This is a genomic window from Bradyrhizobium shewense (assembly GCF_900094605.1).
Classification (GTDB): Bacteria; Pseudomonadota; Alphaproteobacteria; order Rhizobiales; family Xanthobacteraceae; genus Bradyrhizobium; species Bradyrhizobium shewense.
Genome location: NZ_FMAI01000002.1, coordinates 55,808 through 513,190, shown reverse-complemented (window position 1 = coordinate 513,190; position 457,383 = coordinate 55,808). Strand labels below are relative to the sequence as shown.

Sequence of the window (457,383 nt, the reverse complement as noted above, 5' to 3'; positions counted from 1 at the left end):
GGTCGGCTTCGTCGAAGCGGCCCGCCGGAAGGTGGCGACCGAACTCCCGCTGCCCAACGGTTACCGGCTGACCTGGGGCGGGCAGTTCGAGAACCAGCAACGCGCCGCCGCCCGCCTATCCGTCGTGGTCCCCGTCGCGATCGGCCTGATCTTCGTGCTGCTCTTCACAACATTCGGTGCCATCCGCCAGGCCCTGCTGGTGCTCGTCAACATCCCGTTTGCCCTGATCGGGGGCGTCTTCGCGCTGGTCGTGACGGGCGAGTATCTATCGGTGCCGGCTTCGGTCGGATTCATCGCGCTGCTCGGCATCGCCGTGCTCAACGGCGTCGTGCTGGTCTCCTACTTCAATCAGCTCCGCGCCCACGGCCTTGCCGAGGATCGCATCGTCGTCGAAGGCGCCATGCGCAGGCTTCGCCCCGTGCTGATGACCGCGAGCATCACGGCGCTGGGCTTGATCCCGCTGCTGTTCGCCTCCGGCCCGGGTTCCGAAGTACAGCGACCGCTCGCAATCGTCGTAATCGGAGGACTGCTGTCCTCCACCCTGCTCACCCTGATTCTCCTGCCGATTCTGTATCGCCGCTATGGCGGATCGTCGAAGGTGGCTAAATGATCGAGCAGCCGGTCTGTCTGACGCTGATTGTGCCGCATCTCCTCCGCGAGGAGGTGTTCGACTATCTCACTGAGCAGACCGACCTAGTTTCGGGATTCACGGCATCGCACGGAGCCGGTCACGGCACTGAGATCCGTTTGCATACGGCCGCCGAACGCGTGAAGGGCCACGCCGATCAGGCCGTCGTGCAAGTGGTTCTGTCGAGCAGTGATGCCGGCCGCTTGCTCGACCGTCTGTGGGTTTCGTTCGCCGGAACCAAGCTGGTCTACTGGACGATACCCGTGACGGAACTCGGCACGATCGACTGAGCGGGCCTACTCCGCCGACGCCCTGGCGTGCCGCTCGGACGATTCCAGTGCGGCGGCAGTCAGCTTGCGGCGGCGCCAGATGGTGCCGACCACCAGCACGACGACGACGCCGAGAGCTGCGCAGAAATATTCGCCGCCGGCTCCGCCATGGCCGAATTGCGGCGGGATGCGCAAGGCGCCGAGCATGCTGTCCAGCGAGGCGCCGAACGGGCCGTCGAACAGCGTGTGCAGCTTCGGCGCGACACCGGGATCGGTCGCCATCACCTCGCCCGCGATCCAGCCGAGCAGCGCAGCACCCGCCCAGACCAGCACCGGCAGCTTTTCGAGCAGCGCCATGATCAGCGCCGCACCGGCGACGATCAGCGGCACGCTGATGGCAAGGCCGAGGATCAGGAGCGGCACGCTGCCATTGGCGGCGGCTGCGACCGCAATGACGTTGTCAAGCGACATGACGATGTCGGCGACCACGACGATCTGGATGGCCTGCCACAGATGCGAGGCAGCGTCGACGTCGTCGTCCTCGTCATGCTCCGGCACGAGGAGCTTGGCCGCGATCACGATCAGGGCGAGACCGCCGATCAGCTTGAGGTACGGCAGCTCCATCAGGGTTGCGACGATGCCGGTGAAGATGATCCGCAGCAGCACTGCGGCGCCGGCACCGAAGATCATGCCCCACAGGCGGTGTCGCGGCGAGAGGCCGCGGCAGGCGAGCGCGATCACCAGCGCGTTGTCACCGGACAAAAGGATGTTGATCCAGATGATCTTGCCGACCGCAATCCAGAAGGTCGGTTCGGCCATCTCGTTGCGAAACTGGGTGAAGAATGCCCCGATCGTCGCGGGATCGAAGATCTGCCAGAGCCAGCTCACAATACGTCCTTCCCCGTCGATTTAACTTATCAGCCGATGGATCAGCCGACGATCTCGTTGCCCGAGAAGAACTGCGCGATCTCGATCGCGGCAGTCTCCGGCGCATCCGAGCCGTGCGCGGAATTTTCGCCGATCGACTTGGCGTAGAGCTTGCGGATGGTGCCGTCGGCGGCCTTCGACGGGTCAGTCGCGCCCATCGCGTCGCGGTACTTGGCGATGGCGTTCTCGGCTTCCAGCACCTGGACGACGACCGGGCCGGAGGTCATGAACTCGACGAGCTCGCCGAAGAACGGCCGCGCCTTGTGGACGGCATAGAAGGTCTCGGCCTGTTCCTTGGTCATGCGGATGCGCTTCTGCGCGACGATGCGCAGGCCCGCCTTTTCGATCACGGCGTTGACGGCGCCGGTCAGGTTACGCGCGGTCGCGTCGGGCTTGATGATCGAGAAAGTGCGTTCGATGGCCATAATCTTGTCCTTGGGAAGAAAAGCGGTGGTTGTCGAGTTGCCGGGCTTATATCGGCGCCTTTGCCATCCGGCAAGCGATCGCCGGTATGACGTCACAGGCGCTTCGCCGCAGGACCGGACCCTGCGGTTTCAATCTGGATTACGACAATTTCACCCAGATGAACCCAATCTGAAGCCCCTGTCAGGATTCGGTTCAGCCTTGCCTGCGTAGGGTTGGCCCCATCGAAACCGAAGCCCGATCACTGGGCGGACCGTTTCGGCGGCCTTTCCATCGGACGCGATAGCCCCGCGCCGGCAGTATTGAGGAGATCACCATGTTGAGGAAACTTTCGCTTGCCGCTGTCGCTGCGGTTGCGCTGGGTGCCGCGCTGGCGCCGACCTCGGCTTCCGCCCACTGGCATGGTGGCGGCCCGGACTGGCACGGAGGTGGCGGTGGCTGGCACGGCGGCGGAGGCTGGCACCGTGTCCACGGCTGGGGCGGTCCGCGTTTCTATGCCCCCGTCTCCCACGGTTATGGCGGCTGCTATGTGCGCCGGCTGGTCCCGACCCCCTGGGGACCCCGCTGGCGGATGATCAACCGCTGCTACTGAGCCCGACAGCACCTTGACTTAAAGGCTGCCGACCCCCACGGTTGCCTTCCAAGAGAAGCCCCGGCGATCCCCCCGCCGGGGCTTCGCATTTGGGCGGATATAGCGGGATTCATACAATTTTGACGAGAATGCCGGCATTGCCCCAGAAACGGCGAAACCATTTTGGGGGCCAATGACTTGGTACCGTGTCCTTACTTTGAGCACACGGAACCTGCGCAATGGCTGGCCTTTTTGCCAATGACAGCGAACAGATCGATCGGCGGACCAGCCGCTCGATTTGCGATGCGGTGGGCGAACGGCTCCAGCAGAGCCTGCGTCCCGAACCCCAGCTCCCGACCCATCTCGAGCAGCTTATGAACGAGCTGAGGCAGCGCGACCGCGACTCGCACTGAGCGGCTGCGAAAAACGGGTTGCGTTCGACGCGCCTTGCGGTGACAAGGCCGCATGCTTGCGATCACCGATCTCTCCCTCCGCCTCGCCGGACGCCTTCTGATTGACCAGAGTTCCGTGCAGATCACGCCGGGATCGCGCGTCGGCCTGGTCGGACGCAACGGCACCGGCAAGTCGACGCTGTTCAAGGTGATCCGCGGTGAGCTCGCGGCCGAGCACGGCTCGGTGACCCTGCCTCCGCGCTGGAGCGTCGGCAGCCTCGCCCAGGAAGCCCCGAACGGACCCGAAAGCCTGATCTCCGTTGTGCTCAAGGCCGACCTCGAACGTGACGCGCTGCTCGCCGAAGCCGAGAGCGCGACCGATCCGCACCGGATCGCCGAGATCCAGACCCGGCTGGTCGACATCGATGCGCATTCGGCGCCGAGCCGTGCCGCCGCGATCCTCTCCGGTCTCGGCTTCTCCGCCGCCGATCAGCTCCGCCCCTGCGCCGAATTCTCCGGCGGCTGGCGCATGCGCGTCGCGCTCGCCGCGACGCTGTTCGCGGCGCCTGACCTGTTGCTGCTCGACGAGCCCACCAACTATCTCGACCTCGAGGGAACGTTGTGGCTGGAGGATCACCTCGCGCACTATCCGCGCACGGTGATCGTGATCAGCCACGACCGCGATCTCCTCGAAAGCTCGGTCGACCAGATCCTGCATCTGGAGCGCGGCAAGCTCACGCTCTACAAGGGCACCTACTCCTCGTTCGAGGAGCAGCGCGCCGCGCGCGAGCTGCTCGATGCCAAGCAGGTCAAGCGCCAGGAGGCCGAGCGCGCCCGCCTGCAGGCTTTCGTCGACCGCTTCAAGGCCAAGGCCTCGAAAGCCCGCCAGGCACAGTCTCGCGTGAAGATGCTGGAGCGGCTGAAGCCGATCACGGCGCTGGTCACCGAGGACGTGCGCGAGATCAGATTTCCGGCGCCGGAGAAGATTCTGTCCCCGCCGATCATCGCCCTCGACAACGCTTCCGTCGGCTACGATCCCGCGGCGTCCGTGCTCGGCCGCGTCACGCTGCGCATCGACAATGACGACCGCATCGCGCTGCTGGGTGCCAACGGCAACGGCAAGTCGACGCTGGTCAAGCTGCTCGCCGGAAGGCTCGCCCCCTTCTCGGGACGAGTGACGCGCGCGGACAAGCTGTCGATCGCCTATTTCGCGCAGCATCAGCTCGACGAGCTGAACGAGGACGCCTCGGCCTATGACCACGTCCGCAAGCTGATGGGCGATGCGCCGGAGGCCAAGGTGCGCGCCCGCGCCGGCGCGATCGGTTTTTCGGGCAAGGCGGCCGACACTAAAGTCGGAAAACTCTCCGGCGGCGAGAAGGCGCGGCTGCTGCTGGGCCTTGCGACCTTCTTCGGCCCCAACATGATCATCCTGGACGAGCCGACCAACCATCTCGACATCGACAGCCGCGCCGCGCTTGCCGAAGCCATCAACGAATTCCCCGGCGCTGTCATCATGGTCTCGCACGATCGCTATCTGATCGAGGCCTGCGCCGACCGGCTCTGGATCGTCGCCGACCGCACCGTCACCAATTACGACGGCGACCTCGACGAATATCGCCGCCTGGTGCTGTCCGCGCGCAACGGCGAGCCCGCCCCTCGCGAGCGCAGTGCGCCAAGCGAAAAGCCGCAGCGGGCTAGGTCCGACAATCGCGGCTCGCTGAAGAAGCGCATCACCGAAGCCGAAGCCGAGATCGCCCGCGTCAGCGACATCATCACCAAGATCGACACGGCCCTCGCTTTGCCCGACATTTTTACGCGCGATCCCAAGCAGGCCGCGCAGCTGTCAAAGGCGCGCGCCAATGCCGCCGATGCGCTGGCGCGCGCGGAGGAGCAGTGGCTCGAGGCAAGCGCGCAGTTCGACGAGGCTGCGGGCTGAATCCAAATCTGGAAAACAACCCCATGCACAGTAGCGGTAATTGATCACCCTGCATTAAGTAGCTGACCAAGCTACCCTTCATGGGAGTATATGCTTAGTCCGCAAACTGCCCGGCCGCCTTGATGATCGGGGCCCAGCGGTCGACTTCGCTCGTCAGCATCGCGCCCAGCGCCTCGGGCGTCGCCTTGTCCTGCGGCACGGGCTCGGTGTTGATATCGTTGAACCGGGCGATCAGCGCCGGATCCTTGAGCGCCGTCTGCAGCGCGGCCGTCAGCTTCTGCACGACCGCGGGCGGAGTGCCCTTGGGAGCATAGAGGCCATGCCAGACGCCGAGCTCGAACCCTTTGAGGCCCGCCTCATCGGCCGTCGGCAGATCGGGCAGACTCTTCAGCCGCTCCTTGGTGGTGATCGCATAGGCCTTGATCTGCTTGGCCGTGATCGGCCCGGTGGTGTTGGTCGCCTGATCGCAGGTGAGATCGATCTGCTTGCCGAGCAGATCGTTCATGATCGGACCGTTGCCCTTGTAGGGCACCGTGGTGAGCTGCTTCTGGATCGCCGTCATGAACAGCATGCCGCACAGATGCGATGCCGCACCTAATCCGGCATTGGCGTAAGTCAGCTTGTCGCCCTGCTGCTGGGCGTAGGCGACCAGTTCCTTGAGCGTGTTGGCCGGAAAATCCGGACGCGCGATGATGGTCATCGGCGCGTTGGTCACGAGGCCGATCGGCGCAAACGCCGTCTTCGTGTCATAGCTGAGATTGCGGTACAGCGTCGCGGCGGTCGAGATGCCGACATGATGGATCAGCAGCGTGTAGCCGTCAGGCTGGGCGCGCGCGGCGCGGGTCGTGCCGATGGTGCCGCCGGCGCCCGTCGCGTTCTCGACGACGATTTGCTGTCCCAGCGACTTCCCCATGCCTGCGGCCGTCAGGCGCGCGATGGTGTCGGTCGGCCCGCCCGCCGCGAACGGCACCAGTATGGTGATGGGCCTCGTCGGATAGTCCTGGGCAACGGCCGCGCCGAGCGGCAGAAGCAGAGTCGATACGAGAGCAATCGAGAACCGCATAGTCTCCTCCAGATTTTTTTGTTCACGCCATCAAAGCGCATTCCTGGCCGCGCGGCCATCAGCAAAGCGACGCATCAGCGTGTTGCGATCAAGTCATGATCACGACGCCGTTGCTCGGGTGCCGGCAAGAAGCCGGGTCGCCACCCGGGACAGCTCTCGCCCGCTCGCCGTGCGCTAAGCCTGGCTCTTTGTCTCGCTCTCGAGCTTCGTCCGCAGGTCCGCGACGATGCGATGAACGGTTTGCAGGTCCTTGACCGGAAGCCCCTCGGAAAGGCCGTTGACCCACGGCGCCTGCAAAGCCATGGCGGCATCGAAAGCGTGCCGCCCCTTGTCGGTCAGGACGACAAGCTGCGCTCGGCGGTGATGCGGATTGGCCTCGAAAGCAACGAGGCCTTCCGCGTGCAGGTCATTGACGATCCGCTGCACGTTCTGGCGATTGGCACCCAGATCGCGGGCAAGCCAAGCCACCGGCTGGGGGCGTTCCGCATGCACGATGGCGCCGAGAATCTGCCAGCGAGCGCTCGTGAGCCCGAGCCGGGCCACAAGGCGGTCCCCTGCGGTCAGGAGCAGGCTATTCAGCCGGAACAGGTCAAGCACGAGGTTCGACAGAGCATCACCGGCCGGCGTTCGCAAGGATTTCGGCATCCGTCACCATAAACTGTTATTGACATCATGATGTCAAATAACTATGTTGCGTAATAGTACCACATTGACACCATATTGCCATATCGAACGGAGCCTGCCATGGCGCACCTACGCCCTCTGGACCCTAACTTTCCCATCGAACGTCAGCTTGGCATCGACACCAGCCCCGCAGTGCTGGTGAATGTGTTCACGCTCGACAAGACCGACGAGCAGAGCTTCCTCCAGGTTTGGCAGGACGATGCAGCCTTCATGAAGCGGCAGCCGGGCTTCATTGCCACCCAGCTTCACCGCGCGATCGGCGATAGCCCGACATATCTGAACTATGCCGTCTGGGAATCGACTGCCCACTTCCGCGCTGCGTTCACACATCCTGAGTTCAGATCGAAGATCGCAGCCTATCCCTCATCCGCCGTCGCCTCTCCGCACCTGTTCGAGAAGGTCGCCGTGCCCGGCATCTGTGTGGCGTAGCTCGCTTCGAAAACGGCAGAACGCGATGACCAGGATCATCCACCCAGTCGCGGGCGCTGTCGCGCTGACGACTATCGTGACCTTCTGGCTCTCCACGGCCCTCACCGAGCTATTTGCGTCGCACGCGAGCATAGCCACGGTGAAATTGGCCATACCCTGGGGCTTCCTGTTGCTGGTTCCGGCGTTGGCGGTGACGGGAGGCTCAGGATTTTTCCTGGCAAAGGGACGACGTGGTGGCGTGATCGGCGCGAAGATCAAGCGTATGCCGTTCATCGCCTGCAACGGCATCCTGCTTCTCATTCCCGCCGCGTTGTTTCTTGCCTTCAAGGCGACGGCCGCGGAGTTCGACACCACGTTCTACGCGGTACAGACTCTCGAATTGTTGGCCGGCGCGATGAACATCGCTCTTCTCGGCCTCAATATGCGTGACGGCTTCAAGATGAAGGGCCGGTTCCGCGTTCGCCAACCCGATCGCTTCAACACCAAGCCGATGCTCTGAGGTTCGCGCGCGAAGCGGGCTTCCGATCGGGTCCGCCCACGCTCGCCCGCGTCCTTCAGAACCACGGCATCGATGCCGCTATTCGAGCAGATGGCGATTTACGGAGCAGCACGATAACGTCTGCGATGCGCGCAGCCGATCCGTTGTGGTGCAGGCGATCCCCGCCTACGTGTGCTTCTTCGGCTTCGGCTTGGTCGCCCTCGGCACCGGTTGCGGATCTGGATTGCCCTCGATTGACGACAGACGTCCAGCCGTGAACGTGTAGATGCCGGCGCGCGGCCCCGTTGCCCAGGTGACGACGGCAACGCGGCGGCCGGCGGCATCATTGGAGAGATTGACGTTCGATGGCGCGCCGATGCCGCGCACCACGTCGCATTCGGTATGGCCGAGCGCGACCGTGCCGCCCATCGGCGCCGTCGTCGATGCATTGGCATCGGCCGGCCCGGGAGGCGGCGCCATGCCGGGACAGCCGCCGTCGGCGCTGACGAGATCCTCAGCTCCGACCGCCTTGTCGGGGGTCAGCGGCGGGGATTCGATCGAGATGTTCTTGATGAAGAGACGGCTGGGCGTGTTGAACCATTGTGCGTCCTTGGACAGCAGATCGGTCCCCGAACAGCCCGCGACCAGCGGTGCTACGGCAGCCAACGCAACTATGAGCGACTTGGGAAGCTTTTGATGTCGCACGATAAACCAAATTCCCCGCGTGAAGGACCAGCCCTAAGCGATTGTCCCAACATCACTTTGCGGCACGAAGGTGACAAAAGCCAGCATCGCCCGAAAAGTGCAAATTATCATTAATTGCGAAGGACCTCTAATTCCGACGCTGCCACCGGCCCCGCTCGTCGGCCTGCCAATAGGTGACATCAAATCCCCGCTCCTTGCAATCCGTCCAGGCGCTGCGGGCAAGCGCGAGTGCATCCGGATCGTCGCCGTTGAACAGCAACACCATGCGCGCATAACCCTGCGCGTCCTGCGGCAAGGCCGCGTTGTCGACCAGGAATCGGACATGGGCGCCGTTGGGATTGCCCTCCTCGATCGCCAGCACGATCGGCTGATCGGCGGCATCGTTCACGCGCCATGTCACGTGCGGCAGGAAGGAATCGTCGCGATAGGTCCATAGATGCGCGTCGAGCGCATCGGCGCGCTCTTCCGAGGTCGACTGCACCACGACGCGCCAGCCGCGCTCCAGCGATTTCTCGAGAAGCGGCGGCAACACGTTCTCCACCGTCATGTTTTGCAGATGATAAAACAGGACTTCGGTCATCTCAGATCATTTGCGCTCGTAATGGTCGGCGACGAGACGGTCGAGCAGGCGGACGCCATAGCCGCTTGCCCAGCTCTGGTTGATGTCGGTCTTCGGCGCGCCCATGGCGGTGCCGGCGATGTCGAGATGGGCCCAGGGCGTGCCGTCGACGAAACGCTGCAGGAACTGCGCGGCGGTGATCGAGCCGCCATGGCGGCCGCCGGTGTTCTTCATGTCGGCGAACTGGGAATCGATCAGCTTGTCGTATTCGGGACCGAGCGGCATGCGCCAGACCTTGTCGCCGCTCTCGATGCCGGCCGCCAGCAGGCGTTCGGCGAGCTCGTCATTGTTGGAGAACATGCCGGCATGCTCGGTGCCGAGCGCGACCACGATCGCGCCGGTCAGCGTCGCCAGATCCACCATGAATTTCGGCTTCACCTTCTTGGCGACGTACCAAAGCACGTCGGCCAGCACGAGGCGGCCTTCCGCGTCGGTGTTGATGATCTCGATGGTCTGGCCCGACATCGAGGTGACGATGTCGCCCGGCCGCTGCGCATTGCCGTCGGGCATGTTCTCGACGAGACCGATGGCGCCGACCACGTTGACCTTGGCCTTGCGCGCGGCAAGCGCGTGCATCAGGCCGACGACGCAGGCCGCTCCCCCCATGTCACCCTTCATGTCCTCCATGCTGCCGGCCGGCTTGATCGAGATGCCGCCGGTGTCGAAGCAGACGCCCTTGCCGACGAAGCTCACCGGCGCCTCGCCCTTCTTGCCGCCGTCCCAGCGCATGATCACGGTGCGGCTCGGCCGCGCCGAGCCCTGGCCGACGCCGAGCAGCGCGCCCATGCCGAGCTTCTGCATCGCCTTGACGTCGAGCACCTCGACCTTGACGCCGAGCTTGCGGAGCTGACTGGCGCGGCGCGCGAATTCCTCGGGGAAGAGCACGTTCGGCGGCTCGTTGACGAGGTCGCGCGCGATGATCACGCCGTCGACGACGTGGCCGGCCGAGGCAAACGCCTTCTTCGCGGCAGCGGCATCGCCGACCGCAAGCGAGATGTCGGCGCGCAAGCCGCCCTCCTCGCCGTCCTTCTTTTTCGTCTTGTAGCGGTCGAACTTGTAAGCGCGTAAGCGCAGGCCCGAGGCGATCGCGACCGCCTGCTCGCTCGTCATCGCACCACTTGGCAGTTCCGCCATGATGGTCATGGCAGCCGCCCCCGCGGCAAGCTTGCCCGCCGCCACACCGCCGAATTTGAGGAAATCGTTCGCCTTCAGGCCGGCCGCCTTGCCGGCGCCGATCACGAGCAGACGGGTGGCCTTCACCCCTTCCGGCGCCAGGATGTCGAGCGCTGCCCCGCTCTTGCCCTTGAAGGCGGCGGCGGCGGCCGCACGCTTCACGAGTTCGATAGCACCGCCCAGCGCCTTGGCCGTCGCCGGACCAACCTTCAGACTGTCGTCGCAGAACACGACCATGATGCCACGGGCGGCGGCAGACAATGAGACAAAGCCGACCTTGACGGCATCGGACATGGGTAACTCCTTCAAAAATCTTGGTCTTTTTGCTGCTCACGGTCCCTGGCCAGGGCCGGACATGAACGGCGATTCACTGAGCCATCCGCACTATGGGCCAGCGCCCCGGCAGATGCCAAGCACCCCCCGTGGCCTCAAGGCCACAACGAGCGAAATATTAACCATATTATGAGGGTGCCACGGGGCAGCCATTTTGTTGACGGATCAAAGGGATGGTAGTGAGAGAGTGAGCTGGCGGAAGAGGCGCTGGCCAACCTTGGGGATCCCCTGATCGGGGATTGGTTGGGCAGCGGAGTTTCGGCCGACATTGGGGACTTGGTGGGATTCGTGCGGTAGCGCATGGGGTCGATCGATAGGTATATCTTCCGCACGACGCTGGCGTCGTTTGCGCTGATCCTGGTCAGCCTCACTGGCGTGATCTGGATTACGCAGGCGTTGCGCGGCATCGACCTGATGACGAGCCAGGGTCAGACCATCCTCACCTTCCTCGGCATCACCAGCCTCGTCGTGCCGGCCCTGGTCCTGATCATCTCGCCGATCGCGCTGATGATCGCGATCTCGCACACGCTGAACAAGCTCGCGACCGATTCCGAGATCATCGTGATGAATGCCGCCGGCCTGTCGCCGTTCCGGCTGTTCTATCCGTTCTTTTACGCCACCTGCGTGGTGGCGCTGCTGGTTGCCTTCATCGCGGCCTATCTCGCCCCCGACGGCATGCGGCGGATCAAGCAGTGGGATGCCGAGATCACCGCGGACGTGCTCACCAACATCCTGCAGCCCGGCCGCTTCGCCCAGCTCGACAAGAACCTCACGATCCGGATTCGCGAACGCCAGCCCGGCGGCATCCTTGCCGGCATCTTCATCGACGACCGCCGCGATCCGAACGAGCGCGTCTCGATCGTCGCCGAGCACGGCGAGGTCGTGAAGAACGAGACCGGCTCGTTCCTGGTGTTGGAGACCGGCAATCTCCAGCGCTTCGAGGCGGGCAAGCGCGATCCCGCGCTGGTGGCCTTCGGCCGCTACGGCTTCGACATGTCGAAGTTCTCCAACCAGGGCCGCGACGTCACCCTCGGCATCCGCGAGCGCTATCTCTGGGAGCTGCTCGCGCCGTCCGATAACGACCCCGTCTACAAGCAGATTCCCGGCCAGTTCCGCTCGGCCCTGCATGACAGTTTGCTCGCGCCGATCTATCCCTTCGCCTTCGCCGTGCTGACCTTCGCCTTCCTCGGTGCGCCCCGCACCACCCGCCAGAGCCGTAATTTCTCGATCGGCACTTCGGTCATTGCGGTGTTCGGCCTGCGCATGGCCGGCTTTGCCTGCTCGGTGATGGCGGTGAAGTCGCCGAGCCCAGTGCTGGTGCAATATGCGATGGTCATGGGCGCCATCGGCGTCGGGCTGTGGATGATCATCCGCGGCGTCGTGGTCGAGCCGCCCCCTGGCCTCATGGAGGCCATCAACAGGTCGAACGCGCGCATCGCGCAGCTGTTCGGACGGCCGGCCACCGCATGAGCATGCTCACCAACACACTCGGACGCTATTTCGCCGGCCGCTTCGTGGTCGCGGCGCTCGGCGTGTTCTTGGGCATTTTCCTGCTGCTGGTGCTGGTCGACTACATTGAGATGGTGCGCAAGACCTCGGGGCTGGCGTCCGCCTCGGCGCTCATGGTGGCCGAGACCTCGCTGTTCAGGGTGCCGCAACTGCTGGAGAAGCTGACGCCGTTCTGCATGCTGATCGGCGCCATGACCTGTTATCTCGCCCTCTCCCGCCGGCTCGAGCTCGTGGTTGCGCGCGCCGCCGGCATCTCCGCATGGCAGTTCATCTCACCGGCGCTCGGCAGCGCGCTCCTGATCGGGGTGATCGCAACCATCGCCTACAATCCGATGTCGGCGAATCTGCGTGAGCTCTCCAAGCGCATGGAAGCCGAGCTGTTCGGCTCGGCGCCCGGCGGCGGCATCCAGGACGCCTCCGGCTTCTGGCTCAATCAGGTGACCAGCGACGGCCAGACCATCATCAACGCCGCGCGCAGCGAGCAGCAGGGCGTCCGACTCACCGGCCTGACGCTGTTCCGCTTTGACACAGACAGTCACTTCAAGGAGCGGATCGAGGCGCGCGAGGCGACACTGGAGTCCGGCCATTGGCTGTTCAAATCCGTTCGCCGCTTCTCGCTGGACTCCCCACCGATCGACCAGGCCACCCTGGAGATTCCAACGACGCTCACCGAGGCGCAGGTCCGCAACAGCTTTTCCACCCCCGAGACTGTGTCCTTTTGGCAACTACCGAGCTACATCCGGTCATCCGAGAGCTCGGGCTTCGCGACAGCCGGATACCGACTCCAGTATCAGAAGCTTCTGGCACAGCCGTTTTTGCTTGCCGCCATGGTGATGCTCGCGGCCTCGGTGTCGTTGCGCTTCTTCCGGATGGGTGGCGTGCAGAAGATGGTTTTGAGTGGCGTGGGCGCAGGCTTTCTGCTCTACGTTCTGTCGAAAGTGACTGAAGACTTGAGCAAGGCTGAGTTGATGCATCCGATCGCTGCGGCGTGGTTGCCCGTGGTGGTGGGCGGCCTCACCGGCTTTTTGGCCTTGTTGTACCAGGAGGACGGTTAGTGACTGCCGTCCATCGAGGACCCGTGTCTCGTTTGACGCGCCGCATCGTGATGCGCGCGAACGGGTCCGGCTTGTCTCTTCGCAGGCTCATGATGGCTGTCGCTGCCGTGGCATCGCTCGGCGCGCTGATCGACGTTGCTGCTGTAGCCCCCGCCTCGGCCCAGAGCTTCACCTACAATCCGCTGCCGCCGCGCCCGAAGCCGCCGAAGGCCGCCAACGACAACCAGATGTTGGTTCAGGCGACCGAGGTCGACTACGACTACAACAATTCGCGCGTCTCCGCGGTCGGTAACGTCCAGCTGTTCTACAACGGCACGAGCGTCGAGGCCGACAAGGTCATCTACGACCAGAAGACCAAGCGGCTGCATGCCGAAGGCAACATCCGCATGACGGATGCCGACGGCAAGATCACCTATGCCGAGATCATGGATCTCTCCGACGATTACCGCGACGGTTTCGTCGATTCGCTGCGTGTGGACACCGCCGACCAGACCCGCATGGCCGCCAGCCGTGCCGACCGCTCCAGCGGCAACTACACAGTGTTCGAGAACGGCGTCTACACGGCCTGCGCGCCGTGTAAGGACGATCCGAAGAAGCCGCCGCTGTGGCAGGTCAAGGGTGCGCGCATCATCCACGACCAGCAGGAGAAGATGCTGTATTTCGAGACGGCGCAGATCGAATTCTTCGGTGTGCCGCTCGCTTACATGCCCTATTTCTCGACGCCAGACCCGACCGTGAAGCGCAAGAGCGGCTTCCTGATGCCGGGCTATGTTTCCGGCACGTCGAACACGGGTTATGGCGTCGAGGTTCCCTATTATTGGGCGATCGCGCCCGACATGGACGCGACCATCAACCCCCGCTTCTTGTCGCGGCAAGGCGTGCTGCTGCAGGGAGAATTCCGGCAGCGCCTGATCGACGGCGCCTACCAGATCCGCGCCTATGGCATCGACCAGCTCGATCCCGGCGCGTTCTCCGGCCAGCCGGGCGACAAGCAGTTCCGCGGCGCCGTCGACACCAAGGGTCAGTTCGCGCTGAACGACAAATGGGTCTGGGGTTGGGACGGCGTCCTGATGTCCGACTACTATTTCTTCTCGGACTACCGGCTCTACCAGTACCGCGATCCGCTCGGCTCGTTCCTGCTGCTGCCGACGGAGGCGCTGTCGCAGCTCTATCTGACCGGCGTCGGCAACCGCAGCTTCTTCGACGCGCGCACGATGTACTGGCTGAGCTATTCGGGTAACCAGAGCCAGGTGCCGATCGTCTATCCGATGATCGACTACTCCAACGTGCTCAACTATCCGGTGTTCGGCGGCGAGTTCAGCTACAAGACCAATTTCGTGAACCTGTCGCGCGATCAGGCGGTGTTCGATCCGATCACCACGATCGCGAACACCAACAGCCTGTGCACGACGGCGTCGGCCGATCCGCTCGCCCGCACGCCGTCGCAGTGCCTGCTGCGCGGCTTCCCCGGCACCTACACCCGCCTTACGGCCGAGGCGCAGTGGCGCAAATCCTTCACCGATCCGCTCGGCCAGATCTGGACGCCGTTCGCCAGCCTGCGCGCCGACGCCATCAACTCCTCGGTCTCCAACCAGCCGGGCGTGTCGAACTATCTTCCCGTCGGCGACACCCAGGCGTTCCGCCTGATGCCGACCGTGGGCCTGGAATACCGCTACCCCTTCATCAACATTCAGCCCTGGGGCTCGACCACCGTCGAGCCGATCGCGCAGATCATCATCCGGCCGAACGAGACCTATGCCGGCAAGCTCCCGAACGAGGACGCCCAGAGCATGGTGTTCGACGCCTCGAACCTGTTCAGCGTCGACAAATTCTCCGGCTACGACCGCGTCGAGGGCGGCGGCCGCGCCAATGTCGGCGTGCAGTCCACCACGCAGTTCGACAAGGGCGGCGCCGTCAAGGCCCTGTTCGGCCAGTCCTACCAGCTGTTCGGCATGAACTCCTTCGCGGTCCAGGACCCCATCAATACCGGCCTCAATTCCGGCCTGGACAAGCCGCGTTCCGATTACGTCGCAAGCGCCAGCTACTCGCCCAACAGCACCTACACGTTCAGCGTCCGCTCCCGCATGGACGAGCAGACCTGGAACGTGCAGCGCTTCGAGGCGGAAGGCCGCGCCAACTTTAATCGCTGGGCGGTCAGCGTGCTGTACGGCAATTACGCGGCGCAGCCGGAGCTCGGCTATCTGACCCGCCGCGAGGGCATCCTGACCTCGGGCTCCATAAAGATCGCGACCAATTGGGTGGTGTCGGGCTCGGCGCGGTGGGACCTCGAGGCCAACAAGCTCAACCAGTATGTGCTCGGTGCCGGCTATGTCGACGATTGCTTCGTGCTGGCGGCGAACTACGTAACTTCGTATAGCTACTCGGCGGGCACCGCGCCGCCCGTCCTGAGCCATGCGTTCATGTTCCAGATCGGCCTGCGCACGCTGGCGACCTCGTCGACGACCAGCAGTTCCGCCGGCCTCCAGTGAACGGTTTGAAGTGCCGGCCGCGCTTGCCCCCATCACAGGCTCGACGCGGCTGACATGCGAGCGACAATCATGACGACCCCATTGCCCGTCTTCCGCCTTCTCCTCGCCATCGCTGCCGGACTGGTCCTGACCGGACTGCCCTCGCCGTCGCGCGCGCAGAACATCGTCGTCATGGTCAACGGCGACCCGATCACCGATTTCGACATCGAGCAGCGCTCCAAGCTCGACCAGCTGACGACGCAGAAGACCCCGAGCCGGCAGGAGGTCATCAACGAGCTGATCGACGACAAGGTGAAGACGAAGGAGGGCAAGAAGTTCGGGGTCGATCCCGGCGTCTCCGACATCAACCAGTCCTACGAAGGCATGGCGCAGCGCATGCGCATCACGCCGGACCAGCTCACCAAGTCGCTCGAATCCAAAGGCGTGCGCCCCGAGACGCTGAAGGGCCGCATGAAGGCCGAGATGGTCTGGACCAGCCTCGTGCGCGGCCGCTTCAAGGAGAAGCTGCTCGTCGGCGAGCGCGACGTCGCGCAGGCTGTCGGCGACAAGCTCCAGATCGAGGGCACCGAATACAAGATGCAGCCGATCGTGCTGATCGTGCCGCGCGGCTCGTCCGCGGCGTTCCTGGAAACACGGAAGAAGGAAGCCGAGAGCTATCGCGCGCGCGTCGGAACCTGCGAGGAAGCCAACTCGCTGTTCCGCTCGACGCCGAACGCCACCATCCGCGACAGCGTCACCAAGACCACCGCGGAGCTGCCCGAGGCGCTGCGCAAGGTGCTCGACGACACCCCGATCGGCCACCTGACCGCGCCCGAGATGACCAAGAACGGCATCGAGATGGTGGTGCTGTGCTCGCGCAAACCGACCATGATCGACACGCCGAAGAAGCGCGAGGTCCGCGAGAAGATGTATCAGGAGAAGTACGAGAAGACCCAGAAGGCCTATCTCGACGAGCTCCGCAAGGCGGCGATGATCGAATATCGCAACCGCTGATGGCCAATCGCGCAGCCAAACCGCATACCCTTCCCCTTGCCCTGACCCTGGGAGAGCCCGCCGGCATCGGCCCCGACATCACGATCGCAGCCTGGCTCCGGCGCCGTGAACTGAACCTGCCCGCCTTCTATCTGCTCGGCGACGAGGCGCTGATCGCCCGGCGCGCCAAGGCGCTCGCCGCCGCGCTGGGTGCCGATGTCAGGACCGCGGCGGTGAGCCCCGGCGAGGCCGCTTCCGCCTTCACCGATGCCCTCCCCGTGGTCGCCACCGGCGAGTGCGCGACCGCCGAGCCCGGCAAGCCCGACGCATCGAGCGCGCCGGCCGCGCTCGCCTCGATCCGGCAGGCGGTCACCGATGTCCGCGAGGGCCGCGCCGGCGCCGTCGTCACCAATCCGATCGCCAAGAGCGTGCTCTACCGCTCAGGCTTCCGTCATCCCGGCCACACCGAATTCCTCGCCGAGCTTGCCGCGGAAGGCGGCCGCGTGCCGCAGCCGGTGATGATGCTGTGGTCGCCGCGGCTTGCTGTGGTGCCCGTGACCATCCACGTCTCGATCCGCGATGCGCTGGCAGAGCTCACCAGCGAGCTGATCGTCTCGACTGTTCGCATCGTCGCAGCCGAGCTGAAATCGCGCTTTGGCATCGCGCAGCCGCGCATCGCGGTCTCCGGCCTCAATCCGCATGCCGGCGAGGACGGCTCGCTCGGCCACGAGGAGCAGACAATCATCGCCCCGGCGCTCAGGGCATTGCGTGGCGACGGTATCGAGGCCAGGGGTCCGCTGCCCGCCGACACCATGTTCCACGAGGCCGCGCGCAGCACCTATGACTGCGCAATCTGCATGTATCACGACCAGGCGCTGATCCCGATCAAGACCGTCGCCTTCGACGACGCCGTCAACGTCACGCTCGGCCTGCCCTTCATTCGCACCTCGCCCGATCACGGCACCGCCTTCGACATCGCCGGCACCGGCAAGGCCAATCCGGCCAGCCTGATCGCGGCGCTCCAGCTCGCCAGCCGCATGGCGGCTTCGCAAACCTGATGAGCGCGATCGACGACCTCCCGCCGCTCCGCGAGGTCATTCGCCAGCACGCGCTGTCGGCGCGTAAATCGCTCGGCCAGAATTTTCTACTCGACCTCAATCTCACCGCCCGCATCGCGCGCGCAGCAGTGCCACTCGAAGATTCCACGATCGTCGAGATCGGCCCCGGCCCGGGCGGGCTGACGCGCGCCCTGCTCGCGCTCGGCGCGAAGCGCGTCATCGCCATCGAGCACGACGAGCGGGCGATCCCGGCCTTGCAGGATATTTCCGCGCGCTATCCTGGCAGGCTCGAGATCGTGCATGGCGATGCCATGACCTTCGATCCCCGCCCGCTGCTCAATGGCGAACGCGCGAAGATCGTCGCCAACCTGCCCTACAACATCGCGACCCAGCTCCTGATCGGCTGGCTCACCACCGAGCCCTGGCCGCCCTGGTACGACATGATGGTGTTGATGTTCCAGCGCGAGGTCGGCGAGCGCATTGTCGCGCGCGAGGATGAGGAGGCCTATGGCCGGCTCGGCGTGCTCGCCAATTGGCGCTGCGAGACCAAGATCCTGTTCGACATCGCGCCGTCCGCCTTCGTGCCGCCGCCCAAGGTCACCTCCTCCGTCGTGCGTCTGGTGCCGCGCGCAGAGCCGCTTGCCTGCGATCGCAAGCTGCTCGAACAGGTCGCAGCCGCCGCCTTCGGCCAGCGCCGCAAGATGCTGCGCCAGAGCCTGAAATCGCTCGGCGCCGATCCGGCGCGGCTCGCCGCCGCCGCCGGCGTCGATGCGACGCGGCGCGCGGAGACCATTCCGATCTCAGGCTTTGTTGCCATGGCCTGTGAATTGGCCAATATACGAACCGAAACAGAGCGATAATTTCGGAGGAAGAAATATGGCGTTGATGCGTCGGCAGTCCCTGGTCAAGTTCGATGCGCCGCTGTGCGAGACCATCGTCGACACGCCGAAGCCGAAAGGCGCCGAAGTGCTGGTGCGCATCGAGCGCTGCGGCCTCTGCCATTCCGACCTGCACATCCAGGACGGCTATGCCGATCTCGGCGGCGGCAAGAAGCTCGACACCACGCGCGGCATGACGCTGCCCTTCACGCTCGGCCACGAGATCGCCGGCGTCGTCGACGAAGTCGGCCCTGACGTCGCCGCCGGCCTCGTCGGCGCGAAGAAGGCCGTCTTCCCCTGGATCGGCTGCGGCCAGTGCCGCGACTGCGCCAATGGCGACGAGAATCTTTGCGTGAAGCAGCGCTTCCTCGGCGTTTCCATCGACGGCGGCTTCGCCACCCACGTGCTGGTGCCCGACGCGAAATATCTGCTCGACTACGATCCCCTGCCCGTCAACCAGGCCGCGACCTTGATGTGCTCCGGCGTCACCGCCTATGGCGCGCTCAAGCGCCTGGTCGACCGCCCGCGCCAGCGCAACCTGCTGCTGATCGGTCTCGGCGGCGTCGGCATGATGGGCCTGTCCTTCGCGCAGGCGATGTTCAAGCAGCCGATCACGGTCGCCGACCTGTCGCCGGCCGCGCGCGATACCGCGCTGAACAACGGCGCGGCCAATGCCTACGACCCGTCCGAGCCCGACGTGATCAAGCGCATCCTCAAGGAGACCGAAGGCGGTTTCGACGAGATCGTCGATTTCGCCGGCAACGAGAAGTCGATGGCCTTTGCGGTCGCGGTCGCCGCGCGCGGCGGCAAGATCGTGGTCTCCGGCCTGATGGGCGGCCAGTTCACGCTGCCGATGGTGCAATGGGTCTACAAGCGCATGACCATCGAGGGTTTCATGGTCGGAACGCTCAACGAGGCCCAGGAGCTGATGGCGCTGGCGCGCGCCGGCAAGATCAAGCCGACGCCGATGCGCGAGGAGCCGATGGGCGATGTCCAGAAATGGATCGACGAGCTTCGTGCCGGCAAGGTGGTCGGCCGCATAGTGCTAAAGAACTGACCCGCGCGCGGGCCCGACGCAAGTTGGGCCCGCGTGACGGAACGCCTGCGGCCTCGCCGCGTTGGCAGCGCATGTCCATTCGCTGCACCGTCGAAAGCGCATTCTTCATCGCCTGGAGCTGCCTGGAGCAGAGCGGCGAGCTCGGCCCGCCGGACGAGAGCGCCAACGTCCTTCTCGACGCCATCGAAGGTCAGCTCAAAACCGGCGAACGCCGGCAGCTGATGCTCGCCAACAGGGCGATCGACGCCTATCGCGCGCATGCGGCACTGCGTCGATCCTCGTGGAATCGCGAAGCACGCTTCGGGTGATGATCGTCGCCGCCCCTCGGGCCGCCGGCCCAGCGGCGTTTTGGCGGATTGAGGCCGGCGGTCCTCGGGCAAAGCGCACGGAGTACGGCGCTCGGCGCCACACGCTACGCCAATCCGCAAGCCCGCTATGTTCACTCCTGAACAGACCTCGCCAGATCAACGCTGCGCGAAGAACGCGCATGCAGACTCGCCCCTCCCAACTTCCGCGAGTCCGATAAGCCCGCGCGCCAGCATCTCAACTATGCACGGCCGCTTGTGTGCACTTTGGAACCGTCGGTTCCGCTGCGGAAACGTAGGGTTCTGGCTGGCGCCGATTCCCGGCCAGCCCAGAGAAGAAACTGTGACCGGTCGGCCCCCGAACGATCTGCTCCGGCAGCTCACCCACCAGGATTTCGAACTGCTCGCGCCTCACCTCCAGCCGGTCGAACTCGCGGCGAGCCACGTCCTGCATCACGCCGGCGACGACGTTGCGGCGGTGCATTTTCCCTGCGGTCCCGCACTGGTATCGTTCGCCGTGCCGGTCGAGGACGATCGCGAGGTCGAAAGCCTGCTGGTGGGCCGTGAGGGTGCGGTGGGCATTGCCGCAGGCCGCAACCCTTCACTCGCTTATTCGCGCATTGTCGTGAAGCTGGGCGGCAGCCTCGTCCGGCTGCCGCTGCGCGCGCTCGAGCAGGCACAGCAGAGATCGGCGACGCTTCAGGAGGTGTTCTCGCGCTACGCCGACTGCCAATTCGCGCAGCTGCTGCAGACGGCGGCCTGCAATGCCGCGCATTCGATCGAGCAGCGCGCCGCCAAGTGGATCATCTCCGCGAAAGAGAGTATCGGCGGCGCCGAAATCCCCCTCACCCACGAGCAACTCGCCGGCATGCTCGGCGTCTCCCGCAGCTATGCCAGCCGCGTCATCCAGATGTTCAAGGCAAGGCGCATCCTCGCGACCCGCCGCGGCGCCATCCTGATCCTCGACGGGGCAGCGCTCGAAGCCAGAGCCTGCTGCTGCAACGATTGGGTGAGGAAGCATTTTGACGAGGTGCTGGGCGGAGCGTCACCTGCCGATGGCTAAAGCGCGATGCGATCAGGATGCATCGTCATCGCGCTTTAGGTTGTTGTTCAAGCATGATCTATTCGGAAAACCGCTGCGCACTTTTCCGGATCATGCTTTAGCATCTTTGCGGCCTCACGCCTCCGGTGGCGACTGCCGCTTCAGATGCAGATAGGCCGGGCTGAAATCGCCGAGCCGCTGCAGCTCGCGCCATTTCAGGACGATGAGGTCCCCGTCGCGCAGATCCATGGCGCCGCCTCGTCTGAGGTCAGCGAGCGTCCGGTTCACCGTCGCGATCGCCATGCCCAGCGTCTCGCCGAGTTGCACCAGGCTGATCGGCAGGCGGAAGCGATTGCCGCGGACGAGCTGCGCGGCGCGGGCGCGGTAGAACAGCTCGCAGAACAGGTGCGCCATACGCGCCTGCATCGGCCGGGCGCTGTTGTTGGTGATGGCCTCGCGAAAGATCGAGGCATCGAGCAGCGTCTCGCGCCAGACCGAGAGCGCGAAAGTGGGCCGGCGCCGGAAGGCTATGAACAATTCGCGATGCGGGATGAAGGCAACCGAGGCGTGCCCGAGTGCGGAGAGCCCATGGTCCATCTGGTCGATGAACAAGCCCTGGGAGTCCGGCAGGTCACCGGAGATATGGAACGCGAGATATTGCCGCCCCCCGCCGCCGAGCAGATGGTAACGCGCCACCATGCCGGAGACGACCAGCGCCGAATGTTCGGGCTCGTCACCCTGGCGGATGAAATCCTCGTTGGGCGCGACATCGCGCTGCGTGAAGGTGAGCGCGCGGATCTCGTCGAGATCCTCCCCGGTGAGCGCGGTGTGCTCGCTCAGGTTCCGGATCAGCACGTCGTGGGCTTTTTCCATGAGACCACCAAAAATCGCGCCGGATCTATCAAATGATACTTCTGGCCCCGGTTCAGCGGACTAGAACGCGAGACGGACGCACAGGTTGCTAATCCGTTTGCGATCGTACGGGTCGCACCCACCATCACCTCGATCACCAACCGAGCCCGGCCCTTCTCATGAGCCCTACGACGATCCTGGAGCGCATCCGCGGCCTGTTCGCATCCGATACCAGCGAACACCTCGACTGCATCAGCGATGCCTTCAAGAACGGCACGCTGCGCGAGCCGGCGCATCCGATGTCGGATCAGGAACTCGCCCACGCTATCCGCGAGTTCCGCAGCACTGAGGTCTCCGACTGGACCATCGCAAAGCTCTCGCGGCGTTTCATCGACGTGCCGCGAGACTGCTGAAGCACGCCGCGAGGCTCATGCCGCATCCGAAGTTCATCGCGCGTCTCCAGGCCATCGAAGGCCTGTCGGAGGACGAACGCCGGCAGATCGCGGGCCTGCCGTCCACGCTGCGCCCGGTCGCGGACGGCGAGATCGTGCTGCGCCAGGGCGAGACCGCCTCGCGCTGCGTCTTCGTCGTCAGCGGCTTCCTCTACCAGGCCCGCATCGTCGGCGATCGCAGCCAGATCCTCGCGTTCCACGTTCCCGGCGACATGCCCTGCCTGCACACGCTGCTGGTCTCGCCGATGGATGCGGACCTCGTCGGCCTCGGCCCGACCATCGTCGGCTACGTCGGGCACAGCCAGCTCCGCCAGCTGCTCGACGGCTCGAACCATCTGACCCGCGCGTTCTGGCGCGAGACGCTGATCGATGCGGCGATCTCGCGGCAATGGATCGCCCGCCTCGGCGCGCAGGCGGCCTTGCCGAAGGTCGCGCATCTCATCTGCGAGCTGGCGGCGCGGCTGGAGATCGTCGGCCTTGTCAAGGACGCCTGCTTCCAGATGCCGATGACGCAGCGGCACGTCGCCGATGCCTGCGGCCTGTCGATCGTGCACGTCAACCGCACCATCCAGGAACTGCGGCATCGCGGGCTGATCGCATGGGAGGGCAGCGAGATCGAGCTGCTGCAGCCTGAAGAGTTGCGCAGGTTTGCCGATTTCACGCCCGACTATCTGACCTGAGCGGTGGGTGAGCGTGGAGGATGGGTAAGCGGAACGCTCTCCCTCGCGTCACGAACGCGGCCGCGCGGTTCGCCATGACGTGAGCAGCGCACCACCGCGGCCTAGGACAGGATCCGTTTTCGGCTTGCGGACCTTGGCGATGCGTTTGACGGCATCGGGACGCTCTCGCATGTCGGTGCACTCGTCGTACGTTCCGTCCTGCGGATACGCTCCGACGACTCCAAAGTCCCGGCTGGACTCGATCAGCCGGTGTCCGGTGCCGGCGGGCAGCACCAGAACGTCGCCGGCTTTCACGCGGAGGATGCGCCCCTTGATCCCGCCGCACTCGACCCTGGCCGTGCCGCGCGCCACGCCCATCACTTCGTGGATCTGCGAATGATAATGGACGAAATCATACACGGTGTCCCGCCACGACCGGCCCCAGCCGTTTGTATCGAACAACGTGTCGATGACGACCTCGGGGGGAAAGCGCCTGGACTTCAGATTGACCGCGCCGCGATAGAGCAACACCGGAAAACGCGGATTGTTCGGCACGATGCCATCGTCGCGAAAATGGATGGCTGCCGGCTTCCGGGCCCGCACCAGCGCCCGCAGCGTTGCCGCATCGGGATGCTCCTCCACGAGCTTCTTGGCGAGATTCTTGATCTGGTCCTTGATCGGCATGGCCTGTCCTCAGCCACGATTCAACGACGGCGGAGGTGAGAAGTTTCCAGGCGAACGGGCTCGATCGGCAGCAGGCCCCACTCCGTCCTGCGGATGATCTCTCGAGCGATGCCTTGCACCTCATGAGATCACGCTACGGCGCGATGATATCCAGCCTGTCCCGCGACGGCAGCGTTGCCTTGAACGCCCGAAGCGCCGCATCGACCGCCGCCGCATCGGCCAGCGGGGTGCGATAAAAATCGACATTCTGCCGCGACAAGGTCACGCTTCTTGTCTGGAGCACGGCCACCTTCGTCCAGCTCGACGGCACGCCTTTCTCGAACCAGCCCTCATAAATCATGATGAGACCGACGTCGTAATCGTGGGCAAGGGCCGCCATCTCTGCCGGCCCATAATCTCCCGCCATTCTCGCCTTGCGCACCTGCTCCGAACCAAGGCCCCAGAGATCGAGCGTGTACTTGGTATTGCCATATGCAACCAGGCCGAGATCGTTGACCCCAACCGCATCTCTGTAGAACGATTGCGCGAAACGAGCCATTTGATATTGCTGCTCGTAGATATCGCTTGCGCCTACCGGGGTGACAACTGCCGCTGTCATGTAGGGAATCGCGGCGGTGCCGAGCCCGAAGACCACGCCAATCTTCACACGAGACCATTGCAGCCTGGAGAGCCGTGGCTTGAGTTGTGCGACGCCCCACAGCAGCGCGGTCGCCGCGAGAGCCATGATGTATACCTCGTACCGATTGAACCAACCGTATTGCCCGCACGCCAGATGAGCTCCGACGGCAACGATGACGGTCAGAAGGACGATCAGGACCTTGCGATCGGCGCGTAGCAGACTGGCGCACCAGGCAACAGCGAGACCGAGTGCGATGAGCCGCAATCCATATGACGTCATCACGCTCCGCAGCATGTTTCTGACGATAGCGGGTAGCTCGCTCGCGGGCTGATCAAGTGTCGTCAGATAGCCCTTCAACAAGACGGAGCTCGGCAGCAACGGCAGGCCACGCGAGGCCATGAGAACGACATAGCCCGATAGAGTGACGATAATCACGAGCGCAGCGCCGGCTGCGAAGCGGCGCTGGTCCAGCAGCGCGAACGCCACGATGGCGGCACCGGCGAATGCGATCCCCTCGAAGCGGATGAGCGGAAGCAGCACCAGGGCGAGGAAATGGAGCGACGTTGGTGCGAACCCGCGCGCCGCCGCCACGAGACCAGCAAAGGTCACGATTGAGGCCCAGACGTGAGCACTGTGCTCCATGCCGGTCATGGGCAGCGCGACAGCGCTGGTGCTGAAGATGAGTAGCAGCGCGATCATACAAGCGAACAGACGCTCGCCCACGCCATCGAACAGGCCACTCGCCTCCAAGAGGCGCATGATAGCCAAGATCGTCGCACCTGCGGCTGCAGCGTTGATCAACAACGGACCAAATGCACCGAGATGAAGCGCTTCGGTCAGAGCCAGAAAATATGGCCAGATGATCGATGAGCTAGGCGATGAATATTCCCCGGCGTTGACCCCATATCCGCCCGACAGGATCTGGTCGGCGACCGCAAGGTGGATATACGCATCGTCTAGCGTGAAGAAGAGCCTGAAGTCGCACAGCGCGAGGACTGCGATGATCTCCATCGCAAGCAATCCCAGCCAAACGAGCATGGCTGCAGTTGAGGGTTGAATCCAGGCATCGGCACCCAAATGTCCCGACGACTCCCTGCCTGTCTTGTCGGGGCAATCGTATTGATCGACGACAGCCATCACACTCCCCTGTCAGTCGCTCGATCACGATTGACACCTTGCCGGGGTCCATTTCCCACATCCTGCCGTTTATCTAATCCTCCCTAACAATCGGTGACTGCAAGGCTGGGAATATCAGGGTTCCCGTGGGTCGTCTTCCCGCGTCCGGTCATTTGCAGGAAGCGCAGCTGCCCGCACCGAGCCCGTTTTCCAGTCGCAGAGGTAAAGGATCGGAACCAGGGAACGCTGATCCCGACAACAGCTGAGACCACCGGCCGGCTCTCTATCTCACTGCAAACGGCGCCTGATAAGGCCGGCCGAACGGCACGCCGTTGATGACAGTCTGGATCGGCTTGAGCTGGGCCTTGCCGTCTCTCTTGTTGTTGCGGGTGTCGAGGAAGCTGATCGGCCCCTCCACCAGCTCCATGATGGCGACGTCACCGGGCGCACCGACTTGCAGGGTGCCGATTTTCGGCGCGCGATTGATGATCTTCGCCGGAGCCGTTGTGGCCATCGCGACCACCTGCTCCAGCGTGAAGCCCAGCGTCATGAACTTGCTCATCACGTTGGGCAAAAACGGGATGCCCGGCGAATTGCCGGAGAAGACGTGGATATCGGAGGAGATGGTGTCCGGAGTGCACCCACCGGGGATCGCGACTTCCGCCACGGTGAAATCGAAGCTGCCGCCGCCGTGACCGACGTCGAACATGACGCCACGCTGCTTGGCCGCCAGGGCCGCAGGCAGCAGCTTGCCCTCTTGCACGATATTCGTGAAGACGTTGGACATGTTCGGTGCGCCCGAATAGGCATGGGTCAGCACGTCGCCCGGGCGCAGCAGATCGAGAATCTGCGACATCAGCTCCTTGGATTCGACGCCACCGATATGCACCATCATCTTCGCCGGCCAGCCGCACATCTCGCAAGCCTGGATGCCGCGCTTCAGCGGCTCGAGCCCGTGCTTGTAGATCACGTTCTCCGACATCCGCACTTTGACCCCGAGCAGGAAATCAGCGTTCTCGGCGAGCGCCATCGCGCAAGCTTCGGTCTGTGCGACGTCGATATTGTACAACTCGGCGGCCGGGAACGCCGACAGGCCGTTATTGGCGATATGGACGAAGGCGTACATTCGCGCACGCGTCTGGGCCACGATGAACCGGCGCAACGCCGCCAGATTGTTGACCCCGGCGTCGCCCGCCGAGACGACGGTCGTCGTGCCCTGGAATTGTACCAGCTCGTCGGCGGGAATACCGATTGCCGAGCCGTAGGGGTAGACGTGACTATGCAGATCGATGAGACCGGGCATCACTAGCTTGCCCGACGCGTCGATACTCTTCAGCGCGCGCTCGGCGGGGATCGCCTCCTGCACCGTTTCGATCATGCCCCAGCGGATGCCGATATCGCGTCTGGCGCGCAGCGACTGGCTGGGGTCGAGCACCTCGCCGCCCCGGATCACCAGATCGTACTTGTCGTTCGGCCCCATCGCTGCCCCGGCGGGCGCGGCGAGGCCGACAACTGCGGCTGACGTCGAAAATGCCAGGAAATCGCGGCGTGACAACACGGACATGATGGTCCCCCCTTGCGCTTTTTCTTCGCGGCTACGGCCCCACTTTGGCGAGCAGATGCGCTTCCGCCGCCAACTTACGAGATCGGAATGAATGGGATTGGAATTGAAGCATCTTCACGCGGATGACCCAATCCTATGTCTGCTCACGAGCCCTGAGGAGCCGCAAATTTTCTGAAGTCGCGTGAACTTTCCTGGACGAGCGCCGACTAAGCCAGCACGTCCGCGCTGGTCCGCTCGGGTCATTCGCGGCGATGGGGCGCGTTTCCGCCATTGGAGAACGGCAAACAGAACGTTCCCGAGAGGCGTCGGGCAAAACACCCGGTCAAGCCCCTCTGGCAAAAAATATTCCACTTTACCGAATTTCGGATTTGTGGCATAGACCCACCCATCCCGGCCCTACCAAAGGGGCGCTTCGCGATCGTCACGAGATGCGGGCCGGGTGGCGGTGGACGCGGTAGCGCCGGCGCGGCTCAGCATGATGACAGGGCGGGCAACCGTGAGTCCTCAGGCGACGCGATACGACACGGCGCGGTCACAGCGGTTTCGTCGATGCCCGAGGGCGAGCACACGCAAGCCTCCGGGTATTCGGGCGGGATCGTCCGCGGACGGAGAAGTCGTGTGGTCCTGACGCCCGGGGTCTGTGCGTCAAGGCTTGCGGTGATGCGGCGGCCCGACCGGGCACGCGCATCGATCATCCGCGAGGCGACGGGGGCAATAGTGCAACGCTCCCCGAGGAGAGCACGAAGGACACCGTTAAAACCAGCCGCGCAGGGAAGGCCCGGGCGACCGGCATCACCTGTGGTCCATCCCGTGTGCATCTTCGTCGCGCACGGACTTGCGGGTGCCGCCGGCGCCCGGCCTTCCCTGCGCCCTTTGGTCTTCATGGGGCGCGAACGACAGCAAGCCTCGGGCGAAACGCGCCGCGAGAACGGGAAGGCGTGTCTGCGAGCTTAGAATTTGAGGATGGCGATGCCGCCCTTTACTCCGTCATTGCGAGGAGCCCTTGCGACGAAGCAATCCAGAGTCTTTCCGCGGTGGGATTTTGGATTGCTTCCGCCTTCGCCAAGGCTTCGGCGGACAAGTCGCTACGCTCGCAATGACGGTGGAGTCAGCGCGCCTCAACCTCGGCTCTCCTGCCCCGGACGCAGCGCAGCGTCACTTCGACGGTGCGCTGCAGAGCCGGGGCCCATGCCGCAACGGAGTCCAAGGCGCTGGGTCCCGGCTCTGCGCAGCAGCGTAAGAACGCTGCAGTGCGTCCGGGCCACGAGTGCCCCCTCCCCGCCCGGTCTGCGCCTCACGCACTTTTCGCCCCGTCACCGGCACCGTCAGCCCGAGCGGCTCGGTCAGCACGGTCGGTCAAGGCGACGGCGTGACCTTCACCGGCTCCGGCCGTCTCGGCGCCCGCAGCGGTTCCGGAACCTGGCGGCGCTCCGATGGTTGCGGCGGAACCTGGAGCTCGGCGAAGCAGTAACGCCCAAGGAAATGCCTGATCTCGCGGCGGAACGAACACGCCGCAAGCCCAATTCAAGCCACATCCTCTCCGGATTTGCGGCTCATTGCCACCCAAGTCTTTGATGACAAAGGGCTGGTTGAGAGTTGCGTCATGCGTAACCGGGAGACCAGGATGGGCAACCGCACCGCAAAATTCGTATCCGCGCTAGTCGGCAGCATCATTGCCGGCGCGCCACTGGCCGCCGTGTCGCAGAACGCGCCGGCGCCATCGAGCACAGCCAACGCGGCCGCCGACTGCCTCGCCTCGCCGAAGGGCGCCGCGCCGCAGGGGCAACACTGGTACTATCGTCTCGACCGCACGACCAAGCGGCAATGCTGGTATCTGCGCGCCGCAGGCGGCAAATCCTCCCAGACCGCGCAGGCGACGACCGACGCGCCCGAGGCGGATTCGGCCGCGCCGCAAGCGATGCAGAACGCGCGCGCCGAATACACCGCTCCGCAGACGAGTGCCGCACCAGGCATGCCGAACATGAGCGCGCCCGCGCCCGCCGCAACTAATGCGCCGCCGGTCGCCCAGCAGCCGCCAAGCGGCGCGCCTGCGACCAACGCGCAGCAGCCGGCCGTGACCGCGCGCTGGCCCGAGGCCTCCCCGACCTCCGCCGCGCCCGCACCGCCGGCCCCCGTTGCGGCCACCGCGCCGGCGGGCGCGAAGCCGGCAAAGCCTCCCGCGCCGATGGCCCTGGCCGGGGCAGACGGCACCGCCGACAAGCCGGCCGGCTCGGTGCAGATGCTGCTGCTCGTGATCGGCGGCGCGCTGGCGCTCGCCGGCATCCTCGCCAGCGTCATCTACCGCTTCGCCGGCGGACGCCTCCGCATCCAGGCCGCCGACCGCCGCGGACATTGGGACGATTGGGCGCCGCAGGACCATGACGTAAGCCGCGCGCCCTGGCTCGGTGCGGAGCCGGCCGTCACGCCGCGCGCACAGCAGGGCCCCGTCGACTTCGATGAAGTTCGGCCGCCGCAGAGCGCGCAAATCGCCGCCTTCACCAAGGAGATCGGCAGGATCGCGGCGCAATCCGCGTCCATTCGCAACAAGGCCGCCGAGCTCGACAAGGCCGACATCTTCAACGGAAAGTTCGAGATAGAGGCATCGGCGCCCCGGCTCGCGGTCAAGGACATCGGCGACGAAAAGGCCGTCGATCACCAAGAAGATGCGCAGGCCGGGGATGCCGTCGACGTCGACGTGATCACCGCGATGCTGGAACGGCTGGCGAAGCAAGGGCCGCGGCTGCCGCAGCCTAGCCCTGAAGCTGAGCTTGCAGAGCTCGTACGAAACCAACGAGGCCAATCCGCCGCTCGCGCTTGAGGCGCTCGGCCTTCAGGATCGACTGCACCTCGGCAAAGGCCTCGTCGACGTCGTGATTGATCACGATGTAGTCGTACTCGGCCCAGTGGCTCATCTCGTGGCTGGCCCGGCTCATGCGCTTGCGGATGACCTCGTCGGAATCCTGCGCGCGCGAATGCAGGCGCTTTTCGAGATCACCGGCCGAGGGCGGCAGGATGAAGACGCTGACGACGTCCTCACGGGCCTTGTGCTTCAATTGCTGCGTGCCCTGCCAGTCGATGTCGAACAACACGTCCTGCCCGGCTGACAGCGCCGCCTCGACGGGGCCACGCGGCGTGCCGTAGCTGTTGTCGAACACCGTCGCCCATTCCAGCAGCTCGTCGGCCTTCACCATCGCCTCGAACGTGGCCTTGTCGACGAACGTATAGTCCTTACCGTTGACCTCGCCCGGCCGCATCGGCCGCGTGGTCGCAGACACCGACATTTTCAAGCCGGACATGCGGTCGATCAAAAGACGCGACAGCGTCGTCTTGCCCGCGCCCGAGGGCGAGGACAGCACGAACATCAATCCGCGCCGCTCGACACCATCAGTTCCGTGACCGCCGCTCGTCATCGATCACTCCAGATTCTGGACCTGCTCGCGGAACTGCTCGACCACGTTCTTCATGGCGAGGCCCGTATTGGTCAGCTCGATATCGTTCGACTTCGAGCAGCAGGTGTTGACCTCGCGGTGAAACTCCTGCGCCAGGAAGTCGAGCTTGCGGCCGATCGGGCCGCCCTTGCCGATCAGCTCGCGCGCCTGCGCGATGTGGGAAGCGATGCGGTCGAGCTCCTCGCGGATGTCGGCCCGGGTGGCGATCAGGATCGCCTCCTGCATCAGGCGGTCGGAATCGAAACGGTCGGAGGTGTCGAGCAGGCTCGCGATCTGCTCGGCGAGCCTGGCCTTGATCGCCTCCGGCTTGCGGCCGGGCGCGGCTTCCGCCCTCTTCGCCAGTTGCTCGACCTCGTCGACCCGCTGGGTCAGGATCTGCCCGAGCGAAGTGCCCTCGCGCTTGCGCATCTCGACGAGTTCCGCGAGCGCCTTGTCGAAGGCCTCGGCGGCGGCGATACGCGCGGCTGTGTCCTCCTCCTCGTCGCCCTCGGGCTCGGCAACCTCGACGACGCCCTTGATGGCGAGCAGACCATCGATGCTCGGCGCAACCGCGTCGACCTTGCCGGCGATGACGGCGGCGGCCTTGAGCACGGCGTTGAGCACGTCCTCGTTGACGCGAACGGTGGCCGCGGCGTTGGCGCGCTTGACCGTGAGATTGGCGTAGACGGTGCCGCGCGACAGCAGCTCGCCGGCGCGTTTCTTGGCGTGGGCTTCGAGCTCGTCGAACCCTTGCGGCAGCCGCACCCTGAGGTCAAAGCCCTTGGCGTTGACCGACTTCAATTCCCATTCGAACGTGTACGGCCCGCTTGCGCCGTGGCATCTCGCAAAGCCGGTCATGGACGACAGCGCCATCAGGTCAATTTCTCCGGAAACATGGGATTCGCGAGGCATCAAGCCACGCGAATCTTAAGACTATTTTGCAGGAAAGTGGAATCCGCAAAGCCGGCAAGCAGGTCTGCAACGCGCCTAGCGCTGGACCACCGGCGGCGATGGCTGCACCGCGCCCTGCCGCGCCGGTGCTGGAGCGGCGGGGCGCGCCGCAGGCGGCTTTTTCTGTTGGTTGGGCCGGGCCGGCGTCGTCGCCGTCGGTGTATCGGCAGTTCCGGGCGCGACGGCGGCGGGCGGCGGCGCATCCTCGGCCGGCTCCACCGTGTCGTTCTGGATCTGCTTTTCCATGGCGCGGAGCTTGGCGACGTTCTTCTGATGCGCGTCGTAAGTCTCCGTGAAGGCGTGCCCGCCGGTGCCGTCGGCGACGAAGAAGAGGTCGCGGGTGCGGGCCGGATTGGCGGCGGCCTCCAGCGAGGCGCGGCCGGGGTTGGCGATCGGGCCCGGCGGCAGGCCTTCGATCACATAGGTGTTGTAGGGCGAGGGCTGCGTGATTTCGCTGCGCTTGATCGGGCGGCCCAGCGTACCCTTGCCGCCGACGAGGCCATAGATGATGGTCGGATCCGACTGCAGCTTGATCCGCTGCTTCAGCCGGTTTGTGAACACCGCGGCGACACGGCTGCGCTCGTCCGGCTTGCCCGTTTCCTTCTCGACGATCGAGGCGAGCGTCACCAGCTGCTCCGGCGACTTGACCGGAATGTCCTGATTGCGGCGCTCCCAGATCTCGGCGAGCACGCGCTTGTGCGCCTGCTGCATGCGCTGGACCACCTGATCACGCGGGGTGCCGCGCGGGAATTTGTAGGTCTCGGGCAGCAGGGTGCCCTCGCGCGGCAGCTCGCGCACGCTGCCGGTGAAGATGTCGTTGTCGGACAGGCGCGCCACGATCTGCTCGGAGGTCAGCCCCTCCGGAATCGTCACAGCGTGCTGCACCACCTTGCCCTCGACAATGGTGGCGATGACGTCGCGGAGCGATGCGTTCTTCTGGAACGCATATTCACCCGGCTTGAGGTCCGAGCTCGCCTTCAACGCGGCAACGCTGGCGATGAACACCCACGGGTTGATGTCGGTCACGCCTTCCCGGTTCAGCGTCTCGGCGATGTCGCGCTTGCCCGCACGCTGGGGGATGTTGACGATCTTGTCATCCTTGAGCGGCCCGGGCGCCTCGAGCACCTGCCGGCCGTAATAATAGACGCCGCCGGCGCCGAGCATGGCGATCAGCAGTAGGGTGATGATGGCGTTGCCGACGACCACGAAAGGATTGCGCGCACGGTCCGATCGCTTCGGCGGCGGCGGGACCTGCTCGGGCTCGAGCGCTGCCCGCGGACTCCGGGGCGAAATGGGCGGCCTTTCACTCATCGAAACAACCTGAATCCTGCCGGTTCAATCGCGGCCCGACAATCGCTTGCCCTGCCAAATGCACGCGCCCACTTCCATGACTATCGCCGAATACGGCAAAACGGTGGATTCGTCTCAAACTTAAACTAACTGGCCAGGCGCCGGACGATCACCGACGCATTGGTACCGCCAAAACCAAACGAGTTCGACAAGGCGACGTTGACCTCTCGCTTCTTCGCCTTATGCGGCACGAGATCGATCGCAGTCTCCACCGACGGATTGTCGAGGTTGATCGTCGGCGGCACGACATTATCGCGAATCGCGAGAATGGCGAAGATCGCCTCGATCGCACCGGCCGCACCGAGGAGATGACCCGTCGACGACTTGGTCGAGGACATCGCAACCTTGGACGCGGCATTGCCGAGCAGACGCTCGACGGCGCCGAGCTCGATCTCGTCGCCGAGCGGCGTCGAGGTGCCGTGCGCGTTGATGTAATTGAGATCGGAGGCGGTCAGGCCGGCGCGCTTGAGCGCGGCCGACATGCTGCGGAAGCCGCCATCGCCGTCGGGCGACGGCGAGGTAATGTGATAGGCATCACCCGAAAGACCGTAGCCGATCACCTCGGCATAGATCCTGGCGCCACGGCGCCGGGCGTGCTCGAGCTCTTCCAGCACGAGGACGCCGGCGCCCTCGCCCATCACAAAACCGTCGCGGTCCTTGTCATAGGGACGCGAGGCTTTCTCGGGTGTGTCGTTGAAACCGGTCGAGAGCGCGCGCGCGGCGTTGAAGCCGGCAATGCCGATGCGGCTGATCGGCGATTCAGCGCCGCCAGCGACCATCACGTCGGCATCGCCCAGCGCGATCAGGCGGGCGGCATCGCCGACGGCGTGTGCCCCGGTCGAGCAGGCCGTGACCACCGAATGGTTCGGTCCCTTCAGTCCATGTGCGATCGAGACGTAGCCGGAAGCCAGATTGATCAGGCGGCCCGGAATGAAGAACGGCGACACCCGGCGCGGTCCACGCTCCTTGAGCAGGATCGCGGTCTCGGCAATGCCGTTGAGGCCGCCGATGCCCGACCCGATCATGGTTCCGGTCGCGCATTTGTCCTCTTCGGTCTCGGGATGCCAGTTGGCGTCGTCGAGCGCCTGGCCGGCTGCGGCCATGCCGAAGATGATGAAGTCGTCGACCTTGCGCTGGTCCTTCGGCTCCATCCACTTATCGGGATTGAAGGTGTCGTTGGTGCCGTCGCCGCGCACGACCGTGCAGGCGTATTTGGTCTGAAGATCGGAGACATCGAAGCTCTCGATCTTGCGCGCACCGCTCTCGCCGTTGAGGATGCGCTTCCAGGTCGGCTCGACGCCGCAGCCGAGAGGCGACACCATGCCGAGACCAGTGACGACAACCCGCCTCATATCCGAAAACTCCGCATCGAAAGATTCACGGCCAATAACAAGAAACCGGCTGACCGCTGGGAAGCGGCCCGTCCGGTTTCAATGTTGTCCCCGCGAAAATGAAGAGCCTTAGCTCTTCGCGTTCTTCTCGAGAAACTTCGTGGCGTCGCCGACGGTGAGAATCGTTTCCGCAGCGTCGTCCGGAATCTCGCAACCGAATTCTTCTTCGAACGCCATCACCAGCTCGACGGTGTCCAGACTGTCGGCGCCGAGGTCGTCGATGAAGCTCGCGGCGTCGACAACCTTCTCGGGTTCAACACCAAGGTGTTCGACCACGATCTTCTTAACCCGTTCGCCAATGTCACTCATTGCATAACCTCGTGTTGTTCCCTGTAGACCCGACCCCCCGGGACGATACGAGCCGTCGTGGTCGTGTTACTTGCCTTCGCTTACGAACTTTGATTTGGCCCCATCCTAACCGATACAGGGCCCGGCGAACGACGGCCAAGGCTCCGCATCGCCAATATACAGGGTTTCAAAAACCTGCAATGGCGTTCTTTGCCCATCCGTTGAGCGTCCGGTTATCATACTTCAACTGCCTTGACTATAAGCCTCATTTCCCTCCGGAAACGGCCGTTTGCCGCATCCGCACAGCCCATGTGGGCAGTGCGGAACGAGCGCTTCAGATCATGGCCATGCCGCCGTTGACGTGAATGGTCTGGCCGGTGACGTAGGCTGCTTCGTTCGAACTCAGGTAGACGGCGGCCGCCGCGATATCCTCGGGCGTCCCCAGGCGGGCGGCCGGAACCTTGGTCAGAATCGTTTCGCGCTGCTTGTCGTTGAGCGCATCGGTCATCGGCGTCTTGATGAAGCCCGGTGCGATGCAGTTGGCGGTGACGCCGCGCTTGGCGTATTCGGCCCCGAGCGTCTTGATCATGCCGATCAGGCCCGCTTTCGACGCCGTGTAATTGCCCTGCCCTGGATTGCCGGTGACGCCGACCACCGAGGTGATGGCGATGATGCGGCCGAAGCGCTTGCGCATCATCAGCTTGGTGGCGGCGCGCGCCAGGCGGAAGGTCGCGGTCAGATTGACGTTGATGACCTCCTCCCAATCCTCGTCACGGAGCTGCACGAAGAGATTGTCGCGGGTGATGCCGGCATTGGCGATGAGGATGTCGACCTGGCCCATTGCCGCTTCCGCAGCGGGCACCAGCGCCTCGACCTCGTCGGCCTTGGAGAGATTGCAGGGCAGCACATGGGTGCGCTCGCCGAGCTTGCCGGCAAGCTCGTCCAGCACCTCCTTGCGCGTTCCTGATATCGCAACGGTCGCGCCCTGCGCGTGCAGCGCCTGCGCGATCGCGCCGCCGATACCGCCGGTCGCGCCGGTGACGAGCGCCTTTTTGCCAGTCAGATCGAACATCGAAAACTCCTCCAAAGCACGATCCGGAAAAGTGCGCAGCGGTTTTCCGAAAGATCGTGCGTAAACTGAAAAACTCAAGCGCGATGAGAAATCATCGCGCTTTAGCCCTGCTTCGCAGCGGCCAATGCATCCTTGGCGGCGGCAATGTCGTTCGGGCCACCGACTGAAACGCCGACGGCGCCGTCCGCGATGCGCTTGACGAGACCGGACAGCACCTTGCCGGCGCCGATCTCGAAGAACCGCGTGACGCCCTGCCCTGCCATATAAGCAACCGACTCGCGCCAACGCACGGTGCCGGTGACCTGCTCGACCAGGCGGCGGCGGATCTCGTCGGGATCGGTGATGGCGCTCGCCAGCACGTTCGACACCAGCGGCGAAGCCGGGGCCTTGATCGTGACCTTCGACAGCGCTTCGGCCATGGCGTCGGCAGCGGGCTGCATCAGCTTGCAATGGAACGGAGCGGACACCGGCAGCAGCATCGCGCGCTTGGCGCCCTTGGTCTTGGCGATCTCGACGGCGCGATCGACCGCGGCCTTGTCGCCCGAGACGACAACCTGCCCGCCGCCATTGTCGTTGGCGGCCTGGCAGACCTGCCCCTGCGCCGCCTCCTTGGCGACCTCGATGGCGGCCTCGTAGTCGAGACCGAGCAGCGCGGCCATCGCGCCTGCGCCGACCGGAACGGCTTTTTGCATTGCGAGACCGCGGGTGCGAAGCAGACGGGCGGTATCCGAGACCGTCAGACTGCCGGCCGCGGCCAGCGCCGAATATTCACCGAGCGAGTGGCCGGCGACGAAGGCCGCATCTCGTCCCACGGAAAATCCCGCCTCAGCCTCCAGCACGCGCAGGGTGGCGACAGACACCGCCATCAGTGCCGGCTGAGCGTTCTCGGTGAGCTGGAGGGTTTCGGCCGGACCATCCCAGATGATCGCTGTCAGCTTCTCCCCTAGCGCGGCGTCGACCTCGTCGAACACGGCGCGCGCCACCGGAAAGGCATCGGCCAGGGCCTTGCCCATGCCGACCGCCTGGGAACCCTGCCCAGGAAATGTGAATGCAGCCGTCATCGGCGCTCCCTGCTTGTCGGGCACGATCCCTGCGAGAACCGGCAGCCGATTACGCACGGCGTTAGGCCATGGTTCCGGATCGTGCTCCAAAGGGGGCCGTAGACACTGTCCGGGGCTGGACTGTCAAGCCGAGATGGGAACTTCGAGCAGCACTCAACTGGGGATGCGCCCCCTCAAAACCCACCGGCGGTCTGGTTGGCATCGACCTCCGCTCCGGCCTGCGCACGGCGCGCGCTGCTCGCCAACTGCCCCGGCCGATCCTCCCTGTCAGGCTTTGCCGTCGCCAGCCGCAACACCGCCGCGTAGTTCGGCTGCACCTCCATGCGGCCGGCGTGCCGGCTCTCGCTCAGCAGGCGATGGACCTTCGGCAGATTGTAACAGGGCACGTAGAACAGCAGATGATGCTCGAGGTGATAATTGACGTAGTACGGCGCGATGAACAGGCGCTCGAGAACATTGGCATGCGTGGTGCGGGTATTGCGCAGGGGATCGCTGCTGTCGGGGACGACGGCATGCTCTGCAATGTTACGGATGCGGGTGATGACCATCATCCAGGTCAGAAGCGGCACCAGCCAGAGCAGCGGATAGGCCCACCATACGCCGGCCGCCGCGAGCGCTGCGAACATCACGGCGTTGAGGAGGCATTGCGGGCCGAGCTTGTCCCAGAAATGCGCCAGACGCTGCCGCCACGGCCAGTCCTTCGGCCCGAGCGCATTGAGCAGCTGCGCCTTGCGCTGCTGGTAGCCGGTCTGCCCTGTGATGTCGCGAATGAACTTGCGGCGATAGCTCAGCTTCGTAATCGGAAACGGCGCCGACAGCACGAGATCGGGATCATCCTCCTGCTGCGTGCGCGCATGGTGCTGCAGGTGGTAACGCCGGTAGCTGCGCGTCTCCGCAAACAGCGGATAGGCACAGAGCCACTGGCTCAGGGCCAGATTGGTTTTCTCGTCGGCGGACAGGCAGCCGTGCGCGCCATCATGCATCAGGATCGCGAGGCCCAGCTGGCGCGAGCCGATGATTGCGACGGCGAGGATATAAGTGACCGGATTGGGCCACCAAGCGACCAATGCGATCGCGCCAATGATCAACGCCCAGGCGTGCGCGATCAGCGCAACACCTTTCCAGGTCACACGCTCTCGGACATCGGCAAGCTGGTCGTCGGTCAGGAAATCGCGGGCACGCATGCGAGGCGCGGTCATGGCCTAGCCTTCCTCGTTCGAATTGCTTGATGCCTCGCGCCCCTCGACGAGACGGAGGCGCGCCGTGTCATCGGATTTCGCCTGCTCGCCGAGCACGCGCAGCATCTCGGCGCAGAGCGCCTCGGGCGAACGGCCCATGGCGTAGCCTTCGAGAATGACGCCGATGGCGACGGCCCAGAACCGCCGCGAGCTTTCGTCCGGCGCGCGCAGCGAGCGCCAGCCGTGCCGCGCCACCTGGCTCGCATAGGCGCGCGCGCCTTCGCCGTGCAGGCGCTCGATCGTGCGCTCGACGAGCGGTGCAAGATCCTGGCGGCGCCGCGTCAATGTCAGAGCTTCGGCGAAGAAGGCCACTGAATCGCTCGCCGTCACGGTCTCCGCCAGTGCGTGCGTGTAGTCCCGTGGCGTGCGCGCCTTCAGCGCCGCCTGCTCGGTCGCACGAGCCAGATACAGCAGCTCGCGGCAGGCGCATTCGACGAACAGCGCCTCCTTGGTGCGGAAGTAGTAGGTGATCTGGCTCGGGAATGCGTCCGCGGCGGCCGCGATGTCGGTGATCGCCGTGCCCGACAGCCCCCGCTCCCGGAACAGCGGGCTTGCCGCATCCAGCAGCAGCGAGCGCATCTTGCGCCCGGCCGACCGCGTGGCCCGCGCGGCGTGCTTCGGATCACCCGCCGACGCCTCAAATGGAGCCTGGACCGATTCACCCGTCATCAGCACCTCCCGACCTCGTTATTTGTATGATATACAAACAAATAGGTCAAGCTGGTAGGGGAGGGTGTGGTTTGAAGGCCCCCCTGTCAGCTCCGTCTGGCCGAAAACGGGGCACTCCAACCTTGCCAAGTCAGCTAAAATCCGTATAAGGCGCGCATCCGCAGACCCCGGCCGGGAGCTGAACGGACGGTCTCAGCAAATCATTCGTGATTTTGGTGTGGCAGGGCCAGTCGGCCCGTCGTCCCGTGTTTCCGCCTTCTGAGCTTAATCCCAGAGTCCTTTCCGAAGGCCTCTTAAGGGCTTGACGCCGGGCGATGCGCCAACATGAGGAAAGGACCACCATGGCTCTTTATGAGCATGTTTTTCTTGCGCGTCAGGACGCGAGCACGCAGCAGGTCGAAGAACTGACTGCGCAGATGACCGGCATCGTCGAGGGTCTCGGCGGCAAGGTCACCAAGACCGAGAATTGGGGCGTACGCTCCCTCACCTACCGCATGAACAAGAACCGCAAGGCGCACTTCGTGCTGCTCAACATCGACGCGCCGTCCGCGGCGATCGCCGAGATCGAGCGCCAGGAGCGCATCAGCGAAGACGTGATCCGCTATCTCAGCGTCCGCGTCGAGGAGCTCGAGGAAGGCCCGTCCGCGATGATGCGCAAGGCCGACCGTGACCGCGAGCGTGACGACCGTGGCGGCGGCTTCCGTGGCGACCGCGAAGGCGGTGGCTTCCGTGGCGACCGCGAGGGTGGTTTCCGTGGTGGCGATCGTGACGGTGGCGGCTTCCGCGGTGATCGCGGCCCGCGCCGTCCGCGCGAAGAAGCTGAAACCACCACCACCACCACGACGGATGGGGAGTAAAAACAATGGCTGAAGCTGGTGCACGCCGCCCGTTTTTCCGTCGTCGCAAGAGCTGCCCGTTCACGGGCGCCAATGCTCCCAAGATCGACTACAAGGACTCCAAGCTGCTGATGCGTTACGTCTCCGAGCGCGGCAAGATCGTGCCGAGCCGCATCACCGCGGTGTCCGCGAAGAAGCAGCGTGAGCTCGCCCGCGCCATCAAGCGCGCGCGGTTCCTGGGCCTGTTGCCCTACGTCATTCGCTGATACGACCAATTCGACCGGCGGCGCCAAGCCGCCGGTCGCGACTTTTCTGAACTCATAAGGCTTCCGGGTCGTCCGGTCGCCGATGGTTGGGGCAAGATGCCTCTAACCGCTCGAAGGGAGCGGGACAGCTGATGATGGCCTTTGTGCTGATAGCCTTGATCGCCGGCGCTGCGTCGGCCCTGATGTTCGCCTCGATCATTTCGGGCGCGCTGATCTCGCTCGTCCTGTTCTATCTCGCACCGCTGCCGCTGATGGTCGCCGCGATCGGCTGGGGACCGCTTTGCGCGAGCCTCGGCGGCATCGCTGCTGCGATCGGCCTCGGTGCCCTGTTCGGCCTGCCCTATTGCATCGCATTCGCCGTTACCGTCGCGCTGCCGGCGTGGTGGCTCGGCCATCTCGTCCTGCTCAGCCGTCCTGTGGGAAAGGTTGCCGTGGGACATGTCGCGCCGGACGCCGCCACGCCCGCCGAGCCTGAGCTCGAATGGTATCCGGTCGGCCGCATCCTGCTGTGGCTGGCGGGCTTCGCCACGTTGACCACGATCGCTGCCCTGCTCACGCTCGGGACCGACGCCGAGACCATCATCGGCACGCTGCGGCGCGGCTTGATGCGCCTGCTCCGGGCCACCGACCCGCAAAGCTCCGGCGAAGCCGGTCAGTTCGTCGACGCGATGGTGCGGATCGCACCGGCTGGGGCCACCATCATCGCGATGATGACGCTGACCCTCAACCTCTGGCTCAGCGCCAAGATCACGGCGACGTCGGGCCGGCTGCGCCGCCCGTGGCCGGACATGAAGACGGCGGAGCTGCCGCCGATGACGCTGGTGGCGCTCTGCATCGCGCTCGCCTTCTGCTTCACCGGCGGGCTGCTCGCGATCGCCGCACAGATCGCCGCGGCCGCGCTGATGATGGGCTATGCGCTAACCGGCTTTGCCGTGCTGCATACGCTCACGCTGGCGCTGAAGAGCCGGACGTTCTGGCTCGGCTCGACCTATGCCGTCGTGGTCGTGTTCGGATGGCCCGTGATCGCGATGGTGATCCTCGGACTTGCGGATGCCGTGTTCGGCTTCCGCGAACGCTTCCTGCGCAGCCGGCAACCGCCGCCGCTGCCGACCCCTTGAGTTCAACCCGAAACCGAAACCTTAGAGAGCACTTCAAAAGGAGAACGAATATGGAAGTCATTTTGCTGGAACGCGTCAACAAGCTCGGCCAGATGGGCGAAGTCGTGAAGGTTCGCGACGGCTATGCCCGCAATTTCCTGCTCAAGCGCGGCAAGGCGCTGCGCGCCACCGCCGACAATCGCGCCAAGTACGACGGCATGAAGGCCGACCTCGAGGCCCGCAACCTCGCGTCGAAGGGCGAGGCGTCCAAGGTCGCCGAGAAGATCTCGGGCAAGAACATCATCGTGATCCGTCAGGCCTCCGAAGCCGGACAGCTGTTCGGCTCGGTCACCGTGCGCGACGTCGTCATGGCGTTCGAAGCTGACGGTGTCGCGCTCGAGCGCCCGCAGGTGCAGCTCGACGCGCCGATCAAGACCATCGGCAAGCACACCATCACCGTCGCCGTTCACCCAGAGGTCGAGGTCGAGGTTTCCGTCACGGTTGCGCGCAGCCAGGACGAGGCCGAGCGCATCAACCGCGGCGAGGACATCTCGACCCGCAACGAGGACCGCGACGCGGCTGCCGAGGCGATCGCCGCCGCCGGCGAGTTCTTCGATCCGGAAGCCGAGCACGACGAAGCCGAGCCGGCGCCGGCCGCGGAAGAGAAGTAAGCCTCGCATTCATACGCGAAGCGAAGCCCGGTCGCCTCAAGCGGCCGGGTTTTTCGTTTTTGCGGCGACGTCCTCGCTCAACATCGCGATCGAGGCCAGCGCCGTTGCCGTGTGCTTCTCGACACCGTCGCTGACGCAGAACACGTCGGCCGCGACCACCGACACCTGGCGGCCCGGCTTGATCACCCGGGCACGGCAGATCAGCTTCTCACCGACCGCGGGCGACAACAGGTTGAGCTTGTATTCCGCCGTCAGCGCCGGCTGGCCGCGCGAGGTCGCGGCTGCGATCGTCGTGGCGTTGTCGACCAGGAAGGCGGTAACCCCGCCGTGGAAGAAGCCGTGCTGCTGCAGCAGCTCCGGCCGGCGCTCCACGGCGATCGTGCAAGTGCCGCGCGATAATTCCGAAAGCTCGGCGCCGACCAGGTTCATGAAGCCTTGCTGGCCGACATTGGCGTGGATGCGTTCTGCTACAGTGGCGAATTCCGGATCTGCTGCGGCGCTCATGAGGCCTCTCCTTATGTCTTGTTGATGCGTTCGGGCGGCCGCAGCGCACGGCCGGCACAGGCGATCAGCGTGTCGGCCTCGACGCGCGGATCGGCGCGGTCGCGTCCCGACAGGAAAGCGCGGCAGAAGATCTGCGCCGGGCCGATGAGCTGGCTCACAAACATCACCGGCGTCATCGGCAAGAGCTCGCCATTTGCGACCAGCGGCGCGCGCCAGCGCTCGATGCCGTCGGCGAGCCGCGCATTCTGCGCGCGCTGGGCGTCGCGAACGTCCTCGCCCCACTCGCTTCGCGATATCTCGAACAGGTAGCGCGCCTCGCGCCGGCTGGTCACGACCCAGTCGAGATGGGCCCGGATCAGCCGTTCGATGCCCTGCTCCGCATCGGGCACGGGATCGAGCGCGGCCAGCACCGCGGCGTGATAGTGCCGCAAGACCTCCAGGAACAGCGCACCGGCGAGCTCCTTCTTCGAGCCGAAGGCGTGAAAGAAGCTGCCATTGGAGGCGCGGGCCCGGGTGCGGATCGCGGCCACCGTCGCGGCTTCGAAGCCGACGCGGTCAAACACGATCAGCCCGGCTGCCAACAGATCGTCCCGCACGCTCGCCACCATCGACTTTTCCTAGAGCAACACTCTAGAGCAATACTCTAGGCGCGGTCAACGCAATGCGGAGGCCGCGATCAACGCGGCCTCCGCAAGTCGATCAGAAAACTAGCTGGCTTAGCGCGAGATCGGCGGCGTTGGCGGACCGGAGGACTCGGCCGGCGCAGCAGGCGGAGCTGCGGCAGTCGCGGGCGGTGCCGGCTGCTGCGGCTTGGCCGCCGGTTCGGAGCTGGCGGCAGGCGCGGCCGGCTTGGGAGCAGCCTCTTCCGCCGGCTTGGGTGCGGCTGGCTCGGCAGGCTTCGCGGTGGCCGGTGCAGCCGGCGTCACTGCCGGGACCGGATCGGGCCGCAGCGCCGGAGCGTCGCTGCCGCGGGGCTCGACCTTGACGCTATCAGGCCTGGTCTCAGCGGGCTTCTCGGATGCCTTGCCGTTGTCGGGCTTGGCCTCGTCGCGGCCGGGCTCGACCTTGGCCGTGTCGGGCTTGGACTCAGGTTTGGACTCGGGCTTGGGCTCGCTCTTCTTCTCGTCAGTGGCTGGCGCCGCGGCGTCGACCTTCGGCGCCTCCTCGGTGCCGGGCTTGGCGCGGCGCTTGCTCTTGCGTCCCTCGGGCGCAGCCTGGCCCTCGGGCTTCGTGCCCTCCTCGGCCGGACGTGCGGCGCGCTTCTGGCGGGTACCTTCCGCTGCGGGTGCAGCAGCCTCGCCGTCCGGCTTGGCGGCGTCCTGGGCGCGCGGGCGGCGGCCCTGATGTTCGGGATTGGAGCTCGCGTCCTTCTCCTTGGCGCCGTCCTTCTTGCCGTCCTTGGCCTGGTAGCGTGTGTCGGTGGCGCCGTTGGAGACGAGATAGGAGGCGAGGATGCCCGCCATGTCCGAGCTCGTGGTGTAGTGCTGGCGCAGGAAGCCCGGCAGCGAGCCCGGCGCGACGGATTTCAGAAGTCCGCGCGGGCTCTTGTGGCACGCATTGCAGGTCTGCGCGAAAAGCTGGGACGGGGTTTTGCCGGCCTCGAGGTTGGTCACCTGCGCAAAAACGGTATCGGCAGCGCCGAAGCCGATCAGAAGCAATACCGTCGCGAGGCTGAGCGCTCGGCTCGACATTCCCATCATCTCCATTGAATTCCGAGAGGTGCAGCCGGCATCGGGCGCGGCGGCGGGTCACCTTTTATCCGATTGAGCCGCGAATGGAAGCAGGCACCACGCGCAAGGATGTGATTAAGCGGTTTGCGAATATCGGCTGTGAACTCAGCGCATTAGCGCAGCCCATCCTGCCTCCCTAAATTTGGATGCATGCGCATAGGAACCGCCGCGTCACCTGGGCGTCAGAAGTGAAGGCCGGGTTAGTCGCATCCCTTCGGGTTCGCTCGAGAGGAAGGTGTCGATGGACCTCTTGTTGCGTAGATTTCTGTCTCAATTCATCCGCCGCGGCACGATGACGGTGACCGGCTCGAGCGGATCGAAGTTCACCGTTGGCGACGGCACTGGCGAACCGGTCGCGGTGCGCTTCGTCACCGCGGAGGCGGAGCGGAAGATCCTCGTCAATCCCGAGCTCGGGCTTGGCGAGGCCTATATGGACCGCGAGTTCATCGTCGAGCGCGGCACCATAGCTGATGCCCTCGCGATCCTGCTCGATCAACCCGACCTATTGCCGCAGTGGGCAAAACCCTGGTGGCGCCTGCGCTATCTGACGCGGCATCTGAAGCAGTTCAATCCGCGCTCGCGCTCCCGCCACAACGTCGCGCATCACTATGATCTCGATGCCCGGCTCTATTCGCTCTTCCTGGACGCCGACAAGCAATATAGCTGCGCCTATTTCGAGACGCAGGACGCGACGCTCGACGACGCGCAGCTCGCCAAGAAACGGCACATCGCCGCAAAGCTGTTGGTCAGGCCCGGCCAGCGCGTCCTCGACATCGGCTCGGGCTGGGGCGGGCTCGGGCTCTACCTTGCCGAGATCGCCGGCGCCGACGTCACCGGCGTGACGCTGTCGAGCGAGCAGTTGCAGCTCGCCAACGCGCGCGCGGCCGAAAAGCGCCTGACCGGTTCGGCCAGATTCCTGCTCCAGGACTATCGCGACATCGAAGGCCCGTTCGACCGCGTCGTCTCGGTCGGCATGCTCGAGCATGTCGGCGCCCGCTTCTACGACACCTACTTCCAACGCTGCGCCGAGCTGTTGAGCGAGAACGGCATCATGCTGCTGCACGCGATCGGCCGTTCGCAGGGCCCGGACTCGACCAATCCCTGGATCGCCAAATACATCTTCCCCGGCGGCTACATCCCGGCGCTGTCGGAGGTGCTGCCGGCGATCGAGCGCGCCGGCCTCCTGGTCTGCGATATCGAGATCCTGCGCCTGCATTACGCGGAAACGCTGAAGGCCTGGCGGGAACGTTTCATGGCGCGGCGCGAGGAGGCCGTGCAGCTCTACGACGAGCGCTTCGCGCTGATGTGGGAATTCTATCTGGCGGCCTGCGAGATGACGTTCCGCAAGCAAGCCATGATGAACTTCCAGATCCAGCTCACCCGGCGCCAGGGCGTGGTGCCGATCACCCGCGACTACATGCCGCGTGAAGAAGCCCGGCTGCGAGCTCGCGAACGCGCGAGCAAGCCCAGACTGAAATTGGCTGGTGAATAGGTCCTAGTCTGGTGAATAGATCCTAGTGACGCAGGGTCGACATCTGGGAGGAGCGGAAACTGGCCGTTAACGCCAGTTGCGCCCTCAGCGCGACCAGGATTTCCGGGGCGACAGGCTGGCGACGTATTTCGGGCCGTTCCGCGTGCTCCATGGCCGCAATCAGCCCGGAGAGCCAAAGCCGGCTACCTGCCTCGCTCCGCCAAATCTGGTGCTGCCGTTCTGGCCGCATCGCCTGCCTCGTTCCCTGTTGACGGATCGCGGGAGACAATTCCCTCCCCCGCCTACCTGTTCCCGTCTTACCCCCGAAAGATTCCGGGGAGATGTGATCCAATTCACATAAGTCTGGTTGGGCCTGGCTTAGACCGTCGCCATGAGCAAAGAGACCCACACCTCATTCGACGTGCAGGACGACCTCCGCACCGATTACGCCCTGATCGTTACCGGCGTCGGGGCGGCTCTGGTTGCGCTGGTCTACCTCCTGCTGGTCTGAAGGCGAGCCCAAGGCCGCCAGCGTGCGTCATTTCGCGCGCTCTGGATTCGTCTGCGCGCCAATCCATTAGGTTCATGCCATAAGGTTCATGGTTTCAGGATTTTTCCATGGCGCGGTCGCGGCCGCTTCCTGGCCGGGGCGAGTTCCGCAAAAATCCGTCAAGCGCGACGCGTGCTGCGAGCGCTAATCATCCACCATTTTAACTGAGCGGTTGATAGCGGTCAGCTTTCGCTTCCGCTTTGCATCGAGGCGGCGCTTTATCCCGGCCCCGCATCCGCCCAAGAAAATTGCTAAGCACGTCCGACCATGGCCCTGACTGATTCGAACGTCCTCAAACTCGCACCCGAGCCCGGAACTCCGGCCTATCGGAGCGCGCCGCATAATATCGAAGCGGAACAGAGCCTTCTGGGCGCGATCCTGGTCAACAACGATGCGTTCTACCGTGTCTCCGACTTCCTTGAGCCGAAGCATTATTTCGAGCCGCTGCACCAGACCATCTACGAGACCGCCGCCAGCCTGATCCGGATGGGCAAGATCGCCACGCCCGTGACGCTGAAGACGTTCCTGCCCGCCGACACCGATGTCGGCGGCATGACCATCGGGCAGTATCTGGCGCGGCTCGCGGCGGAAGCGACCACCATCATCAATGCTCAGGACTACGGCCGCACCATCTATGACCTGGCGCTCCGTCGCGACCTCATCGGCATCGGCGAGGACATGGTCAATGTCGCCTATGACGCCCCGGTCGATTTCGCGCCACGGGCGCAGATCGAGGACGCCGAGCGCCGTCTCTACGAACTCGCCGAATCCGGCCGCTATGACGGCGGATTCCAGAAATTCTCGCAGGCACTGGCGGTCGCTGTCGACCTTGCTGCAAAGGCGTTCCAGCGCGACGGCAAGCTGTCCGGCATCTCGACGGGCATGCGCGACCTCGACACCAAGATGGGCGGCCTGCAGCACTCCGACCTCATCATCGTCGCGGGCCGTCCCGGCATGGGCAAGACATCGCTGGCAACCAATATCGCCTACAATGTCGCGCAAGCCTATGTGCCGGAACTGCAGGCCGACGGCACCACGAAGGCCGCCAATGGCGGCGTGATCGGCTTCTTCTCCTGCGAAATGTCGGCCGACCAGCTCGCTACCCGTATCGTGGCCGAGCGCACCGGCGTTCCCTCCTCCCACATCCGCCGCGGCGGCATCTCGGAAGCCGATTTCGAAAAGATCCGGGAGGTCTCGATCGAGCTGCAGTCGCTGCCCTTCTACGTGGACGCCACCGGCGGCCTGTCGATCGCGCAGCTGATGGCGCGCGCGCGCCGGCTGAAGCGGCAGAAGGGCCTCGACCTGCTCGTGATCGACTACATTCAGCTGCTCTCGGGCTCGGGCAAGCGGAGCGATAATCGCGTGCAGGAAATCACGGAGATCACGACCAGCCTGAAGGCGCTCGCCAAGGAACTCAACGTTCCCGTGATCGCGCTGTCGCAGCTCTCGCGTCAGGTCGAATCGCGTGACGACAAGCGGCCGCAGCTCTCCGATCTTCGTGAATCCGGCTCGATCGAGCAGGACGCCGACGTCGTGCTGTTCGTGTATCGCGAGGAATATTACCTCGCCATGAAGGAGCCGCGCCCGGGCACGCCTGAACACGAGAAGTGGCAGCTTGACATGAGTCTTGCGCACGGAAAGGCCGAGGTCATCATCGGCAAGCAGCGTCACGGCCCGACAGGCACCGTCGACCTGGCCTTCGAAGCCTCGGTCACGCGGTTTGGCGACCTCGCCCCTGACAGTCAGCTTCCGGTTCGCAGCGGCAACGACTACTGAGTTCCTTGAACAGGACCGGCCTCTTGCGTAAAACGACGCCATGACAATGGCGTCCGACCCGAAAACCATCTCACAATCCGGCCTTCTCTCCGCGGAGGCCAACCAGGCTGCCGCGCTCGCTGCCTATGGCGGCGTGCTGACCGTCGATCTCGACGCCATCATTGCCAATTGGCGCAAGCTCGAGAAGACGGCAGTGCCGGCCGAATGCTCGGCGGTGATCAAGGCCGACGCCTATGGCTGCGGCGCCGCCGAGGTCGCGCGTGCGCTGAGCAAGGCCGGCTGCAAGACCTTTTTCGTCGCCACCATCGAGGAAGCGCGCAAGGTGCGCGCGGCCGTCCCGGAGCCCACGATCTACGTGCTCGGCGGCTATTTCCAGAATACCGGCGAGCACTACGCCAAGATCAATTGCCGTCCTGTCATCGGCGACCTCAACGAGCTCGCCGAATGGGACGTGTTCTGCCGCCGCACCGGCTGGACCGGGGGTACGGCGGTTCACATCGACACCGGCATGAACCGGCTCGGCCTGACGTTATCCGAAGCGCAGGCCATCATCCCCCGCATCAATGCCGGCGATCATGGCATCACGCTGGTGATGAGCCATCTGGTCTCGGCCGAGCAGCTCAACAGCCCGGTGAACGCCAAGCAGCTGGCGGCCTTCCGCGGCATCGCCAGCGAATTCTCCGGCGTGCCGGCGGCGCTCGCCAATTCCTCCGGCATCTTCCTCGGCGCACCCTTCCAGTTCGATATGGTGCGGCCGGGCGCTGCGCTCTACGGCGTCAACCCGACGCCGGAGGCCGACAATCCGATGCAGCCGGTGGTCGACCTCAAGGCGCGCATCGTGCAGATCCGCACCATCGAACGCGGCGAGAGCGTCGGCTATGGTGGCACCTGGACCGCGCGGCGGCCGACCAAGCTCGCGATCATCGCAGTCGGTTATGCCGACGGCTATTTCCGCGCCGCCAGCTCCAATGACGGCACCCGCGGCGCCGAAGTCATCGTCGCCGGCAAGCGCTGCCCGGTCGCTGGCCGCGTCTCCATGGATCTCATCGCGATCGACATCACCGATCTGCCGCCGAACGCGGCGCGGCGCGGCCATATGGTGACGCTGCTCGGCGAGGGCATCACCGTCGACGAGCTCGCGCATCATTTCGGCACCATCGGCTATGAGGTGCTGACCAGCCTCGGCCACCGCTACGCCCGCCTCTACAAGGGCGGCAATGTGGAGGAGCCGCTGGTGAAGCCGGCGGCCGCGCAGACCGCCGAGCAGCCGCCCTCCCCGCCGCCGATCGAGCAGCCCGCGGCCCCGCCGCCGCTGCCGGGCTGAACTCTCGTGGCCCGGACGCGGCGCAGTGCGCCGTACTTTGCGGCGTAATGCGCTGCAGAGCCGGGGCCCATCTCTCAACAGCGCACCGTGTCGCCTTCCGGGTCCCGGCCCGCGCTGCGCGCGTCCGGGACACGGAAGGGATCGCTTACTTCTTCTTCCTGTTGTCCAGCGCCGCCTTGCAGGTCGCGCTGAGCTGGTCGCGCTTGTCGGTGAGGCAGGCGACGACGCGCCCTCCACCCGGCGCGATGCCGGCGCAGAATTTGTCATAGTCTGCCTTGCACGCACCGCGCGGGTCGGACGATTGTGCCGACGCGGCCCCGGAGAACGCGAGGGCGACGATGATGGCGGCAAAGTTCAACTTGGACATTGTATCTCCGGGTACGGAAGGCAGGAGCCGGTAGCTCTACATGAAGATCGCGACATTCAACATCAACAACGTCAACCGCCGCCTGCCCAATCTGTTGGCATGGCTGCGCGCCGCAAAGCCCGATGTCGTCGCGCTTCAGGAATTGAAGGCAAGTGATGGCGAATTTCCGGCGGCCGCGATCGAAAAGGCCGGCTATGGCGCGGTGTGGCGCGGACAGAAGACCTGGAACGGTGTCGCGATCCTTGCCCGCAATGCAGAGCCCATTCTGACCCGCGACCGCTTGCCTGGAAAACCCAGCGATCTCGAAGCCCGCTATCTCGAAGCCGCCGTGCGCGGCATCATCGTCACCAGCATCTACCTGCCGAACGGCAACCCGCAGCCGGGGCCGAAATTCGACTACAAGCTGGACTGGTTCGCGCGCCTCAGGCGCCACGCCAAGAGCTTCATCAAGCAGGATCTGCCCGTCGTGCTCGCCGGCGACTACAACGTCGCGCCTAAAGAGATCGACATCTATCCGACGCGCTCATGGGACAAGGATGCGCTGATCCAGCCAAAGAGCCGCGCTGCCTTTGCTTCGCTCGTCGAGCAAGGCTGGTGCGATGCGATCCGCGAGCTGCATGCGGACCAGCGCATCTACACGTTCTGGGACTACAAGCGGAACCGCTGGCCGCGCGATGCGGGGCTGCGGCTCGATCATCTCCTGCTCAGCCCTGCCCTCGCCCCGCGCCTGGCCAAGGTCGGCGTCGACAAGAAAATCCGCGGCGAGGATGGCGCCAGCGATCACGCGCCGGCATGGGTGGTGTTGAAGTAACCTCAACGAGAGGTGTCGTAGGGTGGGCAAAGCGAAGCGTGCCCACCAAACTCGTCTACGGAGACAGATGGTGGGCACGGCGCAAGTGCACCTTTGCCCACCCTACGAGATCACGCGAGTTCAGCGCCCATAATAATCCTGCACCGTGTCCCACGCCGCCTTTTGCAGAAGCCGCGTCGTCTCCGCGTCCAGTCCCATGATGTAGGAATTGTCGACAGGCGAACGGCCTGTCAACGCGGCAAACGTCACGCATGCCGCAAGATAGGTGCCCGCCGGACTCGGATGCCGCTTGTCCAGTGCATACAGATTGAGTTCCGGCTGCAGCTTGCGCACCCGCGCGAAGGCAAGACCTGCGGGAATGACCAGCGCATCGTTGGCATTGCCTGCGATCGTGTAGGCCTCGGCCAACGATTCCGTCATCTCCGGCTTGTCGGCATAGGCCCAGGACATGAACAGCACCGGCCGCATGCCGTGGACGCGAACGACCTCACTGTCCTTCTTCGCGAAACTCGCGAACGCGTCCTTCAATTGCGGATGGATCGGGCACTGGCTGCAATCCATCATCACGACGGCGTCGTACTGCCGGCCCGGCTTGTTGAAGATGACGTTGTTCTGCTCGTCGAAGGAATAAGCGCCGAGGCCGCCCGGCCGCAGCAGATTGTCCATGTCGTGCCAATCGAGGCCGGAGCCGCCGATCGTCACCATGGTATTGCGATACACCGCCTTATTGGCGGGATCCACAGCCCGCTCCATGAAGGTGAGATGCCCGGGCATGCCGTTGTTGTAGTAGAAGAAGCTGTTGCCGACGAACAGCGCTGCCTTGGGGAAGTCCGGTCCGAGCGAAGTCACCTTCGGCTTGGTCTGCGCCTGGACATTGAAGCCGGCCGCAACGGCGAGACACATCGCAAGCATCACTCGCGCAAAAAGACGCATCATGGCTTCCTCCCTTTTTCCGACCGGAACCAAATCAGCTTTTCAAAATGGCCTCAAGAGCATGAACGTGCAGCGGACATCCGCGCGCATGCATGCTCACCACAAGTTCTTGCCGTCGATCATGTTGACCGGCATCGCCTCCAGATCGAAATCGTCGAACAAGCGCGCGTTCACCGCGACCTTGGGATTGTCGAAATCAGGCTTGCCGGTCGACCAGTCCGGCGACTCCGAATAGGTGCCGCAGCCGCAGCTTGCACAAAAATGATGTTTGACGGTGCGGCTACCCCACAAATAGGTCGCAACGTTCTCAGGGGGCGACAGCAGGCGGAATTGCGCCGGCGTGTAATAGGCCCACAGCGCGCCGCGCTTGGCGCAGAGTGTGCAGGTGCAGCGCGTCACGCCAGATGGCGCCTCTGTCACCTCGAACACCGTCTCACCGCAATGACAGCTTGCCTCGATCGGCATGATCCGCTCCCCGTTTTGTCAGGAGATGGTCGTAGCCTGCGCCTGCTGCCAACATGCTGTCAGCAGCGGGGCGGATGGGCAAGAAACGTGAAAACAACCCCATGCACAGTAGCCGCCCTCCGTCGATTCAATGACTTACGGGTACCCCGAATGTCGGATTGCCCTCGCCCCGGCAAAACACCGGCACGATGTCAAATTGAGAGACGTCAATCGGCGTTGCCGGGCGCGAGAGCTGTTCAGGTCGCGCCTTCGTCGGGAATATTGAGAACAACGCCACAAGCCTTGCAATGCACGGCGTCGGCATCGTGCCTCTGGAGCCCGCAAGCGGGGCACGGAAATCGCACCTTGTGGGGACTGAGGAGCGCGCGTGCGAGATTGAAGAACAGCGTTACGCCGAAAATCATGATCACGACGGTGATCAAGCGACCGAGCGTGCCCGGCAGGGTAATGTCGCCAAAGCCGGTCGTTGTCAGCGCCGTGACGGTGAAATACAGCGCATCGGCATAGTTGTGGATCTCATTGTTGCGAAACTTCTGGGTCTCGTAGACGATCCCGGTCATGACGAATATGAAAACGGCGAGGTTCGTCACCGCGAAGATAACCTCTTCGTTGCGACGAAAGAACGGAGAATCGATGCGGAGCCTCGCCAGCATCTGGTAGTCGCGAAGCAGCCCCAGCGTTCGCAGGATCCGGAGAAAGCCGCCCGCCTCGCCGGCAAGCGGTGCCAGGAAAGATACGATCGCTACCATGTCAGCCCAGGTCGCAATCTGACGGAACTTCCGAAAGGGATGCCGGCCGACGAGGAGTCGTGCCGAGAAATCGGCAAGCAGAAGCATGCCGAACAAAACGTCGAGCGTCTCGATGATCTCACTGGGAGGCAGGAACGAGGTTGCAATGATGAACAGCACCGTCACGATATCGAAGGCGAGCAGCGCGTAGCGGAAGCGCACGCCGCCCGGCGTTGCGCCCTCGTAAAGGCGACGGACATGGCTTCTGAGAGAATTGAGAGTCACGGCACCATGATCGCGGTTTGCACGGATGATGGCAACTCGGAGAGCGCGCCGCAAGATCGAACCCAATCGCTGCTGTCTTTGGCCGAACAGGAGAAGGTTTGCGAACCACGTGTTGGGAGATGACCGAAACGAACGTCTGCCATACCGACAGTCGGGGCCAGCCGCGATGCATGATGCGGCGCGAGCACCTTCGGCAGCACTGCCGCGGAAAGCCTTAAGCCTGTCGGTGCAAGGAAGGCAGTCCGCGGCGTTCGTGAGAGGAACGTCCGCAGTGTTGAAGCCGACGCGATCGACATTTTTGCGGATGTCGGATCGGTAACTCGTCGTGTCGAGAACGAATATCTTCGTCGAAGAGGTGATGCCAGGGTCGATGTGGAGATAGTCGAGCTTTGCCGTCCAGTTTGCGGCGAGCGCCGCCTCGATGCCGCCGCCGACGACCTAGTTGCCGCGATCGTAGCGCTAGCTTCTCGCGGAGCCGAGCCGGAGGTGCGGACTGGGTGATGTCGACATCGACGCGTCCAAGCGGCGCCGCCGGTGGGCCAAGGCCGGACCTGCTGCGCGGCAAAGCGCGCGTTCCGTAGCCAATCAGATACCCGCGATTTCCGACCGGGTTGAGAGCCGAGCCTCTTGACCTCAGCCCCTTGGTCAGCATACTGGTCTGACCAAGATCAGACCAGTGGGACGGGAATGGAGCTCAAGCGGGCCACCGAAGGCGAAAAAGGGTTCGAGAAGGTGTTCGCTTTCCTGCGCGAACGCCTGCTCGCCGGCTCACTCAAGCCCGGCGACCGCCTCATCTCGGAACGCGAGTTGGCAACTCTCCTCGGCGTCAGCCGGCCGATCGTCCGCGAAGCGCTGCGGGCCCTCACCGTGCTCGGCATCGTCGAGATCCGCGACCGCATCGGCACCGTGGTGACCCGGCCGGACGTGTCGGTGCTGAACGACTTCTTCACCTTCGCGCTCGCCCAGCAGGCGGACATGCTCGACGACGTCATGCAGGCGCGGGTCGCGATCGAATGCCAGGCGATCCGCCTTGCCTGCGAGCGCGCCAACATCGCCGATTTCGAGCGTCTGCAGCGCGCGCTCGCGAAGATCGGCGAGACGATCGACGAAGCCGATGCCGGCGGCATGGCCGACTTCGACTTCCACCGTGCCATCGTCGTCGCCTCGCATTCGGAAACGCTGACGGTCCTGCATGGTTCGTTGGCCGGCCTGTTGACGCATTCGCATCGCAGCCGCCGTGAGCTGGTGCAGGCCTTCCCGTCGATGAAGACCTATCTGATCGACGATCACCGCCGCATCTTCGAGGCCGTGATTGCGCGCGACCCGGAGCGGGCGGACGCGACGCTGCGCAAGCATTTTGCCATTGGCGACGAGTACCGGCGGCGCGCCATCGTCGGCGACATCGACAAGACCAGCGCCTCGGGATGATCGCGGCAGCGCGGTCAACCAAGAAGCCAATCAAGAAACGGACTGATCACATGGGACGGAACGACAAGGGCAATGTCGGCTTCATCGGCATCGGCACGATGGGCCGAGAGATGGTGCGCAACTTGCTAATGGCCGGCCACGCAGTTCGCGTGTTCGATCTCGACGAGGCGGCACTGGCCGACAGCGCCAGGGAAGGCGCGACTCGTGCCAACAGCCCCGCCGATGCCGCGCAAGGCGCCGACATCGTCATCACCATGCTGCCCGACACGCCCCATGTCGAGGCGACCATTTACGGCGAGCACGGCCTACTCAAGTCGCCGCCATCAGGCAAGCTCGTCGTCGACATGAGCACGATTTCGCCGGTCGCCGTCCGCCGCATCCATGCCGACCTGCAAAAGATCGGCGTCGACTTCATTGACGCGCCGGTCTCGGGCGGGCCGGTTGGCGCCAAGAACGCCGCGCTCTCGATCATGGCCGGCGGCGATGCGAGCGCCTTTGCGCAGGCCGAGCCGTTCTTCCGTGCGATGGGCACCACCATCACGCATGTCGGCGCATCCGGCGCCGGCCAGACCGTCAAGCTCTGCAACCAGCTGATCTGCGGCATCAACATCCAGGCGATCTGCGAGGCGCTGGCGCTCGGCCGCGCTTCGGGCCTCGATCTCAATCTGCTGCGCCGGGTGCTGCTCGGTGGCTCCGCCGCCTCCTGGATGCTCGACAAGCTCGGCCCCCAGATGATCGCAGGCGACGACTCCGCCGGCTTCCGGATCGATCTCCAGCTCAAGGACCTGCGCCTGGTCCAGGAGCATGCGCAGGCGCTCAGCGTGCCGCTCCCCGGCACCGCCCTCGTGACCAGCCAGTATGTCGATGCGCGCGCGCATGGCGAAGGAAGCAACGGCAACCAGGCGCTGTTCCGCGTCTACGACCGCATGACCAACCAGACAACCGGCTGAACGGGCGGCGATGAGCCTTCAACTCGACTTTCCCGCAGTGCTGGAGCGTTGGCCGAGCTTTCTCGCCGGCGCCGTCCTCACGCTTGAGCTTGCCGCCTTCGCGACGGTGCTCGGCGCTCTCCTCGGCACGCTCGCGGCGGTCGGGCGCGGGACGCACAACGCGCTGATATCAGGCGCCTGCAAGGTTTATGTCGAGACCATCCGCAACACGCCGCTCTTGGTGCAGATCTTCCTGGTCTATTTCGGCCTAGCCAGTCTGGGGCTGAAATTCTCCGCTTTCACCGTGGCCGTGGCCGCGCTGACGATCAACGTCGGCGCCTACACCGCCGAGATCATGCGCGCCGGCTTCGAGGCGATCCCGCGCGGACAGATCGAGGCGGCCGAGGGCCTGGCGCTGTCGCGCCTCCAGATCTACTGGCACATCATCCTGCTGCCGGCGATCGAGAAGGTCTATCCGGCGCTGACCAGCCAGTTCGTGCTGCTGATGCTGGCCTCTTCGGTCTGCTCGCAAATCTCGGCCGAGGAGCTCACCGCCGTCGCCAACTACATCCAGTCGGATACGTATCGCGCATTCGAGACCTACATCATCGTCGCCGTGCTCTACGTCATCCTGTCGCTGGTGATGCGCGCCGGCTTCTGGGGCCTCGGCCTCGTGCTGTTTCCGCGCCGACGCCGGCTCGGCACGCCATTGTGAGATGATCATGGGCGGACATCTCAACATCAACCATCTGATGTTCCTCGGCCAGGGCGCGCTGTGGACCATTGGCCTGTCGGTGATCGCGCTGATCGGCGGCGGCATCGTCGGTTTCGTGATCGCGCTCGCGCGGATCTCGCCGCTGAAATCGGTGCGGATTGCCAGCGCCGTCTATGTCCAGCTCATCCAGGGCACGCCGCTACTCGTCATCCTGTTCCTCGGTTATTTCGGTCTCGCCGCGATCGGCCTCAAGGTCTCGCCGCTCGCTGCTGCCGGCGCCTCGCTGACGCTGTACGTCGCCGCCTATCTCGGCGAGATCTGGCGCGGCTGCATCCAGTCCGTGCCGAAGCCGCAATGGGAGGCCGCCGAAGGCCTGGCGCTGAGCCGGACCCAGCGCATGCTGAAAGTTATCCTGCCGCAGGCCATTCGCATCGCGACGCCGCCCACCGTCGGCTTCATGGTGCAGATCGTCAAGAACACCTCGCTCGCCTCCGTCGTCGGCTTCGTCGAGCTGATGCGCTCGGGGCAGATCGTCAACAACTCGCTGTTCGAGCCGTTCGCCATCTACGCCATCATCGCCGTCATCTATTTCGCCATGTGCTATCCGCTGTCGCTGTTCAGCCAGAGGCTGGAACGACGGATGGGGCGTGGCAGATCCAACCTCGCGCCGGCCTGACATGCAACAGAACCCCTCCTCCGATTCAATCGTGTCGCTCCGCGACGTGCAAAAGAGCTTTGGCTCGCTCCGGGTCCTCGATGGCGTCAGCTTCGCAGTCGAGCGCGGCGAAGTGCTGGCGCTGATCGGCCGCTCAGGCTCCGGCAAGAGCACGGCGCTGCGCTGCATCGACCGTTTCGAGAAGGTCGACGGCGGCGAGATTGTCGTTTGCGGGCATCGGGTCGACCGTCCCGACGTCGATCTGCGCGCGCTGCGCCAGGACGTCGGCATCGTGTTCCAGAGCTATAATCTGTTTCCACACCTGACGATCGAGCAGAACATCACGCTGGCGCCCTGCGCCGTGAAGGGCCTGGCGAATTCGCAGGCCAAGGACCTCGCGCGGAAAGTGCTGGCGCAGGTCGGGCTCGAAGAGAAGCTGCACGCCTATCCCGAGCAATTGTCGGGCGGCCAGCAGCAGCGCGCCGCGATCGCGCGCTCGCTCGCCATGCAGCCGAAGGTGATGCTGTTCGACGAGGTCACCTCTGCGCTCGACCCCGAACTCACCGCCGAAGTGCTGAAGGTGATCGAGCAGCTGGCGGCGGACGGCATGACCATGGTGATGGTCACGCACGAGATGGGCTTTGCCAAAGGCATCGCCGACCGGATCGTGTTCATGCATCGCGGCAAGGTTCACGAGACCGGCCCCGCCTCGATCCTGACATCGCCGACGACGCCGGAACTCACGCAATTCGTGGGCACCGGAAATCTAAAATCATAACAGGGAGAGGAGAACTAGGGATGACCAACAAGACACTGCTGGGGACCGCCGCCGCGCTGCTCGGCCTCGTCATTTTGTCCGCCACGCCGGCATCGGCCGACCTGCTCGACGACGTGATGAAGGCCAAGAAGATTCGCATTTCAACCGACCTTGCGATTCCGCCCTCGGGCATGATGGATTCCAGCATGAAGCCGACCGGCTCCGACGTCGAGGTGGCTCAGCTGCTCGCCAAGGATTGGGGCCTCGAGCTCGAATTCATCCAGACCACCGGCGCGACCCGCATCCCCAACGTCCTGACCGGCAAGGCCGACATCATCATCTCGACCCTGTCGGTGACGCCCGAGCGCGCCAAGGTCATCGACTTCACCAAGCGGTATGCGACGCTGCAGTCCGACGTCGGTTGTCTCAAGTCGATGAACGTCAAGGACTGGCCCGACCTGAAAGGCAAGTCCATCGGCGTCTCGCGCGGGACCACGCAGGATACCACCCTGTCCAACATGAAGGACAAGGAACTGACGATCGCCCGCTATGACGACGACGCCACGGAAGTCACGGCGGCCGTCTCCGGTCAGGTCGATTGCGTCGGCACGTCGGCCACGATCATCAACCAGATCGGCGTCAAGAATCCCGCCCGCATCTTCGAATCGAAGATTCCGCTCGCAACCTTCGACCTCGCCATCGGCCTGAAGAAGGGCGAGCAGCGCCTGATGGACAAGCTCAACGGCTGGATCACCGAGAACGTCAAGAACGGCAAGCTCAACGCGATCTACAAGAAATTCCACGGGGTCGAGCTGCCGCCCGACATGCGTAGCTGAACGAAAGAGAAGCCGTGACAGCCGCTTTCCGGCTGTCACGGTCAATGCAAAATCAAGAAGGACACCACATGCGTCTCGTCATCGGATCCGACCACGCCGGCTGGCCGCTCAAGCAGACCGTTATCGACCACATCCGCAAGCTCGGCCACGACATCGTCGATGTCGGCTCCCATGACGACAAGCCGGTGGACTTCCCCGACATCGCGCGGGCCGTGGCGCAGAAGGTGACGTCGGGCGAAGCCGCACGCGGCATCATGGTGTGCGGCACCGGCGTCGGCGCCTCGATCGCGGCCAACAAGATGAAGGGCATCCGCGCCGCGGTCTGTCACGACGTTCATTCCGCCCATCAGAGCGTCGAGCACGACGACGTCAACGTCATGTGCATTGGCGCGCAGATCGTCGGCGCCTGGCTGGCCGTGGATCTCGTCTCGTCCTACCTTTCCGCGGAATTCTCGACCGACGAGGATTTTCGCCGCCGGGTCGAGAAACTGCGCGTCATGGACGAGCAAGGCTGACGGCCTCTCCGCCATGATCCTGGTGTTCGGATCGCTCAACATCGACCTCGTCGCGAAGGTCCCGATCATTCCCGGCCCCGGCCGGACGGTGCTCGCGCCGTCCTACCAGACGCATTTCGGCGGCAAGGGCGCCAACCAGGCTGTCGCCGCCGCGCGGATCGCGGGACCGGGACAAGTCCGGATGGCAGGCCGCGTCGGCCGGGACGGGTTTGGCGACAGCGCGATCGAGAACCTCAGGGGCAATGGCGTGGATACCGATCTCGTCGTCAGGGCCGACGAGCCGAGCGGCTGCGCGTTCATCACAGTCGATCAGGCCGGCGAGAATGCGATCACGGTGGCAAGTGGCGCCAACATGACCGCGACCGCCAGGGATCTCCCGGCCAGGCTCTTCGGTCCCGACACGGTTCTGGTGCTTCAGATGGAAATATCCTTTACCCGGGCGCTGGAAGCCGCACGCCGGATGAATTCGGCCTCCGGCACCGTCATCTGGAATCTCGCCCCCGTCCCCGAGCGGATGACCCGCGAGATGGTGATGGAACTTCTCGCCGTGACCGACCATCTCATGGTCAACGAGCACGAGGCGCTGGACGCGGCCGCAGCCATCGGCATCGTCGCATCCGACTACGAAACCGCAGCCGCCGAGCTCGCCATGGCCGGCGACCTCACCTGCATCGTGACCGCTGGTGCGCAAGGCGCGCTGGCCGTGACGGCCGACGGCTCCCGCTTCCGCGCAGCTGCTCCACGCATCACGCCGGTGGACACGACCGGCGCCGGCGACACCTTTGTCGGCGCGTTTGCGGCCATGCTCGGTGAAGGCGCGGCGCTGCCGCGTGCGCTCGAGGTGAGCTGCGAAGCCGCCGCATTGAAATGCCTCAAGGCCGGCGCCCAGACGGGCATGCCGGCGCGTAGCGCAATCGGCTCCCTCGCTTAGGAGGGATCGCCCGGGTTGACGGCCACGGCTAAACTTTCCCGATTCGTGGAGAGCGTTTTGGCCTTCCTCTTCGTCCTCATCGTCGGCCTCGTCGCCGGCACCATCTCAGGCATCGTGGGCACCGGCTCGTCGATCATGCTGATGCCGGTGCTGGTCTATGCCTATGGGCCGAAGGAAGCGGTGCCGATCATGGCGGTGGCCTCCGTGATGGCGAACTTTTCGCGGATCCTGGCCTGGTGGCGAGAGGTCGACTGGCGGGCCTGCGCGGCCTATTCGGTCACGGGCATTCCGGCGGCCGTGCTCGGCGCACGGACGCTGCTGGCGCTGCCCTCGCATGCGGTGGATCTCGCCATCGGCATCTTCCTGATCGCGATGGTGCCGGTGCGGCACTGGCTGGCGCGGCACGACCTCAAGGCCAATCTCTGGCATCTCGCCGTCGGCGGCGCCGTGATCGGCTATCTCACCGGCATCGTGGTCTCGACCGGCCCGCTCAGCGTGCCGCTGTTCCTGTTCTACGGACTCAGCAAGGGCGCCTTCCTCGCCACCGAGGCGGCCTCCTCGCTCGGCCTCTACTTCGCGAAATCCGTGACCTTCGAGCGTTTCGGCGCGCTGACCGGCGATGTCTTCATGAAGGGTCTGATCGCGGGCGCCTCGCTGATGTCGGGCGCCTTCATCGCAAAACGCTTCGTGCTGCACCTGAAGCCGGACGTGTTCCGCCTGCTGATGGACGCGATCATGGTCGCGGCCGGGCTCTCCATGCTATGGAACGCGACGCAATCTCCCTGAGCACGATTGACGCCCCATGGCCAAGAACACGCTTTCCTTCGTCTGCCAGAACTGCGGCGCGGCCTATAACCGCTGGCAGGGCAAGTGCGAGTCCTGCGGCGAGTGGAATACGCTCGCCGAGGAGGACACCAGCGGCAGCGTGCCGGTGTCGATCCGCTCCAAGCGCAAGGGACGGACGTTTGCGCTGGAGAGCCTGTCGGGGAAAACCCAGGATGCTCCTCGCCTCTCCTCTGGGATGACAGAACTCGACCGCGTCACCGGCGGCGGCTTCGTCCGCGGCTCGGTGCTGCTGGTGGGCGGCGACCCCGGCATCGGCAAATCGACGCTGCTCACGCAGGCCACCAGCATGATGGCACGCGCCGGCCACCGCATCGTCTACATCTCCGGCGAAGAGGCGGTCGCGCAGGTGCGGCTGCGCGCCGAACGGCTCGGGCTGTCGGATGCGCCGGTGCAGCTCGCCGCCGAGACCTCGGTCGAGGACATTGTCTCGACGCTGTCCGAGGGCGCGGTCCCGCGGCTGATCGTGATCGATTCGATCCAGACGATGTGGACCGACACGGTGGAATCCGCGCCGGGCACGGTGACCCAGGTGCGCGCCTCGGCGCAGGCGCTGATACGCTTTGCGAAGAAAACCGGTGCGGCCATCATCCTGGTCGGCCATGTCACCAAGGACGGCCAGATCGCCGGCCCCCGCGTGGTCGAGCACATGGTCGACGCCGTGCTGTCGTTCGAGGGCGAAGGCTCGCAGCAGTTCCGCATCCTGCGCGCCGTGAAGAACCGTTTCGGCCCGACCGACGAGATCGGCGTGTTCGAGATGACCGGCCTTGGCCTGCGTGAGGTCACCAACCCCTCGGAGCTGTTCCTGTCCGAGCGTGATCTCGGCACGCCCGGCACCGCAGTGTTCGCGGGCATCGAGGGCACGCGGCCCGTCCTGGTCGAATTGCAGGCACTGGTGGCGCCGACCTCGCTCGGCACCCCGCGACGGGCCGTGGTGGGCTGGGATCAGAGTCGGCTCTCGATGGTGCTGGCGGTGCTGGAGGCCCATTGCGGGGTCAAGCTGTCGGGCCACGACGTCTATCTGAACGTAGCGGGAGGCCTGCGCATCCACGAGCCCGCGGCCGACATGGCCGCCGCGGCCGCGCTGGTGTCCTCCCTGGTTAATGCGCAGTTACCCACCGATGCGGTCTATTTCGGCGAGATTTCACTCTCTGGCGTGATCCGGCCGGTGGCGCAGACCCCGGCCCGGCTCAAGGAGGCGGTCAAGCTGGGCTTCAAGCGCGCCGTGCTGCCCGAATCGGCCCGAGGCGGGGATGCCGGCGGTGACGCCGGACTGTCCCTGAACGCGGTCAACAGCCTGACGACATTGGTCGCAGAGATTGCCGCCAAGGGCTCCCGCCGGGGCGAATCGAACGCGCCGGCAGAGAAAAATGCCACACCGGCAAGATTCCGCCGTGGAGAGGGTTAGGTGGAGGTGACGTCGGAGGCCCCCACCGCTATACAGCCGTCACAAAAGCAGCATGGGATTGCGTGGTTGCGGCCTTGCCGGGAACGCCGTCTGCCCCTCTTTTAGGGCAGCGGCCAAACACCGATTCGCTAGAGCACCTTCGACGTACGAGCGGACCAGACCAGCCGATGCCAGTAACACTCCTCGACCTGATCCTGCTCGGTGTGATGCTGATCTCGGGCCTGCTTGCCATGGTCCGCGGCTTCATGCGCGAAATCCTGTCGATCGCGGCCTGGGGCGCCGCGGCGATCGTGACGCTGTACTCCTTCTCGAAGCTGCTGCCGACCGCCAAGACCTATTTCAACAACGACACCGTCGCGAGCGTGGTCGTCGTCGCCGGCGTATTCGTGGGCACCCTGGTCGTGGTTTCCGTGATCACGGTCCGGATCTCCGACATGATCCTGGATTCCAGGATCGGCGCGCTGGACCGCACCCTCGGCTTCCTGTTTGGCCTGGCTCGCGGGCTTTTGATCGTCGTGGTCGCCTTCCTGTTCTTCACCTGGCTGGTTCCGGACAAGCAGCGCCCGGACTGGGTGACGGGGGCCAAATCCCGCGTCGTGCTCCAGGGAACCGGGGATTGGCTGATGGCCCTCTTGCCTGACGACCCCGAGAACACCATCTTGAAGAGATTCAAGAAAAACAAACCAGATGATGATCAAGCTGAATCCGAGCAGCAGCCTTCGGGCAGTGGCGACGGTTACAGTAAACCTGCTCGTGACAGTTTGAAGAAACTGATCGAGAAACCTGCGGCGCGTTGATTGCCCTTAAAGAGAGGCGCGGACGAGATGCGACACCCTGACCAGGACGCCCAACTTGATCTCGATCCAAACGCCGGTCCAGGCCCGGCCGCGCTAGAGGTTCAGGACGACCTGGAAGGAGATACGCTGCGCGAGGAATGCGGCGTCTTCGGCATCTATGGCCACCCGGACGCCGCCGCCATCACCGCGCTCGGCCTTCACGCCCTTCAGCACCGCGGCCAGGAAGCCGCCGGCATCGTCTCCTACGACGGCAGCCGCTTCCACAGTGAACGCCGCCTCGGGCTCGTCGGCGATACCTTCTCCCGCCGCGAGGTGATTGATCGCCTGCCCGGCAATATGGCCGTCGGCCATGTCCGCTACTCCACCACCGGCGCCACCATCCTGCGCAACGTGCAGCCGCTGTTCGCCGAGCTCAATGCCGGCGGCCTTGCGGTCGCCCATAACGGCAACCTCACCAACGGCCTGACGCTGCGCCGCGAGCTGGTGCGCCACGGCGCTATGATGCAGTCGACCACCGACACCGAGGTGATCCTGCATCTGGTCGCGCGCTCCGGGCGCGCCCGCTTCATCGAGCGCTATATCGACGCGCTGCGCGAGATCGAAGGCGCCTATGCGCTGGTCTCGCTCACCAACAAGAAGCTGGTCGGCGCGCGCGATCCCCGCGGCATCCGCCCGCTGGTCCTCGGCGAGCTCGACGGCTGCCCGATCCTGACCTCGGAGACTTGCGCGCTCGACATCATCGGCGCGCGCTTCATCCGCGACATCGAGCCGGGTGAAGTCATCGTGTTCGACGAGAACGGCCAGGACATCCACAAGCCGTTCCCGCCGATGGCGCCGCGTCCCTGCATCTTCGAATACATCTATTTCGCCCGTCCGGATTCCATTGTGCACGGCCGCTCGGTCTACGAGGTGCGCAAGGCCTTCGGTGCGCAGCTCGCGCGCGAGAGCCACGTGCCGATCGACGTCGTCGTGCCGGTGCCGGATTCCGGCGTGCCCGCCGCGGTCGGCTACAGCCAGCATTCCGGCGTGCCGTTCGAGCTCGGCATCATCCGCAACCACTATGTCGGCCGCACCTTCATCCAGCCGACGCAGGCGATCCGCGAATCCGGCGTACGCATGAAGCATTCGGCCAACCGCGCCGCGATCGAAGGCAAGCGCATCATCCTGATCGACGACTCGCTGGTGCGCGGCACCACCTCGAAGAAGATCGTGCGCATGATGCGCGATGCCGGCGCCAAGGAAGTGCACTTCCGTCTCGCCTCACCGCCGATCCTCTATCCCGATTATTACGGCATCGATCTGCCGGATCGCGGCGGTCTTCTCGCGGCGACGCATTCGCTGGAGGAGATGCGCGAGATCATCGGCGCCGACTCGCTCGCCTTCCTGTCGATTGACGGCATGTACCGTGCCATGGGCGAGCCCGGCCGCGACCCCGCCAATCCGAAATTCTCGGATCATTGCTTTACCGGGGCCTATCCGACCCACCTCACCGACCAGACCCAGACCGAGCAGCAGCCGCGACAGCTGTCTCTGCTGGCGGAGGCGAGCTGACGGCGCAGCCGTCATCCCGGGGCGGTCCGTAAGAACCGAACTGTGGTGCGCAATTGCGCACCTGAGGATCTCGAGATTCCGGGTTCGATGCTTCGCATCGCCCCGGAATGACAGCTGCGGATGGGGGCTTGTCCCGGCCAACCACGCCTGTAAAACCCCGCCATGACAAAACCCCTCGCTGATCGCATCGCTCTCGTCACCGGCGCCTCGCGCGGCATCGGCTATGCCACCGCGATCGCGCTCGCCAAAGCCGGCGCGCATATCGTGGCGGTGGCGCGCACGCAGGGCGGGCTGGAAGAGCTCGACGACGAGATCCGGAAAGTCGGCGGCAGCGCCACGCTGGTACCGCTCAACCTCACCGATTCCGACGGCATCGCGCGGCTCGGCGCCGGCCTGCACGAGCGCTACGGCAAGCTCGACATCCTCGTCGGCAATGCCGGCGTGCTCGGCCCCTCCTCGCCGATTGGCCATATCGAGCTGAAGACCTTCACCGACGTGATGGCCGTCAACGTCTCCGCGAACTTCCAGCTGATCCGCTGCATGGAGCCACTGCTGAAGCAGTCCGATGCCGGCCGCGCCGTGTTCATCACCTCGGGCGCCGCCAACAAGGCGACCGCCTATGTCAGCCCCTACGCGGCGTCCAAGGCCGCACTGGAAACACTGGCCCGCGCATGGGCGCAAGAGACCGCGAACACGAAGCTGCGCGTCAATCTGTTCAACCCCGGCCCGGTCCGCACCCGCATGCGCGCGACCCTGATGCCGGGCGAAGACCCGGCGACGCTCGACACGCCCGAGCAGGTCGCCGAATTCATCGTGCCGATGTGCGCGCCTGACTGGACCGAGACCGGCAAGTTCTACGACTACAAGACCCGCAGCCTGATGAGCTTCCGCTCCCCGGCCTGATTGACTCGACTGCCTTCCCGCGATTGACTGCCCGCGCGCAAGCGGCAGCAAGCCGCACGCCAAGAAAGGGAGGTTGCCATGGCGCCATGGCACGATCGCGCAGGCTCTTCGTCTGCGCTCGCACGTCGCGCTCTCTCCATTCTGATCGCAGCCGTCACGTTCGCGTTTCCGGTTGCGTCGAACGCCGGCGACGTGCCGACTTTTGCGGTCGATGCCTCCTGGCCAAAGCAGCTGCCCAACAAGTGGATCCTCGGCCAGGTCGGCGGCATCACGGTCGACTGGCAGGGCCATATCTGGGTGATCCATCGCCCGCGCTCGCTCACCGACGACGAGAAAGGCGCAAGCCTCAATCCGCCGCGCTCGAAATGCTGCGTGTCGGCGCCGCCCGTGCTCGAATTCGACGTCGACGGCAATCTGCTGCGGTCCTGGGGCGGTCCGGGCCAGGGCTATGAATGGGTCGGCCGCGAGCACGGCATCGAGGTCGACGAGCGCGGCTTCGTCTGGGTCGGCGGCAATGCCGACAACGACAACGCCATCTTGAAGTTCACGCTCGACGGCAAGTTCGTCGACCAGATCGGCAAGTTCGCCCCGAGCCTCGGCAGCAACGACACGACGCAGCTTGGCAAGCCCGCCGAGACCGCGCTCGACAAGGAGGCCAACGAAATTTATGTCGCCGACGGCTATGGCAACCGCCGCGTCATCGTGTTCGATGCGACGACGCTGGCCTACAAGCGGCACTGGGGCGCCTACGGCAACAAGCCCGACGACGCCAAGCAGGCGCCCTACGATCCCAAGGCGCCAGTCTCGCAGCAATTCGGCAACCCGGTCCATTGCGTGAAGCTCGCCAATGACGGCCTCGTCTATGTCTGCGACCGCATCAACAACCGTATCCAGGTGTTCAAGAAGGACGGCAGCTTCGTGAAGGAGTTCTTCTTCGAGAAGAACACGCTCGGCAACGGCGCGGTGTGGGACATTGCGATCTGGCCCGATCCGAAGCAAACCTATTTGCTCAGCGCCGACGGCGAGAACAACGAGATCCGGGTCATCAAGCGCGAGGACGGCAGCGTGGTCGGCAGCTTCGGGCACAACGGCCGCAACGCCGGTCAATTCCACTGGGTGCATGCCATGGCGATCGACGCGAGGGGTAACGTCTATACCGCCGAGGTCGATACCGGAAAGCGCATCCAGAAATTCAAGCTGACATCGGACGCGCTCAAATAGCGTCTCAACGCATTTTTCCCAAAAGTTAACCGACGGATGACGCTACGACGCAGCGTCATCCGGCTTTAGGCGCATTGCCGCCGGCCCTGGGACAGGCTAGAGCCAATCGGCTGGAACAAGGCTCCGCAAGAGAGCCGTCCGCATATTTGACAATGGAGGAAACCTTTTATGACGACGACGTTCGCGCGCCGCTCCGCGGCCCTTCTGGCCTGTGCCGCCTTCGGTTTTTCAACATCCGCCTACGCGCAGGACAAGACCGTCAAGATCGGCGTGCTCAACGACATGTCGAGCCTCTATGCCGACATCGGCGGCCCCAACTCCGTGGTTGCGATCAAGATGGCGGTCGAGGATTCCGGCCTGCTCAAGAAGGGCTGGAAGATCGACGTCATCAGCGGCGATCACCAGAACAAGCCCGACGTCGGCGTCAACATCGCCCGGCAGTGGATCGACAACGAGAAGGTCGACGCGATCGCCGATACGCCGAACTCCGGTGTCGCGCTGGCGGTCAGCAACCTCGTCAAGGAAAAGAATGCGGTGCTGCTGAATTCCGGCGCCGCCTCCGCCGACCTCACCGGCAAGGCCTGCACGCCGAACACGATCTCCTACACCTATGACACCTACATGCTGGCCAACGGCACCGGCAAGGCGCTGACCAAGGCCGGCGGCGACAGCTGGTTCTTCCTGACTGCGGATTATGCCTTCGGCCACGCGCTCGAACGCGACACCACGGCGGTCGTGACCGCGAACGGCGGCAAGGTGCTCGGCAGCGTCAAGCATCCGATCAATACCGCGGACTTCTCATCCTTCCTGTTGCAGGCGCAATCCTCCAAGTCCAAGGTGGTGGGCCTTGCCAATGCCGGCGGCGACACCACGAACTCGATCAAGCAGGCGGCCGAATTCGGCATCGTCTCCGCCGGCCAGAAGCTCGCGGCCCTGCTGTTGTTCATCAACGACGTGCATTCGCTGGGCCTGAAGACCGCCCAGGGCCTGACCTTCACCGAATCGTTCTACTGGGACCTGAACGACAAGACCCGCGAATGGTCCAAGCGCTTCTCGGCCCTCGCCAGCAAGAACGCGATGCCGTCGATGACGCAGGCGGGCAATTACGCGATGGTGCTGCACTATCTGAAGGCGATGGACGCGCTCGGCGGCAATCCGCATGACGGCGCCAAGGTCGTCGCCAAGATGAAGGAGCTGCCGACCGACGATCCGCTGTTCGGCAACGGCCCGCTGCGCCAGGACGGCCGCCGCCTCATCCCGGCCTACCTGTTCGAGGTGAAGAAGCCCGAGGAGTCGAAGGGGCCGTGGGACTATTACAAGCAGATCGCCACGATCGCGGCAGAAGACGCAGCCAAGCCGCTCAAGGACAGCGATTGTCCGCTGGTGAAAAAGTAAGCGCGTAGCGGTCATCCCGGGGCGATGCGAAGCATCGAACCCGGGATCTCGCGCGGCATTCTCCACTGCCGAAGGGTGGGCAAAGCGACTTGTCCGACGTAGCTCGAAGAGCGAAGGCGGAAGCGTGCCCACGACTTCTTGCTGTCATGAACAGATGGTGGGCACGGCGCTGCGCGCCTTTGCCCACCCTACGAGACCGTCTTGGTTGCTACGAGACCGTCTTCACCCCACCCAGCGTCCGCACCGCGATCGCTACGCAGACCACCATCAGCGCGGCCGCGAGCAGGAACGGTGCGCCGGGCAGATGCAGCGGCGCGCCGGCGCTGATGAAATAGGAAAAGGTCAGCGTGAACAGGAACGGACCGACGAGCTGCGACACGCTCTGCACGCTCGCGGTCGCGCCCTGGAGCTGGCCCTGCTGATCGGCTGAGACCAGCCGCGTCATCAACGCTTGCGAGGCGGCACCCGAGATGCCCCACAGCGCCAGAATGGGAATCCCGAGCCAGGACAGCGGCCCGGTCGGCGCAGCGCCCAGGACCACGAAGCCGAGCGCGCCACAACACAGGCCCAGCAACAGCGCGTTCCGCTCGCCGAGCACGCGCACGATCGGGCCGATCGCAAGCCCCTGCACCACCATGGCGCAGATGCCGACCATCGCCAGCGTCAATCCCACGGTCTTGGAATCCCAGCCGTAGCGATAGGTCGCATAGAGCACGAAGGTCGAGGGCAACACGACATGCGCGACCTGCGCGATGAAATTGACGACGGACAACGCAGCGAGCACTGCATTGGAGCGCAACAGGCGGAGCGCACCGACCGGACTGGCGCTCCGCCAGCGGAACGGCGCGCGCCTGTCGGGCGCGAGCGATTCCGGCAGGACGAACAGACCGTAAAGCGCATTGGCGAAGCTGAGGGCCGCCGACGCCCAGAACGGCAGGCGCGGATCGATATCGCCGAGCAGGCCGCCGAGCGCCGGCCCCAGGATGAAGCCGGCGCCGAAGGCCGCGCCAATCCGGCCGAAGACCGCCGCGCGCCGCTCCGGCGGCGTGATGTCGGCGATATAGGCGAAGGCCGTCGAGATACTGGCCGAGGTGATCCCCGAAATCACGCGGCCGACGAACAACCACACCAGGGACGGCGCCAGCGCCATCAGCACGTAGTCGGCCGCGAGCCCGAAATTCGACAGCAGCACCACCGGCCGCCGCCCGAAACGATCCGATAGCGCGCCGAGCAACGGCGAGAACACGAACTGCATCAGCGCCCAGGCCGTGCCGAACAGGCCGAAGATGCGGGCGGCGTGCGCGGTGTCGTTATCGACGAAGCTCTCGATCAGCTTCGGCAGGATCGGCATGATGACGCCGAGCGCGAGCATGTCCAACAGGATGGTGACGAAGATGAAGGCGACCGCGCCGCGCCTCGCGGGCACGGCGCCTTGCGCCGCCACCTCGCCGGCGCCGTCACTCACGACGGCCGCTTGCGCTTGTGCGCGAAGGGATTGGCCTTCTCGCGCAAGGTGATGCGCACCGGCGTGCCCGGCAGTTCGAAAGTCTCGCGCATGGAATTGATGAGGTAGCGCAAATAAGACTGCGGCACCGCATCAGCGCGCGAGCAGAACAGCACGAAGCTCGGCGGGCGCGCCTTGGTCTGCGTAATGTAATTGAGCTTGAGCCGGCGGCCGGACACGGCCGGCGGCGGATTGGCCTGAACCGCCTGCTCGAACCAGCGGTTCAATGCCGAAGTTGACACGCGCCGGTTCCAAAGCGCGTAGGCGTCCTGGATCGCCTGCATCAGCCGATCGATGCCCTCGCCCATCAGGCCCGAGACCGCGACGATCGGCACGCCCTTGATCTGCGGCAGCAAATGGTCGGCATCGCGACGCAGACCCGAGATCGCACCGCCCCCCTTGCTCTCCATCAGGTCCCATTTGTTGACGGCGAGCACCACCGCGCGGCCCTCGCGCTCGATCAGATCGGCGATGCGCAAATCCTGCTCCTCGAAGCGGTTCTGCGAATCCATCATCATCACGACGACTTCGGCAAAACGGACCGCGCGCAGGGCGTCGGCGACCGAGAGCTTTTCCAGCTTCTCCTCGATGCGGGAGCGCCGGCGGAGACCTGCTGTGTCGAACACGCGAAACTCGCGGCCCTTCCAGTTGATCTCGACCGCGATGGAATCGCGCGTGGTACCGGCCTCCGGGCTCGTCAGCAGGCGTTCCTCGCCGAGCAGATGGTTGATCAGCGTCGACTTGCCGGCATTGGGCCGGCCGACGATGGCGACCCGGATCGGGCGCGTCGCGGCCTCTTCCTCGGTGAGCGGCTCGTCGTCCTCGGTCTCGTCGTCGTCGACGGGCTCCGGCATCAGCTTGGCGAGCTCATCGTAGAGCTCGCCCATGCCCTCGCCATGCTCGGCCGAGATCTGGATGGGATCGCCGAGGCCGAGCGCAAAGGATTCCATCGCGCCGGCATCGCCGTGCTTGCCCTCGCTCTTGTTGGCGACCAGCAGCACGGGCTTGTTGGCCTTGCGGGCGAAATCGGCGAAGGCGCGGTCGGTGGGCGTGAGGCCGACGCGGGCATCGATGACGAAGAACAGCGCGTCGGCCTGCGCGATCGCGGTCTCGGTCTGCTCCTGCATGCGCGCGGTCAGCGAACCCTTGGCGCCCTCGTCGAGGCCGGCAGTGTCGATGATGGTGAATTCGAGATCGCCGAGTCTCGCCTCACCCTCTCGGCGGTCGCGGGTGACGCCCGGCAGGTCGTCGACGAGCGCGAGCTTCTGTCCGACCAGGCGGTTGAACAGCGTCGATTTGCCGACATTGGGCCGGCCGATGATGGCGATCGTGAAGGACATCGGTCATTCGTGCGCTGCCGGGGCTGCGCCTGTCAATCAAAGGAAAAAATTAGCGCGAAAAGCTGCCGCTCGGCAGCGGCGCCGGGAAGCCGCCCTGCGTCTGCTGCTGCGTGGTCTGGGTTGGTTGCGCCTGCTGGACCGGCTGATCCGGCGGCGGCGCAGTGGTGCGCTTGCGGACGATCTTGTGCTTGGGCGGCGGAGCGGCTGTGGCCGGCGCCGCCTCCGGCTGGGCCTCGCCGTCGACTTCGCCAGCGGGCGCTTCAGTCGGCGCTGCGGCTGCGGCGGCCGGCTGCCTGGTGTGCTTCGCCTTGGCACCCTTCGCCGGCTTGGCCTCGGGCGGCGGCTCGGCGGGCAGAGCCGCGACGGCAGGCGCGTTCGGATCGGGCTGCTGCTGAGCGCCCTTGTACATATCCTTCGGGACGCCCTGCTCAAGGCCCGGCACGCCCTCCGGGAAGACCGGCTTGCGGTCGCCCGGCAGCTTCTTCTTGGTGTCGAGGAAGTCGAGCATGTCGCTTGGATCGAAGCTGGAGCAGCCGCCCAGGACGCCCGTGAAGGCGATCAGGACGGCGGCTGCGATCAAGCGTGGCGTGCGGCGCATATCGTGTCTCGTCTAGGTCAGGGAGCCGTCGTCAGCTCTTCTTGCTCAGCTCTTTTTTGCTCAGCTCTTGGCGACGGGCGGCAGCAGGGCCTGGAGCGCCTCGGCGCGCGAGCGCAGGCCGGGCGGCGTTTCGCCGTCTTCGCCGATCGCGTCGAGCCATTTGCGGGCCGCGGTCATGTCGTTGTTGCGCCAAGCCGACAGCGCCAGCATCTCGCGGGCGGTGTGGCGGAAGGTCGATTTGGGCGCGGCGGAAGACTCCAGCCGCTGCTGCATGTCGGCATAGCTGGCGCTGTCGAGCAGCAGACCGGCGGCGCGGATCTTGGCTAGATCCTGCCATTCACCACCGACGCTGCGGTCGGCAGCGATGTCGTCATACATCTTGGCTGCAGCCTTGGCGTCGCGGGGCGCCGCCTCGGCTGCGGCGCGCAGCCGCGCCAGGGTGCGATAACCCGAGGGCGCCTTGGCGGCGAGCTCGGTGAAGGCGGCCTCGGCCTCGGCATGCTTGTCCTGGTCGGACAGCTCGGCGGCCTTCTCGAAGGCGGCGCCGGCCTCGGCGGCCTTCTTGGACTCCAGATATTGATAACCGCGCCAGCCACCGACGCCGGCAACGACCAGCACCATCAGGGCGATGAAGTAGATCGAATATCTATCCCACAGCTTCTTAAGCTGTTCGCGACGTACTTCCTCGTCGACTTCGTTAAATAATTCAGACACTTATGCTAATCCCATGCCCGTCCGGGTACGCGCGCCGAAGCGTTCGCGTCAGGAATCCCGTCCCCCACGTGGCGGCGAGGTACCCTAACGATATGGCGGTGGCAAGGCAAAGCGAGCCCAATCAAGGCGTTAACCACCCGGGACAGCCCGGATTGCGCCTGCCCGGCTCAAGCGCCCAGGAGCTCCCTGAGCTGCCGCTTCAGCACCTTGCCGTTGGCGTTGCGCGGCAGCGGGTCTGGTGTGATCGCCATGGTCTCGGGAACCTTGTAGTCGGACAAGCGCTCGGCGCACCAGACGCGCAAGGCCTCGCCGGCGACCGGCGCACGCGTCACCACCACGGCGTGGACGCGCTCGCCCAGCACCGGGCAGGCCTTGGCGATGATCGCGCTCTCGATCACCGCGGGATGGCCGGCCAGCACGGATTCGACCTCGGCCGAATAGATCTTCAGGCCGCCGCGATTGATCATGTCCTTCTGCCGGTCGAACACGCGGACGAAGCCTTCCGCATCGACCGAGCCGAGATCGCCGGAGTGCCAGAATCCGCTGGTGAAGCTTTCGGCGGTGGCTTTGGGGTTATTCCAATAGCCCTTGATGACGGAGGCGCTCTGAATCCAGAGCTCGCCGATCTCGCCATGGGGCAGCTCGCGCCCGTCCGGGTCCATCGCAACGATGCGCGCGCCCGGACACGGCAGGCCGACGCTGTCGATATGGCTCTCGGTCAGCTCGCCCGGCATGATCGTCGAGGGCGACGTCGTCTCGGTTGCGCCGTAGCAGTTCATCAGCTTCAGGCCGGGAATTGTCGCCTTGAGCTTCTCGATGGTCGCGACCGGCATCGGCGCCCCGCCAAAGCCGCCGATGCGCCAGCTCGACAGGTCGTAGCTGTCGAAATCAGGCTGCAGCAGGCAGAGATTGTACATCGCCGGCACCATCACCGTGTAGGTGACGCGCTCGCGCGCGGCGAGCTTGAGGTAATCGGCCGCCTTGAACTCGGGCATGATGATCAGCGCGCCACTGCTGCGGATCATCGTCGTGATGTTGGCGACGACGCCCGTGACATGGCCGAGCGGCACCGCCGCGATCGAGCGGTCCGCTTCCGTCAGTTGCAGGCAGGACACGAACACCATCGAGGAATGGACGATGTTGCAATGGGCCAGCATCGCGCCCTTCGGCTTGCCTGTCGTGCCCGAGGTGTAGAGGATCATCGCGGTATCCTCTTCGCTCACCTCGATCGGCGCAGGCGCCGGCGGGTTCTCGGCGAGCGCGGCGAAGCGGGAGCGAGCCGGATCGTCGTCAACGGCGATGCGGTGGATCACATCGGGCACCACCTGCGCATCGGGCAGCCGCTCTGCAAGCCCTGCTTCGTGGATCAGGATCTTGGCGCCGCAATCGGCGAGGACATAAGCGATCTCCGGCTTCTGCTGGCGCGTGCTGAGCAGCACGGTGACCAGCCCCTCATGCGCGGCGGCAAACAGCAGCAGCGGAAATTCGATGCGGTTGCCGAGCAGGATCGCGACGCGGTCGCCGCGCTGCAGGCCGAGCTTGCGGAAGCCCGTGGCGATCCGCGCGGCCTGCTCCACGGCCTGCCGCCAGCTCAGCCGGACATTGCCTGCGATCAGCGCCTCGCCATCGGCATTGCGGGCGCGGGCTTGCGCGATCATCTCCCACACGCTCGCCGGCCGATCCGAAAATGCCGGCACCACGCGGTCGCCGAAGCGCGCCTCGAACCGCATCGGCGGGATCTGAGATTGCGACCAATCCATCGAAGGGCCCTCGGCTTGTTGCTCTTATTGGCTTCCGCGCATGGACATCGGGTTTCGTCTTGTGCTGACCGGCTAGACCCCGATCACGGGAACACCGATCACGACCGGATGGAACGCGAAGGCCAGCGCGACATAGGCGACGACGCCGACGACGACCGCAATCAGATCGTTGCTGACGCCGCCCACCGGGATCGGCGGGCCGCCGGCGTCGGTGCGATGCTTAAGCGAAATGCGGTCATACACCGCCCAGCCCAGGAACGAGCCGAACAGGATGATGGAGCCGAGATCGCCATTGGCCAAAAGATGCGCCGCCGCCCACAGCTTGATACCGGCCAGCATCGGGTGCTTCAGCGTCGCGTAGATGCGGCCGCGCAGGTAAGAGGCGACCACCAGGATGACCGCGGGCAGCATCAGCGCGAGCGTGATGTGCTTCATCGCCTTCGGCGGATACCAGATGTCGATCCAGCCGGAGCTGCGGTAATGGGCAAAGCCCCAGATGATCAACGCGAGGCCTGCGAGCGAGACCACGGCATAGAGGATCTTGTAGGTCCCCTCGCCCAGCGTCGCGATCGCCTGCGCGCGCGCCTCACGTTTGGTGGTGAACACATGGGTCGCAAAAAACAGCGCAAGCCCCAGGATCATGACCAGCAGACCCACGACATCCTCCCCGCAAAGCAGCCCCGCCAATGGCGTATCATCGATTGGCCGCAGGTCGCAACTCTCACCCCTCATGGTGAGGAGCGCGCCCTTGCGCGCGTCTCGAACCATGCAGGCCCGGCTGCGGCAATAGCGGGGGCCTTTCATCCTTCGAGACGCGCGTGAACGCGCTCCTCAGGATGAGGGGATAGAGCTATTTTCCCAGCTCGCGATTGTCGACATAGCGGATCGCGATCGGCCGCCCGGCCAGCGCGCCGCCGAGTCCGCCGGTGAATTTCAGCGGCAGGCAAGCCTTCAGCGATGAATTGATCGCATCCAGATAGGTCGTCCGGGTATCGGCGGGAACGCCAGGGGTTGCGAAGGTCAAGCGCGGCGGGCCGATCAGGCCGCCGGCCCTGTTGAAGCTGAAGCGCACCGACATCTGCATGCCTGCTCGCGGATTGTCCGATGGCGGCGACCAGCAGCTGCGCAGCTCGGCGAAGAGGTCGCCGATCGTGTCGAGATCGTGATCGGGCTTTTGATATTTGGCGCGGTCGGCCTCGGACGGCACAGTCTCGATCGTGAGCTGGAGGTTCTGGCCGTAAGGATAGTCGATCTCGGGAATGCAGGGACCGGGCTCGAGCGGGCTGCAATAGGACGGCGTGCAGGGCTGGCCGTCGAGCACGCTGCAGGGCTCGTGCGCGAACGGGATCGGATTGATCTGGCGGCGCTGCGCGTCGGCGGCAACGGTCGAGATCATTAGCAGGAGAAAAACAAGGATGCCGCGCCACATGGAGTGCACTCGCAAGGCCACGAGTTGAAGGTGGCATTGGCTCGAACAACGTCAAGCCTATCGCCGTTCACGTGCTCGCGTTCAGGGCACACTGTCGTCGCCCGGCTCGATCGGGCGACCCAGTACTCCGTGACGGCGGTTATGGAATCCAGAGGCTGCGGCGTACTGGATTCCCCGCCTTCGCGGGGAATGACAGCGGAGGGCGCCTACAAAGCTGGCGGAGCGCCCACCCTACCCCTTCTTCTTGACGTCCTTGACGTTGGTGAATTCGATGCCCTCGGCGCGTTCTTTTGTGTAGCCGAGATAGAACTCGTTCCGCGCCAGATACACGGGATCGCCGTCGACGTCGTCGGCGATGCTGGAGGTATTGGCGGCGATGAACGTGTCGAGCTTCTTGCGGTCCTCCGAGGAGACCCAGCGCGCGAGCTGGAATTCGCTGACCTCGAACTCGACCGGCAGCGAATACTCCGCCTCCAGCCGCGCCTTCAGCACGTCGAGCTGAAGCGCGCCGACGACACCGACCAGCGCCGGCGCACCGTCGCGCGGCCGGAACACCTGCACCACGCCCTCTTCCGACATCTGCTGAAGCGCTTCCTTCAGCTTCTTCGCCTTCATCGCATCGGTGAGACGGACGCGGCGAACGATTTCCGGCGCGAAGCTCGGCACGCCGACGAAGTTGAAATCCTCGCCGTCGGTCAGCGTGTCGCCGATGCGCAGCGTGCCGTGATTGGGAATGCCGACGACGTCGCCGGCGAAGGCTTCGTCCGCGACCGAGCGGTCCTGCGCGAAGAAGAATTGCGGGCTCGACAGCGGCATGCTCTTGCCGGTGCGAACCAGCTTGGCCTTCATGCCGCGGCTGAGCTTGCCCGAGCAGAGGCGCGCAAAGGCGATGCGGTCGCGGTGGTTCGGATCCATGTTGGCCTGGATCTTGAACACGAAGGCGCTCATGCGCGGATCGGTGGCCTCGACCCTGCGCTGGTCGCTGTCCTGCGCGCGCGGCTCGGGCGCGAACTTGCCGAGACCTTCCAAGAGGTCGCCGACGCCGAAATTGCGCAGCGCGCTGCCGAAATAGACCGGCGTCAAATGGCCCTCGCGGAACGCGTCGAGCTCGAACGGTTTTGACGCTTCGGTGACGAGCTCGAGTTCGTCCTTCACGGCGGAGACGTCGAGATTGGCATTCAGCTTGGCGAGCTCGGCGATCTCGATCTGCTGCGCTGCGCCGGTCTTGGCGCCGCCGCCTTCGAGCAGGCGCACGCCGCCATTGGCGACGTCGTAGGTGCCGAGGAAGTCGCGGCCGCGTCCGACCGGCCAGGTCATCGGCGTGGTGTCGAGCGCCAGCGTCTTCTCGATCTCGTCGAGCAGCTCGAACACGTCGCGGCTCTCGCGGTCCATCTTGTTGATGAAGGTGATGATCGGGATATCCCGAAGACGGCACACCTCGAACAGCTTTCGGGTGCGCGCCTCGATGCCCTTGGCGGCGTCGATCACCATCACGGCGGAATCGACCGCCGTGAGCGTGCGATAGGTGTCCTCCGAAAAGTCCTCGTGGCCCGGCGTGTCCAGCAGGTTGAACACGAGCCCTTCGAACTCGAAGGTCATCACCGAGGTCACGACCGAGATGCCGCGCTCGCGCTCGATCTTCATCCAGTCCGATCGCGTGTTGCGCCGCTCGCCCTTGGCCTTGACCTGGCCGGCGAGGTTGATGGCGCCGCCGAACAGCAGCAGCTTTTCGGTCAGCGTGGTTTTGCCGGCGTCGGGATGGGAGATGATCGCAAACGTGCGCCGCCGCGCCACTTCAGCGGCAAGCGGGGAACGGGCCGGCGATTCGGCTGTGGTGGTGGCGATGTCGGACATGGCGGGAGCGTGTGGCAGGGAAAACGGGCCTGATCAAGCCTCATTTGGTGATTGCGGAGCCTTCCGGCCAGCCCCATATCGGCCTTGGCCATACTGGCCTTGGGGGGAGGACGACCTCCCCGGCCCATCAGCACATCAGCCGCGGGGACGCCCCTGCCTTGAATGGAGGGTCGTCATGGCCTGGAGCATCCTGTTCGTCGCGGGCCTTCTCGAGATCACCTGGGCGATCGGCCTGAAATACACCGAGGGCTTTAGCAGGCTTGTTCCGTCCGTCGTCACGCTCGCGGCCATGGCCGGCAGTGTCGTCCTGCTCGGATTCGCCCTCAAATCCCTACCCGTTGGAACCGCCTATGCGGTCTGGACCGGCATCGGCGCGGTCGGCACCGCAACGCTGGGCATCATCCTGTTCGGCGAGCCGGCCACGGCCCTCCGCCTTGCCAGCATCGGGCTCATCGTCGCCGGCATCATCGGGCTGAAGCTGGTTACTTGACGAAGATCTTGACCGCCCACCAGGTCAGCGCCGCCACGATGGCCGAGGCCGGGATCGTGATGACCCAGGCATAGACGATCGAGCTTGCAACGTTCCAGCGCACCGCCGAGACGCGGCGGGCGGCGCCGACGCCGACGATGGCGCCGGTGATGGTGTGCGTGGTGGAGACGGGAACCCCGAGATAGGTCGCCATGAACAAAGTCACGGCCCCGCCGGTCTCGGCGCAAAAGCCCTGCATCGGGGTCAATTTGGTGATGCGCAGGCCCATGGTGCGGACGATGCGCCAGCCGCCCATCAGGGTGCCCAGCGCCATCGCCGCCTGGCAGGACAGCACCACCCAGAACGGCACCGAGAAGTCGCTGCCCAGATGGCCCTGCGAATAGAGCAGCACCGCGATGATGCCCATGGTCTTCTGCGCGTCGTTGCCGCCATGGCCGAGCGAATAGAGCGAGGCGGAGGCGAATTGCAGGATACGGAAGGCGCGGTCGACCGCGAACGGCGTCGAGCGCACCGAGGCCCAGGACACGATCGCCACCAGCATCATCGCCAGCAGGAAGCCGATCAGCGGCGACAGCACGATCGCCAGCACCGTCTTGGTCAATCCGCTCCACACCGCAGCCGAGATTCCGGCCTTGGCCATGCCGCCGCCGACGAGCCCGCCGATCAGCGCATGCGAGGACGAGGACGGGATGCCGAGCGCCCAGGTCACGAGGTTCCAGACGATGGCGCCGACCAGGGCCGCGAAGATCACCTGGGCGTCGACGATCGAGGGATCGATGATGCCGGTGCCGATGGTCTGGGCGACGTGCAGGCCGAACACCATGAAGGCGACGAAATTGAAGAACGCGGCCCAGAACACCGCGAATTGCGGCCGCAGCACGCGGGTCGAGACGATGGTCGCGATCGAATTGGCGGCATCGTGCAGGCCGTTCAGGAAATCGAACAGCAGCGCGACGGCGATCAAGCCGACCAGGACGGGAAGACCCAACGCGGCATCCACAGCGGCCTGCCCTAAACTTGCTCGATGACGATGCTGTTGATCTCGTTCGCGACGTCGTCGAAGCGATCCGCCACCTTCTCGAGGTGGTCGTAGATCTCGACGCCGACGATGAAGTCCATCGCATTGCCGTCGCGATGCTTGAGGAACAGCTCCTTCAGACCGATGTCGTGGAGATCGTCGACGCGGCCCTCGAGCTTGCCGAGCTCCTCCGTGATCGCGGTCAGCATGGCGACGTTCGGGCCGATCGACTGCATGAGCGGCAGCGCGCGGCCGACCAGATTGGCGCATTCGATCAGAAGCCCGCCGATCTCGCGCATGGACGGCTCGAAGGTGCGGACCTCGAACAGCATCACCGCCTTGGCCGTCTGCTGCATCTGGTCGATGGCGTCATCCATCGACGTGATCAGGTTCTTGATGTCGCCGCGGTCGAACGGGGTAATGAAGGTGCGGCGCACCGCCGTCAGCACCTCTCGGGTGATGTTGTCGGCATCATTCTCGAACTGGTTGACGCGCTGGCAATAGACCGGCGTCTCCTCGCCCCCGTTCAGCATGCCCTGGAGCGCGATGGAGCCCTGGATCACCGTCTGGGCATGCCGGTCGAACAGGTCAAAGAACCGTTCTTCCTTGGGCAGGAAAGCACGAAACCATCGCATCATGGGGGTAGGCTACCGGTTGGAAATGGCCCGGCCCTGTCGGGCCGTCATGAAACTGTCATAGACCATTTTCGATCCGCGCGCGTGTCATCTCACGCCCGCGGAGCCGGATCATCCACCGCTTTCAGACGGCCGGTAAACCGTTTTTGAATCAGCTACTTAGAGCGATCGCCGGAAGTAATGCGCGATTTCGCCGATGACGCCGCGGCGGAAGGTGAGCACGCAGACCACGAAGATCGAGCCCTGGATCACGGTCACCCACTGGCCGAAGCCGGCGAGATATTGCTGCATGGCGATGATCGCGAAGGCACCGACCACGGGGCCGAAGATGGTTCCGAGGCCGCCAACCAGCGTCATCAGCACGACCTCGCCCGACATCGACCAATGCACGTCGGTGAGCGAGGCGTTCTGCGCCACGAACACCTTCAGCGCACCGGCAAAACCGGCCAGCGTTCCCGACAGCACGAAGGCCAGGAATTTGTACTGGTCGGTGCGGTAGCCCAGCGAAATCGCGCGCTGCTCGTTCTCCCGGATCGACTTCAGCACCTCGCCGAACGGCGAGTTGATGATGCGGTAGATCAACAGGAAGCCGGCGAGAAACCCGACCAGCACGACGTAATAGAGCACCGTCGGCTTGGACAGATCGAAGACGCCGAACATGCGTCCCTGCGGGATGCCCTGGATGCCGTCCTCACCGTGGGTGAACGGGGCCTGGAGGTAGATGAAGTACAGCAGCTGCGACAGCGCCAGCGTGATCATCGAGAAATAGATGCCCTGGCGGCGGATCGAGATGTAGCCGGTGATCAGCGAGAGCACGAAAGCCGCGGCGATGCCGACGAGGATGCCGAGTTCGGGCGGCAACGCCCATACTTTCAGCGCGTGCGCGCAGCAATAGCCGGCGGTCCCCAGGAACATGGCGTGGCCGAACGACAACAGGCCGCCATAGCCGATCAGCAGATTGAAGGCGCAGGCGAGCAGCGCAAAGCACAGCGCCTGCATCACGAAGAACGGGTAGACGCCCGTGAATGGCACCGACGCCAGCAGCAGCGCCATCAGCACGAAAGCGATCATCTCGTCGCGCATCGCGCGAGGGGTCACCGGCAGCGTGTCGTCCGTCAGGGTTGTCATATCAGGCCGCCCTTCCCGTCAATCCCGTTGGCTTCACCAAGAGCACCAGCACCATCAGCACGAACACGACGGTGTTGGAGGCCTCGGGATAGAAATACTTGGTCAGACCCTCGATCACACCGAGCGCGAAGCCGGTGATGATGGAGCCCATGATCGAACCCATGCCGCCGATCACGACCACCGCGAACACGACGATGATGAGGTCGGCGCCCATCAGCGGCCGCACCTGGTTGATCGGCGCCGAGAGCACGCCCGCGAGCGCGGCAAGGCCGACGCCGAGACCATAGGTCAGCGTGATCATGCGCGGCACGTTGATGCCGAAGGCGCGCACCAGCGTCGGGTTCTCGGTGGCGGCGCGCAGGTAAGCGCCGAGCTGGGTCTTCTCAATCAGGAACCAGGTCGCCAGACACACGACCAGCGAGAACACGACCACCCAGCCGCGATAGATCGGCAAGAACATGAAGCCCAGATTCATGCCGCCCTTGAGCTGGTCCGGAATGGCGTAAGGCAGGCCGGAGGAGCCGAAATAGTTCTGGAACACGCCCTGCACGATCAGCGCGATGCCGAAGGTCAGGAGCAGGCCGTAGAGATGGTCGAGCCCGGTCAGCCATTGCAGCATGGTCCTTTCCAGGATCATGCCGAAGATGCCGACGATCACGGGTGCGATCAGCAGCGCCCACCAGTAGTTGATGCCGCCGAGGCTCAGCAGGAAATAGGCAACGAAGGCGCCCATCATGTAGAGCGCACCATGGGCGAAATTGATGATGTTGAGCATGCCGAAAATCACGGCAAGCCCGAGACTGAGCAGCGCGTAGAACGAGCCGTTGATCAGTCCCACCAGTAGCTGAGCGTAGAGAGCCTGCATCGGGATTAGTTTCCGCCAACAAAATGAAAGCCCGCCGGCGGCACGACCGCCCCGGCGGGCAAGAGAGTTACTTCTTCACCAGCGGACAGGCGCTCTCGGAGAGCGGCCGGAACGCCTGGTCCGCAGGGACGGTGCCCACCAGCTTGTAGTAGTCCCACGGCCCCTTCGATTCCGAGGGCTTCTTGACCTCGAACAGGTAGGCCGGGTGAATCTTGCGGCCGTCGACCCGGATACTGCCCTGACCGAACAGCGGATCGTCGGTCGGCATCGACTTCATCTTCTCGACCGCCTTGGCGCCATCATGCGGATTGCCGCCCATCGCCTCCAATGCCTTGAAGTAATGGATCAGTCCCGAATAGACACCAGCCTGCACCATCGAAGGCATCGCCTTGTTCTTCATACGCTCCGAAAAGCGCTTGGAGAAGGCGCGCGTTCCGTCGTTGAGATCCCAATAGAAGGTCTCGGTGAAATTGAGCCCTTGCGCCACGTTCAGGCCGAGCGAGTGAACGTCGGTGATGAACAACAGCAGCCCGGCAAGCTTCTGCCCGCCGGCAACGATGCCGAACTCGGCCGCCTGCTTGATCGAATTGGTGGTGTCGCCGCCGGCATTCGCAAGACCGACGATCTTCGCCTTCGATGCCTGCGCCTGCAAAAGGAACGAGGAGAAGTCCGAGGAGTTGAGCGGGTGCTTGACGCTGCCGAGCACCTTGCCGCCCGCCTTTTGCACCACCGCCGTGGTGTCGCGCTCCAGCGCCGCACCGAACGCGTAGTCGGCCGTCAGGAAGAACCAGGAATCGCCGCCCGCCTTCACCAGCGCCTGACCGGTGCTGTTGGCCAGCATGAAGGTGTCATAGACCCAATGGATGGTGTTCGGCGAACATTGAGCGTTCGTCAGATCCGAGGTCGCCGCACCCGTGTCGATCAGGATCGAATTCTTCTCCTTGACGACATTGTTGACCGCGAGCGCGACGCCGGAGTTCAGCACATCCATGAAGATGTCGACCTTCTCGACGTCGGCCCATTGGCGCGCGATGGTGGTGGCGATATCGGGCTTGTTCTGATGATCGGCGGAGATCACGTCGATCTTCCAACCCTTGGCGGCAAGCCCGGAATCCTCGACCGCCATCTGCGCGGCCAGCGTGGAGCCCGCCCCACCGAGGTCGGAATAGAGACCGGAATTATCGGTCAGCACGCCGATCTTGACCGTCTTGTCCTGTGCCGAGGCGCCGCTTGCGACGAATCCCAAAGCCACGCCGAGAAGAAGTGCAGAAAAACGCTGTTTCATATTCCCTCCGGGAAATCCACTATTGAACGCCTTGGGGCGTCAGACGCCCAAATAGGTGTGGAGCTTGTCCATGTTGGCGGCAAGATCCGCATTGGCAAATCCGTCAATGATCTTGCCGTGCTCGACCACGTAGTAGCGGTCGGCGACGGTGGATGCGAAGCGGAAATTCTGCTCGACCAGGAGGATCGTGAATCCCTCCTTCTTGAGCCGCGCAATGGTGTGGCCGATCTGCTGGATGATGACCGGCGCCAAGCCCTCGGTCGGCTCGTCCAGCATCAGGAAGCTCGCACCGGTGCGCAGGATGCGCGCGATCGCGAGCATCTGCTGCTCGCCACCGGACAGCTTGGTGCCCTGGCTGTTGAGCCGCTCCTTCAGGTTCGGGAACAGATCGAAGATCTGATCGAGCGGCAGCCCGCCTTCGCGGACCACCGGCGGCAGCATCAAATTCTCGCGCACGTCGAGACTGGAGAATATGCCCCGCTCTTCCGGGCAGAATGCGATGCCCATGCGCGCGATCTTGTCGGAGGTCGCGCGGATGATCTCCTGGTTGTTGAACTTCACCGAGCCGGTACGCTTGCCGATGATGCCCATGATCGACTTCAGCGTGGTCGTCTTGCCGGCGCCGTTACGCCCGAGCAGGGTGACGACCTCGCCCGCGTTCACGTCGAAGTTGATCCCGTGCAGGATGTGAGACTCGCCGTACCAGGCTTCCAGGTTGCGGATTTGAAGGATGTTTCCGCCGGTCGCAACCTTGGCCGGAGCCTCGGCGATCGCAGTGTCAGGCATGACCGGCTCCCAGATAGGCTTCCTTGACGCGCTCGTCCTTGGTGAGCTCCGAGTAATGGCCCTGCGCGAGCACCTGGCCGCGCGTCAGCACGGTGATGATGTCGGACAGGTTGGCCACGACGCTTAGGTTATGCTCCACCATCAGGATGGTGTATTTCGCCGAGATGCGCTTGATCAGCGCCGCGATCTTGTCGATGTCCTCGTGGCCCATGCCCGCCATCGGCTCGTCCAGCAGCATCATCTCCGGGTCGAGCGCGAGCGTGGTTGCGATCTCCAGTGCACGCTTGCGTCCATAGGGCATCTCGACCGCGGGCGTGTTGGCAAACTCGTTCAGCCCGACATCGTTCAACAATTCGCGCGCGCGATCGTTGAAGCGGTTGAGCACCGACTTGGAGCGCCAGAAATCGAACGAAGAGCCGTGCTGGCGCTGAAGCGCGACACGGACGTTTTCCAGCGCCGTGAGATGCGGAAACACCGCCGAAATCTGGAACGACCGAACCAGCCCCATGCGGGCCACGTCGGCCGGCGCCATCGCGGTGATGTCCTGCCCCTTGTAGAGGATTTTTCCGGCGGACGGTTTCAGGAACTTGGTCAGAAGATTGAAGCAGGTCGTCTTGCCGGCTCCGTTCGGGCCGATCAACGCATGAATGCTCCCACGGCGAACCTTGAGCGCAACGTCGCGGACGGCGAAGAAGCCCGCGAACTCCTTGGTCAAGCCTTCCGTTTCGAGAATAAACTCATCGGCCAAACAGATTTCCCCCTGCCCGCGCGAGCCGCGTGGCTATCCTTGTTGCTTCGGCTTTCCGGGGGCCTTGGAGCCTATCCTTGGAGCCCATCCGGAACGCCGCCTCCGGGCGCGGAATATGCCGGAGGTGACGGGGGTTAGGCAAGGCGGAAAGCTGAGCAGATCAGGTCTCCGGCTGGGATACAAATGCTCCCTTAGTCGGAGATGTTTTGATGTCGTGCCTGCCCGGCCTCCCGGTTCGCAAGGCACCGGTCATCAAGCCGTCGTTAACGGTCTTTCGTCCGGCGCGCCAGCCTTCATAGAAAATTTTCCCGCAGGCGGCATCATGTGCGGGTTTTGACGTTCCAGGATTATCGTTTTGGATTTCGCAAGCGCCGCTCCTTCCGTCGTCAAGTCGATCAGGCAGCGTGATCTCCTGAACACGTGGCTGCGACTTTATGCGAGCCAGCAGATCGCGCCGGCGGTCTGGGAATATCAGCCTGCGCGGCTGGAGGAAGAGCTGTCCGATCTCATCTATTATACGGTGGACACTTCGACGCCGGCGCCGCGCCTCACCATCCAGAGCGAAGGCACTCGCATCTCCCGTGCCTATGGACATACCGGCAAAGGCGTTCTGCTCGACGATTATCTCGGGCCACGGCTCGCCCCCTTCGTGATGCCAGTTTACTATGAATGCGTGGCCCGCGGGCTGCCCGTCTACAGCGTTGCTGACGTCGACGACATCTACGGGCGCATCGTCGCGTATGAACGGCTGCTGCTGCCTTTCCAGACCGGCGGCCAAGTCTGCCACGTCATCGCCTCGGTCAAGACCTTCTGCGAGGACGGCGGCTTCGAGATCAAGAATCTGATGCGCGGAAATGACGCGCTGCCGCGCCCGAAACTGCGCGCCGTGATCGATCGCGATCTCTTCCATCGCGCGCCTGGCCGCATCGCGACGGCCGACGTGGTCGAATTCGCGGACCAGCCGGCTCCCGGTGTCACCAACGAGATCATCGAGCTAAACTAGTCTCTAACGCGTCTTGGCCCCGACTTCCTTGGCATAGATGTCCGGCTTGAAGCCGACCAACAGCTTGCCGCCGATTTCCAGCACCGGCCGCTTGATCATCGATGGTTGCGCTAGCATCAGCGCCAGCGCCTTGTTCTCGGTGACGCCTTCCTTGTCGGCATCGGGCAGCTTCTTGAAGGTCGTGCCGGCGCGATTGAGCAGCGTCTCCCATCCGACCTTGTCGCTCCACTGCTTGAGCTTGTCCTTCTCGACGCCCGCCGCCTTGTAGTCATGGAATTCATACGCGACGCCATGAGAGTCGAGCCAGGCGCGCGCCTTCTTCATGGTGTCGCAGTTCTTGATGCCGTAGATGGTGTTGGGCAAGATGTTCCTCGCGCATGGCGTATCGTGATGTTCGCAGCGTTGTACGAAACTCCGCTTCGCGCGACAATATTGCGAACGAGGCCAAACTCGCCGAACGGACATCCCATGCACGTCACCCACGATCCCGCAGCTGCTGCCACGCCGACCATCGACTTCAACAGCTTCCTCGCGGTCGATATCCGCGTCGGCACCGTCGTCGACGCAAAACCGTTTCCGGAGGCGCGCAAGCCGGCCTTTCGGCTGTGGATCGACTTCGGCCCGGTGATCGGCGTGCGCAAGAGCTCGGCCCAGATTACCGAAAACCATCCGCTCGAGACTTTGGTGGGACAACAGGTCGCGGCCGTCGTCAATTTCCCGCCGCGCCAGATCGGACCCGTCATCTCGGAGGTGCTGACGCTCGGCTTCCCCGATGCCGACGGCAAGGTCGTGCTGGTGCAGCCGAGCAGGCCAGTGCCGAACGGCGGACGACTGTTCTAGTCGCGCGCGATCGAGTGCAGCGTCGCCTCTGTCGACGCATTCGCAACGACATCATCCTTCTCCTGCCAGGCCCCCAGACCAGCCAGACTTGACCAAAATCCTCTTCTGCGTTAAAAATGACTGATTGATCGTTTTTTTATTACGATCCACTTATACTTTACCCGATTGGGATCAACGGTAAAACGATCGACCTGTCAGTTATTTAAGGACGGCGAGATGCCCAAGATCAGCGACAAGCAGCGCGAAAGTCGGCGGCAGCAAATTCTCGAAGCTGCCCTCGCCTGCTTTTCCGAAGACGGTTTTCACCAGACCGGCATGGCCGACATCGTGAAACGCTCCGGACTGAGCCACGGCGCGGTTTATCTCTACTTCCAGAGCAAGGACGATCTGATCGAGGCACTCGCCGACGACCGGCATCGGCGCGAAGCCGTGCTCAATTCGGTCGCGCAGGGATCCGGCGATCCGATCGAAGGGCTTCACGCGCTGATCCGCGTCTACGCGCAATGGCTGACCGACCCTGCCGGCGAACCGCGCCGCCGTGTCGGCATCCACGGCTGGGCCGAAGCCCTGCGCAACCGCCGCGTCCGCACCAGCGTCGTCGAGGGCATCGACATGCCGCGCGCGCTGATCGTGGCGCTGGTCGAGCGCGGCCAGCATGACGGCCTGATCAGGCGCGACCTCGGTGCCGAAGCGATCGCACGCGTGCTGATCGCGATCTTCCAGGGCTTTGTGCTGCAAAAATGCTGGGGCGAGGATTTCGACGTCGAGGCCTGCATGGCGGCGGTGGCCGGGGTGATCGACGGCTTTCGCACGACCAGGCCTGACATCAAGCGGCGAACCAGGACGTAAGCGATGTCAGGGATCCAAGACCTGCTTGCTGGCGCCGGCGTCGGTCTGGTCAGCGGATTGACGTCGGGTTTGATGGGAACGAGCCCGGGTGGCGGGCTCGTGATCTTCAGCGTGTTGCTGCTTGGGGCCGAACAACACGTCGCGCAGGGCACCTCGCTAATCACACAGATCCCGCCGATGGGCCTCGCCGGCGCCCGCCGCTATTGGCGGAGCGGCAATCGCAGCCCCTTGCCGTGGATCGTGTGGATCGGCATCGGATTTCTCGTCGGCGGTGCCGGCGGAGGCTACGCCGCGGCGGCGGTTTCCGACCAGGTCTTGCAATGGACTTATGTCGTCTATCTCGTCGCGCTGATCGTCCTGCTGATCCTGCGTCGCGATCGCAAGGACGGCGGCCGTGAGGCCGGCGACCAGGACCAACTGCCCCGGCTACCCCTGCTGCTCATCGGCCTGCTCGCCGGGTTTTCCTCCGGCTTCATGGGCATCGGCGGCGGCCTGGCGATCACGGTCGGCCTTGCGGCGGGCCTGCGCGTGCCGCAGCATCAGGCGCAGCTCGTCAGCCTCGTATTCTCGGTCATCCCGACCAATCTTCCGGCGGCCTGGATCTACTGGAGCAAGGGCCTGATGGTCGGTTGGCCGGCCATCACAGGCATTCTGGCCGGCCTCTGGATCGGCACGGATCTCGGCGCACGCCTGGCCAATGGCGTCAGCAAATCGGTGCTGCGCCGGGTCATGATCGCCTTCGTCTCGCTGATGGCGCTCTACATGACCCACAAGGCGCTGACCTGATCTTACAGCCGCTGCGGAATCTTCAGCCCGCGCTGCACCGCTGGACGCGCAAGGCCCCGTTCGAGCCAGGCGCCGACGGATTTGAACTGGGTGAATTCGACGAGATCGCCGGCACCGTAGAAGCCGATGAGATTGCGCACCCAGCCGAGCATGGAAATGTCGGCGATGGTGTAGTCGTCATCCATGAACCATTGCCGTCCCGAAAGATGCGTCTCCATCACGCCGAGCAGACGCTTGGCTTCGGCGACGTAGCGGTCGCGCGGACGCTTGTCCTCAAAATCCTTGCCGTCGAATTTGTGGAAGAAGCCGACCTGACCGAACATCGGCCCGATGCCGCCCATCTGGAAGTGCACCCACTGGATGGTCTGGTAGCGGCGGGCGGCATCCTGGGACAACAGCTTGCCGGTCTTCTCCGCGAGGTATTGCAGGATCGCCCCGGACTCGAACAGCGCCAGCGGCCTGCCGCCGGGACCGTTTGGATCGAGGATCGCCGGGATCTTGCCGTTCGGATTGAGCGAAAGGAATTCAGCCGTCTTCTGATCGTCCTTGCCGAAATCGACGAGATGGACCTCGTAGGGAAGTCCGATCTCCTCCAGCATGATCGAGACCTTGACGCCGTTCGGCGTCGGCAGCGAATAGAGCTGGAGGAGTTCGGGATGTTTGGCCGGCCAGCGTTTGGTGATGGGAAAGGCGGACAGATCAGACATCAACACTCCGGCTGCGTTCGTAAGACGCGCCTAATCTAGGCGAGCCGGCGAACGATGCAAGGCCGAGCAGCCGCCAGCTTAACGCCTGCGTCGCCAGCCAGTCACAACGGCCTGAAGCGACTAGGGCGGCAGCGTCGCGACCTTGACGACCGGAGTCATGGTTTCATGCTGCAGTCGATACTGGATGAACCATTGACCCGTGATCAGCAGCGCAGCCGTGAAGGCAATCGCGAGGGTCGCGGTCGCCCATTGGCAGACGTCGTGCATGGCATTTGTCCCTCAGCTCCTGTGGCTTAAACGTCCGCTGACATGCCGTGTTCCGACTTGGCAGGAAAATTTTGCCGGTTTTTCCCGTTTTCCCAGACGAGACGTTGCTTTGTTTCGAGGGACCATCGAGCAACTTGCGCGTTGTGGCGGGATGAATATTGAGAAGCGCGCCCTGCTCGATCACGCTCAGCGCTGTCGCCGCGTCGCGGACGATCTCACCCATCGCGAATCCGCGCGACGGCTCCGAGAGATGGCCGATGTGTACGAAGCGCGAGCAGCAAGGCTGGACGATGAGGGTGGCTCCTCCTTGCCGGTACAAACGATCGGCAGAGTTGACCTGGTCAGTAGTTAATCTCCATTCGCAGTCCGCGCGGATCGATCTCCTCGCCGCCGACACGCCGCGTGCTGTCACGCGCCGCCACCGCGCAGGCACAGGCGTCGATCAGATCGTCGCGGCCGATGCCGGTGCCGTGGCGAAGCGTCAACCATCTTTCGACCTTGTTGAAACCCCGAGCTCTCAGCAGCGCGACGCGCTGCTCGCGGCCTTGCGCCGACGTCTTCGGTTCAAGCCGCACTCGTCCTGCGAGATTCCAGAACACCAATTCCGGATGCGCTTCGCCGATCGTCGCCTGCCGCGCCGGAGTCATGATCTCGTCGACGTCCCTGATCTTGTCCCTGATATTCCAGAGCTGCGCCGACACACCCCTGCCCTTGCCTTCATGCGCCCAGTAGTAACGGTTGGCCTCGGCCATGTCGGTAAACGTCCAGAGATCGCGGCGCGCACCGAGAAACACGGCGGGGCCAATCAGCTCGCGCGCACGCAGGTCGCACATGCGATAACCGGCCGGATTCAATCCGATCGGCATGTCGATCATCGCGCGCACATGCGGTAACGCGAGCAAACGCGTCAGGCCCGGCGAATAGTCAAAACCATGATCGCCGCGCTCGTCGATCCAGGCCGCGACCCAGCCGAAACGAAATCCGTCGAGGCCGAGATAGTTATTCACGCGCACGACCCCGCCGCTGCCGACGTTCGTTCATCCCAAGCTGTCACCTCGATGTTGCTCGAACAGCGGTCATGTCTCATCTCGTTAGATATTCGCGCATCAGCGCGCGGGCGCGGTGCAGCCGGGCCTTTACGGTCTGCCTGGATGCACCGAGCGCGACGGCGATTTCCTCGATGGTCATTTCCTTGACGTCGCGCATCAACGCAACGTCGCGATAGTGCGGCGGCAGCGCCTCGAAAGCTGCGGCGACGTCGAGCCGCAGATCGTTTTCAGGACGCGTCAGCAGCAGCGCTTCGGCCGCATCGTCATCGATCGCCGGCGCGAGGCCTGCCTTGCGCGCCAGCCGCGGGCATTCGCGGCGGACGACGCTGAACAGCCAGGCCGAAAACGCCAGCAGCGATCGGATCGTGCCGACATGGCGGAACAGTATCCACAGCGCCTCCTGCGTCGCATCCTCGGCATCCGCCGAGCTGCGGCAGGTCGCGCGCGCGTAGCGGCGGATGTCCGGCTGCGCCGTCTCGAGCAGCGAGGCGATCGCGTGGGGATCGCCGAGCCGGGCGGCTTCGAACAGGTTCGGCGAGATCGCCGCCGCACTCACGAGACGCCCCCTCGCCCGATCCCCGCCATCGCGCACATCGGGCAATAGCCGACGAGGCCGGTCAGCGCGAAGCCGGCGCCGCCGAGCGCGACCAGCCATGCCGTCGCTCCCGCAAGATAAACGAATGCCGCGACCACCACCGCCACCCCTGCGGCAATCCGCACCGCCTGGTGCAGGCCGCCGATGTTCTTCCTGTAAAATGCCATTGCATCCTCCGAGATGAGCCGAGGCTGAATGCCTCGACCATCAAGAGGGCGCGCCGGCCGGAAAGGATTCGCGGGGCTCGTAATTTTTTTCGCGGTCAGCCGCCGACGGCCTGATAGGCCAGGCGCTTGAACTCGAAGAAGAACGGATTCCAGAAGCCCATGTAACGCTGGGTCATCAGGACGCCCGCGGTGTTGGCCTGCGGGCAGATCCACCAATGCGTGCCGGCAAGGCCGCCCCACTGGAATTCCCCGGTGGAGTTCGGCGGATCAAACGGCGTCGGCGCGAAGGTGACGGCGCCGCCGAGGCCAAAACCCTTGCCGGGGATCGGGCCGAGATTGGCGAAGCGGATGGTCTGCCCTGCCGGGAGCTGGTTCGTCATCATCTGCCGCAACGTCTCCGGCTTCAGCAGCGCATCCGAACCGGGCAGCAGCGCGCGGACCAGTGCGAGCATGTCGGGCAAGGTCGAGACCAGACCGCCGCCGCCCGAGAGCCGCGGAAACGGCCGTCGATAGGCTTGCGGAAACGGCAGATTGTCGGCGCGCGTGAGCCCGGGCTTCATGGGGTCGAGCACATCAGCGCCATTGTAAAGCGCAACCAGCCTGTCCTGCTGCGCTTCCGGAACATGGAAGCCGGTGTCGGTCATGCCGAGCGGGTCGAAGATGCGCGCCTTCAGAAAAGCGTCGAGCGGCTTGCCGGAGACGACCTCCACGATACGGCCGAGCACGTCGGTGGCCACCGAATATTCCCAGGACGTCCCCGGGTGATAGGACAGCGGCAGGCTGGCGAGTTGGTCGATCATGTCGGCGAGTGGCGTCAGCGGATTGAGTACGCGCGCCTCGTTGTAGGCTTTGAACAGCACCGTGCCCGGATCGAAGATGCCGTAGCTGAGGCCGGAGGTGTGGGTCAGGAGCTGGCGGATCGTGATCGGGTTCTTCGCCGGCTCGACATCGGCAAGGCTCGAAGCGTCCGGCTTCAGCACCTTGCGACCGGCGAGCTGCGGCAGGAATTTCTCGATCGGGTCATCGAGGCCGATGCGGCCTTCCTCGACCAGCAGCATGATCGCGCAAGTGACGAAGATCTTGGTGTTGGAGAAGGCGCGGAAGATATGGTCGGGACGAAGCGCGGTCTTGGCTTCGCGGTCGGCAAAGCCGACGCATTGCTGGTCGACCACCTCGCCCCCGCGCAGCACGGCCCAGGATGCGCCCGGAATGATTTCCTGATCGACATAGCGCTGCATCGCCGTCCGTGCGGCGGAAAATTCCGTAACCTTGGCGTCCATGAGTCTCCCCCAATTGTGGTTTGGACGGATATAGCGCGCTTTCGCGGGAAATGAAGGCCGCAGCGCCTATTGCTGCTTCATGAACGCGGTGACGTGCAGGCAGCGACGGATGCGCATGCCCTGCCGCTGGTACAGCGCGATCGCCGACACGTTGCTGGAAAACACGTGCAGGAACGGAATTTCCCCGCGCGCCTCGATCCCGCGGGCGACGGCCGCAAGCAACGCCTGCGCATAGCCGCGGCCGCGATAGTCGGGATGCACGCACACGGCCGTCATCTCCACGAACTTACCCGGCTTCATGCGCTCGCCCGTCATCGCGACCAATTGGTCCCCGGCGCGGATGCCGAGGAACGTGCCGAGCTCATGGGTCCGCCGCGCGAACGGACCGGGCTTCGTCAGCTCCGTCAGCGCCATCATCGCCGGAACGTCGTCGGCACCCAGTGTGACGATCTCGGCATCGCGGAGCGGACTGTCGGCGGGCGAGCCAATCATCTGCTCGCAGGGCCCGGCGATCACGACCTTGAAACCGGCGGGTACTTCGACCGGATCCGGCGTGAATAATGCGGCGACCTGCGACCCCGACAGGAGTTCACCGAGCGCGGCAAAGCTTGCCGCGGACATGTCGACCATGTCGGCAAACGGCGTCATGTCGACGGGATAGCGCAGCGCTCGCGGGCCGCCTTCGGCCAGATGCTTGTGGCTGGTCGTCAGCGCGCTCCAGATCGGACGATCCAGCAGCGCCTCATCGCTGTCGGACACCGGCCTAGTCCTTGTCGAAGCTGACGATCACCGCAGCATTGGCGATGAGGATGGGATCGTTGGCCACTTCGGTCGCCGAGGGAATCTCCAGCCCGCCCTTGACCGCGGTGACGGTGACGGTGCCGTAAGGAAGCTCCTTGGCCACCGCCTCCTTGTCGACGGCTTCCGGATTGGGCACCGCGATCGTGACGTCGACGAACATGTCGTTCGCAGTCTTGCCGATCATCCGGAAGAAGCCGAGGCTCGAATGCCTGATGGCATCCGACACCGCGCGCTTGGCCGCCTTGGTGGCGTCCCTGCCGTGGACATCAACGCCCATACCCATCTCGGTGACGCAGCGAACACGAGTCATGTTCATTCCCATTAGTGCTGGAGTTCAGAAGGGCCGACCTTCCGCGATCTACGCCTCCGGCACAAGCGCCTTTTCGCGCAGGAAATATGCGTTGCGGTCCTCCTCCTGCGCGTTCACGACCGCGCGAATTCGCAGCAAATCCTTGCGCGCAACCAGGCCCACCACGCGATGACTGGCGCGGTCGACTACCGGCAGGCGCCCGAGATCGGAGGCGACCATGAGATCGGCGACCCGCCCCAGCACGTCGTCAGGATATGCTATCACGGCCGAGCTGTCCGAGACGACGTCGTCGAGCGTTGCCGCCTGGTGATCGCCCTCGGTGCGCCAGCGCAGCACATCGGCGCGCGTGACCATGCCGGCCAGCCGTCCATCGGCAGTGACGACGGGATAGGATTTGTGACGGCGCTGGTCCGAGGTGAAGAAAGTGACCGCTTCGTCAATGGGCATGTCGACCGGCAGCGTGTCGACATCAGTGACCATGACATCGGCGGCGCGGAGCAGCTCGAACGGATCGATCGCGTATTCGCGCGTGATATGCTGGCCGCGGCGCGCGATCTTCTCGGTCAGGATCGAGCGCTTCAGGAGCAGCACCGTGACGGCATGCGCTGCGCCGGTCGCCGCCAGCAGCGGCAGCAGCATATCGATATTGCCTGTCAGCTCGATGGCGAACATCACGCCTGTCAGCGGCGAGCGCATCGTGCCGCCCATCATCGCGGCCATGCCAACCAGCGCCCAGAATGACGCGCCACCGGGCAGCGCCAGCCCCTCCATCCAGCCGGCCGTGCCGCCGAGGATCAGCAGCGGCGCCAGCACGCCGCCCGACGTGCCTGAGCCGAGCGCAATCACCCAGACCGCGGACTTCACCAGCAGCAGCCGGATCGCTTCGTCGCGCGCCATGTGGCCGGACAAGAGATCGGCGATGACGTCGTAGCCGACGCCAAGCGCGCGCGGATCGACGAGGCCGCCGAGGCCGACGATCAGACCGCCAAGCATCGGCCACCACATCCAGTGCACCGGCAGGCGGTCGAACAGGTCTTCGATCGCGTAGAGCAGCCGCGTCATCAGCCCGGATTGCAGGCCGGCGACGATGCCGACGCCGATTGCCGCCGCCAGCCCCCACCACGGCAGATCCGGCCGCTCGGCAAACGGAAACAAGGGTCCGGTCCCGAACAGCAGCGGGCGCCAGGCCGCCGAGATCACCGCGCCGGTCACCACGGGGAGGAAGCTGCGCGGTTTCCATTCGAACAGCAGCAGTTCGACCGCGAGCAGGACGGCCGCGATCGGCGTGCCGAAGATCGCGGTCATGCCGGCGGCAGCACCCGCAACCAGCAGCGTCTTGCGCTCGGCGGCGGTGAGGTGAAAGCACTGGGCGAAGATCGACCCGATCGCGCCGCCGGTCATGATGATCGGCCCCTCGGCGCCGAACGGTCCGCCGCTGCCGATCGACACCGCCGAGGACAGCGGCTTCAGGACCGCGACCTTCGGCTGCATCCGGCTGCCGCCGATCAGGATCGCCTCGATCGCTTCGGGGATGCCGTGTCCCCGGATCTTCTCCGAGCCGTAGCGCGCCAGCAGCCCGATGACGAGACCACCGAGCGCCGGCGCCAGCACCATCCAGATCCCGGGACGGGCATTCGCCAGCGAAACGTTCTCGGTGCTGAAATGACCGAACCAGACCAGATTGGTGACGAGCGCGATGAGCTTCAGCAGCACCCATGCGGCGCCCGCCCCGAGGCTTCCGACCAGCAGGGCCATGCCGATCAGGATCAATACGCGGCGGTCGGCGGTGAAGTCTCCGGGCTTGCCGCGAGGACGCGGGAGGCCGCCGGTGATGTCCAGGGTCTGGCGCATGGATAGCTCTTGTCGGGAGATTTTGCCGGGAGGGTTCTTGGCGCCTGCCAATATATCGTGTCACGATATATATCAAGGAATGGCTGGTATGAACCTCCGGGCAAATGCCGGCCGGAGCGCTACCTCTCCCGCGCCCGCAGCTCGTCCACGAGCACCCGCACGTTCTCCGAATAATCGATCGGGATCACGATCAGATGCACGCCGCCCTCTTTGAAGGCGGCATCCAGCGTCGGGCCAAAGCTGTCGATGCTCTCGATCCGATGCCCCTTCGCCCCATAGGCCTTCGCGTAGAGGACAAAATCGGGATTGCCAAAGGTCATGCCGTAGTCGGCGAAGTGATCGACGGCCTGCTTCCAGCGGATCATGCCGTAGGCCTTGTCCTCCAGCACCAGCACGACCAGATTGAGCTTGAGGCGGACGGCGGTCTCCATCTCCTGGCTGTTCATCATGAAGCCGCCGTCGCCGGCGACCGCGAGCACACGGCGATCCGGATAGAGCATCGCGGCCATCATCGCCGACGGAAGTCCGGCGCCCATCGTCGCCAGCGCATTGTCGAGCAGCAGCGTGTTGGCGACGCGGGTCCGGTAGTTGCGCGCGAACCAGATCTTGTACATGCCGTTGTCGAGCGCGACGATGCCGTTCTCCGGGATCACCTGGCGGATGTCGTGCACGATCCGCTGCGGCGTCGGCGGCCAGCGCGCCTCGGTGGCGCGGTCGGCGATGTGGCCGAGAATCTTCTCGCGCAACGGCAGCAGGGCCGCAGCCTGCGGCAGCTTGCCTTCGAGCCGGTCGGCGAGCAACTCGAGGCTCGGGCCGACGTCGCCAATGACCTCCGCGTCGGGAAAATAGACCAGCTCGACGCTGGCAGATGTGTAGCTGACGTGAATGACCTTCGGCCCTGACGGCCCCATGATGAAAGGCGGCTTCTCCACGGGGTCGTGGCCAATCGCGATGATCAGGTCGGCGGCATCGATCGCGTCATGAACGTAGTCGCGTTCGGACAGCGCGGCCGTCCCCATGTAGAGATTGGTGCCGCCAGGCACGGTGCCCTTCCCCATCTGCGTGGTGAAGAACGGAATGCCGGTCCGCCGCACGAAGCTGGCGATACCGTGGGTCGCGCGCGGCCGGCTGGTCGCGGCGCCCATCATGACCAGCGGATGTCGCGCCGACAGGATCATCTCGGCGGCGCGGTCGAGCGCGGCGCGATGGGCGACCGGGATTTCGATCGGATGGACCGGGATCACGGGAACATCAGGCACTTCGTCACCCGCGATGTCCTCGGGCAATTCGAGATGCACCGGCCCTGGCCGCTCTTCCATCGCCACGCGGAATGCGTCGCGCACCACGGTCGGAATGCTGGAGGCGCTGACGATCTGCCGCGACAGTTTCGTCAGCGGCTTCATGGTCGCGACCACGTCCACGATCTGGAAGCGCGCCTGACGGCTGCTCATGATCGGCTTCTGGCCGGTGATCAGGATCATCGGCATCGCGCCGAGATGCGCATAGGCCGCGCCCGTTGACAGATTGAGCGCGCCGGGGCCGAGCGTCGAGAGGCAAACGCCGGGCTTGCCGGTCAACCGCCCATGCGTGGCGGCCATGAAGGCGGCGGACTGCTCGTGACGGGTCAGGACCAGCTCGATCTTGGAGGTGCGGAGCGATTCCACGAGATCGAGATTCTCTTCGCCGGGAACGCCGAAGATGCGGTCGACACCTTCATTCTCAAGCGCCGCGACAAACAGGTCCGATCCCTTCACCTTGCGCTCCTGTCCGCTCATGTCGCCTCCGCTTGTGCTCGCTCCCGTGTTCGGGGAACAATGACATGGTAGCGGTCCGTGGCATATGCACAACTCACAAAGAGGCGCGCAATTGCATCAACTCTCGTTGCGAGCGTAACGAAAGAGGATGTACGGCCGAGATGCAGCCGGGCTGTCGCCCTTCGAGGCTCTCCACGCGACGCGTTGCGTCGCACGGTTCGCACCTCAGGGTGACGGGCATGAATGGGCGCTCGCGGCAAGGCGTTGGATGCTCAATTCTGCAGACACACCGCGGCAATCTCGCGGCGGGATCTTGCCCGAGCTTCTCTTCATCTCGACACCCTCTGTCAGAGGGCGCAGGGAAGACCGGGTGCCGGCTGGCACCCGCGGTCCACTGTGCGAATCCTGCGTGACAAGAAGCTGCACAGCGGCATACAGGTGTAGCCAGGACAACCCGGCCTTCCCTGCGCAGTGGTTTTACGGCTTATGTCGTGTTCTCCCCGGGGAGCGATGCACTATTGCCCCCGTCGCCTTGCAGATCGCTGATGCGCGCACCCGGTCGGGCACCACACATCACCGCAAGACTTGACGCACAGACCCCGGGCGTCAGGACGACACGGTTTTGCCGTACGCATGTCACACCGGTCGTGTGCGCGATAGGCTGTCGCTCACGGTTGCCCGCCCTGCGATGCCTCTCGCGCCGATGTGACGAACGTCCACCGCAGCTCACCCCACGTTTCGTGACGATCGCGATACGCCCCTCTGACCGGGGTGAGGTGGCGGGACAATGCGACAAAGCCGAAATTCTGTAAAGGCGAATATTTCTGTCTGGGCGTATTGCCCCACGGCTTGCGTGTTTTGCGCGTCGGGCAACACAACAGCTTGTAGGTGCAAGAGGTGGATGAGCCAAGCGTCATCCACCCTCTCTGCCGCCACAGAGAAAGGTGGATCACGCCCAGCGCCTGCGCTTGCAGCTTCTGCGCTAAGCTTTCGTCGCGGTCGGCGGCTAGACGTTGCAAGTCGCGCGCAGCATGCTATCGCTCGCGTCATGACGCCGAGAAATTTTGAAGCACGTTGCCTGCGCCTGCCAGCCGCCACCAAGGTGGTGCAGTGGGAGGGCACCTCCGTGTTCAAGGTCGGCGGCAAGATGTTCGCACTCGGCGGCGGCTTTGCCGCAGGCTCCGGCAGCTACATGTTCAAGGTCTCGGACATGGCCTATGCGATGCTGATCGAGCATGCCGTGGCGCGGCCGGCGCCATACCTTGCGCGCGCCAAATGGGTGCAGCTCGTCAGCAACAATTCGCTGCCGGATGCCGAGCTTGCCGGCTATCTCGCCCAGGCTCATGCGCTGATCGTGGCGAAGCTGACGCGGAAGGCCCGCAAGGAACTGGGCCTCGGTTAAGCCAATCGAATTGACCTTCGCACGATATCTGACTAAAGTCAGACATCATGCTCGACCCCGTTTCTCGCGTTCGCCGCTTCAATCGTGCCGTCACCTCCGCCGTCGGTGCGCTCGATACCTCGTTTCTTGGGCGCGGCCGCCCGCTCGGCGCGGCGCGTGTGCTCAATGCGATTGGGCACGGGCGTTCGGACGTGGCCGATATCCGCGACTATCTCGGCCTGGATTCCGGTCTGATGAGCCGGCTGCTGCGCAGCCTGGAAGAGGACGGTCTGGTCGAGACCGCGGCGCATGAGGACGATGCCCGCCGCCGGGTCGCGACATTGACGCGTGCAGGCCGACGCGAGTTCGCGGCCTACGAGGCGCTGTCGAACACGCAGGCCGAGGGCTTGCTCGCGCGGCATTCGCAAGCTGACGCCCTGCTGGCGGCGATGGACCTGATCGCGTCCGCATTGACGCGCGAGCGTGTTGCGCTGGAGGAGATGGATCCGCGGAGCGAGCAAGCGCGCTACTGCCTCGGCGAGTATTATGCCGAGCTTGGCCGCCGCTTCAGGCAGGGCTTCGACGTCTCGCTGTCGCGCGACCCTGACGCCAAGGACATGCGCCGCCCGCGCGGCAGCTTCATCGTCGCGATGTCGGACACACTGCCGATCGGCTGCGTGGGCCTGAAGGGAACCGATCACGGTTACGCCGAGATCAAGCGGCTGTGGGTGGCGCCCGCCGCGCGCGGATTGCGGCTCGGCCGGCGCCTGATGGACGCGACCGAGGGGGCCGCGCGCGAGCTCGGCATCACGCTGCTGCGGCTCGACACCAACAGCGCGCTGCCCGAGGCCGGCCAGCTCTACCGCAGCACGGGCTGGCGCGAGATCCCACCCTACAATGACGATCCCTACCCGGACCTGTTTTTCGAGAAGCGCATCTGATGCGGATGGGTATCGTCACCTCGTCCGCGTCGGGCGCACGACGATCTCGTTGACGTCGACGTCATCGGGCTGCTCGATGGCGAAGCGCACCGCGCGGGCGATGGCGTCTGGCTGAAGCGCAATCGCCCGATAAATCTTCATCGCCTCGGCGGCCACGGGATCGGTGATGGTGCCCGCGAGCTCGCTTTCGACCACGCCGGGATGGATGCAGGTGACGCGGATATTGTCGTGCTCCTGGCGCAGGCCATCCGAGATCGCCCGCACCGCATATTTCGTGGCGCAGTAGACGGCTGCCGTCGGCGACACGCTCAGCGCACCGATCGAGGCGATGTTGACGATTTGGCCGGAGCCGCGCGCCACCATCTCCGGCAGCACGGCGGCGATGCCGTAGAGCACGCCCTTGATGTTGACGTCGACCATCCGGTCCCACTCCTCGACCTTGAGCGAGGCCATCAGCGACAGCGGCATCACGCCGGCATTGTTGACGATGACGTCGACGCGGCCCCACAGGCCGCGAGCGGCGTCCGCAAAGGCGCCAACGCTGGCGCGGTCGGTGACGTCGAGCGGATGCGCGAGCGTCGTTCCGCCCCGCCCGTTCAACTCAGTCGCAAGCGCGTTCAGACGGTCGGTGCGCCGCGCGCCGAGCAGAACCTTCGCGCCGGATGCGGCCAGCTCGCGGGCAATGCCTGCGCCGATACCGCTGGAGGCGCCGGTGATGAGAATGACTTTGTCGATTGGCATGAGGTTCTTCCCGTTGCTTTCGGAGTGATTGCGGGAAGATGGACCGGCGCCATCGCTGTGATAAGACGACGATCCCTAACCACACTGACAAGCTACGCTAACCGATGGAACCAGATCTCAACGCCCTCGCCGTCTTTGCGCTGGTCGCCGAAGAGCGGAATTTCCGCGCCGCCGCCGACCGTCTCGGCGTAACCCGCTCGGCGGTGAGCCAGACGATCCGGCGGCTGGAGGAAACGCTCGGCATCGCGCTGGTCCAGCGCACCACGCGCAGCGTCAGCCTGACCGAGGCCGGCGAGCGGCTGCATGCGGAGGTCGCGCCTGCAATCGCGGACATGCGCGCCGCGCTCGACGGCACCGAGGCGCTGCGCGGGCGGCCGCGCGGACTGCTACGCCTCGCCGTCTCCTCGATCGCCGAGCATTTTCTCTCGGGGCGCTTTCTTGCGGACTTCGCCGACGCGAACCCGGAGGTGCAGCTCGACATCACCGTGACGGATGCGGAATTCGACATCGTCGCCGCCGGCTATGACGCCGGCGTCCGCCTTGGCGAGGTCATCGAGCAGGACATGATTGCGGTGCCGATCGCCGGCGAGGAACGCCAGCTCGCCGTCTGCGCGCCGGATTTCCGCGCCCGCTTCGGCGTGCCCTCGCATCCGTCCGAGCTTGCGTCCTTTCGCTGTATCGGCTGGCGTCCGGCGCCGAACGTTGTCCCCTATCGCTGGGAGTTTGCCGACGGCGGCAAGGAGTTCAGCGTCGCGGTCGCGCCCGAGATCACGACCAACGACATGGCGCTGATGATCAAGCTGGCGGTGGCGGGCGCCGGCATCACCTTCGGCATGGAGGCGAGCTTTCGCCCCGCGATCGCGCGCGGCGAACTGGTGGCGATCCTGGAGGACTATTGCCCCTGCTTCGCCGGATTCTATCTCTACTACCCGAGCCGCCGCAACGTCGCACCGAAGCTGCGCGCGCTGATCGAGCATCTGCGGCGGCGCGCGTGAACCGGAAGGAGCCCGTATGGAGAAAGAAGAGCTCGCCGGCATCTACCGTGCCTACATCGCCTGCCTGAACCGGCAGGATTGGCCGGCGCTCGGCCAGTTCGTGCATGATGAGGTCGCCCACAATGCGCGGCCGCTCGGGCTCTCCGGCTACCGCGCGATGCTGGAGCAGGATTTTCGGGAGATACCCGACCTGCAATTCCACATCGAGATGCTCATCATCGATCCACCCCGCATCGCGGCACGCCTGAAGTTCGATTGCACGCCGGTCGGGACGTTCCTTGGGCTTGCCGTCAACGGAAGGCGCGTGTCGTTTTGCGAGAACGTGTTCTACGAATTCGGCAACGACAAAATCCGGCAGGTCTGGTCGGTGATCGACAAGACCGCGATCGAGGCGCAGCTCTGACCTTGCGCCTCGATGTCGAACCTACGCCGCCGCCGGCGCCACCTCGCCTTGCGGCTTCGCGAACGGCCTGAAATTCATCGCCATCAGGAAGGCACCCAGGCCCATCGCCCAGGAAGCAATGTAGAGCCAGGCGTAGCTGGAGAAGGCGTCGTAGATCAGGCCACCGGCGAGCGGGCCCGTCGCCATGCCGAGGCTGCCGGCCATCGCGGTGCCGCCGATCACCGTGCCCATCATCCGCAGCGGAAAGTTTTCGCGGATCAGCACGGCGTAGAGCGGCATGGTGCCGGCATAGATGAAGCCGAACACGGCGCCGACGGCGTAGAAGGTCGCGAGCTGATGGGCGAAGACGTAGGCGAGCGCGCCGAACGCCTGGAGCAGCAGCCCAGAGACCAGCACGCGCTTAGCCCCGAAACGGTCGCCCATCAGGCCGAAGGCGATGCGCCCGCCGAGACCGGCAAAACCCTCGATGCTGTAGATCGTCACTGCCGCGACCAGCGGGATGCCGCAGCTCACGGCATAGCTGACGGTGTGGATGATCGGACCGGAATGCGTGGCGCAGCAGAAGAAGTTGGTCGCGAGCAGGATGAGGAATTGCGGCGAGCGCAGCGCCTCGCCCATCGACATCTCGCTCTGCGCGGCCCGCTCGCCCGTTGGTGCGACCACGGCCTGCGCTAGCGCCGGCGGGCGGCGCACCAGGAACGAGACCGGAATCATGATGGCGCCGACGACGAGCGCGATGATCTGCATCGAGGTGCGCCAGTCATGGTTCGAGACGAGCCAGGCCGCGAGCGGCGCCATCGTCATCGGCGCCACGCCCATGCCGGCCGACACCAGCGACACGGCAAGGCTGCGATGGGTATCGAACCAGCCGGTCACGGTCGCCATCATCGGTGCGAAGATCGCCGCGCAGGAGGCGCCGACCAGAAGGCCGAACACGAACTGGAACACGATCAGGGAGGTCGCATGGCTCGCCGCGAACAGGCTGAGCGCCAGCACCGTCGATCCCGTCAGCACCACCGGCAGCGGCCCGAACCGGTCGGACAGCGTGCCCCAGACCATGCTGGTGAAGGCCATGGCCAAAAAGCCGATCGTCATCGCGCTGGAAATGCCGGTCACGGACCAGCCGGTGTCCTTGGCGATCGGCTGCAGGAACACCGGCAGCGAAAACATGCCGCCGATCGCGACGCAGCCGAGCAGTCCGCCGGCGGCGACGATCACCCAGCGATAGTTGGAGGAAGTCATTTCGGTCTCCCGTCAGGTCTGTCTGGGTGGAAGACGAATGGGAACAGCGCCGGCCGACAATGGAACGTCATTTTTGCCGCACGCTTTTGTGAGCTGCCAACACAAAACTGAAAAACAACCCCATGCACAGTAGCCGGGCGCTGTCGGATCAATGACTTACGAGGTAGATGATGTGCGGAAAGACGACGCGATTTGACTCGTCGGGCAAAACACCGGCACCATATCGTCATCCCGCTCTTCCAGATCCCGCCTACCCCCGCGATCGTGACGTCCGCGATCCCAAGCTCGCCGCGCGATTGCGGCGAGGTCCGTGGCCGTATTCGCTCTCCATCGCGGCACGCCTCCCATCCCACACCGCAAACTCCAGGGACGCATCCATGCCAAAGATCGACATCGCTGCCGTGCCAGCGCGCAAAGGCTCCGGTTATCCGGCGCCCTTCAATGCGCCTTGCACTGATCGCATCCGCCAGCGGCTCGGCGACGCCGGGGGCCTGAGGGATTTCGGGGTCAATCTGATGCGCCTGCCACCGGGCGGCTGGTCGAGCCAGCGGCACTGGCATTCGCACGAGGACGAGCTCGTCTATGTGCTCGAAGGCGAAGTGACGCTGATCGAGGACCACGCGGAAACCGTGCTGCGAGCGGGCGACTGCGCCGCCTTCCCGAAGGCCAGCGGCAACGGCCATCACATGGTCAACCGGTCGGATGCAACGGCCGTCTATCTCGAGATCGGCTCGCGCTCACCCGATGACCTCATCACCTGCTCCGATGTCGACATGATGAGCCCGGCATCCGACGGCCGATTCCTGCACAAGGACGGCACGCCCTATCCGGCGTGACGTCTCACAGCGCCGCACCACGGCGCCACGTGCTGACGGTGAGCCAGACCGCCGAGACCAGGAAGTACAGCGCGCCGACCGCAGCGTAGCCCGCGACGTTCGCGATCGACGGGATTGCAGGCATCGCGGCCTGAACGATGAAGAAGCCGCCCGCCAGCGCCGACTGGCCACCGCTGAGCACCATGGCCCATTGGGCGCCGTAGCTCTTCCAGCGCCGGACCGCCGTGCCGAGCTGGAGCAATCCGGAAAGGATCGCCCACGCGCCGAAGATCCCGAGCACCCAGTTCATGCTCACCCGCAAGGCCAGGATGACCGCGATGGTGGTCGCGAGGCTGACCAGCACGTTCAGGGCCTGGGTGCGGTTTTGGTTCAATCCGCCGCTGCAGAACGCGTCGAGATAATTGGCCGCGGCGTCCCATGCCGGATAGGCGACGAGCAACGTTCCCGCGATTGCCGCAGACGACGGCGCGACGGCAAAGGCGGCAATGACCCAGGCAACGGAAAACGCAGCGCGAAGGAAATAGTATTGCTTCAGCCATTGCGCACGGTCGGACGTATCCGAAGCCATCCCAAGATCTCTCATTTTCTCTTCCTTACCTACTAGTTGGTAGATTTCGTATGAGACGAGATCGCCTCGCCATTCAGATCGATTGCAGCAGTGCGGATTGCGTCAGTGCCTGGGGGAAAGCCGATCCAGCAGCGGCCGGGCGATGATCCCGAACATTTTCGGATCGCCATAGGCCCGCGCCGACAGCATCGCGCCGTGAACTGTGGCCATGAATCCTTCGGCCTCGACCCGAGCCGTGCCGGAGAGCTGGAGCCGCCCCTGCCGCTTGCCGCGCTCCATCACCGATGTCAGCCACGACGCCAGCGAGCGGAAGTGAGCCCGGACCTCGAGCGCGACCTCCTCTGGCAGGATCGGAAGCTCGCTGGCGAGCAGCGCGCAAACGCAGAACGGAGCCGTCGCGTCCTTGATGCACGTTTCCCAATACGCGACATAGCTCTTGAGCTGCTCGCCGGGGTCCGGGACGTTGCGGTCCATGGCCGCCAGCCCCGCCTGGGCTTCCTCGCGATATCGCGACACGAGGGTACGGACCAGATCGACCTTGCTGGCGAAATGGTGGTGGATGCTCGGTTTGCGGATGCCGACGATCTCGGCCACATCCGCGTAGCTGAAGCCGTTGTAGCCGCCCGTAATGATCAGCGTGCGAGCGCAGGCCAGAATGTCGTCGGCGGTCGAGGAAATCTTGGTCATGGTGGGTTAGCTACCTTCCAGTTGGTAGGCCGTCAAGAACGGCGTGCTTCAACCCTCCGTGAGTGGTAGGAGCCGTGCATGACCATCCGTCCCATCGTCCGTTACCCCGATCGCCGGCTCGCGATGCCTGCACGACCGGTCACCGCATTCGACGACGGTTTGCGCGAGCTCGCGCAGGACCTGCTCGACACCATGCGCGCCGCGCCCGGCATCGGCATCACCGCGCCGCATATCGGCGTGCCCTTGCGCGTCGTCGTGCTCGAGCTCGACGCCAAGGACGGCCCCCTCACCTACGTCAATCCGGTTATTGAATGGACGTCACCCGAGATGATCCTGCACCGCGAGGGCAGCGTCTCGATGCCCGGCGTCAACGACGAGGTGCAGCGCCACGCCCGGGTGCGGATCAGCTACCACGATCTCGACGGCGAATTGCAGAGCGAGGAGTCGGACGGCCTGCGCGCCGTGTGCCATCAGCACGAGATCGACCAGCTCGACGGCATGTTCTGGATCCAGCGGCTGTCACGGCTGAAGCGCGAGCGGCTGGTGAAGAAGTTCGAGAAGATGTCGCGGGGCTCGTAGGGACTAGCGGAAACGCAATCCACCCGCCCCACTCCGCCCCGGCGCGAGGGGCAAGAGCTGCTTGATGACGCCAGCGGCCTTTGCTTTCGCGCGGCCGCTGGCGAGACCTTCGCACCCTCGCTCAGATCATCCTGCGTTGCCGGGAACAGGCGTGTTGAGCAGCTGCTGCTCCCACAGGTACGCAATGCCGCTACCGCCGGCATGCTGCGTGATCACCTCTGTCAGCGCCACAGCTTGATCGGTCCGAGCCCAATCGCGCTGCCATTCGGCCGCCAGCGCCAGCCAGGTCATCATATTCGCCCCCGCCGCAACCATCCGCTGGATTGCGACCTCGTGGGCTTCCACTGACACGGCGCCAGAGGCATCGGTGATCACCGTTACATCCCAGCCTTCGCCGAGGGCCTGAATCGCCGGCATCGCAACGCAGATTTCGGTCCACAGGCCGGCGATGATGAGCTGCTTGCGGCCCGTGGCCTTGACTGCGTCCACCACCTTTCGGTCCTGCCAGGTGTTGATGAACGTCCGGTCGATCACGTCCTGGCCAGGAAAGACATCCGTGATCTGAGGGAACAGGAGACCACCCCGCTCAGCGACCACCGTGGTCAGGATCGTTGGGACGCCGAAGGCCTTCGCGGCCTTGGCCAGACCTGTCGTATTGTTGATCACCATCTGCGGTTCGTGGCTGTTCACGTTCGCGAGCTGGTAAGGCTGGTGGTCGATCAGAACGAGTACCGAGTCTTCGGGACGAAGAAGCGAAGCAAGGCCGTTACGAAAGTTCATCGTTGCATCCTCTATTGCCGTTGTGAGCGGCACTGGTTTTTTAAAGACGTACGCCAGCAGCGACGTAGCCAATGCCGAGATTGGTGTTCCCGAATGCGATGCGGTAGTGTCGCATTGCGGCACGCTGTGTCGCGAAATGAGGAACGCTGAATTGGATATCGAAGAGATACAGACGTTCGTCGAAGTCGCTGATACCGGGGGAATTTCATCCGCCGCGCTTCGGCTGGGCGTCGCCAAATCGATCGTCAGTCGTCGGCTCCTCCGGCTTGAAGAGGAACTTGGCGTCCAACTCCTTGCACGAACGACCCGCGGGGCTGCGCTCACGGAAGCCGGCGTTACCTTCCGCGACTATGCAGCCAGAGTCAGCGCCGAGATCGATGCAGCGAGGGAGGCGATCCTACCCGCTGGAGAGCTGCGCGGCCGCCTGCGAGTTGCGGTGCCGTTTTCCTTCGGCCCGACCCACTTCGCTCCCATCCTGGCGGAAATGGCCCGACGCCATCCCCAGCTCCAGATCCACACCTGCTACAGTGATCGCTTCGTCGATCTCGTCACGGAGGGTTACGATTGTGCGATACGGGTTGGTTATCTTCAGGACTCCAATTTGATCGCAAGGCGCGTCGGCGCCGTCTATGGAAAGCTTGTCGCGAGCCCGGACTACATCAAGGCCCATGGGGTGCCTGAATCGCCGGAGGAACTCCTCGCCCACGAGGCCCTCATGCAGAGTACCGAAGCGTGGCAGCTCATGGATGGCGACAAGATCGTCACGGTTCGTCCGCAGGGGCGCTTCAAGGCCGACAACGGCACAGCTCTGGTCTTGGCCGCAACGGCAGGACTCGGAATCGCCTATCTTCCCGACAGCCTCACCCGCGAATATGTCGCCTCCGGAGCGCTTGTGCCGGTCATGACACGATATCCCCCGCCTCCGGGCGGGTGCATATGTGATCCGCCCGCCGGGGCAGCATCCCGCACGGAAGATACGCGTGCTCACCGAATTGCTGATTGAGTATTGCGAGCCCGCTCCGCCCCCTGCGGCTGTCGCGGCACGATAGGGGTCTGGCAGCGCTATTTCAGCGGCAAGAACAAATCCGCGACCGTTTCATGCTCGGGCACTTCCGGGAAGAAGCTCAGCCGCTGGCAATAGATCGGGAAGTCGCGTGCCTCCTCGCCGCTGGCCGGAAGCCAATCGCGATAGAGATAGAGCGCGGCGGGCTCCAGATTGTCGGTGTAGCCGACGATTCGCAGCACGGCGCAGCGTCCGCCGGGGATCTCGCCGGCCTTGATCTCTTCGCCATTCGCCTCGATCGGCTGCTCGGTGCCGACACAAAGGTCCGTGCTATAGTCAGCCGACGACGCAGGACGCCGCTCGGAACGCCAGACATTGAAAGTCGGACTTGTCCGGGGATGCAGGCCGGCTTTCTTGCGCCAGGCGATGAAGCGCTGGATGGTGGCGCCAAGCGTCGCCGGGTCGCCCCGATGCTCCATGATCGCCACCCGCGTGGTGGGCACCTCGCGTATCGTCACATCGTCACTGCTAAACGTCTTCATGAGCGTGTTCCTCGCATTGTCTAGAGGCCCGAAGGCCGCAAGCCACGGCTCCCAGTCGGGAGACTTCCGGAACGACGACGGCGATTGCCCGAACCGTTGCCGAAAGGCGCGGGCGAAGGCGTCTGGCGTATCGTAACCGGCATCCATCGCAATATCAGTGACGCTTTGCGCTTTACCGTAGGCCAGCTGATGCGAAGCGCGCTTCATGCGGGCCAACTGGACATAGCGATGCACTGACAACCCGAAGGTCGCGGTGAATTGCCGGTGGAAATGAAATTTCGAGAACGCGGCAACTGCGCTTAACCCGTCCAGGTCCAGATCATCGTCGAGATGCCGGTCGATATGATCCAGCACCCGTCGCATCCGGTCCTGATAGTTTTGCAACGCCGCCTTCATCTTCGCTCCTTCCGTGGCGGCTCCATCTAGTCGCAGACGGACGTGACGCGCTCGACCGATCTTGCGGTTTTGGCACACCGTCGTCGCCCGGCTCGACCGGGCGACCCAGTACGCCGCGGCCTCTCGGTTCAGCCACGATCGTCTCTGGAATACTGGATCGCCCGATTGAATCGGGCGATGACAGCGAGTGTGTGGCGCAGCCTACCCGCCCGCCATCAGCGCCTTCGCCAGCGCCATATAAGCCGGCAGCGTCACGGGATCGTTGGCGGCGTTGCCCGCGACGGGGTGCGATGCGTAGCGCGCGATCACCATCTCGGCCTTGGGATCGACATAGATGCCCTGGCCGTAAACGCCGCGCGCCATGTAGGCGCCGTGGGCGTTGTGGCTGACCCACCATTGGTTGCGATAGGAGGCGCCGGGCAAGGTGGTGTAGCCGGCAGGCTTGAATTTTTCGGGATCGCCGCCGCGCGCGATGTCCTCGACCACGGATGAAGGCACGACCTGCCGGCCGTTGAAGCGGCCGTGATTGCGCATGGTCTCGCCGAAGCGGGCAAGATCGCGCAGTGTCGTGGAAAGCCCGCCACCGCCGCTTTCGGTGCCGATGCGGTCGACGTGATAATACGCATCTTCCTCCGCACCCATGGGAATCCAGATGCGCTCGGACAGAAGATCGGACAGCGTCATGCCGCTGGCGCGCCTGATGATCCAGGCTAGCACGTCGGTGTTGACGGTCTTGTACGCAAAGACCTTGCCGTGCTCGCCCTGCTTCTTCTGCGCCACGAGGAAATCGAAGATGGTGGTCGGGCCGTCGTAATCAGGCTCGATCGGCGCCATGCCGTTGGCGCGCCGCAAGCCCCACACGGCGGAATTCTTGTCGGTGTAGACTTCGGTGTATGCGAGCCCCGTGGTCATATCCATGACCTCGTGCACGCGCGCGTCGCCGAACGCGCTGGCCTTCAGCTCCGGCACGTAGTCCGTGACCTGCGCCTGCGGATCGATCCTGCCCTCGGCGACCAGGATGCCGGCGAGCACGCCGGTGAAGGACTTCGTCACCGACATCCCGATATGCGGCTTGTGCGGCTTCAACGCGCCGAAATAGCGCTCATAGATCAGCTTGCCCCGATGCAGCACCGCGATGCCGTCCGCATAGGTCTCCTCCAGCATCTTTGCGAAGGTCATGGGCCGGCCGTCCATCGTGGTCGATGCGACCGCGCCGATGTCGTGGTCCTCGCGCGGCAGCGGCGAGGCCGGCCCTGCCCCGCGCCAGACGTTCACGGTCGGCACCAACTGCCGGACATTGCTCCACGCCCAGCGCAGCTCGGGAAAGCTGCGGAACGAGCCGTTCTGGAAGGTGATGGTGCGATCCGGCGCCGGCGGAAAGCCCTTCATCCAGCCGACGGTCTCGGGGTCGGTCTCGGCGGCGGTTGCGGGCTGTTGGCTGGGGGCGATCGCAGTGGACATGCAGGCTTGCTCCGGAGAGGACGATGCGGATGTCGTATCACGGCCGAACGTGACGGACATCCGACGTTTGCGCCGGGTCCCTGCGCGCCGATCAGATCGGCGGCAGCGCCAGCCGGCTCACCACCGCGCTGTCGCACTCCCCAGCACGGTCCGTCCCTGCGTGAACGCGCAGGTCCCACCATTGCAGATCGGAACGCGCTCATCCGACAGATTGCGCGCATTCAGAGCCAAGCGCGTGCCGCGATAGTCGTAATGCACGCCCGCATCAAACGCCGTGACGGCGGGATTCCTGATCGTATTGACTTCGTCCGCCCAGGTCTGCCCTATCCATCGCGCACCCGCACCGACGCCAAAGCCTGCAAGCAGGCCATTCTGCCTGGTGTAATCGAGGAAGATCGCCGCCTGCTGCAACGGCACGCCGATCGGCACCTTGCCGAGATCAAGGCCATTGCTGCGCGTCACGGTGGCATCGGTATAGCTATAGGACGCGACACCTTTGAGACCCTCGGCCAGCGACAGCACGGCCTCGAGCTCGGCGCCGCGCGAACGAACCTGACCGGTCTGCACCGAAAAAGTCGGAAAGGCCGGATCGATGGTCAACACGTTGTCCTTGGTGAGGTTGAACCAGGTCGCGGTGAAGTAACTGTTCCAGCCTAGCGGCTGATACTTGATACCAGCTTCAAACGATTCACCCGTCGTTGGCGCGAATGGTGTGCCGCCGCGCTGGGGTGCCGTCGTGCCGGTCAGCGGCAGAAACGATGTCGCATAGTTCACATAGGGGGCAAGCCCCGACTCGAACAGATACAACAATCCGGCGCGGCCGGTGAACTTGCTCGGCTCGCTGTTGCTCGTCACACCCGTCAGGTCGTTGCGGTTCGAGAGCTCGGCAAAATCCTGCCGGCCGCCGATGGTCAGCCGCCAGCCACCCCACGCCATCTGGTCTTGTGCGTAAAGCCCGACCTGGCCGAGCGTTTGGCTGTTGGTGCTCATGAGCCCCAGGGGCATCGTCGGCGCCGAACTGCCGTAAACCGGATTGGTCAGATCGAGCGACGGCGCCAGGCCGGCATAATAGTCCAGCGTCGTGCCTTGCCGGAAATAATCAACACCCGCGAGGACCGTATGCTTGATCGGACCGGTGGCCAGCTTGGCCTCGATCTGGTTGTCGACGTTGAACGTGTTCAGCCGCTCCCGGAAGATCGCCGCGTAGCGGTTGAGCGTGCGGCCATCCGGCGACAGACTGAGCGCATCGACCATGTTGCCCTCGAACGACACATGTCCGAGCCGGACATGCTGCCGGAACGCCAATGCCTCGTTGAAGCGATGCTCGAGCCTGTAACCGACCGAGGCCTGCCACTGCGTGAGCGCGTCGAATGCGGGGTCGCCGAGACGAATATTGGTGACCACGCCCGTCACCGGGTTGCGCAGGTAATACGGCCACATCGACGTCTTGCTGCGCTCGTACTCGGCCAGCACGGTCAGCGTCGTATCCTCGCTCAGCTTGGCGGTCACGCTCGGGGCGAAAAACACGCGGTCGTCCCACGTCCCGGGAATCTGCGTGCCGCTGTCGCGCACCAGCCCGGTGAAGCGATAGAGCAGCTTGTCGTTATCAAGGCTCGGTCCGCTGAAGTCGAAACGTCCCTGATAGCGATCGAAATTGCCGATATCGAGGCCAACCTCGTTGAGCCGCTTGTCGAGCGGCATCTTGCTCACATAGTTCACCATGCCGCCGGCTTCATTGGCGCCGTACAGCACCGACGACGGACCGCGCATCACCTCGATGCGCTCGGCGCCATAGGGCTCGTTGCGGAAATAGGCGAACGAGCCGTTGCCCTGTCGCAAGCCGTCCCGATAGTTGCCGTACTGGTTAGCCGCAAATCCCCGGATCAGAAACTGATCATAACGCGGGTCGAAGCCGTATGGCTGCGTCTGCACACCGGCGGTGTAGGCCAACGCCTCGCCGACGGTTCGCGCTCCGGTGTCGCGGATCTGGTCCTGCGTCACGACCGAGACGGACTGCGGCGTCTCGATCAGCGGCGTATTCGTCTTGGTGCCGGTGGCGCTGCGCGTTGCGACGAAGCCCTGGACCGGACCGATCGCACTCTGAAGAGTCGTGGCCGACACCGGAGCTGCTGCAGCAATCTGCGCCTCCCTGCGCGGATTCGGGCGCCGCACCGATCGTCGCATCTCGCTTGCGGCACCGGGCCGCGCGGACTGCGCGCGGCGGGCTTGCTGCGGCTTTGGAGCATCGACCGTCACTGGTGGTAGCTGAGATTGAGCGTAACTCTTGCCGTCAAGTCCTGCATCCAACACGAACAAACTGCAGGTCGCGAGAAAACCATGCCTCACGGCATTCAAACTCAGCATTCCAATCCCCGGTGAGCAAAAACTCAGACGCGGACTTATGGGCACACGGAGACGAGGAAGCGAAATTGAATGGGTCTAAAGAATGTCGTCTCGTCGCGACTGTGGCATTGTTGCGACTCCGATCCTGTACGCGCGGCTGCGACAATCTGCACATCGCGCCTCTGATGGACGGCGCTGCGAGCGCTGCGTCAAACCGTCCAGCAGCGATGTTGAACAAACACCGGCTTCAGGCGTCTACCGTCCCACCCTGTCAACTCAGGCGCAGAACGGAAGGATCCCATGAAGGTTCGCAAGTTTGCCGTGGCGGATGCGTCGTTCGAACGCTCGCCCGGGCAGGACGGAGACATCTTTGCAGGCAACGTGATCGACCAGCGCCACGGCGGCCCGATCACCATCGGATTCGGCCGCTACGCGCCGAACCAGAACCTCGATGAAAAGCTCGCCGTGGACGACGTCATGCTCGTGCTGGAGGGCAAGCTGTCGGTGTCGAGTGCAGCCGGCACCGTCACCGCCGGCCCCGGCGAGATCATCTACATGCCCAAGGGCGAGAAGGTTACCATCCGCTCGCACGAGCAAGGCGCCGTCACGGCCTATGTCACCTACCCACATTGGCAGGAGGCGCATGAGTGAGGCGCTTCGGGTTCGGCACAGCTCTCAAGCCCTCTTGCCGCTCCGCTTGGTCAGCGGTGCATTGCGCCGCTCCCGCTTGCCGCGCGCGATCTCCGTCGCCAGCGCGTCCAGCTTCGGCTCCCAGAAAGTCCTGAACCGACCGACCCACGCATCCACCGCCTGAAGTCCGACCACGTCGACCGAGTAGAGGCGTCTTTGCGCTTCCGCCCGAACAATCGCAAAGCCGCTCTCGCGCAGCACCTTCAGATGTTGCGACACGGCGGCTTGCGTGATGCCGAATTCGGCGCCGATCGCCTCCACGACCTCCCCGGAGGCCATCTCTCCCGGAGCGAGCAATTCGAGGATGCGTCGGCGCACGGGATCGGCGAGAACTTCGAAGACGTGCATCAGCTTCCTGTGCCGGGGTGCGCTATGTCAGGCGGCATCTCGCCGCGATAGAAGGCAATGGTCCGGTCCGAGCGCTGCTTCGCCGAGGCCGCATCCACCCCGCTCGCGACATGCGCTGCGCGCCAATACTCACCGCTCCCGGTCATGAATTCCTTGCCCTCGGGCGAGCCCATCCACGCCTCGGCCGTCTCGTGGTCGACCGATGCCCCTGTCGCAACGTATCGCTCGAGCCCGGCAATGGCGAGGTCCCAACCGATGCCGACCGCACCCGGACCGAACTGATTCCAATGATCCTCGATGATCGCGCTGTGCTCAAGCGTCAAGCGCGCCTGGCTCCGTTCTGCCGCCAGCGTGACGTCGATCCAGCTCACCGCGCCTGCAAATTCCCACGTCGCCGCAAAATGAGTTGGCGGCGCGCAGGCCGTGATGGTGCCGCCCGCGTTGCCCTTGAGCTGATACCTTCCGCCGAGCTGGAGATCTCCCTCCACCGGCAGAAACCAGCGCGGGATGCGTTCCCTGCTCGTCACCGCATCCCAGAGGTCGTCGACGCTGGTGTCGTAGAGCCGCGTCAAGGTGACCGCACTGGCGGCCTTCCCGTCCTTCTCGAAATTGCGCACCGAACGCGTGACAAGTCCCAACACCCTGGCAACGTCGATCTCCATCGCGGTCCTCCTTCTGGTTTCGGAGAGGAATATCGGCAGAGGCTTATATAAGTCAATACTTATATTGTAGATGCGACCCTCGCCGTGGCACGATGGGTTCCGCTGCACACTTTGAGCGCGCGAGCGCGCGCCGAACTTCGCGCGCTTCATCCTCGACCTCGCGGACTTCAACCGGGGTTGCTGCGCCCGCCGCCGGCAGACCGCCCTTGCGCTGGCGTTACCTCAGTACCGATGCTACGAGGCTGCACGCACAGGATGAATCACGGATGACTTCTCAAGGAAGTCCATTCTCAACGGAATCCAGGAATGAATGTAACTGTCTCGATTGTCGTCGTGGCCGCCGAGCTTCTCGTCAGCGCGCTAAGTGCCTTCATCTCAATTGCCGCGCTTGGCTTTGCAGGAGAGGCCACCCGATCCAAGGACCTGACGGCCTTCGGCTGGATCCTCGGGGCTCTCTACATCATCGTCGCCCTGACGCCCCTCGTCGCAACCGCATGGGTGGCCTACAGGCGGTTCGTTTCAGACAAGGCATTTCCGGTGCTCGAAATCGTCTCGTCGCCGTATCTGGTCCCGGTGGTGCTGTTGGTCGGTGCAGCGATCTTCTGCGTCGGGCTGCTGGCGCTTCAAAACGGCGCGGGGTTGGCGCCGCGATAATTTCGCGAGGGTGATGGGTTTCGCTGCGCTCTACCCATCCTACGGGCTCCGCATCATACCAATTCTCGGCAATGTTCTCATTGCTTGAAACAATGCTCGCGGTGCCACTTTAGAAAATGCGGATGAGGCCGATCCGACGGCCTTCTTGGCTCAAGTGCACGACCGGACTTGTTGATGATCGATCGGACTCCTTCCAGGTCGTTTGTCTGGCGCGAGATCAGTATTTCCAGATCATCGGCCAAGCTGATCAAACCACGGTCGAACATCCAATGTGCGGTACCGGACAGAGCGATCCCATTGCTCACGATGTCGGGCCCATGTGCCTCGACTGGCCGTATGTGAGCAGCCGCGACTTCCGCACGCCCCATTCCGTTAATGAGCTTCAGCCCCGTAATGGCGCAACGCTCATCATAGGCGCGGAGCACGATGCGGCGAAAAACGCGATCGCGCAAAATTCTCGACACTGTCAGGCTAACACGGTCACGCTGCTGCTCGAAGTGGAACGGTACCTGCTCCTCATTAAGATCGAGTGGCCGAACGTCATCATCGCGCCGCGGCAGCAGCGGCGCATTCTCGGCCAAACCAAGTTCGCATATTCTGTTGAAATCGTCGGGAGCGATCGGCCGGACTGCCGACTGGGCACGCCCTGAAATTCGTCCCTGCTCATTCAGGACGCCGCGCTCCACGGGACCAGTCGGTCCGTTGAAGGGCACCGGATTGGCAAAATCGAGATAACTTCCGGGCTCAATCAGAGCGAGATACATCCCTGAAGCACCGGAGTCGGGAATGATCTGTTGAACCCGAGCGATTGCAAAATAACCGCGTGTCTCGGCGACTTTGCTCGGCTCGTAGTAGATTATCCAATCACCGACGCAGGCTTCAACGCGGCGAAGATACTGACTGGGAAATTGATATTGTTCAGCAGGGCTGTCATCGTAGATCGAGTCCGATCGGTGGATGAATATCCCAAATCCCATGATTTAACCGGTGCCGCCTCTGCGAGGCGTTAGAGATCGAATGGGCAACTCCCCCTACTCCCACTCAATTGTTTAGGAAGATGCCTCCGCGTTGATTTCCAAGCACAAATCCTTAGAGCTGACGGTCTAATTCCGACGGTATACCCGCCCCATTTTTTTGGCCTTGAATTCACAGGAAAATTTCTGTGGCTCTGAGGAATGGTGCTTTCACCAAGTATCGGAATCAATCGAGGCACTAGACGGACTCTAGCTCGGAATGGCCTCCTCCTGAGCTTTCCGCGAGTTTCAGCAAATACCGTCACCGCTCTGCAGGGCAGACCCTTAAGGTCGCGTTTGCGCCGACAGCGGTAACAACTGGGCTCTCCACCCTTTGGAGTGGGTGTCGAGCGGAATGCAGGGCTGCGCGGACGGCCGCGCTTAACGGCTCGGCCCAGCCGGCAAATAGAACTTCCGTCGTCGGCAGCGAATGGAACTTTGTTCCCCCTTAAAGGCTCGTCACAGCGGAACCGGGAACTCTGCGCTGTGGGTTGGGCGGACTGGGGGCTGCGGCCCATGAGGAAGGCGCCATTGCGGCAAAGGCGTCGTGTCAAGCTGTCCGCAAATTGGGGCGAGGGAAAAAGCTTTGAAGCTACCGCCCGAACCGGAGCGAGAAAGCCTCTTGGTGAAGGTGCGGCAAGCCGAAACTGCGTAGCACACGCACGCCGCTCTCGCTCAGACGACAAAGAAGTCCGCCTAGCGGTCTTTCCCATCCTTCTGGACCCAGTTGGCGCGACGACGCGCAGCAACTTCATTCCTTGGATGACGCCAGAACTCGTCGATAGTCACCCTAGGCACCGAAGTGTGACTGGCATCGAAGTCGCAGCCGCCTTCGGTGCCGGTTGAGGCAATTCCTCAGCGACCCTTTCTCGATTGATCCGGGGCAACGATCCCTCTCGAGACCATGGGTATCCTTCTACGAATAGCTCATCAGGGATGGACGGACTTGGCATAGTTCACGAGTCAGATCATGGAGCTAACCAAATAGTTCAAGAAGCGCGATGCTAGAGACCAACTGACAATTTGGCACAACTAAAAGGAAGGATCGAACAATGAAAAGACTGGCGCTTGTTATTTCCCTCGTGCTTGGCGCGACATCTCCATTTGCCTCCGCCCATGCAGGCACGGGAACGGCAACGACTTTGATGACCAAAGAGCTACCCGACTTTCCAGGGAAGGAAGGTATGGTCGAACTTGTCGACTTCGCCCCCGGCGAGGTCTCGCAACCGCACCGGCATAATGCGGATCTCTTCGTCTACGTTTTGGAGGGGAGCATTGTCACGCAGGTCGGAGGTGAAGCCTCCAAGACCGTCAATGCCGGCGAGGTCTTTTATGAAGGGCCCACGGACGTACACGTTGTGAGCCGCAACGCCAGCGCGACAAAGCCTGCGAAACTCATTGTCTTCTATCTGAAAGATAGAGGCGTGCCGCCGACCGTACTTGTCGGCCATCAAGATAAATAGCGCCGTTTGACGGACTGGAAGGACCGAGCGTGCGGAGTCCTAACGACTTCATCTGAGGGATTGTGAGGTATCGAATGAACCATACAGGGCACTGCCTTTGCGGCGCCGTTGAGCTGCGGACCACGGGAGCACCTGAGGCCATGGGATACTGTCATTGCACCACCTGCCGTACCTGGGCCAGCGGGCCGGTCGTTGCCTTCACTATCTGGAAGGCGGAGGCCGTCACGATCACAGCTGGTGAGGAGCATGTCCAAACTTTTGAGAAAACCGAACGCAGCAAGCGTAAGTTTTGCAGACTGTGCGGGAGCCAATTGATGATTGCTATTCCGACGTTGGATCGGGTAAACGTATTCGCAACGACGCTTCCGACGCTCGTGTTCAAGCCATCGCTGCACGTAAATTACGCTGAGACGGTTCTGCCCATGCGAGACGGCTTGCCGAAATTGAAGGATTTTCCGGGCGAAGTGGGGGGATCGGGCGATTCTTTGCCCGAATAGGGCTGGCGCGTACATGTGACCAGGGGCACCATGAGAGCCCAGCTGTCAGCGACTTCAGCCGCGATGACCAAGCGCACACCGGGCGCATCAGAAGGCGTAGGTTCAAAGATCGAACTCGGACATCAACGGTGACAGAAGGCTCGCCACGCTGCTGAACAACCCATCTCCCATCGCAGCGACCTTCAACGCTTGCGTACTTCGTCCTGAGTGAAACACCCCTCAGCGTACTTTTAGGCTGTAGAGATGAAGCGGCTTTCGGCAGCCTCTGAGAAGATGTTCTCCTTCAGTTGTGAAGGCGTTGGCGACGTCGACGCTGCCTTCCGCAATCAGCGATTGAATGAAATCTCCGGTGACCAGTACTGTCGCGTTGAGTGTTCGGCAGTAAGCTTCCACACGACTTGCGATGTTTACGGTATCGCCAACCACTGTGAACTCAAGCCGCTTATCGGTGCCGATGTCGCCCTGCACAACCTCCCCCCAGTGAATGCCGACGGCAATGCGAATGAGCTTGCCTGGGTCGTTGGGATGTCGGGCATTCCATTGGGCGAGGCAATCACGGATTCGCATGGCACAAAGCGCCGCGTTTGTTGCGTCCCGGTCACTGGCAAGTGGTAGGCCGAACACGGCCATGAGACCGTCCCCAAGGAACTTGTCTATCGAACCACCGTGCGCAAATACGGCTTCGCCGAGCATTGCCAGCAACTCGCGCAAAAATCCGATCACTTCGTCAGGTGTCTTTTCAGACGTGAAGGCGGTGAATCCAACAACATCGGCGAACAAGACCGCTGCTTTCTCGCGACGAGCTGCGGAAAAGGGCACATCGATCTGAACGAGCCGTTTCACGATTTCCGGCGAGAAAAAACGCGCCAAGTTCCTACGCTCTCGTTTGACCTCAGCAAGACTCGCATTTGCTGACCGATTTTTCAGCACCAGCGCGGTCGTTATTGCGATTGTCGCGAAGCTGACAATAGACCTCAAGGGAGCCGCGCCGACAAAGGTGATTCCGTGCGTTAGAAGATAGCTGAGGGCGGTTAGCGCGACGCATGAAATTCCACTGAAAATGATGCCCGTGCACTCAAGATCGTGCGCGCCAATCAGAATTGCGGCCACGTACAGGGAGGCCACAGTAAAGTGAAGAGATGAAAGCGTATCGACAAGGAAGATGCATATCGCCAGGACAATTGCGAGGAAGGGGTGTGAGCGCGCTTGGTGGAACATGTTAGTCGCTTTGACACCTGATGCCGCGAGATTATGAGGACCTTCCCGCAAAGGATCGGGATGATGATGGCCCATCGCATCAGCCGTTAGGAGCGACGCTTCGAACAAGCCCACAGCAACCGTCGCAGTCCGACGCCTGCCTCAACCTTGATCGCCAACGATACGTATTCGCGACTTGCATCCAAGGGCCATGAAATTGCTTTGCGACTGGTCCAACAGTCTGTCCTTGACGGCCCCGTTCTGTGAGAAGCCAGACAACTCCGAGCCGCTCCGGCACATCGGGACATCTGCTCAGCGAGATCGTACCTTTAAGCCTCAGTTCGCTGAGACAAGTTTTAGCCCAATCACGCCTCCCACAATGAAGACGATGCAAAGCACGCGCGCGAGCGAGGCTGAATCGCCCAGCAATACCATACCGAAAATAGCGGTACCTGCCGCGCCGATACCGGTCCAGACGGCGTAGCCCGTTCCCACGGGAAGCGTGCGGAGCGCGAGGGATAGAAGAAGGACGCTCGACAAGCCAGCGGCGGCGGCAAACAGCGACGGCGTTAGCCGCGTGAAACCCACTGACCACTTCATGCTCAAGGCAAATCCGATTTCAAGAAGACCGGCGGAGACCAGGATGGTCCATGTCATATGCGTTAGATCCATTTGTTATTTGCCGAGCTTCGACCGCATTCGCGGAAACGCGAGATCAACCAGTTGCTGGTCAAGGTCACTTTCTCCGAGGGGTGCTCCAGCTTCAGACCTTCAGTGTCTCGCCTCTTCGCCACTTCAAAAAGGACCATGACGGAGGTCTATAGATGGGCCATGATTTTGCACCGGCCGGTTCTCAAGCTTGAGTTACATCGAATCCAAGATGCGCCGTCCGAGATTCTCGGCCGTGCGCTGCGAATCGATATTTGTGAAGTTCAAGAGAAGGCCGGATACCCCGTATCGGCCCCTGGTCCAGTCGGTGAGGGCTTCCGCGTACAAGCCCCCTGCCCGCATGCTTGCGACAAGCCGGCGGTCTGAACGGTCGCCTCGCAGACGCAAGATGAGGTGCATACCGCCCGGTTGTCGGTCTATTCGCACGTGCTTTCCCAGCACGCTTTCCAAACCTGCGGCAGTCGCCTCGCGGCGCACGGCGTAGAGCTTCCGCATACGCTGGATATGGCGCGCAAAATGGCCCCCTGAAAGGAATGCAGCAACGATGGTTTGAGTAAGTCCAGGACTGCCCGCGGAAAGACTTTCGATGACTTGCGTAAACCTCTCGACTTGCACCAACGGCACCACGAGATAGGCCAGCCTTATGCCCGGAAAGAGCACCTTGCTAAACGTGCCGGCATAAAGAACTCGCCCATCCCGATCGAGGCTCTTCAGCGCAGGAAGCGGGCGGCTGACATACCGATATTCACCATCGTAGTCGTCTTCAACGATCCATGCCTTGCTTCGCGCGGCCCAGTCCAACAATGCTAGGCGCCGAGGCAACGACAACGACATGCAAAGCGGGCTCTGGTGTGCAGGCGTGACGACCGCCGCGCGAGCGCGGGGCGCCAGTTTGGTTGCATCGGAAACAATTATGCCCTCCTCATCGACCGGAACCGACACGCCTTCGATATTCATGTACTTGAGTATTTTGCGCGTGGGCGGATATCCCGGATCTTCAAGCCAGACGCCATCACCCGCCTTCAGCAAGGCATAACCGATCAATTCCACGCTTTGGCGGTACCCTGAGGTAAGGAACACCTGGGAGGGAGAACAGCTAATCCGGCGTGCAATCTGCAGATACTTGACGATTTCCATGCGCAGCGAAGCCAAGCCGCACACAGGAGGATGGATCATGTCAGATGGCTGCATGGCCCGCACACTGCGCGCGCCGAGACGCGCCCAGATCTTTCGCGGAAAGGCATCTAGGGCAGGCAAACCCATTTGGAACGGCAGGATCGATTCTGGGCGAAAGCTGACGGCGTCCACGCGGGGAGCCGGTAGCGCTGCTGATCTGGCAATGGGCCCTTGCGGGTCAAGGACCGGGCTGACAATAGTGCCTGCCTGTCTGCGCGCCTCGATATACCCCTCGGCGGCCAACAGAGAATAGGCCGCTTCGATCGTCCCCCTGGCCAGCCCCAACTCGTTAGCCAGCGCCCGTGCCGAGGGAATGCGGTCTCCTGGTTTCAGCACACCATTGGTTATAGCGTCCCGAATGCGATCGTAAATCTGTTGGTAAAGCGGCGCGGCGGCAGCTGGATCAAGAGGCTGAATTTGCAACTTCGCCGCGGGCATCACCCGATCCGATCTGTGAGCGACCAAACGCCCTCGGTGTGTTCCATTAAAGCTATGAGCCGCCAGCCCGCCGCGGGCGCACGAAGAGTAATCAAATTGCGCAACTCGCGCGCACAAGTACCCGGCTTCGCTCCTGCTAATGGGGCTGCATACGCTGCAGCCCGCGCTGATAGGTCGGCGCCAATAGGCGTGGCATACAGCCGGGATGCGCATTCTCGTATGGCAGCTGAAACTTCGAAGAAGCCATCATCCATGGATCAGTGTATCCGGTGGACATATCTACGATTCCTATCAACGAACCGCGGTGCAAGCCTATCTCGACCCTCTGAAGCGCAACCGTCGCTAATGCTCGGCCACATTAGCGATCCGTATCTTCATATTGCTTGACTAACCGCACCGGCTCGTTTCGAAGTCAGTTCGCTGTCGCTTTCGCCTTGCGAACCACAACGCTGTCGCCTTTCCGAGTAATCTCGACCGCATCCGATTGTCGCGGTGTTGAGAGAACCACGCGCTGGCCAGGTGCGAGTACAGAAATGACACGAATCGGCGTTCCCGCCACGCCCTGCGCAAGAGTGGCAACGACGCGAAACCCATCGCGCTCGACAGTGTAGTAAGCGATCCCAGATATGCCTCCAAGATCGATGCTCGTGCCTCCGAGTGGACGAAGGCCTTCTGCATTGGCAGCCGTCATCGACGCGATACCGAACGCAACAGAGAATATGTTGTTGCGGATTGACATACCGACTTCTCCTTTCATGTCTGAGACGTTTTGCCGCTATAGAGGACGGCCACGCTCCCGATCACGGAAAGACGTCGCCGCTGCAATGCGGCCGTACCGGCAAATGGCGAAAGTACTCTTCCAGCGCCTGATCTGTCTTGATCCTCGCCTCAACGACAGCGTCCCGGCCGAAGGCAGTACCCTCGATGGAGAAGACGGTCAGATCATTCAGTCCGATAACGCCCAGGATGGCTCTTAGATACGGAGTAAGAAAATCCGGCTGACGCGCGCGCTCACCGGAGTATCTCCCGCCCGAAGACACGGCGACAAAGACTGGGCGGTCGCGTAACCTGCCCACATAGCCCTCCTTGGTCGAATCGAACGTTCGGCGGACGCGAACGACGTGATCAATCCACGCCTTTAGTGCAGACGGCACCGTGAAGTTATGCATAGGGGTCCCGATGACAACGTAGTCGGAGCGCTCCAGCTCCTGAATAAGTTCTTCGGATCGGGACATGGAGCCCATTGGGAATGCTTCCCCGAATGACGGCTCGGTTGCACCAAGCGCGGATGCGTAGCTCGCATCTATATGCGCGAGCGCTCCGCCACCGATTACTCGATTTGTGAGCACCGCAGATGGCTCTTTCGCGCGCAACAATTCGATAATCTTACGAGATATCCTGTAACTCTCGGAGAACTGCCCACGAGGACTACAACAAACATGCAGGATTTTCATCATCCACCTACTCTCGTTTCCTTCTCATGCCGGCCATCATCTCTGCAGCGCCGCCTTAATGGCGAAGGCTCTGGCCTTACGAAGCTGACGGAAGCGCGTCCCGTCCAACCCTCGCAGTCGACAAGCAACGCTGAACCTGATTGACTGCGGCTCCTCGACGCGACTGCCGTGCCTGGCATGGACTCTTGCCTCTGAGCTGGAGACGAATCTATTGCACCATGGTGTCGTCGATACCTTGTGATCAATCGGTACGCCGTCCTGCCCGCGACCGCCAAGACAGCGGTCAATCATGCCTTTGTGTCGAGGCTTTCATCGCTGAGCCTTCCGCTCACCACGAGGCACCTTTCATTATAGCGGCCTGCCGACAATCGATTCCGCCCACGATGTTCGGGCGCTTTTGTCACGAGCGAACGCTCGTTGCGGAAGTCTGAATGAGACCGCGGCACATCTAAGTCCACAGATGCAATCCCCGCGACACCTTGGTGCAATGGTTTCATTTTCAGATCTACGCAACCAGATGTGTGCAGCTGAGATGCTGTATCCGACACACAACGTTTCGCCCCTCATCGGAATGTACAACCCCTCTCAACGGGAGCACTCGATGGTTCATGGTGAATTTGACTACGTTATAGTGCGTGCCGGTTCTGCCGGATGCGTATTGTGACCTGTTCCCCAATTCGCCCCGTTTATAAGTAGACTCCGTTCTGGGTTTGGCCCCGTTGGGGAGGGTTGCAAACTCGGTTGGTGTGAGCCCCTTGAGACACGCTTATCTGTCACCTCCATCTAAGGGCCGAGTGTCGATGCGATCTAAGAGTTCGGATGTCGGCTCGGCATTTGAGCTCCCGTTTGTTCATAACGCTTGGTCGCCGTTGTCTGCCTGTCCGCGAGCATAGGACGATCATTGAAGAAGGAGCCGTCGGTTGTTCCGACGGCTCCAGTTTTCCCTGGCAGCGGGAGGAGGTGCCAGGACTTGGTCGATGCCCTACTCGTCGCGCCGGCCGACGGCCGATGCCGCATTCGCGACTTTGAGCGAGGCCGCGGGCGGCGTGCGGAATGCGATCGACAGGCGATTGAACACATTCATCAAGCTGACCGCATAGGTTAGGTCTGCGAGCTCCGTCCCGTTGAACTCGGCGACAGCAGATTCATAGTCAGCGGCAGGAACGTTGGTCTCGGCTACGCGAGTTACGGTCTCCGCCCAGGCGAGTGCAGCGCGTTCGCGGACGCTGAATAGCGCGCCCGCATCTCGCCAGACCGGTACAAGCACGAGCTTTTCGACCGCGACTCCGAACTTGAGCAGATCGCGTGAATGCATATCAATGCAATACGCGCAACCGTTTATCTGCGATGCCCGCAAATAGACGAGATAGATCAATTCTTTCGCGAGACTGCTCTCCTGAAGGAGCGCGTAAACCTCTGCGAACGCCTTGTAACCCGCCGGCGACGCCTTGATGTAGTCAATACGGCCGTTCATGGAAGATCCTTTCCTGTTGGTGAGGGCTCTTAGAGACAACGATCGGTATGCGCCGCCGATTGCTTCATTTCTGACCTGGCTTGGCAGCAACGACGTCGACAAGTCGCGACTTGGCTTCGATCGGAAACGTCAGGGTCGATGTGGCGCCTTCCAATCCAAATTCATGGCTGATCGTGCCGCCCAGTTCCTTTGCTAGAGCAGCTACGATTTTCAGCCCTTGGCCGATCCCGTATGGGCTCTGGGCTGAGCCGTTGTCTTTAACGCAACATTCAACCAGCAAGCCCGAGGTACGCAGGGTGACCTCAATGGTCCCGCCGCGATTTCCGAAGGCGTGACGTGCGCTGTTTGTGATCAGTTCCGAAAGGATGAGACCAAGCTTCCAACACCGCTCTGAACGCAACTTGAATGGTCGCAAGATGAGTATCAGCTCAATTCCTTGAGGATCAAGCCGAGCGCACGAGAGCGAATTACAGAGCGCGGCAGCGTATTCAGATGCGTCAATTTCGGTGCAATGTACCGGCATCTGTAACGCCCGATGCGCCACCGCATAGCAATGTAACGTATTGCTCACCTTGGCGAGGGCAGACTTAACTTCGTGAGATGTAGAGCGGCGCGCGATCGATACAGCGAGTCCAATCACTGACGTGAGCTCATTTTTAACACGATGGGAAAGCTCTTGGATGAGCAAATGGTCGACCGATGTTGGCTCGAGGCGCGAATCGACGACGTTCTGTGCGTTGCTGCTGGAGTGGTTCGTTTGCATGTGTTCGGCCTCCATCCCTTTAGTCCTGTGTGAAACGAATGTTCAGACGTCCTCTCGGATTAAATCCGCAGCCTTTTCGGCAATCATGATTGTGGGAGCGTTGGTGTTGCCGCCGACGATGGTTGGCATCACGGACGCGTCAACCACGCGCAACGCGTCAACGCCGCGTACACGCAGCCGGGCGTCCACCACCGCCATCGGATCGTCATCCGGGCCCATCTTGCAGGTGCCAACCGGGTGATACTGCGTATCGGCTCGACTGCGAATATCGCTCTCAAGACCGGCAACATCGTCGGCTCGCGTCGGGTACAGCATTTCCCCGCGGAGTTGATGGAATGGGCGGGATTCGATAATTCCTTGCTGGATCTGGGCTCCCTTGACCAGCAGCCTTAGATCGCGCTCGTCGGAAAGGAAGTTGGGATCGATCCGGGGCGGATCGCGCGGGTCGTTGCTGGTAAGTCCTACGACACCTCGACTATGGGGTCGCAAGACATCAACGTGGCAGGATATGCCATGGCCAAGGTGGAGCTTGCGTGCGTGATCGTCGACGATTGCAATGACAAAGATCAATTGCAAATCGGGGGCCGGGACTTCTGGCGATGATCGAATGAACGCGCCCGCCGTGCCATAGGTCGTTGTCACTAAGCCGGTACGGCTGCAATTCCACTCAAGGATTGCACGCAGCATTCTCCCTGCGCCTCTGAACGAAATGCCAACCGTCCCGACGTTGTCCAGCACGCGCCACGACTGGATGTAATCGATATGATCTTGTAAATTCGCACCAACACCGGGTAGGTCGTTCAGGATCGGAATGCCAAGCTGCGTCAGCGCCTCGCCAGGTCCTATTCCGGAGAGTTGCAGAAGTTGCGGCGAACCAAAGGCGCCGCCGGAAAGTATCACTTCTCGCCGGGCGTGCGCCTCCTTCACCTCCCCGCCCTGGTAATATGACACGCCGTACGCTCGACGATCCCTCATCAGTATCTTGGCAGAGATGGCGTGTGTCAAAACTGCGAGGTTCTTGCGCGACGGGTTCGGAGCGAGGTAGGCCTTCGCCGTGCTGCACCGCTCGCCATCCTTATGGGTGACCTGATACGCGAAGGCACCTTCTTGCTCCGCTCCATTGTAATCGGGATTTGACCGGATTTGCCGCAGCGCCGCGGCCTCAAGGAACAGCTTGGTGAGCGGGCTCTCGTATCGCTGATAGGTAACGTTCAGAGGTCCGCCCTGACCGTGGTAATCATCCTTGAACTCTTCATTGTGTTCAGCCCGCTTGAACAGCGGCAACACGTCGTCATAGGACCAGCCAGGATTGCCGAGCGCGGCCCAGTGGTCGTAATCCCATTTGTTTCCGCGCACATAGAACATCGCATTGATCGAACTTGAGCCTCCAAGCACCTTGCCACGCGGTTGATATCCACGGCGGCCGTTCAGGCCAGGCTGCGGTACAGTCTGGAACGCGTAGTTGTTGAGCTTTGTCGGTACCATTGCGACGAAGGCAGCGGGGGCCTGTATCAGAACGCTCGTGTCTCGGCCGCCAGCTTCGAGCAGACAGACCGAGACGCTCGGATCCTCCGTGAGGCGCGAGGCGAGCACGCATCCCGCAGAACCTGCCCCGACGATGACGTAGTCGAATTCACGTTTGTCCATGACGCACTCCGGCAGAGAGCTTTACTTCGGCGCCGATTGCGAAAAACAAGGAAGCGACGTTTCATCGGCTGACGTTCGATCTAACGGGTATCGGCAATGAATCCATTGCACGAAGGTGTCGCCAGCCGTCTGACGTTTAAGTCGACAAGTCGCGCGATCGTCAGTCGTCGGCCCATGCACGAGCCTTCGCCGATGCCAGTAAATGCCGAAGATCGCGGACAAAATCGATTGTCGATCGAGCAGGCCAGGGAGTAGGCTTCTGGTCAAAGCCGGAGCGGCGATCCTTGAACCGACACCAAGGTATCATCGACCCCGCGTGGCTCCCCGGCGCATTATTCTTTCACGGTGACCGTCAGGAACGAGCCCCATGGAGAACGACCTCAGTCCTGTACTCGATGCGCTTCCAGGATTGGTTTGGACGGCGTTACCTGACGGAAATGTAGATCACGTCAGCCGTCGCTGGTGTGAGTACACCGGTCTTGATGCTGGCCAGCTAGTGGGGGCCGGTTGGCGGCGTGCCGTCCATCCGGAAGATCTACCCGGTCTGCTAGAGCGCTGGCGGTCGATTCTGATAGCCGGCGCGGAAAGCGCAATGGAAGCGCGCCTGCGTCGCCGCGATGGAGAATACCACTGGTTCACTATCCGAGTTCGACCATTAGTCGACGGGCCCCAAAAAATCGTCAAATGGATTGGACTGAATATTGATATCGAGGACCGAGGGAGGCTTGGTCGGGCGAGCGAGAGCCTTTATCGCTCCATTTCCGACACCATTCCTGCGATGGTATTCTTCATGACGCCGACGGGGGAACTCGAGAGCGTCAATCAGCATGTCCTCGACTATGTCGGGACGACGCTCGAGGATCTAAAGGGCTGGAGGACAGGAAGTCTGGTTCACCCCGACGATCTCCCTTCGGTAAGAGTGGCTTGGGACCGATCGATAGCCACGGGGGAGCCGTACGATGTCGAGCAGCGTATGCGACGCGCTGACGGCGTTTATCGATGGTTTCACGTGCGTGGGATGCCCCGCAGAGACGCGCGCGGACAAATCGTACGATGGTACATGATCGAGAGCGATATCGATGACCGGAGACGTGCTGAGTCGCTACTCTTGTGCGAAAAGCAACTGCTGGAAATGGCGGCCGCCGGCAGTTCAATGTCGGACATTCTCGTGGCACTGTGCCGCCTCGTTGAGACTACGAGCGAGGGCTGCTATTGCAGCGTGGTGCTGGTCGACCCAACCGGCACGCGGCTTGAACACGGCGCCGCGCCTAGCCTTCCGGCCACCTTCATCAACTCAATCATTGGCCGCCCGGTGAATGTCGATTCAGGCCCCTGCGCGATGGCCGCGCATCTGAACGAGCAGGTGATCGCCGCCGATCTCATGCTGGAAACACGATGGGCGGCCCATGCCTGGTGCCCAATGGCGATGGCGCATGGGCTCCAAGCGTGCTGGTCAACACCGATCACGTCGACGATGGGCAAGGTCGTCGGCGCGTTCGCGATCTACTACGACAAGCCTCGCACGCCCACCCGAGAACAACAGGATCTCATCGCTCAATTTTCGCACGTCGCCAGCATAGCTATCGAACGCGCCCTGAGCGACACCGCGTTGAAGCAAAGTGAAGCGCGCAAGGCCGCGATCTTGGACGCGGCGCTGGATTGCATCATCACGATGGATCACGAAGGGCGCGTAATCGAGTTCAACCCGGCTGCGGAACGCACCTTCGGCTATCCCCGTGGCGAGATTGTCGGTAGGGAGTTGGCGGACGCCATCATCCCCCCGGCTCTGCGGAAGAAGCATCGGCAAGGCATGGCTCGATATCTGCGAACGGGTGAAACACGATTGATCGGCAAACGGGTTGAGATGACGGCCGTACGTGCGGACGGCAGCGAATTCCCCGTCGAGCTCGCGATCTCTCGTATTCCTCTGGAAGGACCACCATCGTTTACTTGCTACCTGCGCGACATAACGGAACGCAGGCGGTCGGAGGAGGCATTGCAACGAAGTGGAGCGTTTCTCACCGAAGCCCAGCACCTAAGCAAGACCGGCAGCTTCTCATGGTGCGTCGCGACCGGAGAGATCATTTGGTCAGAGCAGGTCTATCGCATTTTCGAGTTTGACCAAGCGATCCCGGTGACGCTTGAGCTCATCGGATCGCGAGTTCACCCCGACGACATCTCGCTGATGAAGGACATGATCGCCCGGGTGAGCGCGGAGGCAGAGGATTTCGAGTACGAGCACCGGCTGCTTATGCCCGATCAATCGGTCAAATATCTTCATCTGGTCGCGCATGCGACCCGGAACCGTAGAGGTCAGCTCGAATACATCGGCGCCGTACAGGACGTCACCAAGCGCCGGGTCTCGGAAGAGGCACTTGAGGATGTCAGATCAGAGCTTGCCCGGGTATCGAGAATCGCGAGCCTTGGAGCGTTGACGGCCTCGATCGCCCATGAAGTCAACCAGCCCTTGTCGGGCATTCTCACCAATGCCAGCACCTGTCTGCGGATGCTGGCCGCGGATCCACCCAATGTTGACGGAGCACGCGAGACCGCGCGGCGCACCATACGGGACGGGAACCGTGCTTCCGACGTGATCGTTCGACTACGGGCGCTCTTCGGCAAACGCCGGTTTTCGATGGAGCGAGTTCACCTCAATGAAGCGACGCAAGAGGTCATCGCGCTGCTGCTGAACGAGCTCAAGAGGGATCGGATCAATATCGAGATGGATTTTGACGATGACCTTCCGACCGTCATGGGCGATCGCGTCCAGCTTCAGCAGGTTATCCTGAACCTGGTTCGCAATGCGTCGGATGCGATGGGCGGTATCGACAATCGCCCCAAGCGGCTCATCGTCAAAACCGAACGCGATACGGATGAGAGCGTGCGCCTTACCGTGAAAGACGAAGGAGTTGGCTTCGCCCCGCATGACCTGCACAGGATCTTTGATGCTTTCTTCACGACAAAGGAAGCCGGCATGGGGATCGGCTTGTGGGTCAGCCGGTCCATTATCGAAAATCATCATGGTCGGCTGTGGGCGCAACCAAATGATACCCATGGCGCTTCTGTTTCCTTTTCCATCCCACTTGGGCTTGCGAGTGCAGAGAACCACGATCTAAGCGTTAATTGGGGCCCTGCCACGCGGGACCAAGTGATGAGGAGCCTTTAATGACGAGCCGTTTGCTCGTTTCGATTGTCGATGACGACGAATCGGTACGTGAATCGCTACCAGACCTGCTGAGGGAATTCGGTTTCGCTGCTGAAGCGTTTTCGTCAGCCGAGGAGTTTCTTGCTTCCGACCATATCGATCTCACGAGCTGCTTGATTTTGGACATGGCCATGCCGGGAATGTCAGGACCGGACCTACAGCGAGAACTCCGGTTACGCCGGCAAGACGTTCCGATCGTCTTCATTACTGGTCACGGTGACGAGACGGTCCGGCCACGCGCAATGGCAGAAGGCGCGGTGGAATGTCTGCTCAAGCCGTTCAGTGACGCCTCGCTGCGCGATGCCATCGATCTTGCGCTTCGTGTGGGCAGAATGCCGCGTAGTACCATCGAATGCGGGAAGGTACGGTAAATTAACAGAGCGCTTGTCCTGGATGTCATTCATGTCGCACACCCTGCCGATCGTGTTTGTTGTCGACGACGATATTTCAGTGCGCGAGTCATTGGAATTGATGATCAGTTCGGCCGGTTGGCGACCGGAGACCTTCTCATCAGCTCAGGGGTTCCTTTCTCATCCACGAGTGCAGGCTCCCAGCTGTCTTATCCTTGATGTGAATTTGCCCGATCTGAATGGTCTCGAACTTCAAGTTCGCCTGGCAGGTGATCGCACGGACATGCCAATCATTTTTATTACCGGATACGGGGACGTGCCGACGTCCGTGCGGGCAATGAAAGCGGGTGCGGTCGAATTCTTGACCAAGCCATTCTCCGACGATGCTCTGCTCGAGGCCATTCGCAACGCCATTGAGCATAGCCGCGCCTTACTTGATCGGGAAGTTGAAATTCAGGTCATCGCCGACCGATACCGGATGCTCAGTCGGCGCGAACGAGAGGTCATGTCGTTGGTGACGACTGGCCGGCTGAATAAGCAGGTTGCCTTCGATCTTGGTATCAGCGAAATTACGGTGAAGGCGCATCGAGGTCGGGTCATGAGGAAGATGCAGGCTTGCTCCCTTGTTGATCTAGCAACGATGGCCGCCAAGCTCCGTCTTAGTCAGGACAGGTCTACTTAGTACGGATCTGTGCTTTTCAACAGCGACGAGACCCTTCTTCAAAGTTCTTCGGTTGCCTCTGGGTCTGTGGCCGCTTCCCAAAAGGCGAGAGCCGACGGCCGTTTGTGACCCGACCCCCCGTGGCCGGCGGTACGTGACCTTGCCTAGTCAGCGGCTACGAGAGCACTTTTCTCCATCGTGCGCTCGGCTTCACCCACAAGAATCGCCTGAGGCGTATCTGCTCGCAGGTGGACCAGTCCCGTTCCGATGGACACGTTGCGTCGCCGTCCTCAATGGGACAGGCGTGGGAAGCGCGGGACGGACGTCAGCGCCACGGGCCTGCGAAATTCCTTACCCAGCGTAGTATGATCGGCTAGAGCGGCTTTGAACTCGCCTGTCCTGCAGACATTTCGCTAGCGGACGCGGAAGCCCGGATAGCGGAAACCAACTCGGCGGTCGTCAGGATCTCGTGAGCAAAGGTCGGACCGTCGATGTCCAGCATAGCATGCAGGGCTTCATGTGAGCGCGCTGCCGTCCCATCACGTACCAACGTAACGTGGAAGCCGAGTTCCATTCCAATGCGGGCCGTCGCTTCGACGCAGGTGTTCGCCAACAAGCCCGTGCAGATGATCTTCTCCTTGCCGTATCGCTTGAGCTGGTGTTCTAGATCCGTGTTGGGAAAGCCGCTCGACGCCCAGTGCTCGGTTGCAACTATATCGCCCACCTCGACCTGGAAGTCTTTGTGAAACGTCCCGCCCCAACTATTCTTCGCAAAGGCTTGCCGTTCCGCCGCGCCGAGCTGATAGGGCGAGGGATACTTCCAATCCACGTAGTCTCCGGGTTCCCAGCGATGATGTGGAACGTGATAGATCGCGATACCTGCCTCACGGGCGGCTCGAACGATCGTGCGAAGGTTTTCCAGCAGGTTGGCCTTCTCGGCGCCTTCCTTAACCCACGGCCAGAGCTTTCCGCCGACGCTCAGGAAGTCGTTGTAGAAGTCGATGCACAGCAGCGCGGTGATCGCGGGTTCGTAAGTAGCCATCGATTTGCTTCCTTGTCTGCACTCAGCGCCAGTATTCGGCCCAGGCTTGCTACCGCCTTCGGATATGCAATCGATTCACGCCGGGCACGACGATCCGTCACTTCGGGGCGGAAGGCCAATCATCGGCGGTCTCAAGAGCAACTGACGACATCTGCGCCTGAACCTCGTGGACGTGCGCAGCCGGTGCGCGATTGATCAGAAGGCTGAGCAATTCCGGGCGACTATAGTGACCACGCGAATCCATCAGGCGCTTGCGCTTGTCGATCAATGAAAAGTCGAGGTCGGCAATCACCGCCGCCTCATCGCAGCGCAACGGCTGTCCCAGGAATTGTCCCTGTGGCGTGACGATTGCCGTGAAGCAACCGCCGGAAATCGGAGCGATCGGGCAACCGGTGTCTTGCATGACCCGGGCTTGCTGATCTGCGTCGAGCCAGGCGCACGCATTGACGACGAAGCAAGCAGACTCAAGTGCGTGCTGCCTGATGTTGATTTCGGTCTGTTCGGCGAAAAGGTCGCCGCCGAATGAGCCTGGATACATCGCTGCATGAATCTGCTCGCCGTCCGCCATCAGCGCATATCGAGCCAATGGATTGTAGTGCTCCCAGCATGCCAGCTGCCCCACTCGTCCCACCGCGCTGTCGACGGCCCTGAGTCCCGAAGCGTCGCCCTGCCCCCAGATCATACGTTCATGATGGGTCGGCGATATCTTGCGACGACGCTGGATAAGGGTGCCATCCGCATCAAAAAGCAGCTGAGTGTTGTATAGCGTTCCACCATCGCGTTCGTTGATGCCGATGGACACCACGATATTGGCTTGCCGGCAAGCCTCACCGATCGCTACGGTCGTGGGTGACGGCACCGTCACAGACTGCTCGAACAGAACGAGGTTCTGACCGATTGCTTCAAATGGACGCTGTACGAACGAGAAATAAGGATAGTAGGGCAGAATGGTTTCAGGAAAGGTCGCGAACTGCACGCCCTCTCGACCGAGCTTGACGATCTTCTGGACAATCTTCGCCGTCGTGTCTTCACGACTGTAGAGAACCGGGCTGATCTGTACAGCTGCTGCTTTGATGATGGTCATGGCTATATCCTCTAAGTGACCGACGTTTATGTGTAGCTAGGAGGATCCGCCGCTTGGCTCAATTGCACCATGGTGTCGCCGGCCATTCTGCGCGGGCACCTCGCGCATGAGCGCCGAGGCAACGAGGCGGCGGCGCGCCCCATCGAAGAGGGCCCAGTGAAACCAAGAAAGCGCCAACAGTCGCGATGACTCGATCCCAAGGTATCGGCGACACCTTGGTCTGATTGAGGCGGAGCATGTGTGCGACCAATTTTGGCTGATGAGTTGTGGCCGCTCGATAAGCACCCGCGGGATCGGAACGACTAACGCGTCGTCCGGATGGTCGCGCGCCGGTGCGATGCGTTGAAGCGCGCAATTCTCCACATACCGCGGTTCAGACCGCGGTCGATATTGCGATTGGACCGGGAGAGAACGATGAATGAATTCAAACTGCTGATCGACGGCAAGTTGGTGGCTGGTGCAGCAACGCTCGACATCATCAACCCGGCCAACGAGGAACTGCTTGCGGTTGCTCCACGGGCTGATATCGCGCAGCTCGAAGAAGCGATTGCTGCTGCGAAAGAGGCGTTCCCCGCATGGTCAGCCAAGCCGGTTCGAGAGCGCGGCGCTCTTCTTGGGAGAGTGGCAGATGCGCTCGAAGCGCGAAAAGACGAGTTCACACGATTGCTGACCTTGGAGCAGGGCAAGCCACTCTCCGAAGCGGCATGGGAGATCACGTTCTCCACAGACATCATTCGCTATCACGCGGAGCTCGATCTGCCGGATGAAGTGTTGAAGGACAATGCGACGCAGAAGGTCGTGCGTCAGCGCATGCCGCTTGGTGTGGTCGCAGCGATCGTGCCATGGAACTTCCCCGTTATTCTGCTGGTGCTCAAACTGGCGCCGGCGCTGCTCGCCGGGAACACGGTGGTCGCGAAGCCGGCGCCGACCACGCCACTTACGACGCTTCTATTCGGCGAAATCTGCAAGCAGATTCTGCCGGCGGGTACCCTCAACATCATCGTGGATGACAATGATCTAGGTGGGGCGTTATCGAGTCACCCCGATGTGGCGAAAGTTGCCTTCACTGGCTCGACCACGACCGGGAAGAAGGTAATGAGCGGCGCAACAAGCACCCTGAAGCGGTTGACCTTGGAGCTGGGTGGCAACGACGCCGCGATCGTGCTTGATGACGTCGACCCGGTCGAAGTAGCTCCCAAATTGTTTGTCGCCGCCATGATGAACGCCGGGCAGCTCTGCCTCGGAGCTAAGCGCATCTACGTTCATGATTCACAGTATGATCGGATCTGCGAGGAACTCGCTCGCCTCGCGCGCGAATGGGTAGTCGATGACGGATTGAAGCAGGGGACGCAGATGGGCCCGCTGCAGAACAAGGCGCAGTTCGAGAAGGTGAAGGGCTTCCTGGAGGATGCCGAACGGAACGGCAAGATCGTTGCGGGCGGCGAAGTACTCGGACGCAAGGGCTATTTCATTCAACCGACCATCGTCCGGGACATCGCGGACGATGCGCGACTGGTCACCGAAGAGCAGTTCGGCCCGGTCGTCCCGGTGCTGCGCTACTCTGCAGTTGATGACGCGATTGCTCGTGCCAACAACTCAGAGTATGGGCTCGCCGGAACGGTTTGGGGCAAGGATCTCGATCGGGCGTTCTACGTAGCAGCTAAAATCGAAACCGGGACTGTCTGGATCAACAAGTTTCTCGACGTGTCGCCCGATATTCCCTTTGGTGGCGCCAAGCAATCAGGCGTCGGCGAAGAATTGGGACGAGAAGGCCTCGAGGCGTACACTCAAGCCAAGATCATCAATATGGCGAAGTAGCGCTCGGGAATCCGCCTGACATGCGAAGAGTTGTGCGCGTCTCAAATGCGGAATGTCTGGCATCGCGGGAACTTATTCTGACCCATGGGGGAAATTCACCCCGGATCATAGGAATGGAGCGATTGCGTTCTCATCGCTGGATGCATCGGAGAGAAAGCGCACAGCGGGTAGTCGCTGTTAAGACGCATTTTGGTTCAGGAGTAAAAATGATGGGTTATAGGATATTCCTCGCGGGTGCATCAGGGGCCATCGGTAGGCGCCTGACGCCGCTCCTGCGCAGCGCGGGCCATTACGTTTGCGGTAGCACCAGGTCAGAAGCGAATGTCAACACACTGCGGTCGCTCGGGGCGGATCCGATCGTGGTCGACGTCTTCGACGCATCAGCTCTATCACGTGTCGTTGCATCGGCACGCCCGGATGTCGTGATCCATCAGCTCACCGATCTCCCGAAGGACCTCAATCCACGTGAGATGGGAGCAGCGATCGTTCGTACCGCCCGCATCCGTAGTGAAGGTACGCGCAATCTCGTCAGGGCGGCGATCGCGGGTGGCGCCCGCCGGATGGTGGCACAAAGCATCGCGTGGGCCTACGCGCCTGGGCTCCAGCCGCACGCGGAGACGGACGCGCTCGATGCTGGGGCCGACGGAGAGAGCGGTATCAACCTGCAAGGGGTGATTGCCCTGGAGGATCTCATCTTGAAATCGCCGCCGCTCGAGGGAGTCGTCCTTCGCTATGGCCAGCTTTATGGTCCCGGAACCGCTTCGGACCGACCGTCGAATTCTGCGCCGGTTCATGTAGATGCAGCGGCCTATGCCGTTCTGCTCGCCATCGACCGCGGCGACTCGGGCATCTATAACATTGCGCAATCCAACAAATACGCGTCAACCGAGAAGGCACGCGTGCAGCTAGGTTGGACTCCTGATTTTCGTCTTCCGGCTTGACGATTTCGAGCGCGGTTCAGCTAACCAATCGGTGTTGTTTAAGTGCTCTGTCGTTTTCCAGCGTATCCATTTAAGGCATTGGTCCCGAGCCGACCTCACGAGTTTTGTCACTGAGGACCGCTTATGGCCCTTCTGAGACATGCGGGGGCCGGCCAAGCGTCCGGTCTGCGCCAAGAGCGGCCTTCCCTTGACCTGAGTAGTGGGCTCAACAAGCTCCGGCCGTTTTGCATACGGAGATGCGCTATTCACCGACGCGATTTATTTCGGAAACAGCTTGTCTCGAATGTATCGCGAGGTTGGCGTCAGCTTGAGCCCGCGCGGCTTTCGCCAAGCCGCCCTATCGATCTCCCTCTTGTCGCCGATCTTCAATGGACCTGAAACTTTCTTGGTCAGGAAGATCGCGTCGCTCATCCTTCGGCCGGATCGACTGTTCTTGCCGTTGACCTCCTTCCACAGCCTCAAGTCGCCCAGTCTTAGTTTGGGCAGCTCCTCCGTGATCTCGCGCTGGAGACACTTTCGCTCGCTCTCGCCGGCCCGCTTCCGACCGCCCGGAAACATCCAGCGCTTGTCGCGCCGCCGTCTGACCAGGAGCACCCTGCCCTTCCTCGCCACAACAAGCTTTGATGACTTAGCCATCCGCTATCACGCAAGTTCAATCGCAACAGGTTGATGATCGGAAGCATCGGTTGCCTCATTGACCGCGATGCTGCGCACGCGACTGACCAGATCCTCCGTGACGAAGATGAAGTCGCGACAATCCTGCCCGTCGGCCCATTGCACGCGATCGTAGATGCCGCATGTCGGCGCTCGCGGGCGATCAAGACGATTGGCGGTCCACGCATCCCGATAATTCAAGCCGGGCCGGCCGGCGCGGTCGATCAGGGCATGCTGGGGATCGGCGACGTCGAAATTGAAATCGCCGCACATCAGGCTCGCCGCAGCGACGGTCTGGCTTCCATATGGCTCATCGTGCCGGGAGCTGGCCTGCCTAGGGCTCCCCGATGCATCCTGCTGCAGGTCGAGCAGCCGCGTGATCTGCGCCTGACGCTGATCGGCCGAATGAAACTCGAGATGCGTGTTGACGATGCGGATCGCGCCAAACGAGGCTTGAACCGTCACCTCAAGAGCGTGACGGCGCATGCTGCGCACCCCACCCGCGCCCGGAAACGGCAACAAATGATTGGCGATCTGCAACACCGGCAATCGAGACAGCGTCATGTTGCCGAAGCAATGGAGGCTGCCCGCGCGATCCATCGTCTCGATCGCCGGCCGGAATATCGCGGAGTAACCGGGCAGCAGGGCTGCGAGCTGAGCGCTCTGATCCGCGCCATCGCCAAATCTCGAGAAATTGGCGCTCACCTCCTGGAAGCAGAACACGTCCGCATCGAGCGTCTGCCTGGCGACGGCAACGATTCTGGACAGATCGGTGACGCCGTCGCATCCCTTGCCGCACTGTATGTTCCAGGTAAGAAGTCGCATTAGCGGATACCTGCGCGCATAAATGACTGAACGAACTGACGCTGAAACAGCAGGAATGCGATCAGCAGCGGCGCCATCGTCATCACCGTCGCCGCCGTGATCACCGACCAATCCACGCCGGTTTCAGGTGCGCCGAACACGGCGAGCCCAACCGTGAGCGGCCGCGCTTCCACTGAATTCGTGACGATCAGCGGCCACAGGAAGTTGTTCCAGTGATAACTGACGGAGACGAGACCGAAGGCGACGTAGGTGGGCCGGGCCAAGGGCACATAGACCCGCCAAAGGATGACCAGCGGGCCTGCTCCCTCGACCCGGGCCGCTTCGACCAGCTCCTGAGGCACGCTCTTGAAAGTCTGCCGCAACAGGAAGATACCAAAGGCGCTCGCCAGATAAGGCAGCGCGATGGCAGGAATCGTATCGAGCAAGCCAAGCTTGGCGATCGCGCGGTAGTTCTCGACGATGAGAACGTCGGGCATGATCATGAGCTGGAGCAGCACGAGGGCAAACGCAATGCCGCTGCCCCGGAATCTGAAGCGCGCAAAAGCATAGGCGGCCAGCGTAGACAGGATCAGCTGGCCGACCAGAATGAACGTCACCAGCACAACCGTGTTGAGGTAGTACCGGCCGAACGGCGCCTGCTTCCAGGCCCGGGCAAAATTCTCCAGCGTCCAGGGCGCGGACAGGCTGAACGACGTGGCATAGGCCGCCGGATGCAGCGCGCTCCAGAAGGCATAGGCCAAGGGGGCGAGCCAGATCAAAGCCAGGAGCCACGCTGCGACGGCCTCGACGGGGTGTGTCCGGCCTCTCATTGGTAGTGGATCCTGCGATCGAGATAGCCGAACTTGAGCAGCGCAATCGCGCTCAGCAGCGTGAGAAGCACGACTGTCAGCGTTGCCGCGTAGGAGGAGTCCTGAAACGTGAAGGCAACCTCGTAAATGTAATAGAGCAGCAGCGTGCTGGCGTTGTTCGGACCGCCCTTTGTCATGATGACCAGATGGTCCACCAGCTTGAACGAGTTGATGACGGCGTTGATGGCCACGAACAGCGTGGTCGGCATCAACAGCGGGAACGTGATGCGGCGGAACGTGTACCACCGGCTCGCGCCCTCGATGGAAGCGGCTTCATCGAGGTCCGGCGAGAGCTGTTGCAGCGCCGCCAGATAGAAAATCATGAAGAAACCGGCTTCCTTCCAGATCACCATCACGATCAGGCAGCCCATCACCGTCGAGGGATCGCCGAGCCAGTTCCAGCCGCCGAGGCCGAACAGCCCGCGCAGCTGATCGAGCGCGCCGTAATCCGGCGTGTAGAAGAACAGCCAGATGTTGGCGACGGCGATCATCGGCAGCACCGTCGGCGTGAAGTACGCCAGCCGCAGAAAGCCGCGGCCGCGCATGTTGCGATTGACCCAGACCGCCATGATCAGGGCGAGCGCGATCGACGTCGGGATCGTGCCGAGTGCGAACCAGAAATTGTTGACCAGCGCCTTCCAGAAGATCGGATCGGCCGCCATGGCACCGTAGCTGTCCGTCCCGACGAAGACCTCGCTGCCGTTCCGCTTAGTGATGAACAGCGAATGCCGAATCGTCGCCAGGATCGGCCAGTGCGTGAAGGCAACCAGCAGGACCGCCGCCGGCAACAGCAGCAGCCACGCATTCACGGCATTCCACCACGCCTGCGACCGGGCGCGGCGTTCGGGGATTGGCGATGAGGCGGCGAGATCGGTCATCCTGGAGCCGGCGGGACCCCGCCACGTCCCTTACCTTGCGATTACTTGGCGGCGCGCAGCACGCGGTCGGACTGCGCCTGCGCGGCGGCCAGCGCTTCCTGCGGCTTCTGCGAGCCCGTGACCGCGGCCTGCACGGCATCATTCACGAACTTGTAGATGCGGCCGTTTTCGTGGACGGACAGCTCCGGCACGGCATGCTCGAGCTGATCGCGCGCGACGGTCGCCTGCGGGAAGCCCTTGGCGTAGTCTTCCATCGCCTTGGTCTTGTAGGCGGCCGGCGACACCGCGACGTAGCCGGTCTTCATGCTCCATTCCGCCGCACGCTCGGGCGCCGTCATCCACTGGATGAACTTGACGGCGGCCTTCTGCTGCTCGGCCGAAGCGTTCTTGAAGATGTAGAAGCTGCCGCCGCCGGTCGGCGATCCCCGCCGCTCCCTGGCCGGCAGCATGGCCACGCCGAACCGGAATTTTGCGGCGTCCTTGACGGCCGTGAGGTTACCCGTCGTGTGCCACATCATCGCCGTCTTGCCTTCGAGGAAGTCGGTGCGGAGCGTCGCCCAGTCGATGCTGCCGGTCGGCATGATGTTGTGCTTGCGCGAGAGGTCGACCCAGTAGTCGAGCGCGCCGACCGTCTTCGGCGCGGTCAGATAGACCTCCGTTCCGGCCTCGTTCATCATCTTCTGGCCGTTCTCGATGGCGAGCGCCTGCAGCATCCAGTAGCCGTAGCCGGTCGTCGGGATCTCGACGCCCCAACGTGTCGTGTTGGCGCCCTCCTTCTTGACCAGCTTCTTCGACATCTCGACCATTTCGTCCCAGGACGCCGGCGCCTTCTCGGGATCGAGGCCGGCTTCCTTGAAGGCGTCCTTGTTCCAGTACAGCACGATGGTCGAACGCTGGAACGGGATGCTCCAGGTCTTGCCGTCGACCTGGCCGTTGGCCATGAACGCGGGATAGAATTCCTTGAACCAGGCCTTGTCGCTGACGAGGTCATCAAACGGAACGATGGCGCTCTCGTCCATCAGCGTGAAGACGTCGGTCGACAGCAGGACCGACAGTTGCGGCGGCTGTCCGCCCTTCATGGCGGTCATCGCCTTGGTCATCGTGTCCGTGTAGTTGCCGGCATAGACTGCCGTTACCTTGACGTCCGGATTGTCCTTCTCGAAACGTGAGACCATGTCGTCGATGATCTTGGTGACGGGACCGCCGACCGCGACCGGATAGTACATGGTCAGATCCACCGCGGCAGCGGGACGTGCCCCCATCGAGAGCACGGCAAGTGCGGCGGCTATCAACATCGTACGTCGCGCAAACATCTCTCTCTCCCTCTGTAATCCGCCGAGCGCCTGAAACCACCGCTGCTATCCAGCGGAGGTCGCCAGCCGGCCCTCCCTGGCTGAAGTCTCCAATCGGCATTCCGTCGCCGGATCGAAGCGATGCTCGTGACCGGCCTCCCAGGCCAGGCGAACATCCTCGCCGGGCTGAACCTTGCTGAACCCGTCGAGCCGCACCGAGATCGGCTGGCCGTCGATGTCGCACAACACGATGCTGTCGGCCCCGAGATGCTCGACGGCCTTGACCCGCGCCGCATGATCGCCACCGGTCACGACGCGAATGTGCTCCGGCCGGATGCCGATCAGATGATCGCCCTGACGCACCAGGTTCATCGGCGGTGTGCCGATGAAACGCGCCGTAAACGCCGTCGCCGGCCTGTTGTAGAGCTCTTCCGGCGAGCCGTTCTGCTCGATACGGCCATCGCGCATCAGGACGACGCGGTCCGCCATCGTCATGGCTTCGGTCTGATCGTGGGTCACGTAGACCATCGTCATGCCAAGGCGCTGCTGCAACGCGCGGATTTCCGTTCGCATCTCGTGCCGCAGCTTGGCGTCTAGGTTGGACAGCGGCTCGTCCATGAGACAGACCCGCGCCTCGGCGATGATGGCGCGTCCCAGCGCGACGCGCTGGCGCTGCCCTCCCGACAATTGCGACGGCTTGCGATCGAGCAGATGCGCGAGACCAACGATGTCGGCGACGCGACGAAGCCGGGCGTCGCGTTCGGCGCGCGACACCCGCCGCACGCGCAGGCCGAAAATGATGTTCTCGGCCACGCTCAAATGCGGGAACAGCGCATAGGATTGGAAGACCATGGAGATCTTCCGCTCCGCCGGCGACAGGCGGGTCACGTCCACGCCGCCGATAGTGATCGTGCCGGCATCGGCCTCCTCGAGACCGGCGATCAGCCGCAACGTGGTCGACTTGCCGCAGCCGGACGGCCCCAACAGCACCAGCAGCGAGCCCTCGTCCGCCGTCAGACTGATGTCATCGACGGCGCGCATCGCGCCCCACGACTTGGAGACATGATTCAGCGTAATCGCCGACATGGCCGGTTCGCTCTCAGCATGATGCAGCTACGCTGATGGCGGCTCGCTCCAACGGAGCAGCACAGTGCCGGTCAAAGACCAGTACATGCGTCCTCCCTCGAGCCACGCTCATTCATCGGCGTAGCGACTATTATGTTCATATGAACATGGCGTGACACCATATGAAACACAAAATTGCGTCCTGGCCGTTCAAATGATACTTTTGTCGTGAACGGAGGTCTCATGGCCAGGAGCGCCACGACACGTCAGGTCCACATACTGGAGATCGTGCGCGAGCAAGGCTTCGCTTCCATCGAGCAGCTTGCGGCGCGTTTCGAGGTGACCCAGCAGACCATCCGCCGCCTTGTGAATGCGCTCTGCGACCAGGGATTGCTTCGGCGCGTGCATGGTGGAGTCAGCCTCCCCGTCCAGAATCAGAACCTCGCCTACAGCAGCAGACACAGGCTGAACGCCGAAGCCAAGCGGCGGATCGCGCATGCGACCGCCAAACTCATTCCCGACGGGACGTCGCTGATGATCGGGCTCGGCACGACGCCTGAATATGTCGCACAGGCACTTTCCCGTCGACGGGGTCTGCGGGTGATCACCAACAGCCTGAACGTGGCCGCAGCCTTCTCGCATAATCCGGACGTGGAGATCACCATCGCCGGCGGCACGCTGCGGCCGCTCGACCGCGACATCATTGGCGAGGCCGCCGTGCATTTCTTCTCGGGATTTCGCGCCGACTTCGGAATCTTCGGCGTCGGCGGCGTCGATGCGGACGGCTCGCTACTCGACTTCCATGTCGATGAAGTCAAGGCACGCCAATCCATCGCCGCCAATTCACGAACGTCCGTGCTCGTGGCGGACATCACCAAATTCGGGCGCAATGCAACGGTTCGCGGCGGCCACCTCGACGAGTGCCACCATCTCGTTATCGACGACCGATTGCCGGCAGCGTTCGAGCTGAGCGCTCAGCGATATAGCGGCCAGATCCATACGGCCGGCGACGCTCGAGCAGATTTCGAACTCCTCGGCGACATATAGCCGTCAACTGCATCTCATCGCTGCTCGCCCCGATCGCGCCTCCAGGAGGCGAGGTCCGGGGTCGTTCCACGCTCCGCGCCCAAACGGCCGGAGGACACCCAATTTGTCGCGGTTGACTTGTTATAACTTTTGGCCAAATGTCCTAACTAACCGGAAGTATAAATCCGGATTTTCGGGAGGACCGCATGCCGTCATTCACGCCGACGCGACGAACGCTACTCAAGACCGGAACCGCCGCCGCCGCTTTCGCGACCCTTGGCCCGGCCTTTCTCCGGCAAGCTGCCGCGCAGGACGCCGACCTCGCGCCCTACAAATCCGCTCAGATCGACTGGCAGCAGGTTTCCGGCGAGAGCATCACGGTCGCCGTGATCCCGGCGAGCTATTTCGAAAACCTCATTGCACTGGCGCCGCAGTTCAAGGCGCTCACCGGCATCGACGTCCGCTTCGAGAAGATTCCGCCGGCGCAGATCCGGCAGAAGAGCGTCATCGACCTGACCTCGAAGACCGGGACCTACGCAACCCATGCCGCGGACCCCATGTATTACGCGCTCTATGCCGCGAACAAATGGGTCGAGCCGCTCGACACTTACCTCGCCGACAAGTCGCTGACCGACCCGGCCTGGTTCAAGTTCGACGACATCATCCCGGCATGGCGCAGCGCCAACGGCATCGACGGCAAGCTCTACGGCATGCCCTATGACGGTGAAGTCACCATTCAGGTCTATCGCAAGGATCTCTATGACGCGAAAGGCCTGAAGCCGGCCGACACGCTAGAGGCCTACATGTCCAATGCCGCGGCGTTGAACACACCGAACGATCGCGTCTGGGGCGCAGCGCTGCGCGGCGTCGCCGGTGCCGGCCAGAACATGTACATCTATCCGTCGATCTTCCGCGAGTTCGGCGGCGACTGGATGAAGGGCGGCAAGCTCACCGTCAATGGCCCCGAGGCCGAGGCGGCGCTCGCCTGGTACGTCGACATCATGAAGAAATACGCGCCGACCGCGGCGGCGAACTGGAACTGGCCCGACATCGCCGATGCCTTCTCGCAAGGCACCGTCGCCAGCTACATCGACGCGCATTCGTCGGCTTCGGTCATCAACAACCCTGAGAAGTCCAAGGTGATCGGCAAGGTCGCCTATGCCCGCTGGCCCAAGGGGCCCTCGGGCAAGCGCACCACGTCGATCTGGAACTGGGGCTTTCCGATCAATTCCGCGCTGCCGGAGAAGAAGCGGAAAGCGACCTGGCTGTTCATCCAGTGGGCCGCGAGCGCCGAGACCCAGGCGCGCACCGCGCACAAGTTCGCCGGTCCCACCAAGCGCTCGGGCGTCAACCGCACCTCGGTCTGGAAGGACCCCGACTACATCAAGCTGATGAATGGGTTTGGCGAGAACTTCGTCGAGGCCACGATGAGTGCCCTGCAGGAGGACACCGACGTCGACTGGCGTCCGCGCGTGCCGCAATGGCCGGCGATTGGCGACACCATGGCGACCGCGATCCAGTCGGCCCTCTCCGGCCAGGCCACGATCAAGGCCGCACTGGACGATGCGCAGCGCCGCATCGAACCGATGATGCGCGGCTGAACCATGGCGACGACAGCGGTGACATCGGCCGGGATCGCGAGCGAGGCGCCTCGCAGCGATTTCGGCCGCGTCCTGGCGCAGCGCGAACGCCGGTTTGCAGCGGCCCTGCTTGCACCGGCGTTTCTTGCGCTGCTCGCCACGACAACGTTTCCGCTGCTCTTCCTGGTCTATACCAGCGCATTCCGGATGGACCTGGCGATGCCGTTCACCAACGGCTTCGTCGGATTCGAGAACTACCAGGTGCTCCTCTCCGACGAGCGCTTCTGGACCTCGCTGCTGGTGAGCCTCGTCTATACCGGCTCGACCGTCGCGCTGCAGGTCATCATTGGCCTCGCGCTCGCCTTGCTGGTCATGGACATGAAGCGCGGCCAGGGCTGGTTCAGGGTCATCGCCATCCTACCTGTGGTCCTTTCCCCGGCTGTGGTCGGCATGATCTGGCGTACCTTCATGCTGGCACCGGAATTCGGCATCGTCGACTTCCTCGCGATAAATGCAGGGCTCGGCAGCAAGAACTGGCTCGGCGATCCCACGCTTGCGATGGTCTCGGTGATCGCGATCCACACCTGGCAGTGGACGCCGTTCGCGTTCATGGTGCTGCTGGCCTCGCTGGCCTCCTTGCCCGAGGACATCTACGAGGCCGCGCGGCTCGACCGCGCCTCGGCCTGGCAGCGCTTCCGCCGCATTACCCTGCCCCTGCTGCGCCCGGCGATCGTGATGGTCGTCATCATGCGGACGATGGTGGCGCTGACCGCGTTCGCGGCGATCTTCACCGTCACTGCCGGCGGCCCCGGCACCGCGACCGAGATCCTCAATCTCTATGCCTACCGGAAATCCTTCACCGAGCTGTCGATCGGCTACGGCTCGGCGCTCGCCGCCGCGCTCCTGGTCGTGACCATCATCATCTCCGGCATCCTGTTTGCGATGCGGAGGGCGAAATGACCGCAAAGCGCCTCCGCATCATCGCCCTGCTCGCGATTTCCACGGTCTTCCTGCTCGCCTGGGCGTTCCCGATCGTCTGGAGCGTGCTGAATTCGCTCAAGACCGATTCCGACGTGCTGGCCTATCCGCCCAAGCTGGTGTTCACGCCGACGTGGGAAGCCTATCGCGACGTGTTGTTCGGCTCGGGATCGATCCTGCCGAACCTGCTCTCCAGCGTCATCATCTCCGTCGGCACCACCGTGGTCACCATGCTGATGGCGGTGCCCGCGGCCTATGCGCTGGCGCGCCTGCGCTTTCGCGGCAAGAAGTTTGCGGGCTTCTACGTGCTGGCCACGCAGATGCTGCCGCCGGTCGGCATCATCATCCCGTACTTCCTGGTGCTGCGGAACATCGGCTGGATCGACACCTATCAGGGCATCATCCTGATCTACCTGTCGTTCTCCCTGCCCTTCGCGATCTGGCTGCTGGTCTCCTATTTCGAGGACATTCCTTTCGAGATGGAGGAAGCCGCCTATCTCGACGGCGCCAGCCGATTGAAGACGCTGTGGCGGATCATCATTCCGCAAGTCCGTGGTGGCATCGCCGTGACAATCGTGTTCGTGTTCCTCAATGCGTGGAACGAATTCCTGTTCGCCGTCGTGCTCAGCGGCAACACGGTGCGTCCGGTCACGGTCGCCATGTTCAATTTCGTCTCCGTCGAGCAGACGCTGTGGGCCAAGCTCGCCGCGGTCTCGGTTCTCGCCATGCTTCCCGTCGTCGTCCTCGGCGTGGTCGCGCAGAAGCATATCGTGAAGGGCCTGACGGTCGGTGCAGTCAAGGGCGGAGGACGCCGATGAGCGGCCAGGGTCAGGTCAGTTTTCGCAACATCGTCAAGATGCACGGCGAGTTCGCCGCTCTGAAGGGCGTCAATTTCGACATCAAGCCGGGCGAGTTCTTCGCGCTGCTCGGCCCGTCCGGCTCGGGCAAGAGCACGACGCTGCGCATCCTCGCAGGCCTCGATGCGCCGACCGCCGGCCGTGTTCTGATCGACGACAAGGACGTCACCTCGACCGATGCGCGGGACCGCGACATCGCCATGGTATTCCAGAGCTACGCGCTCTACCCGCACATGACGGTGGCCGAGAACATCGCCTTCCCGCTGGAGATGGCCAAACTGCCGAAGGCCGAGATCACGCCCGCCGTGAAGGATGCGGCGCGCAAGGTGAAGATCGACCATTTGCTCGATCGCAAGCCGGGCCAGCTCTCGGGCGGCCAGCAGCAGCGCTGCGCGCTGGCCCGCGCCATCGTGCGCAAGGCGCGCCTGTTTCTGCTCGACGAGCCGCTCTCGAACCTCGATGCAAAGCTGCGGCTGGAAACCCGCGCCGAGTTGAAGAAGCTGCAGCGCTCGCTCGGCGTCACCGCGGTCTACGTCACCCACGACCAGGAAGAGGCCATGACGCTTGCGGACCGCATGGCGGTGTTCATGTCGGGCGAGATCCAGCAGGTCGGTACGCCCGGAGAGGTCTTCGCCCGTCCGAACTCGATCGACATTGCCGGCTTCATCGGCAATCCCCCGATGAACCTCGTTCCCGCCCGCTACGTGGACGGCGACGTCATCATCGCGGGCCATCGCCTCAAGACGACGGCCACGATCCCAGGTGAGCGCGATGTGGTGGTCGGGCTCCGGCCCGGCGCCCTGCGCATGGCGGAGGGGGGCCTCGGTGCCCGCGTCGATCTGATCGAGGATCTCGGCGATACCGCCGTGCTCGATCTCGACTGCGCCGGCACCATGATCCGCATGCGCGTCGCCGACGGCAACATTCCCGGCGAGGGCGACACGATCTCGATCACGGCCCGACCGCAAGACATTCATCTGTTCGATCCAGCAACACGCATGCGACTCTGACACCATGGCTATTCAAACACGCAAGAAGAAGCCCGCGCCGCTCGGCAGCGATGTCGTTGCGGAGGGATCGACGCCCCTGCATATCCAGATCCGTGAATCCATTCGCAGCCAGGTGCGCGACGGCAAGTTGATCGACGAGACCGGCCGCCTGATGACCGAGGCCGAGCTCGGCCGCCATTTTGGCGTCAGCCGCATCACCATCCGCAACGCCATAGCCCCCCTCGTGAACGAAGGCATGTTCGACCGCTCGCGCGGCCGCGGCACCTTCCTGCGCTCGAACCAGCCCGAGAACTGGGTCGGCCACCTCATGGGCTTTTCGGAAACCATCCGCGACGCCGGCTACCAGGCCGGCGCCACGATCCTGCAGCAGGGCATGACCAACCGGCAGGACGCCGCCGTTCGCGAGCAGCTGCGCGAGCGCGCCGTCTGGCAGCTCCGGCGCTTGCGGCTCGCGGACGACACGCCGATCGCCATCGAGCACGCCTTTTATCCCCCGGATATCGGTCTCGAGCTCGAGAAGCGCGACCTGATCTCGATCATCATGTACCGCGTCTTCGAGGACGAGCTTGGCCTCGCCATCAAGGACGCCGAGCAGACCATCAGCGCCGACCTCGCCGACGCCGGTAGCGCCAAGCTGCTGGGGGTGAAGGTTGGATCGCCCCTGCTCTCCATCGAGCGCGTCACCTTCGGCAAGGACGGACGGGCGCTCGAGCTGCTGCGGGCCGTGTACTTGCCGAAATATTTCCGCCTCAGCATCAGCCTGACGCGCCGCCACTAGCAACGCCACACGTCAATATGAGGATACAAACATGCCGAATGGCGCAAAGACCCCCGATAGCCCCAACATCCTGCTCATCCTCAACGACGACATGGGCTTTTCGGACATCGGCTGTTACGGCGGCGAGATCCAGACGCCGAACCTCGATCGGCTCGCGGCCAATGGCTTGCGCTATTCGCAGTTCTACAACACCGCACGCTGCAGCCCCTCACGAGCCTCGCTGCTCACCGGCCTTCATCCGCACCAGACCGGCATCGGCATCCTCACCTACAGCAACGGCCCCGAAGGCTACGCCGGCAATCTGAACAAGAGCTGCGTGACGATCGCCGAAGCCCTGAAGAGCAGGAACTACACGTCCTACCTCAGCGGCAAATGGCACATTGCCAGCAGCCTGACCGAGCCGACCGATGCATGGCCGATGCAGCGCGGCTTCGACCACTTCTACGGCACCATCATCGGCGCCGGCAGCTTCTACCATCCCAACACGCTCACCCGCGGCAACGACAATATCGAGCACGAGGCGGAGAAGGAGCCGTCGTTCTTCTACACCGACGCGATCAGCGATCAGGCCGCGGCCTTCATCCGCCAGCACAAGGCGGAAAAGCCCGACGCCCCGTTCTTCCAGTATGTCGCCTACACGGCGCCGCACTGGCCGCTCCACGCCCATGACGAGGATATTGCAAAGTACAAGGGCCGCTTCGATGCGGGCTGGGACAGGCTGCGCGAGGAGCGCCTCAAGCGCCTCGTCGACGACGGCATCATCCATCCCAACTGGCGTCTGACCGATCGCGATCCGACCCAGCCGCCGTGGACCGACGCGGAGCAGCGCGAATGGACGCTGCGCTGCATGGAGGTCTACGCGGCCCAGATCGACCGCATGGACCAGGGCATCGGCCGCATCCTGAGGGCGCTGGACGAGACCGGCCAGATGGACAACACGCTGATCATCTTCCTCTCCGACAACGGCGCCTGCGCCGAGGACATTCCGGAAGGCGTCACGGCAAAGGAGCTGGTCGACCAGCTCATGATCGCACAGGCGAAGACGCGCGACGGCAGACCGGTGCGCTTCGGCAATGACTCGACCCTGATGCCCGGCACCGAGGATACCTACCAGAGCTACGGCACTGCCTGGGCCAACCTCTCCAACACGCCGTTCCGTCTCTACAAGCACTGGATTCACGAAGGCGGCATCGCAACCCCGTTCATCGTGCACTGGCCGCGGGGTATCTCCGAGAAAGGCGGTCTGCGGCACAATCCAAGCCAGCTCACGGACGTGATGGCGACCATCCTCGACGTCGCCGGTGCCACCTATCCCAAGGAGTACAACGGCAACGCCATTCTGCCCTGCGAGGGCGAGAGCCTGGTGCCGTCCTTTGCGTCGGCCTATGGCAACCGTGGCCCGCTGTTCTGGGAGCACGAGGGCAATGCGGCCGTGCGCGTCGGCAAGTGGAAGCTGGTCCGGAAATATCCCGGCCCGTGGGAGCTCTACGACATGGAGACCGATCGCACCGAGATGAACGATCTGGCCGCACAGTACCCTGATCGCGTCAAGGAGATGACGGCGCAGTATCAGCAATGGGCCAATCGCTGCGGCGTGATCCCGCGCGAGAAGATCCTCGAGCTGATGAAAGCGGAAGGCGGCACCGCCTTCTGGGAGGAAGAGAAGCAGAAATAGGACATGACCGGGGATCGCTCACACTGTTGCACCCAGCACGCCGCCGGCAGCGGGCCGGCGACGGGCGAGGATGCGCAAGCGGCGATCACTCCCAGTTCAACTCCGATCCTGCGCCGCTGGAGCTCGCTGATCGGCGGAACCTTCCACATGGGATCCGCCGGTATCGGCTTTGTCGAGGACGGCGAAGGCCCCGTACGGCTGGTGACGTTGTCGCGGTTTGCCATTGCCTGCCACGCCGTGAGCAATCTGCAATTCGGCGACTTCGTCCGGGCCACAGGCTACACGACGGATGCCGAACGCTACGGCTGGAGCTTTGTCTTCGACGGGCTGTTGCCGGAAGAGACACGTGCGGCCCGCACGACGCGCGTTCAGGAAACGCCATGGTGGGTCCCGGTGACGCGCGCCTATTGGGCGCAGCCGGAAGGACCTGCGAGCAGCATCCTGGACAGGCTCGATCATCCCGTCGTCCACGTCTCCTGGAACGACGCACAGGCCTATTGCCGATGGTCCGGCACGCGCATGCCGACCGAGGCGGAATGGGAGATGGCTGCGCGCGGCGGGCTGGACCGGGCCACCTACCCTTGGGGCGACGAGCTGAAGCCCGGGGGCGAGCATCGCTGCAATATCTGGCAGGGCAATTTTCCCGACCTCAACACCTTGGATGATGGCTATTTTGGTACGGCGCCGGTTCACAGTTTCGTGCCCAACGGATATGGCCTGCACAATGTCGCCGGAAACGTCTGGGAATGGTGCGAGGACTATTTTTCGCCGAGCTATCACCGCCTCACGCCATCGCGAGATCCCTTGAACCGCGAGCCTGCTCCCAACCGCTCGATGCGCGGAGGATCCTTCCTCTGCCACGAATCCTACTGCAATCGCTACCGCGTCGCGGCGCGAAGCTCCAACACGCCCGACTCCGCGTCCAGCAATATCGGCTTCCGCGTCGTGCGCGCCGAACCGCCGCGGGATCCGGCCTAGGATGGCGCCGGCATCACATCCTGCGAAGCCGGGCGCGGCTCCCGGCACCCGCCTGCTGCCGTTGTTCCTGCGCAACTTCGTGCGTAATCGCGAGACCGGCCTTGTGCTGGTCGCGATCGCCGTCGGACTGCTCAGTGGCGTGCTGGTGGCTGCGATCTCGAGCCTCAGCCAGGTTTCTCACGCCCTGCTGTTCGACATTCCTTTCGATGCACATCTCAGCGCCACCGGCGTGATCTCCTGGCAGCGCACGCTGCTCGTGCCGATGATCGGCGGCCTGGTGCTCGCGCTAATCGGACTATATTTCGCCCGGCGCGTGAAGGGACAGCAGCTCGCCGACGCAATCGAGGCCAATGCGCTCTATGGCGGCCGCGTGTCCTTTCGCGGCAGCCTGCTGATCTCGATCCAGACGCTGCTGTCCAACGGGTTCGGCGGATCAGTCGGTCTGGAGGCCGGCTATACCCAGATTTGCTCGATGTTCGGCTCCCACGTCGGCCAGCGCCTGGCTGCCCGTCGCAACGACATGCGGCTGCTGGTGGCCTGCGGCGCCGCGGGGGCGATCAGCGCCGCGTTTTCCGCACCACTCGCGGGCGCCTTCTACGCCTTCGAGGTCGTGCTCGGCGCCTATACGTCCGCCGGTCTTGTGCCGGTCATCGCCAGCGCCGTCACCGCATGGCTCGTCGCGAGGCAAATGACGCACCAGTCCTTTCTGATGGTGCCCGGCTTCCCCTCGCCGGTCTCCGTCGAGATGATCGGGCAAACTGTGCTGATCGGCATCATCTGCGCCTTCGTCAGCATCCTCGTGATGCTCGCCGTCGCATTCTCCGAGCGCTGCTTTCAGCGCATCACGGTGTTCAAGGGCTTCCTGCGCCCAATTCTCGGCGGCCTCCTCCTCGGCGGCCTCGCCTTGCTGACGCCCACTGTGCTCGGCGCCGGTCACGGCGCGATGCAGATCCTGCTGGTCAGCAATCCGACCTGGCTTCTGCTCACGACCACGATCGTGTTCAAGATCCTGGCCTCCGCCATTTCGCTCGGCTCCGGCTTCCGCGGCGGCCTGTTCTTCGCCTCGCTGTTGCTGGGCGCGCTGATCGGGCAGCTCTACAGCATCGTGCTGACGGGCCCTCTTCCCACGCTGGCGCTTCAACCCGGCACGGCCGCCATCGCGGCGCTCGCAGCACTCGGGACGGGCGTCCTTGGCGCGCCGTTCAGCATGGTGTGTCTTGCGCTCGAGATCACCGGCGATTTCTCCGTCACCGTTGGAGCGGTGGTCGCGTCGTCGGTCTGTGCCCTGATCGTGCGCGAGCTGTTCGGCTATAGCTTCGCCACATGGCGCTTCCATCTGCGCGGCGAGGTGATCCGCGGCCCGCAAGACATCGGCTGGGTCCGGCAGATGAGCGCGGCTTCGCTGATGCGCACCGACTTCGAGAACGCACTGACGACGATGCCGATCGGCGAGGCGCAAAAGCTGTTCTCGCCGGCACAGGTTCGCCAGATCGTGCTCCGCGATCCCAGCGGCATCTATGCGGGCATCGTGCCCGCCGCGGCGCTGCATTCCGTCGCCAACCAGGACGACGAGCAGCTGGGGTCACTGGCCCAGCAACAGGATGAGTGCCTGCTCCCGACCACGCCGGTGCGCGAGATCCTGAAGGCCTTTGAAAGCAGCGAGGCCGATGTGCTCGCGGTCGTCGATCGCACCGATCATCGCGCGACGATCGGCACCTTAAGCGAAGCCCACGTCCTGCGCACCTACGGGGAGGAGCTCGAGCGCCGGAACCAGGAACTGTTCTCGCGTTGAGAGGGCTAGGGCCGCAGATCCATGTCGATCCGCACGAAGTCGCCGCGATAGGTGACTTCGCCGAGATAGATTACGGTCCGGTCCGCGGTCGTGAAGATGCGGCGGACTTCTGCTACCGGCGAATTCAGCGGCACGCGCAGCAGCCGCGCGGCTTCGATGTCCGCGGCACCTATCGCCAGGGTCTGGCGCGCGCTGGCGATGGCGGGATCCCTGAGATCGTTCAGGATCGGAATCACGGTCTCGTTGCGAAAACGCTTCGGTGACCTGCGGAAGATCTTCTCGTCCAGATAGATGGAAATGACGCAATACGGCTGCTTCTCCCGCGAATGCAGCCGGCGCATGAAGACGTACTTTTCGGCCGGCTTGCCATCCCCGGGAAGCAGCGGAGCATTGGTGCGGCTCTCCGAGATATTGATGATCTCGGGCGAAGTGTCGCGATACATGTCGGCGAGATCGGAGAGCGTGGTCTCGACCTTGAGCCAGCGATCCTGCCGCACGGCCCCCGTGACGAAGGTGCCGCGGCCCTGCTGCGCCTCGATGACGCCGTCGCGGGCGAGCAGCTCCACCGCCTGCCTGATCGTGACGCGCGACACGCCAAACTCGGCCGCCAGCTCCTCATTGGCCGGCAGGCGAAAGCCCTGGGTCCAGACGCCGCGCGCGATGCGCTGCCGGAAGATGTCGGCGATCTGCGCGTATTTGGGGACGTGACTGTCGGAACTCAATCCCATCTCATCCTCCCGAATTCAGGCCGCACCGTCACGCCGTGACCAGCGCGGCGCCCCGTTCGCCGATCATCAGGCTGGTCGCATTGGTGTTGGCCGAGGTAATCTGCGGCATCACCGAGGCATCGATCACACGCAGCCGCTCGACGCCGCGCACACGCAGTTGCGGATCGAGCACGGCCTGCGCGTCACTGCCCATGCGACAGGTCCCGACACAGTGAAACACCGTGCCTCCCGTGTTGCGCGCAAAGTCCCACAGCCCGGCATCATCCCTGGCCACCTCGCCCGGCACCATCTCGACATCCCAGAGCGGGCGAAACGCCTTCTGCTGATAGATCTCGCGCAGAATCTTCAGACCCGCAACAATGGTCTTGCGGTCGATCTCTTCGGCAAAATAATTCGGCGCGATACGCGGCTGCTCGAACGGATCGGTCGAACTGATCGCGAGCTGCCCGCGCGACTTTCCGTGGCATTGCCAGACCGAAGCGGTGAAACCGGAATAGCTGTGCAGGGGTTCGCCAGGCTTGTCGACCGAGAGCGGCATCACATTGAACTGCACGTCGGGCCGGCCGCCGACGGCGTATTCCGTGCAGGCCGCGCCGCCCACCTGCCCCGCCCCGACCGTCAACGGGCCGCTGCCTGCCAGCATCCATTGCAGCCCCATCTTCGTCAGCTCGACGGGATTGCGGATCTGATCGTTGAGCGAAATCCGCTCCTTCAACCGAACGATCAGCCGGGCCTGATAATGGTCCTGGAGATTGGCGCCGACCTGCGGAGACTCGGCGACGACGGGAATGCCGAGCTTGCGCAGCAGATCGGCTGGACCAACGCCGGAGAGCTGGAGGATCTGCGGCGACTGCAGCGCGCCGCCGGACAGGATGATCTCACGATCAGCCGTCGCGCTGTGAACCTGCCCCTTGCTGATCCACTCTACGCCGGTCGCGACGCTACCATTGAAAACGACCCTGCTGACCTGTGCATAGGTGATGATGGTCAGGTTGGGACGGCCGGCGACGGGGCGCAGAAACGCAGAGGCAGAACTGGTCCGCCAGTGCCGCCCGATGCCGAGCTGGTAGGTGCCAACGCCCAGCGTCGCGGCACCGTTGAAGTCGGGATTGCGCGGCAAGCCGAACTCTACACCCGCCTCGACCCAGGCCTTCGATGCCGGATTGTCGTTGCGAAGGTCCGAGACTTCGAACTCCCCGAGCCCGCCATGAAACTGGCTCTCGCCGCCGCGATAGCGTTCGTAGCGCCGAAAATACGGCAGGAGCTCGCGATAGCTCCAGCCCTCGGCGCCAAGGCGTTCCCAATCGTCGAAGTCTTCGTGCTGGCCTCGGATGAAGATCAGCCCATTGATCGACGAGGAACCGCCGAGCACGCGGCCCCGCGGCCAGACGATGGCACGACCGCCGCTTCCCTCCGAGGGCTCGGTCTCGAACAGGCGCGAGAATCGCTCGTTGTAGATGGTCCGGTAGTAGCCGACCGGAAGCTTCAGCCAGAAATTCCGATCCGATCCGCCGGCCTCCAGCAACAGCACGCGGCAGGACGGATCGGTCGACAGCCGGTTGGCAACGATGCAGCCGGCCGAGCCCGCGCCAACGATGATGTAGTCGTAGCCGCGTGCTGGCATCAGATCGTCCGGTATTGTTCGATGGCGGCAAGATCGGGCGTGATGCCGAGACCTGCCTCGTCGCCGAGCGTGATCATGCCGTCGTGGACATCGAGCACGGGACCGCAGAAGCGGTCGCGCAGCGGGTTTTCGTTGCTGTCGACTTCGAGCAGCCCGCCGCCGCCGACGCCGGCGAGAAGATGCGCGGATGCCAGAAGGCCGATGCCGGCGCCGAGATAGTGCGGGCAGAACATCTTTCCCGACGCAAGGATATCGCGCGCGATCCCAGCGCACGCCGACAGCCCGCCCCATTTGGCGATGTCCGGCTGGACGACACCGAGCACCGGCTCACGCAGCACCTCGGCAAAGCCGGCATGGCTCGCGATGTTCTCGCCGCCCGCGAGCGGAAAGCGGATGGCCTCGCGCAATTGCGCCCATTCCCGCCGGGGACGATCGGCGCGGATCGGCTCCTCGAGCCAGGCGAGACCGAAGTGCTCCAGTTGCGGCGCGAGCTCCAATGCCTGCGCAATGGTCCAGCCCTGATTGACGTCGGCGGCCAGCAGACCTTCGCCCACAAGACGGCGCAGCGCGGCGAGATTGGCGCGGTCGGTTACCGGATTGAAGCCGATCTTCAGCTTCAACGCGCGGTAACCGCGGCCGAGCGCAGCTTCAGCCGTCCGCTCGGAGCCGACCGGGTTGATGCCGCTGGCGTAGACCTTGATCGTGCGCACCGCCCCGCCGAACAGCTTCCACAGCGCAACCTTCTGACGGCGCGCGTGGAGATCCCAGACGGCGAGATCGATGCCGGCGATCGCCTGCGCAAACGGGCCGGTCTCGCCGGATTGCAGCGCAAGCACCGAGGTTCCCTTCGTCAGATGCTCGAACGCGGCGGACGGCTCGGAGGCGGTGAATCCGACCAGAGCCGGCGCAAGCACCTCGTTGACGAGCCGAACACGATGCTCGGCGCCCGGTGCGGGGAAATTGCACCACGCTTCACCCCAGCCGATATTGCCGTCGCCGTCCTCGACGCGGACGAAGACGGCCGGCCGATCCTTCATCCGTCCGAAGGACGTGATCACCGGCGTGGTCAGCGGGTAGCGATAGCCAAAGGCCTGGACGCTTCGGATGATGAAAGGTGGCGATGTCATGGGGGAAAGCCTGCGACGCCAACAAGTAAAGGCGCCACTTGTATGGTCATCCTATTTATAATATGACCGTTGAAAACATCAACCGCAATCTGGGTGGACGCGTCGAATGAACGGAGCTGGCCTGAGACGCCTCGGTCTCGGATTGATACCGTGGATCGGTGCAATCCTGCTCTGGTACACCGTGCGCTGGAGCGGCTTCGTCAACGTCTCGCTGATCCCCGCGCCGCACCAGGTCGCCGCAAAGTTCTTCGAGCTTCTCACCAGAGAAGGCCTGCTGATCGACGTCTTCGCCTCGACGCGGCGCGTCTTTCTCGGCGTCGCGCTCGGCATCCTGGTGGCCGTGCCGGTTGGATTTCTGCTCGGGTGGTATCGCCCGGCCCGCACCTTCGCCGACCCCATGATCAACTTCTTCCGCGCGCTGCCGCCGATCGCACTGATCCCGCTGGTGATCGTCTATTTCGGCGTCGACGAGCTTGCTAAGCTCGTTATTCTGTTCTACGCCTCGTTCTTCTCCGGCGTAATCGTGATGTATGAGGGCGTGTCGCAGATCACGCCGCTCTACATCCGCGTGGCGCAGACGCTCGGAGCCAACCAGGCCGAGATCTTCCGCAAGGTCATCATTCCCCTCACGGTCCCACACATCCTCACAGCGCTGCGCGTGGCGTTGGGCGTGGCCTGGGCGACGCTGGTCGCATCCGAGCTGATCGCGGCGCAACGCGGGCTTGGCGCGATGATTCAGAATGCCTCAACGTACTTCCTGCTCGACGTGATCTATGTCGGCATCATCTGCATCGGCCTGATCGCGCTGATCATGGATCTGATCCTGCGCAAGGTCACGGCGCGGCTTCTGGTCTGGCAGGATCGAGCTATCGCATGAGCACGCGTGCGCAGTTCGACAAGGTTTCGCTGTCCTTCGAGACGCCGAAGGGCCGCCTCAACGTTGTCGAGGACGTCAGCTACGACATCAACGACGGCGACTTCATCGCGGTGATCGGGCCGTCCGGCTGCGGCAAGACCACGATGATGAGCATGCTCGCCGGCTTCCAGAAGCCGACGACCGGCAAGGTCCTGTTCGACGGCCGTCCCGTCGCCGGTCCCGGCCCCGAGCGCGGCGTCATCTTCCAGGAGTATGGCGTCTTCCCCTGGCTGACGGTGAAGCAGAACATCGCCTTCGGCCTGACGCTCAACGCCAACCACGTCCCGACCGCCGAGCGCGACGCGATCTGCGAGCACTATCTCGGCCTGATGGGCCTGTCCGACTTCGCCAATTCCTGGCCGAAGCATCTGTCCGGCGGCATGCGACAACGCCTCGCGATCGCGCGTGCCTATGCGGTGAAGCCCCAGTTTCTCCTGATGGACGAGCCGTTCGGGGCGCTCGACGCCCAGACTCGCTCCAACATGCAGAACCTGCTGCTCAAAGTGCTGGAGACCGAAGGCAAGACCGTCATGCTGATCACCCATTCCGTCGAGGAGGCGATCTACCTCGCATCCCGCATCGTGGTGGTAACGGCGCGGCCGGCGCGGATCAAGGAGATCATCGACGTTCCCTTCGCTTACCCGCGCGACGAGTCGATCCAGGAGCGGCCAGAATTCGCGGAACTGCGAAGCCATATCAGGCAACTGGTGATGGACGAATATCGCGCCCAGCAGGCGCAGATGCGTCCGGTCTCATTCTCGGAATAACAAGCATAACGGAGGACACATCATGGATCGGCGGCAATTTCTGACCACGACGGCGGGCCTTGCGCTCGGCACCTTCACGGCCTCGGCACCGGCGATCGCGCAAGCGAAAACAAAAGTCCGCGTCGGCTATCTCCACACCGTCGCCGTCGACGGCCAGATCTGGACCGGCATGGACCGCGGCTCCTTCGAAAAGCAGGGCCTCGATCTCGAGCTGCGGCAGTTCAACACCGGCCTGGAGATCTTCCAGGCGCTAATCGGCGGCAGCCTCGACGTGCTGGCGACCGGCGCTGTCCTCTCGAACTTCCCGGCGCGCGGCCAAGGCAAGGTATTTCTCATCAACGACATCGAGGTCGCAACCGCGCAGCTGTGGGTCCGCGGCGATCAGGGCATCAAGTCATTCGCGGACCTCAAGGGCAAGCGCATCGCGACCGCGACGGGCACGACCGCGCACGTCTTCCTTGATACGGCACTCCGGGCCAACAAGGTCGATCCCAAGGAGGTCGAGCTCGTCAACCAGACCATGCCGGCGGCCGTGACCGCCTTCATCTCCGGCGCCGTGCCTGCCGTGGCGCTCTGGGTGCCCTTCAACGTCACCGTCCGCGACAAGGTGCCGGGCGCGACCATGCTCGCCGATGCGTCAGCCTATTATCCCAAGGCGGCCATCATCGGCGGCTGGGCTGCGGCGAACGACTATTATGAACCCAACAAGGAAACCCTGGCCAAACTGATCCGCGGCTGGGCCGATGCCAACGACTACATCGTCGCCAACAGCAACGAGGCGATGGAGAAGCTGCAGAAGGGTCATTACAGCCAGACGCCGCTGTCCGACATCAACGAATCCTTCAAGGCCCAGAAGATGTTCACGTCCAAGGACTGGAAGCGCATGTACTCGGACGGGACCGTCACCAATTGGCTGCAGCAGTCGACAGACTTTTTCATGGCTAATGCGGGCATCAAGGACTTCACGCCGGCGAGCAAATATTTCGATCCGAGCCTCTATTTAAAGACGATAGCCTAATGCCAAGGGAACTTTGTGTTCGCGCCGGACAATGATGTGCGGCGCGCACATTTTTTTGGTCGTGTTCCGCACCCGTCGAACGATACTGTCCCTTGTGCACGCTTAACTGCGCTGCCGCACTCTGTTCTTTAGATGGCCGTGGAAAGCCGATCTCCGTTGGGCTAACCCAATCCAAGCATTCTGGTCAGAGCAACTGGAATGCGAGAGACACACCCAAGACTACGCTGGACTACCCGACAGTGACCTGCACCACTACTCCCACTCACTCATTTAGGACGACATTACGGCGTTGATTTGCAAGCACAAACTTTCAAGGCTGGCAGACAGATCCCGACGGTATGCCCGCTCTAACTTTTGATGCTGAATTCCGGGAAAATTCGTTCTGGTCCGAAGAATGGCGACTTCGGCAAGTATCGGAATCAATCGCCTGAGTGGCCGCAAGTGCCTAGCCGGGACGGCTACGGCTCGTACTCGCACTGCATAGCTTCCAGTACCCTCAACGATCAGGAAAGCGCGGGTTCAGTTTGTACGATGATCGCTCGCACCGTTCACTCGACTCTGTCGCCGACATACATGTCCGCTTTGCGCAGACGCTGCCGTCCCGCCGTTTTGACACGACCAAGACCCAAACCGGAAGTTTGCCGGGCTCCGAGCACCGTTGCTTATTTGACCGCTTCAAGGGGGCGGTATTCCGCACCGGACCATGCGTCGGGTGATAAAAGGCGTCTACACGTTGATCTCGCCGGCGGCCCGCACAATCGCTGCAATGGCTGCCTTGGCTGCCGGCGACGAGGTTCTCCCTCGTAAACGCACGATGCCCGTGCTCGACGGCGGCGACAGCCAGCCCTGCACGACAAGCCGAACGAGCGCCCCGGATTCCAGCTCCTCCCATACCGCCGCGTCCGTCGCAGCCAGAACGGTATCCGTGGTGAGCGCGACGGTCTTGAGCAAGCCGTAATTGTCGCACTCGAGCGCAATGGTGGCCTGCTGGCCCTCAGGCAGACCCAGCAGGGCGGCCAGTTCAACCGCTGCGCGGCTCAGCAGCGTAGGTGCCGCAAGACCGTACGCCCAGACTTCCTGCGGCGTATGCTCACGCCCAGCCAGCGGATGGCCTGCCCGCACATACAGGTTGCCCGGTTGCCCGCCGATCAGCTGGATGTCCAGCGCGGCCTCCCTGGGCATGTCGCTCACATCGGCGGCAAAGAACTCGATGTTCTCGGTACGCAGGCTCTCCAGCAATTGCACCGAGTTGCCGACCTCCATGCGCAGCGCCACCTGCGGGTGCTGGCGGCGCAGCGCCACGAGCGCGCGTGGCATCAGGGTGGCCGTCAACAGCGGCCCGACACCGAAGGCCACGTCGCCGAGCTGGCTGTCGCGGTAAAGATCCACGTCGCGCTGCAGGCAACGTGCCTCGAACAGCAGCTTGCGCGCCCGCTCGATGACGAATTCGCCCGCCGGGGTGGGGCGGACATCACCAACGTCGCGGTCGAACAGGCGAATACCCAGGTCGCTCTCGATCGCCTGGATACTGCGGCTGAAGGCCGGCTGGCTTCGGTGGACGGCTTCGGCGGCGCGGGCGAAGTGCAGGGTGTCGGCAAGGGCGACGACGTGGCTCAGACGGTGCAAATCCATGTGTTGCGCTCCATGCATCAAGACGATGAGAACTATGCATTGGACGCATGTTGATTGCACTCCTAAAAATCGTCTCACGATAAAAACACGTGAGCGAGAGGAGACACCCACATGAGCTCGCAACTGCAATACCTGCTAATCGGCGCCTGCATTCTGGGCTTTGCCGCCATGGAGTTTATCACTCGGCGGTATCAGACCACCGTACGAGACCACGCGACAGCCAACGACACCTGGCTGGAAGTGCTGATGTTCGTCAGCCTGATCGCCATCACCCAGCCGATCGCACTCCTGGGCAGCAACGCGCTGTGCAACTGGCTCATCCCCGCTCAGCACAACGCCTGGGCCAATTTGCCGTGGTGGGCCATGGCCGGCCTGCTGCTGATCGGCGATGACCTCACGCAGTATCTCTGGCACCGCGCCTCGCACTCGCCGCTGTTATGGCCGCTGCACCGCGCGCATCACAGCGCGGCCTACATGAGCGTGCGCATTACCTACCGCAACAACTTCTTCTACTACCTGATGATGCCGGGCCTGTGGATCGGCGGCGTGGCGGTGTATCTCGGTTTCGGTCCGGTCTATGCGGCGTACCTGGTGATCAAGCTGGCGGTCATCCTGGGCGCGCACTGCGCCTGGGCGTGGGACGCGCCGTTGTACCGCATCCGCGCGCTGCATCCGCTGATGTGGGTGCTGGAGCGCACCATCTCCACGCCGGCCACGCACCAGGCGCACCACGCTCTCACCAACGAAGATGGCATCGGCCACTACAAGGGCAACTTCGGCAACCTGCTGTTCTTCTGGGACGTGCTGTTCGGCACCGCGCATATCACGCGCAAATATCCGGCCAAGGTCGGCCTGCAGGACGACATCCTGTTTGGCCCGGAGCGCTGGACGACGCAGATGTTCTACCCGCTGGTCCATTCCAAGCGCGAGCATTCGGCGCTGCGCCCCGGCGGCTATGGCTTCACCGAAGCCGACCTAAAGACCGAAGCTAAACGGGAGGCAGCCTGAACGACCGAGCCAGGTTCGACTTGCCCCCGTGGGTAGCGCATTCGAGGCACTGCAGCAGGCGTTCGCGGTGCCTCGGAAGGAGCCGAAATGCGACACATCTGGCCCGCGAGCGGCCTCTTGACTACGCCGAGGTGACCCGAATGGAAACTATCATGCTTGCGGCTGGGTGGAGCGCCGCGTTGGTATTGGTTGGGAGAAGGCGATGATTGTCTGTTCTTGCAACGTGTTCAGCGACCATCAGGTGCGGTCAGTGGTCGCAAAAGAGGAGCGACGGCCTCGTATGAGCGAGGTGTATGCCTGCCTCGGATGCAGCGCCCAGTGCGGCCGCTGCACTCACGCCATCAAGCGGATCATGGATGAAAGACCCCGCTCCGTTCATGCGGACGCAAGCGTGCACTAACCTGGAGTTGATACATCATGAACGTGCCTGTCAATTTCCGCTCGATCGCCATTGCCACTGAATTTCAGTCCTGCTTTGACAAGCAGCGTGCGGCCTATCTGGCGGCGCCGGAGCCGTCCTACGCTCAGCGCAAGGCCGATTTGAAAGCGCTCGCTCAGCTCCTGAAGGACAACAAGGACGAGTTGGTCGCGGCGATCAACGCCGACTACGGCAACCGGTCTGAATTCGAGACCCTGTTCGCCGAATACTTCGTCGTCCTCGAAACGATCGCCGATGCCGCCAAAAATTTGAAGAAGTGGATGAAGCCGCAGCGCAGACACGTCGATTTCATGACCTATCCGCTCGCGCGCAATCGTGTCATCCCGCAGCCGCTCGGCGTCGTCGGGGTCATCGTTCCCTGGAATTTTCCGCTCAATCTCAGCTTCTGTCCGCTCGCAGCGATTCTGGCGGCCGGCAATCGGGCGATGGTCAAGATGTCGGAAAACTCAAAGGCGCTCGCCCAGGTTCTGATGCGCGTTTCGCCGAAGTATTTTCCGATCGAGAAGCTTGCCTTTTTCGAGGATGGCGGCGGACGAGGACCGGGATTCTCATCATTGCCCTTCGACCATCTACTGTTCACGGGATCCGGTGCTACCGGTCGCTCGGTCATGGCCAACGCGGCCCGCAACCTCACCCCTGTCACGCTTGAACTGGGCGGCAAGGCACCTGCGATTGTTGGGCCTGACTTCCCGGTCAAAACAGCGGCGGAGCGCATTCTCTGGGTGAAGATGTTCAATGCCGGTCAGATCTGTACGAATGTCGACTACATGTTTCTGCCCAAGGGAAGTGAGGACGAGTTCGTCCGCCATTGCCGTCGACTGTTTGCCGACCGCTTCCCTGATATCAACGGCCAGGACTACACGTCGATCATCGATGAACGGTCTTTCGCGCGGCTGCAGGCGACGCTGGAGGATGCCCGCACAAAGGGCGCAGTCCTGATAAATCTTGCGGAACAGCAGGAGCCAGACGCGAAGCGTCGCAAATTTGCGCCGCATCTCGTGTTAAATCCGACCGAAGACATGATTGTCATGCAGCGCGAGATCTTTGGTCCGATCTTGCCGATCAAGACCTATGCAGATCGGCAGGAGGTCGCCGATTATATCAATAGTCACGACCGCCCGTTGGCAATCTATCCATTCACTCACAATGCCGAGCTGCGCGACTTCTACATCTCGCGGGTCATGTCGGGTGGCGTATCGGTCAATGAAGCTCTGCTGCACGTCGGCCAGCACGACCTGCCATTCGGTGGGGTCGGGGCGAGCGGCATGGGCCATTACCACGCGCGCGAGGGGTTCAACACCTTTTCAAAATTGCGCCCGGTCTTCTACCAAGGCCCTCTCTCGCCGATCCAAATGCTATTTCAGCCGCCCTACTCCGGCCGCCCAATAAGCATCTTGCGGACGATGATCAAGTGGAAGACGTGATGTGCGCACTTGTTCCTCCTAACCAATTGGCTGCGGCCCGGCTTCATTCTCATTCGCGCGGAGACCATCATGAAGGGTAAAGTCGTTGTTATCACCGGCGCGCTGGGCGCGCTTGGCAAGGTGGTCGCCGAGGAAGCACATTCGCGGGGCGCGCGCGTCGCGGGCATCGATCATGCGGCGCCGCAGTTCGCGGCAACCGCCGGGCGGATCGAACTCGGCGGCGTTGACTTGACCGACGCCGCCCAGGCGAAAAAGGCGGTCGATGCCGCGGCGGCGCATTTCGGCGCAATCGATGCGCTGATCAATATTGCCGGCGGGTTTACCTTCGAGACCATTGCCGACGGCGATCCCAAAGCCTGGCAGCGCATGTACGCTCTCAATGTCGAGACGGCGCTGAACGCTACCCGCGCCGCGATCCCGCATCTTCTCAATTCGCACGCAGCCCGCATCGTCAATATCGGCGCGATGAGCGCACTGCAGGCGGGCTCCGGCATGGGTCCTTATGCGGCGTCGAAGGCCGGCGTGCACAAGCTGACAGAGTCACTCGCTGCCGAATTGAAAGGCAAGATCACAGTGAACGCAGTGCTGCCCTCGATCATCGATACCGCGGCAAACCGCGCCAGCATGCCGAAGGCCGATCCCGCCAAATGGGTCGCGCCGGAGGAACTCGCCGATGTTATCCTTTTCCTGGCAAGCGACGCCGCCAGTGCCGTCACCGGCGCGCTACTGCCGGTCAACGGACGGGTTTGACGCGTGACAAAAAGTCATTGAAACGTAACGGGGAGCCACGCGAATCCTGGACGCCGCGGTTTGCGGTCATTAGTTCATTCAAGAGGCGAGCGACCGATCCTCGGCAGGTCCAGGTCGCGCCGCTTTGCACGCTGTAGTACGCCGCAATACTCCACCGACAACACTGGACTGGAAGGGGCCACTAAGGTCGGGTTAAGTCGACGCGAACGACGCCGGTCAAACACCAGGACAGGACGGAGTGAGAAGAGCCATACGAAAACCCGCGCCAATCCGCGCAGCGGCCGCCGGCCGCCCTACTCCCACTCAATCATTTCGAACGACGTTGCGTCGTTGATTTGTAAGCACAAATTTCTAAATCTGACCGACAATTGCCGACGGTATACCCGCCGCGAATTTTTGGTCTTGAATTCACAAAAAAATTTGAGCCGTTCTCGCTCTCGGCGATTTCGCCACCTATCGGAGTCAATCGACTGATCAGCGCTGCCGGCGTGGTCAAGATTGCCGTTACGGCCTTGGTTGGGCGTATGTTCAAATACCGTCAGAGATCAGGAGCGCGCTGGTCCGGTGTTTCGATGGCCCTCACGTGCCGTTGCGGCCATAGCGCGACTGGAACGCAACCAGTTGGTGTGGGCTAACCGAGGTGCTTCCGAATCGATCCTCAGCATGAGCAAATCAGGGTTTCGTGGCCGTCCCTCGTTATGGCCCTCCACGAAATCATTTTCGCTAGGCCGCGAAGTCGGCCTGAAACAAACGACGCCCACCCTACTTAATTACAGCGCATGTCCCAAAACGGGAACGATCCTCTATGACCAGCCCAACATGGACTCGCAAGGCACGCAAGCTCGTTATCGTAAATTTTCTGATCGGCGCGGCCGCGCTGTTCGGATTGGCCGCGCACGAGCCAGTCTCAAGTGCTGCCCTCGGTAGTGAATGGCAATGCAGCAGAGCAGCATTTGTCCTAACGACGTGTCATCACGTGGCTGACGAAGTTATGACGCAAAAAACGGCCGCCCTAGACTAGCGAGCAAGCCATCTGCCCGAACGCGCGTTGTCAAAATTCGGCACCGCGACTGAATAGGACGAGCGCGGGACCGAACACCTGCGCCCTTCGTCGATCTAACGCCTCAGCCGTCGGCGGTGCGTCATCAGCCGCTGCCGGTCGCGCTTCCTGTGTGCTCGGCGCGTCAGTCCTATTGATGGAAGGCGGCCCCTCACCGGGAGGCCTTCCGATCGCCCGGCACAAGGCGCTTGGAACAAAGCCCCGAAGCCTTGATTGCCGGTCCATGAAATGGCTCGTCGGCATATTTGCGGCCGCCATGGTCTGCGTTGTGGTCTATGCTGGCTCGGCCTTCGTTTCCCTGTTGGGTCTCGTTTCGGCCGTCCGAAGCGGAGACGCCGGCCAGGTGATGGCCAAGACCGATTTGCCGCGGGTCCGCCACTCCCTCGTCGACCAGGTTATGTCGGCCTACCTTGATCGGCTCGGTCAAAAGAGGCTGGTGCGCCCATTTGAGCGAATGGCGATCAACGCGTTCGGTGCAGCTATCGCCGATGATCTCGCGATCAAGTTCATGACCCCGGAAAACCTGTCGGTCCTTCTGAAAAGCGGCACCGTTCGCAACGCAACAGAGAACATCACTTTTGGAACGATGTCGTCATTAGCCGAGCTCGATATTTCGAACATCTTCGTTTTCGCCGGGCGGATCACGCTGGTGAAGCCCGTCGAGTTCGCGTTGCGGCTTGGTGCGGGTCAGGACGCGGGCACCGTCAGCATGCACTTTGAAGGAACGACATGGAAGCTCTCGGGCATCGGGCTACCACCGAAGGTCCTGGCAAGCATGGTGGACCGGCTGCCGACGCGTTGACATGGCGCCGCTCTCAGAGGTCCGCTCTACGCCCTACTACCCGCCGACCGGACCCGAAAGCGTCTGCAGCGCCCCCTCGATAGCCGCAATATCCTGCTCCACCTGCGCAATCGACGACCGGCAATCGAAGCCTGTCCTGGCCTTCCGGTCCACGGCCAACCGCTGACGGTACATCCTCAGATCCTCGAGCGACTGGCGGTCCTTCAGCCTCGCGTAGCCGTCCACAATCAATTCGATCGCACTCCACACGACGCTACCCACACTGAAATCGGCAGTGCAGTGAGGCAAGCTTAACGCCGGATGGCCGGCCTGAGCAAATCCTGCAGTTGTCAGCGACCTTGCGGCCGCTCCGGGCTCAATACCCTATCGCGCGCGGCGGGCTGAAGGAGCATGAAATCTGATGCCGACGGCGAGGATCTGCTGGCGCGCGCTAGTGCTCCGGTGGCCCACGCTTTTGCCGCGACTTCGCCTCCAACTTGTCGAGCTGCTCCTCCACGTACTGCACCACCATGCGCCGCGCGTCCTGATCGGATATTTTCTGAAAAGCTTTGATCAGACGCAGCATTTGCAGATCTTCCACGCTGTTCGACATGGCAAAAACCTCATCGGAAAAACGGCAAGCTGAAACGAGGAAAATTATGCAGCGGTTCTCCTGGAATAGGAACATGGAATTCAGGCCAGAGTTAAAGGTCGCTGGCTCGCCGCCCGAGCTGGCGGAGCGGCCCCGGCCTACCCAAAAAGCCCCCCTGAAGCCGGGGCCGTCTTTCCGCACTGGGGCCGCGCAAGCTCAAGACAGACCGATGACCGTCTTCGTGTACGTGAATACCGCCAAACCGGTGAGTGACGTCTAGCATCTCAGGATCTTCGCGACCAAAGATGCTGCCAGGAACTGGCTTGATGAGAACGAACCCGAGGGAGGACGAGGTCATGCGCCTCCCCGCTTGATCGGCGTGTCAAACGCGGGCCAACACGAACTGCGCCTCAAGGCCGCAAAGAATCAGCTCCAGCGCAACGTGTTTTCAAGGCTGCTCGCGCGCTACACGGCTATCGCGGTCGAACTGGAAGAGGCGCGAAAGCAAAGATGTCTCCTCCAAACACTTTCCGAGATCGCACCAAGCAAGCGGCGCACGATGACTCCTCTACCGGCGGATGATGTGTTTCTCACGGTCGCACTCATGGCCATGAACTCCTTGGTCGAGATCGGCCTTTTCATCCTGATCGGAATGTTTTGTTTTGAACGCAACAGCGATTGGCCGTGATCTAGCCCTCGGCGAGCCTGATCCTTGAGGCGGTCAAGATTGTTTTGTCGCCGTGAAAACCGGGGTCGGTCCAGATTCGCACATTGGGGGAGTTCGCCAATACCGAAGCTAAACCTCGAAAACTACGCCGCGGGGCTCGAAATACGATGTCCCTGCGGCGCCCTGTTGCTGGCCCCTGAAATCCTCCAGCGGCTTCAGTATATCAGCGACCGCGCAGCGCGTTTGTGAACTGGTTCACAATTGACGGCCGTAACACTACGGCGTCCCCTCTGCGCACCAAGCCCAAAGTCAAATGCGCCGCCCTGCCCAAGACGCGGTGAGATCACACACTAACAACCTCGTACCGCGCTATCTCTGCGCCAGCGCCGTCGACAACCACTACAACGGTGCCACTAACGAAATCATACTCCGGATCGCTGCCGATATCGCGTGCGACACGGGCGCCATACTGTCCCGCAAGATCGGCCGAACCAAACATCTCCCCGCATCGTCCGCCTATAATTGCCCATTGTGAATGATCGGAAAATAGTTGCGCTGCACAGCATGGCCCTCGTCTATTTAGGCCATCATGCGCCGTCTCGGGACGGGCCGAACCTGTCAAAAATGACAGGGACAGCGACGCCACACTCACCGCCGCCAGCGTTGGCTGATTCAAGGCCGAAAGGGCTCGCCTAAAGTCCATGCCCAAATTGGATTGCCCGCTCCCTTCCCGTGCCTTAGAGTTGCAACGGGCTTGGGGATTTAAATGGGGCTATTTAAACGGAAAGAGAGTTGGGAACGCACATTCCGACTCAGAAGTCACCATGGCATCTCAAAGGGCTTCCTTGCCGTTCTTTTTTGGCTTTGGGGCGTCGTCGGGTTGCTCTTCAATGCCGGCACGCTATTCGGGCTCATCGGCAGTATAGGAGTTGGGACGTCGGCCTCTATCTGACGCAACCTGCCTCGTCTGGATTGGCGGCATGGTGTTGTTGGCATCGGCGCCCTACTCGCTCATACTGACTTTGACGGTGAGCGGCCGATGGCGGAAGACTACGGCGATGTTCGGGTGACACGGTAGATGACCACTTTGAGTGATTTCCAAATCGATCTAGCAAGCAGCACAGCTTGCGCCGAGTGTTCCGCTCATGTGCCACTGGAGTGTAACGCGTGCCCGGACTGCTCCACGCCCGCACCACATCGTCTAAATCTCTATCAGTCTTTTGCTGAGCTGGAGCGAATGAGCATTAAGGACGCCCGCTTTAGCGGACCCGTGTTGGGGCGCTGCAAGAACCTTGGGCGCTTAGGAAACTTTATCTTTGCGCTCGTGATTTCTCTGCGCTCACGCCGCACGCGAGCCTGCTCGCGCAACATCTTAGTGGCGTCTACGCGCTCCCGGCATGAAGCTGCCATTCAAGCAGCGCGTAGGCGTCTGCCGGGACGATGCGTTACGGGTATGAGGGCTCCGAACTCTCGCGTCTCCTACGTCCTCACGGGCGAACGCTAATGACTCCCGCGCGTCGCGCGGTCGAGTTGAGGGTACCGACGGCCTCTTTGAAGGACGAAATCTCGCCGATGTCCGTCCGCAGTCGTCCGTCTCGCACCCGCTGGATGATCTCACTGAGCTGGGCCCGATCAACCTCGACGACGAAGTCGATTGTCAGCTCCTCGGCGGGGCGAATATCCGTTGGCCCGACAACGGTTATCAGCGTGCCCCCTAGCCCGGACCAGCGCTGCGGACCGCTTCTGGATATCGCCGCCGATCACGTCGAACACCAGATCGATGCCACCGACGTCTTCCAAACGTCGTTCTCGATGTCGATGAATTCATTTTCTCCGAAGTCGAGCGCCTTCTGACGATCGGCGGCTCGTCCAGTGCCAATGACATAGGCTCCTGCCTCCCGTGCAAGCTGCGTCACGATCGAGCCGACCGCGCCAGCCGCGCCATGCGCAAGTACGCTCTGCCCCGCTTGGAGTCGGCCGCGCTGGAACAGACCCTGCCATGGGTCAGGCCCGAGATCGGCAGGCTCGCGCGCACCGTGAAATCGACATGGCCTGGCAACGGCGCGAGGTTTCGTGCTTCCATGGCGACGTACTCGGCGAGCGTGCCGTCACGATGCCAATCCGACAGGCCAAACACCCTCTGCCCGATTGACAGCTCTGTAGTGCCGTAGCCAAGAGCGGTAACGACACCAGCCAGTTCGTGGCCGAGAATCGATGGCGTCCGGTCATGGAAGGCTCAATCGGCCCAGGTCGAGGGCCACTCCAGTTCGGTGTTTTACGAAGCCCGCCGCATGTAACTCAACGACGAGGTCGTTTATCGCGGCCTGCGGGCTCGGGGCGCTCCATCAGCTTCATCCCGGCCGGACCCGCGTTCTGGTCTGTTACAACGATTGCTTTCATGGAATTGTCTCCTCGGAGATTTGTTGGTTCGGGCTAAAACTGCAGGCGTTGAAGGTCTTTTCGATCTTTCACGCACTCGTTATCGGCTCGACGTCTTCCGCGGCGACCTCGATGTCGAATTGCTGTGCGGCAATGGCGGGCGCTTCAACGTGAGAAGCTCCATCACATCATGCAGATCATCCGCCGACGAGATGGCAACTGTCAGCCACTTTCCGTCTGTATATGTCTTCGCATCATCGTAGAGTTTGACCAATTGCGGGCGCCAGACGTAGCGCCGCTCCTCAAACTTCTCCCGCTCCGCGCCACCCATGACCACCAAAGTCGAAAACCGCTCGTATTCCGGCACCAGGGTGACGAAGGCCCTGGTCTTCTTGTAGCGCAAGGACCAACCGCGGTTCTTGCCACCGTAGAGCCAGTCGGGCGCGAAAACGCCAGGGTAGAATTCGCCGATCCAGTTCCGCAGTTCGGCCCAATGCCCGGACACCTCTGGCCCGATCCATTCGCGCACGGCACCATCATCGGGCGGCGCTGATTTGTCGGTGATCTTGTCGCCGATCTGGGGAAGCGTTGCGCCATCGGCGGCTATTACTCTCGTATCTGCACGTAACATTATCAAATACCTCGTGTTCATAGAGCGGCTGGAGCCGGTAGATTATGATGCGGGGTCACCACGATCGTCCTGTGTGCCCATGAGGATTTCCTGGCGCGACGACGCTCCCCCATGACCGTCAGATCGATCGCCGCCGGTGTCGATAGCGCGACCGCATAATCTGCCACGGCGTGAGGCAAGGGGTCGGTCTCCAAATCACGCCGGCGGATGCTTGCCCCGGGCGCAACCTTGAGAAGCATTTCGACGATCGCTGCCGAAAGCTGGCGGCTATGCGACTCCTGACGCGGGCTGCAATCGATATGGAGGATGTTCATGCGATCGATCCCAATTGTTTCGTGAGGTTGCGACGGGACCGAGCTCAGATCGAGCCGGCCGGCGCGACGGCCGGAAAGTCCTTGTCGTGATCGAAGACGTTGTTGAAGAAATTCGTCAGCGAGTACATGGCCACCAATGCGACGATCTCGATGATGTTCGCGTCGGTGTAGCCGGCATCGCGGACGGATTTCAGATCAGCGTCGCCGACGTGCCCGCGCGTCTCGATGACTTTGCGTGCAAACTGGACAGCGGCGTCCCGCTTCGGGTCCATGGCATGACCCTTTCGAGCGAGGATGATGTCATCTGCCGGCAGCTTGGCCATATGCTCGGCCGTGAAGCTGTGAACCGTCAGACAGTAGTTGCAACCGTTCACTTCGGACACCGCAAGGCCGATACTGTCTCGTGTCTTCACGTCGAGCGCTTTGCTGAGGGATCCGAGCAGGGTGGCCCACGAATTGAACGCGATCGGACTCTGCGCGAAGGCCGCCATCATATTCGGGGTGAACCCGATGTTCTTGGTGAACGCATCGAGGGTCGGTTTCGATTCGGCCGGCACGTGTTCCGGCTTCAGAGCAGCAGTTCGTACCATCGTAATCTCCATAAACTACTGAATTGATTTGGAATTATGCGAAGTCCAGCACATCGGCCACCGGCATGCGCGGCTTCTGCGGCCAGTTGCCAGCGCGCTCCGGCCCGACCGTCAGCAGCATCACCGGGATCTCGTCGTCGGCCAGGCCGAACTCGCGATGGACGGCTTCGGCGTCGAAACCGATCATCGGTGTCGAGCCCCACGCCAGCGACCGGGCCGTATAGATCATCGCCGCAGCCCCAAAGGTCGCAGTGCGCACCGCCTCGTCGCGCTGGCGTTGCGGCTGGTCGTCGTAAAGCCCCCGTGCCGGGAGTTCCCAGTCCGGCACCAGGTGCGCTGGCATGATGCCGGCTTCCACCACCGGTGCCAGTCGCTCGGGCACGGTGCTGGCATCGGCGAGTTGGCCGATGATGATGAAGGTAACGGCGGCGTCCGTGATCGCGGGCTGGTTCCAGGCGATTGGACGCAACCGGGCCTTGGCCTCAGGTGTACGGATGGCGATAAAGCGCCAGTTCTGCAGGTGGAAGGATGTCGGCGCCGAAGTGCCGATCCGCACCAGGTGCCGAATCTGGTCGTCGCTCAGGACGGCGGTGGGGTCGTAATACTTGGCGGCACTGCGGCTCAGAATAGTTTCGATGACGGCGTTCGTCGGACCCGGACGCGCGGTTAGATGGGAGGATTGGGCGGCGAGAGCTTCTCCGCTCTTTTCGGCCTGTGTGCAGGTGCCCGCGATGACACCGACTGCAGGATCGGCGGTGACTGTGGGTAGGCAATTCATTGGGTGGCTCCTTCATCAAGTGATTACGGAGCCAAGTTACGGCTAGCGGCGCAAACTTCGAGACCGGATCAGCTCAATATGATGCTCGAAAGGATCAATTCGACATTCATAGGTCTTGGGCCTCGCCCGCTTGCTCGCCGTTGTAAGCCAGTCGGCGCCATTCCCCTGGCGTCATCCCCATCCTTTCGGCAAACACCCGCCGGAATGCAGACACGGATTGGTACCCGACCGTCTCAGCCACAGCCTCGGTGCTGATCGCCGGCTTTCTCAATTCGTTGGCTGCCAGGCTCATGCGCAGATCGGTCAACAGGTCGAGGGCGGAGCGACCCAACCTGTCCTGGAAGTGCCTCATGAACGTAGCGCGCGACATCCCACACAAATCCGCCAGATCAGGGAGTTTCCAGGACCGCGTCGGCTCGGCGAACATCGCCGCAATTGCTGGAGCAAGTCGCGGATGACCAGCCAGAGCCAACAAGCCTGCGGGCGCGCTATCGCTTGCGCTTGCCGCGCGCAATACCAAGGTGAACAGGGCGGACGACAGTGCGTTGAGAATGGCTCGTCCTCCCGCTTTGTCACCGGAGGACTCCATTCGCATCAGCCTTACCAGGCTGGCCAGCTGGTTGGAGGCAGAGCCTATTTCATCTTCTCCATGCCCGTTCATGGCCCGTGTCACAAGATTGGCGGGCATATAGCTGCGGATCAGCCGGTCATGTGGTGGCGCAATAAAAAATCGACCACACAACAGATCGAGTTGCTCGCCGTCGCCATCGTTCTCGCTCAGCGTCCATCCCGCAGATCCCCGGTATTGCCGGGTATGGATAGGCGTTTGCCCGCTACCATCGTGCAGCACATGCGCCGCACCGTGAGGCAGCAAGACGACGTCTCCACCCACCAGCTCTCGTGCCGTTCGCGTCTCTGGATCCTCGATAATGGCGCGGCCCTTGACGATCACGTGGTACGGGATTTCGTTTGCCGCGGCTTGGCTCCAGACAACACGCCACGGAGCACCGTAGGCACAGCGGACCTCAAGCTGGCCGGTTATGGTGACGATTTGCAGGAGATGGCTTAGCCAGTCGACTTGGGACATAAGAACTCGGGAGATTGAACGTCTCGAGCACTTTATCACGGTCGAACGTCGTTTGACCGAAGTCATCGAATTGTTTCGTAGCACCCTGAACAGGCGTCCAATCACCCGTCAGAAGAACGTATACATTTTCCTGAGGGCATCGCAGCCTGCTGATTGAGCGTTGTCCCAGTTTACGTGCCACGCCCACAACTGCGTCTTCGCGTGCCACGCCCACAACTGCGTCTTCGCCGGTCCGTCCGACCCAAACCTTTCGAACGATCTGTCCTAATTGCACGCCAACGTACGCTGCAGTTCTTCGGCAACTCAATCGCTCTTTACATTCCGGAAAAGCCGCTTCCACCGCGGGCAGACCGTCGGTCAGCACCGCGTTGAGGATATCGGCTATCTGCCGATTGCCGTCATCGGTGCTGGCGAGCTTGCGCCGAATCCGCTCGATCGCGGCCGGCAGCACCCAGTCCTTGAAGGGAGCACCGTTGCGCAAGGCGCCTGGTTTGCGGGCGAGCACCGGCACATAATGCATGGGTCGTAGACGATATCGCATTAAAGGATCGTGAGTGCTCGGCAACGATGCGTCCATCCTGGCGGATCACGATGCGATCGGCATAGGCTTGAACCTCGTCGCCATCGATGTCGATCGCTTTATCGAGCGGTCGCTGAAAGTGGACCAACAGCCCGGTGATGTGTGCGACGCGTGGGCTCTTTTCCACCAGTCGCTGGACCGCAAGCGCAAGCGCCGAAATGAAATTACCATTCACCATCGATTCGATAGACGATCATTATTGCCGCTCGCCGCGCGGCGTGATGCCGTCGCGACCTGCGCAACTTGCCTTGTTTATGAATGGAAGTGAGGACTGTCGCAGCACAATTCCCCGCAGTTATGAAAACTATTCGTACCGGATATTGGAAACTTTCGTCCCGCGCTGCGACCAATGACAACCGCTGTCGCAAATTTCATCGAATAACGTCCAGGGCGACCGTTTCAGCCAACACGAGCAGGAGGCCCCTGATGTCAGACTCCTATCCGCTCTCTACTGAACCCGAAGGCATTGTCGCGCCGCTGCTTGAGCAATTTCATTCCGGTAAGGTCAGCGCGACAATGGCCTTGTACCACCCAGAGGCCGTATTCATCGCGAATGACCGGCGAACCATCACTGATCACACCGAAATTGCCGCCCGACTCGAGCGCGATCTCAGGCTCGGTCTACCGCCGAAGACGAAGGCGCGACATGTGTCGTTGCCGGCGATATCGCCCGGATCGTGCTGGACTGGTCAATTGATGGCACAGGTCACGACGGCAAGAGGTGCACCTTGGGGCCCGGCGAGCGATATCGTGCGCGCGGCGCAGATGGACGATGGCGTTACTGGATCGACAATAATCAAGGGACACTAGTTTGAAAGTCCGCCTGACATATGCGCGGCACGGCAGCTCTCAGCCATGGAGCCGCTCTTCGGCCTGGCGTCGACGATGAAAGCCCCTTGGTGAAACTACCTAGTCGGAGATTTTGGGCCTGTGCGCCCGAATTCTCTCGGAGACGCCGGATGAGCGGCCCGATGCAGAACGTGGCACCAGTGATCAACCAGGCTCATCGGGGCGGAACGCTCCGGCTGGCATTCTTGTCTGCAGTAGTCTCCCTAGTGGTCTCGTTTGCCGCGGCCGCCGCTCCGATTCCCCTTTACAACGTGTACCGGGCGGAGGACGGGTTCACTAACGCCGGCATCTCGATGGCCGTCGTTGCCTACGCCATCGGCACCATCGCCGCACTGTTGGTGCTGGGACGATTGTCCAATCATCTGGGCCGCCGGCTCACTGCGATCACGAGCCTCAGCATGCTACTGCTGGCCTGTCTGCTGTTGCTGAATGTGCACGACATCCACACCCTGCTGGCCGGTCGGCTCCTCGTGGGCGTCGGTACCGGGTTGGCCAGCTGCAGCCTGACCTCCTACATCGTCGACGCCGCACCCAGCAGACCAGAATGGTTGGCGTCCGTCGCCTCTAGCCAGGGACCGATGCTCGGCCTGACTGTCGGCGCCATCGCCTCTGGCGCCCTGGTCCAGTTCGGTCCCTGGCCACGCGATCTCATCTACCTGGTTTGCGTCGGCTTCCTACTATTGTCTGCAGCACTCATTGCCATCAGCCCGGAAACAGCAACTCCGACGCCAGGCGCTTGGCGATCCCTGTTACCCCGTGTCAGCGTACCCGCCCGGGTCAGGCATCTGCTTCCTGTCGCGGCGGCGGTGTTCCTGGCCACATGGGCAAGCGCGGGCTTCTACCAAGCATTCGTGCCCGCGTTAGTCGAAGATCAACTCCACACCAGCAGCCCGCTCATACTCGGAGCGGTGTTCGCGGCCTATATGACCCTCAGCGTTCTCGGCGCTCCCATCGGCAGCCGCTTCACATCCGCGGTAGCCCAACGCGTCGGTATGATCACCTTCCTGGCCGGAATGATCGGCCTCAGCACGGCGATCGCCGCCAGCACACTGGTTTTGTTCATTATCGCAACCATCGTCGCCGGAGCCGGCCAAGGAATCGCCATTAGCGCCGCCACCCACGGCCTGCTGCATGGCAGCACCCCAGCCGAACGGGCACCGATCTTCAGCGCGATCTACCTCATCTGTTACGGCGGCGCCGCCTTCCCCAGCCTCATCTCCGGCCAACCTTCCAACGCGTTCTCGCTACCGCAGATCGCGCTCGGATACAGCGGACTTGCCCTCGTCGCAACCCTGTTCACTGTCCTCGGCGCACGCAATATGCATACCGACACGACGGGGAACAGCACCTGCGACAGCTTGAACGCTGCCGGTTCACCAACACGGCGAGCAGTGTCATGAGAATGGTCGCTGGCTTTGCCGTCCGGGTCGATCAAGAAGGTTGCGTCGGGGGATGGGCCGCAATCGACCAGCAATTCGGCCGCGCCCGGTGTAGCGGCCGGGTGTAGCGCCGAGCGCAAGCGCAGGTTATCGCCGGAACAGATCTAGCAAAGAGACAAATGACCGAAGAGAAATTATCATGAAGGCGATAGTTGTGACGGATCAGGCTGCGGGAACGGCCGGGATGAAGCTGGTGGAGCAGCCCGCGCCGCATGCGGCGATAAACGAGGTCATCGTTCAGGTTCATGCGTCGGGATTCACCTCGGGCGAGCTGACATGGCCCTCGACCTGGACCGATCGCCTCGACCGTGACCGGACGCCGACAATTCCCGGCCAGGAGCTGGCGGGTGTGGTCACCGCTCTCGGCTATGGCACGACGGGGCTGTCGCTGGGACAACGGGTGTTCGGTCTCTCGGACTCGTATCGCGGCGGCACCTTGGCGGAGTATGTGGCAGTGGAGGCACGCAACCTCGCGCCGCTTCCGGGCAACGTCGACTTCACGGTGGGTGCGGCCGTGGCGATGCCGGGCCTCACCGCGTGGCAGGGACTGTTCGTGCACGGCCGCCTTCGGGCGGGGCAGAGCGTCCTCGTGCACGGCGCGGCCGGCGCAGTCGGTTCGATGGCGACGCAGCTCGCACGTGAGGCCGGCGCCAACGTCATCGGCACTGGTCGCGCTGCCGACCGTCAGAAGGCGCGTGAGTTCGGCGCGCAGGAGTTCGTCGATCTCGAGAACGACAGTCTCGAATCCGTCGGCCGAGTCCACCTAGTTTTCGATGTCATCGGCGGCGATGTCGGGAAGCGGTCGGCAGGCCTGATTCAAGCTGGAGGAACGCTGGTAACCATCGCCGGGCCGACCGAGGCGCGGCCTGCCGACGGCCTAGCGATCGACTTCGTTCTCGTGTCCGATCGCGCCCAACTATGTGAGATCATCCAGCGGGTGCGGGACGGACGACTGCATACAAACATCGGCAACATCGCGTCCCTCAACAATGCCGTCGCCGCTTTCAATCCGACCAAGCGGATCAGCGGGAAGACGATCATCCGAGTTCGTCCGTGAGGAAACAGAGAAGGCGAGCGGTTCCCTCTCCCATATGGATTGTCGGTGCCTTGCACTTGGGCCCTCTACGCGCCGCGCCGGGCTGTGCCCATTCATCCCACCGTCTCCGAGCTGATCCCAACGGTCGTGCTAGGCGCCAAGGAATCCACTCGATGGGCACGCAAGAGCAAAGCGGTTATCAAATGTTTCCGGTGCTGGATGCGGCACGAGTCGAGACGGCACTACGCTTCGCAAGCGGGCTGGAGCGGCGGCGCGGTTATCGGTTCAAGGGCCGTGCGTTGATACTGCCTCCGGACGATGGCGACTCTTTGATGATCGCCAACTTGGTTCGGCGAGAATGGCCCGGCGTATCCTGTCGATCACGTTGTCAGAATCGAAACCACTTCTATCATCCCATTGATGTCTCCAGCCCACATCTTTGCTCCACCCTCTTCGAAGTCAGGACGAAATCAGGAGCACCTACAAAAGTACGGTGTGAAACCTCTCGGGACATAGCTGCACCGCCAGAACGAAGACCGACCGACACCCAGAGCGAGAAAGCCCATGAAGATCCGAACCATCATCGCCGCCAACTGCGCCGCCCTCGCCCTCTCGATGGCCAGCCCCATCTCCGCCCATGATAGCGGAGCGCAAACCGTCGCGAAGAACTTCGAGGCGGCCATTCCCAATATCCCTGGCAAGTCGCTGATCGCCGTGGAAGTCGATTACGCACCCGGCGCGGCCTCCGCGCCCCACGCCCACGCGAAGTCGGCTTTCATCTACGCCTACGTGATTTCGGGCGCGATCGAGTCGAAGGTAAATGACGGCGAGACGCGCATCTATCGGGCGGGTGAGAGCTGGTCCGAACCGCCGGGTGCGACCCATTCGATCAGCCGCAACGCGAGCAAGACCGAACCGGCGAAACTGCTCGCTGTCTTCATCCTCGACACCGATGATAAAGCGCTGACCACTCCCATCAAATAACGAAACGCACTCGGCAGCGCCACCGTGCAAGATCGCCCCGGAGATGGCCGGAAGGCCCCGGGCCGCGCGGAGCCACGTAGGATTCGGCGGGGCCGATGTATGCAGCGCCTGCCATCAGGCAGCGCCATGCCGCAAGGGCGCCAGGTCGGATGCTGATTTATCCAATCGCGAGCTGCCGTGCGCCCAGGCAGGACTGCATCGAGACATCGGCAAAGTCCGATGTGATGACGGTCTGCTCGTCGCAATCTGCCGGAAAGACACACTGCAGAGCACGGCGATGATCGCGATCATGATAGGCCTCCTCGTCGCGATGGCCGTCTGGGCCGATGCGCATAGGACTCGCGGATGCATTGTCCCGCTGCTCCCGAACCGGATCAGTCGGCGGAAAGGCATTTAGGTCCGTTGACGCCGACTTCGACACTTCGCGCGGGTAGAAAGGAGAGGGTATAAAAACCCGGTGACGGGGTCGGTGGTTGTAACGCAACGGTCGTCAGATCGGTCGAGTTAGTACGCTCGGGAGGACGCACGTCTGCTCTACATCTAGGCCAATCGGTCCGATTGCGCGGTGGAAAGCAGCGCCACGAGACCACGCGAACGGCGTTCCTTCTAACGTGGCCTCCGCCGCAAGCCCGGGCGACGCACACCGCTTCGTTGCCTGCGCAGACACCGGTATGTCGCCGTGGCTCGTGACGAAGATGATCGGTTTGCCCCAGCGAACTCGCGCTGGAAGACGCGGCAACCCTCTTAAGATGTTTTTCGCGATGTGCTATTCGCGCGGCCCGACGCTGGGGTTTCAGCCGAAGTTCGATCTCGTCCGCCCGATAGTCGCTGAGGGAAGCTGCCCATCAGCTCATGTATGCCAATCGTATTCAGCGCTCGGCAGCTCGGGCCAATGCTTTGGCGGCATCGTCGAGCGAAGCCTTCTCGCCTTGCCGCTGGTAATGGTCGGCAAGGACCTTAAGCTGAACCGCAATTGCTTGGTCAGTCATGGTTTCGGCAGTGCGAAGCAAAGTCTGCGCTGTCTTCAAATATTCCTTCCCTCGTTGTGATATCTGGACCGTCATGACGCCCTCGCCCGGTCGTGGTCGAAAGGGATTAGGAACCACCAGTTGTGGTCACTTTCGCGGCGGGCTTTGAAGCGATCGACGCACTTCCTGGAGCAAAGCGGCGTTCGCCACGAATAATGCCGGACAAGACCAAACTTGCCCTCACAGACCGCGCATCGCCTAGCCTTGTCAGACCCAAGACGTTCCAAGCGGTACGGCATTGTTCTCTCCTCTTGGCCCGTGCGCATTTCGGATGCACTAAGAGTAAGAGGATTGTCACCAACGGCTCAATTGAGCGCAGGTTGAGCTCGAGCACTCCAAAGTGGGCGGTACGACGATACGAAAGCTTAGGGCGCTCGGACGAGACGTGCAATGAGCCGGCTTGAACTGCCCCGAGGCGACGGCTCGCTCTCGCAGTACTAAAAGCCGCGTCGCCCTGCTCCACACGAGGTGCCGCAAGAGCTATCCGCCGGGGTACGGATCGCGACCGACGCATGGCTTTTCCAAGCCTTGCGACGCGACGGGACATAGAGTGATCGCGAAGTGCTCTTTCTTGTCCCCTACACCGTCCGACATCCTGAGTACCTCTACGACGGCTGATCGCAGACGGGCCGGACGCACGCGCGCACAGCGCTCTTGGTGACGATATCGACGATATCTCACGCCTATCGAAAGCATGTCCAAATGGAATTTCTAATTTCGTCCGCTGTATCTGATCTTTGGATCTGCTGGGCGGGCCGAGCACACTCGGCCGCCTCTAGAAGGATCGAAACTATTGCGCGGACCCGCCGTGATGCGCGCGGGCAAAGGAGACCGATGAAATTACCGGGGATTGTCGGCCTGGCTGTCGCTGTCTCTCTGCTCGCCGTCGCCCTAGCGGCGCTCGCGTAGATGAGCCTAGCGGCTCCGGCCGGCCCGAGCGCGAACCTGCGTCAGGCAGACTGCTCCGCATAAAGCGGCCCACGTTTCTGCCGTACAGGGGCCTCTCAGATGGATGATCACGCGATTACCCTGCGATCAAAAGATGGACCGCAACTCGGATGACCAATGACCAAAGCGACAAAACCTTCCACCGCCAACGACCTCAACGATTACGTTGCTCGGCCGCGCCACCTCTGAACCCGAGCTAAGAAGGGATGTTCGCAATGAAAGGCGCAGGAAAGATTGGAGCGTTTGTCGCGGTGCTCGTACTTGCCGGAGCAACCGCGAATCCCGGGTACGCACAGGACGCCGAGCACGGCAGAACCGTCTTCAAGCCTTGCGCAGCATGCCATGCAACGGATCATGACAATCGCGTCGGGCCGGGCCTGGAAGGAATCATCGGCAGAAAAGCAGGTACGGTTCCCGGCTTCCGCTACAGCGACGCTATCAAGAATTCCGGCATCGTCTGGGATGCAAAGATCCTCGATGCGTATTTGGAATCGCCACAGAAGGTGGTTCCCGGAAACAGGATGCCCTACGCAGGGCTGAAGGACTCGACGGACCGGGCGGACCTCGTTGCCTATCTTGCTACGTTGAAGTAGCGGCTCGTTGAGCGAGGCGTCAGCAATGCGCCTGCGTGGACTATGAGAGCATTTCGACGCCCCTTACAGAATGGATTGAATGCCTGACTTGAGCGACACAGACAAATTTCAGGATTCCCCAGGTGTGTCGAAACCGACCGCGGAGGTTTCAGCGCCTTCCTCGGAAAGGAGTACGATATCGATTTGTTCGAAATTGGTGGTGGGTCAGGAGGCATCCGCGCTGCGCGCGTCGCGTCGGGACATGGCGCGAGAGTAATGCTCGCCGAGGAGTACCGGCTGGGAGGAACGTGCGTCATCCGCGGCTGCGTGCCGAAGAAGCTGTTCGTCTACGCGAGCCGTTTCAGCGACACTTTCGACGAAGCCGCGGAATTCGGCTGGCGCCTGTCGCTCCCGCATTTCGACTGGCCGTCATTGGTCGCCGCTAAGGATCGCGAGATTGCACGCCTGGAAGGGCTGTATGGAGCCGGTCAAGAAAGTGCGGGCGTCGAAGTCGTGAGGTCTCGTGCTGTGCTCGAGGACGCGCATACGGTGCGCCTCCTCAAAAGCGGCCGTCGCGTACGGGCACGCACGATCCTGATAGCGACAGGCCCACGGCCCGAATTGCCTCGCTTCGACGGCATCGAGCTCGGCATCACCTCGGATGCCGTCTTCGACTTGAAGACATTCCCGAGGAAGCTTGTGATCGGCGGCGCCGGATACATCGCAATGGCTTTCGCTGGCCCTCTTTGCCGCGTTGGGAAGCGACGTCACTGTCGTCTGCCGCGGAAGCAATGTCTTGCGCGGCTTTGACGAGGACGTGCGCCAGGCGATCGCCGGGTTTCTTACACAAACCGTGGCATTAAGCTGATGTTTAGCGACAGCATCCGCCGCCTCGAACGACGGGACAGGGACGGCCGCGACGGCGACCATGCAGGAAGGATCGACGTTACGACTGAACAGGGCGGAAGGCTGATGGCCGACCAGGTGCTGCTCGCCTTCGGCCGCACGCCGAATACGACCTCGCTCGGGCTCGACCGCGCCGGGGTCAAGACTGGGGCAGACGGCGCTATCATTGTCGACGCGAGCTCCCGCACGAATGTCTCGAGCATCTACGCCGTGGGTGACGTGTCGAACCAGTTCAACCTGACCCCCGTCGCGATCCGCGAGGGCCACGCGTTCGCCGACAGCGTGTTCGGCAAGAAAGCGTGGCAGGTCGACTACTCCAATGTGCCGACGGCGGTCTTCTCTAGCCCGGAGATCGGCTCCGTTGGCCTGACGGAGCTGGAAGCGAGGGCGCAGTACCCTGCCGTCGACGTCTACCAGGTTCGCTTCCGGCCATTGAAGGCCGCCGTGACGGGCGATTGCGAGACCGCGCTTTTGAAGGTCATTGTGGATTGCGCAACGGACCGGATCCTCAGGGTCCATATCTTCGCCGAAGAGGCCAGCGAGATGATCCAGGTGCTCGCCATCGCCATCGGCAGCGGAGCCACCATGAAAGACTTCGTGTCGGTCATGGCCGTGCACCCGACGATCTCTGAGGAGATCGTCGCAATGCAGACTCCGACGGTGCGGTACGATCGGCGCGACGCGTCGACACCGCTCGTCCCAAGCGCCGCCGTTTGACGCGACCGGCGCGTATTCGGAATGCTCCCTCGGAAAGCTGCGGACCAAACGCCACTGCACGCCAGAGAGGAGTGCGCTCGCAGTGATGCGCAGGATGCCTGAACTACCCGCTCGTCGGCTCGCCGCGTGCCGCCCTTACGTGCGAACAGTCCGCAGTCCTGAAGGTGAGCGCGATGATCCCTTCTATTTCCACACGACGCCCAATCAAGCCAAAGATTTCAAGAACAACATCGACCCATGCGCCATCCATTCCCATGTCCGCTGATGCAACGTTGGCGTCGCCGAACTGTCGCGCTCTTCTCGGGCGATGCGAGCCGCATCGCTGTTCGTCGCTGATTGCGCGGGCATTCAAGGCCGTGCGTTACCCGGTCCTATCCAAGATCACGTAGATGAAGCATCAGTCCACATCCCACGGGGCCGCCGCGATCGGTCACTCATCACTCTACGCGGCGCGCGACCTTTGATTTATTATCCTACTTCAGCAGCGCCATCCGGCTGATCGATCGATGTCGCTCGGTCGAGGTACGACGTGCCCGCGCATGTCCTAGACTTAGGTATGCTCTTCTCAGCTGAAGTACGATATGGAGCACCTTCTGTGCAATGGTGTGGGCAATCTCTTTATGATTAGCGTTGGGGTACAACCGCGCCGATTTGTCGAACCGCAAAGACGACAGCAAGAGCTCACCGATGAGAATCATAGTTGATACCGCGTTGCCGGGTTTTGCTCGCAAGGCGGCTGAGTCAGCCTCCGACGTCGCCGACGTCATTCACAATCTGATCATGGACGTGCGCGACTGTTACCGGCCCGGGCTGCACTACATGCGCGGCCCCGGTCTTAAATGGCGCAACAAGCATCAGACCTGGCTACTTGATTCTGAAGCCGTACCGCCGCCCGAGCAGCACCAGCCGCCGACGGTGTACATACGCCCCTGCGACGCGGCTAATCCGGCTCGATAGCCCGGCCAAGGTTCCGACATGTTCGTCATACGGGGTTTCCTGTTTGCCGTCTCGCTCTCGATCAATCTGGCGACAATGTCGAGGGCCGAATCCTCGGAATGCGCCCGCAGCTGCGATGTAGCCTCTGCTCGCACTGGTTGGGCGGCAACCCGAGGCTGGATGCTGCACGGCGTTGCCGCCCTTTCCATCGCGTTGCTCGGCACCGCGGCGATGCTGGGTGGTTCGGCGCGCGCGGGCGCCGCCCTCGAATTACGCAAATTGCCAATGAAGTTTAGCTGGATCGCTTGCCAGCCGAATTGCCGAGGTTGGGTCAGCGCGGTCGGCATCGTGACGGCCGATACTCCGAGGGATTTCGATGAATTCGCGCGCGGTCGACAGCTTGGCGGCGCGACAATCGTGCTGGATTCCAGCGGCGGTTCGGTCAATGAAGCGATCGCGCTCGGACGGCGCTGGCGCGATCTCGGGGCGCTGACCACCGTCGGCGTGAGCGTTCAGACCAACACTGTGCAGAGCGCTCCTTCCGACATGGCGCCCGTGGCCTATTGCGACTCGATGTGCGTGTTCCTGCTGCTCTCGGGCAAGACGCGTTACGTGCCCGAGACTGCCCATGTTCGGGTGCATCAGATCTGGATCGGTGACCGCGCCAATGATGCCAAAGCCGCGACCTACAGCGCGGATGATCTGATGATCGTGGAACGCGATGTCGGTCGTCTCGCGAAATACACCTTCGACATGGGTGGCGCGGGTGATTTGTTGTCGCTATCGCTGAACGTGCCGCCCTGGGAAGATCTGCGTGAACTGTCGCAGGAAGAGTTGCGACTGACCGGGCTCGTCACGACCCATATGGTTGATCAGCCGGGCAACAAGGCAGCGGTGGTCGAGCTGACGCCGAAGACGGTGCGGGGGCGCTTCGTAAGCAGCGCGGTTGCGACCGAGACAAATCCACAGCCAGCAATATCAACCAAATCGGCTGAAGCTATGGGGCACGCGGGCGGCGTGAGCGCGGTGGCCCCGCTTGGGCAAGAGTAGCGGGTATCCCCTCTGAGGACCTATTGATGGTTTCCCCTATAGCCAACCGACGCGAACGGCATATTCATGGCCGATTTCCGAAATGTGTCATGCTCGTTTCAAAAGCGGCTCCCGGGATGTCCGCCCTTACCCTCATCATCAACGGGTCTCCCCCGATTACTCGAACAACTTTCCGACTAGCCGTGCCCACTACCCCGGCGAATCAAGCGGGTGCACATTTCGATTGCTTCGCCTCGCACGAGCGGAGAGCACTGGAAAGGCCACGCACGCTTCCGTCAACAGCCCCGAAAAGATCGGCTTCCGCCGTCCCGTCGCCACGATCGCACCGCGCACAGCGTCATCCTCCCAAAGGTTCATGTTGCGGCGGTCGATCGCGACCACTTCGGGAATCACAGCGTGACTCGCGGGCATCAGGGGACCGCTGTAGACCTTGGTGGCGGACGTGGACGCCACGATCGGCATGCCGAAAACGGTGGCAGTGCGCGCTAGGTTATTCAGAAGCATTTGGCGATCGATCGATCCCACGCCGAAAGCAAGTCCGGCTTGCTGATCGACCAGCACCAAAGTGCAATCCTTCCGCTCCATCCGGATGTCGGCTATCGCCCTCTCGGTTTCAGGTCCCTGTGTCATGTTTCGTTAACTCCGGACACTGGCGAGTTATCACCGCGGCTTTGCTTCTGCTCCCGACAGCATAGCTTTAAAGGTGATTTCGATGAGCTGTTCAGGAAAGGCCAGTCTCGGCACACCGATCAGATTACTGGCGCACTGAGGTCGTGCCGTGCCGTAAGCCTCCTTGCGCACCTTGCCCGCGGCGGCGAATGCGGCGTCGACATCGACGACATACAGCGTCTCCTCGACGACGTTGTCCAGCGTCGCTCCGAAACGCGCCAAAAGCTTGACGGCATTGGCGTAAGTCGCCCGCATCTGCTGTTCCATCATCGAGAACTCGGCCGGCTTGCCGGTTTCATCGAGAGAAGCAGGCGCTATTAGGTTCCCCTTCTCGTCGTGGCTGAGCTGGCCGGAGACATGGATCGTGTTACCAAACTTGATCGCCTGTGCGTATCCGTAGGCATCTTCCCACGGCACACCGAAATAGACGGCCTCCTTACCATTTACTGCGGCGGCGTTTATGACCTTACGTTGCATATCGAGCCTCCTGTCTTCTCAATCCGGCATCGCGTGTCGGTGGCGGCACTCAAAGTTTCGTTTCGACGATGCTTTGGAGAATGACCTTGCCACGCCGGCGAGAGAAATTACCTCTCGCAATAGAGTCGATAGACCATCGTTATTGCCGTCGCGCCGCGGCACGAATAGCGAGGAATGCCACCAACCGCGCATTCAGAGATTTCCCGTTGCCCCAGCGCTGAAAAAGGCAAACCGAGCCAAACGAGAGTTGAGCGAGGCGTCCCACTTGCACCAATACGTTGAACGAACGTTACGGCTCGTGGACGCGTGCATCGCCCCAGCCGCGCAGATGCGACGTGGTTGGTCGCGACACCTGTATTCGAAGCTGTCGCGGAAACTGTCCGCTACCTTCAGGAGCGGATCTTCGTCAGAGCGAACTGAGGTCTCGGTTGGGAGCCAAAAGGCAACCTAAGTCGTCCGGATCAGCTCGGATCGAGTGGCGGGTCGGACGGCTTGGCTGTGCCACCAGCAGACCTGAGGGTGCAAGAACAGCTTGATCGTGGAGCACGCCAATCCACCTTGAAGCGGCATCATGGTCAAGGACGGGGGTGCGTTGCCACCCGCGATCTGGGTTTGTCCCAGGCCGGCAACGGGACTCTCTGCGGGTGCGTCTGGTGGCATTCCTCGCTACAGGGTCACGCGGCGCAGCGGCAATAACGATCGTCTATCGACTCTATGGCGAGAGGTGATTTCCGTCGCCGGCGTGGCAAGGCCATTTTGCAAAGCATCGTCGGGCGCGCTTCGGGGCAACGCTGGACAACGTCGTCGACGGGACGGAGAGTCGGATGATGTCAAACAACGCTGCGGCCATTCCGCTTCGGACAGCCGCTCCGGATGACCCCGTTCTGGCGCGGGTGTTAGCCGCTTACGTAGCATCGGCGACAATCTGGCTCGTATTGACCACGGCCGTGGGACTTTTAGTCAGCTTCAAATTCGCCTATCCGGATTTCGCGACCACGCCGGCGCTGTCGTTCGGACGGCTGCGCGCGATCCACACCAACGGAACGTTTTATGCCTGGGCGAGCCAGGCTCTGATCGGACTTGCGCTGTTCATCGCCGCGCGCAGTTCGGGCGCGCGGCTCTACAGCGAGCGCCTCGCATGGATCAGTCTTGCGCTCCTTAATCTCGCCGCGGTGCTGGGCACGGTTACACTCGATTTCGGTTTCAACTACGGTCAGGAGTATCGCGAATGGCTGTGGTGGATTCGCGTAATCCTCGGACTTGGTTTGATCACCGCGGTCTGGAATATGATCGCCACTGTCGAGCTCCGGGATGGCGAGGATATCTATATTTCTAACTGGTACACTATCGGGGGCACGCTGTGGACGATTGTCATGGTCGTGGTGTCGATGCTGCCCTGGTACCAGTTCGGACTGGGTCAGGTCGCTGTACAGGCCTTCTTCATGCATAACGCCGTCGGACTATGGTTCACGCCCCTATCGCTCGGTGTGTCCTACTATGCGCTGCCGAAGCTCCTGAACCGTCCGATCTATTCGTATTCTCTTGGCGTCTTTGCATTCTGGACCAATCTCATCTTCTATCCGATCGTCGGCGCTCATCATTTTGAATTCAGTCCATTACCGTGGTGGCTGCAGACTACGGCCATCGTTTTCAGTGTGGCCATGCTGGTTCCGGTGCTGAGCGGCACCGCGAACTTCCTTCTCACCTTCCGGGGGACCCACGAATGGATATATCGCTCGCCCGCGGTGTTCATCCTGGTCGGCGTCTACGGCTATCTTCTGGGTTCGGCGCAAGGCACATTCGAGGCATTCCGCTCGCTGCAGCAGCTCTGGCATCTGACCAATTACACCGTAGGGCACTCGCACCTGACGATGTATGGCTTTGTCACCTTCGCGATCTGGGGCGGAGTCTATGCACTGTTGCCGCGCGCCACCGGCAAGTATCCCTACAACCTGGCCATGGGCATCCATTTCTGGCTGTCTGCCGTCGGTGTTGTCATCTACGTTGCGGCGCTGTCGGCCGCCGGCACCATTCAGGGGCTCGATTGGTTTCGAGGACTAACCTTCATCCAGTCGGTCGAAGATGCCGCGCCATACTGGTTGTGGCGCTCCGTCGGCGGCTCGCTGATGTTCGCCGGCCATCTCGTTTTCGCTTTCAACGTCTGGACAATGACCTACGGTAGGTCCTACGCCGCGCTTGCCGCAGCCAAGACGGTGCCGGCATGAACAGGTCACTGGCGATTTCTGGCAGTTCAACGCTGATCTACACTGGATTGGCAATTCTTATGGGCGTGCTGCCGGGCATCTGGCTATCGAGGGTACCTCCGACGCCGGGCCTTAAGCCACTGACCCCGCTTGAGGCGCGAGGCCGGGATGTCTATGTCTCCGAAGGCTGCTTCTATTGCCATACCCAGCAAGTACGCCCGCTCTCCGGAGATAAGCCCTTTGGCCGTCCTTCTGCGCCGGGCGATTATGCCTATCAGACCACGGAATTGCTGGGTTCGGAGCGCAACGGTCCCGACCTGAGCAATATCGGCACGCGGCAATCGAGCAGCATATGGCAGTACATCCATCTCTATCAGCCGCGCGCAGTGGTGCCGCAATCGATCATGCCGGCCTTTCCCTGGTTGTTCAGGGTTGTGGACAAATTACCTCCCGATGAGAAAGCGGTGCCATTGCCGCCCCAGTTCGCGCCAGGCGGTACCGTCATCCCCAACGACGACGGCAAGGCGCTGGCGGCCTATCTGTTGTCACTGAAGCAGCCCGCGCTCGTTTCGACGCAGCCCGGCGCCGCGCCTTTGGGTCCATCGAGCAGGCCCCTGGGGTTTGATGCCACCAAGGGTGCAGCATTGTTCGCCGATAACTGCGCATCCTGCCACGGCGCGGAAGGCAAGGGTGTGCCGGGAACGTTTCCGCCGCTCGCCGGAGATCCGGTGGTTAACGCCGCCAATCCCACGGCACACATTGGCGCTGTGCTGCACGGACTTAGCGGAAACGTGATCAACGGCCACAAATATGAAGCGCCGATGCCAGCGTTCGCGGATCAATTGTCGGATCAGCAGATCGCCGATATCATCGACCACGAGCGCTCCTCGTGGGGCAATCGTGGTGCCTTGATCAGCGCGGCTGATGTCGTCGCGGCGCGCGCCAACGAACCACTGCAGAACCGGGCAACGCCGCCGGAACAGGTCTCGCCGGTAGCGGCCCCGGCACCGACGTTCGATGCCGCGGAAGGATCGAAGCTGTTCGCCGACAACTGCGCCGCCTGTCACGGTGCCGAGGGCAAAGGCGTGCCTGGCACATTTCCGCCACTTGCGGGCGATGAGGTCGTTAATGCCACTGACCCTACCGAACACATCAGCGCCATGCTGCGCGGTCTTAGTGGCAAGGCGATCAATGGCCAGAAGTACGAAGTAGAGATGCCGCCGTTCGCTGACAGACTCTCTGATCAGCAGATCACCGATATCATCAATCATGAGCGCACCTCATGGGGTAACCACGGGCCCTTGGTGACGCCCGCCGACATCACGAAGCTCCGCGCCAAGAAATAGGAGGCGACGATGACCGATACGATTGCCGCTTGGATCCTGTCGGCGCTTGGCTACCTCTGCACTGCGCCTGCGACCGCTAATGGCGCTGGCGATCATGGTCTTGCCGGACCACTACTCGGCAACGTGCTGGTGGCGGGCGCGGCTGGGCTCGTGACCCTCAGCTGCATCGTGGCGGCGCTGCGGATGCTCGTCGCCCCCGGCGAACGGGATCCCAATCATCCAAAATACCGCGTTTTGGACGCCGACCGTTAGAGGAATGCAACACGTGCCCGATCCGCGCATCCGCATCTATCTAGACGACACGCCCGATCCGGTCACCGATCAGCGGCCGCCGGCCGAGATAGCGCTCGACACCAAGAGCCTTGCCGACGGCGAGCACGGCCTGCGCATCGAAGCCCAAGACGCCACCGGCCAGGTCGGGGTCCGACGCCTTCGATTCCAAGTCCGCAATGGCCCCGGGATCACGGTCACCGGGCTTGGTGATGGTGCCGTCGTTCACGGTACGGTGCGCCTCATGGTCAACGCGTTTGGAGCGGAAGAGCCGTTCGAGCCGCACCGGGCGGAATCGCCCTCGCCGATGCCGGTTTGGGTGTGGGTGCTGAGCCTACTGATCGTTGCTTGGACCGCCTGGTATGTCGCAACCCTTTGGAACGTTCCGGCGGATTACGCGAAGACACCAACCTATTCCTCGTCAATGAATCCATTCAAATAGCGCGCCCCGAGATCAAACGAGCTCAACGAGGAGCTGCGGCTGCTGATCCATCCGGCTATCCGCAGGTTAAGACGAATACACGCGTTCATGATACATTGCGTGGAGGCGAAGAAACGCGATCTGATCGAGGGGCTTTATCTCTTGACGACGGAGGCTTCCCCTTGGGGTTAGCGTGATGCAGCACATGATATTTCGATCGCCGTTCTACTACCTTCATCGTTCCGCTATGAACACCGGGGATGGCAGCCTGCGTGCGCGTTTCAGCTCGACCCCTTGGAGTTGAACGGATGTATGGACGCATTCGGCGCACTCGCATCCGAAGCGCAAACTCCACTCTCGTCGAAACCGGCACTCTTCTCGACTTTGTCCAGCGCTGCTTTTCGCTTTCGGGCGAGTGTCGATTGATGAAATACGCTCCGAATGAAGATGCCCGTGCAAAGACCACCACACCAGAGTTATGCCGTGCGGCAAAACGTGCAGGCGCCGATTTTATAGCTACTTGCGCAGCGCGAGAACTCGGCGAACTCTTCAAGAAGCAAGAGGTTTGATCGTGGAAATTCGACTCGGTACCAGGCGAAGTGATTTGGCCAGTTGGCAAGCCAGCCACGTCGCCGATCTTATTCGTGGCGTCGAGCCGGCCGCTGAGGTACGCTTGGTCACGTAAGTTCGGCTGGTGATAAAGATCGACGGTCGCCCTTTCAGCAATTTGGCGGCATCGGAGCATTCACGAAGGAGAGCGAAGACACGCTTCTGCGCAACGAAGTTGACCTGGTCGTTCATTCGCTCAAGGATCTTCCAACCAAATTGCAGTCCGGCTTGGTATTGGCGGCCGTTCCCAAGCGAGAGGATCCTCGCGACGCCATTTGTGGTGTTACGCTAGATCAGCTACGACCGGGGCTGCGCGTCGGCACTGGATCAATTCGCCGCAAAGCTCAACTTCTCGCTCTATGCAGTGGTCTGGACATTCGACCCATCCGAGGGAACGTTTCTCCAAGGCTGCGTAAGGCAAAGAACCGAGAGGGAATAGACGCAACTCTATTGGCAGCGGCCGGGTTGTCCCGACTAGGATTGCTACATGAGGCCTCACAGATTTTAGACGCCCATGTTTTCCCGTATGCAGTCGGTCAAGGTGCTCTCGCGGCCGAAGCTCGCGAAGAGGATACGGCACTCATAGCGCTGCTTCAAAAGATTGAAGACCGGCAATCGCGCTCCGAAGTGGATGCAGAGCGCGCACTGATGAGAAGTCTCGATGCGGGTTGCAGCCTGCCCGTCGGGGTCTCTGCCACATGGCTCGCCGGGACATTAACACTTCGAGGACAGGTGACTCATCCGGATGGCCAAACGAAGATTGTCGATGAAAGTGTGGGTCTGGCCGATCAAGCCGACGCAATAGGCAGAAGTCTCGGGCATAAACTCCTCCAGCAAGGAGCGGAGGAGATATTGAAAGCGGCAGTCCATACAGCGGAAGAGCAAAGGCCAATCTGAATTCGCTAGCTGGCATGACGACTTATGTTCTTGGGAAGCCACGCCCATCTGGGGACTTACACCTCGGCGCAACCAAACTGACGAAACTGAATATCACGATGGGGCGACCGCCTTCTCCGAACTTACCTGTTCGAGGCCGCGACATCCTGCTTTATCGAACGCAGAAATGGTCCTCCCGCAAGGCCTGGGGAATTAAGCTCGCCAAGAGGATTGGCATGAGGAAGGCGAAGCTCGCTATCGCGGCGCAAGATCGCCGTTGTTCTGCACGGCATCTGGGTCGACGGCACATCGTTCGACTTTGGCCAGGCGAAGGAAGCCTGACCCGATTTTGTAAAGTTCCTGGTACGGTCTGCCGGACTGGCGATGTCCCGCTGGGACCGTGTTGTGGCGACCTCGTTCAATTCGGCTGCTGGCGGCTTGACTGTACTCCGCTGCAGACGTTGAGGTCGTCCGACCCGGACAGCATCATGAGGCGCTGCGCGACCTCGGAAACGACCATGACCCGAGCGAAGACATCAACCAGCCCGTACGATCCAATGCCTGGCCAGCAGAGCATGTATCAGCCGCGCCCGCGCCGTCTCCGCAACCCCGACCAGCTCCGACGGCGCGGACGCTACCATCGTGCCATGGGCGAGTTCAAATGTAAGGTTGACAACAAACCGCAATTAACGGGCTGAATGACACGTGAGCAACTTGACTCATGTCAACGATTGAAAAAAAGGTTCGAGGCCCATTCTGCGTCTTAAACGTCAGACGCGCCCCTTCTTCCAGATTGATAAAGTTGGTGAGACGAGCATCCGCTGGAAAACTGGCGTCTGGTCGCCGAGAGTCTAGCTGCCGGTGGAGACAGCTGGACGGCACCGATACTCGCGGCCCTCTTCGCCCGCGACAGTGTCTTGCAGAGGAGACCAGATGACTTCGCGTGTCGTTTTCGCAGAAGCCTGTTTTCTCTTGCTCTAAGGACGCAATTTTGTCGCGATGAAAGTGACCCCAAAGGCCGCTCCCAACCGTTGCTCGCCAAAGTCATCCGCGACGGAGGCTGTGGCGCCTTGCGGTCGATGGTGCCTACATGCGATGGATACTTCAGCTCGACCCTAGCGGTTCCGAGACCTGTTGGCTCCAAGGAATGAGGCTGTGATGGCCCGGCAGATATGGTGTGCCAGCGGCAATCTCGAATCAACGGTTTTACAGAAGCACAACGCCGAGCACATACATGCCGACTAGCAGCGTGAGACTGCTAACCGTAATCGTGAGATAGATCTGATGCATTGCGACCTCTCGGAAACGGCGCCATTCAGGGCTTGTGATTCAAGAGAGCCTCTTCTTACCGGGTCGGTGTTATTCGGCCCATCCATAATCATGGGACCCTTCTTTGATCGGAAGGGAGCTGAGAAAAGGCCGACGGGCGCTACGCCGCCGACCTCTTCTTGCAACTGCCGGCTCGCGGGACCGGTTCCGCTGCGACTTTCGGCACTCAGCCGTTTGACTCACTGCTATCTCAGAACGATTACTTAGGCCATGGCACCCTTGTATCGCGTTATCGTGCTGAGGGAGGATCGCATTCCACAATCGGAATGGTCTGATCATACGTTGGTCTATTTCTAGCCCTCGACGAGCAGTAAACCCTCATTGTCTTCGGTTTAAGTCGCCTTTTTGAATAAATCTGGGGTTGCTGATCCTGTCAGCAATTGGATCCAATTAAATGCTATGCGCGTGCACCGAGATGCTGTGCTCGGGGAGCAGGAGTTCGCGCGTTTTCCTGAATTCCTCAGGATCCCCACCACCGGCACAATGTGCATGTAGGCTGTCATTAGCGGCGGGGGCATTCAGTAAGGGCCTTTGCCCCGAGGCGCAGTCCTAATGGCGGTCGCGCGCTCATTGCGAGGCCTTGAGGTGCCTGATCGCCGCTGTGGCAGCGGCGCGGGCTGCCGGCGGCAATGCGGTCGTGAACATGAATCCCGGAGCGTAAAAGCGCACAGGATCGATGACGTCGGCGCTCGCCGGGATGTAACTGCCGAGCGCCTTCGCCAGTGTACCCTCGACCACGCGCCGCGTGTGAGGCGCTCTCACGCGCGTCGATGCGGGCGCCAGCAAGGCCGTACATGCCTGCCGAATGAACCTAATCGATCTCATTGCGCTATTGCCCCGCGAGATCGCAGATGCGGTTCACTGAAGAGATGTCGCTGTCCCCGAGTAGAGAGCCTCCAACAAGATCAGCTTCGGCCACTCGGGGGCCTCCCGCCATCTTCGATGTGGCCGACGTCGTTGTGCCGCTAGGTCTTGTTTTTCACTCCGGCATGCCGCACGCCCCCGATGATCGAATTATTGTCTAGGGGTCCGAGAGCATCACACAGTCATTTTGGAAGCGCGGGCCTTGGTTCTGGTCGGCCATGATCGCTCAAAGATTTCTTCCTGCAATGTTGCCAGTCCATCTCCTGTGTGCAGCCAACCGGTTTCTGCCGATAAGGTGCGCGCTTTCATTGATCTTGCGTCGACGAGGCTGACGAGAGTCTTCGCGGGTCTCCAGCCGCCTGGCTTCTAGGCGGCGTATGTGCGCTTTGGCCCAAAGGATCGCCCGGAGCGTGGCGACGTCAATTCGGCTTTCCGAGCACGGAAGCGAAGGGCACAACGAAGAGCTCATCGCCCCGGTCGTCGCTGACATGCAGGACCCAGTCACGCCAATCCTCAAGGCTGCGCTCGCTGGTTAAAGATTGCACGACACGGGTCGCGTGATCGCGCGCCTCAGCAAGATCGTCCACCACGGCGCCGCGGCGATCGACGAAAACCTTCTTCGTGTTCGAGCAGTGAAAATATACCTGGGTCATGTTCGACCTCCTTCACATGCGACGGTTCGCCGCGATACCTCAGCGTGTTGGTGTTCTCGACGGCCGGCGGATACGACGGATGGAATCGGTGGTGTCTCGAGGATTTGGCCGGCAGCGACTGCTACTCTCGTACCAATAGGTAGAATCATCCAAAAATCTCCACGATCCCGCATAAGCACCCGCGGATTACTACACCTGCATGCCGGTGCTCTGCGGCGCCTCTTCGATAAGCTCTTGGCGCGGAGCTCCCCAGAGCAGGGCAGTCCCAACAACGGCCGAAAGAATTGACGCGGCGAACACGGCAATCTTGGCGGCCGAGAAGTCCGTGTCGCCTGGAAACGCCTGCCCGGCGATGAACAGCGACATCGTGAAGCCGATACCAGCGAGGCATCCCGCCCCGGCCAACTGTCGCCACGTGTACTCTGCCGGCTTGACGGCCATGTCAGCGCGCACGGCCGCAGCGGCCGCGAGGAAGATGCCGACCGGCTTTCCTATGGTGAGGCCCGCAATGATCGCGGCCATGAGCCAGCCGTGCCCAACGAAGACGCCGGGGTCGATCGTCACGCCCGCATTAGCCAATGCGAAGATCGGAAGGACAGCGTAGCTCGACCGCGCGCCGGCGCGCCGTAGCAGCCGGTCGGCGGGCGATTCAAGTCTGTCATGGATCGCGTCGAGCGCGTGCAGCGCCGGGGTGGAGGGGCCATGCCTGAGAACTTCGCCCTCGTGCCGGGCCTCGGAGGCGATGATGGTGCTGGCCTGCGTCATCAGGGCAGTCAGATCGGCCGGCGGGCGAGTCGGAATGAACAACGCCAGTATCACGCCAGCCAGCGTCGCGTGTAGGCCGCCCGTGTAGACGAACGCCCACAACGCGGTGCCCAACAGGAGGTAAGGCGAGAGAAGGTAGACCCTCGATCGGCTCAGTAGCGCCAACGCAACCACAACCGCCGCGGCCGCGGCAAGGTAGGCCGGATGGATCTCGCCAGAGTAGAACACTGCAACGACGACGATCGCACCGATGTCGTCGACGATGGCCGCCGCGGTGAGGAAGATACGCAGCTCGACGGGGACGCGGTCCCCCATCAAGGCGATCAAGGCAATCGCGAACGCAGTGTCTGTCGCCATTGGAACGCCCCACCCGTGCGACCACCGCCCCGCCGGGATAACCAACGCATACAGAAACGCGGGCGCGACCATGCCGCCGAGCGCGGCCGCGATCGGAAGCACAGCGGAGCGGCTGCTTGCGAGGTGGCCGACCGTCATCTCCCGCTTCACTTCCAATCCCACAACGAGAAAGAACACCGTCAGCAAGCCGTCGTTGACCCAATGGAGGATGGACATCCGAAAGGCTGCGTTGCCCGAGCTCACGCCCAGCTCCTGGCGCCAGAGCGCCTCGAACGTCGGCCTGATCGGCGAGTTCGTCACGACGATCGCCGCCACGGTCGCGAGGACCAGCAAAATGCCGGCGGACGGACCCCAGCTCGCGAACTCCAAGGCTGTCGTACGGACGCGGTGGCCGAGCGTGCCGAGCATTGCATCAACAAGAGAACTCTCGTCCCAGGGCCCGTCATAGCGCCGCCGGTTGATGTAGAAGGTCGGCGTGAATCTCACGCCGCTTGCGCGAGCGCTTGCGACGTCCGCCTCCACCCTCGCCCTCGCGCGCCGTACGGCGTCGCTGTTGCCAAGCGCGAAGTCGGCGTTCACACCGAGGTCGGCGGCCACCGCGACGAGGTCGTCCTCTGTGAGCTGCGTCGACCTCGTCATCAGCTTGATATGCGCGGACCAGAACGCCTCGGGCGTCTGAGCAAGCTCAGCGAGCTCGGCGGCCCGAAAGGAAATGCTGTTGTCCGCGAGCGGCCTGTGGCGGAAGGCATAGCAGACGCGGTCGCCAAGTTGGTCGCGTGCTTGCGCGATGCGCTCGTTGGCAGCCCTGCAGTGCGGGCAGGCGTAGCTGCCGTACTCGACGAGCGAGATCTCAGCATCGGCGGCGCCGAGCACGTGGTCCGTCTTTTGGTCGACCGGACGGTCGAGGCGGCCGGGCGGGATCATGAGCTGCTGCATCGCTTAACCAGTCCAGGTGTTCGCGCCGCTACGACGTTGGCGCAGCCGTCGCCGGTTTGATGACGTGGAATACGCCGCCGTCGGGTGACGGCGCGTACGCTATTTCCGTACCGACGGTACTGCCGGGGAGCCCAGCTGCGTGCGCGCGCGGGAGGAAGAGGCGCACCAGCGTGCCTGAACCCCGCTTGCTCTCTATACTGATGGCGCCGCCGCAGCCTTCGGCGAAGCGCTGGACCTGGGGGAGCCCGAGACCGGTGCCGCTGTCCGCGGGTTTTGTCGAGAAGTACGGGGTGAAGGCCTGCGAAAGGACCTCCTCGGGCATGCCCTCCCCGTCGTCGGCGACGATAATCTCGACGAATGCCCGGGCCGCGCCAGACGAAGGTTCGACGTTCCGCGCCGCCACGGTGATCACGCCGAAGTCCGACATAGCATCGGCCGAGTTTCGACAGAGATTCAGCAGCGCAAAGTACAGCTCTTCCGGATCAGCGTTGAAGTCCCATAAATCAGGGGCGATCTCGGTGCGGATCGTAATGTCCGGACGCAACGCCCGGTCAAGGGTGACCGCTATCGCTGCGAAGCGAGTGCCTGAGACAAACCCGTCGATCGACTTGGGGTGCGGTCGCGCAGCGTCGAGGAGCTGCCGGGAAAGCAACGCACCTCGCGTGATCGCCTCCTGCATTTTGTCGAGGATGGCCTTTCGGTGCGCAGCATCGCTCTGGCACTCGAGCAGCTGCAGTCCGCTACCGATAACGGCGAGAAGGTTATTGATGTCGTGGACGAACTGCGCCACGTCCGCTATCGCCCTCACCCTCGCCCGCCCGCCAGCCGCGAGCGCGCCTCCGGTGTCGGATCGCGGACGGGTGTGGCACATCCCCGAGACCTTGCCGTCGGACCCGACGAGCGGGATCTCCACGTACCTGGACGCGATGAGCCCGCTACCGTCATCGCGTACGTCACGCACGCTTGCGTTGATCGCACGCTGCATTCCAAGCGCAAGCCCGGCGCGGTCCCCGAGCACGACGACATCCTCCAGGGGCGGGCTTTCGACCGCGCCGGGGAATGATACACCCATTGTCTCTTTGATCTGCATGTCAGACCTTCTGGCTGCGACTGTTTAACGGAACGCAGATTTTAGCCCTTACGCGAGGGCGGGGGACGATGGCTCGAAGGTTGAATCCATGCCGGTCAAAAGGAAAATCACCTCTTGCCATGGAGTCGATAGCCGACCGTTATTGGAATGGATGAGAGGCGCTTGGCGCCGCGGCGGGAGCTTGGCACTTCCCTCCGCACCGCCTCGCCGTACCAGGACTCTCGGCGACCGCGAAAAGGTGTTTCACGTGCCTATCCGGATAGGCCGTAGTAAATGCGGCTGACGAGACGATCATAGCTTTACCGGCCCGTTCCACGGCAATAACACTGGTTCCGCAAGCGCGATCGCGAGGCCGAAGCGCCAGCGTACACACCCGCCGCAATCAGAATTGCGAGTATAGCCATGACCCAGAGAATCGCAGGACGGGCTGCCCTTGAACTCGCACTCCCCTACTGGATCGATGTTCCGGGAAAGGAACGCTCGCCTCTCACTCTGAACTCGGCGGGCGGCACAGGCTTCTCTTTTCTTCCGGCTTTTGTGCGGTGGCTATCACTCGCACCGATTTCCAACTCTCCAGTCACTGGTTCAAAATCCCCGCACCCAGGACCTCGAAATCGCCCCAGCCCGGAACGCATTCGAGGGCGCCTACGCGCGACAAGTTGTCCTTCGACCAGTAGCGCTACGGCCCCCGGATTCCCGTGGCCCGCGAGGGCCGTTCGTCGCGCGGAGTCCATCCCACCACCGACCAGTCAACTGAAGCAACTGTTCGCAGCCCACCTGGAAGCAAAGCAGGCGCAGAAGTCGAACTTAGGACTGGCAGAAAGGACTATCGGAGCAAACTTCAGTGCTCTTCGGTCTTGAGCTCACCGACATGATTCTGGGTGTAAAGCTCGATCCCGATCCGGTTGATCAAATCAAGCTTCGTCTCGAGGAAATCGATGTGGTGTTCCTCGTCCATCATCAGGTTCTCGAACAAGTCGCGGGTGACATAATCCTTGACGGAATGACAATGCGTCGCCGCCTCTTGGTACAGCGCACGCGCGCTCATCTCGGCGGCGAGGTCGCTTCGATGATTTCCTTGACGTTCTGGCCGATTCGCAAAGGGTCGAGTATCTGCATGGTGCGGGCGCAGCGGCCGCATTCGGCGCTACAGCCGAGGCAATCATAGATCTGCTTGGCATTGCGCTGCGCGTTGTCGGCCGTGTTGACCGCGTGGCGAACATCGTGGTCGCTGAGGACATTACAGGAACAGATGATCATGATACGCGAAAACGACCTCCAGTGATGCGGCGTGTCGATATGGGACGGCGCTACAGCGCGTTGGAGGTTCCAAACAACGCAGACGATTGAGTGGCGCACTCCATGGGAGGTCAGCCTTGAGGTTTGATCTTTATAGCTCAGCAGAAATCTGCTTGATCACTCGCGGCGGCCGCTAGGTGCAGAGCCGGCGGAGCACACGGGAGCGTGCCGCTCCGTGTCGGCCACAGGTTAACGCTCTCGGTTAGCGTTGATGACACAGCTGGAATCTGTTGACCGTGGGTAGCAGCCACCACTGCGTTTCGGGTGTTGTTGAAGACCTCCTCGAACCCTTTCGAAGATTCCATAACCTTAAGAAGCGCGGTCATCAGCCGGCTATGTAGTTCATCCGGGTCTTCGACGACTTGGCCAGGCGCCGCTGAGCTCAGGATGAGCGCGTTCTCATTCGTTTGAATAGGTGCAAGTCCGTGTGAGTAAGTCCTGAAGCGTCGCTCGTAGGGATTGCGGCGTGAGGCCTCAATGACCACGAGCCTGACGCGTGCTCCGGAAGCCTTGAGTTGCAAAAGGAGACGGTCAATGCTTACGCCTTGTCGACGGACATCTTCTTCACTCCAGATCTTCGCATCGACCGGAATCAAATAATTCTGTCCGTCAGATTGGACACCGTAACCTCCGAAATACACCAAAACAATTGAGTTCAAATGTACTCTTGCGATTAGATGATCGATTGCGCGGGTAATGTCGGGGCGCGCCCCATTGTCAACGGCGTCGACCAGAAAACCGTCGTTGCGAAGAGCATTTGCCAAACCTTCCGCATCGCGTGCCATTTGGGGAAGAGGAGAGTCCGCATCGGGATAGATTGAATTGCCGATCACCAGAGCTAGCCGATTAGTATCCAGGGGTGCGGAGTCACCCGCCCAGATTGGCGCGCTCATGGGCCGGGGCTTCTCCAACCGCATTGTTCTGTCGAGGCCGGTTGAGAACAAGCCGAGCAGGACTGCAGCGCCGACTAGTATTCTGGCAACTGTCATTTCATTATGGTCTCCAGTTCACCGAGATGGCGGCCTATCCGGGGCAGCATTTGCGCGCGGTCGCACCCGGTCGCGCGCCCGCCGTTGCGTCCGTCAATTGCGGTGCGCCGTCCAGTAGCCTGAGCATCGCGCCGTTCCTGAATGGCCGCTCCAAGTTCCCCGACCGGACGTTGCGAACAATTTGCCCGCACCCGCGGCATATTTGTCTTGGACCGTCACCGAAGCGCGAACCGCGCCGGACCTTGCGACGTAACCTCGAAATTTTACGAGATTGGGATGCGTGACATTTCCGTTGGTCACATCGACAGTAAAGGTGTAACTGGAATCGCAGATTCCCCTTTGCGTCACGAAGATGAGGTCCCAAGAGCCGTCGTAGGCCGAGCGCCCGTATGCTGCCGGTGCAAATGCAATGAAGCAGCTTGTTGCCACGATCAGAAGCGAACGCTTTGTCATGATAGTTCTCTTATCTGGTTAGGAAGAGTGTTCGGGCGGTCCAGTAGCGGTCGGCATTCGCCCGGACCGGCGCGGTCGCCGATCAAACATATGGGGCTTTCGCGTGGAGAGCGCTTGTCAGCTATGACGCCATGCTTAGCCACCCATCCTGCAGGTCGGCGTTCGCCGTACTCCGTTTTGTGCTGCATTGAAGATTAGGTACCGGTTCGTCGACCGTCCAATCACCTCCAGCTATTGAAACGATGCCACGAGGATCGACACTGGGGGTGTTTCAATCTGCCGGGGCCGGTTCACTTGCCCCAGGAGACGGGTCTGACATTGCTGGGACAGGAGTTTGAATCGGTGCCCTCGCCTCGATAGCCAGCGGCTGCGGCGAAGGCGTGTACGAGGGCTGCAGTGCGGCGTCACCGGGCGGAACTTTTGCGACGGAAAGCGGACCAGCCTATTCGCGCGAGTGCTCGCGGGGCGGAGGCGTCATCAGCTGCAACCCCTTTTCCGGCCGTGCGCCCCTGGCGAAATGCCAGCCGAGAAGGTTGTCGCGTTTTTTCTCGGGTATGCCCCCGACTCACCGCGGGTGTAGGCAAGGCTGCGTGGTTTCGTGCGACGCATGTGTCACTGCCCGCCGAGCCGGCGCGGGGCTCAATTCGCCCCGCTATGCCCGGAAGGATCATCGCCGAGCCGGACCAGTGCCATCAACGCGGTAACTGATGCGAGCGCCGCCGCGGTCCACATCAGGTGCCGGTACGCCTCAACAACAGTAACGGACGCAAGGGCTGACGCGCAGTACAGGCGGCGGCAAAGATGGTGCCGCGGTCATGCTGATGGGCTACCCAACGGGCTGCGTCTCAAGATCAACGCGCTCGCGGAATTTAGAGAGTTGAAGGACGACGCCGATCTGGCGCGGCGCCTCGCGTCGCTTGGCTACAACGCAAGGTCGAGCACGCGGTCCAGCTCCCGCTTGAATTGCCCGCAACACATCACGCCGTGCTCCCGCGAGCCCGAGTTGGCGCTAGCGCTCGATCCGGTCAGGTACCGCATCTTAGACCTGCAAGGCGAGATGAGGGCGTTCAGAGCCGCCAGTTCCAACCCGGTCGGCGAGCAGCCGAGGACGAGGTCTGGGACTGTGACATTAGTGCGCCGATCGGTGCTCAGCCGATGACCTGCTGTTATCGATTGCATGATCAAGAAACATGGTCGCCGCGGCGCGACCCGTTCTAGTCTTCGAAGCAGTCCAGTAGCCATCACTGGCTGAGACGATCGGCGTCAGTGACGGCCTGCATCGTCACCAATCCGAACAATCGGATTCCATCTGCAGCAGGAGAATCAATTGCCCCGTATTGCCATTCCAAAGCGCGAGGACGCCCCCGCGGAGTCCAAGCCGATCCTCGACAACGTCGATAAGACGCTGGGCTTCGTGCCCAACCTGCATCGCCTCATGTCAATCAGCCCGAACGCGATCTCAGGCTGGGCTACCCTGATGGGATCGCTGGCGAAGACGCTGGACGTCAAGACGAGAGACGGAATCGCGCTGGCCGTGTCGGAGGCGGACGGGTGCGACTACTGCCTGGCCGCGCACAGCTTCACCGCGGGCAACCTGGCCAAAATCCCGGCGGATGAAATCGAGCTGAACAGGAAGGGCCGCTCGACCGATCCCAAACGCCAGGCTGCGGTCGCCTTCGCGAAAGCGCTCATCGAGACGCGCGGCAAAGTTTCCGACGCCCAGTTTGCGGCGGTCAGGAATGCGGGCTGGACAGACGCCAACATCGTCGAGATGATCGCGCTGACTGCCCAGTTCCTGTTGACCAACTTCATGAACAACGCGGTGCAGACCCCGATCGATTTTCCCGACGTCACTCCCACGAAGGCGGTCTAACGCGAGGTGCCCCTCCTTTGGAGAGGGGGCCGGAGAATCCAATATCTTGACGGTCCCCGCGGCATGGTGTCAAGCGCACGGCACGAGGGTGCTGGTCGACCGCATCTGATCGCATGGGCTCAGAAAGAAGCAAGCCAGCGTCGAGCCCCCGAGCGCCGGCCTCAGGACCGGGTTTAGCGATGGCCCGAACCGCTGGCGCGAGTATCACAAGCGATATTCGAGGAGCTCCGCGCTAATCAGGTCGCAGTCGAGCACGTGACAGATCTTGCATCGACGAGCAAAGTCACGCTGCTCTTTCGGCGCGGCCCGCGACACCGAACGCAACAACGCCGCGGCGCTCGCAGACTACCTCGCGGCACCATAGTCGGGGTGGAGTTTCGGGATCGGAAGCTCGCTCAAGTCGTCATAGTTTGCCGCCGGCCCGACGCTGACGTGGTCGTTCGTGCGGATGTTTGCGCTGAGGCCGAACGTCCGCCCGACGGGACACATGTCCCAGTTGGGCGCGGCTCGCCGTCGCGAAGGTTTCCCTCAAGACTGATGGAGCGCTCGAAACACTCGCGGCCGCGGTCCCCTGCGTGGTGGTACGACACGGCTACATCGCCGTGGGAAAGCGGGATTCTTCGCCTTCGCACCTGCAGCCGTATGGTCATCGCCGTGCACGCGGCGAGCGAACCGCTTAGCAACTCGTAGGCGTTCGCCCCCGCGGTGCCGCCCCCGCCGTCGGGGCGCCGATCGAGAACACCGATGAGCCGGCACGGCCGTCAAGCGTGCCAGCGCCGTCGAGGTCTCCGGCCACCTCAGTTTGTGGGCGGAGTGCTCTATCGTCGTTCGAATTCGTCGTCGTGCTTTCCTTTCATATTTTGAGGAGGGGGTCTTGGCTGGCCCGTCAGAGCGGATCACGGCAGTCGATCGGTTTACACGGCCTTTGCGAGCGCCTCCGCGCGCATCCGCGTCACGCTCACCGATGGGGATGAGCACGTAAGCGTTGATCGCCCACTGGACGACAGAAGGACGCTTCGAGGGATTGCCCCAATCCGGCGCAACTAGACCGCTATGATATTCGAGCGGAACACATGAGGAGCGAGACGAGCGACGCCGTTAGCAGAACCGAAATTCCGCGATGGTTCGGCCACTGCGCTCGTCATTTCGGCGGGTCTCCTTGATCGTGTTCGTAGCTGTCACCTCGCGAGAGCGACCCTGGCTCCTCCACGCCTCCCGACTGCGCCAACGCTCGGTCTAATTCGCAGCAGGCCGGCCGTCACGACGGAGCGATCTCAGGCGTGGAGGGTCTCACCGCCCTGGGCCGCTGCATAGTACTGAGGTGCCTCGCGACGGTCGTATTTCCCATAATCGCGTACGATCCGCACTCTCCGGACCCTTGCCTTCTCATTCGGCGCGGAAGCGTCCTCATAGGCCCGTGCTGCAGCGGCGTCCTTCCAGGATATGAGCAGCATCAGGTCGCCGGGCGTAAGTACGGCCTCGAAGATGTCCCAAGACGTAGTGTCGGGGGCCCACGGGTTCAGGCCGACCCACTCTGCGCAATCGTATGGGTTGTCAGTTTGCTTCCACTCTCCGGGGCGAGTCGCGTTGATAAGCGTGACGGTCGTTCCCTCCCCGACTTCGGTCTCATCGAGCCTCTGCTCAGTGACCGCGTAGCCAGCCGGCACCTGATTGTCGGCAGTGATCTGGCCCACGCGCAGGTGATAGTCCGCGAGGATTTCCTCGCGGCCCTTCTGCTGAACCTCATGATGACGCCTGCGGGAGCGCCAGCGGACAAGCGACTTCTCGTCGCGCCAGTTCGAAAGCGACAGGATCCAGCCCTCGCGAGTGAGGCTCTTGTATCGGATGTTGTCGACGAAGCCCTCGACCTGCTCCAGCTCGGGGCGCAGCCTCTTGGCGTTATCGAAATAGTCATCCCAGCTCTCTTTGTTGGGGAGGACCTCAAAAATCGCTGAAAACATACTCGTATCCCGCTCCTAGAGTGCTGCGATGCAGTCGATTCTCGATGTCGAACTGCCCGGTCGATCGAATAGCTAAGCACGGCAGCGTAGCCCTTGGCCCCAATCAGCCGCAGCATGAAAAGCCAGTCCCGGGGATCGATCCGCGGCGTGCGTCCGGCCGCAAGCACCGGCAACTTGTCGCCGAGGTGCTGTCCCGGGAAATCCGGTCCGATAGTCTGATCCGGATTGGCGGTCACCGTTAAAGCATGCAATTCCGCGCGGCGAATGGAAAATGACATCACGCCATGAAGTCGATAGTCGCTGGTTATGACGGCCCTCCGCCTTCCGCATCGGACTCGCGTGCAACCGACGCCGGCTCCTCCAGCAGCTCGGTCAGTTATCCTGACTGCCTCCGAGCAGCGCAGCGGCTCCTGAGAAGGAAGTCGGTAAATGCCCTTGCGGCATTATGATCTTACCGCGGCCTCGTCGAGCTCCGCTAGGATCGCCTCAATGCGCATCAGGTGCTTCGCGCCCGCCTCGGTCAGCGTCACCGCTCGCGTAGTGCGGCTGAAGAGTGTCGCGTCGACCTCCTCCTCGAGCGCGGCGATCAGCCCGGATGCAGAGGCGACAGGCGCACTCCGGCCAGCACTGGACATGTTGCTGGCGCGCGCGGCATTGGGCGAACAGTCTGAGTGATGAGAGTCGATCGTTTATCGCTCGGTGCGCTCGCGGCGAGCTACACGGAATCAGGGACCAGCGCGAAGGCTGTCAGGATCGAATGGAGCGCGGCGGTGACCGCCACCACACCGCAGATGGGAGCGATCCTAAGCCCCCTTCCCCGGCTGTCGCGAAAAACGTCGACTGTGGTCTCGAGTGTGGCTTTCCAAGCGTTCACAGTCTCCTCGGCGGCTCCATGCCCTCCGCTGCCCGGGGAGATATCCGAGAACAAGATGCAACGACCTTCTCGGCCGGCATATCTCAGGACGCAAAAAGTCCCCACCGGTAAAAGGCTGAAGCTACGACGTCGCCGCCGGCGAGCGCTCGCGCGAACAGGCTGGTTTCGCTTACCGCTGCAAGACTTCCGCCCGGTGACACGGTAACGCGGCCTCTGGTACACGCCTTCGCCGTAGCCGTTGACTATGGCGGCGAGCGCCGATTCAAAGTTCTGTTCCAACAATGTCAGACCCCTCTCCTGGGAAAGTGAACCGGCCCCGGCAGATTGAAACACCTCCAGTGTCGGTCCTATGGCATCGTTTCGATAGCTGGAGGTGATTGGACGGTCAACGACCCGCTACGTATCTTCAATGCAGCACAAAGCGGAGTACGGCGAATGCCGACCTACAGGAAAACTCCCCAAGCGGTCTCGAAGTTGACTCCCGAGCAGTACCGCGACACGCAGACTGATCCGACCGAGCGCTCCCTTCTCCAACGAATACTGGGACAACAGGGTGTCTGGTCTCTACGTCGACGTTTGCAGCGAGCCGCTCTTCGCATCCTTCGACAAGTTCGACAGCGGAACGGGCTGGCCGAGTTTCACGGAAAACGCGTGCGGCCGTCCCCGCCTGAAGTGAACGTCACGCCTTCGAAGTCGTCTTGTGCCCATTGCGTGCGCCGTTTCTTGGTCGACGCGAAAGCTGATCGCAAGCAGCAGTCCTGACTTCACTCTACCGGAACGTCGGCTTCTTCCGCTCGCTTCTGCACAATCCGATGGGTCGTTCTTGCGTAGAGACGAGTGATTGAATGGTTGAAACACCCAAGACTGACTCCACCCTGACGCCCCCAATCCAAAGAAGCCGGTCTTGGCAAAGCCGGATGAAGCGGATCCTCGTGTCGAGTGTTACCCCCAAAGAGAACTACGGTCCTCACATTTCGGCTTGTTACCTGATCGTCAGGTGCATGCTGGCTATCGGCCTAATGTTGACGATGAACCTGCCATCTTCCTACGGTCATGATGCAATGCACCCGGAGCTGAACCCGTGGTTTGCCAAGCTCCGTAGTAAATCTGGTCCCTGCTGTGATGGCTCCGACGCCCTACATCTGCGGGATGTCGAATGGACCACTCAAAACAAGAAGGAAAGCCATTACAGGGTTATGGTGCCGAAGACCGCCGACCTCTATAGATCCGCCTCCAACGGTCAGGACATGAAAAAAAGCGATACCGAATGGGTTGATGTTCCCGACGATGCCCTCGTTACCGACCCGAACTTGGACCATAGCACGCTGGTATGGGTGTGGTATAGCTCCGGTTTTCAGCTGACCAACCAACCGCACATTCGTTGCTTCATGCCGGGAGCGCTGACATGATCAGCGCTGTTTATGATTGCGCCGCGGTCGAAAAGAAAATGCGGCATCTCGAGGCCGCAATCGTCCTCGAGAACGTTGGCATACACGGACCGAGGTCCGCTCCAAGCACGGAGAGAACCACCTCGGCTATGTCTCACCCGATGGGGCCTTGCAACAAGGGCGGGCTGGAATACTGCGCGAACTCGGCCTCCCTTCGCGTAATCCACCGCGACCAATTGGGGAATGAGCGATACGGCGAGTACGCGAAGTTCTTTGCAAAGCAGGAGGCCTGACGATGGCAGGGACTACAGAACGCGCAATCCTGGCAGGGGGTTGCTTCTGGGGAATGCAGCAGCTGATTCGGCGCCTGCCCGGTGTGTTCTCAACGCGGGTCGGCTACTCGGGCGGCGACGTCGAGAACGCCACGTATCGCCACCACGGCACACACGCGGAAGCGATCGAGATCACGTTCGACTCGAGTCAGACGAGCTTCCGCGACCTGCTTGAGTTCTTCTTCCAGATCCACGACCCGACGACTCTCAACCGGCAGGGAAACGATCAGGGCGCAAGCTACAGGTCGGCGATTTTCTACACAAGCGAGGATCAGCGCCGTGTCGCACAGGACACCATCGCCGATGTCGAGGCCTCAGGGCTATGGCCAGGCAAGGTCGTGACTGAGCTTTCGCCCGCTGCCGATTTCTGGGACGCCGAGCCAGAGCACCAGGATTACCTGGAACGCTATCCGAACGGCTACACTTGCCACTTCGTGCGTCCACAATGGAAGTTGCCGCGGAGGAACGCCGCCTGACGACGATCGCGTTGTCGGTGGCCTGTGGCGCGCGCAGCGACGTGGCGTGTGTGGCGTTTGCCAGCCGCCCTCGCCGCTCCCGCAAAGTCGCTCACAACGCGACAAGGTGCTGAGGGTTTGGACGGCCGGACAGGGCTTCAGATTCTCGACCTTAGATCGTTCCTCGACGTATGGCGTGCGCGATGCATGCGCGTTGGACAGCCGAATTCATCGTGAGGACTTGCAATGGCTCCTGCGCACCTTTTACAGTCGGCGCTCGCGCTCAGGCGACCTTAAGCGGTTCTAGCGCTAGGTCTGACGCACAAGCGAGCAGGACGGCGAATCTCTTTCCTGACGCCGGCGACCGATGAGAGCCCTGCGAACAGGAACCTCACACAGACGACCTGCTTTTGTGGCGATCGTTCTAGCTGATCTGAAGGGCTATGGGCCATTCGATGAGCGGTTCACATTCCCGTTCAATTCCTACTACGAGACACTCGGGGCGCGGCGGCAGCGTCCTCGGCGCAGAATGATCATGCGGGCCGCATTGGACGAAATCTAGCATGCCGGGCGCATGTCGACCAGGCAGTCGCCAGCTTGGTTGATCTGCGCCCGGGAGCTCGCTGAGCTGATCGAGCTCGGATGTCACATAAGCAGCCCAAGGCCGGTCGCGGCTGCTCCAGTGGGAGACCCGCGACGGCCAGCACGGGACGACGACGCTGAAGTCCCCAGCTGGTCGACCGCCAGTCGTGCATGTCAGCTACTCGGAGGCTCATGTGTTCGCCAGGTGCTGTGGAAAGCGGTGCAGAGCCAGAGCGCAAAGACTCGAGGTGGACGGCAACCTAGGCCCAAATCCGCGTCCCCACCGAAAGCTGGGGTGCAGCAGATGTTCGGCGCTGAGAGTGGATGCCCGACACGTTCTCGCCTTACCCGCGCTTCGGCGCGCTTGGCGAGTAAAATCAACTGGTTTTGCGGGGCGGCTCTTGCGCGACGTCGCCGGGCCATGACCGCGCGAAAGGCATAGAAAAGCGCGAGGCGGCAACAAGAAAGCGGTTCGCGCCACATGGCGCACGCAAGGGTTTGGGCCGACATCGAGAGGAAAGCCTTGACCTCGAAGCTGGATCAACTACGTGCAATGTCGACGGTGGTCGCCGGCAAGGGCGATCTTGGCCCGGTGGCGCGTCTCAAGTCGGTAGACTGCACGACGAATCCCACGATTGTCCTGAAATGTGTCGACACTCCCGAATACCGGGATGCTGTCGACCCAGCGTTTGCATGGGGACGAGGGCAGAGCGGCGACGCTAGACGCGTCGCCGCCTCAGGGACTCGCAGTTATGTGGGCAGGAGATTATTCGTTGGTGAAGCCTACGACCGGACAATTCACCAGATTCCCCGTCGTCTTCACCGGCCCCCCCGCAGGACTCACCAGTAAGCCTGACGCACTTTTGGCTTCGAGAACGTCGCCGTCAGTGATCAGTTTCCGTTGATCCTTCGAGATAGCCTCCTTGGTCCACTCGGCGAGTCGTACGTCCCACATCGGAGAGTATCCGGCGCTGATCTCCGTGAAGTGCGCGAGGATGTCGAGCGAGGGGCCCTCTCCGTTGATGGCACTGTCGAGCCCCTGGCGATTCGGATCATTCCCACCCATTTTGCCGTTCACAATCGTATAGATCACCTCAATCGCGCCGCTTTGAAGGATGTCGCTTTCCGCAGGCGCAAAGGTGGACGACTCGAGGGTCGCCGACTCTTCGGAGTTTGCGTCAAAACTAAGATAACGCAGGTGTTTGCCGTTTGCGAAGCCAAACCGGAGTTTCAAGTCGACGGTGCCTTTATCGGGACAGATGCTCGCAACGGAGTCCGTCACGACCGAGTAATCAGGACTGCCGTTGCAAAATGTGATTTTATCGGGCCCGACATTGAACGCGATGACCGGAGCATTGAAGACAATGTCCTTACTGTTCGTCACCCGAACCAATGGGCTGTAGTGCGCATCTCCGACAGACCCGGCTCGGGCCATTTTAGGAGGAAAAAAATTGGGCGCCTCGCCTCCCACTAAGCTCTGGGACGGTGAGAAATCGACCCGGCCCGATTTGAACGTGAAGTTACCCGAGTCGTCCATTTCCGCAACCCGTGTGCTCGTCAAGTCTTTGGCCTTGGCGAGACTCGGCGCCCATGTGAGCCCCAGCTTTTTCGAAGTAGCAAAGTCACTTACGTCGGTAAGAACGAACCAAACAGTTTCTCCCGAGGTAAGACGGCCGCGATGGAGCGGCAGCGTCACGACCTCACGTACGAGATCCACTTGGCCCGACGTGAGGAATTGCTTTGTGATCTTTTTGTCGGTAACCGGACCGGCTGCTAGAGTCCCCTGGGGTGCCGAAAACGACGCCAGAAAGATCATCGTCGATCCAAGAATATATCTGCCGCACTCTTTGCTCGGCTTCATGACTCTACCTTTTTCCTGCATCCACTCTGGCTTTACCCACGCAACATTCAAGCGAGCGTTGGCTAACAATCCGTCACTTCTTCAGTCCGGGATAGCCTTGCACATAGATCCAATCAGTCGCCTTGGCAGGGATGTGGCAGCCTAGGCAATCTGAGCGAAAGTTAGTTGAGGTCGTTTTCACCGGGTCACCCGCGTCGAACCAGGACCAACCCCAACCATTGCCCCACAACTTATTATCGGGGTGGCTGTTCTTACTGTCCTTCACCATCATGAACCACCCTTTGAGGATTTCTTGATGGCTGACCGTCCCAGTCGTCATATCCGAAGTGGCCGCGCCATAAACTTCCTTCACCAGGATCGAACGTTCGGGGAATTTGCCCGTCGCGCGATAGGCCGCCGCAGTTCCTGGCGAAGCGTAGACGACGTGCATCTCCTTAGCACCGTTGTCACCTGCGACAGACCAGCTCCCGAGGAATTCGTAGGTGGTTCGGTAGTTCTTCGGGATATGCATGTTGCCTGCCGCATCAACAAGTTGTTCCTGCGCAGGAGCGGGCTGGCTAACTGCGGGCTGCGAGACTAGGCACCCGACGGTCACGACCATGACGGACGCCGCGGCCGCATTTCTGAGGAATTTCATCACAGTTCTCCCTACTTCTTTATGGTCTGGCCGGGCGGCACCGGCACCTGATCGAGCAACGCGTAGAACTGCGTCCATACGTCATCGCGTTTCGCACTTGCGATGTGGCAATAGGCGCATTCCTCGATCGGCCGGACTTTGGCGGTGGCCGCCTTGGGTTCAAAGTGGTTGAAGTTGTAATAGCCCCAGCCGTCGGTTTCCTTATATCTCTTGGTGTCCTTGACAGTCACATCCGCACCGTTGAAGGCGCCCGGGAAGAATCCCTTCCCCGATGGCGCGGTTCTCGAACCATCCGGATGAGTGGCGGGCTGCATGAGCTGAAGTTCTTTCACGAAGATTGTTCCTTCGGGGAAGACGCCCGTTTTCTTGTAGATATCGTAAGAACCAGGCTCGATATATACGTTATGAAATTCAGGGAAGTTTGCTTGAGGCGGGTTTAAAAAATTGGGCGTTAGTGGCGAACCAACATAAACCCATTCGTGAAAGTTCTTTGGCAGAACAAGGTCGCCGTCTTTCGTGTATTCAGGGAGATAGCGGCCGGTGGCGTGCCAATCGTCGGGCGGCGGAAGCTGTGGTTGCTGTGCGAACACGGCGGTTGCCATAGCGCCAGCGCCAAGGATGGCGGAAAGTGCTAATACTGTGCGTCTCATGATCTCTCTCCTCTGACCAGCTGTATCTCACCGAATGAGGTAGTGATGGCATTCGTGCGCAGGTGGTCTCATCAACTACGCACAAGTCAGATTAGACGTGGGTGCCTGTGTGCGAAAGCAACGAAGGGGCATGCAATTGATACCCGGCGGGAATGACATCCTCTGGCCCCTCTCAACGTACCCCGCATTGACTAGGGCTTGGCGGCATCAGCTTTCCGGCCGGGTCGTCACGGACAGGCAACACCGCTGTCAAAGCCGTTTTCCGATCGAATCTGCTTCGTGCCTCGCTCACTAGCTGCTTCCATTGCCGCCTTAAATCCTTCGCTTCTGCAACGGGCCTCGATCACTCAATTCCATTTTTGCGTTGTCCGCTCGCCGGGGTGCCGTTTTTGCACGGGATCGGAGAAGGCCGCCACTGGCCAATCTAATCCGCGCCATTGTCACGTCACCGCGAAGCGCACGGCCTAACGTGATCCATCGTTGCGGCAAAGGCGCTTCACTTCGAGAAGCGCTGGTGCTGCGACCTGCCCGAACTGTTGCGCGCCTCCCGTCAGATTGCTGCAGCGTGGAAGGGGGCCTCCTTCAGTAAGTATGCGATGCATGATCACCGCCAATCGGCAGGCGAGCCCAAAGTTGGCCTTGGACATGCCGGAGCGTTTGGCGATCCGAATCGCCCATCTCTTCCGCGGTGATTTGCGAACAGCCCTTGAGCGGCTTGGTCAGTATGATATGGGCGGAATCGTAGAGCGCCGTGCGCGCGAACCATCGCCGATCTTGCTAATCCGGCAGGTGTAGTCGATCTCGCCCGACTGATGCTTCTTCGGCGTCCAGGACGGACCGCGATGGCGTTTGCATCTCGGCGCCGTGCGCATTTTCGAAGTGTTCGAAACCTGGGCCGTGACAAGAAGGACTCGCTCGAACGAATTTGAAGCGATCCGCTTCGCCGCGGCGGTCCGCGCGACGCTTGATCCCCTCAATCTCGGGCAGCGGTTCGCCCTCTTGTCTCAGGATCTGTTTATCCTCTCCCGAAGCATAGCCGAGAACATTTGCTTTGTCCGGCCGGAGACCTCGCTCGACGCAGGTCGGCAGGTCGCGACCGAAGCGACGGCTGATTGCTTTACAGCGCACCGCCACGAGAAGAATACGGCACATGGTTGGCAAGCGCGGAGTGACCTCTCAGTCGGCCAACGCCAGCGCCTCGCTATTACGCGCAATCGAAGGACACAACGGCGCTGATGTTGGGTAAGGCGACGTCCGCGCTCCACGCCGAGAGCGAACGGCTGGGGCGGCAGACGCTCGATCGCATGACGGACCAACGCACAACAATCGTGATTGCTCATCGGCTCGCCACCGCGCAAAGGCGGACCGTATTTCTTAAAAAACGGCCACGGCGTCGCCGGGTTGCATTCGGACCTCACGCAAGACACCTCGATGCCTCGTTTGCAGCCCTGCAATTCAGGCGCCATCATGGAGATGGCCTCGCTGAGTGCACCGGAACGGGCCTGGGTTTTCGGAAGGAACCCAGACAAGGCCATATTTGAGCTGGCTCAGGCGGCGCCCGACCATAACCGAACGTCATGCAAATTATAGCCAAGACGAGTGCGAATGCGTGATGAGCTACGGTCAAGCGACGGTCAGGAGAGATTGAGATGGACGATCTGGACGTGTCAGCGAGGTGGCAAGCAAGGCAACAGCCGCACAAAAACGTCGGTAACGAACGTTCGTGTGTGGACATGGTGCCGGAGCAAAGAGCATCGACGTCACCCAACGGGATGTTCTCTACGGACGATCACAATTGTGCGGCCGAAGCGTACGAACGTCATTTCCACGGCTGTCTGGAGCGCCTGCACGGGGAGCAGCGTTATCGCGTCTTCACCGACATCGAACGCATCTCCGGCCGCTTCCCAGCCGCCAAATGGCGCCGGTCTGACGGAACCGTTACGGAGATCACGGTTTGGTGCTCGAATGACTATCTCGGCATGGGACAGCATCCGGAGGTCGTGAGCGCACTGAGCGCTACGGCACACCGCTGCGGCGCCGGAGCGGGTGGAACGCGCAACATCGCCGGAAACAATTCGCCCTTGGTTGATTTAGAGGGCGAGCTGGCCGATCTGCACGGCAAGGAAGCGAGCCTCGTCTTCACCTCCGGCTACATATCGAACCAGGCCAGCATCTCGACGATCGGTAAGCTGATCCCAGACTGCGTGGTCTTATCTGATGCATTCAACCACAATTCGATTATCGAAGGCATCCGCCAATCAAATTGCGAAAAGCGGATTTTCCGCCACAACGATCTCGGTCACCTTGAGTCGTTGCTGCACGAGGCAGGAGACCGCCCCAAGCTTGTCGTGTTCGAGTCCGTGTACTCGATGGATGGCGATGTGGCGCCGATCGGCGCCATCTGCGACCTTGCGGACCGATATGGCGCGATGACCTACCTCGATGAGGTGCACGCGGTTGGCCTCTACGGCGCTCACGGTGGCGGGATCAGCGAGCGTGATGGCGTGATGCACCGCGTGACCGTGATCGAGGGTACCCTCGCCAAGGGTTTCGGCTGCATTGGCGGCTATATCTCGGCGTCGCGATCGATCTGCGACGCGGTGCGCAGCTTCGCGCCCGGTTTCATCTTCACGACGGCACTCCCTCCACCGATTGCCGCCGCAGCCCGTGCGTCCGTTCGTTACCTCAAGCACTCGTCTGCCGAGCGCGAAGCACACCAACGGCAAGCCGCCGCAACGAAGCGGGCGCTCAAAGCGGCCGGGCTTCCGGTCTTCCCGACCGACACCCACATCGTGCCTGTGATTGTCGGCGATGCGGAATTGTGCAAGGCGGCAGCCGATCGTCTTCTAGAGCGGCACGCCATTTATATCCAGCCGATCAACTATCCAACCGTTCCCCGCGGGACCGAGCGTCTGCGCATCACGCCGTCGCCATATCACAGGGATAGCCACATAGTGGAACTCGCAGCTGCGCTCGCTGAGACTTGGGACACCCTCTCTCTTGCCTGAGAGCCGTGCTTGGGAGCGCCCCCTTCGCAACCGCCTCCCCCCAGATTGTGCATCGAAGGGGCATTGGCTACCCGGCGGGCGCGGACCACGCCGGGAAGGCCTCGCGTCTCCCAAGTTGCGGCCGAGGCAGCCAAGTTGGGACGACGGACCAACCAAAGAAAGCCGTTTGAGGGGAGACCCGCCCCTTTTCGACACGCTTTCGATTAAAAGAGGTGACGCGACCCAATCCAGTCCTTCTATCACGCAGCTAGGTTGCATGGGTCATCGCGTGGCAGATCTTGCTGCCGAGAATCACAATCGGGCTCACATTCTCCTAGTGGGCAGCCCCAAAGAACTGAACTTCCTCATCCTCTCGGGCGGTTCTCCCCAACGACGCCGCCGTTCGCTCGAACACGCCGATCCAGAATCGTTCATTTCGATAAGCCCTCCAACCCGACGTTCGAAAACGATCCGAGCGAGACAACGGCCAACCGGAAATGAGAATGGATATCACGCAGCGGTGTCATCTCCTGATCGAGGATCTGTCCGTCGCGCGCGGCGAGCGCGTGGTGTTCGGCGGAGTGTATTTGCAACTGGGCTCGGGCGAACTCGCCGAAGTGACGGGTCCCAATGGCGTGGGCAAATCCACCCTTTTGCGCGCGATCGCCGGTTTCTTGCCATTTGGATCCGGCCGCATGTCACTGGTGGAGTCCGAAGCCATGGATTCAGCGCCCTTGGCAGAGCGCCTCCACTACGTGGGTCATCTCGACGGGCTGAAATCGGCGTTGACCGCCCGCGAAAACCTCGAGATCGGTCTGGGAATTTTGGGGCGAGGTCGGCTAACCCCGTTAGAGGCGCTGGACCGTCTGGAGTTAGCCCATGTTCTCGATCTGCCTGTTGGCTATCTTTCCGCGGGGCAGCGTCGCCGTGTCGCATTGGCCCGGCTCCTGATTGCCGATCGCCCTCTATGGCTGCTCGACGAGCCGCTAACCGCGCTCGACCGGCACGCACGCGCCTTGCTCAAGACTATTGTCGCCGGCCATCTCGGAAGCGGAGGATTGATGCTCGCCGCAACCCACGAACCACTCGGTCTGCAGGGGACTATCCAAGTCAGGCTCGGAGCAAGGTGAGTGTCGTCCCGTTGAGGGGCGGTTGGCATCATCGTAGCCGTCTGTCTGAAGGTCGGGAGAGAAGAGGTCACGCCGCTCTTCCGATATCCCCGGAGCGATCTCGACCCAATGGCGACGCCGGATGGCGGCCATGATCCGTATTCTCCTCGTCGTTTTTCTTCGCGACGTCATGCTGGCGCGTCGCATCGGCGGAGGCGGGGTTCTCGGCCTGGTCTTCTTCCTCAGTCTCGTGACGGTTGTGCCTTTCGCGATCGGACCTGACCTGCGCTTGCTGTCACGCATCGGTCCAGCCATTCTGTGGATCGCGGCGCTCCTCGCGAGTCTATTGGGCCTTGACCGTCTGTTCCAGGCGGATCACGAGGACGGTTCGCTGGACCAGATGTTGCTGTCGCCGACGCCGCTAGAACTCATTGTTCTGGTGAAGTGCATGGCCCACTGGTTTGTCACGGGGCTACCGCTCGTTCTGCTCTCGCCATTGTTTGGCCTGATGTTGGACTTGGATGGCTCGGCGCTCTGGGCGGTGGCAGCGACCTTGTTGGTGGGTACGCCAGCTTTCACCTTCCTGGGAGCGATCGGTGCAGCCCTTACCGTCACGCTGCGGCGCGGCGGTCTTCTGCTTTCGATCCTCGTCGTACCGCTAGCCGTACCAGTGCTGATCTTCGGTGTCTCCGCGGCGCAGAGTGGCACAGTGCCCTTTCTGACACCCTTCCTGGTCCTCTGCGCGCTCGGACTTGCATCCGTCGCCCTCGCCCCAATCGCCGCAGCCGCAGCACTTCGCGGAGCGGCAGAATGACAGGCGCATGGAGCGGAAAACGTTTGGTTCGGAGCTCGCCGTCCTGGAACGACTCCGCACGCCTCCGAAGCCAAGACGGTTTGATCATCAGGCAATGCCTATAGCGGAGTATCGGCGTCTAACAAAGCCGCGAGCCGATCCCGCTCGGCTTGGCTTAAGGGCGCCGCCGGCGTGGGCTGCAGGCGTCGCAATCCGAACAGGAGAGCGATCCCGCCCGCTGCGAGCACCAAAGCCGGCATTCCCCAGAGGAAGGCGGTTTCCAAGTCGAGCGGTGGTTTCAGCAGGATAAAGTCCCCATAACGCGTTACCAGAAAGGCGCGGACCTGTTCGTCGCTCTCGCCGAGGTTAAGGCGTTCGCGCACCAGCAGCCGGAGATCCCGCGCGAGCTCTGCGTTCGAATCGTCGATCGACTGGTTTTGGCAGACCAGGCAGCGCAGTCCGGCGGAAATAGCGCGCGCGCGCGCCTCAAGCTTCGGGTTGGGCAGGACCTCGTCTGGCTGCACCGCCCTTGCCAAGCTGGGCGCGAGGCTCGCGAGTACGATCAAAAGCAGAAGAATGCGACGAAGCGAAGTCATTCGGCGGGCTGCGGCGCTGCGGGGTTTGCGGCGGCGCGGACGCGAACCGCGCGGCGCGCGAAGCCGATTCTGAGGCGTCTATCAGACAACGATACGATCCCTCCGAATGCCATGATGACGCCGCCTATCCAGATGGCCGTCACAAGCGGCTTCCAGAACATGCGCGCATTGATCGAACCATCCGCGTGCTGGTCCCCAAGCGAAATGTAGATCTGGCCAAAACCCAGCGTCACGATGCCAGCCTCGCTGACGGTAGTTTGTCGTACGGGAAAACTGCGCTTGGCGGGCTCGACGGTGGCCACGGCCGCGCCGCCCCGGCTGATGACTGTATAGGCCAAGACTTCGGAGTAGTTCGGGCCCTGTCGCGATTGAATATTTTCGATAGTGGCTTGATAGGGCCCGAGATCGATCCCCTGGCCTAGCTTGACGGTCGCGATCCGCTCCACGCCCCAACCGGTCGCCGCCAAGCCCATAAGTGCCACGCCAAGGCCAGCGTGAGCGATGGCCGCACCCCAGGCGGAGCGCGGTAGCCCGACCGCGCGGGCCAGCATCACCCGAATGGGCTGCCCACGTGTCCAGATTCGCGACATCACATCGACGAACGAACCTACGATGAGGTAGACGGCAAGGCCGAGTCCGAACACGGTGAGGACGGGGCCGCCTCGGATGATAGCAACCAGCGCAAGGGCGACCACGAGGCCCCCCAAGGCTGCGACCGTCGCCCGCTGGGCCGCGCCGAGCAGGTCGCCACGCTTCCAGGCGAGCGACTGACCGAGCGGCATCAGCAGAACGATCAAGGCTACCAGCGGACCGAGCGTCAAATTGAAAAACGGTGCGCCGACCGAGATCTTGTCCCCGGTCAGAGCCTCAAGCGCGAGCGGATAGAGCGTGCCGGTCAGGACCGTAGCGCAGCAGGCAGTGAGCAGCAGGTTGTTGACTGCGAGCGCGCTCTCGCGTGACACGGGCGCGAACATGCTGCGCTGGCTTAGCGAAGGCGCGCGCCAAGCATAAAGCGCGAGGGAACCGCCGATGAACACGGTCAGGATGGCCAGGATGAAGACGCCACGCGTCGGGTCGCTGGCAAAGGAATGAACGGAGGTCAACACCCCTGAACGCACCAGGAATGTGCCGAGCAGCGATAGTGAGAATGTAAGTATCGCCAGGAACAGTGTCCAGATCTTGAGGGCTTCGCGTTTCTCCATGACGGCGGCCGAATGCAGGAGCGCGGTACCCGCAAGCCAGGGCATGAGCGACGCGTTTTCGACCGGATCCCAAAACCAGAACCCGCCCCAGCCTAGGGTGTAATAGGCCCAGTACGAACCCATGGCTATGCCAAGCGTTAGAAAGATCCAGGCAATCAGTATCCAAGGCCGAACGTAGCGGGCCCAGGCCGCGTCTAGTCGGCCGCTGATCAGCGCCGCCACCGCGAACGAGAACACGATCGAGGAGCCGACATAACCGAGGTAAAGGAGCGGTGGGTGTATCGCGAGGCCCGCGTCTTGAAGCAGCGGATTGAGATCCTGGCCTTCGAAGGGCGCCGGAAACCGTCGCACGAAGGGATCGGAGGTGAACAGGATGAAGCAGAGGAAGGCAAAGGAGATCCAGCCTTGGACCGCTAGCGTATTGGCGCGCAATTCCTTTGCCATGCCGCGACCGAGAATCGCAACTGCCGCACCGAAGGCCGCGAGGATCAGAACCCAAAGCAGCATCGATCCTTCGTGATTGCCCCAGACGCCGGCGATCTTGTATACAAGTGGTTTGGTGGTGAGCGAGTTCTCGGCGACTGTCACGAGACTGAAGTCGGACGCCACATGAGCGTAAGTCAGGGCCGCGAAGGCATAGCCCAACAACAGGAACTGGGTGATTGCAGCCGGCACCGCAATGGAAGTCAGTGCAGAATCGCCACTGCGGCTCCCCCAGAGCGGCAGAACTGACTGAAGCAGCGCGACGGCGAGAGCCAGAGCGAGCGCGTAATGTCCGGTTTCGACGATCATCCTTCGGTCCCATTGGCTGTGACGTTCGTGGAAGGCGGCGCTATTGGGCCCTCGCGGATTTTTCGTTCTGCCCAATGCCTTGTTGCTTGAGTTTGTCGGCTACGTCCTTGGGCATGTATCGCTCGTCGTGTTTGGCGAGCACGGTATCGGCATGAAAGACGCCTGGTCCCTCCACAGTGCCCTCGGCCACGATGCCCTGTCCTTCACGAAAGAGATCCGGCAGCAATCCAGTGTAGCTGACCTTGATGTCATACTTCAGGTCGGTCACCGCGAAGACGACAGTCGACGATCCACCATAGGTAAGTGAGCCACGTTTCACCAGGCCGCCGATGCGCAGACGGGTACCTCGCGGCGGCCCCTTTTCGGCCATCTCGGTCGGCCCGTAAAAGAAGACGATACTGTCGCGCAACGCAAACAGGATGAGCCCTATCGCGATGGCCAATGTGAAGCCTGCTGCGCTGATGATAGCGAGGCGCCTGCCCTTTCTGGTCAAAGTCTACCCCCTCAAACCAAGCTGACTGACGAGTTCATTGATGCGCGCTGGCGCTTGCGCATCGCCTGCTAACTGGGCGCGTGCACTTGCGACGGCCGCCTCGGCCTTCTGGCGTTCACCTAACACGACGTAGGACCTGATCAGTTGCAGCCATCCCTGAAGGTCATGGCCATTCTTCGAGAGCTTCTCGGCGAGCCCTCCCACCATCCCGCGGATCGCGTCTGCTCGCTGCTCCGGAGGAAGCGCTGCGATGTCAGTCCGGGTTTGGCCGGCTTGGCGGCCTCCTGCGTTCGATTGAGTCGCGTCAGAAAGCTTATCCAGGTGTTGGCGGACGGCATCCATCCATGGAGCGCCGGCTGGCGTATCGGCCTGCAACGCTTCCCAAAGTTGTCTCGCCCGATCTTTGTCGCCATCTTGCTCAACTGCGACCGCTTGGAAGAATCGGGCTACAGGCTGTTTGGGATCGTCCACGAGCGCTTGGTCAATGGCACCGCGTGCTTCTGCAGTGACAACGCCGTCGGCAGCCATCGTCAGGGCCTGCCCAAGAGACGCACGCTCCTCCGCATTCTCGCCGAGCAGCCGCAGCGACGCCCTATACGCACGCGCCGCATCCTGAAACCTCCCCATGCGCAGGTAAATTGGTGCGACAACCTGGAACCCACGGCCATCATTGGGGTGGGCCTTGAGACGCGTTTCGACTTCGGGAATCGCGGCAGCGAGAGTGAAGTTCTCACCAGTGCGCCTCGATGCGATCGGCATATCAGGCTGGTTGGGAGCGCCGACCTTGAGGTAAGATGCGAGCGCGACGAGCGGCAGCACTAGGACGATCGCCAAGACCGCTGCAGCGCATCTCGGCTGCCACCGCCGCCACGCACGCGGCCGGCTCTCTGACGCGGAGTCGAGTGCGGCGAGCAGCCGGCGTTCGATCTCGGCACGCGTCGCCATGGCATCCTCGGGCGCTACGAGTCCGCAGCGGACGTCATCATCCGCCTCGACCAGAAGGCCGCGATAAAAGGCCACGTCGCAATCTTGAGCGCCAAAGCTCTCGCGTCGCTCAGAGAGCGACCGGGCCAGCGCGAGCGCGATCGCGAAGGTCATCATTGCAAAGACGGCCCAGAGCACGTTCAAGGCCTCCGTCCGTTTTCGCCAATACGTAGCGCACCAGGTTTTCGGACATCCGCCGCCCTTGAAAATCGGACCGCTTCTATGTGCGCCGCTCCCATGGTCCGATCGGTCACTCCTGAATAATGTAAGTGGACTTGCAAGGCAGTCGTCATGGACGCTCTGCCTTGGCAACCGCGGCCATCAAAGCAGTTCGGCTTGCGTCCGAGATGCCGCCGACCAGCTTGTAGGCGATTGTGCCATCGCCCTTGACCACATAGGTCTCAGGGACACCATAGACGCCGAAATCGATCCCCGTTCGGCCGGACCGGTCAGTGCCGACCTGTGCGAACGGGTTTCCGTTGGCGGCGAGATAGGCTAGCGCGTTCTTGGGATCGTCTTTGTAGACGATGCCGGTAAGCTTCACCCCCTGTCGCTGCAGCATCGGGTCGCTCGCCAACGCCAACAGAGCCCCTTGTTCCTGCCGGCACTCGACACACCATGATGCGAACACGTTCACGATTGTCACGTGCCCCTTCCGCAGATCGGCTCTCGACAAGCCAGGTGGACCAGACGTGGAAAGCCCCTCGAGTGGCTCCAGCGCAAACTGCGGTGCCGGCTTGCCGATCACAGCGGAGGGCACGAGCGACGGGTCTCCGGCGCCGAGCCGCACCAGGAGTAATGCCGCAATTCCGAAGAAGACTAGAAGCGGGATAATCACCCACAGGCGGGCTGGTGCGCGTCGGGGGGCCGTGGCGCTCGCTGCGAGGTGAATCGAAGATGGGATGTTGCTCATACGCGGCCGCGCGGATCGGAGTGACCAAGTAGCAGGCGACGCAAGGTACGGCGCTGAACGCGATAATCGATGAGGACCGCCGCGATCATCCCGGCTAGTACGGTGCCCGTCACCAGAAAGGTCGCTGTGATGAATCCGCCATGCTGCATCATGATCTGCTCAGGACGTCATTTCGACAGGCAGCATGCAAGCCATCGCAGGTTCGCCCTCAGCCGCCATCGTGATCGCAAACCGCCGGACTCGGCGTCGCATGATCTCGTTACGGACCGCCATCACGTGGAGAGCCACGAACAACAGCGTGTATGCGAGCGCCATAACGATTAGCGGCCATAACATCGCGCCGGCAATCGCCGAGCCCTCCATCCGAAATACCGACGCCGGCTGGTGGAGAGTGTTCCACCAATCAACCGAGAACTTCACGATCGGGATGTTGATGAACCCCACCAAGGTCATGATCGACACCGCTCGTGCCGCCCTGTTCGGGTCCTCGATCGTCTGCCAGAGCGCGATCAGACCGAGATAGATCAGAAACAGAACCAACACGGAGGTGAGCCGGGCGTCCCAAACCCAATATGCGCCCCACATCGGTTTACCCCAGAGGGAGCCTGTGGCGAGGCAAATGAAGGTGAAAGCCGCGCCAAGCGGCGCAGCCGCCTTTTGTGATGCATCGGAAAGTGGATGACGCCACACTAAGGATCCGAGCGCAGACACCGCCATGAACGTGTAGGCAAGCATCGCTGTCCACGCGGCGGGGACGTGGATGTACATGATACGCACCGTCTCGCCTTGCTGGTAGTCGGGTGGCGCGGCGAATGTTCCAAGCAGACCAAGTACGAAGGCGAACGCCGTCGAAGCCCAAAGCCAAGGCAGCAGCTTTGCGGCGATACGCACGAAATTGCCAGGATTGCTGTACGCGGTGAAGTTCAGCTTCAAATCTCGGATCTCCTCGAAGTCAAACTGCAGGCCGGGATTTGCTCGCTCCCGACTGCGGCTCGCGACGAAAGTCCCCGCCATTGGGGCGCCTGCAAGACGAGGAGTATCGCATCACACCGGAGACGAATTCACAAATTACCGTCAGTTATTGATTTGATGCCCAGCAGGCGCCCGGAGATTCGAGATCCCCATCGCGTGGTGACGCCCATGATCAAACAATCATCGTAACCGGTGCTCTCGACAACAGCTCGCTTGCAATCTGCCGGAAGGCGATGGCGTCGCAAGGCTTTCTTCCTTGGATCGAGGCGAGCAGTTTCGCGTCGTCCACGCTGATCTGCAGTCTTTCTGCGCTGACCGCAACAAAGTACAATCCCGTAGTCCACCGACATAATGCATATCCAACGTGAATTTCTAGTTTGTCGGCTGCGTCCGATCCTGAGCTCCATTGGGCCGGCCGAGCACGCCCGGCCGCCTCGACAGGGATCGGAGTTATTGCGCCGAGCCACCGTGCCGCGCGCGGGCAGCAAAGGAGCCATCGTGAAATTACCTGTCGGTCTGGCTATCGCCATGTTGCTGGTCGCCGCCCGGTGGGGGCGCTCGTGCAGATCAGTGGAGCGGCTACGTTTTCCATACTGGAGTCCGAAATCCTCGCTTGCAGACAGCACAGCAATTCGAGAGAGCGATAGGAAACATTGGGAGGCGCGCGCCATTGGGTCGTCCTGCGACGTCGAGGTAGCGGTAATGCCGCGCTCGATGCTCGACGAGAAGTGACGGCGTGCATCTCGCGGAAGTGCTCCGCTTTAAAGGGCGAGCGCCATCTTCGTATAGGTCCGTTACTCTGTTTGGATGCCCCAGCCGTACCTACGTTCAATTGAGCCGCCAATCACTATCGTCGTATCTATAACGCGTGCGTTAGCGCTCCCACGCTATCGCTGCCCACCTTGGGCGTTTCCTCCCTAGACTTGGGCCGCTTGTGGCAACGCAGGCGGCCTTTTTTCGCGTGCACCCACATGGAATTGAACCGACGTCGGGTCGACCTATACCTCGGTACTGTCACTTCATACCCGCGCACAGTGGCAACAACTGCGCGCTCGGTGCTATCCAATGAAGCGGAGTGAAAAGCAACGAAACCAGCTCGCGAGCAGGCCGTTACAAACACAATCTTGGCGACTTAGCGCTCGACCGGTGTTTCCCATGATCGAGCCGCGTGTTGCCGCTCCAGTAACTACTGTTTACTTCCACGGTTAGCTGCGGAGAGCCCCCCATGATAAGCATCGCCCATCTCTTAATCCGTTTCCGGCAAGGGAGCCGACCCGCGTTCAATACTCAGGTTGCGGCTATGACCGAAAATCGGGATCGATCCAGCATGGCCGAGTTTGTCCGCATCCTGCAGGTTTACGATCAAGACCAGTACGGCAGGAGTTAGAGGGCGACCGCGTCTCAAGCAGCGAAAGGAAGCGCGGGACACGGGAACGTCCACACATACTTCAAATCAGTCATTTCGGTTTCGCAATGCAGGTGCCATCGGTTGCTAATCGGCCAACCGCTTTCGAGGCCATGACCGAATTCGTGACAAAGGATCGCGCGCCTAAATCAAGACAAGTCGCGCAGGCGGCTAACGATGTTGTGACCGCGACAGCTCGGCGACGCATTTCGGTTGCCCCGGCAGAAACTCGCGAGGCGAGCTGCTGACGGTGCCGTCACCGCCGGATAAGGGAAATCGACGCGATCGCATCGCGGCGGCGTTGGCTGCTGCGGCTGCCGCCACCACCTCGCCGTCTCTTTAATCGGAGTTCTGTCGATTACCCTCAGATTCTCCCGGAAGGTATCCATGCACTTGGCGAAAGGCACGGAGAAAGCTACTGTAGCTCCTGTAACCGACCGCCCGCGCGATCTGCTCAACCGAAAGTGTCCTCGCGGCGAGCATATCGGCTGCACGCTTCATCCGTATTTGCCGGAGCGCTACCATTGGGGAACATCCTATCGTGCGCACAAAGCGCGCCATGAATGCGGATCGGCTCAAGCCGGCCTTCTGCGCCAAGGCCATGACGGAGTGATCGGCCGACGGCCGCGCCAGCATATCAGCGAACGCAAGAGCGATTTGACGGTCACTCAAGATAGAAAAGCGTTCGAGCCAAACGCTGGTCGAATTCAGACTGCGACGGAGGAGCGTGACGAGCACCTGCTTGAGGATGGCGGTCGTCATCGCCTGCATTCCAACTTGCCGGCCGCTGATTTCTGCCAACGCGGCCTGCAACTTTGATCCCAGTTCATCGGCGGGTTCGAAGCGCTCGACAATCGGCGTGGATAGGCCTGCAAAGAGGTCGATCGACGAGCCGTAGGTAGCGCGAAAGTACCCGCAGATCAGCATGACCATCGGGTCGACGTCCCCGGCGACGAATCGCTGGATTCGCTGGCCGAAGCGCGGATCCCATTGCGCTTCGACCACATTCACTGTCTTGGCCGCTGTGCGGTCATCGACCTCGATGTGAAACGGCTTCTTGGCCGGTGTGATGACAAGGGTGTGAGGTACCAGAGGAAATGCGGAGAAGCCACCCACGACCATTCGTCCGGTCCCGGAAAGATTGTAGTGGATCGCCGGCGCTTCCGCGCTTCCGAATGACAGGCGCCAACCTGGGCTGACCAAACACTCGATGAGCCCAATGACGTCGACATCCAAAGTTGCCATCAGCACATCGAGATGGGATCGAAGCAATGCAAGATTTGGACGATCGGACATGTGTTTCGGACCCCCGGATTGGGCTGATGTCCTAGTCTTGGGACAGGACAATTGCAAATCTTGGTACTGTATTATGGCTAGGACGATGCGCATCTGCTCGAAATGACCAGCAGCCTGGGCGGAAGTTGGGAACCTCTTTGACGAGCGTGAGCGTGCCGCGCTTCCCGCGGCCCTCATTTCAACTGTCCAGAACTGACGCCTTAGGAGCTCCCCAAATGAGCAAAAGCACTTGATGGACAGATGGCCGAGGCGATCCCAATGCAAACCCTGACATTAAACTGGTCTCGCGTACGATGTACTACGCAACCGCGACCTCAATAGGAAACAGCTTCTGTGCGAACGCTTTCAGCAAGACGCGGGCCGGCAAGTCCGAGCCGGCGCACAATTCCTGTTTCTTCGGAAGCTCCGCGACCGACCGCCTGATCATCGCCCCTGCCTACTATGGCAACGAACCGAACGGCCCAAACCGCGGCAAATCTTTCGAGTATGACTATGCAGCTGCAGCTTTATCAGGTGCGATATTTCTTAGCCCTAGCAAGGACGCTAAATTTTACGCGAGCTGCGGAGCAATGCAATGTGACGCAGCCGGCGCTGACAAAGGCGGTGCAAAAGCTGGAGCAAGAACTTGGTGGCGCGCTGATTCACCGTGAACGTCACCTCACCCAGCTCACCGAACTGGGCAAGATGATTTTGCCGACGCTGGAGAAAATATTTGCCGCCGCAGAGGCCGTACGGCTCCAGGCACGAGGCTATCAAAAGAAGACAATCGCCCCGCTCAAGATCGGGCTGGTGCCGTCAGTCTCCGCCGCACTCATTACGGAATTGCTCTTGGAGCTCGCCAGGATCATCCCTGATCTTCGAGTCGATCTGCGCGAGGCCGATGCCAACGGGCTCGTTGCGATGCTTTTGGATGGCGAGATCAACGCCGCACTTGTCGGTGACGCCATCGAGCTACCTGAGCGTATCGACCGCTGGCGCCTGTTCGAGGAGCGCTGCGTGCTCATCTTGTCTCGGAAACATCCGATGGCCGGGCAAACCGTTATCCTGCTCCAAGACTTGCATGAGTTGGTATTTCTCGAAAGGGTCGGATGCGACGTCGCAGACCGATTCAAGCAGGCTTGTTTTGCCGACCATCCAGGCCCTAAGGTTGTGCACAGGAGCGATCAGGAAAGGCATCTTCAGCAAATGGCATTCGCCGGTTTTGGGGCCATCCTGGCGCCAGAGCACGCTCCCAGACTGCCGTCGCTCGCCGCTATCCCAATTGAGGGCGACCCCGTCCGGCGCGAGGTCCAGCTTTTGGCCGTGGCGGGGAGGCAGTATTCGCCGGCGCTTGACGCCTTCATCAAGGTTGCTCGTGTTCGCGACTGGACGAGTGCGCTGGACAAATTCCGCTGCGCATCTGCCCCTGCCTCGAACAAGGACAATGTTCGCAAGGCTGATGCACAAGGTGCAGGCTCCTTGATCAAAATCACGGGCCCCGGTCCCGCCTCTTCATGCCCGAGCTTGTCACCGGCATCCAGCCGTCGTTGCTGAAGTGACGCGAAGTCGTGGATGGCCAGGATAAGCCGGGCCGTGATGCAGTTGCAGTCGCCCCTGCGTAGCCTCTTGAATTGACTCGTCTTATTCCGGTCAGGCTCGAAGGGCGAGGCTTAGGCCCCTCCAATTTCGGACAGGGCAGCAAGCACGGTTTCGGTCTTCGCTCCCGTGATGGAGTCCGGGCCGACACACGCTCGACGTATGAATCCTCGTTGGTCGAGTACATAGGTGGCCGGCATCGGCAACAACCAAAAGGAGAAGCCATGGGGAGCGCAGAGATCAAGTCCCCGCCGCAAAAGATGACTCTTTATGTCCGCCGGCACCACGGACAACAGGCCGAACGAAAGGCTCACCCCGAGATCTAGGTCGGAGAGGATTTCCAGATCCAGTCGGCGATCGCGTTTGAAATTGCGTAGCAAGTCTCCAGTGTCGGGCGTTATGGCAATTGCTCTGGCGCCAGCAGCGCGGATACTCGGGATGGCCCCGTGAAGAGCGCGTAGACCAGCTGCGCACAATGGGGACCAAGTCCCGTAAACGAAGGTGACGATCAACGGTGCAGTTTGTCGCAATTCCAAGGATGAAACGAGCTTTCCATTTACCTCGGGGAGAAGGAAATCGGGGGCAAGTGCGTTGACCTTCAGGGCGCCGTCAGGAACGCCCGCCTGTCGCAGCCATGATGAAAGCATCCGGTCGGTTCGGATGTCCAGCGTGCGAGAGCCACTCAAGGTCTCCGCGGAGGGGTCCATCGGCGTACTGACAGGGCGTCCCTTCGAAACTTCGTCGCCCATTCTGGTTCTCCCCGGTACCCCCCTCGGCACCTGTCCGCGTATGTTTCTTGCATGGTGACCGTGCGTTTTGGAAAACGAAAATTCAACTTTGGAATGGTAATCGTTGACGAATAATCATTTGGAATAGTCGGCGGCCCCAATATCGCGATGTGCGGGGGGAAAACGAAGCACTAGGCGCCGCTTCCGTCGAGGACGGTCACGACAGAACGACTCTTATAGTCAATGCGCCGGGGCTCCTGCATACCGAGCGATACGATGAGGAGGCAGAAGCCAAGCATGGAGCTGGACGAGCTGGTTGCGCCATGACTATCCTTCGAGGCTGGTCGCTGCACAACGCGCCAGCGCCAATATTGCAGGCCGAGTAACAGGCAGTGGAAGAACAATCGTTGTGGGGCGGGACCGGCGGCCAGCCTTCTGGACTTAGATGGCAACCGGGAGACCGACCTAACCAAATTCGGTTCGCGTGCGCGGCGCTTCAGAACTGCGAAGTGACGCTCCGAGCCAAATAGGTCGTAACCGGCATATCCAAAAGTCGCAGCCCTGCTCCGCCAAAAGTCTAGTCCCGTTTTGCCCTTCCTGTCAGACGTGCAAACGCGAGTGCAATTGAGGACTTGCGTGTCGCAGGGCAGGCTCGCCTCGCCTCGCTTGTAGCAGCTTTCGGAAGGAAGCTGCCGCTCGGCCTGACGCGGCGCCCTGCTCCCAAAGCACGGGTACCGCGATTGCGGAACGGAATGGATGAATGCGATCCTGAATGGAGCTCGATTTCCATGCGTCCAGCCGATGATGACCAGTTGACAGCACGACTCAAATTCAAGCGAACGGGAGAAGCGATGGCGGAAGGCCGCCCGCCACTTTCGCCCACCACGCCGCGAGCCGAGCTCCAGCAAGCCCGTTTACGCGAGACTCTATCGAAGCCACGCGACTGGCGGTTCGGCCCTGAAGATCGGCAACAACTTTCAAAACCACGAATGTTGCTGCCGATAACTCGATCTCCGATCCTTGGCGGCGACCGTGATTTCATTTTCGATCCAAGTCGCCAAGTGGTTGATCCGGTGCCGGCGGACGCGATCCATCCCGTCGTTGAAATTTCTCCTTCCGAGGCTGTGGCACGGCTCACCGTAACAGGGCACGGCATGGCGGCCGAATCTGTGCGATCCACCAGCCGAGGTAAAATCCAACATCATTATCGGGCTCCAATGCATATGCTCGTGATGTACGAGAAGGGGGAGCGCCGCGATGGAGAGACATTTGTGGAAGGTTTGCCGAGATCGGCGCTCCGGAACCTCGAGCGGAAGCTGACATTCGTCCCGGCTGGACGCGAGTTTCACGATTGGCACGAGCTGCGCGGGTCGCAGATGCGGCTCATGTACTTTTACTTCGAACCTGAGAGGCTGACGGCCCTTTCTAAGCGTGGCATCTCCGACCTCCCGGACTCTCCACGCCTACTATTCGAAGACGAAACGCTATGGAACACCGCGCTCAAGCTGAAGACGTTAGTCGAGAGCTCGGCAGCCGACCCGGTCTACTTCGGCAGTCTCGGTACTCTGCTCATGCATGAAGTCGTGCGTTTCACTTGCGGGATGCCCAGCATTCAACCTCAACTCCAAGGTGGCCTTGCACAATGGCAGCAACGACTCGTCACCACCTACATCCAGGAACATCTCAATGAGCGGATACCGATCGGCACGTTGGCGCAGCTCGTTCGTCTGAGCCCGTATCATTTCTGCCGGGTATTCAAACAATCTCTCGGAATGCCGCCACATCGGTACCAGACCAAACGTCGCGTTGAGCAGGCCAAGTTACTGCTGGCACACCGCGCAGGTTCTATGACGGAAATCGGTCGGGCGGTCGGCTTCAGCAGTCGTAACGCGTTCGCCACGGCGTTTCGGAAGGCGGCGGGAATTGCTCCCGTGGATTACCGCCGAAGCGTGGCACCTCCTATAACGTACGAATGACTTGCGCCGCCGCGATGAACTTTTCTATCGGAAAGCAAAGGCGTCTCGGCCTCACGTTGCATGAGGACGATCGGGCTTTCGGTGCCCGCCAGGAAAGCAGATCACGAGCCTGAAGCTGCATCTGTCAGCGGTGGCAAAGAGAATGCAGAAAGCCCGCCGCGGGAATTCAGCAAAGCGAGACCGAAAGCTGAAGCGGCGCAGGGGAGCGGCCCCGCCCGGAGCAATCCTAGGGCGTTTCGCAAATCTGTAGCTGCTGATGCAGGTTGATTGTCCTCAGCACCCTGCTGTAAGCCCGCCCGATGAAATGTCAGGTCACCTTCACGCGCGAACGACCGCGTTCCGGGGCGGAACTCAGGCGGGGTCATTTGTTGAATGGCCTTCGTGAAGGTGATATTTTTACGCCGACTTGTCGAATGTCGTGGGAGTATCTCGTGGCGCAGCATTCTATTCAAAAGCGTGCGGTAGCCGAGGAGCCAACTATCGTCGTCGTTGATGATGACAAGGACTTCCGCGTCTCACTCGGAGATCTGTTCAACTCGGTCGGCTTCAAGGTCAAGTTGTTTGGGTCGGCCGCGGAGCTGCTCGAAGGCGAATTATTACCCGACGCGGTGAGCTGTCTCGTACTTGACGTCAGATTGCCGGGCCTGGGCGGTCTTGATGTCCAAACCGAGCTGTCGAAAGTGAACGCTTCCATTCCTATCATCTTCATGACCGGCCACGGCGACATTCCGATGTCGGTCAAGGCGATGAAGGCGGGCGCTGTGGATTTTCTGACCAAGCCGTTCCGCGATCAAGACATGCTGGATGCAGTGACGATCGCGCTAGAGCGCGATCGGACGCGGCGGAAAGCCGATCAGCGGCTCACGGAATTGAAGTCGCGTCTCGAGCGCTTGAGCGCGCGCGAGCGAGAGGTTCTGGCTCTCGTGACCACTGGCTTAAAGAACAAGCAGATCGCTTTCAAGCTAGGGGTAGCTGAGATCACTGTGAAGGCGCACCGCGGTCATGTGATGCAGAAGATGGGCGCGCTATCGCTAGCCGAGCTTGTCAAAATGGCGGAGACGCTCGGTGTAAAGTCGCCGCGGTCTTAATCGCTTCCTGATGGCACGTGGATCCATCAGCGAGGAGTGTTGTTGTTTGCGCAAATCAACTCATGGCTCTAATCGGTTGCCGGCAGGGCCTGCTGCAGCGGTGAGCGCAACCTCCGGGCACCAGCGCACTCGTTCGGACGTGGCCCGAACTGGGTTGAACTATTCAGACGTTCTGCATCGATTATTCCAAAGTATAGCATCGATTGTTCCAAAGCGTCGCATCGCCCGTCCGCTGTACAATCGCCAGTTCAGACCCTTGTCGTTACGGTCCGATGATATCCGCGCAGTGCGCTTCTTGAGATGGACACGGAACGCGAGATGTGCCGGGCCACCTCCCCAGCAATCAAGGTGGGGATATGTCTAGCGAGATTCAAATTACGATCATCGATGATGATGAGCAATCTCGCGCGGCCTTAGCGGGTCTCCTGCAGGCGTTGGGTTTCACGATTGAGGCCTTCCCGTCCGCAGTCGATTTTCTGGCGTCTCCCAACTTCCGGCATACCTCCTGTTTGATCGTTGATGTCCACATGCCGCGCATGACTGGGACTGAGTTGCATAGCCGCTTGGTAGGATCCGGCTATGACATACCAACCGTTCTGATCACCGCTTACCCCGATGATAGCGCGCGAGCTCGGGCTCTGGATCAGGGCGTCGTTGGGTACCTGACCAAACCCATCGACGAGAAGGTTCTGCTCGGATGCGTCGAATCGGCTCTGCAGCGCGCGAAATCAGATGAAAACCCGTCATAAGCTCTCGATCGGCTGCAGCCCAGGAAGCGTCTCCCTTCAGCCCGAAAATCGTTGTTCTTTGAACGCGTCCCCGTAAATGTGAAATCCGTTAAATTCCCACAAGCCCGGCGATTCGCGATCCAAGAACTGGATCCCGCGCACCCACTTCACGCTCTTATACCCATAGAGGTTTGGCACCACGAGCCGGAGCGGGTAACCATGCTCAGCCGTAAGGGGTTCGCCGTCATGCCGCAGGGCGAAAATCGTCGTCGGGAGCAGAAAATCCGAGATTGGCAGGTTTGCCGTGTAGTTGTTCTCGCCATGGACCATCACGTGCCGCGCCTCTGGCCGCAACGTCACTCGCTTCATCAATTCTGTGGCGAGAATCCCTCCCCAACGGTTGTCGAACCGGCTCCAGCGCGAGACAGAGTGCAAGTCCCCAAATACTTCGCTCTGCGGGAGTTTGGAGAGCTCTTCCCACGAAAGCCTCAGCTGCTCCTCTACCAGGCCGAATACGCGAAAATCCCACGTCGTGGGACTAAAGAGCGGCACCGAGCCCACATGCAGCACCGGCCACTTGAGCGTCAGCGACTGTCCTGGGGGCAGCCGCCCAGCGTCACGCATCTCACGCTCCCGTTCGCGTCGCTCGTTTGATTGCACGAATAGCTCCACTTCAAAAGCATAGCGCGGCCTGGTTGGCGCGCGTAGCGATTTTCGGGCCTGAAAAGCGGTCAGCCGGGTTGCGGCGGACATCACCAAACATAGCGCTTCTGGTTCCCCCCACGCTCGGAGAAGCGACCTATCAAGATGCTAGTCCAGCTCGAAGCGGCCTAGGGGGCCTTACTGCTCTCCCTCACCGATCTTGGAGTTAGAACCACTTGCAGACTCGGAGAGTAAGCCAGGAACAGTCTTGCTGGTGTTGTGACGGAAAATATTAACGGCTCCGATCACTTCGTCCTCGTTGTCACGAATTGGAAAGACATTAACGAGCGCAAGAAGACGATAACCGTTGGGCTGCTCGCAAATCACATCGGCGTTCCGAACGGTGGCGCCGTTGTTGACCACCACGGAAGGTGGCGCAAGTTCGTGCGGCATCACTTCTCCTGAGGGGTAACGAAGAAGGTGTGACCCGCAAAACTTTTCCGACGTTCCCAAGGACGGCGTGCGTCCCCAGCCCGCGATTGCAGCCTTGTTGCACTTGACGACGGTGGCATCCTTTTCAAGAACGTATATCCCTACTGGGATAGAATCCATTGCCGCCTGGTCTGCAAGAATTCCTTTTGCGACGAGGTGGCCGTCGACGAGTTCTCCTCGGAAGTCGATTTCATCGAAGTCACCATCCAAAATCATCGTGCTTGTTGCCAAGCCATCATCTGTCACGGTGGTTGCCATTTTCAACCTCCTTTGTTTAACTCGCACAGCTTAACTCGCGCAGCCGGCTTTCGTTACCTACCATTTTGTAGTCGCAAACAAACACTGAAAGGGAAGTCCTTTCGTATCGTTTAGGCAAACTACGATCGAGTTCAGAACCTGCGCCTCTTCGCTTATACGCCATAAGCAAAATGCCGGCCTCAGTTCATCCACAGCTGGCGCGGACCTATTGGGCGTGGCAGCGGACTCATTGGGAGCGGGATGCGAAGCCGAGGCAATCCGGGCAAAATGTGTCGCCACATGGAGGAGCCATCCAAGTCTTGTGACGGGGTCGGCGAGGAACGCACCGCAATCACATCAATGGGTTGGCTGGGATGGTCAGAGAGTTACTTCGCCAGATTGCCGCGACCCTTCTGTTTCCTTGTGACGCGCTTCGCCGTGCGGCTCGTGCGAGGCAGCCCATCGTAGGGGCCTCCAGCGACGGGGTCCAAGGGGTTTTCGTCTTCCGTCTTGAGCCGATCCGCAATTCGTACCAAATCCGCCGGCGAGCGCGCGCCCATTTTCTGCATGATTTGGCTACGATGAACGCGGACAGTCACTTCGCTGACGCCAAGTTGGCCGGCAATCTGCTTGCTTACGCGTCCCCTTGCAAGCAAGGTCATGATTTCCTTTTCGCGATCGGTCAAGCCGGCAAATCGCTCGTGGATTTGCGCCAAATCGCGTCGTTGCGCGGCGCGCGCTCGGTTGCGTTCGATCCCTTGGCGTACCGCATCGAGTAGCTCTTGCTCCCGGAACGGTTTTGACAAGAACTCTATTGCGCCTGCTTTCATGGCCCGCACCGACATCGGGATATCGCCATGGCCGGTAATGAATACAATCGGCGTATCGACGTGAGCCGCAACTAGCTGTTCTTGCAGCTCGAAGCCGCTTGCTCCTGGAAGTCTCACATCCAGAACGATACAGTTCGGTAATACCGGAGGGTTGGCGCCCAAAAACGCCTCAACTGACCTGAAGAGCGCGACCTTCAAGGAGATCGTTTCCAGAAGCGCACCCAAACTTTCGCGGACGGATTCGTCATCGTCTATGACGGCAACGATCGGCTGGTCACTGTCATTCATGGTCCATCTGCAATGGCAAGCTGAATTGGAAAACTGCTCCAAATGGAGCACCTGGAGTCGCCGAAATCTGTCCGTCGTGGGCTTCGATTATCGAACGACAAATTGCCAAACCCATACCCGTTCCATTGTGTTTTGTCGTGAAGAACGCATCGAAGAGTCGATCGACCACGGTCGAATCGAGTCCAACGCCAGTATCGTGGAATGAGATCTCAACCATTCTGTCATCCAGCACCCGAGACCTTATCGAAAGGGTCCTTGGACGATCCTCCACAAGCATCATTGATTCGATACTGTTCAATACGAGATTCAGAATGACTTGCTCCAATTGGATACGGTCGCCGTTTATCCGCGCAACCGACTCGTGCAGATCCGCAAGCGTCGCAATGCGATGCTTGCGGAATTCCTCTTGCGTTAGCTTCATGACATCACGAATCGCGTCGATAATATCGAGCGGGGCCTTTTCAACCGGGGTTTTGTTCATCAACGCCTTAATGCGGGCGATTATCTCGCTCGCGCGTCGCGCGTCGTTGGCCAACCGCTGGGCAGCCGTCCTCGCTTTGGTGAGATCCGGCTCCTCCGTGCTCAACCAGTGGAGGCACGTATCGCTATTGGCCGCAATGGCCGTCAGAGGTTGGTTGATCTCGTGAGCGATGGACGCAGACAGCTGTCCCATCGCGGTAAGACGGGTTACCCGGGTCAGCTCTTCCCGCGCTCCGCGTAGCGCCTCCTCTACTCGTCTCTTATCCGTCAAGTCGCGCACAAAGGCGGTGAAGTGCCAGGATTCCAGCTGAATAGCAGTGACAGTCAGCTCGACGGGAAATTCATGTCCAGCCCTGTGGAGCGCCATTATGTCGATGCGTCTGTTTAGTATCGGGCCTTCGCCGGTTGCGAGAAAATGCTCACACCCTCGCGAATGAGCCTCGCGATACTGCATGGGGATGATCGTATCAACGATTCGCTTGCCGACCGCTTCCTCGCAGGACCATCCAAATATGTCCTCGGCGCTTTTGCTCCAGCCGGTAATTGTATCACGCGTGTCAATCGTGATGACAGCGTCGAGGGAGGAATCCAAGATCAACCGCGTTTGGTCCTCGGCCAGACGGAGGTGTTCCTCCGCTCTTTTGCGTGCTGTGACATCCGTCGTGATGTGGGCGGTTGCATAGATCCGACCGTCCCGATCGACGATTGGGAACTTCTGAACTGCGCCCCAGCGTAGACCTATATCGGTTGTAGCAAGCTCCTCGATCATCACCTCGCCCGACCGAGGCACTTCTCGATCGTTCGTTCGAAGTGCGCCCGCTTCGCGTAATTTAGATAGGTCATCCTCGGTTTTACCAATAATCTGATTGCGGGTGACACCGGTGATCCTTTCAAATTCACTGTTGACCAGCAAAAAGCGACCATCAGGGTCCTTAAGAAAGATCGGGTTGGGACTACCATCGATGATTGCGAGAAGGTGTCTCTCCCTATCCACCAGCGAGTCCCTCTCCGACCTCAACTCCTGGATATCGGAACTAGAGCCGACGAACCGGAGGACCTTGCCCCGGGCGTCTCGCACCGGGACCGCGCGGTCAAAGTGCCACCGATACGAACCGTCTGCATGGCGAAACGGTGCCTCAAACGTCCAGCCTCCGCCAGATCGGACACCGTCCCAAAATATACGGGACACACGTTCCTTATGGTCGGGATGCAAAGCGGAAAGAAAGGGCGGAAGATCGCTGGGAGTCTGTCTCCACGTTTTGAGCGGCGCCGTGCAGTAATCTGCCGATAGGCCGGTCGCATCCAGATAGAATTGATTCACAAAGTCACAACTGCCATGCCGCGTAACTGTCCACGCGACCGCGGGCAATTTATGCAGGACCTCGAGCTGCAACAGCGATCGGTCCAGAACTTGTTTATACTGGTCTATTTCGTACGAAAGGGCTTCCGAAGCGGTTCTAACCTCGCCCATGCGACGGCGTTGGGCTCGTCGTTGAGCCATAATGTTTTTCTTTACGCTGCGGATCCGCTCGGGCGTTAAGCTGCCTTGGTCCCAAGGCTCCCCTTGACCCTGCCCAATTCCGCTCAGTTTAGAGGAACCTACGTGGCGATCATCGACCGCAATCTTATTCTTGGAAGGTCGCGCCCTTTGGCGCGTTGCTTTTGAGCGTCCGATTACCGTCCGCGTTTTCTTCTTCGACTTGGACTTCAAACGAGTCATTTGTCCAGTATCCGCGCAGGCTATACCGTCACGCTTGCACTCAAATTACATACCAATCTCTTTTCGGCGCGTCGGCTCTGCCCCGTGCGATGTACCATGAACCTAGCACGAGGAGCAGGCGCAAATCCCGCTCAGGTCCGAAGGGCCTTGTTGCGGGCGTCGCCCTTGAACGGCAGCGATTGATCATGACAGACCGCCCAACAGGATGAATTGAAGCGCCCGATCCAACTTGCCGAAAGCCTACATCTGACCACTGGAAAGTCGATACTGGCTGCGCCATTGCTGGCCTGTTCCTTTTCATGGAACCGCTCGGCGGATACTTCGTGAATCTGACAAAAAATGACCAGCAAGTCGCACGTGGGATGCCAGACCCCATTGGAACTGGTAGCTGCCGGCACGGCGGCGACCCTGCGGGCACAGAATGCGGACGCACCCCGTAAGCGCAGATGCTTCCACAGATCGCCGCGCAGTTCGTTAGAAAGTTCCAGTTCGTTAGAAAGATGGAACTAACTCTACTGCCGGCTTGGCCATTGATATTTCGTTCCTGTTGACATCTTTCTAGCGTCCTGTCCCAAATGAATATTCCGAGGTCGTGATGCCGTGGCGACAAGAATGTCACATATCCCGGGGCTCTGGGGGTACGTGCTGGTGCCCCTGCGGGAAAGCGTGGACTTTACCCTTTACCGCGGCCGAAAGCACGACGACCACTCGCCAGTCCTAGCGATCGCACTCTTTGAACAGCCGTCGCCTCAGAGTGTCAGGCGGCTCATGCACGAATACTCCTTCGCAGCCGAACTCGATCCCGCGTGGGCTGCCAAGCCTCTGGCGATTACTCGTCACGAAGGGCGGACGATCCTCTTACTTAAGGACCCTGGCGGTCAGCCGTTGGATCGGATTCTTGAGCGTGACCAGGGGCAACCGCTCGACCTGACTCGCTTCCTTAGCACCGCCAGTGGGTTGGCAAGAACACTCGGTCGAGTCCACCAGCAGGGCCTCATACATAAGGATATTAAGCCCGCGAATGTCCTCGTCGACGACAGCGGCAACGCGTGGCTCACAGGATTCGGGATTGCGTCCCATCTTTCGCGCGAGCGCCAGTCGCCCGAACTTCCCGAGTTCATCGCGGGAACGCTCGCCTACATGGCACCCGAGCAGACGGGACGAATGAACCGTTCGATCGATTCTCGGAGCGACCTTTACTCGCTTGGAGTCACGTTTTACGAAATGCTGACCGGGGGTCTTCCATTCACGGCCTCCGACCCGATGGAATGGGTGCATTGTCACATCGCAAAACAACCAGCCGCACCCAGTGAGCGGGTGGGAACCGTGCCGGCGTCGGTCTCCGCGATTACGATGAAATTGCTCTCCAAGACGGCGGAGGAGAGGTATCAGACAGCGGTGGGAGTTGAGAGCGATCTTCGGCGCTGCCTGTCCCAATGGGAGTCCCAGGGGTGCATCGATGACTTCACTCCTGGCGCTCGCGACACCCCGGATCGCCTCATGATCCCCGAGAAGCTGTACGGGCGGGACCGCGAGGTTGACACTCTGCTCACTGCCTTCGACCGCATCGTTGGCGGTGGCCGAGCGGAGCTGGTGTTGGTCTCCGGATACTCCGGCATCGGCAAATCCGCAGTCGTCAATGAGCTCCACAAACCACTCGTGCCGCAACGCGGCTTGTTTGCGTCAGGCAAATCCGACCAGTACAGGCGCGACATTCCGCATGCCTCGCTGGCCCAGGCGTTTCAGAGCCTCATCCGGCGGCTCCTCAGCCAGAACGAGGAAGACCTGCGCAAATGGCGGGACGCACTTCGTGAGGCGCTGGATCCGTACGGACTGCTCCTCGTCGATCTCGTCCCAGAATTGAGGCATGTCATTGGCGAGCAGCCGCCATTGCCCGAGTTGCCGCCCCAGGAAGCGCAGAGACGTTTTCAGATAGTATTTCGACGGTTCATCGGCGTATTTGCGCGACCCGAACATCCGCTCGCGCTCTTCCTCGATGACATGCAATGGCTGGATGTCGCCACACTCGAACTCCTCGAAGATCTGTTGACCCGCAACGATTTGCGGCACTTACTGCTCATTGGTGCGTATCGGGACAACGAGGTCAACGCCACCCACCCGCTGGTACGTAAGCTAGAAGCGATCCGCCAGACCGGAGCGGTAGTGCAGGACATCGTTCTCGCACCACTCAGTCGCGACGATCTAGGGAAACTGCTTGTGGACTCCCTTCACTGCCCACTGGAGCGCACCGTCCCACTGGCAGACTTGATTCACGAAAAGACCACGGGCAACCCGTTCTTCGCAATCCAATTCATTTTTACTCTGGCGGACGATCGCCTGCTGACATTCGATTACCGCGCGCGGCGTTGGGTATGGGACCTGCACCGCATTCGTGCCAAGGGCTTCACGGACAACGTTGTAGACCTGATGGTCGAGAAGCTGAAGCGCCTTCCGCCAGAAACCCAGAAAGCACTCCAGCAATTCGCCTGCATGGGCGACAGTGCAGAGTTCGAGATGCTGCGGATTGGGTATCAGGGCTCAGTCAAGGACATGCACGAACATCTCCGGGAAGCCGTGCGATCGGGCCTCATCGTCCGTTCGGACAATTCGTACGGCTTCCTGCACGACCGTGTGCGGGAAGCCGCCTACTCGCTTATCCCGGAGGAGTTGCGCCCCGAGGCTCACCTGCGCATCGGAATACTCCTCGCCGAGCACACGCCCGCTGAAAAACGTGAGGAGGCGATATTTGAGATCGTCAATCAACTCAATCGGGGCTCCCATCTCATCACCTCTGTCGAGGATCGCGAGCGCGTCGCAGAACTGAATCTGATCGCAGGCCGGCGCGCGAAACTCTCGACAGCATACGACTCGGCGCTCAAGTATCTCAGGGCCGGCAGAACCCTTCTTGCAGACGAGACTTGGGAACGTAATCACCAGCTCATCTTTTCGATCGAGTATTTGACAGCCGAGTGCGAGCTGCTGACCGTCACGGTTGGCCTCGCCGCCGGGGATCCACTCGCGGAAGTGCAAAAGGAATGCGAGAACGGCCTGGCATTTGCTAGGCGGGTGCGTTTCGGCCTGGTCATCGAGCGCTGCGGAGCACAACTCGGTTTGATCCTCACCTTGCGCGGGCTGACTGCGACGTTCGGGTGCCTGGATCATGAGGGATACAGCGAACTCGATACCGAACGCCGCTTGGCCAAGAGCCCCGATCTGGTGCTCGCCGAGTTCTATTACTGGACGCGAAAGCTGCAGGCGCATTTTTTCGCCGGAGATCTAGCGTCGGCGATTGAAGCCTCGGTGCACGCGGAACCGCTGCTCTGGACGTCGGCGGCAATGTTCGAGTCGGCAGAGTATCGACTCTATGGCGCACTGGCGCATGCGGCGGCCTGGAATCAGGCCACACCGGAGCAGAGACCGAGGCATTTCGATTCTGTGCTGGATCACCACCGTGAGCTCCAAGCCTGGACGGAGGTCAACCCCGAAACCTTCGAAAACCGTGCTGCCCTAGTCGGCGCCGAGATCGCCCGCATTGAGGGCCGGGTACTGAACGCTCAGGAGCTGTACGACAAGGCTATCCGCGAGGCTCACAAACACGGGTTTGTGCACAACCAGGCAATTGCCAACGAGATTGCTGGTCGTTTTTACGCAGAGCGCGGGCACGAGAAGATCGCGGCGACCTATTTGCAGGCCGCGCGGGCCTGCTACCAGCGCTGGGGAGCCGACGGAAAGGTCCACCAACTCGAGGAGCTTTATCCGCACCTCAAAGAGGACAAGTCGATCCCGGATTCCAAGGGGACGACAGTGACAACCATCGAGCAGCTCGATTTGGCTACCGTAATCAAGGTCTCGGAAGCAGTGTCAGGGGAGATCGTCTTCGAGAAATTAATCAACACGCTCATGAGTTCGGCAATCGAACACGCAGGCGCCGATCGAGGTCTCTTAATTCTTCCGCGAGGCGACAATTATCAAATTGAAGCAGAGGCCATAACCAGCAGTGATGACGTGAACGTGGTCCTGAAACAGGCACGCGTCACGGCCGCAGATCTACCAAAGTCTGTGTTTCACTATGTGCTTCGGACAAAAGAAAGCGTTCTCCTGGACGATGCGTCCAGTCAGAACTCGTTTTCAGCGGACGGATACATCCGAGACCACCGCTCCCGGTCAGTGCTCTGCCTACCTATACTTAAGCAGACCAGATTGATTGGGATGCTTTACTTGGAGAACAACGTTACGACTGCCGCGTTTACTCCTGCTCGAATGGCGGTGCTCACACTGCTCGCCTCCCAAGCCGCTATCTCAATAGAGAACGCGAGCCTGTACCGCGAGCTAGCCGAGCGGGAGGCCAGGATCCGACGGCTAGTGGATGCCAACATCATCGGCATCTTCGTCTGGGATCTTGACAGCCGAATCATCGATGCCAACGAAGCTTTTCTACGCATCGTCGGATACGACCGCGACGATCTTGCCTCCGGACGACTGCGCTGGCGGGATCTGACGCCCACCGAATGGCGCGACGCCGACGAGCGACGAGTGGCGGAGCTGGAGGCGACCGGAACGGCGCAACCCTACGAGAAGGAGTACTTCCGGAAAAGCGGCAGCCGCGTGCCGGTGCTGGTCGGGGCAGCGAGGTTCGGCGGGCGACACGACCAAGGCGTGGCCTTCGTGGTAGACTTAACCGAGCGCAAGCGAGCGGAGGAGGAAATTCGCGAAAGCGAACGGCGTTACAGCGAGGTGCAGATGGAGCTCGTGCACGCGAATCGAGTCGCAACAATGGGGCAGCTCTCGGCTTCGATTGCCCATGAGGTCAACCAGCCGATCGGGGCGACGCTCAACAATGCCTCTGCGGCGTTGCACTGGCTGAGCAAAGAACCGGCAGATCTGGAGAAAGCTCGGCAAGCTCTCAACCGGATCTTTGCAAACGGCAAGCGCGTCAGCGACGTCGTCGGTCGGATGCGCGCACTTTTCAAAAAGTCACCTCTTCGGAAAGAAGATGTGGACATCAACGGTGCAATCCTCGAGGTCATTGCCCTAACCCGCGGCGAAGTCGTGAAGAATGGCATTTCGGTGCAGTCACACCTCGTGGACGACTTGCCGCTCATTCAAGGAGATCGGGTCCAGTTGCAACAAGTGATCATGAATCTGATCATCAACGCCGTCGAAGCGTTGAACTCTGTCGGCGACGGGGCGCGAGAATTGGTGATCACCACTGGTAACGGAGAGCCGGGTGGCGTGCTCGTCGTAGTGCGGGATTCGGGTCCGGGTTTAAGTTCACCGGATCTCGAGCGTATCTTTGACGCCTTCAACACGACAAAGCCCGGCGGCTTGGGGATGGGTCTCTCGATCTGCCGCACCATCATCGAAGCACACGGGGGACGACTGTGGGCCACCGCCGCCCAACCACGGGGCGCGTCTTTTCAATTCACGCTGCCCGCAAAGTGAATAGAACATTTTGCCGGGCCAAGGCGGACCGGATGGCTACCGGCGTTACGAATCTTGATATGAGTCTTAGGTCTGTCCTGGTGGGCGCAGATGGCTCCACGGCAGCGGATTCATGCGTGGTCATATTGTGGTGCATTAAGATTGCCAATACGCCAGGCACGGTCGGCTCGCCACAAAGGACAGCGCCTTGTATTCCTAAAGGAAGAACATCTGGGGTTGGTCTCCACTGGATTCCGCCGGCACCGCCAGCGCGCTATTCATCGTCTAGACATCGTCATGCTCGTGGCTTGTTCCTTGGAACCGCTCATGGCCATCTCTTTCAATGTTCGGCGCAGCTTACAGGAACGAAGAGTCCGAGCGCTCGGATCGCGGCGACTTCGGGTTGGTCATGGCGTTGAAGCTAGCTAACTCAATCGGCCACCGAGAGCGTCTCAGGAATTGCAGCGGCGTGATCGAAGATGCCAAAATGACGCGTTCCCCCTCACCGCGGCGTGCCCCGCGGTCCAAGTGGGACTTCAGTTGCGGTAGCAACCGCGATGGCGCACGAGGATTGACGCGCGGCGCAGCCTGAGCCTGACCACCGTCACCGTCACCGTCCCCGACCTCGTCGTACGGTGATTGCTTTCGTTACGGCCGGTCAACACCGGCAGAAGGTCAACTTGGCGAGCGAAGAGTGCAAACTACGCTCCTTGATACCAATATGAGTGTCGTATCGCACCGCAGTGAAACCCGTCCTAAAGGGGCACTCGCGCGGTCCGAATTAGCGCAACCGATCGTCACCTTTAAACCACGGCGAATTCTTCGAGCCAAGTTGGGTCGATCCCGCGGTCCGGACCACTGAGGTGTTGGGCACGCGACAGACGCAAGCGCCCAGAAATACTCACTCAACAAACCGCAAGAATGAGAACGCCGTAACAAGAACTGCGCTTAACGCAGCGATCAAGCCGCTCTATCTTTAGTCCGCAAGAGCATCAGGCTCAGCAGCGTCACGGAGAACAATGATGCCCGCCATATTCGCAGCGCCTAATGGCGCTGATGTAACCGCAGCTTGGCGTCGCCTGAAGTAAGAAGTCTAGCCGGGAATAGCACTATGGAGACCACCAACGTCACGGCCATCGCGACAGGAGGGATATCGGGGATGGTCGCTCTTGCAAACGGCTGGCAGATGAACACGACCGCACCGCGCAACGGGCGCAAAGCCGATGCCCTGGTCGATGCGACTGGAGATATGTGCGTCCGGTGTCTGACCACATACCCGTTCTTGGGAACCGAGCGGTGGCATCTGATCCGGGTCAGGGTTCAAAGGAGCTGCATGTTGTCTACGCTTCGCCCGCACTGTCGCTGCCTATCGCAAGGACGGAATGTTCTCTGATGGCATTGAGCCTCCACCACATTCACTGTCTTCCGCTGTCCAGTCATCGATCTGGATGTGAAACGGCTTCCTGGTCGATGTGATGACAAGTGTTGAGGAATGCGATTCGTCCGGTCCCGGAGACATTGTAGTGGATAGCACGCGCGTGCACGCTCCCGAGCGACATGCGCAAACATGAACTGACCAAACACGCGATGACTCCAATGACGTCGAAATTAAAGGTCGCCACCAGCACATCGAGATCGGAGCGAGGCAATGCTAGGTTTGTACGATCGGACGCGTGTTTCGGACCCGCAGATTGAGTTCATGTCCTGGTCCGCGACGTTAATACAAAACAGTGTCGGTGAATCGTTCCGAAAAACGCCGCGGGTCAACAATGCCGAGCCGGCGCACAATACCTGTTTCCTGGGAGGCTCCGCGACAAACCGCTTGACCATCGCCCCTGCCCGCCATGGCAACGAACTGAAATGGTCCGAACCACGGCAAATCGTTCGAGTATGAGTATGCAGCTGCAGTTTCATCAGGTGCGATATTTCCTAGCCTTAGCAAGGACGCTCAATTTTACTCGGGCCGCGGAGCAATGCAACGTAACCCAGCCAGCGCTGACAAAGGCGGTACACAAGCTGGAGCAAGAACTCGGTGGCGCGTTGATTCACCGTGAACGTCACCTCACCCAGCTCACCGAGCTGGGCAAGATGATTTTGCCCACGCTGGAGGAAATCTTTGCCGCCACGGAGTCGGTACGGCTTCAGGCGCGAGGCTATAAAAAGAAGACAATCGCTCCGCTCAGGATCGGGCTGGTGCCGTCAGTCTCCGCCACACTCATTACGGAATTGCTCTTGGAGCTCGCCAGGATCATCCCTGGTCTTCGAGCCGATCTGCGCGAGGCCGATGCCAACGGACTCGTTGCGATGCTTTTGGATGGCAAGATCAATGCCGCACTCGTCGGCGACGCCGTTGAGCTACCTGAGCGCATCAACCGCTGGCCGCTCTTCGAGGAGCGGTACGTGCTCGTCTTGTCTCGGAAACATCCGATGGCGAGGCAAACCGTTATCCCGCTCCAAGACTTGCATGAGGTGGTATTTCTCGAAAGGGTCGGATGCGAGGTCGCAGGCCGATTCAAGCAGGCTTGTTTTTCCGACCATCCAGGTCCTAAAGTTGTGCACAGGAGCGATCAGGAAAGGCATCTTCAGCAAATGGCATCCGCCGGTTTAGGGGCCATCCTGGCGCCAGACCATGCTCCCACGTTGCCGTCGCTCGCCGCTATCCCAATTGAGGGCGACCCCGTCCGGCGCGAGGTGCAGCTTTTGGCCGTGGCCGGGAGGCAGTATTCGCCGGCGCTTGACGCCTTTATCAAGGTTGCTCGTCTTCGCGACTGGACGAGTGCGCTGGACAAAACTGGGGGCGCAGCAGCCGCGGCCTCGGACGCGGCATGATCACGCGGCCGGCGACGAGGTCCGGCACATGAGCGAGCATCTCGGCGAAAACCTCTTTCCGACGCGAGCTCAACGGTGCAGTCGATGCCCGATGCGAGCCCTCAGAAGTCGTACCTCCTACACGCGAACTATTTTTGGCGGCGATGATCGCCCGTCTGAAGGGCTACGAACCGTTGCATGAGCGGTTCACGTTCCTGTCCAATTCCTGCTCCAACGCGGAGGTGTCGCAAGAGCTGTCCGGTCTGGGACACGGATCGCAATTTGGCGCATAGCGTCCTCGAAGCATTGCGACGCGATAATCGTGATCGCGAAGTGCCTCCTCAAGTCTTCCGACCCGAGTACGGCGCGGCCCCGATAGCTGACCGCAGATCGAGGGGGCGCACGCGCACAGCACTTTTAGGCAACGATACCCCAGGCTTATCGAATGCATGCCCAGACGGAATTTCTAAATTCCGCCGGCCGCGTCCAATCCTGAGGTCCACAGGGTCGGCCGAACACGCGGCGGCCTCAACATTGAGTAAAGCCATTGCGCCGAGCCAACGTGCCACGCGCGGGCAACAAAGGAGCCCCCCATGAAATCACGGAAGACCGTCGCAGTTTCGCTGGTCACGTCCACAGTGGCGGCGCTCGCGTAAATAAGCGAAGCGGCTCCGGCCGGTCAGACCGCAAACGTGGTGGACGCCGACTTGTCCCTGGTCAAAGGCGCCGCCCTACACCAACCAGTTCTGGAAGCGAGGTCATACTGTTCTTGCCTTCGCTTTCGAAAACGACCCACGCCCTCCGCATTAGACGCCGAACGGGCCCGATCGCCGCGCGACATTTTCAGCAAAGGGGCGCGAAAACACTCTCGCATCTCAACCTATCCATTCACCCATAGGAAACACATGACCAACGGAACCACGATGACCAACACCGTCATAGAGTGTATCTTGAGCCGCAGCGCCGCCAAATACTACGACCCTGCCGCCCGCTTGAGCGACGACCAAATCCACGAGCTCGTGCGAATCGGGACCACTGCGCCGACATCTTTCCACTTGCAGAATTGGCGGTTCATCGCCGTACGCTCGCCTGAAGCCAAGGCTCGGCTGCGTCCGATCGCTTGGGATCAGCCCGCGATCACCGAAGCCGCCGTTACTTTCATCGTTTGCGGCCAGTTGGCCGATCCTAGCGTAGTACCTGAGCGTTTGGCACCGCTGGTGGAAGCGGGCATCATGCCGGCAACGATGGTGCCGGAATGGGAAATCCCCGCGCGCGATCTGTACATGGAGTACCCGCAGCGCCAGCGCGACGAGGCAGTACGCACCGGCACGTTCGGCGCGGCGGCGATGATCTATGCGGCCCGCTCACTGGGCTTGGGCTCGACGCCGATGATCGGTTTCGATGCCGAAGCGGTGCACCGCGAGTTCGGATTGGCCGACGACGAAGTGCCGGTCATGCTGTTGTCCGTGGGGCCGGAGCGCCCGGGAAACTGGAGGCAGAAGCCGCGCCGTCCGGTCGCCGATGTGCTGGATCTCGTATAAGCTTAGTAAAGCCCACGCGCCTTGCCGCCGAACGAGATCTGCTTTGGATTTGGACGTGGACGTTTCGATGATCGACGATCGCAAGGCCCGTGCGCACGCCTGGTTTGAGGCCTTGCGCGACGACATCTGCGCGAGCTTCGAACGACTGGAAGATGACGCGCCGCAAAGCCTCTATCCCGGCGACGCCGGCCGCTTCGTGCGCACGCCCTGGCAGCGCACCGACCACTCTGGCACGCCCGGCGGCGGCGGTGTGATGTCGATGATGTATGGCCGCCTGTTCGAGAAAGTCGGCGTGCACTACTCGACCGTGCATGGCGAGTTCGCGCCCGAGTTTCGCGCGCAGATTCCAGGCGCAGCCGAAGACCCGCGGTTCTGGGCCTCCGGCATCTCGCTGATCGCGCACCTGCGCAATCCGCACGTGCCGGCCGTTCACATGAATACGCGTTTTGTGGTCACGACCAAAGCCTGGTTCGGCGGCGGCGCCGATCTCACACCGGTGCTCGACCGCCGGCGCATGCAGGAGGATGCCGACACGATCGCCTTTCACGCCGCGATGAAGGACGCATGTAGCGGGCCTAACGGTGTTGCCGATTACGACAAGTACAAAAAATGGTGCGACGAGTATTTCTATCTGCCGCACCGGGAAGAGGCGCGCGGCACCGGCGGCATCTTCTACGACTGGCATAACAGCGGCGACTGGGATGCCGACCTCGCCTTCACCCAGGACGTCGGCCGTGTCTTCCTGAAAATCTACCCTGAGATCGTGCGACGCAATTTCGCGACGGCATGGACGGCTGACGATCGCGAGGAGCAATTGATCCGGCGTGGCCGCTATGTCGAGTTCAACCTGCTCTACGACCGCGGCACCATTTTCGGGCTCAAGACCGGCGGCAATGTGGAGTCCATCCTGTCGTCGCTGCCCCCCGAAGTGAAATGGCCATGACTGCGATGAAGCCCGCCTCACGGCCACTGCCCCGCGCCATGCTGATCGACATGGACGACACCGTTCTCTCGGCCTATGGCCGGCCCGAGATCGCCTAGAACACGATCGCCAAAGAGTTCGCAGCAGAGCTGGCGCAGCTGCAGCCGCAGCAGGTCGCAACCGCGGTGCTGGCTTTCGCGCGCAACTTCTGGGCCAATGCGGAAACCGCATGGCGGCTGAAGCTCGCTGAAGCCCGGCACCCGATTGCACTCGCGGCAGCCGGCCACTGCGCCCTGCCCGACGATCTCGCCGTTCGCATCGCCAACCGCTTCACCACCGATCGCGAGGAGGAGATGTTTCGTCTTCCCGGGCGCGCATGATGCGATCGACAAACTGAAAACGCTCGGCATCAAGCTCGCGCTGGTGACCAACGGCGCCGCCGACACGCAGCGCGCCAGGGTCGAGCGTTTGGATACTTAGCACCACACCAGGATTCCGCGATTATCTCCGCGGCCGAGCATCAAAACAATGTGTATCTCCAGAGATCGAATGGCGAAATCAAAGAGAGACTTCCTCTGTGGAGATCGTTTCCAAGCCAAGGGTGACGAGCGGTCGATCATCATTATGACGGGCGGCTCTTTCGCGTGAGAAGCAGATGTTTGTTCCGCACTGTTGATTTTTGCACGCCGAGTCGATGGCATCGATTCCATAGCCGATGGTCATTGGACCATCGATTTTCACCGTTCCATTTTCGCTCATCTGCACAGGAATTTTGAAAATGGCGACATCCCACACATCGAGAGGTAGATGATGAAGGCGATCGTGGTAACGGAACAGGCTGCGGGAACGGCCGGGATGAAGCTGGCGGCGCGGCCCGAGCCGCAGGCAGCGATAAACGACGTCGTCGTTCAGGTTCATGCGTCGGGATTCACTTGGGATGAGCTGACGTGGCCCCCGACCTGGACCGATCGCCTCGGTCGTGACCGAACACCGTCTATCCCTGGGCACGAGCTCGCCGGAGTGGTCACTGCGCTCGGCTATGGCACGACAGGGCTGTCGGTCGGACAGCGGGTGTTCGGCCTTACGGACTGGACTCGTGACGGCACCCTGGCCGAGTATGTGGCGGTCGAGGCGCGCAACCTCGCGCCGCTGCCGGGCGACGTCGACTTCACGCTGGGCGCGAGCCTGCCGATGCCAGGCCTGACTGCTTGGCAAGGACTGTTCGAGCACGGCCGTCTCCGGGCGGGGCAGAGCGTCATCGCGCACGGCGCGGCCGGCGTGGTCGGTTCGATGGTAACCCAACTCGCGCGCGAGGCCGGCGCCTACGTCATCGGCACAGGACGCACCTCCGACCGTCAGGCGGTGCTCGACTTCGGCGCACAAGAGTTCATTGACCTCGAGAACGACGCCTTGAAAGACGTCGGCACAGTCGATCTGGTTTTCGACGTCTTCGGTGGCGACATCGGTAAGCGCTCCGCAGCCCTGATTCGAGCCGGAGGAATGCTGGTGACCATCGCCGGCCCGTCCGAGGCACGGCCCGCCAACGGCTTGGCGGTCGATTTCGTCGTTGAGTCCGACCGTGCCCAACTGACTGAGATCGTCCAGCGGGTGCGGGACGGACGACTGCGGACGAACATCGGCACCGTCTCGCCCCTTGACGATGCCGTCGCCGCCTTCAACCGGACCGAGCGACGCAAGGGAAAGACCATCATCCGCGTTCGTCCGTGAGCGACACGCGCCTTCGATGCAACATTTCCACCAAAGAGACAAATGACCGAGGAGAAATTATCGTGAAGGCGATCGTTGTGACGGACCAGGCTGCCGGAACGGCCGGGATGAAGCTGGTGGAGCGGCCCGAGCCGCAGGCGGCGATAAACGACGTCGTCGTTCAGGTTCATACGTCGGGATTCGTTCCGACTGAGCTGACGTGGCCCTCGACCTGGACCGATCGCCGCGGTCGTGACCGAACACCGTCAATCCCTGGGCACGAGCTGGCCGGAGTGGTCACCGCTCTCGGCTACGGCACGACGGGACTGTCGGTAGGACAGCGAGTGTTCGGCCTCGCCGACTGGCATCGCGACGGCACCCTGGCGGAGTATGTAGCCATCGAGGCACGCAACCTCGCGCCGCTCCTGGGCGACGTCGATTTCACGGTGGGCGCGAGCCTGCCAATCTCGGGCCTCACCGCGTGGCAGGGACTGTTCGATCACGGCCGACTTCGGGCGGGGCAGAGCGTCCTCGCGCACGGCGCGGCAGGCGCAGTCGGTTCGATGGTGATGCAGCTCGCACGTGAGGCCGGCGCCTACGTCATCGGCACCGGACGCGCCGCCGACCGTCAGAAGGCGTTCGACTTCGGCGCGCAGGAGTTCGTCGACCTCGATAACGACGCCTTGGAAGATGTCGGCGGAGTCGATCTGGTGTTTGATGTCATCGGCGGCGACATCCAGATGCGGTCCGCAAGCCTTATTCGAGCCGGAGGAACGCTGGTGTCCGTCGTCGGAACGGCCGAGGCGCGGCCCTCTGACGGCTTGGCGGTCGACTTCGTTGTCGAGTCCGATCGTGCCCAACTGAGTGAGATCGTCCAGCGGGTGCGGGATGGACGACTGCGGACGAACATTGGCAAGGTCTCGGCCCTCGACGATGCCGTGGCCACCTTCAACGCGACCGAGCGACGCGCTGGGAAGACGGTCATCCGCGTTCGTCCGTGAGCGAGACGCGCCCATTCGTCCGTGCAGCCAGACGATTGCAGTCCAGGTCGGCTGGCCGCGTCCTATCAGCCCCGGCCACCAAGACGGATGCATGGCTTTCACATTAAAGATCAACGGCACACCTCATGAAGTCGACGTCGACAGCGACACCCCGCTTTTGTGGGTGTTGCGCGACGTGCTCGGCATGACCGCGACCAAGTTCGGTTGCGGCCAGGCGCTGTGCGGCGCCTTGCACCGTACATCTCGACGGCCAGCCGGTCCGCTCCTGCCGGACTCCGGTCGACAACGTCGGCGATAGTGCGACACCACGATCGAGGCGATCGGCCAGGCGCCCCAGGGCGCGGCCTTGCAGGAGGCGTGGGTGGAGCTGGAGGTGGTGCAGTGCGGCTACTGCCAATCCGGCCAGATCATGTCGGCGGCGGCGCTGAAGGACACTCCGAAGCCGACGGATGATGACATCGACGCCGCCATGTCGGGCAATGTCTGCCGATGTGGCACGTATCAACGCATCCGTGCCGCGATCAAGCACGCTGCGGGAGTTTGAGATCATGGATCGGCCTATTCTGAGAGAGCAGATTGCCGATGAAAACAGCGATGTCGAGGCGCGCCTTTCTTCAGGGCACAGGTTTGCTGCTTGGTTTTGCGTGAACGGCGCAAGCACGGAGTCCGTCTTCGCGGCGCCTGATTCAAGGCCTAGTTGAAAATGAGGTCGTGCGGGTAGTTTGTGCCGAATGGATTTATACGATCAATGATCGAGGGCCGCTCTTCAAGAGCGGATCGAAGACGAACAGGCCCGAACATGGGCCAAAGCCGACATCATTGCCGGCCGGGAGAAACGCAGATACACGCAGAAGACCGCGATCATCATGAAGCCGGTATTGATGCGCGGACCTCGTGATCAATCTCGGCAGCCCCAGCCACTGCTTCCGAAGTGTGAGTTTGGAAGCAAGATGGTGTCTTGGGTTTGGTGGCGAGCACCGTGTTGTACGGATTGCCAAACACAAACATCTTCGACGTGCGCCAAATGATTCGCTCCAGTTCCACGAATGTGCGCATCTTTAGTCGGTACTTCCACAACAGCATGTGTTGAATGAAGTTCCAGGTTACTCCCCAGGCCAAGAATGGTAGTCGCCGATAGTGGATTGGACTGAAGCCAAGTCGGCGCATCTTGTAGACGAGAAGGTTGGCCCCGACAAAATTGTAGCGCCAATTGTCGAAGAAGGCGGTGACACTCAGGTAATCCTTGGTGCGGCGACAATGATCCAGCGACCCCGGCGAATGGATCAGCAACCGTCCTCCCGGCTTGAGCATCCGCCAGCACCTAGCTAGCCACGCGTCCAGGTCTTTGGTGTAGCCAATCGACTCGAGCGCATAGATGGCATCAAAGTGTTCATTCGGGAGATCAAGGCTGTCGAAGTCGATGACTATTACCTGTCCACGCCCCCCAAGTCTCGCAAATTTCCGCCGGCAGATCTCCGCCTGCACAGATGAATTGGTCACGCACACAATTTCGATATTGCTCCGTCTGGCGAGGTATTCGGCTGCCGCGCCGGAGCCGCATCCGAGATCCAGGAATCTCATCCCGTCTCTCGGCTTCAACAGCGTATACTCGGCCTCGTAAGGGTGCGAAAATGCCAATCGGGGAAACACACACGTGCTGTAGTTCGATTGTTCGTCTCGATACGTGCCGAACACGTCATCATATGTGCGCTTTTCATCATCATGTTTGAGAAAGTCGCTCGGCTTTGGTGTCCACTCAATCAGTTGGCGCTGCTCGAATTTATTCAGCTGATGGCCGATCTTGCTCGCGTCCTTCGGTCGGGTCACCAAAAGAAAAAGTACGTAATGAAACAAGTTATATGCCACAAACGACGCCACGATGACGCCCGCTACCAACTGAGATATTAAGACGATGTTCAAGGTTGCTCCTGTGGTAACTGAAAAACGTCTACGAACGCGGGTTGCAAAAATCAGATCACGGCAGTGCCGCATCCTGTTAGAGGCCAAACTCCGGGTTCGGTCATTCGCGACACTTTGACCGTGCGCCGCCCCTCGCGCGGTTCTCCGGCAGCTGGTCGAAGGCGATTTGGAGCCAGGCCACCCAATTGCGATCACTCTGAGTTCTGAAACGATCGACGCACTTCTTGGAGCAAAGCGGGGTTCGCCACGAGTAGTGCCGGACGAGACCAAACTTGCCATCACAAACTGCACATCGCGCGGCTCTGCCAGATCTAAGACTTTGGGAGCAGTTGGGCATGTGGCTTCCTTTAGGTGCTTTCGATCAAGTGAATAAAGCGGGCGGTGAAGCTTGGGGGACTTCACCGCCCTTAGACCTTCCGACGTGGGGGGCGTATTCCGCCGGAAGGTAACCTAAGGGAGCGAGCCTTGAGCCCCGCACCCTTTATCGTACGTCGAGCGTCCTTTCTTCACCGTCGCACTTCATGAGCCTTTGCGCTTTTCCAACGCATGCAGCCTAAGACGATCGCGATCAGCGGTTCAATTGAACGTAGGTAATCGTCGGGCATCCAAAGTGGTCGTGGAATGATACGAAGGTCCATGGCGCTCGCCCTTAAAGCCAACCACTTCCGCAATGGGTCAATCGCGCCCGTCTGCACCTGATCACGGGACTTCCGGTCCACCCCCCGGCTACGGACATGTCGCAGCACCGCCCCAACTAACGCGAAGGGCCAAGAGGCGCCGTAACGCGTCCGGGTCAGCTCGGATCGAGTGGCGAGCCGGGCTTGGCTTCGTGCCACCACCAGACCTGGGTGTGCAAGAACAGCTTTATCGTTACCCACGCAACCTGCCCCATCTGCAAAATGGTGATGTCTTTCCCTCTCTTACCTCGGTCCGGCATCCGGTCGGCGACGTGGCGCACGACAAATCCACCGCAGAAGCGGCGTCATGGTCAAGGATTGCGGGGGCGTTGGCACGCGCAACCTCGATTGGTCCAAGGGCGGCAACGGGAGTCTCTGCAGATGCGGCTGCCGCTACGGCACACGCGGCGCGGCGGCAATAACGATCGTCTATCGACTCTATGGCGAGAGGTGATTTCCCTCGCCGGAGTTGCAAGGTCATTCTCCAAAGCATCGTCGCACCGAAACTTTCACTGTCGCCACCGAGACGAAATGCCTGATTGAGAAGCCAGGGAGGCTCGACATGCAATGTGGGAGATGGCTGGGTTGGTCCCGGGTTGACGTGGCGACTTTTGAAGACGACGTCGACCGACTGCCCGTCATGCCACCTCCCGGCTGACGCCTCGGATTGAATCTACGTCGGGGGTGCACCAATTTAGGAGAATTATATGGCTCGCCAGCGATCGTCGAATCTCATCCGTATCGCGCTCGCGCTGCTTCTCTTCGGGGCTCTCCGAGTAGACGCGCGAGCTTCGGACCTCGTAGGTCATGTCTACATGCAGACCAATGAGACCCAGAACCGCATTATGCACTTCGGTCGCAATGAGGATGGGCAACTCGAATTACGCGAGGGTATCCCTACCGGGGGCGCTGGCTCGGGCGTCTTCAAGCCGATCAGCGGTCAGGAAAGCGCGCCCAACGCATTTGAGGGCGCTGGTAGTGTGATCCTAGCCGAATCCAACACCCTGCTGTTCACGACGAACGGCGGCGACAACAGTGTGACGAGCTTCCGAGTGACTCCAGACGGCAATCTGACTATGATCGATCGGCAATCGACGGGCGAGCCCGTAACCGGGCGCACCGGAACGGCCAAGTCGCTCGTCTATCGCCCCCAAAGCCGAACACTATATGTACTCCATGCCTTCGGCCCCAACCACCTCCGCTCCTACACAGTCGCTAAGAACGGGAAGCTGAAGCTGCGCCCGGAGCGTCATTCGGTAAACACCGCGAAAAAAACCGATCGGGTGTCGACACAAGCGGTTCTGTCGCCCGACGGCCGCTTCCTGCTGGTTGACATCCTCTTCGACGCTCGTCCAGCAGCCAATCCGGACGGGTCACCAAATCTGGTCGTGGCGAACGCCTCCGACCCAGACGGGCTCGTGATATTCCCGGTGCGCGACGACGGCACGCTCGACGAGGCTTCGTTTGCAGATGCCGGCGGCGGGGGGCCATTCTACATAGCCTTCCTCAAGCGGAGTCGCGATATCTTCCTAAACGGTGTCGCGGTAGGGGACGGCGTGCTAGTGAGCCGCATTGATGGCAAGGGTCGCGTAACCAATGGTCCGTTGACCCCGATCGACACCTCGCTCGGGAAGCCGTCTGAGCTCTGCTGGCTGCAGGTGACCTCTGACAACTCGCTCGTGCTTGCGACCAACTTCGGCTACGGAACAGTCTCGACCTACCGGCTCGTAGAAGGCCAATTGAGCCTTCTGCAGGACCCGGCCAACAACGCGATACCGGGTGACGGTACCTTCCGCGCCGTGAACGGGCTCGTCAGCAGCGGACCTAGTGACAGCTGGCTGACTCCCGACGATCAGTACTTTTACCAGGTCTTTGGAAATGCCTCGGTGCTTGTCAGCTACCGCCTCGACAAGACGAGCGGCCGACTGACGGAGATTGGTCGAAATCCGATTCCCTACAACAGCCCCCAAGGTCTTGCGGGATTCTAGGTGTCTACCGGCGGAGCGCGATCGACCAGGCAAGATCCAGCTCACCGCCGCATTTGGTCCAGCGCGGTCGCTCAATTGAACGTAGATAATGCGCCGGCGATCCAAGGGGCCAGGGAATGATACGAAGGCTTAGGGAGCGCGCCCCCTAAAGCCGAGCTCTGGACAACCGACGTGCCTCGAGCCCACGGTCACTTGTCGGACATCTGTCCCCGTTCCTCTAAGTCCGACGTCATTTTTGTTCATCCCTCAGCAGTGAACACTCGCCGAACGAGGGAACAAATTTATTGCTCTTTTTTCGGTAATCTCTTTCCAATCCCCTGCCCGGCCGCGCAAAGGAAATCCGATGTTTTCCGGATGCGAGCTGAAAGAGACGATTAAAAAAGCGAGGCTACGGTGACAGACTAGCCGCTCTCGTGGACGGGATCTATCCGCGAAACCATTCGGCTCAATTTAAGGCTGGCAGCAGTGCTTGGTCGGGTGCAAGCTATGCCGGATTTTCCCATGAAGAACTACTGTCGAGACCGCCAGACAGACGATCGAGCGGCTAAGGCAATATCTCCGCGCGGAGCGTCACGGCGATTGGATGAACTGATGCGGAGCGATCATGAAATTGGGGCCAGCTAGAGAACGGCAAGCAGCGCGCAGTGCGGCGGGAAATAGGACGAAAATGGAGAAGCGATGAACGACTCTGCCTTCGTTTTCGTGAACGGTCTTGGAGAAAATGTGAGTTTATGCGCTCATCAAAACAATAAATATCGATGCCTGGCCGCAAGGCAATACGCGAAGCAAGTGTTCAAACCTGTCTTGGAAGATTCTTTGTTATGATCTTATAGGTTTAGAATGGAAGCATTCGTCCGCCCGCAGAATCACAGAAGAGTTCTTCAGAAACGCTTTGACTGTTTGACCCTGGTTCCCGCAGCGGCGGCGATTTGTTATCCATTTCTGCTCAATGCGTTTCATGCCATCGTCGGCACGCAGGCCAGAAGCCGGCCACCGCTCGCAACCGCAACCTTCATCCTGGTCATCGCGTTCGTCGTGCCGTTTCTTGGTATCGCTCTGGCTTGTCGTCCCAAGTCCAATCACGGTTCAAGACGCCTCGCCTATGCCAGTGTGGTGTCGCCGACGCTCTATGTCTTTCTCGGCGTTGTCCAGGCCTTGATTAAAAGCCCTGTTCCCGACGAGGTCGTCTGGTGCGCGATTTGGCTTGCAATCGCGATCTGGTCTCAGTCTGCCCGAGATCCAGTTGCCGCAGCTGTACCTGCAGTCGGCGGTTGGCGGTTTGTCCACGGGGTGACGGCCGCGGTCCTGTGCTTATATGTGGTGTTTCATCTCACCAATCATCTGTTTGGGTTGGTAGGGCAGGATGCGCATGCGGCCGTTATGAAGATCGGACGCGTGGTTTATCGCTCTGTGGTGGGTGAACCGTTGTTGGTGGCGGCCATGCTTTTCCAGATCAAAACGGGCCTCGTTCTGGCATGGCGCTGGAGCGGCGCAGTGCGTGATTTCCAGCGGACATATCAGGTCGCTTCGGGAGCCTATCTCTCGCTGTTCATTCTCGGCCACATGAATTCCGTCTTCGTCTACGCGCGACGCTTCCTGGGCATACCGACAGATTGGAATTTCGCGATCGGAGCTCCGACTGGGCTCATTCATGATGCATGGAATATCCGTCTTCTGCCCCACTACGCGCTCGGCGCCTTCTTCGTCCTGAGCCACCTTGCTTCAGGGCTGAGAGTGGTGCTGATCGCACACGGCGTCGATCAACGTAATGCCGATCGGCTTTGGGGTGTCTGCGTCGCGATGAGCGCCATCGTCGCGGCCGCTATCATTGCCGGAATGTGCGGCGTCAGGATCGGTGCATTGGATTCGTGACTTGCGAGATCGCGGTCACACACGACCTGCGCGCGCGGGAATCCCGAACCTGGATGGCGCGCGGTCTGAGAAGTGTTCGTGGTGGTTTTCCTGTCGGACACTCTTGGAATCGTGCGTCGCGTCTTGTGGCGCAGCCAAGTGATGACAGCGTCACATGACCGACGAAGAAGAGTTAGCCATCAAAATCGTCGTGTCGGCGGCACCGGCCTGATTGCCTCAAAGAGCGTCGCCATTCTGCGTCATTGCGGCCACGAGATGATTGCTACCCACCGAGTCGGCGTCAATACGATTACCGCAGATGGACCGAAAGAAGCCCCGGTCGAGCCCCCCGTGGTGATTGACCTCTCCCATTGGCCGTCCTTGGCTCAAGGCGGTGTCGGAATTCTTCGTGATATCTTCATTGCGGCCTGACTATCAGTGTCCATGAACCGGGTGCCGTTTCGGTCAAAGATGCTGACGGGTACCTTTGCCTGTGGCAAAGGTCGAAAGCAACGTCCCTCACTATTTCAGTGCGATGAGGAAATTCCCCGAAAGTGAGTTTCTGAAATCGGATTACAATAATGTAGTGCAAGCAGCCTTTCCCAATGTCGAAAAAGATTTGAGTAGATGTCGGTTGACGAACGTATCGCGTCTATCATCTCTGCTCCGGCCACCGTTTTCAGTGTTGAAGGGTATCAGGCCGCACCAGCGTCATTTCGGCGGATTGCCACCCGGCTTGCCCCATTGAATCGCAATCTGATCATTCGCCGAAGCGGTGATTAGCCGCCTCGTCGTTGACCCGCTTGGAGGGAGCGTCTTTGCAAACCACGCGGGCGCGCGCGACGGTGCGCGAATCGATGGTCTCCGACAGCCGCTTCAGGTTGGGGCAACCCCCAAGGGGTCGTCGGCGCCCTTCCTCACGCTGAAGGGCGCGGTCGAGAGAGCCCAGCGGGGTCCTGCCAAGGTACGGATCGCGATTGGCACATGGCGAGGACGCCAGCACCTCGCCGAAGATTGCGTGGCAATGTCTGCGACATGTGCTCGCTGCTGCAGACGAACGTAGCTTTCGGCAGGACGCCGCCAAAGTCGGCGTTTGGAAATAGACGATCAACCGTGGCATCCGAGAGTCGGAAAAGGAAAGTCGGGGTTGTTTTTGTGAGTGAGGCTCATCTACGCAGGTTAAAAATCCGTACAAGGATTTGCAAGCCTTGCCGGGATAACCCTCAACAGCGGCACAAAAGCGGAAATCGCGGGAGGTCGCCGAAGGGCCGAGAGCGACGTAACGCGTCCAGGTCAGCTCGGATCGAGTGGCGCGTCGGGGGACTTGGCTTCGGGCATGCAAGTACAGCTTGATTGTTACCCGGGTCACGCAATGTGTGGAGTTTAGAAATGGGCCCAAGGGCGGCAATGGAAGTTTTTTGCAGATGCGACCGCTGGCATTCCTCACTGCAGCATCATGCGGCGCGGCGGCAATAATGATCGTCTATCGACTCTATGGCGACAGGTGATTTCCCTCGCCGGCCTTTACAAGGTCATTCTCGTCGGGTGGTTTAAAACGAACAGGAGCTACCATGAAGATTCAAGCCCGCGGCCTCGCGATTGCGCTCGCAATTGCCGTTCCTATCGCAGTGACCGCCACGGCCAAATCGTCTGCTGCGCCGAACAATGGCACGTCGATCAAGGTGGCGGCGCCAGCCGTGACGACGGACGTCCGCTATCAGGTGCGGCGGGGTCATCCCTACCCTTCGTACTCGGGCTATTCCACCTATGAGTCGAACTGGGGCTATCCCGCCTATAGTTCGTATTGGGGCGATCCAACCTACAATTCATATTATGGAGCTTACGACTACGGATATTACAGGTCAGGTTGCGCGCCCGGACCGCGCGTCGGGGCCTTTGCGACAGCGCCCTGGTCCGACTTGCCGACGTGTCCGCCGTATCGGTAAAATCCTCTGCACTCCCGACGGCTGGCGCGGGCATGTAATGAAGTCGGCGCCGACCTCCAGGCGATCCGCGATCAGATCACCGCCTCGACGACACCCAATGGATTGACAATGATATTGGAGCTATCCGACCTATTCCCGGCTGCTCTTACGGTCGGTGGTGGCTAGGGCTGGTCGTGATCGCCAAAGCTTGGTAGCGTGCGGCTCCCTCAAGCCGCCGCTAGCCACATGTATTTGAAAGAGTTTAGCGTCCCTCGGTCATGCGTACCTCGCTTCCGGGTCTTGGCTGTGTGCAAACCGGTCGGTCAACACGCTGCCGAGGTCGCGGATTATGGCAGGCCACCCGATGTTCTCGCGTCAGATCGTCTGCCGGCCAAAGTGGGGATTGCGACGCGAGATTGCGCTTCTGGAGGCACTTTCCGACCTCAGGCGGCGCGAGCGTGATGCAGCGTTCTTGGATGGCGTACATTAGTTCGCGCCGGTAGTCAGGGCCCGTGCGATGCTGTTCACGACCCCCACATCAAAGTCTCGCGGCGGCTGCGAACATCGCGATAGACGGACGTTCCGCCCAACTCCAGTTCGAGCGCCTCCCGCGGGTGAGCGGGCTTCGATGAAGTTGAGCATGTCTGCCAAGGAAATATCGAATGTGGTTTAATTCGATGATTTCTAAGCCCCTCCCGAGCCGGCCGCTTTCGTCCCGGCCGGCGTCGCGGTTACGGCTATAAAGGCGCCGGCGATTGAGGTCGCGGCGGCTACGGCGAGACCGACCTCGTAGCCGGACTCGAAAGACGCGGCACCGGCGGCAAGTGCCCCACCGGCAAGCTGCGCAACCCGGCTCGCCGCATTGTTGATGCCGGAGGCGAGCCCTTCGTCCGTCTGGTCAACACTCGATATCACTGACGCGGTGAGCGGTGCCACGAGCACCGCGAAGGACACGCCAAGCAGCGTCATCGGTACGATCACGCCGAGGGTCAAACATTCTTTCTGACCGAGCGCCAACCAGACATAGGCGAGCGCGGCACCTGCCGGTCCCGCGATGAGCATGGTCCGCGTGCCAATCTTGTCGGCCAACCCGCCGAAGACTTCTGACAAGAGCCCCACGCCGAGCGTGAAGGGCAGGAATGCCAGCCCGGCATCGGTCGACGACAGGGCGCGGCGGTCGACGAGGTCAAAAGGTAGAAGGAAGAGCACGATCGAAATCCCCGTATAGGTCATCAGGGTCGCGACGTTCAGCCCGAGGAAGGCGAGGTTTTCCATGATGCGGGGTGGCGTCATCGGATGTTCGCTTCTGCGCTCCCAGAACGCGTAGACGGCGAATCCGACAATGCCGAACCCCACGACTATCGTGAGCACCGTGCCGGGTTGGGCTGGTGCGTTCGCGGTGGCCCAAGCTTCACTTGGTCCGATCTGGCTCAGCGCCCAGGTTAGCGTCCCGAGCGCTAAACCGAGGATCGCGGCGCCAATCCCGTCGAACCGGCGCTGGATGAGGTCATCTTTGGGCGCGAACACCAGCAGAACTGCCACTGCTACGAGCGCGAGCGGTGGGTTGATCCAGAACACGGATGACCAGCCAAAGGTCTCGGATAGCCAGCCGCCTAGGACAGGACCTCCGGCGGTCGTGAGAGCCGATGCCGCTGCCCATACGCCGATCGCCCGGTTCCGCTCCGCGCGCAGATAGGTTGCCCCGAACAGGGCGAGACTGGCAGGTGTGACGATCGCTGCGGCCGCTCCCTGCACGACCCTGGCAGTGATCAGCCAGGCGACGAAGGCGCCAACGTGCAAGCTCCGGATGCCATTCCCAAGATCCTTGGCAAGTCGCTGATCGCCTTGGAAGTCGATTACGTCCGGCGCGGCCTCCGTGCCCCACGCCAAGTCGGCTTTCATCTACGCTATGTGATTTCTGGCGCGATCGAGTCGAAGGTGAATGACGGATACGCGCCTCTATCGTGCAGCGAGAGCTGGTACGAACCGCCGGGCGTTATCCATTCCATCAGCCGCAACGCGAGCAAAACCGAGCCGGCAAAGCCGCTCGCCGTCTTCGTCCTCGACACCAATGACAACACTCTGACCATGCCCACCAAATACGCCTTAGACTCATTGAGATGAACGAGGGGCCCTCAAGGAGGTAATGATGGGGAAGAACATCATTAAAGAGACAATGCTTCACTTGAGGGTCCGCATTTGGTGAATCGCCGACATCCGTCCTGAAACGTCTTCGCATGCGCCATGCTACTGCCCTGCTGGTCGCCTCGAGCAAGTTACATTTCACGGCGGATATGAGAGTCGCAGCAGTTTTTCACTCGAACGTCCGGAAGAACTACGGGATCGCCCCTCAAACTTGGTCAGAAGCAAAACGCGTCTTCGTTGCGTATCAGATCGAAGAGGACGGCGCCCGGAGTAATTTGGCCATGAAGAACCATGCGATTTTGGATGAACTGTGAACACGAGGTTAGAACAAGCTTGCTCAAAATCGATGGGATGGAAGGCCCGCGCTCCGCCGGTGCTAGGTTGGCATCCGTTAGGAGTGGCAAACCGGGGAGCGTTCGAATGGAAGAGATTTCTACTCGAGCGCTTGCTCTGACCTCCAGAGTGGGGCGTCTTGGGGTCTGAACGCTTTAGGCACGACCGCTGGGGATAATGAAAACGATAACGATCCGACATTTCTAACGTCGCGCAGACGGGAATACCCTCCTCATACACCTCATCGATACTTGGTGGCAGCATACAAGCCCCTGCTCTCGATGTCCCAAGAACTCGATCTAACAGCCCAACATGCAGGAGCTACGCCATGTCCTTTCGCTTCATCACAAAATCTATCAACACCTACCTAGTCGACTATCCTGTTGCCGTCGTTTTGATTGTTGCGGCATTTCTGCTGAAGCTAGGCAAGAGCAATCCTGTCGCGCTGTGGCTTTCGGTAGTGAGTCGCGTCTCACTGCTGCTGTCGGCATTCACGGACCACCCGACGGTGCTCGTCCGAGTCATCCGTGACTGGCTACATCTCTGTTTGGACCGCGCATTGGATGTGGTCTCCATCACTGTCCCCTCCGCTTTGCATTTCACTGGGCTTGACGCCGGGTATTCCTGCGCTTTCGCCGCTGCAGTCTTGCTTGCGACCTCAGCTCTCAACGCGTCCGAGGTGAGCGCCGCCCAGCGAGCGAACCTCGACACGCGGACTCCCATGCGAGGGTCGACTCGATATTAGCGGGTGGAAAGGAGCAAACGCATGACCGACGAAGTTCGATTCTCGATGCTGCGACGCAAACTAGTTGCAGGCCTCGGATGGCGCAATCGCCCGCAAGCGCTCAAGAAGGCAAGTGTGGCGCTTTGGTGCCGTGGATCCTCGTGAGCTCAATGATTCGCTGCTCATCCGGCACTTGGCGCCGCTGTTCGAGCGGCTATTCGGCGGCGGAAGTTGGTGAACGAATGGTATACGCAGCTGATCCCCTACTCGGAAGCAATAATCCTGGCAGGGGCCCTACACACATAAATCTTTGATTTATCGCAGACCGTGCTGACGCGAGTTCCAAAAGGGCGGGCGCGGCGGCTACATCTGCGTCTTGGCCGGGAGTGAGATCAAATGCGCGGGGTTTGCAATCAGGATCGCTCACGAAAATTTTCGTGGCATGCCCGCCCCGCGAGCGGCCGATCGCCTGTTCATGCTCCCCGCTTTTCCGCCGCTTGCCGAGCGATGCGCCTTGATCGAGGTAGATTCGATGGACAAAATTGCGCTGTCGTTGCCGCAGCGGGCGAGCGCTTCGAAGATCGCCTGCCATGCCCTGCAATGTCTCGGTCTACCACCCGAGATCGGCGAGGAGATCGTCGCAGTGGAGACTCCGACGGTGCGGTACGGCGCGACACGCGGCGCCGGCATAACGCAGGGCGACCAATCTGTGGGTTGTCCCGGCGAGTGGCATGGAAACCATAACGACCGGGCATTTCTAAAGGTTGGCGTGCCGGCATAACCTTCTGTGTGTCTAACGGGGTTGACCCGTGACGGTTGTGCAAAGTGCTTGCCGGCATAGGGCGCCATGATCATCCATCATGGATGGATGCACTCTCCGCATCGCAAGGACCCGCTCGATCAACGAAGCACGTAGGAGTCACTGATGTCGTTCCGCTTCATCACCAAGTCTATCCACGCCTACCTGATCGATTATCCCGCCGCGATCGTCCTAGTCGCAGCGCCATTCGTGCTGAAGCTCGGTCAGAGCGGACCGGTCGCAATGTGGCTTTCGGTTCTTGTCGGTGTCGCCGCGCTGCTCTTGGCCGCTGCGACCGACCATCCCACCGGTCTCGTCCGCATCATCCCCTACTGGCTGCACCTTCGCGTCGATCGCGCCGTCGGGTTGGTGTTTGTCATCGCGCCCTTTGCTTTCAAATTCGATTGGCTCGATGCCTCGTATTACTGGATCCTCGCTGCCGTTGTCCTGCTCACGACATCAGTGTTTAACGCCCCTGAAGAGCCAGTCGTGAGACGTCCGGGATTGGACACGCGCACAGCGGGTTCGGCATGACGCCCCCATGACCGCGCACCAAACCTCGCGCGGCATTTGAGTGCAAGTAGCGGGGTGCTGCGTCAGCGCCGGCTTGATAAGCCGTCGAGCTCTTCCACCCTGTGAAAGGCAGGCATGGACGAAACCCCTGTAGGCCCAAGGCGTCGTCCGGAAAGGCTCAGCCGGCTCAAGCATGGCCCGTCGTCCTCGTGGGTCGGCGCGCTTTTCCCCGAGAAGATGGTCGCGGCTCTCCTTGGGAATCAGTCTTACGTTGGAGGCTATGCATCTTCGTTTGGAATTTGACTTCGCGCTCGTCGAAACGACCGATCAATCGCCATAAATCGCGCCAGCATCGGAGCAACGAGCGAGTTCAGATCAATTGTATGACGACCCTCGCAGGTTAGCAGTTCGGCATAGGCTCTTAGATCAGGGTGAACGGCAGCCGGCAGTTTTGCCTTCATTGTGACCGGCTTATCTCCCCTATGGCGCCTATGTTCAGCTTGCTTCTCCGTCACCCCTAGGGCTCGATCACCAGATCGCGATTGACGAAACGTTCACTCGGAAGTCTGGCCTGATTGTCAATGTGTGCGGGTCCTCCGAACGACCTGCGGTCGGGTCTGGTTTAGCGAATTGGCCGCAGCCGATTGAAGCGCCTGGACGACGGCGTGTTGTTACCGTGCCGCGTCCGGACCAGCAGCACGCGAGAGTCTCCGAATGCGACCGTCGTAGGTTCCGATCAAACGCGTTCCCTGTGGATCTCGCTTGCCTCGGCCGGTAGGGCGAATGTTCTCTGCAACTGCCGTGCTTTGACAGTGTAGATCCAGGCGCTCGGACTAATTGTTCATGCGCCCGGAGCCATCGATTGAAAGACTTCGTCGCGCAGATAGAAGTAGTGGAAGAGAGCCGCGGCTGTATGCACGCCGGCAATCCAGAGGATGGCGTTGCCGAGGATGGTGTGTATTTCCATGATCAGCTGCCCCAGTCCATGCGCCTTCGTGATCTGGGGGGCGATGTCGAATCCGGGAAGGGTGACGGGAATTCCCTCGAGCCAAGTACCAAGCACCGCCGTTGCTGGAATCGCGATGAGGAGCGCATAAAGCGCGAAGTGAACGAGCCTCGCGGCCGCAGCCATCCATGGCAGCATCGGCTGCTTCACGGGCGTGCTGTCGATCAGCCGCCATAGCAGCCGCATCACGACAACAATGAACACGAGCATCCCAAGCGCCTCGTGGATCCTGCGGAGCCCGTCCGCGGCGGCGGAATAGAGCGAATAGCCGTCGCCGTTGCTCAGCACATAGGCGGCGAGTACCTGGACGACGGTCAGCCAATGGAGGACCTTGGCGCCGGAGCCGTAGCGAGAGGAAGTGCTGCGCAAACCGATTACCTAGCTCCGATCTTGAGCCCGCCGCAGCGGTTGATGAACTTTGGTGGCGTGTCGCCAGAGATTTGAGCGATAATGAGCTGGCCGGTTTCTCCGGCGATCAACTTTACCTTATGAAGAACCATTGCCCAAGGGTCCTCAATCGGGCGCCGAGCGTCCGGCGCTATTCCACCCAGACTGCAAGAGCCAGATGATCATCGCCACGGCCGCGGAGATTGGGTAGAAGATCGTAAACCGCAACTGCCGGTTAGCTTGGTTCCGCCGCCGCGCTCTCTCACAACTAAAGCGATAAGCGCGCAGCGCACGTCGTGTCGGATCCCGCATTGGCGGAAATCATATTCGCGGGATTCTTGGCGGACTATCAGCGAAAGCCGCTTTCCACTCTAAGCTCCCCTGCCATCCTGTCTGCCGATTACGCAGCGCCATGCCGCCAAACGCTCGGCCGGATGCTGGTTCATCCATTCGGCGAGCTGCGGCGCGCCCATCAGGCAGGACTGCATCGAGAGCTCGGCGAAGTCCGAGGTGGTGACAATCTGCTCGTGGCAATTTGCTGGAGAGGAAAGACTGCAGAGCACGGCGATGATCTTGATCATGACAACTGGGCCTCGTCGCCGCGATGGGCATTGGCGCCGCCCACCGTGTGACTTATCGGTGTCTTGTCCTGCTGCTTCGGCGGGAAGATGCGGTCATATAGCTCGCGAGCTTCTTGAATTACGCGAACTCGTCCGCGCTCAGGCTTTTGAACAAATCGAATGACGTCGTCCATATTTGCTCCGAAAATTGTCTAGCGAGCCAGCTTCGCTATGAGATGATGATACTCATTCCATTCAGATCTCGTATCTGAGCACCATCTTTGAAGCCCGTGCGTGCGGTAACGAAGGAATAAACATGCTCGTGGCCGGGGGCCGCGCGCCGGGCGTTTGAAACGTCGGCCGATTTCTTCCGAACATTGGGCGATGAAGCAGCCCGTCAGGTCATATACGCCAATCACCTTCAGGACTTGGCAGCCGATCGAGCCAATGCCTTGGTTGAATCGAGACGCGAAACCTTCTCAGCTTGCCTCGGGTAGTCGTCGGCAAGGGCCTTGAGCCGACGCGCAATCACTGAGTCAATCATCGTTTGAGCCGTGCGGAGCAAAGTCCGCACTGTTTCCAAATATGCCTTGCCGCGTTGCGCAATCTGGACCGTCATGATGCCCTCGCGCGTTTCTCAGGCAGTTGGTTGATAGCGATCGGGAGCCAGTTCACCCAATTTCGGTCACTTTCCCGGCGAGCTCTGAAGCGATCGACGCACTTCTTCGAACAAAGTCCGGTTCGCCACGAATAGTGCCGGACGAGACCAAACTTACCATCACAAACTGCGCATCGCGCGGCTCTACCAGACCTAGGACTTTCGGAGCAATGGGGCATCGCAGTCTCCTTCTGGTTTTATTGCAGTTGTTCGTCGATCGTCTCTTTTCCTCATCGCACTTCATAAACCGTGCGCTTGTCCAACAGATGCAGCCTAAGACGATCGCGACGAGCAGCTCAATCGGACATAGGTAATCGTCGGGGACCCAAAGGGGTCACGGAACGATACGAAGGTTTATGGTGTTCGCCGTTAAGCAGCGCCCTGGATTTTCGCCGCAGAACAAGACCTGAGGAGCCCGCCTCAAGCGGGCATTTTGAAGGATGCGCCGCAAGCAAGAATCTCTCTTCACCCCCGCACGCGCTTCAGCATCTGCTCGACATGGGCGATCGGCGTCTCCGGCTGGATGCCGTGGCCGAGATTGAAGATCAGCCGCCCTTGCCCAAAGTTCGCCAGCACATTGTCGACGGCGCGATCGAGCGCGGCGCCGCCTGTGATCAGCACCAACGGATCGAGATTGTCCTGCACGGCAACGCGCGTCTGCACTCGCTCGCGGATGAAGGCCGGCTCCGCGGTCCAGTCGATGCTGACCGCGTTGACGCCGGTCGTCTCGACGTAGCCGGGCAATTGCGCGCCGGCACCGCGGGGGAAGCCGATGATCTTCGCATCCGGCACCTTGGCGCGCACGCCTTCGACGATGCGGCGCGTCGGCTCGACCGACCAGCACGCGAACTCGGTCGGCGGCAGCACGCCGGCCCAGGTGTCGAAGATCTGCAACGCGTCAGCGCCGGCGGCGAGCTGCGCCAGCAGATACTGAATCGAATTCTCGACCAGGATATCGATGATTTTCGCGAACGCCTCCGGATGCCGATAAGCCATCATCCGCGCCGGCGCCTGGTCCGGCGTGCCTTGGCCCGCCACCATGTAGGTCGCGACCGTCCACGGCGCGCCACAGAAGCCGATCAGCGCCACCTTGGGATCGAGTGCGGCGCGCACGATGCGCAGCGCCTCGAACACCGGCGCGAGCTTGCCGAAATCGGCCTGCGGGGCGAGCGCAGCGACCTTGGCGGGATCATCCGGCGGCTCGAGTCGCGGACCCTCGCCGACCTCGAACCGCACGGACCGGCCGAGCGCATAGGGGATCACCAGAATGTCCGAGAAGATGATCGCCGCATCGAAGCCGAACCGCCGGATCGGTTGCAACGTGACTTCAGCGGCAAGCTCCGGATTGAAACAGAGATCGAGGAAGCCGCCGGCCTTGGCCCGGACATCGCGATATTCCGGCAAATAGCGACCGGCCTGCCGCATCATCCAGATCGGCGGGATCGCCTGCCGCTGGCCGGAGAGCTCGTCGAAGAAAGGTTTTGTCGCAGACTGGGGCACGCCGGAGAAACCGAAGATCGACGCCGAGATCGAGGAGCTGACCGAGGACCAGGCGATAACCGAACAGACGCCATCGAATTGCGGCCGCTGGCTTACGACAGGCGCGCCGCGGGGTGGCGCTAGTTGGCCTGAAGCCGGGAGACGGTTTAGGTCACCTGGCCGGCGCGTGAAATCAATCATCCCCCGCGGTCGCACGCGGCTTGTCGCCGGGCCCGAGCGGGCGCACGGTCGCGGACGCCGCACCCCGCAGTCCCCGCCCTAGGGGAACGTCAGGCCGAAAGCGGCCGGATCGAGCTGCTCGCCTTTCCGGGGGACCAAGAAGCGCTCCAGCCCACCCGGCACGAAGCTGAGCAGCAGGGTTGCCTGATCACCGACCACCTCGATTGTATGCGGCAGACCGCGGGGAAGAGCCGCGTAGGCGCCCGGCCCCACCTCGACGCGGGCATCGCCGACCCGCGCGATTAGCTGCCCCTGCACAACGTAGAGCAGCTCGTCCTCGCGCGAATGGGTGTGCAGCGGCGGCTCCTCCCCTGCCCGCACCGTCCACAGGACAGTGCCATATTCGCCTCCGGTCTGGCTGCTCTCCACTTTCATCTCGACGCTTGAGCCTCCGCTCGAGCTCACCGTCTCGCCGCCCTGGGGCGGCGTGAGAACCGGCTGCTTCACTGACATTTGTAGCCTCCTGATTGTGGACCCTTGTTCGGGTGTCGGAGTGGCGGCGAAAGGTTGCCGCTCACGCTCGTCAGCATGGGATTGCGCGCGGCGAATGGAAAATGACGTCATGCCATGAAGTCGATAGCCGCGCGTTATGATGGCCGTAGGCACGCGAACATCTCTTCGCGGTCGCGGATGTGTTCTTGAAAGATCTGGACGTTTTTACATAAGATGTTTCCGAGGGGGCAGGCAGACTCCCCGTGAGACCTAAGGTCCAAGCTCTGCGCAGCACGCAATCGTGGAGCTTGCGCATGACCGAACGTCAAACCCCGTCCCTACATTCCGTCGCCATTCTCTCGCGGGGCGACGCCGCCATGCGCCGGGATGCGACCCCGCAGAACGGCCGCTTCGTGGAGGTCTTCGAAGCGCTCGCCGCCGTCGGCATCAAGGCCTACCCCGCGATCTACGATGAAAGTTTCGCCGGAGAGATCCGAAAGCAGTTGCTCGCGGTGGACGGCGTACTCGTCTGGGTCAACCCAATTCGAGACGGCCGAAACCGCGCCGGTCTCGACGCCTTGCTGCGCGAGATCGCTGCCCGGGGCGTGTGGGTCAGCGCTCATCCAGACGTCATCCTCAAGGTCGGCACGAAGGAGGTGCTATATCGTACCCGCACGATGGGCTGGGGAAGCGATACTGCACTATATCAAACCGCGGAGGCCATGCGCGCTGAGTTGCCCGCGCGGCTTGCCGGCGGTCCACGCGTGATCAAGCGCAACCGGGGCAACGGCGGCCAAGGCGTCTGGAAGGTCGAGCAGCTGCCGGGTTCTCCCAGGTTGAGGTGCTGGACGCGACCAAGGAGGCCTCCGAGGAACTGGCGCTGGACGATTTCCTTCGCCGCTGCGCGGAGTATTTCGAGAACGGCAGCGTCATCGACCAGCTATACCAGCCTCGCCTGAGCGAAGGCGTCGTCCGCTGCTACATGGCAGGCGATCGCTGTGCCGGCTTCGGCGATCACAAGGTCAAGGCTCTCGTCGACTCGCCGGCCGCGCGCTCAGAGGCCGGACCGCGGCTCTACACGTCCAACGCCGACCCGCGCTTCCAGCGGCTGCGCCGGCTGATGGAAGATGAGTGGACGCCGCAGCTAACCTCGTTGCTGGGTATTGCCCGAGGTGACCTCCCAGCCATCTGGGATGCGGACTTCATGCTCGGTCCGGTCCAGACCGACGGGAGCGACAGCTACGTGCTCGGCGAGATCAATGTCAGCTCGGTGCACCCCTACCCGGGCGAGGCACCGGCGGAGATCGCCCGACGGGTTGCCGATCGGTTGCAAATTAAGCTTTGACGCATGCTGACGGTCAGCGGGCTCAAGCGCTTGCACATTTCCGCGTCATTCGCCTTGAAGGACGGCGAATACGTCGCCCTGCAAGGACCGTCCGGGGTCGGGAAGACTTTGCTGCTTCGCTCCATAGCGGACCTCGATCCGAACGAAGGAACGGTCAAGCTCGACGGAACGCTGAGAGAGGCGATGCCCGCCCTCGCCTGGCGAAAGCGAGTGACCTACCTTGCCGCCGAGCCTGGATGGTGGTCCGACATCGTGCAAGAGCACTTCACGGGCTGGGATGACGCCCTACCGCTCGTCACGGGCCTGGGGTTGCCGGACGATTGCGGATCTTGGCCGATCCAAAGACTTTCGACCGGCGAGAGACAATGTTTGGGGCTTGTGCGGGTGCTCTTGCTGCGGTCACGGGTGCTTCTGCTGGACGAGCCAACGTCGGCGCTCGACCCGGCATCTGCCGCGGCGGTGGAATCCTTGATCGCCGAACGCATTTCGAATGGAACGAGCGTCATCTGGAGCACCCACGACAACGCTCAAGCCCGCCGCGTCGGCTCAAGGATACTCACGATGGGGCCCGATGGTGGCATTGAGGAAAACCGGCCGTGAGCTACATTCAGCTTTCGTATGGCGATCTGGCCCAACCCGCGCTCCTTGTCGTCATGGACGGCGTTCTCTCGCTTGCTCTCGGCCTCAAGCTTGAAAAACAACTAGCCATCGCAACCGTGCGGATGGTGGTTCAGCTCGTCCTCGTTGGATACGTGTTGACGTTCCTGTTTGCTGCGGTGTCGCCCCTTTGGACAGCGCTTGCAGCCATCATCATGGTTCTGTTCGCATCTCGAGAAATCGTCGCGCGCCAGAAGCGGCGCCTTCCGGGCGTTTGGAAGTACGGGCTGGGAGCCGGATGCACGCTGCTCGCAGCCGGCACCGTCACGATGCTCGCGCTCCTGACAGAGCTACGCCCCGATCCCTGGTATCATCCGCGCTATGCGCTGCCTTTGCTGGGCATGATCCTGGGCAACACCATGACCGGAATAAGCCTCGGCCTGGACGTGCTGACAAGCAGTCTGGTGCGTGAACGAGCCGCCGTGGAAGCTTGTCTTGCGCTCGGCGGCACCCGACACTAAGCCCTGCTGCCGATCATACGGGACGCCTTGCGAAGCGGCTTCATGCCGATCATGAACAGCATGGCGGCGATCGGCCTGGTTTCCTTGCCGGGGATGATGACTGGCCAGATCCTCGCGGGCTCGAACCGGTCGATGCGGCAAAATATCAACTGCTGATCATGTTTCTGATCGCTGGTGGGACCGGGCTGGGAACACTAGCCGCCGTCCTGGGTGGCGCGCGCCTGCTGACCGATCATCGACACCGGCTACGTCTCGACCGCATTTTGACCGAAGAGTAGGAATGCTGCTATCGCCTGTCGAACCAAACGGCAGATTGAGGGAGATCTATTGAGACAGCCGCCACCACCGACCTCCTCAACGGATCTGCCAATTCCGCTTGTCGCTCTTCTGCGACACTCGCATCTAGCCGAACGTCCGCCTTGCGGCAAAACCTGTCGGTGCTCGAAGTTAAGTTCTGAATGCCCGGCCCTTTAGTACGATCAAGTGCGATGCAATACTCTGTTAGTGAAAACGCTATGGATTGCTTACTATCATCCGGATAGGCCAAGCTTGTCGCTTAGGTCAGTACCTGAGTGCGAAGCCAGCAAGAGCAACTTTCGCCAGACTACGCTAAAGGACGCAATGCCGGCCGTACTCACTACTCCCACTCGATCGTCCCGGGCGGCTTGCTCGTCACGTCGTACACCACCCGGTTCACGCCCTTCACCTCGTTGATGATGCGCGTGGCGGTCTCGCCCAAAAACTTCATGTCGAACTGGTAGAAGTCCGCGGTCATGCCGTCGGTTGAGGTGACGGCGCGGAGGCCAACCACATAGTCATAGGTGCGGCCGTCGCCCATGACGCCCACCGTCTTCACCGGAAGCAGCACGGCAAAGGCCTGCCAGATTTCGTCGTAGAGGCCGTGCTTGCGGATCTGGTCGATGTAGACGGCATCGGCCTTGCGCAGGATGTCAAGCTTGTCGCGGGTGATGTCGCCGGGGCAGCGGATGGCGAGGCCCGGGCCCGGGAACGGGTGGCGGCCGACGAAGATTTCGGGCAGGCCGAGCTCGCGGCCGAGCTTGCGCACCTCGTCCTTGAACAGCTCGCGCAGCGGCTCGACGAGCTTCATGTTCATGCGCTCGGGGAGGCCGCCGACATTGTGGTGCGACTTGATGGTGACTGAAGGTCCGCCGGTGAAGGAGACGCTCTCGATCACGTCAGGATAGAGCGTGCCCTGCGCCAGGAAGTCGGCGCCGCCGATCTTCTTGGCTTCCTGCTCGAACACCTCGATGAAGAGGCGGCCGATAGTCTTGCGCTTGGTTTCGGGATCGGTGACGCCTTCGAGCTCGCCCAAAAACTGCTTCGAGGCATCCACGTGCACGAGCGGGATGTTGTAGTGGTGGCGGAACAGGTCGACCACGGTCTTGGCTTCGTCGAGGCGGAGCAGGCCGTGATCGACGAAGACGCAGGTGAGCTGGTCGCCGATCGCTTCGTGGATCAGCACGGCCGCGACGGCGGAATCGACGCCTCCGGAGAGGCCGCAGATCACCTTGCCCTTGCCGACCTGCGCGCGGATCTTGGCGATCTCCTCCTCGCGGAAGGCGCGCATGGTCCAGTCGCCGGAAAGGCCTGCAATCTTGCGGACGAAGTTGCGGATGAGTTTTGCGCCGTCGGGCGTGTGCACCACTTCAGGGTGGAACATCAGGCCGTAATATTTGCGCTTCTCGTCCTGGATGATCGCGAACGGCGCGTTCGGCGAGGTGCCGGCGACGGAGAAGCCCGGCGGCATCTTGGTGATGCGGTCGCCATGGCTCATCCAGACCTGGTTCTTGCCGCCTGATGACCAGACGTCCTCGAACAGCTTGCTCGGCGCCTTCACCTCGACATCGGCGCGGCCGAATTCGCGGTGATGGCCGCCCTCGACCTCGCCGCCGAGCTGGGCCGCCATGGTCATCTGGCCGTAGCAGATGCCCATCACGGGCACGCCGGAATCGAAGATCGCTTGCGGGGCGCGGGGCGAGCCGGCCTCGTGGACCGACTCGGGACCGCCCGAGAGGATCACCGCCTTCGGCTTCATCTCATTGAAGGCGGCTTCGGCCTTGTTGAACGGGACGATCTCGCAATAGACGCCGTCCTCGCGCACGCGACGCGCGATCAGCTGCGTCACCTGGCTGCCGAAGTCGACGATGAGAATCTTGTCGTGCGCCGAGGCCACCGAGGGCGTCGACGCGGAGCGGTCGTTCTGTGCTGCTGTCATGGCCAGCAGATACGCGACGCGGCCTTTTCCCGCAACCGCGCGGGCCGCGCGCCCACATTCTTCTTTGGGCATGGACAAGGCAGATATAGGTAAGTATCATTGACCTAATTTGATCCACTCTTCAAACAGCGACCGATCAGGGAGAACGCCATGTCACAGCATCATCAGCCGTCAACGCTTGCCGCCCTCGGCCGGACCTGGGTCGAGGCCTGGAACACTGGCGATCTAGAGCGCGTGCTCGCGCTCTATGACGAGGCCGCCGTGATGACCTCGGACCGCATTCCGGCGCTGGGGTTCGATGCCAGCGGCACCGTGCGCGGCAAAGAGGCTTTGCGGACGTATTGGGGCAAGGCGCTGGGGTTGCTGCCTGAGCTGCACTTTTCGCTGATCGAATTGTTCGTCAGCCCCGATAGCGTCGTGGTGTTCTACGCGAACGAGCGCGGGAAGAAGATCTGCGAATATCTGCGGGTGAATGATGCGGGGCTGATCGTGCAGGGCTCGGCGAACCATTTGGTGGGGTGACGGCTGCGCGCGTAGCCTTCGGGGCAGCGAGTTTCTTGGGTGCGGACGCTGCGCGCCTCACTCACCGCTGTCATTCCCCGCGAAAGCGGGGAATCCAGTACGCCGCGGCTCCTCCGCATCACCGCGCTGCCTCTGGAATACGGGATCGCCCGATCAAGTCGGGGGACGACACGGAAGGCGAGGCGCGGATGTGCCTCAAACCCGTCATTGCGAGGAGCTCTTGCGACGAAGCAATCCAGACTGTCGCCGCAGATGCATTTCTGGATTGCTTCGCTTCGCTCGCAATGACGGAGACCGGGGCGACAGCGTACGCTAACAGAGGCGCTGCCGGCTCTGAGATAGGATTTCCCCATGAAACTCCCCGCCTCCCCTTTACCGTCACCGACTGGAGCAAGGTCGAGGCCACCACGCATCCCGGTGAGACCGGCCAAGCCAGGTGGCGCACGCTCAACATCGGCGACCTCCGGGTGCGGATCGTCGAGTATTCGCCGGGCTATTTGGCCGACCATTGGTGCGATCGCGGCCACGTGCTCTACGTGCTCAAGGGCGAGCTCGACAGCGAGCTGCGCGACGGGCGCAAATTCAAGCTCACGGCAGGGATGAGCTACCAGGTCTCGGACTACGGCGACGCCGCGCACCGGTCCTCGACCACGACCGGAGCGACCCTTTTCATCGTGGACTGACATCCGCCGGGCGGTTAATTTGCACCGCAAAATAGCAAAGTCGTGCGACGTGCCGGGTCACGGGTGGTGCCTTGAACTGGCCCCAAATTCTCGCTATATTGTGATCATCGATACTTGGCCGAACGACTGGGCCGCTTCGCTTCGTTGCTGACGGGCGCGCACGCTTCAGATGAATTCTCCAAACATCGACTCATCAGGGACTATGGGCGCAATGCTGCGTACCGGTCCGCGTGCGTACTCAATCTAACTAACTAAAGGAAATTCCCATGGCTATGGGCACCGTGAAGTGGTTCAACACCCAAAAGGGTTATGGTTTCATCCAGCCGGATGACGGCCAGAAGGACGTGTTCGTGCACATCAGCGCCGTCGAGCGCGCTGGCCTCTCTTCCCTCAACGAGGGTCAGAAGGTCTCGTTCGACATCGTCGCCGATCGTCGCAGCGGCAAGTCCTCGGCTGACAATCTCCGCGTCGGCTAACGCCCGCGCACCGTTCTGACCACGGACGTACCGGCAGAACGTCAAGTTAGAAAACCCCGCGACCGGGATCCGGTCTGCGGGGTTTTCGTTTTGGGGAACTGTGGCGCGGCAGCTGCGGTGCCGTAGGGCGGATTAGCCCCGCGGATTGCGCAAAGCGCAAACCGCGAGGCGTAATCCGCCAACGCCTGCGTCCCCGGGTACGGAAGTGGTGGTTTACGCCGCCGGCCTGCGCTGCGCGCAAGCCGCCGGCTAATCCACCCTACGAGACCTTTTTCAGGATTGAGACGAAAAACCCGTCCGTCCCCGTCCGCCGCGGCGTCATCAGCCAGCCCTCGGGCGATTGCAGCGCGGCCTCGCCAAACGCCTCCGCCTTGTCCCACAGCACGCTCGCGGTCTGCTCGGGCGGGACGGCCGCGAACTCGCCATGGCGCGCGACGAACGCCCTCACCTGCTCGCCGTTCTCTTCCGACAGCACCGAGCAGGTGATGTAGGCGATGCGGCCGCCCGGCTTCACCAGCGGCACCGCGCGCTCCAGCACCTCGGCCTGGTCGCGCAGGCGAATCTCCAGCGCGCCCGGCCGCATCCGCCATTTGGCGTCGGGGTTGCGGCGCCAGGTTCCGGTTCCCGTGCAGGGCGCATCGATCACGACGAGGTCGGCAGAGGCGCGGATGTCGGCCAACGGATCGGCCTCGCCCTTGGGCGTGCGGACATCGGCATTATGGACGCCGGCGCGCGACAGCCGTTCGTGGATTGGCGCGAGCTGGCGCTTGTCGCTGTCGGTCGCAATCAGCCGGCCCTTGCCCTGCATCAGGGCGGCGAGCGCCAGCGTCTTGCCGCCGGCGCCGGCGCAGAGGTCGATCACCTGCTCGCCGGGTTTTGCCGCGGTGAATTGGGCCGCCAGCTGCGATCCCTCATCCTGCACTTCAATGGCGCCCTTGATGAAATCCTCTTCGGCCTGGATCCCGGGGTTGCGCGCATCGGCCGAAAGCGCGATGCGCAGGCCCGTTGCCGACCAAGGCGTCGGTTTCGCATGAAGATGAGCAAGCGACTGCAGCGCCTTGTCGCGATTGGATTTTAGCGTGTTGACCCGCAGGTCGAGCGGCGCCCGGCTCGCCATCGCGGCCGCCTCCGCGGCGCTGTCCTCGCCGAACACTTTTGCCAGGTGCGGATCCAGCCATTCGGGATAGTCGCCGGCGATCGCAGCCGGCGCGTCCTTCAGGGACCGCGAGGCGAGCGCGGCCTGCTCAGCCTCGGTCAGCGGCGCCGGCGCAAATCGGCTGCCGTCGAACAAGGCGCCCATGGTGGCCGTGTCCATGTCGCGCTCGAGCCGGAGCATGCCGATCAACCTGGCACGCGCGGTGTCGGACTCCATCAGGAACGCGCTCGAGGCGTAGCGGCGCAGTACGTCCCAGACCAGGCCGGCAATGGCGGCGCGGTCGCCCGAGCCGGCAAAGCGGTGCGCAGTGCCCCACTCCTTCAGCGCCTTGGCCGCAGGCAAGCGGTCTTTCTCGATGGTGTCGATCAGTTCGATGGCTGCGGACAGCCGGGCAGCGGGGGTCATTTGAATCTTTCAGATGAAATCGGACTCGCAAGAGTCAGATCAACAAGAGCATTTTCAGCGCGAAGTAGATCCACATCGCCAGCAGCACGAGGACGCCGGCGAGCCAGACCGTGGAGCGCCGGCCGAGATCGTTCGAGGAGACGAACACGCCGGCATGGACAAAGCGCGTTACCACAAACACCCAGGACATCAGCACGATGAAGAGATCGGCATGGCGCAAGGGCAGCGCCAGCGCGATCAGGACGTAGAGCAGGACCGGCAGCTCGAACTGGTTGCGGTAGCAATTGGCGATCTGCGTGGCGCCCTTCGGCCAGTTCGGCTCGCCGAGCGCAATGTCGCGGACGCTGGTCTCGCCGGAGACCAGCGTCTTGCGGCGCGCGAAAACCATGCCGATCAGCAGCGCGAAGGTGAGGCCGACCTGGACGAAGACCGGCAGCAAGACCATTTGAACGGACATCGGAACTTTCCCATCCGGCGGACGGCGCCGGACCGTCCATTAGCCGCCGCTCCTCGTCCTGACAATCAACCAGTTGAACCGGCGTTCCCGCTCTTGCGACCAACCACCGATAGTTAAAGCGATTTCGGCCCCTTTTCGGGGCCCAAGGCGAGATAGAGGCGAGATGGCGCCATGACCACCCTGTCCAGCCTTTGGAGCGAATCCGCCGACGGCCGGCTCGGTGTCCTGATGTCGGCCCTCTCAGGTATCGCGATGGCGCTCGCGGTCGCGCTGGCGATGACGGTTTACCTTCGCCTGAGCTACCGAACCTGGCGCGACGTCGTCAGGCATGGTCTCGCCGCTCTGGCCGCGACGGCCCTGCTCGCCTTTGCCGCCTACGACATGCGCCACGCCGCGCTCGCCTATCTCGGTCTCAATCCGTCCAAGCCCGCCGTCGAGTTCGAGATCCGCATGCCCCGGGCGATGCTGACGGCGGTGACCGACAGCCAGATCGAACTGCATACCGACCGCAACCAGACGCTGGCGCTGGTCGACGGCGTGCGCGACCTCTCGGATGGCCGCGCGCTGCTGCGCGGCGCGGTCGCGCTCAACCATCGGACCGCGGACCGCGTGTTGGTCGTGAACCTGCCCGGCAAGGGCACTTTCGAGTTCCGCCTCCGTCTGCCCGCCGAGCCGCATCGCTCCGAGCAGTTCGGCCTCTGGCACCTCGCCGACCGCATCGCCTCGCCGCTCGCCGACACCGTCGCGCCGCAGGACGCCTACATGATCCGGTACCGCGTGCTTTAAACTTTGTTCGTTGCGATCCATGCCCGCGCCGTCATCGTTCCGACGCGCGAGCACGGGTACGATGATCGCATGTCCGAATTTCGCCTGACGCAGATTTCCGACACCCATCTCGGCCGGCGCTTCCCCGGCCTGATCGCCAACTTCCAGGCGATCAGCGAGCATATCGACGGCAACCGGCCCGATCTCGTGATCAACACCGGCGATGTCGCCTTCGACGGGCCAACCGGCCGCGACGATGTCGTCTTCGCAAAAGACCTGCACGACGCCCTGCCCGTCGCCTGCCGTTATCTCCCCGGCAATCACGACATCGGCGATAATCCGACCGCGGTCGGCCCGGCGCCGAAGCCGCCGGTCACGGAAGCGCATCGCCGGCAGTTCTGCGACCTCATCGGCGAAGACCATTGGTCGTTCGAGGCCGCAGGCTGGCGCTTCATTGGCCTCAACTCGCTGGTGCTGAACTCGGGGCTCGCCTTCGAGGCCGAGCAGTTCGACTGGCTGTCGCAACAGATCGCGCGCACGAACGGCAGGCCGGTCGCGCTGTTCCTGCACAAGCCGCTATTTCTCAATCTACCCGACGATCCCGAGACACCGGAAACCTCGATCCGCTATGTGCCGCAGCCGGCGCGGGCACGGCTGATCGAGATGCTCGGGACGATCGACCTGCGCCTCATTGCCAGCGGCCACGTGCACCAGCGGCGCGACTTCACCTGGCGCCACACCCGCCACGTCTGGGCGCCGTCGGCCGGCTTCGTCATCAACGATCAACGCCAGGACCGGATCGCGATCAAGGAAGTCGGGCTGGTCGAGTATCGCTTCCGACCCGACAGTTTCGAGGTCCGCCACGTCAGGGCCGCAGGCCAGGTCGATGTCGACATCGAGGAGTTGCTCGTCCAGATGGGCGGCGAGCATTAAGGCGCGCCGATCGGCTCAGGCGACGCTCTTGAGGTCCTGCTGGATCGCGGCGAGCAGGGATTGCAGCGCCTCGCTGTTCACCGGCTTGGCCGCGAGATCATTGGCAGGCGGCTGCCTGGCAAGCTGCGCGGCCTTGACCGGGCGCTTCGGGAATGGCGGGGGCGGTATCGGCATCGAGGGGCGAGCAAGATCGCCCTCCTCGACATGGACGAACTTGCCATGGATGACGTCGTCATGGCGGCCCATGACGAACATGGCCAGCCAATAGCCGGCGGCCAGCAGGATAACGCAGAAAACACTGATCTCTAACATCGCAGCACCTAAAATATGCCCGATGATTCAATGCCTTCGCGATCCCGTCAATGAACAGCCGGTCACACCTGCGGCTTTTGCGGGCAGGTGTGACCATTTGGTGACTCTTTCTTAACTATCCCCAGGAGGCCTGTGGCTCTGTAGCCACGTGAGTCCCAGTCCCTGTCGCCTAAAGCGCGATGAATGAGATCGTCATCGCGCTTTAGGTTGTTGTTTGGGCATGATCTTTCCGGAAAACCGCTTCGCACTTTTCCGGATCATGCCTAGGCCTTGTCCGGCCCGACCCGGACCAGCTGCTTGCCGAAATTGGCGCCCTTCAAGAGGCCCATGAAGGCGCCGGGCGCGCTGTCCAGGCCCTCGGTGACGAACTCCTTGTACTTGACCTTGCCGTCGCGGACCCAGGTGGACATGTCGCGCAGGAAGTCGCCATGGCGGGAGGCGAAGTCGGAGACAATGAAGCCGCGGAAGGTCAGCCGCTTGGTCAGCGTCGCGCGCATCATGCTGGCGGCCCATTTCGGCGGCTTGGCTTCGGTGTCGTTGTAGTGCGCGATCAGGCCACAGACCGGCACGCGCGCGAACGGATTGAGCAACGGGAACACCGCCTCGAACACAGCGCCGCCGACATTCTCGAAATAGACGTCGATACCCCCAGGGCAGGCATCCTTCAGTTTTGCGCCGAGATCGGCATCGCGATGATCGATGCAGGCATCGAAGCCGAGTTCCTTCACCACGTAGTCGCACTTGTCCTTGCCACCGGCGATGCCGACTGCGCGTGCGCCCTTGGATCTTCGCGATCTGACCGACGGCCGAGCCGACCGCGCCGGAGGCGCCGGCGACCACGACGGTCTCGCCTGCTTGCGGCTTGCCGATGTCGAGCAGGCCCGTGTAGGCGGTCATGCCGGGCATGCCGAGCACGCCGATCGAGGTCGAGATCGGACCGAGCTTGGGATCGACCTTGATCAGGCCCTTGCCGTTCGAGGTCGCGTGAGACTGCCAACCGGTTCGTGCACGGACGATGTCGCCCTTGGCGAAATCAGGATTGTTGGAGGCCGCAACCTCGCTGACCGCCTCGCCCTCCATCACGCCGCCGACCGGCACCGGCGCAGCATAGGACGGACCATCACTCATGCGCCCGCGCATATAGGGATCGAGCGAGAGCCAGATCGTGCGCAGCAAGACTTCACCCGCCGCAGGCGTCGGGACCGCGAATTCCTCCAGGCGAAAATCAGATGATTTGGGTTCGCCGACGGGACGCGCGGCGAGAACGATGCGCTTGGCTTGGGACATGATGGCTTCCTCCGATTGTCTTTCGAGGTGAACGGAAGCGGAGGGAGCTAGCTGCGTCAATACAAAAGCGGCGGAGCGGTCAGATGCAGAGGCGCGCACAGCGCTCATGTCCCGGACGCGCTGCAGCGCGCAGCGTTGCTGCGCAGAGCCGGGACCCAGAAAGCAACACGGCAAAATGCGGATGCATGGGCCCCGGCTCTGCAGCGCATCACCGAAGAGGTGCTGCGCTGCGTCCGGGGCACGAGAGCGGAGTTGAAGGCGAGACCGGCGACTAGCCCCCGCCCGGATAGTTCGGGCTCTCGCGCGTGATGGTGACGTCGTGGACGTGGCTTTCGCGCAGGCCGGCGCCGGTGATGCGGACGAACTGGGCCTTGTCGTGCAACTCCTTCATGTCGCGTGCGCCGACATAGCCCATCGCGGCGCGCAGGCCGCCGGCGAGCTGGTGCATGACGTTGCCGACCGGGCCCTTGTAAGGCACCTGGCCCTCGATGCCCTCAGGCACGAGCTTGAGCGTGTCCTTGATGTCCTGCTGGAAGTAGCGATCGGCAGAGCCGCGCGCCATCGCGCCGACCGAGCCCATGCCGCGATAGGCCTTGTAGGAACGGCCCTGCCACAAAAACACTTCGCCCGGCGTCTCGTCGGTGCCGGCGAGCAGCGAGCCGACCATGGCGATGTCGGCGCCGGCGGCGAGCGCCTTGGCGAGGTCGCCGGAGAACTTGATGCCGCCGTCGGCGATGACGGGGATGTCGGCCTTCTTCGCCGCTTCCACCGCATCCATGATCGCGGTGAGCTGGGGAACGCCGACGCCGGCGACGATGCGCGTGGTGCAGATCGAGCCCGGACCGATGCCGACCTTGATGCAGTCGGCGCCAGCATCGATCAGGGCCTGCGTGCCCTCGGTGGTAGCAACGTTGCCGGCAACGACCTGCACGGAGTTGGAGAGGCGCTTGATGCGGTTCACGGCATGCAGCACGTGGCGGGAATGACCGTGCGCGGTGTCGACGACGACGAGGTCGACGCCGGCATCGATCAGCCGCTCGGTGCGCTCGAAGCCGGTGTCGCCGACAGTGGTGGCGGCGGCGACGCGCAGGCGCCCCTGCGCGTCCTTGCAGGCGAGCGGATGGGCGACCGCCTTCTCCATGTCCTTGACGGTGATGAGGCCGACGCAGCGATACTGCTCGTCGACCACGAGCAGCTTCTCGATGCGATGCTGGTGCAGCATCCGCCTCGCTTCGTCCTGGCTGACGTTCTCGCGCACCGTGACGAGGCCCTCATGCGTCATCAGCTCGGAGACTTTTTGCCGGCGGTCGGTGGCAAAGCGTACGTCGCGGTTGGTGAGGATGCCGACCAGCTTGCCCGGCGTATTCTTGCCGGCGCCGGTGACGACGGGAATGCCGGAGATGCCGTGATCGCTCATCAACTTGAGCGCGTCCTCGAGCGAGGCATCGGGGCTGATGGTAAGCGGGTTCACCACCATGCCCGACTCGTAGCGCTTGACCTGCCGGACCTGCGCGGCCTGCCCTTCGGGGTCGAAATTGCGGTGGATGACGCCGAGGCCGCCGGCCTGCGCCATGGCGATCGCCATGCGGGCCTCGGTGACGGTGTCCATGGCCGAGGCCATGATCGGGATGTTGAGCGGAATGGCGCGGGTGACGCGCGAGCGGATGTCGACTTCGCCCGGCATGACATCCGACAGGCCCGGCTTCAGCAGCACGTCGTCGAACGTAAAGGCTTCGCGGATGCCCTGAAGTTGCACCGTGGCCATTTGCCAACTCCTTCCTGCGGCCTTGCCGCAAATGCTAATGGATGAGCGCCGCCCTCGGCGTACCTTGCGGCATCGCCTTGAGAATCGGAGCCCATCGGTGGGGTTGACGCGGGTCGATAGCACGGCCGCGTGACGAATCAAAGCAATTCGGACGGCTGGCCAGCCATGCACAGGCTTTTTTGGCGGATTCAGCCGAGCGGCACCCCCACCCACCCAATGTCATTCCGGGTTCGCGCCAAGGGGCGCGCCCCGGAATGACGAGGGAGCGAGAAGTTGCGAACCCCGATTGACGGACGGGAGGGTCACACCGTTGTTACGGGGGACTTAGGTGCTATGCGTCGATCCGCAATGGTCGGGGACCAGTGGCGGTGATAAGCCGCGACTCCACGCCTCTTCCGATTTTCATTACCAATCCGTCATGGTCGACAAGCAACGCATCATTCCGCTGATCGTGGCCACTGCTCTCTTCATGGAGAACATGGACTCGACGGTGATCGCCACTTCGCTGCCGGCGATCGCGGCCGACATCGGCACCAGCCCGCTGACGCTGAAGCTCGCGATCACGTCCTACCTGCTGTCGCTCGCTGTGTTCATCCCGGCGAGCGGCTGGACCGCCGACCGGTTCGGCGCGCGGATGGTGTTTGCGATCGCGGTCGGCGTGTTCATGGTCGGATCGGTCGGCTGCGCGCTCTCCTCTTCGGTCACCGATTTCGTGTTCGCGCGCATCCTGCAAGGCATGGGCGGGGCGATGATGACGCCGGTCGGGCGCCTCGTGCTGCTGCGCTCGGTCGACAAGAGCGCGCTGGTCAACGCCATGGCCTGGGTGACGGTCCCTGCCCTGATCGGCCCCGTGATCGGCCCGCCGCTCGGCGGCTTCATCACCACTTACGCGTCGTGGCACTGGATCTTCCTGATCAACATCCCGATCGGGCTGCTCGGCATCTTCATGGCGCTGCGCTTCATCGACCCGATCAAGAGCGAGGAGCGCGAGCCGTTCGATCTCTACGGCATGGTGCTGGCGGGCATCGGCCTCGCCGGCATCGCCTTCGGCCTGTCGGTTGCCGGTCTCAACCTGCTGCCATGGAGCACCGTCGCCGCATTGATCGCGGGCGGCGCGATCTCGATGACGCTCTACGTCATTCACGCCCGGCGCACCGGCTCGCCGGTGCTCGACTTTTCGCTCCTGAAGCTGCCGACGCTGCGCGCGGCCGTGTTCGGCGGCTTCCTGTTCCGGCTCGGCATCGGCGCGCTGCCGTTCCTGCTGCCGCTCTTGATGCAGATCGGCTTCGGGCTGTCGCCGTTCCATTCGGGTCTCGTCACCTTCGCCTCCTCGCTCGGCGCGATGGGCATGAAGACGCTGGCCGCGCGCATCATCCGCACCTTCGGCTTCCGCAATCTGATGACGGTAAACGCGATCGTCAGCGCGTTCTTCCTCGCCGTCTGCGCGCTGTTCACGGTGACGACGCCGCTGCTCATCATCATGGTCATCCTGGTGGTCGGCGGCTTCTTCCGCTCGCTCGAATTCACCGCGATCAACACGGTCGCCTATGCCGACGTCGAGACCGCGCAGATGAGCCGCGCCACCACCCTCGTCAGCGTCAACCAGCAGCTCGCCGTCTCCGCCGGCGTCGCCGTCGGCGCGGCCTGCGTGGAAACGACGATGTGGTTCAACCATGTCAGCGAGATCGACGCCACCGTGTTCGCCCCCGCCTTCCTCGTGGTCGCGCTGACCTCAGCGGCATCGAGCTGGTTCTTCTGGCAGATGCCCATCGACGCCGGCCACGAAATCTCCGGTCGCAAGGCCGTGGAGATCGCCAGCCGCAAGGGCGCCGGCAAGGGTGCAGAGAAGGCGGCGGTCAAGACCGCGACGGAGGACACCCAGGACGTGCGGGATCAAAGGTTGGGGTGAGTTGGGCGAGCGGGCGCCTCACACTCGGTGTCGTCCCTGCGAACGCAGGGACCCATAACCCCAGGGCGCAGTTGTCGCGCGGGAGAGGTAACTCCGAGTCCCCGTAGTCACATCCGCCTGTGGCTATGGGTCCCGGATCTGCGCTGCGCTTGTCCGGGACGACAGTGGAGATTGGCTCAGGCAGTCCCGCCCCGAAATCCCGTCGCCAGCACGTAGCGCTCCGACGAATCCTGCCGGCTCGCCGCGGGCTTCACATGACGCACCGTCGCGAAATCGCGCTTGAGCTGGGCGAGCAGATCGGCATCGGCGCCGCTCTGGAACGTCTTGGCCAGGAACGCGCCGCCGGGCTTGAGCACGTCGCACGCAAAGGCAGCGGCGGTCTCGACCAGGCCGACGATACGGAGCTGGTCGGTCTTGCGGTGACCTGTGGTGTTGGCGGCCATGTCGGACATCACGAAATCGGCGCCGCCCCCCAGCATCGCGGTGAGCTTGTCCGGCGCATCATTGGCCATGAAGTCGAGCTGCGCGAAGTCGACGCCGGGAATTTCCGGCATTTCCAGCAGGTCGATGGCAACGACCTTGCCCTTGCCTTCCACCGAGCCGACGCGCTTGGCCGCGATCTGGCTCCAGCCGCCGGGCGCCGCGCCGAGGTCGACCACGGCCATGCCGGGCTTCAAAAGCCGGAATTTGTCGTCGATCTCGAGCAGCTTGAACGCGGCGCGCGAGCGATAGCCCGCGGCCTTGGCCTTGACGACGTAGGGATCGTTGAGCTGCCGCTCCAGCCACAGCTTCGACGACAATTTGCGCTTGCCGCCGGTCTTGACCTGGACATGCAAGCGGCCGGTGGTGTCCTTGGCCATCTCACCAGCTCCTGAGCGCGCCGTCCTCGCGCATCATCTCGACCAGCATGCCCTCGCGCAGGCCACGGTCGGCGACGCGCAGGCGCGGCAGCGGGAAGGCGCGGCGGATCGCATCGAGGATGGCGCAGCCGGCGAGCACGAGATCGGCGCGCTCGACGCTGATGCAGCTGTTGCCGGCGCGCTCCTCGTAGCTCATGCCGAGCAGCTTGTTGATGGTCGCGGTGATGTCGGAATCGTTCATCCAGATGCTGTCGATGCGGCGGCGGTCATAGCGCGCGAGGTTGAGATGGATGCCGGCGAGCGTCGTCACCGTGCCTGAGGTGCCGAGCAGGTGCATGTCGGCGAGATCGCCGCCGTGGACTTCGGCGAACGGCGCGACGTGGTTCGCGACCTCCTGCTCCATCGCGGCGTAGATCTCCGGCGTCACGTCGCGGCCGCCGAACTGCTCGGCGAGCGTGACCACACCGTAGGGGATCGACATCCAGGCCTTGATCCGCGGCTCCGGATTTTGCGGATCGCGCTCGATCCGCACCAGCTCGGTCGAGCCGCCGCCGATGTCGAACAGGATCGCGCCGCGGCCCCTGGGGTCGACCAGCGGCGAGCAGCCGAGCACGGCGAGCGCGGCCTCGGTCTCGCGGTCGATCACTTCGAGCTCGATGCCGGTCTCGGCCGCGACGCGGCTGCGGAACCCCTCCGCATTCGAAGCCGCGCGGCAGGCTTCGGTCGCGATTAGCCGCAACCGGCGCGCTTTGCGCAAATTGATCTTGTCACGGCAGATGCTGAGCGCGGCGATGGCACGCTCGATCGCGGCCTCGCTGATGCAGCCGGTCGACGAGACCCCCTCCCCGAGCCGGATGATGCGCGAGAAGGAATCGACGACGCGAAAGCCGTCCTGGGTCGGACAGGCGATCAGCAGCCTGCAATTGTTGGTGCCGAGGTCCAGCGCCGCATAGACGCCGGTTCCCGACGCCCGCGCGCCGACAGCCGATTCGGTGGCCAACGCCACCGCCGCCATCGACCCCTCCAGCTCACCGTGCGGCACATGGCCGTCGCGGAGCCGCGTGTGGTCATTCATACAAACTGTCTTTCCGCGGCCGGTCGGGCCGGTCTGGAATTGATTTTTCGCCTGAAACATTAGCAGCGCAGCCGGCCTGCGCAACAACGCATCACATGGGACCATGCCCATTCGTGCGTTGTCGTGAACGGGGTGGTGGGTTATCTCAATGGAGTCCGGTGCCCCGCTGCCGCGAAAATGCGCAAATGCCGGCTTTTCAGGTCAATTCCATGCAAGAACACACCAAATCGTCCACGCTCGAAAACGCTATTGCACTGCAAAAATATGGCGTCGGGCAGCCCGTCCGCCGCAAGGAGGACGACACGCTGGTGCGCGGCAAGGGCCGCTACACCGACGATTTCAACCTGCCCGGCCAGGCCTATGCCGTGGTCATCCGTTCCACCCACGCCCATGGACTCATCCGCGGCATCGGCATCGATGCCGCCAAGGCGATGCCGGGCGTGCTCGGCGTGTGGACCGGCAGGGATCTCGATGCCGCCGGCTATGGCCCCTTCACCTGCGGCCTGCCGCTGAAGAGCCGTGACGGCTCGCCTTTGCTCCAGACCAACCGCCAGCCGCTGGCGACCGACAAGGTCCGCTTCGTCGGTGATCCCGTCGCCTTCGTCGTGGCGGAGACGCTGGCGCAGGCGCGCGATGCAGCCGAAGCGGTCGAGCTCGACATCGAGCCTCTGCCGGCTGTGACCGATCCTGAAGAAGCGGCCAAGCCCGGCGCGCCGCAGCTCTATGAGCACATTCCTGATAACGTCGCGCTCGACTACCATTATGGCGACATGGACAAGGTCAACGCGGCCTTCGCCAGCGCCGCCCATGTCACCAGGATGGACATCGAGAACACCCGTGTCGCCGTGGTCTCGATGGAGCCGCGCGTCGGCCTTGCCTCCTACGACAAGAAGTCCGAGCGCTACACGCTTCAGGTGCCGACGCAGGGCGTCGCCGGCAACCGCGCCAACCTCGCCAAGAACCTGAAAGTGCCGAACGAGAAGGTGCGCATCCTCACCGCCAATGTCGGCGGCTCCTTCGGCATGAAGAACATCAACTATCCCGAGTACATGTGCATTTTGTACGCGGCGAAGGAACTGGGACGGCCGGTGAAGTGGCTCGACGAGCGCTCGACCGCCTTCCTCTCCGACAGCCACGGCCGCGCGCAAAAGATCCATGCCGAGCTGGCGCTCGACGCCGAGGGGCATTTCCTCGCGGCCAAGCTGTCCGGCTACGGCAATCTCGGCGCCTATATCACCGGCGTCGCGCCGGGGCCGCTCTCGCTCAACACCGGCAAGAATTTTTCCAGCGTCTACCGCACGCCGTTGATGGCGGTCGACATCAAGGTGGTGCTGACCAACACCACGCTGATGGGCGCCTATCGCGGCGCCGGCCGGCCCGAGGCGAACTATTACATGGAGCGGCTGATCGATCGCGCCGCCGACGAGATGGGCATCAACCGGCTGACCCTGCGCAAGCGCAACTTCATCAAGCCGAACCAGATCCCGTTCGCGGCGTCCTCCGGCGTCACCTATGACAGCGGCGACTTCCAGGCCGTGTTCAACAAGGCGCTCGAAATCTCCGACCACGAGAATTTCGCCAAGCGCAAGAAAGAGAGCAAGAAGGCCGGCAAGCTGCGCGGCATCGCGGTCGGCTCCTATCTCGAGGTCACGGCGCCGCCGAGCCCCGAGCTCGGCAAGATCGTGTTCGACGCCGACGGCAGCGTGCAGCTGATCACCGGCACGCTCGATTACGGCCAGGGCCACGCCACCCCATTCGCGCAGGTGCTGAGCGAGCAGCTCGGTGTTCCCTTCGAGAGCGTCAAGCTGGTGCAGGGCGACAGCGACATCGTCCACACCGGCAACGGCACCGGCGGCTCGCGCTCGATCACGGCAACCGGCCAGGCCATCGTGGGGGCTGCCAAGCTCGTCATCGAGAAAGGCAAGCGTGCAGCGGCGCATATGCTGGAGGCGTCCGAAGCCGACATCGAATTCGAAGGCGGCAGCTTCACGATCGCCGGCACCGATCGCAGCATCGACATCATGGAGCTCGCCAAGAAGCTGCACGACGGCAAGACGCCGGAGGGCGTGCCCGATAGCCTCGACGTCGATCACACCAGCGAACCGATCGCCTCGGCGTTCCCGAACGGCTGCCACGTCGCCGAGGTCGAGATTGATCCGGAGACCGGCGTGGTGCAGATCGTGCGCTACAGCGCGGTCAACGATTTCGGCACGGTGATCAACCCGCTGCTGGTCGCAGGCCAGCTCCATGGCGGCGTGGTCCAGGGCATCGGCCAGGCGCTGATGGAGCACATCCGCTACGACGAGAGCGGCCAGCCGATCACGGGCTCGCTGATGGACTACGCCCTGCCCCGCGCCGAGGATGTTCCCAACATGACGGTCGGCGATCACCCGGTGCCCGCCACGACCAATCCGCTCGGCAGCAAGGGCTGCGGCGAGGCCGGCTGCGCCGGCAGCCTGTCGACGGTGGTGAACGCCGTGCTCGATGCGCTCTCGGACCACGGCATCAAGCAGATCGACATGCCGCTGACGCCGGAGCGGGTTTGGCGGGCTATTCAGGATGCGAAGGCGAAAGCTGCGTAAGGGCGTAAGAGCCTACGCTCTCTCCGCCGTCATGGCCGGGCTTGCCCCGGCCATCCACGCGTAAGGGGTTTACACTATCGCCATACCCACAGCTGTCATCGCCCGACTTGATCGGGCGATCCAGTACTCCGAGATAGTCGTGATTCCCGGATAAGCCGCGGGATACTGGATTCCCCGCTTTCGCGGGGAACAACACCGTTTGAAAATCGTCCGGTCATTCCGGGGCGGTCAGCAGGACCGAACCCGGAATCTCGAGATTCCGGGTTCGATGCTTCGTATCGCCCCGGAATGACGGTTGTCTTTTAAGTCGCCGCCTGCTCGCGCGGCTGGTAGATCGCAATGTGCTGGCAATGCGCCAGCGGTGTCGTGCCGTTGGCGACGACGAGCGCGTCGAGCTCGACGAAGCGGTGGCCTTTCTTCTCGTAATTGGCAGTCACCTTGGCCCGCGCGGTGATCTCGTCGCCGGTGCGTACCGCCGACAGCAATTGCATGCGGCTGCCGACGTGGATCCACGGGCCAAGAATGGTGTTGTCGACCAGCACGCGGTTCATGACCCGCTGGATCAGGCCGGGATGGCCGAGCCCTTCGCGCGCAAAGATCGGATCGGTTTCCCTGATGTCGGCGAGATAGTCAGCCGCATCCTGCCCGGCCCAGCGGCGGGGCGTGGTGCCCAGCCATTTGCCCGTCTCGAACGTCGCGGGACTAACCGGCGTGCGCTCGGCCACCACAGGCACCGCGATATAGTCGCTCAACGACACCGCCGGCGCGGCCGCCGGCAACGAGGCCGTGCCTGTCGCACAGAGCTCGGTGCGGCTGAACACCTCGATCGTCAGCAAGCCGTTGTGCTCGGTCGCATCGACATCGGCAGGCTCGCCATCATAGACCGGCTTGATGAAGCGGGCCTCGATGAGCCCTCGTGCCAGAAAATCGCGGCCCCAGCGTGCCAGGGGCACGTGCATCATGTAGGCGAAGACATCGACGCCCGGGACCAGCCCGCCGGAAAACCCGAAGCGGCGCGCCACCGTGTCGTCATGCATCTTGTTTTCGGATTGCTTGGCGGTGTTGTAGGCCTCGACGCGCCAGGTTTCGAGCCGGTTCGGCATGGGGTCATCTTCCCTGTTCTTGTTGTTTCGGGCAGATCGTAGGCCCCGGGGAACACCGGTCAATCCCCTCGCCTTTGCGGCCCGAATGGGGTACCACGCGGCGAATGACTGACACCCTCACCCGCATCTATGTCGACGCCGACGCCTGCCCGGTAAAGGACGAGATCTATCGCGTCGCGCTCCGGCACGGCGTGCCCGTGAGCGTGGTCGCCGGCAATTTCATTCGCGTGCCGCACGATCCGCTGATCGAGCGCATCGCCGCAGGTAGCGGTATGGACGCCGCCGACGACTGGATCGTCGAACGCGTCAAGGCCGGCGACGTCGTCGTGACATCGGACATTCCGCTTGCGAGCCGCTGCGTCAAGGCCGGCGCCGACGTGATCGCCCCGAACGGCAAGCCGTTCACGGAGGAGTCGATCGGGATGACGCTGGCGGTGCGCAATCTGATGACGGATCTGCGCTCGGCTGGCGAGGTCACCGGCGGCCCGCGATCATTCGCACCGCGCGACCGTTCCGCCTTCCTCTCGGCGCTCGACCAGACGCTGCGCCGGATCCAGCGCCGCCGCGCCGATCAGGCCGCAACACATCAAGGCTGATCATGGCGCCGCCGCTGATCCAACTCAAAGACATCAAGCTGACCTTTGGCGGCACGCCGCTGTTGTCAGGCGTCGAGCTCAACGTCGCGCCATCCGAGCGCGTCTGCCTGATCGGCCGCAACGGCTCGGGCAAGTCGACGCTGCTGAAGATCGCGGCCGGCCTCGTCGAGCCCGACGGCGGGACGCGCTTCGTGCAGCCGGGCGCGACCGTGCGTTACCTGCCGCAGGAGCCCGACTTCGGCGAGCACAAGACCACGCTTGCCTATGTCGAGTCCGGTCTCGCCCCCGGCGACGACCAGCACCAGGCGCGCTACCTGCTGGAGCAGCTTGGCCTGACCGGTGACGAGAACCCGCACAATCTCTCCGGCGGCGAGGCCCGCCGCGCGGCGCTGGCGTATGTGCTGGCGCCCTCGCCCGACATTTTGCTGCTGGACGAGCCGACCAACCATCTCGATCTCGCCACCATCGAGTGGCTGGAACAGGAGCTCGACAGCCGCCGCAGCGCGCTGGTGATCATCAGCCATGACCGCCGCTTCCTCACCAATCTCTCGCGCTCCACCGCGTGGCTCGACCGCGGCAAGATCAAGCAGATCGACCGCGGCTTTGCTTCGTTCGAGAGCTGGCGCGACGAGGTGCTGGCGGAGGAAGAGCGCGACCAGCACAAGCTCGACCGCAAGATCGTCGACGAGGAGCACTGGCTGCGCCACGGCGTCTCCGGCCGGCGCAAGCGCAACGTCAAGCGCCTCGGCAATCTGCATGCGCTGCGCGACCAGCGTCGCAACTATCGCGGCACCGCCGGCACCGCCAGTCTCGCGGCGGCCGAAGCGGAGCAATCCGGCAAGCTGGTGATCGAGGCGAAGGGCGTCGCCAAGGCCTATGGCGAGCGCATGATCGTCGAGAATTTCTCGACGCGCATCCAGCGCGGCGACCGGCTCGGCATCATCGGCCCGAATGGCGCCGGCAAGACCACGCTGGTCAATCTGCTCACCGGCGGCGGGCAACCTGATTCCGGCACGATACGTCTCGGCGCCAATCTGGAGGTAGCAACGCTCGATCAGCACCGCGAAAGCCTCGATCCCAAATCGACGCTGGCCGAAGCGCTCACCGGCGGTCGTGGCGACCAGATCATGGTCGGCGGCAAGCCGAAGCACGTCGTCGGCTACATGAAGGACTTTTTGTTCGCGCAGGAGCAGCGCGGCACGCCGGTGGAAGTGCTCTCGGGCGGCGAGCGCGGCCGGCTGATGCTGGCCCGCGCGCTGGCAAAGCCGTCGAACCTGCTGGTGCTGGACGAGCCGACCAACGACCTCGATCTCGAAACGCTCGACGTCCTGGAAGACATGCTCGGCGATTACGAGGGCACGGTCATTCTGATCAGCCATGACCGCGACTTCCTCGACCGCGTCGTCACCTCCGTGATCGCGCCCGAGGGCAACGGCAAGTGGACCGAATATGCCGGCGGCTACAGCGACATGCTGACCCAGCGCGGTGCCGACCTGAAGCGTGAAACGGCGAAGACCCAAGCCCCTGCCGAGAAGAAAGAGGAGCGATCGGCGCCGGCTGCCACATCCGCGCCGAAGCGCAAGCTCAGCTTCAACGAGAAGCATGCGCTGGAAACGCTGCCGAAGAAGATGGAGACGTTGCAGGCCGACATCGCCAAGCTGCAGCGCGTGCTCGACGATCCGAACCTCTACGCCAAGGATCGCCAGAAATTCGACGACACATCCTTCGCCATCGCCAAGGCGCACGAAGAGCTATCGGCGTCCGAAGAGCGCTGGCTCGAACTGGAAATGCTCCGCGAAGAGATTGAACAGGCTTAGTTTCGTAGGATGGGTAGAGCGCAGCGAAACCCATCGCACAAAGGGATTAGGTTATGATGGGTTTCGCTTCGCTCTACCCATCCTACGGATCCGGAAATAGAGAGATCTCATGACAACTCCCCTCGCCGCAAAAATCGCCCGCGAATACGGCACGCCCTGCGCCGTCATCGACATGGACAAGGTCGAACGCAACATCGCGCGGATCCAGAAAGCCTGCGATGAGGCCGGTGTCGCCAACCGTCCGCACATCAAGACGCACAAGAATCCGACCATCGCCAAGATGCAGGTCGCGGCCGGCGCCAAGGGCATCACCTGCCAGAAGCTCGGCGAAGCCGAGATCATGGCCAATGCCGGCATCGACGACATCCTGATCAGCTACAACCTCCTCGGCGAAGAGAAGATGGCGCGCCTCGGCGCGCTCCAGGCCAAGGCCAACATGACGGTGGCCGCCGACAATTCCACTGTCGTCACCGGCCTGCCCAAGGCCGCCGCGGCGTCGGGCCGTCCGCTCTCGGTCGTGGTCGAATGCGATACGGGGCGCAAGCGCGCCGGTGTCGAGACGCCGGCGGAAGCCATTGCGCTGGCGCGCGAGATCGCCGCATCCAAGGGGCTGCAGTTCGCCGGCTTCATGATGTATCCGACCGAGACCGGCTGGGCGGACGCGCAGAAATTCTACGACGAGGCGCTGGCCGGCGTGCGGGCGCACGGGCTGGACGCAAAAATCGTCTCGACTGGCGGCACGCCGAACCTGAAGAACATCGGCAAGCTCAAGGGCGGCACCGAGCATCGTTTCGGCACCTACATCTATAACGACCGCATGCAGGTGGCGGCTGGCTCCGCCACTTGGGATGACTGCGCGCTCCACATCTATTCGACGGTGGTGAGTCGCGCCGCGCCCGAGCGCGGCATCCTCGATGCCGGCTCGAAGACGCTGACCACTGATACCGGCGGTCTCGACGGCCATGGCCTGATCCTGGAGCACCCCGAAGCCAAGATCGCAAAATTCGCCGAGGAGCACGGCTTCCTCGATCTCTCCCGCAGCAACACTCGGCCCAATGTCGGCGACGTCGTCCGCATCGTGCCGAACCATGTCTGCGTCGTCGTCAACATGATGGACGAGGTCGTGATGGTCCGCGGCGAGGAGATCATCGGTACGCTCCCGGTCGCGGCGCGAGGGAAGCTGCGCTAACCGATCAACGCCTTCAGCTCCCGATCCAGTCCGTCGCGAAACAACTTGATCGGACGCGCCAATCGGCCGGCGGGCGGGCGATGCACGATCCATGCGCGCACGGCCGGGTTGAAGCCACGCACCGCGACCGGCTTGAGCTTGTCGCGGAATGCGCTCCGCTTCAGCGCAATCGGCGTCACCAGACCGACGCCGAGGCCGCGCGCGACCAGCGACAGACGAAGCTCGCTGTCGAGCGCCTCCACCGCAATGTTGAAGGGCAGATGCTCGGCATCGAAGCGACGCTTCAGCGCGTCACGAAATCCGCAACCATCCTGGTTGATCACCCACGACATTTGCGACAATCGCTCCAGATCGACGATACGGGACATCTTCACGTCGCGTGCGACGACGAAAATGACCGGCTCCGCACCGAGATCGTCGGCGAGAAGCTCCGCAGGGGGCACAGCGCCATCAGGCAAGCAAATCGCTGCAGCATCGAGTTCGTTGCGACAGACCCGCTCGACCTGATGCGGCGACCAGCCGGAAACGACCCGCACGGCCAGAGCCGGAAATTCGGCCCGCACGGCGTCGAGCGGCGCGGTGAGCCCCGCCTCCGAGAGAAACGGCGTGAGGCCCAGCCTGAACTCACCGCGCACCACCCCATCATTCGCGACGCCCGATTTGAGATCATCCAGCATTCTGAGCAGGCGTCGTCCCTGCTCATAGGCCTCGTGGCCCGCAGCCGTCGGCTTTAGCGGCTTGGAGAGCCGGTCGAGAAGCTGCGCACCCAGCATCTCCTCGAGATTCTGGATGCGCCGAGTTACGCCGGGCTGAGTAAGATTGAGGCGCGCAGAAGCCGCGACGATCGATCCGGTCTCGACCACCGCAACGAAGGCGACGAGGTCATGGGTATTCATAACATACTCGCATATTCTTTATAGACTTATTTGAATTGTAGCATATTAGCCCACCCGCTTAAAGGGACCCGCACCATTGTAGCGAGGGCCGATGACCATCTCCGAAACCACCAGGTTTGCATCTCCCAAACAACTCGCCGAGCGCCCCCTGATCTGGCTCGGCGCGATCACCACTGGCGTCGTCGTCACCAATTTGTTTGCACCGCAAATTCTGGTTGGCCTGATCGGCGGCTCCCTGGGCATGGCGCCTTGGCAGGCCGGCCTCGTCAGTACGTTGACGCTGCTCGGCTATGCACTCGGTCTCCTGCTCCTCGTCCCGCTCGTCGATCTCGTCGAGAACAGGCGCCTCATCCTGCGGACGCTCGGCTGCGCCATCCTTGCCGCACTTGCGACAGCACTGGCGCCGACGCCGTTGCTTCTGCTGCTTGCCACGTTCGTTCTCGGTGCCTCCTGCGCGGCGATCCAGATGGTGGTCCCGCTGGTCGCGTCCATGGTGGCGCCGGAGCGTCGTGGCCAGGTCATCGGCGAGGTCATGAGCGGATTGATGATCGGCATCCTGTTGTCGCGGCCAGCGGCAAGCCTGATTGCCGATCTCTGGAGCTGGCGCACCTACTACGTTGTCTCGGCAGGTCTTATGGCGCTCCTCGCCGGCGCGCTCGGCCGCTATCTGCCAGCACTTCAGCCCACTGCGCGCGCGAGCTACCGCGAATTGCTCCGCTCCTTCCCAAGGTTGTTGCGGGAAGAGCCCGTACTCCGCGTACGAGCCTGGACCGCAGCGCTGGTCATGGCGTCCTTCACCGCCTTCTGGGCCGCGGTGGCGCTGCGGCTGCCGGACGCGCCGTTCGCCCTGGACATCAAGGGAATTGCCGCTTTCGCTTTGATCGGCGTGGCCGGCGCTGCGGCAACGCCACTGGCCGGCCGCTGGGGCGATAAGGGCTGGGCCCGCCCCATGTTCGTCGCAGCCCATACCCTCATCATCGGCTCGCTCGCGCTCTGTGCCTGGGCCGGCGTGCTGGAATCCCGCAACGCCGCTCTGCTGGTGTTGAGCCTGGGCACGATCCTGCTCGACATCGGTATCACCACCGACCAGACGCTTGGCCGCCGCGCCATCAATCTGCTGCGCCCCGAGGCGCGCGGCCGCATCAACGGCCTGTTCGTCGCACTGTTCTTCATCGGCGGCGGCGTGGGTGCAGCGGCCGCATCCGTTGCCTGGAGTTACGGCGGCTGGACGCTGGTCTGCGCGGTCGCGGCGAGCTTCGGCGCGCTCGGACTCGTTACCGATCTCGCGACCCGGACCGGAACGTCATGATCCCCGAAATCAGGACGACGATTGCGCGAGCCACTGCAACACGCCCCGTGCCGCGGCCGCGCCCGTCGCAAAAGACGCCTGCAGCAGATATCCGCCCGTGGGCGCCTCCCAGTCCAGCATCTCGCCCGCGGCAAACACGCCGGGCAGTTTGCGCAGCATGAAGTGGTCGTCGAGCTCGTCGAAGGTGATACCGCCCGCAGTCGAGATCGCGCGATCGATCGGGGCAACGCCGGTGAGCCGCACCGGAATGGCGTTGATCAGATGCGCAAGCTCGGCCGGCGAGAGCGCGGCCAGTGGTCGGCTGGACACGATGGCGGCCTCCTGCATCAGGCCGATGCCGACCGGCGACACTTGCGCCGCCTTGCGCAGGAAGTTCGCGAGCGATTGCTTGCCGCGTGTCCCTGATAGCCGCGCGGTCAGAGCGGCGGCCTCGAGGTCGGGCCGCAATGCGATCGAAAGCGTCGCCTGCCCGACACTGAGCACCGCCTCGCGCAGTTCCGCCGACAGTGCGTAGATCGCGCCGCCTTCGATGCCGCTACGCGTGATCGTGGCTTCGCCCCGCACCGTATGCGCGCCGATCGTCAGCGCCACGCCCTTGAGCGGCTGGCCCTCAAAACGATCGCGGAACACATTTGACCAGGCGACTGTGAAGCCGGAATTGGCTGGCCGCAGCTTTGAGATGGCAACGCCTTTTGCGGCAAGGAGCTCGACCCAGCCGCCATCCGATCCGAGCCGCGGCCAGCTGGCGCCGCCAAGCGCGAGGACCGTGGCGCTGGCAGTGACGGCCGCTGCGCCATCGGGCGCTCGAAACACCAGGCGCTCCTCACCGTCCCAGCCGGTCCAGCGATGGCGAAAGGCAAACCGCACGCCGCTGGCATCGAGCCGCCGCAGCCAGGCGCGCAGCAACGGCGAGGCCTTGAACGCTTTCGGAAACACCCGCCCGCTGGTGCCGACGAAGGTCGGCTCGCCCAGGGCTTCGCTCCACGCGCGCAGCGCCTCGGGCGAAAACGCCTCGATCGCGGCTTGCAGCCTCGGGGCTGCCTCGCGATAGCGCGCCATGAACTGCGGCAGCGGCTCGCTGTGGGTGAGGTTGAGCCCGCCGCGGCCGGCCATCAGGAATTTTCGACCCGCGGACGGCATCGCGTCGTACACGGTGACGCGGGCACCGCCCTGCGCCAACACTTCCGCCGCCATCAGCCCGGCGGGACCGGCCCCGATGACGGCGGTGTCAGTCAGAGCTTGATCCCCGCCCGCGCCGCGGCCTGCGCCACGTATTTCTGCGTCTGCTCGAACGCCCCGGTCAGCGCCTTGGCTTTCGACATGTCGCTGATCTCCGCGAAATGCGCGGCGACCGCGTCCGGCGTCCATTCGGACTCCGGCAGGTTGATGCCTTCGCTCTCCACGATCTTGATCACCGCGAAGGAGCCCGCGCCGGCGCCCATGATGGTGCGGGTCGGCGCGTCCTCGCTCAGCATGTACTCGACCGCCGGCGTGATTGCGTTCGGCTTCATCAGCTGCAGCGCCTGCGGAGGCAACAGCTCTTCCGTCATGCGGGTCGCGGCCGTCGGCGAGATGATGTTGACGCGGATGTCAGACTTGCGGCCTTCCTCGGCGAGCACGTTCATCAGACCGACCATGCCCGACTTCGCCGCGCCATAATTGGCTTGGCCGAAATTGCCGTAGAGGCCGGAGGACGACGTCGTCAGCACGATGCGGCCATAGTTGCGGTCGCGCATGCCGGCCCAGGCCGCCTTGCAGCAATAGAAGGTGCCGACGAGATGCACGTCGAGCACCTTCTGGAAGTCGGCCGCTTCCATCTTGCCGAACGACTTGTCGCGCAGGATTCCGGCATTGGCGCACAAGAGATCAACGCTGCCCCACTCCTTGGTGGCGCGCTCGACCATGGCGGTGACCTGTTCGAAATTCGAGACGTCGGCGCCATCCGCCATCGCGGTGCCACCGGCTTTGCGGATTTCCTCGACCACGGTCTCGGCCGGCGACAGCGAGCCACCGGTGCCGTCACGCGCGCCGCCGAAATCGTTGACGACGACCTTGGCGCCGCGGCTAGCCAATCCCAGCGCATGCGCGCGCCCCAGACCATTGCCCGCGCCGGTGACGATGGCGACGCGTCCGTCGAACCTGATTGCCATGATGTAGTTCCTGCTTCTTCTTCCTTCTCCCCTTGTGGGAGAAGGTGGCGCGAAGCGCCGGATGAGGGGTTTGCTTCTACAGGCGAGCCCGCGGAGAGATACCCCTCACCCGGCTTCGCTCTGCGAAGCCACCCTCTCCCACAAGGGGAGAGGGTGAAATCGCGCGTTGCGTCGCTTTTGAGCAGCGATGGGTTGCCGGGTCAAGCCCGGCAACGACGCCTCGGGCCTAGGCGAAATAGATCAACCCCAGCCATTCCGCGACCAGCGCGGGCTTGTCCTCGCCTTCGATCTCAACGGTGACGTTGGTGCGGGACTGCAATTCATTAGGCTTGCGGAGCTTGGCTTCGGCCAGCACGAAACGGCCGCGAACGCGCTTGCCCGAGCGGACCGGCGAGATGAAGCGCAGCTTGTCGAAGCCGTAGTTCACGCCCATCGTGGTCCCCGCGATCACGGGCATCACCTCATAGGACATGATCGACAGCAGCGACATCGTGAGGAAGCCGTGCGCGATGGTGGTGCCGAAGGCGGTTTCCTTCTTGGCACGTTCAGGGTCGACGTGGATGAACTGGTGATCCTCGATCACGTCGGCATAGGTGTCGATGCGCGGCTGATCGATCAAGTGCCACGACGACACGCCGATCTCCTTGCCGACCATGGCCTGATAGGCTTCCAAGGAAATCGGCGGCTTCTTCCAGACTTCGTTCACTTAGGTCTCACTCCGTGTTTTCGGCAGTTCCGGAAAATCCTCCTCACGGAATTCCCGGCCGCGCAGCGGATCGTTGCGATCATCGTCGCGCTCCAGCCTGCGTAGCTGCACCCGGCGGATTTTTCCAGAGATCGTCTTCGGCAGCTCGGTGACGATTTCAAGGCGGCGGATGCGCTTGAAGGGCGCAAGGCGCGTGTGCAGGTGCTGGAAGATCGACAGCGCGGTCTCAGGCGTCCGCTCCGCGCCCGAGGTCAGCAGCACGAACGCCTTGGGGATCGCGAGCCGGATCGGATCCGGGCTCGGCACCACCGCGGCTTCTGCGACCAGCTCATGCTCGAGCAACACGCTCTCCAGCTCGAACGGGCTGATACGGTAATCCGACGACTTGAACACGTCGTCGGAGCGGCCGACAAAGGTAAGATAGCCCTCGTCGTCTTCGAACACGACATCGCCGCTGCGATAGAGCTCGCCTTCGGCACCGGAGAGCTTGCCGTCGTCGCTCTGATAACCCTGCATCAGGCCGGCGGGCCTCTCGGTGCCGAGCACCAGCGTGACCTCGCCTTCCTTCGCCTTGTTGCCGTCGGCATCGCTGATCTGCACGCGATAGCCCGGCAGCGGCCGGCCCATCGAGCCGATCTTGATCTTCTGGCCCGGCGAGTTGCCGGCAAGCGCCGTGGTTTCGGTCTGGCCATATCCGTCACGGATGGTGAGGCCCCAGGCCGCCCGCACCTGGTCGATCACTTCAGGGTTGAGCGGCTCGCCGGCGCCGCAGACCTCGCGCAAGTTCACCTTGAAGGACGCCAGGTCCTCCTGGATGAACAGCCGCCACACCGTCGGCGGCGCGCACAGCGTGGTGACGCCGCAGCGGCCGATGGTGGCAAGCAGGCCCTTGGCATCGAAGCGCGGCTGGTTGACCACGAACACGGTGGCGCCCGCGTTCCACGGCGCGAAGAAGCAGCTCCAGGCATGCTTGGCCCAGCCGGGCGAGGAGATGTTGAGATGGACGTCGCCGGGCTTCAGCCCGATCCAGTACATGGTCGACAGATGCCCGACCGGATAGCTGCGCTGGCTGTGCCGGACAAGTTTTGGTTTTGCAGTGGTCCCCGAGGTAAAGTAGAGCAGCATCGGGTCGTCGGCATTAGTCGGGCCGTCGGCGCTAAAACTCCCCGGCGCCTTTGCGGCCTCATCATATGAGAGCCATCCGTCGTGAGCCGTGCCGACCACGATGCGAACGATGTTCTCCGCACCAAGACTTTCGAATTTAAGACTTGCGAATTTCCCGACCTGATCCTCGGCGGCCACCACCGCCCTCGCCTTGCCGCGATCGAGGCGATCGCGGAGCTCCTCCGCGGTTAGCAGCGTGGTCGCGGGGATCACGACGACGCCGAGCTTCATCGCCGCCAGCATCGTCTCCCACAGCGGAACCACGTTGCCGAGCAGCAGCAGAAGATGATCGCCGCGCTTCAGGCCCTGCGCGCGGAGAAAATTCGCGACCTGGTTCGAGCGCTTCGAGAGCGCCGCGAAGGACAGTTTTGTCTGCCGGTCCTGCGCGGCATCGACGATCCAGAGCGCGGGCCGGTCCTTGGCTTCGGCGTCCTTCGCGAGCTCGTCGAACCAGTCGAGCGCCCAGTTGAAGGGAACCGGATCCGGCCAGCGGAAGCCTTTGACCGCTGTCTCGTAATCCGTGCGGTGCTTGAGCAGAAACGCGCGCGCGTCCTGAAATGTCGTCATGGTTCGGGCCCGTCGAATTGATGTTCGAGCGTAGCCCGGATGGAGCGAAGCGCAATCCGGGGCCGGCTACGCCATTGGAAGCAGCTGTCCCGGATTTCGCTTCGCTCCATCCGGGCTACGAAGCCTCGCTATTTTCCAGCGAGGCTGCGAACGTGCTTGATAATTCCGGAAAAATCCACCCCACCTTGCCCGGCTGCGTCGAAAGACTGATAGATCTCCTGCGCATGCTTGCCGAGCGGGGTGGCCGCGCCCGCAGCCTTCGCGGCGTCCTGCGCCAGCGTCAGATCCTTCACCATCAGGGCCGAGGCAAAGCCCGGCTTGTAGTCGTTGTTCGCGGGCGAGGTCGGCACCGGGCCCGGCACGGGGCAATAGGTCGTCAGCGACCAGCACTGGCCCGACGAGGTCGAGGCGACGTCGAACAGCGCCTGATGCGAGAGCCCGAGCTTCTCGCCGAGTGCAAACGCCTCGCTCACTGCGATCATGGAGATGCCGAGGATCATGTTGTTGCAGATCTTGGCCGCCTGCCCTGCGCCGGCCCCGCCGCAGTGCACGATCTTCTTGCCCATGTTCTCCAGCACCGGCTTTGCCGCCGCGAATGCGTTCTCCTCGCCGCCGCACATGAAGGTGAGCGTCGCGCCCTTGGCGCCGCCGGTGCCGCCGGAGACTGGCGCGTCCACCGAGAGCACGCCGTGCTTGCCGGCGAGCGCATGCGCCTGCCGCGCACTCTCGACGTCGATGGTGGAGCTATCGATGACCAGCGCACCCTTGGTCATCGCGGGAAGGATTTCGTTCCAGACGCCGAGCACATGCTTGCCGGCCGGCAGCATGGTGACGACGACATCGGCGCCCTTCACCGCGCCCGCGGCGCTGTCGGCGATGCCGGCGCCGTCGGCCTTGGCCTGATTGCGCGAGGCTTCGACGAGATCGAACGCCACCACCTTGTGGCCCGCCTTGACCAGATTGGCCGCCATCGGGCCGCCCATGTTGCCGAGACCGATGAATGCGATCGTGGCCATTGTCGTTTCCTCCGCTTCAATCGTTGATTAGTTGAACTTCAGCTCGTCGGCACCAATCTCGGCGAGATACGGCGCAAGCATTTGCGGCGTCACGTCCTCAATCCGCGGCGGCGACCAGGTCGGGTTGCGGTCCTTGTCGATCACGGCAGCGCGAACCCCCTCGCGAAAATCATCGCTGCGAAACACCTCCAGTGCGGCGCGGTATTCGCGCACCAGGGATTCCTCCAGGCTCGACGCGGTGCGCGCCAGCCGCAGCAGCTTGAGCGTCACCACCATGCCGCGCGGGGATTTTTCGTTGAGCGTCTTCAGCGTCGCCAGCGCGAACTCGGAGCCATCGCGTTTCAGAGCGGCAAGGATATCTTCCATCCGGTCGAAGCTGAACAATGCGTCGATAGCAGGCTCTTTTGCGGCCACCGGCCCCGCGGTATCGCCGGTCGTAAAACTGTTGATGAGCTTGGTAACCTCAGCCGCGGTCACTCCCTGACGAACCCTTGTCAGTGCCTCGCGCAGCTCCGGCCATTTGGCCGCTGGCACCACGGCGTCGGCGAATTTGGCGTGGATCGCGTCGGGCCCGTTCATGGTCTGGCCGGTCAGGCCGAAGTAGGTGCCGATTTCGCCCGGCGAGCGCGACAACAGATAGGTGCCGCCGACATCGGGAAAGAAGCCGAGCCCAACCTCGGGCATCGCGAGCTTGGTGCGATCGGTGACGATGCGATGGCTGGCATGCGCGGAGAGCCCGACACCGCCGCCCATCACGATGCCGTCCATGTAGGCGATATAGGGCTTTGGGAATCTCTTGATCCGGGCGTTGAGGATGTACTCCTCGCGCCAGAGGATCTTGCCGAGGTCGCCGTTGACCTTCGAGCTCTCCCAGAGCGTGCGGATGTCGCCGCCGGCACAGAGGCCGCGCTCGCCGGAGCCTTCCAGCACGATCACCGCGACGGCCGGATCGGCCTCGAAGCGGTCGAGCGCCTTGTCGATGTCGCGAAACATCTCCAACGTGACGGCGTTGATGGCCTTGGGACGATTGAGCCTGATCACGCCGGCCGCGCCCTCGACGCGGGCGACCAGATCGCCCTCTTCCACTGAACTCATCGCGCGCCCTCGATCAGTTTGCGCGCCACGATGAGCCGCATGATTTCATTGGTGCCTTCGAGGATCTGATGCACACGCAGATCGCGCACGATCTTCTCGATCCCATATTCGCTCAAGTACCCGTAGCCGCCGTGAAGCTGCAGCGCATGGTTGGCGACCTCGAAGCCGACATCGGTGCCGAAGCGCTTTGCCATCGCACATAGCATGGTGGCATCGGGGTCCTTGCGGTCCAGCGCCGCGGCGGCACGCCACAGAAAGGTGCGCGCGGCCTCGAGCTCGATCGCCATGTCGGCGAGACGGAATTGCAGCGCCTGGAATTCGTCGAGACGCTTTCCGAAGGCCTTGCGCTCCTTCATGTAGCCACGCGCCTTGTCGAGCGCGGTCTGCGCGCCGCCGAGCGAGCACGCCGTGATGTTGAGGCGGCCGCCATCGAGGCCCGCCATCGCGATCTTGAAGCCGATGCCCTCCTCGCCGAGGCGATTGGCCACCGGCACACGCGCGTTCTCGAACATCACGGCACGGGTCGGCTGCGCGTTCCAGCCCATTTTGCGCTCATTGGCGCCGAAGGAGACGCCCGGCGTCTTGCCGTCGATGACGAGGGTCGAGATGCCGCCCGGGCCATCGCCGCCGGTGCGCACCATCGCGACCAGCAGATCAGTACCGCCGGCGCCGGAGATGAACTGCTTCTGGCCGTTGAGAACGTAATGATCGCCATCGCGCACCGCGCGGGTGCGGAGCGCCGCGGCATCCGAGCCCGCGCCCGGCTCGGTCAGGCAGTAGCTGGCGATCAGCTCCATGGTGCAGAGCTTCGGCAGCCATGTGTGGCGCTGGGTGTCGCTGCCATAGGCATCGATCATCCAGGACGCCATGTTGTGGATGGAGATGAAGGCCGAGGTGGTCGGGCAGCCCGTCGCCAGCGCCTCGAAGATCAGCGCCGCGTCGAACCGCGTCATGGCGGAGCCGCCGACATCCTCGCGGATGTAGATGCCGCCCATGCCGAGCGTGGCGGCCTCGCGCATCACATCGACGGGGAAATGCTTCTCCTCGTCCCAGCGCAGCGCGTGCGGCGCGATCTTTTCCGCCGCAAACGCCAACGCCATGTCGCGAACCGCGATCTGATCCTCGTTCAGAGCGAACTGCATATGAGCCTCGCTCTCAAGGGGATCACTTCATCAGCGGGATCGAGAACTCCGCACCTTCCTTGACGCCGGACGGCCAGCGCGAGGTCACCGTCTTCGTCTTGGTGTAGAAGCGGACCGAATCCGGACCGTGCTGGTTGAGGTCGCCAAAACCCGACTTCTTCCAGCCGCCGAAGGTGTAATAGGCGATCGGCACCGGGATCGGCACGTTGATGCCGACCATGCCGACATTGACCTTGGCCGCGAAGTCACGGGCGGCGTCGCCATCGCGGGTGAAGATCGCAACGCCGTTGCCGTAGTCATGCTCCGACGGCAGCGCCAGCGCTTCCTTGTAGTCGTGCGCGCGCACGACCGAGAGCACGGGGCCGAAGATCTCTTCCTTGTAGATCCGCATGTCCTTGGTGACGTTGTCGAACAGCGAACCACCGAGATAGAAACCCTTCTCGTAGCCCTGCATCTTGAAGCCGCGGCCGTCGACGGCGAGCGTCGCACCTTCCTTGAGGCCGATGTCGATATAGCCCTTGACCTTCTCGACCGCCTCGCGGGTCACCAGAGGGCCGTAATCGGCCGACGGATCGATCGAGGTGCCGATCTTGAGGCTCTCGACACGCGGAATCAACTTTTCCATCAGCCGGTCGGCCGTGGCCTTGCCGACGGGCACTGCAACCGAGACGGCCATGCAGCGCTCGCCGGCCGAGCCGTAGCCCGCGCCAATCAGCGCGTCGACCGCCTGGTCCATGTCGGCATCGGGCATGATGATGGCGTGGTTCTTGGCACCGCCAAAGCACTGGCAGCGCTTGCCGGTCAGGGCGGCGCGCTCGTAGATGTACTGGGCGATCGGGGTGGAACCGACGAAGCCGACGGCCTTGATATCGGGATCGTCGAGGATGGCGTCGACCGCTTCCTTGTCGCCGTTGACGACGTTGAGGATGCCGGCCGGCAGGCCCGCCTCGATCATCAGCTCGGCGAGCAGCATCGGCACGCCGGGATCGCGCTCGGACGGCTTCAGGATGAAGGCGTTGCCACAGGCGATCGCGGGCGCGAACTTCCACATCGGGATCATCGCCGGGAAATTGAACGGCGTGATGCCGGCGACGACGCCGAGCGCCTGACGCATGGAATAGATGTCGATGCCGGGGCCGGCGCCTTCGGTGTATTCGCCCTTCATCAGATGCGGGATGCCGCAGGCGAACTCGGCGACCTCGAGGCCGCGCTGGATGTCGCCCTTGGCGTCCGGCACGGTCTTGCCGTGCTCGCGCGCGAGCAGCTCGGCGAGCTTGTCGTAGTCGCGCTGAACCAGCTCGACGAATTTCATCATGACGCGGGCGCGGCGCTGCGGGTTGGTCGCGGCCCATTCCGGCTGCGCGGCGCGGGCATTCTCGACGGCGGCTCGGACCTCGGCCTTGGACGCCAGCGCCACCTTGGCCTGGACGTCACCGGTCATCGGCTCGAAAACGTCGGCGGTGCGGCCAGACGTGCCCTTTACTTCCTTGCCACCGATGAAATGTCCGACTGAACGCATGAATGATCTCCTTGAGGCCGAGCTTGAACGCTTTGACAAATCCTATCGACCTGCATTTTATAGGATTCAAGTCTGAGATAATGCACCATAGATGTGCGAAAATGCTGGATCAAGGCGCTATCGATTGGGACGACTTTCGCTTCGTGCTGGCCATCGTGCGGGGCGGCTCGGTCTCGGCTGCGGCAAAACAGCTCGGGGTCGACCATGCCACGGTGATCCGCCGCGTCGACCGGCTGGAAAAGCACCTCTCGGCAAAGCTGTTCGACCGGCGCAAGACCGGCTACCTCCTCACCGAGGCCGGCCAGCGCGTCGCCGACAGCGCGGAAGCGATGGAATCGACCATCGTCGCCAACCAGGAGCAGGTCGGCGGCTCCGTGGCGCGGCTGACGGGGACGGTGCGGATCGGCGCGCCCGACGGGTTCGGCACGGCCTTCCTGGCACCGCGGCTGGCCCCCTTCGCCGACCGGTATCCCGATCTCGATCTGCAACTTGTGGCCACCGCGCGGCTGTTCAGTCTCTCCAAGCGCGAGGCCGATATCGCCATCAGCCTGACCATGCCGAAGGAAGGTCGCATCGTCGGCCGCAAGCTGCTCGACTACCGCCTCGGCCTCTACGCGGCCCCCACCTATCTGGACCGCTTCCCGAACATCATCTCGCGGCAGGATCTGCCGCAACACCGCTTCGTCGGCTACATCGAAGAGCTCTTGTTCACGCCGGAACTCGATTATCTGCCGCAGGTGTCGCCGCGGATTTCGGCGCGCTTCCGCAGCGCCAATCTGATCGCGCAGCTCAACGCCACGCTCTCTGGCTTCGGCATCGCAGTGCTGCCGCACTTCATGGCGAGCGATTATCCGCAACTCGTGCCGGTGCTGCCCGAGGAGATCTCGATCACGCGGACGTTCTGGATGCTGATGCACGCCGACAGCAAGGATCTGGCGCGGATCAGGGCGGTGGCGGACTACATCGGCGAGATCGTGGAGCGCGAGCGGGCGTTGTTTGCGGGGCGGTAGCACCGGTCCTGTAGGGTGGGCAAAGGCGCAAAGCGCCGTGCCCACCATCTCTCTCCGATAGCGACGAAGTCGTGGGCACGCTTAGTTCTTCGCCTTCCTCACCGCCGGCGCCTTCGGCTCGCGCTTCGTGCCCTCCAGCGCACTGTCCCGGCCCACCTTCAACACCTCGTCGGACAGCTCGCTCGACCCGGCAATGCGCGCCAGCAGCATGGTGCCGGCCATCGTCGCCAGCGTCGCAACCGCCTGCTTGCGTGCGGCCTTGCGCGGCATGTTCGGAATATTGTCCGCCAGCACCTCGATCATCTCGTCGAGCTTGCCGGCAAAGGCCTTTCGCGCCTTCGGGCTCTCGCGGGCGATCTCGGCACCGAGAGCGGGAATCGAGCAGCCATGGCCGGGATTGTCGCGATGCAACGCCGACAGGTAGGCCTCCGCGATCATCGCCAGCCGCTTGTCGGGCGAAACCTCGTCGGTGATCTTGCGCCAGTGCTCCATCGAGCGGTCCATCGCGTAACCGAACGCCTCGATCACCAGCGCCTCGCGGGAATCGAAATGCGCGTAGAAGCCGCCATGGGTCAGGCCCGCCTCCTTCATGAGGTCGGCCACGCCGATGCCATGGGCGCCCTTTTCGCGCAGCCGCACAGAGGCCCTCTTCACGATCCGGTCGTGGGTTTCCTGCTTGTGTTCCCGGGAGTAGCGCATGCGGTTCTCATTGAATGTCGATGGTCATCTCATAACATGCAAATGACGAAAAGGGTGCATTAATTCATGTTAAGTTGCTTCCGATCATGGAAAACGTTGCAGTTGCGTGCACCGCAAGGGCGCCCTTGCCGTCCCGGACGAAGCCTTCGGTGTAGCTGGTCTGCCGTCCCAACTTGATCACCTTGCCTTCGGCCGAGATCAGGCCTGAGCGAACCGAGAGCGGACGCAGGAAGGTCATTTTCAGGTCGAGCGTCACGGAGCTCTGCCCCGCTTCCAACCGGGTCGAGATCGCGCATCCCATCGCGGTATCGAGCAGCGCAGCTGCGGTCGCGCCGTGGATGAGGCCGATGGTGTTTTCGAGATCCTCGCGCGGCTCCAGTTCCATGACGATCCGACCCGGCTCGACCACCCCCACCGTGAAGCCGATCAGTTTTGCAAAAGGCGGCGGCGGCAGCCGGCCATCGCGAATGCCCAGCATGGCGTCCATGCCCGACAGGCCCATCGCTACTTTCGCGACCGGCGCCGGCACCTGCCAGTCCACCACGCGCTCGCGACGCTGCTCGGGCGAAAACAGGTCGAATTGGTCGGGTTCAGTCATGGGATCCCTTTTGTATGTTACTCGTCATACTATGCCACGGACTTCGCCCTTGCAACTCGCCCCCCGCCCCGCTTGACAATAAGGACGTTTCGGCCCGGAAGTGGCACCGACCCGCGCGCCTCGCGCCGGTCCACGAAACCTTCGAGATCCCACGATGGAAATGCTCAACCCCCACTGCGGCGTGACGCGCGATGCGCGCGGCGTCGTTCATGTCGCGATCTGCAACGCCGGCCCGCTCAATATTCTCGGCTCGCCGGTGACCGACGCCGTGCGCGAAGGCCTGCAGCAGCTTGCATCCGACCGAAGCATCCGCGTCGTGGTGTTGCGCGGCCAGAGCGAGAAGAGCATGATCGGGGGCGCCGACATCAAGGAGATGGCCAAGCTCGACCAACGATCGGCCGAAGCCTTCATCAGCCGTCTGCGCGATCTCTGCGAGGCCGTGCGCTCCTTCCCTGCCCCGGTGATCGCGCGCATGCCCGGCTGGTGCCTTGGCGGCGGCCTCGAAGTGGCGGCCGCCTGCGATTTCCGGATTGCCGCGCATGATGCGCATTTCGGAATGCCGGAGGTGCGCGTCGGCATCCCCTCGGTGATCCACGCAGCGCTCTTGCCTCGCCTGATCGGCTGGGCCCGCGCGCGCTGGCTGGTGATGACGGCGGAGAACATCGACGCAGCCACCGCGCTCGCCTGGGGACTGGTCGACAAGGTCGCGGCGGCGGATGGCCTGGACGCCGAAGTCGAGCACCTCGTCGCAGCGCTGCTCGAATGCGGCCCGGAGGCGCTGCGATCACAAAAGGCGCTGCTGCGGCAATGGGAGGAACTGCCGCTGACGGAGTCGGTGAATTTGAGCGTGAAAGTGTTCGGCGAGTCGTTCCTGACGGACGAGCCGACGCGGCTGATGCAGGCGTTCGTCAACAGGAAGCGATAGGCGAGCGCCACCTCTCCCCAACCGCACGACCAAATCTCATCCGAGCCCAGACATTTTCTCATCCCTGGCGCGGTTGCATTTTTTGCACCGCATCATATGATGATCATAATCTTACACATCATCGCCAGGGAGTCCCATCATGGCCGAAGCCGCCGATCCCGTCGTCATCGTCTCCGCCGCCCGCACCCCGCTCGGCCGCTTCATGGGCGAGCTCTCGCCGCTCCCCGCGCACAAGCTCGGGTCACACGTGATCGGCGCGGCGCTGGAGCGCGCAAGACTTGCACGCGAGAAAGTCGACGAGGTCTTCATGGGCTGTGTGCTGCCGGCGGGACAGGGCCAGGCGCCGGCGCGGCAGGCGGCGCGCGCGGCCGGGCTGCCCGACGCTACCGGCGCGACCACGGTCAACAAGGTCTGCGGTTCCGGCATGAAGGCGACCATGCTGGCGCACGATATCATTCGCGCCGGCTCGGCCGAGATCGTCGTCTCCGGCGGCATGGAGAGCATGAGCAATGCGCCCTATCTGCTCGCCAAGGCGCGCGGCGGCTATCGCGTCGGCCACGACCGTATCATCGACCACATGATGATGGATGGCCTTGAGGACGCCTACGAGACCGGCCGCTCCATGGGCGATTTCGGCGAAGCGACCGCAGAGGCCTATCAGTTCACCCGCAAGGACCAGGACGCCTATGCCATGGAGACGCTCAGCCGAGCCCGCAAGGCGGTCGAGGGCGGCGCGTTCAAGGCCGAGATTGCGCCGATCACGCTCGCGGAAAAGGCCGGTCCCCGCATCGTCGCCAATGACGAGCATCCGCTGAAAGTCGATCCGGCGAAGATCCCGGGCCTGAAGCCGGCGTTCCGCGCCAACGGCACCATCACGCCGGCCGCCTCCTCCGCCAATGCCGACGGCGCGGCGGCGCTGGTGCTGACGAAACGCTCGCTCGCCGATCGCAGCGGATTGCCTGTTCTCGCGGAGATCAGGGGCCACGCCACCCACAGCCAGGAGCCGCAATGGTTCACCACGGCGCCGATCCCGGCGATCCGCAAGCTGCTCGACAAGGTCGGTTGGGCTGCCTCCGACGTCGACCTGTTCGAGATCAACGAGGCCTTCGCCGTGGTCGCGATGGCGGCGCAGCGTGACCTCGGCATTCCCCGCGACAAGCTGAACGTCAATGGCGGCGCCTGCGCGCTCGGCCACCCCATCGGGGCCACCGGGGCGCGACTGATCGTGACACTGCTGCATGCGCTCGAGGCGAACAATCTCAAGCGCGGTATCGCCGCGCTCTGCATCGGCGGCGGCGAAGCCACGGCGATCGCGGTGGAGCGGCTGGTGCGCTGAGCGCTGGTGTCCGAAATAGAGGGAAGTCTGTCATTTCAGACTTCCCTTCCCCGTGCCAGACTGGAACCATGACGCGAGTCTCACCGGGCTCGCCAATCCACATTGAGGCCCAATGATCTCGAACTGGCTCGCGGCAGCATTGTCCCGCCGCAACATTCATTACGGCTGGGTGATGGTCGGCGTGACCTTCCTTGCCGCGCTGATCAGCGCCGGCACGGTCGGCGCGCCCGGCGTGTTCATCGTTCCGCTTCAGAAGGAGTTCGGCTGGAGCACGGCGGAGATCTCCTCCGCGCTGTCGATCCGGTTCATCCTGTTCGGACTGATGGCGCCATTCGCGGCCGCCCTGCTCAACCGCTACGGTTTGCGCAACGTCACGCTGGCGGCACAGCTGATCGTCGTCTCGGCGCTCGTGCTCTCCCTCGGCATGACAGAGGTCTGGCAGCTCGTCGCACTGTGGGGCGTGGTGATCGGCATCGGCACCGGCATGACCGCGCTGGTGCTCGGCGCAACCATCGCCACGCGCTGGTTCGCAGACAGGCGCGGCCTCGTCGTCGGCATCATGACTGCGAGCGTCGCTACCGGTCAGCTCGTGTTCCTGCCGTTGCTCGCAAGCCTCACCGAACGCTATGGCTGGCGGCTCGCGCTCGGATTCGTCTGCATCATGCTCGGCGTCTCTGCGCTGGCCGTCCTGCTCGCGATGCGCGACCGTCCGAGCGATCTCGGCCTGCGCCCGTACGGCGACGAAGGCACCGAGCCCCTGCCCGCCCCGCCCGTGACCCACGGGTCGATCACGGGCGTGGCGCTCGGTACGCTGCGCGATGCCTCGAAGTCGACGGCATTCTGGATCCTGTTTGCGACCTTCTTCGTCTGCGGCGCTTCCACCAACGGCCTTGTCCAGGTTCACCTGATCCCGATGTGCCTCGATTTCGGTATCCCGCAGGTGCAGGCGGCGAGCTTGCTCGCAGCTATGGGCATCTTCGACTTCTTCGGCACCATCATGTCGGGCTGGCTGTCGGACCGCTACGACAACCGCTACCTGCTGTTCTGGTACTATGGCCTGCGCGGGCTCTCGCTGATCTTCCTGCCGTTCAGCGATTTCTCGTTCTACGGCCTGTCGATCTTCGCGATGTTCTACGGGCTCGACTGGATCGCAACCGTGCCGCCGACGGTGCGCCTCACCGCGCAAAAGTTCGGGCCCGAGCGCGCCAATCTGGTGTTCGGCTGGATCTTTGCGGGCCACCAGCTCGGCGCCGGTACCGCGGCGTTCGGTGCGGGCCTGTCACGGACGGTCTATGAGAGCTACCTGCCCGCGTTCTTCATCGCCGGCGCACTCTGCGTGTTCGCCTCGTTGATCGTGCTGGCGCTGTCGCGGCAGCCGAAACTGCAGCCGGCGGCGGCCTCGGCCTAGTACCGGAGCGTAGAGGTGACGCCGAACACTGCGGCGTCACCGATCCGCGAAACACCGCTCGGGTCGTTCGGATTTGCAACGCCGCCCGAGGGGCGGAACACATATTGAAAGTAAGGCGCGATCAGCCAGCCCGGCTTGATGTGCGCCTCGTAGATCATCTCGATCAGCGTCTCGTTGCTGCGCACCGGGCTCCGGATGCCGGTGAAGGCCTGCGTGTCGACGTCGAGATTGCGCGCGGGGTTCGAGATCCGCATGTAGGCCATCGCCACGCCGAAGCGGTCGAGCGGGCGGCCCGGCGTGAAGCCGACGAAGCCGATGCCGCCGTCCATATAGAGGTCGATCAGATTGCGATCCGGCGGGCTGTAGGCGATGCGGCCGAACGTGGTGATGCCGGGGAGCGAGGCCGACGTACTGTTCTCGGTGACCTCAGGCGGGCGATACAGCACCTGCTCGATCACGGCGAAGATGCCGTAATTGCCTTTGAGCTTTGCGGGAATGCCGCTGCCGCCGGAATCGGCGATCGACATCCCTTCTGCCGTAAAACGCTGGCTGTCGAACGAGCCGTAATGCTTCCACCCACCCGGCGTGAAATTGCCGGCGAGCGGGCGGCCGCCGATATCGATGTCGTAGTTGAAGCGGACCTGCGCGATCACCCACGGCGGATCGTTGATGCGGAATGCCAGACCATGATGGTCGCGCAGCTGCGGATCGACACCGCCGGGCCCGGACGGATCGCCGTTGAACACCGCACCATACGCGATGATCTTGTCGGTCAGCGCCGCCTTGATGCGAATGCCGGGCACCGCGATCGGCGGCGCCGGTCCGCCGGCCGGAAGGTTGGACGCCTTGATCGCGGGCCAGCCGAAGGTGCCGTTGATGAAGAGATCGTCGGTCTGGCTGTCGAAGAACTCGACATCGGCGGCCTGCTGGCCGGCCCGGATGTTCAGGCGATCATTGAAAAAGCTCTGCTCGAAATAGGCATTGTAGAGCCGCTGATCCGGCAGCGCCTCGATCTCGCTGATGGTGGCGAGGTTCTGGACGTAGTTGCGGGAGAGGCCCTGGCCGTAGATGACGAAAGCATTGGCGTAAAAGCGGCCGCCGGTCCAGCCAACCAGTCTGTCGAGATCAGCATCGACCGACAGATCGAGCCGGCCGAAATGGATGGCGCCGCGTTTCACGCCGCCGGCGGCGTTGGCGATATTGTCTGCGATATAGGTGGCGCCGAAATTCAGGCCCTTGCCGGCAAGGCCGTCATGCCATTCGTTGAACCATTTGGGAAACAGCCATGCGGCCGCGCTCTCGTCCTTGGCACCGGCGAGCGCGCTCGTCGCCGTGCAGGCCAGCGCAAGGGCGGCCGCCACGGATATTTGGGTCCCCCAACTCACGATCGACACACGCTACTTGAAGATGCCGGTGCGCCGCATGAAGAAATAGGCCGCAGCCACCGAGGAGGCCATCAGCACCGCGGCCCAGAGGAATCCGCTCTCGACCTCGGTCAGCGGCAGGCCTTTTGTGTTCATACCAAAAATGCCGGTGATCAGCGTCGGCGGCAGCAACAGCGAGGTCACGATCGAGAGGGTGTGGAGATGGCGGTTGCTCTCCTCCTCGTTCTTGAACCGCAGTTCCTCCTCGAGCAGGCGGCTGCGCTCGCGCAGCTCGACGATGTCGTGATCGAGGCCATCGAGCCGCTGCGCGAGCTTGCCGGCCTGGATCCGCAACGCCGGCGACAAATGATCGGTGTTCTTCTGATCGAGACGGTGAAACAGCGTGCGCAATCCGGTGAGCTGCCGATGCAGCCGCACGCAGGTACGGCGGAGACGGCCGAGATTGCGGCGCATCTCGGGCTTGGCGTCATCGGCCAGGATGCGCTCCTCGATGTCGTCGATCTCCTCGCCGAGCTTGTCGGCCATCCGGTCAAGCGTGTCGGCGACCTCGTCGACGATCTTTTCGAGCAGATGGGCGACGTTGTCGACGCGGTAGCCGCCTTCGAGCACCCGCCGCGTGGCGTCCGCCGAGCACAGCGCCTGGTGGCGGCCGGAGACCAGCAGCCGCTCGGTCATGGCGAAGCGCAGGAACGCGGTCTCCTCCGTCGCGCTGTCGATCTCGCGCACGAGATCGGAGAACACGCCGTAGACGCAGTGGTCGATGACGTGAAGCTGCTGGAACGTGTCGCTCGACAGCAGCAGCTCGCGCGCCAGCGGCGGCAGCTGCGACGCCGCGATCCAGGGCCGTGCCCGCGCGTCAGTCAGGGTGAAATGCAGCCAGAGCCGGCCGTCATGGCTGAACTCGATCGGCCGGTCGACCGGCAGCGCCTCGGCACTGCCGTCGCTGTGCAGGCGGAAGGCCCAGACCAGGCCGGGAATGGCGGGTTCGCCGTCCGATAGTGCGCTGACAAGCTTTGCCGGCTCAGCCATGGCCAACCCCAACCGTCAACAACTGCCCCATTCCGGAAGATGGCTGACGGCATCTTCCGGACCCCACGCGGGTACTCAATTACGCCAGTGTTACAGTTTGATGATGCCGCCCTATTCCGCCGCGAGCCCCGTCGCGGCCGCCTCGGCTTGCCTGATGTAGTCGTGCACGACGCGGCCGAACGGCAGCGTCAGGTCGGCGATGTAATGATGCGCGCCGAGGCAGCGGCGGACCGGGAAATCCGCGACCGGCGCGTTGACATGCGGCACCAGATGCAGCCGGCCCGGCCCCATCCAGGAGCCCTTCGGCACGATGTCGACGAGGTTGATCGCGACCAGTTGGCAGACCTCGAGACGGCCGTCGACGCCCGGGATCATCTTCAGATTGATCTGCGTCTTCGACAGCGTGGCGCGGGTGAGATCGCCATTGCCGGCCATGCTCTCGTGCTTGTAGCCCATGGTACCCATGGCGACGAGCTGGCCGGCATATTCCAGCGTGCCCGTCAGCGTGTCCTTGACGATCTCAAGCTTGGGGTGGGCGTATTTCTTGGGAAAGCCCCAGATCTCGCGACCGGCGGCGATCGGCGGATCGTCGAGATACATCTGCGAGACGAAGTTGACGTCCTCGCCGTTGAGGCGCGCGGGGATGACGAGGCCGGATTCGGTGTAGCTGCCGAAGCCGGAGGAGTCAGGCATTTTGATCCATTCGTAATGCACGATCGGCTGGTCGATCGGCTGCAGCGGCTCGGGCAAACCGGCGCGGATCAGCTCCGGGTCGGTCTCGTAGGTGATGACGAGGAATTCGCGGTTGACGAACCGATACAGCCCCGCCGGATAGCTCGGCCCTGCCGCGGGCATGGACGGAAGTCTCAGCACGTCTTCGCTTCGCATCGCTGGTCTCCTGTGAATCCTGATCGGCGGCAATTGCTAGCGATCCTCATTGACTGCGATGTGAAGCTTTTCCGTCAGGCACACGACCCCCTACCATTGCAGCGTGGTCGATCTGCGTTGCCGGCGATGCAACGGTGCCGCCTCTGTCATCACGCCGTCACCGCGGGACGCAATCGTCTAGCGCAAGCAGGAGGCATCGCCATGGACGCCCGCACGTCGCAACCGACCTATCAGACACATCAGGCGCCCTCGCGGGGCTGGCGGCCCGAGCGCTGCGATCGCGTCGCGCTGGTGCTGCAAGGCGGCGGCGCGCTCGGCGCCTACCAGGCCGGCGTCTATCAGGCGCTGCACGAGGCCGGCATCGAGCCCGACTGGGTCTGCGGTGTCTCGATCGGCGCGATCAACTCCGCCATCATCGCCGGCCAACAAGCCGGAGAAGCGGATCGAGGCGCTGCGCATCTTCTGGGAGCGCATCACCAACCGCAAGATCTGGCACTACACGCCCGACGGCGACATCTTCCGCCAGTGGCGCAATCTCACCAGCGCGTGGATGACCTCGGCGATGGGCCAGCCCGGCTTCTTCACCCCGCACCAAATGAACCCCTGGTTCAGCCCGGTCGGCGCGCGCACCGCGACCAGTTACTACGACACGATGCCGCTGAAGGAGAGCCTGCTCGAGCTGGTCGACTTCGATCTCATCAACGAGAAGAAGGTCCGCTTCGCGGTCGGCGCGGTCAACGTGCTCTCGGGCAATTTCATCTATTTCGACAATTCCCATGACGAGATCGAGCCGGAGCACATCATGGCCTCCGGCGCCCTGCCCCCGGCGCTGCCGATGGTGCGGATCGGCACCGATCATTTCTGGGACGGCGGCATCGTCTCCAACACGCCGTTGCAGCACCTGCTCGACCAGGAGGATGCGCTCAACTCGCTGGTGTTCCAGGTCGACCTTTTCAGCGCGCGCGGCGTGCTGCCGCGCTCGATCCAAGACGTGATGGCCCGCCACAAGGACATCATGTATTCCTCGCGCACGCGCCACAACACCGACGTCTATCGCCGCACCCACAATCTCAAGGTCCTGCTCCACAAGGCGCTGGCGAAGCTGCCGGACGAGCAGCTGTCCGACGAGGAGCGCAAGCTGAAGGCGAGCCTGTGCCACATGCCGGAGATCGCGATCCTGCATCTGATCTACCAGCAGAAGGCCTATGAGGGCGACGCCAAGGACCACGAATTCTCGGGCACCTCGATGCGCGAGCACTGGACCAGCGGCTATGAGGACACCAAGCGCACGCTGAAGCGCCGCGACTGGATCAAGATGCCGGAGGAAGGCATGGGCCTCGTGGTCCACGACGTGCACCGGGAGACGGAGAGCGCGTAAGAGGCCGAAGCTCTCGTGTCCCAGACGCGCTGCGTCAGGGGCACGAGAGCTCGCTCGTAGGATGGGTAGAGCGAAGCGAAACCCATCAACGCTTCTTCAACGTCGAACCATGATGGGTTTCGCAAGGGCTCTACCCATCCTACGACCTCGCAGACACGGCTTCGCATTCTCGCGGTTCATTTCGCCCGAGCTTTGCTCTCTTCGTTGCCCTTCTTGTTCAGAAAGGGCGCAGGGAAGGCCGGATGCCGGCTGGCACCCGCGGTCCCGTGTGCGAACAAGACGCGCACGGGGTGGACAACAGGTTCAGCCGGGCGACCGGCCTTCCCTGCGCGAATGGCTTTACGGCTTATGTCGCGCTCTCCCCGGGGAGCGATGCACTATTGCCCCCGTCGCCTTGCGGATGACTGATGTGCAGACCCGGTTGGGCCGCAACATCACCGCAACACTTGACGCACAGACCCCGGGCGTCAGGACCACACGATTTTGCCGTCCGCGCACGTCCCCGTTCCTGTCCCCGATGGCTTGCGTGCGCTCACCATCGAGGCCGAACCGAGGACGCCGTCAGCGCCGTGTCGTATCGCGCGTGCCGCTGCTCACGGGGATCCCGCCCTGCAGCCTGCCCATCGCGCCGACGCCGTCGCGGCCACCGCCTCCCGGCCCGTCTCGTGACGATCGCGAAACGCCCCTTATGGCGGGCGGGATGGGCCATGGATACGCCATATCCGAAATTCGGTAAACAAGAATGTTTTTGCGCGGAGGGATTGACAGGGTGTTTTGCCCGACGGGCGGCGGGCGAGTGTCACCGTGACTGAATATTCGATGCAATAGTGCGGCGCGCCTGAAACTCCAGCTTGTCGGGAGCCGGCTTAGCCCCAGGAATTGCGGTGACAGTGCACTCAACTCTCACGTGACGATGAGCTGACGCCATGGAGGCGGCTTCGGGCCGCGCCCGCCAGGGACGAAGAGCGCGCCTGGTCAAGCGTTCGAGCCGCGACATGGAGTACTCGTCAGGTCAATTGCCCGTCAATTTCTACTGCGAAGCTTCGTCAATGGTGCTGACGGTAATTCTCCGGAATTGCCGTTGCGTCTGCCCCGGTCTGGGATGGGCCATTCTATGCATCCACGTCGAGACAAGACGACTGCCCCTTTGTTTGTATCGTACATTAAGTCTGGAGATGATCATGCGCAACATTGCATCGGCGATTGCAATCGTGATCTCGTTGAGCGCGCCGGCTTTGGCTCAGAAGGCCGAGATCGAAGCAAACAATGCGAAATGGATCGAGATGTTCAACAAGGGAGATTTTTCCGGGATTGCGTCCCTCTACAGCGCCGATGCGACCGCGCTCCCGCCCGGCTCCGCGATGGTGCAGGGCCGACCAGCCATCGAGGTCATGTGGAAAAGTATGGCTGAACAAGTGACCGATCCGAAGCTCACAACGGTGGATGTCAAGCCACTCGGTTCTTCCGCGGCCCGTGAGATCGGCACGTTCGTCCTGAAGACCAAGGGATCGACACCGCAGGACGTGACCGGAAAGTATGTCGTCGTCTGGGAAAAGGTCGGAGACGACTGGAAGCTCGCCACCGACATCTGGAACGACGGCAAGTAGCCGTCTTACGTCCAAACAAGCGCTTGCGCAGAAAGCAGGAGGGATCAAACCGACGCGCGTGTTCATTCGCCGTTGTCATTCGATACGCAGGCGCTATCGTGCGCATGCGGCGCAGCCGCAACATTCATCCGATAATTCTAGTCATGGGAGAATCGCATGAAATTCATAACCACCTGGAGCGTACCTCAAGGCACCTTCAATGCAGCCGTCGCCCGCTTTCTCGAGACCGGTGGCGCACCACCCGAGGGCGTCAAGATGCTGGGTCGCTGGCATGGCATGAATGGACAGGGATTTGCGATCTCTGAATCGAGTGATCCAAAAGCCATGTATCGTTGGCTCGCGCAATGGTCTGACCTGCTCCCGTTGACCGTCACGCCCTGCCTTGAGGACGGAGACGCGGGCGAGGTGATGGCGTCGCTCCCCAAGCGTTGATCATAAATACTCACGTCGCTGCCGCCGCTGAAACCGGCGGTGGTGACGTGCTCGACCGTGGTGACGTCGCCGCTAAAGCGCGATGCGATCAGGGTGAATCGTCATCGCGCTTTAGGTTGTTGTTTAAGCATAATCTTTTCGGAAAACCGCTGCGCACTTTTCCGGATCATGCTTTAGCGCTCAGACAGGGGCCGAATCTCCCATTGCTCGAGGCGGTCGATTGGCGCGCGGCCTTTCGTGCTGGCCCAGCCAAATCATGGGGAGAACCAGCGCGCCAGCGAGAGCGCTGCTTTCATCATTGGCCATCCGCCCCGTCGTCGTCTTCAACCTGCAGAATGGTCTCCGACAGCAGGGCGGCCGCCTTTTGAAGCGGCGCGATGAACCGGTCCAGTTCGACGAAGCTCACGCGCGCCACCGGCACCGAGACGCCCAGGCAAGCGATCAATTCTCGATCGGGTGACAGAATGGGGACGGCGCACCCAACAACGCCCTTGACGTATTCTTCGTTTGTCTTGGCCCAGCCCTTCTGCCGCGTGTCCTCGAGGACCTTCATCAGTCCGTGGACATCGACGATCGTCGTTTCCGTGTATCTGGTCAGAGGGAGTGCGCGGCACAAATTCGCCCTCGTCCGCTCAGGCAGTCTGCTCATGTAGATCTTTCCGGTCGACGTGCAGTGTAGCGGCGCCGCTTCTCCCGGATTGAACTGAAGACCTTGCGGCTCCGAAACGCGAACGCTGTCGACATAGGCAACGACGTTGTCGCGGACGACGCCGATTTCGCACTGTTCGCCGATCTCTCCCGCAACCGCCCGAAGCACCGCGTGCCGTCGCGCGGTGCGGAAGGCCGCTCCGATGACGGCCGCGGACAGTGTGACGAGCTGGTTTCCGACAACGTAACGCTTGGTCCCCAACGCCTTCTGAAGCAGTCCGCGGTCCTCGAGATTTCCGATCAGCCTGTGCGCCGTCGGCAACGGCAGCGAGAGAGCCTTTGCGATCTCTGCCGCCGAGACGGCTTTGCGTTGGTCGGCAACGTGCCGAACGATCGCGAAGGCACGATCCAATGGCCCGTCCTTCTGAATGCGCTTCGTCATTGTCCCCACCCGGCCAAATTTGCTTGCGAGATCAAGATCAACGCCTCATATTATCATTTTTCGGAATAGAATATATTGAAAATCGAAAAATTTGTTTGTCGAAATTCTCAAAGCTCATATTCTCAGCGCTGCCGGTGATTGACCAGAAATTGTGCAACGCAGTCTCGCCGGTCCCAGAGTTTCGCTCCGCCGCTTGGCCGAGAGCCAAGTCGCTGGCGGCGCGCCAACAGGAGATGTGCATGTCTCGTCACTACGACGTGGACGCCGTGAGGAAGGAATTCCCCGCTGTCGAACGAATGGTCTATCTGGACTCCGGGTTTCAAACCCCGCTTGCGCGCCCGGTGAAGGCCGCGATCGAGCTCTTCCTTCGCGAGGGCTTCGAGACGGCCGGACCGAAGAGCGTCTGGCTCGACCGGGTGGAGCAGACCCGGGCCAAGGTCGCTCGCTTTCTCGGCGTGACGGCGGATGAAATCGCCTTCACGAAAAACACGTCGGAAAGCATGAACGTCGCGGCAAACGCACTGCCGCTCCGGGCCGGCGACAATGTCCTGATGATCCACGGCGATCATCCGAACAACGCCTACGCATTCCTCCATCTGCAACGGAAGGGCGTCGAGGTCCGCTTCATCCCGATGACTGACGTCGTCGATGCCGACAGCTTTGCGCCTTTCATCGACGAGAAAACGCGTGCGATCTCTATGTCGCACGTGACCTTCCACGCCGGTCACCGCTTTGACATCGAGAGCGTCGGCGCGATGTGCACCAGGAAGAAGCTCTACTTCGTGGTGGACGTGATGCAGGCAATCGGCGTGGTGCCGGTCAACGCGACGGCGATTGGCGCAAGCTTCATCGGCTCCGGCAGCCACAAGGGATTGCTGGTTCCGCAAGGGCTCGGGCTTCTCTATTGGGACAAGACGCTCAAAGAGATGGAGCCGGCCTATCTGGCGGCCGCGAGCCTCGCCGAGATCCCCGATGATCTCATCGCGCGTGCCGACAGAATGGCGCCCTCGCCCGCCGCCAGGCGCTTTGAGCTCGGCAACTTCAATCTGCCCGCGGTCCATGCACTGGGTGCTTCGCTCGACATGATCGAGCAGATCGGGGTGCAGAACATCCAGAACCACTGCTTCGACCTCGGCGATCACCTGATCGCGCGCCTGGACGAGCTGGGCGTCCGCCTCGTTGGCCCGCGCGAGCGCAAGCATCGCGCTCCGCATATCTACGTCATCGCCCTGCCGGCATCGGATTGGCTTGGCCATTTCGAGGAGAACGGTGTGCGCGTGTCACCCGAACGGGATGGCATTCGCGTCTCGCTCGGCATGTTCAACACCGCCACCGACATCGATCGCCTGATCGACGTCATCCGCCGGCGAGGGCTCGGACGCCCTTCCGCCGCAGCTTGACTTCGACAACCGATGGGAAGGGAAAAACCATGAAGAAGCTTGTTCAGATGCTCGGACTTCTCTCGGGACTGCTGGCCATACTGCTTGCCGTCAGCCCGAGTCCCTCCGCGGCAGCCGACAGCCCGACGCTCGATAAGATCAAATCCAGCGGCGCAATCACGATCGGCCACCGTGAGGCTTCAATACCGTTCTCGTACCTCGGGCCCGATCAGAAGCCCATCGGCTTCTCGCTCGATCTCTGCGCGGCGATCGTCGATCGCATCAGGGAGGAGCTGAAGTTGCCCAACCTCAAAGTCAGCTACACGCCAGTGAACTCCTCGAACCGGATTCCGCTGATCCAGAGCGGGACCGTCGACATCGAGTGCGGCGGCACCGCGAACGACAAGAAGCGGCAGGAACAGGTCTCGTTTTCGGTCGCGACGTTCGTCAGCCAACCGCGATGGCTCGTCAAGGCCACCAGCGGCGTGAAGACCGCCGGCGACCTAAAAGGCAAGACGATTGTCGTCACCCAAGGCTCCAATGCAGTCGGTTTCGCGCAGAGCGTCAACGCCAAGGAGCAACTCGGCCTCAACATCGTCCAGGCCAAGGACCATGCGGAATCCTTCCTGATGTTGAACACCGGCCGTGCGGCCGCCTTCATGGAGGACGATATCCTCCTTGCCGGGCTCAAGGCTGCCGCGCCAAATCCGGACGCGCTCCTGTTCCTTCCCGAGGGATACGCAAAGATCTACTATGGATTGATGTTCACGAAGGGTGATGCCGGGTTCAAGGGCCTCGTCGACGACGTCCTCTCCAAGCAAATGGCATCCGGCCAGTTCGAGAAGACCTACGCGAAATGGTTCACCAAGCCGATTCCGCCCAAGAGTGAGAACCTCGCATTCCCGCTCACGGACGAGTTGATGGCACGGATCGCGCATCCCAGCGATGCTGTCGACTGATTGATGGAGCTGACCGTCTCGCACGGAAATCCTCGTTCGCACCTGCAACCTGAGGGCTCGCGATGTTCGGAGTGCTTTTTGAACAGACGGCGGACGGCCAGCGCTATATCGACTGGCTTCTGTCGGGTCTCGGTTGGACGTTGGCCCTGGCCTTCTTCGGTTGGTGGATCGCCTTCGGCATCGGTGTGGTCGTCGGCGTGGGCCGCACGGTGCAGAATCGCTTCATCTCCGTCCCGGCCCGGCTCTATGTCGAGATATTCCGGAACGTCCCCGTCCTGGTGCAGATGTTCCTCTGGTACTTCGTCTTCCCAGAGGTCGTGCCCAGCGCGCTGGGCGATGCCATCAAGCAGATCCCGCCACCCTGGGCGTCGTTTTTCCCGGCGCTCCTCTGCCTGGGACTCTACACGGCGTCCCGAATAGCCGAGCAGGTCCGGGCGGGCATCGAAGCGCTCCCAAGGGGACAGTTCGAAGCGGCCAACGCTCTCGGCCTCAATGGCTACCTCACTTATCGATACGTCATCGTGCCGCAGGCCTTGCGCCTCATCGTGCCGAGCCTCACCAGCGAGGTGATGGGGATCTACAAGAACACCTCCGTCGCCCTCACGATCGGCTTGATGGAGCTGACCGCCCAGGCACGCCAGATCAGCGAGGCCACGTTCCAGACATTTACGGCATTTGGCGCCGCGACGATCATCTATCTTTGTCTGGCGCTGGTTGCCTATCAGGCCATGACCCTCATCGACAAAGCCGTCCGCATTCCGGGCAGCGCTCCCGTCAAGCCGACGACTGACGAGGATCTGGCCTCTGAGATGCGGCAAGGCGGCGCCCTGCCCGCCACCATGGAGGTCGTGAAATGAACACCCTCGATTTCTCGATTGTAACGCAATCGTGGCCCTATCTCTGGTCGGGCCTGCTCTTCTCGCTTGCGCTCACGGCCGCCGCATTCGTAATCGGCATGGTTCTCGGAACCTGCCTGGCGCTCGTTCAGCATTTCGAGATTCCGGTGTTCGCCCAGATCATCCGCGGCTACGTTGCGGTCATCCGATCGATTCCGCTGATCCTCGTCCTGTTCTGGTTCTTCTTCCTGGTGCCGATCGTGCTTGGGCATCTCAGCGGCAACGGCCGCCCGATTCCGATCGGTGCAACCTATACGGCCTTCATCACCTTCGGCTTGTTCGAGGCCGCCTACTACTCCGAGATCATCCGTGTCGGGCTGCGAGCGGTGAACAAGGGCCAGTTCGAGGCCTGCCAGGCGCTCGCGCTGTCCACCTACGACACCTACCGCCATATCGTCCTCCCGCAGGTCTTGCGCGTGGCCAGTCCGATCATCCTCAGCCAGACGATCATCCTCTTTCAGGACACCTCGCTCGTTTACGTCCTTTCGCTGACGGATCTTCTGGGTGCCGCTTCCAAGCTTGCGCAGCTCAACGGCCGCCTCGTCGAAATGTACCTCGTCGTCGCAGTGGCCTATCTCGCCATCAGCTCGGCAGCTTCCCAGTGTGTCGCTGTCCTTCGCAAACGATACGCGCTCGCCACATCGCGATAGCGCCTCTAGTCCGGGAGACGAACATGCATCGAGAGACCTCCAGCAATGCCGCGCAGCCCGGTCCAATTGTCGTCGTCGAGAGCTTGGTGAAGCGGTTCGGCGCATTCACCGCGCTGAACGACGTCAATCTCAGGGTCGGCATAGGCGAGAAGATCGTGCTGTGCGGACCTTCGGGCTCCGGCAAGTCGACGCTGATCCGCTGCATCAACCATATCGAGAAGCACGACGGAGGCCGGATCATCGTCGACGGCGTCGAACTGAGCAATCGCCTCGCCGACATCAACAGCGTGCGCAGCGAAACCGGGATGGTGTTTCAGAGTTTCAACCTGTTTCCGCACCTCACGGTCGCCGAGAACTGCATGCTGGCCCCGATGAAGGTTCGCGGCATTTCGCAAGCAGAAGCACGCGATCGCGCACTGGGCTTGCTGCGGAAGGTTCGCATTCAGGATCAGGCGGACAAATATCCTGCGCAATTGTCAGGCGGCCAGCAGCAACGCGTTGCCATCGCCCGAGCGCTGTGCATGCAGCCCAAGATCATGCTGTTCGACGAACCGACATCCGCGCTCGATCCCGAGATGGTCAAGGAAGTGCTGGACACCATGGTCGAGTTGGCGCGGGACGGAATGACCATGGTCTGCGTGACACACGAGATGGGCTTCGCCCGCGAGGTTGCCGACCGGGTCGTCTTCATGGATCGCGGAAGCATCGTTGAGGAGGCAGATCCGGAAACATTCTTTCGGGCTCCCCGCACGGAGCGTGCGAAGGGTTTTCTGAACCAGATCATCCACTAAAACGCGATGAGATTAGGATGAATCGACATCGCGCTTTAGTTTATTGTTTGAGCATGATCTTTTCGGAAAACCGCTGCGCACTTTTCCGGATCATGCTCTAGGGTCCAGCTGTCTCCCCGGGGCGATCGCATTTGGCACTTTGCGCGACCTGAGCGCGCGCCTCGTCCTTCGAGACGACCGCTTCGCGGTCTCCTCAGGATGAGGCTAAGCGGCATCGGTGGCCGTCAAGACTGCTGCCACACACTCCGTCCTCATCTTGAGGGCCCGCCAACGGCGGGCGTCTCGAAGGATGGCCACAGAGAAATCGCCAAATGCGCTTGCCCTGCCCGCCAGAGGGAGAGAGCCGCGGCAGATCGGAGCGAAATCCCGCCTCACCCCGGACCGGGCATATTGCCTGCGAACTGCGGATAACACTCGCGCAGTTCCTCGCGAATTCGGCCTCGGATCAAGGCCAACGTCGCCTCGTCCGGCAGCGGCGTCGTGACCTCGCATTGCTCGTTCTCGTACGAGAATCCTGTCGTGCCTCGAATGTCGCGCCAACCATATCCCGGATGGCTGCTCTCGAGGCGAAAGCGTCCCGCCTCTCGGTCGAAGGAAAACAACGCCGCATTGGTCAGCAGGGCATGAGGGCCGCCTCGCCGATAGACCGTCTCGTCGGTGACTCCAGGCGCGGACACGAAGTCCACACGTTCCACCAGGGATCGCAGGCTGTGCTCTTCGCGGAACAGAATGACCCGCGGCACCAGGAAATACAGATAGGCGGAGCCGAACGAGCCGGGCCATCTGACCGGATTGTTCGGATAGTCGCCGGTACCAACAAGATTGACGTTGCCCTGGCCGTCGATCTGGCCGCCGCCGAGAAAGAAGGCGTCGAGACGTCCCTGCGCGGCGCAATCGAACAGCTCCTCGGCACCGCCGGTGAAGGAATTGTGCTTGACCGACCCGAGGATCGAGACCTGCACGTGCTCCAATCCGTCACGCTGGTTGAGCGCGCGCAACAGCATCGCTCCCGCCGCCGGCATCGGCGACGATTGACCGACCGCAACATGCCGCACGCCTTTCAGCAGCCGCGAGATCGTATAGATCATCAACTCACGGCTGGTGCACGCCTCGCTCATGCCGCGCTCCCCAGGCCCCGAACGTAGGCCTGGAATCCCTCCGGCGAGCGCGCCGCTCGCGCGTATTTCTCGATTTCCTGCCCGTCCCTCGGATATTCGGCGTAGAGCCCGGTCGGCCATCCACCCTTCTCGAGCTGTGCCACCGCGCTCACATAGATCGCGGGCAGCACGCCGGCGGCCATTTTCTCGTCGTCGAGCAGCGATACTTCGGAGATGCGCTCGACGGTGACGAAAGCCTTCTTCGACGCGTGGGCCAGCAACATCGTTTCGCGCCGGCGCCCGAGCCTGACGTTGCCGAACCGATCCGCTTCAGGCGCATGAAACAAGGCGATGTCGGGCTGGATCGCCGAGACCACGACGATCTTCTCAGCGTCATCGAACGGATTGGACGTCACCTTCCAATCGTCGCGCTTCTCCAGGACGTCGCTGCCGATGATGCCGCGGATCGGCATGAACGGCACGCCCTTCTCCGCGGCCGTTAACCCTGCGAACACCGCCGGACAGGTGGCATCACGGAGGCGGATCGATCCGTCGCGCACGGCCCGGCTGAAACAGGGCGCGCCGCCCGCTTCGCCGAGACTGACGGCGCTCGTCTCCAGCGTCGCCACGGCACCGGCGCCGATCAGCATATCGACTTGCATGCCGCCAATCGGCGCGCAGACCACATGGAGATCGCGAATGCCGCGATCGATCAGCATCCGAACCAATCCCGGGGCCGCGGCGTAGTCATCCGGCGCCAGGCCGAGCTTGCACCCCGACGGTATCATCTCCGCCATCTCTCGCGGCGTTACGAAGTCTGTCATCTCTTCTCTCCCTCGGCTCCCGATCAACACGCCGCGTCGCGCACGATAGCGCCCTAGTCCTTTGCCGCAAGGTCCCTTGAGACGACGTAGCCCTCGCGCGTCTGCGGCAGCTTCCAGCCCAGGATCTTGCTGGCAACCAATGTGCGCAGCACCTGGGCCGTGCCGCCGCCGATCGTGAACATGCGGACGTCGCGCGCCATCCGTTCGAGTGGAAAGTCGCGCGAATAGCCGCGGGCTCCGAACACCTGCAGGGCGTCGTTGACGATCTTGATGGCGGCTTCCGAGGCGAAGATCTTCGCCTGAGCGGCAAGCATGGGATCGGGGAATGCGCTGCCGCCCGGCCCGCGTGAAGCCGCCGCCGCGTGCAGCATCAGGCGCGATGCGGTCAGCTGCGTCTGCATGTCGGCGAGCATCCAGTGCAGCCCCTGAAATTCGCCGATCGGCCGGCCGAACTGCTCGCGCGTCTTGGCCCATGCGACGGCGTGCTCCAGCGCGCCGGCCGCAATGCCCATGGCGACCGTGCCGGCGCCGACACGCTGACTGTTGTAGGCATTGATGAGGTCCGCAAAGCCGCGCTTGAAGCCTGACGGCGGCAGCAGCACCATGTCCGGCGTGATCTCGAGGTCCTCGAAGACGAGCTCGCCCTCGGGCATGCCGCACAGCCCCATCGTCGTCTCGCGCTTGCTGACGTGGAGCCCTTCCGCCTCGCCGCGCACCGCCAGGAAGCCGCCGACGCCCAGCTCCTCTCCGCTCTCGTCGAACACGCGCGCAAAGATCAAATGGAGGCGGGATACCCCGGCGCCGGTGATCCAGTGCTTCTTGCCGTTGAGCACATAGCGGTTGCCACGCTTGTCGGCTCGCGTCGTCATTCCGCTTGCGTCACTGCCCGCGTCGGGCTCCGTGATGCAGATGGCCGGCTTGTCGCCTCCGAGGACGAGATCGGCGGCGCGCTTTTTCTGCGCGTCGGTGCCATAGGCCATCACGGTCGAGATGGCGCCCATGTTGGCCTCGACCACGATGCGCGCGGACACGGTACAGGACCGGGCGACCTCCTCAATGACCAGCACCGTATCGAGGAAGCTCCGCCCCTGGCCGCCATATTCGACCGGAATGGTCATTCCCATGAAGCGCTCGGCCTTCAGCGCCTCGACCACGTCCCATGGATATTCACGCGACCGGTCGATGTCGCCGGCACGTTTGCGGATCCTCTCGTTGGAGAGCGCAGCAGCCCTCTCCTTCAGCGCCAGCTGCTGGGATGAGAGCTCCATGTCCGTTCTCCATGTCCGCGGACGAGCGTGCTTGCCGAACAGGTCCGTCAATCCCGGTCAGCCGCGTCCCATGCTATAGAATTCCGGGTTCGGACGCATGCTGGTGACGTTGGCAAGCCGGTTGGAGAGGCCGAAGAAGGCCGAGATCGCGGCAATGTCCCAGATGTCGTCTTCCGTGAACCCGTGCGATTTCAGCGTGGCGAAATCGGATTCGGACACCTTGTAGGCCTCGGTCGAAACGCGCACGGCGAAATCGAGCATCGCCTTCTGCCGGTCGGTGATATCAGCCTTGCGGTAATTGACCGCGACCTGATCGGCGATCAGCGGATCCTTGGCGCGGATGCGCAGGATCGCGCCATGGGCGATGACGCAATACTGGCATTGATTGAGGTTGCTGGTCGCAACCACGATCATTTCCCGCTCGGCCTTGGTGAGGTTGCCGGGCTTGTCCATGAGCGCGTCGTGATAGGCAAAGAACGCGCGAAACTCGTCCGGCCGGTGCGCCAGCACGAGAAAGACGTTCGGAATGAATCCGGACTTCTCCTGGACGGCGACGATGCGGGCGCGGATGTCCTCTGGCATGTCGGCCAGATCAGGGACAGGGAAGCGGCTGATGGCAAGTGCCTGGGTCATGGCCTGGTTATCCTCGGTACTCGTCGATGGAAATCGGTGCGATCACGCGCTCCTTCGCCTGGATCATGGCGAGAAATCCTCGCGCGAAGACGTCGAGCGCGTCGGGGCGTCTTTCCAGCTTCGCCCGGAGCACCGCGCCCTCCCAGCCGATCCAGAAGAAATGCGCGAGGCTGTCGCAATCGACGCCTTTGGGGATGTCACCCGCCTGCTGCGCCGCGCGGAGGCAGCGTGAGGTCCGCGCCTCCCAGTCCCTGAAGACGGCGGCGAGGCGCTTTCGGAACGGCTCCGGCAGCGCTCCCATCTCTTGCCCGAGATTGCCGACGAGACAGCCACGTCGATAGCCGTAGCGCGCCATGCCCGACCGCGCGTCCGCGATGAAATCGCGCAGGCGGTCCAGCGGAGCCCGCTCTATGTCGTCGAACCATCGATCCAGCTTGCGGGCGAAATAGGCGGCGTAGGCATCGATCAGCTCGAGGCCGAAAGCCTCCTTGCTGCCGAAGTAGTGATAGAACGATCCCTTCGGCACGTCCGCGGAGTCCAGGATCTCCTCGACGCCGACGGCGCTGAATCCCTTCTCGGTCAGAATCGCAACGCCCGTGCGCAACAGACGCGCGCGCGGCGCGTTCGGCTGCGACTGGTCCTTGGGAGGACGGCCCCGTCGGCGCGGCTCTGAAACCGAGGCTGCTCTGTTCATCAGAATTTATTAGACCGATCGTCTTGCCAAATCAACCCTCTCCCTCCAGGGCTCAGATCTTTCGCGGACCGCATGCGTCACCGGCTCCAGATTCGAGACATCTTGCCGTTAGACTCCCCGCGTCAAACGTGGACAATACCTGGGCACGTCACGTGCGCAGTGCACACCAAGATGCGCCAGGGGAAACGAAAATGCCGGCTGCCTTCCCGTCGTCCGAACCCACCATTCCGACCGCTCCCTTGACTGCCGAGATGCGCGGTGCGTTGCGCGCGATCGTGGGTGAGAAGGGCCTCATCGAGGACGCGCACGGCAAGCAACCGTTCGTGACGGATTGGCGGGGATTGCTGGTTGGCGGTGCCGGCGCCGTTGTTCGTCCTGGCAGCACCGAGGAAGTCTCGAAAGTGGTCCGGCTTTGCCATGAGCATGGCGTCGCCATCGTGCCGCAGGGTGGCAATACCGGCCTGATGGGTGGGGCGACGCCCTGGCCTGCACACACCGGCATCGTGTTGTCGCTCGGCCGCATGAACCGCGTGCTGGACGTCGATCCCGTCGGCTACGCCATGACGGTCGAGGCCGGCTGCGTGCTGCAGACGCTTCAGGAGACGGCAAGCCGGCACGACAGGTTCCTGCCGCTCAGCCTCGGCGCCCAGGGCTCGTGCATGATCGGCGGCAATCTGTCGACCAACGCCGGCGGCGTGCAGGTGCTGCGCTATGGCAATGCCCGCAATCTCGTGCTGGGGCTCGAGGTCGTGCTGGCGAGCGGCGAGGTCTGGGACGGATTGCGCGCGCTCAAGAAGGACAACACCGGCTATGACCTCAAGCACCTCTTCATGGGCGCCGAAGGCACGCTGGGCATCATCACCAAAGCCGTGCTCAAGCTGTGGCCGGCGCCGAAGGACGTCTCTACGTCGTGGCTGGCGATCCGCGATCCACGCGCGGCCCTGGAGATCCTGTCGGAAGCGCACGCGGCATCCGGAGACAATGTCGGCTCTTGCGAGCTGATGAGCCGCGCCGCCGTTGACATGGTGCTGCGCCATATTCCCGGCACCCAGGATCCTCTCAAGGCCGACACGCCATGGTATCTGCTGCTGGAATGGTCGTCCTCGCGGGCGCGCCAGGACGGCGCGGAAGGCATATCCGAGAAGATGGAGCAGTTTCTCGCCGATCAACTCGAGGCCGGCCGCGTGCTCGATGCGGTGATCGCCCACACGGTCAGTCAATCGCGCAACATGTGGCGCATCCGCGAAAGTGTCGCCGAGGCCTCCCGGGCCGAAGGTCCGGGGCTCAGCTTCGATGTGTCGGTGGCCATCTCCAGGATTCCGGAGTTCATCGCCAAGGGCAGCAAGGCCGTGCTCGACATTCTCCCGACCATCAGACCCTATCCTTTGGGGCACATCGGTGATGGCAATCTGCATTTTTCGTTCATGGGGCCGACCGGCATGGATCAGCAGACGCTGATCCAATACAAGGGCGCCATCACGCGGGCCGTGAACGATCTCGTCACCTCGATGGGCGGCTCGATCTCGGCAGAGCACGGCATCGGCATCGACAAGCTCGACGAGCTCAGCCATTACCGCTCGAAGACCGAGCTCGACATCATGCGAACCATCAAGCGCGCGCTCGATCCGCAGAACATCATGAATCCCGGCAAGGTGCTGCGGCTGTGACCGACGCAGCGCCCCGCCCCAACGATTGGTCGAGCGTTGGGCAGGTCGCAACGATGTTGCGACCCGTCCGCGATCTTGTCGAGAGTGGTGTGCGCCGTCCTCAAGCCGCCGAACCGCCGCGCGGATTGACGATCGCATACCCTCGCAATGAACGTGCGTGGATTCGCGTGGTGTGTCCGCCCGAGTTGGCGTCATAGGCCATCCAGACATCGCCTCCGAGGTGCTGCTCCAGAACGAAAACGTGTCCTCGTCGCGCAGCAACCATTCCCGGTGCCGGTGATGTCCGCGGAAAGCGCAGCCAATTGGCCGCAAGATTCAATTCCGGCACGATACGACCGAACACGCGCAGAGCCGCGCCGCAGCCGCAGAAGGACGAAGGGCAACCTGCCGGACGACCACCGACGACGCGAGCCCCGGAAACACCGGAGACGTTCGCCGGCGTGGCGGCGCCCCCAGCATCAGTCACTGTCAGCTGCGTCGAGCGGTACGCTTGTAGTGACGACCTGGAATTCAGTGAGGATCTGGAAGTAAGTGAAGACTTGAAGGTCCGCTCGCGTTGCATCTGCGAATACGAGAAGTCGCAGGGCATGGTGACATTGCATTCGGAAGCATGATGAATGCGATAAGGCCGAGCTTCAGAAGCGACAGAATTTAAGACAACGAAGAGATACGCAGAAATTACTAGCCTGTACATTGCAGGACTCCAAAATAGAGTGGTCCTGCCCCAGGCAACGAGAAACCAATAACAGTTTGGCTGAAATGGGCCTAAAGAGCGGCTGAAAATGGCTGCATCTGCGCGACGCTGTCTGCAATCATCATAGCCTACAAATAGCGACCGAAATGATTAACTCGCAGAGAACGAATGAACGCTCAGCGCGTCCAACGCACCGCATGCAATCAAGTCCGGTTCGTATTCGTCGTGGATTCTGCAGCAAGCTCTCCTCGTCGCTGCGCTGCCCTGATCGGCACAACGCCGCTATTCACTGCATCATCGCGGCTGCGATCTTCTCCGCCGACATCAACACGGGAAAGTTGGTGTTGGCGCATGGCACCACCGGAAAGATCGAGGCGTCGACGACGCGCAGGCCCTGGATGCCTTTGACGCGGCCCTGGTTGTCGACCACCGCCATCGGATCGTCGGCGCGGCCCATGCGGCATGAGCAGGAGGCGTGCCAGACGCCGATGGTCGCCTTGCGCACGAAGGCTTCCAGCGCCTCGTCGTCGTTCATCACCTGATCGAAGGTGAAACCTTCGACCACGAAATTGTCGATCATGTAGTGACGCAGCGCCGCCGGCCCGTCCATCAGCGTCGCGGCGATCTTGGTCAAGATCCTGTTCCTGTTATTGACGACGCCGATCTTGCGGACCTTGTCGGTGTAAGCAGCCGGGAACGGCTTGTCCGTCACCGCCTTGACCACGTCGCTCATCTGCACCGCCGCCATCTTGCGGAAGCCGCTCATCAGGCGATCGAGATCGCGCCGGTCGGACAAGAGATTGAACTCGACGATCGGCTCCGCCGACGGATCGCGCGAGGCCAACTTGACCTGTCCGGTCTCGGAATAGGTCTTGTTGACGAAGGTCAGCAGCGAGCCAATCTGCTCTCCGACCGCATGCCAGGCCGACTTGGAGAGCAGGACGACGAACATGTCGCCCTTCGGCACGCCTGTGAGACCGGAGGAATAGCGAAGGCCGAGCTGCATGTGGCGCCTGGTGTGCTCGTTCATGCGCGCGCCGCGGCGGACGAAGGACGACAGCGAGATCGAGGGATGATCCATCAGGCGCTGGCCGACGCCCGGCAGTCCCATCAGCACGGGAATCCCCATATCCTTGAGATGGCCGACCGGGCCGATGCCGGCGCGCAACAGATGCGCCGGCGAATGGATGGCGCCGCTGGACAGAATGATCTCGCGTCCGCGGAATTCCTGCTCGCGTCCGTCAACCATCGCTTTGACGCCGACGCAGCGCGTGCCCTCGAACAGCAGCTCGCGCACTTGCGTGTTGGTGGAGATGGTGAGATTGGCGCGCTGGCGGGCGTCGCGATCGAGATAGCCCATCGCGGCGGAGACGCGCTGCTCGGCCTGGTTCGAATGCGTCACCGGGAAGAAGCCATCGACAAACTCGCCGTTCTGGTCCGGCAGGAACCGGTGGCCGGCCTGCTGGAAGGCCTCGGCGAAGGCCTGCGAATGCCGCGTCCAGTGCTCGCGCGGGATGCGGCGGACCGGGATCCGGCCATCCTTGCCATGGTACGGTCCGTCAAAATCGAGATCGCGCTCGACCTTCTTGAAGAAGGGCAGCACGTCGTTCCACGTCCACCCTTCGGCGCCGCGCGCGTCCCATTCGTCGTAATCGGTGGGAGCGCCGCGGTTGGCCATCTGGCCGTTGATCGACGAGCCGCCACCGAGCACGCGCGCCTGCTCGTATTTGCGCAAGGGAGGCCGGCCCACGTGCGGGTTGTTGTGGCTGACGACCTGCGTCGTGACCTTGAGCTCGGTCCAGTGGAAGCGCGGATCGAAATAGGCCGTGCCCGGATAGCTGTCCCTGATCTCGGCCGGCTCGTTACCGGGAGGGGTATCCTGGCCGGCTTCGCACAGCAGGACCTTGTTGGCACTCTTCGCGGAGAGCCGGTGGGCCAGCACGGACCCCGCCGAGCCGCCGCCCACGATAATGAAGTCATACACGATTGGCGTTTCCTATTGTTCTTGTTGGCGGAGCTTAGCGCGTTATTGTTTTGCTGTGGAAGAGCCTTGGATTGCGTCGGCGCCAGCTTCTCGTGTCCCGGACGCGCCGCAGCGCGTAGCGTTGCGGTGCTGAGCCGGGACCCAGGAAGCTCCGGATTCCCTGTGGCATGGGCCCCGGCTCTGCAGCGCACCGCTGAAGAAGCGCTGCGCTGCGTCCGGGGCACGAGCGTCACGGCTTGGCACAAGGAGGCCTAAGGCCTGATCGAAAAATTCTCCGGCGGTCCCGCTTTTCGCAGCGGCTCGGCGAGGCGCGCGAACTCGCACAGCAGCGACCTCGTCTTCCGGGGATCGATGATCTCCTCGACCCAGAATTTTTCGGCCGAGCGGAACGGCGAGCGCAGCTTGTTGAGACGCGCCTCGATCTCCTTGAGCTTCTCCGCCTTGTCCTCGGCCGCATCGATGTCGGCGCGGTAGGCGGCCTCGATGCCGCCTTCGAGCGGCAGCGAGCCCCAATAGGCCGACGGCCAGGCGTAGCGGATCGAGAAGCGGTCGGCCGGCTGGTGCACGACACCCGCAACACCAAACGCGTTGCGCAAGATCACGGTGCACCAGGGCACGGTGGTCTGGTTCACCGCGGCCATGGCGCGAACGCCGTGGCGGATGGTCGCCGCCTTCTCGGCATCGAGGCCGATCATGAAGCCCGGGCAGTCCATGAGATAGACGACCGGCAGATGAAAAGTTTCGGCGAAGTCGACCCAGCGCACCACCTTCTGGCAGGCATCCGCCGTCCAGGAGCCGCCATAATGAAAGCTGTCGCTGGCGAGCAGCAGCACCGCCCTGCCCTCGAGTCGCGCGAGACCGACGATGATGGGCTTGCCGAAATTCTTGCCGACCTCGAAGAACGAGCCCTTGTCGACGACGGACTCGATAATGGGCCGCATCTTGTAGACCTGCTTGCGGTTACGCGGCACCGCGTTCATCAGCGCCTCTTCGCTGCGCTCGGGGTTGTCGGTGCAGGGCAAGGTCGGCGATAGCTCATAGACCGACGACGGCAGATAAGAGAGGAAACGCCGCGCGCAGGCGAACGCCTCTTCTTCCGTGTCGACGGCATGATCGACAGCGCCGGCGCGGGTCTGGATGTCGGCACCGCCGAGCTCCTCCTTCGACAGGTCCTGCCCCAGCGCCTTCACTACCGGCGGCCCCGCGACGAACATCGCGGACTTCCTGGTCATGATCGAATAGTGGCTGGCGGCAAGCCGCGCGGCACCGAGGCCTGCGACCGAGCCGAGGCCGAGTGCGACCACGGGAACGCGCGACAGGTTCTCCGTCGTGAAGCGATACCAGCGTGTGCCGCCGATGCCTCCAGGCAGGTTCGCCGCGCCCTTGGTCTCGATGGTCTTGACCGAGCCGCCGCCGCCGGAGCCCTCGATGATGCGGACGATCGGCAGGCGGAAATCATGCGCCATCTCCTCCGCCATCAGCGGTTTTGCGGAAATGGACGCATCAGCCGAGCCGCCCCGTACCGTAAAGTCGTCGCCGACCACGACCACGGTGCGGCCGTCGACGCGCGCGCGGCCAAACACGCAGTTCGCCGGCGTCAATTTCTGCAGCTCGCCGCTGGTATCGTACTCACCGATGCCGGAGACGGCACCGATCTCGTGGAAGCTGCCTTTGTCGATCAGCTTGTCGATACGCTCCCGAACAGTCAGCCGGCCCTGGTCATGCTGTCGCTTGACCTTGTCAACGCCGCCCATCTCCCGCGCGAAGGCTTCGCGCCGGGCGAGCTCGTCGAGTTCCGGCTTCCAGTTCATTCACTCCCTCCGAATTGATCGGCTTGTTATTGTTGTGCACGGCCATTGCGACCGGTTTACGCGGGATGCGGTTGTTGAAGGCGTCGCCTTCCGCGCCCTCCATCAGGCTGCCGAGCGACCGGCCGAGCTCGAGCATCAGGGGTGCGACTTCGGCATGCAGCCGCTGCTCGTCATACATCGTGGACAGAAGGCCGATCGTGATGACGACGTAGGTCTGGTATTGCGGCGACCAGATCGGCACCGCGAGCCCGTTGATGTGCGGGCTCCACAAGCCACAGGCCACGACATAGCCGCGCTCACGCAACATCTGCCGATTGGCTTCAATGCGGGGTTTCAGGATCTTCGCAGCCTCGGGCGCTTCCCGTTCCACGTCCGCGATGAAGGCATCGCCGATCTCCGGCGCCAGCGCCGCGGTGTAGGCCGCGCCCGCGGCGGTCGAGGCCATCGAGATGCGGCTGCCGGTGCCCTCGTGCAGGCCGAGGGCGGTCGCCGAGCGCGCGAACTGGAGATAGACCAGATGGAAGCGATCGGGCACGACGAGGCCGACGGTGCCCGGCAGTTGCTCGGCGACTTCCTGAAGCCGTTGCCGGATCATGCTGCGCAACTGCGCGCCCTTCATCATCGAGGCGCTCATCGCCACCGCGCTCGGGCCGATGCGATATTTCTGATCGCGCGGCAGGTAGACCAGCTGGCCCATCCGCGTCAGCGTGTGCGTGAGCCGCGACACCGTCGAGCGCGGCAGGCCGCAGCGATTTGAAATCTCGAGATTGCCGAGCCTTGCCTCGTGGCCCTCGAAGCATCGCAACACGTCGAACGCGCGCGAGACCACCTGGATGACATCACTCTCACCGGCATCGCCAGCGAGCACACCTTGCCTACTCAACCGCTCGGATCGTCGTCCCATGTTCCCTACCGTTTGTTCCGCTGTGCGGAATTAAATTCCACTTGCAGACGACGCTACCTCAGGCATTTTGCGACGACAACAAAAAGGGATGGCATGCCAGAAATTAAGATCGTCACGGAGGTCGCCGGGCGCGTCTGCGCAACTCCCGTGCAAGTTGGAGGAACCATTGCGGATGGCGATGAAATTGTAATCGTCGAAGCCATGAAGATGGAAATACCGGTGCTCTCGCCTGCAAGCGGCACGATCACATCGCTTCTGGTGAAACTCGACGACGTCGTTGCCGAGGGACAGGCGGTCGCGATTGTCGCGTGCTGACGGCGTTATCCGTCGCCTCCGCGGCAATCTGTCAGTCTCGTTCCCGCATGCGCGGTACGGCGTTGCCATCGCCTGATGCGGGTGACATGATCCGTCGCAAACAAAACTCTGTTTCAAACAAAGAACGAAAATCTTCGCGGCAAACGCGAAAGATCATTGGAGGGAAACATGCTTCGTGGGCTGCTCGTGCTCGCGCCTGCCTTGGTGGCGGGCATCTCTTTTGCGTCTACACGCTACTCGTTCGCCGAAGACATCAAGCTGCCGGCGACGTTGACGTTCACCGCCTATGACACCGGAACCGCCGGCTTCAACATCGCGGTCGGCGTCGGCAAGATGATGAAGGACAAATACGGCACCGATGTGCGCGTGCTGCCCGCAGGCAACGACGTTGCCCGTCTCGCGCCGCTGCGCGCCAAGCGCGCGGCATCTTCGGCGATGGGATCCGGCACCTACTTCGCGCAGGAAGGCATGTTCGAGTTCGGCGCGAAGGAATGGGGCCCGCAGCCGCTTCAGATCCTGCTCTCGAGCGTCGACTGCAATTGCGGATCGCTCGGCGTCGCCGCCGACACCGGTGTGAAGGAGCTGAAGGACCTCAAGGGCAAGCGTGTCGGCTTCGTGGTCGGCTCACCCGCGCTGAACCAGAACTCGCTCGCCGTGCTCGCCTTCGCCGGGCTGACGCAGAAGGACGTCAAGGCCGTCGAATTCGCAAGCTACGGCGCGATGTGGAAAGGGCTGATCAACAACGACGTCGACGCCGCTTTCGGCACCACCATCACCGGCCCCGCCAAGGAAGCCGAGACCTCGCCGCGCGGCTTGATCTGGCCGCCGCTGCCCGCCAAGGACAAGGAAGGCTGGGCGCGAATGCAGAAGGTTGGATCGTTCTTCTTCCCGCAGACTGCGACCTGCGGGGCCGGCATCTCGCCGGACAAGCCGGTCGAGCTCGGCAACTACCCCTACCCGATCTTCGTCGCCTATGCCTCGCAGCCGGCAGACCAGGTCTATGCGATCACCAAGGCGATGATCACAAATTACGACGCCTACAAGGATTCGGCGCCCGGTGCAGGTGGCCTCGCGGCCGACCGCCAGACCAAGAACTGGGTGGTGCCGGTGCATCCCGGCTCGGTGAAGGCGCTGAAGGAAGCCGGGCAATGGAGCGATGCGCAGGAGGCGCACAACAACAAGCTGATCAAGCGGCAGGAGGTGCTGGCAGCCGCGTGGGCCGATTACGGCAAGTCCAACCCGCCGTCGGACGACAAGGCGTTTCTCGACGGCTGGATGAAGGCCCGCGCAACAGCGCTTGCGAAAGCCGACATGCCGAACGGGTTCGAGGATTAGAGTGTGATGTTGTTGGGCTTGATGGCCGCCGCGCGAGAAGTGCGTCGACCTCTCCCGCAAGCGGGAGAGGTTGAGGAGCCCGCGGCTTGATCGATTCAACCAACGGCCATTAGTTAGTTACCAGCCCACGCGGGATCGCTTATGTCTTCTTCCACCTCCACTGCCCCGCAAGACGAGACCAAGCGGGTCGTTTTCGACGATCCACATGGCGCGGCCGGCAACATGCAGGAGGCCGAAGTCACGCGCGTGCGCACCTTGCGCGGCGCCTGGCGCTGGACGCTGGTCGCAGCGACCGCGGCCACGATCCTGCTCTGCATCAACCAGCAATTTTCGCTGCGCTTCTTCATCGGCTACACCCAGCTCAACACGGAGTATTTCTATCTCCTGATCGCGTTGATGCTGCCCTTCACCTTCCTGATCTTTCCGGGCACCGAGCGCGCCCCGCTCGACCGGATTCCCTGGTACGACCTCGTCTTGTTCGCCGCGACTTTCGCCGCAGCGCTGCTGCTGATGTCGAACGTGCGCAAGGCGGCGGAGGCCGGCTGGGAGTTCGGCGGCGCGCCGAACAACGTGATCGCCGCGGGGCTCGTGATGTGGGCGATGCTGATGGAGGCGCTGCGCCGCACCGGCGGCTGGAGCCTGCTGTTGAGCGTGCTCCCCTTCACCGTCTATCCGCTGTTCGCCGAATCCAGCTGGCTCGGCCCGTTCCGCGGCACGCAATCGACGCTGGAGCAGGCGACCGCCTATCACGTGCTGTCGGGCGAGAGCCTGCTCGGCATTCCGATCCAGGCCTTCGCCGACACCGTGATCGGCTTCCTCGTGTTCGGCACCGCGCTGATGATGACCGGCGCCGGCAAATTCTTCATCAACCTCTCTTTCGCGATGTGCGGCACGTTCCGCGGCGGCGCGGCCAAGGTCTGCATCTTCGCGAGCGGCCTGCTCGGCATGATGTCAGGCTCGATCATCTCCAACGTGCTGACCGCCGGCACCATGACCATCCCCGTGATGAAGAAGAGCGGCTTTCGCGCCTCCTATGCCGGCGCGATCGAGGCCTGCGCCTCGACCGGCGCGGTGCTGGCGCCGCCGGTGATGGGTGCGACCGCCTTCGTGATCGCGCAGTTCCTCAATGTCAGCTACGCCGAGGTCGCGGTCGCGGCGATCATCCCGGCCGCGCTCTATTATGTCGGCCTGTTCATGCAGGTCGATTCCTACGCCGCGCGCCACGGGCTGAAGGGGATTCCGCGCGCCGAGCTGCCGCGGATCATGGATACGATCAAGGACGGCTGGTACTACGTCTTCGTCATCGCCCTGCTGATCGTGATGCTGCTCTACTTCAAGCGCGAAAGCCATGCGCCGTTCTACGCGACCGCGCTGCTGCTGGTGCTCAACCAGTTCTTCTCCAAGGACACGCGCTGGACCCTTGCGACGATCGGCAAATTCCTCGAGGTCAACGGCCGCACCTTCGTCGAGCTCGTCGGCATCCTCGCCGGCTGCGGACTTCTGATCGGCGCGTTCTCGATGACCGGTGTGGTGTCGAGCCTTGCCAACGATCTCTTGCATATTGCCGGCGACAATCCCTTCCTGCTGCTCGGCATGTGCGCGCTCACCAGCCTGATCCTCGGCCTCGGGCTGACGACGACGGCCTGCTACATCTTCCTCGCCATCCTGGTCGCGCCCGCGCTGGAGAAGCTCGGGCTGAACAAGATGGCCGTGCACATGTTCATCTTCTATTGGGGCATGCTGTCGTCGATCACCCCGCCGGTCGCGATCGCCTCCTTCGCGGCCGCAGGCATTGCCGGCTCGCCGGCGATGAAGACGGGCTGGGAATCGATGTGGGTCGGCAGCATCATCTATTTCATCCCGTTCTTCTTCGTGCTCAATCCGGCGCTGGTGCTGCAAGGGCCGAGCCCGTATCTCGCCGGTCTCGGCCTGATGGGACTTGCCGCGTTCGGCACGCTGTTCATCTGCGGCGGCATCCAGGGCTACCAGCCCTTCGTCGGCGACCTCCGCCGCGCAGGCGGGCTGGAATGGCCGATCCGCGTGCTGCTGGTGATCGGCGGCTTCGTGGTGGCGACACCGGGTGGCGGGATCATGCCGCTGTCGCAGATGCAGGTGACGCTGCTGGGCCTTGCGATCCTCGCGCCCACGGTTCTGCTCGCCCTGCTGCTGGTCCGGCGGCAGACCGTGGTTCCGAACGGGTTGCGCGTGCCCTGATTGCGTTGCACAAGAGAGGCGATGACCCCGCTCTCGCCTCTCACCGCCGCCTGGACCCGCTCGAAGCCGCCCTTGCTGCGGTTTCTGGATAATTGCCTCAACGAATTCTCCGCCGAAACGTCAGGCAGTGTCGCAGACTACATCCCCGAACTGAGCAAGGCTGATCCTGCCTATTTTGGCATCAGCCTTGCGACACTGGATGGCCATGTCTACGAGGTCGGCGACTCCAGGGTGCCCTTCACCATCCAGTCGATGTCAAAGCCGTTCGTGTTCGCGCTGGCGCTGGACCTTCTGGGCGCAGGCCGGGTCGAGAGCGCGATCGGCGTCGAACCATCAGGAGATCCCTTCAACTCGATCCGGCTGAATTCCGAGAACCACCCGTTCAACCCGATGGTCAATGCCGGGGCGATCGCCTGCACCGGGCTGATTTACGACAGCAAGGGCGCAGATGCCTTCGAGCAGATTCGCCTCGCGCTGAGCCGCTTCGCAGGCCGCGATCTCGCCGTGGACGAGGCCGTCTACGGCTCGGAGAGCCAGACCGGCGACCGCAACCGCGCGATCGGTTATCTGCTCAAGACCAACGCCGTGATCTCCGACAATGTCGCAGGCGTCCTCGACGTCTATTTCCGGCAATGCGCCGTGCTGGTCACCGCGCGCGACATCGCGGTGATGGCGGCGACCCTCGCCAATCGCGGCGTCAATCCGGTCACGGGCGAGCAGGTGCTGACGCCTTACGCGATCTCGCGCACGCTGTCGGTGATGACGTCCTCGGGCATGTACGACTATGCCGGCGAATGGATCTACCGGATCGGCATTCCCGCCAAGAGCGGCGTCGGCGGCGGCATCCTTGCCGCCCTCCCCGCCCGCCTCGGGCTCGGCAGCTATTCGCCGAAGCTCGACAAGCATGGCAACAGCGTGCGCGGCATCAAGGTCTGCGAGGCGCTGTCTTCGCATTACGATCTGCACATGCTCAACCGCAGCGACGACGCCCGCAACGCCGTCATCGCCGACTACGACATCGGCAAGAGCCCGTCACGCCGCGTGCGCCGGCCGCAGGAGCGGGAGATTCTCGCCGCGCATGAGCAGGAGGTGCGGGTCATCGAGCTGGTCGGCACGCTGTCGCTGTCTGCGGTCGACTACGTCTCCCGGCGGCTCGCGGGGCGGCCCCGTCCGCAATTCGTGATCTTCGATCTGCACCGCGTCACCTCCACCACGCGCGCCGGGGCGCGGCTGGTCGCCGAAGCGTTCGAGGAGCTCGCGGCGCTGAACGTGACCGTCGTGCTGTCCGGCGTCAGGCGCGCATCGAAGGAGTGGGACACGTTGCGGGAATGGACGGCCGAGCTGAAGAATGTCCGCGACTTCTACCTGCTCGACACCGCGATCGAATGGGCCGAAGACCAGATCGTCTACCGCTACGGCGGCTCGATCGACTTCCACGAGACCACCGAGCTTGCCGAGCAGCCGCTGCTCGAGGGCCTCGGCGAGGACGAGCTGGCGGATCTCGCCTCGATCTGCACCATCCGCACCTATCAATCCGGCGCGAAGATTCTCACCACGGGCGATCGCGCCGATTCCCTGTTCTTCCTGCGCAGCGGCGCCGTGCACGTCACGCTGCCCGACGGCGTGCGGCTCGCGACGCTGACCGCGGGCATGGCGTTCGGCGAGATGGCGCTGCTGGAGTCCACGCGCTCGGCCGACGTCTTCGCCGACATGGCGGCGACCGCCTATGAGACTCCGCTGCAGGCGTTCGAACGCTTCCGCCAGCAGCACCCGCACGCCAGCGAGCGCATCATGCGCAACCTCGCCCAGCTCCTCGCCGACCGCCTGATCGTGGCGAACGCGAAGGTCGATATCCTGACGTCGACGTGAGTGATCCAAGTCCTGATGGGATGAGCCGCGCTTGGCGTCCCGATGGAGGTGCGCTCCCTCCCCCTCAGTCCGTCGCTCCCTACCGGCTCGCCGCCTCGCCCAGCCGCCGCTTGATCTTTGCCGCGCTCTTTTCGAGCAGCTCGGACGGTTTCTGGCCGGTCGTCGCGCAGAGGCAGGCCCAATAATAGATGACGTCGCCGAGCTCATCGACGAGGCCAGCCTTGTCGAGCCAGTCATCGCGCAACAGCTTCTTGATGTGCTCGGCCACCTCGCCGGCCTCGCCCGCGAGGCCGAGACCGAGATAGGACAGCCGCTCGTTGGACGGATGTTCATCGACTTTCGCAACGCTCGCGGCCCAGGCCGCATATTCATCGATCGTCATTGGCATCCCTCGCCGCGGTGCTTCGATCAGCCCACCACCTCGGTAACGGGCTGGAGATCGATCTCGAACGTCTCCAGGAATTTTGACGTCATGATATAGAAGCCGACCGAGAGCTGCAGTTCGACCAGCGCAGCCGGCGTCAGCTTCGCTGCGATCGCCTTGAAGGTCGCATCTGTCGGCTTCTTGAGCTTCACGATCTCGTCGGTGAAGGCGAGCGCGGCGCGCTGCACCTCGTTGAAGCACGTTGCCGCCTGCCAGTTTTCGAGCGCCTCGTTCTGCGCGTCGGTGACGCCGACATTCTTGCCGATCCGCTTGTGCGCGACGATCTCGTACGGGGCCTCGCACAAGATCCCGGTGCGGGTGATCGCAAGCTCGCGCACGACCGGATCGAGCTCGCCCTTGTGACGGATGGCGCCCCCCAAGCGGCAGTACTGCTCGAAATAGCTTGGCGAGTGCGCCATCATGCGGAAGATGTTGGCGTTGCGGTTCTTGTCGAGAATTTCGCGGGTGCGGTCGGATGCCTTGGACGGGTCGCTGTAGTTGATGCGGGCCATGATTTTCCTGAAGTTTTCCCTGAGTTTTTGATGCTTTTTGTCGTCGTCCGCGCAAATTCGCAAAGACTCTATTCGCGCGAGGACGCAGGAGCAACATTATCGAGTCAAATTGCCGCCGCATTGCTGATCGACCCTGACACAGTCGATATTCGCCGCGTGGGGACAAATCACGGTGAGTACTCGCAAATGGGGTGTTCCGAGTAAAACAATTGGCCATTGGGTGCGCTAGCCGCACAACGATGAGTCACGCCCAAGTCTAGGGAGAAAAAGGCATGAAGGAAGCCACCAAGGGGGCGGCCTCGGGAGCGCTCGCGCATATGCTGGCGGTGACGGCGATGCTCGTCATCGCCAGCATCTTGTTCTACGGGCGTTAGTTGGAGTTCTAGAGTTTTCGTCATTCCGGGGTGGCCCTCGCACAGGCCAGGCCCAGAATACCCGTTCCAGGCTCGGTCCTAGGACCGCCCCCGAATGACGAATCCCGTTACGTGTCCTTCGTGAAGAACGGCACGAGCTTCCCGGCAAACGGCTTGAAGCTTACGACGACCGAATCGCCGATGGCGAGTCCGTTGTCGCCATGCGCCATCATGCGAAAACCCTCGGCGCAATCGACCAGCAAAATGTTGTAAGGCACGTGCGCGCGCGTCTCGGGCGTGGCGGCGCGACAGACCAGCGAGGTGGCGTAGACCCTGCCTTTGCCGCTGGCGCGCTGCTCGCGCGGATCCGATTCGCCACAAGCCGCGCAGAAGGCGCAGTGGAAATACTGCACATGCCCGCATGAGTTGCAGGTCTGGTAAGTGACGGCCGCTTCGCCCTTGGTCCAGTCCGCCAGACGCCCGCTCATCGCACCCGCTCCAGGAACATGCTCACATGCGACGACAGCACGCCGCCGTCGCCGTGCAGCAACGCAATCGAGGCGTCGCGCACCTGGCGGCTAGCCGCCCGCCCCGTCATCTGCAAATGCGCCTCGACCAGATGCGCCATCGCGCCGCCGACGCCGCAATGGCCATAGCTGAGCAGGCCGCCATGGGTGTTGAGCGGCATCGCGCCGTCGCGGCTGAAATGGCCCGATCGCACGCGGGCTGCGGCCTCGCCGCGGCCGGCAAGGCCGAGGTCTTCCAGCAGCATCGCGAGCGTGATGGTAAAGCTGTCGTAGATCGCGGCGTAGCGCACGTCGGAGATCGCAAGGCCCGTGGCCTTCTTGGCGCGGGCGATGGAGATCTCGGCGCCGAGCTCACTGAGCGCGGGCGCGGCCGTGACATGCTGATGGGTATGCGCTTGCGCGCAGCCGCGGATGCGCACGCCCGCCTCCCCGGTCCGCTCGCGGCTGACGACGAAGGCCGCGCCGCCGTCGGACACTGGGCAGCAGTCGAGCAGCTTGAGCGGCATCGCCACCGGCTTCGAGGCCATGACATCGGCAACAGTGATCGGGTCGTGGAATTGCGCGCCGGGATGGGTGCAGGCGTGCGCGCGCATCAGCACGGCGAATTCGGCGAGATCCTCTTCCGTCACGCCATATTCGTGCATGTACCTGTTGGCGACGAGGCCGTAATAGGCGGGGATCGTCGGCCCCAGCGGCACCTCGTAATCGGGATGGCCGACCTGCGCCAGCGCCTGGATCGAGGCATCACGGCTCTGCCCGGTGAGGCGGTTCTCGCCGGCGACGACGAGCACATTGCGCGCGACGCCCGAGGTGACGAGGTGATGCGCCAGCATCGTCATCGCCAGCCCCGTGGCGCCGCCGACCTGCACGGCGTGAGCGTAACTCGGGCGGATTCCAAAGTGCTCTGCGAACACGGTCGCCAGCATGATGTGCGGCGAGACGGTGGAATAGCCGCAAAGAATGCCGTCGATGTCCGAGCGCTTCAGCCCGGCATCGTCGAGCGCGGCTTGCGCCGCCTGGCTCATCAGGTCGAGCGAGGACGAGCCTTCATGCTTGCCGAAAGGCGTGAGGCCGACGCCGGTGATGAAGCTCATGGTGCCTCTCCCTACTCCGGCGGCGAGCGCGTGACGCCGTCGCGCACCATGGCGGCGATCTCGTCGGCGGAGTATCCGATCTCGCGAAGAATCTCTGCGCCGTGCTCGTTGAGACGCGGTGCCAGCTGCACCGGATCGGCCTCCGTCTCGGACCAGGTCGCCGTCACCTTCATGCTGCGGATCGGACCCTCGGTCGGATGGTCCACGACCGGGAAGAAATTCGTCGCCTCCAGATGCTCGTCGTGCAGGATCGAGGCGAGGTCGTGCATCGGCATGACGGGGACGTCGGCCTTGGTGAGCAGGTCGATCCATTCGGCGGTGGGGCGCGTCTCGAAGATGCGCGCGAGCTCGGCATAGACGACGTCGATATTGGCGGCGCGCCCCGCGAAAGTCGCAAATCTGGGATCGGCGCGCAAATCATCGCGCGCCGTCGCCATGAAGAAGTTTTCCCACTGCTTGTCGTTGTAGACGATGACGCTGAGATAGCCGTCCGAGGTCTTATAGGGCCTGCGGTCGCGCGAGAGGTGGCGGGCATAGCCGCCCTTGTCGAGCGGCGGCTCATAGGTGAGCCCGCCCATGTGATCGCCCATGACGAAGCCGGCCATGGTCTCGAACATCGGGATGTCGACCCGCTGGCCGCGGCCGGTGCGGTCGCGGTGCACGAGGCTGGCGCAGATCGCGCCGACGGCGGTGAGGCCAACGATGCGGTCGACCAGCGCGTTCGGCACGTAGCGCGGCACACCGTCGCCGGTCTGCGCCATCAGCGCCGGCAGCGCGGTGGCGCCCTGGATCAGATCGTCATAGGCGGGCTTTGCGGCATACGGGCCATCCTGGCCAAAGCCGAACACGCCGGCATAGACGAGGCGCGGATTGATTTTCGAGACGACGTCGTAGCCGAGCTGAAGCCGCGCCATCGCCTGCGGGCGGACGTTGTAAACCAATACGTCGGCGTCCTTCAGAAGCCGCAGCACGGCCTCGCGGCCGGCGGGCTTCTTGAGATCGAGGCAGATCGAGCGCTTGCTGCGGTTGGTGTTGAGAAACACCGGCCCCATGCCGGCGTGGCGCATCGGGCCGATCAGGCGGGTGACGTCACCGTCCAGCGATTCCACCTTGATGACGTCGGCGCCGTAATCGCCGAGCATCTGGGTCGCATAAGGCCCCATCAGCACGGTGGTCATGTCGATGACCTTGATGCCCTTCAGCGGCCCCATCATTCGCTCCCGATTGCGCGGGGGCCAAGGCGCGGCCCCGCGATTTCGGTCCAGCTAAAGGCAGCGGGGCCGCGCGCACAAGGGCGGCCGGCGTATGGCCGCATGCGCCGCGCGGTGATACCGGCCGCTATTTCTTCTGGCGGGATTCGCGGATCTTGAGGAGCCGGTCGAGCTCTTCGTTCTGCTGGCTGATCCGGTCGGCGATGCGCGACTCGTTCTGCTCGCCTGAGGCGGCCGCGGCCTGCTCGATGAGCTGCCTTATATTGTCCTCGAGGATCGCAATCCGACCGTTGAGTGCGTCCATCGACAGCGAGTCTTCGTAGTCAGTGCTCATGATGCTTTTCCGCCAATCAATCAGGAGCCATAGGGTGGGCCAAGCGAAGCGGGCCCACCATGATCTAACGCAAGGAAGATGGTGGGCACGGCGCCTTCGCGCCTTCGCCCACCATACGAGAGCCTACTTCAGCGGCTCCAGCACCGAGACGTAATTGGCGACAGCAGCGCCGCCCATGTTGAAGATGCCGCCGAGCTTGGCGTTCTTGAGCTGCATGCCCTCGGGCGCCTGGCCTGCGAGCTGCATAGCGGTCATCACGTGCATGGAGACGCCGGTGGCGCCGATCGGATGGCCCTTGGCCTTCAGGCCGCCGGACGGATTGACCGGCAGCTTGCCGTCCTTGAGCGTCCAGCCTTCCTTGATGGCGCGGGCGCCCTGGCCCCTCGGCGTCAGGCCCATCGCTTCGTATTCGATCAGCTCGGCCACCGTGAAGCAGTCATGGGTCTCGACGAAGGAGAGATCGGACAGCGTCACCCCGGCCTTTTCCAGCGCGCGCTGCCAGGCAACGGTGCAGCCCTCGAACTGGAGGATGTCGCGCTTGGACATCGGCAGGAAGTCCTGGGCGTGCGCGGTGGCGCGGAAGCCGATCGACTTGGTCATGCCCTTGGCGGTCTCGGCGTCGGCCAGCACCAGCGCGGCGGCGCCGTCGGAGACCAGCGAGCAATCGGTGCGCTTCAGGGGGCCGGCGACGTACGGGTTCTTCTCGCTCTCGGCGCGGCAGAAGTCGAAACCGAAATCCTTGCGCATCTGGGCGAAGGGATTGGCGACGCCGTTCTTGTGGTTCTTGGCCGCGATCAGCGCCAGCGCGTCCGACTGGTCACCGTATTTCTGGAAATAGGAGCTGGCGATCTTGCCGAACACACCGGCGAAGCCGCCGACGGTGTCGCCGTCCTCGGGCAGGTAGGACGCCTTCAGCAGGTTCTTTCCGATCTCGGCGCCCGGGGTACGCGTCATCTGCTCGACGCCGACGACCAGGACGATCTTGGCGGCGCCTGCGGCGATCGCGCGCAGGCCCTGGTGCACGGCGGCAGAACCGGTGGCGCAGGCGTTCTCGACCCGGGTGGCCGGCTTGAAGCGCAGCTTCGGGTCGGCCTGGAGCACCAGCGAGGCGGTAAAATCCTGCGCCGAGAAGCCGGCGTTGAAATGGCCGAGCACGATCTCGTCGACATCGCCGGCCGAAATGCCGGCATCGGCCATCGCCTCATTGGCGACGCGGGTGACGAGGCTTTCGACGGTTTCAGTGTCGAACTTGCCGAACGGCGTATGCGCCCATCCGACGATGCTGGCGGTCATGGTCATGTCTCCCTGGGGTCTCTTCCTGAGCTAAGTCTTAGCGCAGGGATGGCAAGACTTCACGCGGGTTTCAGGGCCTTGAGGGTGCGCTGGCAGATGGCAGTTATGCCGGCCCAGTTCCCGGCCCTGATCTCGGCCGTCGGGCACAGCCAGGAACCGCCGACCGCGACCACATTGGGCTCGGCGAGCCAGCTCGCCGCGTTGGCCTCACCGATGCCGCCGGTCGGGCAGAACCGCACGTTCGGGAACGGACCGCCGAGCGAACGCAGGCCCTTGATGCCGCCGGCCTGTTCGGCCGGGAAGAATTTTGCGACGTCGAGGCCGTGCGACAGCGCCAGCATCAGCTCGGACGCCGTGGCGATGCCCGGCGCGAACGGCAGGGAGCTGTGGGCGGCGGCCTTGAGGAGATCGGGGGTCAGGCCGGGGCTGATGCCGAAGGCGACGCCGAGCTTCTCGACACGGGTGAAGTCGGCCGGATTGAGGATCGTGCCGATGCCGACGACCGCCTCCGGGACTTCGGCCATCATCGCCCTCGCCGCCTCGATCGCAACCGGGGTGCGCATGGTCACCTCCAGCGTGCGGACGCCGCCGGCAACCAGCGCGCGCGCCAGCGGCACGGCATCCTGGATACGCTCGATGGTGAGGACGGGAATGACGGTCGCCGCCTTGAACAGCGCGGCGAGGTGGTTCTGTTGGGCAGTCGTGGTCATAGGGTCTCGATCTTTACTTGGTCGCCTGGCGAGAGGTCGCCGGCCGGTGTCGTTTCTTCGGCGGCATGGCATAACCCGGAATAATGGCGCCGGAATAGCAGATCACGAGGCTGGCGAGGCGATGCCCGGCCTGGGCGGCCTCGACCGGATCGGAACCGGCGAGCCGGGCCGCGATATAGGCCGCGGCAAAGCTGTCGCCGGCCGCCGTGGTGTCGACGACGGGCTTGGTCATCGGTTCGGCCCGGACCTCATGGGTAGCCCCGGGGAAACGCAGCAGACTGACGGGCTCGGCAAGCCGGAACACCAGCTCGGGCGTCGGGATGCGCGCCATCAGCTGGTCGTTGCTCTCCCCGGGATAGAGCGCGAGCAGATCCTCGGTGGAGGTCAGCACGATGTCGGCGGCGGCGAAAGCAGCCGCAAACACCTCGCGCGCGACATCGCGGTCCGGCCATCCCCGCGCGCGAAAATTGGTGTCGAACACGAAGCGGGTGCCGAGCAGGCGCGCGCGCTTGATCGCCGCGAACAGCCGCTCGCGCCCGGGCGCATCGTAGATCGAGAGCGTGATCGCGGAGAGATAGACGATGTCGTAGCTCATCAGCGAGTTGAGCAGCTCGTCGGTCTCCGGCAGGTTCATCAGCTGGCGCGCCGCCGCGCTGTCGCGCCAGTGGAAGAACTGGCGCTCGCCCTTCGCATCCAGCTGGATCATGTAGAGGCCAGGCAGCTTGCCGGCCAACCGCACGACGCGCCTTGTGCCGACGTTCTCCGCGTTCCAGGCCGCGATCATCTCATCGCTGAGGCCGTCATCGCCGAGCGCGGTGAGATAATCGACCTTGACCTCGAGCCGCGCCAGATAGACCGCGGTGTTGAGGGTGTCACCGCCGAAGCCGCGCGAATATAGCCCGCCGCCCTGCCCTTGCCCGGCAGACGCGTTTCCTTGCGCCTGTCTGAGCTCGACCATGCATTCGCCGATGCAAGCAACGCTCGCCATCACCAGGGCCCGCTCAGTCAGAGATCATGCGACGAAGTTGCCGCCTAGCTCGTCTTCGATGTGAATGCGGATGATGTCGTCGAAGGTCTCCTCGGCGGTGGTGAAGCCGAGCTCGAGCGACCGCTTCGCATTGAAATTACGCGGCCAGCCGCCGACGATGCCGACGATGAAGGGATCAGGCTCACGTTTGATACGCGCCGCGACCTTTTCGCCCGCAACCCGCTTCAAGGCGGCGATCTGCTCGCCGACCGTCGCCGACAGACCCGGCATGGTCAGATTGCGTCGCGGGCCGACCGTGGCGAGATCCATGGTGCCGGCATGGAGCAGGAAGCCGACGGCCGAGCGCGGCGTGGCGTGCCAGTGTCGGACGTCCTCGGACACCGGGAGGATCACGTCCTTGCCGGCCAGCGGCTCGCGCAGGATACTGGAGAAGAAGCCCGATGCCGCCTTGTTGGGCAGGCCGGGCCGGATGCAGATGGTCGGCAGGCGGATGCCGATGCCGTCGAGGAAGCCGCGGCGCGAATAGTCGGCGAGCAAGAGTTCGCCGATCGCCTTCTGGGTGCCGTAGCTGAGCAGCGGGGTGTGGAAGAACTCGTCGCCGATCGCATCCGGGAACGGCGCGCCGAACACCGCGATCGAGGACGTGAAGACCACGCGGGGCTTGTAGCCGCCGCCGACGAGCCTGACAGCGTCGAGCAGCATCCGCGTGCCGTCGAGATTGATGCGGTAACCCTTGTCGAAATCGAGCTCGGCTTCGCCGGAGACGATCGCGGCGAGATGGAAGATCACGTCCGGGCGGCCGGCGATCAGCTTTTCGGCCGCGCCCGGCACGGCGAAATCGCCCGACACGGTCTCGACGGGGAAACCAGCCTTCTCCGGCTTCTTCGGCTCGACCACGTCATGCATGGTCAGCTTGGTGATGTCGCTCTTGCCGAGCCGGCCGTCACGCAACAGCCGTTCGCACAATTTGCGGCCGACCATGCCGGCGGCGCCGAGAACCAGAATGTGCAAGAGCTTAACTCCTTGATTATTGGCCGGAGCGCGCAGCCTCCGGCGCGCTCCCGTGGCAGACCCCGCGACTATTCCTTCACGGCGCCGGTCATCGCGGACACATAATGCTCCACGAAGAAGGCGTAAAGGATGACGAGCGGCAGCGAGCCGGCCAAGGCTCCGGCCATCAGCGAACCCCAGCGGTAGATGTCACCGTCCACGAACTCGTTGACGATCGCGACCGGCACCGTCTTGTTGCTGGTCGACTGCAGGAAGGTCAACGCGTAGATGAACTCGTTCCAGCACAGCGTGAAGCAGAAGATGAAGGCCGAGATCAGGCCGGGGATTGCGAGCGGCAGAACGATCTTGACCAGGATCTGCCAGCGGCTCGCCCCGTCGATCAGCGCGCATTCCTCGAGCTCGAACGGGATGGTCTTGAAATAACCCATCAAGAGCCAGGTCGAGAACGGGATCAGGATGGTCGGATAGGTCAGGATCAACGCCAGCGGCGAGTCGAACAGCCCGTACTGGAACACGACCGTGGCGAGCGGGATGAACAGGATCGACGGCGGCACCAGATAAGCGAGGAAGATCAGCCCGCCGACGAGATTGGCGCCCTTGTAGCGCAAGCGCACGATGGCGTAGGCAGCTAACACCGACGCGATGATCGAAAGCACCGTCGCACAGACGGCCACGTACATCGTGTTCCAGAGCCAGTACGGGTAGTAGCTCTCGAACAGCAGCTTGTGGAAATGCTTGAAGGTCGGATTCCAGGTCCAGAACGGGTTGTACCTGTCGAGATCGAGCAATTGCTCGTCCGGCTTCACCGAGGTCAGCGCCATCCAGTAGAACGGAAACAGCAGAACAATGACGATGATCGCGAGCGGCAGGTACAGCGTCACCATCCGGCGCGGCACCGACTGCAGATAGCTCATGCCCTCGCTGTGATCGTCCTTCGCCACCGTCGGAGAAGATCCCGATAGCACGGCCTTGAGATCAACGGACCTGGTGGGAAGATCAGTCATTGTTCTCTCCCTGCTGCCACTTGCGACGCTGCAGGCCGAACCAGGACACCATGATGGCAGCGAGCAGGAACGGAATCATGGCACTGGATATCGCCGCGCCCTCCCCGAGCTGCCCAGCGATGATCGCGCGCTGGTAAGACAGCGTCGCCATCAGATGGGTGGCGTTGACGGGGCCGCCGCGGGTCATCGCCCAGATCAGCTGGAAGTCGGTGAAGGTGAACAGCACCGAGAAGGTCATCACGACGGCGATGATCGGCGTCAGCAGCGGATAGGTGATGAAGCGGAAATTCTGCCAGCGCGTGGCGCCGTCGAGCGTTGCCGCTTCATAGAGCGAGGGCGACACCGTCTGCAGGCCCGCCAGCAGCGTGATCGCCACGAACGGCACGCCGCGCCAGATATTGGCGAAGATCACGCAAATCCGCGCCCACGTCGTGTCGCCGAGGAAGTTGATGTTTTGGTTGATGATGCCGAGATGCCTCAGCGACCAGGAGATGATGGAGAATTGCGAATCGAAGATCCACCAGAACGCCAGCGCCGAGAGCACCGTCGGCACGATGAAGGGGATCAGGACCATCGCGCGCAACATCGCCTTGAACGGCATGTTCTCGTTCAGCAGCAGCGCGAGATAAAGCCCGATCGCGAATTTGAGGGCGCTGGCGACGAAGGTGTAGAGCAGCGTGTTGAACACCGACAGCCAGAAGATGGAATCGTCCCACAGCCACTCATAGTTCTCGGTGGCGACGAAATGCCCGACCCTGCCGATGCGGGTATCGGTGAAGGACAACCAGATGCCTAGGCCCAGCGGATAAGCCAGGAAAAAGATCAGGAACGCCATGGCCGGCACCATGAACCAGAAGCCGAGCCAGTTGCGATTGTGTTTGAGCTGGGTCCAGGCGCTGTCCTCGCTCATATGAGGCTTGGCCCGGGGAATTGCGACATCAGCCATGCCCGATATCCCTGATCGAAATGTTGACGAGCGGGCGGCCGAATGGCCGCCCGCTCAGTGACCCTCAGCGATAGATGCGCTTCAGCTGGCGCTCGGCTTCCGCCATCGCGCCCTTCGCATCCTTGGTGCCGGTGCAGTAGTTGGCGAACATGTCAACGACGATGAAGTCGGCGATTGCCGTCGCCGCCTTTTCGCCGACGGTGCCGATACCGGCCGCCGGGAGAGTGCGCTTGGACGCCTGCGAGAACACGGCATTCTTGGGATCCGCCGTCCAGATCGGCGCCGATTCATAGCCGTTCAAGGTCTGCGTCAGATAGCCCTGCGCGCCGTCCAGCCACTTCTCGTAATTCTCCTTCTCCAGCATGAAGGCGACGAAAGCCTTTGACGCGTTCGGGTATTTGGTGAAGTTGAAGGCGAGGATCGGCAGCGCAAGCTGCAGCTCGGTCGGCTTGCCGACCGGTCCGACCGGCCAGAGCGCGTGATAGGTGTCCGCGGCGAGCTCCTTCTTGCTCGCATCGGTCTTGGCGGCGACGTAGATCGAGATGCCGTTCGCCGTGCAATAGAGCTCGCCGGCGAGGAACGCCTTGTTGTTGGAGGAATCGTTCCAGGACGCGGTGCCCGGGATGAAGCTGTCGTACAGCGCCTTGCAATATTCCAGCGCCTTCGCCGTCTCCGGCGAATTGATGATGATCTTGTCGTTCTGGTCGACCGTGTAGGCGCCGTGGCCCCACAGCACCCAGTGCAGCCACGAATTGCCGTCGCCCGAGGCGTGCCCGAGAGCGAAGCCGGCCGGCGTGTTGTTCGCCTTCAGCGCCTTGCACATCTCGAGGAAGCTCGGGAAGTCCTTCGGGAACTCCTTGAACCCCGCCTTGTCGAGCGCCGACTTGCGGTACGTCATGTAACCGCCGTTGGTCGCGACGGGAATGCCGAGCCAATCGTTGCCTTGCTTGCAGGTCTTGGCGGCCGCATCGGTCCAGCCGCCGTATTTCTTGCCGAGATAATCGGCGACGTCGTTCATCTTCAGCACTTTGGTGGGGAACAGCTGCGGCAACGTGTGCAGGCCCCAGGCAAGATCGAGTCCGGAGCCGGTATTGGCCGCAACAGAGGCCTTCGGCTGCACGTCCTCGAAGGATTCGCTGAACACGTTCATCTCGGTGCCGGTGGCAGCCTTGAACGCCGCGACCATTGCGTTGAACGCATCGTCCTCAGCCGGCACGAAGCGCTTCCACCGCATCACGGTCAGCTTGGCACCGGGCTCCGCCTTCCAGGGCGCGCTCTGCGCCCAGGCCTTGGCGAAATCGAACAGTGCCGGCCCGGTGAGCATGCCGGTCGCAGCCAGTGCCGTTCCGCCTTGAAGCAGAGTCCGGCGGGTAAAGTCTTGCATGTCGTCCTCCCTGTGATGCTTTTTATTGTCTTAACTTAAACTCACGCTACGCGTTCAGGCGCTTTCCCGTAGCCTCGTCGAACAGATGCACCAGTGACGGGTCGGGCTTCAGCCGGACCTTGTCGCCCGGGTTGAACTGGTGGCGTTCGCGGAAGACCGCGACGACCTGCTCGCCGCCGATCTTGGCGAACACCTGCGTCTCCGAGCCGGTTGGCTCGACCACGATGATCTCGGCTTCGGCGCCGTCGTCGGCAATGGTGAAATGCTCGGGCCGCACGCCGTAGACCGCGGGACGGCCGTCGGACGCCGCGGGCGCGGTCTTGAGCGGCAGCTTGACGCCGTTCGGTCCCTCGAAGGTCGCAACGCCGTTGACGCGCACATGCCCCTTCAGGAAGTTCATCGCGGGCGAGCCGATGAAGCCGGCGACGAACTGGTTGTCGGGCTTGTCATAGAGCTCGAGCGGCGTGCCCATCTGCTCGACGATGCCGTCATGCATGACGACGATCTTGTCGGCCATGGTCATGGCTTCGATCTGATCGTGGGTGACGTAGACGGTCGTCGTCTTCAGCCGCTGGTGCAGCTCCTTGATCTCGGTGCGCATGGCGACGCGCAGCTTGGCGTCGAGGTTGGACAAGGGCTCGTCGAACAGGAAGACTTGCGGGTCGCGCACGATGGCGCGGCCCATCGCGACGCGCTGGCGCTGGCCGCCGGAGAGCTGGCGCGGATAGCGATCGAGCAGCGGCGACAGCGCGAGGATCTCGGCGGCGCGCTTGACGCGCTTGTTGATCTCGTCGGCACCCGCATTCCGCAGCTTCAGCGAGAAGCCCATGTTGTCGGCGACCGTCATGTGCGGATAGAGCGCGTAGTTCTGGAAGACCATCGCAATGTCCCGCTCCTTGGGCTGGACATTGTTGACGACGCGGTCGCCGATCGAGATCGTGCCGGAGGTGATGTTCTCGAGACCGGCGAGCATGCGCAGAAGCGTCGACTTGCCGCAGCCGGAGGGGCCGACCAGAACGACGAACTGGCCGTCCTCGATCGGTACAGTCACGCCGTGCAGGACTTCAAAATTGCCGAACGATTTCCGCACGTCGCGGATTTGCACAGACGACATCTAGCTCCCTCCTCGAAAGTCCACGGCGCCTCTAGCGCCGCGACCGTCTTGTTTTTTCAGACTTCACCGAACTCGGCCCGATCTTAGCGGGCAACATTGTCGGCAGTTTGTGCGGTTTTGGCAATTTGTCTTTGGTTAGTCGTTGCTGGTAGCGCTGTCAACGTTCCTTTGTTTGCGGGACTGACTGTGTTAAGAGCAGCAAATGGGTCGAAAACGCACCAAGTCAGGCAAGATCCGGCTGGCGGAAGTCGCCGAGCTTGCCGGCGTCAGCCCGATTACGGCGTCCCGCTTCTTCCGTAATCCGGAGGCCCTGTCGATCGGCAAGCGGACGCGGGTCGAGAGCGCCGCCAAGGAGCTCGGCTATGTGCCGAACCTTGCGGCCCGCGCGCTGGCCTCGCAACGCACCGAGGTCATCGGTGTCTTGATCCCCTCCCTCACCAACAACGTGTTCTCGGACGTGCTGCGCGGCATCTACGACGCGTCCGAAGGCAGCCGTTACTCGATCCAGTTGTCCAACACGCGCTACAGCATCCTCCAGGAAGAAAAGCTGCTGCGACTATTTCTCGCGCAGAAGCCGGCCGGGCTGATCGTCACCGGCATCGACCAGACCACGGAATCGCGCGCCATGCTGGAGGCCGCCGATTGCCCGATCGTGCAGATCATGGAGATCGGCCCCGATCCGGTCGACATGATGATCGGCTTTTCGCACTATGATGCAGCCCGCGCAGCGGTTGCGCACCTGTTCGAGCAGGGCCGCCGCAAGATCGGCTTCGTCGGTGCGCGCATGGACCCGCGGGTGCAGCGGCGGCTGGACGGATATGTCTCGGCGATGAAGGATGCCGCACTGTTCGAGCAGCGCCTCGTCGTCACCACGGCGACACCGACCTCGGTGACGCTGGGCGGCGCCCTGTTCACCGATCTCCTGGCGCGCGAGCCCAATCTCGATGCGGTGTTCTGCGCCAATGACGACCTTGCGCTCGGCGTGCTGTTCGAATGCCGGCGCCGGGAGATCGCTGTCCCCGAGCAGATCGCGATCGTCGGCTTCAACGACCTCGAATTCATGGCGTCCGCCGTCCCCACCCTCACCAGCGTGCGCACCAACCGCTACGAGATGGGCAAAACGGCCGCCACCATGCTGATCGAGGCGATCGACGGACGGCGCCCGGAGCAGCCGGTGCTCGATCTCGGCTTCAGGGTGATCGAGCGGCAAAGCTCATCGCCGCGCCATTCGGACAGCAGGCCGACCGTTTCAAGCGCAGGCGCGGCGAACAAAATGGTAGCGTTACCAAGTAGCCATGACTAGTATCGCATTTGTGAGGAAACGACCCGCCAGCGGGCCAGCGATCCGTCATTGGCGTCATTGGGCATCGCACAAGCCGACACCCCAAGACTGATGTAAATGGACGGACGCCAGTGCGTTTGCATTGCAGGAGAAACCAATGACAAAAAAGCCAACCAATGGGCATGCGCCCGCCGGCAACGGCTCCCGCCGCCACCTTCGCTCGCAGGAATGGTTCAACAACCCGCATAATCCGGGCATGACGGCGCTCTACATGGAGCGCTACCTCAATTACGGCCTCACCCGTGCCGAGCTGCAGTCCGGCAAGCCGATCATCGGCATCGCCCAGACCGGCAACGACCTCTCTCCCTGCAACCGCCACCATATCGAGCTTGCCCATCGCGTCCGCGAGGGCATCCGCGAGGCCGGCGGCATTGCGATGGAATTCCCGACCCATCCAATCCAGGAGACCGGCAAGCGCCCGACCGCCGCGCTCGACCGCAACCTCGCTTATCTCGGCCTGGTCGAGATCCTCTACGGCTATCCGCTCGACGGCGTCGTGCTCACCACCGGCTGCGACAAGACCACGCCGGCCTGCATGATGGCGGCGGCGACCGTCAACCTGCCCGCGATCGTGCTGTCGGGCGGCCCGATGCTGAACGGCTGGCACGCCGGCGAGCGCACCGGGTCCGGCACCATCGTCTGGAAGTCGCGCGAGCGGCTCGCCGCGGGCGAGATCGACTATGAAGAGTTCATGGAGATCGTGGCCTCGTCGGCGCCGTCGGTCGGCCATTGCAACACCATGGGCACCGCCTCGACCATGAACGGTCTTGCCGAGGCGCTCGGCTTCTCGCTGCCGGGCTGCGCGGCGATCCCCGCCCCCTACCGCGAGCGCGGCCAGATCGCCTACGAGACCGGCAAGCGCGCCGTCGAGATGGTCTGGGAAGACCTCAAGCCCTCGGACATCCTGACCCGCAAGGCGTTCGAGAACTGCATCGTGATCAATTCGGCGATCGGCGGCTCCACCAACGCGCCGATCCACATCAACGCGCTGGCCCGCCACATCGGCGTCGAGCTCACCATCGAGGACTGGCAGAAGGTCGGCCACGACGTGCCGCTCTTGGTCAACATGCAGCCGGCCGGCTTCTATCTCGGCGAGGAATTCCACCGCGCCGGCGGCGTGCCTGCGGTGGTGCGCGAGTTGATGAAGCACAAGCGCATCCATGAGGACGCCGTCACCGTCAACGGCCGCGGCATCGGCGAGAACTGCAAGGACGCGCCTGTCCCCGACAACGACGTGATCTGGGCTTACGACAAGCCGCTGGTGAAGGATGCCGGCTTCCTGGTGCTGAAGGGCAATCTGTTCGATTCCGCGATCATGAAGACCTCAGTGATCTCCAAGGAATTCCGCGACCGCTATCTCAGCAATCCGAAAGACCCCAACGCCTTCGAGGGCCGCGCCATCGTGTTCGAGGGGCCGGAGGATTATCACGAGCGGATCGACGATGCCTCGCTCGACATCGACGAGCGCTGCGTGCTGTTCATCCGCGGCACCGGGCCGATCGGCTATCCTGGTGGCGCCGAGGTCGTGAACATGCAGCCGCCGGCAGCGCTGATCAAACGTGGCATCCTGTCCCTGCCCTGCATCGGCGACGGCCGCCAGTCCGGCACCTCGGGCTCGCCCTCGATCCTGAACGCTTCGCCGGAAGCTGCCGCCAATGGCGGACTTGCGGTCCTCAAGACCGGCGACAAGGTCCGCGTCGATCTCAACAAGGGCAGCGCCAACATCCTGATCTCGGATGAGGAGCTGAAGAAGCGTCACGCCGAGCTCAAGGCCAGTGGCGGCTTCAAGCATCCGCAGAACCAGACGCCGTGGCAGGAGATCTATCGCAACACCGTCGGCCAGCAATCGACCGGCGCCTGCATGGAGCTCGCCACACGCTACCAGAACGTCGCCGGCACGTTTGGTGTGGCGCGGGATAATCACTGACCAAGATTGTCATTCTGGGATGCGCCGCAAGGCGCAGGCCCGGAATCCATACTCCCGATCGTGGTTATGGATTCCGGGCTCGCGGCTGCACCGCGCCCCGGAATGACGGCACCAATTCAAGGAGAAAACAACATGGCAGACCGCCTCAAGGGCAAACGCGCCGTCGTCACGGCTGCGGCCGCCGGCATCGGGCGCGCATGCGCCCTCGCATTCGCGCGTGAAGGCGCAACCGTCATCGCCACCGACATCAACGAGGCCGGTATCGCTGATCTGACCAAGGAAGGCATCGCCGAGGTCGCAAAGCTCGACGTGCGCAACACCGCCGACGTCAACGCCTTTGCCAAGCGTATCGGCAAGATCGACATCCTGCTCAATGCGGCCGGCTTCGTGCACCACGGCACCATCCTGGAGTGCTCGGAAGAGGATTTTGATTTCTCGTTCGACCTCAACGTCAAGTCGATGCACCGGACCATCAGGGCTTTCCTGCCCGAGATGATCGTGGGCGGCGGCGGCAGCATCGTCAACATCTCGTCCTGCGCAGCGCTGCGGCCGCCGGCGAACCGCTACGTCTACAGCTCGTCGAAGGCGGCAGTGTCGCTGCTGTCGCGTGCGGTCGCGCTCGATTTCATCACCAAGGGCATCCGCTGCAACTCGATCTGCCCCGGCACCGTCGAGACGCCCTCGATGCTCGACCGCGCCGCCGCACAGGGACCGCAAGGCAAGGAGATGTTCATCTCCCGCCAGAAGATGGGCCGGCTCGGCACCGCCGACGAGATCGCATCGATGGCGGTCTATCTCGGCAGTGACGAGAGCGCCTTCACCACCGGCGTCGACCTCGTCGTCGACGGCGGCTACATGCTCTGATCAACTCCTCATCCCGAGGCGGCGCGACAGCGCCGTCTCGAGGGATGGGCCACGGGCTCCATGGTTCGAGACGCGCGCCAACTGCGCGCTCCTCACCATGAGGGATAGATAAGGGGATTTCTCATGAACAAGATCGACCTCAACGGCCGCGTCGCCATCGTCACCGGCGGCGCGCAGGGCTTTGGCCGCGCCATCACCGAGCGCCTCACCGCCTCCGGCGCCAAGGTCGGGATCTGGGATTTTGACGCCGCGCTGGCCGACAAGACGGCGAAAGAGATCGGCGGCGAGACCAAGGTCTTCAAGGTCGACGTCACCGACACCGCAGCCGTCGAGCAGGCGCGCGATGCGACGCTCGCCGCGTTCGGCAAGATCGACATCCTCGTCAACAATGCCGGCATCGCCGGCGTCAACAAGCCGGTCTGGGAAACGGACCTCGAGGAATGGCGCAAGGTGCTGCGCATCAACCTCGACGGTCCCTTCATCGTCTGCAAGGCCATCGTGCCCGCGATGCTCAAGCAGAAATACGGGCGCATCGTGAACATCGCCTCGATCGCCGGCAAGGAAGGCAACCCGAACGCCTCGCACTATTCGGCGTCCAAGGCCGGCCTGATCGCGCTGACAAAGTCGCTCGGCAAGGAGCTCGCCGCGCATGATATCCTCGTCAATGCGGTGACGCCGGCCGCGGCCAAGACCGCGATCTTCGACCAGATGACGCAGCAGCATATCGACTTCATGCTGTCGAAGATTCCAAAGGCGCGCTTCGTGCTGGTCGAAGAGCTCGCCGCGATGGTGGCCTGGCTCGCGTCCGAAGATTGTGCCTTCTCCACCGGCGCCGTGTTCGACATCTCGGGCGGGCGCGCAACCTATTGAGGACATCATGACCCGGGAAGGTGGATGCCTGTGCGGCGCGGTGCGGTTCAAGGCGGAGGGCGAGCCGCTCAACGTTCGCGTCTGCCATTGCCGCCTGTGTCAGAAGGCGATGGGCTCGCCCTTCTTCGCCCGCGCGCAGTTCGACCAGCGCGCGCTGAGCGTCGAAGGCGAGACGGAGCGCTATGCGTCGTCGGAGAACATCGACCGCGTGTTCTGCAAGCGCTGCGGCACCCGCCTGTTCGCGTGGCGGCGTAATGGTACGCTGGCGGGCGTGTCCCTCTCCGTTTTCGACGACCGCAATGCCTTTGCGCCGACCGAGCACTTCTGGGTCTCGGAAAAGCCCGCCTGGCTGAAGCTCGACGACGGCCTGCCACAACATCCGGGGACGATTCCGGCGTAATTGCACGATGGCACGACGGCGTGCTGCCGGCGGACCCTTTGCAGCGTGGCATTTCGGGACCGCTCCCCCTATGTTGAGCCGAAGCGTTGCTGTACCGCCGGTTGGCCGGGACGGCTGCAAGGCCGCAGGCAAACCGGGACGGACGAGCCGTGAACATTTCCTTTTATGATCTGTCGGTATGGGTGCTTCCCCTCGTGCTCGCCATCACCTTCCACGAGGCTGCGCACGCTTTCGTCGCGGACCGGCTCGGGGACGACACGGCCTCGCAGCTCGGCCGCGTCAGCTTCAACCCGCTCCGCCACATTGACCCGTTCGGCACCGTGATCCTACCGGCGATGCTGCTGTTCGCGCACTCGCCGTTCCTGTTCGGCTACGCCAAGCCGGTGCCGGTCAACTTCCGCAAGCTGAACAACCCCAAACTGGACATGGTCTGGGTGGCATTGGCCGGGCCGGTCACCAACATCCTGCTGGCGCTTGCAGTGGCCCTCGCCTTCCACGCCCTGCCCCTTGTCCCCGCAAGCTCCGCGAAATGGGTCGCCGACAACCTCAAGAATGCGCTCATCATCAACGCCATCCTCGCGGTCTTCAACATGATGCCGATCCCGCCGCTCGATGGCGGGCGCGTCGCGGTCGGGCTGTTGCCCCGCGCCCTCGCCATGCCGCTGGCCCGGCTCGAGCCGTTCGGGATGCTGATCCTGATCGGCCTGTTGATCTTGCTGCCCCTTGCAGGTTCCCAGTTCGGTCTAAATCTTGATGTTATTTCAGTAATACTGCGAACGTTGACCGGTTATGTGATTCAGGCTGTTCTCTTCCTGACCGGCAATGCGTAGTTGAACAGCCACCCGAACTTTAAGCCGAAGGGCCAGAGGCCGACTTGGTCAAAGCTGCCGATATGCTGATCGCGCGACGCGCGGACACCCGCGCCCGCGCCGATTTTGCCACCTGGAAGATGATGGCCAAGCTCAACGGGGCGTCCGCGCTGCCGCCGGAAGCCCAGGAGTTTCTGGCGAGCTACCAGAACCTGCTGGCGCAGATGAGCGAGGGCGAGGCCACCGAGGCGACCATCGGCGCAATCTACAAGGCCTATTATGCCGAGATGGGCGGTGCGGGGGCGGCACCCGACGTCCGCCCTCGCCCGCCTGAAGCAGCGGCGGACAATGTTACCGCTTTCCGCCGTCCGGCGCCGAAGCCAAAGACGACCAGCTTTTTCGGGGCTGGTGCGGCAGCTGGAACCCAGAAACGGCCGCTCCCGGTGGCGCTGATCTTCGCCTGCCTAGTCGTCGTCTATGTCGGCATCCGGCTCTACTGGCGCTGAGCGGTCTTCTTCTTTTTCGCGTCGGCCGGCGTGAAGATGATATCGACGGTCCGCTCGAACCGGTCCTCGGTCAGCCCGGCAGGCGGCTGCGGGATCGGATCCGACTTGCGGACGATCGAGATCGCGGCCGCGTCGTAGGCTGAATCCCCTGATGACTCCACCACATCCACCGACAGCACGTTGCCCTTCCGGTTGATCGCGAAGCTCACCTTGACCTTCTGGTTATTGGGCTGCTTGCCTTCCGGATTGATCTTGTGCAGCGACAAATGCGCACTGATCTTGCGGTTCCAGTCGGCGGTCAGCTTCAGGATGTCCTTGCCGATGCCGATGACGGGCGCCAGCGCCTTCTCGGCCTCGCGCGCGTCCTCCTCGAGCGTCTGCCGTGCCGTCGCAACCGATTTCGGCGAGGCTTCGGCGGCCGGCGTTTCGATCGCTTGAATTTTCGGATCGTCTTCGGTCGGCTTCTTCGCGTTGTTCTCGGTCACGACGCGGTCGGGATCCTCGACCTGCTGCGACTGGTCCTTTGGAAGCTCCGTCTCCTTGGTCTCGGCCTTCTGCTCGGGAAGCGCCTGCTGCTCCTGCATCGCTTCGCTGTCGGGCCCGGGCGGCAGATCGGTTTCGGGCGCCTTGGGCGATGCCATCTCCACGGCGAATTCCGCACCGTTCGCACCCAGGCCGTCGCCGTCGTCGTCAGCGCGCAAATGAGCCAGCGCGAGCGCAGCACCACCCAAATGGAGCACGAGCGCGGCCACCGCCGCCAGGATCCAGAGCTTCCGGGATGGTCTGTGTTCGTCCGACATAGCGGGCCTCTAAGGCTGAGCGGCGCCTGCCGCAGGCGCTCCCGGCGCGCCTTCCAGCGCCACCAGCTTCACCCGCGTATAGCCGCCTGAGCGCAGGAGCTCCATGACGCCCATCAACTCCCCGTACGGCACCGAACGATCGGCGCGCAGGAAGACGTACTTGTCCTTGCTCATGTCGGACAGTCCGTCGAGCGTCCCGATCAGCTCGGCCCGGTGAACCGGGTTCTCCCCGAGGGCAAGCGTCAGATCGGGCTTGATGCTGAGATAGGTCGGCTTATCCGGCTTCTTCTGCGGCGTCGCGCTCGACGTCGGCAGATCGATCGGCAGGTCGACCGTGGAGAGCGGAGCTGCGACCATGAAGATGATGAGCAGCACGAGGATGACGTCGATGAACGGCGTGACGTTGATGTCATGCGTTTCCGAGAAATCGTCGTCGTCATCATTGTCTGCGAGCGAAACGCCCATGGCTCACTCCGCTGCGCGCGAATGCACGCTGCCGTGGCTGCGGTCGAGATCACGCGAGAGCAGCCGCCCCGCGGCACCCGAGGCACGGCTGACGAGCTCGAGATAGCTCTTCGTCACGCGCGAGAAGTGGTTGTAGATGATGACGGCCGGGATCGCGGCGACGAGGCCGATCGCGGTGGCGAGCAGCGCTTCGGCGATGCCGGGCGCGACAACGGCGAGGTTCGTGGTCTGAGACTTCGAGATGCCGATGAAGCTGTTCATGATGCCCCAGACCGTGCCGAACAGGCCGACGAAGGGCGAGGTCGAGCCGATGGTCGCGAGCACGCCCATGCCGATGCGGATGCGCCGCGCCTCGGCGCGCACGATCTCGGAAAAGCTGGAGGCGGCGCGCTCCTTGATGCCCGCGTCGCTGGACAGGCCGGCCGACATCCGCGCCTCGCGCAGGGCCGCAGTCAGGAACGACGGCAGGATGCCCTCCTTGGCTCCGAGCGCCATCTGCGCTTCGGCGAGGGAGCGCGTCTCCGCAACCTTCTTCAGCGCCGAACGAAGCTTGGAGGATGCGACCGACAGCTCGATCGACTTGGCGATGAAGACGGTCCAGGTCATCAGCGACGCGAAGGCGAGCCCGATCATCACCGCCTTCACGATGACGTCCGCCGACATGAACATCACCCAGGGCGACAATTCCTTCATCGCCGGCGCGATGCCAGCCGACGCATCAGGCTTGGCGGTGGTCGAAACGGCGGCCGCTGAGGGCGCCGTCGGAGCAACCGGGGTGGCTGCCGTCGAAGCCGAAGGCGCCGGGACCGCAGGCGTGGTGCCCGCGGGCGCCGCCGGAGCGACCGGGGCCGGCTGAGCCGTCGACTGCGCCGGTGTCGAGGGGGGTTGCGTCTGGGCCGAAACGGGGGATGCGAGCCAGGCGGCCGTCAGCATCAAAGCTGCGGCAAGGCTTGCTTGGAAGGTCATGGTCTTCATACTTCGGCCCAGTAGCGAATGAGGTTGTGATAGATACCCGTCAATTTGACCGTTTCGGGATCGTCACGCCCGAGCCGGTCCACCAGCGCCTGAATCGCGGTGTCGAGGTCGAAGATCATGCTCCGGGCTTGATCGTCCCGTATCATGCTCTGAAGCCAGAAGAAAGACGCAACCCGTGTTCCCCTCGTCACCGGCGTGACGAGGTGGAGGCTGGTCGAGGGATAGAGCACGCAGTCGCCGGCTGGCAACTTGACTTCGTGCGAGCCGTAAGTGTCCTCGATCACAAGTTCGCCACCGTCGTACTCTTCCGGCTCGGCGAGGAACAGCGTCACCGAAAGGTCCGTGCGGATGCGAAGGCCGGTCAGACGGTCGCCGCGGATCGCATTGTCGACATGCAGGCCGAAATGGTGGCCGCTATCCGCCGCATAGCGGTTGAACAGCGGCGGGAAGATCTGGAGCGGAATTGCCGCCGCGATGAAGCGCGGGTTCGATGTCAGCGCCGAGATGATGCGGTTGCCGAGTTTTCGCGCGACTTCGCTATCGGGCGGCAATTGCTCGTTGCGCTTGACCATCGCCGATTGCGCGCCGGCGGTGGACCGGCCGTCCTCCCATGCGCTGGCGTCCATGATGCGGCGGAAATCCGCCACATCATCTTTGCTCAGGACGCCAGGCAGACACGTCAACATGATCAGAACTTCGCCGTCGTCACGAGGTAGAACGCCCTGCCCGGCGCGACTGCGACGAACGGCACGGCGCTGCGATAGAACGAGTCGTAATACAGCTTGTTGGTCAGGTTCTGGGCGTAGAACTTCATGGTCCAGTTCTTGTCGATCTTCTTCTCGACGAACGCATCGAAGCGCCAATAGCTCGGCAACTCGTTGGTGTTGGCCGCGAACGTGCCGCCATAGACCTTCGAGCGATACACCGCCTGTCCGCCAAGCTCCCAGCCATCGTCGAACTTGTATTTGGTCAGCATGCTGAACGACTGGTGCGCGATGTTGGCAAGCTGCAGGCCAATGTTCGAGGCAACGCCGCTCTGTGTGACCTTGGACTGCATCAGCACCAGGCCGCCGAAGATGCTCCAGCGATCGGTGATCTTACCCTCGGCTTCGATGTCGATGCCCTGGATCCTGTAGGCAGCGCCCGAGGTAAGCAGGCCGCTGACGGTCTCGCGCGCGTTGTCCTTGGTGGTCTGGAACAGCGCGCCGGTCACCAGCAGATGGCGATCAGCAAGCTCCCATTTGGTACCGACCTCGATCGCCTTGTTGCGCTCGGGTCCGAGCAGGATGGTCGAGTTGGCTGGAACGCCGCCGTAGTCGGTGGCGGTCGCATCAAGCTCCGAGCCGAACGGATTGGCAGAGGTCGCGTAGGCTGCATAGACGCTGCCGATCGACATCGGCTTGTAGACCGCGCCAACGTTGTAATTGACGAGATCGTTGTTCTGCTTGAGGTAGGCCGAGTTCGTCGACGCGCTCTGGCTGTAGCCGTCGTAGCGCACACCGCCGTTGAGGATGATCGTGTCCTGCCAGTTCGCGGTGTCCATGACATACACGCTGCTGGTGTTGACGCCATAGCGCGTCGGATTTCCGACCAGCCCCGGAATGCCGAAGGGAATGTTGGTATATTGCGGGGAGTAGAGATTGACCCCCGTCACGGCTCCGGTGCTCGTGAAGGGACTTCCGGCCAGCTCCGACGCGAGGCCTGCGTAGCGGTCGATCGAGATGTTCTCGTTCGAATATTCGACGCCGAACACCGCGGTGTGCTTGACCCCGCCGGTGTCGAGCTTGAACGTAGCCTCGTTCTGATTGGTCCACACGTCCACGTTCTGGTACCGGCTCTGCGCGCTCGCCGTCGTGGTCCAGAGCATCGGATTGGGGCTGGTCGTAATCGGGTTCTGCGGCAGCGTGCCGATATAGTTGAGCACGGAATGCTCGCCGCGCACCTTGCTGGTCAGGGTGATGGCTTCGTTGACCTTGTACTCGATCGTGCCGGTGCCGAAATCCTGCCGCGCAGTCTGGAAGTCGCGGTTGAGGAAGCCGTACCAGTTGCCGCGCGGAATGCCGGCCGAGGTCACCGGCACATTGCCCTGCCTGTAATAGGGCACGCCGAAATCCGGCAGACCGCTGAGGTCGGTGTGGACGTAGTTCGTGGTGATCTTGATGTCGTTGGTCGGGGTGTACTTGGTTGAAATGAAGGTGCCCCAGCGATTGTCTGTCACATAATCGCGGCCGGCGACGTTGGCATCCTGGAATAGGCCCCCGGTGCGCACCGAGAAGGTCGGATCGATGACCTGGTTGACGTCGAGCGTGACGCGCTTGGTCATGTCGGTACCGAACTCGGAGTCCATGCGCTTGAAGTTGACGTCGCCAGCCTGCTTGGTGACGATATTGATGGCACCGCCTGCAGTGCCGCGTCCCGCGTAGGAGGATGCCGGTCCGCGCAGAATCTCGATCTGTTCAGTGAAGAAGTTCTCGCGGATGGAAACGGCGGGATCGCGGATGCCGTCGATGAACACGTCGTTGCGCGCATCGAAGCCGCGGATGAAGAAACGGTCGCCGAACGCGTTGCCGCCCTCGCCCGAGCCCAACGTCACGCCCGCGGTCGAGCGCCCGATCTCCTTCAGCGTCGTCGCGTTCTTGTCCTCGAGCACTTCCTTGCTGAGCACCGTGATCGACTTGGGCGTGTTCAGCATCTTCTCGGGAAACTTGCCGCTGGCCTGGACGTGGTCGACCTTGTAGGGCGCGGCCGGATCGGCATAGGGATTGCCGTCGGGAGCGCCTGACGGCGTGGTCGGCGCCGTCTGCTGTGCCGCCTGCTCGCGCTGCGCGGCGCGGCGAATCGCATTGCGGGCGCGGACTTGCTCCGGCGAGGGCTTCGACGACGTTGGACGCGGACGTTCGACGGGAGCATCGACCGTCACCGGCGGCAGGTTCGACTGCTGCGCCTGCGCGCCACTCGACACCGACGCCACCGCGATCAAGCTCGCAACTGCCGAGACCTTCTTGCCGGAAACGCCTGCGAACTTTTCATCCACCAGACCGAATGCTGCGACCGAACGCAACGACTTCGGTGCGACCACCTGCCCCATTACCAAACGCCCCATCTTCCTGTTCGCTCATTCACTTCGACGAACGGTGGGTTGTTGGTATCGGCCGCAAAATAGCGGGTCAATGCGAGCGCCTCGCAAGAACCCTTGAATCAGTCCAGTTCAAAACAATTCTAAACTACAGTTTGAAATCGTTCTAAACTGATATTGGACTCGTTCTAAAAGACAACGCGCCGATGCTGAGCAATCGGCGGTCTCGCTCACAGCATCAATCGCTGCTCGGCGGCTTCATCAGCGAAAACAATTCGTCGACGGTTTTCAGCGCAACAGCGCGCACGCGATCGGTGCTGTCCATGCCGGCGATGTTGACGCCGTTCACGACGGCTTTGATCTCGTCCCGGAAGTCGGTGAGGAAGCGCAAGGGATCGCGCTGCTCATTGGCGACACGCGCGATCAATCCCGTGATCAGAATCTGGCACGCGATCAGCTTGCCGTTCAGCTCGTCCATCCTGCGCTCCCTTTGTGGCGGCGCCGATATGGACGATGCCGAAATTCCTGACAACCGAAACGGCTTCCGCCCGACTTAGAACCATTCTTGTTACCGATAACGACTGGCGGCTCGGCCCGCACCATTCGGCCCGAGCACACCGTCGGGAGTGCTGCTTGAGGTTTGCTCGCCGATCGCGCCTGCCGGGAAAATGCAGCACTGCACACCGCCGCGCCAGACCACTGCCCAGACGGTGCAAAGCTTTCCAATTGTTTAGGATTCTCAACTGATAGTGCTGTTTACACTGGAACTTGGCGTGTATTATACAAACGCTATGGAACCCTACGATTGCCCCATAATTCGTAGCTGAGGGCACAAGAGCCGACACGAGACGATATGAAAAAGTCCCGGCCGATCCTCTGGATTCTGATCATCGCGGCCGTGGCCTCTGCGGGTTACTATGGTTGGCAGAAATTCGGCGCCCCCCAGGCTGGAAAAACCCAGACCGCCCAGAAGGGTCCACCCCGCCCGCCCGCCGTCCCCGTCAGCGTTGCCCCGGTTCAGAAGGTCGATTTCCCGGTCTATCTGACCGGTCTCGGCACGGTTCAGGGGTTCAACACCGTGCAAGTCCGCACCCGCGTGGATGGCCAGATCGACAAGCTCGCCTTCCGCGAAGGCCAGATCGTCCAGCAGGGCGAGCTTCTGGTCTCGATCGACCCCCGTCCCTATCAAGCCACGCTCGACCAGGCCAAGGCCAAGAAGGCGCAGGACGAGGCTAGTCTCGCCAACGCCAATCTCGAACTTCAGCGCGCCATGAAGCTCGGCGAATTCGCCACCGCCCAGCGGGTCGACACCCAGCGCTCGACCGTCGCCCAGCTCACCGCCCAGATCGCCGCCGACGAAGCCGCGATCGCCAACGCCCAGACCCAGCTCGACTACACCCAGGTCAAGGCGCCGATCACCGGCGTCGCCGGCCTGCGCCAGGTCGACATCGGCAACATCGTCAACGCCTCGACACAGACGGGCATCGTCACGATCTCGCAGGTCGAGCCGATCTCCGTGATCTTCACCGCGCCGGAAGACCAGCTGCCCTATATCACCGAAGGCCAGAAGAGCGGCGCGCTCAAGGTGATCGCCTTCACCACCGACGGCAAGAAGACGCTGGCCGAGGGCAAGCTTGCGGTCATCAACAATCAGGTCGACACCAGCAGCGGAACGATCCGGCTCAAGGCGGTGTTCGACAACAAGGACCACACGCTGTGGCCGGGCCAGTCGGTCTCGACGCGGCTTCTGGTGCGGACGCTGAAGGATGCGACCGTGGTTCCGGATGACGCGGTCCAGCATTCGACCAACGGCCTCTACGCCTATACCGTCAATCAGGACAACAAGGCCGAGGTGCACAAGGTCAAGGTCAGCTACGCCATCGATGGACATTCGGTCATCGAAGAGGGGCTCAGTCCCGGTCAGCAGGTGATCACCGGCGGCCAGTTCAAGGTGCAGCCCGGAAGCCTCGTCTCGACGACGGTGGCGAGTTCGAACCCGGCCCAGAACAAGGTACGACAGGAATGACCGAGGGCGGGATTTCGGCACCTTTCATCCGTTATCCCATCGGCACCTCGCTGCTGATGGCCGGCATCCTCTTCGTCGGTCTCGTCGCCTATCCCCTGCTCCCGGTCGCACCGCTGCCGCAGGTCGACTTCCCGACCATCCAGATCACCGCCAATTTGCCGGGCGGCAGCCCCGAGACGATGGCTTCGTCGGTGGCGCAGCCGCTGGAGCGGCAGTTTGCGCAGATTCCCGGCATCGCCCAGATGACCTCGACGAGCTATCTCGGCACCGCGTCGATCACCATCCAGTTCGATCTCAACCGCAGCATCGATGGCGCTGCCAATGACGTGCAGGGTGCCATCAACGCCGCCAGCGGCCAGCTGCCGAAGAACCTGCCGTCGCCGCCGACGTACCGCAAGGTCAACCCGGCTGATGCGCCGATCCTGCTGCTGTCTGCGACATCGGAGACGTTGCCTCTGACCAGCGTCAGCGACGCGGTCGACGCCCAGCTCGCCCAGCAGATCAGCCAGCTCTCCGGCGTCGCCCAGGTCTTCATCGGCGGCCAGCAGAAACCCTCCATCCGCGTCCAGGTCGATCCGGCGAAGCTAGTCGCCAAGGGCCTGTCGATGGAGGACGTACGCAGCCAGATCGCGATCACCACGGTCGATAGCCCGAAGGGCAATATCGACGGCGAGAAGCGCGCCTACACGATCTACGCCAACGACCAGCTCACGCACGCGAAGGACTGGAACGACGTCATCATCGCCTATCGCAACGGCGCTCCGTTGCGAATCCGCGACATCGGCCAGGCGGTCAGCGCCGCTGAAGACGCCAAGCAGGCGGCCTGGGCCAACGGCAAGCGCGGCGTGTTCCTGGTGATATTCAAGCAGCCGGGCGCCAACGTCATCGAGACCGTCGATCGGATCAAGGCGACCCTGCCCCGCCTCGTGGCGGCGATCCCGCCCGCCATCAAGATCGAGCTCATCAGCGACCGTACCACGACCATCCGCGCCGCGGTCGAGGACGTCCAGTTCACGTTGCTGCTGACCATCGCGCTCGTGGTCATGGTCATCTTCATCTTCCTGCGCAGCTTCTGGGCCACCGTCATTCCCGCCATCACGGTTCCGCTGGCGCTGCTCGGCGCCTGCGCGCTGATGTGGGTCGTCGGCTATTCCCTCGACAATCTATCGCTGATGGCGCTCACCATCGCGGTCGGATTCGTCGTCGACGATGCCATCGTGATGCTCGAGAACATCACGCGCTACATCGAGGAAGGCGAATCGCCGATGGCGGCCGCCTTCCGCGGCTCGAAGGAAATCGGCTTCACCATCGTGTCGATCAGCATCTCGCTGGTCGCAGTGCTGATCCCGCTGCTCTTGATGGGCGGCATCATCGGGCGCCTGTTCCGCGAATTCGCCGTCGTGCTGGCGATGACCATCTTCGTCTCGATGTTCGTGTCGCTGACCCTGACGCCGATGATGGCCTCGCGCTTCCTGCGCGCCCATGGCGAGGTGCGCCACGGCCGCTTCTATCAATGGAGCGAGCGCGCCTTCGACACGATGCTGCGCGGCTACGAATACGTTCTCGATCACGCCCTGGCCTGGCGCCGGACCACGCTCGCGATCTTTTTCGCCACGCTCGGCCTGTCGATCTATTTGTTCGTGCTGATCCCGAAAGGCTTCTTCCCGCAGCAGGATGTCGGCCTGATCACGGCGACTTCGGAAGCCTCGCAGGACATTTCGTTCAAGGAGATGACCCGGCGTCAGGAACAGCTCGGCAAGATCATCCTCGCCGATCCCGATGTTGCCAGCGTCGCCATGTCGATCGGCGGCAGCGGCCGCGCCGGCAACAACGGCAACATATTCATCACGCTGAAGGCTCGCGACAAGCGCGATGCCTCGGCTCAGCAGATCATCGCGCGACTGCGTCCCCAGTTCGACAAGGTCGAGGGCGCCCGCGTCTACATGCAGGCAGCCCAGGACGTGCGGCTCGGCGGACGACCGACGCGAACGCAGTTCGAATTCACGCTGCAGGACGCCGATCTCGCCGAGCTCAACGAGTGGGCGCCGAAAATCCTCGCCAAGATGCAGACGCTGCCGGAGCTGCGCGACGTCGCGACCGACCAGCAGACCCAGGGCACCACGGTTCAGCTCAAGATCAACCGCGACACCGCCGCGCGGTATGGCATCCAGCCGCAGCTGATCGACGACACGCTGTATGACGCCTTCGGACAGCGGCAGGTCACGCAGTATTTCACCCAGCTCAACACCTACAAGGTGATCCTGGAGATCCTGCCGGAGATGCAGGGCAATCTCGACAGCCTGAACAAGCTCTATCTGAAGTCACCGCTGACGGGCGATCAGGTCCCGCTATCGACCTTCGCGACCTGGACCACCGATCCGGTCCGTCCGCTTTCGATCAGCCACCAGGGCCAGTTCCCGGCGATCACCATCAGCTTCAACCTCGGCCAGGGCGTCGCGCTCGGCCAGGCGACGGAAGCCGTGCAGAAGGCGATGGCCGAGCTCGGCGCGCCGCCGACGCTGAACTCGAGCTTCCAGGGCACGGCGCAAGCGTTCCAGCAATCGCTCGGCACCGTGCCGCTGCTGATCCTCGCCGCGCTCGTCGTGGTCTACCTGATCCTCGGCATTCTCTACGAGAGCTACATCCATCCGATCACGATTCTGTCGACGCTGCCGTCGGCCGGCGTCGGCGCGCTCGCGATCCTGATGGCGGCCGGCTTCGACTTCAGCCTCATTGCCTTGATCGGAATCATTCTCCTGATCGGCATCGTGAAGAAGAACGGCATCATGATGGTCGACTTCGCCATCGCCGCCGAGCGCGACGAGCACAAGACGCCGGCGGAATCGATCCGCCAAGCCGCCCTGCTCCGCTTCCGCCCGATCATGATGACGACGATGGCCGCGCTGCTCGGCGGCGTGCCGCTGATGCTCGGTCACGGCACCGGCGCCGAGATCCGCCAGCCGCTCGGCTACGCCATGGTCGGCGGCCTGATCGTCAGCCAGGCGCTGACGCTGTTCACCACGCCGGTGGTCTATCTCTATCTCGACGAGCTCAACAACTGGTTCTCGGGCTGGGGCCGTTCGGGTGACGGCGAAGGCGGCGAGGCGGTCGAGCACGGCACCGTTAAGGAAGCTGCCGAGTAGCGGCTTGCACGGTGCTTCCGGCGACGCTACAGCGAGGCCCCCGGTTCACGCCAACGCGGTTTCGCCATGCTCATGCAATCCAGACTTGTCGCCCTCGCCGCAGCTGTCCTGTTGCCCTTGGGCGCCGCGCATGCCCAGCAGGGCGCCAAGAAGAACGCGCCCGCCCCTGCGGCACAGCCGGCACCGGCTCCGACGCAGCCACAGGCTGACGGGGCGCCGGCGCAACAGCCCGGCTGGATCGTGCGTTGCACCAGCGCCAGCCGTGACGCGCCGCTCGAATGTGCGATGGAGCAGAACGCGGTGCTGACCAAGACCGGCCAGACCATCGTCCTGATCAACATCCGCATCGCGCCCGACACCCGCACGCCGGTGGCGCTGCTGCAATTGCCGCTCGGCCTCAACCTTCCCATCGGCGCCAAGCTCCAGGTCGACGAGGGCAAGACAGTCGACCTCCAGATCCAGACCTGCGAGAACCGCGGCTGCTACGCCTCGGCGCCGATCGCACCGGACCTGCTTGCCGCGTTACGGTCGGGCAAGCAGCTCAAGGTCTCCTTCCAGAACATGGCCAAGGAGACGATCGCGATCCCGATGCCGCTGGGCGATTTCGCTTCCGCCTACGACAAGATCAAGTAACGCACTTCCCCGTTACTGCCGCGCCATCTGCGCATTGCCCACGGCATCGTCGTCGAGCCGCTGGTCATTGTGCATGGTGACGGTGACGCGCAGCAGCCGCCCGGCGAATTCGAACGGCGCCTCGTAATGCGACACGGGGGTGCGAGATCAGCACGCCGTCCGTACCCGCCTCGCCTCAACGATCCCGGCCCTGTCGTCGAAGGAGATGGAGGCGCGGCTCGCCGGTTGCCTGTTGCTGCTGCTGGCCGAAGTCGACCGCGCACCTCCGAGATGGGCTTTCTCCCCCGCCCGTCAGCCGACGATGTCGCTCGCCCGGAGCAGCGTCGTGAAGCCGCCATAGATCATGCGCTTGCCGTCGAACGGCATGCCCTCCATCTTCAGCCGCGGGTCCTCCATCACCTTCTTGTTGACGGCATCGCGGGTCTCCCGGTCGCGGTAGACGATCCAGGCAAACACCACGACCTCGTCCTCCTTCGCCATCACCGCGCGCGGAAACGAGGTGAGCTCGCCATAGGGGACATCGTCAGCGACGCATTCGACATAATCGAGCGCGCCGTGCTCCATCCACAGCGCGCAGGCGGTCGTCGACAGCGTCTTGTAGGCCTCGATCTTGTCCTTCGGCACAGCCAGAACGAAACCATCGACATAGGGCATCAGGGATCTCCTTGAGTTGTGTGACCCAAGGACGATGCAGAGCACGGCGATCCGACCGGGGAAATACGATTTCAGATGAGGCAAACGGTCGCGACCGGCGGCGCGGCCCATGGACCGTCACTGTCACCGAGGGACCTCGAGATCTGGACCTTTGGGCGTGCCTGAACTGGCTGGGGAACCTGGATTCGAACCAAGACAAACAGAGTCAGAGTCTGTTGTGCTACCGTTACACCATTCCCCACCGAAGCGCTTGAAATCGCTAAACTTTCTTCGGAAGTTCTGCGAGGGCGGGCTGAAATTTTTGCAAATCAGCGGCTCGCAGGCCGCTCATATAGCCGCGCTGACCTTCGCGGTCCAGCCCTTCTGTGAACATCGTCGGCTTGTTCTGGCTGCGTTCGCACCGACAGGACGGACTGTCTCAAGCCTCCCCGAAGGAATCGTGCGGCCCTTTGCGGTTGTAGAACAGCGATCGGCGCGCCCGATCAATCCATCGCTGGACCGTGAACTCGAAGGCGAGCGCAATGACCGTGGATGCGAGCAGGATGCCCAAGGTCTGAAACAGAATTCGCCCATGGCTCACAATGTGCGGATTGGTCAGCGTGATCGGATCAAAGAACTGCAGATTGATCGCGATCTGGATGAAGAGAAAATGCGAGAGATAGACTCCATAGGAGGCGTCGCCCAATGCGGTCGACAGCGGTCCGTTGATCCTTGAGAAGAGCGTCGGAATCACGATGCAGGTTGCGATAACCAGCGGTACGCCCTGAACGATGCCCCCGTGATAGTCGACGTCGGCATAGACGTCGCCGAGGAGATAGAGGCAGTACAGAGCCGCGAGCCAGTAGCCCGCACGCGTCGACCATGTCAGGCGATCTCGCAACGAGAAGAGCACAACGCCGGTGCCGAAATAGCCGATCTGGCTGTAAAACGGGAAGTAAGCCCATTTCCATTCGTAGACGTGCAGAATGGTCATCTTGATCGCGAAGGCAGCGGCCACCAACCCGGCGAGCCATTTTCTGTTGAGGAGAAGCAAGGCAGGCAGCAGCGCGTAGAAGACGATCTCCGCGCTGATCGACCATGCCTGCGGAACCAGGAGATACGTGGTGCTGTGCATGGCCGAATAGAGATCGAGACCGAGCAGCGACAGGTTGATTACATAGGGCCGCTCATCCGTTCTGAGGGAATTGAAGATGCCGCTCTCGTTCGCCGGGTTCCACAGATGTAGCGCGAACGTAGCTGCCAGGACAGCGAGGTAGAACGGATAAAGCCTCGCGAAGCGGCTGGCGAAGAATGCAGCCGGCCGTCCCGGATAGTGCCGCTCATAGGCGGCGGCCATGTAGAATCCACTGATGATGTAGAAGACTTCTACAGCGGCCAGGCCTCCGATTGTCTGGTGAATGACGCCAAATTGGCAATGAAATCCAACGACGATCGCCGCCAGCAGAAAACGAACAGTCCCCATCAGCCCCGCACCCGTTGGCTGATGCGAACTTAAACCGGCGACCGGCACTGAACAAGCGGCCGCCGCTCTCGGCATGCGGCGGCCGGCTTATCTCATCGCGTGCCGCCCTACTCCAGCTCGATGTTGGCGGCCTCGATCACCTTCTTCCAGCGCGCCGTCTCAGCGTTGATGTAGGCCGCGAACGGTTCGGAATCCACGGCGACCGCGGTGGCACCGAGCTCGGCCATCTTCTGCACCGTCTCCGGTTGCTGCATGAAGGCGCGGATCTCGACCGAGAGCTTTTCGACGATCGGCTTGGGCGTGCCCGCGGGCACAATGAAACCGTGCCAGGCCACGGCCTCGAAGCCGGGCAGGAATTCGGCAACGGCCGGAGCTTCGGGATCGAAGGCGGCGCGCTTCGGCGTTGCCGTCGCGAGCAGCGCGAGCTGGCCGGTCTTCACCTGCGGCAGCAGCAGCGGAACGTTGTCGAAGGCGAGATCGATCTGGCCGCTGAGCAGGTCCGTCAGCATCTGGCTGGAGCCCTTGTAGGGCACGTGCACCATCTTGGTGCCGGTCATCTGCTGGAACAGCTCGCTGGCAAGATGCTGCGAGGTGCCGACACCGGCCGAGCCGAACGAGACCTTGTCCGGATTCGCCTTCAGATAGGCAATCAGCTCCGGCACGGTACGCGCCTTGATCTTGTTGGGATTGACGACGAGGACGTTGGGCACGACGCTGATCTGGGCGACCGGCACCAGGTCCTTGTCCGGCTGGTAGCTGAGCTTCGGCCCGTAGAGCGACGGGTTGATCGCAAGCGCGGAGGTGCTGGCAAGGCCGAGCGTGATGCCATCCGGCGCCGATTTCGCCACCCGCGTCACGCCGAGGATCGAGCCGGCACCACCGACATTCTCGACCACGAAGGGCTTGCCGAACTTCGCCTGCAAATGGTTGGAGACCATGCGCGCGAAGATGTCCGCGGTGCCGCCGGCGGCGAAGGGAACGACCACCGTCACCTGCTTGGACGGATAGCCGTCCTGCGCCTTTGCGGGTGAGGCCGCCAGCACCAAGGCTGAGGCAAGAACAAGCCACATCGATCTCATAGAAGTTTCCTCTGTTTTCCGTGTTGTTGATTGGTTGCCGCGCGCGAGCGGCGGAGACGGTTAGAACGCGACCTCGTACATGTTCAGGATCGCATCCCGGCCGAGGTCGCGCGGATTGTTGTCGAGCAGGCGGCGAATGGCGTGCGCCTCGTCGGCCATCACGCCGAGGTCGTCCCGGGGCACGCCGAGCGCGGACAGCCGCATCTCGATGCCGAGGTTCTTGCAGAACCCGTAGGTGGCGTCGAAAGCGAGCTTTGGATCGGCCTTCTCCGGCAGTCCGAGTGCCTGGAGCACCGCGATCGTCTTCGCTTCAACCGCCGGCATGTTGAAGGCCAGCGTGTGCGGGATGATCACCGCACAGGCGAGGCCATGCGCCACATGGTGACGCGTGCCGAGCGGATACGCCACCGCGTGGCCGGCGGTCGTGTTCACCGGTCCCAGGCAATAGCCGCCATAGAGCGAGGCCAGCGACAGACCCGCGCGCGCCTCGCGATCGCCACCATCGGCCACCGCGCGCTTGAGATAACGTCCGACCAGCCGCGCGCCTTCGAGCGCATAGAGGTCGATCGTCGGATGCGCCTTGCGGCTGGTATAGGCCTCGACGCAATGCGCCAGCGCATCGACTCCGGTTGCCGCAGTGACCTCCTTCGGCACCGTCATCGTCAGATCCGGATCGACGATGGCGATGTCGGCCAGCATGAAGCGGCTCTGCACTGCCTGCTTGTTCTGGCTGACGGGATCGGTCACGAGCGCGCGGGTGCCAGCCTCGCTGCCGGTGCCCGACGTCGTCGGAATCTGCATCAGCGCGACGCTGCGGCCGGCCACCTTCTCCGGCCCGACGATGTCGGCAAAGGGCACGTCGCTCGTGCACATCACCGCGACCAGCTTGGCGAGATCCATCGCGCTGCCGCCGCCGAAGCCGACGACGAGGTCGGGCTTGACGTCCTTCGCCATCGTCACGGCTTTCTCGAGATTGGGCAGGTCCGGCTCGGGCTTGACCTCACCGAACACCTTCACCGCACCCGGCAGCGCCAGCATGTCGAGGCGGCGTGCGTTGAACGGATCAGAGATCACCAGCGGCCGCCTGGCACCGATCCGCTCGGCGAAGCGCGCTGCCGCGCCGACCGTGCCGTTGCCGAACTCGAGGATGGTGGGACGCTGGATTTCGATGGGCGTGAAGGCGTTGGTCATCGTGCAGTCGATCTCGTCACTTGGATACGGGGGAAGCGCCACCGGCGAGCCGCTCGGCATAGTCGATGGCCTCGATCAGGCTGTGCTCGTTGGCGATGCCCTTGCCCGCAATGTCGAAGGCGGTGCCGTGGTCGACGGAGGTGCGGATGATCGGCAGGCCCAGCGTGATGTTGACGCCGGACAATTCCTGCCAGCGGCCGGTCGCGGGATCGACCTGGAAGCCGAGCAGCTTGACGGGGATGTGGCCCTGGTCGTGATACATCGCGACCGCGGCGTCGTACTGGCCGGCGCGCAGCTTGACGAAGATGGTATCGCCGGGCACGGGCCCGACGACGTCGAGACCGTCGGCGACGGCTTTTGCAATCGTCGGCGCGGACACGTCGATGTCCTGCCGGCCGAACAGGCCGCCCTCGCCGGCGTGTGGATTGAGCGCGGCAACCGCGATCTTCGGCTTGGCAATGCCGAGCCGCAGCAGGGCCTCGTTGGTGAGGTCGATGACCATGCGCAGCCGCTCCGGCGTCAGACGCTTCGGCACGTCCTCGAGCGCCACATGGGTCGAGACATGGCTGACGCGCATGTTGCCATGGGCGAGCAGCATCACCGAGCCGCGCACGCCGGTGAGATGCGCCAGCATCTCAGTGTGGCCGGGAAAGTGATAGCCGGCCTTGTTGAGCGCCTCCTTGTTGAGCGGCGCCGTGACGATCGCCGCGGTCCGGCCCGCCTGCGTCAGGCGCACGCCATGCTCGATCGCCTTGTAGGCAAAGCGGCCGCCATCGGCGCTGAGCACGCCGGGCTTGATCGGGTCGCCCTCGATGTCGGCCTGGAGGAAGCAGAGATTCGGCCAGTCGCGATCCTCGGCGCGCACTTCGGGAATCGCAATGCCGGCACCAAGCGCGGCTTTCGCACCATCGAGCGCCGCGCCGCTGCCGATGATCAGGATCCTCAGATCGCCTTTCGCGATCCGGTCCTTCAGCCCGACGCAGGCCTTGACGATGATCTCCGGCCCGATCCCGGCGGGATCGCCCATGGTGATGGCTAGATGACGAGAGGTCATGTCGGACTCCCCTTGCTAAGCAAATGATTATCCCGAAGCAGGTCGCGCCACAGCTCGCTGGGGCCGAATGCGCCGGACTTCGAGATGACATCGACGCCGGCCCAACTGCCGCCTTGCAAGATCGAGCGCGGCAATCCCGGCACGATCCGTCCTGTCACCTCGAGCGCATGCGCGCCAAGGGCAACGCATGCGGCCTTCAGTGTTTCCCCACCAGCAACAACCAGCGTGCCCGGCGGTTCGAGTGCCGCGATCAGCCCCGCCATCTCGTGCGCGATCCGCCGCGCCGCCTCGGCTCGCACCAAGCCGTCGGCGAGGGCGAATTTCACCAGCGCCACACCCTCGTCGGCCAGCTTGCGCCGAACGCCCGCGTCGCCCTCCCCCTCGGCCAGCGCAATGGTGGCGTTACCACATGCCGCCAGCTGGGATGCGGTGGCGGCCTGGTTGGAGCCAAACAGCCCCAGCACCGGCCGCTTCAGTTGCGAGGACGCAGCGGAGCCTTGACCACGGGCAAGCGCACCGGCCAGTCCGCCGCTGCCACACCACAACACGGGCCCCGGCATGCGCCGCGCCATTTCGACGACGCGACCGAGGTCGAGGTCGCTCTCGGCATCGAACACCTGAACGCCGCCTTGCGCGAGCGTGTCGGGCGTGCCCTGTCGGGCCTCGATGCCGTCTTGCCGCAATTGATCCAGCAAATTGTCGCCGACCCTGTGCCAATCGCCATGCACGGTGCGGGCGAATTGTTGGCCACCGACGGTGCGACGTCCCTGATAATCGAACGCCGGCGCGACCACGCAGGAGGCCCAATGGCCGCAGCGCAGGCAGGCGCCAAGCTCGGCCGCCCACGCGCCCCGAAGGAGGCTATCGACCTTCTTGTAGGCGATCGTCCCGCCCTGAAGCTGCGGCGCCAGTCGCGCGACGATTTCGACGCTCTCGGCCTTTGACCGCTCGCGGGTGCCGCTATCGATCGCCAGGCTTCCGGAGCCCAGCGGCGCAAACGCGTCCGACCAGACGACATCGAACGGTCCGCACAGGCCGACGAACTCCGCCGCGGTGTCGAGCGCACCGGTGAGATCGTCGGCAAGCAGGCGGACCCTCGTCATGCTTATGCCGCTCCCGCACCAAAGATCTTGCCGGGATTCATCAAGCCCTTCGGATCGAGCAATTTCTTGATATCGCGCATCAGCTCGATGTCGAGAGGATCGGCAACACGGGCAAGCCGGCCACGATTGGTGATGCCGATGCCGTGCTCGGCACTGATCGCTCCGCCCTGCGCCGCCGTCTCGTCGTCGACAATCTCGTTGATCTCGGCCACAAGCGCAGCCGTCGCCGCCGGGTCCTGGCAACGCGCGCGGTCGATCAAGGCAATGACGTGGATGTTGCCGTCGCCGATGTGGCCATGCATCACGACCCGCGCGTGCGGTACCGCGGCGTTGATCCGGGTCTCGACATTGGCGACAAAGGCGGCCTGACGCTCAAGTGGAACGACACTGTCGTGCGAGACGACATAGCCGCTGCGCTTGTTACCTTCGGACACGCTGTGCCGGACAGCCCAGATCGCCTTCGCCTGCGCGAGGTTGGAGGCCAGGATCACGTCTTCGGCAAGGTGGACCTCCATCGCATCCGCCAGCACCGTGGCGAGCGGCTCATCGAGGTCGACGCCGGCGAGCGTGTCGGTCAATTCGACGATCAGATACCACGGCGTCGTCAGCTCGAAGGGGATCGTGACATGTGGCACGGTCTCTGCGATCGCCTCGATCTGCGCGCGCGACATGATCTCGAGGCTGCCGAGCCGGTCGCCGACCGCGCCGCGCAGGCGCTGCATGATCTCGAGCGCCTGCTCCACGCCCTGCAATTTCAGCAGCGCCAGCGCCGAGCTGCGCGGCAGCGCGAACAGCTTCAACACCGCCGCGGTGACGATGCCGAGCGTCCCCTCCGCCCCGATGAACAGCTGCTTGAGCGCGTAGCCGGTATTGTCCTTGCGCAGTGCGCGCAGGCCGTTGAAGATTCGCCCGTCGGGCAGCACGACCTCCAGCCCGAGCACGAGATCGCGCGTCGGGCCATAGCGCAGCACCGCCGTGCCCCCCGCATTGGTCGAGATGTTGCCGCCGATCTGGCAGGAGCCTTCGGCGCCGAGACTCAAGGGAAAATAGCGATCGACGTCGCGCGCCGCGTTTTGCACCTCAGCGAGGATGCAGCCGGCCTCGACCGTGATCGTGTTGGCGAGCGGGCTGACGTCACGCACGGCCCGCATCCGGTCGAGCCGGATCACCACATTGCCGGCCCGATCGTCCGGCGTTGCCGCCCCGCACATGCCGGTGTTGCCGCCCTGCGGCACGATCGCGAGCTGCCGTGCCGCACAGAATTTGACGACGGCGGCGACCTCGGCGGTGGAGCCGGGCTTCACCACCGCAACCGCGCGGCCGTGATAACGCCCGCGCCAGTCCACCACATAAGGCTCCTGGTCTGACCCGGAAGCGATGATTTGCTTGTCGCCGACGATCGCGGCAAGCCCGGAGAGCGCGTCCTGGAAGGAGTCTGACATCGGATCGCCTCGTCGTCGCGCCGCCTACAAAGCGGCTGCGAATGCCGCAGCATTCGCGAGCAGCTCTTTCACCTGCTCTGGCGGCAAGGACTCCAGCGGCGGCCGCAGGCGCTGCCATCCGGCGTGGCCAGTGCGCTCTGCCACCAATGTCTTCAGCGAGGCCATCTGCGCGAAGCGCGAGACCAGTTCGCGCGCTTTCACGATGCGCGCCTGCGCCGTCTTGAGCGCCGCGTCGTCGTCGCTATCGCGAAAATGCTTGTAGACATAGGCAAGGTCCCGCGCGACCAGATTGGAGGTCGCCGTGATGCAGCCGGCGCCGCCCTTGCGCAGCAGCGGCAGCAGCAGTGGATCGGCTCCGACCAGGACCGAAAAGCCGGGGAAGCGCTCGACCATCGCGGTCATGTTCGCGAAGTCGCCGGAGGAATCCTTGATACCCACGAACGTTGCCGGATAAGCCGTTCGCAGCCGCTCGATCAGGGCATGTGAGATCGGCTGCGCCGACATCTGCGGGATGTGATAGAGCACGACCTTGAGCTTGGCATCGCCAATGCGCTGCACGATCTCGCTGTAGGACGCGTAAACGCCGTCGTCCGTGACACCCTTATAATAAAACGGCGGCAGCATCACGACGGTGTCGACGCCGACTGAAAGCGCGTGGCGCGTCAGGGCGATGGTCTCGCTGAGCGCGGCAACGCCGGTGCCCGGCAGAAGACGTTGCGGCGCGATGCCGGCAGCCACCACCGCCTCGAGCAGCGCCATGCGCTCCGCCGCGGAGAAGGAGTTCGCCTCGCCCGTCGTGCCAAGCAGCGCGATGCCGTCGCAGCCCTCATCGAGGAGATAGCGGCAATGCGCGATGAAGCGCGCATGATCGGGGGCGAGCTCGGCGTCAAGCGGAGTCAGCGCGGCGGAAAACACGCCATGAGGGTGCAGCGATGGTGTCGACAAACTTCCTCCGATCGTCAAATCAGTTGTTCGGATTGCGAACATTTGTTATTGGCTTGACCAGTCGTAAAATCAGCTTGCCGCCGCGTCAAGGGCGGTGGCTGTCATGGCAAGGCATTCGGGCATGGCCAAGGTCGAAAAGAAGGCCACGAAGCGCAAATCGGAATCGCCCCCGAAAAACCCTAAGAATCACGTCGCGTCCGTCGGCAAGGCCTTTGCCGTGCTCAAGAGCTTCAGCAGCGAAGCCTTCGAGCTCACCCTGAGTGAGATTGCCGCACGGGCCGATCTCGATCGCGGAACGGCGTTCCGGCTGATCCAGACCCTGACCGAGCTCGACTATCTCCAGGCGGTGCCGCAGAGCCGCCGGTTCCGCCTCGGCGTTGCCTGCCTCGATCTCGGCTACACCGTGCTGTCGCACGGATCGCTGAGGCCGATGGTCGAGCCGTTGCTGCGAGATCTCGTGCCCGATGTCGGCGATGCGGCTTCGCTCGGCATCCTCGACGGCGGTGACGTGGTCTATCTCGCGCGCGTCGGCGCGGGCCTCGACCGCCACAAGATGGATCGCCGGCCGGGCACGCGCATTCCCGCCTATAGCGCCGCACTCGGTCATGTCATGCTGGCGCATCTGGCGCGGGACGAGCAGATCGAGCGACTGGAATCGCGCCCTCGGGTCAAACTGTCGGAACGGACGCTGACCGATCTCGATGCCCTGCTCGCCCGGCTCGATCAGGTGAAGAAGAAAGGCCACGCCGTCTCCGACGGCGAGAACGCCTACGGCCTGCGCACGCTGGCAACGCCGATCTTCGACGCCCAGGGCCTCGTGATCGGGGGATTGAGCATCACGGTCGATGCCATGCGCATGGACATGGCGACCTTCCGCGACCAGGCGCTGCCGCGGTTGATGGAGCTGACCAGCCAGGTACAGGATCTCGCGATCAAGTCGGGATTGACGAGCTGAGCGATCTCTTCGCGGACGTGTCCCGTGCGACCTCACAGCTGACGATCTGCATTCGAAGATCATTGTGAAAAAGCTTTCGCGACCTATATCCTCGAGACTTCCTTCCGAAACCCGATCTCCCCTTGCGAAGAGCCGTGCTCATTTTCTTCCTGCTCCTGTTCGTGCCGATCGGCCTATCGGCCGCGCGGTACTATTGGCTTGGAGATGGCCGCGGCAATTGGCAGACGGCTGACCGTTCCAGCGCAGGCCTGCTGCCGCCGGCTTCTTCCCATCCCGATGCCCTGATCCGGGTTTATGCGGCGCGAACGGTCCGGTGGCGAAGCATCTTCGCCGTCCACACGTGGATCGTCGTCAAGGAAAAGGGTGCGACCAGCTACAGCCGATACGACTACACCGCGTGGGGTGAGCCGATCCGGAGCAACGGCTTCGCTCCCGATGGAAGGTGGTTTGGCGCCCTGCCGGAAACCGTCGTCGCCGTAGATGGGCCACGGGCCGAGCTCCTCATTCCCAGGATTCGGACTGTGATCGAGACCTACAAGTTTCGAACCTACGGCGACTACAGCGCCTGGCCGGGACCGAATTCAAATACCTTCGTTCAAGCCGCGCTTGATGCCGTGCCGGAACTTCGCGCGGTTCTGCCGCCGACCGCGATCGGCAAGGATTATCCCTATTCCGGGGAATGGATTGGGCTGACCGCCTCGCGCACCGGCTTCTATGCCTCGCTCTTCGGCTATCTCGGCCTGACCCTCGGCTGGGTCGAAGGCCTCGAGATCAACTTCTTCGGCGCCGTGCTCGGCCTCGACATCCGCCGGCCCGCCGTCAAGCTGCCCGGCATCGGCCGCCTCGGTGTTGCCGCCGGTCTGTAGAGCCGGACGAGGCGGCGATTGGCGATGTCTCGTCGCGACGGCTAGATCACGATGTGATCGAAGTCGGCGGCGATCCGGCTGTTCGGAAAGATCCGTGCCGCCTCGGCGAAAATCTCTTCGTCCTCATAGCGTCCCGACATATGGGTCAGCACGAGCTGCTTCACATTGCTCGCTGCCGCAAACGACGCCGCTTCTGCCGCGGTGAGATGCCCGTAGTCCCGCGCGGTCGACGCGTCACGATCTAGGAACGTTGCCTCGATCACCAGCATGTCGGCATCAACGACGTGTTGCGCCAGCCCCTCGGTGGTTTCGGTGTCGCCGATCACGACGAGTTTCCTGCCGCCGCTCGGCGGCCCCAGGACGTCTTCCGGATCGATCGTTTGATCGCCCTCGATTACGACTGCCCGGCCTGCGGCCAGCTCGCCGCGCAAGGGACCGTCGGGAACGCCAAGCGCCGCCAGCCGATCCGGCTGAAGGTGGCGGCGAGCGGGGCTTTGGAAGACGAATCCAAAACTGTCAGTGTCGCGATGGCGAACCGGAAAGCAGTCGATGGTGAAGTCACCGGCGTCGACGAACCGTCCTGCAGCCAAGGGAGAGAATTCCACCGGAAGCGGCGCCCTGCCCGCGCCCCACAAGCCGGCCAGCATCTGGATGACCGTCTCCAGCGTCGATGGGCCACCATGAACCATCATCACCTCGGCGCTCTGCCGCAAGCGCAGCGTCGAGAACAGGCCGGGGATGCCGAGCACATGATCGAGATGCGCATGCGTCAGCAGAATGCGGTCGAGCCGCCGAAAACCTGCGCCACTGCGCAGCAACTGGCGCTGCGTGCCCTCGCCGCAATCGACCAGCATGCGCTGTCCGGCGACCTCGATCAGCAGGGCCGGATGGTTGCGTTCCGCGGAAGGAACGCTCGCCGAGGTGCCGAGGAATGTCAGGGCAAACATGGTCGTCGATGTCCAGCGACCGCCCCTCTCCGCGATGGCACGGTGGACGGTCTCACCGTCCCCAATGCCACGCGAGCAACAGCGCGTACAGCCCCATCGACGCGGCGTAAAGCGCGGCAAGAAGTGCATAGCCCGCGATCTGGCGACTGATCGCCGCCTTCGGCGTGACCCACCAGTCGAGTGCCCGAAAGGCGGCGGGCACGAGCCACCAGCCGAGCAACTGGGTGCTGACGAGATTGCCGACGAACAGCGACAGCCAGACCGGTACGCCATGGCTGTCGATCAGCGGCCGGCTGACGAAAGTGCCCCACAGATAGACCACGGGGTAGAGCACCAGGAGGACGATGAGATTGCTCTTCCAGATCAGGGCCGGGCCCTGCTCGGGAGCCCCAGTCTTGCCGGCCGGGAACCAGAAATTGAAGCCGTAGCTCGCGCGCTTCACGTTCATGCCGGCGTTGAAGCGCTCGCCCTCCTTCAGCAGGGTCTGACGGACGGGCGAGCCCAGCCATGCATTGAGGTTTGCATCGCTGTCGAACGACAGGATGACGATCCATTCGTCGCGCAAGCCTGGAATCGGCCGCTCGATCTTGTGACGCAAAAATCCCTTAAACTCGGCCTCGGCGGCCTGGATGCGCTGCTGCCATTTCAGAAACGCGTCCTCGAGTCCATCCGGGACCTTGAAGGAGATGACGGCCGACACCGCGCTGTCACGCTGGACGCCGGTGTCGGGCAGGATATGGACATCCTCCGAACCGACGAAGAAGCGCTGCACCTCTCCGATCAGCTTCGCCCGCACCTCGCTCTGAAGCCAAGCGCGCGCCGCGGCCGGACTGGCGAAACGCAAAATCGTCACCCAATCGACATGCGCCGGCGGCTGCGGCGGCACCACCTCCTGCCCCAGGAAACCGGGCCAGGCCTTGAGCGCCTCGCCCACCTCGCCGTTCCACCGCGCGAACGCGGCAAAGCCATCATCAGTGATGCGGCGCTGGATGACGAGGGCGACCGGCTTGCCGGCCGTGTCAGGAGATGTGCTCATCGCGGCGGCTTCAGCCTTTCTTATAGAGGCGCTTGCCCATCACCCAGGTCTCGTCGACGCAGCGATCGTCGCCGACCATCATGACGGCGAACAGCATGCTCGCGGCCTCGTCCATCGAGCGCGGGCCGGCGCCCTCGGCGATCAGCGACTGGTGCCATGCTTGCGCGATCTGCCCGCCATTCGGATCGAGCGCGACGAAATCGGCTTCCTTGCCGGGCTCGAAATTGCCGAGCTTGTCGTCGATGTAGAGGCCCTCGGCACCGCCAAGCGTGATCGACCAGAAGCCGCGATAGGGCGAGAGCTTGTTGCGCTCGGCCTCGGCGAGGTCCTTCCGCGTGGGATCGATGCTGCCGTCGAGCAGCGTGTTGTTGCACATGCCGACCTTGTAGGCGTCGTCGAGCACGGAAATCATCGAGAAGCGGTTGCCGCCACCGACATCGGTGCCGAACGACATCTTCACCCGATGCTCCGGATCGGTGGCGCGGCCGAGGCGGAACAGCCCACTGCCGAGGAACAGGTTCGAGCATGGGCAGAACACCACCGCGGCGCCCTTCTTCGACATGCGCCGAAACTCGTTGTTGGAGAGATAGACGCCGTGGCCACCGGAGAATTTCGGCCCGACCAGGTCGAACTTCTCGTAGACGCCGAGATAGTCCTGGCAGTCCGGATGCTCGACAAGGACGCCGCTGCATTCGGCCGGATTCTCGGAGATATGGGTGTTGACCCAGCAATCCGGATGCTCGTGCTTGAGGCGCTGACACGCCTTCAGCAGCTCCGGCGAGGCGCCGAAGGCGAAGCGCGGCGTGATGGCATAGAGGTTGCGGCCCTTGTTGTGATACTCTGCGATCAGCCGCTTGCTATCGCGATAGAAATTCTCCGGGGTATCGATGAAATCGGCCGGCGCGTTGCGATCGATGCCGGTGAGGCCCGCGATGACGCGCATGTTGCGGCGGGCCGCTTCCTCGAACAGTTCCTCGGTTGAAACGGGCGAGGAGCTCGTGAAGGCCTGGCAGGTGGTGGTGCCGGACGCCAGCAGCGCGTCGAGGAAACGCTTGACGCCCTCGCGCGCGTAGTTGCGATCCCGGTACTTCAGCTCTTCCGGATAGACCCACTTCTGGAGCCACGGCAGGAGCTGCTCGCCATAGGCCCCGAGCACGCGGGTCTGCGGCAGATGGATGTGGCCGTCGATGAATCCGGGGACGATGATGCGGTCCTTGATGTGGGTGATCTCAACGCCCGGATGGCTGGCGGCGATCTTCTCGTAAGGACCGAATGCCTTGATGACACCGTCCGTGACGATCATGAGGCCGTCCTGGTGAAAACGCGCGGCGGCCTGCTCGTTGCCGACATGCTTCCAGGGATCGTCGACGAAGTCGAAGAACGTGCCGCGAATACCGACCGTGGTCATGATTGGGTCCCTTCCTTAAGACTGTTTGGCTGGCGCACTGACGGCAAGGAGATCGCGAGCAGCGTGCCCGCGATGGCGCAGAGGCCGAGATAGAGCCATCCGATCGGCGCCTGGGTTGCTTCAGGCAACACCGCCGCGATCGCCATGGCGGCGCTCACAGCGAGATAGCAGAGCGCGCTGATGAGGCCGCCGATCAGGCCGTGGTCGCGTTCGAACAGGCCGAGCGCCATGCCGTACATCATCGGGCACAGCACGCCGCAGCCGCCGAGCACCAGCGCACCGCCGATCGTGATCGACGCGAAATCGAGACCGACGACCATGCCTGTTACGGTCAGCACCGCGGAGCCTGCGAGAAACAGCGCGAAGGCGCCGAAGCCCAGCATGCGGGCCGGCATGAAGCGCGCGAAATGCGCGCAACCGAGCTCGCCGGCGAGATTGACCCCGCCAAGGCCGAGCGCGACGAGACCGTAGATCGCCGCGGAATAGCCGAGGCCGGTCTGGTAGAAGAACGGCGCGACGACGCCGAACGCCAGCTGCGCGCTCGCCGCCGCGGCAAACACCAGCACGAAAGCCAGGAAACCCGGACGAACAATCGCCTCGCGCAAGATGCCAGCGGTACGGCGCGGATCGAACGGCGCGCGCCGCTCTGCCGGCAACGTTTCGGGCAGGAACAGCGTGACGACGGCAGCGACGATGGCCGCGGCAATCGCAATGATGACGAAGACGCCGCGCCAGGACGTCAGCTCGACGATGAAGCCGCCGGCCGCGGGCGCAAGCACCGGCGCGAGCCCCCAGGCCGCGCCAAGCAGGCCGGAGATCGCGGTGAGTTCACGACCGCGATAGCAATCGGCCGCAACCGCATAGGCCACGACGAGGCAGGTGCAGCCGCCGATCCCTTGCAGGAAGCGCAGCGCAAGCAGCAGCGAGGCGCTGGTGGCGAGCGCGCAGGCGATGCTCATCGCGAAGAGAACCGACAGGCCTGCGAGCAGGACGTTGCGGCGGCCCAGCGTGTCGGAGGCGATGCCGACCGGCACCAGCGCCAGACTCATGCCGAGCATGTAGGCGGTGACGGTGTTCTGCATCGAGGCCGCGTCAGTGGCGAGATCCACCACCATCTGCGGCAGACCGGGCGTATAGGCGTCGAGGGGAATCTGGCTGAACGGCACGACGCACAGCAAGATCGGCACGATCCCCCGCTTTGCGCGATCGGCGTCCGACGCAACTGCAGTCATGGCTCACGCCCCCTCGATGCCCGCAGGTCCCGTCTTTTCGTACGCGCAATAAGGCGCGACGATGCAGGTTGCGGATATTGACGCGCGGGAAGCGTGCCAGAACTATGTGTAAAAACCCTTAGGAGGGCTCGGATCGGGACGGATTCTGGCGGCTGATGCTCAGGTCCCTGGGGTCGCTCAAGCTAAAAATGCGAAAACAACCCCATACACAGCACAAATCATTGAAGAATTTCCCACCGCATGGGGCGAGCCCATCCGGCAGGCATTAATAGCCCGGAAGGCATGGCAATTCGATCGCAAGCCGGGCGCCCAAGCGCGGATCACCGCAAGAAGCGCTCGAGAGTGCCGAGAAATTGCTGCGGTGATTGCAGCTGTGGCACGTGCGCGCATCCTGGAATGATCTTGAGTTCGGCGCGCGGCAGGCCCGCCGCCAGCTCACGCGACATCGGCGGCGGCGTCGCTTCGTCATGCTCGCCGACCATGACGAGCACCGGTACCTGCACGCCGGCGAGTTCGGCGCGAAGATCGAGGCCAGCCAATGCATCGCACGCGGCACAAAACACATCCGGGTCCGTCCGCAGAAATGCTTCACGACGTCCGCGCATCAGCTCCGGATGCTGCGCCTGAAAGTCGGGCGCGAACAGGCGGCGCATCGCAACATCGGTGATTGCCTCCAGACCCTTCTCGCGCGAGATCTTCGCCATGTTGCGGAACGCCTCGCGGCCGGGCTCGGAAAAAGCTGCGCCGCAATCGGCGAGAACAAGCCGGTCGGCAATTCCCGGATGGCGAATTGCCATCTGCAAGGCGACGAAGCCGCCATAGCCATTGCCGAGCACGATCGACGGCGCACCGCCCGCAGCGTCCTGCACCGCCTCGGCCATTCGGTCCGCGACAGCAGCAAGTCCGCCCTCGACCGCGCGTGAGCGGCCGAACCCCGGCATCTCCGGAGCGATGGTCCGAAACGATGTCTCGAGCTTCGGCACGATCGCATCGAAGCTGGCGCGATCCGACAGCAGCGAATGGAAGAGAAACAGCGGCGGTCCCTCGCCCGTCTGCGCGGCGTTGACGGTCCCGTTGGCAAGAAGCCTGTCCATGTCCGGTCTTTCCCAAGCTGCATCAATCAGATCACGCGGACTCGCGCATTCTGGAAGTCCCGATTGATAAATCAACTGACAGGGAATTCAAGCATTTGGCTCTTGACGTGAAATATCACGACTGAGATATTAGACAGCAAGAGAGGGCCGGTCACATGCTTTTGCGCGAGAATATCTACGATCTTCTCAGAGGTGATATTTTAGCCTGCCGCTTCGCTCCAGGCGATGAAATGCGAGAACAGGACCTGGCCGAACGCTATTCGGTGAGCCGCCAGCCGGTCCGGGACGCGCTTTTGCGGCTCCAGCGCGAACACCTCGTCACTGTCCAGCCGCGCCAGGGCTATCGGGTCACGCCGATCTCGCTCTCGGATGCCCGCGATCTCCTGCGCTTCCGCCTTGCGCTGGAGCCGGCCTGCGTTCTCGAGGCGATCGAGGGCGCGCCCGACAGCGTCTTGAAGTCGCTCGACGAATTCCGCCGCTTCTCGGGCAGCCACGAGGACTTCATCACCTACAACCGCGGTTTCCACACCGCGTTGGCGCATGCCTCCGGCAACCGCCGCATGGCGACCGCGCTGTGCGACCTGATCGGCCAGGCCGACCGGCTGGTCCGCGTCAGCATCTCCAATCTGAAGGGCCACGACCCCGCCAAGCTCGTCGCCGAGCACGTCGCCCTGATCGACGCCATGCAGAGCCGCGAAACGCGAACCGCGGCCCGCATCATCAAGGCCCATATCGGGGCCACCGAAAAACGTGTGCTGCCGGCGCTCAAGCGCAACGCCGTCATCGTCGAAGAGAGGTCATTATGAACGTTCCCTCCAAACCGGCGTCAATCGACGTCGAAACCCATGGCAATTTCATCGATGGACGTGAGGTCGAAGCCGGAGCCGGCGCGATGCTTGATGTCCGCAACCCGGCAACCGGGGACGTGATTGCCCGCATTCCCAATTCGACGGCCGAAGACATCGACCGTGCCATGAAGAGCGCGCGTGCTGCGTTCGAAGGCAAAGCCTGGGGCGGCATGGACACACGCGCGCGCGCCAGGCTGGTCAACAGGCTGGCCGACGCCTTCGAAGCCAATCTCGACAGCCTGTACCGGCTGGAAACCCTCAACAATGGCCGCCCGGTCAACGAGACCCGCGCCCAGCTCTCCCGCCTGCCCGATTTCTTCCGCTATTTCGCGGGCGTTGCGCTGTCACGCCGCGATTCCGTGATCCCCGTCGAGGGCGCCTATCTGAACTACACGCTCCGCACGCCCATCGGCATCGTCGCCAATTGCACGCCGTTCAATCACCCGCTGATGATCCTGTGCAAGTCGCTCGCCGTGGTGCTGGCGACCGGATGCGTCACCGTGGTCAAGCCGTCCGAATACACGCCGCTTACGACCCTGAAGCTGGCGCAGATCTTCACCGAAGCGGGCCTGCCGCCCGGCGTCTTCAATATCGTGCTGGGGCTGGGCCCCAGCGCCGGCAAGATGCTGGCCGAACATGGTGACATCAACAAGCTGGTCCTGACCGGCGGCACCGAGGCGGGCCGCATTGCCGGCAGCGCGGCCGCAAAGGTGTTTGCGCACCAGACAATGGAGCTCGGTGGCAAGACGCCGGTGATGGTGTTCGACGATTTCGACGTCGACCGAGCCGTCAACTACGCTGCCTTTGGCGCGTTCATCGGCGCGGGACAGACCTGCGTCTGCGCCTCGCGCCACATCGTCCAGGCGTCGATCTACGACGAATTCGTCGAGAAGCTGCAGGCCAAGACCCGCACGATCCGCGTCGGCGATCCCTTCGATGCAACGACTCAGATGGGTCCCGTGATCTCGGCCAAGCAGCGCGACCGCGTGCTCGCCTATGCGGGCCATGGCCACGCCGACGGCGCGCGTCTCGTCGCCGGCGGCGTCGCTGCGAAGGTGCCGGGGCACGACAACGGCTATTTCGTCGAGCCGACGGTCTTCGCCGACGTCAGATCCGACATGCGTATCTTCCAGGAAGAAGTGTTCGGTCCCTTCACCTCGGTGACGCCGTTCAGGGACGAGGCCGATGCGCTGCGGCTCGCCAACGATTCGCCGTTCGGCCTCGCCGCGGCCATCCGCACCCGCGACGTCGCCCGTGCGCATCGCGTCGCAGCTTCCGTCAAGGCCGGCATCGTCTGGATCAACGACCACCATCGTCTCGACCCGGCCTCGCCATGGGGCGGCGTCGACGATTCCGGCATCGGCCGCGAATGCGGCACCGAAAGCTTCAACGACCACTTTAACACCAAGAGCGTGATGGTCGCGACGCACGAGCAGCCGTTCGACTGGTATCGCGACACGGCCAATCAGAAGCGGCTGAACTGACCACACGAGAGGCGGCATCGCCCATAGAAGGCGGGCCGGATCAACCAGAATAACAGTCAAGGGAGCGTCAATGTCGACATCGGTGAACGCAGGCAGCCGTCTTGATCGGCTGCCGATCGGTCCATTCCATCGCCGCATCATGCTGCTGATCGGCATCGGCATGTTCTTCGACGGTTTCGACATTTACATTGCCGGAACAGTGCTCAGCGTGACGCTGAAATCAGGCTTTTCGACGCTCGCCCAGAACGCGGCCTTCATCTCCGCGACCTTCGTCGGCATGATGCTTGGGTCGTTCGGCACCGGCTTTCTCGGCGACCGCTACGGACGCCGCTTCACCTATCAATTCAATCTACTTCTTTTCGGCATCGCGTCCCTAGCCGCAGCATTCTCGCCGAACATGGCCTTTCTCATCGCCTGCCGCTTCGTGATGGGCGTCGGCCTCGGGGCGGAGAACGTCGTCGGCTATTCGACGATGACGGAGTTCGTGCCGGCCCGCACCCGCGGCAAATGGCTCGGTCTCACCGCCGTCTGCGTCGTGACCGGCCTGCCCGCGGCTCTTTTGATCGCGTCCGTGCTGGTGCCGCAATTCGGCTGGCGCTCGATGTTCGTGCTCGGCGGCGTCGGCGCCCTCGTCGTCTGGTACATGCGCAAATCGCTGCCGGAATCGCCGCGCTGGCTGGAAGCCGTGGGACGCACAGCTGAGGCGGAAGCTTTGATGCAGGCAATCGAGAAGGAAGCGGCGCAGGGGCAGCCCTTGCCTCCTCCCGCGCCCACGACACCCGTGCCGGTCGCCCCCGATCTCGGCACGTTGTTCACTGCGCCCTTGCTGTCGCGGATGATCGTCGGCGCCATCTGCCTGATCACGATCAACACCCTGCTCTATGGCTTCGTGACGTGGCTGCCTGTGTTCTTCGTCAAGCAGGGCTTGTCGGTCGCGACATCGTTCGGCTATTCGCTGCTGATGGCGCTCGGCGCGCCGGTCGGCTCGGCCATCGGCGCGTTGACCGCCGACCGCTGGGGTCGCAAGCCCACCATCATCGGCGCATCGCTGATCTCGGTGGCGCTGGGCATCCTCTATCCCACGATCTCCGATCCGATCCTGCTGCCGGCCGTGGGCTTCGCACTGACGGTACCGATCTACGTCCTGGTCGCGCTCCTGTTCGGTATCTACATCCCCGAGCTGTTTCCGACCGAGGTCCGGCTGCGCGCCTCAGGCATCGTCAATACGCTGGGTCGCGGCGCCACGATCGTCACGCCCTTCCTAGTCGTGTCGCTGTTCGAGTCGCGCGGCGTGGCCGGCGTGATGGCGCTGATGATCAGCCTGCTCGTGGTGCAGATCATCACGGTCTGGGCTCTCGGCATCGAGCCGCGGCATCGCAGTCTCGAAGAGCTGAAGGCGGAGGAGACGGCCGCGCCGGTGCTCAAGGAAGCGTCCTGATCTAACTCCCGGCGGTCTGACGGCGCACCGCCCCCAACTCGATGTCGTCATGCCCGGGCTTGTCCCGGGCATCCACGTTCTCCATGCTGCGTGAGAGGCGTGGATGGCCGGGACAAGCCCGGCCATGACGCTGTGGAGACCGCCGGCGTCCCTGGCGGCCCAACCGCCGGGCAGATCTGGTTCCCGTTGCGCCGCCTCCTCATCGCGCACTCGAAATTGCATGCTTGATCTCGGACCGGTTCGCCGAGACGATGAGAGACATTGGAGTTCGTGATGACCGCAGATGCTGCTGACCTGAACTACGGCTCGATCAGAGCACTGGCGAGCGCCCTGCACGCGCGCAAGATATCTGCGTTGGAATTGCTCGAACATACGATCGCACGCATCGAGGCACTCGACGGTCGGATCAACGCGGTCATCGTGCGCGATTTCGACCGCGCGAGAGCGGCCGCGCGCGCCGCCGATGCCGCGCTTGGCCGCGGCGAGCGGCAGCCGTTGCTCGGCATCCCCGTCACCTTGAAAGAACCATTCAACGTCGCCGGCCTGCCGACGACTTGGGGCTTTCCTCATTTCAGGGATTTCCAGCCGGCAGAGGATGCCCTCGTCGTCTCGCGGTTGAAGGCGGCCGGCGCTGTCGTCATCGGCAAGACCAACATCCCCATCGGCCTCAGGGATTTCCAGAGCTACAATGAGATCCATGGGACGACTAACAACCCGTGGGACCTCGGCCGGTCGCCCGGCGGTTCCTCGGGCGGATCGGGAGCGGCACTGGCTGCTGGCTTCGGTCCACTCTCGATCGGCTCGGATATCGGCGGCTCGATCCGGGTCCCCTCGCATTTCTGCGGCGTGTTCGGACACAAGCCGAGCCTCGGCCTGGTCCCGCTACGCGGATACGGCCTGCCGCCGGCACCGCCCGTCCCCGGCCAGGGCGATCTCGCGGTCGTTGGGCCGATGGCGCGCACAGCTTCGGACCTTGCACTGGCGCTCGACGTGATCGCCGGCCCGGACGAGACGCGCGACGGCGTCGGCTACCGCCTCGCGCTGCCGGCCCCGCGCCACGACCGGCTCGGGGATTTCAGGATCCTTGTGATCGATACACATCCGTTGATGCCGACGGGTGACGCCGTGCGTTCAGCCATCGGGCGATTGGCCGAACGGCTCGGCAGATCGGGCGCGCGGGTGGCGCGCTCGAGCACGTCGCTGCCCGATCTCGCCGAGTCTGCGCGGCTCTACATGAAACTGCTCAACGCTGCGCGAAGCCCGCGCCTGACACCGGCTGCCCTTGCAGACGCGCAAGGACTTGCCGCAACACTCGCGCCCGACGACCGCAGCCTGCAGGCCGAGCGCGCCCGCGGCTGGGGCATGATCCATCGAGAATGGCTCGCGACCGATGCAGCGCGCCTGCAGCTGCAGCAACGGTGGCAGGAGCTCTTCCGCGAGTTCGACGCGGTGATCTATCCGGCAGCGGCGGTGCCGGCCTTTCCGCATGACCATTCCGAGCCGTTCGACGCGCGGCAGCTCGACATCGATGGAAAGCTCTACAACTACTCCGATGCGTGCTTCATCTGGGCGGACCCGGCCTCGACCTGCGGTCTGCCGGCGACCGCCGTTCCGATCGAGCGCACGTCGTCGGGCCTGCCAGTCGGCGTCCAGATCATCGGGCCCTATCTGGAGGATCGTACGGCGATGGCGCTCGCCGGACTGATCGAGCGCGAGTTCGGCGGCTTCGTGCCGCCGCCAACACTGTCTGCATGATCTGCGGGATGACCGCCGGCGGCGCTTACGGCCATCACGTTCGGTCCGCCGACTGCGCCTCGACTGCCTGCACGGCGACATCAGCCACCTGCCGCAGCGCTTCGCGATCTGCGCCCGAGGATGCCATCACGCCCATGCCGACCGCGACGGCCGAGACGTAGCGCGCGAGCGCGGCGGGGTCGGCGCTCTCCTTGAGATCGCCATCGGCCTTGGCACGAACAAAACGATCGCGGAGCTGGTCCTCGTTCTGGGCGCGGCGGGCGGCGAGCTCGAACGGGACGTTTTCGGAGCCGGTGCCGCAGGCGATGCCGCCCTGCACGAGCAGGCAGCCGGGCGGATTGGCGGGATCGGTCTGCTTCTCGGCGATGCCCATCAGCATCCGTTCGGCGACGTCACGGGCGGTGGATGCGGCCACCACCTCGTCCATCCAGACGCCGCGCAGCTTGGTGTAGCGATCGAGCGCAGCCTTCAGCAGGCCTTCTTTATTGCCGAAACAGGCATAGAGGCTGGGCGGATTGATGCCCATGGCCTCGGTCAGCTGGGCGATGGTGGCGCCCTCATAGCCATGGCGCCAAAACACTTCCATCGCCTGGTCCAACGCCGTTTCGGCGTTGAATTCGCGGGGGCGTCCCATGCGCATGTGCCTGTCTCCTCGGAATCGGCGGCTCGTATCAGCTTAACGCCGGCTCATATCTATTTGTTCTGGCTTTCTTTTTCTTGTGTCTTCCAATCATCGCGGTATCGGCGTACATTTTTCTTAGTGAATGGTACATAAGTATCTTGCACTGCGAGATCCAGCTCCACATCTGTAGTGAACACTACATATCTGGAGCGCGCAAATGCCCCCCTCCCAAAATACCTCCCGTGCCGGCCGCCTTCGCCGCCTTCTTGGCGGCGTCGCCATCGTCGGCGCCCTTGCTGTGGCCGGTACGATTGCGACCGGCCACTATCTTCGTTCCGCCCAGGCAACCGCAACGGCCGCCGCGGCTGAACAGGCGGTGTCCGTCACGGTTGCCATGATCGAGCCGCGGCAGACCGCGCTGTGGGACGATTTCTCCGGCCGGCTGGAAGCCATCAACCGCGTCGAGCTTCGCCCGCGCGTTGCCGGTGCGATCCTTTCCACCAACTTCACCGAAGGCACGCTGGTGAAGGCTGGCGACGTGCTGTTCAAGATCGATCCGGCGCCTTACGCCGCCGAGGTCGACAAGGCCAACGCCCAGCTCGAGGCAGCAAAGGCGCGCGTGGTGTTCACCACCAGCGAGGTCGAACGCGGCGCACAGCTGGTCGGCAATGCCGTCGTGACGCGCCGCGACTTCGACCAGCGCGAGAACGCCAACCGCGAAGCGATCGCCAGCGTGAAGGCGGCCGAGGCAACGCTCCTGACTGCAAAGCTCAATCTCGACTACACCGAGGTGCGCGCGCCCGTGGACGGCCGCGTCGGCAAGATCGAGATCACCGTCGGCAATCTCGTGGCCGCGGGCACCGCCTCCCCGGTGCTGACCTCGCTGGTCTCGATCAATCCGATCTATGCATCCTTCGATGCGGACGAAGAGGTCGTGCTGCGTGCGCTGAACTCGATCGCGGACGCCAAGGGCGGACGCGGCAAGCTCGACCAGATCCCCGTGGAGATGGCGACCTCCGGCGGCCTCTCGGCGAAAGGCCACATCCAGCTCATCGACAACCAGGTCAACGGCCAGAGCGGCACCATCCGGGTGCGCGCGGTGTTCCGGAACGAGGACGGGCGTCTGATCCCCGGCCAGTTCGCCCGCGTGCGCATGGGCCAGCCGAAGCAGCAGACGCTGGTGATGATCGATGAGCGCGCGATCGGGACCGATCAGGACAAGAAGTTCGTGATGGCGGTCGGCGACGACAGCCGCGCGGTCTACCGTCCGATCACGCTCGGCAGCGCCGTCGACGGGCTTCGCATCGTCACCTCGGGCCTGAAGTCCGGCGATCGTATCGTCGTCAACGGCCTGCAGCGCGTGCGTCCCGGCGTCCTCCTCAAGACGGAGGTCGCAGCGATGGGCGCGCGTGGGCAGCAAGCTTCGAACCACAGCAACCAGGACGTCGTGCAACGCTAGTGTTCTCTGTCATTCCGGGGCGCGCGTAGCGCGAACCCGGAATCCAGCAGTTTGGAAACTCCGATCCATCTCACCTCCGATTCCGGGTTCGCGCGCTGAGCGCGCGCCCCGGAATGACGGGGTGAGTTGGCGGAGACACGCAGGATATTGCCCAGGGGCAAAGCCATGAATCTCTCAAAATTCTTCATCGATCGTCCGATTTTTGCCGGCGTGCTGTCGGTCCTGATTTTCCTTGCCGGCCTGATCTCGCTGTTCGCGATGCCGATCTCGGAATATCCGGACGTGGTGCCGCCGTCGGTCCTGGTGCGCGCCACCTATCCCGGCGCCAATCCCAAGGTGATCGCGGAGACGGTCGCGACCCCGATCGAGGAGCAGATCAACGGCGTCGAGAACATGCTCTACATGTCGAGCCAGGCGACCACCGACGGCGCGATGACGCTGACGGTGACGTTCCGGCTCGGCACCGACCCCGACAAGGCGACGCAGCTGGTGCAGAACCGTGTGCAACAGGCCGAGCCGCGCCTGCCCGCAGTGGTGCGCCAGCTCGGCATCATCACCAAGAAGTCGTCGCCCGACCTCACCATGGTCGTGCATCTGTTGTCGCCCAACGGCCGCTACGACATGACGTATTTGCGCAACTACGCGGTGCTCAACGTCAAGGACCGGCTGGCGCGGATCGACGGCGTCGGCGACGTCCAGCTCTACGGCGCCGGTGACTATTCGATGCGGGTCTGGGTCGATCCGCAGAAGGCGGCCGAGCACGGCCTGACCGCGAGCGACATCGTCAAATCGATCCAGGCGCAGAACGTCGAAGCCGCCGCCGGCGTCGTCGGCTCCTCCCCGAACGTGCAGGGCATCGACCTGCAGCTGTCCGTCAATGCGGAAGGCCGGCTTTCCAGCGAAGAGCAGTTCGGCGACATCGTGGTCAAGACCGGCACGCGCGGCGAGGTCGTGCGGCTGCGCGACGTCGCGCGGATCGAGCTCGGCGCATCGCAATATGGCCTGCGCTCGCTGCTCGACAACAAGCAGGCGGTGGCGATCCCGATCTTCCAGGCGCCGGGTTCCAACGCGCTGCAGATCTCAGATAACGTCCGCGCCACCATGGCCGAGATCAAGAAGAACATGCCGGAAGGCGTGTCCTATCAGATCGTCTACGACCCCACCCAGTTCGTGCGCTCGTCGATCGAGGCCGTCATCCACACGCTGCTGGAAGCGATCGCGCTGGTGGTGCTGGTGGTGATCCTGTTCCTCCAGACCTGGCGGGCCTCGATCATCCCGCTGCTGGCCGTGCCGGTGTCGATCGTCGGCACATTCGCGGTGATGCACGTGTTCGGCTTCTCCATCAACGCGCTCAGCCTGTTCGGCCTCGTGCTCGCGATCGGCATCGTCGTCGACGACGCCATCGTCGTGGTCGAGAATGTCGAGCGCAACATCGAGGCCGGGCTGTCGCCGCGCGACGCCACCTATCAGGCCATGCGCGAGGTCTCGGGCCCGATCATCGCCATCGCCATGGTGCTGATCGCTGTGTTCGTGCCGCTGGCCTTCATCTCCGGCCTCACCGGGCAGTTCTACAAGCAGTTCGCACTGACGATCGCGATCTCGACCGTGATCTCCGCGGTCAACTCGCTGACGCTGTCGCCGGCACTGTCGGCGCTGCTGCTCAAGGGGCACAACGAGCCGAAGGACCGGCTGACGCTCATCATGGAAAAGAGCCTTGGCTGGTTCTTCCGCGGCTTCAACAAGGCCTTCACGCGCTCCTCGGACAATTACAGCGGGACCGTCACCAAAGTGATCTCGGGCAAGGCCGCTGTGATGGGGCTCTACGTGGTCCTGGTCGGCCTCACCGCCCTCTTGTTCCAGCAAGTGCCGAGCGGCTTCGTGCCCGGACAGGACAAGCAATATCTCGTCGGTTTTGCCCGCCTGCCCGACGGCGCGACGCTCGACCGCACCGAAGAGGTGATCCGCAAGATGAGCGACGTCGCGCTGACCCAGCCTGGTGTGGAGAGCTCCGTGGCCTTCCCCGGCCTGTCGATCTCCGGATTCACCAACTCCTCCAATGCCGGCATCGTGTTCTCGACGCTCAAGCCATTCGACGAGCGCAAGGGCCCGGCCCTGAGCGGGAATGCCATCGCGGCCGACCTGAACAAGAAGTACGCCGGCATCCAGGAGGCCTTCATCGCCATGTTCCCCCCGCCGCCGGTCAACGGCCTCGGCACCATCGGCGGCTTCAAGCTCCAGATCGAGGACCGCGCCGGTCTCGGCTATGAGGCGCTGAACGAAGCGACCAACGCGTTCATGGCCGCGATGCAGAAGGCGCCGGAGATCGCGGGTGTGTTCTCGAGCTTCCAGGTCAACGTGCCCCAGCTCTTCGCCGACATCGACCGCACCAAGGCGCTGCAGCTTGGCGTGCCCGTGACTGAAGTCTTCAACACGCTCCAGATCTACCTGGGCTCCTACTACGTCAATGACTTCAACAAGTTCGGCCGCACCTATTCGGTCTATGTGCAGGCCGACGCGCCGTTCCGTGCACGCGCCGACGACATCAGGCAGTTGAAGGTGCGCTCGTCCTCGGGCGACATGGTGCCGTTGTCGGCGCTGCTCAATATCCGCCAGAGCGCGGGACCGGAGCGCGCGATCCGCTACAACGGGTTCCTGTCGTCCGACATCAACGCCGCCGCCGCGCCCGGCTTCTCGTCGGGCCAGGCGCAGGAGGCGGCAACCCGGATCGCGGCGGAGACGTTGCCGCCCGGCTTTGCCTTCGAGTGGACCGACCTGACCTATCAGGAGTTCATCGCCGGCAATTCCGGCCTCTGGGTGTTTCCGCTGGCGATCCTGCTGGTGTTCCTGGTGCTGGCCGCGCTCTACGAGAGCCTGACCCTGCCGCTTTCGATCATCATGATCGTGCCGATGGGCCTGCTTGCCGCCATGTTCGGCGTCTGGATATCCAAGGGCGACAACAACGTCTTCACCCAGATCGGCCTGATCGTTCTCGTGGGACTCTCGGCCAAGAACGCGATCCTGATCGTCGAGTTCGCGCGTGAGCTCGAATTCGCCGGGCGCACGCCGATCCGCGCCGCGATCGAGGCGAGCCGCTTAAGGCTTCGCCCGATCCTGATGACGTCGATGGCCTTCATCATGGGCGTGCTGCCGCTGGTGCTCTCGACCGGCGCGGGCTCGGAGATGCGGCGAGCCATGGGCGTTGCCGTGTTCTCCGGCATGATCGGCGTCACTGTGTTCGGCCTGTTCCTGACGCCGGTGTTCTATGTGCTGCTGCGGACCGTGACCGGTAACAAGCCGCTGGTGCATCACGGCAGCGACATCAGCGCGGCACCGGTCCAAGGACTTCACGAAGTCCAAGGACACTAGATCAGGGAAATCCCCGACACGAGCAACAGAACGAGCACGGTCTTGCGAAAGACCGTCTCGTTGACCCGGTGGAATGCGATCACGCCAAGCGCCGAGCCGGCGAACAGCGCCGGCAGGCTGACGGCAAGGTCGACGAAGACCTTTGACGACAGGTCCTGATGCCCGACCAGCAGCGCGATGGCAAACAGCTGCATTGCCGCGATGAAGGGCTGCACCAGGCCGCGCTGCTCGCTCTTGGGCATGCCGCGCATGTCGCACCAGATCGTCGGGATTGCGCCCGGAATCGCGGTGAGCCCGCCGACGAGCCCTCCTCCGAACCCGATCAGCGCGACCCAGTGCCGGCCGACCGCCTCGCCGGCGGTCACCAGCGTCGGGCGCAGCAGCATATACGCGGCATAGAGCGCGACGATGATGCCGAAGCCGCGCCTGAGCAGATGCGTATCCGCGCTCTGCAACAGCGACACCGCGATGGGAACGCCGCTCAATCCGCCGACGATCAGCAGCAGACTGCCCTCCCAACGGATACTGCGCCGGAGCGCCCACAGATTGGTCGCCTGCACGCCGATGCTGCAAGCCATCATCAGCGGCACGGCTTCGAGCGGCTGAAACACCCGCAGCAGGATCGTGCCCGCGACGGCCGAAAACGCGAAGCCCGAGAGTCCCGAAACGAAGGCGCCGGCGAATACGGCAACGCTAAGCAGAATCAGAGTCGTGACATCAGGCACGGACCGTCCTCCGGTCAATCATAGGGGATCTGCGGAACGGCAACATCCGGGGTGTCTGTGCAGGCCGCCGGTTCGCGCGGAAACGACATTTGCATCGCATGGGCGTGGGATCGTTCCAGAAGCGCCAGCCCGACCAGCTGAAGAGCGACGAGCGCCCCGGTCAGCGCAATCGCGACGATGTTGAAATTACGCGCGCTCGTAGGCGGGCTCGCCGGCGGCGCGCTCGCGCGCATCAGATCCGTGGGCATTTCCTGAAACATCCTCTTGCTTGCTGACCGGAATGATTTCGTTCAAGGGCAATGTCGCCGGGCTGGGCCAGCAAGTGGTGATAGCGTTGCAATGCGCGTTGCGCGTCGATCTTGCGCTGCTCGCGGAACACGGCGCCGATGCGAGCGACGATGTCGCGGAACTTGTCGGCCATGGCAAGTGACGTCCTTCGCATGACGACCTCCTCTCAACCTGTGCGAGAGAATGATGAGATTCACCCCAGTCTGATGTGAGTTGCTTCACAAAGAAGTCTGATACGTCGAACAAGAAATCGTGTGACGCGTCTGTAGAAGAAAACGCAAAAACTCGCGTCATTCGATCGAATGACACGCGATAACTTTCTAATGATGTCTCTGTTTGAACCTGCCGGCGTGCTGCAGCGAAGAACGACGCGAGGCGCGTGCGCGTCAGTGCAGAAGCGGATTGGAGAATCCTGCCGCAAGCTTGACCAGATCGGCCTGACGGGACACGCCGGTCTTGGCGAAGACGCGGTGCAGATGCGTCTTCACCGTCGTCTCGGCGATCCCCAATGCGGCCGCGGTCTCCGGCACTCCGCCGACCTCGACGATCGATTGCAGAACCCTCAGTTCCGCAGGCGTCAACTCGAACATACGGTCGATCAGGCCGCCACATGAGCGGCTGTCGAGTTCCGCCTTCCAGATCAGCAAGGCCCCAACGGCCGACGTGCGCTCGGTCGCACCATCGCGCAGCAGCGAGGGCAGCGCAATCACGTGCGCGACGTAGTGCGAACCGTCGTGCGACGTCAAAGGGATCTTTCGACCGTCGGCCGCAGCCAGAGCCACCTCTCCCGGATCGCGGAAGATATTACGCAGGGCCAGATTGGCCTCGGAGGATCTCGTCACCAGCCGGCCCGAGATCGAGCGCAGGACATCGTCCGCGGCCAGGATCGTCTCGGCCGCCGGGTTGCTATGGACGATCTGGCAGGCTGCATCGAGCAGGATGACGCCGGCATTCAGGCGGTCCACGACGTCGGCCAGTGCGGTCGCGCGTTGCTGCTTCCGCTCGATCGCGCGGTTGATCATCAGCGCCCGGCTCGCATGGGGAACCAGGAACTGCATTCGCGCGCGCTGCTCGGCATCGAGCATCTCCCTGCCCGGGATGACGGTCAGCAACATCGGGCACGGCGACTTCGACTGTTCCAGCACCACGTTGGCGACGTCGATGCAGCCCTGCGGGCGCAGCCATTCCTGATAGAAGCGCCCGCGGCGGTACTCGTCGAAATTCACGAGGTCCGGAATGCTGCGCACCTCGCCGTACCCAGGAAGCCGGGCGAGCGGATCGTACCGGGAGTAGGTTTCGGAATAGAGCTGGATGTAGTGCGGATCGACTCCGCAATAATAATGGGTCGCCCCGGACTTGCTGACCGTATCCTTCGAGATCAGGCCGCAGGCCTGGCTGCCGATGAACGCATTGAGCATGACGACGACGTCGCTCCACAGCTCAGGGTGGAGTCCGGCATCATATATGCTCTCGATCAGCTCGGAATGTCTCGGAGATCGGGGCATCGGAAGAGCCAATGGTCAAAGTCGGAGATTTGCGGAATGTTCTCCGCGCCTCGCGGCTCCTGTGAGTCTGTCGCGGGAGAAAAAGGTTCAACGCCGACGGCGATCTTCAGTGGACAAGCGGATTGGCAAATCCCGCCGCGAGCTTGACGAGATCGGCCTGCCGGGACACGCCGGTCTTGGCGAAGACGCGATGCAGATGCGTTTTCACGGTCGTCTCCGCGATACCGAGTGTAGCCGCCGTCTCCGGGACGCCGCCGACCTCGACGATCGACAGGAACACGCGGAGCTCCGCTGGCGTCAGCTCGAACGTTCGCGCGATCAATTCGCCACAGGATTGTCCACCGAGCGACACCTTGCGCACAAGCAGCGCACCGGCGGCATCGACCACGCGCTCGCTGCCGTTGCGCAGCAAGGACGACAACGGCAGCATGTGAGCGACGTAGCGCTCGCCGGTGGCGGACAACAGCGGAATCGCACCGCCGCCTGCGGCCAGCACTGCACCGTCGCGATGGTCCGCAAACGCCTTGCGCAGGCTCCGATTGGCCTCAGCGTTGCTGGTCACGAGTTGCCCGGCAACGGACCGCACCACGTCATCGGCCGCGAGCAGGAGCTGACCGGCCGAATTCGCATGCACCAGGCGGCAGAGGCCGTCGAGCAGGAAGATCCCGACCGTCAAACTGTCGAGCACGTCCGCCAGTGCCGTCGCCAGCGTCAGTTGCGCGGTCATGGCGCGGTTGATCAGCAGCGCGCGGCTTGCGTGCGGCACCAGCAGCGAAAGGCGCTGCTTCATGCGCCGATCGACCATGCGGCGGCCCGACAGCACGGTCATCATCACCGGGCGGCTCGCATTCGACATCTCGAGCACGACATTGGCCGCATCGCTGCAGCCCTGCGGCTGCATCCATTCCTGGTAGAAGCGCCCGCGCCGGTACTCATCGAAATTGACGAGATCCGGAATGCTTACAATCCGGCCGTGTGGCGGCAGGACCGTCAGCGGATCGAACTTCGAATGGGTCTCGGCATAGAGCTGGATGTAGTGCGGGTCCGCTCCGCAATAGTAATGCGTGACACCGGATTTGCTGATCGAATCCTTCGAGAACAGCCCGCAGGCCTGGCCGCCGACGAAATCCCGGATGCCGGCCACCGCGTTATTCCATAGCGAGGGATCGAGCCCGGCATCGTAGATGGACTCGACGAGATCGGGCAGCTTTTGCGATCCGTGCATGGCTCAAAATGGCACTGAATGATCAATGCCGGGGAGCATAACACAACCATAGCATGCGACATCCTCCGATCGGAGGAGGCGCCGGCCGGGCGGATGGAGCCCGGCCGGCGGCATCGTGTTCGAGCCGCCAGGGCTGGTGCCGGCTCAGAACGCGACGCGAACGCCACCCTTGGCCGTGCCGGTGCGGCTCTGGTCGGACATCATCATGCCCTCGACCGCGCCAAACACGGACAAATTGGCCCCGCTGCGGTAGTCGAAGCCGAGGCCGGCCACCGCGCCGACGGTGCTGCGGCTGCCCGGCGTCACGAAGGACAGATTCTGTCCGAGCAGCACGGTGTTGATGGTGGTGTCGCCGACGCGCTGGAGGGCGATGACGCCGCCATGGACGTTGGCCTTGAGCTCGCCGCCGGCAAGGCTCGTCACCCGCGAGAGATCGACCTCGCCGCGCTCCTCAAAATCCTGCAGCGTGCGGCCGCCGACCGACAGCCCTTGCGCCGAACCGGTCTCGCTGTAGCCGTCGAACCGGCCCGCGACATAACGCAGCCGCGCGGTCGGCGTCAGCACGTAGCCGTTGCCGATATTGAGCTTGTAGCGGTAAGCAACCTCTGGACTCACGTACCATCCGCTGTAGTTCGCGGTTGCCGTCTCCATGCCGCCGACCGCAGCATTGTTCAGCACCAGGCGGCGCGACCTGTTGTCGGCGTTGCCGCCCTGGATCGTGACGTCGAAGAATTGCGACGCCCATTCGAACCGGCTGTAGACGCCGGCGAATGCGTAATTGGTGTCCACCGACTGCGAATTGAGATCGACCGAGAGGCCGCCCTGCCCGCCACCGAGGAAGGCGCCGACCAGCCAGTTCGGCTGCACCTTGCGGTCGATGCCGATGGCCCCGCCCCACGCCGTCGAGGTCGCGCGCAGCGTGGATGCGGTCTCGTCCTGGATGCGTTGGCCGCCAAAGCTGTTGGCCCAGACCGTGATCGGCGCGGGATCAGACCAGAGGCTGCGAGGCGCCTTTGTGAAGGGACCGGTCTCCGGCGCATAGGCCATTGCCATCATGTTGCTGCCGGCCGGCCCAGCGCCCCCGCTCAGGCGTCCCTGCACCAGGGAAGAGACACCACCGGTGAAATCCATCAGCGTGCGGTCGGTCTGTGCCAGCGCGGTGGGATCGAGCGTTGCGAGCGTGCCGCCGGCAAAGACCTTCGGGCCATCGAAGCCCCCGCTGGTGGTGTTGATGGTGCCATTGAAGTTGACGAAGGTCGGGAGCTGGATGCTCGTCAGCGACGCCACCCGGCTGCTCAGCGGAATGAAGTTGACGTTGACGACGTCATTGCCGAAGCCGAAATCGACCACGCCATTGATCTTCGAGCCCGGCAGCAGCGTCAGCGTGTCGGCCTTGCTCGATAATTTAATCGCCGTCCCGCTGGTGCCGGTGATCGTACCGGAATTCGTGATGTTCGACCCGTCGCTGGAAGAAATGCCAGTTCTGGCGATAATGGTGCCGGAATTGATGACGTTGGCTTGGGTCGCCGAGATTCCGGTGCCACTGAGGGTCGAGGCCTGGAGAAAGCCGGTGTTCGTCACATTGGCCACGTTGGCGCTGACGGCTGCGCTGTCCGCAATGATGGATCCGGAATTGTTGACGTTGCCGACGAGCGCGTTGACGCCGCGATCTGCCGTGACTTTTCCGATATTGTCCAGGTTCACGGTGCTGGCGCTCATGCCGGAGCCGAGTATCGACGCAATCAGCCCTGTGTTGGTCACATTGACGCTCGTACCAAAGATCGCGCTCGATACGCTCGATATCGTGCCGCTGTTCGTCACGCTTGCAGTGAGGTCCGCGCGAATGGCGTTGCTAGTACTGCCGTCGGCACCAATGGCGCCGGAGCCGAAATTGGACACGTCAACGTTCTTGCCGGATACGCCGAACGCGTGACCGGCGATGTTGCCTGCGTTTGCCACCGTCGCCACACCGGAGGCCTCGATCGCGCCTCCGGTCGCTGCAAATTGCGAGATGATACCGGAGGCATCATTGGTGATGTTGAGGGTCATACCCTTGATGCCGCGGGCATCTCCCGAGATCGTTCCGGTGTTCGAGACCACGTTGACCGTGGCGCCATTGATCCCGATCGTATCGGGCCCGACGCCGGCGATCGTGCCAGAATTTCGCACGGTGGCCGTCGTGGCTTCGACCCCGCTCCCCCTTCCCCCGGCTTCGCTCGCAATCATGCCCGCATTGTCGAGCGTGAGTGTCGACGCCAGAACCGCATGAAAGCCGGTGATCGTGGCACCGCTGAGATTCGACACCGTCAAACCGAGGCCGCTGAGACCCGACGCTAGCGCGCCATCAATGATGCCGGCATTGATGATGACGTTGCCATCGCCGCTCTGGATGCCGAAGGCGCTTCCGTGCACCTTGGCCCCGGCCTCGATCCGATAGATATTGTTGTCGTCCTGGCTTGTCCCATATCCGTTGTTGGGGGCCTGCTGAGCGTTGACATCACCCGAGCAAACGATGGTCGCATTGCTGACCGGTGCCGCCGGCGTGCACGCAGCCTCGGCTTGATCGACGGCCAACAGCGGCGCAGCGAACACCAGAAGGCGCATCGATCGCCACACCAAATGCCGCTGCGCGAAGTCACCAAGAGCCGTCACATTCATCGTCTTCGTTCCCCAGAAAACCTCGCGCTTGATGGCAGCGCGCGCATGGTGATGCCGGACTCCTCCATTGGAAGGCGCTCGGCAGCGAATCCTGGATTCGCTGAACGCTAAGGTAGAAGGACGCCAATGGTCCGACTTGGACGGAAACGACCGCGCTTCAGCCGAGAACGAACCGAAGGCGCTTCGTTCCGCACTGGTGCAGAGTTGCTACACCGAAGCGGCACTCACGCCTGGTCCCAGCCCTGCTTCTCGGCGCACTCCGACCAGACCGGTGCGCGATAGATTTCGCGGCCGCTGTTGTCTCTGACGCGGATCCAGGCGTCGCAATCGCGCAGATCATCACGCCAGAGGAACAGATGGTTTGCCATCTCGTTGGCCACCACGAATGTCGCTTCCGCACATTCGAACACCATGCCGCCCGGGTCGATCTTCACGATATTGCCGACCAGGAGGTCGAAAAAGAAACGGCGCATTCAATACTCCGGCTGCGGATGCCGCACGCAACGCTTGGGTCATGGCTTCGCAATCAGGGATCACGCCGGATCCCTGTCTGCTGGCTGAAATCGGCAGTTGGCAGAAATTCAGTGGCGCACGGTCACGGCATCTCGCCGCTCCTGATGTCGCTCGGCGTCGCGTTATAGGTCCGCCGGAAGCAGCGGTTGAAATAAGAGAGATCGCCGAAGCCGACATCGTAGGCGATCGAGCTCACCGTTCGCCCGGCGTATCCGGGCTCCCGCAGCATGCGATGCGCGCGCTTGACGCGTTGCTCGATCAGGAATGACGAGAACGTCTTGCCGTCGGCCTCGAACAGGCGCTGGAGATAGCGCGGCGTCACGCCGAGCTCCTGGGCAACCGAGGCCACCGACAGTTCCTGCCGCCAGCAATTGTTGGCGATGGAGACTTTCGCCTTCTGGAGCCGCGCCGCCTTGACGCCACGCCGGCCGGCCAGCTCCCGCGCTTCACCGGTAGCACCGAGGACGAGCGCCAGCAGATCGTGGAGATGCCCGACCCCGAGCTGCCGCAGCACGGGCGTCGCGAACGCCTTCTCCCGCACCAGCGTTACCGCGTAGTCGACCAGCAGCCTCAGTCCGGCGGAGCTTTCCAGCATGACGCGCATCACGGCATCGTCGACGTCCACGATCATCGGCGCCAGCACGCGCCTCGGCACGCGTAGCGAGAAGCAGCTTCCCAGCGACAGCCGCTCGAACGTCGTGACGTCCTCCGCGCTCGTCAGCACCGCCTCTCCTGCATGAAGCCTCAGATCGTGCCCCCGCTCGGATATGCCGAGAACGCCGGACCTGTTCACGATCAGGGCGAGGCTGTCGTCGCCATCGGCCACCAGTTGCTTGGTGCGAATGACCCGCGCTCCGCACAGGCCCCCGATCAACAACTGGGCTTCCGGCAAGACATGAGAGGTGAAGCTCGCCGCGGCCGGCTTTCCATCCCTTGCCTCGACCTCCGCCTTCAACACCCCGCGGCAATAGAAATCGCGAAGCAACGGGATGCGCTCGTTTTCGGGAATTTCGTTCGTTGAAACATTGAGAACGGAAAAATCAACCATGCTGCTCACTGCAATCTCTCCAGCCGACGAGCAGACCCGGCCACGCGCTGTCGTTTCCTCCACACGCGCGTTCGATGCCGTTGTGGCAAGCTTCGCGGCGCTCGCTGCTCTTCAATTATCAGAAGCGCGATATACGAAAGTCTCGAATGACTCGCGTCCTGCATTCGGATGACCCGCGAGCGCGGATCATCACAATGGATTGAGACTGCGGCACGTAGCACGAGGCATGCGCAATGAATCACGCGACGCTGTCATCGCCGTTCGTTCGCCGCGCGAACGGCACGGCAAAGCCGGCGGCGATCTTCACCAGATCAGCCTGCCTGCCGGCGCCCGTCTTCTCGAACAGGCGACCGAGATGCGTCTTCACCGTCGTCTCGGCGATACCGAGTTTTGCGGCGATGTCGGGAACACCGCCGATCTCGATAATCGCCATCAACACGCGCAATTCAGACGGCGTCAGCCTGAAGGCTGCTGCGATCGCGTCGGCTGCGAGCAGCGGCAGCATGGAAGCTCTTTGAACGAAGAGCATCGTGGCCGCAATGTCCCGCGGCAGGCTGCGATCCCGCTTCAGCGGAAAAGCATGGAGCAGATAATGCTGCCCATCGGCCGACGTCGCAAGTTCGATCTGACGACGAGCGGCGGAATGTGTGCCTTCATCGAATTCGCACAGGCCGCGGAATATTTTGTCAGTCTGGGTGTTGCGGGCCACGATCCGGTCACCAACGATCGCAAGCAGATTGGCATCGGCGAACAACTGGCGGCATGCCGCGTTGGCATGAACGACGCGGCCATCCGCGTCGAGCAGGCAGATCGCCGTGTTCAATCCGTCGAGGACGTCGGCAAGGTCGTCCACCGTATGCGAGCGCGCCCTGATCTGCCGGCCCATGATCTGCGACCGATGGATGTGCGGAGCGAGCAGCCGCATGCGCTCGCGCATCGCCTCGTCGACGGTTCCGCGGGAGCGATGGCGCAACACCTGCAGGATCGTGGTGCGCGCGGCCGTCTTCTCGAGCGCGACGGTCGCAAGGTCTATGGCCCCCTGCGGTTCCACCCACTCGCGATGGAAGCTCGTCTCGAGAAAATCAGCATGGGACATGATGTCGGTCACGCCGATCGTCTGTTCGGGCGCGAGGGTGAGATGACGGTCGAGCAGAGGATCGAGCTCCACATACCGGTCGCGATAAAGCTGTCGGAAGCGGGCGTCGGTTCCAAAATGCTGGTGAATCTCGATCGAAAGCCGTGCCGAATCCCTGGACAGGATCATCGCGGCGCAACCACCGACGAATTGCGAAACCTGTTCCAACGCGCCGCTGCGCAAGGCGGGATCAACCGCCGCGTCGTAGATCTCGCCGATGAGAGACGAGAACCGGTTTGCCTGATGGCTCGTCATCGGACGGACGACGCGATCTGCGTGCGGCCCGTCCGAGACGGAGAGCTCGCGATCCGGGAACAGACGGAGAAGACGGGCCGGTCAATTGCCGCCTTCGACAAGGAAAAAACGTTGCAGCCAGATGCTGGAATATCGAACATCGTCCTTGCGTAACGTCAACCGCAGGGTGCGGCTTGGACTGTTTCGCCAAAGACTAGGATAAATGCGAACAGCGCGCGGACTGTGTGCGATGAGTCACGCGCCGGTTCGCTGCCACCCGCTTCATTGCCGACGTCCTGCCGGCAGCGGCAACCTATTTCCGATTCTCCTCGCAAAACTTCAACGCCGCTAGCGCTTCGCCGGCACGCGGTACCTGCATCTCGATACTGTCGTCGTCATCGTCCTCGAAATCGAGCGTCAGGCGCCTCGCCTTCGACAGGCGGTCCATCATCGACTGGTCGTACTCGAAGATGCCGCGCACGGTGGTCTTGTCCATGACCTCCCACTTCGCCTTCTTCATGATGTCCGCATCGTCAGTGCCGACATCGGCCCGAAGGATCTCGCCGACCTTCTCCCATTCCCAGCCATCGTAGATCATCACGATCACGATCGCCTTCTCGGAATAGGTGATCACGATGACGTAGTCGCGGTTCTCGTCATCCTTGTCCTTGTAGCCACGGCTCGCATTGCAATGCGTGTCCTGCGTGCGCTTTTCGATGGTCCAGTCGGCGACCTTGGATTGTTGCGCAAGCGCCGGCCCGGCGCTTAAGGCACCCGTCGCGATCAGCAAAGCGGCAAGAAGGAATCGTTTCATGTCAGCCTCCAGCGCGTTCCCCGGGCCGAGATGACCACCTCCGCGGGAGGGCCGCAAGGGCTTGCCCCGGCAGAACGGCGGCGCCTGTGCCTATCCCTGCCGCGGCACGATCGCGATGGGGGTGAAGGTGTAAACCTCCTCGCCGCTCTGGTTGAACATGGTCCATTTCACCAGCGCGATACCCTGCGGCTTCGACTTCGAGGGCGTCAGGCTCATGACCTCCCCGACCAGATGTAGGCGGTCATTGGGCCGTACCGGCATCGTCCAGCGCAGGCCGTCGACGCCGGCGCCGATCAGCGGATGCGGGCCGAACGGGCGGGTCTGGATCGCGAGGTTCATGGCAATCGCCGCGGTGTGCCATCCCGATGCCGCAAGGCCCTTGAACAGGGTCGCCTTGGCCGCCTCGTGGTCGAGATGCATCGGCTGCGGATCGAACTCGGCCGCGAAGCGCTTGATGTCGGCCTCGGTGACCTCGACCTCGGGGGACCTAAACCGCATTCCGATCGCCAGATCGTCGAACCATTCGACCTGCGCCATGATTTTGCCTCGCAATGTCGTGCGCCGCCCCGCCGAAGAGGCGGCCAAAGGGCTCCAGCAATAGCGGGACCGCAGCGCACAAAACCAGCCCCGAGGTTCCCCGCGAAACCCCTTTCCCGAGGCGACGAAACATCGCTGAAACAGATGGCCGCTTAAGTCGTTGTCAAAATAAATACAGGGACGGCTACCATGCAATTCCTTCTCGACCTGATCTACGACTATTCCTGCTGCCGCAACCTCGTTGCCCATTCACTACGGGAGGACGAGCTATGATCGAGCCGATCTCGGGCCTGCTCGCCCTTTGCAGCGCCGGTGTCTTCGCGGCGCACGCGCTGGACGCCTACCGCACCACACATCACTGACCGCTTCGCCGTTTCAGCCGCTAGAAAGGCCGCCGGTAGAAGTGCTCCGAATGCGTTGCCGGCGGAAACCGGTTAGCGAGAGAGAGCGCGCCTGTCTCGTCGGTCTCGAGCGCGATCTTTTGCGCCAGCATGACGTCGCCCGGCACCAGGAAGCCTGACGGGACGAAGCACCATCCCATCGTGGCGCGGCCTTCGCCGTCGATTTCGTGGACATTGGCGGCGGTGCCGTAGTGAATGCGGTAGGTCCTGCCGGTGTCGCATCCGATGACGTCGAAATACCGGTGCTCTTCGAATTGGGCGCGCTGTGCGGGCGAGAGCCAATCGAAGAGCAGCCGGCGGCCACGGGCGTCCGGCGTGTTCTCGCCGAAGAAGCGCCGATAAAGTTCACGCAGCGCATGCAGACGCGCACGCGCCGGCGCGCGGAGCCAAACCGCCGTAATCATGAGCAGCTCAGATCAACCGCCGACCAGGCGGGGATAGAACAGCGTTTCCTGCGCGGTCGGGTCGAACGATCTGATCCGAGTGACTTCGCCGGGTCCGTTGCGAAGGGCCGCGGTGAAGCCGGCTCCGGTCAGCTCCCGAAAGCGCCGTTCGGCTCGCGCCAGCGCTTCGGCATTGCCAGGATCAAACTCGTGGCGCGTATCGCCAGTCTGGTCCATCACGATCTGGGTTGCCATGTTGAGTCTCCTCATGCCCAGCCCTGAATCTGATCAAAGCAAACCTCGTGCCCTCGGTTCCTGATGGCAACAACTTTCTCATGCCGGACCATCACGCCTTGCTGAGCAGGAGCGTTTTCGAGCGAAGTGGACGGGTTTTCGTCAGCGCGAGGCCGCCGCTCCGCCGCCCTCGTCGATCTGCCGGCCCATCAGCGCGATCGCCTTCTGATAAACACCGGCCGCATTCCAGGCCTCGATGGCGGCGAAATTCGGCTCGCCCGGCTGGTAACCGGCTCCTGCTTTCCAGCCATGACCTTTGAGGAAATTCGCCGTCGAGTTCAGCGCGTTGGCGGCCACCTCGAGGTTGCCGGTGCCATAGGCCAGGATGTTCTTGGGCATGAACTGGGTCTGGCCGACCTCGCCATGCATGGAGCCGCGGGTCGCCCCCGACAGCGTGCCGCGGTCGACCAGCTTCAAGGCCGCGTAGAGCTGGTCGGTGAAGAATTCAGGACGGCGGCAGTCATAGGCCAGGGTTGCGATCGACGACAGCATATTCTGGTTGCCGCGCTGGCTGCCGAAACCGGTCTCCATGCCCCAGATCGCGATCAGCGGGCCGGGCGGGACGCCATAGCGCTGCTGGATGGAGGCGAACAAGGCAGCCTGCGACTGCTTGAGCTGGCGCCCCTTGGCGACGATAGTGGTGGCGCCGCGCTTGGCGAGAAACTGGTCGAGCGTCAGCGAAAAGCTGCGCTGGCCGCGGTCGGCCGCGATGGTTGCACCGGCGTAGTTGGTCTGCATCAGCGCCGAGAGCGCGGTCTGGCCGATACCCTTGCCCTGCGCCTCTGCGCTGAACTCTCGTTTCCAGGCCTCGAACCCGCCCGGCCCGTTGCCGCAGGTGGCGGCCTCGGCGCGGGGCGCCAGAGAGAGCACCAGCGCTGTGGCGCCGATCATGGCCGTCGCAACGGTCCTGCCCTTGGTCATTCCTCTTATCCTCTCCTCAAATACGCGACCGGCTCGCGCGAGCGCATGATCCTACGTCGGCTTTGATCGCTCAAGCCCTGCGGAGCGCAACGGGCGCCTTGACACCGGGCGATTTACCGCCCTTCGCCACGGCCAAGCAGGAAGTCCACCATGATCCCCTGGTGCTGCTCGTACATGTCCGTGCCCGTCCCCGTCACGCAGCCGCCCTTTCGGGCCGCCGCGATGAAGGGCGAGATTTCGGGCTTGGTGATGACACAACCGCAATAGGCCGAGGGCGCAAGCCGAGCGACATCGACCGGCAGCGGATCGCCTTCTTTCATCCCTGCCGGTGTCGCATTGGCGACAAATTCAAAACCGGTGGGATCCGTGCTGCCGGCCCGCACTGTCGACTTGCCGAGCCCGCTGAGTTGGCCGATCAACGCGTCGCGGCGCTCAGTCGCGCTATCGTGAATAGCGAGCTCGCTCACGCCGGCCTCCACCAGCGCGAGCGCGATGGCCGAGCCCGCGCCGCCAGCGCCGAGGAGCAGCGCCCGCAGGCCCGCAGGGTTGACCCCTTTCGCCCGCGCGGCACCGACGAAGCCAAGGCCGTCGACCATGTCGCCATGCCATGCGCCATCGGCGCGTCGGCGCATGAGGTTGACGCTGCGCAGGAAGTGAGAGCGCTCCGTCGCACTCGTGCAAGCCTGGTAGCAGGCGAATTTGTGCGGGATGGTCACGACGAGGCCGTCGAGATTCTTCAGGCGCGGTGCCAATGAGAGGAAATCCGGCAGATCCGCGACCTGAACCGGAACGAGAATGCCCTCATGGCCGCGGGCCGCGAAGGCTGCGGTCACGCCTGCGGGCGAGCGCACCTGGGCGATGGGATCGCCGACGATGACATAGAGGCGCGTGGCGCCGGTGGGTGGCGGGATCATGCCGCTCAAGCCGACAACGGAGAGCCGCCTGCCTCCGCCGCGGTCCCATAGCTCAACTCCAGTCCGTCCAGATTGCCTTCCTTCCGCCATTTGTCGAGCAGCCGCAGGAACGCCACCGGTCCGCGCCAATATTGGCTGTTTCTTGCCGCGATCGGATCGAACACGCCCTCGTTGTTGTAGTAACCCGGCGTGCATTCGGCGAGATAGGTCTGGCGGCCGAGCGCGGCCTTGACGACCTCCTCGACCCAGGCGTTTTCCGCGGCCAGCGTCGGCTCCAGCGTTCGGGCTTTGCGCTTGCGCGCTTCGGCGATCACATAGGCGATGTGCTGCGACTGCTCGTCGATGATGTGCGGGAAGTTGGCGCTCTGGCCGGCCTGCACCGTGACGATCAGGAAGCAGTTTGGAAAGCCGCGGCTGTAGAAGCCATGCATCGTCTTGACGCCGCCCTGCCAGCGCTCGGTCAGGCTCATGCCGTCGCGGCCATGGACCTCGAAGCCCATGCGGCGGGCGTAATCGGTGCCGACCTCGAAGCCGCTGGCATAGATCAGGCAGTCGAGCTCGTAAGCCTTGCCGCCAGCCATGACGGCGTTCTCGGTGATGCGCTCGACGCCCTGCCCTTTGGTGTCGACGAGATGCACGTTGGGACGATTGAAGACATCGAGATATTCGTCGTGGAAGCACGGCCGCTTGCAGAACGCCTTGTACCAGGGCTTGAGGCCGTCCGCGGTCGCCGAGTCCTTGACCACCGCATCGACGCGGGCGCGGATCTCCTCCATCTTGCGGTAGTCGGCCTGCTCGATGACCTTCAGCGCCTCCTCCATCGAGGTCACCGGCTGCGGCTGACGGCGCGGCGCCAGCAGGATCTCGCCGAGCAGGCCGGTCCAGCCGTCCTGCACCAGATCCCGTTCTACCGGCTCGCCGGAGATCACGGCGGTGAAATTGTCCATGCGCTCGCGCTGCCAGCCGGGCTTGAGGCTCTGCGCCCAGTCTTGATCCGTCGACCGGTCGTCGCGCACGCCGATCGCTGACGGCGTGCGCTGGAAGACATAGAGCTCCTTCGCAGCGCGGCCGAGATGCGGCACACACTGCACGGCGGTGGCGCCGGTGCCGATGATTCCAACGCGCTTGTCGGCAAGTCCGGTCAGACCACCATCCGCATTGCCACCGGTGTAGCCATAGTCCCATCGACTGGTGTGGAAGCTGTGTCCCCTAAAGGTATCGATGCCGGGAATGCCCGGCAGCTTCGGTCGGCTGAGCGGACCTCCGGCGAGAATGACGAAGCGTGCACGGATGCGATCGCCCCGGTCGGTCTCGACCAGCCAACGCGCCTCCTGCTCCTGCCATGCCATCCGCGAGATGACGGTCTGAAACAGCGCGCGATCGTAGAGGCCGAAATGACGGCCGATCCGGCGGGAGTGCTCGTAGATCTCCGGCGCCCGCGCGTATTTGCGCACCGGCATGTAGCCGGTCTCTTCCAGGAGCGGCAGGTAGATGTAGCTCTCGGTATCGCAGGCCGCGCCGGGATAGCGATTCCAGTACCAGGTGCCGCCGAAGTCCGCAGCCTTTTCCACGATGCGGAAATCATCGATGCCGGCCTCGCGCAAACGCGCGGCACAGAGAAGTCCACCAAAGCCGCCACCGACGACGAGCACTTCAGTCTTTTCACTGACAGGTGCGCGCGCAAATCCGGGATCGGCCCAGGGGTCGTCGAGGTAGTGGCCGAATTCCCCTGTTACCTCGACATACTGGGCCTTGCCCTCGGCACGCAAACGGCGGTCGCGCTCGTCGCGGTAGCGCGCGCGGAGGGCTGCAATATCGACGGTAGGTTCGCCGGCTGCACCGGTCTTGTGTCTTTCCGCTGACATGCATTTCCTCCACGGAGAACGCTGCTTCGCCGGCAGCTCGGATCAGTTAGCCCTGAAAAAGTGACGCATGCAATCGCGTCCCTTGTTTTTTGCGTGAACGCCGCGTGACGTTCCGCTAACCTCACGCGCAAATCACAAGCGCAACGCCACGCAACGACGTGGCCGTGGAGGAGACCATGCAGGGATTGATGATGGACATGCCGCTTCTGATCAGCGGCCTGATCCAGTATGCCGCGGACTATCACGGCGAAGCCGAGGTCGTCGCGCGCGAGATCGAGGGCGACATTCATCGCTACACTTATGCCGACGCCCACCCGCGCATCAAGCGCATGGCGCTGGCGCTGAAGCGGCTCGGCATGAATCCCGGCGATCGCGTCGGCACGCTGGCCTGGAACACGCATCGTCATTTCGAGATGTTCTATGCCGCGCCGGGCATGGGCTATGTGCTGCACACCGTCAACCCGCGGCTGTTTCCCGAGCAGCTCGTCTACATCATCAACCACGCCGAAGACCGCCTGCTGTTCATCGACCGCGCCACGCTGCCGATCGTCGAGGCGATTGCGCCGCAGCTCAAGACGATCGAAGCCTATGTCGTGATGTCGTCGCGCGAACGGATGCCCGAGACCAAGCTCGCCAACGTGCATTGCTACGAGGAGCTTCTGGAAGAAGAGAACGACGCCGGCTTCGTCTGGCCGGAGTTCGACGAAAAGTCCGCCTCTACCATCTGCTACACGTCGGGCACGACCGGCAATCCCAAGGGCGTGATCTATTCGCACCGCGCCGCGATCCTGCAGACCATGACCTGCTGCAATTTCGACTTCCTGCCGGGACATGTCGAAGGCGTGCGCGAAGTGATGATGCCGATGGCGCCGCTCTTCCACGGCAATGGCTGGAACATGCCGTTCACCGCCCCCTTTACCGGCTCGAAGCTGGTGCTGCCGGGCCGCAACTACGAGCCCGACAAGCTCTACGAATTGCTCGAAGGCGAGAAGGTGACGCTGTCGGCGGGCGTGCCGAGCTTCTGGCTGATCCTGCTCGACTGGCTGGGCCGCACCGGCAACAAATTCTCCACCCTACGCGCAACGCTGTCATCGGGCTCGGCGCCGCCGCGCGCGATGGTCGAGAAACTGAAGCGTGACTACAGTATCGACTACATCCAGGCCTGGGGCATGACCGAGGCGCTCGGCTGCTCGATGCCGGGCTTAAGGCCCGGCTCGGAGCATCTCGGCGACAAGGAGAGGTTCGACCGGCGCCAGGTCTCGGGCCGCGCCTGCTTCGGCACGAGCTTGCGCATCGTCGACGACAGCGGCGTCGAGCTGCCACGCGACGGCAAGTCCGTCGGCCATTTGCGCGCCCGTGGCCCCTGGGTCGCCTCCGGATACATGAAGTTAGAGGAAGGTCTCGACCGCGACGGCTGGCTGATTACCGGCGACATGGCCGTGATCGACCCACAGGGCCACGTCACGCTGACCGACCGCTCCAAGGACGTGATCAAGTCCGGCGGCGAATGGATCTCCTCGATCCAGCTCGAGGACGTCGCCTTGTCGCATCCCGATGTGCTTCAGGCAGCCGTGGTCGCGATCAACCATGAGAAATGGCAGGAGCGTCCCCTGCTCCTCGTCGTCCGCAAGAAGGGCGCGACGGTCGACGGCAAGACGCTGCTCGACCACATGCGCCCGAAGGTCGCGAGCTGGTGGATGCCGGACGCCGTCGAATTCCTGGACGAATTCCCGATGACGGGGACCGGCAAGGTGTTGAAATCGGCTCTGCGCGAGAAGTTCAGGGAGTATCGCGTCGCGTGAACGTCACGCGAGCGCGCTGAAGTCGGCACCGCCGATGGATCAAGGAGACCACAGATGCTTTACCCGATGTCGCCAAAAGTCGTCGAGCTCAAGCGCAAGCTCGAGAGCTTCATGGACCGGCACATCTATCCGAACGAGGAGCGCTTCTATCGCGAGGCGGAAGAGCTGGGACCCTGGAAGGTCTATCCCGTCGTCGAGGAGTTGAAGCCGCTCGCGCGTGCGGAAGGTCTCTGGAATCTGTTCCTGCCGGAGTCCGGCCATGGCGCAGGCCTGACCAATCTCGAATATGCCCCGCTCTGCGAGGTGATGGGCCGCTCGCATCTGGCCCCGGAGGTGTTCAATTGCTCGGCGCCCGATACCGGCAACATGGAGGTGCTGGAGCGCTACGGCTCGGAGAAGGACAAGGAGCGCTGGCTGAAGCCGCTGCTTGCAGGCGAAATCCGCTCCTGCTTCGCCATGACGGAGCCTGCGGTCGCCTCATCCGATGCGACCAACATCGAAAGCTCGATCGTGCGCGATGGCGACCATTACGTCATCAACGGCCGCAAATGGTACACGACCAATGCGACCGACCCACGCTGCAAGATCTGCATCTTCATGGGCAAGACAGATCCTGACAATCCGGACCGCCACAAGCAGCAATCGATGATCCTGGTACCGATGGAGACTGCAGGCATCGAGGTGAAACGCCCCCTGCCCGTGTTCGGCTTCTACGGCGTGCCTGACCGGGCGTCCGAAGTCGTCTTCACCAATGTGCGGGTCCCCAAGGAGAACATGCTGCTCGGCGAAGGCCGCGGCTTCGAAATCGCGCAGGGCCGGCTCGGCCCGGGCCGCATCCACCATTGCATGCGGCTGATCGGCCTTGCCGAGCGTACGCTGGAGAAGATGTGCCGCCGCGTGCGCAGCCGCGTCGCCTTCGGCAAGCCGGTCTCCGAGCAGACCGTGACGCAAGAGCGCATCGCGGAATCCCGCATCATGATCGAGCAGGCCCGCCTCCTCACGCTGAATGCGGCCTACGCGATGGACACGGTCGGCAACAAGGTCGCGAAGGCCGAGATCGCGATGATCAAGGTCGCCGTGCCCAACATGGCCTGCCAGATCATCGACTGGGCGATCCAGGCCCATGGCGGTGGCGGCACCTCGAACGATTTCGGACTGACCCAGGCCTATGCGACCGCGCGATTGCTACGACTTGCCGATGGCCCCGACGAAGTTCACAGGAATCAGATCGCACGGTTCGAGCTGAAGAAATATTCGAACGCTTGAAAGAAGGCGGCTAGCTCACCGAGTGACGCACTCTTTCTTCCTTCTCCCCTTGTGGGAGAAGGTGGCGCGAAGCGCCGGATGAGGGGTACCTATCCGCACACACGAATCTGGAGATTACATACCCCTCACCCAAGTGAGCTTTTGTCTACGAGCGGAGCTGCCCTCTCCCACAAGGGGAGAGGGCACAATAATGCGCAACGTCTCAGCCTCAGTTCACCACGTAGACATCAGGATCAGCGCTCCAGCTCGGCTTCTTGAAGGCGTTGCGCAGGGCGGGCGACATCGGGACGTTGTAGTTGAGGCCGTTCGGCGGCGTCGGGGACTGCAGCCATTTCTTGTAGAGCACCTCGATCTCCGGGCTTGCATAGAGCTCCGCAGTCGCGCGGTCGGCGAGCGCCTTGAACGGCGCATCCTCCCGCCGCAGCATGATGCCGTAAGGCTCCGGCTTGGAGAACGCCTCCTCGCTGATCATGAAGGCTTGGGGCTCCTTCGAGCGCGCGATCGCGACCGCGAGCTGCACGTCGTCGAGTGCGTAGGCCTGGGCGCGGTCAGTTTCCAGCAACAGGAACGCCTCGGCCTGGTCCTTGGCCGGCATTACATTGATGCCGAGATTGCGCTCGGTGTTGACCTTGGCGAGCTGGGTCAGGTTGACCGAGCCCGCCACCGCAGTGACCGCCTTGCCCTTGAGATCGTCGATGGTGTTGATCTTTGCGGCTTTCTTCGCCGCGAACCGCGTCGCGCTGAGGAAGTGCGTGTTGGTGAAGGCGACCTGCTTCTGGCGATCGGCGTTGTTGGTGGTCGCCGAGCAATGCAGGTCGAGGGTCCCGTTGACCATCAGCGGAATGCGGTTCGACGACGTCACGGCGAGCGTGTCGACGGCGATGTCGGGCATGCCCAGCTGCTTCTTCACGGCATCGACGATCCTAAGGCAGATGTCCATGGCAAAGCCGACCGGCTTCTGATTGCCATCGAGATAGCTGAACGGGACCGAGGCCTCCTGATAGCCCAGGGTGATCTTTTTGGTCTCCCTGACCTTCTGGAGCGTGCCCGACAAATCTTCGGCTGAAGCTGCGCCGGCAAGACATGTCAGGGCCAGGATAACGGTGGGTAGACGCATCGGCTGCTCCTAAAGGGGGCTCGCGCCTCCAAGCCGGGCGCAATCGCGGGACTTGATAGCGCAGGCGCAGGCCAGCCGCCAGACGGGCTCGCGCCTATCAGCTATCGCAGCTTTCGATATGACGAGCGGCCGTTCGGCTCCGCCCGTGCCGAGACGGACCTTACGCGTCGATGCCGCGCTGGACCAGGATGCGCTCGGCGCTGTCGTTCCAGACATCCATCTTGGTGATCTTGCCATTGCGCACCACGAAGCGGTCGACGTAACGGTTGCCCTCGAACGGGGTCCCATCTTTCCATTCGCCGTAGAGCGTACCGACGCTGTAAACCACGGTCTCGCCGTCGCCGGGGCAGACGTCGAACCGGTCCATCTTCTTCTTGACCCAGCGGTAGCGCTTGGCGTTGAAGCCGGTCGGGCCGCGCGGATGATCGAACTCGCGCCCGCCGGTGAACGTGATCACGGTGCCCGGCGCCATATAGGCCGCCGCAGCGTCGGGATCGGGGATCATCGATGCCGTGAGATAGGCCTCCACGATCGCGGCGTCGGACAAATGAGCAGTTTCAGCTCTGGCGGCAACGGACATGGCAGGCTCTCCCGGGTTCGCGGAATATTACCGCCACTGTCGCGGAATCCATGCATATATTTTGAACATTCGCCTCGCTACACTGCCGACAATCTGGAGCCGCCGATCCCCGCCGATTGCTCTAAGTTCCGTCCGCAAGAGCCATGATCACCCAGCCCGCCTTCGACCTGATCTTCCGTAACGCGTTGTTGCGATCATCCGCCGCGCCTGTCGACATCGGCATGAAGGGCGGCCGGATCGCCGCGATCGAGCCGAAGCTCGCCTGCGAAGCCGTCGAGGTCGATATCGGCGGGCACCTCGCCCTACCCGGCTTCGTCGACACCCACATCCATCTCGACAAGGCCTGCCTGCTCGACCGCTGCGGCCACGATCACGACGGTCTCGGTGACGCCATTCGGGCCGTGTCGGCCATGAAACGTGACTTCACCGTCGAGGATGTCTACGCGCGCGGCGCCAAGGTGCTCGAACGTGCGATCGTGAACGGCACGACGCGCATGCGCACGCATGTGGAAATTGATCCGCGGATTGGCCTGCGTAGCTTCGAGGCGGTGAAGGCGCTGAAACGCGACTATGTGTGGGCGCTCGATCTGTCACTCTGCGTCTTCCCGCAGGAGGGCCTGACCAACGATCCCGGCAGCGACGAGTTGCTGGTCGAGGCGCTGCGCAACGGCGGCGAGACGATCGGCGGCTGTCCCTATACCGACACCGATCCGACCGCGCATCTCGCGCGCATCTTCGACCTCGCTCAGGAATTCGACGTCGACGTCGACCTCCATCTGGATTTCGATCTCGATCCCTCCTGGTGGCATCTTGACGAGGTCTGCCGCCAGACCGAGCGGCGCAACTATCACGGCCGCGTCGCGATCGGCCATGCGACAAAGCTCTCGGCCCTGCCGCCGGAGCGGATGAAGGCTGCCACCGCGCAACTAGCGAAAGCCGGCGTCGCCGTCACCGTGCTGCCCGCGACAGATCTCTATCTGATGGGGCGCGAAGCCACCCACAATGCGCCACGCGGGCTGACCCTCGCCCACAAGCTCGCAGGCGACGGCGTGGTTTGCTCGGTCGCCACCAACAATGTGCTCAATCCCTTCACGCCGTTCGGCGACGCCTCGCTGCTGCGGATGGCGAACTTCTACGCCAATGTCGCGCACGCCTCGGTGAGGGATTTCGACACCTGCCTCGATCTCGTGACCGAGCTGCCGGCGCGGCTGATGAACCTCGACGATTACGGCATCAAGATCGGCAATCCCGCCGACCTCATCGTGCTTGATACGCAAGACAGCCGCTTCGCCATCGCCGAGCTGCCCGACGTCATGATGGGCTTCAAGGAGGGCCGACAGACGTTTGCACGGCAGCGGCCCGCTCTGTTCCGGCCGGGGGCCTGAACGCGTTTCCGGTCGAATCTCCAACGGTAAAATCGTCGGGAACACGGCTGATCGTCGGACCGTTTCGTACCGAATCACGGCCGATCCGTCCCCAGATCCGAGCCCGGTAGAATCCCGGACCGTAGCTGTGCGCATTGCACAACAGGCCGCCCGGATCATACTAAGGGGACGCACTGAACGACCTGTTCAGTGGGGAAGTATGTATATGTTCAGCGCATTCAGCAGCATCGATTATCGCTCCATTCAGGCCAACACGCCGGCGGAAACCGCCGTCAAGCGACTGAATGGAATCGGCGAAGTCCTATCTGGCCTCGATATCTCGGCGATCCACACGCAGGACGACATGACCCGCGCGCTCTGGACGCTGGATACCGCCGACAAGTGCATCCGCATGATTCTCACCGAGTTCCGCACCGCGCCCGCCAAGGAGCAAGTCGTCCGCGAGGCCAAGCGCCTGGTCGACCTGATCGAGCTCGCCCGTGACGAAATCTCGAACTATCGCGACAGCGGCAGGGTTTTGAGCTCAACCTACGCGTTCGGCGTCAGCGTTTGATCTTGCTCAGGATTCGATCTGCCTCGGTACGCCAGTCAGCGCTGCGCGCGAACTCCTTGGTGCCCCTGGCGCCGAACAGCCCTTCATCGGCGAGATCAGCGACCCAGGCCTGACGCTCGGCTGTGCCCTGCGCGGACCACGGCGTCAGCCCCGCCTCGCGCACGGTCTCGGCGACCTCACGCACCTCCTCGGCACGCCGGCGGCCGTGCTCAATGACGCGCTGGAAGAAATAGGCGCCCTGCTTCTCCCAGTTGATGCCGGGGAACGTCTCCGCGAGCGAGGCCAGCACCGCATCCTCGACGCCATAGGCGCGCGCTGTCGTAAAACTCTCGATGACCATGGCCTCCAGGCCCTTGATCATGATGCTGCGGCACATCTTCACCGCCGAGGACACGCCGAGCTTGTCGCTCGCGACCTTGGCCGCAAAGCCGATCGCGTTCAGAAGCGGCTCGATCTCCCTCGCGCCCGGACCGCCGAGCAGCAACGGCACCTTGATGCGATAGGGTGGTACCGAGGTCATCACGGCACCTTCGACATAGCGGCCGGCGGCGCCGTCGATCAGCGCAGCGGCGCGCTGCTTGGCGCCGGGCGAGGCCGAGTTGAAATCAAGGAACCATGTGCCCTGGTTGATCGCAGCGGCGCAGGCCTTTGCGACAGGCACCGCCTGGCTCGCGGTGACGGCAGAGATGATGAGATCGGATTTCGCGGTCAACTCAGCATGAGATGCTGCCAGCGTCACACCGTGCTTCGCCGCATGTTCCTTCAGCGGCGCGCCCTGCTCGCCTCCGAGCTTGATGTCATAGGCCGAGACCTTGATATCCTGCTGGCGCAAATCCTCGGCCAAGATCCTGCCGACTTCGCCATAGCCGACCAGCCCGATCTGCCATCGTTTCGGATCCACCATCAGTTCAATCCTCGTGTGGTCTCGTCGAACAGCTCCTCGACCGCATAGCGACGCGGGATCAGTGCCTGCTGGAATGCGTAGTCGACGATCAGCTCCAGCGGTTTCCGGTTGGCCTCGATCCCGAACGGAACAAGGTCGGGCGCTGCCGCGGGCCCCATCTGGTCCTTGTTGCGCTTGAGAAGATCATAAATGCCTGTGACCACGTCAGGGCGCGATTTCGCGAGTTGCTCGGTCACGACCACCAGATGATTGACCGGCACGACGCCGCGCCGCGCGTACCATCTGGCGGCCTCCGCGGCTGGATCAGGAAATAGCGGCCTCAGCTTGGGATTATCAGAGGTCTCGCCGAGGACTGCGTCGAGCTCACCGTCAAGCAGCATCTGCAGGATCTTCTTCTCCTTCGGGGCGCGCTCGGTGGTGTCGACATATTCGGCGACGTGCGGATCCTCGAACGTGATCCAGCGGATCTTGTCGAGATTGACGCCATAGTCGTTGGCGAGGATGCCCCTGATCCAGGCACCGGTCGTCGTCGTGAACGAGCGGATGCCGACGCGCTTGCCTTCGAGATCGGACGGCCCCAGCATTCCCAATGCGGGATTGTACAGAGCATAGGAATGCTGGAAGCGCCCGAGCATGGTCGCCGGCAGCAGCACCAGCGGCTTGCCATGCGCCTTCGCCATCAAATAGGTCACGATCGCCATCTCGCAGACGTCGAACGCCTGTTCCCGCACCATCGGCTTGAACGCGGTGTTGGTCGGCGTGTACGCGACGAAGTCGAAATTGAAAAGATCGGAGCGGAGTTCGCCGCTCTTCACTGCCTGGACGTGGGGGTGACTACCGAGCACGGCCTTCAGCTTGAGACGTTCCATCCACCCGCTCCCGCCGTTGCTCTAGACGTCCTCGGGATTGTCGACATAGACGAGCCCGGCCTTCGCCAGCGCCTCGCGCATGCTGTAAATGTCGAGACCCAGCTCGCCCGAGGCAAGGCGCTTGCGCTTGCCGCCTTCGTCCGCGTTGCGCTTCCTCGCCTTCTCGGCGACCTCGGCGGCGTAGCGCTTCGGGACTACCACGACGCCATCGTCATCGGCCACGACGATATCGCCGGGATCGACATTGACGCCGGCACAGACCACGGGAATGTTGACCGAGCCGAGCGTCGCCTTGACTGTGCCCTTGGCCGAGACCGCGCGCGACCACACCGGAAACTTCATCTCTTGCAGCGCTTTGACGTCGCGGCAGCCTGCATCGATGATCAGCCCCTGCACGCCGCGTGCCTGCAGCGAGGTCGCGAGCAGCTCCCCGAACATGCCGTCGGTATTGTCGGTGGTGCAGCCGACAACAAGGATGTCGCCCTTTTTGCACTGCTCGACGGCAACATGGATCATCCAGTTGTCGCCGGGCTGCGCCAGCACGGTGACCGCGGGGCCGGCAATCGCCGCCCCCGGCCAGACCGGCCGCAAATAAGGCTTCATCAGGCCGAAGCGCCCGTAAGCCTCGTGCACGGTCGAGACACCGTACTCCGCCATGCCGGCAGGATCGGCTCGCTCAATGTTGCGAACGACGACCGGCTTCATGCCAGCTCCTCCGCAACCGTCGGGAACAGGCGCTGATAGGCCTCGCCATAAGTCATGGGCACGCCGGTGTTGCGGCTGCCCTGAATGCCGCGGTTGAGCGCGACGCGCTCGTAATAGCCCCAGAGATGTTTTTGTGCGGCGAGGATCTGGAATGCCTCGTACTTCTCCTTCCAGACCTCGTCGATCTTGAGGAGCAGATCCGGCTTGTAATTGCACTGCTCTGGCTGATGCGGCTCGAACAGGAACACCGGCGGCGCCGAATATTTGTACTGCGCGCCGGGCTTGTGACCCATCGCCTGCGCGACGACGCGGGTCTCCTGCGCGAAATGCGCCGCGTTGGGATGGTCGAAATTATAGGGGTCTTCCAGCGCGTGGGTCAGCACGAAGCTGGGATTGAGCTCGCGGTAGATGTCGACCATGCGGTCGAAATGCGCCTCGGTGAGCTTGAGAGGATAATCGCCGCAATCGAAGAACTCGATCTCGGCACCGAGCAGCTTTGCCGCCCGCTCCGCCTCGTCCTTGCGGCCGGCTTTGACCGATTCCAGCGTCGCGCCCTTCTCTTTCCAGGCGAATTGGCTTTCGCCGCGCTCGCCAAAGGACATGCAGACGATCTTCATGCGATAGCCCTTCTTCGCATGCAGCGCGATCGCGCCGCCGGCGCGCCAGACGAAATCGCCGGGATGGGCGGTGACGACGAGACCTGTCTTCATGGGAGAAACTCCCCTCTCTTGTTCGTAACCATCATAGGCCGCCAGCGTTACGCTGGAAGCCAATTCATCAGATTGCGGCGGCCGCTTGTTCCTCGCCGTCGAGCACGCGCCTCAGGCGCTCGCCGTCGAGCGCGCCTTCCCATTTGGCAATCGCGATGGTCGCGACTGCGTTTCCGATCAGATTGGTCGGCGTCAGCCCCTGCGACATCAGGCGGTGGATGCCGAGCACCAGTGCCACGCTCGTCACCGGGATGGTGCCGGTCGCCGACAGCGTTGCCGCCAGCACGACGAAGGCGGCGCCCGCGATCCCCGCCGCGCCCTTGGAGGTCACGAGCAGGATCAAGAGCAGTTCGATCTGCTCGGCCAGCCCGAACGGCGTGTTGGTCGCCTGCGCCAGGAACACCGAGGCGGCGGCAAGGTAAAGGCAGGTACCGTCGAGATTGAAGGAGTAGCCGGTCGGGATCACGAGGCCGACCACGCTCTTCTCGCAGCCGGCCTTCTCCAGCTTGGTCAGCATCCGCGGCAGCACCGTCTCCGACGACGTCGTGGCGACGCAGATCAACAGTTCTTCCCAGATGTAACGGATCAGCTTGAGCAGTGAGAAGCCGCAGAGCCGCGCCACCGGGCCGAGCGCCACGACGATGAAGACCATACAGGTGAGATAGAAGCCTCCGAGCAGCTTGCCGAGCGAGGCCAGCGATCCCACGCCGAACTTGCCGACCGTAAAGGCGATGGCACCGAACGCACCGATCGGCGCCGCCCACATCACGAAACCGACGACGGCGAACACCATTTTGGCGGCGATGTCGATCAGATGGACCAGCGGCGCGGCCCGTTCGCCGAGCTGCACCAGCGCAAAGCCGCAAAGGACGGAGATGAACAGCACCTGGAGGATGTTGCCTTCGGCAAAGGCGCCGATGAACGTCGCGGGCACGATGTTCATCAGGAACGGCACGAAGCCGATGACGCTGGTCTGCTTGACATAAGGCTCGATCGCGCTGGCATTGATGCTGGCGGGATCGATGTTCATGCCGACGCCGGGCTTGAGCAGGTTGATCGCGATGAGACCGATGATCAGCGCGATCGTGGTCATGATCTCGAAATAGACGATCGCCTTCACCGCGACGCGCCCGACCCGCGCCATGTCGGCCATGTGGGCGATGCCGTGCACGACGGTGCAGAAGATGATCGGCGCGATCAGCATCCGGATCGCCTTGATGAAGGCATCCCCCAGCGGCTGCATCTTGGCGCCCGCCTCGGGGCTGACGATCCCAAGCGCGATGCCGGCGGCCATGGCGATGAGCACCTGGATCCAGAGCTCCCTCCACCAGGGCCGCCCCCGCGGCTTGTCGATTGCAAGCACCGTCATCGGTCGAACTCGAACAGGCGCGCCGGATTGTCGACCAGGATCTTCTGTTGGAACTCGGGCTCGGGCGCGAACAGCGGAATCAGGTCGACGAGGTCGCCGTCATTCGGCATCATCTTGACGTTGGGATGCGGCCAGTCGGTGCCCCAAATGACGCGATCCGGCGCGGTCTCGACGATCTTTCGCGCGAACGGCACCGCATCGGTAAAGGGCGGACCGCTAGAGGACACCCGCTCCGAGCCGCAGATCTTGACCCAGCATTTCTCGTCGCGCTGCATCAGCTCGATCAGGATCCGGAACGGCAGCTGGTCGAGCCCTTCGGAGGCCTTCACCCGTCCCATGTGGTCGATGGTGTAGCTGAGCGGCAGCTTTGCCAGCATGTCGGCATAATCAGGCAGGTCGATCGCATCGAAATGCAGGTCGATGTGCCAGCCGAGCGGCGCGACCATGGCGATGACGCGATCGAACACGCCCTTGTCAGGGACGCCGCCGAGATGGCGAACGAAATTGAAGCGGCAGCCGCGAAAACCGCCCTCGTGCAGCGCACGAAGCCCGCGCTCGGTGATGGTGTCGTCGATATTGGCGACGGCACGGTAGGCGCCGTTACTCTGCGCGATGGCATCGAGCGCCACACTGTTGTCGGTACCGTGCACGCTGGCATTGACGATGACGGCGCGCTCGACACCGAGCTTGGCATGCAGGATGCGAAAATCCTCCAGCGGCGCGTCCGGCGGCGTGTAGGATCGGTCCGGCGCGTAAGGGTATTTCGCACCGGGCCCGAAGATGTGGCAATGCGCGTCGCAGGACAGCTTCGGCAGCTTGAACTTCGGCGTGCGCGTGTTCGGATCGGGCGGCGGAATGGTGGGCGTGTACATCATCGTCATCACTTCAACCGTCGGGCGAGACGGCTTCTTTCAAGCCTTGCTGCTGACGACCGGCCGCCGCCGCGCCGGCGCGGCATGATCGAGCGGCGGCGCCTGGAAGGAGGCAACCGTGGCCTGCACCAGCTGCTCGATAGCGCTGGCGGCATCGCCGCCATCGGCTTCGCCGCGGGACAGGCGCGAGACGCGATCGGGTGTCACCAGCGAGTAATAGAGTGCACCGAGCAGGAAGTGACTGCGCCAGACGATGTCGGTGCGCGGAATGTGCGGCAGGCTCTCGTGGATCGCGTCGATGAAGGCGTGGCTGGTGTCGTCAAATGTCTGCGCGATGATTTTTCGCGCGACCTCGTTGCCCTCGGCCGACATCACTGCGCGCAGCCGCGTGAAGCGCGCACCGCCGCCGGCAAGATCGCTGCCCGAGGTGAAAGCCGGCACGACATAGGCCCGCACCACCGCCTCCAGCCGATCCTGGAGATCGCGCACCCGCCTGGCGGCGGCGAGCAGCTCCGAACGGCGCAAATTCATGGGACCACAATGCCGCCGGTAGATCTCCAGCAGTAAGCCGTCCTTGGTCTTGAAATGATAGGTGACGCTGCCGGGATTGGCTCCGGCAGCCTGCGCGATGTCGCGCACCGAGACGGCGTTGAAGCCGTTGGTGGCGAACAGCTCCTCGGCCGCAGCGAGGATCGCCTCGCGCATGTTCGGCTTGCGGGCCGTTTCCTTGCTGGTGGGCTTGCGTACCATGGGATTTGTACTATCGTACAAAACATCAGGTCTCGTCAACAAAAACCATGGGCGGTATCTGGACGGCTCGAAGACCGATGCAAGGATGCGTGCGCCCGCAAGGAGTGCTGGGAAAATGCCGGGTTTGAACAAGACAATCGGCGGATTGATGCTGGGCGCCGGTTTGCTGCTCGCGGGCAGCGTGGCGCAGGCCGCCGACAATTATCCGAGCAAGCCGGTTCACATCCTCGTGCCTTACGCGGCCGGTGGCGCGGTCGACGTGCTCGCGCGCACGCTGAGCCAGGCGCTGGCCAAGACCTGGGGGCAGCAGCCGGTGGTCGACAATCGTCCAGGCGCCGGCGGTATCGTCGCCTCGCAGGCGCTGACACAGGCCGCGCCCGACGGCTACACGCTGATCCTGGTCGCGAGCGGCCATCCGCTCAACCAGTTCATCTATCCGAGCGTGCCCTACGACACGTTCAGGGATTTTACCGCAATCACCGAAGTCGCCTCCTCACCGCTCGCGATCGTCGTCGCCAAGGACAGCCCCTACAAGACGCTCGGCGATCTCCTGACTGCTGCGAAGAAAGAGCCCGACAAGCTCTCCTACGGCATGTCCGGCAACGGCACCTCGGCGCATCTGGCCGGCGAACTGTTGAAGCACATGTCCGGCAGCAAGATTGTCGCGATCCCCTACAAGGGCGGCGCGCCGGCGCTGACGGCTGTGATCGCAGGCGAGATTCCGCTCAGCATCAATCCGCTCGCGGAAGCGATCGGTCAGCTCGAAGGCGGTCCGGTGCGCGCACTCGCCGTGACCTCGGCCGAACGCTCCAAGGCGCTACCCAACGTTCCGACCGTCGCCGAGTCCGGCGTATCCGGCTATGACGTCTCGGTCTGGTGGGGCGTGCTTGGTCCGGCAAAAATGCCGCCGGAGATCGTGGCGAAGCTCGAAACCGATCTGAAGGCAGCGCTGCAGGACCCGAACGTGCTGTCGACGCTCGGCAAGATCGGTGCCGCTCCGGTCGGCTCCTCCGCCAAGGAGTTTGACGCCTACATGCACGCCGAGGCAACCAAATGGGAGCCGGTGCTGAAGGCGGCCAACATCCGCGCGCAGTGAGGCGCGCATGAGGATATCGTTCGGAATTGTTGCGTGTTCCTTCTGCTCACAGGCATGGCGAACATTGCGCAAGCGGCGGACGCGCGCGTGCAGGCGGCCGTTGTCGGCACCGCATGGCCCCGCGGCTACTCAATTGCGCGCGCTCGCCCGCATCTTCTCCGGCCGCGCGACGGGCCGCAGAAAATCGGCGTCATCGTCGGCCGACGGGATCAGGATCGCCCGCTCGCGCGGTAGCGCCTCCGGCATCTCGTCGCGGATGAAGGCGACGAGCTTTTCCCTGATCTCGCAGCGCAGGTCCCAGGATTGCGGCGCGTTTCGCGCGCTGACCAGCGCGCGGAGCTCGATGGTCCGCGAGTCCGCGTCGATCACCTGGAGATTGACCACCGCGCCATCCCAGAGCTTGGACTGCTTCACGGCGTCCTCCAGCCAACGCCGGATGCGCGGCACGTCGGCGCGATAATCGACGTGCAGCGCGATCACGCCGATCAGGGATGCGGTGTCGCGGGTCCAGTTCTGGAACGGCTTCTCGATGAAATAGGACAGCGGCACCACCATGCGGCGCCAATCCCACAGCCGGATCACGACATAGGTCGAGGCGATGTCCTCGACCCAGCCCCATTCGTTCTCGATGATCACGGCATCCTCGATGCGGATCGGCTGGGTGATCGCGATCTGCAGGCCCGCGATCAGGTTGCTGAGCAGCGGCCGCGCGGCAAGGCCGACGATGATGCCGGCTGCGCCGGCGGAGGCGAACAGGCTGACGCCGTATTGCCTCACCGAATCGAACGTCATCAGCGCGGTGGACACCGTGATGACGACGATGATGGTGTCGGTGACGCGCTTGAACACGCGAACTTGCGTGACGTGCTTGCGCGCGACGAAATTCTCGGTGACATCGCGGAAATTCTGCAGATAGCGCGCCGCGCTCATGTCCACGACCCGGATCGAGATCCAGCCGATCAGGGCAATGACGGCCACGACGAACAAGCGCATCAGCGGCGTGCGGATCATGTCGTCGAGCGGGGCAAGCGGCAGGACCAATGCGACGGCCGCCAGGCAAAGCGCCAGTTGGGCCGGGCCAGCCGTGCGGTCGATGAACACGCTCAGGAGCGGAAGGCGGGTTCCGAAGGCGCGCGCGAGCAGCCATACGGCGACCCGATAGACGAACAGCGCAAGCAAGATCGCGCCGACAACCAGGCCGAGGCCGACAAACCACGACGGTATCCAGCCGAACATCCTGTCGATGTCGGCCATCAGGGCCTGCAAATTCATCGATTGTCCCCGTCATTGCATTCGCGTAGCCCGCTCAACGCCTCCCGGCCGGCTTGGCTCCCCTCTCTCGTGCAACGCAGCATTCCGCAGATGCAACCGTCGCCCAATTGCGCTAGCTTTAGGACTCATGACCAGACGTACCGGCAGCGCCGATCTTCCCTTGCACACCGGACGGGTTCCGCCGTGGCTTGCGAGCCGGATGGCTTCGCTCGGATCGATCGTCACGCAGGCGATCGTGCATCATTACGGCCGGGACGCGTTCCTCCAGCGGCTGTCCCATCCGTTCTGGTTCCAGTCGTTCGGCGCCGTGATGGGAATGGACTGGCACTCCTCCGGCATCACGACATCAGTGATCGGCGCGCTGAAGCGCGGGCTCGGGCCGCTCCAGGATGAGCTCGGCATTTATGTCTGCGGCGGCCGCGGCCAGCATTCGCGCAAGACGCCGGACGAGCTGATGCAGCTGGGCGATCGCGTCGGCTTCGACAGCGCAAGGCTCACCCGCGCCAGCCGCCTGGTGGCGAAGGTCGACAGCGCGGCCGTGCAAGACGGCTTCGACCTCTATCTCCACGGCTTCTTCGTGACCGCCGACGGCAAATGGACGGTGGTGCAGCAGGGCATGAACGGCGACAAGCGCCAGGCCCGCCGCTATCACTGGCATTCCGAGACGCTGAAGAGCTTCGTCGATACGCCGCACAGCGCAATCGACGGCCCGCAGCAGGGCGAGATCGTCAATCTCACCGACCACCGCGCCGATATCTCGCGCAACGCACAGCTCGAGCTCCTCAGCGATCTCGGCCCCGATCGCATCCTCACTGAATTCGAGCGGCTCACCGGCACTGCGCCCGAGCCTGCGCAGGCCATGCTGCCGCATCTGATCATGCCCGCGCATCACGATGTCCGGCCAAAGGATGTGTTCGCGCGGCGCCTGCACGGCACCCTCGCCGCAGCCGCCGAACGCGGCCCGGTCGATTTCCCGGAGCTGCTGCTGACGCCCGGCGTCGGCGCGCGCACCGTGCGCTCGCTGGCCATGGTCGCCGAGGTCGTGCACGGCGCGCCCTATCGCTTCACGGATCCCGCGCGCTTCTCGCTCGCCCATGGCGGCAAGGACCGGCATCCCTACCCTGTCCCGATCAAGGTCTATGACGAGACCATCCGTGTCCTCAAGGATGCGATCCAGAGCGCGAAGCTCGGACGTGACGAAGAGATGCAGGCGATCCGGCGCCTCGACGACCAGGCACGGCGGCTGGAACGCACCGCGCACGGCCCGTCGGTCGAGACCTATATCGCCGGCGAGCGCGCGGCGTCACCCGATCTCGACGGCCGCTCCGTGTTCGGCTGGGAGCGCGACCTCGTGCCGACAAAAAAGCGGACCGGCTGAACACCGGTCCGCGAGTTCAGCGGGAGGAATGTCCCTGTCAGGTCTCGTCAGTCTCCGGCGTCTCGTCGAGCCGGTTGGCTGCATGATCCTGATACTGATCGGTCTGAATGGACTTGCCGTCCATGCCGCGAATGTCCGAATGCTGGGCCTTGTCGCGGTTGGACAGGACCATGTTATCGCCGATCTTGTCCTTGGGCACTTCGGTCAATGCACCGGTGCCGTCGCCCTTGCCATGCATGCCGGATCTGAAGTGCGTCTTGCTGCCGTGCCCACTTGGCATCAGTCTCTCCTCTTGGCTCGGTACGTCCGTTGTACCGGTATTGGTCGCGGCGGCTGCTGTGGTCTATCTGCCGCCGCCCTTGCCGGCCGCATCGTGGCGGTGATGGGAATCCTGCTCGCCTCCGCCACCGGAAACGCGGCTATGGCTTCGCTGCTCATCGTCCGCAGGCGGCTTCTTCACCTCCAGCGGCGCCTTCGCGTTCTCATGCGATGCGCCGGGGCCACCCTGGCGAATGCTGTTGGGTGTCTTGGTGGATGTCGACATGAATGTCGCCTCCTCAACGGTCTTGCTGGTATCCCTGATTGGTCGTGTTCTGCTTGATGTTGCCTTGTTGCCCCTGTTGGTCCGGATTTTCCGCGCGCTGCTGGCCGCGCGGAGTCTGATCGGCCGACGTTTGCTTGGTGTCGCCAGTTCCCTTCCGGCTCTGATTGGCCGGCGGAACATTCGGCATTTTGCTGGTCATGATCCAACCTCTTTGAAAGATGGGAATCCTGGACACGGAACTGTTCCTTCGCATGCCCTCAGGTCCCGGTGGACAACAGCAAGCGCCGCAGGCCGTTCCGAGCAGATCATGGTCAGCGACGATTTGCCGAAGGAGAGAGCTTCACTCCGCCCGCACGGGAGAACGATCAGCCACCGCCGGCGTCGCAGCGGCAAATGTTCCGTGGACCTCGGCCGTGACGGGAAGCTTCGCAATCATGCGAATCCCCGGCCGCTTGCGCCAATGGATCTGCGAGGGATCGACGGCCAGACCAAGTTTCGGCCAGCGCACGAACAGCGCTTCCAGCGCGCAGGCCGCCTCGATCCGCGCAAGCTGATGGCCGAGGCAGAAATGGATTCCTGTCCCGAACGAGAGGTGACGGTTCGGCTTGCGCTCGAGATCGAGGCTTTCGGGACGATCATGCATCGCCGGATCCATGTTTGCGGCAGCGAGCATCACCATGACACGGTCGCCCTTCTTCAAACGCACGCCTTCGACCTCGACGTCCCGCCGCACATAGCGCGGCTTGGAGAACTGCACCGGTGACACGAAGCGAAGAAACTCCTCCACCGCAAGCCCGACGCGGCTCCTATCCTGCTCCAGCCAGTCGCGGAGCCCAGGACTTCTGAGCAGCTCGTAGGCCGAACCGCTGATGAGATGCGTGGTCGTCTCGGAGCCGGCTGCAAGCAGCAGAAACACCATCGAGACCATTTCATCCGGCGTGATCTGGGCACCCTCGCGCTCGACCTGGACCAGTTCGGCGATCAGGCCTTCACCGCCCTGCACGCGCGCGGCCTGCAATTGCTGCTCCAGGTAGCCCCGCATCTTTCGGAACGCCCACAGCAAGCGGAAGAAGCTGACGACATTGGTCAGCGAGGACATCGCGTTGCCCCAGGCGATGAATTTGGGCCGGTCGGCCAGAGGCAATCCCAGAAGCTCGGAGATCACTGCGAGCGGCAGGATGCGCGCGTAGCGCTGGACCAGATCGGCTGGCCGTCCCTCCGCGAACAGCTCGTCGGCCAGGCCGTCGGCAATGGCACGGATGCGCGGCTCCATCGCGACGATGGCACGACGGCGAAAGGCCTCGTCCACGATGCTGCGGAGCCTGGTGTGATCCGGCTCGTCCATCGTCAGCATGTTGTTGGCGATGGTTCTGACGAAGCTCGGCATCCACCAGCGCAGACCCGCGACGTCGCCATCCTCCTTGCGCAGCGTGAAGGTAGCGCCGTCCTTCAGCACCTGTGCCGTCGCGTCATGGGTCGTGGTGATCCAGACATCGCCGACCAGAGGAAATCGCGTCGCGACGAGAGGACCGGACATGCGCAACGCCGCGATCGCCTTGGACGGATCGCGAAAGAAGGCCTCGCTGGCGAAATCGAGGCGCGTTGTCATGGATTCACCGGAGTGATTGCTGGCGTCTCACCCAAATGGTATGGGCGGGCCAACGCGCAAGGGTCGGAACTGGCGCGAGGAGACGACGATTTATCCACGCCCCGGCGAGCGCTGGCCGGTCTTGCGCTGCTGCTGGTTGGTATAGGCGTCCCAATGGCTCCAGCTGCCATTGCTGAGGCTCTGCATGTCGGTGCCGAGCGGACGGCGCGTGCGCTTGTCGTGATCGGCGATCACGCGCTCGGACTGGGCGATCTTGCGCTTGAGTTCCGCGATCGCCTTCTGGGTCTGGCCGTTCCGCTTCGAGGAGGCGATCTCGCCCATCGTGAAGCGCGCGGTCTCCAGCGCCTTCAACTCGGCGCGGTTCTTCTTCAACTGGACCCGGTGCCAGGCGATGTTGCTGTCGCTGTCCGCAACCATGTGGGAACTCCGCTGATTCGTTCCCACAGTGTATCAAGCGCCGAATCGGCGCCGCAACGGGCCCCACGCGGCGAAAATGCGGTCTTCTCAAGCTAGAATTGCGCGTTAGCGCTCGGCAAAGGCCTTTTCGACCACGAATTGGGCCGGCTCGCCGTGATTGCCCTCGACAAAGCCGCGCTCTCCCAGGAGCACGCGGGTATCAGCGACCAGTGCCGGGCTGCCGCAAATCATGACGCGGTCGTGGGCGGCCTCCAGCACCGGCAGGCCAATATCGGCGAACAGCTTGCCTGTGGTGATGAGGTCGGTGATGCGGCCGCGGTTGCGGAAGGGATCGCGCGTCACGGTCGGATAGTAGATCAGCTGATTCTGAATGTACTCGCCGATCAGCTCGTCCTTCGGCAGCGTCTCGGTGATCATCTCGCCATAGGCGAGCTCCTTGACGTGCCGGCAGCCGTGCAGCAGCACGACCTTCTCGAACCGCTCGTAGGTTTCGGGGTCCTTGATCACGCTCAGGAACGGCGCAAGGCCCGTGCCGGTGCCGATGAGGTAGAGGTTGCGCCCCTCCTCCAGATTGTCGATCACCAGCGTGCCGGTGGCCTTGCGGCTGACGATGATCTCGTCGCCTTCCCTCAAATGCTGGAGCCGCGAGGTCAACGGACCGTCCGGCACCTTGATCGAGAAGAACTCCAGCGTGTCCTCGTAATTGGCGCTGGCGACGCTATAGGCTCGCAGCAGCGGCTTCTCGCCGACCTTGAGCCCGATCATGGTGAATTCGCCGTTGCGGAAGCGGAAGGTCGGGCTGCGCGTGGTCTTGAAGGAGAACAGCGTGTCGGTCCAGTGGTGGACGCTCAAAACGCTTTCCTGATTGAAATTGCTCATCTCACCTTCCCTGTCGCTTCCAATGCGGTTCCGAGGCGGGCAGCTATGCGTCGTTTGTACACGATCATTCGTACACTAATGAATAATCCTGCTTGATCCCGCGGTCAAGGCTGCCCAAGATCGAAAGCGTTGCAGTTAGGAATAAGGAGCCCCTTCCATGGCGCATGACGCACCCCAGGCCACCGGACCCTCGAAGCTCGTGATCCGGAATATCGGCCTGATCCTGTCCGGCGCCCTGGAAAAGCCGATCCTGGATGGCGACACGATCGTCGCCGAGAACGGCAAGATCACCGCGATCGGCCGCTTCAAGGACGTCGACATCGAAGGCGCGACCACGATCGTCGAGGCCAACGGGACCACGGTCGCGCCGGGCCTGATCGACAGCCACGTCCACCCCGTTGCGGGCGACTGGACGCCGCGCCAGAACCAGATCGGGTGGATCGACAGCAACCTCCACGGCGGCGTTACCACCATGATTTCCGCCGGCGAAGTGCACATGCCCGGCCGCCCCCGCGACGTCGTCGGGCTGAAGGCAATGGCGATCTTTGCGCAGCGCGCATTCTGGAATTTGCGGCCGGGCGGCGTGAAGGTTCACGCCGGTGCGCCCGTGATCGAATGCGAGATGGTCGAGGAGGACTTCAAGGAATTGGCCGCGGCCGGCGTCAAGCTGCTCGGCGAAGTCGGCCTTGGCGGCGTCAAGGACGGCCCGACCGCACGCAAGATGGTTGGCTGGGCGCGCAAATACGGCATCCAGAGCACCATCCACACCGGCGGCCCCTCGATCCCCGGCTCCGGCCTGATCGACAAGGACGTGGTGCTGGAGGCCGACACCGACGTGGTCGGCCACATCAATGGCGGCCACACCGCCCTGCCCGACGACCAGATCCGCTGCATCTGTGAGGGCTGCAAGCGCGGCCTCGAGCTCGTGCACAACGGCAATGAGCGCTCCGCCCTGTTCACGCTGCGCACCGCGCGGGAGATGGGCGATCTGCACCGGGTCATCCTCGGCACCGACGCGCCCGCCGGGTCCGGCGTACAGCCGCTCGGCATCTTGCGCATGGTCTCGATGCTGTCCTCGCTCGGCGAGCTGCCGGCCGAGATCGCGTTTTGTCTCGCCACCGGCAACACCGCCCGGATGCGCGAACTCGATTGCGGCCTCATTGAAGTGGGGCGATCCGCTGACTTCGTCATCATGGACAAAGCCCAGCACTCGCCCGGCAAGAACATCCTGGAGAGCGTCCAGCTCGGCGACCTCCCGGGCATCGGCATGACGATCATCGACGGCATCGTGCGGACGCAACGCAGCCGGAACACGCCGCCGGCCGGCCGGGTGCCGGAGGTGGTGGCGAAGTGACGGCACTTGCCGTCATTCCCGGCCGAAGCGGAAGCATCCAAACGTCTACCTAGAATTTTAATTGATCATCACATATCCTGGAAGAATCCCGCTGGATATTTGAGCCACTCATGAACCCCGTCATACGAGCCCAACTACGCGAATTCGCGAAAGCCAATTCTATTACCCTCGACCCAGAAGAGAAACAGTTCGAGATCTACGCGATCTTCTCGATCTTGAGCGGCCTGCTTGGGGAGTCCATCGATTCTTACGACGTTCATCTTGATGGCGACGAATTCGGCGTTGACGGAATAGCTGTCGTTATTCAGGGCGAGCTAGTGCGCGATCGGCAAGAAGCCGATGAGAAGCTGGCCGCCGTCAACAACCCATCTGTCGAATTCATCTTTTTTCAAGCCAAGACCAGCACCGGCTACGACTATGGCGACATCTCGAAATTTTTCGATGCTGTGACTGGCTTCTTTAACGGAGAGTTGAAGGGAGAGAGCGGAGCCGTTGACGAGCTCATCGGGGCAATGGAGGCCGTCTACGAGAAGGTGGGAAAGCGAAATCCGAGGATAAGCTGCTATTACGTAGCAACGGGAAACTATGAAGAGCCGTCCCGAATTGAAAAATTGAAATCAAGCTTTCTCGTCGACCTGGAAGAGATGAATATCTTCGACGACGGCAACACTACCGTCAAGATCGTTGGCGCCCGCGAACTTCAACAATGGTATCGCGCCGCGACGAGTTCCGTTGAGGTGAAGATCGATTTTCCTCGAAACGTCGTGATGCCAAGCAACCGCCACGTAGAGGAAGCCTATATTGGATACTTGGACGCCAGGAATCTTATCAATCTCTACGCAATGAAAGATGCTGATGGGAAGATCATTGGCGTGAACCGCGCCGTCTTCTTCGACAACATCCGCGACTACGATTCTAAATCCAAGATCAATATCGCAATCAAAGAAAGCGTCCGCTCGGGAGAGCGAACAACGTATTTGGTATGAAGAAAGCAAAATTGGTGGCAACTGCCGATGCCATCATCAAACTTTGCAAAGATGAAGAGGGACTAAAAACCTCGGTGATCAACGTCGTATCCATTATCGAAGCTCGTTTGAAGGAAATGGGGATCGCGACTCAGGAACGGGTTCGGGACACGATTCGCTCCGAGGCATTTTCGACGACCTTTAAGGAACGATTGCTGGCTACGGATATCCAGAGCAAATAGGAACTTGCGTATAGCCGATCCGCCGACTTCGTCATCATGGACAAGGCCCAGCACTCGCCCGGCAAGAACATCCTGGAGAGCGTCCAGCTCGGCGACCTCCCGGGCGTCGGCATGACGATCATCGACGGCATCGTGCGGACGCAACGCAGCCGGAACACGCCGCCCGCGGGGAAGGTGCCGGAGGTGGTGGCGAAGTGACGCAGCTGGAGCGGCACACCGCTCCACACCTCCCTCGATGGCGTTGAACAAGTCTGCGACCTGCTGCGTCTAACGCAGGCAGCCCTCGGTGGCGGCAGTTCATTGCTGGACCATCGAGGGAAACATGAAGAACTCATCGCGAATAGCCGTCGGCGTTGCTGGCGCGGTGGCGGGCTATGTCGCGATCTTTGTGCTGTTTTCCCTGTTCGATTTCGGCAACCGCACGGACCCGATCACCTCGGGTCTGTTGGGACTGTTCGTCTACTCCCCCATCGGCGCGATTGCCGGCGCGGTGTTTGCCAACTGGCTGGTGACGCGTTCAGGCGAGGACGCAGGCAATGGCAGCGTCGCGCGCAACAGCCTGAGGTCTCTCGGAATCGTCGTCCTGCTCTGCGTCGCCGGGATCGGCATCTACATCGCCTACGCCTATGCGACGGCGACGCCTTGGCTCAACCGGAACGGCGGCAATCCTCTGCTCGTATTTGAGGTCCGTCTTCCGGCCGGGGTCGCGGTGCCGGCATCAGCCCAGGGCATCACCATCGAATTGCAGACCGACCTCAACACGATGCCGGGCGAAGTGACGCCGGTCGCCTTCTATCGTGACGGCGACCAGCCCGTCATCGCAGGCGAAGTCGAGCTCGCGTTTCGAACCTCACACCGGCAGCTCGCCGTCAATATCGAGGGCCAACCGAGCCGAGTCTATCCGATCGACTTGACGGCCCGGGCGCCGCATACGCCGGAGTTCGGGACCTGGCGGCGGCTCGCCGACGGAAGCGAAATCCGCTACCGCGCCAAATGGCCGGGCAAGACGTAAGCATTCGAGATCAGCGCTTCTTCGCGATCTCACATCGTACATAGGTCTGGCGCTTGGCCTGTCCGACCGGTCCGTTGTCCATCACCAGCTTGCCGTCCACTGCGATGGAGACCCGGGGATTGGAGCGAAACTTCTCGCCCTCGCCTTCGCAAGCGAGCTTCATTTTCCAGCCGAGCTTTCCGTCGGCGGTGATCTCGCTGGCGCGGCACCGCGTCTCGTACCAATACAGCCGATTGCCGCCCTCGATGCTCATGCGGTTGGGGCTATCGTCATCGCGGCAGTCTTTTTTGGTGGACGCCCAGAAGCCCTCGTAGGGCTGCGCGGCAAAGGCAGGCGCGCTGCCCGCCAGCGCCGCACCAAGAGTGAGAACCATCGTTAACTTCGCCGCGACTCTCATAACCAATACCTCGACAAGTCCCTCATCGAGGTTAGTCACCCGTGCCCGCACCTTGTTCAACTGCCGTAGGGTGGGCAAAGCGACTTGTCTGCCATAGCTCGAAGAGCGACGGCGGAAGCGTGCCCACCATTGAGAAGTGGTGGGCACGGCGCTTCGCGCCTTTGCCCACCCTACGAGACCGTCTACGGCACCCTCACCGCAGCTTGTTCAACAGCGCCATCAGCATCTCGCGCTCCCTGGGCTCGAGCGGTGCCAGCGTCTCACGGGTGATGGCGAGCGCATTCGGCGCGACCTTCTCCGAAAGCTGCTGACCGGCGCGCGTCAGGCTCACAAGGAGCCGCCGACCGTCCTCGGGATCCTGACTTGTTTCGGTCAACCCGCGCGCCGTGAGCCGATCGATCACGCCCTTGATGGTCGCGACGTCCATCGCCGTCAGCCGGCCGAGCTGGTTCTGCGAGCACGGCCCGGTCTCGGCGAGTTTCGACAATGCCGCCCACTGCGTCGGCGTCAGATTGGTGCCGATATCGCGGGAGAAGATGGAGCTGTGGCGCTGCCAGACCTGGCGCAGGATGAAACCGACCTGCTCGTCGAGCACGTAAGGCGGTTTTGCCGGTTTGACGCCCTTTTTCACCGCGACACTTCTCGCCATCCGCCCCCCGCCTCTCACAACGACAGATGCGCGTCGCGGATATCCGGACGCGCATCGAGCTCGGCCATGGTGCCGCCGAAGCAGATGCGGCCGCGCTCGATGATGTAGGCGCGATCGGAAATCAGCCGCGCGAAATGCAGATTCTGCTCGGAGACGACGATGCTGACGCCCTCCTTCTTCATGGTCAGGATGGCGTCGACCATCTGCTCCACGATCTTCGGCGACAGGCCCTCCGAGGGCTCGTCCAGCAGCACCAGCGACGGATTGCCCATCAGCGTGCGAGCGATGGTCAGCATCTGCTGCTCGCCGCCGCTCATGCGGCCGCCCGGGCGGTTCTTCATCTCGCCGAGATTTGGAAACAGCGTGAACAGCTTTTCGCGCGTCCAGTATGGCGCGTTTGGACGCTTGGGCTGCTTGCCGACTTCGAGATTTTCCTCCACCGTCAGGTCGGTGAATATCCGGCGCTCCTCCGGCACATAGCCGAGCCCCTCGCGCACGATCTCGTGGGTCGGCTTGGCCGAGACATCCTTGCCCTCGAACATGATGCGGCCGGAACGCTGCGCGACGAGGCCGACGATCGAGCGGAACGTCGTCGACTTGCCGGCGCCGTTGCGTCCGAGCAGCGCAACGACCTCGCCCTCGCCGACTTCGAAGCCGATGTCGAACAGGATATGCGCCGGGCCATAATGGCTGTTGAGGCCCTCGACGGTGAGCTTCATATTGATGCTCCCTCGCGGTGGCGGGCATCGTAGACCAGGCCCTCGCCGAGATAGACCGCCTGCACCTGCGGATTGCCGCGCACCTCGGCTGGCGTGCCCTCCGCAATCAGCGTCCCTCGATTCAGCACGATGATGCGGTCGGCGTGCTCGAACACCACGTCCATGTCGTGCTCGGTGAAGAGCACGCCGATCGACTTCTCCCGTGCGATCTGCGCGGTCAGCCGCATCAGATCGACCCGCTCGCGCGGCGCCATGCCGGCGGTGGGCTCGTCCATCAACAGCAGCTTGGGCTGGTTGGCGAGCGCAACCGCAAGCTCGAGCCGCTTGAGATCGCCATAGGCAAGCTCGCCGCAGGGCCGATCGGCATAGCCGCCCATGCCGACCAGTTCGAGCAGACGGCCAGCCTCGCCGCGGTCGAACTTCGGCGCCGAGCCGAACAGATTGAACAGCTGCTTCCCGTGCGAGATCAGCGCGACCTGCACGTTCTCGCGCACGGTCATGGTGGCGAAGGTCGCGGTGATCTGGAAGGTGCGCCCGCCCCCGAGACGCCAGATCTCGCGCGGCTTCCTGCCCGTGATCTCTTCATCGAGCAGGCGAACATGGCCGGTGTCAGGTTTGTTCTGGCCGTTGAGCATGTCGAAGCAGGTGCTTTTTCCCGCGCCGTTCGGCCCGATCAGCGCCAAAATCTCGCCGGCGCGCAGCGAGAACGACACGCCACGCACGGCGTGAATGCCGCCATAGGATTTGGTCAGACCTTCGACCGCAAGAAGTGGGGGTGCAACACTCATTCGGCAGACTCGATCGGCTTGGCGAGCAAAGGTGATCCCGGCGGCGATGCCTTCCTGCGACGCTGCGCCAGCATCTCCAGCATGCCGACGATGCCCTTGGGGAAGACGACGACGATCAACACGATGAAGCCGCCGAGCACGAGCTTCGACAAATCGGTCTGGCTGACCAGCCAGATGTTAAGGGCCTTGTAGACGATCGCGCCGATCACCGCGCCGGACACCGTCTCGACACCGCCGAGCAGCACCATCACCAGCGCATCGACCGAGAGCGAGATGCCGAGATTGTCCGGGAAGACGCTGCCCTTGAGGTAAGCGAACAGCGCGCCGCCGATGCCGGCGGTCGTCCCTGCGATCACGAAGGCGGTCCACTGGATGCGCTTGGCATTGATGCCGATCGCTTCGGTGCGCAGGAGCGAGTCGCGCGTCGCCCTCAGCGCGTAACCGAATGGCGAGAACACCATCGCCCGCAGTGCGACGGTCACCAGCGCCGCAACGCCGAGCGCCAACCAGTAGAAGTGCGACGGGCTCGCTGCCCATCTTTCCGGCCAGACGCCCAATATGCCGTTGTCGCCGCCGGTGACGCTCACCCATTGGAACGCGATCGACCAGACGATCTGTGCGAAAGCGAGCGTCAGCATCGCGAAGTAGACGCCTGAGAGCTGCACGGCAAAGAAGCCGAACACGGCGGCGCCCATGCAGCCGAGCAGCGGCCCGAGCAGCAGGCACACGATCATCGGCAGCCCCGCCATCTTGGCGAGGAAGGCGACGCCGTAGGCACCGAGGCCGAAATAAGCAGCATGGCCGAAGGACGCGAGCCCGCCGACCGACATCAGGAAGTGCAGGCTGACTGCGAAGATGACGAAGATCGCGATCTCCGAGCCGACGGTCAGCGCGTAATTGCCGGCGAACAGCGGCAGCGTCGCTGCGACCACGAGCGCTGCAAGCGCCATCAGCCGTTCGTTCGACGTCAGCGGCCGCCACGGATTAACGGTGAGCCCCGGCGTCTTGCGTGCGGGCGCCTCCGGTTTGCCGAACAGACCCCACGGCCGGACGATCAGCACCACCGCCATCACCAGGAAGACCAGGATGATGGAAATCTTGGGGAAGATCAGGATGCCGAAGGCATTGAGCTCGGAGACCAGCACCGCCGCGACGAACGCGCCGACGATGCTGCCGAGGCCGCCGATCACGACCACGACGAAGACCTCGACGATGATGCGCAGATCCATCGCGTGATGCACGGCATCCCGCGGGATCTGAAGCGCGCCGCCCAGCGCGGCCAGGAAGACGCCGACCGCGAACACCGACGTAAACAGCCATTTCTGATTGACGCCGAGCGCTGCGACCATGTCACGGTCCTGCGTCGCCGCGCGCACCAGGACGCCCCAGCGCGTGCGCTGAAATAGCAGCCAGAGAATGCCGAGCACGACGGGACTGAGCACGATCAGGAACAGATCGTAGCTCGGGATGTTCTGGCCAAAGAAATCGATGGCGCCCCTGAAGCCGGGCGCACGGCGGCCGACGAGATCGTCGGGTCCCCAGATCAGCACCACGAGATCCTCGACCATCAAGGTCAGGCCGAAAGTCGCGAGCAGCTGGAACAGCTCCGGCGCGTGATAGATGCGGCGAAGCAGCACCATCTCGACCAGCACGCCGATCAGCGCCACGGCAATCGCGGCCAGCACGATACTGCCCCAGAAGCCGAACGCGCCCGACAGGCGCTCCGTCAGCGTGAAGGCAATGTAGGCGCCGATCATGTAGAAGGCGCCATGCGCGAAATTCACGATCCGCGTCACGCCGAAGATGATCGACAGGCCCGAGGCCACCAGGAACAGCGACGCCGCGCTGGCGAGACCGGTCAGAAACTGTACGACGTAAAAGGCCATCGGCGGTCCGGGTTGGTGTTGGGTCTCATCCCTCCCCACGCGGAAAGGGCGAGCTTCGTAGGGTGGGTTAGCCCAGCGACTGCGCGAAGCGCAGTTGCCTCGGCGTAACCCACCTCTTCTCGTTCTGCAGATGCAGACCGTGGTGGGTTACGCCTTCGGCTAACCCACCCTACGGCGGCAGCGGGGATCAATCCTTCGGACGCAGCTTCTCGACTTCGGCATCGCTGGGCAGATAGTCCGAGCCCTTCTTGTAGGACGAATCCACCATCACGCCCTTGCCGTCCTTCAGCGCGGTCTTGCCGACAAAGGCACCGAGCGTCGACTGATGGTCGATCTTGCGGAAGGTGATCTCGCCGAATGGCGAGGGCATCGACAGTCCCTCCGCCGCGGTGATCAGCTTCTCCGGATCGGTCGAGCCCGCCTTCGCCAGGATCGCGGCGGCCGCCTTGATGGTCTGGTAGCCGACGATCGAGCCGAGGCGCGGATAGTCGTTGTACTTGGCCTGGTACGCCTTCAGGAACGCGTCATGCTCGGGCGTCTTGATCGAGTACCAGGGGTAACCGGTGACGATCCAGCCCTCGGGCGTCTCATCCTTGAGCGGATCGAGATATTCCGGCTCGCCGGTCAGGAACGAGACGACCTCGCGCCCCTTGAACAGGCCGCGGGTGTTGCCTTCGCGCACCAGCTTGACGAGGTCGGCACCGAAGGTGACGTTGAGGATCGCTTCCGGATTGGCGGCGGCAACCGCCTGCACCACCGGGCCCGCGTCGATCTTGCCCTGCGGCGGCCACTGCTCGTCGACCCACTGGATGTCCGGACGCTTCTCCGACATCAGCTTCTTGAACACGGCAACTGCGGACTGACCGTATTCGTAGTTCGGCGCGATCGTCGCCCAGCGCTTGGCGGGCAGCTTTGCGGCTGCTTCCACCAGCATCGCCGCCTGCATGTAGTTGGAAGGACGCAGGCGGAAGGTGTACTTGTTGCCCTTCGACCAGGTGACGGCGTCCGTCAGCGGCTCGGCCGCGAGGAAAAACACCTTCTTCTGGTTGGCGAAGTCGCTGACGGCAAGGCCGATGTTCGACAGGAACGTACCCGTCAGCATCGCGACGCCCTCGCTCGACACCAGCTCGTTGGCTGCGGTCTGCGCGTCCGCCGGCTTGCCGCCGTCGTCCTTCGAGATCACAACGAGCTTCTTGCCGTTGATGCCGCCGGCCGCGTTGATCTCTTCGACCGCGAGCTGCCAGCCCTTGCGATAGGGCTCGGTGAAAGCCGGCAGCAGCGAATAGCTGTTGATCTCGCCGATCTTGATGTCCTGCGCCAAGGCCGAATGAGCCATGCCGCCCGCCAGAAGCGCAAAGGCCGCGCCGACGATGTAATTTCTTGCTCGCATCCCAACCTCCAGTTTTTGAGTTCTATGTCTCGATCACGATCTTGCCGGAGAGGCTGTGCCCGCATCTCCGGATCATGCCCTATCTCAGACCGTCCTCGCCCTTTACTTCCGCAACCGTGAGCCCGCCGACGCGCGGCAAAGGACGGCCGCTATCGGTGACGGCGACCGCGACCATGATCTCGTTGGCACGCGGCGCGTCGTTGATCTGCACTTCCATGCCGTCGAAATGGCTGCGCACGAAGGCGGCGTCCTTGTGCCCAAGCGGGATGTCGAGCGTCGTGCCCGGACCGCTGCGCTTCTTCGACGACGGGATCAGGGCCGCGCCCTTGCTCAGCACCTTGCGCACCGGCGCGCCCATCTTGGGGTGGAGGATCGCGGCGGCATGCTCCAGTTCGCCGTTCTCGCCGACAGCGGCAGCCTTGCCGTAGCTCTGCGCCTTCGCGCCATCGATGCCGAGCGCCGCCACGGCGCGCTTCGACAAGAGCTCGCCGAGCTCCTCGCCGATCGCGATCAGCGGGGAGAGATCCTCGACATATTGTCCGGCAAAGGGATTTTCGATGACGGCGATCGCAGCCGCGCGCCGGGTCGGCGGCGAGACCTGGCGGCCCATCTCCATCTGCGTCTCTTCGACGACGGTGACGATCTTGCGGATGATCGCGCTCATGTTTCGCTTCCCTGTTCAGGCACAGACCGCGTTCTCCAGCGCAAGCGGGCGCGTTCGTTGCTCTTCTATATCCTTAGGTCCGATGACAAGCATATCACCACAAAGCCGCACCACGGCACCCTCGATCAATCCGCGATCGAACAATTGGCGTGCACATTCCGCGCCAGATTCGAGCGCCGTCGCGATCTCGTCCTGCGACAACTCGCCGACGTCGCGGGTGACGAGGCGCGAGCCGAGATCGCTGTCGGGCTGAAGCTCGTTTGCGGGCGTCCGGATGATGGCGGGATGCCCGGGCAGATCGACGGCGTTGGCTATGACCGTGGCAGCCGCATCGGCCTGCGACGCCGTTGCCGCCAGCACCGTCACCGCGTCGGCAATGCCGAGCGAAAAGCTGCGGCCGTGGCGTCCGCTGGTCGCGATGCCGCGCACGGGGTCATCCGCAGCCACCCTCATCGTTCGCATCACGCCAGCGCGATCGGGTCGGTCCATCAGGCCGATCGAAAAATGCTCGCCCTTGCCGAGATGGAGCGCGATGTCGCCACCGTTATTGACATAGGCCTGATCGAGCATCGCAGCGCCCAGCATGGCGCCCAAAATTTCCTCCGCCACGCTACCGGCAACAGCCGCCATCTGCGTGATGAAGCAGTTGGCGGCGTAAGGCGCGACCGCGGCGTGCATCCGGCGCGCCACCACGCCCGTCAACGCAGTCCGCTTCCCGGCGGCCGTCCGCAGCTCCGGCAGCTCCGCGCAGAGTTCGTCGAGCAGTCCGGTGAAGCGGCGCGCGGCCGCCTCATAGGCCGCACGCACATCGTCCGTGCGCCCCCTCGCCTCAATGACCAGATCAATCGGTCCATCCTGCAAATGCAGCCGCCGGCCATCAGACAGCAATGCGATTTGCGGGAGCCTTGTCATGCCCGAGGCCCTGGGATCGGGTTCTGCCAGGGCAGCTGGCGGACATCGTCGCCGTTCTGGACCTCTGAGAGCGGCTTCACGTAATCCATGTGCCCGCCGAGCGCGGCATAGTCGGACAGCTTCATCGTGAACTCGATCGGCGCAACCAGCGCCGGCGTCGGCACGTAGCCGAACGCGCCCGCCGGCATCTGCGTCACGTCGACCATGTAGGTGATGCCGCCGCCAGGCCAGACATAGACCGGCGCGCCGCCACTGGTGACGCGCGTCAGCGCATCCTTCACCGAGCGCGTCAGCCGCACCGGATTGTCAGTGACACCGGCGCGCAGCGAGCCGCCGGCACCGGCCATGAACAGCACCGTGCACAGCGCCGGCTCGCAATTCTCCTGGATGCGCTCGACCGAGAATTTCAGGTCGTCAGGCATCTCGGTCTCAACCGGCTTCAGGCCCTCGTCGAGCACATAGTAAGACGAATGCTCGCCGGTCGTGGAGACCATCAGCATCGAGAGACCCGGTTTTGCTTCCTTGGCGTCGAACGGCCCGAGGATCGCGAGCGGATCAGAGATGTTGGTCCCGCCCCACCCCGTGCCGGGATCGGCGACCTGGAAATAGCGGCCGGGCGTCGAGCGGCGGCCCTTCATCTTGATGCCGGTGTCGGCGATGTCGAGCAGCTTGCCGGCCTGATGCTCCGAGAGCACGCCAGTGATGTGGTCGTCGACCACGACGACCTCGTCGACCTTGCCGTGCCATTGCTTGGCGAACATGCCGATCGTCGCCGAGCCGCAGCCGACGCGCATGCGCTCTTCTTTCATGCCGTTGACGATCGGCGGTTGGCCGGCCTGCACCACGACGCTCGCGCCGCCGTCGATGGTCAGCTCCACCGCCTTGCAATTGGCGAGGTCCATCAGCGTGTCGCAGGTGATGCGGCCCTCCTTCTTGGAGCCGCCGGTGAGATGATGCACGCCGCCCAGCGACAGCATCTGCGAGCCGTATTCGCTGGTGGTGACGTGGCCGACCGCCTCGCCCTGCGCGCGCACGGTCGCGGTCTCCGGCCCGAGATAGCGATCGGTGTCGATCTTCACCTTGATGCCGCAATAGGAGAAGATGCCCTCGGTGACCACAGTCACCATGTCGACGCCGTCGACCTCCGCAGAGACGATGAACGGCGCCGGCTTGTAGTCGGGATAGGTCGTGCCCGCACCGATCGCAGTCACAAAGGTGGAAGGTTCATGGACGATCTTGCCGTCCCAATCTTCGGTGCGGCTGAACGGGACCAGCTTGCCGCCATGCGAGACCGTGCGCTCCAGGATCACATGCGGATCGACGCGGACGAGCTTGCCGTCGTGGTTGGCGTAGCGATCGCAGGCGCCCGCCGCCCCCGGCTTGATGTAGCACATCACCGGACAGGCATCGCAGCGGATCTTGTCGATAGCAGTGCTCGTCGTTTCCATCACCATGTCAGAGCCAGCGAGACCGCGGTTATCATTCGTATACGAACGATGGTGCGCGCGCCCCGGATAGCTGTCAAGCGGCGGTGCAGCGCAAAAGATGCGGCTGCTGCATAAAACTTCATTTGCCTATCCGTTCTGTCCACAAAGAAGGCAGTCGCGCTGCAGTGCGGCATGCATGGCTTGCACGTTTGTGTACAAACGGTATCGTCGCGATGGAGATTTTCGCCATGACTTGGCCGAGCGCTTGGAAACGAGGATGACGCAGACACCGATCCGCCTCACCGTGAACGGGAGGATCCACGAGGTCGCTGCAGCGCCGGAGACGCCGCTGCTCTACGTGCTGCGCAACGACCTCGCGCTCAACGGACCGAAATATGGTTGCGGCCTCGGCGAATGCGGCACCTGTGCTGTCCTGATCGATGGGGCCGCGGCCCGCGCCTGCGTGATTCCCATCAGCGGCTGCGCCGGCCGCGACATCGTGACGCTCGAAGGGCTCGGCACGCGCGACAAGCCTGACGTGGTGCAGCAGGCCTTCATCGACGAACAGGCCGCGCAATGCGGCTATTGCCTCAACGGCATGATCATGACCACCAAGGCGCTGCTCGCGATCAACCCGCGGCCGACCGAACAGGAGGCGCTGGCGGCGCTGCGCTACAATCTCTGCCGCTGCGGCACACATGTCGAAATCCTGCGCGCCGTGATGCGCGCTTCCGGCCAGCTCACCGAGGCCGTTGATTGATGGCCTCCCCTGCCCCTGATGGAGCTGAGCGCCAATCCGGCTCGCTCGTCGTTGCCCGCACCGTGGACGAGCTCACATCCGAGACGTTCATCCGCATCACTGCGGATGGCTCGGTCAGCGCCTATAACGGCCATGTCGATCTCGGCACCGGCATCCGTACCGCGCTCGGCCAGATCGTCGCCGAGGAGCTGGATGTGTCCTTTGCGCGCGTCGTCGTGGTGCTCGGCGACACTGCGGTGGTGCCGAACCAGGGCGCGACGATCGCGAGCGAGACCATCCAGATCACCGCTGTTCCCCTGCGCAAGGCCGCGGCGCAAGCGCGCCACTTCCTGATCGCGCGCGCGGCCGAGCGGCTGGAACTGTCGGCGGCCGATCTCAGGATCGAGGACGGCCTCGTGCGCGGGCACGACAATCGCAGCGTCAGCTACGGCGAATTGATCGGCGACGAGACGATCCGCCTGGAGCTGGCCGACGACGTCACCGTCAAGGCGGTCGGCGATTATGCCATCGTCGGCCAGTCGATGCCGCGCGTCGACCTGCCCGCCAAGGCCACGGGCGAATTGACCTTCGTCCACGATATCCGTGTCCCCGGCATGCTGCACGGCCGCGTGGTGCGCCCGCCCTATGCCGGCGTCGATGCCGGTCCGTTCGTCGGCACCAGTTTGATCGCGGTCGACGAATCCTCGGTGCGCGACATTCCCGGGCTTGTCGCCGTGGTGCGCATCGGCGACTTCGTCGGAATCGTCGCCGAGCGTGAGGAAAATGCGAACCGTGCGGCCGAGCAGCTTGCAGTCAGCTGGAAGCCGACGCCGGCGTTGACCGATCTTTCCAACGTCGAGACCGCGCTGCGCGCCAATCCATCGAGGCCGCGCACGCTGATCGACAAGGGCGACGTCGATGCGGCGATATCAGGCGCAGCCAAGCCGATGCAGCGCACTTACGTGTGGCCGTATCAGATGCACGCCTCGATCGGCCCGTCCTGCGCCGTCGCGGATTTTCAGGACGGCAATATCCGGGTCTGGTCGGGCACGCAAAATCCGCACGTGCTGCGCAGCGACCTCGCATTGTTGGTCGAGCGTCCCGAGAGCGAGGTCGAGGTGATCCGGCTGGAAGCCGCCGGCTGCTACGGGCGCAACTGCGCCGACGATGTCACGGCGGATGCAGTGCTGCTGTCGCGCGCCGTCGGCCGGCCCGTCCGCGTACAGCTGACACGCGAGCAGGAGCACGCCTGGGAGCCCAAGGGCACCGCGCAGCTCATCGACGTCAATGGCGGTCTGGATGCGAACGGCGGTATCGCAGCGTATGATCTCGCCACGCGTTATCCCTCGAACGCTGCGCCGACGCTGGCGCTGCTGCTCACCGGTCGCATTCCATCCGAGCCTGCCGTGCTGCAGATGGGCGACCGCACGGCGATCCCGCCCTACGATTACGACCACATGCGCGTCGTCGCCCATGACATGCCGCCGATCGTCCGCGCCTCCTGGTTCCGCGGTGTCTCCGCGCTGCCGAACACCTTTGCGCACGAGTCCTACATCGACGAAGCCGCGACCGAGGTCGGCGTCGATCCGATCGAATACCGCCTGCGCTACCTCAAGGACCAGCGCGCCGTCGATCTCGTCAATGCCGTGGCCGAGCGCGCGGGCTGGACGCCGCGGCCGGTGCGCGAAAAGAAGGACGGCGAGATCGTGCACGGGCGCGGCTTTGCCTATGCGCTCTACGTCCACAGCAAGTTTCCCGGCTACGGCGCGGCGTGGTCGGCCTGGATTGCCGACGTCGCGGTGAACAAATCGACCGGCGATGTCAGCGTGACGCGCGTGGTTGCGGGACAGGATTCCGGATTGATGATCAATCCGGACGGCGTCCGCCACCAGATCCACGGCAACGTCATCCAGTCCACCAGCCGCGCGCTGATGGAGGAAGTCTCGTTCGAGCGCGGCGCGGTGGCGGCGCGCGAATGGGGCGCCTATCCGATCATCCCTTTCCACGACGTGCCCAAGATCGACGTGCTGATGCTGCCGCGTCAGGACCAGCCACCGCTCGGCGTCGGCGAATCCGCGTCGGTCCCGAGCGCGGCGGCGATAGCGAATGCGATCTTCGATGCCACCGGCGTGCGCTTTCGCGAGCCGCCCTTTACGCCCGAACGCATCCTGAGGGGATTGCACGGTGAAACACCGCCCGTGCCGCAGGCCCTGCCCGCGCCCGCCGCGCCGCCGCCGCCGTCGCGCATCTGGCAGAATCCCTTCGCCAAACGCGCCAGCCTCTTCGCGGCGATTGCCGCCGTCTGCACTGCCGCGATCGGCATCGGCGCGGCGCTGCTGCCGGGGCGCGCGATTGCGCCGATCGCGCGACCCGACGCATCGGTCTATTCAGCCGCGACGATCGCACGGGGAGAGCAGCTTGCTGCGCTCGGCAATTGCGCGGAGTGCCACACCAATATCGGCGGCGTACTCAATGCCGGCGGCCGCGTATTGGAGACGCCATTCGGCACGATCTATTCAACCAACATCACCTCCGACGTCGAGACCGGCATCGGCGCCTGGTCCTATCCCGCCTTCGAGCGCGCAATGCGCGACGGCTTGCATCGCGACGGCCGGCAGCTCTATCCTGCATTTCCCTACACACACTTCTCCAAGACAAGCGAAGCCGACCTTCAGGCGCTCTATGCCTATCTGATGGCGCAGCCTGCAGTGCGCGCGACGGCGCCGGCGAACACGCTCGCCTTCCCGTTCAATCTGCGCCCGTTGCTAGCGGGATGGAATGCGCTCTTCCACCAGGCAAAGGAATTCAAGCCCGACCCCACCAAGTCCGAGGCCTGGAATCGCGGCGCCTATCTCGTCGAGGGCCTCGGCCATTGCAGCGGCTGCCACTCGCCGCGCAACGCGCTCGGCGCCGAGCAGCGCGGGGCCTATCTAGCCGGCGGCTTCGCCGAGGGCTGGGAGGCACCGCCGCTGACCTCGCTCTCTCACGCCCCGATCCCGTGGAGCGAGGACGAGCTGTTCGCCTACTTGCGCACCGGCCATTCGCGCTATCACGGCGTCGCCGCCGGCCCGATGGCGCCTGTTGTCAGGGATCTCAAGGCCTTGCCCGATCAGGACATCCGCGCGATGGCGGTCTATCTCAACTCGTTCAACGACACTGCGGCCGATGCGCCTGCGCTCGCGGTAAAACTCGAGGGCGCAACGCAAGTCACCGTCGCCTCGTCCACCGGCGCGCGGCTCTATCAGGGCGCCTGCGCCGTCTGCCACGAGGTCGGCGGCCTGCCGCTGTTCGGCAGCCGTCCCTCGCTCGCGCTCAACAGCAATCTGCACAGCGCGACATCGGACAATCTCGTGCAGGTGATCCTGCACGGTATCGCTGAGCCGGTGTCGAGCGACCTCGGCTACATGCCCGCATTCAGGAACAGCATGAGCGAGGCGCAGGTGGAGGAACTCGTCAGCTTCCTGCGCGGCCAGTTCGCGCCGGACAAGCCGGCGTGGACCGGCGTGCGCGAGACGATTGCGCGGGTGCGCAATTCAATCCACTAAGCGTGCTTCTTCACTTCCACCGGCGGCGTGCCGTGGGTGTGGAAGGACTCGATCGTCTTCAGCCCCCACGCCTGGCCCTTCTTGCGCTCCTCCTCGGTCCACACGATCGGCTTCCAGTCCGGCGCGAGGATCAGGCGGGCGCCGGCATTGGCGACTTCGACGCGGTTGCCGCCGGGCTCGTAGACGTAGAGGAAGAAGGTCTGCTGGATCGCGTGCTTGTGCGGGCCGGTCTCGATGTGGATGCCGTTCTCCAGGAAGATGTCGGCAGCGCGCAGAATTTCCTCGCGGCTGTCGAGCGCGTAGGTGACGTGGTGGAAGCGACCCGGCACGCCTGAATGGTCGAGCGAATAGGCGAAATCGTAGCTCTTGTTCGACATCGTCAGCCACATCGCTGCTTCCCGGCCGTCGTTGAGCACGATCTGCTCGGTGAGGCGGCAGCCGAGGTAATTCTCGAAGAACTCACGGTTGGCCTTGATGTCGACGGCGAGGCAGTTGAGATGATCGAGGCGGCGGACATTGACGCCGCGCGCGGGAAACCGCTGCGCCTGGTTCTTCAGCGCCGGCTTCAGCTCGGGCGGCGCCTGATACCATTCGGTCTCGTAATAGAGCTCGACGATGTGGCCGTCAGGGTCGCGGCAGCGGAAGGTCGGCCCCTGCCCCATGTCGCCGTCGATCCAGCCGATGTCGAAGCCGGAGCCTTTTAGCGCGGCGACGCGGCGGTCGAGCGCCTGCTGGCTGCGCGCGCGCAGCGCCATGTGCTCCATGCCCGAAGTCTTGGACGCCGTGAGCTTGAGCGAATAGCGCTCGTAATCGTCCCAGCCGCGTAAGTAAACCGACTCGCCCTTCTGGCCGCTGACAGTCATGCCCATGACGTCGACGAAGAATTTCAGGCTCTCATCCGGCTTGGGCGTCAGCAGCTCCATATGGCCGAGATGAGCGAGATCGAGGATCGGTTCGGGCTGCATGCTTTCCTCCAGGGCACAGCTGGCGATCCGCCGACCGGATCGCGTCATCGGGCGCAAGGCTGCAACGCGCTCAGCGCCCGGAGACGGTCACGATGCCCGCCAGCCTATTTGTACTAATGTACAAATGATTAGGTCCCGTCAACAAATCAAACACCCCCTGGTGGAAGGAAGACGTCCCCCGAACGGTGGAACTGACTGGCCGGATGGTAAAGTGTTCCTTAATTGCCTATCGGCGCCAATGGCGCGAAATTGCGCCAATTTCCCGCCGTTTCCGCCAGTAGGTATGCAATCGGAACAAACCTCGCGGCCGAATTGTCGCGGATTTAACGAAGTGCCCGCGCCTGGCGCTTAACCGTTTGTGCAGCCGCGGCCGCGCATAGTCCGGGCAAATCCCTCGCTCTCGCCAGGTTCATTCATCGTGACATCCTTTGGACGCGTGATTTCGGTTCGCGGATCGCTGGCCCGGGTCGGGCTGCTGGCAGAAAGCCAGATGCCGATCTCGGAAGTTCGGGCGACCGTAGGCCGCTTCGTCAGTATTCGCAGCGCCAGCTCGGTCATCGTTGCGATGATCACCGAGGTGTCCTGCGAGAACCTGTCGAGCAGCGACAGTTATATCGCGGTTGCCTCGGTCGACCTGCTCGGCGAGATCCTCAACGCCAGCGACAAGCCGAAATTCCAGCGCGGCGTCACCAACTATCCGACCATCGGCGATTCCGTCGATCTGATTACCAGCCAGGAGTTGCGCACGATCTACGCGCCGACCGGCTCGGACCAGATCAATGTCGGCTTCCTCCAGCAGGATCGCTCGGTCGTCGCCTATGTCGATGTCGAGGAAATGCTGTCCAAGCATTTTGCAGTGCTGGGATCGACCGGCGTCGGCAAATCCACCGGCGTGTCGCTGCTGCTCAACGAGATCCTGAAGGCGCGCCCGAACCTGCGCATCTTCCTGCTGGACGTGCACAACGAATATGGCCGTTGCTTCGGCGACCGCGCGCTGGTGCTCAACCCTCGAAACCTGAAGCTGCCGTTCTGGCTGTTCAATTTCGAGGAAATCGTCGACGTGCTGTTCGGCGGCCGCGCCGGCGTGCCCGAGGAGCTCGACATCCTGGCCGAGGTGATCCCGCTCGCCAAGGGGGTGTACACCCAATACCAGAACGCCGACCGCATCGGCCTCAAGCGCATCGATCCCAAGCAGATCGGCTACACCGTCGACACCCCGGTGCCGTACCGCCTGGTCGACCTGATGTCGCTGATCGACGAGCGCATGGGCAAGCTCGAGAACCGCTCCTCGCGCATCATCTATCACAAGCTGATCTCGCGCATCGAAGCGGTGCGCAACGACCCCCGCTACGCCTTCATGTTCGACAACGCCAATGTCGGCGGCGACACCATGGCCGAGGTCATCAGCCATCTGTTCCGCCTGCCGGCGAACGGCAAGCCGATGACGGTGATGCAGCTCGCCGGCTTCCCGGCCGAGGTCATCGATTCCGTCGTCTCGGTGCTGTGCCGCATGGCCTTCGATTTCGGCCTGTGGAGCGACGGCGTCTCGCCGCTGCTGTTCGTCTGCGAGGAAGCGCATCGCTACGCCTCCGCCGACCGCAACATCGGCTTCGGCCCGACCCGCAAGGCGGTGTCGCGCATCGCCAAGGAAGGCCGCAAATACGGCGTCTATCTCGGCCTCATCACCCAGCGTCCGGCCGAGCTCGACGCCACCATCATCTCCCAGTGCAATACGCTGTTCACGATGCGACTTGCCAACGAGCGCGACCAGGCGCTGCTGCGCGCCGCGGTGTCGGACGCCGCCGCAAACCTGCTCTCCTTCGTGCCTTCGCTCGGCACGCGTGAAGTGCTGGCCTTCGGCGAAGGCGTCGCACTGCCGACCCGGTTGCGCTTCAAGGAGGTGCCGCCGCACCAATTGCCGCGCGGCGAGGCTACCATCAGCAGCGTTCCTTCGGTCACCTCCGGCCACGACATGCACTTCGTCAGCGCCGTGCTCGAACGCTGGCGCGGCGCCACCTCGCAGCGCGACGTGCCGAACGACCCTGTGTTCTCGGCTCCGCCCGCCAAGACGCTCTCCAACGTCGAGGCCCCGATGCTGCAGCCCTCGATGGGGCTCGATCCGGACCGCTTCTCGCTCCTGAAGAAGCCGCTGCGGTAAAGACTCTCGTGTCCCCGCTGCAGCGTGAAAACGCTGCTGTCAGAGCCCGATCGGCATCCATAGACCTCAGCGCGGTTGATCCGCGCGACGCCAGCAGAAGATGGCCAGAACGACCGGCAGCGACAATGCCAGCCACGAAAGAGCGTCCCAGACACCGTCTCCGACGAGCGCAAGGCCGAGCCCTGCGCCGCAGATGACGCCGACAAGGACAGGCCAGCGGAAGACATCCCATGCGCTTCTGTGGACCCGAGGCTGGTTCCGGGAGGGAATGGCCATAGGACTAGACGCCGACTGCCGCGGACCGGCCCGCGTCGAGCCGCTTGCGGCGGACCGAGGATTTCCGCCGCGCGATCCAGAGATAGATCCCGCTGACGAGGACGATGATCGTGATGAAGTCCAGCAGCGCCCAAATGATTTTCAGCGGAAGCCCGCCATAGTCCCCGAAATGCAGCGGGCGCGAGACCTGAAGCGTCTTCAGATACCAGGGCACCTCGGGGGCCACGATCGTCTTGCCGTCATTGGCGTCGACGAGCATCGGCTGGAGCATGCGCGCCGTGAAGGGCGTCGCGCCCTTGGTCCAGATGACCAAGTGCTGCGGGCTGCCGAAGCGTGCCGATGTCGGCATCGTCACCGAGGTGACCAGACGATCCGGAAATCTCGCGCGGACGAGCTCGACGGCAGTCTGAACCGACGGGATCGGAGCCACGGGCTTGCCTAGATGAGGCGCCAGCAAGACCGGGATCAACTGCGCGCGCCACAGGTCGAACAGCGGCGTCGCCAGCGTGTTGATCATGCCGGTGAGACCCACCACCGTCGCCCAGGTCACGGTAACGATGCCGAAGAGATTATGGGTGTCGAGCCATTCGGCGCGAGGCGATGATCGCCGTCGGATCGTGCCGAAATCGAGCCGGCGCATGAACGGCCAATAGACGATCACGCCGGAGATGATCGACGCGGCGAACACGAGACCCATCGCGCCGAGAAACAATTCGCCCGGCAGGCCTGCAAACATGTCCTTGTGAATTCGCAACACGAAATCCATGACGCTCTGATGTGGAGCCTCCTCCCCGAGCATTTCGGCCGTCCGCGCATCGAACGTTAGACGATGGAAGTTACCCGGCGCCGGGACAGCGGTCGGAGACACCGCGACCGTCACCAGCGGCTCCGTCTGCTTGAGATTGAGAAGCAGGACGTAGTGCCCCGGAAAGCGCGCTTGAGCCGCAGCGATCATCCGGTCGAGCGAGAGACGCGGCGTTCCCTCCGGCATGGCGGGCGCCGCGATCTCATCCTCGAGCAGATCGTCGATCTCGTCGTGGAAGACCAGCGGAAGCCCGGTCACGCACAGCATCAGCAGAAACAGCATGCACACCAGCGACGTCCAGGTGTGAATGCGCGACCATAGCCGGATCGTGCGTGCCTGAACCATGATCTCTACCAGCGATAGCTGACGGTGCCCGTGATGGTGCGCGGGCTGGTGTATTGGCAGCCGCCGTTCGCCGTGCAGGCAAGCGTGACGCGATCGGCGATGTTCTTCACGTTGAGCGCCAGGTTGACGCCCTTCGGCTGGCGATAATGCAGGCCGGCATCGAACACGACGTAGCCCTCGTTGACGATGGTGTTGGTGATATCGGCGAAGGTCGGCCCGTTGTAGCGGACGCCGCCGCCAAGACCCCAGCCATCCCATGTGCCGCCCTGGATAGTGTAGTCGAGATAGGCCGACGCCATCTGGCGGGCGACCAGCGTCGGCACCTTGCCGAGGTCGGTGCCAGTGCTCTGCGTCACCTTCACATCCTGGTTGGTGTAGGTCGCCACCAGGTTCAGCCCGGGCATGATCTGCGCCAGCGTCTCGAACTCGAAGCCGCGCGAATTCACTTCGCCGAGTTGGACCGAGAAGCCGAGATGCGATGGATCGCTCGTGAGCGAGTTTTGCCGCGTCAAGTCATACAGCGCCACCGTCATCAACAAGGTCCGCGACGGTTGATATTTGACGCCGATCTCATGCTGCTGCGCCCTCGTCGGCTTGAACGGGCTGCCCGCAAAGTCCGTGCCCGGCGTCGGCAGAAACGATTCCGAATAGCTGTAGTAAGGCGCCACTCCGGAATCGAACACGTAGGAGACGGCTCCTCGCTTGGTGAAGGCCGTGTCCTTGGTGTCGGTGGTCTTGTTGGTCGCCAAGGCGTAGGTGTTCTGTTCCGAGGCGTCGTAACGTCCGCCCAACGTGAAGATCCAGTTCTGGATCTTCATCTGGTCCTGCGCATAGACGCCGACTTGGTCGATCGTCTGGTTCGCCGAGGGGGCGGTGAGCGCAGTCGGAACCGCGATGGTTTGGTCATAGACGGGATTGATCTTGCTCAGCGGCGGTGCAGCTCCGAAATAGGTCCGGTCCGTCATGTTGAACGTCAGATAGTCGACGCCGGAGACCACCGTATGTTGGAGCGGCCCGGTGCTGAACTTGCTGATCAGGTGGTTGTCGGTCGACAGGGTGTCGATCTGCTCCCGGATACGCATCGAACGTCGCGGAAAAACCGTGGTCGTATCGAGCGGAGTTCCGATGAACGTCAGATACCGATAATCGAGCTCGGTGTGGCCATAACGAGCCCTGGATTCGAAGATCAGGTTGTTGTTGAAGCGGTGCTCGAGCTGGTAGCCGACACGCTCCTGCTCCTGGTCGAATTTGTTGTAGCTGGGGTCGCCGAGAAACACCGGCAATGCCGTGATGCCGGTGACCTTCCCGCCCGTCACATGGACCATCGACAGCGGAAAGGCATTTCCAGTCACATCGTGCGTGTAGTCGGCGAGAATGGTCAGCGTCGTATCGTTGGTCGGCTTCCAGGTCACGGCCGGGGCGATATAGGTCCGGTTGTCCTTCACGAAATTCGAGAAGTTCGCGATCTGCGCATCGGAATCCCTGAACACGCCGGTCAGCCGATAGAGCAGCGTACCGTCCTTGGTCGCGGGACCGCCGAAATCGAAAGCGCCCTGGAAGCGGTCGTAATTGCCGAACTGGCCGACGATCTCGCCGAAGGCCCGTTCGGGCGGCCGCTTGCTGATGACGTCAACGAGGCCGCCCGGCGCGCCCTGCCCGTACATGACCGAGCTCGGTCCCTTGATGACGTCGATGCGTTCGAAGCCATAGGGCTCGTTGCGGAACAGCGACAAGAAGTTGGGATCGCCGACCTCACGAAGCCCGTCGCGATAGGCACCGTAGCCATTGTTGTCGAAGCCGCGGATGAAGACGTTGTCGAAGCGCGGGTCTTTGCCGCCCGGCTGGATGGCGAGACCTGCGACATACTGCAATCCTTCGACAAGCGTCGTGGCCGAGCGCGCATCGAGCTGATCGCGGCTGACCACCGAAACGGATTGAGGTGTCTCAAGAATAGGTGTGTCGGACTTCATCGCAGCCGAGCTGACGACGGGCACAAACCCCTTCACCGGATCCGTACCGCGTTCCACCGCAGCGGAGGCCGGCTGAGAACCGGCCTCGGCAGCCTGTCCTGCCACGCGCGATCGCGCACGTCGGACACTCGCAGATCGCGAGCTGCGCGATGTCGTGACCTGACGCTTGTTCGCGCGGCCTTGCTCGACCACGACGGGCGGAAGATCCGATGCTCCACTCACGCCCTGGGCTTGCGCGTTGCCGCCAAAGGCGATGGCCGGAGGAAGCACGAGAAGACCGCACAACGTCGACACGCATCCGCGCTTCGTTGCGCGTGCGTCAAACACAAATTCCAGCATTCCCAGTCCCCGAATTTACGGGGACGACCATGCAAAGACTCCGAACGCACAATCAAAGTCTTTCGGACATTCACGTCGTAGAATCTATGTAGACTAGACCTGTTCTAATGAAACGACGTCAGCATCTCGCAGGCGTCTTCCGTTGGCTGCACGAATTCCCGACGCTGAACGATTCCCGCCGCGCGCCGCGATGAGCGATCGACCTGCCGCGTCACCATTTAGAATCGCAGTCGCCGCGCCCAAACCGGCTTCAGCAGTTCGAGCACCGTGAGTACCAGCAATCCCGCGCCGAGCGTGACCATGAGATCGTCGAGGTGCAGGGGGCCGAAACGAAACAGGCTGGACGCTGGCGGCCAGAACAGGGCCGCGGCCAGAACGAGCGCGATCGACAGGAATATCCAGAGCAAAGCCGGATTCGGACGGAAGAACGCTGACAAGAACGACGCGCTGAAGGACCGGTTGACCAGCACCAGCGCGACGACGCAGACGACCAGCGCGATGAAAGCCAGCGTGCGCGCCTCGTCGGGTGGAATACCGGAACGAAGCGCAACGACGAAAATCACGGCGATCAAGGCAAATGCCATGACGCCTTGAAGGATGCTCCAGCCGACCAAAGCCCACGAGAACAATTCCGCATCGGCGCGCCGCGGCGGGCGCGTCATGACATCGCGCTCCTCCCGCTCGGCTTCGAACACGAGCGAGCAGACCGGGTCGATGATCAGCTCCAGAAACGCAATGTGAACGGGTCCGAGAATCAGAGGCAGCCCGAAGACCAGCGGAAGCAGGGCAAGCCCCGCGATCGGAACGTGGACGGCGAAAATGAAGGCCATCGCCTTGCGGAGATTGTCGTAGATTCGGCGCCCCAGCCGGATGGATGCGACGATGGAGCCGAAATCGTCGTCGAGCAGGACGATCGAGGATGCCTCGCGGGCGACATCGGTGCCGCGGCCCCCCATCGCGATCCCGATATGGGCCGCCTTCAGGGACGGCGCGTCGTTGACGCCGTCGCCGGTCATCGCGACGATCTCGCCGCTGCGCTTCATCGCCTGAACGATCCGCAGCTTCTGCTCCGGCAGGACCCGCGCAAACACGTTCACGTTCCTGACGAGGGCCTCCAGCCCGCTCTCGTCCGCGAGCCTGATCTGCTCACCGGTCGCGACCTCGTTGACGTCGAGCCCGGCCTGCCTGGCGATCGCCATGGCGGTCGCCGGATAGTCGCCCGTAATCATGACGACGCGGATGCCGGCCGAACGACATTCGGCCACCGCCTCGGGGACGTGCGGACGAAGCGGATCGGCCAACCCGACCAGACCGAGGAAGCGAAACGAAAAACCTTCCTGCGAGCTCGGCAGGGCCTCGCCGTCGCAGGTCGCGGCGGCCACGCCCAGCACGCGAAGACCATCCTTCGCCATCGCCGCGACCGCATCGCGCATCGCGTCCTGGTCCGCACCCTCCAACTTGCAGAGGCGCGCAATCGCTTCGGGAGCACCTTTGGCCGAGGCGAACACTCCCTGGGACGATTGCCAAACCTGGGTCATCGCCAGCAGCTCGGGGCGCAGGCCGTAGGTGCGGATCAAGGTCCGAGCGCCCGGGGGTTCATCATCCTCCGGCAGGCTCGCCTGCGCGAACGCATGCAGGGCCTTCTCCATCGGATCGAATGGTTCGGGCGAGCTCGCTAGAGCACTGCAACGCGCCAGCTCGAAAAACTCCGCTCCCAGGGGCGCCGGCTGCGAAGACACGGGGCGCACGCTCGTCCCATCGCGTAGCCTCAGCTCCGCAACCGACATCCGGTTCTGTGTCAGCGTGCCGGTCTTGTCGGTGCACAGCACCGTGGCGGAGCCGAGCACCTCGATCGCGGCCGCGCGCCGCGTCAGCACCCGCGCCTTCGAGATCCGCCAGGCGCCCATGGCCATGAACACCGTGAGGACAACGGCAAACTCCTCAGGCAGCATGGACATGCCGATCGCGATGCCTCCGAGCATCGCCTGCAGCCAATCCCCGCGCAACATTCCGTAAAGCAGGACGGCGGCCAGGCTGATCGCCGCGCCGCCGAGAAAGCAAAGCCGTACGAGCCGTGCGGTCTGCTGCTGCAGCCGCGGCGGCTCCGGCTTCAAACCATGCAGCGACAGCCCGATCTTCCCGATCTCGCTGCGAGGGCCGGTGGCCTCGACCTCGGCGAGGCCCTCGCCTCGCACGACCAGCGAGCCCGAATACACGAAGGGCAGGTCATCGCCGCCCGGGCGATGCTCAGCCAAGGCGGCCTTTTCAGTCAAGGAAGCTTTGGCGACCGGCGTCTTGAGGGCCTGCTTGCGAACCGGGACCGATTCTCCGGTCAGCAGGGACTCATCGACCGCCAGATCACGCGCGCTGACGAGTACCGCATCCGCTGGAATCCGATCGCCCTCGGCCAGGACGAGGAGATCGCCGCGAACGACGTCCCGGCCCGCGATGCGCCGGCGCTCCCCGTCCCTGACCACGAGCGCTCGCGGACTGGTCAGCTCTCGCAACGCCTCCAGCACGCGCTCGGTGCGGGTTTCCTGCACGATCGTAATCACGACGGAGATGGCGCCGAATGCCAGGAGGAGCAGCGCCTCGCGGAGGTCGCCGAGCAGCAGGTAGACCAGCCCGCCACACAGAAGGAGGGCGAGCATCGGCTCGCGCAACACCTCCAGCACGATGCGCAGCGGCGTGCGCCGTTCGGGCCGTGGCAGTTCGTTGTAACCTTCCTGTTGCAGCCGCAGCCGGGCCTCGGTTTCGCTGAGCCCGGCCGAACCGCCGCTTTCTGTCCTGCTCACGTCTTCCGCCGCATGCTCCAGAGACTTCCAGCCCCCACGACGGCTGTCACGAGCAGGACGGCGACAAAGGTCTGGATGACGGTGAAGTTCAGGGCATCGCGCGCGACGAACAGCGCGGTGACCGCGCCGGCGACGATAAAGACGATGCGAAAGATGATGCTCACGGCCGTGCCTCCAGTCTTGCATGACTTGGAGCCCGGGCCCGCGACGTCGGGGCACAACGCTGCTTCTGCAACCATGCAGGCAGACTCTAACCGGTCAAAGCGAGGCAGACTTGCGGCAGGTCAAGCCTGATCCGGCCATCGCCGCGTGCGGCCGGTCGACGGGTGCGACCTGATGTCCACGTCGAAGCGATCAGCTGCTAACGCTTCGCCATCAACTCGAGCGCCGGAGCAAAGCGCTCCGCGAACGTCAACGACTTGGCGTGGTGAACTGCGGCAAACGATGCCGAAATCCCTGCCGAAGCGACCGCGAGCAAGGCAATTGCGAAAACCAGACGGCGCATGTTCGCCTCCTGTGTGAGCTCGTCTACCCCATAGAAATGGGACTGCTCTGTTTCAGGACGGTTTCATGGGCGCGGAAATTGATTTCACTCAAGCGCCTGTGATGGGATCCGGCTTATCTGGACGCATTCCGTAACCAACTAACAATGGTCGACGTATTTTGCAGCGGAGCGCGGCCGTGTTGGGAATTCTACATCCGCCGACACGATCCTGAGCACTGCGGCGACCAGCAGCATTCGCTGGAATGGGAGTCATCAAGGACTATTCAAATGAAGATCGTGATCCAGAAGCTCAATGGCCTGTGGCACCTCATCGTCGGGTCGAGCCAGATCCGAACGCCGTTCCTGGACACCCAGGACCGCGCGCTGGTGGTCACTTACGCCCGCCGCGCCTATCCCGGCGCCAGGATCTTCCAGCGCGACTGATGTGAAGCATCACCGCACGCGATTTCCGACGCCCCTAATCATCGTCCTCCGGACCGCACCAGCCGGGCAGATAGATCGCATCCTTGCTCTTGGCTGCGGACATCGCCTTCTCGATCGCCTTGTCGAAATCGGCCTCCACCGTCTTGCGCGAGACTTTTCGGCGCAGGAAATCGGCCCACAGGAATTCGGAGAACGGCGTGGTGTCCTTGGCGAATCCGCCCAGGCGGCGCAATTCGCCGGCAAGGCTGCGGAACGGATCGTCCTTGAGATCGGCAACCGATTTGGGCAGGTCGCGGAACTGTCGCCGTTCGCCCTTGGCGTCGTAAGGATAGACCCAACGCTTGTTGTCCATCACGCCCCAGAAGGCCTCGCGCTCGACCATGCGGAGGTCGCCGACGATGGTCACCAGCACCTCCTTGACGCCTTCGTCGTGCAGCGCCCGGCCGAGATGATGATGGTCGATCACATAGTACCGGGCGTCGGGGCCGTAGACGACGGGGATCATGTGCTTGCCGAGAAGATCGGCCTGCTTCTTCTTGTCATGCTCGCGCCAGCGCTTCCGCTTCTCCTTGACCTCGCGCATGCCGACCGTCATCTGCGTCGGCCGGAGCGACAGGATCGGGACCGGGTGCACTCTCGGCTCACGCGCGTTGGTCGTGGTCATGGTCGAAGGCCCCTCGCATGGATGCAACTGACGGTTCAGGTTCCACGACTATGGCATGGGCCATGCGGCGGCAAAACGTGTTCGGAAGGACGCGGAGATCACAAGCCGATGCAAAAGGGGAACGAAGGTGTGAAGTCCTTGGCCCTTGCTACCTCTGTTGTTGCAACGCAACCCTTGCATCCCTGCCGCCGACACGACGGCCGGTTCCGCGGTCGCGTCCCACACTCCATGCACAAATAGTGCGAGCGTACAAATGCACGCGGGCATTGCGAAGATTTTCTGCAACACGTTCATCACGTGTGCTATCTAAAATCGCTGCTTCGGAGTGATCCCCGCCCCATGACTACCCAGCGGCCCATAAGCTCTGACGACGAGCACCGGGTGCTCCAGTTCAGGCCGCGCACCTCGCCTTCCCCGACGGTCCACCGAGGTAGCGGCACCGTGCAGCCGTTGCGAGTCGCCCCCGAACCGCTCGACCTGTCGCGCTACGAGAAGCCCCGCGCCGAGCCGGACGATTTCCGCCATCGTATGCTCGCCAACATCGCGGCGCTGGCCTTCACCATCGCGCTGACCGCAATCGGAATTTGGCTCGCGGTGAGCATCGCCGACCTCCGCCGGACCCAGGATTGCGTGCTGATGGGCCGTCGCGACTGCGTCAAGATCACGACGCCGCACATCTAGGCCCGTCTCGCCCCGGCCTCGGCGAGCAGGGGACTTCAGCCGGGGCATCCCCAGCCCTGTCTCGCCGCCTGCCCGGCTCCATTGAACTCAGGGCGGCGCTCCGATATACGGGCTTTCGACCCGGCCAGAGGGGGGTTTGAGGGCGTCATAAGGGGCGCGATGCCCACCCACCGTGCCACTCTGGACAATCTGACAAATATCAGCAATATATCAAAGGCTTAGTGATGTCTTCCACATTCGATCAGGTCGCCACGATCATCGCTGAAACCTGCGACATCCCGCGCGACACGATCACGCCGGATAGTC

General features: G+C 63.0%; 427 protein-coding genes, 1 tRNA gene and 17 pseudogenes (2 of these 445 only partly in view). 194 read left to right on the top strand and 251 right to left on the bottom strand.

The window, feature by feature from the left end:
* A protein-coding gene (locus GA0061098_RS06665; protein ID WP_091955025.1) for an efflux RND transporter permease subunit crosses the window boundary here: on the top strand, positions 1-610 show its 3' end. It extends 2,465 nt beyond the left edge of the window; 610 of the gene's 3,075 nt are visible here — the last part of the coding sequence; its start codon lies beyond the left edge, outside the window; its stop codon occupies positions 608-610.
* Positions 607-918, top strand: a complete 312-nt coding sequence (locus GA0061098_RS06660; RefSeq protein ID WP_091955021.1) for a DUF3240 family protein — start codon at positions 607-609, stop codon at positions 916-918. The genes GA0061098_RS06665 and GA0061098_RS06660 overlap by 4 nt, the downstream gene beginning before the upstream one ends.
* Positions 919-924: 6 nt before the next feature.
* Here the strand turns inward: GA0061098_RS06660 and GA0061098_RS06655 are convergent, their stop codons facing one another.
* Both GA0061098_RS06655 and ndk read right to left on the bottom strand, forming a co-directional pair.
* Positions 925-1,785 carry a TerC family protein gene (locus GA0061098_RS06655; RefSeq protein ID WP_091955017.1) on the bottom strand — a complete coding sequence of 287 codons (861 nt, stop codon included), beginning with the start codon at positions 1,783-1,785 and terminating at the stop codon, positions 925-927.
* 41 nt (positions 1,786-1,826) lie between these two features.
* Positions 1,827-2,249, bottom strand: coding sequence for a nucleoside-diphosphate kinase (gene ndk, locus GA0061098_RS06650; protein WP_018317541.1), 423 nt, complete (start codon positions 2,247-2,249; stop codon positions 1,827-1,829).
* A gap of 314 nt (positions 2,250-2,563) precedes the next feature.
* Here ndk and GA0061098_RS06645 point away from each other — a divergent pair, with 314 nt between their 5' ends.
* The 3 genes from GA0061098_RS06645 (at position 2,564) to GA0061098_RS06640 (ending at position 5,146) form a co-directional block, all read left to right on the top strand.
* Positions 2,564-2,839: a sulfur globule protein precursor gene (locus GA0061098_RS06645; protein ID WP_091955013.1), complete on the top strand. Its 276-nt coding sequence runs from the start codon at positions 2,564-2,566 to the stop codon at positions 2,837-2,839.
* 218 nt (positions 2,840-3,057) lie between these two features.
* Positions 3,058-3,231 carry a hypothetical protein gene (locus GA0061098_RS44780; RefSeq protein WP_018317543.1) on the top strand — a complete coding sequence of 58 codons (174 nt, stop codon included), beginning with the start codon at positions 3,058-3,060 and terminating at the stop codon, positions 3,229-3,231.
* A 52-nt stretch (positions 3,232-3,283) separates the two neighbouring features.
* Positions 3,284-5,146: an ABC-F family ATP-binding cassette domain-containing protein gene (locus GA0061098_RS06640; RefSeq protein WP_091955009.1), complete on the top strand. Its 1,863-nt coding sequence runs from the start codon at positions 3,284-3,286 to the stop codon at positions 5,144-5,146.
* Between the two features lie 94 nt (positions 5,147-5,240).
* On the opposite strand, the gene GA0061098_RS06635 is transcribed toward GA0061098_RS06640, so the two are convergent.
* Positions 5,241-6,209 (bottom strand): tripartite tricarboxylate transporter substrate-binding protein, encoded by a 969-nt coding sequence (locus tag GA0061098_RS06635; protein WP_091955006.1) that lies wholly within the window; start codon positions 6,207-6,209, stop codon positions 5,241-5,243.
* A gap of 174 nt (positions 6,210-6,383) precedes the next feature.
* Positions 6,384-6,854: a MarR family winged helix-turn-helix transcriptional regulator gene (locus GA0061098_RS06630; protein WP_091955004.1), complete on the bottom strand. Its 471-nt coding sequence runs from the start codon at positions 6,852-6,854 to the stop codon at positions 6,384-6,386.
* A 99-nt stretch (positions 6,855-6,953) separates the two neighbouring features.
* On the opposite strand from GA0061098_RS06630, the gene GA0061098_RS06625 reads away from it, so the two are divergent.
* Together GA0061098_RS06625 and GA0061098_RS06620 are read left to right on the top strand one after the other, a co-directional pair.
* The gene (locus GA0061098_RS06625) at positions 6,954-7,322 is read left to right on the top strand and encodes an antibiotic biosynthesis monooxygenase family protein (protein ID WP_026201869.1); all 369 of its coding nucleotides are present in this window, start codon (positions 6,954-6,956) and stop codon (positions 7,320-7,322) included.
* 25 nt (positions 7,323-7,347) lie between these two features.
* The gene (locus tag GA0061098_RS06620; RefSeq protein ID WP_091955001.1) at positions 7,348-7,821 is read left to right on the top strand and encodes a hypothetical protein; all 474 of its coding nucleotides are present in this window, start codon (positions 7,348-7,350) and stop codon (positions 7,819-7,821) included.
* A 165-nt stretch (positions 7,822-7,986) separates the two neighbouring features.
* On the opposite strand, the gene GA0061098_RS06615 is transcribed toward GA0061098_RS06620, so the two are convergent.
* The 3 genes from GA0061098_RS06615 to GA0061098_RS06605 all read right to left on the bottom strand — a co-directional run bounded on the left by GA0061098_RS06615 (position 7,987) and on the right by GA0061098_RS06605 (position 10,591).
* Positions 7,987-8,466: a hypothetical protein gene (locus tag GA0061098_RS06615; RefSeq protein WP_208610631.1), complete on the bottom strand. Its 480-nt coding sequence runs from the start codon at positions 8,464-8,466 to the stop codon at positions 7,987-7,989.
* A gap of 166 nt (positions 8,467-8,632) precedes the next feature.
* The gene (locus GA0061098_RS06610; RefSeq protein ID WP_091954994.1) at positions 8,633-9,085 is read right to left on the bottom strand and encodes a DNA polymerase III subunit chi; all 453 of its coding nucleotides are present in this window, start codon (positions 9,083-9,085) and stop codon (positions 8,633-8,635) included.
* A gap of 6 nt (positions 9,086-9,091) precedes the next feature.
* Positions 9,092-10,591: a leucyl aminopeptidase gene (locus GA0061098_RS06605; RefSeq protein ID WP_091954990.1), complete on the bottom strand. Its 1,500-nt coding sequence runs from the start codon at positions 10,589-10,591 to the stop codon at positions 9,092-9,094.
* Between the two features lie 339 nt (positions 10,592-10,930).
* Between GA0061098_RS06605 and lptF the strand changes: the two genes are divergently transcribed.
* The 9 genes from lptF (at position 10,931) to GA0061098_RS06560 (ending at position 21,016) form a co-directional block, all read left to right on the top strand.
* On the top strand, positions 10,931-12,100 hold the full coding sequence (gene lptF / locus GA0061098_RS06600) for an LPS export ABC transporter permease LptF (RefSeq protein ID WP_091954986.1): 1,170 nt from the start codon (positions 10,931-10,933) through the stop codon (positions 12,098-12,100).
* Positions 12,097-13,194 (top strand): LPS export ABC transporter permease LptG, encoded by a 1,098-nt coding sequence (gene lptG / locus GA0061098_RS06595; RefSeq protein WP_091954981.1) that lies wholly within the window; start codon positions 12,097-12,099, stop codon positions 13,192-13,194. The genes lptF and lptG overlap by 4 nt, the downstream gene beginning before the upstream one ends.
* Positions 13,194-15,683, top strand: coding sequence for an LPS-assembly protein LptD (locus tag GA0061098_RS06590; RefSeq protein WP_165637186.1), 2,490 nt, complete (start codon positions 13,194-13,196; stop codon positions 15,681-15,683). The genes lptG and GA0061098_RS06590 overlap by 1 nt, the downstream gene beginning before the upstream one ends.
* 69 nt (positions 15,684-15,752) lie before the next feature.
* Positions 15,753-16,676, top strand: coding sequence for a SurA N-terminal domain-containing protein (locus GA0061098_RS06585; RefSeq protein WP_165637185.1), 924 nt, complete (start codon positions 15,753-15,755; stop codon positions 16,674-16,676).
* On the top strand, positions 16,676-17,713 hold the full coding sequence (gene pdxA, locus GA0061098_RS06580) for a 4-hydroxythreonine-4-phosphate dehydrogenase PdxA (RefSeq protein WP_091954969.1): 1,038 nt from the start codon (positions 16,676-16,678) through the stop codon (positions 17,711-17,713). Before GA0061098_RS06585 ends, pdxA (GA0061098_RS06580) begins: the two co-directional genes overlap by 1 nt.
* Entirely contained in the window at positions 17,713-18,573 is an 861-nt protein-coding gene (rsmA, locus tag GA0061098_RS06575; protein ID WP_091954965.1) for a 16S rRNA (adenine(1518)-N(6)/adenine(1519)-N(6))-dimethyltransferase RsmA, read from the top strand. Before pdxA (GA0061098_RS06580) ends, rsmA begins: the two co-directional genes overlap by 1 nt.
* A gap of 16 nt (positions 18,574-18,589) precedes the next feature.
* On the top strand, positions 18,590-19,648 hold the full coding sequence (locus GA0061098_RS06570; RefSeq protein ID WP_091954961.1) for an alcohol dehydrogenase: 1,059 nt from the start codon (positions 18,590-18,592) through the stop codon (positions 19,646-19,648).
* 71 nt (positions 19,649-19,719) lie between these two features.
* On the top strand, positions 19,720-19,956 hold the full coding sequence (locus GA0061098_RS06565; RefSeq protein WP_091954957.1) for a hypothetical protein: 237 nt from the start codon (positions 19,720-19,722) through the stop codon (positions 19,954-19,956).
* Between the two features lie 340 nt (positions 19,957-20,296).
* The gene (locus GA0061098_RS06560; RefSeq protein WP_091954954.1) at positions 20,297-21,016 is read left to right on the top strand and encodes a Crp/Fnr family transcriptional regulator; all 720 of its coding nucleotides are present in this window, start codon (positions 20,297-20,299) and stop codon (positions 21,014-21,016) included.
* A 114-nt stretch (positions 21,017-21,130) separates the two neighbouring features.
* On the opposite strand, the gene GA0061098_RS06555 is transcribed toward GA0061098_RS06560, so the two are convergent.
* Positions 21,131-21,868 carry a Crp/Fnr family transcriptional regulator gene (locus GA0061098_RS06555; protein WP_091954950.1) on the bottom strand — a complete coding sequence of 246 codons (738 nt, stop codon included), beginning with the start codon at positions 21,866-21,868 and terminating at the stop codon, positions 21,131-21,133.
* Positions 21,869-22,026: 158 nt separating this feature from the next.
* Here GA0061098_RS06555 and GA0061098_RS06550 point away from each other — a divergent pair, with 158 nt between their 5' ends.
* Entirely contained in the window at positions 22,027-22,260 is a 234-nt protein-coding gene (locus GA0061098_RS06550; protein ID WP_091954947.1) for a hypothetical protein, read from the top strand.
* A gap of 17 nt (positions 22,261-22,277) precedes the next feature.
* Positions 22,278-22,979 carry a Crp/Fnr family transcriptional regulator gene (locus tag GA0061098_RS06545; RefSeq protein ID WP_091954943.1) on the top strand — a complete coding sequence of 234 codons (702 nt, stop codon included), beginning with the start codon at positions 22,278-22,280 and terminating at the stop codon, positions 22,977-22,979.
* Between the two features lie 48 nt (positions 22,980-23,027).
* Here the strand turns inward: GA0061098_RS06545 and GA0061098_RS06540 are convergent, their stop codons facing one another.
* The 3 genes from GA0061098_RS06540 to GA0061098_RS06530 form a co-directional block, all read right to left on the bottom strand.
* Positions 23,028-23,642, bottom strand: a complete 615-nt coding sequence (locus tag GA0061098_RS06540) for a cupin (RefSeq protein WP_091954939.1) — start codon at positions 23,640-23,642, stop codon at positions 23,028-23,030.
* A 133-nt stretch (positions 23,643-23,775) separates the two neighbouring features.
* Complete coding sequence (locus GA0061098_RS06535) at positions 23,776-25,398, bottom strand: hypothetical protein (RefSeq protein ID WP_245323175.1); 1,623 nt, start codon at positions 25,396-25,398, stop codon at positions 23,776-23,778.
* Between the two features lie 262 nt (positions 25,399-25,660).
* Entirely contained in the window at positions 25,661-26,941 is a 1,281-nt protein-coding gene (locus tag GA0061098_RS06530; protein WP_091954933.1) for an amidohydrolase family protein, read from the bottom strand.
* Positions 26,942-28,208: 1,267 nt separating this feature from the next.
* Here GA0061098_RS06530 and GA0061098_RS06520 point away from each other — a divergent pair.
* Complete coding sequence (locus GA0061098_RS06520) at positions 28,209-28,412, top strand: hypothetical protein (protein WP_091954930.1); 204 nt, start codon at positions 28,209-28,211, stop codon at positions 28,410-28,412.
* Positions 28,413-28,565: 153 nt separating this feature from the next.
* Positions 28,566-29,759 (top strand): hypothetical protein, encoded by a 1,194-nt coding sequence (locus GA0061098_RS06515; RefSeq protein ID WP_245323174.1) that lies wholly within the window; start codon positions 28,566-28,568, stop codon positions 29,757-29,759.
* Here GA0061098_RS06515 and gmk read toward each other — a convergent pair.
* The 9 genes from gmk to GA0061098_RS06470 form a co-directional block, all read right to left on the bottom strand.
* Positions 29,692-30,351: a guanylate kinase gene (gene gmk / locus GA0061098_RS06510; RefSeq protein ID WP_091954920.1), complete on the bottom strand. Its 660-nt coding sequence runs from the start codon at positions 30,349-30,351 to the stop codon at positions 29,692-29,694. The two genes, GA0061098_RS06515 and gmk, sit on opposite strands and share 68 nt — an antisense overlap.
* Positions 30,352-30,354: 3 nt before the next feature.
* Positions 30,355-31,242, bottom strand: coding sequence for a YicC/YloC family endoribonuclease (locus GA0061098_RS06505; protein WP_091954916.1), 888 nt, complete (start codon positions 31,240-31,242; stop codon positions 30,355-30,357).
* 114 nt (positions 31,243-31,356) lie between these two features.
* The gene (mltG, locus tag GA0061098_RS06500; RefSeq protein WP_091954912.1) at positions 31,357-32,631 is read right to left on the bottom strand and encodes an endolytic transglycosylase MltG; all 1,275 of its coding nucleotides are present in this window, start codon (positions 32,629-32,631) and stop codon (positions 31,357-31,359) included.
* A gap of 125 nt (positions 32,632-32,756) precedes the next feature.
* On the bottom strand, positions 32,757-34,022 hold the full coding sequence (gene fabF, locus GA0061098_RS06495; protein ID WP_091954908.1) for a beta-ketoacyl-ACP synthase II: 1,266 nt from the start codon (positions 34,020-34,022) through the stop codon (positions 32,757-32,759).
* Between the two features lie 108 nt (positions 34,023-34,130).
* Entirely contained in the window at positions 34,131-34,370 is a 240-nt protein-coding gene (locus GA0061098_RS06490) for an acyl carrier protein (RefSeq protein WP_008130699.1), read from the bottom strand.
* Positions 34,371-34,683: 313 nt separating this feature from the next.
* On the bottom strand, positions 34,684-35,421 hold the full coding sequence (gene fabG / locus GA0061098_RS06485) for a 3-oxoacyl-[acyl-carrier-protein] reductase (protein ID WP_027557576.1): 738 nt from the start codon (positions 35,419-35,421) through the stop codon (positions 34,684-34,686).
* A 101-nt stretch (positions 35,422-35,522) separates the two neighbouring features.
* Complete coding sequence (fabD, locus tag GA0061098_RS06480; RefSeq protein WP_091955337.1) at positions 35,523-36,482, bottom strand: ACP S-malonyltransferase; 960 nt, start codon at positions 36,480-36,482, stop codon at positions 35,523-35,525.
* Between the two features lie 173 nt (positions 36,483-36,655).
* Positions 36,656-37,681: a fatty acid desaturase family protein gene (locus GA0061098_RS06475; protein WP_091954905.1), complete on the bottom strand. Its 1,026-nt coding sequence runs from the start codon at positions 37,679-37,681 to the stop codon at positions 36,656-36,658.
* A gap of 3 nt (positions 37,682-37,684) precedes the next feature.
* On the bottom strand, positions 37,685-38,389 hold the full coding sequence (locus GA0061098_RS06470; protein WP_091954903.1) for a TetR/AcrR family transcriptional regulator C-terminal domain-containing protein: 705 nt from the start codon (positions 38,387-38,389) through the stop codon (positions 37,685-37,687).
* 341 nt (positions 38,390-38,730) lie between these two features.
* Between GA0061098_RS06470 and rpsF the strand changes: the two genes are divergently transcribed.
* The 4 genes from rpsF (at position 38,731) to rplI (ending at position 41,259) form a co-directional block, all read left to right on the top strand.
* Positions 38,731-39,246, top strand: coding sequence for a 30S ribosomal protein S6 (gene rpsF / locus GA0061098_RS06465; RefSeq protein WP_091955334.1), 516 nt, complete (start codon positions 38,731-38,733; stop codon positions 39,244-39,246).
* 5 nt (positions 39,247-39,251) lie between these two features.
* Complete coding sequence (gene rpsR, locus GA0061098_RS06460; RefSeq protein ID WP_007592020.1) at positions 39,252-39,491, top strand: 30S ribosomal protein S18; 240 nt, start codon at positions 39,252-39,254, stop codon at positions 39,489-39,491.
* A 131-nt stretch (positions 39,492-39,622) separates the two neighbouring features.
* Entirely contained in the window at positions 39,623-40,609 is a 987-nt protein-coding gene (locus GA0061098_RS06455; RefSeq protein ID WP_091954900.1) for a YybS family protein, read from the top strand.
* A 50-nt stretch (positions 40,610-40,659) separates the two neighbouring features.
* Positions 40,660-41,259, top strand: coding sequence for a 50S ribosomal protein L9 (gene rplI, locus GA0061098_RS06450; RefSeq protein ID WP_091954897.1), 600 nt, complete (start codon positions 40,660-40,662; stop codon positions 41,257-41,259).
* A 36-nt stretch (positions 41,260-41,295) separates the two neighbouring features.
* Here the strand turns inward: rplI and GA0061098_RS06445 are convergent, their stop codons facing one another.
* The 3 genes from GA0061098_RS06445 to GA0061098_RS06435 form a co-directional block, all read right to left on the bottom strand.
* Positions 41,296-41,763 carry a PaaI family thioesterase gene (locus GA0061098_RS06445; RefSeq protein WP_091954894.1) on the bottom strand — a complete coding sequence of 156 codons (468 nt, stop codon included), beginning with the start codon at positions 41,761-41,763 and terminating at the stop codon, positions 41,296-41,298.
* 11 nt (positions 41,764-41,774) lie between these two features.
* Positions 41,775-42,371 carry a TetR/AcrR family transcriptional regulator gene (locus GA0061098_RS06440; RefSeq protein WP_091954891.1) on the bottom strand — a complete coding sequence of 199 codons (597 nt, stop codon included), beginning with the start codon at positions 42,369-42,371 and terminating at the stop codon, positions 41,775-41,777.
* Positions 42,372-42,479: 108 nt separating this feature from the next.
* Entirely contained in the window at positions 42,480-43,454 is a 975-nt protein-coding gene (locus GA0061098_RS06435) for a hypothetical protein (protein ID WP_165637184.1), read from the bottom strand.
* Positions 43,455-43,734: 280 nt separating this feature from the next.
* On the opposite strand from GA0061098_RS06435, the gene GA0061098_RS06430 reads away from it, so the two are divergent.
* The 3 genes from GA0061098_RS06430 (at position 43,735) to alr (ending at position 48,614) form a co-directional block, all read left to right on the top strand.
* Positions 43,735-44,985, top strand: a complete 1,251-nt coding sequence (locus GA0061098_RS06430; protein ID WP_165637183.1) for a cyclopropane fatty acid synthase — start codon at positions 43,735-43,737, stop codon at positions 44,983-44,985.
* 796 nt (positions 44,986-45,781) lie between these two features.
* Entirely contained in the window at positions 45,782-47,290 is a 1,509-nt protein-coding gene (locus GA0061098_RS06420; protein WP_091954885.1) for a replicative DNA helicase, read from the top strand.
* Positions 47,291-47,330: 40 nt separating this feature from the next.
* The gene (gene alr / locus GA0061098_RS06415; protein ID WP_091954882.1) at positions 47,331-48,614 is read left to right on the top strand and encodes an alanine racemase; all 1,284 of its coding nucleotides are present in this window, start codon (positions 47,331-47,333) and stop codon (positions 48,612-48,614) included.
* Positions 48,615-48,759: 145 nt separating this feature from the next.
* Here the strand turns inward: alr and GA0061098_RS06410 are convergent, their stop codons facing one another.
* Positions 48,760-48,981, bottom strand: coding sequence for a cysteine rich repeat-containing protein (locus tag GA0061098_RS06410; protein WP_018317585.1), 222 nt, complete (start codon positions 48,979-48,981; stop codon positions 48,760-48,762).
* A 40-nt stretch (positions 48,982-49,021) separates the two neighbouring features.
* Between GA0061098_RS06410 and GA0061098_RS06405 the strand changes: the two genes are divergently transcribed.
* Complete coding sequence (locus GA0061098_RS06405; RefSeq protein ID WP_091954879.1) at positions 49,022-49,792, top strand: exodeoxyribonuclease III; 771 nt, start codon at positions 49,022-49,024, stop codon at positions 49,790-49,792.
* A 120-nt stretch (positions 49,793-49,912) separates the two neighbouring features.
* On the opposite strand, the gene GA0061098_RS06400 is transcribed toward GA0061098_RS06405, so the two are convergent.
* From GA0061098_RS06400 to GA0061098_RS06390, 3 genes are all read right to left on the bottom strand, one after another.
* On the bottom strand, positions 49,913-50,728 hold the full coding sequence (locus tag GA0061098_RS06400) for an SGNH/GDSL hydrolase family protein (protein WP_091954876.1): 816 nt from the start codon (positions 50,726-50,728) through the stop codon (positions 49,913-49,915).
* A 93-nt stretch (positions 50,729-50,821) separates the two neighbouring features.
* Positions 50,822-51,190: a GFA family protein gene (locus tag GA0061098_RS06395; protein ID WP_091954873.1), complete on the bottom strand. Its 369-nt coding sequence runs from the start codon at positions 51,188-51,190 to the stop codon at positions 50,822-50,824.
* 236 nt (positions 51,191-51,426) lie between these two features.
* Complete coding sequence (locus GA0061098_RS06390) at positions 51,427-52,203, bottom strand: potassium channel family protein (RefSeq protein WP_091955326.1); 777 nt, start codon at positions 52,201-52,203, stop codon at positions 51,427-51,429.
* Positions 52,204-52,890: 687 nt separating this feature from the next.
* On the opposite strand from GA0061098_RS06390, the gene GA0061098_RS06385 reads away from it, so the two are divergent.
* The 15 genes from GA0061098_RS06385 (at position 52,891) to GA0061098_RS06315 (ending at position 67,087) form a co-directional block, all read left to right on the top strand.
* Positions 52,891-53,631: a FadR/GntR family transcriptional regulator gene (locus tag GA0061098_RS06385; RefSeq protein WP_018317590.1), complete on the top strand. Its 741-nt coding sequence runs from the start codon at positions 52,891-52,893 to the stop codon at positions 53,629-53,631.
* Positions 53,628-54,581 (top strand): NAD(P)-dependent oxidoreductase, encoded by a 954-nt coding sequence (locus tag GA0061098_RS06380; protein ID WP_347337520.1) that lies wholly within the window; start codon positions 53,628-53,630, stop codon positions 54,579-54,581. Before GA0061098_RS06385 ends, GA0061098_RS06380 begins: the two co-directional genes overlap by 4 nt.
* A 10-nt stretch (positions 54,582-54,591) precedes the next feature.
* A complete protein-coding gene (locus GA0061098_RS06375) occupies positions 54,592-55,275 on the top strand; it encodes an amino acid ABC transporter permease (protein WP_091954871.1) in 684 nt (227 codons plus the stop codon).
* 7 nt (positions 55,276-55,282) lie between these two features.
* Positions 55,283-55,951, top strand: a complete 669-nt coding sequence (locus GA0061098_RS06370; protein WP_165637182.1) for an amino acid ABC transporter permease — start codon at positions 55,283-55,285, stop codon at positions 55,949-55,951.
* Position 55,952: 1 nt separating this feature from the next.
* Entirely contained in the window at positions 55,953-56,708 is a 756-nt protein-coding gene (locus tag GA0061098_RS06365) for an amino acid ABC transporter ATP-binding protein (protein WP_028145044.1), read from the top strand.
* Positions 56,709-56,728: 20 nt separating this feature from the next.
* Complete coding sequence (locus GA0061098_RS06360; protein WP_091954866.1) at positions 56,729-57,523, top strand: transporter substrate-binding domain-containing protein; 795 nt, start codon at positions 56,729-56,731, stop codon at positions 57,521-57,523.
* Between the two features lie 68 nt (positions 57,524-57,591).
* The gene (gene rpiB / locus GA0061098_RS06355; protein WP_018317596.1) at positions 57,592-58,038 is read left to right on the top strand and encodes a ribose 5-phosphate isomerase B; all 447 of its coding nucleotides are present in this window, start codon (positions 57,592-57,594) and stop codon (positions 58,036-58,038) included.
* A 13-nt stretch (positions 58,039-58,051) separates the two neighbouring features.
* Positions 58,052-58,969: a ribokinase gene (locus tag GA0061098_RS06350; protein ID WP_091954863.1), complete on the top strand. Its 918-nt coding sequence runs from the start codon at positions 58,052-58,054 to the stop codon at positions 58,967-58,969.
* 57 nt (positions 58,970-59,026) lie between these two features.
* Complete coding sequence (locus tag GA0061098_RS06345; protein ID WP_091954860.1) at positions 59,027-59,755, top strand: sulfite exporter TauE/SafE family protein; 729 nt, start codon at positions 59,027-59,029, stop codon at positions 59,753-59,755.
* 16 nt (positions 59,756-59,771) lie between these two features.
* Entirely contained in the window at positions 59,772-61,220 is a 1,449-nt protein-coding gene (gene radA / locus GA0061098_RS06340; RefSeq protein WP_018317598.1) for a DNA repair protein RadA, read from the top strand.
* Positions 61,221-61,387: 167 nt separating this feature from the next.
* Complete coding sequence (locus GA0061098_RS06335) at positions 61,388-62,017, top strand: CvpA family protein (protein ID WP_018317599.1); 630 nt, start codon at positions 61,388-61,390, stop codon at positions 62,015-62,017.
* A gap of 27 nt (positions 62,018-62,044) precedes the next feature.
* Positions 62,045-63,568, top strand: coding sequence for an amidophosphoribosyltransferase (purF, locus tag GA0061098_RS06330; RefSeq protein WP_091954857.1), 1,524 nt, complete (start codon positions 62,045-62,047; stop codon positions 63,566-63,568).
* 162 nt (positions 63,569-63,730) lie between these two features.
* Entirely contained in the window at positions 63,731-64,471 is a 741-nt protein-coding gene (locus GA0061098_RS06325) for an SDR family NAD(P)-dependent oxidoreductase (protein ID WP_091954855.1), read from the top strand.
* A gap of 78 nt (positions 64,472-64,549) precedes the next feature.
* On the top strand, positions 64,550-65,692 hold the full coding sequence (locus tag GA0061098_RS06320; protein ID WP_091954853.1) for an NHL repeat-containing protein: 1,143 nt from the start codon (positions 64,550-64,552) through the stop codon (positions 65,690-65,692).
* A 168-nt stretch (positions 65,693-65,860) separates the two neighbouring features.
* Positions 65,861-67,087, top strand: coding sequence for an ABC transporter substrate-binding protein (locus GA0061098_RS06315; protein WP_091954849.1), 1,227 nt, complete (start codon positions 65,861-65,863; stop codon positions 67,085-67,087).
* A gap of 208 nt (positions 67,088-67,295) precedes the next feature.
* Here the strand turns inward: GA0061098_RS06315 and GA0061098_RS06310 are convergent, their stop codons facing one another.
* The 8 genes from GA0061098_RS06310 to GA0061098_RS06275 all read right to left on the bottom strand — a co-directional run bounded on the left by GA0061098_RS06310 (position 67,296) and on the right by GA0061098_RS06275 (position 76,286).
* A complete protein-coding gene (locus GA0061098_RS06310; protein WP_091954846.1) occupies positions 67,296-68,552 on the bottom strand; it encodes a TCR/Tet family MFS transporter in 1,257 nt (418 codons plus the stop codon).
* Positions 68,549-69,931, bottom strand: a complete 1,383-nt coding sequence (der, locus tag GA0061098_RS06305) for a ribosome biogenesis GTPase Der (protein ID WP_091954843.1) — start codon at positions 69,929-69,931, stop codon at positions 68,549-68,551. Before der ends, GA0061098_RS06310 begins: the two co-directional genes overlap by 4 nt.
* A 49-nt stretch (positions 69,932-69,980) precedes the next feature.
* Positions 69,981-70,529, bottom strand: a complete 549-nt coding sequence (locus GA0061098_RS06300; RefSeq protein ID WP_091954840.1) for a hypothetical protein — start codon at positions 70,527-70,529, stop codon at positions 69,981-69,983.
* A 60-nt stretch (positions 70,530-70,589) separates the two neighbouring features.
* The gene (locus tag GA0061098_RS06295) at positions 70,590-71,243 is read right to left on the bottom strand and encodes a tetratricopeptide repeat protein (protein WP_091954836.1); all 654 of its coding nucleotides are present in this window, start codon (positions 71,241-71,243) and stop codon (positions 70,590-70,592) included.
* Between the two features lie 167 nt (positions 71,244-71,410).
* The gene (locus tag GA0061098_RS06290; protein WP_091954833.1) at positions 71,411-73,003 is read right to left on the bottom strand and encodes a class I adenylate-forming enzyme family protein; all 1,593 of its coding nucleotides are present in this window, start codon (positions 73,001-73,003) and stop codon (positions 71,411-71,413) included.
* Positions 73,004-73,075: 72 nt separating this feature from the next.
* Positions 73,076-73,660 (bottom strand): NnrU family protein, encoded by a 585-nt coding sequence (locus GA0061098_RS06285; RefSeq protein ID WP_091954829.1) that lies wholly within the window; start codon positions 73,658-73,660, stop codon positions 73,076-73,078.
* Between the two features lie 193 nt (positions 73,661-73,853).
* Positions 73,854-74,432 carry a hypothetical protein gene (locus GA0061098_RS06280; RefSeq protein ID WP_091954826.1) on the bottom strand — a complete coding sequence of 193 codons (579 nt, stop codon included), beginning with the start codon at positions 74,430-74,432 and terminating at the stop codon, positions 73,854-73,856.
* A 231-nt stretch (positions 74,433-74,663) separates the two neighbouring features.
* A complete protein-coding gene (locus tag GA0061098_RS06275) occupies positions 74,664-76,286 on the bottom strand; it encodes a peptide chain release factor 3 (protein ID WP_091954823.1) in 1,623 nt (540 codons plus the stop codon).
* A gap of 175 nt (positions 76,287-76,461) precedes the next feature.
* On the opposite strand from GA0061098_RS06275, the gene sugE reads away from it, so the two are divergent.
* The gene (sugE, locus tag GA0061098_RS06270) at positions 76,462-76,776 is read left to right on the top strand and encodes a quaternary ammonium compound efflux SMR transporter SugE (RefSeq protein WP_091954820.1); all 315 of its coding nucleotides are present in this window, start codon (positions 76,462-76,464) and stop codon (positions 76,774-76,776) included.
* Here sugE and GA0061098_RS06265 read toward each other — a convergent pair.
* The 7 genes from GA0061098_RS06265 to GA0061098_RS06235 form a co-directional block, all read right to left on the bottom strand.
* Positions 76,769-77,776, bottom strand: a complete 1,008-nt coding sequence (locus GA0061098_RS06265; protein ID WP_091954817.1) for an inorganic phosphate transporter — start codon at positions 77,774-77,776, stop codon at positions 76,769-76,771. The genes sugE and GA0061098_RS06265 overlap by 8 nt on opposite strands.
* Positions 77,777-77,787: 11 nt before the next feature.
* The gene (locus GA0061098_RS06260) at positions 77,788-78,432 is read right to left on the bottom strand and encodes a DUF47 domain-containing protein (protein WP_091954813.1); all 645 of its coding nucleotides are present in this window, start codon (positions 78,430-78,432) and stop codon (positions 77,788-77,790) included.
* 156 nt (positions 78,433-78,588) lie between these two features.
* Positions 78,589-79,557 carry a branched-chain amino acid ABC transporter permease gene (locus tag GA0061098_RS06255; RefSeq protein ID WP_091954810.1) on the bottom strand — a complete coding sequence of 323 codons (969 nt, stop codon included), beginning with the start codon at positions 79,555-79,557 and terminating at the stop codon, positions 78,589-78,591.
* A 1-nt stretch (position 79,558) separates the two neighbouring features.
* On the bottom strand, positions 79,559-80,422 hold the full coding sequence (locus GA0061098_RS06250) for a branched-chain amino acid ABC transporter permease (protein ID WP_018317616.1): 864 nt from the start codon (positions 80,420-80,422) through the stop codon (positions 79,559-79,561).
* A 67-nt stretch (positions 80,423-80,489) separates the two neighbouring features.
* Positions 80,490-81,707 carry an ABC transporter substrate-binding protein gene (locus GA0061098_RS06245; RefSeq protein ID WP_091954807.1) on the bottom strand — a complete coding sequence of 406 codons (1,218 nt, stop codon included), beginning with the start codon at positions 81,705-81,707 and terminating at the stop codon, positions 80,490-80,492.
* Positions 81,708-81,746: 39 nt separating this feature from the next.
* Positions 81,747-82,493 carry an ABC transporter ATP-binding protein gene (locus tag GA0061098_RS06240; protein WP_091954804.1) on the bottom strand — a complete coding sequence of 249 codons (747 nt, stop codon included), beginning with the start codon at positions 82,491-82,493 and terminating at the stop codon, positions 81,747-81,749.
* Positions 82,486-83,241, bottom strand: coding sequence for an ABC transporter ATP-binding protein (locus GA0061098_RS06235; protein WP_018317619.1), 756 nt, complete (start codon positions 83,239-83,241; stop codon positions 82,486-82,488). The genes GA0061098_RS06240 and GA0061098_RS06235 overlap by 8 nt, the downstream gene beginning before the upstream one ends.
* Positions 83,242-83,596: 355 nt before the next feature.
* Here GA0061098_RS06235 and GA0061098_RS06230 point away from each other — a divergent pair, with 355 nt between their 5' ends.
* The gene (locus GA0061098_RS06230; RefSeq protein WP_165637181.1) at positions 83,597-84,244 is read left to right on the top strand and encodes a hypothetical protein; all 648 of its coding nucleotides are present in this window, start codon (positions 83,597-83,599) and stop codon (positions 84,242-84,244) included.
* Between the two features lie 3 nt (positions 84,245-84,247).
* On the opposite strand, the gene GA0061098_RS06225 is transcribed toward GA0061098_RS06230, so the two are convergent.
* Positions 84,248-84,607: an ArsC family reductase gene (locus tag GA0061098_RS06225; protein ID WP_091954798.1), complete on the bottom strand. Its 360-nt coding sequence runs from the start codon at positions 84,605-84,607 to the stop codon at positions 84,248-84,250.
* 105 nt (positions 84,608-84,712) lie between these two features.
* On the opposite strand from GA0061098_RS06225, the gene GA0061098_RS06220 reads away from it, so the two are divergent.
* The 3 genes from GA0061098_RS06220 (at position 84,713) to GA0061098_RS06210 (ending at position 86,719) form a co-directional block, all read left to right on the top strand.
* Complete coding sequence (locus tag GA0061098_RS06220; protein ID WP_091954796.1) at positions 84,713-85,084, top strand: tRNA-binding protein; 372 nt, start codon at positions 84,713-84,715, stop codon at positions 85,082-85,084.
* Between the two features lie 216 nt (positions 85,085-85,300).
* Positions 85,301-85,933, top strand: a complete 633-nt coding sequence (locus GA0061098_RS06215; protein ID WP_038972501.1) for a TetR/AcrR family transcriptional regulator — start codon at positions 85,301-85,303, stop codon at positions 85,931-85,933.
* Positions 85,934-85,936: 3 nt separating this feature from the next.
* Positions 85,937-86,719 carry a sulfite exporter TauE/SafE family protein gene (locus tag GA0061098_RS06210; protein ID WP_091954793.1) on the top strand — a complete coding sequence of 261 codons (783 nt, stop codon included), beginning with the start codon at positions 85,937-85,939 and terminating at the stop codon, positions 86,717-86,719.
* Between the two features lie 2 nt (positions 86,720-86,721).
* Here GA0061098_RS06210 and GA0061098_RS06205 read toward each other — a convergent pair whose 3' ends face one another.
* Together GA0061098_RS06205 and GA0061098_RS44775 are read right to left on the bottom strand one after the other, a co-directional pair.
* Entirely contained in the window at positions 86,722-87,426 is a 705-nt protein-coding gene (locus tag GA0061098_RS06205) for a glutathione S-transferase family protein (protein ID WP_091954790.1), read from the bottom strand.
* Between the two features lie 120 nt (positions 87,427-87,546).
* Entirely contained in the window at positions 87,547-87,693 is a 147-nt protein-coding gene (locus tag GA0061098_RS44775; protein WP_165637180.1) for a hypothetical protein, read from the bottom strand.
* Between GA0061098_RS44775 and GA0061098_RS43570 the strand changes: the two genes are divergently transcribed.
* On the top strand, positions 87,692-88,045 hold the full coding sequence (locus GA0061098_RS43570) for a hypothetical protein (protein ID WP_129590819.1): 354 nt from the start codon (positions 87,692-87,694) through the stop codon (positions 88,043-88,045). The two genes, GA0061098_RS44775 and GA0061098_RS43570, sit on opposite strands and share 2 nt — an antisense overlap.
* Here GA0061098_RS43570 and GA0061098_RS06200 read toward each other — a convergent pair.
* The 8 genes from GA0061098_RS06200 to GA0061098_RS06165 all read right to left on the bottom strand — a co-directional run bounded on the left by GA0061098_RS06200 (position 88,035) and on the right by GA0061098_RS06165 (position 95,521).
* Positions 88,035-88,700 (bottom strand): DUF429 domain-containing protein, encoded by a 666-nt coding sequence (locus GA0061098_RS06200; RefSeq protein WP_091955318.1) that lies wholly within the window; start codon positions 88,698-88,700, stop codon positions 88,035-88,037. The two genes, GA0061098_RS43570 and GA0061098_RS06200, sit on opposite strands and share 11 nt — an antisense overlap.
* 76 nt (positions 88,701-88,776) lie before the next feature.
* Positions 88,777-89,298, bottom strand: coding sequence for an RNA polymerase sigma factor (locus GA0061098_RS06195; RefSeq protein ID WP_091954787.1), 522 nt, complete (start codon positions 89,296-89,298; stop codon positions 88,777-88,779).
* Positions 89,295-89,504, bottom strand: coding sequence for a YgaP family membrane protein (locus GA0061098_RS06190; RefSeq protein ID WP_165637179.1), 210 nt, complete (start codon positions 89,502-89,504; stop codon positions 89,295-89,297). The genes GA0061098_RS06195 and GA0061098_RS06190 overlap by 4 nt, the downstream gene beginning before the upstream one ends.
* Positions 89,505-89,599: 95 nt before the next feature.
* Positions 89,600-90,784 carry a serine hydrolase domain-containing protein gene (locus GA0061098_RS06185; RefSeq protein ID WP_091954784.1) on the bottom strand — a complete coding sequence of 395 codons (1,185 nt, stop codon included), beginning with the start codon at positions 90,782-90,784 and terminating at the stop codon, positions 89,600-89,602.
* Between the two features lie 66 nt (positions 90,785-90,850).
* Positions 90,851-91,543, bottom strand: coding sequence for a GNAT family N-acetyltransferase (locus GA0061098_RS06180; RefSeq protein WP_091954780.1), 693 nt, complete (start codon positions 91,541-91,543; stop codon positions 90,851-90,853).
* 4 nt (positions 91,544-91,547) lie between these two features.
* Complete coding sequence (locus GA0061098_RS06175; protein ID WP_026201886.1) at positions 91,548-91,895, bottom strand: Lin0512 family protein; 348 nt, start codon at positions 91,893-91,895, stop codon at positions 91,548-91,550.
* A 48-nt stretch (positions 91,896-91,943) separates the two neighbouring features.
* A complete protein-coding gene (locus tag GA0061098_RS06170; protein ID WP_091954777.1) occupies positions 91,944-93,746 on the bottom strand; it encodes a chloride channel protein in 1,803 nt (600 codons plus the stop codon).
* A 119-nt stretch (positions 93,747-93,865) separates the two neighbouring features.
* Positions 93,866-95,521, bottom strand: a complete 1,656-nt coding sequence (locus GA0061098_RS06165) for an acetolactate synthase large subunit (protein WP_091954773.1) — start codon at positions 95,519-95,521, stop codon at positions 93,866-93,868.
* A 1,027-nt stretch (positions 95,522-96,548) separates the two neighbouring features.
* On the opposite strand from GA0061098_RS06165, the gene GA0061098_RS06150 reads away from it, so the two are divergent.
* The gene (locus tag GA0061098_RS06150) at positions 96,549-96,902 is read left to right on the top strand and encodes an MmcQ/YjbR family DNA-binding protein (RefSeq protein WP_091954771.1); all 354 of its coding nucleotides are present in this window, start codon (positions 96,549-96,551) and stop codon (positions 96,900-96,902) included.
* A 47-nt stretch (positions 96,903-96,949) separates the two neighbouring features.
* Entirely contained in the window at positions 96,950-97,822 is an 873-nt protein-coding gene (locus GA0061098_RS06145; RefSeq protein ID WP_091954768.1) for a bifunctional helix-turn-helix transcriptional regulator/GNAT family N-acetyltransferase, read from the top strand.
* Positions 97,823-97,837: 15 nt separating this feature from the next.
* On the opposite strand, the gene GA0061098_RS06140 is transcribed toward GA0061098_RS06145, so the two are convergent.
* Positions 97,838-98,563: an SDR family oxidoreductase gene (locus GA0061098_RS06140; protein WP_091954765.1), complete on the bottom strand. Its 726-nt coding sequence runs from the start codon at positions 98,561-98,563 to the stop codon at positions 97,838-97,840.
* A gap of 104 nt (positions 98,564-98,667) precedes the next feature.
* Between GA0061098_RS06140 and GA0061098_RS06135 the strand changes: the two genes are divergently transcribed.
* The gene (locus tag GA0061098_RS06135) at positions 98,668-99,558 is read left to right on the top strand and encodes a LysR family transcriptional regulator (protein WP_091954762.1); all 891 of its coding nucleotides are present in this window, start codon (positions 98,668-98,670) and stop codon (positions 99,556-99,558) included.
* 16 nt (positions 99,559-99,574) lie between these two features.
* Positions 99,575-99,961 (top strand): ester cyclase, encoded by a 387-nt coding sequence (locus GA0061098_RS06130; protein WP_091954759.1) that lies wholly within the window; start codon positions 99,575-99,577, stop codon positions 99,959-99,961.
* Between the two features lie 21 nt (positions 99,962-99,982).
* On the opposite strand, the gene GA0061098_RS06125 is transcribed toward GA0061098_RS06130, so the two are convergent.
* Positions 99,983-101,203, bottom strand: a complete 1,221-nt coding sequence (locus tag GA0061098_RS06125; RefSeq protein WP_091954756.1) for an MFS transporter — start codon at positions 101,201-101,203, stop codon at positions 99,983-99,985.
* 377 nt (positions 101,204-101,580) lie between these two features.
* On the opposite strand from GA0061098_RS06125, the gene GA0061098_RS06120 reads away from it, so the two are divergent.
* Positions 101,581-102,039: a cupin domain-containing protein gene (locus GA0061098_RS06120; protein ID WP_091954753.1), complete on the top strand. Its 459-nt coding sequence runs from the start codon at positions 101,581-101,583 to the stop codon at positions 102,037-102,039.
* 4 nt (positions 102,040-102,043) lie between these two features.
* Here the strand turns inward: GA0061098_RS06120 and GA0061098_RS06115 are convergent, their stop codons facing one another.
* Positions 102,044-102,622, bottom strand: coding sequence for a DUF308 domain-containing protein (locus GA0061098_RS06115; RefSeq protein ID WP_245323173.1), 579 nt, complete (start codon positions 102,620-102,622; stop codon positions 102,044-102,046).
* Between the two features lie 87 nt (positions 102,623-102,709).
* On the bottom strand, positions 102,710-103,294 hold the full coding sequence (locus tag GA0061098_RS06110) for a TetR/AcrR family transcriptional regulator (protein WP_091954747.1): 585 nt from the start codon (positions 103,292-103,294) through the stop codon (positions 102,710-102,712).
* 78 nt (positions 103,295-103,372) lie between these two features.
* Here GA0061098_RS06110 and GA0061098_RS06105 point away from each other — a divergent pair, with 78 nt between their 5' ends.
* Complete coding sequence (locus GA0061098_RS06105) at positions 103,373-103,873, top strand: peptide deformylase (protein ID WP_091954745.1); 501 nt, start codon at positions 103,373-103,375, stop codon at positions 103,871-103,873.
* Positions 103,874-103,999: 126 nt separating this feature from the next.
* On the opposite strand, the gene GA0061098_RS06100 is transcribed toward GA0061098_RS06105, so the two are convergent.
* Positions 104,000-104,653 (bottom strand): hydrolase, encoded by a 654-nt coding sequence (locus tag GA0061098_RS06100; protein WP_091954743.1) that lies wholly within the window; start codon positions 104,651-104,653, stop codon positions 104,000-104,002.
* A gap of 151 nt (positions 104,654-104,804) precedes the next feature.
* Between GA0061098_RS06100 and GA0061098_RS06095 the strand changes: the two are divergent.
* Positions 104,805-105,702: pseudogene (locus tag GA0061098_RS06095) on the top strand (LysR family transcriptional regulator).
* A gap of 13 nt (positions 105,703-105,715) precedes the next feature.
* Here GA0061098_RS06095 and GA0061098_RS06090 read toward each other — a convergent pair.
* The 3 genes from GA0061098_RS06090 to GA0061098_RS06080 form a co-directional block, all read right to left on the bottom strand.
* A complete protein-coding gene (locus GA0061098_RS06090; RefSeq protein WP_091954740.1) occupies positions 105,716-106,594 on the bottom strand; it encodes an AraC family transcriptional regulator in 879 nt (292 codons plus the stop codon).
* Positions 106,595-106,795: 201 nt separating this feature from the next.
* On the bottom strand, positions 106,796-108,055 hold the full coding sequence (locus GA0061098_RS06085; protein WP_091954737.1) for a serine hydrolase domain-containing protein: 1,260 nt from the start codon (positions 108,053-108,055) through the stop codon (positions 106,796-106,798).
* Between the two features lie 117 nt (positions 108,056-108,172).
* Positions 108,173-110,176: a TonB-dependent siderophore receptor gene (locus GA0061098_RS06080; RefSeq protein WP_165637178.1), complete on the bottom strand. Its 2,004-nt coding sequence runs from the start codon at positions 110,174-110,176 to the stop codon at positions 108,173-108,175.
* A gap of 522 nt (positions 110,177-110,698) precedes the next feature.
* On the opposite strand from GA0061098_RS06080, the gene GA0061098_RS06075 reads away from it, so the two are divergent.
* Positions 110,699-111,049 carry an AraC family ligand binding domain-containing protein gene (locus GA0061098_RS06075; RefSeq protein WP_091954731.1) on the top strand — a complete coding sequence of 117 codons (351 nt, stop codon included), beginning with the start codon at positions 110,699-110,701 and terminating at the stop codon, positions 111,047-111,049.
* Positions 111,050-111,073: 24 nt separating this feature from the next.
* On the opposite strand, the gene GA0061098_RS06070 is transcribed toward GA0061098_RS06075, so the two are convergent.
* Positions 111,074-111,436, bottom strand: coding sequence for an ArsR/SmtB family transcription factor (locus GA0061098_RS06070; RefSeq protein WP_091954728.1), 363 nt, complete (start codon positions 111,434-111,436; stop codon positions 111,074-111,076).
* Positions 111,436-112,098 carry an SRPBCC family protein gene (locus GA0061098_RS06065; protein WP_018317656.1) on the bottom strand — a complete coding sequence of 221 codons (663 nt, stop codon included), beginning with the start codon at positions 112,096-112,098 and terminating at the stop codon, positions 111,436-111,438. The genes GA0061098_RS06070 and GA0061098_RS06065 overlap by 1 nt, the downstream gene beginning before the upstream one ends.
* Before the next feature lie 333 nt (positions 112,099-112,431).
* Between GA0061098_RS06065 and GA0061098_RS06060 the strand changes: the two genes are divergently transcribed.
* Positions 112,432-112,752 (top strand): hypothetical protein, encoded by a 321-nt coding sequence (locus GA0061098_RS06060; protein ID WP_245323172.1) that lies wholly within the window; start codon positions 112,432-112,434, stop codon positions 112,750-112,752.
* A gap of 77 nt (positions 112,753-112,829) precedes the next feature.
* Here GA0061098_RS06060 and GA0061098_RS06055 read toward each other — a convergent pair whose 3' ends face one another.
* Positions 112,830-113,729 (bottom strand): HNH endonuclease, encoded by a 900-nt coding sequence (locus GA0061098_RS06055; protein ID WP_091954722.1) that lies wholly within the window; start codon positions 113,727-113,729, stop codon positions 112,830-112,832.
* 1,088 nt (positions 113,730-114,817) lie between these two features.
* On the opposite strand from GA0061098_RS06055, the gene GA0061098_RS06050 reads away from it, so the two are divergent.
* Both GA0061098_RS06050 and GA0061098_RS06045 read left to right on the top strand, forming a co-directional pair.
* Complete coding sequence (locus tag GA0061098_RS06050) at positions 114,818-115,228, top strand: cupin domain-containing protein (RefSeq protein WP_091954719.1); 411 nt, start codon at positions 114,818-114,820, stop codon at positions 115,226-115,228.
* Between the two features lie 74 nt (positions 115,229-115,302).
* Positions 115,303-115,725, top strand: coding sequence for a GFA family protein (locus GA0061098_RS06045; protein WP_091954717.1), 423 nt, complete (start codon positions 115,303-115,305; stop codon positions 115,723-115,725).
* Positions 115,726-115,944: 219 nt separating this feature from the next.
* Here GA0061098_RS06045 and GA0061098_RS06040 read toward each other — a convergent pair whose 3' ends face one another.
* The 8 genes from GA0061098_RS06040 to GA0061098_RS06005 form a co-directional block, all read right to left on the bottom strand.
* Positions 115,945-117,018 (bottom strand): adenylate/guanylate cyclase domain-containing protein, encoded by a 1,074-nt coding sequence (locus tag GA0061098_RS06040; RefSeq protein WP_129590818.1) that lies wholly within the window; start codon positions 117,016-117,018, stop codon positions 115,945-115,947.
* 240 nt (positions 117,019-117,258) lie between these two features.
* Positions 117,259-117,579, bottom strand: coding sequence for an SMR family transporter (locus GA0061098_RS06035; RefSeq protein ID WP_091955311.1), 321 nt, complete (start codon positions 117,577-117,579; stop codon positions 117,259-117,261).
* 207 nt (positions 117,580-117,786) lie between these two features.
* Entirely contained in the window at positions 117,787-119,205 is a 1,419-nt protein-coding gene (gene pdxR, locus GA0061098_RS06030) for a MocR-like pyridoxine biosynthesis transcription factor PdxR (RefSeq protein WP_091954711.1), read from the bottom strand.
* 412 nt (positions 119,206-119,617) lie between these two features.
* Positions 119,618-119,944 carry a hypothetical protein gene (locus GA0061098_RS06025; protein WP_091955308.1) on the bottom strand — a complete coding sequence of 109 codons (327 nt, stop codon included), beginning with the start codon at positions 119,942-119,944 and terminating at the stop codon, positions 119,618-119,620.
* A gap of 61 nt (positions 119,945-120,005) precedes the next feature.
* Positions 120,006-120,662 (bottom strand): FMN-dependent NADH-azoreductase, encoded by a 657-nt coding sequence (locus GA0061098_RS06020; RefSeq protein WP_208610627.1) that lies wholly within the window; start codon positions 120,660-120,662, stop codon positions 120,006-120,008.
* A gap of 979 nt (positions 120,663-121,641) precedes the next feature.
* Entirely contained in the window at positions 121,642-122,133 is a 492-nt protein-coding gene (locus tag GA0061098_RS06015; protein ID WP_016840321.1) for a carboxymuconolactone decarboxylase family protein, read from the bottom strand.
* 64 nt (positions 122,134-122,197) lie between these two features.
* A complete protein-coding gene (locus tag GA0061098_RS06010) occupies positions 122,198-122,911 on the bottom strand; it encodes a sensor histidine kinase (RefSeq protein ID WP_091954708.1) in 714 nt (237 codons plus the stop codon).
* Between the two features lie 27 nt (positions 122,912-122,938).
* Positions 122,939-124,543: a GMC family oxidoreductase gene (locus tag GA0061098_RS06005; protein WP_091954705.1), complete on the bottom strand. Its 1,605-nt coding sequence runs from the start codon at positions 124,541-124,543 to the stop codon at positions 122,939-122,941.
* A gap of 367 nt (positions 124,544-124,910) precedes the next feature.
* Here GA0061098_RS06005 and GA0061098_RS06000 point away from each other — a divergent pair, with 367 nt between their 5' ends.
* From GA0061098_RS06000 to GA0061098_RS05990, 3 genes are read left to right on the top strand one after another with little or no spacing between them, the layout of a single operon-like run.
* Positions 124,911-127,709, top strand: a complete 2,799-nt coding sequence (locus GA0061098_RS06000) for a PAS domain S-box protein (RefSeq protein WP_091954702.1) — start codon at positions 124,911-124,913, stop codon at positions 127,707-127,709.
* A complete protein-coding gene (locus tag GA0061098_RS05995) occupies positions 127,709-128,119 on the top strand; it encodes a response regulator (protein ID WP_076832908.1) in 411 nt (136 codons plus the stop codon). The genes GA0061098_RS06000 and GA0061098_RS05995 overlap by 1 nt, the downstream gene beginning before the upstream one ends.
* Before the next feature lie 31 nt (positions 128,120-128,150).
* Complete coding sequence (locus tag GA0061098_RS05990; RefSeq protein ID WP_091955299.1) at positions 128,151-128,780, top strand: response regulator transcription factor; 630 nt, start codon at positions 128,151-128,153, stop codon at positions 128,778-128,780.
* 352 nt (positions 128,781-129,132) lie between these two features.
* Here GA0061098_RS05990 and GA0061098_RS05985 read toward each other — a convergent pair whose 3' ends face one another.
* Positions 129,133-129,801: a cysteine hydrolase family protein gene (locus GA0061098_RS05985; protein WP_091954699.1), complete on the bottom strand. Its 669-nt coding sequence runs from the start codon at positions 129,799-129,801 to the stop codon at positions 129,133-129,135.
* Between the two features lie 97 nt (positions 129,802-129,898).
* Positions 129,899-130,885, bottom strand: a complete 987-nt coding sequence (locus tag GA0061098_RS05980; RefSeq protein ID WP_091954697.1) for a nitrilase-related carbon-nitrogen hydrolase — start codon at positions 130,883-130,885, stop codon at positions 129,899-129,901.
* Positions 130,886-131,299: 414 nt separating this feature from the next.
* Here GA0061098_RS05980 and GA0061098_RS05975 point away from each other — a divergent pair, with 414 nt between their 5' ends.
* Positions 131,300-132,703 (top strand): aldehyde dehydrogenase family protein, encoded by a 1,404-nt coding sequence (locus tag GA0061098_RS05975; protein ID WP_091954694.1) that lies wholly within the window; start codon positions 131,300-131,302, stop codon positions 132,701-132,703.
* Positions 132,704-132,909: 206 nt separating this feature from the next.
* Positions 132,910-133,644 (top strand): NAD-dependent epimerase/dehydratase family protein, encoded by a 735-nt coding sequence (locus GA0061098_RS05970; protein WP_347337519.1) that lies wholly within the window; start codon positions 132,910-132,912, stop codon positions 133,642-133,644.
* A gap of 258 nt (positions 133,645-133,902) precedes the next feature.
* Here GA0061098_RS05970 and GA0061098_RS05965 read toward each other — a convergent pair whose 3' ends face one another.
* The 6 genes from GA0061098_RS05965 to GA0061098_RS05940 all read right to left on the bottom strand — a co-directional run bounded on the left by GA0061098_RS05965 (position 133,903) and on the right by GA0061098_RS05940 (position 139,227).
* Positions 133,903-134,280, bottom strand: a complete 378-nt coding sequence (locus tag GA0061098_RS05965) for an NUDIX hydrolase (protein WP_091954691.1) — start codon at positions 134,278-134,280, stop codon at positions 133,903-133,905.
* A 6-nt stretch (positions 134,281-134,286) separates the two neighbouring features.
* Positions 134,287-135,234 carry an endonuclease/exonuclease/phosphatase family protein gene (locus tag GA0061098_RS05960; protein ID WP_245323171.1) on the bottom strand — a complete coding sequence of 316 codons (948 nt, stop codon included), beginning with the start codon at positions 135,232-135,234 and terminating at the stop codon, positions 134,287-134,289.
* Entirely contained in the window at positions 135,123-135,932 is an 810-nt protein-coding gene (locus GA0061098_RS05955; RefSeq protein ID WP_091954685.1) for a carbohydrate ABC transporter permease, read from the bottom strand. The genes GA0061098_RS05960 and GA0061098_RS05955 overlap by 112 nt, the downstream gene beginning before the upstream one ends.
* Positions 135,929-136,849 carry a carbohydrate ABC transporter permease gene (locus GA0061098_RS05950; protein ID WP_091954682.1) on the bottom strand — a complete coding sequence of 307 codons (921 nt, stop codon included), beginning with the start codon at positions 136,847-136,849 and terminating at the stop codon, positions 135,929-135,931. Before GA0061098_RS05950 ends, GA0061098_RS05955 begins: the two co-directional genes overlap by 4 nt.
* 41 nt (positions 136,850-136,890) lie before the next feature.
* The gene (locus GA0061098_RS05945) at positions 136,891-138,144 is read right to left on the bottom strand and encodes an ABC transporter substrate-binding protein (protein WP_091954679.1); all 1,254 of its coding nucleotides are present in this window, start codon (positions 138,142-138,144) and stop codon (positions 136,891-136,893) included.
* Between the two features lie 63 nt (positions 138,145-138,207).
* Positions 138,208-139,227 (bottom strand): ABC transporter ATP-binding protein, encoded by a 1,020-nt coding sequence (locus GA0061098_RS05940; RefSeq protein WP_091954676.1) that lies wholly within the window; start codon positions 139,225-139,227, stop codon positions 138,208-138,210.
* A gap of 222 nt (positions 139,228-139,449) precedes the next feature.
* Between GA0061098_RS05940 and GA0061098_RS05935 the strand changes: the two genes are divergently transcribed.
* From GA0061098_RS05935 to GA0061098_RS05895, 9 genes are all read left to right on the top strand, one after another.
* A complete protein-coding gene (locus tag GA0061098_RS05935) occupies positions 139,450-140,253 on the top strand; it encodes a DeoR/GlpR family DNA-binding transcription regulator (protein WP_091954673.1) in 804 nt (267 codons plus the stop codon).
* A gap of 185 nt (positions 140,254-140,438) precedes the next feature.
* Positions 140,439-141,833 (top strand): ABC transporter substrate-binding protein, encoded by a 1,395-nt coding sequence (locus tag GA0061098_RS05930; RefSeq protein ID WP_091954670.1) that lies wholly within the window; start codon positions 140,439-140,441, stop codon positions 141,831-141,833.
* 3 nt (positions 141,834-141,836) lie between these two features.
* Entirely contained in the window at positions 141,837-142,772 is a 936-nt protein-coding gene (locus GA0061098_RS05925) for a carbohydrate ABC transporter permease (RefSeq protein ID WP_091954667.1), read from the top strand.
* Positions 142,769-143,608 carry a carbohydrate ABC transporter permease gene (locus GA0061098_RS05920; RefSeq protein WP_091954664.1) on the top strand — a complete coding sequence of 280 codons (840 nt, stop codon included), beginning with the start codon at positions 142,769-142,771 and terminating at the stop codon, positions 143,606-143,608. The genes GA0061098_RS05925 and GA0061098_RS05920 overlap by 4 nt, the downstream gene beginning before the upstream one ends.
* Complete coding sequence (locus GA0061098_RS05915) at positions 143,605-144,657, top strand: ABC transporter ATP-binding protein (protein WP_091954661.1); 1,053 nt, start codon at positions 143,605-143,607, stop codon at positions 144,655-144,657. Before GA0061098_RS05920 ends, GA0061098_RS05915 begins: the two co-directional genes overlap by 4 nt.
* A 4-nt stretch (positions 144,658-144,661) precedes the next feature.
* Positions 144,662-145,435 (top strand): GntR family transcriptional regulator, encoded by a 774-nt coding sequence (locus tag GA0061098_RS05910; protein WP_091954658.1) that lies wholly within the window; start codon positions 144,662-144,664, stop codon positions 145,433-145,435.
* 31 nt (positions 145,436-145,466) lie between these two features.
* Positions 145,467-147,110, top strand: coding sequence for an arylsulfatase (locus GA0061098_RS05905; protein WP_091954655.1), 1,644 nt, complete (start codon positions 145,467-145,469; stop codon positions 147,108-147,110).
* A 3-nt stretch (positions 147,111-147,113) separates the two neighbouring features.
* Positions 147,114-148,088 (top strand): formylglycine-generating enzyme family protein, encoded by a 975-nt coding sequence (locus GA0061098_RS05900; RefSeq protein WP_091954653.1) that lies wholly within the window; start codon positions 147,114-147,116, stop codon positions 148,086-148,088.
* A 1-nt stretch (position 148,089) separates the two neighbouring features.
* The gene (locus GA0061098_RS05895; RefSeq protein WP_091954650.1) at positions 148,090-149,880 is read left to right on the top strand and encodes a chloride channel protein; all 1,791 of its coding nucleotides are present in this window, start codon (positions 148,090-148,092) and stop codon (positions 149,878-149,880) included.
* Between the two features lie 5 nt (positions 149,881-149,885).
* Here the strand turns inward: GA0061098_RS05895 and GA0061098_RS05890 are convergent, their stop codons facing one another.
* The 3 genes from GA0061098_RS05890 to GA0061098_RS05880 are packed head-to-tail and all read right to left on the bottom strand — an operon-like array spanning position 149,886 to position 153,359.
* Complete coding sequence (locus GA0061098_RS05890) at positions 149,886-150,608, bottom strand: GntR family transcriptional regulator (protein WP_091954647.1); 723 nt, start codon at positions 150,606-150,608, stop codon at positions 149,886-149,888.
* A 28-nt stretch (positions 150,609-150,636) separates the two neighbouring features.
* Positions 150,637-152,232 carry a GMC family oxidoreductase gene (locus tag GA0061098_RS05885; protein WP_091954644.1) on the bottom strand — a complete coding sequence of 532 codons (1,596 nt, stop codon included), beginning with the start codon at positions 152,230-152,232 and terminating at the stop codon, positions 150,637-150,639.
* Positions 152,232-153,359 (bottom strand): mandelate racemase/muconate lactonizing enzyme family protein, encoded by a 1,128-nt coding sequence (locus GA0061098_RS05880; protein ID WP_091954641.1) that lies wholly within the window; start codon positions 153,357-153,359, stop codon positions 152,232-152,234. The genes GA0061098_RS05885 and GA0061098_RS05880 overlap by 1 nt, the downstream gene beginning before the upstream one ends.
* Positions 153,360-153,465: 106 nt before the next feature.
* Between GA0061098_RS05880 and GA0061098_RS05875 the strand changes: the two genes are divergently transcribed.
* From GA0061098_RS05875 to GA0061098_RS05865, 3 genes are read left to right on the top strand one after another with little or no spacing between them, the layout of a single operon-like run.
* Positions 153,466-154,236 carry an ABC transporter permease gene (locus GA0061098_RS05875; protein ID WP_091954638.1) on the top strand — a complete coding sequence of 257 codons (771 nt, stop codon included), beginning with the start codon at positions 153,466-153,468 and terminating at the stop codon, positions 154,234-154,236.
* A complete protein-coding gene (locus GA0061098_RS05870; protein ID WP_091954635.1) occupies positions 154,233-155,042 on the top strand; it encodes an ABC transporter ATP-binding protein in 810 nt (269 codons plus the stop codon). The genes GA0061098_RS05875 and GA0061098_RS05870 overlap by 4 nt, the downstream gene beginning before the upstream one ends.
* A gap of 22 nt (positions 155,043-155,064) precedes the next feature.
* Complete coding sequence (locus GA0061098_RS05865; protein ID WP_091954632.1) at positions 155,065-156,060, top strand: ABC transporter substrate-binding protein; 996 nt, start codon at positions 155,065-155,067, stop codon at positions 156,058-156,060.
* 726 nt (positions 156,061-156,786) lie between these two features.
* Here GA0061098_RS05865 and GA0061098_RS05860 read toward each other — a convergent pair.
* On the bottom strand, positions 156,787-157,692 hold the full coding sequence (locus GA0061098_RS05860) for a LysR family transcriptional regulator (RefSeq protein ID WP_091954629.1): 906 nt from the start codon (positions 157,690-157,692) through the stop codon (positions 156,787-156,789).
* A gap of 111 nt (positions 157,693-157,803) precedes the next feature.
* Between GA0061098_RS05860 and GA0061098_RS05855 the strand changes: the two genes are divergently transcribed.
* The 5 genes from GA0061098_RS05855 to GA0061098_RS05835 all read left to right on the top strand — a co-directional run bounded on the left by GA0061098_RS05855 (position 157,804) and on the right by GA0061098_RS05835 (position 163,175).
* Positions 157,804-158,700, top strand: a complete 897-nt coding sequence (locus GA0061098_RS05855; RefSeq protein ID WP_091954626.1) for a sterol desaturase family protein — start codon at positions 157,804-157,806, stop codon at positions 158,698-158,700.
* 202 nt (positions 158,701-158,902) lie between these two features.
* The gene (locus GA0061098_RS05850; protein ID WP_091955290.1) at positions 158,903-159,100 is read left to right on the top strand and encodes a (2Fe-2S)-binding protein; all 198 of its coding nucleotides are present in this window, start codon (positions 158,903-158,905) and stop codon (positions 159,098-159,100) included.
* Between the two features lie 17 nt (positions 159,101-159,117).
* Positions 159,118-160,563: a coniferyl aldehyde dehydrogenase gene (locus GA0061098_RS05845; RefSeq protein WP_091954623.1), complete on the top strand. Its 1,446-nt coding sequence runs from the start codon at positions 159,118-159,120 to the stop codon at positions 160,561-160,563.
* 69 nt (positions 160,564-160,632) lie between these two features.
* Entirely contained in the window at positions 160,633-161,313 is a 681-nt protein-coding gene (gene fabG / locus GA0061098_RS05840) for a 3-oxoacyl-ACP reductase FabG (RefSeq protein ID WP_091955286.1), read from the top strand.
* 1,283 nt (positions 161,314-162,596) lie between these two features.
* Positions 162,597-163,175, top strand: a complete 579-nt coding sequence (locus GA0061098_RS05835; RefSeq protein WP_091954620.1) for a DUF2939 domain-containing protein — start codon at positions 162,597-162,599, stop codon at positions 163,173-163,175.
* A 36-nt stretch (positions 163,176-163,211) separates the two neighbouring features.
* Here the strand turns inward: GA0061098_RS05835 and GA0061098_RS05830 are convergent, their stop codons facing one another.
* Complete coding sequence (locus GA0061098_RS05830) at positions 163,212-163,424, bottom strand: hypothetical protein (protein WP_091954617.1); 213 nt, start codon at positions 163,422-163,424, stop codon at positions 163,212-163,214.
* Positions 163,425-163,605: 181 nt separating this feature from the next.
* A complete protein-coding gene (locus GA0061098_RS44770; RefSeq protein ID WP_165637177.1) occupies positions 163,606-163,767 on the bottom strand; it encodes a hypothetical protein in 162 nt (53 codons plus the stop codon).
* 349 nt (positions 163,768-164,116) lie between these two features.
* Between GA0061098_RS44770 and GA0061098_RS05815 the strand changes: the two genes are divergently transcribed.
* Entirely contained in the window at positions 164,117-164,434 is a 318-nt protein-coding gene (locus GA0061098_RS05815) for a hypothetical protein (RefSeq protein ID WP_091954608.1), read from the top strand.
* Between the two features lie 1,466 nt (positions 164,435-165,900).
* Here GA0061098_RS05815 and GA0061098_RS05800 read toward each other — a convergent pair.
* The 7 genes and pseudogenes from GA0061098_RS05800 to GA0061098_RS05770 all read right to left on the bottom strand — a co-directional run.
* Positions 165,901-166,813, bottom strand: a pseudogene (locus tag GA0061098_RS05800) (NADP-dependent oxidoreductase).
* Between the two features lie 79 nt (positions 166,814-166,892).
* A complete protein-coding gene (locus GA0061098_RS05795) occupies positions 166,893-167,423 on the bottom strand; it encodes a DUF3788 domain-containing protein (RefSeq protein WP_091955282.1) in 531 nt (176 codons plus the stop codon).
* A gap of 17 nt (positions 167,424-167,440) precedes the next feature.
* Positions 167,441-167,737, bottom strand: a complete 297-nt coding sequence (locus GA0061098_RS45975) for an NAD(P)H-dependent oxidoreductase (RefSeq protein ID WP_245323170.1) — start codon at positions 167,735-167,737, stop codon at positions 167,441-167,443.
* Positions 167,738-167,781: 44 nt separating this feature from the next.
* On the bottom strand, positions 167,782-168,327 hold the full coding sequence (locus GA0061098_RS05785) for a carboxymuconolactone decarboxylase family protein (protein WP_091955279.1): 546 nt from the start codon (positions 168,325-168,327) through the stop codon (positions 167,782-167,784).
* A gap of 34 nt (positions 168,328-168,361) precedes the next feature.
* Positions 168,362-169,105: a nitroreductase family protein gene (locus tag GA0061098_RS05780; protein WP_245323169.1), complete on the bottom strand. Its 744-nt coding sequence runs from the start codon at positions 169,103-169,105 to the stop codon at positions 168,362-168,364.
* Positions 169,106-169,211: 106 nt separating this feature from the next.
* Entirely contained in the window at positions 169,212-170,192 is a 981-nt protein-coding gene (locus GA0061098_RS05775; protein ID WP_091954602.1) for an AraC family transcriptional regulator, read from the bottom strand.
* Positions 170,193-170,511: 319 nt separating this feature from the next.
* A pseudogene (locus GA0061098_RS05770) lies at positions 170,512-170,809 on the bottom strand (IS21 family transposase); the annotation flags it as partial.
* Here GA0061098_RS05770 and GA0061098_RS44765 point away from each other — a divergent pair.
* The 5 genes from GA0061098_RS44765 to GA0061098_RS05750 all read left to right on the top strand — a co-directional run bounded on the left by GA0061098_RS44765 (position 170,747) and on the right by GA0061098_RS05750 (position 175,080).
* Complete coding sequence (locus GA0061098_RS44765) at positions 170,747-171,040, top strand: hypothetical protein (protein ID WP_165637152.1); 294 nt, start codon at positions 170,747-170,749, stop codon at positions 171,038-171,040. The pseudogene GA0061098_RS05770 and the gene GA0061098_RS44765 overlap by 63 nt on opposite strands.
* Positions 171,041-171,198: 158 nt before the next feature.
* On the top strand, positions 171,199-171,582 hold the full coding sequence (locus GA0061098_RS05765) for a Cif family virulence factor (protein WP_129590816.1): 384 nt from the start codon (positions 171,199-171,201) through the stop codon (positions 171,580-171,582).
* A 149-nt stretch (positions 171,583-171,731) separates the two neighbouring features.
* Entirely contained in the window at positions 171,732-173,021 is a 1,290-nt protein-coding gene (locus GA0061098_RS05760; protein WP_208610626.1) for an MFS transporter, read from the top strand.
* A gap of 178 nt (positions 173,022-173,199) precedes the next feature.
* A complete protein-coding gene (locus GA0061098_RS05755; protein ID WP_091954596.1) occupies positions 173,200-174,117 on the top strand; it encodes an NADP-dependent oxidoreductase in 918 nt (305 codons plus the stop codon).
* 543 nt (positions 174,118-174,660) lie between these two features.
* On the top strand, positions 174,661-175,080 hold the full coding sequence (locus GA0061098_RS05750) for a cupin domain-containing protein (protein ID WP_091954593.1): 420 nt from the start codon (positions 174,661-174,663) through the stop codon (positions 175,078-175,080).
* An 869-nt stretch (positions 175,081-175,949) separates the two neighbouring features.
* Here GA0061098_RS05750 and GA0061098_RS05740 read toward each other — a convergent pair.
* Positions 175,950-176,144 carry a hypothetical protein gene (locus GA0061098_RS05740; protein WP_091954591.1) on the bottom strand — a complete coding sequence of 65 codons (195 nt, stop codon included), beginning with the start codon at positions 176,142-176,144 and terminating at the stop codon, positions 175,950-175,952.
* 1,127 nt (positions 176,145-177,271) lie between these two features.
* On the opposite strand from GA0061098_RS05740, the gene GA0061098_RS05730 reads away from it, so the two are divergent.
* From GA0061098_RS05730 to GA0061098_RS05715, 4 genes and pseudogenes are all read left to right on the top strand, one after another.
* On the top strand, positions 177,272-177,649 hold the full coding sequence (locus GA0061098_RS05730; RefSeq protein WP_091955263.1) for a c-type cytochrome: 378 nt from the start codon (positions 177,272-177,274) through the stop codon (positions 177,647-177,649).
* Between the two features lie 177 nt (positions 177,650-177,826).
* Positions 177,827-179,251: pseudogene (gene gorA, locus GA0061098_RS47395) on the top strand (glutathione-disulfide reductase).
* A gap of 630 nt (positions 179,252-179,881) precedes the next feature.
* Positions 179,882-180,208, top strand: a complete 327-nt coding sequence (locus GA0061098_RS05720) for a hypothetical protein (RefSeq protein ID WP_129590815.1) — start codon at positions 179,882-179,884, stop codon at positions 180,206-180,208.
* Between the two features lie 159 nt (positions 180,209-180,367).
* Positions 180,368-181,237 (top strand): COG3904 family protein, encoded by an 870-nt coding sequence (locus GA0061098_RS05715; protein WP_165637176.1) that lies wholly within the window; start codon positions 180,368-180,370, stop codon positions 181,235-181,237.
* 189 nt (positions 181,238-181,426) lie between these two features.
* On the opposite strand, the gene GA0061098_RS05710 is transcribed toward GA0061098_RS05715, so the two are convergent.
* Positions 181,427-181,867, bottom strand: a complete 441-nt coding sequence (locus tag GA0061098_RS05710) for an isochorismatase family protein (protein ID WP_245323168.1) — start codon at positions 181,865-181,867, stop codon at positions 181,427-181,429.
* A gap of 30 nt (positions 181,868-181,897) precedes the next feature.
* Entirely contained in the window at positions 181,898-182,383 is a 486-nt protein-coding gene (locus tag GA0061098_RS05705) for a Rid family hydrolase (protein WP_091954582.1), read from the bottom strand.
* Positions 182,384-183,207: 824 nt separating this feature from the next.
* Here GA0061098_RS05705 and GA0061098_RS05700 point away from each other — a divergent pair.
* From GA0061098_RS05700 to GA0061098_RS47390, 7 genes and pseudogenes are all read left to right on the top strand, one after another.
* A complete protein-coding gene (locus GA0061098_RS05700) occupies positions 183,208-184,608 on the top strand; it encodes a cbb3-type cytochrome c oxidase subunit I (RefSeq protein WP_208610625.1) in 1,401 nt (466 codons plus the stop codon).
* A complete protein-coding gene (locus GA0061098_RS05695; RefSeq protein ID WP_091954578.1) occupies positions 184,605-185,933 on the top strand; it encodes a c-type cytochrome in 1,329 nt (442 codons plus the stop codon). Before GA0061098_RS05700 ends, GA0061098_RS05695 begins: the two co-directional genes overlap by 4 nt.
* Before the next feature lie 9 nt (positions 185,934-185,942).
* Positions 185,943-186,185 (top strand): hypothetical protein, encoded by a 243-nt coding sequence (locus tag GA0061098_RS05690; protein WP_091954575.1) that lies wholly within the window; start codon positions 185,943-185,945, stop codon positions 186,183-186,185.
* A gap of 13 nt (positions 186,186-186,198) precedes the next feature.
* Complete coding sequence (locus GA0061098_RS05685; RefSeq protein ID WP_091955255.1) at positions 186,199-186,645, top strand: cytochrome C; 447 nt, start codon at positions 186,199-186,201, stop codon at positions 186,643-186,645.
* Positions 186,646-186,932: 287 nt separating this feature from the next.
* Positions 186,933-187,193: a hypothetical protein gene (locus tag GA0061098_RS43560; RefSeq protein ID WP_129590814.1), complete on the top strand. Its 261-nt coding sequence runs from the start codon at positions 186,933-186,935 to the stop codon at positions 187,191-187,193.
* Between the two features lie 166 nt (positions 187,194-187,359).
* Entirely contained in the window at positions 187,360-188,130 is a 771-nt protein-coding gene (gene hemC / locus GA0061098_RS05680; protein WP_245323177.1) for a hydroxymethylbilane synthase, read from the top strand.
* Between the two features lie 52 nt (positions 188,131-188,182).
* Positions 188,183-188,451: pseudogene (locus tag GA0061098_RS47390) on the top strand (IS110 family RNA-guided transposase); the annotation flags it as partial.
* Positions 188,452-190,005: 1,554 nt separating this feature from the next.
* Here the strand turns inward: GA0061098_RS47390 and GA0061098_RS43555 are convergent.
* The 8 genes and pseudogenes from GA0061098_RS43555 to GA0061098_RS05645 form a co-directional block, all read right to left on the bottom strand.
* On the bottom strand, positions 190,006-190,200 hold the full coding sequence (locus GA0061098_RS43555; RefSeq protein ID WP_129590813.1) for a hypothetical protein: 195 nt from the start codon (positions 190,198-190,200) through the stop codon (positions 190,006-190,008).
* 521 nt (positions 190,201-190,721) lie between these two features.
* Positions 190,722-190,955 carry a DUF6894 family protein gene (locus GA0061098_RS05670; RefSeq protein ID WP_091954572.1) on the bottom strand — a complete coding sequence of 78 codons (234 nt, stop codon included), beginning with the start codon at positions 190,953-190,955 and terminating at the stop codon, positions 190,722-190,724.
* 189 nt (positions 190,956-191,144) lie between these two features.
* Positions 191,145-193,013, bottom strand: a complete 1,869-nt coding sequence (gene nhaA / locus GA0061098_RS05665; RefSeq protein WP_208610624.1) for a Na+/H+ antiporter NhaA — start codon at positions 193,011-193,013, stop codon at positions 191,145-191,147.
* Positions 193,014-193,041: 28 nt separating this feature from the next.
* Positions 193,042-194,103 (bottom strand): two-component system sensor histidine kinase NtrB, encoded by a 1,062-nt coding sequence (locus GA0061098_RS05660; RefSeq protein WP_091954569.1) that lies wholly within the window; start codon positions 194,101-194,103, stop codon positions 193,042-193,044.
* 841 nt (positions 194,104-194,944) lie between these two features.
* Positions 194,945-195,222, bottom strand: a pseudogene (locus tag GA0061098_RS05655) (ferritin-like domain-containing protein); the annotation flags it as partial.
* Positions 195,211-195,363, bottom strand: a pseudogene (locus GA0061098_RS45960) ((2Fe-2S)-binding protein); the annotation flags it as partial. The pseudogenes GA0061098_RS05655 and GA0061098_RS45960, both read right to left, overlap by 12 nt.
* 137 nt (positions 195,364-195,500) lie before the next feature.
* Positions 195,501-196,295: a caspase family protein gene (locus tag GA0061098_RS05650; RefSeq protein WP_245323167.1), complete on the bottom strand. Its 795-nt coding sequence runs from the start codon at positions 196,293-196,295 to the stop codon at positions 195,501-195,503.
* Positions 196,296-196,484: 189 nt separating this feature from the next.
* A complete protein-coding gene (locus GA0061098_RS05645) occupies positions 196,485-196,844 on the bottom strand; it encodes a hypothetical protein (protein WP_091954562.1) in 360 nt (119 codons plus the stop codon).
* A 1,327-nt stretch (positions 196,845-198,171) separates the two neighbouring features.
* Between GA0061098_RS05645 and GA0061098_RS05635 the strand changes: the two genes are divergently transcribed.
* Positions 198,172-198,717 carry a carboxymuconolactone decarboxylase family protein gene (locus tag GA0061098_RS05635; protein WP_091954556.1) on the top strand — a complete coding sequence of 182 codons (546 nt, stop codon included), beginning with the start codon at positions 198,172-198,174 and terminating at the stop codon, positions 198,715-198,717.
* 1,274 nt (positions 198,718-199,991) lie between these two features.
* Here GA0061098_RS05635 and GA0061098_RS05620 read toward each other — a convergent pair.
* Positions 199,992-200,678 (bottom strand): antibiotic biosynthesis monooxygenase family protein, encoded by a 687-nt coding sequence (locus GA0061098_RS05620; RefSeq protein WP_091954553.1) that lies wholly within the window; start codon positions 200,676-200,678, stop codon positions 199,992-199,994.
* A gap of 443 nt (positions 200,679-201,121) precedes the next feature.
* The gene (locus GA0061098_RS05615) at positions 201,122-201,313 is read right to left on the bottom strand and encodes a LysR family transcriptional regulator (protein ID WP_091954552.1); all 192 of its coding nucleotides are present in this window, start codon (positions 201,311-201,313) and stop codon (positions 201,122-201,124) included.
* Positions 201,314-201,987: 674 nt separating this feature from the next.
* Here GA0061098_RS05615 and GA0061098_RS05610 point away from each other — a divergent pair.
* The 4 genes and pseudogenes from GA0061098_RS05610 to GA0061098_RS45950 form a co-directional block, all read left to right on the top strand.
* A pseudogene (locus GA0061098_RS05610) lies at positions 201,988-202,198 on the top strand (peptide-methionine (R)-S-oxide reductase); the annotation flags it as partial.
* A 271-nt stretch (positions 202,199-202,469) separates the two neighbouring features.
* Positions 202,470-202,961, top strand: coding sequence for a hypothetical protein (locus GA0061098_RS05605; protein ID WP_245323166.1), 492 nt, complete (start codon positions 202,470-202,472; stop codon positions 202,959-202,961).
* A 274-nt stretch (positions 202,962-203,235) separates the two neighbouring features.
* A complete protein-coding gene (msrA, locus tag GA0061098_RS05595) occupies positions 203,236-203,748 on the top strand; it encodes a peptide-methionine (S)-S-oxide reductase MsrA (RefSeq protein ID WP_091954550.1) in 513 nt (170 codons plus the stop codon).
* A gap of 1,084 nt (positions 203,749-204,832) precedes the next feature.
* A pseudogene (locus GA0061098_RS45950) lies at positions 204,833-205,048 on the top strand (transaldolase); the annotation flags it as partial.
* A 27-nt stretch (positions 205,049-205,075) separates the two neighbouring features.
* Here the strand turns inward: GA0061098_RS45950 and GA0061098_RS05590 are convergent.
* The 3 genes from GA0061098_RS05590 to GA0061098_RS05580 all read right to left on the bottom strand — a co-directional run bounded on the left by GA0061098_RS05590 (position 205,076) and on the right by GA0061098_RS05580 (position 207,457).
* Positions 205,076-206,170, bottom strand: coding sequence for a DUF7482 domain-containing protein (locus tag GA0061098_RS05590; RefSeq protein ID WP_245323165.1), 1,095 nt, complete (start codon positions 206,168-206,170; stop codon positions 205,076-205,078).
* A 73-nt stretch (positions 206,171-206,243) separates the two neighbouring features.
* Positions 206,244-206,807 carry a cytochrome P460 family protein gene (locus GA0061098_RS05585; protein WP_091954549.1) on the bottom strand — a complete coding sequence of 188 codons (564 nt, stop codon included), beginning with the start codon at positions 206,805-206,807 and terminating at the stop codon, positions 206,244-206,246.
* Between the two features lie 11 nt (positions 206,808-206,818).
* Positions 206,819-207,457, bottom strand: a complete 639-nt coding sequence (locus GA0061098_RS05580) for a cytochrome P460 family protein (RefSeq protein WP_091954548.1) — start codon at positions 207,455-207,457, stop codon at positions 206,819-206,821.
* A gap of 849 nt (positions 207,458-208,306) precedes the next feature.
* Here GA0061098_RS05580 and GA0061098_RS05570 point away from each other — a divergent pair.
* From GA0061098_RS05570 to ccmB, 4 genes are all read left to right on the top strand, one after another.
* Positions 208,307-208,693 (top strand): hypothetical protein, encoded by a 387-nt coding sequence (locus tag GA0061098_RS05570; protein ID WP_091954545.1) that lies wholly within the window; start codon positions 208,307-208,309, stop codon positions 208,691-208,693.
* 536 nt (positions 208,694-209,229) lie between these two features.
* Positions 209,230-210,465, top strand: coding sequence for a 5-aminolevulinate synthase (gene hemA, locus GA0061098_RS05565; protein ID WP_091954544.1), 1,236 nt, complete (start codon positions 209,230-209,232; stop codon positions 210,463-210,465).
* Between the two features lie 482 nt (positions 210,466-210,947).
* Positions 210,948-211,574 (top strand): heme ABC exporter ATP-binding protein CcmA, encoded by a 627-nt coding sequence (gene ccmA / locus GA0061098_RS05560; RefSeq protein ID WP_091955238.1) that lies wholly within the window; start codon positions 210,948-210,950, stop codon positions 211,572-211,574.
* Between the two features lie 130 nt (positions 211,575-211,704).
* Positions 211,705-212,367 carry a heme exporter protein CcmB gene (ccmB, locus tag GA0061098_RS05555; protein ID WP_091955234.1) on the top strand — a complete coding sequence of 221 codons (663 nt, stop codon included), beginning with the start codon at positions 211,705-211,707 and terminating at the stop codon, positions 212,365-212,367.
* A 98-nt stretch (positions 212,368-212,465) separates the two neighbouring features.
* Here ccmB and GA0061098_RS05550 read toward each other — a convergent pair whose 3' ends face one another.
* The 8 genes from GA0061098_RS05550 to GA0061098_RS05515 all read right to left on the bottom strand — a co-directional run bounded on the left by GA0061098_RS05550 (position 212,466) and on the right by GA0061098_RS05515 (position 220,999).
* Positions 212,466-212,942, bottom strand: a complete 477-nt coding sequence (locus GA0061098_RS05550; protein WP_091954543.1) for a cytochrome c-type biogenesis protein — start codon at positions 212,940-212,942, stop codon at positions 212,466-212,468.
* Complete coding sequence (locus GA0061098_RS05545; protein WP_091954542.1) at positions 212,939-214,936, bottom strand: heme lyase CcmF/NrfE family subunit; 1,998 nt, start codon at positions 214,934-214,936, stop codon at positions 212,939-212,941. Before GA0061098_RS05545 ends, GA0061098_RS05550 begins: the two co-directional genes overlap by 4 nt.
* A gap of 40 nt (positions 214,937-214,976) precedes the next feature.
* Positions 214,977-215,429, bottom strand: coding sequence for a cytochrome c maturation protein CcmE (gene ccmE, locus GA0061098_RS05540; protein WP_091954540.1), 453 nt, complete (start codon positions 215,427-215,429; stop codon positions 214,977-214,979).
* Positions 215,430-215,432: 3 nt separating this feature from the next.
* Positions 215,433-216,551: a c-type cytochrome biogenesis protein CcmI gene (ccmI, locus tag GA0061098_RS05535; RefSeq protein ID WP_091955231.1), complete on the bottom strand. Its 1,119-nt coding sequence runs from the start codon at positions 216,549-216,551 to the stop codon at positions 215,433-215,435.
* A 151-nt stretch (positions 216,552-216,702) separates the two neighbouring features.
* Positions 216,703-217,326 carry a DsbE family thiol:disulfide interchange protein gene (locus tag GA0061098_RS05530; RefSeq protein WP_091954537.1) on the bottom strand — a complete coding sequence of 208 codons (624 nt, stop codon included), beginning with the start codon at positions 217,324-217,326 and terminating at the stop codon, positions 216,703-216,705.
* Positions 217,323-217,478 (bottom strand): heme exporter protein CcmD, encoded by a 156-nt coding sequence (gene ccmD, locus GA0061098_RS05525; RefSeq protein WP_091954534.1) that lies wholly within the window; start codon positions 217,476-217,478, stop codon positions 217,323-217,325. The genes GA0061098_RS05530 and ccmD overlap by 4 nt, the downstream gene beginning before the upstream one ends.
* Positions 217,479-217,485: 7 nt before the next feature.
* Positions 217,486-218,259 (bottom strand): heme ABC transporter permease, encoded by a 774-nt coding sequence (locus GA0061098_RS05520; RefSeq protein ID WP_091955227.1) that lies wholly within the window; start codon positions 218,257-218,259, stop codon positions 217,486-217,488.
* Between the two features lie 1,783 nt (positions 218,260-220,042).
* Complete coding sequence (locus tag GA0061098_RS05515) at positions 220,043-220,999, bottom strand: helix-turn-helix domain-containing protein (protein WP_165637174.1); 957 nt, start codon at positions 220,997-220,999, stop codon at positions 220,043-220,045.
* Positions 221,000-221,491: 492 nt separating this feature from the next.
* Here GA0061098_RS05515 and GA0061098_RS05510 point away from each other — a divergent pair, with 492 nt between their 5' ends.
* The gene (locus GA0061098_RS05510; RefSeq protein WP_091955223.1) at positions 221,492-222,532 is read left to right on the top strand and encodes a LysR family transcriptional regulator; all 1,041 of its coding nucleotides are present in this window, start codon (positions 221,492-221,494) and stop codon (positions 222,530-222,532) included.
* A 116-nt stretch (positions 222,533-222,648) separates the two neighbouring features.
* On the opposite strand, the gene GA0061098_RS05505 is transcribed toward GA0061098_RS05510, so the two are convergent.
* Complete coding sequence (locus GA0061098_RS05505; RefSeq protein ID WP_091954528.1) at positions 222,649-223,323, bottom strand: redoxin domain-containing protein; 675 nt, start codon at positions 223,321-223,323, stop codon at positions 222,649-222,651.
* A gap of 767 nt (positions 223,324-224,090) precedes the next feature.
* On the opposite strand from GA0061098_RS05505, the gene GA0061098_RS05500 reads away from it, so the two are divergent.
* From GA0061098_RS05500 to GA0061098_RS05490, 3 genes are all read left to right on the top strand, one after another.
* Entirely contained in the window at positions 224,091-225,278 is a 1,188-nt protein-coding gene (locus tag GA0061098_RS05500) for an AraC family transcriptional regulator (RefSeq protein WP_165637173.1), read from the top strand.
* Between the two features lie 431 nt (positions 225,279-225,709).
* Positions 225,710-226,366 (top strand): response regulator transcription factor, encoded by a 657-nt coding sequence (locus tag GA0061098_RS05495; RefSeq protein ID WP_091955219.1) that lies wholly within the window; start codon positions 225,710-225,712, stop codon positions 226,364-226,366.
* A gap of 356 nt (positions 226,367-226,722) precedes the next feature.
* Positions 226,723-227,115 carry a response regulator transcription factor gene (locus GA0061098_RS05490; protein ID WP_091954523.1) on the top strand — a complete coding sequence of 131 codons (393 nt, stop codon included), beginning with the start codon at positions 226,723-226,725 and terminating at the stop codon, positions 227,113-227,115.
* Positions 227,116-227,151: 36 nt separating this feature from the next.
* On the opposite strand, the gene GA0061098_RS05485 is transcribed toward GA0061098_RS05490, so the two are convergent.
* The 4 genes from GA0061098_RS05485 to GA0061098_RS05470 form a co-directional block, all read right to left on the bottom strand.
* Positions 227,152-227,847 (bottom strand): sulfite oxidase-like oxidoreductase, encoded by a 696-nt coding sequence (locus GA0061098_RS05485; protein ID WP_245323164.1) that lies wholly within the window; start codon positions 227,845-227,847, stop codon positions 227,152-227,154.
* A gap of 87 nt (positions 227,848-227,934) precedes the next feature.
* Positions 227,935-228,486: a PAS domain-containing protein gene (locus GA0061098_RS05480; protein ID WP_245323163.1), complete on the bottom strand. Its 552-nt coding sequence runs from the start codon at positions 228,484-228,486 to the stop codon at positions 227,935-227,937.
* 365 nt (positions 228,487-228,851) lie between these two features.
* Positions 228,852-229,583: a response regulator transcription factor gene (locus GA0061098_RS05475; RefSeq protein WP_091954521.1), complete on the bottom strand. Its 732-nt coding sequence runs from the start codon at positions 229,581-229,583 to the stop codon at positions 228,852-228,854.
* Complete coding sequence (locus GA0061098_RS05470; RefSeq protein WP_091954518.1) at positions 229,576-231,783, bottom strand: PAS domain-containing sensor histidine kinase; 2,208 nt, start codon at positions 231,781-231,783, stop codon at positions 229,576-229,578. Before GA0061098_RS05470 ends, GA0061098_RS05475 begins: the two co-directional genes overlap by 8 nt.
* A gap of 612 nt (positions 231,784-232,395) precedes the next feature.
* On the opposite strand from GA0061098_RS05470, the gene GA0061098_RS05465 reads away from it, so the two are divergent.
* From GA0061098_RS05465 to GA0061098_RS05445, 5 genes and pseudogenes are all read left to right on the top strand, one after another.
* Positions 232,396-237,225: a trifunctional serine/threonine-protein kinase/ATP-binding protein/sensor histidine kinase gene (locus GA0061098_RS05465; protein WP_091954515.1), complete on the top strand. Its 4,830-nt coding sequence runs from the start codon at positions 232,396-232,398 to the stop codon at positions 237,223-237,225.
* A 1,875-nt stretch (positions 237,226-239,100) separates the two neighbouring features.
* The gene (locus tag GA0061098_RS05460; protein ID WP_091955206.1) at positions 239,101-240,033 is read left to right on the top strand and encodes a LysR family transcriptional regulator; all 933 of its coding nucleotides are present in this window, start codon (positions 239,101-239,103) and stop codon (positions 240,031-240,033) included.
* Between the two features lie 902 nt (positions 240,034-240,935).
* Positions 240,936-241,553 (top strand): nitroreductase family protein, encoded by a 618-nt coding sequence (locus GA0061098_RS05455; RefSeq protein ID WP_208610623.1) that lies wholly within the window; start codon positions 240,936-240,938, stop codon positions 241,551-241,553.
* A 67-nt stretch (positions 241,554-241,620) separates the two neighbouring features.
* Positions 241,621-242,496, top strand: coding sequence for an oxygen-dependent coproporphyrinogen oxidase (gene hemF, locus GA0061098_RS05450; RefSeq protein WP_165637198.1), 876 nt, complete (start codon positions 241,621-241,623; stop codon positions 242,494-242,496).
* Positions 242,487-242,949, top strand: a pseudogene (locus GA0061098_RS05445) (HAD family hydrolase); the annotation flags it as partial. The gene hemF and the pseudogene GA0061098_RS05445, both read left to right, overlap by 10 nt.
* Before the next feature lie 84 nt (positions 242,950-243,033).
* Here the strand turns inward: GA0061098_RS05445 and GA0061098_RS44760 are convergent.
* Complete coding sequence (locus GA0061098_RS44760; RefSeq protein ID WP_165637151.1) at positions 243,034-243,393, bottom strand: hypothetical protein; 360 nt, start codon at positions 243,391-243,393, stop codon at positions 243,034-243,036.
* Here GA0061098_RS44760 and GA0061098_RS05440 point away from each other — a divergent pair.
* The 3 genes and pseudogenes from GA0061098_RS05440 (at position 243,286) to GA0061098_RS05430 (ending at position 245,727) form a co-directional block, all read left to right on the top strand.
* A complete protein-coding gene (locus GA0061098_RS05440; protein WP_091955203.1) occupies positions 243,286-244,203 on the top strand; it encodes an NADP-dependent oxidoreductase in 918 nt (305 codons plus the stop codon). The two genes, GA0061098_RS44760 and GA0061098_RS05440, sit on opposite strands and share 108 nt — an antisense overlap.
* A 62-nt stretch (positions 244,204-244,265) precedes the next feature.
* Positions 244,266-245,183 carry an NADP-dependent oxidoreductase gene (locus GA0061098_RS05435; RefSeq protein ID WP_091954508.1) on the top strand — a complete coding sequence of 306 codons (918 nt, stop codon included), beginning with the start codon at positions 244,266-244,268 and terminating at the stop codon, positions 245,181-245,183.
* 91 nt (positions 245,184-245,274) lie between these two features.
* Positions 245,275-245,727, top strand: a pseudogene (locus tag GA0061098_RS05430) ((2Fe-2S)-binding protein).
* Positions 245,728-246,047: 320 nt separating this feature from the next.
* Here the strand turns inward: GA0061098_RS05430 and GA0061098_RS05425 are convergent.
* Both GA0061098_RS05425 and GA0061098_RS44755 read right to left on the bottom strand, forming a co-directional pair.
* A complete protein-coding gene (locus GA0061098_RS05425) occupies positions 246,048-247,103 on the bottom strand; it encodes an SAM-dependent methyltransferase (protein WP_091954506.1) in 1,056 nt (351 codons plus the stop codon).
* Positions 247,104-247,896: 793 nt separating this feature from the next.
* Positions 247,897-248,061, bottom strand: coding sequence for a hypothetical protein (locus GA0061098_RS44755; RefSeq protein ID WP_165637172.1), 165 nt, complete (start codon positions 248,059-248,061; stop codon positions 247,897-247,899).
* Between the two features lie 426 nt (positions 248,062-248,487).
* On the opposite strand from GA0061098_RS44755, the gene GA0061098_RS05415 reads away from it, so the two are divergent.
* The 4 genes from GA0061098_RS05415 to GA0061098_RS05405 all read left to right on the top strand — a co-directional run bounded on the left by GA0061098_RS05415 (position 248,488) and on the right by GA0061098_RS05405 (position 253,565).
* On the top strand, positions 248,488-249,768 hold the full coding sequence (locus GA0061098_RS05415; RefSeq protein WP_245323162.1) for a lactonase family protein: 1,281 nt from the start codon (positions 248,488-248,490) through the stop codon (positions 249,766-249,768).
* 840 nt (positions 249,769-250,608) lie between these two features.
* Positions 250,609-251,640: a hypothetical protein gene (locus GA0061098_RS05410; protein WP_091954502.1), complete on the top strand. Its 1,032-nt coding sequence runs from the start codon at positions 250,609-250,611 to the stop codon at positions 251,638-251,640.
* Positions 251,641-251,718: 78 nt separating this feature from the next.
* A complete protein-coding gene (locus GA0061098_RS43545) occupies positions 251,719-252,051 on the top strand; it encodes a hypothetical protein (protein WP_129590811.1) in 333 nt (110 codons plus the stop codon).
* A gap of 1,139 nt (positions 252,052-253,190) precedes the next feature.
* Entirely contained in the window at positions 253,191-253,565 is a 375-nt protein-coding gene (locus tag GA0061098_RS05405) for a hypothetical protein (RefSeq protein WP_091954500.1), read from the top strand.
* Between the two features lie 663 nt (positions 253,566-254,228).
* On the opposite strand, the gene GA0061098_RS05400 is transcribed toward GA0061098_RS05405, so the two are convergent.
* Positions 254,229-255,344, bottom strand: a complete 1,116-nt coding sequence (locus GA0061098_RS05400; RefSeq protein ID WP_245323161.1) for an MFS transporter — start codon at positions 255,342-255,344, stop codon at positions 254,229-254,231.
* Between GA0061098_RS05400 and GA0061098_RS05395 the strand changes: the two genes are divergently transcribed.
* From GA0061098_RS05395 to GA0061098_RS05385, 3 genes are all read left to right on the top strand, one after another.
* Entirely contained in the window at positions 255,339-255,668 is a 330-nt protein-coding gene (locus tag GA0061098_RS05395) for a cupin domain-containing protein (protein ID WP_245323160.1), read from the top strand. The genes GA0061098_RS05400 and GA0061098_RS05395 overlap by 6 nt on opposite strands.
* 113 nt (positions 255,669-255,781) lie before the next feature.
* Entirely contained in the window at positions 255,782-256,003 is a 222-nt protein-coding gene (locus GA0061098_RS05390) for a hypothetical protein (RefSeq protein WP_091954497.1), read from the top strand.
* Between the two features lie 347 nt (positions 256,004-256,350).
* Positions 256,351-256,767: a hypothetical protein gene (locus GA0061098_RS05385; RefSeq protein WP_208610622.1), complete on the top strand. Its 417-nt coding sequence runs from the start codon at positions 256,351-256,353 to the stop codon at positions 256,765-256,767.
* A 295-nt stretch (positions 256,768-257,062) separates the two neighbouring features.
* Here GA0061098_RS05385 and GA0061098_RS45945 read toward each other — a convergent pair.
* Positions 257,063-257,337: pseudogene (locus tag GA0061098_RS45945) on the bottom strand (IS5/IS1182 family transposase); the annotation flags it as partial.
* 334 nt (positions 257,338-257,671) lie between these two features.
* Between GA0061098_RS45945 and GA0061098_RS05375 the strand changes: the two are divergent.
* Positions 257,672-258,079, top strand: coding sequence for an SPW repeat domain-containing protein (locus GA0061098_RS05375; protein WP_091954491.1), 408 nt, complete (start codon positions 257,672-257,674; stop codon positions 258,077-258,079).
* Between the two features lie 257 nt (positions 258,080-258,336).
* Here GA0061098_RS05375 and GA0061098_RS05370 read toward each other — a convergent pair whose 3' ends face one another.
* The 7 genes from GA0061098_RS05370 to GA0061098_RS05340 all read right to left on the bottom strand — a co-directional run bounded on the left by GA0061098_RS05370 (position 258,337) and on the right by GA0061098_RS05340 (position 262,841).
* Positions 258,337-258,519, bottom strand: coding sequence for a DUF2274 domain-containing protein (locus GA0061098_RS05370; protein ID WP_129590810.1), 183 nt, complete (start codon positions 258,517-258,519; stop codon positions 258,337-258,339).
* 380 nt (positions 258,520-258,899) lie between these two features.
* Complete coding sequence (locus GA0061098_RS05365; RefSeq protein WP_091954488.1) at positions 258,900-259,433, bottom strand: cytochrome b; 534 nt, start codon at positions 259,431-259,433, stop codon at positions 258,900-258,902.
* Positions 259,434-259,822: 389 nt separating this feature from the next.
* Entirely contained in the window at positions 259,823-260,032 is a 210-nt protein-coding gene (locus tag GA0061098_RS05360) for a hypothetical protein (RefSeq protein WP_091954487.1), read from the bottom strand.
* Entirely contained in the window at positions 260,029-260,205 is a 177-nt protein-coding gene (locus tag GA0061098_RS44750; RefSeq protein ID WP_165637171.1) for a hypothetical protein, read from the bottom strand. The genes GA0061098_RS05360 and GA0061098_RS44750 overlap by 4 nt, the downstream gene beginning before the upstream one ends.
* A 227-nt stretch (positions 260,206-260,432) precedes the next feature.
* Positions 260,433-260,630, bottom strand: coding sequence for a hypothetical protein (locus GA0061098_RS05355; protein WP_091954486.1), 198 nt, complete (start codon positions 260,628-260,630; stop codon positions 260,433-260,435).
* Positions 260,631-261,134: 504 nt separating this feature from the next.
* Positions 261,135-262,169: a uroporphyrinogen decarboxylase gene (gene hemE, locus GA0061098_RS05345; RefSeq protein ID WP_091954484.1), complete on the bottom strand. Its 1,035-nt coding sequence runs from the start codon at positions 262,167-262,169 to the stop codon at positions 261,135-261,137.
* Between the two features lie 258 nt (positions 262,170-262,427).
* On the bottom strand, positions 262,428-262,841 hold the full coding sequence (locus GA0061098_RS05340; protein WP_091954483.1) for a cupin domain-containing protein: 414 nt from the start codon (positions 262,839-262,841) through the stop codon (positions 262,428-262,430).
* 293 nt (positions 262,842-263,134) lie between these two features.
* On the opposite strand from GA0061098_RS05340, the pseudogene GA0061098_RS05335 reads away from it, so the two are divergent.
* The 3 genes and pseudogenes from GA0061098_RS05335 to GA0061098_RS05325 all read left to right on the top strand — a co-directional run bounded on the left by GA0061098_RS05335 (position 263,135) and on the right by GA0061098_RS05325 (position 265,561).
* A pseudogene (locus tag GA0061098_RS05335) lies at positions 263,135-264,165 on the top strand (Cj0069 family protein).
* A 3-nt stretch (positions 264,166-264,168) separates the two neighbouring features.
* The gene (locus GA0061098_RS05330) at positions 264,169-264,765 is read left to right on the top strand and encodes an ABC transporter ATP-binding protein (protein ID WP_091954482.1); all 597 of its coding nucleotides are present in this window, start codon (positions 264,169-264,171) and stop codon (positions 264,763-264,765) included.
* Positions 264,762-265,561 (top strand): annotated as a pseudogene (locus GA0061098_RS05325) (ABC transporter permease). The gene GA0061098_RS05330 and the pseudogene GA0061098_RS05325 overlap by 4 nt, the downstream one beginning before the upstream one ends.
* A gap of 359 nt (positions 265,562-265,920) precedes the next feature.
* Here the strand turns inward: GA0061098_RS05325 and guaA are convergent.
* Entirely contained in the window at positions 265,921-267,519 is a 1,599-nt protein-coding gene (gene guaA, locus GA0061098_RS05320) for a glutamine-hydrolyzing GMP synthase (RefSeq protein ID WP_091955195.1), read from the bottom strand.
* A gap of 150 nt (positions 267,520-267,669) precedes the next feature.
* Here guaA and GA0061098_RS05315 point away from each other — a divergent pair, with 150 nt between their 5' ends.
* The 3 genes from GA0061098_RS05315 (at position 267,670) to GA0061098_RS05305 (ending at position 269,200) form a co-directional block, all read left to right on the top strand.
* Positions 267,670-268,041 (top strand): nuclear transport factor 2 family protein, encoded by a 372-nt coding sequence (locus tag GA0061098_RS05315; protein ID WP_091954479.1) that lies wholly within the window; start codon positions 267,670-267,672, stop codon positions 268,039-268,041.
* A 338-nt stretch (positions 268,042-268,379) separates the two neighbouring features.
* The gene (locus GA0061098_RS05310) at positions 268,380-268,724 is read left to right on the top strand and encodes a DHCW motif cupin fold protein (RefSeq protein ID WP_091955191.1); all 345 of its coding nucleotides are present in this window, start codon (positions 268,380-268,382) and stop codon (positions 268,722-268,724) included.
* Between the two features lie 266 nt (positions 268,725-268,990).
* On the top strand, positions 268,991-269,200 hold the full coding sequence (locus GA0061098_RS05305; RefSeq protein ID WP_008141931.1) for a cold-shock protein: 210 nt from the start codon (positions 268,991-268,993) through the stop codon (positions 269,198-269,200).
* Between the two features lie 259 nt (positions 269,201-269,459).
* Here GA0061098_RS05305 and GA0061098_RS05300 read toward each other — a convergent pair whose 3' ends face one another.
* Together GA0061098_RS05300 and GA0061098_RS05295 are read right to left on the bottom strand one after the other, a co-directional pair.
* Positions 269,460-270,761, bottom strand: a complete 1,302-nt coding sequence (locus GA0061098_RS05300; protein ID WP_091954476.1) for an RsmB/NOP family class I SAM-dependent RNA methyltransferase — start codon at positions 270,759-270,761, stop codon at positions 269,460-269,462.
* A 34-nt stretch (positions 270,762-270,795) separates the two neighbouring features.
* A complete protein-coding gene (locus GA0061098_RS05295; protein ID WP_091954473.1) occupies positions 270,796-271,218 on the bottom strand; it encodes an MAPEG family protein in 423 nt (140 codons plus the stop codon).
* Positions 271,219-271,389: 171 nt separating this feature from the next.
* Here GA0061098_RS05295 and GA0061098_RS05290 point away from each other — a divergent pair, with 171 nt between their 5' ends.
* Together GA0061098_RS05290 and GA0061098_RS05285 are read left to right on the top strand one after the other, a co-directional pair.
* Positions 271,390-272,004: an acriflavin resistance protein gene (locus GA0061098_RS05290; RefSeq protein WP_091954470.1), complete on the top strand. Its 615-nt coding sequence runs from the start codon at positions 271,390-271,392 to the stop codon at positions 272,002-272,004.
* A 69-nt stretch (positions 272,005-272,073) separates the two neighbouring features.
* Entirely contained in the window at positions 272,074-272,916 is an 843-nt protein-coding gene (locus tag GA0061098_RS05285; protein ID WP_091955187.1) for a metallophosphoesterase family protein, read from the top strand.
* Positions 272,917-272,931: 15 nt separating this feature from the next.
* Here GA0061098_RS05285 and GA0061098_RS05280 read toward each other — a convergent pair whose 3' ends face one another.
* From GA0061098_RS05280 to guaB, 3 genes and pseudogenes are all read right to left on the bottom strand, one after another.
* Positions 272,932-273,228 carry a hypothetical protein gene (locus GA0061098_RS05280; protein ID WP_091954467.1) on the bottom strand — a complete coding sequence of 99 codons (297 nt, stop codon included), beginning with the start codon at positions 273,226-273,228 and terminating at the stop codon, positions 272,932-272,934.
* Positions 273,229-273,491: 263 nt separating this feature from the next.
* Positions 273,492-274,515, bottom strand: a pseudogene (locus tag GA0061098_RS05275) (NADP-dependent oxidoreductase).
* A 271-nt stretch (positions 274,516-274,786) separates the two neighbouring features.
* The gene (gene guaB / locus GA0061098_RS05270) at positions 274,787-276,280 is read right to left on the bottom strand and encodes an IMP dehydrogenase (RefSeq protein WP_091954464.1); all 1,494 of its coding nucleotides are present in this window, start codon (positions 276,278-276,280) and stop codon (positions 274,787-274,789) included.
* 418 nt (positions 276,281-276,698) lie between these two features.
* On the opposite strand from guaB, the gene GA0061098_RS05265 reads away from it, so the two are divergent.
* Complete coding sequence (locus GA0061098_RS05265) at positions 276,699-278,189, top strand: DHA2 family efflux MFS transporter permease subunit (RefSeq protein ID WP_091954461.1); 1,491 nt, start codon at positions 276,699-276,701, stop codon at positions 278,187-278,189.
* Positions 278,190-278,365: 176 nt separating this feature from the next.
* Here GA0061098_RS05265 and GA0061098_RS05260 read toward each other — a convergent pair whose 3' ends face one another.
* Both GA0061098_RS05260 and GA0061098_RS05255 read right to left on the bottom strand, forming a co-directional pair.
* A complete protein-coding gene (locus GA0061098_RS05260) occupies positions 278,366-279,049 on the bottom strand; it encodes an RlmE family RNA methyltransferase (protein ID WP_091954459.1) in 684 nt (227 codons plus the stop codon).
* Between the two features lies 1 nt (position 279,050).
* Positions 279,051-280,124: a Ppx/GppA phosphatase family protein gene (locus GA0061098_RS05255; protein WP_091955183.1), complete on the bottom strand. Its 1,074-nt coding sequence runs from the start codon at positions 280,122-280,124 to the stop codon at positions 279,051-279,053.
* A 209-nt stretch (positions 280,125-280,333) separates the two neighbouring features.
* Here GA0061098_RS05255 and GA0061098_RS05250 point away from each other — a divergent pair, with 209 nt between their 5' ends.
* Complete coding sequence (locus tag GA0061098_RS05250; protein WP_091955180.1) at positions 280,334-282,706, top strand: xanthine dehydrogenase family protein molybdopterin-binding subunit; 2,373 nt, start codon at positions 280,334-280,336, stop codon at positions 282,704-282,706.
* Between the two features lie 302 nt (positions 282,707-283,008).
* Here the strand turns inward: GA0061098_RS05250 and GA0061098_RS05245 are convergent, their stop codons facing one another.
* On the bottom strand, positions 283,009-283,809 hold the full coding sequence (locus tag GA0061098_RS05245) for a hotdog family protein (RefSeq protein ID WP_091954456.1): 801 nt from the start codon (positions 283,807-283,809) through the stop codon (positions 283,009-283,011).
* 104 nt (positions 283,810-283,913) lie between these two features.
* On the opposite strand from GA0061098_RS05245, the gene GA0061098_RS05240 reads away from it, so the two are divergent.
* The 3 genes from GA0061098_RS05240 to GA0061098_RS05230 all read left to right on the top strand — a co-directional run bounded on the left by GA0061098_RS05240 (position 283,914) and on the right by GA0061098_RS05230 (position 287,411).
* The gene (locus tag GA0061098_RS05240; RefSeq protein ID WP_091954453.1) at positions 283,914-284,405 is read left to right on the top strand and encodes a YaiI/YqxD family protein; all 492 of its coding nucleotides are present in this window, start codon (positions 283,914-283,916) and stop codon (positions 284,403-284,405) included.
* Positions 284,406-284,407: 2 nt separating this feature from the next.
* A complete protein-coding gene (locus tag GA0061098_RS05235; RefSeq protein ID WP_091954450.1) occupies positions 284,408-286,222 on the top strand; it encodes an ABC-F family ATP-binding cassette domain-containing protein in 1,815 nt (604 codons plus the stop codon).
* Between the two features lie 109 nt (positions 286,223-286,331).
* The gene (locus GA0061098_RS05230) at positions 286,332-287,411 is read left to right on the top strand and encodes a D-TA family PLP-dependent enzyme (protein WP_091954446.1); all 1,080 of its coding nucleotides are present in this window, start codon (positions 286,332-286,334) and stop codon (positions 287,409-287,411) included.
* Here the strand turns inward: GA0061098_RS05230 and GA0061098_RS05225 are convergent.
* Complete coding sequence (locus GA0061098_RS05225; RefSeq protein WP_091954443.1) at positions 287,408-288,307, bottom strand: LysR family transcriptional regulator; 900 nt, start codon at positions 288,305-288,307, stop codon at positions 287,408-287,410. The two genes, GA0061098_RS05230 and GA0061098_RS05225, sit on opposite strands and share 4 nt — an antisense overlap.
* 91 nt (positions 288,308-288,398) lie before the next feature.
* Between GA0061098_RS05225 and GA0061098_RS05220 the strand changes: the two genes are divergently transcribed.
* The gene (locus GA0061098_RS05220; RefSeq protein ID WP_091954440.1) at positions 288,399-289,616 is read left to right on the top strand and encodes an MFS transporter; all 1,218 of its coding nucleotides are present in this window, start codon (positions 288,399-288,401) and stop codon (positions 289,614-289,616) included.
* Between the two features lie 9 nt (positions 289,617-289,625).
* Here the strand turns inward: GA0061098_RS05220 and GA0061098_RS05215 are convergent, their stop codons facing one another.
* The 8 genes from GA0061098_RS05215 to GA0061098_RS05180 form a co-directional block, all read right to left on the bottom strand.
* Complete coding sequence (locus GA0061098_RS05215) at positions 289,626-290,852, bottom strand: BaiN/RdsA family NAD(P)/FAD-dependent oxidoreductase (RefSeq protein WP_091955178.1); 1,227 nt, start codon at positions 290,850-290,852, stop codon at positions 289,626-289,628.
* Positions 290,849-291,766: an SDR family NAD(P)-dependent oxidoreductase gene (locus GA0061098_RS05210; protein WP_018319886.1), complete on the bottom strand. Its 918-nt coding sequence runs from the start codon at positions 291,764-291,766 to the stop codon at positions 290,849-290,851. Before GA0061098_RS05210 ends, GA0061098_RS05215 begins: the two co-directional genes overlap by 4 nt.
* A 226-nt stretch (positions 291,767-291,992) precedes the next feature.
* The gene (locus GA0061098_RS05205) at positions 291,993-292,472 is read right to left on the bottom strand and encodes a MaoC family dehydratase (RefSeq protein ID WP_028145119.1); all 480 of its coding nucleotides are present in this window, start codon (positions 292,470-292,472) and stop codon (positions 291,993-291,995) included.
* Positions 292,473-294,203, bottom strand: a complete 1,731-nt coding sequence (locus GA0061098_RS05200) for an AMP-binding protein (protein ID WP_091954437.1) — start codon at positions 294,201-294,203, stop codon at positions 292,473-292,475.
* 128 nt (positions 294,204-294,331) lie between these two features.
* Complete coding sequence (gene mmsB, locus GA0061098_RS05195) at positions 294,332-295,240, bottom strand: 3-hydroxyisobutyrate dehydrogenase (protein ID WP_338307191.1); 909 nt, start codon at positions 295,238-295,240, stop codon at positions 294,332-294,334.
* A gap of 6 nt (positions 295,241-295,246) precedes the next feature.
* Complete coding sequence (locus GA0061098_RS05190; RefSeq protein ID WP_091954434.1) at positions 295,247-296,314, bottom strand: enoyl-CoA hydratase/isomerase family protein; 1,068 nt, start codon at positions 296,312-296,314, stop codon at positions 295,247-295,249.
* Positions 296,311-297,456 carry an isobutyryl-CoA dehydrogenase gene (locus GA0061098_RS05185; protein ID WP_091954430.1) on the bottom strand — a complete coding sequence of 382 codons (1,146 nt, stop codon included), beginning with the start codon at positions 297,454-297,456 and terminating at the stop codon, positions 296,311-296,313. Before GA0061098_RS05185 ends, GA0061098_RS05190 begins: the two co-directional genes overlap by 4 nt.
* Before the next feature lie 22 nt (positions 297,457-297,478).
* Positions 297,479-298,975 (bottom strand): CoA-acylating methylmalonate-semialdehyde dehydrogenase, encoded by a 1,497-nt coding sequence (locus tag GA0061098_RS05180; protein ID WP_091954427.1) that lies wholly within the window; start codon positions 298,973-298,975, stop codon positions 297,479-297,481.
* Between the two features lie 101 nt (positions 298,976-299,076).
* On the opposite strand from GA0061098_RS05180, the gene GA0061098_RS05175 reads away from it, so the two are divergent.
* Complete coding sequence (locus tag GA0061098_RS05175; protein ID WP_091954424.1) at positions 299,077-299,985, top strand: LysR family transcriptional regulator; 909 nt, start codon at positions 299,077-299,079, stop codon at positions 299,983-299,985.
* A gap of 81 nt (positions 299,986-300,066) precedes the next feature.
* On the opposite strand, the gene GA0061098_RS05170 is transcribed toward GA0061098_RS05175, so the two are convergent.
* Positions 300,067-300,684: a TetR/AcrR family transcriptional regulator gene (locus GA0061098_RS05170; protein WP_091954421.1), complete on the bottom strand. Its 618-nt coding sequence runs from the start codon at positions 300,682-300,684 to the stop codon at positions 300,067-300,069.
* 64 nt (positions 300,685-300,748) lie between these two features.
* Positions 300,749-301,282 (bottom strand): PaaI family thioesterase, encoded by a 534-nt coding sequence (locus GA0061098_RS05165; protein WP_091954418.1) that lies wholly within the window; start codon positions 301,280-301,282, stop codon positions 300,749-300,751.
* A 154-nt stretch (positions 301,283-301,436) separates the two neighbouring features.
* Between GA0061098_RS05165 and GA0061098_RS05160 the strand changes: the two genes are divergently transcribed.
* The 3 genes from GA0061098_RS05160 (at position 301,437) to GA0061098_RS05150 (ending at position 304,951) form a co-directional block, all read left to right on the top strand.
* The gene (locus tag GA0061098_RS05160) at positions 301,437-302,207 is read left to right on the top strand and encodes an enoyl-CoA hydratase (protein WP_091954416.1); all 771 of its coding nucleotides are present in this window, start codon (positions 301,437-301,439) and stop codon (positions 302,205-302,207) included.
* A 139-nt stretch (positions 302,208-302,346) separates the two neighbouring features.
* On the top strand, positions 302,347-303,543 hold the full coding sequence (locus GA0061098_RS05155) for an acetyl-CoA C-acyltransferase (protein WP_091954413.1): 1,197 nt from the start codon (positions 302,347-302,349) through the stop codon (positions 303,541-303,543).
* Positions 303,544-303,655: 112 nt separating this feature from the next.
* Positions 303,656-304,951 (top strand): MFS transporter, encoded by a 1,296-nt coding sequence (locus GA0061098_RS05150; RefSeq protein ID WP_091954410.1) that lies wholly within the window; start codon positions 303,656-303,658, stop codon positions 304,949-304,951.
* Here the strand turns inward: GA0061098_RS05150 and GA0061098_RS05145 are convergent.
* From GA0061098_RS05145 to GA0061098_RS05135, 3 genes are all read right to left on the bottom strand, one after another.
* Entirely contained in the window at positions 304,948-306,312 is a 1,365-nt protein-coding gene (locus tag GA0061098_RS05145) for a carbohydrate porin (protein WP_245323158.1), read from the bottom strand. The two genes, GA0061098_RS05150 and GA0061098_RS05145, sit on opposite strands and share 4 nt — an antisense overlap.
* Positions 306,313-306,348: 36 nt before the next feature.
* Positions 306,349-307,365 (bottom strand): transporter, encoded by a 1,017-nt coding sequence (locus GA0061098_RS05140; protein WP_091954404.1) that lies wholly within the window; start codon positions 307,363-307,365, stop codon positions 306,349-306,351.
* A gap of 111 nt (positions 307,366-307,476) precedes the next feature.
* A complete protein-coding gene (locus GA0061098_RS05135) occupies positions 307,477-308,253 on the bottom strand; it encodes an acetoacetate decarboxylase (RefSeq protein ID WP_091954401.1) in 777 nt (258 codons plus the stop codon).
* 201 nt (positions 308,254-308,454) lie between these two features.
* On the opposite strand from GA0061098_RS05135, the pseudogene GA0061098_RS05130 reads away from it, so the two are divergent.
* The 3 genes and pseudogenes from GA0061098_RS05130 (at position 308,455) to GA0061098_RS05115 (ending at position 311,670) form a co-directional block, all read left to right on the top strand.
* Positions 308,455-309,631: pseudogene (locus GA0061098_RS05130) on the top strand (patatin-like phospholipase family protein).
* 926 nt (positions 309,632-310,557) lie between these two features.
* Complete coding sequence (locus tag GA0061098_RS45940; protein WP_245323157.1) at positions 310,558-311,238, top strand: YybH family protein; 681 nt, start codon at positions 310,558-310,560, stop codon at positions 311,236-311,238.
* A 156-nt stretch (positions 311,239-311,394) separates the two neighbouring features.
* A complete protein-coding gene (locus GA0061098_RS05115; RefSeq protein ID WP_018319867.1) occupies positions 311,395-311,670 on the top strand; it encodes a DUF3303 domain-containing protein in 276 nt (91 codons plus the stop codon).
* A gap of 295 nt (positions 311,671-311,965) precedes the next feature.
* Here GA0061098_RS05115 and GA0061098_RS05110 read toward each other — a convergent pair whose 3' ends face one another.
* Complete coding sequence (locus GA0061098_RS05110) at positions 311,966-312,760, bottom strand: IclR family transcriptional regulator (RefSeq protein WP_091954395.1); 795 nt, start codon at positions 312,758-312,760, stop codon at positions 311,966-311,968.
* 239 nt (positions 312,761-312,999) lie between these two features.
* Here GA0061098_RS05110 and GA0061098_RS05105 point away from each other — a divergent pair, with 239 nt between their 5' ends.
* The 5 genes from GA0061098_RS05105 to GA0061098_RS05085 all read left to right on the top strand — a co-directional run bounded on the left by GA0061098_RS05105 (position 313,000) and on the right by GA0061098_RS05085 (position 317,435).
* On the top strand, positions 313,000-314,160 hold the full coding sequence (locus GA0061098_RS05105) for an aminotransferase class V-fold PLP-dependent enzyme (RefSeq protein WP_208610621.1): 1,161 nt from the start codon (positions 313,000-313,002) through the stop codon (positions 314,158-314,160).
* Between the two features lie 29 nt (positions 314,161-314,189).
* Positions 314,190-315,098, top strand: coding sequence for an amino acid ABC transporter substrate-binding protein (locus tag GA0061098_RS05100; RefSeq protein ID WP_091954392.1), 909 nt, complete (start codon positions 314,190-314,192; stop codon positions 315,096-315,098).
* A gap of 62 nt (positions 315,099-315,160) precedes the next feature.
* Positions 315,161-315,955 carry an amino acid ABC transporter permease gene (locus tag GA0061098_RS05095; protein WP_091954390.1) on the top strand — a complete coding sequence of 265 codons (795 nt, stop codon included), beginning with the start codon at positions 315,161-315,163 and terminating at the stop codon, positions 315,953-315,955.
* A complete protein-coding gene (locus GA0061098_RS05090; RefSeq protein ID WP_018319862.1) occupies positions 315,952-316,644 on the top strand; it encodes an amino acid ABC transporter permease in 693 nt (230 codons plus the stop codon). The genes GA0061098_RS05095 and GA0061098_RS05090 overlap by 4 nt, the downstream gene beginning before the upstream one ends.
* 23 nt (positions 316,645-316,667) lie before the next feature.
* Positions 316,668-317,435 carry an amino acid ABC transporter ATP-binding protein gene (locus GA0061098_RS05085; protein WP_091954388.1) on the top strand — a complete coding sequence of 256 codons (768 nt, stop codon included), beginning with the start codon at positions 316,668-316,670 and terminating at the stop codon, positions 317,433-317,435.
* A gap of 371 nt (positions 317,436-317,806) precedes the next feature.
* On the opposite strand, the gene GA0061098_RS05080 is transcribed toward GA0061098_RS05085, so the two are convergent.
* Genes GA0061098_RS05080 through acuR form a run of 5 tightly spaced genes read right to left on the bottom strand, consistent with a single transcriptional unit; the run spans position 317,807 to position 321,951 of the window.
* Positions 317,807-318,553 (bottom strand): CoA-transferase, encoded by a 747-nt coding sequence (locus tag GA0061098_RS05080; protein ID WP_091954385.1) that lies wholly within the window; start codon positions 318,551-318,553, stop codon positions 317,807-317,809.
* Positions 318,550-319,356 carry a CoA transferase subunit A gene (locus GA0061098_RS05075; protein ID WP_177236926.1) on the bottom strand — a complete coding sequence of 269 codons (807 nt, stop codon included), beginning with the start codon at positions 319,354-319,356 and terminating at the stop codon, positions 318,550-318,552. The genes GA0061098_RS05080 and GA0061098_RS05075 overlap by 4 nt, the downstream gene beginning before the upstream one ends.
* A gap of 53 nt (positions 319,357-319,409) precedes the next feature.
* Positions 319,410-320,624, bottom strand: a complete 1,215-nt coding sequence (gene acdA, locus GA0061098_RS05070) for a 3-sulfinopropanoyl-CoA desulfinase (RefSeq protein ID WP_091954379.1) — start codon at positions 320,622-320,624, stop codon at positions 319,410-319,412.
* 57 nt (positions 320,625-320,681) lie between these two features.
* Entirely contained in the window at positions 320,682-321,257 is a 576-nt protein-coding gene (locus GA0061098_RS05065; protein ID WP_091954377.1) for a peroxidase-related enzyme, read from the bottom strand.
* Between the two features lie 7 nt (positions 321,258-321,264).
* Positions 321,265-321,951, bottom strand: coding sequence for an acrylate utilization transcriptional regulator AcuR (gene acuR / locus GA0061098_RS05060; RefSeq protein ID WP_091954374.1), 687 nt, complete (start codon positions 321,949-321,951; stop codon positions 321,265-321,267).
* A gap of 191 nt (positions 321,952-322,142) precedes the next feature.
* Here acuR and GA0061098_RS05055 point away from each other — a divergent pair, with 191 nt between their 5' ends.
* On the top strand, positions 322,143-323,618 hold the full coding sequence (locus GA0061098_RS05055; RefSeq protein WP_091954371.1) for an FAD-binding oxidoreductase: 1,476 nt from the start codon (positions 322,143-322,145) through the stop codon (positions 323,616-323,618).
* Between the two features lie 100 nt (positions 323,619-323,718).
* Here GA0061098_RS05055 and GA0061098_RS05050 read toward each other — a convergent pair whose 3' ends face one another.
* The 4 genes from GA0061098_RS05050 to GA0061098_RS05035 form a co-directional block, all read right to left on the bottom strand.
* A complete protein-coding gene (locus tag GA0061098_RS05050) occupies positions 323,719-324,312 on the bottom strand; it encodes a hypothetical protein (protein ID WP_165637170.1) in 594 nt (197 codons plus the stop codon).
* A 286-nt stretch (positions 324,313-324,598) separates the two neighbouring features.
* Positions 324,599-326,296 carry a GMC family oxidoreductase gene (locus tag GA0061098_RS05045; RefSeq protein WP_091954368.1) on the bottom strand — a complete coding sequence of 566 codons (1,698 nt, stop codon included), beginning with the start codon at positions 326,294-326,296 and terminating at the stop codon, positions 324,599-324,601.
* A gap of 251 nt (positions 326,297-326,547) precedes the next feature.
* Positions 326,548-328,107: an acyl-CoA carboxylase subunit beta gene (locus tag GA0061098_RS05040; protein ID WP_091954365.1), complete on the bottom strand. Its 1,560-nt coding sequence runs from the start codon at positions 328,105-328,107 to the stop codon at positions 326,548-326,550.
* Complete coding sequence (locus GA0061098_RS05035; protein ID WP_091954362.1) at positions 328,037-329,011, bottom strand: IclR family transcriptional regulator; 975 nt, start codon at positions 329,009-329,011, stop codon at positions 328,037-328,039. Before GA0061098_RS05035 ends, GA0061098_RS05040 begins: the two co-directional genes overlap by 71 nt.
* 93 nt (positions 329,012-329,104) lie before the next feature.
* Between GA0061098_RS05035 and GA0061098_RS05030 the strand changes: the two genes are divergently transcribed.
* The 4 genes from GA0061098_RS05030 (at position 329,105) to glsA (ending at position 334,744) form a co-directional block, all read left to right on the top strand.
* On the top strand, positions 329,105-329,326 hold the full coding sequence (locus GA0061098_RS05030; RefSeq protein ID WP_091954359.1) for an acyl-CoA carboxylase biotin carboxyl carrier protein subunit: 222 nt from the start codon (positions 329,105-329,107) through the stop codon (positions 329,324-329,326).
* Positions 329,327-329,494: 168 nt separating this feature from the next.
* Entirely contained in the window at positions 329,495-330,661 is a 1,167-nt protein-coding gene (locus GA0061098_RS05025; protein ID WP_091954356.1) for a TAXI family TRAP transporter solute-binding subunit, read from the top strand.
* Between the two features lie 141 nt (positions 330,662-330,802).
* A complete protein-coding gene (locus GA0061098_RS05020; RefSeq protein ID WP_091954353.1) occupies positions 330,803-332,875 on the top strand; it encodes a TRAP transporter permease in 2,073 nt (690 codons plus the stop codon).
* Positions 332,876-332,896: 21 nt separating this feature from the next.
* Complete coding sequence (gene glsA, locus GA0061098_RS05015; protein WP_091954350.1) at positions 332,897-334,744, top strand: glutaminase A; 1,848 nt, start codon at positions 332,897-332,899, stop codon at positions 334,742-334,744.
* 79 nt (positions 334,745-334,823) lie between these two features.
* On the opposite strand, the gene GA0061098_RS05010 is transcribed toward glsA, so the two are convergent.
* The 14 genes from GA0061098_RS05010 to GA0061098_RS04945 all read right to left on the bottom strand — a co-directional run bounded on the left by GA0061098_RS05010 (position 334,824) and on the right by GA0061098_RS04945 (position 347,649).
* Positions 334,824-335,126, bottom strand: a complete 303-nt coding sequence (locus GA0061098_RS05010; protein ID WP_165637169.1) for a nucleoside triphosphate pyrophosphohydrolase family protein — start codon at positions 335,124-335,126, stop codon at positions 334,824-334,826.
* A gap of 26 nt (positions 335,127-335,152) precedes the next feature.
* Positions 335,153-335,680 carry a carboxymuconolactone decarboxylase family protein gene (locus tag GA0061098_RS05005; RefSeq protein ID WP_028145150.1) on the bottom strand — a complete coding sequence of 176 codons (528 nt, stop codon included), beginning with the start codon at positions 335,678-335,680 and terminating at the stop codon, positions 335,153-335,155.
* A gap of 481 nt (positions 335,681-336,161) precedes the next feature.
* Entirely contained in the window at positions 336,162-336,521 is a 360-nt protein-coding gene (locus tag GA0061098_RS05000; RefSeq protein WP_091954345.1) for a Zn-ribbon domain-containing OB-fold protein, read from the bottom strand.
* A complete protein-coding gene (locus GA0061098_RS04995; RefSeq protein ID WP_091954342.1) occupies positions 336,518-337,654 on the bottom strand; it encodes a thiolase family protein in 1,137 nt (378 codons plus the stop codon). The genes GA0061098_RS05000 and GA0061098_RS04995 overlap by 4 nt, the downstream gene beginning before the upstream one ends.
* An 11-nt stretch (positions 337,655-337,665) precedes the next feature.
* On the bottom strand, positions 337,666-338,865 hold the full coding sequence (locus tag GA0061098_RS04990) for a CaiB/BaiF CoA transferase family protein (RefSeq protein WP_091955170.1): 1,200 nt from the start codon (positions 338,863-338,865) through the stop codon (positions 337,666-337,668).
* Positions 338,866-338,992: 127 nt separating this feature from the next.
* Entirely contained in the window at positions 338,993-339,199 is a 207-nt protein-coding gene (locus tag GA0061098_RS04985) for a hypothetical protein (RefSeq protein WP_028145154.1), read from the bottom strand.
* Positions 339,200-339,322: 123 nt separating this feature from the next.
* Positions 339,323-340,492: an acetyl-CoA acetyltransferase gene (locus GA0061098_RS04980; protein WP_028145155.1), complete on the bottom strand. Its 1,170-nt coding sequence runs from the start codon at positions 340,490-340,492 to the stop codon at positions 339,323-339,325.
* A gap of 59 nt (positions 340,493-340,551) precedes the next feature.
* The gene (eda, locus tag GA0061098_RS04975) at positions 340,552-341,202 is read right to left on the bottom strand and encodes a bifunctional 4-hydroxy-2-oxoglutarate aldolase/2-dehydro-3-deoxy-phosphogluconate aldolase (RefSeq protein WP_092252610.1); all 651 of its coding nucleotides are present in this window, start codon (positions 341,200-341,202) and stop codon (positions 340,552-340,554) included.
* A 13-nt stretch (positions 341,203-341,215) separates the two neighbouring features.
* Positions 341,216-342,190, bottom strand: coding sequence for a sugar kinase (locus tag GA0061098_RS04970; RefSeq protein ID WP_091954337.1), 975 nt, complete (start codon positions 342,188-342,190; stop codon positions 341,216-341,218).
* 24 nt (positions 342,191-342,214) lie between these two features.
* Entirely contained in the window at positions 342,215-343,201 is a 987-nt protein-coding gene (gene denD / locus GA0061098_RS04965) for a D-erythronate dehydrogenase (RefSeq protein WP_091954334.1), read from the bottom strand.
* A gap of 68 nt (positions 343,202-343,269) precedes the next feature.
* Complete coding sequence (locus GA0061098_RS04960) at positions 343,270-344,205, bottom strand: carbohydrate ABC transporter permease (RefSeq protein ID WP_018319835.1); 936 nt, start codon at positions 344,203-344,205, stop codon at positions 343,270-343,272.
* Complete coding sequence (locus GA0061098_RS04955; RefSeq protein ID WP_201759889.1) at positions 344,198-345,115, bottom strand: carbohydrate ABC transporter permease; 918 nt, start codon at positions 345,113-345,115, stop codon at positions 344,198-344,200. Before GA0061098_RS04955 ends, GA0061098_RS04960 begins: the two co-directional genes overlap by 8 nt.
* Positions 345,116-345,215: 100 nt before the next feature.
* Entirely contained in the window at positions 345,216-346,535 is a 1,320-nt protein-coding gene (locus GA0061098_RS04950) for an ABC transporter substrate-binding protein (protein WP_091954328.1), read from the bottom strand.
* Positions 346,536-346,581: 46 nt separating this feature from the next.
* Entirely contained in the window at positions 346,582-347,649 is a 1,068-nt protein-coding gene (locus tag GA0061098_RS04945) for an ABC transporter ATP-binding protein (protein ID WP_091954325.1), read from the bottom strand.
* Between the two features lie 202 nt (positions 347,650-347,851).
* On the opposite strand from GA0061098_RS04945, the gene gntR reads away from it, so the two are divergent.
* The 7 genes from gntR (at position 347,852) to GA0061098_RS04910 (ending at position 354,367) form a co-directional block, all read left to right on the top strand.
* Complete coding sequence (gene gntR, locus GA0061098_RS04940; RefSeq protein WP_091954321.1) at positions 347,852-348,952, top strand: HTH-type transcriptional regulator GntR; 1,101 nt, start codon at positions 347,852-347,854, stop codon at positions 348,950-348,952.
* 136 nt (positions 348,953-349,088) lie between these two features.
* Entirely contained in the window at positions 349,089-350,918 is a 1,830-nt protein-coding gene (locus GA0061098_RS04935; protein ID WP_091954318.1) for an IlvD/Edd family dehydratase, read from the top strand.
* Between the two features lie 132 nt (positions 350,919-351,050).
* The gene (locus GA0061098_RS04930) at positions 351,051-351,782 is read left to right on the top strand and encodes an SDR family oxidoreductase (protein WP_091954315.1); all 732 of its coding nucleotides are present in this window, start codon (positions 351,051-351,053) and stop codon (positions 351,780-351,782) included.
* Positions 351,783-351,905: 123 nt separating this feature from the next.
* Positions 351,906-352,652: an SDR family NAD(P)-dependent oxidoreductase gene (locus GA0061098_RS04925; protein ID WP_091954313.1), complete on the top strand. Its 747-nt coding sequence runs from the start codon at positions 351,906-351,908 to the stop codon at positions 352,650-352,652.
* Positions 352,653-352,659: 7 nt separating this feature from the next.
* Positions 352,660-353,052, top strand: coding sequence for a GFA family protein (locus GA0061098_RS04920; protein WP_091954310.1), 393 nt, complete (start codon positions 352,660-352,662; stop codon positions 353,050-353,052).
* Positions 353,053-353,201: 149 nt separating this feature from the next.
* Entirely contained in the window at positions 353,202-353,882 is a 681-nt protein-coding gene (locus GA0061098_RS04915; protein ID WP_091954309.1) for a site-2 protease family protein, read from the top strand.
* A gap of 62 nt (positions 353,883-353,944) precedes the next feature.
* Entirely contained in the window at positions 353,945-354,367 is a 423-nt protein-coding gene (locus GA0061098_RS04910) for a hypothetical protein (RefSeq protein WP_091955167.1), read from the top strand.
* Here the strand turns inward: GA0061098_RS04910 and GA0061098_RS04905 are convergent.
* The 6 genes from GA0061098_RS04905 to GA0061098_RS04880 all read right to left on the bottom strand — a co-directional run bounded on the left by GA0061098_RS04905 (position 354,355) and on the right by GA0061098_RS04880 (position 360,161).
* Complete coding sequence (locus tag GA0061098_RS04905) at positions 354,355-355,167, bottom strand: energy transducer TonB family protein (RefSeq protein WP_091954308.1); 813 nt, start codon at positions 355,165-355,167, stop codon at positions 354,355-354,357. The genes GA0061098_RS04910 and GA0061098_RS04905 overlap by 13 nt on opposite strands.
* A gap of 9 nt (positions 355,168-355,176) precedes the next feature.
* Entirely contained in the window at positions 355,177-355,632 is a 456-nt protein-coding gene (exbD, locus tag GA0061098_RS04900; RefSeq protein ID WP_028145171.1) for a TonB system transport protein ExbD, read from the bottom strand.
* A 3-nt stretch (positions 355,633-355,635) separates the two neighbouring features.
* Positions 355,636-356,607: a tonB-system energizer ExbB gene (gene exbB, locus GA0061098_RS04895; RefSeq protein ID WP_091954306.1), complete on the bottom strand. Its 972-nt coding sequence runs from the start codon at positions 356,605-356,607 to the stop codon at positions 355,636-355,638.
* The gene (locus tag GA0061098_RS04890) at positions 356,604-357,293 is read right to left on the bottom strand and encodes a Fe2+-dependent dioxygenase (protein ID WP_028145173.1); all 690 of its coding nucleotides are present in this window, start codon (positions 357,291-357,293) and stop codon (positions 356,604-356,606) included. Before GA0061098_RS04890 ends, exbB begins: the two co-directional genes overlap by 4 nt.
* A 2-nt stretch (positions 357,294-357,295) precedes the next feature.
* Complete coding sequence (locus GA0061098_RS04885) at positions 357,296-359,695, bottom strand: TonB-dependent receptor (protein ID WP_091954303.1); 2,400 nt, start codon at positions 359,693-359,695, stop codon at positions 357,296-357,298.
* Between the two features lie 226 nt (positions 359,696-359,921).
* On the bottom strand, positions 359,922-360,161 hold the full coding sequence (locus GA0061098_RS04880) for a hypothetical protein (RefSeq protein WP_018319817.1): 240 nt from the start codon (positions 360,159-360,161) through the stop codon (positions 359,922-359,924).
* Positions 360,162-360,536: 375 nt separating this feature from the next.
* Between GA0061098_RS04880 and GA0061098_RS04875 the strand changes: the two genes are divergently transcribed.
* The 3 genes from GA0061098_RS04875 to GA0061098_RS04865 all read left to right on the top strand — a co-directional run bounded on the left by GA0061098_RS04875 (position 360,537) and on the right by GA0061098_RS04865 (position 365,485).
* Complete coding sequence (locus GA0061098_RS04875; RefSeq protein ID WP_165637168.1) at positions 360,537-361,709, top strand: efflux RND transporter periplasmic adaptor subunit; 1,173 nt, start codon at positions 360,537-360,539, stop codon at positions 361,707-361,709.
* On the top strand, positions 361,706-364,852 hold the full coding sequence (locus GA0061098_RS04870) for a multidrug efflux RND transporter permease subunit (protein ID WP_091954297.1): 3,147 nt from the start codon (positions 361,706-361,708) through the stop codon (positions 364,850-364,852). Before GA0061098_RS04875 ends, GA0061098_RS04870 begins: the two co-directional genes overlap by 4 nt.
* A gap of 66 nt (positions 364,853-364,918) precedes the next feature.
* The gene (locus GA0061098_RS04865; RefSeq protein ID WP_165637167.1) at positions 364,919-365,485 is read left to right on the top strand and encodes an invasion associated locus B family protein; all 567 of its coding nucleotides are present in this window, start codon (positions 364,919-364,921) and stop codon (positions 365,483-365,485) included.
* Positions 365,486-365,497: 12 nt separating this feature from the next.
* Here GA0061098_RS04865 and GA0061098_RS46930 read toward each other — a convergent pair whose 3' ends face one another.
* The 10 genes from GA0061098_RS46930 to GA0061098_RS04820 form a co-directional block, all read right to left on the bottom strand.
* Positions 365,498-365,620: a hypothetical protein gene (locus GA0061098_RS46930; RefSeq protein ID WP_283807981.1), complete on the bottom strand. Its 123-nt coding sequence runs from the start codon at positions 365,618-365,620 to the stop codon at positions 365,498-365,500.
* A 156-nt stretch (positions 365,621-365,776) separates the two neighbouring features.
* A complete protein-coding gene (locus tag GA0061098_RS04860; protein WP_165637166.1) occupies positions 365,777-366,139 on the bottom strand; it encodes a DUF1428 domain-containing protein in 363 nt (120 codons plus the stop codon).
* 167 nt (positions 366,140-366,306) lie between these two features.
* A tRNA-Gln gene (locus tag GA0061098_RS04855) sits at positions 366,307-366,380 on the bottom strand.
* 177 nt (positions 366,381-366,557) lie between these two features.
* Positions 366,558-367,676, bottom strand: coding sequence for an acyltransferase family protein (locus GA0061098_RS04850; protein ID WP_091954294.1), 1,119 nt, complete (start codon positions 367,674-367,676; stop codon positions 366,558-366,560).
* A 32-nt stretch (positions 367,677-367,708) separates the two neighbouring features.
* Entirely contained in the window at positions 367,709-368,680 is a 972-nt protein-coding gene (locus GA0061098_RS04845) for a Bug family tripartite tricarboxylate transporter substrate binding protein (RefSeq protein WP_091954291.1), read from the bottom strand.
* A 60-nt stretch (positions 368,681-368,740) separates the two neighbouring features.
* A complete protein-coding gene (locus GA0061098_RS04840) occupies positions 368,741-369,931 on the bottom strand; it encodes an iron-containing alcohol dehydrogenase (protein ID WP_091954288.1) in 1,191 nt (396 codons plus the stop codon).
* Positions 369,888-370,925, bottom strand: a complete 1,038-nt coding sequence (pdxA, locus tag GA0061098_RS04835; RefSeq protein ID WP_091954285.1) for a 4-hydroxythreonine-4-phosphate dehydrogenase PdxA — start codon at positions 370,923-370,925, stop codon at positions 369,888-369,890. Before pdxA (GA0061098_RS04835) ends, GA0061098_RS04840 begins: the two co-directional genes overlap by 44 nt.
* Positions 370,922-372,028: a four-carbon acid sugar kinase family protein gene (locus GA0061098_RS04830; protein ID WP_091954282.1), complete on the bottom strand. Its 1,107-nt coding sequence runs from the start codon at positions 372,026-372,028 to the stop codon at positions 370,922-370,924. The genes pdxA (GA0061098_RS04835) and GA0061098_RS04830 overlap by 4 nt, the downstream gene beginning before the upstream one ends.
* 2 nt (positions 372,029-372,030) lie before the next feature.
* Positions 372,031-373,470: an FAD-binding oxidoreductase gene (locus GA0061098_RS04825; protein ID WP_091954279.1), complete on the bottom strand. Its 1,440-nt coding sequence runs from the start codon at positions 373,468-373,470 to the stop codon at positions 372,031-372,033.
* A 24-nt stretch (positions 373,471-373,494) separates the two neighbouring features.
* Complete coding sequence (locus GA0061098_RS04820; protein ID WP_165637165.1) at positions 373,495-374,415, bottom strand: dihydrodipicolinate synthase family protein; 921 nt, start codon at positions 374,413-374,415, stop codon at positions 373,495-373,497.
* A 103-nt stretch (positions 374,416-374,518) separates the two neighbouring features.
* Here GA0061098_RS04820 and GA0061098_RS04815 point away from each other — a divergent pair, with 103 nt between their 5' ends.
* On the top strand, positions 374,519-375,370 hold the full coding sequence (locus tag GA0061098_RS04815) for an IclR family transcriptional regulator (RefSeq protein ID WP_245323155.1): 852 nt from the start codon (positions 374,519-374,521) through the stop codon (positions 375,368-375,370).
* Between the two features lie 134 nt (positions 375,371-375,504).
* Complete coding sequence (locus GA0061098_RS04810) at positions 375,505-376,236, top strand: DUF3750 domain-containing protein (protein WP_091954270.1); 732 nt, start codon at positions 375,505-375,507, stop codon at positions 376,234-376,236.
* A gap of 41 nt (positions 376,237-376,277) precedes the next feature.
* On the opposite strand, the gene rnz is transcribed toward GA0061098_RS04810, so the two are convergent.
* The 5 genes from rnz to GA0061098_RS04785 form a co-directional block, all read right to left on the bottom strand.
* Positions 376,278-377,183, bottom strand: a complete 906-nt coding sequence (gene rnz, locus GA0061098_RS04805; protein WP_091954267.1) for a ribonuclease Z — start codon at positions 377,181-377,183, stop codon at positions 376,278-376,280.
* A gap of 52 nt (positions 377,184-377,235) precedes the next feature.
* Positions 377,236-378,219 (bottom strand): antibiotic biosynthesis monooxygenase, encoded by a 984-nt coding sequence (locus GA0061098_RS04800; protein ID WP_091954265.1) that lies wholly within the window; start codon positions 378,217-378,219, stop codon positions 377,236-377,238.
* 10 nt (positions 378,220-378,229) lie between these two features.
* The gene (gene guaD / locus GA0061098_RS04795) at positions 378,230-379,627 is read right to left on the bottom strand and encodes a guanine deaminase (RefSeq protein WP_091954262.1); all 1,398 of its coding nucleotides are present in this window, start codon (positions 379,625-379,627) and stop codon (positions 378,230-378,232) included.
* Positions 379,624-380,859, bottom strand: coding sequence for a multidrug effflux MFS transporter (locus tag GA0061098_RS04790; RefSeq protein WP_091954258.1), 1,236 nt, complete (start codon positions 380,857-380,859; stop codon positions 379,624-379,626). Before GA0061098_RS04790 ends, guaD begins: the two co-directional genes overlap by 4 nt.
* Before the next feature lie 320 nt (positions 380,860-381,179).
* A complete protein-coding gene (locus tag GA0061098_RS04785; RefSeq protein WP_091954255.1) occupies positions 381,180-381,953 on the bottom strand; it encodes an alpha/beta fold hydrolase in 774 nt (257 codons plus the stop codon).
* A gap of 155 nt (positions 381,954-382,108) precedes the next feature.
* On the opposite strand from GA0061098_RS04785, the gene GA0061098_RS04780 reads away from it, so the two are divergent.
* The 4 genes from GA0061098_RS04780 to GA0061098_RS04765 all read left to right on the top strand — a co-directional run bounded on the left by GA0061098_RS04780 (position 382,109) and on the right by GA0061098_RS04765 (position 387,478).
* Positions 382,109-382,759 (top strand): GntR family transcriptional regulator, encoded by a 651-nt coding sequence (locus GA0061098_RS04780; protein WP_091954253.1) that lies wholly within the window; start codon positions 382,109-382,111, stop codon positions 382,757-382,759.
* Positions 382,756-384,285, top strand: coding sequence for an aldehyde dehydrogenase (locus GA0061098_RS04775; protein ID WP_091954250.1), 1,530 nt, complete (start codon positions 382,756-382,758; stop codon positions 384,283-384,285). The genes GA0061098_RS04780 and GA0061098_RS04775 overlap by 4 nt, the downstream gene beginning before the upstream one ends.
* 70 nt (positions 384,286-384,355) lie before the next feature.
* A complete protein-coding gene (locus tag GA0061098_RS04770) occupies positions 384,356-385,723 on the top strand; it encodes an MFS transporter (protein WP_091954247.1) in 1,368 nt (455 codons plus the stop codon).
* A gap of 273 nt (positions 385,724-385,996) precedes the next feature.
* Positions 385,997-387,478, top strand: a complete 1,482-nt coding sequence (locus GA0061098_RS04765; protein WP_165637164.1) for an amidase — start codon at positions 385,997-385,999, stop codon at positions 387,476-387,478.
* 34 nt (positions 387,479-387,512) lie between these two features.
* Here GA0061098_RS04765 and GA0061098_RS04760 read toward each other — a convergent pair whose 3' ends face one another.
* Positions 387,513-388,118, bottom strand: a complete 606-nt coding sequence (locus GA0061098_RS04760; RefSeq protein ID WP_091954241.1) for a TetR/AcrR family transcriptional regulator — start codon at positions 388,116-388,118, stop codon at positions 387,513-387,515.
* A 199-nt stretch (positions 388,119-388,317) separates the two neighbouring features.
* On the opposite strand from GA0061098_RS04760, the gene GA0061098_RS04755 reads away from it, so the two are divergent.
* Both GA0061098_RS04755 and GA0061098_RS04750 read left to right on the top strand, forming a co-directional pair.
* Positions 388,318-389,559, top strand: a complete 1,242-nt coding sequence (locus GA0061098_RS04755; protein ID WP_091954238.1) for an efflux RND transporter periplasmic adaptor subunit — start codon at positions 388,318-388,320, stop codon at positions 389,557-389,559.
* Positions 389,560-389,724: 165 nt separating this feature from the next.
* The gene (locus tag GA0061098_RS04750; protein ID WP_091954235.1) at positions 389,725-392,925 is read left to right on the top strand and encodes an efflux RND transporter permease subunit; all 3,201 of its coding nucleotides are present in this window, start codon (positions 389,725-389,727) and stop codon (positions 392,923-392,925) included.
* Here the strand turns inward: GA0061098_RS04750 and GA0061098_RS04745 are convergent.
* The 16 genes from GA0061098_RS04745 to GA0061098_RS04670 all read right to left on the bottom strand — a co-directional run bounded on the left by GA0061098_RS04745 (position 392,922) and on the right by GA0061098_RS04670 (position 408,385).
* Positions 392,922-393,650: a sulfite exporter TauE/SafE family protein gene (locus tag GA0061098_RS04745; RefSeq protein ID WP_091954233.1), complete on the bottom strand. Its 729-nt coding sequence runs from the start codon at positions 393,648-393,650 to the stop codon at positions 392,922-392,924. The genes GA0061098_RS04750 and GA0061098_RS04745 overlap by 4 nt on opposite strands.
* A gap of 14 nt (positions 393,651-393,664) precedes the next feature.
* Positions 393,665-393,898, bottom strand: coding sequence for a hypothetical protein (locus GA0061098_RS04740; protein ID WP_028145197.1), 234 nt, complete (start codon positions 393,896-393,898; stop codon positions 393,665-393,667).
* A complete protein-coding gene (locus GA0061098_RS04735; RefSeq protein ID WP_245323154.1) occupies positions 393,883-394,071 on the bottom strand; it encodes a hypothetical protein in 189 nt (62 codons plus the stop codon). Before GA0061098_RS04735 ends, GA0061098_RS04740 begins: the two co-directional genes overlap by 16 nt.
* A gap of 253 nt (positions 394,072-394,324) precedes the next feature.
* Positions 394,325-395,443, bottom strand: coding sequence for a helix-turn-helix transcriptional regulator (locus tag GA0061098_RS04730; protein WP_091954231.1), 1,119 nt, complete (start codon positions 395,441-395,443; stop codon positions 394,325-394,327).
* 106 nt (positions 395,444-395,549) lie between these two features.
* Positions 395,550-396,668: a helix-turn-helix transcriptional regulator gene (locus GA0061098_RS04725; RefSeq protein ID WP_091954228.1), complete on the bottom strand. Its 1,119-nt coding sequence runs from the start codon at positions 396,666-396,668 to the stop codon at positions 395,550-395,552.
* 144 nt (positions 396,669-396,812) lie between these two features.
* Positions 396,813-399,326: an autotransporter family protein gene (locus tag GA0061098_RS04720; RefSeq protein WP_091954225.1), complete on the bottom strand. Its 2,514-nt coding sequence runs from the start codon at positions 399,324-399,326 to the stop codon at positions 396,813-396,815.
* A 224-nt stretch (positions 399,327-399,550) separates the two neighbouring features.
* Complete coding sequence (locus GA0061098_RS04715; protein WP_091954222.1) at positions 399,551-399,799, bottom strand: DUF6894 family protein; 249 nt, start codon at positions 399,797-399,799, stop codon at positions 399,551-399,553.
* 122 nt (positions 399,800-399,921) lie between these two features.
* A complete protein-coding gene (locus tag GA0061098_RS04710; RefSeq protein ID WP_208610629.1) occupies positions 399,922-400,887 on the bottom strand; it encodes a helix-turn-helix transcriptional regulator in 966 nt (321 codons plus the stop codon).
* 238 nt (positions 400,888-401,125) lie between these two features.
* Positions 401,126-402,277 carry a helix-turn-helix transcriptional regulator gene (locus tag GA0061098_RS04705; protein ID WP_091954217.1) on the bottom strand — a complete coding sequence of 384 codons (1,152 nt, stop codon included), beginning with the start codon at positions 402,275-402,277 and terminating at the stop codon, positions 401,126-401,128.
* Positions 402,278-402,569: 292 nt separating this feature from the next.
* Positions 402,570-403,070 (bottom strand): hypothetical protein, encoded by a 501-nt coding sequence (locus GA0061098_RS04700; protein WP_091954214.1) that lies wholly within the window; start codon positions 403,068-403,070, stop codon positions 402,570-402,572.
* Between the two features lie 90 nt (positions 403,071-403,160).
* Complete coding sequence (locus tag GA0061098_RS04695) at positions 403,161-403,607, bottom strand: MaoC family dehydratase (RefSeq protein WP_091954211.1); 447 nt, start codon at positions 403,605-403,607, stop codon at positions 403,161-403,163.
* A 382-nt stretch (positions 403,608-403,989) separates the two neighbouring features.
* Positions 403,990-404,412, bottom strand: a complete 423-nt coding sequence (locus tag GA0061098_RS04690) for a hypothetical protein (RefSeq protein WP_091954208.1) — start codon at positions 404,410-404,412, stop codon at positions 403,990-403,992.
* A 12-nt stretch (positions 404,413-404,424) separates the two neighbouring features.
* Positions 404,425-404,646 carry a hypothetical protein gene (locus GA0061098_RS04685; protein ID WP_018319783.1) on the bottom strand — a complete coding sequence of 74 codons (222 nt, stop codon included), beginning with the start codon at positions 404,644-404,646 and terminating at the stop codon, positions 404,425-404,427.
* Between the two features lie 141 nt (positions 404,647-404,787).
* Positions 404,788-405,606 carry a lytic murein transglycosylase gene (locus GA0061098_RS04680; RefSeq protein WP_091954205.1) on the bottom strand — a complete coding sequence of 273 codons (819 nt, stop codon included), beginning with the start codon at positions 405,604-405,606 and terminating at the stop codon, positions 404,788-404,790.
* A 113-nt stretch (positions 405,607-405,719) separates the two neighbouring features.
* On the bottom strand, positions 405,720-406,520 hold the full coding sequence (locus tag GA0061098_RS04675; RefSeq protein WP_091954202.1) for a shikimate dehydrogenase family protein: 801 nt from the start codon (positions 406,518-406,520) through the stop codon (positions 405,720-405,722).
* 5 nt (positions 406,521-406,525) lie between these two features.
* Positions 406,526-408,385: a flavin-containing monooxygenase gene (locus tag GA0061098_RS04670; RefSeq protein ID WP_091954200.1), complete on the bottom strand. Its 1,860-nt coding sequence runs from the start codon at positions 408,383-408,385 to the stop codon at positions 406,526-406,528.
* Positions 408,386-408,561: 176 nt separating this feature from the next.
* On the opposite strand from GA0061098_RS04670, the gene GA0061098_RS04665 reads away from it, so the two are divergent.
* Positions 408,562-410,187, top strand: coding sequence for a long-chain fatty acid--CoA ligase (locus GA0061098_RS04665; RefSeq protein ID WP_091955154.1), 1,626 nt, complete (start codon positions 408,562-408,564; stop codon positions 410,185-410,187).
* Positions 410,188-410,241: 54 nt separating this feature from the next.
* The gene (locus GA0061098_RS04660) at positions 410,242-411,453 is read left to right on the top strand and encodes an acyl-CoA dehydrogenase family protein (protein ID WP_091954197.1); all 1,212 of its coding nucleotides are present in this window, start codon (positions 410,242-410,244) and stop codon (positions 411,451-411,453) included.
* A 208-nt stretch (positions 411,454-411,661) separates the two neighbouring features.
* Here the strand turns inward: GA0061098_RS04660 and GA0061098_RS04655 are convergent, their stop codons facing one another.
* Together GA0061098_RS04655 and GA0061098_RS04650 are read right to left on the bottom strand one after the other, a co-directional pair.
* Positions 411,662-412,570, bottom strand: a complete 909-nt coding sequence (locus GA0061098_RS04655; protein ID WP_091954194.1) for an amino acid ABC transporter substrate-binding protein — start codon at positions 412,568-412,570, stop codon at positions 411,662-411,664.
* Between the two features lie 160 nt (positions 412,571-412,730).
* Positions 412,731-413,150, bottom strand: coding sequence for a nuclear transport factor 2 family protein (locus GA0061098_RS04650; protein ID WP_091954191.1), 420 nt, complete (start codon positions 413,148-413,150; stop codon positions 412,731-412,733).
* Between the two features lie 143 nt (positions 413,151-413,293).
* Here GA0061098_RS04650 and GA0061098_RS04645 point away from each other — a divergent pair, with 143 nt between their 5' ends.
* Positions 413,294-414,535, top strand: a complete 1,242-nt coding sequence (locus tag GA0061098_RS04645) for an amidohydrolase family protein (RefSeq protein WP_091954188.1) — start codon at positions 413,294-413,296, stop codon at positions 414,533-414,535.
* Between the two features lie 205 nt (positions 414,536-414,740).
* Positions 414,741-415,088, top strand: coding sequence for a hypothetical protein (locus GA0061098_RS04640; RefSeq protein WP_165637163.1), 348 nt, complete (start codon positions 414,741-414,743; stop codon positions 415,086-415,088).
* Here the strand turns inward: GA0061098_RS04640 and GA0061098_RS04635 are convergent.
* The 7 genes from GA0061098_RS04635 to GA0061098_RS04605 form a co-directional block, all read right to left on the bottom strand.
* Positions 415,078-415,992 carry a DUF1932 domain-containing protein gene (locus tag GA0061098_RS04635; RefSeq protein WP_091954183.1) on the bottom strand — a complete coding sequence of 305 codons (915 nt, stop codon included), beginning with the start codon at positions 415,990-415,992 and terminating at the stop codon, positions 415,078-415,080. The genes GA0061098_RS04640 and GA0061098_RS04635 overlap by 11 nt on opposite strands.
* A complete protein-coding gene (locus tag GA0061098_RS04630) occupies positions 415,992-416,861 on the bottom strand; it encodes a substrate-binding domain-containing protein (protein WP_091954180.1) in 870 nt (289 codons plus the stop codon). Before GA0061098_RS04630 ends, GA0061098_RS04635 begins: the two co-directional genes overlap by 1 nt.
* Before the next feature lie 21 nt (positions 416,862-416,882).
* Positions 416,883-417,566, bottom strand: coding sequence for a 4-carboxy-4-hydroxy-2-oxoadipate aldolase/oxaloacetate decarboxylase (locus GA0061098_RS04625; protein ID WP_091954177.1), 684 nt, complete (start codon positions 417,564-417,566; stop codon positions 416,883-416,885).
* The gene (locus GA0061098_RS04620; RefSeq protein ID WP_011086622.1) at positions 417,563-418,276 is read right to left on the bottom strand and encodes a PIG-L deacetylase family protein; all 714 of its coding nucleotides are present in this window, start codon (positions 418,274-418,276) and stop codon (positions 417,563-417,565) included. Before GA0061098_RS04620 ends, GA0061098_RS04625 begins: the two co-directional genes overlap by 4 nt.
* 67 nt (positions 418,277-418,343) lie before the next feature.
* On the bottom strand, positions 418,344-419,645 hold the full coding sequence (dctA, locus tag GA0061098_RS04615) for a C4-dicarboxylate transporter DctA (RefSeq protein ID WP_091954174.1): 1,302 nt from the start codon (positions 419,643-419,645) through the stop codon (positions 418,344-418,346).
* The gene (locus GA0061098_RS04610) at positions 419,642-420,526 is read right to left on the bottom strand and encodes an amidohydrolase family protein (RefSeq protein WP_091954171.1); all 885 of its coding nucleotides are present in this window, start codon (positions 420,524-420,526) and stop codon (positions 419,642-419,644) included. Before GA0061098_RS04610 ends, dctA begins: the two co-directional genes overlap by 4 nt.
* A 30-nt stretch (positions 420,527-420,556) precedes the next feature.
* Positions 420,557-421,267: a TetR/AcrR family transcriptional regulator gene (locus tag GA0061098_RS04605; RefSeq protein ID WP_091954168.1), complete on the bottom strand. Its 711-nt coding sequence runs from the start codon at positions 421,265-421,267 to the stop codon at positions 420,557-420,559.
* Between the two features lie 115 nt (positions 421,268-421,382).
* Between GA0061098_RS04605 and GA0061098_RS04600 the strand changes: the two genes are divergently transcribed.
* Positions 421,383-422,363 (top strand): tripartite tricarboxylate transporter substrate binding protein, encoded by a 981-nt coding sequence (locus tag GA0061098_RS04600; RefSeq protein ID WP_091954165.1) that lies wholly within the window; start codon positions 421,383-421,385, stop codon positions 422,361-422,363.
* A gap of 129 nt (positions 422,364-422,492) precedes the next feature.
* On the opposite strand, the gene GA0061098_RS04595 is transcribed toward GA0061098_RS04600, so the two are convergent.
* Positions 422,493-423,635, bottom strand: a complete 1,143-nt coding sequence (locus GA0061098_RS04595; protein ID WP_091954162.1) for a mechanosensitive ion channel family protein — start codon at positions 423,633-423,635, stop codon at positions 422,493-422,495.
* A 127-nt stretch (positions 423,636-423,762) separates the two neighbouring features.
* Here GA0061098_RS04595 and GA0061098_RS04590 point away from each other — a divergent pair, with 127 nt between their 5' ends.
* Positions 423,763-425,013 carry a DUF763 domain-containing protein gene (locus tag GA0061098_RS04590; RefSeq protein WP_091954160.1) on the top strand — a complete coding sequence of 417 codons (1,251 nt, stop codon included), beginning with the start codon at positions 423,763-423,765 and terminating at the stop codon, positions 425,011-425,013.
* A gap of 37 nt (positions 425,014-425,050) precedes the next feature.
* Here the strand turns inward: GA0061098_RS04590 and GA0061098_RS04585 are convergent, their stop codons facing one another.
* The 6 genes from GA0061098_RS04585 to GA0061098_RS04560 form a co-directional block, all read right to left on the bottom strand.
* Complete coding sequence (locus GA0061098_RS04585; RefSeq protein WP_091954157.1) at positions 425,051-425,293, bottom strand: hypothetical protein; 243 nt, start codon at positions 425,291-425,293, stop codon at positions 425,051-425,053.
* A gap of 63 nt (positions 425,294-425,356) precedes the next feature.
* The gene (locus GA0061098_RS04580) at positions 425,357-425,557 is read right to left on the bottom strand and encodes a hypothetical protein (protein WP_018320983.1); all 201 of its coding nucleotides are present in this window, start codon (positions 425,555-425,557) and stop codon (positions 425,357-425,359) included.
* Positions 425,558-425,570: 13 nt separating this feature from the next.
* Entirely contained in the window at positions 425,571-425,756 is a 186-nt protein-coding gene (locus tag GA0061098_RS04575) for a hypothetical protein (protein ID WP_018320982.1), read from the bottom strand.
* Between the two features lie 141 nt (positions 425,757-425,897).
* A complete protein-coding gene (locus GA0061098_RS04570; protein ID WP_091954154.1) occupies positions 425,898-427,166 on the bottom strand; it encodes a cytochrome P450 in 1,269 nt (422 codons plus the stop codon).
* Between the two features lie 90 nt (positions 427,167-427,256).
* Complete coding sequence (locus GA0061098_RS04565; protein WP_018320980.1) at positions 427,257-427,583, bottom strand: hypothetical protein; 327 nt, start codon at positions 427,581-427,583, stop codon at positions 427,257-427,259.
* Positions 427,584-427,688: 105 nt separating this feature from the next.
* Positions 427,689-428,462, bottom strand: coding sequence for a ferredoxin--NADP reductase (locus GA0061098_RS04560; protein WP_091954151.1), 774 nt, complete (start codon positions 428,460-428,462; stop codon positions 427,689-427,691).
* 157 nt (positions 428,463-428,619) lie between these two features.
* Between GA0061098_RS04560 and GA0061098_RS04555 the strand changes: the two genes are divergently transcribed.
* The 5 genes and pseudogenes from GA0061098_RS04555 to GA0061098_RS04535 all read left to right on the top strand — a co-directional run bounded on the left by GA0061098_RS04555 (position 428,620) and on the right by GA0061098_RS04535 (position 432,035).
* Positions 428,620-429,816 carry an amidohydrolase family protein gene (locus GA0061098_RS04555; protein ID WP_091954148.1) on the top strand — a complete coding sequence of 399 codons (1,197 nt, stop codon included), beginning with the start codon at positions 428,620-428,622 and terminating at the stop codon, positions 429,814-429,816.
* 110 nt (positions 429,817-429,926) lie between these two features.
* Positions 429,927-430,802: a hypothetical protein gene (locus tag GA0061098_RS04550; protein WP_091954145.1), complete on the top strand. Its 876-nt coding sequence runs from the start codon at positions 429,927-429,929 to the stop codon at positions 430,800-430,802.
* On the top strand, positions 430,799-431,023 hold the full coding sequence (locus tag GA0061098_RS04545; RefSeq protein WP_091954141.1) for a hypothetical protein: 225 nt from the start codon (positions 430,799-430,801) through the stop codon (positions 431,021-431,023). Before GA0061098_RS04550 ends, GA0061098_RS04545 begins: the two co-directional genes overlap by 4 nt.
* Positions 431,024-431,038: 15 nt before the next feature.
* Positions 431,039-431,221 (top strand): annotated as a pseudogene (locus GA0061098_RS04540) (amidohydrolase family protein); the annotation flags it as partial.
* 124 nt (positions 431,222-431,345) lie between these two features.
* The gene (locus GA0061098_RS04535; protein WP_091954138.1) at positions 431,346-432,035 is read left to right on the top strand and encodes a hypothetical protein; all 690 of its coding nucleotides are present in this window, start codon (positions 431,346-431,348) and stop codon (positions 432,033-432,035) included.
* A gap of 10 nt (positions 432,036-432,045) precedes the next feature.
* Here the strand turns inward: GA0061098_RS04535 and GA0061098_RS04530 are convergent, their stop codons facing one another.
* The 9 genes from GA0061098_RS04530 to GA0061098_RS04490 all read right to left on the bottom strand — a co-directional run bounded on the left by GA0061098_RS04530 (position 432,046) and on the right by GA0061098_RS04490 (position 440,894).
* Entirely contained in the window at positions 432,046-432,432 is a 387-nt protein-coding gene (locus GA0061098_RS04530) for a hypothetical protein (RefSeq protein WP_091954135.1), read from the bottom strand.
* A gap of 193 nt (positions 432,433-432,625) precedes the next feature.
* A complete protein-coding gene (locus GA0061098_RS04525) occupies positions 432,626-433,081 on the bottom strand; it encodes a MarR family winged helix-turn-helix transcriptional regulator (RefSeq protein ID WP_091954132.1) in 456 nt (151 codons plus the stop codon).
* A gap of 14 nt (positions 433,082-433,095) precedes the next feature.
* On the bottom strand, positions 433,096-433,800 hold the full coding sequence (locus GA0061098_RS04520) for an ABC transporter ATP-binding protein (RefSeq protein WP_091954129.1): 705 nt from the start codon (positions 433,798-433,800) through the stop codon (positions 433,096-433,098).
* Entirely contained in the window at positions 433,797-434,588 is a 792-nt protein-coding gene (locus GA0061098_RS04515; protein WP_091954126.1) for an ABC transporter ATP-binding protein, read from the bottom strand. The genes GA0061098_RS04520 and GA0061098_RS04515 overlap by 4 nt, the downstream gene beginning before the upstream one ends.
* Complete coding sequence (locus GA0061098_RS04510) at positions 434,585-436,474, bottom strand: ABC transporter permease (protein WP_091954124.1); 1,890 nt, start codon at positions 436,472-436,474, stop codon at positions 434,585-434,587. Before GA0061098_RS04510 ends, GA0061098_RS04515 begins: the two co-directional genes overlap by 4 nt.
* 187 nt (positions 436,475-436,661) lie before the next feature.
* Entirely contained in the window at positions 436,662-437,864 is a 1,203-nt protein-coding gene (locus tag GA0061098_RS04505) for an ABC transporter substrate-binding protein (protein ID WP_091954121.1), read from the bottom strand.
* 79 nt (positions 437,865-437,943) lie between these two features.
* Positions 437,944-438,528, bottom strand: a complete 585-nt coding sequence (locus tag GA0061098_RS04500) for an amino acid synthesis family protein (protein ID WP_018320970.1) — start codon at positions 438,526-438,528, stop codon at positions 437,944-437,946.
* Positions 438,529-438,543: 15 nt separating this feature from the next.
* Positions 438,544-439,440: a UPF0280 family protein gene (locus GA0061098_RS04495; RefSeq protein ID WP_091954119.1), complete on the bottom strand. Its 897-nt coding sequence runs from the start codon at positions 439,438-439,440 to the stop codon at positions 438,544-438,546.
* Complete coding sequence (locus tag GA0061098_RS04490; protein ID WP_091954116.1) at positions 439,437-440,894, bottom strand: 6-hydroxynicotinate reductase; 1,458 nt, start codon at positions 440,892-440,894, stop codon at positions 439,437-439,439. The genes GA0061098_RS04495 and GA0061098_RS04490 overlap by 4 nt, the downstream gene beginning before the upstream one ends.
* Before the next feature lie 250 nt (positions 440,895-441,144).
* On the opposite strand from GA0061098_RS04490, the gene GA0061098_RS04485 reads away from it, so the two are divergent.
* Entirely contained in the window at positions 441,145-441,627 is a 483-nt protein-coding gene (locus GA0061098_RS04485) for a (2Fe-2S)-binding protein (protein WP_091954113.1), read from the top strand.
* A complete protein-coding gene (locus tag GA0061098_RS04480) occupies positions 441,627-445,151 on the top strand; it encodes a molybdopterin cofactor-binding domain-containing protein (protein ID WP_091954110.1) in 3,525 nt (1,174 codons plus the stop codon). The genes GA0061098_RS04485 and GA0061098_RS04480 overlap by 1 nt, the downstream gene beginning before the upstream one ends.
* On the opposite strand, the gene GA0061098_RS04475 is transcribed toward GA0061098_RS04480, so the two are convergent.
* Positions 445,148-446,116, bottom strand: a complete 969-nt coding sequence (locus GA0061098_RS04475; RefSeq protein ID WP_091954107.1) for a catechol 2,3-dioxygenase — start codon at positions 446,114-446,116, stop codon at positions 445,148-445,150. The two genes, GA0061098_RS04480 and GA0061098_RS04475, sit on opposite strands and share 4 nt — an antisense overlap.
* 418 nt (positions 446,117-446,534) lie before the next feature.
* Here GA0061098_RS04475 and GA0061098_RS04470 point away from each other — a divergent pair, with 418 nt between their 5' ends.
* Entirely contained in the window at positions 446,535-448,274 is a 1,740-nt protein-coding gene (locus GA0061098_RS04470; RefSeq protein ID WP_026202466.1) for an ATP-binding protein, read from the top strand.
* Between the two features lie 280 nt (positions 448,275-448,554).
* Here the strand turns inward: GA0061098_RS04470 and GA0061098_RS04460 are convergent, their stop codons facing one another.
* The 5 genes from GA0061098_RS04460 to GA0061098_RS44740 all read right to left on the bottom strand — a co-directional run bounded on the left by GA0061098_RS04460 (position 448,555) and on the right by GA0061098_RS44740 (position 455,309).
* Positions 448,555-449,700 (bottom strand): PepSY-associated TM helix domain-containing protein, encoded by a 1,146-nt coding sequence (locus GA0061098_RS04460; protein WP_091954104.1) that lies wholly within the window; start codon positions 449,698-449,700, stop codon positions 448,555-448,557.
* Between the two features lie 5 nt (positions 449,701-449,705).
* A complete protein-coding gene (locus GA0061098_RS04455; protein ID WP_245323153.1) occupies positions 449,706-451,775 on the bottom strand; it encodes a TonB-dependent siderophore receptor in 2,070 nt (689 codons plus the stop codon).
* Positions 451,776-452,227: 452 nt separating this feature from the next.
* Positions 452,228-454,804 carry an HAD-IC family P-type ATPase gene (locus tag GA0061098_RS04450; RefSeq protein ID WP_091954101.1) on the bottom strand — a complete coding sequence of 859 codons (2,577 nt, stop codon included), beginning with the start codon at positions 454,802-454,804 and terminating at the stop codon, positions 452,228-452,230.
* Entirely contained in the window at positions 454,801-454,968 is a 168-nt protein-coding gene (locus tag GA0061098_RS44745; protein WP_165637162.1) for a hypothetical protein, read from the bottom strand. Before GA0061098_RS44745 ends, GA0061098_RS04450 begins: the two co-directional genes overlap by 4 nt.
* Before the next feature lie 197 nt (positions 454,969-455,165).
* Positions 455,166-455,309: a hypothetical protein gene (locus tag GA0061098_RS44740; protein WP_165637161.1), complete on the bottom strand. Its 144-nt coding sequence runs from the start codon at positions 455,307-455,309 to the stop codon at positions 455,166-455,168.
* Between the two features lie 267 nt (positions 455,310-455,576).
* On the opposite strand from GA0061098_RS44740, the gene GA0061098_RS44735 reads away from it, so the two are divergent.
* Positions 455,577-455,732: a hypothetical protein gene (locus GA0061098_RS44735; RefSeq protein WP_165637160.1), complete on the top strand. Its 156-nt coding sequence runs from the start codon at positions 455,577-455,579 to the stop codon at positions 455,730-455,732.
* Positions 455,733-455,766: 34 nt separating this feature from the next.
* Here the strand turns inward: GA0061098_RS44735 and GA0061098_RS04440 are convergent, their stop codons facing one another.
* Positions 455,767-456,396: a ParB-like protein gene (locus tag GA0061098_RS04440; protein WP_028145250.1), complete on the bottom strand. Its 630-nt coding sequence runs from the start codon at positions 456,394-456,396 to the stop codon at positions 455,767-455,769.
* Between the two features lie 339 nt (positions 456,397-456,735).
* Between GA0061098_RS04440 and GA0061098_RS04435 the strand changes: the two genes are divergently transcribed.
* Both GA0061098_RS04435 and GA0061098_RS04430 read left to right on the top strand, forming a co-directional pair.
* Positions 456,736-457,077, top strand: coding sequence for a hypothetical protein (locus GA0061098_RS04435; protein ID WP_018320952.1), 342 nt, complete (start codon positions 456,736-456,738; stop codon positions 457,075-457,077).
* A gap of 224 nt (positions 457,078-457,301) precedes the next feature.
* Positions 457,302-457,383: the start of an acyl carrier protein gene (locus GA0061098_RS04430; RefSeq protein WP_007592476.1), read on the top strand. The gene runs 206 nt beyond the window's last position; only the first 82 of its 288 coding nucleotides appear in the window; its start codon is at positions 457,302-457,304; its stop codon lies off the right edge, out of view.

Coding starts and splice junctions, on each gene's coding strand:
- GA0061098_RS05240 (WP_091954453.1), top strand. CDS start 283,914: ATGACTGACACCCTCACCCGCATCTATGTCGACGCCGACGCCTGCCCG.
- GA0061098_RS06250 (WP_018317616.1), bottom strand. CDS start 80,422: ATGCAGGCTCTCTACGCTCAGCTACTGGTGGGACTGATCAACGGCTCG.
- GA0061098_RS05785 (WP_091955279.1), bottom strand. CDS start 168,327: ATGGTACGAACTGCTGCTCTGAAGCCGGAACACGTGCCGGCCGAATCG.
- GA0061098_RS04690 (WP_091954208.1), bottom strand. CDS start 404,412: ATGATTACGGCGGTTTGGCTCCGCGCGCCGGCGCGTGCGCGTCTGCAT.
- rpsR (WP_007592020.1), top strand. CDS start 39,252: ATGGCTGAAGCTGGTGCACGCCGCCCGTTTTTCCGTCGTCGCAAGAGC.
- GA0061098_RS05100 (WP_091954392.1), top strand. CDS start 314,190: ATGAAGAAGCTTGTTCAGATGCTCGGACTTCTCTCGGGACTGCTGGCC.
- GA0061098_RS04695 (WP_091954211.1), bottom strand. CDS start 403,607: ATGGCGCAGGTCGAATGGTTCGACGATCTGGCGATCGGAATGCGGTTT.
- GA0061098_RS05545 (WP_091954542.1), bottom strand. CDS start 214,936: ATGATCGTCGAAACCGGACATTACGCGCTCGCTCTGGCTCTCGCCGTC.
- GA0061098_RS04535 (WP_091954138.1), top strand. CDS start 431,346: ATGAAGAACTCATCGCGAATAGCCGTCGGCGTTGCTGGCGCGGTGGCG.
- GA0061098_RS05020 (WP_091954353.1), top strand. CDS start 330,803: ATGTCTTCTTCCACCTCCACTGCCCCGCAAGACGAGACCAAGCGGGTC.
- GA0061098_RS04830 (WP_091954282.1), bottom strand. CDS start 372,028: ATGACGAGGGTCCGCCTGCTTGCCGACGATCTCACCGGTGCGCTCGAC.
- GA0061098_RS04995 (WP_091954342.1), bottom strand. CDS start 337,654: ATGAGCTTCATCACCGGCGTCGGCCTCACGCCTTTCGGCAAGCATGAA.
- GA0061098_RS06025 (WP_091955308.1), bottom strand. CDS start 119,944: ATGTCAATCCGCAACAACATATTCTCTGTTGCGTTCGGTATCGCGTCG.
- GA0061098_RS04580 (WP_018320983.1), bottom strand. CDS start 425,557: ATGTCGACATCCACCAAGACACCCAACAGCATTCGCCAGGGTGGCCCC.
- GA0061098_RS05180 (WP_091954427.1), bottom strand. CDS start 298,975: ATGCGTTCAGTCGGACATTTCATCGGTGGCAAGGAAGTAAAGGGCACG.
- exbD (WP_028145171.1), bottom strand. CDS start 355,632: ATGGGCGTTTCGCTCGCAGACAATGATGACGACGACGATTTCTCGGAA.
- GA0061098_RS04605 (WP_091954168.1), bottom strand. CDS start 421,267: ATGGTACGCAAGCCCACCAGCAAGGAAACGGCCCGCAAGCCGAACATG.
- GA0061098_RS05620 (WP_091954553.1), bottom strand. CDS start 200,678: ATGTTTTCAGCGATTTTTGAGGTCCTCCCCAACAAAGAGAGCTGGGAT.
- GA0061098_RS04815 (WP_245323155.1), top strand. CDS start 374,519: ATGGCAAGGCATTCGGGCATGGCCAAGGTCGAAAAGAAGGCCACGAAG.
- GA0061098_RS04705 (WP_091954217.1), bottom strand. CDS start 402,277: ATGACGAGCCATCAGGCAAACCGGTTCTCGTCTCTCATCGGCGAGATC.
- GA0061098_RS04485 (WP_091954113.1), top strand. CDS start 441,145: ATGACGCAGACACCGATCCGCCTCACCGTGAACGGGAGGATCCACGAG.
- GA0061098_RS04770 (WP_091954247.1), top strand. CDS start 384,356: ATGTCGACATCGGTGAACGCAGGCAGCCGTCTTGATCGGCTGCCGATC.
- GA0061098_RS04775 (WP_091954250.1), top strand. CDS start 382,756: ATGAACGTTCCCTCCAAACCGGCGTCAATCGACGTCGAAACCCATGGC.
- GA0061098_RS05080 (WP_091954385.1), bottom strand. CDS start 318,553: ATGAGCGAGGCGTGCACCAGCCGTGAGTTGATGATCTATACGATCTCG.
- GA0061098_RS04635 (WP_091954183.1), bottom strand. CDS start 415,992: ATGGTGGATCCGAAACGATGGCAGATCGGGCTGGTCGGCTATGGCGAA.
- GA0061098_RS05780 (WP_245323169.1), bottom strand. CDS start 169,105: ATGAATTGCCTACCCACAGTCACCGCCGATCCTGCAGTCGGTGTCATC.
- GA0061098_RS06645 (WP_091955013.1), top strand. CDS start 2,564: ATGTTGAGGAAACTTTCGCTTGCCGCTGTCGCTGCGGTTGCGCTGGGT.
- GA0061098_RS05580 (WP_091954548.1), bottom strand. CDS start 207,457: ATGAGACGCACAGTATTAGCACTTTCCGCCATCCTTGGCGCTGGCGCT.
- GA0061098_RS05865 (WP_091954632.1), top strand. CDS start 155,065: ATGGATCGGCGGCAATTTCTGACCACGACGGCGGGCCTTGCGCTCGGC.
- GA0061098_RS04875 (WP_165637168.1), top strand. CDS start 360,537: ATGAAAAAGTCCCGGCCGATCCTCTGGATTCTGATCATCGCGGCCGTG.
- GA0061098_RS06045 (WP_091954717.1), top strand. CDS start 115,303: ATGAACCATACAGGGCACTGCCTTTGCGGCGCCGTTGAGCTGCGGACC.
- ccmA (WP_091955238.1), top strand. CDS start 210,948: ATGGATATCACGCAGCGGTGTCATCTCCTGATCGAGGATCTGTCCGTC.
- gntR (WP_091954321.1), top strand. CDS start 347,852: ATGGGTCGAAAACGCACCAAGTCAGGCAAGATCCGGCTGGCGGAAGTC.
- GA0061098_RS05225 (WP_091954443.1), bottom strand. CDS start 288,307: ATGAATACCCATGACCTCGTCGCCTTCGTTGCGGTGGTCGAGACCGGA.
- hemF (WP_165637198.1), top strand. CDS start 241,621: ATGATCGACGATCGCAAGGCCCGTGCGCACGCCTGGTTTGAGGCCTTG.
- GA0061098_RS04500 (WP_018320970.1), bottom strand. CDS start 438,528: ATGAGCGCGATCATCCGCAAGATCGTCACCGTCGTCGAAGAGACGCAG.
- GA0061098_RS06475 (WP_091954905.1), bottom strand. CDS start 37,681: ATGACCGCGCCTCGCATGCGTGCCCGCGATTTCCTGACCGACGACCAG.
- fabG (WP_027557576.1), bottom strand. CDS start 35,421: ATGTTCGATCTGACTGGCAAAAAGGCGCTCGTCACCGGCGCGACCGGC.
- GA0061098_RS05280 (WP_091954467.1), bottom strand. CDS start 273,228: ATGTTAGAGATCAGTGTTTTCTGCGTTATCCTGCTGGCCGCCGGCTAT.
- GA0061098_RS05870 (WP_091954635.1), top strand. CDS start 154,233: ATGAGCACGCGTGCGCAGTTCGACAAGGTTTCGCTGTCCTTCGAGACG.
- GA0061098_RS06215 (WP_038972501.1), top strand. CDS start 85,301: ATGCCCAAGATCAGCGACAAGCAGCGCGAAAGTCGGCGGCAGCAAATT.
- GA0061098_RS06255 (WP_091954810.1), bottom strand. CDS start 79,557: ATGACAACCCTGACGGACGACACGCTGCCGGTGACCCCTCGCGCGATG.
- GA0061098_RS05660 (WP_091954569.1), bottom strand. CDS start 194,103: ATGCAGATCAAAGAGACAATGGGTGTATCATTCCCCGGCGCGGTCGAA.
- rnz (WP_091954267.1), bottom strand. CDS start 377,183: ATGTTTGCCCTGACATTCCTCGGCACCTCGGCGAGCGTTCCTTCCGCG.
- GA0061098_RS05490 (WP_091954523.1), top strand. CDS start 226,723: ATGTCTAGCGAGATTCAAATTACGATCATCGATGATGATGAGCAATCT.
- GA0061098_RS04710 (WP_208610629.1), bottom strand. CDS start 400,887: ATGGTTGATTTTTCCGTTCTCAATGTTTCAACGAACGAAATTCCCGAA.
- GA0061098_RS04575 (WP_018320982.1), bottom strand. CDS start 425,756: ATGACCAGCAAAATGCCGAATGTTCCGCCGGCCAATCAGAGCCGGAAG.
- GA0061098_RS44775 (WP_165637180.1), bottom strand. CDS start 87,693: ATGCACGACGTCTGCCAATGGGCGACCGCGACCCTCGCGATTGCCTTC.
- GA0061098_RS06635 (WP_091955006.1), bottom strand. CDS start 6,209: ATGCGGTTCTCGATTGCTCTCGTATCGACTCTGCTTCTGCCGCTCGGC.
- GA0061098_RS04520 (WP_091954129.1), bottom strand. CDS start 433,800: ATGAAGCTCACCGTCGAGGGCCTCAACAGCCATTATGGCCCGGCGCAT.
- GA0061098_RS05265 (WP_091954461.1), top strand. CDS start 276,699: ATGGTCGACAAGCAACGCATCATTCCGCTGATCGTGGCCACTGCTCTC.
- GA0061098_RS04645 (WP_091954188.1), top strand. CDS start 413,294: ATGATCACCCAGCCCGCCTTCGACCTGATCTTCCGTAACGCGTTGTTG.
- GA0061098_RS04680 (WP_091954205.1), bottom strand. CDS start 405,606: ATGACCAAGGGCAGGACCGTTGCGACGGCCATGATCGGCGCCACAGCG.
- rpsF (WP_091955334.1), top strand. CDS start 38,731: ATGGCTCTTTATGAGCATGTTTTTCTTGCGCGTCAGGACGCGAGCACG.
- GA0061098_RS06335 (WP_018317599.1), top strand. CDS start 61,388: ATGCCAGTAACACTCCTCGACCTGATCCTGCTCGGTGTGATGCTGATC.
- GA0061098_RS05910 (WP_091954658.1), top strand. CDS start 144,662: ATGGCTATTCAAACACGCAAGAAGAAGCCCGCGCCGCTCGGCAGCGAT.
- GA0061098_RS06530 (WP_091954933.1), bottom strand. CDS start 26,941: ATGTCCGTGTTGTCACGCCGCGATTTCCTGGCATTTTCGACGTCAGCC.
- GA0061098_RS05135 (WP_091954401.1), bottom strand. CDS start 308,253: ATGCGAAGCGAAGACGTGCTGAGACTTCCGTCCATGCCCGCGGCAGGG.
- GA0061098_RS06325 (WP_091954855.1), top strand. CDS start 63,731: ATGACAAAACCCCTCGCTGATCGCATCGCTCTCGTCACCGGCGCCTCG.
- GA0061098_RS06040 (WP_129590818.1), bottom strand. CDS start 117,018: ATGGGCCATCATCATCCCGATCCTTTGCGGGAAGGTCCTCATAATCTC.
- GA0061098_RS05550 (WP_091954543.1), bottom strand. CDS start 212,942: ATGACTTCGCTTCGTCGCATTCTTCTGCTTTTGATCGTACTCGCGAGC.
- GA0061098_RS05935 (WP_091954673.1), top strand. CDS start 139,450: ATGGCCAGGAGCGCCACGACACGTCAGGTCCACATACTGGAGATCGTG.
- GA0061098_RS06055 (WP_091954722.1), bottom strand. CDS start 113,729: ATGGGATTTGGGATATTCATCCACCGATCGGACTCGATCTACGATGAC.
- GA0061098_RS04525 (WP_091954132.1), bottom strand. CDS start 433,081: ATGGCGAGAAGTGTCGCGGTGAAAAAGGGCGTCAAACCGGCAAAACCG.
- GA0061098_RS05340 (WP_091954483.1), bottom strand. CDS start 262,841: ATGTCAGTGAAGCAGCCGGTTCTCACGCCGCCCCAGGGCGGCGAGACG.
- GA0061098_RS04725 (WP_091954228.1), bottom strand. CDS start 396,668: ATGCACGGATCGCAAAAGCTGCCCGATCTCGTCGAGTCCATCTACGAT.
- GA0061098_RS05690 (WP_091954575.1), top strand. CDS start 185,943: ATGACCGATACGATTGCCGCTTGGATCCTGTCGGCGCTTGGCTACCTC.
- GA0061098_RS04860 (WP_165637166.1), bottom strand. CDS start 366,139: ATGCCCTATGTCGATGGTTTCGTTCTGGCTGTGCCGAAGGACAAGATC.
- GA0061098_RS05835 (WP_091954620.1), top strand. CDS start 162,597: ATGAAATGGCTCGTCGGCATATTTGCGGCCGCCATGGTCTGCGTTGTG.
- GA0061098_RS06440 (WP_091954891.1), bottom strand. CDS start 42,371: ATGGTGGCGAGCGTGCGGGACGATCTGTTGGCAGCCGGGCTGATCGTG.
- GA0061098_RS05300 (WP_091954476.1), bottom strand. CDS start 270,761: ATGACCCCCGCTGCCCGGCTGTCCGCAGCCATCGAACTGATCGACACC.
- GA0061098_RS04930 (WP_091954315.1), top strand. CDS start 351,051: ATGGCAGACCGCCTCAAGGGCAAACGCGCCGTCGTCACGGCTGCGGCC.
- GA0061098_RS04910 (WP_091955167.1), top strand. CDS start 353,945: ATGCTGATCGCGCGACGCGCGGACACCCGCGCCCGCGCCGATTTTGCC.
- rplI (WP_091954897.1), top strand. CDS start 40,660: ATGGAAGTCATTTTGCTGGAACGCGTCAACAAGCTCGGCCAGATGGGC.
- GA0061098_RS05005 (WP_028145150.1), bottom strand. CDS start 335,680: ATGGCCCGCATCAACTACAGCGACCCGTCCAAGGCATCCGACCGCACC.
- GA0061098_RS05000 (WP_091954345.1), bottom strand. CDS start 336,521: ATGAGCGGGCGTCTGGCGGACTGGACCAAGGGCGAAGCGGCCGTCACT.
- GA0061098_RS05905 (WP_091954655.1), top strand. CDS start 145,467: ATGCCGAATGGCGCAAAGACCCCCGATAGCCCCAACATCCTGCTCATC.
- GA0061098_RS06350 (WP_091954863.1), top strand. CDS start 58,052: ATGATCCTGGTGTTCGGATCGCTCAACATCGACCTCGTCGCGAAGGTC.
- guaD (WP_091954262.1), bottom strand. CDS start 379,627: ATGACCACGGTCGGTATTCGCGGCACGTTCTTCGACTTCGTCGACGAT.
- GA0061098_RS05085 (WP_091954388.1), top strand. CDS start 316,668: ATGCATCGAGAGACCTCCAGCAATGCCGCGCAGCCCGGTCCAATTGTC.
- GA0061098_RS05965 (WP_091954691.1), bottom strand. CDS start 134,280: ATGGCTAAGTCATCAAAGCTTGTTGTGGCGAGGAAGGGCAGGGTGCTC.
- GA0061098_RS06625 (WP_026201869.1), top strand. CDS start 6,954: ATGGCGCACCTACGCCCTCTGGACCCTAACTTTCCCATCGAACGTCAG.
- GA0061098_RS05370 (WP_129590810.1), bottom strand. CDS start 258,519: ATGAAGGCAAAACTGCCGGCTGCCGTTCACCCTGATCTAAGAGCCTAT.
- GA0061098_RS05385 (WP_208610622.1), top strand. CDS start 256,351: ATGTCCTTTCGCTTCATCACAAAATCTATCAACACCTACCTAGTCGAC.
- GA0061098_RS04670 (WP_091954200.1), bottom strand. CDS start 408,385: ATGTCAGCGGAAAGACACAAGACCGGTGCAGCCGGCGAACCTACCGTC.
- GA0061098_RS05305 (WP_008141931.1), top strand. CDS start 268,991: ATGGCTATGGGCACCGTGAAGTGGTTCAACACCCAAAAGGGTTATGGT.
- GA0061098_RS06150 (WP_091954771.1), top strand. CDS start 96,549: ATGACGCCGAGAAATTTTGAAGCACGTTGCCTGCGCCTGCCAGCCGCC.
- GA0061098_RS05925 (WP_091954667.1), top strand. CDS start 141,837: ATGGCGACGACAGCGGTGACATCGGCCGGGATCGCGAGCGAGGCGCCT.
- pdxR (WP_091954711.1), bottom strand. CDS start 119,205: ATGCCCGCGGCGAAGTTGCAAATTCAGCCTCTTGATCCAGCTGCCGCC.
- GA0061098_RS06070 (WP_091954728.1), bottom strand. CDS start 111,436: ATGCACGTCTTCGAAGTTCTCGCCGATCCCGTGCGCCGACGCATCCTC.
- GA0061098_RS06300 (WP_091954840.1), bottom strand. CDS start 70,529: ATGCGCCGCACGCCACGCTTGATCGCAGCCGCCGTCCTGATCGCCTTC.
- lptG (WP_091954981.1), top strand. CDS start 12,097: ATGAGCATGCTCACCAACACACTCGGACGCTATTTCGCCGGCCGCTTC.
- GA0061098_RS05985 (WP_091954699.1), bottom strand. CDS start 129,801: ATGGCTACTTACGAACCCGCGATCACCGCGCTGCTGTGCATCGACTTC.
- GA0061098_RS05295 (WP_091954473.1), bottom strand. CDS start 271,218: ATGTCCGTTCAAATGGTCTTGCTGCCGGTCTTCGTCCAGGTCGGCCTC.
- GA0061098_RS05515 (WP_165637174.1), bottom strand. CDS start 220,999: ATGTCCGATCGTCCAAATCTTGCATTGCTTCGATCCCATCTCGATGTG.
- GA0061098_RS04735 (WP_245323154.1), bottom strand. CDS start 394,071: ATGGCCGACAAGTTCCGCGACATCGTCGCTCGCATCGGCGCCGTGTTC.
- GA0061098_RS04555 (WP_091954148.1), top strand. CDS start 428,620: ATGGCGCATGACGCACCCCAGGCCACCGGACCCTCGAAGCTCGTGATC.
- GA0061098_RS05970 (WP_347337519.1), top strand. CDS start 132,910: ATGATGGGTTATAGGATATTCCTCGCGGGTGCATCAGGGGCCATCGGT.
- GA0061098_RS05165 (WP_091954418.1), bottom strand. CDS start 301,282: ATGACTGAACCCGACCAATTCGACCTGTTTTCGCCCGAGCAGCGTCGC.
- GA0061098_RS04755 (WP_091954238.1), top strand. CDS start 388,318: ATGCCCCCCTCCCAAAATACCTCCCGTGCCGGCCGCCTTCGCCGCCTT.
- GA0061098_RS05510 (WP_091955223.1), top strand. CDS start 221,492: ATGCAGCTGCAGCTTTATCAGGTGCGATATTTCTTAGCCCTAGCAAGG.
- GA0061098_RS04515 (WP_091954126.1), bottom strand. CDS start 434,588: ATGAGTGTTGCACCCCCACTTCTTGCGGTCGAAGGTCTGACCAAATCC.
- GA0061098_RS05895 (WP_091954650.1), top strand. CDS start 148,090: ATGGCGCCGGCATCACATCCTGCGAAGCCGGGCGCGGCTCCCGGCACC.
- GA0061098_RS05930 (WP_091954670.1), top strand. CDS start 140,439: ATGCCGTCATTCACGCCGACGCGACGAACGCTACTCAAGACCGGAACC.
- GA0061098_RS06630 (WP_091955004.1), bottom strand. CDS start 6,854: ATGCCGAAATCCTTGCGAACGCCGGCCGGTGATGCTCTGTCGAACCTC.
- GA0061098_RS06585 (WP_165637185.1), top strand. CDS start 15,753: ATGACGACCCCATTGCCCGTCTTCCGCCTTCTCCTCGCCATCGCTGCC.
- GA0061098_RS05730 (WP_091955263.1), top strand. CDS start 177,272: ATGAAAGGCGCAGGAAAGATTGGAGCGTTTGTCGCGGTGCTCGTACTT.
- GA0061098_RS05285 (WP_091955187.1), top strand. CDS start 272,074: ATGTCCGAATTTCGCCTGACGCAGATTTCCGACACCCATCTCGGCCGG.
- GA0061098_RS06010 (WP_091954708.1), bottom strand. CDS start 122,911: ATGGAGGCCGAACACATGCAAACGAACCACTCCAGCAGCAACGCACAG.
- GA0061098_RS05920 (WP_091954664.1), top strand. CDS start 142,769: ATGACCGCAAAGCGCCTCCGCATCATCGCCCTGCTCGCGATTTCCACG.
- GA0061098_RS04530 (WP_091954135.1), bottom strand. CDS start 432,432: ATGAGAGTCGCGGCGAAGTTAACGATGGTTCTCACTCTTGGTGCGGCG.
- GA0061098_RS05290 (WP_091954470.1), top strand. CDS start 271,390: ATGACCACCCTGTCCAGCCTTTGGAGCGAATCCGCCGACGGCCGGCTC.
- GA0061098_RS06280 (WP_091954826.1), bottom strand. CDS start 74,432: ATGTGGCGCGGCATCCTTGTTTTTCTCCTGCTAATGATCTCGACCGTT.
- GA0061098_RS06565 (WP_091954957.1), top strand. CDS start 19,720: ATGTCCATTCGCTGCACCGTCGAAAGCGCATTCTTCATCGCCTGGAGC.
- der (WP_091954843.1), bottom strand. CDS start 69,931: ATGTCCTTCACGATCGCCATCATCGGCCGGCCCAATGTCGGCAAATCG.
- GA0061098_RS05740 (WP_091954591.1), bottom strand. CDS start 176,144: ATGACGGTCCAGATATCACAACGAGGGAAGGAATATTTGAAGACAGCG.
- GA0061098_RS45940 (WP_245323157.1), top strand. CDS start 310,558: ATGGAGGCGGCTTCGGGCCGCGCCCGCCAGGGACGAAGAGCGCGCCTG.
- mltG (WP_091954912.1), bottom strand. CDS start 32,631: ATGAGTGAAAGGCCGCCCATTTCGCCCCGGAGTCCGCGGGCAGCGCTC.
- GA0061098_RS04990 (WP_091955170.1), bottom strand. CDS start 338,865: ATGGGGCCGCTGAAGGGCATCAAGGTCATCGACATGACCACCGTGCTG.
- GA0061098_RS44770 (WP_165637177.1), bottom strand. CDS start 163,767: ATGTCGAACAGCGTGGAAGATCTGCAAATGCTGCGTCTGATCAAAGCT.
- guaA (WP_091955195.1), bottom strand. CDS start 267,519: ATGACAGCAGCACAGAACGACCGCTCCGCGTCGACGCCCTCGGTGGCC.
- GA0061098_RS04850 (WP_091954294.1), bottom strand. CDS start 367,676: ATGCCGAGAGCGGCGGCCGCTTGTTCAGTGCCGGTCGCCGGTTTAAGT.
- GA0061098_RS05175 (WP_091954424.1), top strand. CDS start 299,077: ATGCTGGATCAAGGCGCTATCGATTGGGACGACTTTCGCTTCGTGCTG.
- dctA (WP_091954174.1), bottom strand. CDS start 419,645: ATGACGGTGCTTGCAATCGACAAGCCGCGGGGGCGGCCCTGGTGGAGG.
- GA0061098_RS05030 (WP_091954359.1), top strand. CDS start 329,105: ATGCCAGAAATTAAGATCGTCACGGAGGTCGCCGGGCGCGTCTGCGCA.
- GA0061098_RS04495 (WP_091954119.1), bottom strand. CDS start 439,440: ATGACAAGGCTCCCGCAAATCGCATTGCTGTCTGATGGCCGGCGGCTG.
- GA0061098_RS04840 (WP_091954288.1), bottom strand. CDS start 369,931: ATGCCGAGCGGCTCGCCGGTGGCGCTTCCCCCGTATCCAAGTGACGAG.
- GA0061098_RS06430 (WP_165637183.1), top strand. CDS start 43,735: ATGGACCTCTTGTTGCGTAGATTTCTGTCTCAATTCATCCGCCGCGGC.
- GA0061098_RS05605 (WP_245323166.1), top strand. CDS start 202,470: ATGAAGCGGATCCTCGTGTCGAGTGTTACCCCCAAAGAGAACTACGGT.
- GA0061098_RS04890 (WP_028145173.1), bottom strand. CDS start 357,293: ATGTTGACGTGTCTGCCTGGCGTCCTGAGCAAAGATGATGTGGCGGAT.
- GA0061098_RS05850 (WP_091955290.1), top strand. CDS start 158,903: ATGATTGTCTGTTCTTGCAACGTGTTCAGCGACCATCAGGTGCGGTCA.
- GA0061098_RS05460 (WP_091955206.1), top strand. CDS start 239,101: ATGCAGCTGCAGTTTCATCAGGTGCGATATTTCCTAGCCTTAGCAAGG.
- sugE (WP_091954820.1), top strand. CDS start 76,462: ATGGCCTGGAGCATCCTGTTCGTCGCGGGCCTTCTCGAGATCACCTGG.
- GA0061098_RS06245 (WP_091954807.1), bottom strand. CDS start 81,707: ATGAAACAGCGTTTTTCTGCACTTCTTCTCGGCGTGGCTTTGGGATTC.
- GA0061098_RS05875 (WP_091954638.1), top strand. CDS start 153,466: ATGAACGGAGCTGGCCTGAGACGCCTCGGTCTCGGATTGATACCGTGG.
- GA0061098_RS06185 (WP_091954784.1), bottom strand. CDS start 90,784: ATGGACGCCAAGGTTACGGAATTTTCCGCCGCACGGACGGCGATGCAG.
- GA0061098_RS05705 (WP_091954582.1), bottom strand. CDS start 182,383: ATGCAACGTAAGGTCATAAACGCCGCCGCAGTAAATGGTAAGGAGGCC.
- GA0061098_RS05115 (WP_018319867.1), top strand. CDS start 311,395: ATGAAATTCATAACCACCTGGAGCGTACCTCAAGGCACCTTCAATGCA.
- GA0061098_RS06000 (WP_091954702.1), top strand. CDS start 124,911: ATGGAGAACGACCTCAGTCCTGTACTCGATGCGCTTCCAGGATTGGTT.
- GA0061098_RS05260 (WP_091954459.1), bottom strand. CDS start 279,049: ATGGCCAAGGACACCACCGGCCGCTTGCATGTCCAGGTCAAGACCGGC.
- GA0061098_RS05200 (WP_091954437.1), bottom strand. CDS start 294,203: ATGACGACATTTCAGGACGCGCGCGCGTTTCTGCTCAAGCACCGCACG.
- rsmA (WP_091954965.1), top strand. CDS start 17,713: ATGAGCGCGATCGACGACCTCCCGCCGCTCCGCGAGGTCATTCGCCAG.
- GA0061098_RS04740 (WP_028145197.1), bottom strand. CDS start 393,898: ATGCCCACGGATCTGATGCGCGCGAGCGCGCCGCCGGCGAGCCCGCCT.
- GA0061098_RS44740 (WP_165637161.1), bottom strand. CDS start 455,309: ATGCGCCGTCTGGTTTTCGCAATTGCCTTGCTCGCGGTCGCTTCGGCA.
- GA0061098_RS06550 (WP_091954947.1), top strand. CDS start 22,027: ATGAGCCCTACGACGATCCTGGAGCGCATCCGCGGCCTGTTCGCATCC.
- GA0061098_RS04730 (WP_091954231.1), bottom strand. CDS start 395,443: ATGCCCCGATCTCCGAGACATTCCGAGCTGATCGAGAGCATATATGAT.
- GA0061098_RS06555 (WP_091954950.1), bottom strand. CDS start 21,868: ATGGAAAAAGCCCACGACGTGCTGATCCGGAACCTGAGCGAGCACACC.
- GA0061098_RS05250 (WP_091955180.1), top strand. CDS start 280,334: ATGCAAGAACACACCAAATCGTCCACGCTCGAAAACGCTATTGCACTG.
- glsA (WP_091954350.1), top strand. CDS start 332,897: ATGACCCCGCTCTCGCCTCTCACCGCCGCCTGGACCCGCTCGAAGCCG.
- GA0061098_RS05900 (WP_091954653.1), top strand. CDS start 147,114: ATGACCGGGGATCGCTCACACTGTTGCACCCAGCACGCCGCCGGCAGC.
- GA0061098_RS04640 (WP_165637163.1), top strand. CDS start 414,741: ATGTTCAGCGCATTCAGCAGCATCGATTATCGCTCCATTCAGGCCAAC.
- GA0061098_RS05845 (WP_091954623.1), top strand. CDS start 159,118: ATGAACGTGCCTGTCAATTTCCGCTCGATCGCCATTGCCACTGAATTT.
- GA0061098_RS04865 (WP_165637167.1), top strand. CDS start 364,919: ATGCTCATGCAATCCAGACTTGTCGCCCTCGCCGCAGCTGTCCTGTTG.
- GA0061098_RS05315 (WP_091954479.1), top strand. CDS start 267,670: ATGTCACAGCATCATCAGCCGTCAACGCTTGCCGCCCTCGGCCGGACC.
- GA0061098_RS05500 (WP_165637173.1), top strand. CDS start 224,091: ATGCGTCCAGCCGATGATGACCAGTTGACAGCACGACTCAAATTCAAG.
- GA0061098_RS06535 (WP_245323175.1), bottom strand. CDS start 25,398: ATGGCTGTCGTCGATCAATACGATTGCCCCGACAAGACAGGCAGGGAG.
- GA0061098_RS05190 (WP_091954434.1), bottom strand. CDS start 296,314: ATGAGTTCAGTGGAAGAGGGCGATCTGGTCGCCCGCGTCGAGGGCGCG.
- GA0061098_RS05615 (WP_091954552.1), bottom strand. CDS start 201,313: ATGTCCAGTGCTGGCCGGAGTGCGCCTGTCGCCTCTGCATCCGGGCTG.
- GA0061098_RS05480 (WP_245323163.1), bottom strand. CDS start 228,486: ATGGCAACCACCGTGACAGATGATGGCTTGGCAACAAGCACGATGATT.
- GA0061098_RS05150 (WP_091954410.1), top strand. CDS start 303,656: ATGATCTCGAACTGGCTCGCGGCAGCATTGTCCCGCCGCAACATTCAT.
- purF (WP_091954857.1), top strand. CDS start 62,045: ATGCGACACCCTGACCAGGACGCCCAACTTGATCTCGATCCAAACGCC.
- GA0061098_RS06050 (WP_091954719.1), top strand. CDS start 114,818: ATGAAAAGACTGGCGCTTGTTATTTCCCTCGTGCTTGGCGCGACATCT.
- GA0061098_RS06545 (WP_091954943.1), top strand. CDS start 22,278: ATGCCGCATCCGAAGTTCATCGCGCGTCTCCAGGCCATCGAAGGCCTG.
- GA0061098_RS06190 (WP_165637179.1), bottom strand. CDS start 89,504: ATGGCATTTTACAGGAAGAACATCGGCGGCCTGCACCAGGCGGTGCGG.
- GA0061098_RS06005 (WP_091954705.1), bottom strand. CDS start 124,543: ATGGACAAACGTGAATTCGACTACGTCATCGTCGGGGCAGGTTCTGCG.
- fabD (WP_091955337.1), bottom strand. CDS start 36,482: ATGACGGCTGCATTCACATTTCCTGGGCAGGGTTCCCAGGCGGTCGGC.
- GA0061098_RS06260 (WP_091954813.1), bottom strand. CDS start 78,432: ATGATGCGATGGTTTCGTGCTTTCCTGCCCAAGGAAGAACGGTTCTTT.
- GA0061098_RS05855 (WP_091954626.1), top strand. CDS start 157,804: ATGAGCTCGCAACTGCAATACCTGCTAATCGGCGCCTGCATTCTGGGC.
- GA0061098_RS06400 (WP_091954876.1), bottom strand. CDS start 50,728: ATGATGCGTCTTTTTGCGCGAGTGATGCTTGCGATGTGTCTCGCCGTT.
- GA0061098_RS04505 (WP_091954121.1), bottom strand. CDS start 437,864: ATGCGAGCAAGAAATTACATCGTCGGCGCGGCCTTTGCGCTTCTGGCG.
- GA0061098_RS06110 (WP_091954747.1), bottom strand. CDS start 103,294: ATGACCAAGATTTCCTCGACCGCCGACGACATTCTGGCCTGCGCTCGC.
- GA0061098_RS04750 (WP_091954235.1), top strand. CDS start 389,725: ATGAATCTCTCAAAATTCTTCATCGATCGTCCGATTTTTGCCGGCGTG.
- GA0061098_RS04435 (WP_018320952.1), top strand. CDS start 456,736: ATGACTACCCAGCGGCCCATAAGCTCTGACGACGAGCACCGGGTGCTC.
- GA0061098_RS44760 (WP_165637151.1), bottom strand. CDS start 243,393: ATGAACCTGAACGACGACGTCGTTTATCGCTGCCTGCGGCTCGGGCCG.
- GA0061098_RS04715 (WP_091954222.1), bottom strand. CDS start 399,799: ATGCGCCGTTTCTTTTTCGACCTCCTGGTCGGCAATATCGTGAAGATC.
- GA0061098_RS06455 (WP_091954900.1), top strand. CDS start 39,623: ATGATGGCCTTTGTGCTGATAGCCTTGATCGCCGGCGCTGCGTCGGCC.
- ndk (WP_018317541.1), bottom strand. CDS start 2,249: ATGGCCATCGAACGCACTTTCTCGATCATCAAGCCCGACGCGACCGCG.
- GA0061098_RS05590 (WP_245323165.1), bottom strand. CDS start 206,170: ATGAAGCCGAGCAAAGAGTGCGGCAGATATATTCTTGGATCGACGATG.
- GA0061098_RS04480 (WP_091954110.1), top strand. CDS start 441,627: ATGGCCTCCCCTGCCCCTGATGGAGCTGAGCGCCAATCCGGCTCGCTC.
- GA0061098_RS04960 (WP_018319835.1), bottom strand. CDS start 344,205: ATGACTGATCTTCCCACCAGGTCCGTTGATCTCAAGGCCGTGCTATCG.
- GA0061098_RS04585 (WP_091954157.1), bottom strand. CDS start 425,293: ATGCCAAGTGGGCACGGCAGCAAGACGCACTTCAGATCCGGCATGCAT.
- GA0061098_RS05980 (WP_091954697.1), bottom strand. CDS start 130,885: ATGACCATCATCAAAGCAGCAGCTGTACAGATCAGCCCGGTTCTCTAC.
- GA0061098_RS06240 (WP_091954804.1), bottom strand. CDS start 82,493: ATGCCTGACACTGCGATCGCCGAGGCTCCGGCCAAGGTTGCGACCGGC.
- GA0061098_RS06065 (WP_018317656.1), bottom strand. CDS start 112,098: ATGGAGATCGACGTTGCCAGGGTGTTGGGACTTGTCACGCGTTCGGTG.
- GA0061098_RS06145 (WP_091954768.1), top strand. CDS start 96,950: ATGCTCGACCCCGTTTCTCGCGTTCGCCGCTTCAATCGTGCCGTCACC.
- GA0061098_RS05105 (WP_208610621.1), top strand. CDS start 313,000: ATGTCTCGTCACTACGACGTGGACGCCGTGAGGAAGGAATTCCCCGCT.
- GA0061098_RS06130 (WP_091954759.1), top strand. CDS start 99,575: ATGGAGAAAGAAGAGCTCGCCGGCATCTACCGTGCCTACATCGCCTGC.
- GA0061098_RS04630 (WP_091954180.1), bottom strand. CDS start 416,861: ATGGAACGTCTCAAGCTGAAGGCCGTGCTCGGTAGTCACCCCCACGTC.
- GA0061098_RS04700 (WP_091954214.1), bottom strand. CDS start 403,070: ATGAAACGATTCCTTCTTGCCGCTTTGCTGATCGCGACGGGTGCCTTA.
- GA0061098_RS04980 (WP_028145155.1), bottom strand. CDS start 340,492: ATGACCGCCAGCATCGTCGGATGGGCGCATACGCCGTTCGGCAAGTTC.
- nhaA (WP_208610624.1), bottom strand. CDS start 193,013: ATGCAGCAGCTCATGATCCCGCCCGGCCGCCTCGACCGTCCGGTCGAC.
- GA0061098_RS04475 (WP_091954107.1), bottom strand. CDS start 446,116: ATGCAGCCCGAACCGATCCTCGATCTCGCTCATCTCGGCCATATGGAG.
- GA0061098_RS04870 (WP_091954297.1), top strand. CDS start 361,706: ATGACCGAGGGCGGGATTTCGGCACCTTTCATCCGTTATCCCATCGGC.
- GA0061098_RS04720 (WP_091954225.1), bottom strand. CDS start 399,326: ATGAATGTGACGGCTCTTGGTGACTTCGCGCAGCGGCATTTGGTGTGG.
- GA0061098_RS04550 (WP_091954145.1), top strand. CDS start 429,927: ATGAACCCCGTCATACGAGCCCAACTACGCGAATTCGCGAAAGCCAAT.
- GA0061098_RS06125 (WP_091954756.1), bottom strand. CDS start 101,203: ATGACTTCCTCCAACTATCGCTGGGTGATCGTCGCCGCCGGCGGACTG.
- GA0061098_RS04985 (WP_028145154.1), bottom strand. CDS start 339,199: ATGAGCACTGACTACGAAGACTCGCTGTCGATGGACGCACTCAACGGT.
- GA0061098_RS05040 (WP_091954365.1), bottom strand. CDS start 328,107: ATGAACTGGAAGCCGGAACTCGACGAGCTCGCCCGGCGCGAAGCCTTC.
- GA0061098_RS04595 (WP_091954162.1), bottom strand. CDS start 423,635: ATGAATTTGCAGGCCCTGATGGCCGACATCGACAGGATGTTCGGCTGG.
- GA0061098_RS05075 (WP_177236926.1), bottom strand. CDS start 319,356: ATGACAGACTTCGTAACGCCGCGAGAGATGGCGGAGATGATACCGTCG.
- hemA (WP_091954544.1), top strand. CDS start 209,230: ATGTTCTCTACGGACGATCACAATTGTGCGGCCGAAGCGTACGAACGT.
- GA0061098_RS04560 (WP_091954151.1), bottom strand. CDS start 428,462: ATGAGCAATTTCAATCAGGAAAGCGTTTTGAGCGTCCACCACTGGACC.
- GA0061098_RS05775 (WP_091954602.1), bottom strand. CDS start 170,192: ATGTCCCAAGTCGACTGGCTAAGCCATCTCCTGCAAATCGTCACCATA.
- GA0061098_RS06385 (WP_018317590.1), top strand. CDS start 52,891: ATGGAGCTCAAGCGGGCCACCGAAGGCGAAAAAGGGTTCGAGAAGGTG.
- GA0061098_RS06115 (WP_245323173.1), bottom strand. CDS start 102,622: ATGAGAGATCTTGGGATGGCTTCGGATACGTCCGACCGTGCGCAATGG.
- GA0061098_RS06205 (WP_091954790.1), bottom strand. CDS start 87,426: ATGTCTGATCTGTCCGCCTTTCCCATCACCAAACGCTGGCCGGCCAAA.
- GA0061098_RS04825 (WP_091954279.1), bottom strand. CDS start 373,470: ATGTCAGACTCCTTCCAGGACGCGCTCTCCGGGCTTGCCGCGATCGTC.
- GA0061098_RS06410 (WP_018317585.1), bottom strand. CDS start 48,981: ATGTCCAAGTTGAACTTTGCCGCCATCATCGTCGCCCTCGCGTTCTCC.
- GA0061098_RS06515 (WP_245323174.1), top strand. CDS start 28,566: ATGGGCAACCGCACCGCAAAATTCGTATCCGCGCTAGTCGGCAGCATC.
- GA0061098_RS06220 (WP_091954796.1), top strand. CDS start 84,713: ATGCACGTCACCCACGATCCCGCAGCTGCTGCCACGCCGACCATCGAC.
- GA0061098_RS43560 (WP_129590814.1), top strand. CDS start 186,933: ATGTATGGACGCATTCGGCGCACTCGCATCCGAAGCGCAAACTCCACT.
- GA0061098_RS06210 (WP_091954793.1), top strand. CDS start 85,937: ATGTCAGGGATCCAAGACCTGCTTGCTGGCGCCGGCGTCGGTCTGGTC.
- msrA (WP_091954550.1), top strand. CDS start 203,236: ATGGCAGGGACTACAGAACGCGCAATCCTGGCAGGGGGTTGCTTCTGG.
- GA0061098_RS06090 (WP_091954740.1), bottom strand. CDS start 106,594: ATGAAGGCGGCGTTGCAAAACTATCAGGACCGGATGCGACGGGTGCTG.
- GA0061098_RS05950 (WP_091954682.1), bottom strand. CDS start 136,849: ATGACCGATCTCGCCGCCTCATCGCCAATCCCCGAACGCCGCGCCCGG.
- GA0061098_RS06175 (WP_026201886.1), bottom strand. CDS start 91,895: ATGACTCGTGTTCGCTGCGTCACCGAGATGGGTATGGGCGTTGATGTC.
- GA0061098_RS05795 (WP_091955282.1), bottom strand. CDS start 167,423: ATGTTACGTGCAGATACGAGAGTAATAGCCGCCGATGGCGCAACGCTT.
- GA0061098_RS05710 (WP_245323168.1), bottom strand. CDS start 181,867: ATGACACAGGGACCTGAAACCGAGAGGGCGATAGCCGACATCCGGATG.
- GA0061098_RS05915 (WP_091954661.1), top strand. CDS start 143,605: ATGAGCGGCCAGGGTCAGGTCAGTTTTCGCAACATCGTCAAGATGCAC.
- GA0061098_RS05140 (WP_091954404.1), bottom strand. CDS start 307,365: ATGGCTGAGCCGGCAAAGCTTGTCAGCGCACTATCGGACGGCGAACCC.
- GA0061098_RS04625 (WP_091954177.1), bottom strand. CDS start 417,566: ATGAAGCCGGTCGTCGTTCGCAACATTGAGCGAGCCGATCCTGCCGGC.
- pdxA (WP_091954969.1), top strand. CDS start 16,676: ATGGCCAATCGCGCAGCCAAACCGCATACCCTTCCCCTTGCCCTGACC.
- GA0061098_RS04885 (WP_091954303.1), bottom strand. CDS start 359,695: ATGGGGCAGGTGGTCGCACCGAAGTCGTTGCGTTCGGTCGCAGCATTC.
- GA0061098_RS05880 (WP_091954641.1), bottom strand. CDS start 153,359: ATGACATCGCCACCTTTCATCATCCGAAGCGTCCAGGCCTTTGGCTAT.
- GA0061098_RS06490 (WP_008130699.1), bottom strand. CDS start 34,370: ATGAGTGACATTGGCGAACGGGTTAAGAAGATCGTGGTCGAACACCTT.
- GA0061098_RS05245 (WP_091954456.1), bottom strand. CDS start 283,809: ATGCCGAACCGGCTCGAAACCTGGCGCGTCGAGGCCTACAACACCGCC.
- GA0061098_RS05235 (WP_091954450.1), top strand. CDS start 284,408: ATGGCGCCGCCGCTGATCCAACTCAAAGACATCAAGCTGACCTTTGGC.
- gmk (WP_091954920.1), bottom strand. CDS start 30,351: ATGACGAGCGGCGGTCACGGAACTGATGGTGTCGAGCGGCGCGGATTG.
- GA0061098_RS04800 (WP_091954265.1), bottom strand. CDS start 378,219: ATGAGCACATCTCCTGACACGGCCGGCAAGCCGGTCGCCCTCGTCATC.
- GA0061098_RS06075 (WP_091954731.1), top strand. CDS start 110,699: ATGAAGGTTCGCAAGTTTGCCGTGGCGGATGCGTCGTTCGAACGCTCG.
- GA0061098_RS05650 (WP_245323167.1), bottom strand. CDS start 196,295: ATGAGCGCGCCAATCTGGGCGGGTGACTCCGCACCCCTGGATACTAAT.
- GA0061098_RS06435 (WP_165637184.1), bottom strand. CDS start 43,454: ATGTCGAGCCGAGCGCTCAGCCTCGCGACGGTATTGCTTCTGATCGGC.
- GA0061098_RS05765 (WP_129590816.1), top strand. CDS start 171,199: ATGTCAGACTCCTATCCGCTCTCTACTGAACCCGAAGGCATTGTCGCG.
- GA0061098_RS06470 (WP_091954903.1), bottom strand. CDS start 38,389: ATGACGGGTGAATCGGTCCAGGCTCCATTTGAGGCGTCGGCGGGTGAT.
- GA0061098_RS04590 (WP_091954160.1), top strand. CDS start 423,763: ATGACCAGACGTACCGGCAGCGCCGATCTTCCCTTGCACACCGGACGG.
- acuR (WP_091954374.1), bottom strand. CDS start 321,951: ATGAACAGAGCAGCCTCGGTTTCAGAGCCGCGCCGACGGGGCCGTCCT.
- GA0061098_RS04440 (WP_028145250.1), bottom strand. CDS start 456,396: ATGACCACGACCAACGCGCGTGAGCCGAGAGTGCACCCGGTCCCGATC.
- GA0061098_RS05185 (WP_091954430.1), bottom strand. CDS start 297,456: ATGCAGTTCGCTCTGAACGAGGATCAGATCGCGGTTCGCGACATGGCG.
- GA0061098_RS06105 (WP_091954745.1), top strand. CDS start 103,373: ATGACCATCCGTCCCATCGTCCGTTACCCCGATCGCCGGCTCGCGATG.
- GA0061098_RS04685 (WP_018319783.1), bottom strand. CDS start 404,646: ATGGCAACCCAGATCGTGATGGACCAGACTGGCGATACGCGCCACGAG.
- GA0061098_RS06100 (WP_091954743.1), bottom strand. CDS start 104,653: ATGAACTTTCGTAACGGCCTTGCTTCGCTTCTTCGTCCCGAAGACTCG.
- GA0061098_RS44750 (WP_165637171.1), bottom strand. CDS start 260,205: ATGGACGACGTCATTCGATTTGTTCAAAAGCCTGAGCGCGGACGAGTT.
- GA0061098_RS05940 (WP_091954676.1), bottom strand. CDS start 139,227: ATGTCGGCGATTACGCTGAATCATGTCTCCAAGTCGTGGGGCGCGATG.
- alr (WP_091954882.1), top strand. CDS start 47,331: ATGACAATGGCGTCCGACCCGAAAACCATCTCACAATCCGGCCTTCTC.
- GA0061098_RS05645 (WP_091954562.1), bottom strand. CDS start 196,844: ATGACAAAGCGTTCGCTTCTGATCGTGGCAACAAGCTGCTTCATTGCA.
- GA0061098_RS06620 (WP_091955001.1), top strand. CDS start 7,348: ATGACCAGGATCATCCACCCAGTCGCGGGCGCTGTCGCGCTGACGACT.
- GA0061098_RS05455 (WP_208610623.1), top strand. CDS start 240,936: ATGACCAACACCGTCATAGAGTGTATCTTGAGCCGCAGCGCCGCCAAA.
- GA0061098_RS04970 (WP_091954337.1), bottom strand. CDS start 342,190: ATGGCGAGCGTTGCTTGCATCGGCGAATGCATGGTCGAGCTCAGACAG.
- eda (WP_092252610.1), bottom strand. CDS start 341,202: ATGACCACGACTGCCCAACAGAACCACCTCGCCGCGCTGTTCAAGGCG.
- GA0061098_RS04545 (WP_091954141.1), top strand. CDS start 430,799: ATGAAGAAAGCAAAATTGGTGGCAACTGCCGATGCCATCATCAAACTT.
- GA0061098_RS43570 (WP_129590819.1), top strand. CDS start 87,692: ATGGCATTTGTCCCTCAGCTCCTGTGGCTTAAACGTCCGCTGACATGC.
- GA0061098_RS05025 (WP_091954356.1), top strand. CDS start 329,495: ATGCTTCGTGGGCTGCTCGTGCTCGCGCCTGCCTTGGTGGCGGGCATC.
- radA (WP_018317598.1), top strand. CDS start 59,772: ATGGCCAAGAACACGCTTTCCTTCGTCTGCCAGAACTGCGGCGCGGCC.
- GA0061098_RS05110 (WP_091954395.1), bottom strand. CDS start 312,760: ATGACGAAGCGCATTCAGAAGGACGGGCCATTGGATCGTGCCTTCGCG.
- GA0061098_RS04655 (WP_091954194.1), bottom strand. CDS start 412,570: ATGCGTCTACCCACCGTTATCCTGGCCCTGACATGTCTTGCCGGCGCA.
- GA0061098_RS04935 (WP_091954318.1), top strand. CDS start 349,089: ATGACAAAAAAGCCAACCAATGGGCATGCGCCCGCCGGCAACGGCTCC.
- GA0061098_RS04765 (WP_165637164.1), top strand. CDS start 385,997: ATGACCGCAGATGCTGCTGACCTGAACTACGGCTCGATCAGAGCACTG.
- lptF (WP_091954986.1), top strand. CDS start 10,931: ATGGGGTCGATCGATAGGTATATCTTCCGCACGACGCTGGCGTCGTTT.
- GA0061098_RS06360 (WP_091954866.1), top strand. CDS start 56,729: ATGACCAACAAGACACTGCTGGGGACCGCCGCCGCGCTGCTCGGCCTC.
- GA0061098_RS04880 (WP_018319817.1), bottom strand. CDS start 360,161: ATGGACGAGCTGAACGGCAAGCTGATCGCGTGCCAGATTCTGATCACG.
- GA0061098_RS05405 (WP_091954500.1), top strand. CDS start 253,191: ATGAAGATTCAAGCCCGCGGCCTCGCGATTGCGCTCGCAATTGCCGTT.
- GA0061098_RS04780 (WP_091954253.1), top strand. CDS start 382,109: ATGCTTTTGCGCGAGAATATCTACGATCTTCTCAGAGGTGATATTTTA.
- GA0061098_RS05485 (WP_245323164.1), bottom strand. CDS start 227,847: ATGTCCGCCGCAACCCGGCTGACCGCTTTTCAGGCCCGAAAATCGCTA.
- GA0061098_RS04920 (WP_091954310.1), top strand. CDS start 352,660: ATGACCCGGGAAGGTGGATGCCTGTGCGGCGCGGTGCGGTTCAAGGCG.
- rpiB (WP_018317596.1), top strand. CDS start 57,592: ATGCGTCTCGTCATCGGATCCGACCACGCCGGCTGGCCGCTCAAGCAG.
- GA0061098_RS05440 (WP_091955203.1), top strand. CDS start 243,286: ATGAAGGCGATCGTGGTAACGGAACAGGCTGCGGGAACGGCCGGGATG.
- GA0061098_RS05750 (WP_091954593.1), top strand. CDS start 174,661: ATGAAGATCCGAACCATCATCGCCGCCAACTGCGCCGCCCTCGCCCTC.
- GA0061098_RS05065 (WP_091954377.1), bottom strand. CDS start 321,257: ATGACCCAGGCACTTGCCATCAGCCGCTTCCCTGTCCCTGATCTGGCC.
- fabG (WP_091955286.1), top strand. CDS start 160,633: ATGAAGGGTAAAGTCGTTGTTATCACCGGCGCGCTGGGCGCGCTTGGC.
- GA0061098_RS06170 (WP_091954777.1), bottom strand. CDS start 93,746: ATGCGCCAGACCCTGGACATCACCGGCGGCCTCCCGCGTCCTCGCGGC.
- GA0061098_RS06320 (WP_091954853.1), top strand. CDS start 64,550: ATGGCGCCATGGCACGATCGCGCAGGCTCTTCGTCTGCGCTCGCACGT.
- GA0061098_RS06610 (WP_091954994.1), bottom strand. CDS start 9,085: ATGACCGAAGTCCTGTTTTATCATCTGCAAAACATGACGGTGGAGAAC.
- GA0061098_RS44780 (WP_018317543.1), top strand. CDS start 3,058: ATGGCTGGCCTTTTTGCCAATGACAGCGAACAGATCGATCGGCGGACC.
- GA0061098_RS05010 (WP_165637169.1), bottom strand. CDS start 335,126: ATGACGATCGATGAATATGCGGCCTGGGCCGCGAGCGTTGCGAAAGTC.
- GA0061098_RS05695 (WP_091954578.1), top strand. CDS start 184,605: ATGAACAGGTCACTGGCGATTTCTGGCAGTTCAACGCTGATCTACACT.
- pdxA (WP_091954285.1), bottom strand. CDS start 370,925: ATGACCTCTCGTCATCTAGCCATCACCATGGGCGATCCCGCCGGGATC.
- GA0061098_RS04945 (WP_091954325.1), bottom strand. CDS start 347,649: ATGTCGTCTGTGCAAATCCGCGACGTGCGGAAATCGTTCGGCAATTTT.
- GA0061098_RS05390 (WP_091954497.1), top strand. CDS start 255,782: ATGCGCCATGCTACTGCCCTGCTGGTCGCCTCGAGCAAGTTACATTTC.
- GA0061098_RS06380 (WP_347337520.1), top strand. CDS start 53,628: ATGATCGCGGCAGCGCGGTCAACCAAGAAGCCAATCAAGAAACGGACT.
- GA0061098_RS06370 (WP_165637182.1), top strand. CDS start 55,283: ATGGGCGGACATCTCAACATCAACCATCTGATGTTCCTCGGCCAGGGC.
- GA0061098_RS04570 (WP_091954154.1), bottom strand. CDS start 427,166: ATGACAACGCGCCTCGATTTCGCCAGCGAGGCCTTCTTTCGCGATCCG.
- GA0061098_RS05760 (WP_208610626.1), top strand. CDS start 171,732: ATGAGCGGCCCGATGCAGAACGTGGCACCAGTGATCAACCAGGCTCAT.
- exbB (WP_091954306.1), bottom strand. CDS start 356,607: ATGAAGACCATGACCTTCCAAGCAAGCCTTGCCGCAGCTTTGATGCTG.
- GA0061098_RS05475 (WP_091954521.1), bottom strand. CDS start 229,583: ATGAATGACAGTGACCAGCCGATCGTTGCCGTCATAGACGATGACGAA.
- GA0061098_RS05860 (WP_091954629.1), bottom strand. CDS start 157,692: ATGGATTTGCACCGTCTGAGCCACGTCGTCGCCCTTGCCGACACCCTG.
- GA0061098_RS05755 (WP_091954596.1), top strand. CDS start 173,200: ATGAAGGCGATAGTTGTGACGGATCAGGCTGCGGGAACGGCCGGGATG.
- GA0061098_RS04460 (WP_091954104.1), bottom strand. CDS start 449,700: ATGGTTCAGGCACGCACGATCCGGCTATGGTCGCGCATTCACACCTGG.
- GA0061098_RS06315 (WP_091954849.1), top strand. CDS start 65,861: ATGACGACGACGTTCGCGCGCCGCTCCGCGGCCCTTCTGGCCTGTGCC.
- GA0061098_RS05330 (WP_091954482.1), top strand. CDS start 264,169: ATGCTGACGGTCAGCGGGCTCAAGCGCTTGCACATTTCCGCGTCATTC.
- GA0061098_RS05055 (WP_091954371.1), top strand. CDS start 322,143: ATGCCGGCTGCCTTCCCGTCGTCCGAACCCACCATTCCGACCGCTCCC.
- GA0061098_RS06015 (WP_016840321.1), bottom strand. CDS start 122,133: ATGAACGGCCGTATTGACTACATCAAGGCGTCGCCGGCGGGTTACAAG.
- GA0061098_RS06275 (WP_091954823.1), bottom strand. CDS start 76,286: ATGTCCGACATCGCCACCACCACAGCCGAATCGCCGGCCCGTTCCCCG.
- GA0061098_RS05670 (WP_091954572.1), bottom strand. CDS start 190,955: ATGACCCAGGTATATTTTCACTGCTCGAACACGAAGAAGGTTTTCGTC.
- GA0061098_RS05210 (WP_018319886.1), bottom strand. CDS start 291,766: ATGGCAATCAGGTTCGACGGACGCGTCGCCATCGTCACCGGCGCGGGC.
- GA0061098_RS04790 (WP_091954258.1), bottom strand. CDS start 380,859: ATGACTGCAGTTGCGTCGGACGCCGATCGCGCAAAGCGGGGGATCGTG.
- GA0061098_RS45975 (WP_245323170.1), bottom strand. CDS start 167,737: ATGAACATCCTCCATATCGATTGCAGCCCGCGTCAGGAGTCGCATAGC.
- GA0061098_RS06140 (WP_091954765.1), bottom strand. CDS start 98,563: ATGCCAATCGACAAAGTCATTCTCATCACCGGCGCCTCCAGCGGTATC.
- GA0061098_RS05470 (WP_091954518.1), bottom strand. CDS start 231,783: ATGACTCGTTTGAAGTCCAAGTCGAAGAAGAAAACGCGGACGGTAATC.
- GA0061098_RS06570 (WP_091954961.1), top strand. CDS start 18,590: ATGGCGTTGATGCGTCGGCAGTCCCTGGTCAAGTTCGATGCGCCGCTG.
- GA0061098_RS44735 (WP_165637160.1), top strand. CDS start 455,577: ATGAAGATCGTGATCCAGAAGCTCAATGGCCTGTGGCACCTCATCGTC.
- GA0061098_RS05255 (WP_091955183.1), bottom strand. CDS start 280,124: ATGAATGACCACACGCGGCTCCGCGACGGCCATGTGCCGCACGGTGAG.
- GA0061098_RS05090 (WP_018319862.1), top strand. CDS start 315,952: ATGAACACCCTCGATTTCTCGATTGTAACGCAATCGTGGCCCTATCTC.
- GA0061098_RS05230 (WP_091954446.1), top strand. CDS start 286,332: ATGACAACTCCCCTCGCCGCAAAAATCGCCCGCGAATACGGCACGCCC.
- GA0061098_RS04660 (WP_091954197.1), top strand. CDS start 410,242: ATGCTTTACCCGATGTCGCCAAAAGTCGTCGAGCTCAAGCGCAAGCTC.
- GA0061098_RS04760 (WP_091954241.1), bottom strand. CDS start 388,118: ATGCGCATGGGACGCCCCCGCGAATTCAACGCCGAAACGGCGTTGGAC.
- ccmD (WP_091954534.1), bottom strand. CDS start 217,478: ATGATGCAGCATGGCGGATTCATCACAGCGACCTTTCTGGTGACGGGC.
- GA0061098_RS05355 (WP_091954486.1), bottom strand. CDS start 260,630: ATGACGGTCCAGATTGCGCAACGCGGCAAGGCATATTTGGAAACAGTG.
- GA0061098_RS04675 (WP_091954202.1), bottom strand. CDS start 406,520: ATGATCCCGCCACCCACCGGCGCCACGCGCCTCTATGTCATCGTCGGC.
- GA0061098_RS05170 (WP_091954421.1), bottom strand. CDS start 300,684: ATGCGCTACTCCCGGGAACACAAGCAGGAAACCCACGACCGGATCGTG.
- GA0061098_RS06120 (WP_091954753.1), top strand. CDS start 101,581: ATGCCAAAGATCGACATCGCTGCCGTGCCAGCGCGCAAAGGCTCCGGT.
- GA0061098_RS06660 (WP_091955021.1), top strand. CDS start 607: ATGATCGAGCAGCCGGTCTGTCTGACGCTGATTGTGCCGCATCTCCTC.
- GA0061098_RS05585 (WP_091954549.1), bottom strand. CDS start 206,807: ATGAAATTCCTCAGAAATGCGGCCGCGGCGTCCGTCATGGTCGTGACC.
- GA0061098_RS04510 (WP_091954124.1), bottom strand. CDS start 436,474: ATGGCCTTTTACGTCGTACAGTTTCTGACCGGTCTCGCCAGCGCGGCG.
- GA0061098_RS06395 (WP_091954873.1), bottom strand. CDS start 51,190: ATGCCGATCGAGGCAAGCTGTCATTGCGGTGAGACGGTGTTCGAGGTG.
- GA0061098_RS05945 (WP_091954679.1), bottom strand. CDS start 138,144: ATGTTGATAGCCGCCGCACTTGCCGTGCTCTCGATGGGGGCACGTCCC.
- GA0061098_RS05360 (WP_091954487.1), bottom strand. CDS start 260,032: ATGATCAAGATCATCGCCGTGCTCTGCAGTCTTTCCTCTCCAGCAAAT.
- GA0061098_RS04600 (WP_091954165.1), top strand. CDS start 421,383: ATGCCGGGTTTGAACAAGACAATCGGCGGATTGATGCTGGGCGCCGGT.
- GA0061098_RS04665 (WP_091955154.1), top strand. CDS start 408,562: ATGCAGGGATTGATGATGGACATGCCGCTTCTGATCAGCGGCCTGATC.
- GA0061098_RS05095 (WP_091954390.1), top strand. CDS start 315,161: ATGTTCGGAGTGCTTTTTGAACAGACGGCGGACGGCCAGCGCTATATC.
- GA0061098_RS05465 (WP_091954515.1), top strand. CDS start 232,396: ATGTCACATATCCCGGGGCTCTGGGGGTACGTGCTGGTGCCCCTGCGG.
- GA0061098_RS06035 (WP_091955311.1), bottom strand. CDS start 117,579: ATGACATGGACCATCCTGGTCTCCGCCGGTCTTCTTGAAATCGGATTT.
- GA0061098_RS06290 (WP_091954833.1), bottom strand. CDS start 73,003: ATGGATTGGTCGCAATCTCAGATCCCGCCGATGCGGTTCGAGGCGCGC.
- GA0061098_RS06165 (WP_091954773.1), bottom strand. CDS start 95,521: ATGAGCGGACAGGAGCGCAAGGTGAAGGGATCGGACCTGTTTGTCGCG.
- GA0061098_RS05155 (WP_091954413.1), top strand. CDS start 302,347: ATGGCCGAAGCCGCCGATCCCGTCGTCATCGTCTCCGCCGCCCGCACC.
- guaB (WP_091954464.1), bottom strand. CDS start 276,280: ATGGCCACGGTGCAACTTCAGGGCATCCGCGAAGCCTTTACGTTCGAC.
- GA0061098_RS04925 (WP_091954313.1), top strand. CDS start 351,906: ATGAACAAGATCGACCTCAACGGCCGCGTCGCCATCGTCACCGGCGGC.
- GA0061098_RS04950 (WP_091954328.1), bottom strand. CDS start 346,535: ATGCAAGACTTTACCCGCCGGACTCTGCTTCAAGGCGGAACGGCACTG.
- GA0061098_RS06135 (WP_091954762.1), top strand. CDS start 98,668: ATGGAACCAGATCTCAACGCCCTCGCCGTCTTTGCGCTGGTCGCCGAA.
- GA0061098_RS06640 (WP_091955009.1), top strand. CDS start 3,284: ATGCTTGCGATCACCGATCTCTCCCTCCGCCTCGCCGGACGCCTTCTG.
- GA0061098_RS05375 (WP_091954491.1), top strand. CDS start 257,672: ATGTCGTTCCGCTTCATCACCAAGTCTATCCACGCCTACCTGATCGAT.
- GA0061098_RS05415 (WP_245323162.1), top strand. CDS start 248,488: ATGGCTCGCCAGCGATCGTCGAATCTCATCCGTATCGCGCTCGCGCTG.
- GA0061098_RS04845 (WP_091954291.1), bottom strand. CDS start 368,680: ATGAGATCGATGTGGCTTGTTCTTGCCTCAGCCTTGGTGCTGGCGGCC.
- acdA (WP_091954379.1), bottom strand. CDS start 320,624: ATGGAGCTCTCATCCCAGCAGCTGGCGCTGAAGGAGAGGGCTGCTGCG.
- GA0061098_RS04490 (WP_091954116.1), bottom strand. CDS start 440,894: ATGGTGATGGAAACGACGAGCACTGCTATCGACAAGATCCGCTGCGAT.
- GA0061098_RS04565 (WP_018320980.1), bottom strand. CDS start 427,583: ATGGTTGCGGACAGCGACAGCAACATCGCCTGGCACCGGGTCCAGTTG.
- GA0061098_RS04955 (WP_201759889.1), bottom strand. CDS start 345,115: ATGAGCGAGGACAGCGCCTGGACCCAGCTCAAACACAATCGCAACTGG.
- GA0061098_RS05035 (WP_091954362.1), bottom strand. CDS start 329,011: ATGGGACGACGATCCGAGCGGTTGAGTAGGCAAGGTGTGCTCGCTGGC.
- GA0061098_RS05050 (WP_165637170.1), bottom strand. CDS start 324,312: ATGTACAGGCTAGTAATTTCTGCGTATCTCTTCGTTGTCTTAAATTCT.
- GA0061098_RS06020 (WP_208610627.1), bottom strand. CDS start 120,662: ATGATGAAAATCCTGCATGTTTGTTGTAGTCCTCGTGGGCAGTTCTCC.
- GA0061098_RS04620 (WP_011086622.1), bottom strand. CDS start 418,276: ATGAAGACAGGTCTCGTCGTCACCGCCCATCCCGGCGATTTCGTCTGG.
- GA0061098_RS04785 (WP_091954255.1), bottom strand. CDS start 381,953: ATGGACAGGCTTCTTGCCAACGGGACCGTCAACGCCGCGCAGACGGGC.
- GA0061098_RS06405 (WP_091954879.1), top strand. CDS start 49,022: ATGAAGATCGCGACATTCAACATCAACAACGTCAACCGCCGCCTGCCC.
- GA0061098_RS05410 (WP_091954502.1), top strand. CDS start 250,609: ATGGAAGCATTCGTCCGCCCGCAGAATCACAGAAGAGTTCTTCAGAAA.
- GA0061098_RS06375 (WP_091954871.1), top strand. CDS start 54,592: ATGAGCCTTCAACTCGACTTTCCCGCAGTGCTGGAGCGTTGGCCGAGC.
- GA0061098_RS05990 (WP_091955299.1), top strand. CDS start 128,151: ATGTCGCACACCCTGCCGATCGTGTTTGTTGTCGACGACGATATTTCA.
- GA0061098_RS06605 (WP_091954990.1), bottom strand. CDS start 10,591: ATGTCCGATGCCGTCAAGGTCGGCTTTGTCTCATTGTCTGCCGCCGCC.
- GA0061098_RS05530 (WP_091954537.1), bottom strand. CDS start 217,326: ATGAGCAACATCCCATCTTCGATTCACCTCGCAGCGAGCGCCACGGCC.
- GA0061098_RS05955 (WP_091954685.1), bottom strand. CDS start 135,932: ATGAGAGGCCGGACACACCCCGTCGAGGCCGTCGCAGCGTGGCTCCTG.
- fabF (WP_091954908.1), bottom strand. CDS start 34,022: ATGAGGCGGGTTGTCGTCACTGGTCTCGGCATGGTGTCGCCTCTCGGC.
- ccmB (WP_091955234.1), top strand. CDS start 211,705: ATGATCCGTATTCTCCTCGTCGTTTTTCTTCGCGACGTCATGCTGGCG.
- GA0061098_RS05160 (WP_091954416.1), top strand. CDS start 301,437: ATGGAAATGCTCAACCCCCACTGCGGCGTGACGCGCGATGCGCGCGGC.
- GA0061098_RS06540 (WP_091954939.1), bottom strand. CDS start 23,642: ATGCCGATCAAGGACCAGATCAAGAATCTCGCCAAGAAGCTCGTGGAG.
- GA0061098_RS06445 (WP_091954894.1), bottom strand. CDS start 41,763: ATGAGCGCCGCAGCAGATCCGGAATTCGCCACTGTAGCAGAACGCATC.
- GA0061098_RS05700 (WP_208610625.1), top strand. CDS start 183,208: ATGATGTCAAACAACGCTGCGGCCATTCCGCTTCGGACAGCCGCTCCG.
- GA0061098_RS05505 (WP_091954528.1), bottom strand. CDS start 223,323: ATGGGCGACGAAGTTTCGAAGGGACGCCCTGTCAGTACGCCGATGGAC.
- GA0061098_RS05715 (WP_165637176.1), top strand. CDS start 180,368: ATGCTGCACGGCGTTGCCGCCCTTTCCATCGCGTTGCTCGGCACCGCG.
- GA0061098_RS06085 (WP_091954737.1), bottom strand. CDS start 108,055: ATGTCCACTGCGATCGCCCCCAGCCAACAGCCCGCAACCGCCGCCGAG.
- GA0061098_RS05885 (WP_091954644.1), bottom strand. CDS start 152,232: ATGCCAGCACGCGGCTACGACTACATCATCGTTGGCGCGGGCTCGGCC.
- GA0061098_RS06505 (WP_091954916.1), bottom strand. CDS start 31,242: ATGGCGCTGTCGTCCATGACCGGCTTTGCGAGATGCCACGGCGCAAGC.
- GA0061098_RS04610 (WP_091954171.1), bottom strand. CDS start 420,526: ATGACGATGATGTACACGCCCACCATTCCGCCGCCCGATCCGAACACG.
- GA0061098_RS05975 (WP_091954694.1), top strand. CDS start 131,300: ATGAATGAATTCAAACTGCTGATCGACGGCAAGTTGGTGGCTGGTGCA.
- GA0061098_RS04905 (WP_091954308.1), bottom strand. CDS start 355,167: ATGTCGGACGAACACAGACCATCCCGGAAGCTCTGGATCCTGGCGGCG.
- GA0061098_RS05890 (WP_091954647.1), bottom strand. CDS start 150,608: ATGGGATTGAGTTCCGACAGTCACGTCCCCAAATACGCGCAGATCGCC.
- GA0061098_RS06365 (WP_028145044.1), top strand. CDS start 55,953: ATGCAACAGAACCCCTCCTCCGATTCAATCGTGTCGCTCCGCGACGTG.
- GA0061098_RS05220 (WP_091954440.1), top strand. CDS start 288,399: ATGACCATCTCCGAAACCACCAGGTTTGCATCTCCCAAACAACTCGCC.
- GA0061098_RS05995 (WP_076832908.1), top strand. CDS start 127,709: ATGACGAGCCGTTTGCTCGTTTCGATTGTCGATGACGACGAATCGGTA.
- GA0061098_RS06420 (WP_091954885.1), top strand. CDS start 45,782: ATGGCCCTGACTGATTCGAACGTCCTCAAACTCGCACCCGAGCCCGGA.
- GA0061098_RS04650 (WP_091954191.1), bottom strand. CDS start 413,150: ATGTCCGTTGCCGCCAGAGCTGAAACTGCTCATTTGTCCGACGCCGCG.